The following is a 461,373-nucleotide window of genomic DNA, read 5'->3' as shown; positions in this document are numbered from 1 at the left end:
TTGCGAGTGGGCCAGGGGCGAAACTTTAAAGATGGATATTTTAGCTGATGCACCGCCAGCAGATCAATGTCCGCCATTACCTGCCAATTGGAAAATTCCTGCAAATGAACCAAAAATTGTGCGTGAGCAGCAAAAGGTAAGTCTGCGCACTTACCCAAGTGTAAACTGGAATGCTGATCAATGGCGGCAATACCGCTGGGCCTACAACCGTTTGGTAGAAAAAGTAGACCATTACATCGAAATGGTGATGGCCTCACTGAAAAAATATGGTGTAGAAAAAAATACAATTATCATTTTCACTGCCGATCATGGCGATGGTTATGCAGGGCACAGCTGGAACCAGAAACAGATTTTATACGAAGAGGCCGCTAAAGTTCCTTTTATCATTTCAAAAATTGGCGCATGGAAAGGCCGTACAGATGATATGCTCGTATGTAACGGAACAGATATTATCCCAACCATTTGTGGATTAACAGGTGTGCAAAAACCGAATTACCTTAAAGGGATTGATATTAGTAAAAGATTAACCGAGCCTGGTAAAAACCTGCGCGATACCCTGGTTATTGAAACAGATTTTGCCGATAATGAAACGCTATTGGGTATCGGCGGTAGGGCAGTTATAACCAAAGATTTTAAATATATAGTTTATAATAAAGGCGATATTAAAGAGCAATTATTCGATCTAAGTAAAGACCCTGGTGAAATGAATAACCTTGCCGTAAACACCACTTACAAAAAGAAATTAATTGCCATGCGCCAATATTTAAAACTTTGGTGTAAAGCAAATGGCGATAAGTTTACTGCTGGTTTGTAGCAAAATCCCGGATTGCGTCATTCCCAGCGGACCTGATAGCTATCGGTTTTAACTTAGTTGAGAAATCTAATAGAAAGAATGAAAAAAGGTCTTTGAATCCGCTCACCAAAACAAAATCAAAGAAAACAGATATACGCAGCACATAACTGATGAAGAAAATATTCACACTAACCTTATCATTATTTTCACTCCACATCTTTGCCCAGCAGCAACCAGGCGTGATTAAGTTAACTGCAGAAAAACTGCATTCGAGGGTGCGCGAATGGCCTTATCCGGCCCACGGCATTATTGTGCCTACTAATGCCCCAGCTTTGCTTTGGCCGGGTACCAATGGTAAAAATATGGTAAAGCCAATGGAAAGTGGAAGTGAGGTGCCCGAAGATCCGAATATTGGCAATGTACGCTACAAAGTTTTATTGGCCAGTGATAAGGATTTTAAAAATAATTTAACAGAAAGTGCCGAGCAACGTTGGGCAGTATACCCGCTACATAAAGCTTTAAAAGCCGGTAAATGGTATTGGAAATATGGTTATGCATTAAAAAATACCGGCAAATGGGCCTGGTCGCCAGTGTACAATTTCGTGGTTGATGCAAAATATGCCAACCAAAAAGTATCTCCGGCGGTAAGTGAGGTTTTAAAACGCAATCAGGGTTCACACCCATTGTTATGGGATATGAACCGGAACGGCGAAGCTTTTTACCGCAATAACCTACAAAATCCTGAGGCAAAAAAGTTTATAGCCTTTGCAGAAAAATTAATGAAAGAGCCTTTACCTGTTGAAAAACCGCAAAGGATAATTGATACCACGGGCAAAAATGATAGAGAAAAGAAAATCATTATTGAGCGGATGTACCATGGCTTTGGCGATGCAGTGGGTACTCCTGTGCGTAACCTTTGCATTGCTTATCAACTGACTAAAGATAAACGCTTTATTCTTGACGCTAAACGAAGGGCATTAAATATTGCAAAAATGAATCCCAACGGACTGGCAACCGGAGATGATTTTACCAGCGGAGCAGTATTGGAAGCCCTGGGATGGTTTTACGACGCAGGTTATACTGTTTTAAATGCGGAAGAAAAAGAATTGTTTAAAAACATCATTACCATAAGGGCCAGAAGGGTGTATGATCATTTACCAAATCGTTTCGAATTGCATGTGAGTGATAATCATGTTTGGCAAATCACCTTGCGCAACCTCGCCATTGCCACCGTATCGGTAATTAATGAAGTACCCGAAGCCAAAGAATGGCTTACCTATATGTATGAAGTATGGTCGGCACGTTTCCCGGTTTTGGGCACAACAGATGGCGGCTGGCACGAAGGCAACGGCTATTTCAGGGTAAATTTTAAATCGATCATTTACCTTTCACAAATGTTCGGCGATTTTAGCGGCGTTGATTATTTTAAATTGCCATGGATGCAAAACCTGCCCTATTATATGCTTTATACACATCCAAATGGTTCGGCATCTACAGCAATCGGCGATATGTGGGAGAATATTCCAACCGTTGTAAAGGGCGAAGCCTGGTTTGCCGATGCGCTTATTTTTAAGATGAATAACCAATACCTCAACTGGTATGTAAGTAAAATTAAAAACGATAACCCTGATTATTTCCATGGAACAGACGATTATTTATTGTTCCGCCTGCTCAATTACAAACCAAATCAGCAAGTTAGCACATTATCGCCTGCTAAACTGCCTAAAAGCCGTAATTTTGCCGATGTTGGGGTAGTGGCCATGCACGAAGATTTAGCAAATGCCAATAAAAGCTTAAGTAGTTATTTATTCAGTAGTCCGTTTGGCTCATCAGGTCATGGACATGCCTCCCAAAATGCATTTACCATTAATTATAAAGGAAAAGTTTTATTTGGTGGAAGTGGTTATTACAGCAACTTTAGCGATAAACATAATTTACTGTATTACCGTACATCAAAAGCTTATAACACCATCCTGGCCGATAGTTTAAATCAAAAAATCGGAGAAGAAGGTTACGGTTGGATTGCAAGGGCCATTACTGGCAATCACATTCAATACGCCCTTGGTGATGCAAGCAATGCTTATGGCGAAATTAAAAGCGATTTCTGGCTGGATAGATTTAAGCAAATTAACGTTATACCAAATAAGGCCAACGGCTATGGCGAAAGCGGCGTATCCCTTTACCGCAGGCATATGCTGCAATTAGCCGGTGGCTACATTGTGCTCTATGATGAACTTGAGGCCAATAAACCCGTAAAATGGACTACCCAGTTCCATGCTCCTTATTACACTATCGAAGCCTTGCAGCACAATAATAGCAACCAACAATGCTTTGCCTTAAAAACCGATTTGGGCAATGTTAACGCAACTGTATTTGCAAACAGTGCTTTACAGTTAAACGTGCACAACAAGTTTTACGAGGCTGCGGTAAACTGGAACAAGGTAACCAACGATGAGGGAAAAATTAAAGATTTCGTAGATCAATGGCATGCTGGTATTACTTCTATACCAGCACAAAAATTTAGGTTTTTAACACTCATCCAGGTTAAAGATGGCAAAACAGAAGTAATTAAAACAATTTCATCAGCAAATGGACTTTACCACATGCAGGTGGGTGATTGGGATATCCAGGCTCAGTTAGATGGCAATAAAAAAGCTTCATTGCAAATTTCGGATAAAAAGGTTGGATCCTTATTTAATTACGGCGATTTACCAATCACTTTTAATGGCAAAACTTTTAAACCAGCTCTTTCTGGCAGTTCAACCTTATTGGAGCTAAATGGTACTAAACTCAATAAACAGGAAGTTGTGGATAAACTGCCAGATGTAGCAGTTTATGATAGGGAATAGATATGTGATATCGCCATGATTAACCCGATAAGGAATCGCAATGCTTTGGTTAAGCTTGTATGTTGCATTAAAATTCCCGCCTGCGCGGGAAAGACGATCATACTTAACACTTTCATGCATGCCCGTTACAAACGAGGATAATGGCCAAGCGTTTCAGTTAGAATGATTAAATTTGAAAAACATGCTTCAAAAAACAGTCTTTAAAATATCGGATATAACAATCGGTACTTACCGCTGCCTAACTGCGCTTGTAATCAGTATCGGCTTGCTATTCACATTTAGCAACGCAAATGCACAATCTCAGGATCGGTATTTCCGCAATATCTCGGTTGATAAAGGACTATCGCAAAGCACTGTTTTTGCCATAAAGCAAGATAGTCTTGGTTTTATCTGGATGGCCACCCAAGATGGGTTAAACCGTTACGATAGCAAAGGTTTCAGGGTATACCGGCCGGTTGAAGGCAACAAAAACGGTCTCAATTCTCACTATATACGCAGCCTTTTTATCGATCATAAAGGCACCATGTGGGTGGGAGGCAATCAGGGCATCAGCAGTTATAATTACGCTTCTGATGGGTTTGTTAATTATAAACTTCCGCGCAGTTTGGGCGAATGGTATGTATCATCCATCACCGAAGATGCGCAGCATAACATTTGGGCCACTACTATTTCGGGTGGTGTGTTTAAGTTAAGTGCGGGTACAAGCCAGTTTAAGCAGGTAAATTTTAACGCGCTCGAGCATGGTATTAAAAAGATTTCGTATATCAATATTGCAAATCAGGATATGCTCATTGGTACCGAAGTTGGGCTATTTAAACTTAACATTCAAAATCATCGTTTAACCAAGCTAAACCTGGGCGTAGATAAACCAGCGGTAAATGATGTATACATTGATGGCGACAGTTATTGGGTAGCTACGGAAGGTTATGGATTGATCAAATACGAAACAGCGGGCGCAAAAGTTACATTTTTTAACCATCAGGCAGGAAAAAACAGCATTGCCGATAATAATGTAAGGTGTATCGGCAAAGATATAGAAGGTAATATGTGGCTGGGCACATTTAAAGGCCTTTCTATCCTCAATTTAACCGAGCTTAGTTTTAATAATTATTTCCATCAAATTTCTCAGCCCTATACCATCAGTCAGAATTCTGTACGGTGCATTTATCAGGATAAGCAAAAGGCAATGTGGCTCGGCACGTATTATGGCGGCGTAAATTATTACCATAAAAACGACATTAAATTTAATTTGCTTAGTCAGAATACCGGTAAAACCTCGTTAAACGATGAGGTAATCGGGGTGATTAAACAAGATGATAAAGGGAATTTCTGGATTGGTACAAATGATAAAGGGATAAACTATTGGAACAGGAATACCAATACCATCAGTTACTTTTCCAACCAGGAAAATAATGTAAACAGCTTAAGTTCGAATAACGTAAAAGCTATTGAATTTGATGGTAGGGGCAATGTGCTGATCGGCACACATAACGGTGGCCTGAATGTGCTTAATCCTGGTACAGGTGCCGTTAAACGATACCTCCACAATGAGAATAACCCCAATAGCATTGCTGGCGATTTGGTGTACAGTATCCTGAAAGATTATAAAGGCCGGATTTGGATTGGTACACGCTCAGGTTTAGATCAGTTCCATCCCGAAACGCAAACTTTTACCCATATCCACCTTGATAAAGCAGGTAAACGCCTTACCTCTGATGATATAACCTTCCTTTTTGAAGATAGTATGCACCGCATATGGATTGGCACCACCAACGGAGTAACGCTTTTTTACCCTGATAATATGCTTTTCGGTACCCCTGTAAACGGTAAAGAAAGCGAAGACATTGTAAACTGCATCACCGAAGATAAAAAACACAACATTTGGATGGGTACCCGCGAAGGATTGAGTTTGTACAACGAAGCACAGCAAACCTTCATCAGTTTTAAAGCCCGGAAAGATTTTGTTAAGGGAACCATTTATGGCATACAGCCTGATGATAATGGCAATTTATGGATCTCGACAAATAGCGGATTGGTAAAATTTAACTCAGATAAAGGCCTGGTACAAACTTTTGACGAGAGCGACGGCCTGCAGAATAACCAGTTTAACGAATATTCTTTTTACAAGGCTAAAGATGGGATGCTTCTCTTTGGGGGCATAAAAGGGATCTCTTATTTCTACCCATCAATGGTAAACCAGCAGCCGTTAAGTTTAAAACTCACCTTTACCGGTTTGGAGATATTTAATAAAACGGTTGCCTCTGGAGATGGTACAGATATTCTTCAAGGGCACATCGATCAGGCAGGCAAACTTGAACTCGGACCAGAGTTTAAACAGTTCAGCATCCTGTTTAATACCTTTAATTACATTTCGGCAAACCGTACCCAATACTATTATAAGCTGGAGGGGATAGATAACATCTGGCAGAAAACCAGCGATATTAAGGTAAGTTACAACAACCTTCCTCCGGGTAACTATACATTTATTATTAAAGCAGTAGGACCAAATGGCGAGGTTAGCCCGGTTCGGGAGTTAAAAATATCCATGTTGCCCCCCTGGTACCGAACATTTTGGTTTTATATGCTGCTTTTTGTTGTGCTGGCTGCGGCATCATACCTGGGTTACAAAATTATAGCCGAACGCATTAAGGCCCTGCAACAGTTAAAGCTAGAGCGGATTGAAAAAGAACGGGTTAGGGATATCAATCAGGTGAAGATGGATTTTTTTACCAATGTATCACACGAACTTCGAACACCTTTAACCTTGATACTGGCACCACTCGAAGAGCTTTTAAGGTTGCCCCAGGTTGATAAAATTGTGAAAAAGAAATACGACCTGATGCTGATCAATGCAAAAAGGCTTTACAATCTGGTAGATCAGCTTTTCGAATTCAGGAAAACAGAAATGGGAACCCGGCAGCTTAAGGTAGATAAAAGCGATATTGTAAGTTTTGTGCACGAAGTGTATGAATCTTTCAAGCCCCTTTCTGATAAAAACAATATCAGTTATACCTTTCACTCTACCGAAGCCAAATTCTCCTTTTATTTTGATAAAGATGCCATGGAGAAGATTTTGTTCAACCTATTATCAAACGCTTTTAAATATACAGAAGCAAGCCATAAGGTAAGCATTGAATTGATTAAGGAGCATGATACCGTGCTAATCAAAGTAGCAGATACAGGTGTAGGTATCGGTGCACAGGATTTATCAAAAGTATTCGATCGCTTTTACCAGGTAAATAACCGCGAAATGAACCTCGGCTCAGGCGTAGGTTTAGCCTTTACCAAAAGATTGGTAGAGTTGCACCATGGCAATATTACTGCGCAAAGTGCAAAAGGGCAGGGCAGTGTGTTTACCGTTACCATACCCACTTCGGATGAAATTTACCGCAACCATTTAGGCAATGCGCATAAAATGTACGAGTTATCAATTGTTCCAGACAATACAGCCTTAATAGAAAATCAACCAGATCATACAACAACCTGGGTAGATCCGGAACCATTATCGGATGAACTGGATGGAAATACATTGGCCACTAAACTTTTGATTGTGGATGATAACGAAGAAATCTTATCCTACCTTCAGGAATATTTTAGCAAAACCTACCAGGTGGCAGTAGCTGTTAACGGGCAAATGGCCTTAGATATGCTCGAGCTACAACAATATGATCTCATTATCAGTGATGTGATGATGCCCGAACTGGACGGACTGCATTTTTGTAAACGTGTAAAACAGAATATCAATACCTCACATATCCCGGTAATGCTGCTTACGGCCAGAAACGAAACCAGTCAGCAAATAAAGGGCCTCGAAATGGGGGCTGATGACTATGTAACCAAACCTTTTTCTACCAGTTTACTGGCCGCTAAAGTGGCCAATCTGCTGCGCTCGCGTAAACGTTTAAAAGAATACTATTCGGCCGGTAAAGAAATGGTACCCGAAAATATTGCTTTTAATACGCTCGACGAAGAGTTTTTAAAGCATGCCATTGCCATCGTAGAAGAATATCTGGCCGATTCTGAATTCTCAGTAGATAAATTTAGCAGAGAAATTGGCATGAGCCGATCAAACCTTTATCTCAAATTTAAAGCGATAACAGGCGAATCGGCAACAGATTTTATTAAAAGAATCCGGTTTACCAAAGCCGTAGAACTGATGCAGAGCAAGCGGTATACCATTGCACAAATTACCTATATGTGCGGATTTAATTCTCCTTCTTATTTTTCTACCGCATTTAAGCAATATTATGGCTGTATGCCAAGCGAATATTTAAGCAGAATAGATGAAATGAAGTAGTAACCCGTTAGAACAGCCTCTGCATTAATGTTTCTTTACGTTGTGGCGAAACCTCTACTTCTGCACCATCACTAAGCTCCAGTGTGCCGCCATCGCCCTTGCGGTATTTTACTACATAGCTCAGGTTAACAATTACCGAGCGGTTAATCCGCATAAAAAAATCATCGTTCAACTGCGCCTCATATTCTTTTAAGGTTTTGGAAACGATGATTTTTTTATGATCACTGAGCAGGAAAACACTATAATTGCTCATGGCCTCCACCCTGATAATGGTGGTTTTATCAATAATATAAATCCCTTCGGCAGTGGGTAAAGCCAATCGTGCGTTTAAAACTTCTGATTTCTGGCTCCGCTGTTTCACTTTGCCTGCTACCCGTTTGCGTAAGCGCGTAATTGCTGTTTTTAAGTCGTCTTCATCAACAGGTTTCATCAGGTAATCTACCGCACTTAAGCGGAGTGCCTCAAGCGTATAACTATCGTAAGCTGTAGTAAAAATTACTTCAAAGCTAAAGCTACCCAAACGTTCAAGAAATTGAAAGCCATTTATTCCCGGCATTTCCACATCAAGAAACAGCACATCAGGATCAAGCGCAATAATTGCACTCAATGCCTTGGCTGGCTCGTTAAAAATACCCACAACCTGAAGTTCATCTTCGAAAGATTGAAGTTTTTGCGAAAGTAATTTACTTCCTCGGGTTTCATCGTCTAATATAACTGCCTTTAACATAGGTAAATGTGGTTAATGATAAAATTCGGTTTTTAAATCCGCTTAGCCAAACTTATGGAGCGTTTTTCTACATCCATAAGCTGAGAGGTATATTGATGTTTTGAGCAGGTATAAAATTGCTTTGTAAATTGTATTTACACATTTATTTAGAAGGTCGCAGTCCTGAATTTATTTCCCGATTATGATTATCCATCCTAAGGTATGGCGTTTATTCGTGCTTAATTAACCTGAGTTCGCCTATATGGTCTATAATTTTTAAGGTATAAATACATTTCCGTTCCAAAATCGCTCTCTGTACAGATAATGGTCTGTTTTAAAACCTCATTATCTTTTCCAAATACGGTTTTCCAGGTGTTTTTGCCACTTTTGCTTGTAGCCGTACTGTTAGCGGTTAAATCTATTGCACCTGCTTTATTAAAACGGATTTCTACCATAAAATATTTAATTAGACCATTCTTTTTACGATCTAAAAACAACAATCCACTTCGATAGCTTACCGGAAATTTTGACGAGGTTTGCCAGTTACTGGGTCCTTTTTCCCAGCCGCCATCATCATGCAAGGTGGCGGGCTGGGGAAAGGGGATCTTAATTTTTTCTGTATCGCTTCGGCTGGTTGCAATTTGTATTTTAATAGGTACCTGCGATTGTATTTGTGCTTTACCGCCCAGGCATATTAAACCTAGAAAGGCAACGATGATGATTTTTTTCATGGCTAAATATTAAAAAGTGTATTTCACCCCGATACCACCATTTTCTGCACTAAAACCACCACCACTGTTAAAAGTAAATACAGGTTGCCAATCGGCACTGATGGCTATAGGGAGGCCTTTAAATTTGTATTCGAGTCCTAAAACACCCAAGGCTCCGATCGTGGTGGTAGGATCAACCAGATCGTTATCAAAAGAAAAATATTCGAAATGGCCGCCGCCACCAACATACCATTTTAAGTTTTGCACGCCGTTAATAGGCAAATGGTATTCGTAAGCTACGCTCAAACCAATTTGGGTGCCAAGGCCATTAAAACCCCTGTAGGTAAAGATGCCTTCTAAAGCATGTTTTTCTTTTAAAAAATGTTTTGCAGTGAGCGATATGCCGTATAAAAACTTTATACCAATTGCGGTATTGTAATTTTCAGCAGTACTGTAACTGCTCGCTTTGGTACTTGGTTTGGTTACCGGGGCTGGTTTTAAAGGAGATTTAGTAACCGTTTTTGTTGCGGGTTTTTTTGCAGGTGTTTTTCTTGTTTGTGCGCTCATGTTTATGGCAACAGCACATAGTATAATGGTTAAAATCTTTTTCATATTGATGTAGGGTTAGGGTTGGTAGAATATTATTTTGTTCTGGTTATAGTGCGAAGCAAGAATTCCGTAGCCTGCTGGCGTTTTCACAAAAGCTAAGCCGTAAATATCTCCAGTGCCTGTTAGTGTTTTAGTACAGCCGGTATAATTGCTTTCAGTAGTTTGGATCTGGTTGCTATTTAACAAAGTAATCCGCTTATTACCGGGCGAGGCAACCGCAACAATGTTTCCGTAAGCAGCAACATCAACCAGTTTTGGTAAACTTACAATTATCCCCTTGCCAAGGCCACCAGATGCTGTTAAGCTATATTTGTAAAGGCGATCGGTGCTGTAACCTGTTATGTACAAGGTATCGTTAGCAATAGCCAATCCTTTCGGACTCCCAAATACAGCCGCCACCACACTTAAATTACTGTTGTTCAAAGGATCATCAAAACGGAGCAACCTATCTTTACCATCATCAGCAAGGTACAGGCGGTTTTTACTGTCGAAAGCAATTCCCCGTGGGTTTATAAATCCTTCCTGGATGATCCTCCAATATTGATAGCTGCTTATCCCATTAATTGTTTTCATTCTATAAATTACAATCCGGGCGTTTTGTTCGGTTTCAGTAATGTACAGGTTTTCTTCATTATCGAAAGCTATGGCTTCAGCACCCACACTTTGAAGCGTTTGTACAGGTGCTTTTTTTGCAAGTAAATCACTATAACTGTTCCAGATTTTTGTAGTTCCAATAGCGCCGTAAGGTTGCTTATACTCTGTTACCGCAACTTTACCACTTTTTGATACGGCAAGGCCGCATGGGTTTGATACATCAACAACGGTTGTGGATTGAAATTCTGGTATGCCGCAACTGTCGGTTGGTTCAGTATTATCCTTTTTTTTGCAGGAAATAACTGCTCCTGTTGCCAACAACAGGAACAAAAGCAGAGCTATTTTTTTTATGGTTTTCATCATCTATTGAATTATATTTTTTTCAATATACCTGTGTAGCTTCCTTTTAAAGGGCCTTTGGTGGTGGTAAGGTTAAAGGTTATGGTGTGGCTGTCGCCATCTTTGCTAATCACTACCGTGCCGCCATTAACCTCATCAGTTACATTGTTTATTGTTACCGAACCCCCTGCAAAATTTGTTGCACTATTGTATGGGGCACCATTTTTATAGGTGAATGAGCCGGTTGGAATCACATAATTACCGAGGCTTTTAAAACGGATCTGTACGCCATTAAATTCTGGTGTGAGGAAATACAGCCATGCACCGTCGCCATTTCCTGCCCTGTAATCTCCGGAGTTAATGTTGTTGCTGTTATTTTGGTACTCGAACTTGCCGGATACCGAATCTGTTCCTGCCGGATCTTCCTTGTCTTTTTTGCACGATGCAAGCGTGAAGAAAACACTCAATACGATAAGCGTTTTCACGATGTTTTTAAAGTTTTTCATTTCTTTATGTCTTTTAAGGTTGATGAATTATTGTTTACTGGCCTGATAGATAATGTTATTGCGCTCTATCACGAGAGTAGAGGTGTTTGTATTTTTCCAACTTGGAACCACGGCACCAATAAAATCATTGTTGGCCTTAAAACTTCCGTTTGTTAATGTATAATAAGGTATTGATACCTCTGGAGCTACAGCCGTTATCGGTAAAGTTTGGTTAATTGGAGGTGGATAATATTTGGTGCCAATCTGGCGCTCTTTAATGTCCCAGTCAATTGTTTTATTACCTGTGAATCTAAATAGTAGGCTTCCGGATTTAAAATCAGCGTTTTCAAAATTTTGTGAATTTGAGGTATTTGCCAAAACAGCATATTCAAATCCTTGAGCTGCATTACCTTTATCGGTGTATTGATAGGATTTCAGCGTTACCTGCCCTGATGCATTTTTTTCCAGAACAAAGCTGTAAACAAAAGTTCCGGTGCCGTCTACGTCGAAAGTAAGCGTATTGTTAACTACATCAACAGCTGCACTCCTTAAATAGCCCTGGCGGTGGAGATTCCCTTTTACACCATCACCATCCTGAGTAAAGGTCATAATGGCCAGTTTCTGATCTCCGGTTTTACGTTCTGCAACGATGTAATAAGGCAAAAGATCTGTTTTGCTTACCTTTTGTGCATTTTCAGGGTTATTCGGATCGTTTGGATCGTTCTTGTCTTTTTTACAGGCGGTGAAAATCGCCATTAGCATCAAGACACTTAGCATAATTTTTAATGTTTTCATGGTTTTTAAATTTTAGGATTGATTAATTGGTTTTTTAAGCGTGGTTTACTATTAATTTTTGGGCAAGGAAGTACCTGAAATAAAATACTCCTTAATATCCACAGCAGCTTTATTTCATCTTTTGTGATCTTTTCTTTTTACAGTCACTAAAAAATCTAAATAAGACTGCGGCTATGTGGTAAATTTGGTTTTTGATAACATGTGATTTGATTGTTGCATGAATGCTATAATGTGTCACTGAATTGATCAGCTCATATTAATTTAACCAAACGGTCAATTTATTGTACATTTTATCCGTCCAGTCGCCACCACAATGTGTGCTGCAACCATTATCCGTTATGCCTTCACTTTTTGCTTTAATTGGTGAATTGGCAGGGATCTGATCGTAAAGGCTTTTCCCATAATATTCTCCTTCATTATTGCCGCTGCAATTGATGGCGAAAATTGGAATCTTGAAATTTTGTGCATTCCAGGCACCGCTTCCGCCACAGGCAGCCAGTACGCCTTTACAATAACTAAGCGTATTGTTTACAGAAATATCGCTGAACAGCATGTACGAAGCGAATGAATAGCCACCAACCACAGCTTTTGTTTTGGCAATATTATACTTGCCGGCTATGGCTACAATACATTTATCGTAATCTTCGCCAATCATTTTTGCGCTGGTATTCCATGCATCAGCATTTGCGTTGCCGGGTGTTTTACGGTATTTAACAATGGCTGCGGCATATCCATTTGTAGCTGCTTTTTCACAGATGGCTGTTTCTGCGGCGCCATCCAAACTGCCTTCGGTAGGGTTGTTTTCATCATTACCACTGCCCATAACCAAAATGCCTTTAAAAGTAGTGGCATCTTTTCCTGTGAAAATTTTATAGGTAATTCCGTTTACAGTTTCAATCGTTTCTTTCAGGTCGCCTTTAATTACTTCCTGAGTTTCATCATTGTTTTTTTTGCAGGCGATGGCGAGTAGAATGCAATAGGCAATCGCGATGGTTAATTTTTTCATGCTTGTATTTTTAGGTTGATGTATATTCTATTTCCTTTTGCTGATACAAGTTTAGCGCTGCTGGAGATGCTATTTTTTCATAATGATTGAAGGAGCGGGATAGATGAGTGAAGAGGTGGGTAGGGTGAGTGAAGGGGGGAAGCCAAAAAAGCCGTATAAACCAAACAAATCTGTAGAAAACATCAATAGAAAAGACCTAAAAAGAATAATACGATCCACCAAACTGTTGTTTCAATGAGTGGATGCCTGGTTTCATTTAGGGAAGAGGGATAACTATCCAATTAATTTTCTGTTAATTTGGGTAATTGCTTCGTTAACAGTTTAATAATTTAAAAAATGAAAGTTGTTTTCCGCTTTTTATGGATCATTGTGCTTATCCTGATTGTGATTAGCAAAGGTGGAACAATGGTTTATGCCCAGCAAACTAAAGTGGATTCCCTCGAAAAAGCCGTACGCGCTAATCCTTCCAATAATGATCAAAAAGCAAGAGACTTATTTTTTCTTGCCGCAAGTTTCATCAGCTCCAATCCCCAAAAAAGTTTAGTTTACATTGATCAGGCTCTTTCTATCGAGAATAACATCAAGGAAAAACGTATTGTAGCAGGTAGCTATAGGGTAAAAGGTGCTATACTTAATATTCTTGCTCGTTTCCCTGAGGCGATAAATGCTTTAAACAAGGCATTGTTTATTGATAAGGCCATGGGAAATTCCTATGGAATAGCTGGTGATCTTTCTAACTTGGCTACCATCCATATCTACCAATCCAATTTTCCGCAGGCATTGAATTATTATCAACAGGCTACTAAAATTCTTGAACAGATTCCTGAAAGCGACCCTATCAGTTATAAAGATAGAAAACGCGACGAAGCCGCTATTTATGGTAACATCGGGTTGGTTTATATCGAAATCGGAGATTATGCGAAGGCAATCGAACATTTCGAGAAAGCAATTTCCTTACATGAAAAATTGAAAAACAATATGGGGATTATACCCTCTCTCGGTAATATAGGAAATGTATATAACCGCCAAAAAAACTATCAAAAAGCAATTTTCTATGCTGCAAAATCTGCAAAATTAGCCGATTCATTAGGTGATAAAGTAAGTTTTGCCCGTGAAACAGGAAATATGGCATCTTATTACAGTCAGATGGGGCAGTATGATCTGAGTTTAAACTACAGTCTTAAAGCAATTGCCTTAAATAAGGTATTGGGCAATACCAAAAGCATGGGTTATAACATGCAGAATGCAGCCGCAGGGTACGAAAAAAAAGGCGACCTGGCACAGGCAAAGCTGTACGGATTGGGGGCATTGAAGATAGGGCAAGACTTAAAAATCCCCGAGATACAAAGAGATGCAAGTGAAGGTTTAAGTAAATTATACGAGAAACTTAAATTACCCGATAGTGCGCTTTTTTACTATAGAAACTACGCAATGTTTAAAGATAGCGTTGATAACAGTAAAAAGAGAGATGAAATAGCCAGGCTCGGGATACAGTACGAGTTTGGTAAAAAAGAAGCCACTTATCAGCAACAACAATCACTTGCTGATGAGCAGATGAAACAGCAACGGTTGCAGCTGGCCTTAAATGCAGAGCAACTTAATGCGAGTTTGCGTTTAAGGAGCTTGCAGCAGGTACAACTACAAAATGAAAAATTACAAAAGGAAGAGAAGCAAAAACTATTGCTGATCTCTATAAATAGCGGAAAACTGCAATCGGTTAAGGTAAAACAACTTTCTCAACAACAGAAACTGGATAAACTCGAACTTAAACAACTTTGGCTTTATGCAATATTAATTGTATTGGTATTAAGCTCTGTTTTACTCTTTCTGTACAACAAATACCGGATCAGGCAGCTTCGGTTTAAAAATACTTTGGAACAGCAGCAATCCGCTCAGCTCAATAGCGAATTAAGTTATCAAAATCAATTGTCTGAAAGCGAATTAAAAGCCATAAGATCTCAAATGAACCCACATTTTATCTTCAATGTATTAAATTCTATAGAATCGTACATTATGGATAACGATAAAAAAGTGGCCTCACGATTGATTCAAAAGTTTGCGGCTTTAAGTCGATTAATACTGGAAAATTCAACCAAAAGTATGGTTACTGCAGATAGGGAATGGAAAGCCATTAAACTTTATACCGAATTAGAGGCCATGCGTTACGATAACGCCTTCAGTTATACTTTTAAGGTAGACGATACTTTGGAGCTTAAAGAATTTTTACTGCCGCCCATGCTGATACAACCATTAATAGAAAACGCAATTTTACACGGGTTAATCGAATCGCCCCAAACTGATGCACATTTAGCTGTTGCGTTAGATATTAAGGCAGACCATATTTGCATCAGCGTTGAAGATAACGGAGTGGGTTATCAAAAAAATACCAAACCGCTGCTTCCGAAAGGCATTAAAGAGAAATCAATCGGACTTAAATCTATTTTGGAAAGGGTAGAGATGATTAACAAACAAAACAATGGTTTTAAGGCGAATTTTAATATCCGCGTGGGAGAAAACGATCGCGGTACAATCGCCATCATTTGTTTGCCGATTATCAAGGTAGAATAACGCAACTCCCTTGCTTTGGTTATACCTTCAAATTGTGTTTGTAGTAAATCGACTTAAGTTTTTCTTCATTAGGAGGGGAAAAATTATTTAAATTCGTTTAATGGAACCTCTTCATCTTACCAAGTTACAAGCCCGGAAAATTATCCTTAATGCTGCTGGTCTAGCCCGCTATGCCCAGTTTGGTTTCGGGATTGAAGCCGTTTTTAAATTTATCAATCACCTCGGTTTTGTACAGGTAGATACCAATTATGTGGTAGAGCGTGCACATCACCATGCAATTTTTGCCCGCGTACCTGATTATGAAATAATTTGGCTTACCGAACTTTGCGAAGAAGGGCGCGTTTTTGAATATTTTACTTCCGAATCAGGTTACCTTCCCATGCATGATTTTCGTTTTTCGCTTCCTGTAAAACAAGCCTTTGGCCAGAGATATCAAGAAATGAGCAGACAAGAGCAAAATCTGATGCAACAGATTATGGATCGGGTAGAAAGAGAAGGTGCTTTAAAGGTAGGTGATTTTGAAAACGATAGGATAGCAGCCAGTAACGGTTGGTGGGATTGGCGACCTGCAAAAGTTGCACTGGAAAGACTTTATTTTAAAGGGGAATTGATGATTAGCCGAGACAGGAAATTTCATAAATTTTACGATCTGGCCCTTAACCTGGTTCCACAAGAAACCAACCTTAACATGCCCTCAGCCCAAGAATATGCCAGGTATATAATTAAAAGGACTTTGGCAGCACTCGGAATTTGTTCAGTTAAAGAAATGGCTTGGCGCGCCAGAAGGGTAAAGGGAAATATGATTAAAACTGAACTTCTACAAATGGTAGAGGAAGGTTTAGTAGAATTAGTTAATGTAGAGGGAGTTAAAGGCCCGCTGTATATCCTTGGCAGACAAGATATTGATATTGAAATATCAGATCACGTATTTATCCTTTCCCCATTCGATATCCTGAATATTTTTCGCCATCGTTTAAAAGATTTCTTTGCTTTTGATTACCAGATCGAATGTTTTGTGCCCGCCGCTAAACGTCAGTATGGCTATTTTTCATTACCCGTACTGGCTGGCGACACCTTTATTGCCAGGATGGATGCCAAAGCAGACCGGAAGCAAAAGCTTATGATTGTACATAACCTTCATTTTGAAGAGATTGATATTAACACAACAGTTATTGAGAAATTTATAGAGGCTTTAAAGGCTTTTACACAATTTAACCAATGCCACAACATTGTATTTAAACGATCTAATAAACCTTCCTATTTGAATTTAATTACCGATGCTTTTTCAGATTAGCAATAGCTTAATTTGATTACATAAACAATAAAGCAGATTAGCTCTGAAACAAAAGCGGTAAAATAAAAAACGAGACAAACAGCTTAAAAACTGATTTGTCTCGTGAGGTGCTCCCGACGAGATTCGAACTCATATCGATGGTACCGGAAACCATAATTCTATCCATTGAACTACGGGAGCAAGGCTGCAAATATAGAAAAATCAAAATCATTTCATTAAAAAATCACTGCTATTTTTAGTCTGTTAATTCATTTCTATATCAACTGTCAACTATGTAAGTATCTTTTATATTAAAAAATGGTTAAATCATAAAGTAATGCAACAAATTGGAGCAGTTATTGCCTTTTATTTCGAATTTAAAAGCTTTTTAGCCGAATTTTAAAGCGGGCACAGTTGGCTTTTAAGAAATAAAAATGCACTTTTGCGAACCGTTAATTGAGGTTTAGGCATGTAATAAATTAAATAGTTGTTTATGGAAGAATTGGTTGTGGAAGAGATTCAGGAACTGCTTGAAAAAGAAAATGATAAAGCTTTAAAGCAATATCTCGATCAACTGAATATTTCGGATGTTGAAGAACTGATTGATGAGCTTCCACAGCATGCAGCTAGATTTATCGAAACCTTATCCCTAAACAGGGCCGTAAATGTTTTTCGTATTCTTGATTTTCCAACTCAGGAGCGTATCATTAAAAAACTTTCTGGCAACAAACTCAATCAGATCATTAAAGATTTGCCACCAGATGATCGTACGGCACTTTTTAGTGAGTTAAAAGGGGATGTGGTAAAAAAAATGATCACCCTTTTACCCCCTGAAGAACGTAAAGAATCACTCGCGCTTTTAGGATATAAAGAAGATAGTATCGGCCGGTTAATGACCCCCGATTACATTGCTGTAAAACCCGAATGGTCTATAACAAGGGTTTTGGCACACATCAGGCGTTACGGAAAAAATTCTGAAACCATCGATGTGGTTTATGTGATTGATAAAGAAGGGGTATTGTTGGATGATATCAGGATCCGTGAAGTTTTATTGGCTGATCCTGAAGCCATTATCGGCGAATTAACCGATAAACGATTTATTGCATTAAAGGCAAATGATCCACAGGAGGATGCCATTAATATATTCAGGATGAATAACCGTGTTGCTTTACCGGTGGTAGATGAAAGCAACATTTTGTTGGGTATTGTAACCGTTGATGATATTCTTTGGATTGCAAATGAAGAATATACCGAAGATATGCACAAAATAGGGGGTACGGAGGCTTTAGATGAACCTTACCTCGATATCCCGATTTTAAAGCTAGTTAAAAAGCGTGCGGGCTGGTTAATTGTGCTTTTCCTCGGCGAAATGTTAACTGCAACCGCCATGCAACATTTCGAAATAGAACTTGAAAAAGCTGTGGTGCTGTCACTTTTTATCCCTCTAATTATGAGTAGTGGGGGCAACAGTGGCTCGCAAGCTTCAACCTTGATAATTCAGGCCATGGCTTTGGGCGAGGTAACCATAGCAGAATGGTGGCGTGTAATGCGACGCGAGCTTGTTTCAGGAGCATTATTAGGCATTATTTTGGGTACAATTGGTTTTATACGAATTGTAACCTGGCAGGAATTGCATCTTTATAATTATGGGCCACACTTTTTTCTAATTGCGGTAACCATATTTTTTACACTCGTAGGTATCGTATTGTGGGGCAGTTTAATAGGCTCTATGATGCCCATCATTTTAAAAAAACTAAAACTAGATCCAGCCACTTCATCCGCACCTTTTGTAGCAACCATGGTGGATGTAACCGGCATTGTGATTTACTTTAGTGTTGCCGTATTAATTTTGAAAGGCGTTTTACTTTAATTTAAACCATGCAAAAGAAAATTACCACACTTTTTACCGATATAGGCGGTGTATTGTTAACAAACGGTTGGGACAGGCACGCCAGGGGCGAGGCTTCAGTGCTATTTAACCTCGATTCTGTAGATCTTGAAGAGCGTCATCACCTAACGTTTGATACCTATGAAGTGGGTAAATTAACGCTCGATGAATATCTTGAGCGAATTGTTTTCTTTGAAGAACGGAGTTTCAGTTACGATGATTTTAAGGAGTTTATGTTTAAAAAATCACTTCCTTATCCAGAAATGATTCAATTAATCTGCGACTTAAAAAAGAAATACAATTTAAAAGTAGCCGTAATCAGCAACGAAGGAAGGGAGCTAAATCAATACCGCATCAATACATTTAAACTGAACGAATTTGTCGATTTCTTTGTATCATCAAGCTTTGTACATTTTCGTAAACCCGATGCTGATATTTTTAAGGTAGCCATTGATATTTCACAAAGTGATGTAGCAACCAGTTTATATATAGATGATAGAATGCTTTTTGTACAAGTTGCCGAGGGTTTAGGGTTAAAAGGCATCCACCACAGCACTTATGAAGATACGAAAGCACAATTGGCTGCTTATGGCCTAGAGATTTAATTTGGATCTTTATGGACTAGAGATTTAATTTTGAGGTTTTTCCCGCAGATTTAGCTGATTTACGCAAATTTTTTACAACGTAACAGCTATTAGCAGATGTTTCTTCATATCTCCAGCTTTGCTTTTTTGTGCTTTTTCCGGTCTTACGTCTTCCTGAATTTATTTCAGGATCTTTAGTGAAGAATGATTATCTGTGTTGATTCGTGTTCATCTGTGGTTCATTAAATGCTCGACTCCGCTCAGCGTGCCAGAAAAGTAGATAGCTGTGTCATCTCCAGCTTTACGTCTTCCTGAATTTATTTCAGGATCTTTAGCAATCAACCACTTATCCGTGTTCATCTGTGGTTCATTAAGCATTTCAATGCGCTTGGACTTCGCTCAGCATGAAAGTGAGGTTGGTATCTTTGCTTTTCCGTTCTTACGTCCTCCTGAAACCATTTCAGGATCTTTAGCGAAGAATCATTATCTGTGTTGATTCGTGTTCATCCGTGGTTCATTAAGCATTTCAATGCGCTTGGACTCCGCTCAGCACTAAAGTGAGGGTGGTATCTTTGCTTTTTCCAGCTTTACGTCTTCCTGAATTTATTTCAGGATCTTTAGTGAGAATCACTTATCTGTGTTGATTCGTGTTTATCCGTGGTTTATTATGCGCTTCAACTCCGCTCAGCGTGCCAGAAAAGTAGATAGCTGTGTGATCTTCAGCTTTACGTCCTCCTGAATTTATTTCAGGATCTTTAATGAAAAGCACTTATCTGTGTTAATTCGTGTTCATCTGTGGTTTATTATGCGCTTCAGCTCCGCTCAGCGTTACAGTGAAGTATATCTCCGTTCCTTTCTGTGTCTCCGTGGCAAAAAAAAACTCTTCAAATAAAAAGAGCCACTCTTTCAAGTGGCTCTATATATAACAAATATTCCTTTAAACATTAAACCTAAAGTGCATAATGTCACCATCTTCCACAACGTAAGTTTTTCCTTCTACACCTAGTTTACCAGCATCTTTACAGGCATTTTCAGAACCCAATGTTACAAAATCATTATACTTGATCACTTCTGCACGGATAAAACCTTTTTCGAAATCGGTATGAATTACACCTGCAGCCTGTGGTGCTGTGAAACCTTTAGTGATGGTCCAGGCACGAACTTCTTGTACACCCGCAGTAAAGTAAGTGTAAAGGTTTAATAATTTGTATGCTGCGCGGATCAGTTTATTTACGCCAGATTCAGTTAAACCTAAATCGGCTAAAAATTCCTGACGCTCCTCATAACTATCCAGTTCGGCAATTTCTGATTCAATTTTAGCAGAGATCACCAAAACCTCAGCTTTTTCATCAGCAACATTTGCTTTAACCAAATCAACATATTTATTGCCGTTAATAACCGATGCCTCATCAACATTACATACATACATCACCGGTTTTTGCGTAAGTAATCCTAAATCTTCGATAAAATCAAAATCATCTTGTGTCAATGCAGCAGTACGGATGGATTTGCCGGCTTCTAAATGAGCTTTAACTACCGTTAAAATTTCGTAGGTACGTTTAGCATCTTTATCGCCACCCGTTTTAGCCATTTTTTCTACCTTTTGAATACGTTTATCAACGGTATCCAAATCTTTAAGCTGTAATTCTGTATCAATAATTTCCCTATCGCGGATGGGATCAACAGAACCATCAACATGGATTACATTTCCATCATCAAAGCAGCGTAAAACGTGAATAATTGCATTTGTAGCGCGGATATTTCCTAAAAACTGATTTCCCAACCCTTCACCTTTCGATGCACCTTTTACCAATCCTGCAATGTCTACAATCTCAATAGTATTTGGTTGAACCTTGTTCGGTTTAACCAATTCTGCAAGTTTTGTCAATCGATCATCAGGTACAGTAATTACGCCAACATTCGGCTCAATAGTACAAAAAGGAAAGTTTGCAGCTTGCGCTTTTGCATTTGATAAACAGTTAAAAAGAGTCGATTTCCCTACGTTTGGTAAACCAACTATACCACATTGTAATGCCATTTATATTATAGTCTTTAGTTCTTATTTTTAGGGTTATTGGTCCATAGTCTTACGGCCAATAGCCTTGTGTTTCATTCTTAAGCTTGATCCATCAATCACTGCCATCTCGCTTTCGTCTTTCGTCTTTCCGCTTTCCGCTTTCCGCTTTCCGCTTTCCGCTTTCCGCTTTCCGCTTTCCGCTTTCCGCTTTCCGCTTTCCGCTTTCCGCTTTCCGCTTTCCGCTTTCCGCTTTCCGCTTTCCGCTTCAAATTCCGCGCAAAGATAAGCTTTTAAAACCTTTATTTAAACCCTTGCTATTGTATCAAATCTATATTTTATCTAAGTTTAGCCCAAAATAGATAAAAATAAATGGAAGATTTTGAACAAGAAGTACCGCAGGAAGTAAAATTAATCGTTACAGAAGAAATGCGGAGTTACTTTTATGATATGAGTAAGTGGGCCAGATTTTTATCAGTTGTTGGTTTTGTGATCGCTGCTTTTTTAACATTAGGCTCATTTGGTATAGGTGCTGCCGTAAACGCTAATCCTAATATGCTCAAACAATTAGGGCCACTGGCTAGTATAGGGGCTACAGGAGTAACTATATTTTATCTGCTATTGGCTTTGTTCTTTTTCTACCCAAGCTTATTGCTTTTTCGTTTTTCTGCAAAAGGTAAACAAGGTATTTTATTTGGCGATCAGGAAAATTTAAATGATGCCATATCACATTTGAAATCGCTGTTTAAATTTTGGGGTATAATTACCATTGTGCTGGTAGCCAGTTATTTTCTATTGCTATTGGCAGTAGTTGCTGGCGGAGGCGTAAAATAAAATATAAGGCAGACAAAAAAGCCTCCTGATTTTAAAATTGGGAGGCTTTTTTTATTTGAAATTATCTACTTAAAAAGTAAAATCGTCGCTTGCTTTAGTGCTATGTTCTCCGTTTTCAGAATATTCGTAACGTTTTTCAACCACATCCTGGTGAGTTTTGATGTAATCAACAGTTTCGTTTAATCCTTCTGCAAATTTTTCGAAATCTTCTTTATATAAAAAGATTTTATGTTTTACGAATACACCGTCTTCTAATCTTTTCTTGCTCTCGGTAACTGTTAAATAATAATCACCCGATCTAGTAGCCTTCACGTCGAAGAAATAAGTTCTCTTACCTGCTCTTACTTTCTTAGAAAAAACTTCTTCTCTTTCCTTGTTGTCGAATTCTCCCATGGTTGGTATTGATGTGGTTTTTGGTTTCGGTAAATATAAAGCAAATATTTAAAGTTCAAAATACAATTTTAATACAATTTAAATCGTACGCGTTTCCTCCTCCAAAAGTTGATTGTTGTAAAGCTCGGTATAGCTTCCATTTTTTCTAAGTAATTCATTGTGTGTGCCTTGTTCAATGATTTTTCCATTATCCAACACTAAAATCTTATCTGCATTTTTAATTGTAGAAATTCGGTGGGCAATTAAAATACTCGTTTTTCCGGCCATGATTTTGCCCAAATTTTGTAAAATTTCTTCCTCCGTTTTAGTGTCAACAGCCGAAAGACAATCATCAAATATTAAAATCTTTGGCGATTTAATCAATGCACGGGCAATAGAAACCCGTTGTTTTTGTCCGCCAGAAAGTGTTATTCCCCTTTCGCCGAGCATGGTTTCAAACTTTTCTTCAAAATCGATAATATTGGTGTAAACCGAAGCATTTTTCGCTGCATTATGCACTTCATCATCAGTAACCTGGTCTAAACCAAAAGCTATATTGTTCTTAATCGTATCAGAAAATAAGAAAACCTCCTGTGGCACAAAACCAATCTGTGTACGGTAATCTTTAAGGTTCAATGCTTTAATATTCCTTCCATCAATATCAATAACACCATTTTCAACATCGTACATGCGCATAATTAAATTGGCCAACGTCGATTTTCCTGAACCTGTTTTACCAATTATGGCTACAAACTCACCACTATTGATTTCAAAACTTACGTCTTTCAAAGCCTCAATTCCAGTATCCGGATAAGTAAAACTAACGTGATCGAACTTGATATTGCCCGCCAATACCTGCTCACCTGTTTCTTTTGATTGAATATCAGATGGAATATCCAGGAATTCGTTAATTCTTTTTTGTGATGCTGCTGCCCTTTGTATTAACGAAGTTACCCATCCCAACATCGTTACCGGAAAAGTTAACTGGTTAATGTAAATAATAAATTCGGCAATATTGCCAGCGGTTATGCTGCCGTTCATTACCTGTATGCCACCTATATATATGGTAAGTATCGTGCTCAAACCAATCAATAAAAGCATAGTTGGGTAAAAAAGTGCCGAAACCTTAACCAAACTCATAGAATCTTTTTTGTAATCGTTGCTCTGGATTTCGAACATATTCCGCGTATAATCTTCGCGTACATACGATTTAATAATTCTGATGCCCGAAAAACGTTCCTGCACAAAACTCGACAGATCTGATAAACGCTCCTGGATTTTTCCACTCTTTTTAAATATCAATGTATTTACATAATAAATAATTACCACTAAGAACGGAAGGGGCAATAAACAGTAAATGGCCAGCTTGGAGTTTACATCAAACATCGACCAGATAATCAACACTGATAAAACGAAGGTGTTTATGGTGTACATAATCGCCGGACCCACGTACATTCTTACACGGTTAACATCTTCTGTGGCCCGGTTCATTAAATCTCCGGTATTGTTTCTGCGGTAAAAACCAAGACTAAGTTCCTGGTAATGCTGGTAGATATCATTCTTCATGTCGAATTCGATATGCCGCGACATTAAAATTATCGTTTGACGCATAAAGAACAGGAAAAGTCCTCTCAACAGGTAAAGCGCAATAACAAGCAAGCCAAAATATAAAAGGTTGCTGCTAAAAATATCGTAAATAATTTCCTGACGGTCAAAACCATGGAAAAGGTTAAAAATCTGGATGTTTTCAGTAATTAAATCAACTGCATAACCAATTACCTGCGCAGGTACAACGCCAAAAATGTTAGAAATTACCACAAAAATACTTCCAGGGATAATCCACCATTTATATTTAAGGAAGTATTTGTTTAATCGGCTTAAGTGTTTCATGCTACACAAACTTAGCTAATTTTGTTATTTCATCAGGCATATTTGTTTATTCGAGGCTAAGCTTTAAAAAATGATGACACTTCATCAAGGCTCGTATTCTATATGATGTTTTCATTTTAAAAATTAAACAATTTATTATTCACGGCTTAATTATTAATTGTAAACTGATAACTATAACTGATAATTGTAAACTAGTAATTGTAAACTAGTAACTATAAACTGATAACTGTAAATTGGTAACTCATAACTGTAAAATAGTAACTGCAAATTGGTAACTGTAAACTGATAACTAATAACTGTAAATTAATAACTGTAAACTAATCTGGGCGTTCCCCATCCCGATGAAAAATCGGGGATAGGGCGGGCTTTGCAGGGCTGCGCTGCGCTCCGGTACCGATGAAAAATCGGCACTGAACCCTTACAATCCCTAACGCGGACTTAACACAAGCATTTCCCGCCATGGTTAGTGTCCTTCAGCGCCATAGTTCGTGCTCTCTTCCACCATGGTTCGTGTCTCCACGAACCATTTGTTGTAAATTAATCCTTTAAAATAGCCACCTAATCATTTTTGTAATTAAGCCTTAAACGCTTCGCAAATCTGCCAGGCTTGGCTTAAAAAGCACCTCCATCGAATTAATTTTGTTATAGTTTAGTTAAATACGTGTAATAATGGTTTTTTATTTTAATTTTGCAGCAGGTTAGCCGAACGTTCAATATGCCAGCAAATTCTTCGTCAGATTCATCGATTTTAGATCAATTAAGTGCTTACGGGCATAAAAAATTGGTTTTTTGCAATGATCCCGATACAGGTTTAAAAGCTATTATCGCCATTCATGATACCACATTAGGGCCGGCTTTAGGCGGAACACGGATGTGGAGCTACGCTACAGAAGGCGAAGCATTAGAAGATGCATTACGTTTATCAAGAGGCATGACTTACAAAGCAGCCATTACAGGTTTAAACCTTGGCGGTGGTAAAGGCGTAATCATTGGTGATTCCAGAAAAGACAAAACTGAAACTTTAATGCGCAGCTATGGCAGGTTTATTAAAAACCTCAATGGCGAATTCATTACAGCCGAAGAAATGGGTACCAATACACGCGATATGGAATATATCCGTATGGAAACCAACTATGTAACCGGTGTGCCCGAATCTATAGGGGGTGCTGGTAATCCCGCTCCATTTACTGCTCAAGGTGTTTATTTAGGTATTAAAGCAAGTGTAAAAGAAGTTTTTGGTACAGATATGCTAGCCGGTAGAACCATTGTGGTACAAGGTATCGGAAACGTTGGTGAACACCTGGTAGCCTTATTGAGAAAAGAAAATGCCGAAGTTCTGATCAGCGACATTAACCAGGAACAATTAACATACGTAGCCCGGAAATATAAAGCAAAACCAATCGACGCGGATAAAATTTTCACAACTGATGCCGATGTATATGCCCCATGTGCAATGGGCGCAACGGTAAACAACAGAACCATCGAAAAAATGAAATTTGCAATTATTGCAGGTTCAGCAAACAATCAGTTAAAAGATGAGGTTTTAGATAGCGAGCTACTTTTGAAAAAAGGGATTTTATTTGCACCAGATTATTTAATCAATGCAGGTGGATTAATTTCCTGCTATTCGGAATTAACTGGTTTTGGTAAAAAACGCACAGTACAGCTTACAGAGAATATTTATGATGCTACCCGTAGTGTAATTAAATTGAGCAAAGCTGAAAACATATCAACAAATATTGCTGCAAACCGGATTGCCGAAAAAAGGATTGCAGATGTTAAAAAAATTAAATCGTCATATTAAATAATAATTATTAAAAACAGGTTTTAAAAAACCGCACTCGTTCTTACATTCATGTTAAACAGAAGGCACTTAAGAATCAAAGCTTTGCAAAATATTTTTGCTTGGCACATGGCAGACAAAAAAGACATTAAAGGTGATTTAAAAACCTTAATGCAAAGCATCGATAGCGTATACGAAATGTATATCTGGATGTTATCTTTAATGGTAGAAGTTACCGAATTTACTGCTAACGACGCCGCAGAGCGCGCAAATAAGTTTATCAAAACTGCAGAGGATATCAATCCCAATATGAAATTGCTACACAATAAGTTTAGCGTTTTACTACAACAGAATCCAGAATATGTTTCTGCAGTAAAAAAATACAAAGTAGACTGGGGTTTCGATCCAGAAATCCGTAAAACAGTTTACAATTCTTTAAAAGCATCAAAAGAATATGCTGATTATCTTGCAGATTCTAACGAAAGTTTGGAATCATCAAAAGACATTATCAAATACATTTTCAGAAAAATCATCTTAAAAAATCAGGCCATTATTCAGGTTTTTGAAGAGAAATTTATCAACTGGCAGGTAGATCATGAAGTAATGAAAGGAATGGTGGCCAAAACACTTAAAAACTTTACTTTCGAAGATCCTTTTAAAAACAAGCTGACAGAAATTAGTGCGGATTGGGTGGAAGACAGTAAATTTGTACAGGATTTATTTGTACATACCTTACAAAACGACGCCAAATACCAGGAAATGATTGCCGATAGAACAAAAAACTGGGAATCAGAACGTATTGCACTAATGGATACCATTTTGATGAAAATGGCAATCTGCGAATTGTTAAATTTCCCATCTATTCCGGTTAAAGTAACCATTAATGAATACCTGGAGTTATCAAAAGATTACAGTACACCGAAGAGTAATTCATTTATTAACGGTATTTTAGACAAAATTTTAGGCGATCTTAAGAAAAACAACACCATTAAAAAGATTGGCCGTGGATTAATCGAAGATTAACATGAAAAAAATATTTATACTCGCTGTAGCCGCAATTTCATTTGCTGCATGCCGCAATGCAAATAATCAAACATCAGAAACAACATCAACTGTATCTGTAGGAAATGATACTTCAAAAACAGCTAAAGTTGCACCTGCAGATGCTCCGGTAATTGTTTTTGAACGTGATATTTTTGATTTTGGTAAAATAGAACAGGGAGAAAAAGTAAAACACGATTTTAAACTTAAAAATACAGGTAAAAGTCCGCTTATTGTTTCAAATGCAACAGCAACTTGCGGCTGTACTGTGCCTCAGGTGCCAGGCGAACCTATTTTGCCAGGTAAAGAAGGTATTATTAGCGTAGTTTTTAATAGCGAAGGCAAAATGGGCATGCAAGATAAAGTGGTAACCGTTACCTCCAACGCAAACCCAACAGTTACCACAGTACATTTGGTAGGTGAGGTACTTGCAAAAAAATAAATTGATTGATGGTTTACTGCAATTGCGCACAGATCATCAACTATTCATAAAAACAAATAAATAAGAAATGACATCAACAGTAATTTTACAGGCAGCAGCAGGCGGTGGTAATATGCTTACTACAATTGTACCAATGGTATTGATCATGGTAGTTTTCTACTTTTTTATGATCCGTCCGCAGGTTAAAAAAGCCAAAGATCATAAAAAGTTAGTAGCAGAATTAGGTAAAGGCGATAAAGTAATTACCACTGCAGGTATTCACGGAAAAATTATTGATTTAAACGAAACAACTTTCTTAATTGAAGTAGAAAGCGGAGCTAAAATCCGTTTCGATAAATCAGCAGTTTCTTTAGATGCTACCAAAGCAGTTGTAGCAGCAAAAGCTTAATATTTAACATAAATTTAATAAAAATGCCACCTCATGGGTGGCATTTTTATTTATTGTGCGGCAAGGTTTATATCTATATTGTATTTGACCCTCACCGGCATACCATGTTTTTTGCCCGGGCTCCATTTAGGGCAATCATTTAAAACCCGTAATGCTTCCTCCTTTGTGCCATAACCAAGATCGTTTTTTAAAGATAAATCTGTTAACGATCCATCTTTTTCAACAACAAATGTAACGTATAACTTCCCGCTAATCCGGTTTTTCACAGCTTCTGTAGGGTATTTATAGTTTCTACCCAAATACTTATAAAATTCTGCCATTCCCCCTTTAAATACAGGTTGTACCTCCATTTTATCATAAGTAATTTGTTTACCATCGGGCAATGTGGTAATGCCGGATTTAAATATCCCATTGTTATAAATTTCTTCGTAACTGCCATTGTTGCTAATTCCTTTCCAAATACCATCTTTATAACCGTTAAGGTAATTTCCTTCTTCAACCTCATTTTTATTTGAAGCCTTTTTAAATGTTCCATTGCCATCCTTAATAAATTGGTTACCCAAAGAATCTATTCCTGTTATCCATCTCCTTCGGGGCTTTTCCGGAATTTTAGCATTTTCATCCTGTTCATCGTACTGGAATACGCTTTCGAGCTTACCATCATCATAATAATAGGTGCATAGCCCGAATAAATTACCAGTTTTAAAATTTACTTTTGAAGTGAGTATCCCTTTTTTGTTATAACTTTCTTTAATTCCTTCGTAAACTATCTTAGGCTGAAATTTTGAAATCGTAGCCACTGTTTTCTCTTTATTATCTGGATAAAATTCAAATAACCTGTATAACGATGGAGTATCGGTTTCTTGAATAACCCTACGGTAATCGTAATCGTTTTTGTTTTCGGTAAGCATATCTTTTTTAAAATAAGATACCATGGTTCTCTTTTGAGCAAAGGCATTAATAAATATAGCTAAAGTAAAGAGCGTTAAAATATATTTTTTCATGTTTAAATAATTATCTACTACGAATATAGTTATCATATGTATAGTCTTGCTATTTATAAGATTAATTTATCATTAAACACATAAGTTTTTGAGCGGCTGTTTAGTTTTGCTACATTTGACGCAACTGTTGTAATCGGAGAAAAAGCCTTACGCACTATATTTACATAATGTTATGCCCTTTATTAGATTAACTAAAATTGAAAAAAGACGTGTGTTTAGCCTATTGGCCTGCTTAATGCTGGCCATTGCTGCATGGCTTTTTATGGCACTAAACAACAAATACATTTACACCGCCAAAACAGTACTGGTATTTAAAAATACGCCAACCAAAAGGGCATTTTATCCATTACAGTCTGATACCATAGATTTGCAGGTAGAAGGAACCGGCTGGCAGTTATTGTTTGCCCGTTTACGGATTAGTCCGCCTTCAGTTTCGGTTAATTTAAGTCAGCTTAATACCAAAGATTTTATCGTTTTTTCCGATCAGTTATTTAACATTAACAGGCAGCTAGAAAGCACCCAGAAAGTAATATCAGTTAAGCCTGATACCTTGTATTTCGATTTTACAAAGCGCGTAGTTAAAAAAGTTCCTGTAAAACTGATTGATAAGCTGAGTTTTGAAAAGCAATATGGCATTTCGAGCGAGATCATCCTCAACCCAAAATACATTAAGGTTGCCGGCCCGACGGAAGAATTGGCAAAAATAAAATTCTGGCCAACCGATACACTCAAACAGGATAAAATACAGAACAGCAGCACTACGCGCATTGCTTTACAACATAGTATTCATAAAAATGTAAGTATTTATCCCTCGTCGGTAGAAGTTAAATTGCCAGTAGATGAGTTTACCGAGAAAACCATCGAAGTGCCTTTAAAGGTTTTAAATAACCGCAATTACAATAGCATTAAACTTTATCCAAAAAAGGTAAAGGTTTCGTTTTTAGTGGCATTAAGCAATTACGATCAGGTTGATGAGAGTTTTATTACCGCTACAATTGATGTAGATGAGTGGCAAAATTTACATCACCGGCAGTTCACAGTGAAAATAACCGAATTTCCGGATTATTGTAAGCTGGTAAAAGTAGTTCCTTCCAAAATAGATTTCATTGTAGAAAAATAATGTACAAAGCAGGTATAACAGGTGGCATAGGAAGCGGTAAAACTACTGCTTGTAAGGTTTTTGAAGTGTTGGGAATCCCTGTATTTTATGCAGATACTGTTGCCAAGGAAATTATGTGTAAAGATGCTTTATTGGTAGAAGGTGTAAAAACTGCCTTTGGCAAAGAAAGTTATTTTGAAGATGGAAAATTAAATAACAAGCATATTGCAGGCATTGTTTTTAACAATAAAACAGCTTTGGCTCAACTCAATGCATTGGTTCATCCTGCGGTTTTTAGGGCTTTTGATGCTTGGGAAGATACTATCCCGGTCACTACACCTTATACCTTAAAGGAAGCAGCCCTCTTGTTTGAAAGTGGCTCGTATAAAATGTGTGATACCACAATTCTGGTTACTGCCCCATATGAAGTTAAAATAAACCGCGTAATGCAGCGCGATGGTGTTACCGCTGAACAAGTGAAGGCCCGGATGGATAAACAATTGAGCGATGAGGAAAAGGTAAAATTAGCCAATCATTTTATCTTAAATGACGAACAACAATCCATTATTGAGCAAGTTTTGGCTTTACATCAGCAATTTCTTCTTGCAGCCAGACAAGCTAACGGAATCCAGGCCTAATCTACTTAAATCATTCTCTTTAAATTCTTTCATCCAATCATGATTTTAGCAGATTTTATTACCATTACCCCAACAGGTTTATATTGTGTTTATGGCGATTTTTATCTCGATCCGCAACAACCTGTTAAAGAAGCAGTGGTTTCGCATGCACATGGCGACCATGCCATCGGCGGAAGCCAGAATGTGTATTGTACAGCTGCCACAGCAACTTTTATGAAACACCGTTACCGTAAATTTGCAGCCGTTGATTTTTTTACAAAAACATACCACGAAACCTTTAAAATAAAAGATGTTAGCCTAACTTTTTTTGCTGCCGGGCATATTTTGGGCTCTGCACAGATTTTAATGGAGTATAAAGGAGTGAGGTATTTATACACAGGTGATTATAAAATTGAGCCGGATGCTACCTGTGAGCCTTTCGAATTTGTTGAAGCAGATGTGCTGATCACTGAGAGTACATTCGCAAATCCTGACACAAAACATCCTTCCCCAGTTGATGAGATTAGAAAACTGAATGAAACAAATTCAAATATCATGTTAGGAGCTTATGCGTTGGGGAAAAGTCAGCGTATTATTCAGCTATTAAATGATTATTGTGCTGGCAAGAACATTATGGTTCACCATAGCATTATGCCTTTCGTTAAAATTTATGAAGATTATGGTATAAAATTAGGGAACTACAAAATGTACGATAGAAAGGTCATGAAAAATAACCATGAGCATCAGGTTTACATTGTGCCACCGATGGTTTTTCACAGTTACCATAAGGCCATTAATGTGGTACGTGCTTTTGCCTCAGGATGGAAAAACCTGCAGCAGCAAAATGGAATTTCACTTTACATTTCAGATCATGCCGATTGGGATGCAATTTTAGAAACCATTGAGCAAGTTAAACCAAAACAAGTGTGGACATTGCATGGCGACGGTAAACAGCTTAAAAATTATTTTGCAGATAAACTTGAAGTAAAAATACTTAATTAGCAATTATAAATCGTTTGATTGTTTTTAAGATAGAATATCCTTTATCCTGAACTTGTTTCATGATCTTGAAGTATATATATGAAAGAAGGCGAAGATTTTTATTTAAATGAAAATGGATTAATGGTTTTTACCGAAAACTACCATTTAAAACGAGGCTATTGTTGCAAAAATAAATGCAAGCATTGTCCGTGGGGATACGGGAAAAAGAAAGAGAAAAATAAATAACTGGCTGATATTCTGCTTGCAAATTCAAAGAAGTCAAGTTTAATCGGCGGGTTCAGAAAAAAAACTTGACTTTTTTTGATTAAAAATTTCGCTGGAAAATTCAAAGAAGTCAAGTTTAATCGGCGGGTTCAGAAAAAAACTTGACTTCTTTAATAATTAAGCTTGATTACGTTTTCGTAAAACGGACATATTCATAAATATCGGTTAAACACAAGGTAAATCCCATCGAAACAAGTGTTAATGTATCAGAAATTTTCCCGTATCGATTCAAAAGCCATTTTTTCTCCTGATCAATATGATAAGCATCCACTGATACCGATTCCGAATCGATCATAATGTATTCTTTTGATGAAGGAATATCTTTATAGAGGTTAAATTTTTTGCCTTTGTCGTAGCTTTTGGTTGAGGGAGATAGTATTTCGATAATTACTGTGGGTAAAATTGAGGTGTCTTTATCAATTTCGCTGTGTTTTAATCCATTACAATAAATCGATATGTCAGGATAGGTAAATAAAGTATTTTGAGGGATGTTTATTCGTTTGTCGCTTCCATATGCCCTGCAAGTTTTCCCTTTAAGTTTGTAAACTATTTCTCCAAAAACGTTGCTGAAAATCTCGTTATGATCATCTCCTGCGCCAGACATTTCAAAAATCTCTCCTTGAAAATATTCATGTTTAAAATTTGATTCTTTTTCCATTTCAAGGTATTCCTCAACGGAATAGTGCCTTTTATGATAAGCTACAGCTGGTTCATTTACAATCTCATCCATATCCAAACATACAGTATATTCTCCGTAATGGCTTAAACTATAAGCGATTAAACGTTTAAAACGGCTATTCGGTTAATGATGCGGATTATAGGCTATTTAAATAGATTAACTGAATATACCCCCAACAGTAAACTGACCTTGCTTGGTTAACTGAAAATTGCTAACTGAAAACTGAACTTACTTGGTTAACTGAAAACTGCTAACTGAAAAATTGCTAACTGACCTAGTGTCCGGCGAAGAAACCGATGAGTGCTACGCCAATTCCAAGTAATACAGCTATCATTTTGCGGGTATTGATTTTATGATCAGCGCTCGATTCAAATAGGATAGTAGTAGAAATGTGTAAGAAAATACCGATTACAATGCCCATAATTTTATTAAAATAAGCATCTAAACCTCCAATAGTGCCGTTACTTAAGCCAACGCTAACATAAAAGCCCAGTGGTGCCATAATAGCGAAAATAAGAAGGTAAAATACAATGCTGCTTTTTTTAAAATGATTTTGCATTAATATGCTGGCAAGCGCAAAGGCCGCTGGAATATGGTGTAAAGAAATTCCGAAAATTAATTCGTTGTGTTGTTCTTTTGCTAAAGGCATTCCTTCTAAAAAGGCATGCAGGCATAAACTGATCATAATTCCGAAAGGAAAAACATGCCCATCATGGTGTTTATGGATGTGGCCGTGCTCTACACCTTCAGAAAATTGTTCCAGAAAAATCTGCAAAAGGAAGCCAATCAATATAAAAATGCCAATTTCCGATTTGTCTGTACCGCTGTAAGCATCAGGAATTAAATGTAAAACGGTAATGGCAAACAGATAAGCACCGCTGAATGATAAAATCAATTTCAGCAATTTTGATTTATCACTTTTTACCAAAAAGATAGCTGCTCCACCTAAAAAGGCACAGAAAAAGAGCACGCAAAGTTTCCAGATTTCCATAGTTAAAAATCAGGTTGTAATTTTTTAAATATTCTTGAACAGATAATTCCAATTGTGATGCCCAGCAAAGCACCCGTAGTTACATCAACAGGATAATGAACCCCAACATATACCTGCGCAAAACTGATGATGAACGCCCATAATAAGCCAATAGGCAAAATGGGTTTCCACCTGCTGTAAAAAATACAGATTAGAAAAACGGCTATGGCAAAGTGGTTGGTGGCGTGGGCAGAAGGAAAACTTAAACCACTGCCGCAAGGTACACGATGAATAATGTAGTTGGAGAGGTTTAAATCATTACAAGGCCTAACGCGCGATACCCATGGTTTTACTACCCTTGAAGCAATTAAATCGCCCATGGCAAAAGTAAAAAGTACCATGCCGATGATGTAATATCCCTGTTTTTTATATTGTTTGATGCAAAAAATAATGATAAAGAGATAAAGTGGCGACCAAAAAAAACGGTTGCGCATTAAAGGCATCAGCCAATCAAAAAAACTGTTCGAAAGCCCACGGTGGATTTTCAAAAACAAGTCTACATCAAATTGCTGTATGCTTTCTATCATGCTTTTTTACAGATTAAAATTAAGCGGTCAGAGTTGCACTCATCAAAATCATCCAAGCCATAGCTGCCAAATGTTTTTTCGATCACCATACCGGCTTTGGTAAGCATGCGCTTAAAGTCTTCAAAACTGAAAGCCTGAACGCGTTCTTCAAAATTATACACCTTTTGCTTGTCCTCGAAATTAATCTTTTTGATAATTTTACCATCAACCACATTTTTAGTGATGTGAAAGGTGATGCCATCAAGTGATTTTGTTTCGCAGGAATTTAGGTTGCGTACAATCTTTTCAGTATTAAAATAATCTAGCACTAAAATACCTTCAGCTGTTAAGCATTTTCTAAACGTTTTAAGTGCATTAACATGATCTTTTTCGGTATCAAAATAACCAAAACTGGTAAATAGGTTTAAGGCAATATCAAAGTAATTGATGTAAAAAAGCCTGCGCATATCGTGTACCAGGAAATGCAATTTACTGTTTTCGAACTGTTTGGCGTATTTGATGCTTTGTTCTGATAAGTCAATTCCGGTAACATCGAAACCTTTTTTGTTGAGATAAATAGAATGGCGGCCTTTGCCACAGGCAATATCCAACATTTTGGCTTCTGCCTTTGGGTGAAGAAAATGGGTAAGTTTGTCGATAAAAAACTCGGCTTCGGCATCATTTCGTTGTTGATATAGAATATGATAATATGGCGAATTAAACCAATATTGAAACCACTTGCGCTGCATATAAAAGCCGTTTTTATCTTAAAAAGATGCAAATATAAGCTTTTACAATCGCTAGTAAAGTTAGAATATACTTTTATGCAATAAAGTTGCAAGAATATTATGATCTGGTTTTTGTCTCTAATCATCATAAAGCCCATGCGTTAATATTTAAGTTGGAATTTTTTTTCAAAAAGATCAAATCAACCTGTTCAATTAAACACACGTTTGTTTTTGATGCTTTGCGCAATTCTATAAAATTGATCGTTTAAACAGATATAAAAACAATGTAAATTAAGTTGCGCAAGTCTGCCAAAATAGCGGCTGTCTTGTTTTTTTTCGTATTTTTGAGTCTCAAATAAATTATATAAAGTGACTTTAATAAAATCGATTTCAGGAATACGAGGAACCATTGGTGGAAGGGCTGGCGACGGCTTAACACCATTTGATATTGTGAAATTTACAGCTGCTTTTGGAAGCTGGGTAGTACAAAAAACAGGCAATAAAAGGATCGTTTTAGGTCGCGATGCCCGTATTTCGGGAGAAATGGTAAACAATCTTGTTATAGGAACTTTGCAAGGATTGGGTATTGAAGTAATCGACCTCGGTTTATCAACCACACCAACGGTAGAAGTTGCAGTACCTGATGAAAATGCAGGTGGTGGGATCATTCTAACTGCCAGCCATAACCCTAAACAATGGAACGCCTTAAAGTTACTTAATGCAAGCGGCGAATTTATCAGTGATGCTGATGGTAAGGAAGTATTGGATCTTGCAGAAAGTGCAGATTTTGATTTTGCTGATGTAGATAAACTTGGAAAAGTAATTAAAAACGATACTTATCTTCAAAAACACATTGATAAGGTTTTAGCCTTACCATTGGTGGATGTTGAAGCGATAAAAAAAGCTGATTTTAAAGTTGTAATCGACTGTGTGAATTCAACCGGAGGTATTTTTATCCCGGCTTTGTTAAAAGCATTGGGCGTAAGCAGAGTAACAGAATTGTACTGTACCCCGGATGGTCATTTTCCGCATAACCCCGAACCGCTTCCAGAAAACCTGACTGAAATATCAAAAGAAGTGCAGAAACAAAATGCCGATTTAGGTATTGTTGTTGATCCTGACGTTGACCGTTTATGTTTCGTAAATGAAGATGGCAGTATGTTCGGCGAAGAATACACTTTGGTTGCAGTTGCTGATTATGTGTTGAAAAATACACCAGGCAATACTGTTTCAAACCTTTCATCAACCCGTGCTTTACGTGATGTAACTGAAAAAGCCGGTTCAGAATATAATGCATCAGCAGTAGGAGAGGTAAATGTAGTAAACAAAATGAAAGCTACAAATGCCATTATTGGTGGCGAAGGAAACGGAGGAATCATTTATCCAGAATCGCATTACGGTAGAGATGCCTTGGTTGGTATTGCCTTGTTTTTAACGCATTTAGCTAAATTTGGTAAATCGATCTCAGTATTAAGGGCCAGTTATCCTCAATACCACATTTCTAAAAATAAGATTACCCTTACCCCAGAAATGGATATTGATAACCTGTTGAAACAGGTAGAAGAAAAATATAAAAATCAGCCATACAGTACAATTGATGGTTTGAAGATAGAATTTGATAAAACTTGGGTACATTTGCGTCGTTCCAACACCGAACCGATCATCAGGATTTACAGTGAGGCAGAAAATGAAACCATTGCAGAAAGTTTAGCAAACAAGATTATTTCTGATATTAAAGAAATATTACACCTTTAATCTTCAAAAGGATTATTGGTTTTAGCATACCGGTCAGGGTTTAATAAAACGATTAAACCCTGATCATTTAACAACAGAGCTGGCTTTAGCAAGTTTGCTTTACAACACACTAACTTTTAAATATTCGTAGAAATGAAAAGGGTCTATTTAGATAATGCAGCCACCACACCTTTAGATGCGGCAGTAATCGCAGAAATGACAAACGTAATGGAAAACTATTTCGGTAATCCATCTGCCATTCATGCGCTTGGTCGCGAGGTAAGAACGCTTGTAGAAAAAGCCCGTAAAACCGTCTCTGGTTTATTAAATGCATCCCCATCCGAAGTGTTTTTTACTTCAGGCGGTACCGAAGCCGATAATACTGCAATCCGTTGCGGCATTGCTGCTTATGGCTTAAAGCATGCCATTACCTCTAAAATTGAACACCACGCTGTTGAGCATACCTTAAATACCATGCTTAAAAATGGCGAAATCGATAAATTGAGTTTTGTTAACATCGATGAAAAAGGAAATGTTGATTACAACCATTTAGAAGAATTGCTTCAAAATAATGAGCGGACTTTTGTTTCACTTATGCATGCCAACAATGAATTGGGTACACTAACAGATATGGTTAAAGTAGGCGATATCTGCGAAAAATACAATGCCATTTACCATGCCGATACCGTGCAAACCATGGGCCACTACCCACATAATGTACGCGAACTTAAGGCACATTTTATTGTATGTGCAGCACACAAGCTCCACGGACCTAAAGGTGTTGGCTTTTTATATGTAAACAGTAACATCAAAATACCACCGATGATTTATGGCGGTGCACAAGAGCGCAACATGCGTGGAGGTACCGAAAATGTATATGGCATTGTGGGCTTGGCCAAGGCTTTAGAAATTGCTTATGCCGAAATGGACCAGCACCAGGCGCATATTCAGGGTTTAAAAGATTATTTGAAAGCACAACTGATTACCGAAATTCCGGGCATTGCTTTTAATGGCGAAACCGATGCCGATAAAAGTTTGTATACCGTATTAAATGTATCGTTCCCGGAGATGGACATGGCCGATATGCTGTTGTTTAACCTTGATATCAATGGTATCTGTGCTTCTGGCGGTAGTGCCTGTTCTTCAGGTTCTAATATTGGTTCGCATGTGTTAAATGGCATTAAAGCTGATCCAAACCGTCCATCCGTGCGTTTTTCATTCAGTAAGTACACCACAAAAGAAGAGTTGGATTACGTTATTGAAAAAGTTAAAATGGTAGTAAAGCAAAATGCTTTGGTATAAAAATATCATTAACCAAATAGGAGAGTCTCAATTAATTGGGACTTTTTTTATGCGCCAAAAATAGTGTTTTTTTGAAAAGCCAAGGCAGTATTTCATTTTAAGTGCTTGTCCTGCTTTCCGTTCCAAGTCCTCGCTGCGCTGTGGGCTTTACACTTCAATCAGGTTTAGTTACCCAAGCTGGTGCTGCTATTAACGTTAGTATAGCTTGATGCCTAATTTCTTAACTGCCTTAAAATCCTAAAAATATGGCAGGTTTGCAACAACCATTTAAACTAATAAATTCTCTTGCAGAACTCAAAAATAAAACTTATATTTAATTAAGATTAAGGCAGTCCGCGCCATTTTAATGTAATTCCCAAACGAAACCTTATCAATTTCCTCATGGTATAAGGTTAGGCAAATTTAAAAATAGCTTTCCAATATTATTAAAATTGTTAACCAGAAAACTATCTAAGTTTTCATTAATCTATATCGTCATGGAAAAGAGCAAAAACAATCAGCCCCTTGAAAACGCAAAACCAGAAGAAAAATTAAATGGAGAAAGGAAACACATTTATAAGTTTATCCTGAACCCGTTTTCTTTTGAATCTTCGAACCATTTTAATAAAATTCATAAAAGAAGATTTCATTCTTTCGGATGCATTCATGAATTGGGTAAACTGCCTGGGGCAATGATGTAATAGAATCGTCATTTCGACCGCAATGGAGAAATCTTTCTATATCGTTCAAAGATTTTTCCATTTCGCTGCGCTTTAGTCGAGATGACGCTAGATTTTAGGTATTGGCTAGTAGTCGTAAAGTATGTCTCCTTAAAAGGTTTTAACGATACACTACGATTAGAAGGTAAATGTTCGCACTATTGCATCATTTCGTCATTTCTGAGGATTGTCTAAGAAGCATACATATAGTAGAATCGTCCTTTAGATTTGTCTAAGTATTTTATTTAGGGATTAATTGAAATTACGATTAGTTTAGCTATGACTAAAATATTTAAAATGTTACCTAACCGGTAGCGGCACATTAATGATTCGTCAAGGTTTTTATGCCTATGGAATGATGCAATCCGCTACCGGTTTTTCTCCCTTAGTGACCAGATAACAATTAGGGAATTACCCATTATTAAGGACTTGGATCGATGGGCTGGAATTAGGTAACTGTTGCAAACATAAAAATAATAAGATGATTGTCACTACAAAATTCTTCATCGGTATCGATGTTTCAAAACCTTATTTCGATGCTTCCCTTATGGCGGTTGTCAGCCATGTAAAACAGGCTGTCGATACTGCCCGATTTGATAACAGTATCACAGGGATCAAAGCTTTTGACAGGTGGCTCAAGAGCCATAGGGTTACTATGGATGAACATTCACTTGTTGTGATCGAAAACACCGGTATCTATCACCGCCTGATCTGGTCTTTCTGCAGCAAGAAAAATCTTCCCATCCACATTGGCAATGCGGCACACATCAAGTGGAGCTTTGGGATAGCCAGGGGAAAGAATGACAGGATAGACAGCCTTCGCTTATGCAACTATGCCTATCGGGAATCAGACTCTTTGACTGCCACACCTCCGTTAGACCCTGTTCTGATACACCTGAAGGACTTTATATCTGCCAGGACAAAGCTGTTGAAGCAGATAACCAGTCTAAAAGTTTCCATTAAAGAGCTGGGAAATGTAAATGAGAAGCCACATCAGAAGCTCATTGAGAGATCGCTGAAATCAGCCATCGATGGAATAGCCCGGTCCATCAAGAATATTGAAATGGAGATCAGAAAAATAATAGGAGAAAACAGGGCTTTCAAAAGCAATTACGAACTTCTGGTCAGCATACCGGGAATAGGACACGTGACTGCCATATACCTTATTGGATGCACAGCTAATTTTGCAGGTAGCCCAAGCGGAAAACAACTGGCCTGTTATGCAGGGGTAGCCCCATTTGAGCACAGCAGCGGCATTAGCATAAAGGGCAAACCAAGAGTTCATAGGATGGCAAACAAGGAACTCAAAAGACTATTGCACCTGTGCGCCTTGTCCGCTATCCAAAATAATCCAGAAATCAGGAACTATTATAACAGAAAAAAGGATGAGGGAAAACATAGCATGAGTATTCTAAACGCCGTTAGAAACAAAATAGTGCTTAGGGTAGCCTCGGTAATAAAAAAACAAACACCGTTCAAAAACAACTATAATTTAGCCGCATAAATTTGTAATTGTCATAACAATCATTTCGACCGCAGTGGAGAAATCTTTCTATATCGTTCAAAGATTTCTTCATTTCGTTGCGCTCCAGTCAAAATGACGCTAGATTTTAGGTATTGGCTAGTAGTCGTAAAGTATGTCTCCTTAAAAGGTTTTAACGATACACTACGATTAGAAGGTAAATGTTCGCACTAGCACTTCATTTTTTGATTTCTGAGTAGGGTGGAAGAAGCATACATATAGTAGAATCGTCATTTCGACCGCAGTGGAGAAATCTTTCTATATCGTTCAAAGATTTCTCCATTTCGCTGAGCTTCAGTCGAAATGACGCTATATTTTAAGTATTGGCGATCAGTCGTGACGTCTGTCTCCTTAAAAGGTTTTAAAGATACACTACCACTATAAGGTAAATTTTCGCACTAGCACTTCATTTTGTCATTTCTGAGCAGGGTGGAAGAAGCATACATATAGTAGAATCGTCATTTCGACCGCAGTGGAGAAATCTTTCTATATCGTTCAAAGATTTCTCCATTTCGCTGCGCTCCAGTCGAAATGACGTTAATTTGCAATGCTTGTTTTTGGCGTTAAAGCCTGTTTCAATGGTTAGTGATTATTCTGCATGTGTAAATCCCATTCTTAAAACAACTATTAAAAACAATCTTATTTCTCGCTTGTTCATTTAATAAATCAATTTACAATTACTATGGAAACGAATAAAGAAAAAGGTAAAGTTGTTGAGAACGATTTACTTGATAAAACAGCAGATGATATTAAAGAAGATAGAACACTTGATGAAAACAAATCATCCAAAGTAGGTACTAACTTATTTGATAAAGATAAAGACCGTAAAAATAATTCGTTTGGTCCGGGGCATGAGCCAGGTACCACACCAGGTTCGGGAATATAATTTTTGTTTATTCACGATCAAAATCATTAAATTTAAACCACGGCATTTGCCGTGGTTTTTTTTAGCTTAACCTCAAAATGGAAAGAAGAAATTTTATCAGGAATTCGGCATTGGCTATGGCCTTGCTTTCGGTTTATAAAACAGATGTTTTTGCACAGCAAGAATTAATGCGTGCTTATAACTTTAAGCCCTTACGTAATAATGTGGGTATATTTATCGAGCAAGGTGGCACAATTGGCTGGTTAAATTCCAGTAATGGTTTTGTTGTGGTAGATGCCCAATTTCCAACCACGGCTCCGCATGTAATCGACGAATTAAAAAAACTTGGCGATAAACCTTTCAAATATTTAATCAACACACACCATCATGGCGACCATACCGCAGGTAATATTGCGTTTAAAGGTTTGGCCGAAAAAGTTGTGGCGCATCAAAATTCTTTGGTAAATCAGAAAAGAGGTGCAGAAAAAGCCAATAATCTCGATAAACAATTATTGCCCGATACTACTTTTGGAACAAAATGGAATGCTAAAGTAGGCGATGAAAACATTAAAGCCTACTATTATGGCTCTGGTCATACCAACGGAGATGCCGTTTATCATTTCGAGCATGCAAATATTGCACATGTAGGCGATTTGGTTTTTAACCGCAAGTTTCCATATATCGATAGAGAAAATGGTGCGCATATCGGCAATTGGATTACAGCTTTGGATAAAATTTTGGCGCAGTTTGATAAAGATACCTTATTTATTTGGGGACATAGTTTAGATCCGGAAAAAGTTACCGGAAATAAGGAAGATATAAAGGCTTATCAAAACTACCTTCAAAACTTATTAACTTTCGTTGGCGATGAAATTAAGGCCGGAAAAACCAAGGAAGATATTTTAAAAACAACCACAATACCCAATGCACCAGAATGGCAGGGCGAAGGGATTCAAAGAAGTTTAACTGCTGCTTATGATGAGCTGAAAGGGGTTTAGAAGATTTTCGTCATTGCGATAAGGCTTTTTCAGCCGAAGAAGCAATCTCATAAGCGGTGAATATTATCTTGTCCTAATTTATTAGGAAATGACTTTTTTGCTGTTAATTTTTGAACGCATTAATCCATGGCTAATCCTTCGACTCCGCTCAGGATGACAAAGAGCGTATTTAGTATTTATGTGACAAGAACATCCAAATCTTTTTTCAATTTATAAACGTTCTATATTTAAAATAATCCTTTCAACGTCACTCAATTACCGTAGGCTTTAGTGTTTAACAACTATATTTGTTACAATTCAAAATCTACAGCATATGGATGATTTTATAGCAGCCCGTTCCCAAATGGCCTTATCATTAGGCTTTCACATCATTTTTTCCTGTATCGGCATGGTTATGCCTTTCTTTATGGCTGTTTCGCATTATAAATGGCTTAAAACAAACGATGAGGTATATAAAAACCTCACCAAAGCCTGGAGTAAAGGTGTGGCTATTTTTTTCGCTACGGGCGCGGTATCGGGTACCATGTTATCTTTCGAACTGGGCTTGCTTTGGCCAAAATTTATGGATCATGCAGGTCCGATATTTGGTATGCCTTTCTCTTTGGAAGGAACAGCTTTTTTTATTGAAGCAATAGCACTGGGTTTCTTCCTTTATGGGTGGAACAAGCTGAATAAATGGTTTCATTGGTTTACAGGGATGGTAGTTGGGGTAAGTGGTTTAGCTTCCGGAATTTTGGTGGTAGCTGCAAATGCATGGATGAACAGTCCGGCAGGTTTTGATTTTGTAAATGGAAAGTACCTTAATATAGATCCTATCCAGGCCATGTTCAACAAAGCATGGTTTAGTCAGGCTTTGCACATGTGTTTAGCTGCGTTTACCGCAACCGGTTTTGCTGTGGCAGGTGTGCATGCTTTAATGATATTGAGAAATAGAAATGCAGCGTTTCATTTAAAAGCCTTTAAAATTGCTGCAATATTTGCCTGTATCGGTGCATTGTTGCAACCTTTAAGTGGAGATATATCCGCAAAAGATGTAGCTAAAAGGCAGCCTGCTAAGCTTGCGGCTATGGAAGCATTATATAAAACTGAAAAGCCCGCGCCACTTTTGATTGGAGGCATCGTAAACGAAAAAGATAAAACGGTAAAAGGCGCAATCAAAATTCCTGGAGCATTAAGTTTTCTGGCCCATGGCGATTTTAAAGCAGAAGTTAAAGGTTTGGATCAGATACCAGAAAATGAGCATCCACCAGTAGCCATAACACACTATGCTTTTCAGGTCATGGTTGGCATTGGTACGCTCTTGCTGTTTATATCCTTAATCTATTTCTTTATCCTTTTTAAAAAGAAACCTTTAACGGAGAAACGCTGGATATTAAAATTATTTGTTTTTGCAATTCCGCTCGGTTATCTCGCTTTAGAGGCCGGCTGGGTAGTTACCGAGGTTGGTAGGCAACCATGGATTATTTATGGCATTATGCGTACCAAAGATGCTGTTACGCCGATGCCGGGTATTGCCTATTCGTTTTATATCTTCTCGGCAATTTATGTTTCTTTAAGTATTATCGTAACGTTTTTGCTTTACCGCCAGATAAAAATGGTGCCTGTATTGTATAATAAAACTGAACAAAATAATTAATTAACCACAGATAAAAAGGATGAACACAGATGAAGGCTTGAAACTTATAGTCGAAATACCAAACTCTGTGTTTATCAGTAAAGCTGTGGCAAAAAAATAAATGATGGAACAAGTTGTAATTACATTTTTGTGCATGGCCATTTTGCTCTACTTTTTACTGGGTGGAGCAGATTTTGGTGCAGGTATTATAGAGCTTTTTACCTCGACAAAAAATCGGAGTAAAACCCGCAAAACGATGTACCAGGCCATTGGTCCCGTGTGGGAGGCCAACCACATGTGGTTAATTATTGCTATTGTAATTCTTTTTGTAGGCTTTCCGCATATCTATACCACCATGTCGGTTTATTTGCATATTCCGTTGGCGATTATGCTCATCGGAATTATTGCACGAGGCACAGCCTTTGTATTTCGCCATTATGATGCCGTTAAAGATGATATGCAATGGCTTTATAACCGCATTTTTCGCTATTCTAGTTTTATTACAGCATTATTTCTGGGCATTATTGCCGGAAGCCTGATTTCAGGGCATATTGATACGCAGGCCACAGATTTTTACTCTGCCTATATTGCTGGCTGGTTAAATTGGTTTTCGCTCGCTGTTGGGTTGTTCACCGTTGCGCTTTGTGGCTTTCTGGCGGCAATTTATCTTATTGGTGAAACCACCGAAGCACATGATAAACGCCGGTTTATAAAAAAAGCCGAATTTATGAATATAGCCGCTGTTGTTTTTGGGGCAATGGTATTTATAGCTGCACAACGTGATAAAATTCCATTGATTGATTGGGTTTTTAAAAGTTCAGTTGGCGTATCTGCCATTATTTTGGCTAGTTTATCACTCGTATTGCTATGGTATTTGTTGATTAAAGGAAAAACGAAGATTTTACGCATTTTAGCGGGCTTTCAGGTTACGATGATCCTCTTGGCGATAAGTTATGCCCATTTTCCAAATTTTATCCGTTTAAAAAGCGGAGATGCAATTTCGCTATTGGAAACCGTTGGGCCAGAAAAAACCATTTACAGTTTGGGTTTAGCGCTTTTATTGGGAAGTGTATTGATATTGCCTTTTTTGGGTTATCTGTTTTATAAGTTTCAGAAGAAAGAAGAGTAGATTTTTTAAGATCGGCTTGCTGAATTTATTTCAGCATCTTTTCTGCCTGTAAATCTTTAAATAAATTTAGGTGTAACTACACTAAAAAAAACAAAATATTGCTTTAAGGGCGTCATCTTTACTGAAAGCGAAATGGAATAGAGCGATCCACCTCAATAGATTTCTCCACTGCGTTGCACTCCGCTCGAAATAATTAATCTAAGGAACAAAAAAAGAGCATCTGTTTCCAAATGCTCTTTACCAAAACGTTTAAAAATATTATCTACAATCCACCTTTTCTATTCGATTTTGATTGTACCGGCCAGGTTGATGGTTTTCCGGTACGTTCGTTTACAGGTAAATCGGTTGCTTTTTCGGTAGAAGTTTTTTCGGGATCTTCACAAGCCATATATACCATAATCGCAGCCAAAATTACATTGCTTCTAATTTCGTCGAAAACCAATTTATCGTAACTGTCGCGGTTAGTGTGCCAGGTATATGTACCGTAATCCCAGCTGGTAGAACTTAATGAATAACCTAATGCTCCAGCTGCAACAAAAGAAGCAAAATCTGATCCACCAGCACCTGGTGTTCCCGGAAAACTGGTTTTGATCTGGTTTTTAATGGTATCAGGTACTGCAGCCAACCAACGGGTAATGTAATCTTTTGATTTAGCGAAACCTTGTCCGCCAATGTTAACCACCCGACCTGTACCGTTATCCTGGTTAAACAAAGCCTGAAGATTATTTACAACCTCAGGATGATCTTCTACAAAAGCTCTTGAACCATTTAAACCCTGCTCTTCACTTCCCCAATGGCCAACCAAAATGGTCCGTTTAGGATTAGGATAGATTTTTTTCAAAATCCGCATGGCTTCCATCATCAAAATAGTTCCCGAACCATTATCGGTAGCACCGCTTGCGCCATCCCACGAATCGAAGTGTGCCGATAACATCACATATTCATTGGGTTTTTGTTTGCCCTTAATTTCTGCAATGGTGTTAAAAGTAGGTACAGCACCTAATTTCTTCGAATCGGCCTCGATTCTTAATTTAGGCTTATCGCCATTTAGTGCCAGGCGGTAAACCAAGCCATAATCCTCAACGGATAAATCTAAAGTGGGTACTTTAATGGTATTTGCACCGAAAATTTTATCTACACCAAATCCCTGCGACCAGTTATTGATCACTACCGCTACAGCACCAGCATTTTCTAAGGCTACAGGTAAAGTTTTAGCAGATAAACCCGTTTTAGCTATACTTGCTGCCCAGGCTTTCGCTGCTTCGGTTTTTTCTTTTTTAAATTTTTCAAATAAGTCTTTTGTGGCAAACTCTTCCCAGTTTTTTTCTGGCCGGCCAGAGAGTTGGTTCATGGAAATTAAAACAATTTTGCCCTTTACATTAGGTAACCATTTTTGAAAAGATAACGAATCTGTGATTTCTGGAAGGATAATTGCCTCTGCGTTAATCGCTTTCCCGTTACTGGATGGACTCCATGCCAGTTGTGTGCCCTCTAAAGTTCTAACCCGCGGACTTATCAAATCGATATGGGTAATACCTCTTTCCCAGCCAGCCCATTCGCCCCATTTTTCGTTTTTGGCAGAAATGCCCCAATCGCTATATTTTTTTACTGCCCAATCGTTAGCTTGTTTCATTTGTGGCGAACCTACTAAGCGCGGACCAACAACATCCAAAAGTTCGTGTGCAAGTTTCTCTAATTGCGAATTTTCATTCACTTCTTTAACAATATTGTCGATTACTTTTTTGTCTTGCGCAAAAACGCTTGCCGAAGCGCACAGCAGAAGTGCAGAAAATAGTACTTTTTTATTCATAATAAGTTAGGGTTGTTTATTTGATGCGCTAATTTATGGAATTAGCGGTAGGGTTGGAGATGTTAATGGAAATGTTGCAGTTGAGTTATGATAATACCTGACCTCACCTATCAAATTTTTCCGTGCCATCTTTGTTTCTGTGGATACCTAAAAACTACTTTTCTGTATCTTATCATGAAATGGCAGATATTCAGCCAATGCTGCCGATCCATACCAATTGTATAATTCTGGTTCGAGTAATTTAGCCTTGATTGCAGGGTCGCTTTCTAACAATTGTTTGGCTTCTTCGATTGATTTTGTATTTAAAATGAAAATACCGCGGTAGTTTTTATCGTTTTTGCCCATCGGGCCGGCAACTACGAGTTTTTGTGCTTCGACCATTTTGCCCATGTTTGCCATATGTCCGGCAAATAAACTATCGGTTTTGGCTTTTGTTTCTGTAGTGTTGGTGCCTGATTTAAGCATCACGAGGACATACATTTTCATTCCATAATTATCCGCTCCGAGTTTTTTGGCTAAGGTTTCATCATAAGGAACTTTAGCTTTTTTCTCCTGGGCATGCACAGAAATAATGGCGGTGATCAGGAAGGTGAGTAATAATAGCTTTTTCATCTGATTTTTAGTTTGGTTAGTTTAAAAATAAGAAAAATCGCTGTTAATATTTCCCTCGCATTGAGGGCTGCGCAAAGGGTGGGGTGGTTTAATGTGCTAGCCAGGAAAACCTTTCAAAAGAACCACCAGCCTATGTTAATTAAACCTGATTGCCGTGGAAAGCCCGGAGTGTAGCGAGGACTTAAAGCAAAAAGCAGGACTGAACTAACCGAAGTTATTCAAGCCCTGCTTTTCTAAATATTATGTTGTTTTTGATACTTAGAACAGTGAACTAATGGCTTAATGAACTATTGGAAACCAACTAGTTGTTAATCATCTTAATAAAAGCACCCAATTTAGCTTTCATTGCCCTTCTATCTACAATGAAATCAAGGAAACCATGTTCTAAAACGAATTCTGCTGTTTGAAAACCTTTTGGCAAATCTTTTTTTATGGTTTCTTTAATTACCCTTGGTCCGGCAAAACCGATCAATGCACCAGGTTCGGCAATATTAATATCGCCAAGCATTGCATACGATGCTGTTACGCCACCTGTAGTAGGATCGGTTAACAATGAGATATATGGAACTTTAGCCTGACCCAGTAAAGCCAGTTTAGCCGATGTTTTAGCCATCTGCATCAATGAAAATGCGGCCTCCATCATACGTGCACCACCTGATTTTGAAATCATCAGGAAAGGAACTTTATGTTTAATGCTGTAATCGATTGATCTTGCAATTTTTTCACCCACAACAGAACCCATAGAACCGCCAATAAATGCGAAATCCATACAGGCAATTACGAGATCCTGACCTTCAATTTTACCAACTCCGGCACGGATTGCATCTTTTAAACCTGTTTTAGCCTGGCTTTCTTTAATCCTGTCGGTATAAGGTTTATTATCGTTAAAGTTTAGCGGATCGCCCGATGTTAAGTTCGGAAAAAGTTCTTTAAACTCGTTATTATCAAATAAAACCTCGAAATATTCTTTTGAGCCTACTCTCAGGTGGTAGTTGCAGTAATGACAAACATATTTGTTTTCCTGAAGTTCTGCCTGATGTAGCGGTTTTTTACAATTTGGACATTTATTCCACAAGCCATCTGGTGCTTCTTTTTTCTCTTCAGTTGTGGTAATGATACCTTTATTCTCTCTCTTAAACCAAGCCATATAATTTTTTAAAGAATTGGATTGCAAAGAAACGAAAAATAAAATAAAGTCGAACCTTATTGGCTGTAAAAATAGTCAATGGTTAGTTGGTAGATAGCCAATTGGCAATAATGCCAGAGTTGGTAACGTAATTTAAAATTTGGCTTTTGTTGCCGCCAACTGCCAATTGTAAACTTAAGTGTGTCTTTTTTACACTAAGGATAATGTGTTTTTTACACTAAATAGGCCTTATTTTGCTGTTAGGCAAATAATTCTGTTGTTACAAAAGCTTGGAATGTTATTTTTTTTTATAACTTCGGACTTAATAAAATTAACAAGAAATGAGTTTAAAAGGCTACAAAGGCGTAATTTACGGAGATGCCGTTCAAGAATTGTTTGAGCAGGCTAAAAAACATCAGTTTGCTTTACCAGCAGTAAACGTAACCGGTACAAATACGGTTAACGCGGTATTGGAGACTGCTAAGGCAGTAAATTCGCCTGTTATGATTCAATTGTCTAATGGCGGTGCACAGTTTTATGCTGGTAAATCTTTAGATAATGAGAAATTGCAAGCATGTATTCTAGGTGCTGTATCGGCAGCTAAACATGTACATTTATTGGCAGAACATTATGGTGTTGCCGTGGTTTTACATACCGACCACGCCGCTAAAAAATTATTGCCTTGGATTGATGGACTTTTAGATCACGGTGAAAAATTCTTCGCTGAAACCGGAAAACCTTTGTTTTCATCACACATGTTGGATTTATCGGAAGAATCGATAGAAGAAAACATGGAAATATCTGCTAAATACTTAGCACGCATGGCTAAAATGAACATGACGATCGAAATCGAACTTGGTGTTACAGGTGGTGAGGAAGATGGTGTTGATAATAGCGATGTAGATAGCTCAAAATTATATACACAACCTAGCGAAGTGGCTTATGCTTACGAAGAATTAAGCAAAGTTTCTCCTCGCTTTACTGTTGCAGCGGCATTTGGTAATGTACACGGTGTTTACAAACCAGGTAACGTAAAATTGCAACCGGTAATTTTAAAAAACTCTCAGGATTTTATCAAAGAAAAATTCAGCTTAACTGAAGAGAAACCAATCAATTTTGTATTCCACGGTGGTTCTGGTTCAACTCAGGAAGAAATCAGAGAAGCAATTTCTTATGGTGCAATTAAAATGAATATTGATACCGATATGCAATGGGCATTTTGGGAAGGTATTTTAGAATATTACAAAAAGAACGAAGCTTATCTTCAAGGCCAGATTGGTAACCCTGATGGCGATGATAAACCAAATAAAAAATATTACGATCCACGTGTTTGGTTACGTAAAGGTGAAGAAACTTTTGTAAAGCGTTTAACCGCGGCTTTCGAAGATTTGAACTGTATCAACGTAAACGATAAATTGTAAATTTTGATTGATTTTGAAGATTGGATATCTATTCAATCATTCAAAAAATCAATTATTTCCTCATAAATAAAGACGCCATAGGTTAAAAAACTTATGGCGTTTTTGTTTGTTTTATATTATATTTAAGCAAACAAATTGTAATGGCAAAATCTAAAACCGACACCAAGAAAAATAATTTTTTCGAAAAATTTGCCAATGCGGCAACGAAGTTTACCGGTAGTTCTGTTGCATTTATTTCAGCTACTGCTATTGTAATTATTTGGGCTGTTACGGGCCCGATATTTAATTACTCAGAAACCTGGCAATTGGTGATTAACACTGGTACCACAATCATTACCTTTTTAATGGTTTTTTTAATTCAGAAAGCGCAAAATAAAGATGGTAAGGCAATTCAGTTAAAGTTGAATGAACTAATTGCTGCACAGCAAGGTGCGAGTAACCGAATGGTTGATATTGAAGATTTGAGCGAAAAAGAATTAGATCAGTTACATAAATTTTACGTTGCGATTGCCACACTTGCCAAAAAAGAGGCCGATATTCATTGTTCACATTCGATAGATGTAGCCAAAGAGCTAAACGAATCGAAATTAAAATCGAATAAACACTTTAAACAACACGATAATGAGTCTACACGTTCAAAAAGTTAACCATCCCGAAGATTTAGATAAAGTATTTGCTATACGTAAAGTAGTGTTTGTAGACGAACAGAACTGCCCGCCGGAGTTAGAATGGGAGCATGAAGATGAATCGATACATTTTTTGGCTACCAGTAATGGCCAGCCTTGTGGTGCTTGTAGATGGCGTAAAACAGATGCCGGATACAAACTGGAACGTTTCGCTGTATTGAAAGATTTTAGAGGGCAGGGCGTTGGCCGTGCATTAATCGCTGAAGCCCTATCTGATCTTCCGGAAGATGCACATTACATTTACCTCAACTCGCAGTTAGATGCCATGAGTTTGTACGCTAAGTTTGGTTTCGTAGCCGAAGGGGAGCAATTTGAAGAAGCTGGTATACAGCATTTTAAAATGGTAAAGAAGGTTTAGGGATAGTTAGTCAGGAGGCACAGAAAGCACAGCGCATTCAACGAAAAATCGTCATTGCGAGGCACGAAGCAATCTTAAAGCGATCGCTGGATTTGAATTATTTACCCACCCATGGTAGTAGGATTGCTTCGTGCCTCGCAATGACGATCACTCATAACAACTCTATCCAAATATTTTCCCCGATAAAGCCATTGCCTCATTCCATTTATCCATATCAAGGTTGAGGTTTTCTCCTTTAGCATTCAAAAAGACAATTACATCTTCAGTAGCAATATTACCTGTAAGGTCATCAGCAGCCATCGGACAACCACCAAAGCCCTTTAGTGCAGAATCGATACGTTTTACGCCTGAATGGTAAGCAGCTTCTATCTTTTCAAAACGTTCGGTAGGAGTGGAGTGTAAATGTATACCTATTTCGGTTTTATTAAACCTGGAAATTAGCTTGGGCAATATGCTTTTAATCTTTTCTGGTGTCGAAACACCTACGGTATCAGCTAATGACAAGATCTCCACACCTTTACTCACCAATACATCAGCCCACTTTTCTACAATTTCATAATTCCATTCATCCCCATAAGGATTCCCAAAACCCATTGATAAATAAACAACTGCTTTTTTATTGTTTTTAATGCAAAGAGAAAGCATCTCTTCAACAGTATTTAAGGATTGTGCTATGCTCGAATTGGTATTGCGCTGTTGAAAGGTTTCTGAAATTGAAAAAGGAAAACCGAGGTAACTGATAGCCTGATGCTTTACTGCATCCAATACACCCCTTAAATTGGCTACAATCGCAAGAAGTTTGGTAGAGGTATTACTTAAATCCAAATGTGATAAAACCTCAGCGGTATCGGCCATTTGTGGAATGGCTTTAGGTGAAACAAAACTTCCAAAATCAAGCGTATCAAAACCCACCTGTAACAACAAATTCAGGTATTCAATTTTGAGTGCCGTAGGAACAAAATCATGCAATCCCTGCATGGCATCGCGCGGACACTCTACTAATTTGAAATTGTTTTGGCTCATATTTTTTGATTTAGCCGCAAAATGCGCAAAGTTTTTCGCAAAGAAAAAAAGAAATAAAAAACAATTTTATACCGTTAAAGTTGCCTTAAAGACTAAAGACTAAAGACTAAAGACTAAAGACTAAAGACTAAAGACTAAAGACTAAGATACCTTAACTTCTTCCTTTACTGATGGTACCTCGTTTCTATAATCCACACTTCGATCTTTTGCAAAGGTTCTAATAATTAAACGGGTTCCCCGATCGTAGCTGAAGTAACTCCAAACCCAATTGACGAAAACTATAATTTTGTTTCTGAAGCCTACCAATGTCATCAAGTGAACAAACATCCAGGTGAACCATGCAAACACTCCTTGGAAACGGATTTTACCGATATCAACAACTGCTTTATTTCTACCTACTGTGGCCATTGAGCCTTTGTCGAAATATTTAAATTTCTCCAAAGGTTTATTTTCTTTAATGTTGATCAGGTTTTTAGCGAGGTGATGGCCTTGTTGAATGGCCGCCGGAGCTACCCCAGGATGACCGTTTGGCGTTTCTTCATCTACAATGGCAGCCACATCACCAATGGCATAAATATTCTGATAACCTACAATTAAATTTTGGGTATCTGTTTTTAATCTGCCACCTCTTACCACTTCAGCTTTATCTAAACCATTTAAAACCTCACCCTTAACCCCAGCACTCCAGATCACTGTTGAACTTAAAATAGGTGCTTTATCTTGTAAGGTGAGTGTAAGTCCATCGTAACCGAGTACCCTGGTTTCATTCATGATCTGAACGCCCATATCGGTAAGGAAATCTTTTGCTTTCTTTTGTGCCTGTGGCGACATAACGCCCAACAATTCCGGCGAATTTTCGATCAGGTAAATGTTTACCCTGCTTAAATCCATTTCCGGATAATCGTTCGGAATTACATGTCTTTTAAGTTCAGCAATGGCACCGGAGGTTTCAACACCTGTTGGACCGCCACCAACCACCACAAAGTTTAATAGGGCATTCTTTTTATCTAAATCTTTTTCGATCAGCGATCTCTCAAAATTCTGTAAAATCAAACTTCTTAAATCAAGTGCTTCTGGAATTGACTTCATCGGCATTGAATTGGCTTCAATTTCTTTATTGCCAAAAAAGTTACTGGTAGAGCCAGTGGCAATTACCAAATAATCGTAAGTAATCCTGCCAATATCTGTTTGTAAACAATTTTCTGCTGCATTAACTTCAGTTACTTTGGTTACCCGAAAAATGAGATTTTTTTGTCCTTTAAAAATTTTCCGTAGTGGGAAAGCGATAGAATCTGCTTCCAGTCCTCCTGTAGCTACCTGATAAAGCAGTGGTTGAAAAGTATGATAGTTATGCTTATCGAGCATAACCACTTGAAAAGGCTTGTTTTTTAAACGTTTAGCTAACTCAATGCCACCAAATCCACCACCAACAATAACTACTCTTGGGTATTCGCTTTTAGGAAGTTGTAAATCCATTTTTTATCGGTTTATCTGTTGCTAATGTAACAAAAAGATGGCCAAAAGGTTTAAAAATTGAGGTTTTGGCCACTATTTCAGCTGATTGATTAATATATAACGCTGGTATGACGAAGGTGTGTTTTTGCAGGTTCGAAGCACTTACCCAGGTTAAATAAACCTGATGGCAGTGAGCATACCGATCCTTCATCGGAATAAAACGGACAGCGGGACTGTTGGAACCGAAGAACCCCAGGTTTTGCTTTGCAAAATAAATGAAAAGCTTTGTGTCTTTTAACTTTAACCCTCGCAAGTTTTTAAACCTACGAGTTTTGGCACAAAAAAAGCGCCCCGATAAATCGAAGCGCTTGTATATATTAAGATTTTTGGATCTTACTTTTTCTCAGCTGAGCTTCCTAAATCAATTACGATAGGAGTAGAGATGCATAATGATGAGTAGGTACCGATGATACGACCAATCAACAATGCAAAGATAAACCCACGGATGCTATCACCACCGAAAATAAAGATTACCAATAACACGAAGAATACGGTTAATGAAGTTAATATCGTACGACTTAATGTACTGTTCAACGCGAAGTTGATTAAGTTGTTACGTTCTTCACCATGTAAATCTTCTTTACCAGATTCTTTTAGTTTCTCACGGATACGGTCGAATACAACAACTGTTTCTGTCATGGTATAACCCATAACCGTTAAAATTGCTGCAATAAAATCCTGACCAATTTCTAATGAGAATGGCATAATACCATCTAAAATAGTGTAGAAAGACAATACCATTAACACATCATGGAATAATGCGATTACCGCACCTAAACCATACTGCCATTTTTTGAATCGTACTACGATATAGATAAACATGAATAAACATGAGATCAATACCGCATAAAAAGCACCGTTTACAATGTCACTTGCAATGATAGGCGTAACTTTTTGTGAACTTACGATTTCATATTTAGAACCTGCTAAACCTTTGTTTAAAGCATCTTCTACAACTTTATCAGTTTTAATGTCCTGATCTTCGATGTGGAAAGTAGTAGTGATTTTAACCTGACTATCTTCTCCTGCAGTTTTAACCTCTGGCGTTTCGTTACCGAAAACCGGGTTTAACTTGGTTTTTAAATCTTCAGTACTAACAGCTTTATCGAAGTGAACCAAATAAGTTCTACCACCTTTAAAATCTACACCCAGGTTTAAACCGCCATTTTTGAAGTACATACCAATACCGGCAATAATAATGATGGTAGAGATAATGTAATAGATTTTACGACGGCCAACAAAGTTGAATGCTAAGTTTTTAAATGCATTACGTGTTAGGCTGTTATCGAAACTAACATCGATTTTACGGTTTAATAACGATTCGAAAACAACTCTCGAAATGGCTACTGCAGCAAATAATGATGAAAGAATACCAATACATAAAGTAGTTGCGAAACCTTGAACCGGACCGCTACCAAAAACGTAAAGAATAGCACCTAAGATGAACAAGGTAACGTTTGAATCGATAATTGAAGGCATTGCATGTTTAAAACCTTCTTTAATTGCAGTAGCGGTATTTTTACCATGTGCAAGTTCTTCACGTACACGCTCAAAAATAAGGATGTTTGCATCTACCGATAAACCAATGGTTAACACGATACCAGCGATACCAGGTAAGGTTAATACTGCACCTAGTGATACCAAAATACCAATGATGAAGAATAAGTTGATTAACAATGCAAAGTTAGCAACCCAACCTGCACGGTGATAATACAACGCCATGAAGATTAAGATTACGATAAAGGCAATTACGAATGAGATTAAACCATCGTGAATAGCTTTTGCACCTAAAGTTGGACCAACCACATAACTACCGGCAATACGTGCAGGAGCAGGCAATTTACCAGCTTTTAAGATGTTAGATAAATCTTTAGTATCTGTTTGGGTAAAGTTACCAGTGATTGAAGAAACACCACCAGCAATTTCGTTCTGCACAGTAGGGGCAGAATAAACCTGGTTATCCAATACAATTGCAATAGATTTTTTGTTGTTCGGGTCAGCAGCAGCTTCAGCAGTAATTTTTTTCCATTTAGCAGCACCTTCGCTGGTCATGTACATGGTTACCTCTGGTTTGTTGTGCTGATCAAAATCATCTTTGGAATCGCTAATCGCATCACCACCTAAATCTGGTTTGCCATCGGCACTTACCACTTTAATAGCATATAATTCGAAAATTCTCGAACCTTCCCTTGGTTTAACACTCCACATAAATTTCATCGTTGATGGAATAGATGCAGCAACTTCAGGAAGTTTTAAGTAATTGTTAACCTTTGCAGTATCTTTTTGTAACGACATACCAACAACTGCACCTGGCATTAATTGTTGTTGTCCGTTTTCGCCTTGATAAATCGGAAGATTAAGAACAGCGTATAATGGGTTAGATTTTGCCAGTTCGGCCCTAACCGCTGTAGAATCTTTTTTACCTAAGCCAGCAAGTTTACCGCCTTTAGCTGTAGTATCTTTAGTAGCCGATTTTTCAAGGCCAGCCAATTTACCACCAGCAGCTGGAGCAGCAGTTGTATCTTTAGTTGCAGGAGCATCAGTTTTTAATGTTGCTGCTAAAATTTTATTAATGTTTTCTAATAATGGCGCAACTTCTTGTACCTGGTATACCTGCCAGAATTGTAACTCAGCAGAACCTTGTAAAAGTTTCGCCATACGCTCCTGATCTTGTACACCTGGCATCTCGATTAAGATACGGTTGCTACCCTCTTGTTTTTGCATGTTCGGGCTTACAACGCCAGAACCATCAATACGGGAACGTAAAACTGTAAACGAACGATCGATAGCACTAGTTGCTTCTTTCTCTAAGAAAGCTTCAACTTCAGCATTGCTTGCGCTAGGTTTTAACTGAGATGCATTATCCTGGTTAGAAAAATAATCTGCAAGTTTAACTCCAGGGCTTAATTTTTCGAATTCATCAACAAAAATTTTGATGTAATCTTTACCACCGGCATTTAACTGGATCTGTGCATTCTGAACTGCTTTGTTGAAGTTCGCATCAGTAGGGTTGCCCGCTAATGATTTTACCAACTCCGCTAACGATATCTCCATCGTTACGTTCATTCCGCCTTTTAAGTCTAAACCCAAATTAATCTCTTTCGCTTTTACCTCTTGATAAGTAAATCCAACTACAGGATAAACTTTCACGGTACTCATCGAATCTAAGTAAGCCTTTTCTTTGGCTAAATCACCCTTCGCAGCGTTTTTTGCGTCTTTTTCTACCTTGGATGCTACCAAAGTAAAAGAAAGTGCGTACGCACAAACGATAGCCAATACTATCGCTATAAACTTAATAAAACCTTTTCCTTGCATTGTTTGTTTAAAATAATTTGTCTTTCGCTGTTTTTTAACAAGTCGGCAAATCTAATTAAATTTTTAAATTATAGAACCCCTTAATTGATAATTTATTAACAATAATTTTTATCGGGCAATAATCCTTTACGATTCTCCATACATAATCCATAAAGGAGTTTAAAATGCAGATGATATTGATTGGGAAAGCAATTGCAGCAGCTTTTGGCTGAGGTTCCGTCCCGCTAATGTTTCTGCCCCGATACAAAAAATCGGGGGCATCCACGTATATCGGGTTTAGGCGGCCAAGGTAGTGGGGTTTTGGATATTTTGCCCTAGGTGGCCGCAAAACATTATATAAAGATCGCTTGGCAACCTGGTTTTAGGTTGCTTCATGCTTCCTTACCGCAGATGACTAAAGGATTATATCCTTTCTAAAACTTTAAAAGTATAATCGTATTTGTTTTTTTCGTCGGCTTTATGGGCTTCGCTGCTAATTAATTTCCATTCATTCCTGTCAATTTCAGGGAAAAAAGTATCTGCATCAAAATTATGGTGAATGGTAGTTAAATATAATGTAGTAATTTTTGGCAATGCCTGTTTGTAAATTTCAGCCCCACCAACAATAAATACTTGTTTTTCTTCCGTTTTGGTAATCGCTAAAGCTTCATCTAAACTGTTTACCACTTCAACGCCCTCAATTTTTAATTCAGTATCTCGGGTAATTACAATATTTCTGCGGTTTGGTAATGGTTTTCCAACAGAATCGAACGTTTTGCGTCCCATTATTACGGTATGGCCTGATGTGGTTTGCTTAAAAAACTTTAAATCAGCCGGCATATGCCACAAAAGCTGGTTATTTTTGCCAATGGCGAAGTTTTCGCCTATAGCAACGGCGATGGCAAGTGAGGGGCTTTTTAGTTCATTGGTCATTAGTCAATCGTTTATTGGTTCATTTCGCTAACGTGTTCGTTATTTTGAACCATTAGGACCCTTTTCATAATATTTTTGTAACCTACTTTACTTAGATCAACCTCTGCCAATGGCTGAATGAGGTTGTTTCTTCGTTCCTACAGGCGATGAAGACAAATGCCGCGTCATTGCGAACAAAAGCCTTTGGCTGAGATCGGGAGTGAAGCAATCTAGCTTTCAATTAAGCAACTACACCGCAACAATACCCTTAATATGAGGATGTGCTTCGTAATTCTCAAGCGTAAAATCTTCAAATTTAAAATCAAAAATGCTTTTTACATCAGGATTGATTTTCATGGTGGGTAGTGGTTTTGGCTGCCGGCTTAGCTGCAAATTTGCTTGCTCAATGTGGTTATTGTATAAATGTGCATCGCCTAAGGTATGGATAAAGTCTCCGGCTTCTAAACCGCAAACCTGTGCAACCATCATGGTAAGCAATGCGTAAGAGGCAATATTAAAAGGTACACCCAAGAAAATATCTGCACTGCGTTGGTATAACTGGCAGCTTAATTTTCCATCCGCTATGTAAAACTGAAAAAATGCATGACAAGGGGGCAAAGCCATATTTTCAATTTCGGCAACATTCCAGGCAGAAACAATAATTCTTCTCGAATCGGGATTGTTTTTTATCGTATTGATAACATTTGTAATCTGATCGATGTGCTGCCCGTCTGGTGTTGGCCAACTTCTCCATTGCGAACCATAAACCGGGCCTAAATTGCCGTTTTCATCAGCCCATTCATCCCAAATGCGCACGCCATTATCTTTAAGGTATTTAATGTTGGTATCGCCAGTTAAAAACCAGATCAATTCGTGTATAATAGATTTTAAGTGCAATTTTTTTGTGGTCACCATCGGAAAACCTTCCTTAAGGTTAAAGCGCATCTGGTAACCAAAAACACTTATAGTTCCAGTACCGGTACGGTCGTGCTTTTGAGCGCCATGATCCAGCACATGCTGCATTAAATCTAAATATTGTTTCATACTGTTCTGATAATTTACAAATATCTAAAATTTATCAGGTGTTATAAATCATTTTATTGTTTTAATTGTTAACATCGGTTGTGTGTAATCTCGGTGTGCAGCCTTGGCTTAAAGCTGTGACCTGCATAAAATTTGTATGTTTGCAAGTGAGATGTCTGCTGGTTTCGGCACCATGAACTCACGACTTAAAACTCACGACTCACGACTAACATGCTATCTTTTCCCAACGCAAAAATAAACTTAGGCTTAAATATCACCGAAAAACGTGCTGATGGTTACCACAACCTCGAAACTGTTTTTTATCCGATCAACATTAAAGATGCCGTAGAAATTACTGATGCCGCAATTACATCGTGTAAAATTTTTGGAATTGATATTCCTGGTGATGCAAATGATAATTTATGTTATAAGGCCTATGAATTGGTTAAAAACGACTATGACATTCCAGAACAGCAAATCAGTTTATTTAAAAATATTCCTGTGGGTGCTGGTTTGGGAGGAGGATCTGCTGATTGTGCTTTTTTAATTAAGTTATTAAATGAGAAATTCAGTTTGGGGATGTCTGTTGATAAAATGGAAGATTACGCCCGTCAATTGGGTGCCGATTGTGCCTTTTTTATCGAAAATAAACCTGTTTATGCGTTTAATAAAGGTGATGAATTTCAAAAATGCGAAATAGATTTGTCAGCCTGGTTTAAAGTTTTGGTAAAACCGCCTGTACATGTAAGTACTGCAGATGCTTATGCGCATGTAAAACCTCAAAAACCTTTGCAATCGTTAAAAGAAATCATACATTTGTGCCCAACAACATGGAAAAATAAGGTTATCAACGATTTCGAAATATCGGTTTTCGCTAAATATCCCCAAATTCATCAAATAAAAACCAGTTTATACGATGCAGGCGCAACATTCGCTTTAATGAGTGGTAGCGGTTCGTCGGTTTTTGCAATTTTCGACCATCCGGTAAAATTGCCAGAACTGGAAGTAAATAACTTAGTATTTTATGGTATTTAAGCAAAGCACATAGCACATAGCATGTAAATGGCAAAAATATTAGGTATTAAATTAAATAGCGGTGAAAGGTTTAAGGTAGATGGTTTAAGGCATTAAAATGCCTCAAATCTCGCGTTTCAAATCTAACATCCCAATAGGATACACAATGAATATAAATCTAATCCGCAAAAGCGGTAAATTTAATTTTGAAGCAGAAAACGAGAGCGGTTTTACTGTGGAGTTGGATGCAAAAGCTGCTATTGGTGGCGAAGGAAAGGGTTTTAGGCCAATGGAAATGTTGTTGATCGGATTAGGTGGCTGCAGCGGTATTGATATGGTAAATGTATTAGCGAAGCAGAAAGAACCACTTGATGATGTTAAGATTGCAATTAATGCCACTAGAAAAGACGAAGAAATGCCTCCGATTTTTGATGTAATCAATATTCATTTCGACCTGTTCGGCGATTTAAGCGTACCAAAAGTAGAGCGTGCTTTAGCAATGACATTCGATAAATATTGCTCTGTATCAAATATCTTAGGCCGTTCAGCAACAATTAATTTTACTTATAAAATAAACAAGGTGTAGAGTAGCAGTTTAAGCTGTAGGGTTTAAGGTTGAGAATAAAATCTCATACCTCAAATCTCACATTACAAAACCATCATTTCACATCTCAATACTCATATTTAGCAATACAATGAAATCCGAAAATTTTGAAACCATAGCTATACGCACTCAAACCGAACGCAGCCTGCATAAAGAGCATTCTTCTCCGATTTACCTTACCTCGAGTTATAAATTTGAAGATGCCGAAGAAATGCGTGCCTTATTTGCCAACGAAAAGGAAGGGAATGTGTATAGCCGTTATTCAAATCCAAATACATCAGAATTTATCGAAAAAATGTGCCTCTTAGAAGGTGCTGAAGATGGTTTTGCCACAGCAACAGGCATGGCCGCAATTTTTACAACATTTGGTGCTTTCTTAAAAAATGGTGATCATATTGTTTCAAGTAGATCGGTTTTCGGCTCTACCCACCAGTTGCTAACCAATGTTTTTTCTAATTGGGGCGTTACTTTCGATTATGCTGATTTAGATAAACCGCAGGATTGGGAGGCTTTGATTAAGCCAAATACAAAAATGATTTTTGTAGAAACGCCATCTAATCCTGGTATCGATATTATTGATCTTGAATTTTTAGGCAACCTGGCTAAAAAACACAATCAGTTATTGGTTGTGGATAATTGTTTTGCTACACCATATTTACAGCGGCCGATTGAACTTGGTGCGCACATTTCAATCCATTCTGCAACCAAATATATCGATGGTCAGGGCCGTGTTTTGGGAGGTGTTATTTTAGGTACAAAAGAATTAATTGCCGAGGTTATTGCTTTCGCGCGCCACAGCGGACCAGCTTTATCGCCTTTTAACGCATGGATTTTATCTAAAAGTTTAGAAACTTTGGCCATCCGTATGGACCGTCATTGCGAAAATGCTTTAAAGGTGGCCGAATATTTAGAGAAACACCCAAAAATTAAGCTGGTAAAATATCCATTTTTACCTTCTCACCCACAATATGAAATTGCTAAAAAACAAATGAAACAGGGTGGTGGCATTGTTACCATTGTGGTTGATGGGGGGATAGATGCTGCCCGTAAATTTATGGATAATTTAAAAATGTTCTCCATCTCTGCAAATCTGGCCGATACCCGTTCTATAGCAACGCATCCCGCAACAAGTACACATAGTAAACTTACTGAAGAACAACGTAACGAAGTTGGTATTGAGCAAGGTTCTATCCGCTTATCTATCGGTTTAGAGCATATTAATGATATTTTAGCTGATATTGAGCAAGCATTGGCTTAAGGCATAATATTGTTTCGAACGTATTGGAGAAATCTTTGTACTGTGATAAAGATTTCTCCATTACGCTGCGCTTCAGTCGAAATGACGAATTTTTACAACGAGGTAGAAGAATAATTATTCGTATTTTGAAAAATCTACAGCGAATATGCAACGGTTAACCTGACTGCCGTTTTGAGCTCCTGCATTCGGTTCGAATTCGGTTAAGCTCCATAAATATCCATATTGGGCTTCAAGATATAATGATTCAGCTCCATAAGGCCATCTGTATCGAACGGTATTGGTGTCACCATCAGTATACCTCGCTAAACGGGCTGTAGATCCGTACGATTCGCTAGGTGATCCGGTGCACGAAAGCCATGTCCTGTTTCCTTTTCTGAATACCCCCTGGATCCCATGTGCATGATCTGAAGTAAATAAACTATTTTTTGGAACAACGGTTTGTATACCCGAATTCTGCAATTCTCCGGCTGTGCTGATCGGAAAGCCAAATATTTTAGGTACAATCGATGCATCTGCACTTCCTGCATAATATTGACCGGTCCATAATTGATTGTTTTCGTAATTCACCTGTACTGTTGAAATAGGACTGGCATCATTAATTTTATAGTAACCTACCTGTGGAAGGATGTAACGGTAGTTGAAAGCGTATAGGTTACCACTAGCATCTTTACCACATTTATCATCAGTGCCAGTCCCTGAAGTTACCTCAATAATTTTATCCAAATCGAAAACCCTTAAGCCCAAACTTGTACTGCTTAAATAAATTTTGCCATTAAAATAAGCCAGTCTGCCAGCATGCACATTTAATGGTGCATAAGTACCATATTGTGTGTAATCCAAAGTGCCGGTTGGCAGCGTTGGCTGTACCAATAAAATATGTCTGTAAGTTAAATAAGTGCTCGAGCTTGGGCTGATGTCAATAAGCGTTATTCTGGAGCCTTTACTTTCTGCTGCATCTTTAGCATACCAGCTCACCAATAAATAACGCACGCCATTTCTAGAGAAACCCGCTATTCCCTGAGGGCGCCAAATTGATGTTGTTTCGTCGTCTTCATTCCACCTAATGCCCCTTACCCTGTTTTCTTCAGGGATGTTAAAGCCATATACCTCCGTGTAAGCACTACCGCCAATGGCCTGTCGGTTTTTATCTAACTGTGTTGGGTTTAAAAATGAAAAGCCCGAACTGATATAACTTGATGTATTGGTATAAGCGTTTACACTTGCAGCTGCGCTGGCTGCTGCCGTTGTGGCCAACAGACTGGTTTTGTTTTGACTTGCTGTAGTAACGCTATTTACTGGCAATGTATTCTTTTTGCAGGATACGCTTATCAGGCATATGGCCAGAAGCATCCAGATTGTGTTTTTTTGCATGGTTTTTTTAAGGCTGATTATTTGGTGAAATTGAAACAAGTTTAAAGAATTGATGTAAACTTAAAACTGAAAAAATGTTAAGGATTGGTTATGTTTAAGGTTGGAAATATCATTTTGTCCAAATTGTTGATGTTAAAAGCATAAATCAATGCCTTGCGAAGAGGTTTTGCTTCCTCATAGTGTTTGGAGGGTATTTAAAAGTTTTTTCCTTTAAAAGGCTTTATTTTTAATATACTTAATGAACCAATTCAACTTTAATAAATGCTAGTTACGATTAACACCTGGCGCGTTCCATTCCAAACTCACTTCTTATCCTAGGTCAATGCACAGCAAACTTGCTTGCTGTAAATTTGTATCATAAACAAGAAAGGAAATTTATGTCACAGTTTATTTTGCACAAAGAAAACACCCGCGGTCATGCTAATCATGGCTGGTTAAATGCACACCACTCGTTCAGTTTTGCTAATTATTACAATCCAGAAAGGATGCACTTCGGAGTTTTAAGGGTTTTAAATGACGACAGTATTGATGGTGGAATGGGTTTTGGTTCTCATCCACATGATAATATGGAAATTATTACCATCCCATTGGCAGGTGCAATTGCACACAAAGATAGTATGGGTAATTCAGCAGTAATTAAAAATGGAGAAATTCAGGTTATGAGCGCCGGTACAGGTGTTAGTCATAGCGAATTTAATGCAAATGCTGATGAGCAGTTAAATTTATTGCAGATCTGGTTGTTTCCGAACAAGAAAAACGTTACCCCGCGATATGACCAACAAACTTTAGACCTTGCTGCGAGACACAATAACTTTCAGCAGATTTTATCGCCAAATGCTGATGATGCAGGAGTTTGGATTCAGCAAGATGCCTGGTTTTCGCTAGGTAAGTTTGATGAAGGTTTTGAAACCGAATATAAAATCAAAAAAGCTGGTAACGGGGTTTATGCTTTCGTAATCAGTGGCGAAGTTACCATTAATGGACAGGTGCTGAGTAAAAGAGATGGATTAGGGGTTTGGGATACAGACAGCATCAGTTTTAAAGCCAATACTGCTGATGCAGAGGTTTTATTAATGGATGTTCCAATGGAATTGAATTAAATTATAAAAATCGTCTTTTTCGGCTGTTGTGGAGAAAGCCTGAAGTAGAGATCAGGCATTTCTCCACCTTGCTGCCAATGTAATTGGTGCTTCAGCTGAACTGACGATTTTTTAATAAATATTACTTCTTAAATTAAAAAAAATGCAAACTACCATACTATATATTGGCCGTGATACCGAAATAACTGCAGTGATGAACCGTTTGTTAAATGCAAGGCCCGAATGGAAGGGTTTATGTGTTTGCAAAGATGAAGAAGCTATTTCCATTTGCGCAGAACAGCAGGTTGACCTGGTTTTACTTGGTAATGGAATTGAACCCAGTTCGGAAACTGAACTGAAAAATAAACTACTTTCATTAAGGCCGGAACTAAAAATTATACAACATTATGGCGGGGGTAGCGGCCTATTGTATGGCGAGATTATGACTGCGCTGAGCTAGGAAGAAAAACACTTCTCATTTAAATTGAGTAATCTGTCTCCTAAAAAAAAACAAGGTGATTGAGAGAAAGTTTATAAAGATCAAAATCCTGAGTGCCCGTCATCCCGAGCGAAGTGCAATAAAGCCGAGAGATCTATCAAGCCAGGTCTCTCCATTTCACTGCGTTCCAGTCGGGATAATGATTTGCTATAGCAAATCAAATTTTGAAATCCTATCTAATCTTCGCCATTAGCTAATATAATCCCTGTCCTCGTCACTCAATTCTTTCTTATTCGAAACAGGTTGGTGTTTTTCGATTTCATCATCGTAACTGCTTAATGTTTTTCGCGGCCTTCCAACAACAAAGCCGATAATGAAACCGATGATGATACAAATGCCGATAACCAAAAGTTTAGATACCGGAACGGTGGCAACTAAAAAATCGAAATCAACAGGCTCAGTATTTACCATCAAAAATATAGTCAGTAATACAGTTAGGATAATGATGGAAATTGTTTTTGCACTCATGGTTTAAAAGCTATAATTAAATGAAAACTCTAATATCGGATTTTGATTGTAAATCTGATTAACAAAAACCAACCGTGCTCCTAAATCAACAACAGGTTGATACCTCAAAATGTTTACGCTTGTATTCAATTCTACACCATAAGTTTTAGGATCGTTAAAAGTGGTTCCTTTACCGATGTTTTCATAATGGCAAAATAACCCCGCCCTAAAATTTCTTACATAGGCAAGCGGACCTAATTCCCAATCAGGAAATGCAAAAGGAAAACGGTAGTTAAAAAGTAAACTGTTTTGCAGCACATTTTTTGCCAAAATATTGTTGTATCCATAAACAGTTGCAATCTCGGTGGCGTACTGGTTTACACCGCTGGCTTTTTGGTAATTGAAGCTAGCTAGAAACGAATGGTTTTTGGCGATCCCCGGAAAGTAAAAGAAACTTTCGAGAGCTAAAATCTCTCCTTTTAAATTTTTATCAAACGGTTGGTGGTTGTAGGTTGCCCTTAACACTTGTGCCCATTTCGGAGCAATGTCTCGCTCGGTGGTTCGCACGCTATGGTTAAAAGTAAAATTATATTCCAGTGGAAATTTAAGTTCGCGGATAAAATTGGCAGGCATGTTTTCCGGCAGGTACCTTTGTGTAAAACTGGTTGCTGCATTTAAGGTAAAAGCATAATTCTCATTCCTTGCATTAAATGAAAGTGGAAGTGATGCATTAAGCTTAACATAGTTCTCTCTCCAATCGCCCTGCTGTATCACATTTTTAGCGCGGTAAAACGTTCTTTTCGGTCGGTTGCGGTATAACAGGCTTAGTACAGGGTAAAGTGCCTTATAGCTGATATCTGCAGTGTACTCAAAACGTTTTAAATCGCGGTGGTATTTTGCCCCTGTGTAAAAATCCATAGTGTTGAGCAGATTGTTCGATTGAAGCTCCAGCCCGAAAAGATATTCATTATCGATAACAGGAATAATGCTATGAAAACTAAACAAGTTTAATGCCTGATGGTAGCGTTTAGACTGGTAGGTGCTGTCGGGAATCTGATTAAAAACATTTCCAACATTTTCCTGCTTTTCTGCTGCTTCAGAAAAATCTATAAAGTTATTTTCACCAACCGGTTTTTCGCTTAGTGCTGCTTCCGCAATTTCATAACCGTTGATTTTATAATTGTTGAAAACGATTTTCCCCTCCATGCTTTCGGAAGGATTAAATGCACCATATTTAGCTGCGCTAAGTGCATTGATTTTTTTTGAATCAGGATCAATTTCATAAATGTTATCAATGCCGTTAAAATGCGCATTAAAAACAATTTTGTTTCCGATAAAAACCGGTCGGCTTAATTGTTGTCTGCTGTTCGAAATCAACTCCGATTTTTGATCACCATCGATCAACCACAAACTCTTTCCTTTTTCAGTAACGCTGATGTAGGCGATTTTATTTCCCGATTGATCAAAGGATGGCGTTTGCAAAATTTCATTTGTTGGATTTGGAAAAGTTTTTAAAATCTTTCCGGAGCTGGCATCTATTTCTACCAGGTTAAATTGATTGTACAGCTCTACTTTTGCTGCTATGATTTTTGTTCCATCATTAGAAAGGCTGGGAGAGAAGAGCCTACTCTTACTGCTTAATTTTTTGAATTTTTTTGTCTGCAAATTATACGAACAGATTACGCTATAACTGCGCTGTTTATATCTTGGGTCGTAACGGATTTCATCCCAAACCAAAATGTTATTTTTTAAGCTAAACCAAGGTTGTTCCTGATAGCCGATTCCGAATAATTTTTGTTCCGATTTATCTTCATTAATGATAACAAAATAACGTGTATCAGTCTTGCTTTCTTTCAATGCTAAAATCTGGTTTTTATTTAACCTTACCGGAAGAAAATAATCAGTAGCTAAAGCAGGTTGTTTATTCAAACTTTCATAGTTTTCTGGTATAGATTTTTCCTGCTGTATTTTCCATTTTTCTGCGAGCTTATTTTGGGTAGAAAGAAAATATTGCCTGGTATTTTGTTCTGTAAATTTTTTTAAGCTCCCGGAGAATGGGTAAAGTCTTAACGGCCTCTTTCGGATATCTCCAAGTAAACTGTCTGAAATGAACTGACCATATTTTTCCTTCATATCTGAAACCATCAAATATCCTGTTTGGTAATAGCCTGGCGTTACATCCTTGTTCGAACCAAAATAAGCTTTACTGTACGAAAATTTTTTTCCTTCTAAAACGGAAGTTCGGTAAGGCATGATCCAGTTTGGTTGTCGGCCTCTGCCCGAATGGGTAAGGGCAGTTTCGTTAACCACAGCATCCCCTTCAAAAAACCAGGTTGGGATGCCCGCGCCAAAATAAGCAAAGTATACCAGCTCGGGGAAGGGGTGCGCTTGCGTTTCTGTCAATTTGTCAAACTGGGCAATGTGCCTAAGTTCATGTACAGCGAGGTTGTTCAGCCAATCCTGACTATCGAAAAACTGAGGTGGGGTAGCATAGAATTCAGACTTCTTAGGTGCGAGCTGAACAAAGCCGTTTGCCTGGGTGCCGCGGTTCTGTAACAAGAGCGGAATAGTGGTTTTTTGCTGCCTTAGTCCAAACCCTATTTTAAGGTAGATGAAGGGTAGGGTATTGGCCATTCTCTGGGCTTCTTTCTCTAATTCTTGAGGATAGATGATTTTGAAGCCTCCTGATGAAATGTAGTTCCATTTTACACTAAGTGGGTTTTGTGCAGTGCTGAAAATTTGCCCGAAAACTGATAGTGATGTGAAACTTAATGTAAATGCACTTAAGTACTTGATAATTAATTTTTTGTTTGATTTATTTAAATTCATTTAAATTCTTTGCTAAAATATTTAGTTTTTTAAAATTTGCTGATCTTTGTTTTGGTAGATATTTAATTTAACTATTAATATTTAATGTATTGATTATTAGTTAATAATATGATTTAATTAAATATCAATATTTATTGTTTTTAACCTTATTTTTTGTTGATTTTTATGAGGATTGAGGCTTTAATTAATTTTTTTTAAGCTGCTAATTTTATTGATTTAATTTACACTTATTAATCGATTTTCTCTGAATAATTTATTGTCTTTTTAAAAATCTGTATAGTTTTTAACAACTTGCTTAAGGGTTTAAAGACTTGAAGAAATTTGAATGGATAGTCCGCTTTTCATCATTATTAATTTCTTAAGCTAATCTAAAATTGATTGGAGTTTTAAGGGGAAGAACCACTCTCTTGGAGACTAGAATTTAAGGCATTTTTGGCTTTACAGAAACAAGTTTTGTGTGAGTATTTCTACACCAAATTTTCATAAAAATCTTACGCTAGAAATTCCTGAACTATACCTAAAAGTAGATTTTTATGACAAAATGTCTATATTATAACGTGATCATTTAGATCTCAATTTTATTAAATTTTGCGCTGAGATATCAAAAATTTTCTTTTTCTAATAAATTTTAAACCTTGAAAGCACAAGATTATTTGCTGTAAATAGCATGTGTCTTCAGCCAAAAAGTTGATTTTTAAGCTTAATTTCTTGAGTTAAATTGAGACTCTTAGCTCTAATTTGTATGTTTTTTTAAGATGGTTGGCGCCCTTATTTGTATTTTTTCAGACTTATAACTGCATTTCCTGACGATATTCATGAATAAGTATGTATTCTTCAGGTTTTACAGAGATTTTTATTTTGACATAAAAAAGTGCTCTGAATGTTATTTAAAAGGGGTTTTCGACTAAAAAAGTGTGAATTGACCAAAAATCAAAAATGGGGAGTCTTTTTGCGTTTTGCCTATGAGAATAAGCTAAAATGTAGGTTTTCGTCACTCAATATCCTGAATATTTTAAGATGAATTGAGTCGGGAATAGCTAATTTCTTTAATATTTTTAGTTGCTTTTTCATCGCAAAAATTTCTGAGGATGGATTAAGATGCGCTGTTATTTTATTGATGATATTTTATAATACGAAAATCGGATGCTTTATAACACTATAAATCCAGATAAAAAGTAGAGTGATTATTCTAGATATTTTTTACTTGAAATTTGCTTTTGTTTCATTTGGTTTGGAGCTTAATTCTGCGCATTTTAATATTCTAGAGCCAAATTATTCACATATTCTGGTATCAATTATAGAGTGTTTTTTGTCATTTATTTTAGTGGTTTAATAACCTTTTTCTTACACTATAATTGTTTGTTTTCAAACGAAATTAATAGATGAATATGAAGTTTGTTTTAGGTAAAATTTTACGATATTTTTCATTTCCTTGGAGCTTTCTTTGTATCTCTATTTATTGAAGATGATTATTTTTTCTAGCGCTTATTTTGGCTTGGATTTAAAGTTTTATAAGATGAGTTTTAAGGAGGTTTTCCATCTTAATTTTCTTTATAAATTATCTAAAGATTCACACTTAAAATATTGCAATACTTTTAATCTTCATTGTTTTTATATTTAGTCTCATGATAGTTTTCTTCTTAATTTTTTCTTTGTTAATGGAATTATAAACGGAAAATGTTAGGATTTGTTAAATTAATTATTGCCCGAAATGCGGTTGTTGATTGAAAGAGGATTCATAACTTAACCAATTTATGATGCTTGGTTGGTTAAGTGAATTTGGTGTCAAATTGAGATGAATAATTAAGAATGTGAATTGATATTTATACTCTTTTTGTGAGTTTAATAGTTCTGCTATTGAAGTAAATTCTGTAATCAATATAGTGTATTGCGTATGGACTATTACTAGCTTTTTAGCAATTGTTTGATTGCTGATTATATTAAAGATTAAAGCCTTTTATTTGCCCTGTGTTAATGCTTTTAACTTATTTATAAAATGCTTTTTAATCTCTATGTTAGATGGTCCTAATCAAGAAGAATAGTGAAATTTCAAGGTTCTTTTGGCAAATCATTATTGAAAAATTGATACTAAATTTATAGTAATGATTTTAGTTAAACAGGAATCCCGTCTATATCACTTACATTACAAGTAGTAATTTTCCTAAATTATTTTAAGAAAGATTAAATGACTCTTATAAAAATTTATAGTGTTTTGGAAGGATTTGTTTACAGTTGATTTTTTCTTTTTTTATAGATCGGATATAAGAAAATTGAAGCCAAAATGATAGTTGCCCCGATATAAAAACCACCCGTCATTTGCTCCTTGTTTTGAAAGAAAATAAAGGCCAGTATAATTCCATAAACTGGTTCAAGGTTGGTAATAAGCGCAACTCTAAAGGCCGATAATGTACGCATTACAGCAACACCAGCAACGTAGGCAACTGATGTGCAGAGCGTACCAAGAAGGATAAGATAGAACCAATTTTTTGTGCTCAGATTAAAGTGCGTATGCAGTAAAGTACCGTCGTATAAACGGTATAAAGTAATCCAGAAAAGCGCACCAACCAGCTCGTAAAATCCAATAATAGCAGGTTCGCTTTTTTGTACCAATGTAGAATTTATGGTCGAAAATAAACTTGAAGCTACTGCCGCCAGCAAACCGAAAATGATCCCTAAAGTATATTGACCTTCAAATTTAAAAATCATATAAATGCCTAAAATAATCAACAAACCGATTAAGATATCGCCCATTTGGATAGGTTGTTTTTTAATCAGCGGTTCTAATATCGCAGTAAACAATGTGAATGAAGAAAGGCATACCAAAGTAACAGAAACGGTAGAAACTTTAATGGCATGGAAGAAAAATATCCAGTGGATGGCTACAATTCCGCCAGTTAAGAAGAACTGGAAAAATTGTTTTTTGGTAATCTTGATGTTTTTCTTGGTAATTAAAAACCATGCAAAAAGGGTAGTGGTTGCAATCAATACACGATACCATACCATGGGTACAGCATCAATGGAAATAACTTTGCCCAATACGCCGGTAAAGCCCCAAACAAAAACGGTAAGGTGAAGGATTAATAAATTCTTTTTCGTTGCTTCCATTGTTATTTTGGTGCTTTTCTGAGCAGGTAAAAACCTAAAAGACCAAAGAATAGCGTAGGCATTATTACAGCGGCAAAAGGAGGTAATCCACCTTTGGTAGAAAACATCTGTGTAAACTGATTAAACACGATATAAGCGAAGCTTATGAAGATTCCTATTCCTAATGATACTCCAACGCCGCCACGTACTTTACGTGATGATAAAGCTACCCCAATAAGGGTTAGCACGAAAGCCGAAAGTGGATGCAGGTACCGCTTGTATTTTTCAAATTGAAGATCATTCATTACACCTGTTCCTCGGATTTTTTCTTTTCTGATCTTCTCTGTCAGTTCTTTTGTAGTTAAGTTCTGAACCACATTGTCGTAAGCAGAAAAATCATCAGGTCGCATGTCCAGAATGGTATCTTTCAGTTTTCCGTTACCGTAAATCATCGTTTCCTTAAGCCCGTCAATCTTGCGGATCGAGTAATTGCTTAATTGCCACTTGCGTTTAAGTGAATCCCATTTAATGTTTTCGGCTATAATTTTTTTAGTTAAGATATCGCCATTGAAATTGTCTAAAGAAAAACGATATCCAGAATTTGTTTTGTTGTCAAAATTATCAATGTAGATATACGTTTTATCATCCAGTTTCATGTGGATGTTCGACTTTGTAGAAGGATCGTTCCGTTTAACATAGGTGTTTTCGAAACGATTTTTTAAGGTATTTGTATACGGTAAAATGTATAAATTGGATAATAAATTGGCAGAGAAAATTATTGTTGCTGATACCAGATAAGGGAATAAGAAACGATTAAAACTCACTCCACCACTTAAAATCGGAACAATTTCAGTTTGATCGGCCATCTTTGCCGTAAAAAAAATTACAGCAATAAAATTGATCAGTGGTGAAAGCATATTCACGTAAAAAGGAATGGAACCAGCATAGTATTTGGAAAGAATTCCCCAAAAACTTAATCCGCTTTTCATAAAATCATCCATCTTTTCGGATAGATCGAATACAACAATAATGATTACGAAAATGGCCAGGGTATAAATAAATGTACCCAGGTATTTACCGATAATGTATTGATCGATGATTTTTATTTTCCCTTTTAACAGACTCATTTTATAGCTTATTGCCTAATATTTTAACCATTTTGTTTTTCCACTCGTAAAATTCACCTGCAATAATCTTCTCTCTGGCCTGTTTTACCAACCATAAGTAGAAGTGTAAGTTATGTAAGGTAGCAATTTGTGCGCCAAGCATCTCCTTACTGTGCACTAAATGTCTTAAATAAGCTTTACTGGTTACTAAATCAACATGAAGATCGCTCTCCGCATCTAATGGAGAAAAATCATTCTCCCATTTTTTATTTCTGATGTTTATAATGCCATTCCGGGTAAAAAGCATTCCGTTTCTTGCATTTCTTGTTGGCATTACACAATCGAACATATCAATGCCCAACGCTATATTCTCTAAAATATTGATCGGTGTACCCACACCCATTAAATAACGTGGTTTTTCTTCCGGTAATATATTGCATACCACTTCTGTCATGGCATACATTTCTTCCGCAGGCTCACCTACAGATAAACCGCCAATCGCATTCCCTTCACGATCCATACTGGCAATAAATTCTGCAGATTTTATGCGTAAATCCTTATATACAGAACCTTGAACGATCGGAAAAAGTGTTTGATCGAAACCATATTTAGGCTCGGTACTATCAAAGCGTTCACAGCAGCGTTTTAACCAACGGTGCGTCATTTTAATCGATTGAGCAGCATAAGTATAATCGCACGGATAAGGCGTACATTCATCAAAAGCCATAATGATATCAGCACCAATGGTACGTTGAATATCCATTGCATATTCGGGCGTAAAAAGATGTTTTGATCCATCAATGTGAGAATGAAAAGTAACGCCTTCCTCCTTAATCTTACGCACTTTACTTAAAGAATAAACCTGGTAACCTCCGCTATCTGTTAAAATCGGACGGTCCCAGCCTATAAATTTGTGTAGGCCACCCGCTTTTTCAAGAATTTCCAATCCTGGTCTTAAATATAAGTGATAGGTATTGCCAAGAATAATTTTTGCGTCAATATCCTCCTTAAGTTCGCGTTGATGCACCGCTTTTACTGTTCCGGCAGTGCCCACAGGCATAAAAATAGGGGTTTGTATTTCGCCATGCGCAGTTGTTACTGTTCCGGCCCTGGCTTTTGATAAAGGATCGTTAGCCTGTAAACTAAATTTCATCTGTTTCTATTTATTTTCCTCCAGTTGTAAATTGGAGCTACTTCACATCAAATACTTTTTTTTGATGGTAAATGGTTTATATGTGTTTTTTCTCGTCGAAAATCTGCCAAAAATAGCAAAAATTGAGGGCATTATTTTGTTTAATTTTTTATCCACATAAAAGTGTTTTACAGATTAAAAATGAGAAATTTGCGCCTATTTATTTAACCATCGTGATATTAACTCCGCTTGAAATTACTCTGCTCTCTATATTGGCTTTTTGCCTTTTGGTTCAGCTGTATTTTGTACTTTTTGTTCATTTAAGATTGGCCACCGTAAGTATCGAAGAGGTTCCATTATCAGCCCGAAAACCGATAAGTGTAATCGTTTGTGCCCGAAATGAAATTAAAAATTTAGAACAGTATCTGCCTTCGCTCTTTAACCAGGATTACCCCGAATTTGAAGTTGTGGTGGTTAACGATCGCTCATGGGATGGAACAGAAGAGTTTTTAGAGCAGCTGGAAAAAAAATACAGTAACCTTAAAGTGGTTAAAATTTTAGATAACGATAAATTTATTGCCGGTAAAAAGTTCGCGGTAACCATGGGCATAAAGGCTGCTAAGTATGATTGGCTGGTTTTTACGGATGCAGACTGTGAGCCAGCTTCTCAACGTTGGTTATTGGATATGCAACCATCGGCAGATGAAAATACTGAAATTATTTTGGGCTATTCGCCTTACATGAAAAAAAGAAGCCTTTTAAATGCATTGATCCGTTTTGAAACCTTTTTTACAGCTGTTAATTATTTATCGTTTGCTTTAAAGGGAATGCCTTATATGGGTGTAGGACGAAACATGGCCTATAAAAAATCGCTTTTTTTTAAGAATAAAGGCTTTGCCGCACATATGCATATCCCTTCCGGAGATGATGATTTGTTTGTAAATGCACACGCCAATAAATACAATACGGAAATCCGTATAAACAAAGATAGCCATGTTTGGAGCGTACCCAATAATACCTGGGGAGGTTATTTAAGGCAGAAAAAGCGTCATTTCGGAGCGGGTAAATTATATAAATCAAAGCATAAGTTTATTTTAAGTCTGCAGATAGTGTTCCAATTTTTATTTTACGCTTTCTTTGCGGCAGGTATGTTTTTTAGTCGCGAAGCACAATACATTGCCCTTGGAATTATTGGATTGAGTATCATCATCAGGTGTTTTATCTACCCAAAACTGCTAAAACGCTTAAACTATGGCGATTTACGTTGGTGGTTCCCGATTTTAGATATACTTTTGTTCTTATTTTTAACTTTGAATGGATTTTTAGCCATGTTTGGCAAGAAAAAAGTAAACTGGAAATAATTCAATAATCTTTAGTAACTACAATATGCTTGATGTAAAGCCCGATATCGTTTTAAAATATTTCCCAGATTTAAGCGAAAAACAGATTGCACAGTTTTCGCAACTGTTTGAATTATATAGCTTTTGGAATGCACAGATCAATGTAATTTCAAGAAAAGATATTGAAGAGTTATATGAACGCCATGTGTTACACTCATTAGGGATTGCGAAAGTTTGCACTTTCAAAGCGGGCGAATCGGTTTTAGATGTAGGTACAGGAGGAGGGTTCCCAGGCATTCCTTTAGCCATTCTGTTTCCTGAAACAGAATTTTACCTAGTGGATTCTATCGGAAAAAAAATTAAAGTTGTGAAAGAAGTGGCTTCGGCCCTGGGTTTGGAAAATTTAAGGGCTGATCATTTAAGGGCAGAGCAGATTAAGGAGAAATTTAATTTTATTGTATCACGAGCGGTTACACGTTTAGGCGAATTTTATCCATGGATACAAGGTAAATTTAAAAAAGATTCATTAAATGCGATTTCTAATGGAATTTTGTACCTAAAGGGTGGTGATTTAGCTGAAGAAATTAAAGAATCTAAACTGAAAGCAGAATTATATCCACTTTCAGCTTATTTTGAGGAAGATTTCTTTGAAACTAAATATGTGGTTTACGTTCCGCAATAATTAATGCGCTGTTTCAATTTGATTTGATGCCAGCTCGATTTTACCAACATGAATTCCATTTATATTGGCACACGAATTTAAACGCTGCAACGCTCAGAAAATTAAAACTTTTCCGACTTTCTTGGATTATCCATCATAATCATTTTATCCTTTAATAACTGCTGTAGACCTGTTTGTTTATCAATATTTTTTACCACATCGAGTACGGCGGCAGCGGCATTACTAAAAAAGGGTTTAGTGATTGTCGAATATTCGTCAGTAGCTTTGTGGTAATCTTTATGGTCTTCTACACCGAAATATAAAAAAGGAATGTTTTTAGCGTTAAATGCACCCTGATCGCTCTGGTTGGTCCAGTCATCATGGCCCTGTTTTGGATCATCATGACCGAAAAGTAATTTAATGTTGGTTTTAGTCGTATCTACATACTTCTTTAAATCCGGATATTTGAAAGTCCCGCAGACATAGAGTTCACCTTTATCACTATGGCTAATCATATCCATGTTCAAATCAACAGCAATTGTATTGATGTTTACCGGAGGATTGGAAACAAATGCCTTTGCACCCTGTAAGCCCATTTCTTCGGCATCGAAAGAGGCGAAAATGATCGTGTTGTTGGGTTTGTTTTTGGCAAAATAGGCTGCAATTTTTAATAATCCTGCAGTTCCGGATGCATTATCATCAGCGCCGTTAAAAACTTCGTCTTTTACTACGCCCAAATGATCATAATGTGCAGATACCACTATAACATTGCTACTTTTACCCGGTATGTATCCGATAATATTGGTTCCGTTTACCTTTGCACCAGATCTTCCGTTAAAAGTAAACTCCTGTGCGTAATTTACATGTTGAGGATATGATTTTAAACCTAATTTCTGAAACCGCTCTATAATATAGGCCCGCGCCATTTCTGCTCCTTTAGTACCTGTTTTTCGACCCTGGTAAGCATCAGAAGATAATACTTCCACATCTTTTAGCAGTTGGGTATCTAGTTTGCCTGAAACTGCTGTGTTTTGATTTTTTACTGATGAACAGCTGCTTAGCATAATAGCTAAGGGAATGATATATAGAATTTTCATAGTTATAATAGATTACTGCCAAAACAATTTTAAAATAGTTGGATACAACTTGAATTTTTCATCGGCGGATAATAAGATAGCATCTTTTCATATCGCTGAAGAAATTATTAACCGATCAAATGGATCTCTGTGCACATTCAACAATGGGACGTTATTATAATTGAAAATTGGGGAATTTTCAATTGATAAAAAAGTAAAACCATCTAAAAGTGCTTGATTATAAATGTCCTCAACAGTTACACTGAAGTGGGGAAGTTTACCAAGAGATTGTTTTATTGAGATTTCGAATGAACTAATTTGACTAAAGTAAACGATATTTTTTATGTTTTGAATAATATCCAAAACTTTTTTTGGGATTTTTGCACTGTTTTCCTGAAACCAAAGTAAGCAATGAGTATCTAAAAGATAGTAATTATATGCCATTACATGTACTCTTTTAAATCATCTAGAGGATCGTTAAAATTTTCTGGGATTGATATTTTACCTTTCAGCGCACCCGGAATTCTTTTTAAGATAGCTGGTTGTTCATCTGTAAGAAAGGTAACAATAACCTCTGTTTTTGTTTGTACAGGTGCTTTTTCTTTCAACGTTATCTTTCCTTTTTCGTAATATCCTTTAACTGTAGCTAACATATCCTTAAGTTGTTATAACAAATATACATTTTTCATTATGCTATTCAAACACTGTTAAATGAACAGCATTGCGTTTTTAAACCTGATGGAAACGGCAGCTCCCGACAAAAAGTCGGGACTATAGTGTACAGCAGGGCTGAAGACCGAGAAAAGCTGTTGCTTTCATTTCTAATAAAAAAAACTAATAAAAGTTTGTGCCGGGACAGCTTATCGGCTTAAAAAGCCTTATCGCAATAGAAGAAATGGTAGGTTTTGCTTTGGTCTTTCAGGTTTAACTTTTAAGCTTTTACGCCGCCACTTCCCTTAAATCAACCGCTACAACTCTCGAAACGCCTTGTTCTACCATGGTTACGCCATAAATGATATCGGTGCTGGCAATGGTCCGTTTGTTGTGCGAAACGATGATAAATTGCGATTGATCGGAGAATTTTCGGATGATATTATTGAATTTATCGATGTTGGTATCATCCAATGGCGCATCAACCTCATCAAAAATACAGAATGGAGCAGGTTTTAGCAGGTAAAGCGAAAACAATAACGCTGTGGCCGTCAGCGTTTTTTCTCCGCCAGATAACTGGTTGATGGATAGCGGTCTTTTACCTTTCGGACGGGCAATAATATCAATATCAGCTTCTAAAGGATTGTTAATGTCCGATAAAATCAGGTCGCAGCTATCTTCTTCATTAAACAATGAGCGGAAAACCACAATAAAATGTTCACGGGCCTGGGTAAAGGCCTGCATAAATTTATCTTTAGCAGTGTCGTCTATCTCTTTTATGGTTTGCAAAAGATCCGTTTTAGCAGCATTAAGATCTTTCTTCTGATTTTGAATAAAAGTATATCGTTCTTCCATTTCCTTAAAGGCCTCCATTGCCATAGAGTTGATGGCACCAAATTCGTCTAACTGCCGTTTCATTTTCTCAACTTTCTGGCGGAGATCGAATTCACTCTCTAAAGCTTCTATTTCGGTATCGGTATCTAAAAGATCGTTAATGTCTATGTTAAATTCAACAGCCAAACGTTCTTTTAACGCATTCAGATCAATTTTTAAAGCATTTTTCTTATCCTTTATTTCTGTAAGTAAGAAATCGGTTTCCTCGCGGTTTTTACGGATATTAGTCAGGTCGTTTTCCACCTCGTTAATGCTTCCTTTACTTGTAAAATATGCTTGTTCTGCTTCAGCAAGCCCTTTTTCCATTTCTTCACGTTGTTGATACATTTCTAAAAGTGTATCGTCGGTAAGATCGGTATGTTGTAATGTTGCCGTAACCTGGATGAGTGCTTCCTGTAATTCTTTATCATTTTGGGCAATGCGCTTGTTTAACGCTTCTTCCTGTACAAAACGGTAATCCAAATCTTTTTCTAAGCCTGATAACTTATTTTGTTGCTGGTGAAAACGGATATTATCCTGATTGTATTTACCTGCACTTTCATTCACCTGATCGGCAATTTCCTGATAATTAAGTTGTTGTTCCTGCAAATTTACGTGTGCTTCCTGCTGGTCTTTTTGCAATTGAACCAGTGCGGGCAACTTTTCTGATAATGCTTTTTCAATAGAAACTATTTTTTGCGCAATATCTGTCTTGCGGTTTTCACTGGTGGTGATAAATTCCTGGTATTGATCGCGGCGGGTTTGAACCGAAATGTGTTCGTTATTTAAACGGTTCATTTCTTGTTGCAAAGCACTGATCTGATTAATTTTTGAAGCCTCTTTTAAATCAAAAATATGATCAGTTTCGGTTTTAATTGCCGTATTGTATTGGTTGATCAAAACTTCTGAAGCCTTAATTTCCTTAGCGAGATTTTCTAAATTTTTAGCCCTTCCAATCCTTTTTCCCTCAAATAACCCTACAGAACCACCTGCCAAAGTAAATTTAGTTTGTGCATATTTCCCATTTTTGGCCAAAATGGTTAAAGTATCGGTAGGCGTTGTTTTAAATAGGTTTTCTTGGTCGGCTACAGCTATATATACGTTTTGTAACAACAAATTACAAAGGTTCTGGTACTTTTTGTCGACTTCTATTACTGATAAAGCTGATATCAAACCTTCATGAGTACCAATAACAGGATTTTTATCCGGCACATTTTCTAAAATGAAAAAATTAGCCCGTCCACGGCTGGCATCGGTTAAAAGGTTAATCGCCTGAACAGCATCGCTATACTGATCTACCACATAATGGTTCATTACCGGTTCGAGGTAATTTTCAATGGCTATGCGGTAATCTTCATTACAAAATAAAATATCCGAAAGGAGCAAGGCACTTTTAGCAAATGCATTGTTTTTCTTTAAAAAACGGATAGATTCCGGAAAGCCTTCCAAGCTATCAACCAATGATTTGGTGAGGTTATATTCATTTTGTTTGGCATCCTTTTTCCGGTTTTCGGTAGCCAGTTTTTCTTTGTTCGAACTTAAATTGATTTCTGAAGCGGCGAGTTTTTCTTTTAAAATTTCTTCGGCCTCGGTGAGGTTTTTAATTGTGGCCTGCTTTTCTCTCACCTGTATATCTAATTCGGCCAAAGCATGGTCAAATGCTTTTAATTCTAATGTTTTGGTTTCTGTATCATCAACATTTCGGTTGGTTTCCTGTACCAAAGCATCTTTTTGAATATTCAGGATATCAATCTCTTTTTGTGATTGATACACTTGGTTTTGAAGTTCGTTAACAGATTTTATCAGGTTATCAATCCTGTTTTTTTCAGTTTGCTGTTGTTCGCGTAACGTATTAAGTGTAGTTTTTAAGCTTTTTAAATCAGATTCAAGTTTGTTAAAAACCTCGGTTTCTGTTACTACCTCTTCGTTTAAACGTTTGATGTTGTATTTAATGTGGTTAACCTGGTTCTTATCTTTTTCGAGTTCGCCAGATAAACGCGTTTCCTTTTCCTGTAAAAAACGCATCTGCTCATTTTTTACCTTTTTTTCGCTTTCGTAAGCACGGATTTTAGAAACAAACTCGTTTGTAGCCTTTTGTTGTACAGAGAGATTTTTTTCCTGATTGATGCTTCCCAATTTAAGCTTTTGCAGCTCAGCTTCACCAGTATCTATTTTAGCATTGAGTTCGGTGCGGTTTACCTGTTGGTTTTGCTCCTGGATTTCTAAAGCGTTTAAATCGGTGCGGAAAAATGCAATCCGGTGTGTAGCCAATTGAACACTCAACTCGCGGTATTGCTCTTTTAATTTATAATAACGTTCTGCTTTGCGGGCTTGGTTTTCTAAAGTTTTAAGGTTTTTTTCAATCTCAAAAAGCAAATCTTCAACACGTTCAAGATCTGTTTCAGTATCTTTTAACTTACTGAAAGTCTGTTTTTTACGTAATTTATACTTAGAGATGCCCGATGCTTCTTCAAACAGCGAACGGCGACTGTGTTCTTTATTGGTAATAATTTCATCTACCATTTTAAGCTCAATGATCGAATAACTATCAGAGCCGATTCCAGTATCTAAAAATAAGTCGGTAATGTCTTTCAACCTGCACTGAACATCGTTTAAACGGTATTCACTATCGCCATTTCTATAAAGTTTACGGGTAACGGTAACTTGCGAATAGGCAGTGGGAAGAATATTTTTGGTGTTGTCAAAACTTAACGAAACCTCAGCAAGCTGAGCCTGCTTACGGTTTTTTGTACCATTGAAAATGATGTTCTCCATCTTTTCAGAACGTAAGGCTTTGGTACTCTGTTCACCCAAAACCCAACGCATCGCATCAATTACATTGGATTTTCCGCAACCATTAGGACCAACAATAGCGGTAACCCCTTCATTAAAATTGATGGTCACTTTATCGCCAAAGCTCTTAAAACCTTTAATCTCTAATCTGGTAAGTTGCATGGTTTGTGATCGGGAGAACCGAAACCAATATTAAGGATAATTTTATGGTTTTTCAAGTTTTAACCAGGGTAATTTAAACCGCAAAGTATGCAAAGAGAAAAGCGAATAGGGTAGGTTGCCCAGGTTTTTCATATAAACCACAAAGACACAAAGATCACAAAGATTAGCGAAGAAATTCTTAATGTACTTGGTGCCTTTGTGGTAAAAAAGGCTATTTTACAATCATTAGTTTTGCAAATTTAAGCAGCAATTGCTTGTTGCCCAAACCCTGAAAAAATACGGTTGCCTTAACATCTGGTAAAGTACCTTCTAAACTGATGATTTTACCGAAACCGAATTTTTCGTGTTCCACTTCCATACCGCCTTGAAATTCGTGTGCCTGTGATGGTGTAAAACCAGGGGTGGGTACGTGTGCCTTTGCCAATAAGGACGTTGTTTTTGGTCGTACTGGTGGAGCAGATGCAGTTGCACCTGCAGCTGGCTTTGGTTTGCTAATGAAATCGCGAGGCTGCGATGTCCATGATTTCCGTTCATCATCAAAACTGCCTTCAAAACTGGTAGATTTGGCTGGTTTAACATCTAACTCTAAAAATTTCGGACTTATTTCATTAATAAAACGGCTTGGTTCGCAATTGGTTAATGTTCCCCAACGGTAACGCGAGGTAGCATAAGTAAGGGTTAGTTTTACCTCGGCACGGGTAATGGCCACATAAAATAAACGGCGTTCCTCTTCTAAATCTGTCCGGTTGGTTAACGACATTTGAGAAGGGAACAGGTTTTCTTCCAAACCTACTATAAATACATTTTTAAACTCCAAACCTTTAGCCGAGTGGATCGTCATTAAAGAAACGGTATCTTTATTTTTGTCGCCATCTTTATCATCGTTAGTTAAAAGGGCAACATCCTGCATAAAAATATCCAGTCCTTTTTCTTCGATATCTTCACGCTCTGCAAATTCTTTAATACCGTTTAATAACTCCTGGATATTTTCGTATCGCGCGCGTCCTTCAACGCTATCATCGGTATAGAGTTCTTTCAAAATACCAGCATGCTGCGCAATAAACAAAGCGGTATCGTAGGCGTCGAGCTTTTTCGCTTCTGCCTGAAAACTTTGTACCATCATGGCAAAATCGTTAAGCTGGTTTGCTAAACGGCCATCAACATATTCGTGCGCGTTCGAAATTACATCCCACATGGTTTTGCCATTTTGATCTGCAGCAACAATAATCTTATCAATAGAAGTATCTCCAATACCACGTTTTGGGTAGTTGATTACCCTTTTTATGGCTTCTTCATCTTTAGGATTAAATGTTAAACGGAAATAGGCAATTAAATCCTTAATCTCCTTACGTTGGTAGAAAGATTGGCCGCCATATATACGATATGGAATATTTAATTTGCGTAATCCTTCCTCCATAGCCCTGCTTTGTGCATTGGTACGGTATAAAATGGCAAAATCGTTGTGTTGATAGCCTTTTGTGCTCCTTTCCTGAATAATGGCTTCGGCAACCAGCTTTCCCTCTTCGTTATCTGTAAAAGCCCTCGATACTTTAATGCGGTCGCCAGGTTCGTTATCAGAAAAAACATTTTTTTCGAGCTGATTTTTGTTATTCGCGATGATACTGCTCGCTGCATCCACAATATTTTGGGTAGAACGGTAATTCTGCTCTAATTTATAAACCTTTAAATCAGGATAATCGCGCTCAAAATTTAAAATGTTCTGGATATTGGCCCCACGGAAAGCATAAATACTTTGTGCATCATCACCCACAACACAGATATTCTGATAAGCGGCAGCCAGTTTTTTTACAATGGTATATTGCGAAAAGTTGGTATCCTGGTACTCATCCACCATCAGGTATTTAAATTTCTGCTGGTATTTATTCAATACATCCGGATGCTCTTTTAAAAGGATGTTCGTTTTAAAAAGCAAATCATCAAAATCCATCGCACCTGCCCTGAAACAACGTTTGGCATAAGTTTCGTAAATCTGGCCAATTAAAGGGCGTTTATTCTGAATATCTTCTGCCTGTATCTGGTCGTTAGCCTGGTATTCTCCCCATGAAATTAGATTATTTTTGGCCGATGAAATTCTGTTAAAAACAAAATTCGCGGCGTATAATTTATCATCCAGCTGCATTTCTTTCAAAATTGCACGGATTACACTTTTACTATCATCGGTATCATAAATGGTAAAATTGTTTGGATAACCGATTTTTTCAGCCTCTACGCGTAAAATTTTTGCAAAAACAGAGTGAAAAGTTCCCATCCAAATGTTTTTCGCCTCGGCACCAACCACTTTACTAATACGCTCGCGCATATCCTTACTCGCTTTATTGGTAAAGGTTAAAACCAGAATGTTAAAAGGATCTGTGCCGGTTTGAATGAGGTGGGCAACACGAAACGTAATTACCCTGGTTTTGCCCGAACCCGCACCCGCAACAATCATTACCGGTCCTTTTGTGTTCTCTACTGCTGCTCTTTGTTGTGGGTTTAATCCTGCTAAATAATCCAAATCGGCTCCTGTTTTTTTGAGGTTCAAAAATAACAATTCCTGTGGCTTTTTGCCAAAGTTGTTAGTAATTAGTTTTAAACCGAACCAGCCTGCTGTAATTATTGCAGACTGGTTTTGCTACATAGGCAAGGATGCAAGGATTGGCATCGGAAAAAGATTTACAACCTATTGGCAAACAAAAAAACTTACAAAATTTTTTGTGTCACATTTTCTTGTGACAGTTTTTTTGGTCACAAGAAAAACGGTCACAAAATATAATTTTCATGCAATGGGGAGTTGATTAAACACTATTAAGATATTTTCTGTCGATTATTGCTAATTTCTATATTCTCAGGTTATCAAAACGTGATAGGCTGTCAGAATTACATCCTATTTATTTGGGTATAGAATTTGATATGTTTTTAGAAATGGACGAGAAAAAAATGAATAAGGATATTGAGTTTTCTGATATCCCGGAAGGGGCAAATACAGATATTTATGCCAATTTAAAAGAGAAATTGGAAAGTGTTGAGCAGTTTCCTGGTATTTACAATTTTAAATTTATAATTACTGGTGGTTTGGACAAGATCCAGGAACTACGTGCAATTTTACCTGATGATGAGTTTATTGAACAACCTTCAAAAACCGGTAAATATGTATCGATTACAGTAAAAAAGCAAATGCAAAATGCCGATGAGGTGATTGCTGTTTATAAGCAAGCAGGAAACATCAAAGGGATTATGATACTGTAATTGCTGAAAATAATTATGCTGAAGCGTAGCGTTAAAATTTTCCGCTACGCTTCATTTAATGCTATTATTGGTGAGGATTTACATCCAATTTTCGTTTCTGCTTTCTACCTGATACAACCAATAATTTACCAATAATTTAATTTCTGTGTAATTGCCATATTTAAAATGAATTTGGCCGGCAGCGGTGTGTAGTGATAGGTGACCTACATCTACACCTTTATGCCAGGGAAATTGAAAAGTGGTAATGGCCTGAATTTTATCTGGCTTTACAATTTCGTTGGAAATATCCCAAATGCCACTCTTTTTGATAATAAAATCTTGGTTTACTGCAAGCCGGTGCCTTTTGTAACTGATGTAGATCATTAATATACCAATTGCCAAATAAGCAATGGCAATGCCTATATAGGGCTTTATTTCGGGTACATTAAACGCAATGATCAGGAATATGCTTACGGGCAATACCAGTTTAAAGAAAATTGGTAAATTTAGAAAGCGCCAATCGGGAATAAAAGTTTTTCCATGTAATTGTGCTTCACCTAAAATCATTTTTAACAGTTCATCCCGCTCAGTAGGGTTACAGCCAGGAATTTCCAGTGTATTTCCCTGCATTTCGTGTCCTTTTTTACTTTGACCAAAATGAGCCTGCCTTAAACTCATGTTCAGCATATTCATCTTTTCCTGGAAATAATTCTGACTATATTTTGTTATCTGAACTTTATCGGGGCTAATGATCGTATTTTTCTTAGCAATTAAGCCTGATGAAAGTAGGAGGGTGTTTTTATGCTGGCTAATTTCGAGTTCGAAATATTTATAAAATGTTCTTATCAGGTTAATCAAAAGTAACACAACTAAAAGGCAGGCAATTAAAATAAATACCGTTACTATAGTTAACATGCCTGTTACAGTGCTCTGAATTTCATCTTTATTAATTTTAAAAGCATCGAGTACCTGCCTGCCTTCATATATAACTGTATAAAAAAAGGCAATCAGCAATCCCATGCTTTGGCCATAATTAGAAGTTAGGCCTACCTTTAACAAAGTCCACGCACTGATTTTTAAAAACGGTACTTCTGCGGTTAAATTCTTGTCTTGCGCTACTTCCAACTGTGTTTCTGCCTCTTCTTTTCGGTTTAAAAGATGTTCTTTAAGGTTATAGGCAGAAATTTCGTCGATAGCTCTTATGCTTACTTCATCTCCGTGAGCACCCGCAGTATCTATTTTAAGGCCATAAATTCCAATAATTTTTTGCAAAATGGTTTGATTAATATTAACCTGCTGTATTTTATCAAGCTGAATAATTACCTGGTCGCGGCTAAAAATCCCTTTGTTCACTACAAATTCCTGTTTTTCTTTATCTAAAAAGAAAGTAAACTTTAGGTACCATAAATAGGCAAAAAATGCACTCACCAGCATGATAAAAGCAATGCCCAGCAAAAGGTATATAAAAGTAGAGGTTGGTAATTTAATAAAGGCTGCAACAAATACAAAAAAGGTTCCTTTAGCTATCTGTAAAAAAGTATGGGCACCCATTATAATAATGCCAAATGCCGATTCGCGTTGTGGTTTACTAAAGTCGTTATCCATTATGCTTCAGTTTCTGGTAATGGTTTTTCGAGCAGATCGAGTTTTTTCAGCAATAAATCCCTAATGCTTCGGGCTTCATCAATGGCGATGCCTGAAATGCGGATATGGCCGCTTTGGCCACCTGCCGTAAACAGTTGTAGCGATCCTAATTTGTATGCTCTTGAAAAAATACCTTCATTTAATTCAATATGCTGAATTCTGTTTAACGGAACAATCGTTGTAGATTCTGCAATGATCCCATTTTTATAAATTACATCGTGCTTACGCATTGCATAACCCCTTTTTTTAAAGCTTAAACGGAAAAGCAGAAAGGAAATAACAACCAGAACGATATAAGCGGGGATTATCCACACTGCATTTGGCCTTATTTCTTTAAAAAGTAGAAGTAATGCAGTTGTACCCATGCCCAGGATGCCGAAAAAGATTAGCAAGTTAATGCAAATGATTTTCCAGTAATCCGGATGCGGCTTTTTAAGCGTTATCTCTTCATATTTTGGTAGTTGATCGAGATCAATGGTTTCATTGGTAAATAAGGACGCTGCAGACATGGTTAAAGATATAAAAACATATTAATCTACTGTGTAGACAATTATTTAAATCTTTTGTTACCGCGCTACAATAAACTTTTTTGCTGTATTATACTGGCCGGAATCAGAAGATATTTTGAAAAAATATATACCCGGTACAAAGGTTGAAGTATTGATTTCTAAGGTGTGTTTTCCGGTATTGAGGTATTCATTTACAACCGTTTTAACCAATCGGCCCATCATGTCGTAAATCTGTATGTTAAGTTTGTCCGATTCAGGCAAAACCACATCAATAAACGTTTGCATTGCCGCAGGGTTAGGATAGTTTTGAGAAACGGTAAACTTTAAAAACTTATCAAAAATAGCTTTGTTAACGGCATCAAAAATTACGTAACTAACTAACCGGTAGCCCCGTGCATTGGGGTGGAAGGCATCCTGATACAGCGTAAAATCGCGTCTCATTGCGGCATTTACATCTGCAAGGTAAATTTTGTATTCAGTGGCCAATTTTCTGTAGGCGGCGTTAATGTTCCTGATATTGGTATTAACCGCAACATAACTCTTATTTGTTCTGTCGTCTACAAACTGAAGGGTACATATAATTGGAACTAACTTCTGTTTTAAACTGGAGGTGATAAAAACGCGCATGTTCGAAACCGTTTGGGCCAAGCTGCCTTTACCTGCGGCAATAGACAACGCATCGTTTATGCCCATATCAATTACAATAAAACCTGTTCTGTTGGCTATTGCGTTATCAATTCTGAGTAAACCCTGAAAAGTAGTTTGACCACCGATACCGTGATTGGTAATATCGACTACCTTATTGGTATAACAGTTTAAAAAATTATTCTGAAGCATGGTTTGGAAACCAACTCCATTTACACCTTCTACCGTGCTGGCACCAAAAGTTACAATGTTAATACTGTCTTTAGCGTAATATTGGGCGGCTTCGGGGCAACTTACCCGAGTTGGATTTGGAGCCTGGGCGAAAGCAGAAGTACGGACAAACAGAAGCAGCAGCAGAGATAAAAATACTTTTGCGCTAAACTTCATTGTTAAAATTCTTTCTTACAGGATTTAAGGATATCTGTTATGGGGCGCAATTTACAAAAAAGTAAATAGAAATGGTGCTGCAACATTCTTTTTTACAAACATTAAATTATTTTTTTGTATCCGTTAAAAGACGGTTTTAATTTTAAAAAATTAAGGGTTGGTTTTTAGCTATGGCAAAAAATAAATAAACATTTTAACTGTTTGATTATTAGCTGAGTTTTACGCCCTGGCCCGGATAATTTGTAAATACTTACTGTGCCATTTATTTGGTAAAGCCTATATTTGTCCAAATTCATTTTGTTATGCAAGAGATTAAAAATTATGTAGAAACGCACAAACAACGTTTTTTAGATGAACTGTTTGAGTTATTGCGTTTTCCATCGGTTAGTGCTGATCCGAAATATAAAGGAGATGTTTTAAAAACTGCCGATTATGTTGCACAGAAATTAAAAGATGCTGGTGCTGATAACGTTGAAATTTGTCCGACTGCAGGATATCCTATTGTTTACGGAGAAAAAATTATAGATGCTTCATTACCCACTGTATTAATATATGGCCACTATGATGTTCAACCGGCCGATCCGTTAGAACTTTGGCACACACCACCTTTTGAACCTACTGTACGCGATGGCAAAATTTATGCACGCGGTGCTTGCGATGATAAAGGACAGTTTTATATGCATGTAAAAGCATTTGAACTGATGATGGAAACCAATACCCTGGCTTGCAACGTTAAATTTATGATTGAGGGCGAAGAGGAGGTAGGTTCTGCAAATCTTGGCATTTTTGTAAAAGATAATGCTGCACGTTTAAAGGCTGATGTGGTTTTAATTTCTGATACCTCAATGATCAGCATGGATCATCCATCTATTGAAACCGGTTTGCGTGGTTTGGCTTATATGGAGGTAGAAGTTGTTGGCCCGAACCGCGATTTACACTCAGGTGTATATGGTGGTGCTGTGGCCAATCCGGCTACTATACTTTGCAAAATGATTGCTTCCTTACACGATGAAAACAACCACATTACAATTCCTGCATTTTATGATAAAGTATTAGAATTAACTGATGAGGAGAAAAAAGCATTAAATTCTGCACCTTACGATGAAGCTGAATACAAAAAAGATCTTGATATTGATGAGGTATGGGGAGAAAAAGGATATTCTACTTTAGAGCGTACAGGAACCCGCCCAACATTGGAAGTGAATGGAATATGGAGTGGATATATTGGCGAAGGCGCCAAAACCGTATTGCCAAGTAAAGCAAATGCAAAAATTTCGATGCGTTTGGTTCCTCACCAAAGTTCAGAAGAAATTGCAGAAATATTCACCAAACATTTTGAAAGCATTGCCCCTAAAAATGTTAAAGTTAAAGTTACCCCTCACCATGGCGGCGAACCTGTAGTAACCCCAACAGACAGCGTTGCTTACCAGGCAGCAGAAAAAGCAATTGAAGATAGCTTTGGTAAAAAAGCAATCCCTACGCGCGGTGGAGGAAGTATTCCTATTGTGGCACTGTTCGAAGATGTTTTAGGTATTAAATCGGTACTTTTTGGCTTCGGTTTAGATAGCGATGCTTTACACTCGCCAAATGAGAAATATGATATTTACAATTATTATAAAGGAATAGAAACTTTGCCTTTGTTCCATAAATATTTCGCAGAACTGAGTAAATAAGCTTGATTAATTTATGCGTTCTGACGCAACAGATCGTCATTTCGAGCGGAGTGCAACGTAGTCGAGAAATCTATTTTCAGCAGATCTCTCCATTTCGCCAACACTTCAGTCGAGGTGACGATTTTTTTTGAAAACGAGCGGTTCTGTTTTTTATAGGTACTGTAGTCCCGCCATCGCTTATAGTCCTCATTTCGCTGCGCTCCATTCCGGGCTATTTAGCTTTGTCGGGTTTATTAGATAAAGTGTAGTTCTTTTTTGAAAGGCTTGTTATTGCGATGGGCTAATTATGCATCCTGCAGCCCTGATTAGTAATGGTAGCCCTGCAACCTAAACCTCACCGTAGTGTTAAACCCGCTGGCCGAAGCATAAGGCCGGGGATTTGAAACGAAGGGTAGGACTGCTTTAACTGAATTGCTACGGGTTTTGCTTTCCTATACAACTAAATAATTTTAACGTTTATGATCAGTCTGAGCGTAGTCGAAGATCATATCTATCTCTTTGCATCTGGAAATAGAATAACCTAAATTTTTTTAATAGCTATTTTTTTCTAAATTGGTACCATGAAATACCTATTCTCTTCACTTTTACTTTTATCAGGGCTTGCTTCTTTTGCTCAGGATACTAAAACGATTTACCAATCTGGCAATCCAATCTTTCCCGGCTGGTATGCAGATCCCGATGCTGCCATTTTCAATAATAAATATTGGGTTTATCCTACTTATTCTGCAAAATACAAGGAACAGGTGTTTTTAGATGCCTTTTCGTCTGACGATTTAGTAAAATGGAAAAAACATCCCCATATTTTAGATACGGCAGCCGTAAAATGGGCCAATAAAGCGATGTGGGCACCCGCAATAGTACAAAAAGACAAAAAATATTACCTGTTTTTCGGTGCAAATGATATTCAAAGCGATAATGAGGTAGGAGGGATTGGCGTTGCTGTTGCTGATAAACCGGAAGGACCATATGAAGACCATTTAGGGAAACCTTTGGTTGATAAGTTTTACAATGGTGCACAGCCGATTGATCAGTTTGTGTTTAAAGACAAAGATGGTCAGTATTACTTAATTTATGGAGGCTGGAAACATTGTAACATCGCCAAATTAAATAAGGATTTTAATGGTTTTGTGCCTTTTGAAGATGGAAAAACCTTTAAAGAAATTACACCTGATAATTATGTTGAAGGGCCATATATGTTCATTAGAAATGGCAAATACTATTTTATGTGGAGCGAGGGCGGCTGGACTGGTCCGGATTACTCTGTAGCTTATGCTGTTGGCGATTCACCTTTTGGACCATTTAAAAGAGTGGGTAAAATTTTAAAACAAGATGCCGCAATTGCTACCGGCGCAGGTCACCATTCTATAATTATCAATGAGAAAAAAGGAAAATATTATATCGTTTACCACCGTCGCCCGTTAACGGAAACTGATGGAAACCACCGTGTTACCTGTATTGATGAAATGAATTTTGATGCTAATGGGAATATTCTTCCGGTAAAAATTACAAATGAGGGTGTTAAAGCCCAACAAGTAAAATAATTGCTGTTCGGCTGGAAATTTATTCAGTTTCCAGCTGAACTTTGCTTTTTGCTAACAAAATTTCAGCCTGCTTTTTATTTAGTGTATTAAATCCCCAGGCACACAGTAAAAGCATGCAGGCAATTCCTATCCAAAGCCAATTGTAACCCAGGTTTTTTGCCACTAAAAATCCCAGATATGGCCCGGCCAGCTGTGCAAACGACCAACTTAAGGTATATCCTGCGGCATATAAACCCCTGTTGTGTGCGTTACTTCTGCTAATTACAATCGTATTGATGAATGGTAATGTGAGCATTTCTCCGCAGGTAAAAACCACAATAGTTAGTATTGCCATCAAAATATGAAAACTTAGCGGGGTACTTAATAAGAGATAAGCAGTGGAAAATAGTATAGCACCAATGATGATGAAAAATATGGGCGATCTTTTTGCTTCAATTTTATTGATCATCACCATTTCAAACAAGGCAATAACGGCCCCGTTGATGCCAATGATAAGACCTATTGCAAATTCATCAATATGCCATTCTTGTTTAAAAAACACGGGTACAATCCTGAACATTAAAAAAGCACAGGTAATAAATACGGTGGTGAGGAGAATAAACTTTACATAGAAAGCATCGTTCCATGGTTTCATAATAACCATATTATGTGCAGTTTCTTTGGCTTTTTTAATAAAACCTTTCACTTGCGGTAAAAATGAGAGGATTAACAAACCCACAATAATACTTACCACCCCTTCTACCACGAAAAGCAGCCTGTAGTTGATGGAAGCAATAATACCTGCAAAACTAATCCCTATAGACCAGCCCATGTTTGTAGCTAACCTGTTTAAAGAGTACGATCGCGTTAATGTACCTTCTGCGGCGTAGTGTGCCACTGCGGTAAAATTAGCCGGGCGGAAAGCTTCAGAAAAAAAGCTAATCACAACTGCGAGGGCACATAAACTATAAAAATGAGTAAGGGTAGAAAATAAAATAAATAGTAGGCCGCTTACAACGGATGATAAAACCTGTACCGGGCGAAAGCCAATCATATCGGTTAATTTACCGCCCGTTGCCGAGCCAAGTACCGAGCCAACTCCAAATAAAATAATGATTAAACCTGCATCCGTTACCGATCTATGTAAGCTTTGGGTAACAAACAAACCCATAAAGGGTACAGACATACTGCCGAATCTGTTGAACATTATCACAAAACTCAGCAGCCAGGTTTCTCTGCTCAACCCGCTAAAGGAGCTTTTGTAGGTATTAAAAATGAGTTTGAACATTAGCTATTTTAGATGCCGTAAAAATAGTAAAAGGTAATGTATTAATTGATCATCTGAATTCAATATCCATTAAAAAACTAAAAAAAGTTCGGCAGAAAATATCGGGTAATTTTTTACAAATTTGCATCCGGAAACCGATCAAATGCCGCCAGAGAAAAGAACCCCATTAAATAAAACGCCTGTTGCCAGAAAACCTGCCGTTCGGAGACCTGTAACCAGAAAACCGGCTGCAAATAAAAAAAAGAAAAGTGTACTCTCCGTTCAGCTTAAACTGGTTATTGCCGGATTATTGTTGATTTTGCTTTCTCCGTTCTATTACGGCTACGTATTACGAAGTTTTGTTGCCACCTGGCGCTGGGTTAAAGATTGGGGGCAAGATCCAAATTATAGAACTTATGAAAGTTTTAACATCAAAATTCCAAAAAAGTATAGCATTCATGGCATTGATGTTTCATATTATCAAGGTAAAATAAACTGGCAAAAGGTAAAAGAAATGAAAGAAGATGAGGTGAGCATCCGTTTTGCCTTTATTAAAGCTACAGAAGGATTGATGCTGGTTGATCCCTATTTTCAGCGGAACTGGCGCGAAGCACCAAAAGTTGGTATTATCTGTGGTGCATATCATTTCTTCAGACCAAAAAAGGACGGGAAAACGCAGGCGAAATTCTTTTTACAGGTGGTTAATATAGAAAAAGGAGATTTACCTCCGGTTGTTGATATTGAATCGTTAGATGGTGTTTCTCCATTAAAAATGAGGGCAGAATTGTCTGATTTTTTGAATTATGTTGAGCTAAAGACGAAAGTAAGGCCGATTGTTTACACCGGACTTAAGTTTTACGAAGATTATCTGCTTGATTATTTTGATGATTATCCATTATGGATAGCCCATTATTATCAACCAAAATTGCGCATGGATAATAGCCGCTGGAAGTTTTGGCAACACTCTGATAAAGCCAAAATTAACGGCATTGGGCATGTGGTTGATTTTAATGCTTTTAATGGCGATAGTTTGGAGTTGGATAGATTATTAGTTCATTAATTCAATGGTTATTAGTTGATTCTACATGATTTATACCCTTTTCATCATTGCAAGAAGGCTTTTTTATTAGTCATATACCCTCGTGGCGTCATCCTGAATTTGTTTTAGGATCTATTATTGTGATTTTTACAATCATTTAATTGTTTAAACCGGTTGATCGATTCCAAACCCCAAACTCCCAACTCGTTAAATTAAACCGTCCAGCTTTCGCATTTCTCCAAGAAAAATTCATCTGCTTCGGCACCTATGCCAATTTCATCCGGAACATCAAGGAAGTAGCCATTATAAGTTAAGCCACCAATTACAGGATCTACTAAATGCCCTAATAATGCAGTATCCAGGTCGAAAAATTCTACATTTGGACTTGCCAGCGCAAAATGAAGGTTGGCACTTAGCGCAATCCGACTTTCCAGCATACTGCCAATCATACATTTTACACCATGCTTTAATGCTTCTTCGTGTATTTTTTGGGCTTCTAATATACCTCCTGATTTCGAAAATTTAATGTTTAAATAGGTGGTGCTCTGGCTATTGATCAGTTTACGGGCATCATGATGGTTATAGCAGCTTTCATCGGCCATTAATTTAATTGGCGAGTTTACATTCAGCTCTGGTAATTTATCATCGTACCAGGTCCGCATAGGCTGTTCGCAAAATTCAATGTTGTATTTTTCCAATTCGCCCAAAGCAAATAAAGCATCATCAAAACTCCATCCCTGGTTGGCATCTAAACGTAAAATCAATTCTTCACCTACAGCTTCGCGGATGTGTTTTACCCTTTCTATATCGTCATGAACCTTTTTGCCCAACTTTATTTTAATAATCCTGCAACCCTTGCTTTTGTATTTCAATGCAGTTGCGGCCATGCCTTCAGGTGTATCAATTCCGATGGTCATATCGGTTTCAATGGTACGCTTTTGTCCTCCAAGGAATTTATATAATGGCAATTCTGCATTTTTTGCTGCAATATCAAATAAAGCCATATCAAAGGCACTTTTAATGGTATTGTTATGGTCTGCATAACCCAATAAGTCGTTCATCCGCTCCGGAATTTCGAGTGGATCTTTCCCTTTTAATATTGCTGCAAAATCTTTAGCCATCGCAATACATGTTTCCTGGGTTTCACCTACAATCATCGGGAAAGCTGAGCACTCTCCAGTTCCGTGGATACCAGCGTCGGTATAAATCCTGACCAATACATTCTGGGCAAAATGCATGGTTCCGGTTGCAATCACAAAAGGTTCCATTGGGATACTAAAGCGGTATATTTCGGTATGGGTAATTTTCATTTTTTATAAGCTTAGATTTCCAACTAAAGTATAAAAACAAAAACTAAATCGAAACAGGTTTGTAGATTATTAATAGATTTACGCCTTACTATAATTCTGTTTCCGGCTTACATTTATATACTAAACACCATGTCTGATACCAATAACTTAATCCACGCTTCATCACCATATCTTCTTCAACATGCTCATAATCCCGTTAATTGGTGCGAATGGGGAACTGAGGCTTTGGAAAAGGCAAAGGCTGAAAATAAATTGATATTGGTGAGCATCGGTTATTCGGCCTGCCATTGGTGCCATGTAATGGAGCGCGAAAGTTTCGAAAACCATGAAGTGGCCGAGGTGATGAACCGTCATTTTATCTGTATAAAGGTAGATCGGGAGGAGCGTCCGGATATTGATCAGATTTATATGTATGCCATACAGTTAATGACCGGAAGCGGGGGCTGGCCCTTAAATTGTATTTGTTTGCCAGATCAGCGTCCGATTTACGGAGGAACCTATTTTAGAAAAAATGATTGGATAAACATCCTCGAAAATGTTGCTGCTCTTTGGGCAAACGAACCTGATAAAGCCATTCAATATGCCGAAAGGTTAACTTCAGGCATTAACGACAGTGAAAAAATAATTCCAGCCGTAGCTACTGAAGAATATATTGATGCACATTTAACCGAAATTGTAACACCATGGAAGCGCCATTTTGATATTGGTTACGGAGGATATAACCGTGCACCAAAATTTCCATTGCCTAATAATTGGGTATTTTTATTACGTTATGGCTTTTTAAAGGATGATGAATCTGTTTTCACTGCTGTTTGCCACACTTTGGAAGAAATGAGCAGGGGAGGCATTTACGATCAGATTGGCGGTGGCTTTGCCCGTTATTCGGTTGATGACAAGTGGCATGTACCTCATTTCGAAAAAATGCTGTATGATAACGCACAATTAATCAGTTTATATGCCGAAGCGTATCAATGCACTAAATTCGATTCTTTTAAACAAACTGTTGTTGAAACCATTAACTGGGTTTTTGAAGAGATGACATCTGCGGATGGATTGTTTTACTCGGCATTGGATGCAGATAGCGAAGGCATTGAAGGTAAGTTTTATGTTTGGGATAAAGCAGCTTTCGATCAGATTTTAGGCGATGATGCTCAATTAATCGGTGCATATTATAACGTTACCGAAGATGGGAACTGGGAAGAAGAACAAACCAATATTTTGCGTAAAACAATCAGTGACGACGATTTGCTCTCGAGATATAATTTGGAACCTGAAACACTTTATGATAAAGTTAAATCGGCCAAGGCAAAATTAATGGCTGAACGAAGCAAAAGGGTTAGACCAGGTTTGGATGATAAATGTTTAACGGCCTGGAATGGTATGATGATTAAAGCACTGGCTGATGCTGCTCAAGTTTTAAGTCACAACCAATATTATGAAAAGGCAGCTGCTGCAGCTAATTTTATTTTAAATAATCTAAAATCTGAAAAGAGAGGACTATACCGGAACTATAAAAATGGAAAAGCATCTATTACCGGTTTTTTAGATGATTATGCCTTTTTTATCGAAGCTTTAATTGCATTATACGAATATGATTTTGATGAAAAATGGTTGGAAGAAGCCAAATTATTTGCAAATTATGTAATCGCTAATTTCACTGATCCGGATTCACCGATGTTTTTCTACACCTCTGCCGAAAGTGAAGATTTAATTGCCCGAAAACACGAAGTGATGGACAATGTAATTCCTGCTTCCAACTCTGTAATGGCCCAAAATTTAAAAAAAATGGGTTTACTTTTTGATCACGAAAACTATGCGGAAAAAGCATCAGGAATGCTTGCTGCGGTACATCCAAAAATAAAAAGTTATGGCTCCGCTTACTCAAACTGGGCCATCCAGTTACTAAATGAAATTTACGGCATTAACGAGATTGCCATTACCGGTTTAGAAACAGATGTGATTAAATTAGAATTAAGCGGACATTACATTCCAAACAAAATTACATTGGGTGGAACAAAAAGTAACCTACCGCTGTTAAAAGGTAAGCAAAGCAACGAAACAAAAGTTTATATTTGCCGAAATAAAGTATGCCAGTTGCCGGTTAACACTGTTGAGGACGCATTAGAGTATTTACAATAAATTAATTTAAATGAATATTTCACCAAACTCTGTAGTAGCGTTAACTTACGAATTGCATACTACTAACGAAGAAGGACAACAAGTTTTTGTAGAAAAAGCTGATGAAGAAAATCCTTTAGTATTTTTATATGGCGTTGGCATGATGTTGCCTAAATTTGAAGAACATTTAACCGGTTTAAAAACTGGTGATGAATATGGCTTCGAACTATCTGCTGCAGATGGTTATGGTGACATCGATCCAGGTGCATTTGCCGATCTTCCAAAAACAATGTTTACCGAAGCTGGTGGCGAATTGCCAAATGTTGGTGATGTTATTCCTTTACAGGATAATAACGGTAACCAATTCAGAGCTGGTGTTACTGCGGTTCATGATGAAACCATTTCTGTAGATTTAAACCACCCGATGGCTGGTAAAAACTTAGTGTTTAGTGGTGTAATTCTGAATGTACGCGAAGCTACTCAGGATGAATTGGCTCATGGCCATGCACACGGTGCTGATGGTCATTCAGGGCACTAATAATAAATAGAAAGAGCTTTTAAAGGAGTCAGGTTTTATTAAACCTGACTCCTTTTTTTATGTAATGTATTTTAATTAATCCTGAAAAACCGCTTCCAGATCTAATGAAAATCCGGGTAAAATTGGTGTGGTTACTACTTCACCTTCGGTTAAAAGCTTTGTAGGCTGAAATTTACCTTTAACATCAAGGATATACCTGAAAAATGTTTTTTCAGAAGGGCTTACAATCCAGTATTCTTTAACACCTGCTTCTTCATAAACCTCATATTTATTTACGAGTTCTTTCTTGTTGTAGCCTGGCGATAAAATTTCTACCACAATATCCGGCGCACCGATGCAACCACGTTTATCTAATTTGCTTTGATCGCAAACTACCACAATATCGGGTTGTACTACAGTAAAAACTTCTTTATCGTTAAGAGATCTATTTGCCAATCGAACATCAAAAGGGGCACTATACACTTCACATTTACAACCGTTCAGTGCATTATATATAGACACATAAATTCTTCCTGATAGTTTTTGATGGATACGGGATGGCGCAGAACTCATCTTAAAAAGATAGCCTTTGATGATTTCTAAGCGATCTTTAAACTCGAAACGCATATAATCTGCATAACTGTATTGAGCAGAAAAATCTACCTCATTAACAGTTTTAACAGGGGGTAACTCTTCTTCTGTAGGGTATGGCTTAAGATTTTTCATATAACGTTACCCAAATATACTAAATATCTTAGTGTTTTTTTTCTAAAAATCTATCTTCAAACGAAGTCCGCCATTGGTAAGGTTAAGATTTTCTTTTGAGAAAGTTTTCATCGGCAGGCGAAGAAAGGGTTCGATAGCAATATTGTTCTTTTTGGATATTTTTTGCTTGTAACCTAAAGAGAAATTGTAAAACCCGATGTATTTATCAGGATCTATATTGGCTTCGGATTGCGGCTCAACCGTTTTTTCTTTTACAATCAGTGTTTTAAAATCTGAATAGCCATTTATTGCCGGGGAAGAAAAACTTTGTACCTGGTTTATGATATAGCTGTTTTGTTGCGAGTTATTTAAAACAGCAAGTGCTGAAACCCCAATATTGGTATAAAGTTTATCACTAATGTTATATTTTAATTCCAATGGAATATTAATTCCACGCACTTTAGCATCAACTGAAGCCAGATTTTTACCTGATAGCGTTTGTGGAGCAGAGGCATCTAAAGATTCGGTTGTACTAATTGAAGCATATGATACGCCAGAGCTTATCGATAATTTATTGGCAATGGCATATGATAATGAGAAACCGTAATTCATGGTTACCTTATTGTCATTACCCATTGCAGGAGCAACATATACATCAGGCTGCCATTTAGAGTTTCCAATAGTTTTGGCAGCAGGTTTTTGTTGATTAGCGTAACTATCCTGGGCTAAAAGCTTGTCAAAATTAGTTTGTGTACTGGGTTGAGGCTTTTTATTTTCAGTTAAAATATCAAACTCTTTCGACTTTAAATCGGAAATATTTTTGCCAGAAAGTGTATTATCCAGCAAATTGTTGTTTATTAACCCTAATCCTTCGGTTGCATTCGTTAAAGCATAATTATTCTGTTGTTCCAATAATGGTTTTAACTTTTCATTGATTATGCTAGGGCTATTATAAGCTAAGTTGGTTTCAGCGGGAGTTTGGTTGCCGATATTAGTGTTTAACGGCGGGGCAATACTTTTCGATGGAACAATAGTATCCGTATTTTTTTGAGCTGAATCTTTTGTTTTTTGCTTGGATATTGCAACTTCATTTTTAGAATTATCATTATTTAATGTCAAAAACACACCGCCAAAAATTAAAATTAAGGCAGCAGCAGCCCATAAAGGCCAGTATGTAATGCCTCTTTTTTTATTTTCTTTTTCCGAAAAGCGCTCCCAAGCACCATTAGGGTATGTTTCCTCATGGTTTTGGAGTTGCGCTGTGATGTGCTCAATTAATTCCTTATCCATTTTTTTCGTATGAATTAACCATGGTATTTAGGTAAAGGGTACGTAACTTATTTTTAGAGCGGGTAAGATATACCCTGCTCGAACTTTCTGGAATGTTCAACATTTTCGAAATTTCATCATGGGCAAAGCCTTCAATTTCATATAAGTTAAATACCAGTCGCTGTGTATCTGGCAGGTGATTTAATAAATTTAAAATATCGTTAACATGAAGTTCGGATGCAACAGAAACCTGCGTAACCGGATGTTCACTTTCTGCAAGATCATCTACATAAAACTGGGCCTTCGAACTTCTTATTTTGTCAATTGCAGTCCGCGAAGCAATCTGGGCAATCCACCCTTTAAAAGATCGCTGTAGTTCTTCGGGGTTTTTTGGTGGTTTAAATCCGCCAACATGTTTAAAAATCTTGATAAAGCTATCATTTACAAGCTCTTCGCTGTCTGATGTATTTTTTGTATACCTTAAAATAATGCCCATTAAATAGCCATAAAATGATTTATACATCATTTCTTTACAGCTATTGTCGTTTTTTACACAGCCTTTTAAAATTTCCTCAAAACTGAGTATTTTTTTTGTCACCCTTGTAAAGGACTATTTTTTAGCGGTTTATCATGGTTAATTGATTGCAAATTTAAGAAAATAACACCACCCAATTTTTTGAGTGGTGTCAATTTTCTTTTCAACAGGTAGTGTTAAATGATTTTATTTGTTTGTCATTACTGATAATCCAACTCCGGTACTATCAGTTTTGCTTGATAGGCCTTTTGCCCAAATGGTATAAATTTTTCCTTTTTCAATTTTAACAGCTGGTAAGCTTACTTTAACTGTACCGCCTTGTTTTAACTGAAAGGTATAACTATCGTTTGGTGTAATGTTGCTAAAAGTAGTAAACTCTTTAAATGCCTTTGCAGTAAATAAAGGTGTCTCTGTACCTGAAATAGCTAAATCAAATGGTGCAGAACCCGGACTTAAGTTTACAAAGCGAACTTTTGCCTTATCGGTTTCTGGTGCTTTTAAATCATCTTCTAAAATTAAAAGTTTTGTCGATTTTAAAGTATCCACTACGAAAACCGAATAAAATGATCCTGATTTTAAAGTAGCTGTAGCTGTGGTTAAATATTTTAATGAATCTTTTTTGGCAACCCCAACCAATCTTGTTCCTGGGTAAGCGGCGTAATACCCTAAATCTTTAGTGTAAGTAAAACTGTTTACTTTTTGGTTGTCTAAAATAAAATCCAAGGCAGCTGTTCCTGGCGATGCGTGTATGAAACCAATACCTGCAGCTTCAATCGGATCGCTGTTAAAGTCTTTTTTACAAGCTGATATAGTTAATGTAATTGCAATAAGAGAGAGTATAATTTTTGTCGTAGTGCTAAAGTTTTTCAAATTAGTTTTCATTTTAATGTTATAAATCAATTTTATGAACAAAATTGGTTAATGGCCATTAACGCTTTTTTCTTGTAAAACGATTAATGGAATGAAAACGCTACACCAGCTTGGTTTTTTTATATAAAAAAAGCCACATGTAAACATGTGGCTTTAAAACAATATCTTAAATGAAATTTAAGAATACATTTGTTCTCTTAATTTGGCAACATCGCTGCTGTTAATGTATTCATCATAAGTCATTAACTTATCAATGGTTCCTTTTGGCGTAATTTCGATAATGCGGTTGGCAACAGTTTCTGTTAACTGGTGATCTCGTGAGGTAAACAATATGGCACCTTTAAAATCTTTCATGCCATTGTTCAATGCCTCTATGGATTCTAAATCAAGGTGATTCGTAGGTTCATCAAACATCAATAGGTTGGCTTGCTGCAACATCATCCTGGAGAACATGCAACGCATTTTCTCACCACCTGATAGTACTTTAACATTTTTAAGTACTTCTTCGCCTGAAAATAACATACGGCCTAAGAAACTGCGTACAAACTGTTCATCAGCTTCGGTGCCCGAATATTCGCGTAACCAATCAACGAGGTTTTCATCCTTGCCGGCAAAATATTCAGAGTTATCATTCGGTATATCAGCAGTACTGATGGTTACACCCCATTTAAATTCTCCTCTATGGTCGGTATCTCTACCGGTTAAAACATCGTAAAATGCGGCTGTTGCTAAGCTATTTTGAGACAATACGGCAATTTTATCGCCTTTGTTTACCATAAAAGTAACTTTATCGAATAAAATGCCTTCGTTCCCGTTTTTACCAAGGTTTTCTACCTGTAAAATCTGATCGCCTGCTTCGCGGCCTGTGTTGTTAAATATAATTGCAGGATATTTTCTGCTTGATGCTTTAATTTCGGTAATATCGATTTTATCGAGGGCTTTCTTACGCGAGGTAGCTTGTTTCGATTTAGATGCATTGGCACTAAACCTGCGGATAAATTCCTGCAGCTCTTTTACCTTATCTTCCATCTTCTTGTTCTGGTCGCTGCGTTGTTTTAATGCCAACTGACTGGATTCGTACCAGAAGGTATAGTTACCGGTGTAGATACTCATTTTCGCGAAATCGATATCCACAATGTGGGTACATACAGCATCTAAAAAGTGCCTGTCGTGAGATACCACCAATACTATATTCTGGTAATCGGCCAAAAAGTTTTCTAACCAGGCAATGGTTTCAATGTCCAAATCGTTGGTAGGCTCATCCAGTAGCAAAATATCTGGATTACCGAATAAGGCCTGCGCCAATAATACACGTACTTTTTGTGTATTATCAAGCTCTTTTAGTAATTTATGGTGGTTATCTTCGGTAATGCCTAAGTTGCTTAACATGGTTGCAGCGTTGCTTTCCATGTTCCAACCGTCCATTTCTGCAAAAAGATTTTCCAGTTCTCCGGCGCGTTCGCCATCTTTCTCGGTAAAATCTTCTTTCATGTAAATGGCATCTTTTTCTTTCATGATGGCATAAAGTTCTTTATGTCCGATCATTACTGTTTCTAATACCGAAAACTCATCAAATTCGTAGTGGTTTTGTTTTAAAACCGCCATTCTTTCGCCTGGTGTAAAAGCAACGCTACCGGAAGTTTGATTAACTTCTCCAGATAAAATTTTTAGAAAAGTAGATTTACCTGCACCGTTAGCCCCAATTACGCCATAGCAGTTGCCCTGGGTAAATTTTAGGTTAACATCTTCAAATAGTGTGCGCTTGCCGTACCGTAATGATAAATTAGAAACTGAAATCATGCTGTAATTGAAATAAGGCGCAAAGATATACAAAAAGGTTGACGGTAAAAAGGTATTTGGTTGCTGATCTTGAAATCGTAATGGTTAAAAACGGGAAAATGATGGTTTCTGTTCTTTTTGGCAAATACCGTCCCGTTATACGCTTTATTCGTTGTACTTCGTGTTCGCTGCTACCGGGTTTATTTTACAAAGGGGAGGAGCTTTTGGCAGGTTGCGCACCACTCAAATTAAAAAAGATTAATATATTTTCAGTATGCTTTTTTCTTCACGTTGTTTTGTATTTTAGTGCTACACACAAAATGAAATCAATATGAAAAAATTAACACTAGGCATTATAATGTCTACAATTTCCGTCGTGGCTTATGGCCAGGAATCCCAGTACAAGTATAAAGTAGATTTTTTTGGTGATACGATTCTGGTTGATTCGAAAGATAAGACCATAGGTAAACAGAAGAAAGACTTTTTTGGAAAAACCATTATTGTAGATAAAGATGGTAAAACCATAGCGAAGCAAAAGCAGGATTTTTTTGGCAATACAATATTGGAAAATGAAGCCGGAAAAACTGTAGGTACACAAAAAAAAGATTTTTTTGGCAATACGGTATTAGAAAGTGAACGCGAAGAAAACCTGGTGCCAAAACCTTTAGGTGGTTTAGTGCCTGGAGATGGAAAAACGGAAGTTACGTTAAAACAAAAGGCAGATATTTTTGGCAATACGATTATTGAAAACGATCGTGGCCAGGTTCTGAACGTTTATAAAACAGATATTTCGGGCAATATTACCATAGAAAACGGTGAGGGCAAGGTAATAGGCAAGCAGAAAAATAACTCGTTTGGCGAAACGGTTGTTGAAGATGACCATGGAAATGTGATTGCTAAGTATAAAAAAGATGTATTTGGCAATACTGTTGTAGAAGATGTTAACGGTAAAAAGATTGGGATTTTTAAAACAGATATTTTTGGAAATAAATCTTTTGTGCCGGAGCATTAAACAACTAAACCTCGTAGGTTTAACCGGAATAATTGGCTTTATGGCCTCATAGCGTCAGCACTGTTTATAACCTGCGAGGTTTATGTAATTTTTATCAGGGAGTGGGTTTTGCGTTAGGGATTGTAAGGGTTCAGTGCCGATTAAGCACCCCTGTTTTTATTAAATTACGGTATGCTTGCTTGTTTTACAGGCTTCATCGGTACCGGAGCAAAGCGAAGCCCTGAAAAAGCCCGACCCTTGTGCAGCTTGGGTAACGCCCAAATCATTTTATTAACTGTTCACATTTCTGGATGATGTGAGGTTTTATCCGGTAAAAAATATATTTTCGTTTTATGCAATCAGATCTCTTGCTCGAAAACATAAAAACAACGCTGCAAAAAAGTAAGGTAAAAAAATTAGCCGCTATTGCTTCTGAAGAAACCTTTTCGGTGAAAGATTTGATTGATTTAAGTTTTTACCATGATGAACAGATCGGTTTTAGGGCCGCATGGATTTTAGAAAATGTATTTACTCATCATCAGGAAAGATTTTTACCTTACACGCATTATTTCTTAGAAAAATTTCCTCAACAAACCAATTTATCTGCTTTAAGGCATTATGTTAAAATCCTGGCTTTTATAACTAAAAGAAATGCTTCAAAAGCACTTAAAGAAATTATTGCCGATTACAATACGGATCATTTAGTGGAAATTGTTTTTGCCTGGTTAATCGACGAGAAAATTCCTGTGGCTATAAAATCACATTGTTTAAACATTTTGGCCAATTTAAATGCCAAACACGATTGGATAAAGGAGGAGCTTTTACAAACGATGGATTTTTTGGTGGATAAAGAAAGTATCGGCTTTTTTGCGAAGGTTAAACAGATCAGGAAACAGCTTTCAGTTTGAAGTTAAGGGTTTGCAGTTATTTAGTTTAAGATTCAGTTAAGGGAACGTCAAAACTTTGGGAGTTGTTGCCTTCTTTCTTATACCTTCTGCCTTTTAGCTTATATTTACCACATGAGTACAACATACGATATCGTTTCAAAAGTTATAAAAGAACGTCGCAGTATTTTTCCTGCAAGCTATATAAAAAAAGAAATCCCGGTTCAGGTAATCAACCAGATTTTAGAGACAGCTAATTATGCACCTACACACAAATTAACGCAGCCCTGGCGTTTTGTGGTGATTAGAAAGGCTGGATTAGCCAAACTTGGTGAAGAACTGGGGAGGTTATATAAAGAGCTGGTTAGTCCGCAACAGTTCTTACAGAAAAAGTACGATAGTTTTGCCGAGAAAACAAGTCAGGCTGATTGCATTATAGCCATTAATATGCAGTTAAGTGGTAAAATACCGGAGTGGGAAGAATTAGCTGCTGTATCATGTGCGGTACAGAATATGGCGATAACGGCCGAAAGTTTACAGGTTGGCGCGTACTGGAGTTCGCCACCGTTGATTGATGATTTAGGCGAATTTTTAAGTCTTGCCGAAAATGAAAAGTGCATTGGTTTATTTTATATGGGTTATCATAATGAGAAACCATGGGCACCGAACAGAACTCCGATGGAAGATAAGGTGAGGTGGATAGAAGGGTAGGATGAAATCTTTGGATTTGCTATTACTATAAATTCGTTATTGTGAGGCTGGGGAGAGTACAGGGAATGCGTTAAATCCGTCATTGCGAAGATGGGGGAGAGCGAGCTGAAGCAATCTTTCTAGTAATGTTTCTAATACGGTCGTCATTCTCGCGCATGCGGGAATCGTAATGCGGTCGCTATGCTTTCGCTACGCTCGGGCTTGCCTCGGTTGGCCACCGAAGGGCTTTTACTTTTGGCTTGGCCCAAAAGTAACAAAAGTCCAAGGCTTGGAACTGATGTCGGATAAATTCGTTAAAGCTTTTTGGTCGTCAGCACAAGTTCCGCCGAAGGGGGCGGAAAGTGTGTGCTGCCTTAATGCTATTATAAAGAAAAAGGTATTGATAAAGCTTTAACGTTTTCTCCTTCCATCATTTCCTATGCCCGATAGCAGGGAGGAAATAGCGAGTAGCAGATACAGGCATCCGTAAGTTACTTCTTCTGAAACTATAAGGGGATGCATTCATCCGTCATCTTGACTGTAGTGGAGAGATCTTTGGATTTGTTATTACCATAAATCCGTAATTGTAAGGCTGGGATAGAGCGAGCCGAAGCAATCTTTCTAGTATTGTTTCTAACACGGTCGTCATTCTCGCGCATGCGGGAATCGTAATGCGGTCGCTATGCTCGGGCTTGCCTCGGTTGGCAACCGAAAGGCTCTTACTTTTGGCTTGGCCCAAAAGTAACAAAAACCCAAGGCTTGGAACTGATGTCGGATAAATTCGTTAAAGCTTTTTGGTCGTCAGCACAAGTTCCGCCGAAGGGGGCGGAAAGTGTGTGCTGCCTCAATGCATCGATATAATTAAAGGTAACGATAAAGCTTTTAACGTTTTCTCCTTCCATCATTTCCTATGCCGGAAAGCAGGGAGCATATAGCGAGGCGCAGATAGCGAGGTTTAAATAGCATGATGCAAGGAAAACGTTGAATCCGTCATTGCGAGGCAGGGAAAGGGCGAGCCGAAGCAATCTTTGTAGTTTTTAATACGGTCGTCATTCCCGCGCATGCGGGAATCGTAATTCAATTGCTATATTTTCGCTTCGCTTAGTCTTGCCTCGGCTCACCGCCGCCGAGGGGGCTCTTACCTTTTTCTTGATAAAAAGGTAACCAACCTGAGCGCAGCGAAAGCATGACTACCTATAAAAACAACAAACAATAAGGCATAACTGAAAGGCTTGGAACTGATGTCGGATAAATCCGTTAAAGCTTTTTGGTCGTCAGCACAAGTTCCGCCGAAGGGGGCGGAAAGTGTGTGCTGCCTCAATGCAACGATGAAAGAAAAAGGTAATGATAAAGCTTTAATGTTTTCTCCTTCCATCATTTCCTATGCCCGATAGCAGGGAGGAAATAGCGAGGGGCAGATACAGGCATCTGTAAGTTAATTCTTCTGAAACTATGAGGGGATGCTTTCATCCGTCATCTCGACCGTAGTGGAGAGATCTTTGGATTTGTTATCACAAAAAATCCTTCATAGCTTTTATGCTGGGGAGAGCGAGCCGAAAGCAATCTCTCTATCAAAAGATCTCTTTAAATCTAATGTGAGCATGTAACTGGAAATTACTTTATCGCATTAGAAATGCGAATCTCAACAATCCCCTTTATAAACGAGGACTACGTAGGATTTAAAAGATTTCTTCACTTCGTTAGAAATAACGATCTTTCTAATTATTTAATATATGTTAAATCCTCTGGATAATTATTTCGAGCAAAAAGATGAGCCAATTAAAAGTTGCCTACAATATTTGAGGGCGCTTTTATTGCGTTATGCCGATATTACGGAGCATTGGAAATATGGTATGCCTTTTTATTACCACAATGGGAAAATGTTCTGCTATCTTTGGACTCATAAAAAACTTCATCAGCCTTACATTGGTTTGGTTGACGGAAATATAATTGAACACGAAGATTTGTTGCAAGAGAAGAGACCCAAAATGAAGATTTTACTAATCAATCATCTTGAAGATATTCCTGAAAGGAAAATAGAATCTATCTTAAAACAGGCGTTTGCCCTTCGTAAATAAATATCTTACACCATTACATGTCTGCATTAAAATCCAATCTATACCAGCTTTGCCTAACCTTTATCCAAAACCGGATAGAAAACATTGAATATTCTTTGCAACAAGCCCGACAGGCTTCTAATGATGATACGAAAAGTAGCGCGGGAGATAAATATGAAACTACGCGCGAAATGATGCAGCAGGAGATGGACCGCAACAGTAAATTACTTTACGAAGCTGGTCAGCAGAAAATTGCCCTGCAGCAGATCGAAAATGTTGAATCAGATCGCCTGGTTAAAAACGGAAGTTTGGTTTTAACTACAGAAGGTAATTTTTACATCAGCATTAGTGCTGGTGAACTTAATACCGATGGGCAAAAGTTCTTTGCAGTATCCCAGGCTTCACCAATTGGGCGGTTTTTGATTGGAAAAGCCTTAAATGAAAGTTTTAAGTTTAATGGTAAGGAATATCTTGTAAAAGAGATACTATAAAATTTTCATTTAACCGTTCAAAGCTTGCATTAGACAGTTTTGAAGTCGCAGTAGATAGTTTTGAAGTCGCAGTAGATAGTTTTGAAGTCGCAGTAGATACTTCTGAGGTCGCAGTAGATAGTTCTGAAGTCGCAGTAGATAGTTCTGAAGTCGCAGTAGGTAGTTCTGAAGTCGCAGTAGGTAGTTCTGAAGTCGCAGTAGGTAGTTCTGAAGTCGCAGTAGATAGTTCTGAAGTCGCAGTTGACAGTTCTATACTCGCAGTAGATAGTTCTATACTCGCAGTAGATAGTTCTGAAGTCGCAGTAGGTAGTTCTGAAGTCGCAGTTGATAGTTCTATACTCGCAGTAGATAGTTCTGAAGTCGCAGTTGATAGTTCTGAAGTCGCAGTAGATAGTTCTGAAGTCGCAGTAGATAGTTCTGAAGTCGCAGTAGATAGTTCTGAAGTCGCAGCAGATAGTTCTGAAGTCGCAGTAGATAGTTCTGAAGTCGCAGTAGATAGTTCTGAAGTCGCAGTAGATAGTTCTGAAGTCACAGTAGATATTTTAACCAACGCAGTCAACAACAGGGTCTGTTCAATAAACTGTGCTCATCCTTAGAACTGGGAGAAATCTTAACCCTTCATTCCCGCAGATGATTAATTTTGAGTGGGCAGTTTCAATTAACCAATTCTATCTGTTATCCATTTAACCAACAATCAACGCTAATTATTTAATTCGCATCCGTTGCGCAAATGCTGGCACCAGGTAATTTTTTAAATCTGTATAGGGAATAAATACCACAATCTGGCCCTGGGCATAGCTGGCTACTTCGTAAGGGTTGTACATAAATGCAATCCCGTTTGCATTGAAATAAAAGTTATGATTAGGTTTTATAAAATTGTCGAACAATACCGTAGTAAGTGCATCCGTGGCTTTTATATTGTATTCTTTACGGAAATTCCGCTCCAAAATGCCTTGTAAAGCATTCGAATCTATTTTAACAATATCGCTCAATACCAGTTGTTTTTTGTTCTTTACATCTAAACAGAACATCGTACTGCTGTAGTTGCCATGCGCTCCGCCTGTATAAGCATCGGCCAGGAAATCAATTACCACATAACCGTTATCATTGTAATTAATCGATTGCTGGGTATCGTTTGTATAATTTAACCAAGCCTGAAAATCTTCTCCACGGCTGTTTTTAGATTCTTCGGTAGCCTGAGATTTATAATCCTTAAAATAGTCGTCGGCTATATATTTGAAACCCACTGAGCGTTCTACCTGTGGTTTAACACCAATTATCTTTTTAAGTTGTGTATTTAACCAGTTTCCGGCGTCATCATTATTTTTACTTTCTAAATATTCGAAGCTGATTTCTGCTGCGGGAGATTTCGGTTGATTGGCAAAAGCTTTTACTGAATCTTTATAAATTGCGGCCTTAAACGGATAACTGCCTTCAGGGTATTTTTCTGTAAGGGCAATGGGGAAATTTTTGGTTTTATCGCCACTTTCCCAGTTGCCATTAAAGCCATTTCCATTCCATTTAAGCCTTAAAAGCGGCGATTTGGAATCCTGTGTAAAATACGATTCGTAAAAGCTGTACTCGGCAAGCACTAAGCTATCTTTACCAATCAGAGTATCGGTACTGAGGTTAAGCCACGAGCCATTGTAATAATAGGTGCCGCTTACATCATTATCTACTTTTTGCAGGTGCATAATTACTGGTTTACCGGCAATTGTTCCCTCTAATCTTTTATAAAAACTGGCAGTAAGTTCAACTTTTGCATTTGTTGTACCGGCTTTGTTTTCGGAAGTGTTGTTGCTATTTTTAGGGTTGTTACAGGCGGATATAATCAATACTCCGAAAAGGAAACAAAAGAAATGGTATTTCATGGGGCAGGCTATTACTTAACAGTATTAAAGTTTACAGCGTTGCAAGGTTAAATTTTTCAACCTGAAAGCATACAAGATTTACAGTTGAGGCTATGATTTTGTTTTATTAAAACTTTTATTAATACTGTAGTATAAATTTTTGGCCGTGTACCTTCCTGGGTCTATTATTCTTCTGATGGTGTAGAGCGGATAATTTTCATCTCTGGCTGTAGAAAGAATAAAGGCCGCCTTAAAACCATGTTCTTTTAACTTATGTAATGTAGCGGATTTGAAAACTCCATAGGGGAAAGCGAAATAGGATACTTTTTTCCCGGTAATTTCTTCTAGTTTTTTGGTTGGCGCATCAATTTGGGTTGTCCAGTCTTCATCGGTAAACTGAGCAAAGTTTTTATGGTCGTAAGTGTGGCTGGCAATGGTGTTGCCTTCGTCTGCTAATTGCTTAATTTGCTGTTTAGTCATGTAATTGATCCTGCCTTTTCTACCTATTGATACAGTCATGATAAAATAAACACCTTTGAAGCCATATTTTTTCAAGGTAGAATTGCCTGTGGTAAACTGATCTTCATCGGTATCGTCAAAAGTTATCATAATTGGTTTTTCGGGCAATTTTCCTCCATAAACCAGGTAATTGTAGAGTTGATCGGGCAAAATGGTATGATAACCGCTATCTGCAAGCATTTTCATGTGTTCTTTAAACTTATCCGGGGCAATAATATCATCGTGCGCACGCTTACTGTCGCTGGCAATATTGTTTCTGATCTGGTGATAGCACAGCACAGGTACTTCTCTTTTTGCCAAAATGGTTTTGTTATCGGCCGGTTTAGTATTTGTAGAATCTTTTTTAACAGTTTCGGGGGTATTTGCGGTAGCCGTTATTTCTTTTTGTTTACTGCCGGAGCATGCCAATGAAAATGAACCCAAAACCAGGATTGATACTAGGGTATAGACAGCGGAACTGAGGTATTTTCTCAATGTTTTTATATTTATTTTACCAAAGATACAGCGTTTTCGGAAAGGATAAATGTTTTTTCATAAGCATCCCATTCTTTTTGCGTGATTCCGGATTTTAAGGCATTTCTTTTAAAGAAAGCGTAATCTGTAAATTCACCTTTAGTGTTTAAGCAGGTATTGAGAAACTTAAACATGCGCTGCTCTCCGATTGATTGTTCGAGCCCGCGTAATAAAAACGGGCCGTATGAATAACGGTAAGTGCCCGATATTTCATTCGCTTCTTTAATGGCATTTAATGGTTTTGCCTTAAAATTTTTAAGTTGTTTCCCTCTGTCTTCAAAATATTTGGTGCCGAATGTTTTTCCAAATTTTTTTTCGCTTGCTTTTACTGATAAATATTCGGCGGTAGATTCTAAAAAGAACCAGAATAAGGTGGCGTTTGGTTGCAGTACATTACCGAAATAGTAGTGCCCAATTTCGTGTGCGATAAATGGGTAATCGTTCTGGTTTTTAAGTTTGTGGTGTTCTTCATCAATCATATCGCCCAATTTAATGCCCGCAAAAGCAATGGTTGGAAACGACACAAAACCCCAGCTTCTGCCTTTGTTGAATTTTTCTACGGGCGCATGTTCAATAAAGATATTTTGGGTATTGTAGGGTATTTTTAACGCTTTAAAATAATAAGCTTTCATTTCGGCTATGTTTTCTTCAAAAACTTTAAGCTGCTTATCATTCATTTGGGTGTTTAAAAAAATCGCTCCTTTTGTTTTTTGTGCATCGTAATCGCCAGCAAAAATCATGGGTGCAATCGGCACATCCGATTTAAACCTTGCAACAGGACCTGCTTTAGGCAGATCGCCATTTACAAAGATCATTTTGGCATCTTTACTGATTACCTGAATGTCGAAAGTCATCTGTTCAATCTGACGGTCGTTTTTGATATCATAAATAACCGGATACCATTTAGATTGATCGGTAGCCCGCATTGTTTTACCATTAAAAGCAATTAAGCCTTTAAAATCGACAAAGTTTAGCGTATCGGTATAAATAGGGAATGCTCCTGTATAGGTAATGTGCAATTTCACGGGGTTAACCAACGTGCTATCTTTAAACAATGGGGTATAGGTTAAACCTTCTCCCCGCATGGCCCCACCGTAAAAACCAGAATAGTTTAAGGTTTGGTTTGCCGAATCTTTTATTGCTTTGATGTTAAATCCTTTGTTTAACAGGATCTGGTAATCTTTTCCAAGGTTGGGGATATTGCTTAATACAAAATCGCAGGTAATTTGCCCGGTGGCCATTACAATTTCAGCTTTACCAGTTAAATGCGGCGTTTGTGCATAGGAGTTAATCAACTGAAAAGTTAACAGAAGCAGTAGTAAGTATTTTTTCATGTTTAAGCGTTGGTTCGTTAAAAAGAAAAATCCCGGCAGTGCCGGGATTGGTGATTTAAAAACTGTTTTTAATGCTGTTGCTCAATGTTTTTGGCGACCAGTAACCGCTGGCAATAATTCTGCGGATGGTAAATAACGGGTCTTTTTCATCCCGTTTTGTAGAGAGTTGATAAGCCATTCTGAAACCACGTTTTTTAAGTTCCGGAATTCCTTCTGCATTCCATAAACCAAAAGGATAAGCAAATTCGGTCATGGTTTTGCCTGTAATTTCTTCTAGTTTTTTGGTTGGTTTATCCAGTTGTTCTTCCCAATCTTTACCGGCATATTTTTTAAAGTTTTTATGGTCGTAAGTATGGCTGCCAATAATGTTTCCTTCATCAGAAAGTTGTTTAATCTGCTCCCTCGTCATGTAATCTACAAACTTGCCTTTTCTGCCAATCGAAACCGTCATGATAAAATAAACGGCTTTAAAGCCTAATTTATCCAACGTTGGGCGAACAATGGTAAACTGATCCATGTCTGTATCATCAAAAGTTAGCATAATCGGTTTGCTTGGCAGGGCAGCACCAGTGTTCAGGTAAGCGTACAACTGATCGGGTAAAATGGTGTGGTAACCACTATCGGCCAGCATTTTCATTTGATCTTTAAAGTTTTGTATTTCTACAATATAATCTTTACCTACTTTACCATCGGTTGGTTTCCAGTTTCTCACCTGGTGATAGCATAAAATCGGCACTTGTTTTCGGGCCAGAATGGTTTTGGCATCGGCAACTTTTATCTTCGAAACATCAACCGGAGCTGCATTACCTGCTGCGGTTTTGGCCATTTTTGTTGTGGTATCTTGAGTAGAAGGGTTTTCTGTTTGTGATTTAGACTGGCAGCTGGCAAATAAGATTGCGCCTGCTGTTATTAAGGTTAAAAAGCTATATTTCATCATTGGGATATATGGCTACAAAACTATAAAATCTGTTAATTATTTAGCTATCAAAATAAATAGTGTTAATAATTTATTTAAAGCATATATAATTGAGCTAACTATCGCTTTTATTACACATTAAAACCTGCTTAATATGCTTTAATTAAATAATTTAGCGGTTCAAACAAATTTTAATGAATAAACTTTATAAACTCCTGTTGTGTGCGCAGTTTTTATCCCTAACTGTAGTTGCACAAAACAAAACTTTTACCATAACCGAGAATGTTCTGCCGCAACCTAAGGCGAATTATCAGCTTGCATCGCGTTTTTCGCCAAACAAGTTGAAAAAAATGGTGTATTCTACCGCGGTAGATCCGCATTGGCTAAAGTTAAGTAACCGTTTTTGGTACACTTTCGAAAGTCCGAAAGGTAAATTCTGGTATTTGGTAGATCCTGCTACAAAAAGCAAAAAACTGATGTTTGATAATGCTAAAATTGCTGCAGATATTACCCTGGCCGTTCGTGATCCGTTTGATGCTGAGCATTTACCACTCGAAAACTTAAAATTTGCTTCGGATGAAAAAAGTATCTCCTTCGAAATTAAAAGCAGTGTTGATGAGTTAAAAAAAGACAGGAAAGATAAAAAAGCGGCAGATTCGATGCAGAAGAAAATATTTTCTTTTAAGTATGAACTGGCCACTGCAAAGTTAACTGAGGTACCGAATTTTAGTAAACCCAAACCAAAACCAGCATGGGGATCAGTAGCACCAGATTCATCTGCTATTATATTTTCACGCAATTATAATTTGTATTGGATGGATAAGGACAATTACAAAAAAGCGGTTAAAAATGAAGATGACAGTACCATTGTAGAACATCAGTTAACAAAAGATGGCGTAAAATTCTATTCGTACGGGAGTGATGGCGATGGCGAAAACAATGTAGAAAACGAAAAGAATAATAAAAAACGCCGCGGTGCTTATGTGCTTTGGTCGCCGAATTCGAAATATTTTGTTTTAGACAGGACTGATTCGCGTAAGGTTAAGGATCTTTGGGTAATTAACAGTGTTACACCTGGCCGCCCAACTTTAGAAACCTATAAATACCAAATGCCTGGAGAGGCTGAAGCTCCTCAGGATGAGGTTTTGTTATTTGATTTTGCAGCAAAATCTTACAAAAAACTAAGTGTTGCAGCTTTTAAAGATCAAAGTATTTCGGTTTGGAGTAAACCTTCATTAAATAAAGACCGTGATAATGAATTCCGCCCGTCTATATGGCTCGGCAATGATAGCCGTTTCTATTTTTCTCGTACCAGTCGCGATTTAAAGCGTATTGATATTGGTACAGTAGATATTGCTACCGGAAAAGTTACTCCAATTATCGACGAACGTTTTAATACTTATGTAGAGGTAAACCGCACGGGTTTGGTAAATGATGGTAAAGAGCTGATTCATTGGAGTGAGCGTGATGGCTGGGCGCATTTTTATCTTTTTGATGAAAATGGTAAACTGAAAAACCAGATTACCAAAGGTGCTTTCCACTGCGAAAGTATTGTGAATATTGATGAGAAAAAACGCATCTTATATTTTACGGCTAACGGACGTGAAGGCAAAGAAGATCCTTATTATTTGCATTTATACAGCATTAATTTTGATGGCTCGAATATGAAATTGTTAAATGCCGGCGATTTTGACCACGCTTCGAGCATGAATGATAACAATACTTTTTTTGTAGACAATTATTCGAGGGTTAATACTGCGCCTAAGGCTACGCTTTATGATGGTACTGGTAAAAAAGTAATGGATCTGGAAACAACTGATTTATCATTGTTGATGACCGCTGGTTACAAATTTCCGGAAACTTTTAAAGTAAAGGCTGATGATGGCATTACTGATCTGTATGGTGTGATGTATAAACCATTTGATTTCGATCCAAATAAAAAATACCCGATTATTGAGTATGTATATCCAGGGCCGCAAACGGAAGCTGTGAATAAGGCATTTAGTAAAAGTATGGACCGCACAGAACGTTTGGCTCAATTCGGTTATATCGTAATCACTGTTGGTAACCGGGGCGGAAACCCTTCGCGTTCTAAATGGTACCATACTTATGGTTATGGCAACCTGCGCGATTATGGTTTGGCTGATAAGAAAACGGCTATTGAGCAACTGGCAGCAAAATTTCCTTATATAGATGAATCTAAAGTAGGGATTACAGGCCATTCTGGCGGTGGTTTTATGTCTACAGCGGCCATGTTGGTTTATCCTGATTTTTTTAAAGCAGCAGTTTCTAATGCAGGAAACCACGATAACAGCATTTATAACCGTTGGTGGAGCGAAAAACACCATGGGGTAAAGGAAACCATCTCGTTAAAGGGCGATACTTCATTTAAATACAGCATTGATAAAAACCCTGATCTGGCTAAAAACCTAAAAGGGCATTTGTTATTGATGCATGGTGATGTAGACAATAATGTGCATCCTGCGAACTCCATCCGTGTGGCCAATGCATTGATGAAAGCGGGTAAACGTTTCGATTTCTTAATTATCCCTGGTCAACGCCACGGCTTTGGAGATATGACAGAATATGCTTTCTGGAAACTGGCTGATCATTTTAACAAATATTTAATTGGCGATTTCTCAGAACCGAGCGATGTTGATTTGGTAGAAATGGACAGAGATATCGAACAGAACGGAAAATAAAATTCATTTAACCACAGATTAAGAGGATGAACACAGATAATGAATCCGTGTTTATCAGTGTTCATCTGTGGTTAAACAATATTCCTATGAGCCATCTGTCGTTTTTGGAAAGCAGGGCGCGGTAGTTCTTCGGTTATTGTAGTCCTGCTATTGCCTATAGTCCCGATTTAAGTGCTCTTAAATACAAGATATTTCCTCAAATCGGGAGCTATTTGGCGCTATCAGGTTTAATAAATCAGGCTTGTGTTTAAAAGGGTAAGCCGTTGTCACTGGTTCACGTTACGCGTCATCCTGAATTTATTTCAGGATCTATTTCTGTTGCAATCCTTTAGTGAATAGAATATAAACATAAAAGCCCCGAATATTTCGGGGCTCTTGTTTCTTGATCTGTAAGGTAATCCTTTGGGTGTTCTGCTTATTTGTAAAGGTAGTTTACAGCAATAACATCATTAGCGTTAAAGGTGCGGTTACCACCATTAGAACAGGCTAACATAAATGAAGCTGCATCAGGATTGGAAGGAGTTCCTGGAATTCTTACTGCGCCAACATTGGATGCACCTTCATTGCCTGCGCCACTAGCACCACAGCTAAATGCACGGTTCATGTAATCGGTATGACGGAAACCTATGCAGTGGCCAACTTCGTGCTGGATCACAGAAGCCAGATACAATAAATCAGGGTTGCTTCCATAAGCAGCAGCATTTGTATTCATTTTGATCTGATTAAATGGTTTTCCTGATGATGTTGGGAAGCCTGCAGAGCCTAAGGTGATAAAACCTCCGCTAGGGCCTTCATTAAAGCCTATTACATTAATGTTTCCAGTTGTACCCGCACTAGCCCTTTGGAAAGTAATGCGAAGGCCCAATGAATTGTACCTCGAAATCATGGTATTTACGGCATCGCTGTATACCTGTGGTAAATTGGTTACTGATACTGTGATAACACGCGGTAAAGATTTTACAACATTAGTGGTTCGGTATTGCTCGGTTTCAGCAATATTTAAATTTGCACCGGTAGAAGTTTCAGTTAAATTATCTTCAGTTAAAAGGATATCGCCTTCAACTAAATAACCTTCGTCTATTTTGCGGAGGTTATCAGTGCTAAATCCTAACGATTTAATTTGTGATAATTTGTCGGCCGAAATATCTGTTTTGTTTTCTACTGCACTTTCTGTATTATTACTCTTACAAGAGTATAGAGTAGTGAATAAAAGGCATAGTGCTGCCATTGATAAAAATTGGGATGTTTTCATCTTGTTTAGGTTTGATTTTTTTTAAATTGAATAAGTTAGTTAATAAAATTTGCGGATTACCTTATAAATCCTAATTTAGGGAACATAAACGATGTAAACAAAACTTTGTTATAAAATATTTATTGAAAGTCACTACTGTATTTTTAGTTTTATTCTTTTGTCTGTCTGCTTTTGGTTTAAACGCACAGGTACAACCTGCTGGAATAGAAAAATATTTTGAAAAATATATTTCAAAAGGTGTTAATTTTCAAAAATCACCAGCCGATTCGTTGGTTTTAGTTCGGTTTAACCGTAGCTTAACAACCCGGGAAATTGAGTTATTGCACCCAAAAAAGAAGCTTGCCAGCGATTATTTTATTGTCGAAAAATCAGCTGTTTCCAACCTATCCAAAAATGTAATTGATCAGCAACAGGCTAATGCCCTTTGGAAAGCCAGTGATCGGTTAATGAAAGTGCTGAACAATGCAACAAAAAAGAGTGATTCCGTTCGGGTAAGGCTTTCTTTTAAAAACACAAATGAATTAACAGTTGCCGCTAAAAACCTTAATGTTAAAGCAATAGATTATGCTAATAATATAGTAACAGTTGATATTTTGCCATCGGATTTACTGTTGGTGCTGGAAAGTGATGGTATATTATATGCGGATACACTGCCGGTTGCCAAAACAGAGGTGGTTATTAATGGGCTGGATTTGAGTTTAAATCAGATTTCTAACGCCCATATTCTTTTTCCAGGTATTGATGGCAACGGAATCAATGTTTCTTTTAAGGAGGGAATGTACGATGCAACCGATCTTGATTTACTTGGGAAAACCGTACCAGGAGCAATTATAGGTAAAACACCTACCAGCCATGCCACCACAATGGCCACGCTGGCATTAGGCAATGGCAATTCGTTTATCAGGGGGTTAGGGGCTGCACCTAAAGCTAGACTTGCATTTTCTGATTTTTCTAACCTCATGCCCGATTTAGCTGCTGATTTAAACACGCTTAAAATCAGTGTCCAAAACCATTCTTATGGTACTGATATTGATAACGATTATGGCATGGAAGCCGCTGCTTACGATAAGCAGATTTATGAAACGGATACGATGATCCATGTATTTTCTGCCGGAAATAAAGGAACAACCACGCCCTCAGTTGGCTTTTATCAGAAGATTAACTCAAGGGCTAACCTCACCGGTAATTTTAAACAGGCCAAAAACCTATTGGTTATTGGGGGCATTAGCAGGGAAGATGTATCTGAGAGTTTGAGCAGCAAAGGCCCGGCTTATGATGGCCGCGTAAAGCCCGAGCTTGTTGCTTTAGGCGAAGATGGAACCTCAGGCTCGGCCGCAATTACGAGTGGATCAGTTGCTTTACTGGAACAATTTTACCAACAAAAATATAAAAAAGCTGCTTCTGCACCATTAATAAGGGCAACACTGATCAATTCTGCTGATGATTTGGGAACGCCACAAGTTGATTTTGTGTACGGCTATGGGAAATTAAATGTAACCCAATCGTTAAAAACTTTAGATGAAAACCGGGTTGCAAGGTATGAGGTTGCCAAAAACCAGGATCTGGTAATTCCTTTAACTATTCCTGCCAATGTAACCGAAGCTAAGCTTACCATTACCTGGAATGATCCTCCGGCAACTGTAAATGCCGCACAAAGTTTGGTTAATGGATTGGATTTAAGTCTCCAAAGCCCATCAGGAAGTGTAACCCTACCGTGGGTTTTAAGCAGTTTCGCTAATTTAGATTCCCTTTCAAAGCCTGCGGTTAGAAAAGCGGATGTAATTAATACTATTCAGCAGATCAGCGTGGAAAACCCAAACCCAGGTGTGTACCAGGTTCATGTTAAGGGAAACAGGATTGCAACTGGCAACAATCAGCGTTTTGCATTGGCTTACCGTTATAAAATGAAGAATACTTTCTCTTTCGTGAGCCCGGAAAAAGATGAATACTTTTTTGCCAATGAAGGAAATTACATCCGGTGGGAAAATAATTATTCAAGCAAAAGCGGAAACTTGTCTGTAAGTTATAATGATGGAACTTCCTGGGAATTAATAGCATCGGGAGTGGATTTAAGCAAGGGTTTTTATAATTGGGTTGCGCCTGATTTGTTTTCGAAAGCGATGGTAAAAATGGAAGTAGAAAGCAATGTAATCATGAGTCAAACCTTTGTGATTTCTAACCCAAGATTATTAAAGGTAGGGTATGCTTGTAAGGATGGTATTGTGCTAAATTGGAATCCACAGCCTGGTGCCAAAGATTATACACTCTATAACGTGGTGGATAAGGTACTTACGCCGGTTTTAAACCTTACAGATACCCTTGTGAAGCTGGATATTAATAAAATTTCGGGAAAGTATTTTGCCGTGGCCGCCAACGGTACGGGGTTTACAGGGTTAAAAAGCTATACCATCGATTATACCCAACAAGGAATTGCCTGTTATGTTAAAAGTTTGTCGGCTTCGGTTATTGAAGATAAAATCAGACTTGATTTGAGTATTGGAACCACGTTGGATTTAAAAAATATCATTTGGGAAAAACAGACTGGCGTAAATACGTTTACACCTTTACAACAGACTAAACCTGTTCAAAATCAATTGGAATATGCTGTTTTTGATGATAAACCAAAAGCGGGAATACAGTTTTATCGGGTTACATTCGAAACGGCCAGTGGACAGGTGCAAAGCGATCTTGTTTCGGTGGTTTACCTTAAAGAAGATCAATTTGCTTTCTTTCCCAATCCAGTAGCCGATTATTTAACCATTCTGAGTGGATCATTCGAAGATTATAGTCTGGCTATTTTTAACATTTTGGGGCAGAAGGTTTTCGAAGAAAAGGCAACAAGTTCTAATAAATTTGCCCTCAATGCATTATCTACAGGTGTTTATGTTGGTGTTATTAATAAAAACGGACAGCAATTGAAAAAATTTAAATTAATTAAGAAATAGTTAAATTATATATACTTCTTGTAAGGGTTAGGTATTACCTAAACTTAGCTTTGTTATATTTAAATCCATAACCAATTTGTTCAAAATTATTCTTTGGAGATGCTGTAAGTAAGGTTTGTATCTAACTTAGTAGGTAAAGCTTGTGGCCGATTATATTCTTTTATATAATGGATCAGGTTTTTCCGGTCACAATCTGATAGACTATCTAAAGTTTTAATTTTATTACTTAAAAATCGCTCACTTTTGAAATATCCTTTATGTTTGCTAATAAAGATAAAGTCTCTTAATTTAAGGCTGTCCATTTTTGATAGCTCAAAGTAAGAAGGTACTTTGGGGTAATATCTTTTTTCTTGCTCTACATGACAGCTTCTGCAGCCAATGTTAAATTCAAGGTCACTTCCTTTAGCTAGGTAAAGAGCATCGCAAGTATCGACTAACATTTTAGCACGATTTTTAGTAGCTGCTTCTTTATTATTTTTACCTGTGCAGCCAATTATAAATGAGATAATTAACAAACTACCTAAACTTAGCCTTATTATATTTGAAACCATTGGTATGGGGATTTATAACTTTCGTTTATTTTTCAGGTATTGTATTCGAAGCATCTTCAGGTGTTCTTAATATATACAAATGTGGCCGGTTATATTCTTTAATGTAATGGATCAGGTTTTTACGATCACAATCTGATAGACTATCAATTTTTTTAAGCCGTTGTTTTGTAATCGGAGCATCTTTATATAAACTAAGGTTCTTTTTATGCTTAATGATGAACAAAAAATCTCTTAATTTTAAACTATCCATGCCAGAAACCTCTTTCATGGTAAGCAAATCAGGTGTAATTCTTTTATCTCTCTGGGTGTGACAGTTTATACATTTAATGTCTTCTCCAATTTGAGCTGCTTTTTCTACATTTAGCTTACAGGTATCTGTTTTCGTTTTAGCCAGCGCCTCAGATTTATCATTGTTTCGATTTATACAGCTTAAGGTAAGTAAGACCAGTAATAGATTACCTAAACTTAGCTTTGTTATATTTAAATCCATTGGTGGGGTTGTTTAAAAATCTTCGTAAATTCTCTACTGTATTTAAACTTGGGTTAGCGTAATGAATGCCACCGGAAAGTTTTTTGCCCTGGGCTAAAGCAACTTTTGCAAATAATTGGTTGAGCGTCATTTTGTTGCAGGTTAAGGTGTAGGCATGTTGTATAAAATATAATTTTAAATCGTAAAAATAATGTAGGATGATTTTGCTTAAAGGCAATAGTATCTACTAATATACACTAATATATAGTTAATACTACAATTATCTAATCCAAACATTTTTCTTGAAATTTGATGGAGACCCCAGCAAAATTATTATTGTAGGCTTATAGTTGATAAATGCCAGTCGTTTAACTAAACCTGCATCCTTTTAGCATTTTCTTCGTATTTTTCAACAAATCATACCAATCATTAGAAACTAAGTTGTATAAATGAAAAAACTCCTACTACTTTCTACCTCTGCACTCCTTTTTTTAAGTGCTTGCAGGCAAAATATCCAAAGTACAGAAAACGTTCCTGATTCTTTGGCGATAAAAGCCATAAATGATTCTAGTTTAACCCAATATTTAGCTGTTATTGCTGCGGATAGTTTGGAAGGAAGAAAACCCTTTACTGTTGGCGAAACCAAAACCATTAATTATTTAAAGGCACAGTTCGAAAAATTGGGCTTGGAACCTGGTAATGGAAAGCGTTTTTTTCAGGAAGTACCGATGGTTGAAATTAAATCTGTACCTGAAGATAAAATGCTATTTAAGGGAAAAACAAGTTCTTTGGTGCTAAATTACTTAACCGATTTTGTTGCCGGAACAAGGCGTGTACAAAATGAAGTGAGCATAAATAATTCGCCACTGGTTTTTGCTGGGTATGGCATTGTTGCACCCGAATATGGTTGGAACGATTATGCCAACCTTGATGTGAAAGGAAAAACTGTTGTGGTGTTGATAAATGACCCTGGATTTGCAGATTCTACTCTGTTTAAGGGTAAAAATATGACTTATTACGGCCGTTGGACATATAAGTTTGAAGAAGCCGCAAGGCAAGGTGCTGCCGGAATTATCATTGTGCACGATACTGAACCTGCCGCCTACCCCTGGACTGTTGTACGTAGCGGATGGTCGAAATCTAAACTTACCCTGCAAAGCGAGGATAACGGTATGAACCGAAGTATTGTGGAAGGTTGGATTACTTTGGATAAGGCAAAACAGTTGTTCGCAATGGATGGCAAATCATTTGATGAGCTGGCTTTAAATGCCCGTAAAAAAGGTTTTAAAGCTGTTGATTTGGGTATCACTACCTCATTAAAAGTTAAAAATACCATTAAAAAATCGGTTACCTATAATGTGCTGGCAAAAATACCGGGCGACAAACGTAAAGATGAGGCCATTATTTATTCGGCCCACTGGGACCATTTAGGCGTGGGAGAAAAAATACAGGGCGATTCGATTTATAATGGAGCGGTTGATAATGCAACAGGCGTGGCATCTCTTTTTGAAATTGCTTCAGCCTTTAAAAAATTACCTAAAGCTCCGGGCAGAACGATTTTATTTATTTCATACACTGCTGAAGAGCAAGGTTTATTAGGGTCTGAATATTATGCCAAGCATCCTGCCTTTCCTTTGGCAAAAACTGTTGCCAATATTAATATGGATATGATGGGCATTGCCGGTAAAACCAAAGATATTGTAGTATATGGTTTCGGCCAGTCTGAACTGGAAGATTATGCAGCAGAGGCTGCTAAAAAGCAGGGGAGGGTTATTGTGCCAGATCCTGTTCCGTCATCAGGTTTGTATTACCGATCAGATCATTTTAACCTGGCCAAGGTTGGTGTGCCGTCGCTGTTTACAGGTTCGGGAGTAGACAACATTAAAAACGGAAGGGCATGGGGATTAAAACAGGTTGCAGATTTTACCAAATTCCGTTACCATTCTCCTCAGGATAATTTTGATGCTAAAACATGGGATTTATCTGGCATTATAGCAGATGTTAGGATGCTTTTCGATTTGGGTTACCGCATCAGCAATGAAGATTCTTACCCTAAATGGAAAGATGGATCGGAATTTAAAGCCATCAGAGAAAAGAAATAAACAAAAAGCGTCCCGATTGGAATAACCGGGACGCCTTTTGAAAAAAAGTCATTTATTAAGTTTTTCTATTGGATAGACTTAATTAAAAGTAGAACTGTACACCTAATCTTGGTGCAAAAGTATCAGCATTTAAGCCAAAACTGTTTGTTTTTAATTTAGCACCTGTTCCTTCAGCTTTAATAGTGTAGTTTTCATAACTTAAACCTTTAACTGAAAGTTCGATACCGATTTTTTTAGTTGGAAAGAAAGCAAAACCTGGAGCAACTTCTACACCGATTTTAGTTGTAGTTCCCAATTTTACTGAGTTATCGCCATTAGCATCTGTTGCTTTTAACTGCCCGAAAGCCAATGGAACAGATAATTGGCCGAAAAATTTAAATTGATCTGATAAACCAACATAGTAACGACCGAAAGGAGCAACTTTAAAAGCACCATCTTGTGTTTTTTCGCTAACTGTTTTATTGTATTCGTAACCTACACCTGTACCGATTGCAAAATTGTTGCTGATAAAATAACCAACACTTGGTAATACTGTAAAGCTGAAATCTGCTTTTGGAGCGCCGTCAACTTTTGTCGAATTTACACCTACGTTACCACCTAACATAAAATTTCCTTTTTCAGTTTGTGCTTGTGCACCATAAACTAAACCTGCTACTGCTACTAAAGATAATAATAGTTTTTTCATCTTTTTTATTATTTATTTGTTATTAAAATATAGTCAATTTTGTAAATTTAATGTCTGACTATGTTCGCCTAAAAGTCAACACTTGTGCCAAAAAACATTGCTTAGGTCATTAAAAAATCAGTTTTTGGACAACTGCTTCACTCACAAACAGATGTAAATTTAATGTTAAGTCAATATTATTTTCGTGTGACTAAAAATCAATCGATCGATTAATTTTTTAAGCATGACAGATTGACAATCTGACTTTTTTTGTATAAATGTCAGATTTATTTGTAGCAGAATTGGCAGGTTTTAAGGAAAGTTTCTTTAGGTATTATTAAACTTTTGATGCTGAAATTAAATTTTCAATTTTCTTTTTAATGATGCTGATGGTTTTCTCATCTGTTAGGTTTCCTTCTGCATCAAATTTATTTTGTGCTTGCGCAATCAAAACTTCTGGTTGTAAAACAGGGTTCATATTTAAGAAAGTAAAAACGGGCAGAAAAGCGGCCTGCATTCTTACCGTTCCCCACATGCCCTGTGTTGCACCCATTAAAGCCACAGGTTTATGCATTAGTGGTGAGTCTTTTCCACGGCTTGCCCAATCAATGGCGTTTTTTAATCCGCCTGGGATAGAATAGTTGTATTCAGGCGAAACAATAATAAAGGCATCGGCACCTGCTAAAGCTGCTCTAAATTTTACTACGCTTGCTGGTCGTTCTTCAACTTCAGGTAAATCTTCATCAGCATTATAAACAGGGATATCATGATAAGCTACAATTTCGAAATCGATACCTTCAGGAATCAAGCTACCTGCAACTTTAAGTAACATTGCGTTATAGGAGCCTTTTCTTAAACTTCCACATAAACCAACAATTTTTCTATTCTTTTCCATAGTTATTAAACCGCAACGTTATAAAAATGTTTGGTTTTTGCAAGGACAAGGCGCAAGGTTTAAGAATTTATAATTGCTACTTTTGATGGTATTAGTATACCGATTTTATGAATGAGCCTACATCTACCACCTCCATTATTGAAAAAACCGTTTTTCCGATACTTTTTGCTTTAAGTTTTTCGCACCTGTTAAATGATACGATTCAATCGTTAATTCCTGCAATTTACCCCATCATTAAAACGAGTTATCATTTAAGTTTTTCGCAAATTGGTTTAATAACGCTTACCTTTCAACTGGCTGCATCGCTGTTACAGCCATTTGTAGGTTTATAGACTGATAAAAAACCTCAGCCATTTTCGTTGGCCATTGGAATGGGTTTTACCCTGATCGGATTAATTTCGCTTTCGCAATCAACCCATTTTTACACAATACTGCTTTCTGTGTGTTTTATAGGCATAGGTTCTTCCATTTTTCATCCTGAAGCATCACGGATGGCACATGCGGCCTCCGGAGGGAAGCGGGGATTGGCACAATCCGTTTTTCAGCTGGGCGGTAATGCAGGCAGCTCTTTAGGGCCTTTGTTAGCGGCTTGGATTATAGTTCCTTACGGGCAGTTCAGCGTAATCTGGTTTTCGGTCATCGCATTGCTGGCCATTATCATTCTTACTTATGTGGGCAACTGGTATAAGGGTTTTATGCTTTCAAGAAGTAAAAAGGTAAACATACAAGCGGTTGTGAGTCAGTTTTCGAGACAAAAAGTGATTTTTTCTGTATGTATTTTGCTCTTGCTTATTTTTTCGAAATACTTTTACATGGCCAGTTTAACCAATTATTTCACTTTTTACCTGATTGATAAATTTCACGTTTCGGTACAAACTTCGCAGATCTACCTGTTTGTATTTTTGTTTTCGGTAGCAGCCGGAACATTGCTCGGCGGACCAATTGGAGATAAAATAGGAAGGAAATATGTAATCTGGGCATCTATTTTAGGTACTGCACCATTCGCATTATTGTTGCCACATGCAAGCCTGTTTTGGGTAGGGGTATTGATTGTTCCAATAGGAATGATTTTGGCATCGGCATTCTCTGCAATTTTAGTGTATGCACAGGAATTAATCCCAGGGAAGGTAGGATTAGTGGCAGGACTATTTTTCGGCTTTGCCTTTGGTATGGGCGGCATAGGGTCGGCATTATTAGGGAAACTGGCCGATTCTACAAGTATTGAATATGTATTTAACATTTGTGCGTTTCTGCCATTAATCGGCTTGTTAACAGGTTTATTGCCTAACATAGAAACGAAAAAGAAATAAAAAAGCCCATTCTTTTTATAAAGATGGGCCACAATTTTGACTGTTGAGGAGTTAAAAAAGGATATAAATCTTAAAGCCAAGGTTGTTGATGAATCCTTGACTGCTTAAATTGAATGAGGTGGTTTCGGTTTTGGTGATCACGTTGGCATTATTTGTTTCGTTTATTTCGTTTTTAGCATACACAATGTCTGCTGTTAATAAACTGGTTTCTAACGCAAATCTTTTTGATAGAAACCAGGTAATACCTCCATATGCACCTACATTATATTGGTTACTGGTTGAGCTGTATTGCGAATAGCTTTCAGGTAAATTATTGTTTTCACTGTGTGTGTAACCGGCTCTTCCTCCAGCATATGCAAACAGGGTTTTTACCAATGGGAAATAATGCTGATAACTTAAATTGCCGCCATAACTTTTTTGCTCTTGCTTTACATTATCGTTCGTATTATATTTATTTAAACCATAGGTTAAATCTAATCCAAGCTTATCATTATCTTTAAAGAAATAGCCATATCCAAGGCTGAAGCTATTATTTTGGTACTTGTTTTCGTAATTTGCACCAGTATTTTTGTTTGTGGTAGAGTTAATACCAAAGCTTAAAGCGTTTGTTCCTTTTGTTTGCGCGAAACCGCATAGGGAGATACCCACGGCCATAGCCGTAACCAATAATTGTTTTTTCATTTTCATTTGTGTTTTTTGTGTATCCAATGATAAAATAAAAAAATGATATTAACTATTGCTTTAGTTGTGTTTTTGTTAAGTTATTGATTATCAGCAATAAAAAATAAAACCAATCTGTTTTATTAGATCGGTTTTAAGTAATAATAAGACTTATTTGTGTACTATTTAGCGTTTTCGCTCAGAATAAAATAGTACATTTCAAGAGGAGTGGAGTTACAATCGCCTCCTATATTTCCGGTAATTGATTTAATCTTTCCGTTTTCTTCGGGGAAAATACTTCTGTTGTATTCGATCTGTGCGCCACCTATCGATTTAATCTTTCCATTATCTTCTTCAAAAATGCTCTTGTAGTATTGTATTTCTACCTGGCCAATTGTCTTGATTTTTCCATTTTCTTCGGGGAAGATGCTTTTGTAGTATTCAATTTTCTTATCCCCGATAGATTTCACTTTACCATTTTCCTCAGGGAAAATACTTTTATAGTATTCGAATTTCTTATCTCCGATAGATTTAATCTTTCCGTTCTCTTCGGGGAAAATACTTTTATAGTATTCGAATTTCTTATCTCCGATAGATTTAATCTTTCCGTTCTCTTCCGGGAAGATGCTTCGATAGTACTCTATTTTTTTATTGCCAATTGTCTCTGGCTTCCCATTTTCTTCGGAAAAAATACTTTTATAATATTTTATTTCAGTGCTTTCTGTTGTTTGGGCTTTCACATTACATATGTAAGTGAAGAGCAGCACTAAGCTTAAAATTCTTAAGCTTAGCAGATTGAATATTTTTCTCATTCGATCAAAAATTAGAAGTGAATATTGATGGTGAAGGTAGGGGTAAAGTTATCGAGTGCCAACCTCAGGTTATTTTTCTTGTCGAAGTTGTACAATGATTCTTCGGCATAATAATTTTGGTGGAAGAAGCTTAAAATTGGAAACGAAAACTCGATACTGGAATCGTTAGTAAGCATATAGGCAAAACCTGGACTTAAGCTTGCCCCAAAGCCTTTTGCACGAGCATCGGTACGGATAAGATAACCTTCATCGTCAATTCTATTGAATGTATTAATCTGGAGGAGCAAATTAGCCTGTACAAAAAACTTGAAACGTTCTTTCACGTCGACATATCTGCGTATGAATGGAGAGATGCCGAAGCTAAATTCTTTTGGACCATAGCGATCTTCGTATCTTCCATCTTCTTCATCCCAGGAAATATAACTTTCGCCACGTAGTTTGGAAAGATTTAAAGGGATCTCCAGGCCTATAGCAAAATTATTGGCCAAAAAGTAACCTCCTCTGGGTGTTGCAGTAAAAGTGTTTAAGCTTGGTGAGGAGTTGTTCTGTTTAGAAGTTCCAAAACTTAAACTCAAACCAGCAAAGCCGGTTCCTTTTTCAGTTTGGGCATAACAGCGCCAACTGACGGCGCATAGCAGTGCCATGATGATTAATTTAGGTTTCATTTTATTTGTGTTTTTGTGTGTAATCAATAATAACCATTATTGAAACAAAAAGCAAGAAAATGAACGGTTATATTAGTTGATTTAAAAGGTGTTTTTTAAACAAGAAAAAACCGCCCCAATGTAGTCGGGACGGTTTTTGATCGGTACATTTTAACCAGCATTTTGGTTCAGGAAAACAAAATTATGATCGAACATATCCAACTTAATTTTGCTGTCTTTATCTATCTTTCCTGCCAGTATCTCTTTTGATAGCTCATTTAAGATTCTTTTTTGGATAACCCTTTTCAGCGGTCTGGCACCAAACTGAGGATCGTAACCCAATTGCGCCAGCCAATCTAAAGCTTCCTCACTGGCATCCATTTCTATACCCATTTCGGCCAGGGTTTGTTGTACCTGTTTAAACTGTAAGCTTACAATATTTCTAATTTCACTTCGGTTTAACGGGGTAAACATAATCAGCTCATCAATCCTGTTCAAAAACTCCGGACGAATGGTTTGCTTTAATACCTCGAACAATTCATTTTTGGTTTTAGCAATTACCTCATCACGGTTTTCATCACTTAAATCTTTAAAATTATCTTGTATTAAATGCGCACCAATGTTAGAGGTCATGATGATGATGGTATTTTTAAAATTCACTGTTCTACCTTTATTATCGGTTAAACGTCCATCATCCAAAACCTGCAGCAAAATGTTAAATACATCCGGATGTGCTTTTTCAATTTCATCAAGCAATACAACCGAATAAGGTTTGCGTCTAACTGCTTCGGTTAACTGTCCACCTTCATCGTAGCCTACATATCCCGGAGGCGCACCAATTAAACGCGACACGGCATGGCGCTCCTGGTATTCACTCATATCAATCCGGGTGAGGGCATTTTCATCGTTGAATAAAAATTCGGCCAATGCTTTTGCCAATTCCGTTTTTCCTACACCTGTTGTACCTAAGAAAATGAAAGAACCAATTGGTTTACGTTTATCCTGTAAACCTGCACGAGAACGGCGGATGGCATCAGAAATGGCTTCGATGGCTTCATCTTGCCCGGCTACGCGTTGGTGTAACTCTTGTTCTAAATGGAGCAGTTTTTCCCTTTCACTTGCAATAAGTTTTGTAACCGGAATCCCCGTCCAACGGCCAACCACACCGGCAATATCATCGGCAGTAACTTCCTCTTTAAGCATTCGGCTATCCGTTTGCTGACTTTCTAAATCGGCTTTAAGTTTTTTAACTTTATCTTGTGCCTCTTTAATTTTTCCGTAACGGATTTCGGCAACTTTGCCATAATCTCCGGCACGTTCTGCCTGTTCGGCTTCTAATTTGTAGTGTTCTATCTGCTCTAAGTGCGTATTTACAGCATCTACCAAATCTTTTTCGCCTTGCCATTTTGCTTTAAATTCATCGCGCTCTGCTGATAAATTTGCAATTTCTTCTGATAGCTCTTTAACTTTTCTATCGTCTTTTTCACGTTTAATGGCTTCACGTTCAATTTCCAAACGCATAATCTCGCGGTCTAAAGCATCCACATGCTCTGGCACACTGTCCATTTCCATGCGCAATTTTGATGCTGCCTCGTCCATTAAATCAATGGCCTTATCTGGTAAAAAACGGTCTGAAATGTAGCGCTGACTCATTTCTACAGCTGCAATAATTGCTTCATCTTTAATTCTTACTTTATGGTGTGTTTCGTAACGCTCTTTTAATCCACGAAGGATAGAAATTGCATCCTGGGTATCTGGTTCTTCCACCATTACTTTTTGGAAACGACGCTCCAATGCTTTATCTTTTTCTAAATATTTTTGGTATTCGTCTAAAGTTGTCGCACCAATTGCACGTAATTCTCCACGGGCAAGGGCAGGTTTTAAAATGTTTGCGGCATCCATTGCGCCTTCGCCACCACCAGCACCTACTAAAGTGTGTATCTCATCAATAAACAAAATAATGTCGCCATCACTTTGGGTAACCTCTTTAACAACAGCTTTTAAACGTTCTTCAAACTCGCCTTTGTATTTTGCACCGGCAATAAGTGAGCCCATATCTAGTGAATAAACCACTTTGCTTTTTAAATTTTCAGGCACATCGCCTTTTATAATTCTAAAAGCAATCCCTTCGGCAATGGCGGTTTTACCTACACCTGGTTCACCGATTAAAATAGGGTTGTTTTTAGTTCTACGGGATAATATTTGGATTACGCGGCGGATTTCTTCATCACGGCCGATAACTGGATCGAGTTTTCCGCTTTCTGCATATTCGTTTAAATTCCTGGCATATTTGCTTAAAGCCTGGTAAGTAGCTTCGGCATTCTGATCGGTTACGCGGTTATCGCCACGCAATTCTACAACGGCTTTCTTAAGGTCTTTTTCGTTAACACCTTGCTCTTTTAATAACTTGGAAGTGCTGTCGTTAACGGTAAGAATACCCAATAACAGGTGTTCTACTGATACAAATTCATCTTTAAATTCTTTTAAAAACGTTTGCGCTTTCTGTAAAACGCTATTGGCATTTGATGACAGATAGACATTGCTTCCACTCACTTTAGGGAATTTGGCAATCTCTGCATCAAGATTCTGATTTAAGGAATTAAGGTTAACGTTCAGTTTCTTTAAAACATAAGAAACCACGTTTTCATCAACAGTAAGCAAACCTTTAAGCAGGTGTGCCGTTTCAATAGCCTGTTGCTGATTGCCTTGGGCTATTTCAGAAGCCTGTTGAACTGCTTCCTGGGCTTTTATGGTAAAATTGTTGAAGTTCATATTTGCTTTTAAGTCAAAACAAATGCCATATTGATTTAGATTTTTAAATCGGAAATTTTGTCGGTAAGTTTGAATTTTTTATGACTAATTTACTGATAATTAGTGTTTTATACTGAAAATTTGTCGTGCATGGTTTAATTGTTTTGTTTTAATGGAGACTGGGAGGTGTCAATTAATTAATTGCAACTGAAAACTTAAACTGCTAAATGAAAACTGCCAATTGAAAACTATAAACTGCTAATTGATTTGGGCGTTCCCCATCCCGATGAAAAATCGGGAAAGGGGCGGGCTTTGCAGGGCTGCGCTTCGCTCCGGTACCGATGAAGGATCGGCACTGAACCCTTACAATCCCTAACGCGGTATTTAGCTCAGTTATCTATCCCGCGGTGAGAAATTGTTGCCAAAAAGCACTGAAATTGCTGATTAAACCTGATAGAACGGAAAGCCCGGAGACCGATTTTTCCATCGGGCGAGGACTTGGAGGGATAGCAGGACTACCGGAACCTAAATGTGCAGGAACCTGATTTCCAAAATAAAATCAATGAAATTACTTTTTACAAAGATGCTGAAACAAGTTCAGCAGGACGGATTTAGGTAAGGCAATAAAAGTGAATAAATTAATACATTCTTATAAAACCACAGAATATCGTTTCACGATCTATTATCATGGTTGTTTGATCAAAAAACTGAAACTGAAAACTGTAAACTTCCAACTGATTGGGGCTTTACAGGGCTGCGCTTCGCTCCGGTACCGATAAAGGATCGGCACTGAACCCTTACAATCCCTAACGCGGTATTTAGCTCAGTTATCTATCCCGAAGTGAGAAATTGTTGCCAAAAAGCACAGAAATTGCTGATTAAACCTGATAGAACGGAAAGCCCGGAGCCCGATTTTCCATCGGGCGAGGACTTGGAGGGATAGCAGGACTACCGTAACCTAAATGTGCAGGAACCTGATTTCCAAAATAAATCAATGAAATTACTTTTTACAAAGATGCTGAAACAAGTTCAGCAGGACGGATTACGTAAGGAAATAAAAGTGAACAAATTAGTACATTCTTGTAAAACCACCGGGTATTTTCTCTTTGCGTCTTCCTGAATTCGTTTCATGATCTATTATCATGGTTGTTTGATCAAAAAAACTCAAAATGAAAACTATAAACTGCCAACTGATTCCTAGATTTAGACCTCGCAGGTTTCGAAAACCTGCGAGGTCTGGATTATTTACCTGCTTTTTGTTCTATTATATATTTCCCTGCGGCAAAATCTAATTTTCCGGTATTGCTTGGCTTGCCATTTATATAGTTACTCAGGCCACGCGTAAGTGGCAGATTAATTGTGGCTGTAGAATTAGCAGGGATAGTGATATCGTATCTAATTCCATTATTAATCCGCTTCCACGAACTGATAATTTTACCATAAGGACCAATATGGCTGGCTTCGAAAGCGTTTAATCCTTCCATCACGTGTGGGCTCAAAATTACATGTTTAAAGCCCGGCTCTTTTTCGTCGGGTTTAATTCCTCCTGGTGATTTGTATAACCAGGCACCAATTTCTCCAAACATAATGTGGTTCATCGAGATATCTGATTTTGCATCAATTGGCCAGTTTTCATACAATGTTGTGGCTCCGTTTTCCATCCACCATCCCCAGCTTGGATATGTTTTTTGAGCGGCAACCTTATAGGCAATATCGCTGTATCCGTTTTCACTTAAAGCATTTAAAATGGCTTTAGTGCCCAATAAACCAACATCTAAATGAAACTCATCGGCTTCTACGCGTTTAGCTAAATTTTCTGCAACTAAAGCAACTGATTCTTCTGGAACGATTTTCCAATAAAGCGGCACACTCATCTCAGTTTGCACACCGGAAGCATAAATTCCTTTTTCTTTATTTAAATATTTGGTGTTAAAGGCGTCTTTAATTTTTTTGGCCAATGCCATGTATTTTTCATAATCATCGTTTTTGCCTAAAATTTTAGCTGCTTTAGCCAAAATAACCACATCAGCATAGTAATAACAGGTAGAGGTAAGTTCGACAGGGGATTTAGATTTGACCGGAATCCAATCGCCCAACCCCCAAGTAGTTAAGCCAGTAGGATAGGTTTCGTCGATATGGTTTACATATTTTCTGATGTTTTCGTAACAGTCGGCAAGTAATTTTTTGTCGCCATAAAACAGGTAAATATTCCATGGTATAATGGCAATTGTGCTTGTCCAGTCGGGGCCATTGCCCCATTCGTAGCCCCAGCCATCGGTTGGAATAATAGATGGTAAAACACCATTTGGCTGTTGTTCATCACGGTGATCGGCAAGCCATTTTTCATAAATGGTGATGCCATCAAAGCCATATAGTCCGGTTTCTATGGCAATTTGTGCGTCGCCGGTCCAGCCGTTTTTCTCTCTCTGCGGGCAATCGGTTGGGTAGCCAAAAAGGTTAGATAGGTATGAATTGTTGGTGGCGTAATAGATTTTGTTAATAATCGGCTCAGAAGATTTAACATCGCCAGCAACCGGCACATCGCTGTGCATAAAATAACCCACTAAATCTTCTTTTTTTAATTCGATAGGCGCTGAACTGGTTACTTCTACATATTGAAAACCCTTGTAATTAAAATGCGGCATGAAACTTTGTTTACCCTTTCCGTTTAAAATCAAAATATCGGTTTGAAAGGGATCTGTATTATCGGTGGGGCGATAATGAGCATCAATATTTGAAATATCTACATGCCCGTTGGGGTATAAACGTTCGCCATGTTTTAGTTTTATTGTAGTTCCTGCCGGGCCATTTACGGTGATTTTACTCACTCCGGAAATATTTCTGCCCAAATCGAAAAGATACGTGGTATCATTAAACTTTCTTAAACTTTTACTGGCTATCTCTTCTACATTTCGAATGGGGTGTAATGCCTGTGCAACAATATTTTTCGATGGGGCAGAGCGGTACATCACTTCTTTCCAATCTTTATCATCAAAACCACGTGTATTCCAGCCTGATTTTTCTAAACGTGCGTCGTAATGTTCGGCTGTATAAATGCTGTTAAAAACAATCGGACTGAGTGCTGTCTTCCAATCTTTGCCTGATTTTATGGTTTCAGTTGTGCCATCTTCATAGCTAATGCGTATATCGAGGCAAAAAGCAGGCCTGTTGCGCCATGGGGCACGGTCAAAATACCATACAGCGGTTGATTGGTGGTTGTACCATCCATTTCCTAATAATACCCCAACGGCATTTTTACCAGATTTTATGGCGTTGGTCACATCATAAGTTACGTACAATGTTCTCCTATCGTAACGGGTATACATAGGATCCATACGGTGGTTGCCAATTTTATTGCCGTTGATCGATAGTTCGTAAAGTCCGCCTGCTGCAATATAAGCCCTTGCCGATTTTATTTTTTTTGTAGTGTTAAAGGTATTTCTAAAATAGGGAGCTGGTTTAAGCCTGGTGTTTTCAGTATCGGAAATCCATGCCCCTTGCCAGTTTTCCATTTTCATCATGCCTGTTTCAAAACTGGCAATCGCTATTTTATTGGATTTCTTTTTGTTTCCATCGGCTATATCAACCCTCCAATAATATTTAGTAAAAGGTTTTAGTGATTGACCAGAATAAACAACAAGATTTTTATCTGAAGTTACCCAACCGGTATTCCAAAGTTTGCCGCCAGCTTTAACAAGTAAAGTAGAATCGGTATCAACCAGAATACGATAGGCAGTTTGCTTTGCACCCTGGCTGCTATCATTCATTTGCCAGGTAAAACGTGGATTGGGATTATCCAAACCGATAGGATTAACCAAGTATTCGGTTTTTAATGCGGTGAGTGATGTTTGTGCAAATGTTTGTGAAACAGGGATAAGGGCAAATACTAAGGCAGTTACCTGTAGAAATCTGAGGTTCATAGTTTAAAGGTTATTCAAAAACTAAGGTATTAAAATAATATGCGGATAAAAGAACAGCAATGGAATTTTTACGCATAAAAAAAGACGAGCTTTTACTCGTCTTCAATGTATGTATTCAGTTTAATCTGAGAACCAATCTTTAGCCTAAAATTTCTTTCAGTTTTTCTGTTTGATGATCAGCAAGTTTTTGTAAAGGGCCAGAGGCCAACATTTTCATCATCATATTTAAATCTGCAGAAATGATGTGTTTTGCTGTAGTGTTGCCATTTCCATTATCGGCAACTGTCCATTTTAATTCTACATCGAAAGGTGCTTTTTCGCTCGGAATTGCTGTTATTTCTTCATTTTCTACCCGGTTAGAGATTTTAATGGCCAATTTTGCCATATTCTGAATGGTAAAACGTGCATCATCTTCAGTAGATTCCCAGTTGTAAATGTTTTCTGGCATCAATTGCTGATGATTGTTCATATTGGATAGAAAAGTATAAACCTCTGAAACCGGTTTATTAACTTCTACTGTGCTTTCAATAACAGTCATTATATATTTTTATAGATTTGTTTTACTTAAGACTGGGAACTTAAAGTCTGACCCTGGCCCCATTCTGAAGGGTTTAAGCGCCATTTGCCTAATAATTCCATGTCGTTTTTAGCAATAATGCTGTGCTCTGCAGCGTAATCGATTAAGGCAGCATAATTTGATAAAGTTAAGTAACGGCATTTTGCAGCTGCAAAATTTTCGTCTGCTTTTTCGAAACCGTAAGTGAAAATTGCAGCTAAACCGGCTACAGATAAACCAGCGGCTCTTAAAGCTTCAACAGCTTGTAAACTACTTTTACCTGTAGAAATTAAATCTTCAATAACCACCACACGTTGGCCTTCTACAACTTCACCTTCAATTAAACTTCCGGTACCGTGCTCTTTAGCTTTTGCTCTAACATAGATAAATGGTAAACCCAGTTCCTGAGCCACCAAAACGCCCTGAGGGATGCCAGCGGTTGCAACACCTGCAATTACATCAACCGAACCGAATTCTTCCTGAATGGCCTGTGCCAGTTTCTGGCGGATGTATGTTCTAACCTGAGGATGAGAAAGGGTAATTCTGTTATCGCAATAAATTGGCGATTTCCAACCCGAAGCCCATGTAAAAGGGTTATTTGGTTGTAATTTGATTGCTTTTATCTGTAATAAAAATTCCGCTACCTTTAATTCAATATCACTTTTATTATACATGGTTCAAAATTACAGATTTATTTGTGTTTGTCATAACGTTTATTAAACCCCAATGTTTTAAAGGGCATAAAAAAAATGTAGAAAATAATTCGATTTCAACATTCAAATGTTTCAAATATCGGAAATTCTGATGAATGCTAAAACTTATTTCTTGCCACTCCTTGTAAATCAAGAGGATAAAGAATTGGAAGTGTTGAAAACACTAAAGATTATATTGTAATTATCATATTGTTCCGTTTGTAACAATGAATAATTCGATCTGTCTTAAGAGATATCACTAATTTATGATAATTTTAAAATCCGATTATTTTAGTTCGCACGAACGCCTTACGCTTTTTCTCAACGAGAACCATATTAAACGCGAAGATATTTTAGTGATCACCCAAGACCAAGGGATGTTTACAATCTTTTTTTACGCAGATGATGCTATAAAAGAAATTACACATGGCTTGTTCTCCTGATATATTTTGATCTAGTCCTCTTTAATAACATACTTATACCATACCGTTGTTTGAATTTTGCAATGAATTATTTGATTTGTGTAATCGTTCCTAACAAAGGGCTGATTACATTTGTTATGGTTAAATAAATAAAATTTTTATGATAGCAACAAAAGGATATGCGGCACAAAATGCCGGAACAGATCTTGCACCCTGGAATTTTGAGCGCCGGGAAGTAGGTCCTCATGATGTTCAATTTGAAATACTTTTCTGTGGCGTTTGTCACTCAGATCTGCATCAGATTAAAAATGACTGGTTTCCTGGGATATTCCCGATGGTTCCCGGACACGAGATTGTAGGCCGGGTTATTCAAGTTGGAGATCATGTTAAAAAATTCAAAGTAGGTGATCTTGCCGGTACAGGTTGTATGGTAGATTCTTGCCAGGTTTGCGAAAACTGTAAGCAGGATTTAGAACAATACTGTTTAGAAGGCAATACGCAGACTTATAACGGTTTGGAGAGAGATGGTAAAACGCCTACTTATGGTGGATATTCTGATTCGATCGTAGTGCGTGAAGAATTTGTACTTCATGTTTCTGATAAATTAAATCTTGCTGCTGTAGCACCGCTTTTATGTGCTGGTATTACTACCTACTCTCCGTTAAGACACTGGAAAGTAGGAAAAGGCCATAAGCTTGCCGTACTTGGTTTAGGTGGTTTGGGCCATATGGCAGTAAAATTTGGCGTAGCATTTGGAGCTGAGGTAACTGTATTGAGTACTTCACCTAAAAAAGAAGAAGATGCTAAAAAGCTTGGTGCACATCATTTTGTGGTAACCACCGATCCTGAACAGGTTAAAGCTGCGAAAGGTACTTTCGATTTTATTTTGGATACAGTATCTGCAGAGCACGATTTTAACATGTACCTTTCTTTATTAAGAACAAATGGTACACATATCTGTGTGGGTGTACCGCCAAAACCAGCAGAAATTGCCGCTTTTAGTTTATTGGGCGGTAGAAAAAGTCTTGCAGGATCGGGTATCGGAGGAATTGCCGAAACTCAGGGAATGTTAGATTTTTGTGCTGAAAACAATATTGTTTCTGATATCGAAATGATCGATATGAAAGACATTCACCATGCTTATGAACGCATGGAAAAAGGGGATGTTCGTTACCGCTTTGTAATTGATATGGCTACTTTATAGCTATAACTTAGTATTTTAATAGGGATTTGGAACAGCATCAGCTGATTTTAAATCCCTATTTTTTTATAGATCGATCTACTCTGCAGCGTTCTGCTTTATAAATTCAGCTATCGTAATGTGATGATCAGATTCTACTTTAAAAATCTGTTTCCTGTTTTCGGCCAGTAAATTCTGAAGTGTGCTTACTGAATCTTTAAGGTAGGAAATGGATAGCATGCGAGAAATGCGGCTTCTTATTTTATCTGCCATAAATACTTCAATAAGGATCAGGCTGATTAAAAACATATAGTGTGTTAAAATCAGGTTATTGGTGTTTTTGCCAAGGGCAGGCATCCCGATCGAACTGAAAATGGCATCTATAACCAATGGAATACCAATAATGGCAATTAACGAAAATGCACTTACCTTTAAGGTGATGCGTTTTTCTGCAAGTTTCATCTGTTCATTAAAGGCAGAAAACTTACTTTGAAAAGGAGTATTGCGGTTATTTTGTTGTTGCTCCAGTTTCTGCAAATCCTTTCCATGTGCTATGTCGATTTTGCGCACCTGCTCCACAATAAAAGATTCCGCATTGTTGAGTTTTTCCTGGTCTTCTACTATCGATTCCTGCTCTGCTATAATTTTATCCATCACCATCAAATCTTCCGGAATGCCATGGCGTAACTTCTGTTCTGCGGCAATAATGCGGTTATCCAATTGTTTAAACTGTCGTTTAAGCTCGGCAATTTCTTTGTTGTAATGCTCTTTTTTGGAGCTGTAATCGTTTTCCAGACTATTGAGTGCTGAAGCATACTCAAAATTTGCCAACAACTGTTCATTGCCAGCAAATCGCTGATAAAGCCCATTTAATTTGATAAAGAGTTCTCCTGTTGATTTTTCTGGGTTTGAAAGATCAATCTGGTATGCTTCCAGATCTGTTTCGGATAGTGAAGGTATTGGCATGGCAGATTAAAAGGTTAAAATTATGAAAATATTTGTCGTTGAGTGAATTATTCGCCATTCTTTTCCAACTGATTATAAATATTGAGCAGTTAAACAATAACATTTTTGAAATTCATTTCTTCTTCAAGAAAATATTTATATATTTGTACCAAGCAAGGGGTGAGAGCCTTGCATCAATCTTTGATTGAGAGCGTTAATTTAGATAAGGTTACAACATTAATTGTTGTAACCTTTTTTTTTACCATGTAAATAACTCAACAATTTTTCTACTTTAGGGGAATCAAACATTCAGATTTATTCGTGTTGGAATGATACAATTGAATTATTTGATTTGAGTTTAGCGCGTTTTAATGTCTTTTTAAAAATATATGCCGAGAAATTATAGAATTTATATCAACGATAACACTTTATTTATCTCAGATTTTCTGCCCGAACAAAAAGAAAAAATTCAACAACTTGAATTTCAGGATTTTGATTTGCAGATGTTCTACAAAAAACTAAAGAACGGGTCAAAAAAAAGCTATATTTTTTTAACAAAGAATCCTAAGGAAACGTTTAAAAAATTGAAAAAAGATTGCACAATCATTAAAGCTGCGGGTGGTTTGGTAGAAAGTGCAAACGGAAATTACCTCTTTATTTTCAGAAACAAAAAATGGGATTTGCCGAAAGGCAAGTTGGAGGAAGGTGAAAAAATGAAAGAAACCGCTGTTCGCGAAGTAGAGGAAGAATGCGGGATCAGGGTTTTTAAACGGGAAGAAAAGCTTTGTAAAACTTACCATGTTTATCCAATCGGTTCGAAAATGGTAATTAAAAAAACAAATTGGTATAAAATGAAGGTTAAAGGTGAACCTAATTTGATACCACAAAAGGAAGAGGGAATTGATGAAGCCGTATGGTTAGATAAAAACCACATTTCTCCGGTAGTTAAAAATACTTTTCCATCAATAATGGATGTGTTGAGGGCCGGGGGGATCTTGTAATTATTCCTTCGCACAGATTGTATTGCCGAAATTATTTTTAGCAGGTGGAAATCACCTTAACTTTGCCAGATTAAACTTGTTGAAACTTTTTAAGATATTTATATCCGCATTTATAGATCTGTTAGTAAGGTGGTCATGGCGAGGAGGAACCAGGAAAGCAATCTTTCACATTAGTGATCCTTGCCATAAAGATTGCTTCGTAGGCTGAAAAAGTTTCTCGCAATTGACGATTTAACAGAAATTATGATTAAAAATCTTAGAGGTACATTACTCATAATCTAGTTCATCAACTATTTTTTTTACCTGTTTTAAATGTTTTCCGTAATAATACCAGGCCCACAGTTCGGTAATTGCACCAATAATTAAAATGGAAACAAAGCAGTTTAATAGAATATAAACAGATGATAATTTGCTTAAAATCCTAATGAATATTGAAGCTTTTTCAATAAAAAGATATACCGCTATCAATGCGACCCCAATAAAGGCGATAATGTACGTTAGGGCTTTATAAAGTTCTACATTCAATTTCATTTCATAGTAAAACCACAGGATATTTTTGCGTGTATCCAGGCTCATATCGTAAGAATTTTTATAAAAGCGGTAAAATTTAAGAAAGTAATATGCTGTAAAACCACAGGTAATGGCATAAAACATTAAAAATACCTGAACCATCGTTTCTGAAAAGTTAAAAAGATAAGGAATGAAAGCCATGATAACCAAAGCAATAACCTGGTAAAAAAACTCATGTTTCATCTTTCCCCTAATCCTATCAACGGGAGTATGTGCCTGTTTTATTTGTAACATATCTTTAGAAATGTTGTTCCCTTCAGGATTTTCAGCATTCCATTCGTTTTTGATATCGTCAAAATTCATAACCGTTTTTCTTTATAATGAATTGTAATTTTTCTTTTGTTCTGTTTAGCTTAACCCTTGCATTTACTTCGCTGATGCCAAGGTTTTCAGCAATTTCACGATGGGATTGATTTTCGAGAAAAAGAAATATCAATGCCTTTTCGATCATATTTAACTCTTGAACTGCAGTATACAGATAGGCTAATTTCTCCTCTTTACCTTCGCTGTCGTTTACATCTATGATGTCAATATTTTCGTCTAAATGTATTTTATCAATCTTTTTCTTATCCTTTTTAAAATAAATCAATGCCGTATTTAAGCATACGCGGTACATCCAAGTGGTAAATTTAGCGTTACCCTTAAAAGTGGGATACGCTTTCCAAAGTTGTAATACGATTTCTTGAAACAGATCACGTTGTTCTTCAACACCGTTCATATACATTTTCGGAATTTTATGTATAATCGCTTTGTGTTGATTAATCAGGTTGATAAATATGTTTTCTGTTTCTTTCATTTAATATGATAACCCATTGGTAACGGATTGATTAAAACGTTACAGATTTATTGAAATAAAATTAAATGAATCCTCTGCCGTAACGTTTGGCTACAACTTAAATAAGTATTGTTACAGATTATTTAATAATTGCTGTATAAATAGCGCCAATGATCAGGAATAAAAAAGTGCCGGTTAAAATTGCAGCGCCTGTGTACAGGTACAATGGGGTTTTTGAAAGCTTTTCATACACTTTAGCGTTCTCACTTATTACGTTATTGTTGCTAAAGTTACAGCTATCGCAACTCATTGCTGTGTATTTTTCGGCAGGAAGGATTGGAATACCGTTGATTTGGTAATATTTCTGAATGATGCGATAGGTTACTGTTTTCTCATTGCAATTATCACAGCTTGCCAACTCATCTTCATAAAAATTGAGCAGTTTCTCCGTTTTGCCAAAATGAACGAGCATAAAGAGTCTGATTTCTATAAAAAACTAAGTGCTTCTTTGGGTACAAATGGACTTACATCGCCATGGTTTCTTAAAATATCGCGTACTATTGTAGAGCTGATGGCCGAATATTCGGGTTTACTTAAAAGCAGAATGGTTTCTACTTCAGGCATCATGGTTTGGTTAATTTGTGCGATGGCTCTTTCATATTCAAAATCTGCTGCCGAACGGATGCCGCGTACCATGTAAGTGGCATCAATTTTTCTACAGAAATCTACTGTTAAACCTTCGTAAGTTTGAATTTCGATATTTTGATAACCGCTAAAAACAGTCTGTAATATTTGAAGACGCTGTTCTGCACTTAAAAAATTCTGTTTGGAACTGTTCAGTCCGATACCGACTACAATTTTATCGAAAAGTGGTGTTGCACGTTGTAAAATATTTACGTGAGCAATAGTGATCGGATCAAATGAGCCTGGAAATAGCGCTATCTTCATGATTCAAATATATATTTTATAGCGGAATTATTTACCACAAAGACACGAAGGACACAAAGCGGGTTAATTTTTTTGCCACGGAAGCACGGTTTTACACTGAATTTTTTGGTTTGGTTTTAACAATTAAGGAATTAAGAACGTTAAGGTGATTTTTGGCATTGCGGCTGGAGCAGGCTGCCCATTTTTAGTCTGATTGCAATGAAAATCAGGACTAAACGCCGCCTAATGCAAATATGCCCGCCTTTAACGAAGAAAATAATATTATATTGGCTTAGGTTAAGCTTAGTACCTTCGCTACTCGCTATACTCAAAAAAACTAAAAGAAGAATTGCCGTATTTCCTGGTTTCGGTATAACCTGGCTGACTGTTCAGTTTCATGTTGCTTTGGTGTTCCACAATCAACAAGCCATCGGGTTTAAGTAGTTTTTGCTCTTTCACCATTACCGGAATCTGTGGGATGTTTGGCATGTTATAGGGTGGGTCGGCAAAAATCAGGTCGTAAGCGCCTGTCATTTGTTTTAATAACTTAAAAACATCGCCTTTGCGAACATCGATTTGATTAAACTGGTGTTGCTTGGCTGTATTTTTAACCCAGTTTACACAACCATAATCCATATCAACGGATAAAATGCTTTCTGCGCCGCGTGAGGCAAATTCGAAGGTTAAATTTCCCGTTCCGCAAAACAAATCGAGTACGGTACAGGTTTCGAAATCATATTTGTTGTTAAGGATATTGAAAAGTGCTTCTTTTGCCATATCCGTAGTTGGGCGCACAGGTAAATTTGCAGGGGGCTGCAAACGGATGCCCTTCAATTTGCCACCAATTATTCGCATAAATCTAAAGCAAGCAGGCCGCTAAAATAGTGTTTTGGCATATCTGCCAATAGTTCGCTATTCTGTTTTCCGGCTGGAAGGAAGAAATAAAGTTGATTAAAATATTTTAATAAGCAATTGTAATGCTCATCATCTTCGTTAATAATGCCTTGTAAATAAACCGGAATAGTATCGGTTAAACCCAATTGTTCGATCATCAACAAAAGGAAATAATTAAATTCCTCGGCATTTTCTGATTCATAATGATTTTGGAAAACAACTTTTTTATCCTTTATATACAATACATTGAAAGATACTGCTGTAAAATCGATCAGTAAAGCTTCATCAGCCAAATGGTTAAATAAAACCATCAAGGGTTCTGATTGTGGGAAAATGTTGGTTTCTTCGGGCAAATGGGCTTTCACATTTTCGTTTAAACAAAAGATGGTGTTAAAGCCAAGTTCGTCATTATGTTTTGTGTACACCTTTGCGTCCGTACCTAAATATTTGGAGTAAACGGCTAAATTTTCACCGTCGAACCATTCATCAGGAATAAAAATGAAATTTGAGGTATGAACGGCTGCTTTTACAGCTGAATAGGATAAAGATAAGTAACTATCGGTTTCAAATGCAGATTTTAGCTCTTGCTGAACGTCATCGCAACCTTGTTTATCGAAAATAACATTAATTTCTTCGGTATCCTTACCTACAATTGCATAAGAGAAGCTATCATTCGTTATTTTTAATAATAAATGGCAGTTTGCAGATGCATCGGCTTTAAAATTCGGATCAACTAATAAGAGACTATTGTTACTCATTGAAACAAAAATAGAGTTTTTTAAGGATTAACTGTAAGATGAGGTTTAATTTTTTGGTTTTGACTTGTAGTGCTTTAGTTTTTTGCCACAGAAACACGAGTTCACAGAAATAATCCCTTGCCATTTTGTTTACTAATTGCCCAATGAACATTTATACTTAAAGCACCTTAGTTTATTTTAGTGAATTGATATACGCCCAAATTATTTAATAAACTTTATGTGCTTTGCACCTTCGTGTTTAATCTTGTCGCTGCGCTTTGCGGTAAAATGAACCTCAAAAATATCTGTGTTTATCTGTGAAGATGTGTGGTGAAACTGTCTGTATTTTTTTACCAAAATCAAACCTTTAGGGTATTCAAAAATCGAAATATTCGGCTTAAATTCGGAACATGAGTTACAAGCCTACCTATAAAGCTGCAAACACCATTGCGGCTACTATTGAACAACATTTTGTTAAGCTGCATAAAAATGCAATTGAACAAGGTGAGATAGATCTGGCTACTCAACCGGATAGGAAAATAATTGAAGCGATAATTGATGTTGCTTTTTGGAGCAGCCTCCGCAAGGAAGAAGGGCATTCGCCACGGATTTCGATTGCATTTTTACCTCCCGAGCAAGCGTCGAAACCTTTGCGATTTGCAAAAAAGCTAGCTTTAAATGCCAATACTTTAACTAAAATAGCACCCGGAATTGAACGTTCTGGAATACATTTAGGCGTTTGGGAAGAGGACGGCGAACTTTATATCTGGGGCACAACTTTAAATATACCCAACTTTTGTTTTGTTGTAGATGTTTCTGAACCTGGATTAATCGTAATTAAACACCGTCGGATTTACGGCATAGGTAAGTTTACCAATGTTGCGGTATTGAAAGGAGAGCAGATCAGGATTGTAGACGATAGGAGCTGTACAAACAAAGATTGTCCGCCAATTTTACAGGCCTTATTAGATCTTACAGTTTTGGCGAGCTGGAATGATCCCATCAATATTCTCATTCAGTTTTCGGTTTCAATGCGTGCGCATGGCCGTGGGGGAGCTTTGTTAATTGTACCTAAGGGCGATACGAAATGGGAAGAATCCATTATTCATCCGATACAATATTTAGTAGAGCCTCCTTTTTGCGGTTTATCTAACCTGGCGAAACAAAATGGCAACCAGAGCGAGATTTTTTCACAGGGTGCTGTACGTCGTGAGGTTGAGCATTTAGCAGGTTTAACCGCTGTTGATGGTGCAACAATTATTAATGAGGAGTTTGATCTTATTGCATTCGGGGCGAAAATCGGTCGCGCTAAAGGAAAACCAACCGTAGAGCAGATTGCTTTTTCTGAGCCGATTGTTGGTGGTGAGGATAAGATTTTATATCCCGGACAGCTGGGTGGCACCAGGCATTTTTCTGTTGCGCAGTTTGTTAATGATCAGCCACAATCAATTGGTTTAGTGGCTTCTCAGGATGGTCATTTTACTATTTTTAGCTATAGCAAAAAACAGAATATGGTAATGGCACACCGCATTGAAACGTTACTTTTGTAATAAGCCAGGAGCAAAGGGCTGAAAGCATAAATCATAGCGATTGCATTTGTTGGAAAAGGCACTGTACTGCTAATCGGATACGGTTGTCCGTTTTTCCGCTAAATTCCCGATCAAACATTTACAAAAAAACGAATGTTAATCTAGATCGTGAGATACCGCTTCAATACGGTTTAATTAATTGAGGGCTGTGCTCAAAACTCAGTTTATTATTTCATGTGTAATCTACAATTAACCGATTAACTGTTTAAAAAATTAACCACAAAAGATGATAATCGATAAAAGTCAGCTTATCGCTTCAGCATACGAACACACACCCACTAAGGAGCAGTTGCTTTTTTGTGAGCGGATGTCGGTGTTTTTGCAACAGGATGATGAATACCGCTGTTTTGTACTAAAAGGTTACGCTGGTACCGGTAAAACTACTTCTGTAGCGGCTTTGGTTAAGGTTTTGAAACAATTTAACCTGCGTAGCGAACTTTTGGCACCAACAGGTAGGGCGGCTAAAGTAATGAGCCAGTATTCGTACCGGAAGGCGCTCACCATACACAAAAGGATTTACCGTAAACGTTCGGCAGCATCGCCAGAAATGCAGTTTCAGCTGGCACCAAATCTTGCAGAAAATACACTGTTTATTATTGATGAGGCATCTATGATTGCTGATGAGTTTAATGAAACGGGTTCTTCGATACTGAGAGATTTGCTCGAGTTTGTGTACAACACCAAAAATTGCTTTTTGCTTTTTGTAGGTGATACCGCACAATTGCCTCCGGTGGGCAGTTTAGATAGTCCGGCACTGAACGAGCAATACCTGAAAGATAAATTTGCATTAACGGTATCATCTGTAGAGTTAAAAGAAGTGGTGCGACAAGGGAAAAAATCGGGTATTTTGGCTAATGCAACCATGCTTCGTAACCAGATTGCGAAAAACCCGGAAAATCCCTTGCCTAAATTCCTCACCAAAAGTTATACTGATATTTATAACATGCCTGGTGCTCGTTTGGTTGAAGGATTGGAATATGCATACCGCAAATTTGGTATGGAAAATACCCTTGTGGTTTGCCGTTCCAATAAATCGGCCAATGTATACAACCAACAAATTAGGGCTAGGTTGCTGTACCGTGAAGAAGAGTTAACAGGCGGCGATCAGATTATGGTGGTACGGAACAATTATTTCTGGCTGCCTGATAATGAAGATACTGCTTTTATTGCCAATGGCGATATGGCAAAAGTAATCCGTGTGAGGGGGGAGGAGGAGCGTTACGGTTTCCGCTTTGCCGATGCTACGTTGGAATTTATGGATTTCCCAGCTGCAGGGCAGATCAGCTGTAAAGTAATGTTAGATACGCTTAATTTAGAGAGTGCGAACCTCCCATACGAACAAAATAAAAAGCTTTTTGATGGGCTTAATGAAGATTATGAGCATATTGCCAACAAGCGGCAGCGGATGCTGGCCATTAAAGCAGATCCTTTTTATAATGCCCTGCAAATTAAGTTTGCCTATGCGGTTACCTGCCATAAGGCTCAGGGTGGGCAATGGGATGCTGTTTTTGCCGATCAGGGGTATCTTACTGAAGAAATGATTGATCTTGATTTTCTTCGCTGGTTGTATACGGCGGTAACCCGTGCTAAAAAAGAGTTATATTTAGTCAACTTTGCTCCACAGTTATTCGCAAAAACGGCACAGGAAGATTACTTTTAATCGCTATCGTCATGCTGAATTTATTCAGCATTTATCCTGCAAACACTCCATGATATGAATTCGGGGCGATGGTTAAGTGGCATGCAAGCACGAAGAATTTTAATACTAACCAACTATATGATGAAATTTGCCTTTAGTCTTAAAAACAAACTGAAAATCGCTTTCCTACTTTTTTGCATCATGTGTTGCACCCTGTTAATCCGCTTTTTGGAAGATAAGAGTTTAGAAAAAATTAATGAGTCTTTTATTTCGATGTACAATGACAGACTTGTGCCGGCAACTGATTTATATTTTATTGCCGAAAACCTGTATTATAAGAATGAGATTCTTCAGGGAATTTTGTTGGGCGATACAGTTGTTCAACTTTCAACCGGGATTGCAAAAATGAATAAACACAACCGGAAAATAGATTCGGTGATTAAAAAATACGAGCTTACTTTATTGGTGAAGCAGGAGAAAAGCTTTTTGAATGAGCTTAAAAAGGCTTTGGTTTTTCAGCAAAAAGTAGAGTCGGGCATACTGAATGCAGTTGGCATAGAAGGTAAGGGTATTTATGAATCGATGGGCAAAAATGCGGCTAACCAAACCCTGGCCAAACTCTCTGCGCTTATTAAAATACAATCTAACGTTGGTAAAGAATTGATTAAAGATTCAGAAGTTTTTGTTTCAGGCACAAAAGTTTATTCTACTTTGCAGGTTATATTAGCTATCGTAATCGGGATTATGATTGTGGCAATTGTTTCAGCTTCTAATGCGGTGAAAATTCAGAGCGATAAGTTTAATTTGAATTAGGTTTTTTGCTACGGAGACACGGAAAACTATTCCGTGTTAATCTGTATTTCCGTGGCTGAATTATTTTGCTTATTGGTTGGTGTCACACCGACCAACATTATCTATCTACTGTATTATATTTATCCAATTTGGAGGTGAGTATGCCCCTTTCGGTCGGTGTGACACCAACCGATAAAATAAGATTTCTCCATTCCGCTTTGCTTCAGTCGAAATGACGATTTATATATTGGCCACGGAGGCGCGGAAATCACGCAAAACTATTCCGTGTTAATCTGTGTTTCCGTGGCTAAATTATTTATAACATCTGTGTTTATCCTTTTGATCTGTGGCTAACTTATTCTGCTTCCTCGTCTGTAATCAATCTGATCGAATCGTCAGAAAGTACAATCAGGCGCTCTTTGTATAACGAACCAATGGTTTTTTTAAATGCACTTTTGCTGATCTGGAAGCGGTGATAAATATCTTCAGGAGAACTTTTATCGCCCAATTCAATTACGCCACCACTTTTTTTCAGCTCTCTCAACATCATTTCTTTCGAATCGAGAATATGGCCATACCCACTTGGTTGTAATGTTAAATCAATTTTACCTTCCACACGGATTTTCTTAATCCATCCTTTACGCATTTCGCCCGGTTGGATATTATCGAAAACCTCGTTATTGTAAAGCAAACCGATATAAGTATTGTTGATGATTGCATTGAAACCAAGATCGGTTTCTTCGGTAATTAACAGGCTCACCTCATCACCTTCTTCAAAATCGAAACCATCTTCTTCAACAAAATCGTAAAGTTTAGAAGAAGCCAGCAAGCGGTCGTTACTTTCATCTAAGTATAGGTAAACCACATATTTATAGCCTTTTTGCATCGGCCTTTTTTGTTCGCGATCTGGAACATAAACATCTTTATCGATACCAAGATCCATAAATACGCCTTCATCACCATCAGATACTACTTTCAAAAAGGCAAAATCGCCTACTTCGGCATAAGCTTTTTGTGTTGTTCCTGTTAAGCGGCCATCTTTTTGTACAAAAACAAAAACGGTAATATTATCGCCAATTTCTACGCCATTCGGAACGTATTGGTAAGGCAGGATGACCAGTTTATCGCCATCGGTTAAGTTTAATCCGGCTTCTGTTTTGCTTAAAATCCTTAACTCGTTGTATTTTCCTATTTCAATCATGTGTTTTGGGTTTAACCATTTTCTTCAATGGCTTTTGTTGCAAAGGTAGCAATGTTTGTTTGCAAAATTGATTTTAAATCATTTGGAAGGGTACTGTAGTCTTTCATCGGAAAATGTAGGCGGGCTGTTCGCTAAATCCTCGATGAAAAATCGGGGATATCGCTGCCATCCCGTTTAAAATGAGCGCTTGTGCTGCGAATACGCCTTATTAGAACTTACAGTAAAAAAAAATTATATATTTTAGCGGCTTATCTAATATTAATCTACAATATGAACAAGCAGATTCCTCCATTTTTTTTAAGCGACGAGTATTTTATTGATGAGAAAGTAAACTTCTTAAAGTTTGCAAACGAGTACAAAGTGTATAACGATCAGGGTGCTCAGATCGGGATTATTAAGCAGCGTATTTCTGGCTGGCAAAAGGCTTTAACCTTATTGATTGATAAGCGTATGATGCCTTTTAAATTAGAAATTACCGATACCAACGACCAGTTGCAGGCCACCATTACCAGAGGCTGGACGTTCTGGATGTCGAAAATAATTGTTACCGATCCGCTTGGTGTTGAAGTGGGTATTATCAAACAAAAATTTAAGTTCTTTAAACCCACTTTTACCATTTCGAGTCCAACATCGGGTGAGGAGATTGCCAAAATATCTGGCGATTGGAAGGCCTGGAATTTTAGCATCACCAATAATGTAGGTGCTGAGATGGGCAAAATAAACAAAAAATGGGCTGGCGCTTTGAAAGAAGTTTTCACTACGGCCGATAAATACAATGTTTCTATCGATCCCAGTTATGCCGAAAGTAATCAAAAGGTTGCGATTGTGGCTACAGCGATTACCATTGATATGGTTTTGAAAGAAAGCAAATAGTATAAATGATTGAATTATTGAATGATTGAATGAGTGGATGATTGAATCTAAGGAAGATTGATTTAATTAAAATCCCCCTAAAACATTCACTCACTCAAAATTCAATCATTCTCTAATTCATTATTTTCTAATTTAATCATTTCTTTCGGCTAAATTTGGAATCTACAATTTAAGGTATCTTCATTGATATGGAAAAAACCAAAGGAGCCAAAAAGCCAAGTATTTTCAGTTTGCTTGGAAATTACAGGGGCTTAATTTTTATGCTGATCCTCTTTGCATTACTAAGTAACGGTATCAATTTACTTTTACCGAAAATTATTGCAAGCGGTATCGATTCTTATACCAACAAAACATTCAACCTTCAAACAATACTTTTCCAGTTTTCACTTGCCATTGTATTGGTTTTTATCTTTACCTATTTACAGAGTATTGTACAAACCTATGCTTCTGAACGTGTGGTCAGAGATTTAAGAACCAGGTTATCTGATCAGATTTCGCGACAAAGCCATGCCTACATCATTCAGGCAAACCCGTCTAAACTGCTCACCAACCTTACCGCAGATGCCGATTCGATAAAAATGTTTGTTTCGCAGGCAATTGTTTCCATCTGTTCATCTATTTTTCTCATTGTTGGGGCCAGTATCCTGCTGCTGATGATTAACTGGAAACTGGCACTTTGTGTAATTGCAATTGTACCCATTATTGGCGGTGCATTTTTCTATGTGTTAAGCAAGGTAAAAGTACTTTTTAAAAAGAGCAGGGAAGTTATCGATTGGCTTAACAAAGTAATTAGCGAAAGTATTTTAGGTTCGGCATTAATTCGCGTAATTAACTCACAGGCTTTAGAATACAATAAGTTTTTAGATGCAAATGCCAAAGCAAGAGATTTAGGGATTTCCATCCTTCGCATGTTTGCGGCACTTATTCCGATAATTGTTTTTACAGCCAATTTATCGGGCTTATGTATTCTGGTACTGGGTGGCCATTTTGTAATTACAAATTCAATGTCGCTAGGAGAGTTTACAGCCTTTAGCAGCTACTTAACCCTTATCATATTCCCCATTTTGGTAATTGGGTTTATGAGCAATGTAATTGCGCAGGCTACGGCCTCTTACCAAAGGATAGAAAGTGTGCTAAATGCTGCAGAAATCAATCATCCCGGTACACTTACTACCCAGCTAAATGGCGATGTGGAGGCGAAAGACATTAATTTAAGTTTTGGGCAGAAACCAGTTCTGAAAGCTGTTTCATTTTCTGCAAAGGCAGGTTCAAAAACAGCTATAATCGGTCCAACTGCTGCAGGGAAAACCCAATTGCTGTATATTTTAACGGGTTTGATTGATGCAGATTCTGGTGCGGTATTATATGATGGGGAAGAGATTAAACATTACAATCAGGAGAATTTCCACCAGCAGGTAGGTTTTGTATTTCAGGATAGCATTATGTTTAACATGAGCATCAGGGAAAACATTGCTTTTAGCGATACCGTTACAGATGAATCTCTGGCCAAAGCAATTGCCACAGCCGAACTTAAAGATTTTGTTGATGCCTTGCCCGATCAGTTGAATACCATTGTTTCTGAACGGGGCAACAGTCTTTCAGGCGGACAAAAACAACGCATTATGCTTGCCCGGGCATTGGCGGTAAATCCAAAAATATTATTACTTGATGATTTTACCGCCCGTGTTGATAACAACACCGAGAAAAGGATTTTGGAGAACATCCAGCAAAATTATTCGGGTTTAACTTTACTATCCATCACCCAAAAAATAGCTTCTGTTGAACATTATGACAAGGTGATTTTGCTGATGCAGGGCGAAATCATTGCAGAAGGAACTCATCAGGAATTACTGAAAAGCAGTCCTGAATATGTTCAGATTTACAATTCACAACAGAGCACCAGCAATTATGAACTACAATCTTAACCAGCTTAACACCGGGCAGGAAAAGCAATCTACTTATAAGGCGCTAAAGAGTTTGCTTAAACTCATCTCTGCCGAAAGAAGAAATCTTTGGCTGGCACTCATTGCCATTTTAGTAAATTCAGGTTTATTGCTTTTGGGGCCATTATTGGTTGGGCACACGGTTGATACCTATATCCGTACCAAACAATTTCATGGTGTGCTTATTTTTGGCGGCATTTTATTGGTGATGTACATGATTGCCATGGTTACCGGGTATACCCAAACCAGGTTGATGGGTGGGGTTGGCCAGCGCATGTTATATACTTTGCGCAATGCCATTTTTAATAAACTGCAAGAATTGCCGGTTTCGTTTTTCAATCAGAATAAAGCCGGAGATTTAATATCGAGGGTAAATAACGATACCGATAAGCTCAATCAGTTTTTCTCACAATCGTTAATGCAGTTTATAGGCAGTATTGTAACCATGATTGGTGCCGGTATTTTCTTGCTTTCGATTAATCTGGAACTTGGTGCGGCAACATTATCGCCCGCTGTGGTTATTGTGCTTTTCACGGTGGTTTTATCGCCATGGGTAAAAGGAAAAAATGCCAAAAACCTAAAAAGCGTTGGCGGCATGAGTGCCGAAATACAAGAAAGTCTGAACAATTTTAAAGTAATTATTGCTTTTAACCGCAGAGATTATTTTAGGAAACGTTTTGACGAAGCCAATGCCGAAAACTATAAAACAGCCATTGGGGCAGGTTTGGCCAATAACATTTTTGTGCCGGTTTATGGCCTGCTGTCGAGCGTTGCACAGTTAATTACCTTATTATTTGGTATTCATCTCATATCTACCGGTAATTTTACCCTGGGTTTATTGGTGAGTTATATTGCTTATACCACCAATTTTTATAATCCACTAAGGCAATTGGCCGCCCTTTGGACCAGTTTTCAGGTGGCTATGGCAAGTTGGGACAGGATTTCGCAGATTTTATCATTAGAGAGTGACTTAAAACAAATCCAAGGTGAAGGAACCACAACTTCTGATGCTTTGCTGGAATTTAAAAATGTGCATTTCTCATATGATGACAGTAAAGAAATTCTCCATAACATTAACCTGAGGTTCGAAAAAGGAAAAACTTATGCTTTAATTGGGCCAACCGGGGGTGGCAAAACAACCACAGCATCCTTAATTTCCCGTTTGTACGATGCCACAAAAGGTACTGTTTTGTTAAATGGGAAAGATATCCGTTCTTTTTCAGCGCAGGAGCGAACTCAGAAAATCGGTTTTATTTTACAGGAGCCATTTTTATTTACGGGCACTGTAAAAGAAAATATTTTGTATGGCAACAGTCAGTACAAAGATGTTAGTGATGCAGAATTGGAAAAAATAATTGAAGAAGCCAATCTGAATGCACTCCTGGCGATATTTGATGAAGGATTAAATACGCAGATCACCTCTGGCTCAGACAGTATAAGTTTAGGACAGAAGCAGTTGCTTGCCTTTATGCGTGCAGTTTTACGAAATCCTGAATTATTAATCCTCGATGAGGCTACAGCCAATATTGATACCATAACCGAACAACTTTTAGGTAGTATTTTAAACAAACTCCCGAAAGAAACCACCCTCGTAATTATTGCACACCGTTTAAATACGATTGAAAATGCCGACGAAATTTATTTTGTAAATGAAGGAGAAGTGCAGAAGGCAGGTACGTTGAATGATGCATTAAATATGTTACTTAAAGGGAAGCGGGTAAGTTAATATCTTTAAAGATCTAGCAGGTTTCGAAAACCTGTGGGGTGTAATCAAATAATAATAACACAAATGAAAAAGTATTTATTTTCGCTGGCATTTTCTGCCTTAAGTATAGCATCCTTTGCACAAAGCAACGATCAAAACATTTTTGTTCAAGATAGCTTAAAGTTGATTTCATCACAATTTAAATTTACTGAAGGTGCATCGGTTGATAAACAGGGAAATGTTTTTTTTACCGATCAGCCAAACGATAAAATCTGGAAATATAGTACAGATAACAAGCTGAGCCTATATATGGATAAATCGGGCAGGGCCAATGGTACCTACTTTGATAAAAAAGGCAACCTCATTGTTTGTGCTGATGAAAATAACCAGATCTGGTCTATCGATAAGAACAAAAAAATTAAAGTACTCTTCAACGATTATGAAGGCAAAAAAGTAAACGGACCAAACGATATCTGGTTAGATGCCAAGGGAGGGATTTATTTTACCGATCCTTACTATCAGCGTGATTACTGGACGCGTAAATCGCCCGAAATACAAGGACAGAAAGTGTATTACCTGCCAAAGGGCAAAAAAGAAGCGGTTGTAGTTGCAGATGATGTAATTAAGCCTAATGGAATTGTAGGTACGCCAGATGGTAAATTTTTATACGTTGCTGATATGAGCGCCAATAAAACATACCGTTATACCATTAATGCGGATGCTAAACTAACAGACAGGCAGCTTATTCTTAACCAAAATTCGGATGGGATGACTTTAGATAGCAATGGAAACATTTATATAACAGGAAAAGGCGTAAACATTTACAAACCAAGCGGAGAAAAAATCGGACATATTGATGTGCCTGAGGAGTGGTGTGGAAACATTTGTTTTGGTGGAATAAAGAAAAATATACTATTTATTACGGCCTCGAAATCGCTTTATGTAATGCCAACGAACGCAAAAGGAGTAGAGTAACAGCCCTTGAACAACGTTAAATACCTGATAATTAAGGATGAATTAAACAGAAAATTTTTTCTGTTCAGTTTATTCATACCCAAAAAATATTAAAGTCATTATTTAGTTTTGAGCTTCCTACTTATAGGGATAGACGACTATGAAAAAGCCCTCTCAGGATTGAAGGGCTTTTTTACTTTTAACGCGCTGTTCTGAAAATCAAAACAAACAAATACTGCTGGCAATAAACTTCACATTTTTGACTAAATTTTAAGCAATAAAAGCAAAAATTTTAGTGTAGAAAAGCATGTAATTAACATTGGATGTGGTAATGGTTTAAAAAGAAGTTATCTTGCCTGTCGAATCAATCATCCAAAATATTCTAAATGAAAAAAATCTTTTTCTCGCTTGTTATTGCTGTACTTTTCCATTTAAATGCCTTTGCACAAAGAACAGAAATCCTGTTAGATGAAGGCTGGAAATTCTCCAAAGGAAATTTTTCAAATGCTGCCGAATCTACTTTTAACGATACACGCTGGGAAACAGTTGCTGTTCCGCACGATTGGGCCATTAGCGGGCCATTTGATAAGGAAATAGATAAACAGGTGGTTGCAATTACTCAGAACGGAGAAAATAAAGCCAGTGAAAAAACAGGTCGTACCGGTGCTTTACCTTATATAGGTGAAGGTTGGTACAGAAAAAAACTGAATCTGCCGGCAATTAAGCCAAATCAACAAGTACTGCTTCAAATCGATGGAGCAATGAGTGAGCCACGCGTATACCTGAATGGCAAACAGGTTGGGCAATGGAATTACGGTTACAACTATTTTTATATTGATATCACCAATGATTTAAAAGCGAATGACAATATTTTGGCCATTCACCTGAGGAATATGCCAAAATCGTCACGCTGGTACCCTGGGGCAGGTTTATACCGCAATGTTCATGTAATCATTAAAGAAGATAAAGGTATCGAACAATGGGGCATCACCGTTACCACCCCGATAGTTAAGAAAGAATTTGCCAAAGTAAATATTAAAACCAAACTGACCGGAAAAGGGATTCGCTTGGTAACGCAGATTTTGGATAGTTTAGGAAAACAGGTAGCACTTGATACAGCAAAATCCATCTTCGGAAATGAAACTGATCAAAATATAGAAATCAGCAATCCTAAACTCTGGAGTCCGGAGAGGCCATATTTGTATACCTCAGTATCGAGTGTTTATGAAGGAAACACATTAAAAGATGTAGTGAAAACGAGGTTTGGCATTAGAAGCATAAGTTTTAGTGCTGGTATAGGTTTCAGCCTTAACGGTAAAGTGAGAAAATTTAAAGGCGTTTGTTTGCACCACGATTTAGGGCCGCTTGGTGCTGCCATTAACACCGCTGCATTAAGGAGACAGTTAACCATTTTAAAAGAAATGGGTTGCGATGCCATCAGAAGTTCGCACAATATGCCTTCGCCCGAGCAACTGGAGCTTTGTGATGAAATGGGCTTTATGTTTTTGGCAGAAAGTTTTGATGAATGGGCAAAAGCAAAAGTGGAAAATGGTTATCATTTGTATTTTAACACCGATGCCGAAAAAGATGTTGTAAACCTGGTGCAGGCCAATAAAAATCATGCATGTATTGTAATGTGGAGTTCAGGAAATGAAGTTCCCGATCAGTTTGGAGCAGAAGGGGTTAAGCGGGCCAAATGGCTTCAGGGAATTTTCCACCGCGAAGATCCTACCCGCCCGGTTACCGTAGGGATGGACCAGGTGAAAGCAACCATGCAATCGGGTTTTGGAGCTGTAATGGATATCCCAGGTTTAAATTATCGGGTACCCCTTTACGAAGAAGCAAATAAGGTATTTCCTCAGGGATTTATCCTTGGATCAGAAACCGCATCAACCGTAAGTTCGAGAGGGATTTATAAATTTCCGGTAGTTAAGGGATTTGATAAACAGTATCCTGATTTTCAGTCCTCATCTTATGATCTCGAATATTGCAGCTGGTCTAACGTGCCCGACGATGATTTTGTAATGCAGGATGATAAGCCCTGGGTAATAGGGGAGTTCGTATGGACAGGTTTCGATTACCTTGGCGAACCAACTCCTTACGATAGCAGCTGGCCATCAAGAAGTTCTTATTTCGGAATTTCTGATCTTGCTGGCTTACCTAAAGACCGTTATTATTTGTACCGGAGCCGTTGGAACAAAACAGCACCTACCTTGCATTTACTTCCACATTGGAACTGGGAGGGCAGAGAAGGGCAAACCACACCTGTATTTGTATACACCAGTTACGATAGTGCCGAACTTTTTTTAAATGGTAAAAGTTTAGGTATACGTAAAAAGGATAAATCAACACCACAAAACCGTTACCGGTTAATGTGGAAGGACGTTAAGTACGAGCCTGGCACATTAAAAGTGGTGGCGTTAGATAGTAATGGGAAGCCTGTAGCCGAAGAAAAAATTAATACCGCAGGCAAACCAGCTAAAATAGTACTTACAGCTGATCGAAAACAGATTAGTGCAGATGGAAAAGACCTTTCTTTTGTAACTGTATCTGTGGTAGATAAAAACGGAAATCCTTGTCCTACCGCAACCAATGCTTTAAATTTAGAAGTAAAAGGAGCAGGCAAATTTAAAGCAGTTTGTAATGGCGATGCCACTTCTTTAGAGTCTTTCGTAAAACCAACCATGAAGTTGTTCAGCGGCAAATTGGTTGTTTTAGTACAATCGGATAAAAAAGCTGGTGCAATACAGTTGAAAGTTAAAGGTAAGGGGTTGCAGGATGGTGGTGTAGAAATTGTTGCTGTGAAGTAGTGATTGGTTATCTGATTGGGCTTTTCTTTTGATTGGAAAGATTTCTCGGCTGCGCTGTGCTTCGCTGGAAATGACGGTTGCCATAAAATAAATCGTCATTTCGACCGTAGCGGAGAAATCTTTGATTGTGATTTTAAACATTATTGAGTAAGATCTTAAGCACTTTAAAAAATTTCTCGGCTGCGCTATGCTTCGCTCGAAATGACGGTTGCCATAAAATAAATCGTCATTTCGACCGTAGCGGAGAAATCTTTGATTGTGATTTTAAACATTATTGAGTGTGATCTTAAGCACTTTAAAAAATTTCTCGGCTGCGCTATGCTTCGCTCGAAATGACGGTTGCCATAAAATAAATCGTCATTTCGACCGTAGCGGAGAAATCTTTGATTGTGATTTTAAACATTATTGAGTTTGATCTTGAGCACTTTAAAAGATTTATCGGCTGCGCTGTGCTTCGCTCTAAATGACTGCAGTGTGATATAATATGTAATGTTAAATAATTGTATATCTACTGTTACAATTAACCTTATTCATTATAATTGGTTAAATTAGCATACATTAAAAATACTGATAAGCTTATGGAAAATCTAAAAGAAGAAACCAAAATCAAAGCTTTCCTCAGCAAAATTAAAGCAGAGTGGCCCGGAGTTGTAGAGCGCTTTGAGTTTAAAACAGGCAATGTAATCTACGTTCATTTAAAAGAAGGCATTTCGAGTATCGATTTTCTTGGTAAACTTTCAAGGCAGGTAGAACGTTTTGTAGATTTCAGTATGCCGATCATTTTGTATCATATTGAAAGTGACGGTATGAATTTAAGATCACATCCCATCAATTGGTATTCTTCAATCACCCAGAGAAAATCTATCTAACTTTTTAACCGTACTCATACGGTAAAATGGCAAACAATCTTTACAGTTGTAAATATTTTGTGCATAAACTTCAATTTTGTTTGCCAGTAATTTTGGTTTTTGGGTTTTAATCCTATTTTTGATTTTTAATTTAAAAACATCCAGTATAATGAAAAACGGAACAGTAAAATTTTTTAACTCAGAAAAAGGCTTTGGCTTTATTAAAGAAGACAGCGGATCTGAGATTTTTGTGCATGCATCAGGCCTGATTGATGAAATCAGAGAGAATGATACAGTTGAATACGAAGTTCAAGAAGGCAAAAAAGGCCTTAATGCAGTGAAAGTAAGAGTTGTTTAATTCTTCCCTAAAAAGATTTTGAGCAGGATTTAGTCCTGCTTTTTTTTTGCACAGTAATTTGCTTTTAATTGTTCGCAACGCAAATCTAATTTACTAAATAAAAAAGTTGAAAAAATTTCTTTCTCATTTCTAGTCAATTACCGACTTAATCAGTCTTGATGCTACTTCCTGTAGTTGTTTTCTGGATTGGATTTTTATTTTTGCTCTTGTCGATACATTCGGCCGGAACCAAACAGACTAATATTTTTGCAACTTTCTATTTTTTCAATTCAGGAACCTGTTTTAAATAACAAACCTATTGATCGTGGTACTTTTATGGCTGCGGCACAGTTTGTAACTGCACTCAATTTTGCCGGTGAATTTGAGCTTTTAAGTTTATCTGCTATGAATAATCAACAAGGTAATGCTAAAAAAGGCGGACTGGTATTTGTACGCAACGGCACATTAAAAATGCATCCCGAAATTTACGATCATTTAGCGTTAATATCAATTTCTTCCATTTGTGCAGGTAGCGTGTATTTTCATGGTCGCGATAAAATTGCCGCCGGAATTGCAAACCTCCCTTACAGCGATGGCCTTTTAAACCTCGAGGGGGCAGAAGAAGATTATATGGCTTTTAAACGATTGTGTAGTCCTGTTTCGCGGTTCTTTTTGTTGCAGGCTAAAAAAGTGCAATGGTCTGCAATCCTCTCTGCCTTTAGGTTTTTAATGGTAGATGGCATTTGGGATGTGGTTAATTTTGTTGCCCATGCCATTAATCAGGCTGATGCGGATGTTTTGGCCTGTGCGCAGCTTTTAGAAAATATGCAAAAGCAAGATTGGTATCTTCGTTTTTGTATGTCAGTTAAAGATTATTACGCTTCAAGGTATCCCTTAAGTAAAATCAGATTGGAAGCTGAGCTGCCAGAAATGGCCTGAGTTATTTCAGGTAATTTTCCAATAAAGCACTAATATCCTCCCCAATTGCCCTATTGCCCATGTTATTAAGCTTTTGTTGAGAAGAATTGTGCTTTTCGATATACGTAGCCTCAGTTTTATTAAATTTTAAATACCCTTGCTCAAAATAACGTTCTTCAATTTCGTTTGAAGAATCCATCGATCTAAACCATAATTTAATTAAAGAGCCTGTAATTTTATCAAAATAAAGCCAATGAAAAGTTGCTTCAGCATCTGCATTAGCGGGCAGATCCAAACGCTTAATTTCTAATATAACGGTATCTGTATTTTGGAAAAAGTATAAAATCTTATATTTAGAGGACATGCCGCAAAAATAGGACTTAATTTTTGATCAGAGAAGAGATTTTTACTGTTTAAATTTAATATTTCTGATCTTTGATTTATATCAACAATTGTATCGCTCAATTATTATTTCAAGGCTCAACATGATGATCCTAATAGGTTATTGTTAGATGCTATTAGGTTTTAAGTTGATGCTATTAGCTTGTTATTTGAACCTAATAGGTTCTGCTTTGAAGCTTTTAGCTTGTTATTTGATGCCAATAGAATTAGAGATGATTTTTGCTACGGAAACACAGAAAGCACTGTAAACTACATCGTCCTCGTTTGTAACGAGGATGTACGAATAAAGCGATTTAATCGCTCTTAAAGGAATTATTTTCGCATTGCAAATGCGTACCTCAAAAATCCTCGTTACAAACGAGGACTATTTAAGCATTTTAAACATCGTTTATGGGGCTTCAACTACGCTCAGACTTACAACAATAGTAGCGCAGTCGTCATTGCGAGAAGGCTTTTTCAGCCGACGAAGCAATCTTTGTGGCAAGAACCATTAGCATGAAAAATTGCTTCGTAGTCCTCCTCGCAATAACGATTCAGATATGGTCAGGATTTAAATTTTATTAATATTTCTCACACTACATCGTCCTCGTTTGTAACGAGGATGTACGAATAAAGCGATTTAATCGCTCTAAAGGAATTATTTTCGCATTGCAAATGCGTACCTCAAAAATCCTCGTTACAAACGAGGACTATTCAAGCATTTTAAACATCGTTTATGGGGCTTCAACTACGCTCAGACTCACAATAATAGTAGTGAGGTCGTCATTGCGAGAAGGCTTTTTCAGCCGACGAAGCAATCTTTGTGGCAAGAACCACTAGCAATGAAAGATTGCTTCGTAGTTCCTCCTCTCAATAACGATTTTAGATGTTGGTCAGGATTTAAATTTTATTAATATTTCTCACACTACATCGTCCTCGTTTGTAACGAGGATGTACGAGTAAAGCGATTTAATCGCTCTTAAAGGAATTATTTTCGCATTGCAAATGCGTACCTCAAAAATCCTCGTTACAAACGAGGACTATTTAAGCTTCAACTACGCTCAGACTTACAACAATAGTAGCGCGGTCGTCATTGCGAGAAGGCTTTTTCAGCCGACGAAGCAATCTTTGTGGCAAGAACCACTAGCATGAAAAATTGCTTCGTAGTTCTTCCTCTCAATAACGATTTCAGATGTGGTCAGGATTTAAATTCCATTAATGTTTCTCACTCTTAACCATCCCACTACATCGTCCTCGTTTGTAACGAGGATTTACGAGTAAAGCGATTTTATCGCTCTTAAACAACTAAAGGTAGCGAGGTCGTCATTGCGAGAAGGCTTTTTCAGCCGACGAAGCAATCTTTGTGGCAAGAACCATTAGCATGAAAAATTGCTTCGTAGTTCCTCCTCGCAATAACGATTTCAGATGTGGTCAGGATTTAAATTCCATTAATGTTTCTCACCCTTAACCACCTTAAATAAATGTAAAACCTGCGGAAACAGGGCATCCATACTTTCTTCAACACCGCTTTTAGAACCTGGAAAGGTAAGTACCAACGTTTCTCCCCTAAAACCTGCCACACCACGCGAAAGCATGGCATAAGGCATACGCTCCTGGCCATAACTGCGGGCAGTTTCCATAATCCCTTCAATATTCCGGTCTAGTAAAGGTGAAATGGCTTCTGGTGTAACATCGCGTGGCGAAAGTCCGGTTCCTCCAGTAAAAATCACAAGTTGGTAACCGCTATTGCTTAATTCAAGCGCTTTATCCCTAATGATATTTACCTCATCAGGTACAATTTCGTATTTTTCTACATCAATTTCCCATTGCCTTAAACGCGAAATAATTGCTTTACCAGAACTATCCTGTGCTTTGTTTTCAAAAACAGAATCCGAACATACCACCACAGCAGCTTTTATTTCGGGGAACCGGGCATTTTTAAGGTCTGATTTTCCGCCTGATTTTTTTAAAAGTCTGATATTTTCAATCTCTACGCCTTTATCAATCGGCTTTAGCATATCATACATGGTTAAAGCCGTTACCGATGCGCCGTGCATGGCTTCAACTTCTACACCAGTTTTGTATATGGTATGTACTTCTACAGTGATAATAATGGTTAAACCAGTAATTTCGTAGGTAATAGCGGTATATTCTATAGGGAGCGGGTGGCAATCCGGAATCACATCGCTGGTTTTTTTTACTCCGAATAATCCGGCTGCACGGGCAAATTCAAATACATCACCTTTTGGTATTTTACGTTGTTCAATGGCATCAATAGTTTCCTGTTTCGATACTTTAACAGTAGCGGTTGCAACGGCAATCCTTAAAGTGTTGGATTTTTTTGTAATGTTTACCATGTTACGTATTTTCTTTCCATTGGTGTGTTTCGTCTTCGAATATTTCTTTTCCCCAAATTGGTAATTCTGCTTTTAAGCGGTCTACCACTTCGCTGCAAGCGGCTATTGCAGGTTTGCGGTGTGCCGATGAAGTAAAAACAAAAAGGCATATTTCGCCAGTCTTAACCTTACCCAGGCTATGGTAAATGTGCATGCAGTTAAGGGGATATTTCTCAAAAATATCTGCTCTGATCTGGTGCATTTTTTCAAGGGCAAGATCTTCATAAGCGGTGTAATCAATCGCAGCTACAAATTTGCCTTCAATTTCATCTTTCCTCACCTGACCCATAAAAATACTATGACCGCCAATAGCGGTTTTGTTGCTGTGTTTGGCTATGCTATCGGCTATAAAATCAGGCTCGATCCGACCGTTTACAAATATATTTTTTATCTTTTTTTCGCTCATGTTACGATCTGAGAAAATGATCTCTCCATTTTACAATACCACCTTTTAAACTGTAAATCTTTTTTGCGTCGCCATATTTTTCTTGCATGGCCTCTGCTGCGGCTACGCTTCTAATGCCGTGCTGACAAATTAAAACCACATGTTTCTGATAAAATTCTTTAGTCATAAAAGCACCAAATTCTGACATGGGTACCTGCGTAAAAATCTGTTTATCCAACACTGGTACTTCATGTCGTTCACGTACATCGATTAAAATAACCGATTCCAGCTGTTGGAGTTTAACCAGTTCATTGGCATCAATTTCTATATAACTCTGTGGCTTTTCGTTCGTATCCTGATAATTCATATTTAAAAATTCATCAACAGTTTTGGGTAGGGTATAACCTTCTCCGCGACTGATGCCGATGGTATATTGTTCTTGTGTAAGTAAATTATAACTTAATATTTTGTTGGTGAGGGGTTGCCCAATTCTTGCAATTAATTTGATTGTTTCTGCTGCGGCCATGGTGCCTAAAATGCCTGGTAACACGCCAATAACACCATTTTCAGCACAATTTGGTATTTCTCCCTTATCGGGTGGAATGGGGAAAAGATCGCGGTAATTGGTGCTGGGCATTAAATGATCAGGGGTGTTAAATATGGCGAGCTGACCTTCAAACCCTGATACAGCAGCAAAAATCAATGGTTTGTTTAGCAAGGCACAGGCATCGTTTATGAGGTATCTCGATTCAAAATTATCTGTACCATCAAGTATGTAATCGTATCTGGATATGATATCGAGGATATTGTTTTTTTGCAAACGGATGGGATGGCGGATAATCCCGATTTGGGTATTCATCTCCTGAAGGCGTTTTGCCGCAACTTCTACTTTCAGCTTACCAATATCAGCCGTTGTAAACAGAATCTGTCTGTGCAGGTTGGATAAAGCAATCGCATCATCATCAACAATGCCAATGTGGCCAATGCCGGCAGCGGCCAGGTATTGCAGGGCAGGGCAGCCTAAACCACCGGCGCCAATAACGAGTACCTTTGCCCTTAAAAGCAGTTGTTGTGCCTCTTCTCCAAACCCTTTAAGGATAATTTGCCGGTTGTATCGCTCTGCACTCATATTTTTATCCCCCCGAAAAAGGTGGCATTATTGCTATTGTAGCGTTATTGTTGATTGTAGTATTTTCCTGAACAATATTTTTGTTAAGGGCAAGTTTATATTTCATGCTTTTTAAAGCAGGAAACTGATTTTCAAGATACTGTTTAAAAGCATCGGTATCGGCTATGCCATCAACATCAATGTTTTGATTGCTGATAAACTCGGCTATTTTGCCAAAACTGATCATTTCGATTTTCATGCTGCTAATTTACCGTTAAGATGCTGGTTTTGCCCCATCCTGTTTTAAAACTTCTTTTTTGCGAATCATTCATCCCAATCCTCACAGATAACACAAAGTTTGCCATCGTGTTTTAATAAGGGAAAAGCATTACCGTTAGTACATCACCTTTTTCGTAATGTTCTACTTTTTCCTCCAGGCAGATGAGGCAATTGGCTTGCGCAAATGAACTCAACCTGTACGATTCCTGTGCATTTAAAGGCGTAACCTTTCCCTTATCATAACGGCCTTTAAGAAAATGTGCAAGGCCTGCCGGTTTACTGTATGGATGTGTAAGTTCGGCCTCGATTTCCATCAAATTATTTACTTTATTTGAGAGTGATTTGATAGAAGGAAGCACGTAATTATAGTAACAACTGAGTACAGATGAAGGATTACCAGGAAGACCAAAGATTAGTTTTTCTGCTATTGTGCCGAAAAACAATGGTTTGCCAGGTTTTTGCTTCACTTTATGGAAAATTTGTTTGATGCCACACTGTGCTGCTGCTTCAATTACAAAATCATAGTCGCCCACACTTACTCCTCCCGTTAGCAATACAACATCATTACCTGCTATTGCCTTTTGAAGTACATTTTTAAGAATTTGCAGGTTATCATCAGCTTCGTAAACAGTAATCTGTTCAATACCTTCGTGTTTTAAAGCAGCCGATAAAGAATAAGAATTAGATTCGTACACTTGCCCAAATCCAAGCATTTTTCCGGGCTGTTGCAGCTCTTTCCCCGTTACAATAATGGCAGCCCTTGGCATTGGGTAAACGCTTAGGTTATTTAAGCCTATGCCAGCCAAAAATCCAATTGCGGCAGCACTCAGCATACTCCCTTTTTCCATAGCCAATGCTCCGGCTTTTATTTCAGAACCTTTATCGCGTACATTTAAACCCAGTTTTAAATTTGAATCTTGTATGGTTATTCTCCCATCTGCACGGATAATTTTCTCCTGCATCACCACAGTATCAGCACCTTTGGGTAATGGGGCCCCTGTAAAAATTCTGCTGGTTTCGCCATTTTGAATGGTGATATCTGTCTCCGTTCCTGCGGCCATTTCGCCGATAAGAACAAGTTCTTTTTCGCGGTCTGCAAATTTAATTGCATAACCATCCATAGAAGATTGACTAAATGCCGGAATATCGTATTGTGCGTAAACATCAGCAGCAAGGATATGCCCTGATGCCTTTGCCAAATCGATTGAAACAGGATTAAGTGCTTTTGTATGTTTAGAAATGAGGTTTTTTGCTTCTTTTACGCTGATCATGAAAATTTTATCCTCCAATGGTAATCATACTCCTGTTTTGAATGGTAGTGGCATCAATTTTTTCGAAATCGCTCACCAATTGCCCCCCTAAGGCTTTCTTTTTGCTCCAAATAGTAGATTGGATTAAGGGTAACACTTCTTCATTGTTGCGCAATGCGGTAAGTAAATCTGTTTCGCTATCAGAAAATAAGCAGTTTTTTAGTTTGCCATCTGCAGTTAAACGCATGCGGTTACAGGTATCGCAAAAAGGATTGGTCATGGTGCTGATAATGGCAAATGAACCTTCGTGACCGGGGATCATGAAACTTTTGGCGGTATCGTGCGGTTCACCCTTAACAGGCAAAACCGTGAAATCTTTTTCTACCACTGCCAGTATTTCATCAAGAGAAAACATTTTGTTGCTCGTCCATTTGTTGCCGCTAAATGGCATAAACTCAATAAACCTGATCTGAATAGGGTTATGTTTGGTCCAACTGATAAAATCGTTTATTTCGTTATCATTAAGGCCTTTCATTACCACCATGTTTACTTTTACTTTGATTTTGTGTTGTAAAAGCAGTTCGATGTTGCTGCGTACCTGATGAAAAACATCTCTTCGGGTAATCATAAAAAACTTTTCGGGTTGCAGCGTATCTAGGCTTATATTTATGGTTTTAATGCCTGCCTCTTTTAGCACAGGGAGCATTTCTGCAATGCGTGTTCCATTTGTGGTAATTACAAGTTCTACAGGAAGTTTACCTAATGCAGCAATAATTTCGGCAGCATCTTTTCTAACCAGTGGTTCGCCTCCGGTAAGCCTTATTTTTTTTACGCCATTGGCTACAAAGATTTCAGCTAGTTTGATAATTTCATCAGTTTGCATAAGTCTTGAAGCAGGGGTAAAGTCGTATTCCTCTTCCGGCATACAATAAAAGCAGCGAAAATTGCAGTTGTCAGTGAGCGATATCCGCAGGTAATCGTGTATTCTTCCAAAAGAATCTGCTATCATTGTTGGCTAATTAAATGGTTATAATCGGTTTCTGTGTCAATATCAATTTCTCCTTCTTCAAAAACTACTGTTTCCACGTCTTGAGGATATTGCTTTAATAAGTTTTTTGCACCTTCATCACCTGTAAGGGATAGAAGTGAATCAAAATAATGTTCTTTAAATAGAACGGGTGTTCCTATCGTTTCGGCATATTTACTGGCAATTATATTTTTACCTGTTTCCTTCTGCTTCTCAATTAAGTTATTAAAGTTACTCATTTTTATAAAAGCCTGGTCGGCAACTGCAATAATGGTACTTTCAATTTCGCTATCATTGTTTATTAATGTCGAAAGTCCGGCAACAATGCTTGTAGCCATTCCTTTTTCCCAACTGTCGTTAACCACAAAAGTAACCTCATCAGTTTGATGGTGTTTGGCAATTTCTTCAGCATTTGCACCTAAAACAACAATAACAGGTTTAAAGTTTGTTTTAAGGGCTTCATCTATTACGGTTTGCAATAGTGTTTTGCCTTTATAATCTAAAAGTTGTTTTGGCCTCCCCATGCGAGAAGAATTACCTGCTGCCAATATAATGATGCCCGTTCTTAACATTTAATTGTTTTTTAATTCGTAAACATGAATGGGATTTTTTTTCTCTTTCAAGAAAGATGCCGAGGCACCGGTAAACACCGATTTAATTTCTGCTAAAATAGAAATGGCAATTTCTTCTGCAGTTTCAGCACCAATATCCAGTCCGATGGGGCCGTGAACACGTGTTTCATTTTCTGGTGTGGCCAAATTCAACTCTTCCAACATTCTGATCAGTTTTTTCTTCGGGCCTAAAATACCAATATATGGTGCGTTGGTATCCAATAAATATTTTAGCAGCTCAAGATCATAATTGTAATTATGTGTCATCAATACCAAAGCAGTTTGTTCATCTATTTCTACCTGAGCAAGCACATTATCGGGTTTGCTTACTAAAATCCGTGAAGCGTTTACAAAACGTTGAGCAGTAGCATGTGTAGGTCTTCCATCAACAACTGTAACTTCCCAGCCTAAAAGGTAAGCCATTTCGGCCAGTGGCTGTGCATCGTTGCCTGCACCAGCTATAATTAAGGAAATTGGTGGGTGTATAAACTCCAAAAAGGCATCAATTTGCTCATCGCTAATTTTATATACATTAAAAGCAGTTGTTTTATTCGCGAAAACCTTTTCTGTATCCCTAATGAGTTCATCTTTAATTGATGTAGGTATTTTTGATTGTATTGTATGCTGCTTAAATAATAAACTAGTGCCCAATTGAAGTTTATCGGTTAGCGAGAAAAGTGTTGCCAATACGGCACTTTCTCTGGTGCTTTGCAAAGCGATTAATATGGTTATCGGGTTTAGTTCATCTTGATCGATAATAGGCTCGAAAAGAATATGCACAATACCGTTGCAGCCCAACTGAACACCAAATTTGGCATCGTCTTCATCAGTAGTATCATAAGTAATTAGTTTATTTTCTTGCTGTACAATAGCCGAAAGAGCTTTTCTTAGTGCATCACCTTCCAGGCAACCCCCGCTAATGGCACCTGTTAACTGCCCATCTTCGGTAATGAGCATCCTGGCGCCAGGCCTGCGGTAAGATGAACCTTCTACCTTAACTACCGTTGCCAACGCCATTCTTTTCTTCTCCTTGCCCGCCTTATGGTAGGCCTTTATAATATCGGTAATTTCTTTCATTAGGGATAGATCAATAGATGATGCAATTTAATGATAATCTGTTAGAAATGGCAATAATGCCGAAACGGATTAAGTAGCTATAAGCGATCTATATTTTTTTTGATGCGACAATACATGGCATACTCTCGCATTTAATAATTTGTTAGCGTATTTCACTATAGGTATTTAATCAGGAGTGATAACTACTAGAGGTGCATTAAAGAAGATTATCAGCCACTTGAAGAAATTGTAGGTAAATAGTAACGCTATCTGTAATGTTAGGCCTTATACAATTACCGGCCTGCATAGCTGCGAACTTAGTCTCCTAAAATAAAGTATTATCAAATCCTGACAGGATTAAAATCATTAATAAGCGTTATGGCAGGCTCGGAAATAGTTTTTATAGATGAACTTTTTTTAAAATATTTAAAAAGGCTCCGAATGAAAAATTTCGAGATTGATACAGCGCAAACCTATGCTATTAAAAAGTTCGGTAATTTCTTTTGTCCAATCTCTTGGCGAATCTACCCTCAATATTTTATCAGCATCCCACAGATCGATATTCCATTTTATTTCTTTAAAGCGACTGTTTAACAGTGGGCTAATTTCATTTAACTCGCTATCCGTAGATACATTTGTTTTGAAAACGGCAATCATAATGAAAAGTTTTAGGTTTGTTATGAGCAGTAGACGTACAACTTTGAAAATTACTTTAAATAAAAGTGTTTTTTTTTAACTATTTTAAATATTGCTTTTGAAGAACCAAAGCCCTGGTTTATGCGTAAGTGTAACATATCCATAAATTAAAAACGAAATGTTGAATACAACCATCGCTGCCTTGCTTGGAGGCCCTGAAATGATCCTTGTTGGAGTTGCTGTTTTATTATTGTTCGGCGGCAAAAAAATCCCTGAACTAATGAAAGGATTAGGTAAAGGCATAAAAGAATTTAAAGCCGGGCAAGAAGAAGAAAAACCAGAAGTACCAAAACAAGCTTAATAAAGCCGTTCGTAATTCAGATTTTACTGGTATTCAGCATAAGTTTAACCCATTTGTAAGGATTTTCCTTACCATACGACTAACGTAATATGAAAAAGTTAAAATTATTGATGATACCATTTATGGCTCTTGCGTTAAACGCATGTAGCCAGGGCAAGCCTACGGGTACAAAAATGGAAAATAAAACCAGCTTGTATCCAGAAGCTAAACCTGCAGCCGATTGGAAAAAACTCCTTTCGGCCAATGCCTACGAAATTATGGTGAACAGCGGAACAGAAACGCCATATAAAAACCCTTATTGGAACAACCACAAAAAAGGAGTTTATGTGAGCGCGGCTACAGGTAAACCCTTATTTTCTTCAGAAACAAAATTTGAATCGGGAACAGGATGGCCTAGTTTTTTTAAACCAATCGATCCGAAAGCAATTAAAATTGTAACCGACAAATCGGATGGTATGGTAAGGGATGAAGTGGTTGAAGCCAGCACCGGTTTGCATTTAGGGCATGTATTTGATGATGGACCAGCGCCAACGGGTAAAAGATACTGCATGAATTCTTATGCATTAAAGTTTATCCCTTCCAAATAAGCTGCCATGATGAGGAAATACAATACGTGGTTACTTGGACTTGTTTTTCTGAGTGCCTGTGCCAATGGCCAAAACCGTAAAAGTGAAAATGCTTTTGCAAAATTACCAATCGCTAAACCAGATGAAAAAGTTGCCACCTTTGCAGGAGGCTGTTTTTGGGCACTTGCCGAAGGACTTAGCGAACTTAAAGGAGTTAATGAAGTAGTATCAGGTTATGCTGGCGGCACGGTTAAGAACCCTAGTTATGAAGAAGTTTGTAGCGACAATACCGGGCATGCAGAAGCTGTACAGGTATATTACAACCCAAAACTGGTTAGCTATGCTGAACTGGCAGAGTCATTTTTTTATGCACATGATCCAACTACGCTGAACAGGCAAGGGCCTGATGAAGGTGAAGATTACCGTTCCATTGCATTTTACCGCACACCAGAAGAAGAAAAAGAATTAAAAACAGCAATTGCAAAGGTGAATGCAAGTCATCACTATGCCGATCCGATTGTGACGACCGTAACACCGATAAAAATTTTTTATCCGGCAGAAAATTACCATCAGGACTATTTTAAGTTACATCCGGGTAATTCTTATATTCAAGGTGTATCGGCACCAAAAGTGATAAAGCTCAGAAAAAACAGAAGGGCCTATCTAAAACCTGAATATCAAAAGTAAAATTCTATAATCCTGAATAGTAATCGTAACCTTGCTCTGCCCAGTAATCCCTTGGTCTGTTATTGCTAAAACTCATCGTTCCGATTCTTTTCAGGTTTTTTATGCCATACTTAACAGGAACAATCAACCTTAGCGGTGCGCCATGATCGATACTGATCGGTTTACCATTCATTTCATAAGCCAATATTGTTTGCGGGTGCAGGATGCTTTCTCGCTCAAGGCCTACATAATAAGATCCGTTTGGTGTTTCCAATCCCATATATTGTTTTTTGGCTTCTTCTTCAAGCTTAAAATGTGCTAAAAAATCACTGAGTTTTAAACCGGCCCAGTGTTGTATCTCATCCCAGCCCTCCACACATTTAAAATCGTAAACAATTTCTGTTTTGGGCAATGCTTTTATTGCCTCCAGGCTGATATACTGGTTAGTTTTGTTTTTAAATTTTACCGTGAGTTTCCAATCATCTGCATCAAAATTTTCATCATCTTCAATACCAATTAAGCTGTTTACCCTTGGCGTTTTAGCGGCATCAGCTACAGGATACGTTTTAACGAGGTGTTTGTTGCTGAAAAAATTGCGGAAAAAGAGTTCTGTTTTATTCAATGCCCTACGCAAAGGAACACGCGTGCCACCAGTAATGCCAGGTGTTTCTTCAGGAGCAGCTAATAGCCATTTCCAGCTGGCAACAGCACCAAGACCCATTGCGCCGAATGCTCCAAATGAGATAAAGGTACGTCTTTTGATCTTCTGCTCAACCGTTAATGGAGCCTTAACTTTCTTGTTAGCGTTTGCTTTCATCTTTATTCTCGGTTTTTTCAGTTATTACTGGTTCGTGTTTAAGTTGAGGCTTTTCTTCTATTACTTCAAATCCCGCTATAACAGCCCTAAAGTTGTTCCATCCGGCAAGTGCTACCTGCACAATGTGGATGATAAAGAAAAATACATAGCCGATTGTTAATGCGAAATGCAGAATCCTGGCGAAATGATAACCACCACATAACCAGCAAAGCCAATAAAATTGTACCGGTTTATAAATTGCTAAACCCGTGGCTACTGAACCCATACCCATTAATATAATTAAGGTATAAGCTATGCGCTGTGCGGCATTGTATTTTTTTTGCGGCGGAACAGTTTTACGGATATGAAGATCGTGAAGTAGTACCTGCCAGGCTTCTTTAAACGTGTGTTTATTGGGTAACAACGCTTTCCAGGCACCCGAAAAAATAGTGTAAAGGATGTAAAGTAAACCATTTATAAAAAAGAACCACATGAAGAGAAAATGGAAAGCCATTCCTTCGGCTAACCGACTCGAAATGTGAAAATAATCGTAAAACCACTCAGGGAAAAATTTAATTAAACTGTAGCCAAAAATTGAAATGCCATATGCATCATTGGCCCAATAAATAAAAAGTCCGCTCCAGATCATCACTGCCAGAACAGGAAAATTAACCCAGTGCGTCCACCGCATTAAAAGCGAGTGTTTTTCTTTAATTACTTTCATGGTGGCAGTTTTTTAGTTGATAAACGCAATAGCCTCTCATTCGGATTTGTTGGTTAATGTGTTGCTATCCAGATATTTTAATCTGGTTGCAGCGGTTATCTTACCTGTTTTATTCTCTTGTAAAAAGGCTATGAGTTCTGTAGGTTGTTGTCCGTTCAATTTATTGATTTGTACAGAGCCGCCACTTTTTCCTCCCAATGCAAAGGTTTCAAACTGAGAAACTATTTGTACATGACTTAGTGTTAGTCCTTTATTTTCGCCTTTTAAAATCCGATTGCTTGCTTTTGCCAACACCAAAGCTACAGCGAGCGAGTAACCGTCGGTTGGTTGATCTGTATTATAATTCAATGTAAGTTTATCTTTGTCACTTTTACTTAGTGCCACCGCCAAATTGCCTGTTGATGGATTTGCCAGGGCGGTTTTAATACTATTGCGAAGGGTATTTTCTTCTGAGCCAATAAATTCTTTACTTCCATTTACCACAACCTGGGGGGTGTACACAGTTTTAAGCTTTAACCAGTTTGCATACTGGTTTTGCCGTGCAGAAAATTTTGAGCTGCTAAAACTATCTTTCCAACCTAGCCTGTCCCAATAATCTACATGAAAAGCCAATAAATACACTGGCTTGTTTTGACTTTCTTTTTCAATCTGTGCTAATAGTGCATCGGCCGGAGGGCAGCTTGAGCAGCCTTCTGAAGTAAAGAGTTCTACAACTGCAAAACCTCCTTTTTCAGGTGAATTCGGATTGTTTTTTTGATCGGCAACAAAGGCAACACCTAGGAAGCCTATTACCAAAAGAGGCAATGCTATTTTTCTGATCATGGTTATTAATTTGAATCTTAGTCGTATTTAATACCAAAGCCTTACAAAAAAATAAAAATAATATGTAAGGATGTTTCCTATCGCCCGACTAACCTATTAAGCACTATATTTATATAAGATACGTAAAAAATGCAAAACGAAACAGACAAAGTCCCTTTACCCAAAAGCAGACATTCAGATCCGCTTAGTTGGGTAGAAAAATATGCCGATTATCTTTATGGATTTGCTATGGCGAGGTTAAGGGATGAAGAGGTAGCCAAAGATTTGGTGCAGGATACCTTTTTGGCTGCTTTGCAGCATTTAGATCGTTTTGAAGGAAATAGCGAGGAGAAAACATGGTTAACAGCAATCCTTAAAAACAAAATTGCTGATTTTTACCGGAAGCAATCCACGGGCAGACTGAGTGATTTAAAAATAACGGATGCCGAAGGGGAGCAGCAGGAATTTTTTGATCCTGAAACAGGGCATTGGACTGAAAGAAACTATCCCAGGGCATTTGGTTTAGAGGTGGATGATCCTTTAATGATGAAAGAGCTGGGCAGCATTTTAAATGAATGTTTAGCCAAACTTCCGGGCTTATGGTTTTCTGTATTTTCGATGAAACACATGGATGATCTGGCTTCTGAGCTGATTTGTACCGAACTAAAACTCACGGCTGCAAACTTTTGGGTAATTATGCACCGTACAAAACTTAACCTGAGGGCTTGCCTTCAAAAAAACTGGAACTGATATGACGAGCGCGCTAAAAAATATTATTTATAACTGTAAACAGGCTACTTTTTTGATTGAGAAAAGAATTTCAGGCAAAATTACAGCTGCTGAAACACTACAATTGCATGTGCACCTGGCCGGTTGTTCGGTTTGCAAAGTTTATCAAAAACAAAGTATATTGATTAACAGGGTGTTTGCAGGCTTTGAGAACGCTGATTTTAAACTGGACGAAGCCTTTAAAAAGACTTTAACAGAGCAGATCGAAAAAGAAATGAATAAAAATTAATTTTTCTTGTAAGGTAATGGCTATCGCATCGACTAAGGGATAAACAAAACACAAAAACATGAAAAATCAAATTCTAAAATCAGCAGCAAAATTGTTTATGGCCACTCTAGTTGTAACCAGTCTTTCATTACCAGGTTTCGCTTCGGTTAACAGTCCATTACAAGAAAAAATGTCTAAAATGAAACAAGGTAAAATGGACGGCAAGAAAATGGACAGCAAGAAAATGGACAAGATGAAATCCGATTCAATGAAAAAAGCCAAAATGGAAAAATCAAAAATGGCCAAAGGAAAAATGTCGAAAAGTAAAATGTAAAGAAAAAGCAGGCAGGGGGCTTAATCCCCTGCCTTTTATTAAGTAAATATAAGAATGAAAAGAATTGTACTATTTGTTGGCTTAATTGCTGCATTATCCTTTCAGGTAAAGGCTCAAAAGGGTTTGAAAGAAGGGGATAAGGCCCCGATGTTTATGGGTGTTGATCAAAATGGCAAAACGGTAAGTTTAAAAAGTGCATTAAAGGCACATCAATCTGTGGTTTTGTTCTTTTATCGCGGCCAATGGTGCCCATATTGCAATAAGCACATTAAAGAGCTACAGGATTCGTTGAGTTTGTTGAGCAATAAAGATGCTTATGTTATTGGAGTTACACCAGAAACCAAAGAAAACATCAATAAAACAATTAAAAAAACAAGTGCTGGCTTTTCTATCCTCCAGGATAAAAACGATGAAATTATGAAAGCCTACAATGTTAATTTTATGATGGATGAGGCTACCTTTACTAAGTACAAGGGTTACGGGATAGATTTAGATGCCAATAATGGCAACAACCGCCATACTTTACCGGTGCCGGCTACCTATATCATAGACCGCTCCGGAAAAATTAAATATGTTCATTTCGATCCGAATTATCAAAAACGGGCTTCTGTACAACTGTTGCTTTCGAAGCTTTAGGTTTATTTGGTTTAAGACTCTATAGACTTTCGACTCCGCTACCATGGATAGCTTTCAATAAAGCGGTCGTCATTGTTGGTACTAAGCAATCTTAAAGCATACGCTAGTAGCGATCGTTTTAAGATTGCTTTTTAGGCTGAAAAAGCCTTCTCGCAATAACAATACCCATAGGATATCCATTTCCTTAAAATCATGTCACTCATATTGATTTTTTATACCATAAATTACCCCTCAGGATGATAATTACGATGGTTACCCTGAGGGCTGAGGTAAGAAGGAGAAGCGTAAAGGCGTAAAACGGGAGGCCATTAAGGAATTGTATAAAACTTCCGCTCCAAAATAAATCCTTCTCTGCCTTTAGCAACTCTTTATGCGTTTCTTTTAAATCGCTGAAATTTACCTGCGTTCGCCAATTTGCTGCCGCCACATGGAATAATACAAACCTTTTTTCTCCAACAGCTCGTTGTGGCTACCTGTTTCTGATACTTTTCCTTTTTCGAGTACGTAAATCTTATCCGCATGCATAATAGTTGATAGTCGGTGTGCAATAAGAATGGTCATCTGCTCTCTTCTATCTGAAATTTCTCGGATGGTTGCTGATATTTCTTCTTCAGTGAGCGAATCGAGAGCCGAGGTAGCTTCATCGAAAATGAGTAAACGTGGTTTTCTCAATAAAGCCCTTGCAATAGAAATCCGCTGTTTTTCTCCACCTGAAAGTTTCATTCCATTTTCGCCTAATACGGTATCAATACCCTGGGCGGCTTTGGCAATAAGCGCGGTTGCAGATGCTTTTCTTAATGCTTCGATAATATCTTCTTCACTGGCAGTCGGATTTACAAATCGCATGTTATCCCTGATTGATCCGGCGTAAAGCTGTGTATCTTGGGTAACAAAACCAATCTGACGGCGCAAAGGGTTGTAACGGATGCGTTTAGAACTGGTTTCATTGAAAAGTATTTCGCCTTCAACAGGGAGGTAAAGCCCTACTAAAAGTTTTACCAAAGTTGATTTACCCGAACCTGAAGGACCAACAAAAGCGGCTGTTTCACCGTTTTGAATTTCAAAAGAAATATCATCAATGGCATTGTAACCAGCAGTTTTGTGCTTGAAAACAACATTTTTAAATTCCAGTCTTTTTAACGCATCAATTTCTACCGCATTTTCAGGGCGTGTTTCTATTGGCTTTTGCATTAAACTATCAAAGGTTTTAAGCGAAGCATCGGCCTCTCTGTATAGAATAATCATATTGCCAAGATCTTGTAGCGGAGTAAAAATTGCGGTGGAGATAAACTGCATCGCAATTAATTCTCCTGTGCTCAGTATTTTTCGAAAAATAAGCCAGAGCAGAATGAAAAGCACTGATTGTTTTAATAAGTTGAGCAAATTACCCTGGAGAAAGGATAACATGCTTACTTTTTTGGCTTTTAGCATTTCAAGATCGAAGATTTTTAAGGTTTGTACATTTAACCGCCTGATTTCGGCAAAGGTTAAGCCCAAACTTTTTACCAGTTCGATATTGCGCAAACTTTCGGTAATTACACCTGCCTGTTTATCTGCCTGTCGGTTTATAGAACGTTGAATGGCTTTTATTTTTTTAGAAAGTAACCCGGTTAAAGAGCCCAATACCAATACCCCTACAAAAAATACGGGCACTAAAAGCCAGTTTTTGTTTAAACTATACCACAGTAAAAAACCGATACCAACCAAAGAAGAAAAAAGAATATTGATAAAAGCATTGATGAAACGCTCGGCATCGGTTTTTACCTTTTGTAATACTGAAAGCGTGGTTCCGCTGCGGCTTTCTTCAAATTCCTGAAAGGAGAGGCGCAGGGTTTGTTTCAAGCCATCGTTAAAAATATTCATGCCAAAACGGGCAACAGCTTTACGGGTGGTAAATTCCTGCACCGAGCGGCAAAGCCTGGCCACAAGCGCAATAGCGAGCGCAATAAGCAACCAGTAAAAAACTTCACTAATTAATTTACGTTCGCCCAAATGGTGTTTGTTGGTCGAATAATCGTCGATAATTTTTCCAAAGATAATGGGATCCAGCAGGCTTAAAAGTTGTGCTGCTGCAGCAAGTAAGAGGGAAAAGATAATAAGTTTTTGGTGAGGCTTTAAGTATTTTAAAAGTATTTTCATTTTTAGGAGGAATACAACGGCGGTTGGGCAATTATTAAACGTTAAGGACTTGTAATAGTTTGAAGAAGATTTCACCAGGTTATATGCATCGATGCATGCAGGATACAGCAGGATGGTTAGGCGGCAGTCTTTCTATATATTACCCCTAATTAAACCAGCTGATGGACAACAATTGCAGCAAAATTTAACCAAATATATTTCAGAATTATGAAAAGCATCCACTTTGTTGTATTTAAACATTCTATGCGCTTAAAATTATCGCTTTTGTAATTACAGGCTTGCTAATTAATGGCTTTAACAACCTGGAATAATAATAATTTAGTAATAACGGCATGTTTGTACTCAAAAAACATTTTAATCTATCAATACTATTGGTTGCATTCTTTAGCATTCAAACCGCTTTTGCACAAATCAACAGGGAAGCACTGGTAACACGGCATACCGTGTTAATTAAAAAAATAGATTCCCTTTCTTCCTTATCCGTAGGAAATGGGCGATTTGCTTTTACTGTTGATGCGACAGGACTACAAACTTTTCCGGAGCGTTATGCCAAGGGCGTTCCATTGGGTACGGAGTCGCAATGGGGCTGGGGATCTTACAAAAATGAAGGAAACTTCAACATTAGGGAGGCTTATAAATATTACGATCAATACGGACGTAAAATACCATATACAGTACAATTAAACACGCCGCTTAGGGCTAAGGAAGCCTCCAACTATTTCCGTCAGAATGTGCATCGCCTTCAGTTGGGCAACATTGGTTTCGACCTGGTTAAGAAGAACGGTCAACCGGCTAAAGCAAACGACATTAAAAATATCAATCAAAGTTTAAATCCCTGGACAGGCGAAATTAAAAGCAGCTTTACGCTGGAGGGAGTGCCTGTTGAAGTAATTACAGTTGGGCATCAGGATCTTGATCTCATCAGCGCATCTGTTTCATCACCTCTAATTGGCGCAGGGCGATTAAAAATAAGAATCCGTTATCCCGCATCTACCGGAGAATGGGCTGATGTTGGTAACCATTGGGCAAATGATGATAAACATGTTTCGCAAGTACTGGCACAAAGTACTGATGGAGCAATTATTAAAAGGGATATTGATTCTGCAATTTATTACACATCTTTTTCTTGGAAGGGTAAAGCACAACTGGCCCAAAAACAAGCGCATTATTTTACCATTACACCCAATAAAACTGATCGGGTATTTACTTTTAGCTGCCTTTTCTCTCAACAGAAAAATCGAACAGCAGTTGTTCCTTTTGTACAAGCCCGGCAGAACAGCAGGACTAAATGGAAAGCTTTTTGGTTGAGTGGTGCCGCAGATGATTTTAGCGGAAGTATTGATAAACGTGCATTTGAACTTGAGAGAAGGATTATCTTATCTGAATACCTTACCAAAATACAATGTTCGGGTGATTTTCCTCCCCAGGAAACGGGTTTAACCTATAACAGTTGGTTTGGTAAACCTCACCTCGAAATGCACTGGTGGCATGGAGTACACTTTGCGCTTTGGGGAAGGCCCGAGCTGTTGAAACGGAGTACTGATTGGTATTTTAAAGCGGCAGCAAATGCCAGGAAAATTGCACGCAATCAAGGCTTTGATGGTTTACGCTGGCAAAAAATGACCGATCATAACGGGAAAGAAAGTCCATCTTCCATTGGTGCAATGCTAATCTGGCAACAGCCACACTTCATCACCTTTGCCGAACTGGAATACCGTGCAAAACATGATAAAAAGGTATTGGAGAAATATAAAACCCTGGTATTTGAAACAGCAGATTTTATGGCCTCTTTTGCGCATTATGATGTAGAAAAAGGCTGTTATACACTCGGACCAGGTTTAATTCCTGCACAAGAACGTTTTAAAGCCGAAACAACCTTTAATCCAACTTATGAACTGGCCTACTGGCAATGGGGATTAAAAACCGCACAACAATGGCGCGAACGTTTAGGAATGCCAAGAAACTCAAAATGGGATGATGTAATGGCAAAACTTGCCAAGCTGCCAGTACAAAACGGAGTATACCTGGCAGCCGAAAGTGCGCCTGATTCTTATACCAATCCCGAATATAAAACAGATCATCCATCCGTATTAGGCACCTTTGGCATGCTACCCGAAACCGATCTGCTTGATAAAGTAACCATGCGTAAAACCTTCGATTTGGTTTGGACAGACTGGAGTTGGAATGATACCTGGGGTTGGGATTTCCCGATGACAGCCATGACGGCCACACGATTAGGCATGCCCGATAAAGCAATTGATGCCTTGATGATGCCTGTACAAACCAATACTTATCTTATAAATGGCCACAACTTTCAGGATGATCGCCTGCGCATCTATTTACCAGGGAACGGTGGTTTACTTACTGCTATAGCTTTAATGTGTGCCGGCTGGGATGGTAATACTACAGCCAATCCAGGCTTCCCGAAAGATGGAACATGGAAGGTGAAATGGGAAGGCTTTAAGAAGATGATGTAAGGAGATAGTTGGTCTGGAAACTTACATCATTCTCGCGCAGGCGGGAATCTTAATGCGGAATTACCTGCAAAGCATTACGATTCCCAATCAGGTTGGGAATGACGATGGCGTTTAGTTCCCTCTTATGTCATTATCGAGCAGGCGGAAATCTTAATGCGGAATTACCTGCTACGGTATTACGATTCCCAATCGAGTTGGGATTGACGATGGCGTTTAGTTCCCTCTTACGTCATTCTCGCGCAGGCGGGAATCTTAATCCGGAAATTACATGCTACGGTATTACGATTCCCAATCGATTTGGGAAATGACGATGGAGTTTAGTTCCTTCTTACGTCATTCTCGCGCAGGCGGGAATCTTAATGCGGATTACCTGCCAAGGCATTTGGATTACCAATTGAGTTATGAATGACGATGGCGTTTTGGTTAAAATAATCCTTCGTTAAAATATTCTTACTTTCTGGTAAAATCATCCATTAACTTCATGGTAATCAGTGCATCTTCGCCACTGCAAGGATTTTCTCCTTTGTTAAAAAAATAATCAACCACTTTTTCGATCATCGGCTGTTGTACATGTTGCAAAGGTTCAAAAGTGAACTCCTCTGTACAATCAGTAGTGACGATAACTTTATTGCCAAACATTGGGAAACTAATACGCCCTTTTGATCCATAAATTTCACAACTATCAGCTTGATCTGCAGGCGCAACAGAGAAACACCAGGTACCACTAAAAACAATTCCATTTTCGAAAAGAATATTACCTGCAACGAGGTCATCAACCTCCGTATTTTGCTGCTGTTTAGTGGCAATGCCGACAGCATTTTTAACTGCGCCGAAATAATAAGTCATTAAATCTAACTGGTGCGGGGCCAGATCATGGAATAAACCTCCCCCTGAAATTGCCGGATTGATCCGCCAATTATCTTCCGTTTTAGCAATAAGGGCAGGGTTAGGCGGCTGAAGCATTTTTAACCTGACCAGGCGGACATCTCCAATGCTATTTGCATTTAGCAAAGCTTTAACTTTTAAAAACATTGGTTGTGCACGGCGATAATGGGCCACACAAAGTTTCACTTTCAGCTGGTTGGCTGCATCTGTCATACACTGCGCCGAAGCAGCATCCAAAGTCATTGGTTTTTCTACATATACAGGTTTGCCAGCTTTTAAGGCTGCAATGGTGTAAGCTTCGTGCTGTAATGGGGGTGTGGCAATATAAACGGCATTTACTTCAGGGTCGTTTATTAAATCGGAAGCATCATCATACCATTTAGCAACTTTATGGCGACTGGCATAATCGGCGGCTTTAGCACCATCCCGTCGCATTACTGCTACCAGTTTAGAATTGGCCACTTTGCTAAATGCAGGGCCGCTTTTTACTTCCGTTACATCGCCACAGCCAATAATGCCCCATTTAATTTCTTCCATTTTTTACCTGTTATAAAAGCTTTGAATTTAGAAAATATTGTTTGAAATATGATTTAGAAAGTTTTATAAAAAAGAAAAGGGATTCAATTGAGATTGATCCCTAATCAACTAACCAAACAAATGAATTCCGGAAACCACGCCGGAATTACCTATTAAACGATAGGACATAAATATTGTTTGGCAGGATAATCAGTATTTTGAAAAAATATTTAATTACTAAAATCTCAATCCATTTTAAAATCCTGCGCAAATGCCCATGTTACCATAGCATCAAGTACTGGCCTTAACTGTTCGCCTTCATTACTAAGGGTATAGGTTACGAAAGGAGGCACTACATTTTGTGCTTCACGGATCACCAGGTTATCTTCCTGCATTTGTTTTAGGTGTTGAATCAACATTTTCTCGGTAATGGCTGGAATCAGCTTTTTCAGTTCGCTATATCTTTTGGTGCCGCTTAAAAGGTGAAATAATATAATCGGTTTCCAATGACCGCCAATTTTGCTCATTACAAAACTTACCGGACAGGATGCTTTGCTAATTTTTTTGTTGGCGTTTAATGTCGAATTTTCTTTAATGGCTGTCATGATACATACTTTGGGGTAAGTACTTGTATAAAAGTAAGTACAAATATACCTTTGCTTATACATTAAAACACCATAAATCATGAAAATAATTATAACAGGCTCTCTAGGTAATATTAGCAGGCCATTAGCCACTACATTAATTTCTAAAGGGCAAAAAGTAACCGTAATCAGCAGTAATCCAGAAAAATCTGCTGAGATAACCCAGTTAGGAGCAGAAGCGGCGATAGGATCGGTAAGCGATGAGAATTTTCTTATCGATACTTTTAAGGGAGCGGATTTAGTTTACCTGATGGTTCCACCAGATTTTTCGGTAAATGATTTCCGGGCCTACATTAAAAGTATTGGTCAACACTATGCTAATGCAGTTAAAGCAGCAGGGGTAAATAAAGTAGTTTTATTAAGCAGTATTGGTGCTCATTTAGCTCATGGTACCGGACCGATAGCAGGTTTGCATGATGTGGAGCAGATTTTTAGCGGATTAGAAAATCTTGATGTGTTAACACTTCGTCCCGGATTTTTTTACAATAACTTTTATGCAAACATCGATCTGATTAAACATATGGGCATTATCGGGTCTAATTATGAAGCAGATCAATCTATTGTATTGGTAGATCCAAAAGATATTGCTGCGGCTGCGGCTGAAAAAATAGCAGAGGGTTTTAACGGAAGGAGCATCCTTTATATTGCCAGCGATAAACGTAAACTTAAAGAAGTTGCTTCAGCAATTGGTACAGCCATTGGAAAGGCAGATTTGCCATGGGTAGCTTTTGATGATACACAGGCTTATGACGGAATGGTTGGCGCAGGTTTACCTTCAGAAATTGCTAAAAACTATGTTGAAATGGGAAATGCCATTAGCAGCGGCATATTATGGGAAGATTTTGAAGCTAAAAATATTACCCCCAAAGGAAAAATTAAGTTGGAAGATTTTGCAGCACAATTTGCGCTTGCCTATAATAGCTAAGTAAGTAATTTAAAAATCATCCACCATGCTTTAATTAGTGGATGATTTTTTAATATTAAGGGTTTTTAGTCAACGAGATATCATCTACATTACACATAGCATTGGCCAAACCATCCGCTATAAATCCAATTTCTACACTACCACCTTTAACCCTTATGTTTTCTACACTAAAGTTTTGCCAGGCAGCATTTTCCTTTTTGATAATATAATTAAAAGCTTTTCCATCACTTAAGGCATAGATTTCCAATTGATTAAAACCCTTGCTATTTTTTATTTTTGCACTGAGCGTGTAAATTCCATCTTCCAGTTTAACATAAGGTGAGGAAGTAATATTTTGAAACACTTTACGCTTAAAATTAATCTTATCACTAATGTTCAGGCTTTTTTCGCCGATTACCATTTTTCTGTCGTTTTCAGTATTAAAATAATTTAAAACCGGAGAACTTGTACTGTCAAGTGAGATGGTATTTCCACTTTCTATTGTGGTTAGCCAGCCCGTTAATTGCTCCTGCACTGGTTTAAAAGTACTTGGAATGTGTCGTCTATCGGCTTCAAAACTTCCATTTTTAACATAATTATTGTCTTTACCAACTGTCCATTTCCCACTCATAGCATCCAGGTTCCATGAGCTGAGCGAATTAAAATAAGGAGTATCGCCATCAAAAGAAATCGGGCACCATTGGTTGTAGCCCAAACCATTACCGGCAAAATTAGCCCACCTATCGCCGCAGTAAATTACGGTTTCCTGTTGGTTGCCTTTTACGGTAACAAAAAATCCAGTTTGCGAAACATGCGCATAATCCTGATCAGCGCCTTTCATTACCAGCATTTTATTGGTGGGTAAGTAGGGGCCTTTAATGTGATCGGCTACCAAATAATAAGCATGCGAGGCATCCCATCCATAAATATTGGAGGCGCACATGTAATATTTATTGTTGTATTTAAACATGCAATTTCCTTCTCTGCTTTCGCCAGCAAAAACCTGGGTACAATCTAAAAGGTTTACCTTCCCATCTATTGCGCCAATTTCTGACACATAAATTTTGTTGCGTCCTCTACCGTAAGAATAAATGAGATAGGATTTTCCGCTATCATCATCGGTAAATACAGTTTGATCACCTGTGTTCGATGTTCCGATCATTTTTTCCATGCTAATTTCCTGATGCCATTTAAATGATCCGGCAGGAGAATCAGCAGTTGCAATTAGCACGCGACTGCCATGTTGAACAAACATGGCATATTGTTTTAAAGCTTTAATGTAGGCCACACCTAAGCGGCCAACCCAGGTTTTGCCAGCTTTGTTTACGCTATCTTTTTTTAACACATCCGCTTCGAATGTCCAGTTTACCAAATCTGTTGAGCTATAGCAAGTTACTGATTCAAATGTATTTTTAGGTTGCGTAATAAATGGTGTATTGCGATAAATATCTGCTTCGGCATAATGTACACCGTACCAATAATATTTTTTAATTCCCGTTTTAGGATCTGCAAATTTAAATATCCCACCACCCTGGCTGTAAATAGGTTTACCATCTTTGGTATTCCAGAAAATATCATTTTTAATGTTGGTGGATTGGGCAATTGCCTGATTGCTGATGCACGAAATTATGTTGATTAAGAATAGCGCAGCGAGGTAAAAGGATAATTCAGGGTTTGGTTTTTTCATTCTTTTAAACTTGGGCGTTTAATTTATTTGGTTAATGGTTTTACTGCACAAGATACATTTCTATCCTATAATCTTTAATTCTTTTAGGTAACAAAATAGGGCTATTAATGAGCGAAGAGTTGTGGATGTTTGATGAGGAGCAGGTTAAAAAAAAGAAAAGGGATTCAATTTGAGATTGATCCCTAATCAACTAACCAAACAAATGTATTCCGGAAACCACGCCGGAATCATGATATAAACGAAAGCACCATCAGATTGTTTTTGCAAACCTGAGATTATTTAATTTTTTTTTAGAAAGAAAAATACAGCGGCTTACCAGAAATTACTTTTGCTTTTTTAGCTTTGTACTATGCAAAATCTTTCCAAGAAGCTTCAGATTGATCTCATCGAACTTAAGGCTAAATACGCCTTCATTATGGATGAACTGGATGCTACTTTTGCAGATGCCTACCTTTCAAAATCGCTGGCGAAACAACGGCTGGCCGAGCAAATGATGGTCGAAATGGAAAGGATACTGAGTGAACATACCGGTGAGCACGAAAATTAACCTGATCATAATGAATATAAAGTTATCCGCTCTTGTACTGTTGGCAATTTGCCTTTTAGGTAGTTGTTCTCCGAAACTTGCACCCACTTCAACATCCCAAAATAGCAGTGCCTTACGCATCATGACGTATAACCTGCACCATTGCAACCCGCCATCAAAAGAAAAAGAAGGTACTATTGATGTAGATGCCATTGCTAAAGTAATTGCATTGCAAAAACCTGATCTGGTTGCGCTACAGGAGGTTGATGTAAATACAAAAAGATCAGGTAGTATTAACGAAGCAGTTTTGCTGGCCACCAGGTTAAAGATGAATTTTTATTTTGGCAAAGCGATAAACCATGATGGAGGTGAATACGGCGTAGCCATTTTATCCCGGTTTCCGTTATCGGCGCAAAAAACTTTTATGTTGCCTAAAAATAACAATGTTAAAGCAGAACAAAGAGTGTTGGCAATGGTAACTGCCGAAATAGAAAATGGTGTGTTTATCAGATTTGCATCTACCCACCTTGATGCGCAGCGGGCAGAAGAAAACCGCATTTTACAAGCTAAAGAAATTAATCGCTTAACGGAACAAGAAACTTTACCACTTATTGTTGCCGGAGATCTTAATGCCGATCCCAGTTCAGAAAGTATTAAAATATTCGACCAGGCTTTCACCAGAACCTGTAGCGATTGTGGTTTTACAATTCCGGTAAACAATCCTGATAAAACCATCGATCATATTGGCTTTAAAAAAGGAAATCCCTTTAATGTAATCTCACACACCGTAATTCCTGAACGTTATGCTTCCGATCATTTGCCAGTTGTTGCTGTATTGGAATTAAAGCGGCTTTAAGTTAATTGCATTACTTTTTAAAAGATTTGGAAATACTGAATGTGCGCTTTTTATGGGCATCCTTAAAATCTACTTCCATAAAATAATGCTTTTGTTTAATGATGTACTGATCAATAAACCATAAAATATCAGGAAGATTTTCTGTCATAGGTGAACCTGCTATTTCATGCCCCATATCTTGCACATACTGAAAGTAATAAGGATAGTTATTTTTTTTAAAAACACGCGCTAGATATTTCGATCCAAAAAAGCCGCGGTTAAGCAGTCTTACTTTATTATAAGGCACAAGTTTATCAGCCGTGCCATGAAAAAGCATGGTAGGGGCCGGAGGTATGGCATATTTTGGTGCGCCTTTATAACTTAAAATAGCCCCTGCAAAAGAAATTACGCCCTTGTATTGGAATTTAAGGGGAAGTTTTGCTGCAAGTAAACTGGCATTCCGTTTATTGTAATCGGCATTTAAAGCTGTAATTGCCCCCGCACTTGAGCCCGAAAGGATAATCATTGCAGTATCTATACCGAGTGTTTTGGCATTTTTAATCAGGTAATTGGTCGCATTAAAAACGTCGGTTGTTGCGGTATCAATTGCCGATTTTAAGCTTGAGGTATTAAATGCCGTAGGAAATTTTTTGCCCTTAAGCCCGAGCCTGTAATCAACAGAAACTACTTTGTAATTGTGCTCAATTAAGGTATTAAAGTATTGATCGAATAATTTACTGTCTCTACGGCCCGTTACAAAGCCGCCACCAAATACAAATAACACCGTTGGTTTCGGCTCATTGAGTTCGCCACGATAATAAATATCCAACTTGAGTGTATTCGAATCCGTTTGAGAAAAAATTTTGGTTTCTACATGGTATTTTTTATCCTTTAAAACAATCTGTCCTCTTGAAGGTAGCCAACAGCATAAAAACAGCAAAAAAAGAATACTTAGCGGGTAAATTTTGGTTTTGGGCATCATCTATTTACATCAATTGTTCGCTAATTAGCCAAAAAAATGGTTGGCTATGAATTTTTAAGCTAATTTATCGCATTTTCCATTGCCTTACAATTGATTTAACAATCTAATTTTAAACAAGCCGTATATTCTGCCTTATTAATACTCGTAAATTAATACATATTGATTTGATCAGATTGAAATAGCCTTTTAGTGCAAGTTGAGTAGTTTTGATTATTTTTATCTCTATAAATACCACTATGAAAAAAGTATTACTGGCTATCGTAATCGTGCTCATTTGTATATTTAATGCAGATCTGGCAAGCGCATTGCAGAAAAAGAAATTTAAGGTGATCGCTTTTTATACTGCTAAAAGTGATTTAGCACACATCAGTTTTGTGCACGAAGCCAATGCCTGGTTTCCTTTAATGGCTAAGAAATACCACTTCGAGTACGATTCTACCTCCAACTGGGAAAATTTAAACAAGAAATTTCTGGCTGATTACCAGGTAGTGTTGTTTTTAGATACCCGGCCGGAAAAGCAAGAACAACGCGAGGCTTTTCAGCAATATATGGAAAATGGCGGCGCTTGGATGGGCTTTCATTTTGCTGCCTTTAGTTTAAACAATTCGGCTATACCACAAAACTGGGATTGGTACCACAATTATTTTTTAGGCTCTGGAGAATATGGTAGCAATACCTGGCGACCTACTTCTGCGGTTTTAAAGGTTGAATTAAATCATCCGGTAACATCAGGCTTGCCTAAACTATTTAAGGCCCAGCCCAATGAATGGTACCGCTGGACAAACGATTTACGCAAAAATCCAGCTATTGATATCCTGTTATCTATCGATTCTACAAGTTTTCCGCTTGGCACAGGGCCCAAGCAAAGCGAAATCTGGCATGGTGGCTTTTATCCCGTAGTTTGGAGCAACAAAAAATTTAAAATGATTTATATAAACATGGGCCACAACGATATGGATTACGAGCATAAATATGGCAATACCAATCAATCACTTTCTTCTTCTTTTGGAAATCCTGATCAGGACAAATTATTAATTAATGCACTTTTGTGGCTGGGTACTGGTAAAAAACATTAAAAATTCGGTTGTGAATTAGGCATTCTTCTTTCTTTTACTTAGTAATTTTTTAATTAAAAGAATGACGAAATTCAATAGGCGAGAGGTTGGTTTTTGTTTTAAACAATTTACTGAACGATTGAAGGTGTTCGAACCCCAGTTGGTAAGCAATTTCGCTCACAGATAAATTGGTTGTAGAAAGTTTTTCTTTCGCCAGTTCAATCAGTTTATGATGCAGGTGCTGTTGCGTATTCTGCCCGGTAAGAGATTTGAGCAGGCCGCTCAGGTAGCCCTGCGAAATATTTAAATTATCGGCAATGTAAGTTACACTAGGCAATCCTTTTTCGCTAAGCAAACCGCTGTTAAAATAACCATCAAGCAAATTTTCCAGTTTAATCAGTATTTCATGATTTGCAATTTTACGGGTAATAAACTGGCGTTGGTAATACCTTTCCGAATACGTTAGCAACAGCTCCAGCTGCGCAATAATTACGTTCTGACTAAAACGATCGATATTGGCATGGTACTCTTGCTCAATGTTAATGGCGAGTGCGTTGAGTATGGTTTCTTCTTTATCTGATAAGTAAAGTGCCTCATTAACGGAGTAATTAAAAAATTCGTATTGTTTTATGGATTTAGCAAGTGTGGTATTCCATAAAAAATCCTGGTGGATCAGGATCATCCATCCTTCGGGGTGCTGGTTTTCGCTTCCTTTTTCATATTCTACCCCAAATACCTGCCCTGGAGACATAAAGAACAATACGCCCTCATCAAAATCACTGGCCTGCTGGCCATATTTAAATTTGGCATTTTTTACTCTTTTCATCGCAATCGAATAAAAATTAAAAATCATGCTAAAAGAACCTTCGGCCATGGGCCGCTTAAGGTCTTCCATATGCACCACACTAATGAGCGGGTGTGCCGGTTTAGGCAAACCCGCTGCACGTTGATATTCGGTAATGCTACTGAAACGAAAAAGCTGTTGGTTGTTCATAACATTAATAAAGTTCGTAATTTTTAGGGTAAGCTTCAGCAAACGCTGTCAATTTTATCCTTACATAATTAATCTGCAACTAATATCTAGTTAAGGATGCGCCAACATTTACTATAAATTACCGAATGCAGGTTTCATTTATTTTGTATAAATACCATTCTCAATATCGGCCATTAGTGTTGGTTGTGAAGGATGCCAGTTCAATTGATCCTGCGTCCATTTACTCGATGCCGGGCAATCTATAGCAGCCATGTGTGAAAACCAGCCAAAGTGTTCGGCAGCTGCTTCTTCGGGTATTGATACGGCCGGGATATTGAGTTGTTTACCAATTGCTTCGGCTATCTCTTTTACCGTAATGGCTTCTTCAGCCAATGCATGAAAGCGCACGCCCGGTGTAGTGTTTTCTAAAGCAAGGCGGAATAAACGGGCTGCATCAAGGCGGTGTACAGCATTCCATCGGTTAAGTCCGTTGCCAATATAGGCAGAAACTCCTTTTTCGCGGGCAATATTAATCAATATAGGAATAAACCCATGTAAATCATCCTCGCCATGTACCGATGGAGATAAGCGCATAACTGATGTAAGTATACCCTTTGCAGCTAAAGCATCTGCAGCCTGTTCAGAAGCCCTTGGCCATGCAGGATTAAATGGAGGAATAATATCTTCTGTAGCCAATTTGCCCTGACTTACCAGTGCGCTACCTGAAGTTACGATAAGTTGGCGTTGCGTACCTGCAAGTACTTCGCCAATGGTTTCGATGGCTTTTTCGTCTATCTTGCAAACTTCTGCAAACCTGGTGAAATCATGGATAAAGCCGGCATGAATTACGGCATCTGCTAAAGCAGAACCACTTTTTAAGCTTTCAAGATCTTCTAAATCACCTCGGTGAACTTCTGCACCGGCGGCAAGCAATTTTTGAGCTGATGCATCTGACCGGGCCAAACCCAATACCTGATGACCGTTTTTAATTAATTCCTGCACAACTGCAGTACCAATGAAGCCTGTAGCTCCTGTAACAAATACACGCATGATTATTTTTTCTTTTGTTGATACAAATATCAACACCTTTTAGGAACAGCATTTATCCAAATCTGAGTTTGGTTTAGCCTAAACCACTTTATTAAAAATAACGAAGCAGATCATTTGGCTGAAACCAACTCATGCAACCGGAATTTACAACTGAATTGATTTGTTGATATAAAGTATAATTACACCCACTACAGATTTTCTCCAGATTTACTTTTTATTATTGCGTTAGATATATTAATGTAAATGCATTACATAGCCGATCAATTACTAACCAGGGTAGCAACATTTGTAGAAGACCGTTTAAAAAACAGGCTTTCGCAAAAAATGTATTTCCACAATCTAGACCATACTTTACTGGTAGTTAAGGGTGTGGAGGAGATCAGCCGGCACGTTGGGCTTACGGCGGCCGACCGCCTGGTGGTGGTGCTTGCAGCTTATTTACACGATTTAGGTTATACCGAAAAATATATTGGGCATGAGGAAGCCAGTGCAGCTATTGCGGCCCGATTTCTTACAGAAAATAACTTTGATCAGGACAGGATTGAACTCGTGGGCGAATGCATTATGGCTACGCGTTTTCCGCAATACCCTAAAAATGAACTCGAAATGGTGATCTGTGATGCAGATTTTTACCATTTTTCTTTACCTAATTACCAGGATTATGCCGATAGATTAAAAGCGGAATGGGAAGAAAACCTCGGATTGGTGTATCCAAATACTACCTGGGATGCATTAAACCTGGAAATGCTCAGCAGGCACGAATATTTTACCCCTTACGGCAAAAAAACTTTGCAAGAAAGGAAAATGTTGAATATTAATAAACTAACCGACCGGATTGGTTAAGCTTTACTTTAAAATTTGGGCATAATTTAATAATTTACACCATGAAAATTTTGGTTGTTGAAGATGAACAAGCACTTTACGAAAGTATTCTGGCCTATTTTACCGGTGAGGGTAATATTTGTGAGCTTGCAACCAACTTTGCTTCCGCATCAGAAAAAATAGCCCTTTACCATTACGATTGTATTTTGCTAGACCTCGGCTTGCCTGATGGGGAAGGGCTTGAACTGTTGACACAATTGAAAAGTATTAATAAAAAAGATGGAGTTCTGATTATTTCGGCAAGGCACTCGCTTGATGACCGTTTGGCCGGACTTGATTTAGGCGCTGATGATTACCTGGTAAAACCTTTTCACCTTTCGGAGTTAAAAGCACGGGTAAGTGCAATTGTTAGAAGAAAGAATTTCGATGGCAATAACCTCATTATCTTCAATGAAATTAAGGTTGATGTTGCTGCAATGAAAACAACCGTAAATGAGCAACCTGTTGTTTTAACTAAAAAAGAGTTCGATTTATTGGTGTATTTTCTTTCCAATAAAAACAAAGTGGTTACTAAAAATGCAATGGCCGAACACCTTTGGGGCGATGAGATGGACCTGTCAGATGATTTCGACTTTATTTATACCCACGTAAAAAATTTAAAAAAGAAGCTCAGCGAGGCTGGTGCAAAAGATTACCTGCGTTCGGTTTACGGTATCGGTTATAAATTTAGCAGCCAATGAAACTCGCTACCCGTTACAACAGGGTAAACATCATCACTTCCATTATCGTGCTGATTATTACCGGGATTATTTATTACCTCGTTATCCACCTTATTTTAACCAATAAACTGGATAAAGACCTTGCCGTTGAAGAAAACGAAATCAGGCAGTATACCAATACCTATAAAAAACTTCCGCTTCCTGCCAGTTATCTCGATCAGCAGGTTGCTTACAGCAAGCCAAAGGGTGATACAACCGATGTGCGCGAATTTAACTTTACCACTTATTTTAATGCCAAGGAAAAAGAATACGAGCCGGGCAGAAGCCTGATTACCACCGTAAACCTTGATGGAAAAACGGTAATTGTAACCATTACCAAATCGCGTGTCGAATCAGAAGATCTGGTGCGGATTATCTTATTAATCACCATTGGCATAACCGTATTGCTTCTGTTTTCGCTCTTGCTGATTAACCGCTTGGTACTGAACAGACTTTGGAAACCCTTTTACGTTGTGCTTAACCGCATGAAAGCTTTTGAGGTTGCCCGTATGGATGATATTATTGAAGAACCAACGCGGATTGATGAATTTAACGAACTCAATAAATCGGTAAATGCAATGGCCAGGAAAGTGAAACAGGATTATAAAGAACTGAAAAGTTTTACCGATAATGCCTCACATGAAATGATGACACCCCTGGCCGTAATCAATTCGAAACTGGATTCGCTCCTGCAAACAGAATCTTTTACCGAGCAGCAGGGAGCGTTACTGCAAGATATTTACCAGGCCACAGGCAGGCTTTCCAGGTTGCACCAATCTTTATTGCTTTTGGCGAGGATTGAAAATAACTTAATAGCTGACCTTCAGGAAATCGACTTAAAAGAAATGATTGAAGCAAAAATCCGTCAGTTTCATGAACTTTTTGGTAGAGACGGTTTAATTGTAACCCTAAATTTAACTGAACGGAAGGTAACCATGAGCCGCTACCTGGCCGATATTTTATTAAACAACATTTTTAGCAACGCCTTAAGGCATAATATTAATGGCGGCAGGATAGAAGTTGAATTAACGCAAGAAATATTTACCGTATCCAATACCGGTAAAACCTTAAATATTCAAAACCGCATGTTCGATCGATTTTCAAAGTCGACAGAATCTGAAGGAATGGGACTTGGATTGGCCATTAGTAAACAAATCTGCAATCTTTACGGGTTCGATATTGAATATAGCCATAAAGAAAACCTGCATATTTTTTCAATTAATTTAGGATAAGGCACTTCACTACAGAATTGCTACATAATTGCCTTATAGTTTTGATTAATAATTAAAACTACATCATGCGCAGAATATCCCTTTTTGTCTTGTTATTTACCATTACAACATCAATTTGTTCCGCACAGGTGATTGATTCTGTAGCAAAACTTCCAGCTGATTCTGCAGGAAGATGGTATGCCGGAAATCCGATTGCAAAAACCAAATTTAGGCCAGTGGTTTTTATTGCCCCTGTGGTATTAATGGGTTATGGTTTTGCAGCAGTTTACGATCATGGCCCACTTAAGCAGCTTGATGTTAGCACCAGGGCCGAATTGCAGGAAGACCACCCGCTTTTTGCCGCCCATGTTGATGATTATTTACAACTGGCACCGGCTGCGGCAGTGTATGCCCTTAATTTATCGGGTATAAAAGGCAAACACAATCTTTTCGATGCCTCTATGCTCTACCTAACCTCGGCTGCAATAATGGGCGTTTCTACCCATTTTGTAAAACAGGGAGTAGGCAGGGAGCGGCCAGATAATTCAGGCACAAACTCTTTCCCTTCAGGGCATACCGCCTCTGCATTTATGGCGGCAGAATTTCTTCATCAAGAGTATAAAGATGTTAACCCATGGATTAGTTATGCAGGTTATTTTGTAGCCACTGCAACAGGAACATTAAGGATGTACAACAACAAACACTGGTTTAGCGATGTGGTAGCCGGAGCGGGCTTCGGTATTGCCTCTACAAAAATTGCTTACCTGATTTATCCCTATATGAAAAGCCTTTTTACAACAAAAAAAGAAGGCAATTTTACATTAATGCCTTTTCATCAGCCCGGCAGTACCGGATTGATGCTTTCAGGAAGGTTTTAGCTGATTAAAAACCACAAAAAGAATTCAGGTTATGCCCTAAAAAAAAATACCACATCGCTTTTTATAATGATGCCCCTGCTTTTTATAATGATGCCCTGCTTTTTATAATGATGCCCTGCTTTTTATAATGATGCCCCTGCTTTTTATAATGATGCCCCCGCTTTTTATAATGATGCCCCCGCTTTTTATAATGATGCCCCCGCTTTTTATAATGATGCCCCCGCTTTTTATAATGACGCCCCCGCTTTTTATAATGATGCCCCTGCTTTTTATAATGATGCCCCCGCTTTTTATAATGATGCCCCCGCTTTTTATAATGACGCCCCCGCTTTTTATAATGATGCCCCCGCTTTTTATAATGATGCCCCTGCTTTTTATAATGATGCCCCCGCTTTTTATAATAATGCCCATGATTATATCAAATGTGCCCTAAAAAGATAACTACAGAATTACTTCATAATTGGATATTAACTTAGCCATATACAACAGTTAAAATTAAAATCTGCTTAAGATTAAAAATAGCAATGAACATGATCTATAAACTGCGCTTTACCATTTTGCTGGTTGTTATAGCTAATGCAGTAAGGGCGCAAGTACCGGTTAAAAGCCTTGATTATTATTTAGGTGAGGCTAAAGCATCCAGTGCGGTATTAAAAGATTATGAAAACCAAAGTAAAAGTGCCGGCATTGATAGCCTTATTGTTCGTGCAACCGCAAAACCTCAGGTTACCGGCAATGGCAATGGCTTATATGCGCCAATAGTACGGGGTTATGGCTATGATGAAGTACTAAGCAATGGCCAGGCCCTCGAAGCCATGCTCACTGTAAATTATGATCTTTTAAATAAAAAACGAATCAATAACCAGTTACAAGGCATAAAAATTCAAAGCGATTCGATAAGGTATGCAGGGCAACTTTCGCTGTTCGATTTAAACAGATCAATTGTAGACCAATACATTACCGCTTTTGCCAGTCAGCAACAGGTAGATTTTAACCGTGAAGTGGTTATGCTGTTAAATCGGGAAGAAAAACTACTAAAAACCCTAACCAGGAGCAATATTTATAAACAATCAGAATACCTTACCTTTCTGGTTACCCTTCAGCAACAGCAACTTAGCCTTAAGCAGGCAGAACTGCAGTTTAAAAATGATTATGCAACGCTTAATTACCTCGCTGGCATAGCCGATACCACACAAGCCACCCTTGCCGAACCTAAACTTGAACGAGAAGCATTTGCCGGAAACAAAAGTTTTTTTACCAAACGCTTCGAACTCGATAGCCTCAAAAATATCAATCTCAAAAACGGAATCGACCTAAATTATAAGCCAAAGCTGGGTATTTATGCCAACGGTGGTTACAGCTCCTCGCTGGTGCTACAACCCTATAAAAATTTTGGCACAAGTGTGGGTTTTACATTTTCGGTTCCAATTTATGATGGCCACCAAAAAAAAATGCAGTACAATAAACTGGCGCTTTCAGCCAATACCGTTGCAGGCTACAGAAATTTTTTTAGTAAACAGCAAAGCCAGCAAATTAACCTCATTAGGCAGCAGATTACCCAAACAAATGCTCTTTTTGATAAAATAAATGAGCAAATCCGCTTTAGTAAAGGCCTTATCGAAGTGGATAGTAAATTGCTCCATACAGGCGATTTAAAGGTGTCTGATTTTATCATTGCCATTAACAATTACCTTTCTGCCCAAAACTTATTGCAACAAACAAATATCAACCGATTGAAACTGATTAATCAATTTAATTACTGGAACAGATAATGACGCGAAAATATTTAAAATTAATTTTTAGTGCATTGGCTGTACTTTCCTTTTTTTCGGCCTGCCGTAACGATGATGCTGCCGCCGATACCGATGAGCCATCTCCCGTAACACCTGTGCAGATTACCAACCCAAAAGATAGCTCCATTGCTCAGTTTGTAGAACTTACCGCTGTATCAGCCTACCTTGAAAAAAGTTTTGTAAAAGCAAACATCAATGGATACGTGCAGCGCACAAATGCAAAAACAGGAGAGCAGGTTGGAAACGGAACCTTACTGTTTAGGCTCATTACAAAAGAAGCCCGATCTATCGGCAATAGCGTAAACCAACTCGATCCTGGCTTTAAATTTTCAGGTGTTTCCAATATCCGCTCGGGCCAGGCTGGCACCATTGTGCAGGTAAACCATCAAAATGGCGATTATGTACAGGATGGCGAAGCATTGGCCACCATCAGCAACCGCAACAGCCTTGTGTTTTTACTCGATCTTCCTTACGAATTGAATCAGATTATCTTACAGAATAAAACGGTTGATATACAGCTGCCTGACGGGAAAAGACTAACCGGAGCGGTTTCTGGCACCATGCCATCGGTAGATTCGCTTGCCCAAACCCAGCGTTACATCATTAAAATAGCTTCCGCAAAAGATATTCCACAAGGGTTAATTGCCAAAGTGAGGTTATTAAAGTTTAACCATGTAAACACACAGGTATTGCCAAAATCGGCCGTATTATCAAACGAAACAGAAGACGAATTTTGGGTGATGAAAATGATCAATGATTCTACTGCCGTAAAAGTAAATGTGAAAAAAGGGATAGAAACCAATGCTTTGGTTGAAGTAATAGCACCCAGGTTTATAAAAACCGATCGCATTATTAAAACCGGAAACTATGGCATTGCCGATACAGCCAGGGTTAAAATACAGAAATAGCCATGAATAAATTCTTTATTTCCCATAAAAATCCCATCCTGGCCGTACTCATTATCATTATTGTTGGCGGTATTTATTCATTTCAGCAGCTTAAAACAGGTCTTTTTCCCGAAATTACCTTCCCTAAAATAAAAATCATTGCCGATGCAGAACTTCAGCCGGTAGATAAAATGGTGGTTACTGTAACCCGGCCACTCGAAAACGCCGTAAAACAGGTACCCGATCTGCAATTGGTAAGAAGTACCACCAGCCGCGGCAGTTGTGAGCTTTCTGCGTTTATGAATCCAGGTGCAGATATTGATCTCAGTCAACAAAGGATTGAATCGCAGATTGCTAAAATTTCTGCAACCTTGCCTGCTGGAGTAAATATTTCAGTAGAAAAAATGAACCCTTCTATACTTCCCGTAAGCGGATACAGTTTAGAAAGCCATAACTATTCACCTGTCGAACTTAAAAAAATAGCTACCTACACAGTAAAACCCTTTCTTTCTCAGGTAGATGGTGTTTCAGAAATCCGTGTAATTGGTGGCAAAACGAAAGAATACTGGTTAACACTCGATGTACAAAAGATGCAGTCGCTTGGCATTTCGCCAGATCAGGTTACCGCTGCCCTTTCGCAAACCAATTTTATTAAATCAAACGGTTACCTATCCGATCATAATTTCCTTTATTTATCGGTAACCGATGCCACCGTAAAAACGAAAAGCGATCTGGAAGAACTGGTGCTCACCAGAAAAGGAAATAGAACCATCCGAATAGTAGATGTGGCCAAAGTGGATATTCAGCAAAGTGTAGAGTATACCCGCATTAACGCAAACGGAAAAGATGGGATACTCATTGCCGTAATTAAACAGCCAAATGCAAACCTGGTTGATCTTTCTGCAGAAATGGCCGCAAAGGTTAAACAGCTTAAAAAGATTCTTCCGGCAGGGGTGAGCCTTAAACCATACTATGTACAGGCCGATTTTGTAAACGAATCGGTTAAAAGTGTGCGCGATAGTTTATTAATCGGCCTTGCCCTGGCCATTGTAGTGGCCATTATTTTTCTGCGCTCGCTAAAGGCCAGTGCCACCATACTCATCACCATCCCAATTACGCTCTGCCTTACCGTAATTGTGCTTTATTTTGTGGGTTACTCTTTAAATATCATGACTCTCGGGGCCATTGCAGCGGCCATCGGACTAATTATCGACGATGCAATTGTAGTAGTAGAACAGATTCACCGTACACACGAGGAACACCCAAATGAGCCAACTGCACCGCTAATTAGCAAAGCGATTGGTTATCTTTTTCCGGCTATGCTCGGCTCATCCATCAGTACCATAGTTATTTTTGTGCCTTTCGTACTGATGACGGGTGTTGCAGGGTCATATTTCCAGGTAATGACCAATACGATGATTATTGCACTCGTATGCTCATTTTTTGTAACCTGGATCGGCTTGCCCGTAATTTATTTACTGCTAACTAAAAATTCGCATCAAAATGCATCTGGTAAAGCGGTTATTGTGCATGAGGTAAAGGCTCAAAACTGGGTTCGTTATTTTATCCAAAGGCCCTATATTTCTTATGGTTTTATCCTGTTCCTTGTTGCATCCATCATTCTGATATACCCAAGGTTGCAAACCGGGTTTTTACCCGAAATGGACGAGGGCAGTATTGTGCTCGATTATGCATCGCCTCCAGGTACATCGTTAGAAGAAACCGACAGAATGCTAAGGGAAGTGGAAAAAGAAATGGTTAAAATTCCGGATGTACAAGCCTATTCGAGAAGGACAGGCACACAAATGGGGTTTTTCATCACCGAACCCAATACCGGAGATTATCTGATCCAGTTGAAGCCAAACCGTAAAAAAAGTACCGATGAGGTAATTTCCGAAATAAGAGCACATATTGAGCATACCCAACCTGCGCTGGTTGTCGATTTTGGTCAGGTAATAGGCGATATGCTCGGCGATTTAATGAGCTCAACAAAGCCTGTTGAAATTAAGGTTTTTGGTAACGACCAGCAGAAATTGCAGCAATTGGCTAAACAGGTAGCAGGTCTGGTTTCGAAGGTAAACGGCACAGCAGATGTTTTTGATGGCATTATCCTTTCAGGGCCAACAGTAAATATTCAGCCTAACTTTACCATGCTTGCCCAATATGGCATTACGCCGCTTTCTTTCCAGGCACAGGTGCAAACCGCTATGCAGGGCAATATCATTGGAGATTTATATGATAAACAGCAACTTTCTCCCATCCGGATGGTATATCCCGGAAGCAGGGTTTTTGGTGTATCGGATATTTCATCACTTAAAATATTTCTTCCCAATGGTGTGGCTGTGCCGATTCAGAAACTCGCCAAAGTTGATCTTCAACCGGGAAATGCCGAGGTAGAAAGAGAAAACCTGCAAACCATCGGAGCCATTTCTGCAAGGCTGGATAACAGGGACCTTGGGAGTGTAATGAGAGATATTAAATTGGCAGTTAACAGCAAAGTGAACCTCCCATCAGGTTACCATATTGAGTATGGTGGTGCTTATAAAGAGCAGCAACAATCCTTTTCCGAACTCTTAACCATTTTAATAGCGTCGAGCTTGCTGGTTTTCAGTGTAATTCTTTTCCTTTTCAGGGATTTTAAGATTGCCTTCCTGATTCTGTTGATTGCTGTATTAGGGATTGCAGGCAGTTATATAGCCCTGTTACTTACAGGTACACCTTTGAATGTTGGCAGTTATACCGGTCTGATTATGATTGTTGGAATTATTGGGGAAAACGCCGTGTTTACCTTTTTGCAGTTTAAAGAATCATTAGATGAAAAAAATATGGATGATGCAATTACTTTCGCCATTTCTACGCGGTTAAGGCCAAAACTAATGACGGCTTTAGGGGCAATTATTGCTTTATTGCCGTTGGCCCTCGGTATAGGAGCAGGCGCACAGTTGCACCAGCCATTGGCCATTGCCGTTATAGGAGGCTTTATTGTTGCGTTGGCACTTTTGTTAATAGTGCTTCCGAGTTTAATCAGGAGGATTTATAGCACAAAAGAGATTAAATAAGAGGTTTTCGACTGCGCTCAGGCAGATAATTAGCGGGTATCTTCGTGATTTGTGGGGTGTAGAAGCTATTGGCGATCGTTCATCATAGCGAATTTATGAAACGCAATGCATCGTTTTTTTAACCACAAAGAACACAAGGGGAAGGCGCAAAGAACACAAAGCTGGGTGGGTATTTGAGTACGCTAGCATTAACAGGCTTCAGTAAAGCGGTCGTTATTGCGCGGTACGAAGCAATCCTAAAGCACACGCTAGTAGCGATCGTTGTAAGATTGCTTCGTCGGCTGAAAAAGCCTTCTCGCAATGACGATAACATTGGGTATTTATTTAAAAATTATGTCACTCATATTGATTTTATACAATAAATTAACCCCCAGGATGACACAATTAAGGGATTAAGATCTATGAATTTTCCGTGCTTTCTGTGTTTCTGTGGCAAATACAATAAAAAACACGCACTAAGTAGCTGTGGTTAACTCATGATTAAGATCCTGAAACAAGTTCAGGAAGACGCATAAGATGATGGTAGACACATGAGGGCTCAGGATGAAACCACCTTATTTAATCGCTCCAAAAGCAGCAAAGTAACCGTTTTTGTGCAGAACTTCGGTTACTGTAAAGCCAACTTTATGCAACAGGCTCAATTGGTAGTTAAGCGAGCGCGGAGTATCCTCATAAGCAATGTAATCAAATACCTTTTGTCTGTATTCGGGCCCGCCAAGAGTTTCCAGGTATGCGCCATATTGTTTACGGAAAAGCTGATCAACCAGTGGCGAATCATGGGCAATAAGATCAGAAATCCAGATGCTTCCACCAGGTTTCAAAGCCCGGTAAATTTTGGTAAACATGAGCTCCCAATCGGCATCACTACGCAAATGGTGAAATGCTGCCGCAGAAAGTATAATGTCGAAATGCTCCTCAGGCAAATTTAAATTAAGCATATCATCCTGTATCAGGTTTACCCGGCCAGTAGTTTGTGCCAGTATCCGTTCCTTAGCTTTTTCAAGCATTGGCAGGCTCAGATCGTTTAATGTGCAGTTAAGATTTGCAATTTTACTCAGCATCTTTAAGGTATAATTACCCGCTCCACAGCCAATATCGAGTAATTCCTTTGCTTCAGGATTAATATACTTTGCAGCCTCTGTACAAAGTTCCATGGTTAAGGGTGCATCAATTGTGGTTTGCTGTCCGGTTTCCAGATTAGAAAAGCGTTCTACATCCTCATCAAAGCGGCTTCTTATTTCTTCAATGGTTGCTTTTTGGGTGTTATGTGGATTCATAAAATATTTTTTTGTTAAAGTTAACATCACTCATCATATTTGTAAAATATTAATTTATGCATATATTGATACTTAATAGGTATTATAAAACATGGAACTCCGACATCTCTTATATTTTAAAACCGTAGCCGAAGAGCTTCATTTCACCAAAGCGGCCAACAAACTTTTCATATCGCAGCCTCCGTTAAGTCGCCAGATAAAAGAATTAGAAGAAGAACTCAGCGTTAGGTTGTTTGAACGGAACAACAAGCAGGTAACCTTAACCAATGCTGGCAAATACTTTAAAGACGAGGTTGATGCCCTGTTTACTAAATTAGCCGAAAGCAAAGAAATTGTGCGCCAAATTCATGGAGGATTAAGCGGCGAACTTAAAATCGGTTACATCAGTTCTGTATACCAATCGCACATGGCCGAAATTTTAAAATCCATGCAAATCGCTTTTCCTTATTTAAAAACAAGTCTGTTCGAAGTGCCTACGCTTACCCAAATCAAAGCCCTGGAAGAAGGGAAATTAGATGCCGGAATTTTGCGCGCACCCGTATTATCAGAAAAATTAAAGGTCGAATCTTTGTTTTTTGATCCCTTTGTAGTGGTTATTCCTTTTAGAGATGAAAAACTTGGCGAAATTGAAGCACTTGGAGATTTCCTTAAAAACCGTCCGTTTATTTTTTTTAATAAAGATTATGCTCCCCAGTATAATGAAAAGCTGATGGAAATCTGTCAGAGACTGGGTTTCCGACCGGATATTACGCACGAAGCTAATAATGTACATTCTATATTGCAACTGGTTGAAGCCGGGCTTGGCGTATCTATTTTACCGCTTTCATTAAAAAAGCAGTATAGCGGTATGAAAATCTCCTTTGTAGAACTTCATGGAATTCCGGTTAATACCGAGGTTGTACTGGCTTACAAGGCATCTAATAAAAATCCTGCCCTGAAATGGTTTATAGAACATTATTTACGTGATTAATAGAATCAACAACAAATTTCACCTGGTTTAAAGTAAATGATTACATAAACATATTGTGTAAGAAAGAATTTTCTCACAGAAACGTAATTTACCAAAATACCGGTAGGGAAAAGAAATAAAAGATATAATATTGCAGTTCCAGACCGTTTAAAAGCGTAAATCAGCGTATTATAGTTTGTTTTTTTATCCGATATGAATATTGTTAATTTAATTAAAACGAATCTCGCGGTACTCTGCTGCGCAGCATTACTATTTCCTGTTTCAGCCATTGCTCAGCAAAAGGAGCAAAAAAGAATACAACAATCCACTCAGGTGCTTTCCGGTTTCGGAAAAATGAAAGAGTCTATTCCCTCCAAATTACTTGAGCTAACCCAGGGTATTGTTGTTGTACCGAAGCTTATTAACGCTGGTTTTGTGGTAGGTGGTAAACGAGGGAGAGGTATTGCAATGGTGAAAAGAGCAGATGGAAGCTGGAGCAATCCTGTATTTGTTACCATTACAGGCGGCAGTATCGGCCTTCAAGCAGGGGTACAATCAACAGAACTTGTGCTGGTTTTTACGCATGCCAATAGTTTAACTTCCATTAAGCAAAGTAGTTTTACACTCGGTGGCGATCTTTCTGTTGCAGCCGGGCCTTTGGGGCGGAGTTCTGCCGTAAATACTGATTATAAACTCGATGCAGAGGTTTATTCCTACTCCCGTAGTAAGGGCCTTTTTGCAGGCCTGTCAGTTAATGGTGCATCACTGGAAATTGATGCTGCTGCGAATGCAACCGTTTACGGAAAAGATATGGATGTAGCGCAGATTTTTGCCTCTCAGGGAGATCCTGATGATGAAATAGGAAAACTTAAAGCTACCCTGACCCAAATGAAATAACACCACCAATTTGGTAAAGTGAGTTTGATTTTTGCAACGTTAAATTTTGAAAACATGAAAAAAACTATTTTAATCTTATTACTTGCAATGGCTGGTTTTTCTGGTTATGCACAAACTTACCAGGCAATTACCAGTAAGAATAAAACTTACCTCGAAACACTAAAAGGTGTGAGTTATACCTATAAAGATGGCGTGGTAACTTTAAAAAATAACGGCAATTACGATTTGGGTACTGTGAGTGTAATCGCATCTTCAAAGGTCGACAGCACTTTGTTCGGCATTGCTTTATTTGAGGAAGGGCTCGAAAAAGGGGCTACCGTTAAAGCCGAGGTTTATTTTACAGTAGGCAATGGTAAAGCTAGTCATGATGTTGCTTTAAAACAGGTTAATCAAAAAGCACTCGTTTTGTCGTTTGATAAAGCTACACGGGCCATAAAATGATTTAACCTTAATTGTTAAGCTGCGGCGAGCAAAAATTCTGCATTTTATCGTTATTGCTCGGTGGATAATCTACATTAGATTCATATAGCCTATATTTTATTAGGTATATGGTTGTTACATTGCAAAACCAACCAGGTAAACCTGTTTCTTATATTCACGCGGTGATAAACCTGTAATTTTTTTAAAGGATTTAGAAAAGTAGGAAAGCGATTCGAAGCCTGTTTGAATGGCAATTTCAGAATATGTTAACTGGCTTGTGGCCAACAGATGCTGCGCGCGCTCAATACGCTTGCCAAGGATGTAATTTACCGGTCGTTCACCTGTAAAAGCTTTAAACTGCCTTGAAAAATAATCGGGATGCTGGTTAACGCGTGATGCCAGTGCGGTTACAGATAGTTCTTCGTGCAGGTTAACCAGGATATGGCCAATTGTTTCAGCAATTTTTAGCGGCGCATGATGCATTCCATGTGCCTGATGCTGCTGGCCCTTTAAAAAACGGCCCATTAGCTGTAATAAAATGCCCTGAGTTTCGAAATAACTGGCCAGGTTTTGCCTGTTGTTAAGTTCTTGGTATTCTTTATAATAAATATTTTTTTCGTATACCTTAGGGTCGTCAGACCTGTTGATCCCGCGACCGGGATTAATTTCCAGAAGCCTTTTAAAAAGATCAATATCCATCGAAGTTGCCTTTACTTTTGTAAGTGCCCGCCGCTGTGCAAAAAGGGAAACCCCATCTGCAGATTCTTCAAAAAACTGAACGAAATACTGACTTAAATAATCTTTACACTTCAGATTACACAGCGTAAAGCTTGGGATAATGTATAAATATCCTGGTTCAAGTGTCAATACATCGCTTTGATCCGAAACTTCGCCCAAACCGTTATCTATATAATAAATCCGATAGTAGGGGCTGATTACATTTTTGTAATCCCACTTCGAGGTCAGTTTTACATAATCTACATTCAGCAGGGAAAAAGTGTTCTGCAATATTCTTTTGATCATTAGTTAAATGTCGGATTTTTACAACAAAAAGTCTAATTTTTCCAATTTTAGCACGGATGAGTTACCTAGCTTTGGTAAAGTTAACCAAATATAAAACCAAGTTGCGAATGCGATTTTGATCTGTTATTCAATACCAAACTTCAAAAAATAAAAGAAGCTTTCTGCATTATCATTAAGCAGTTTACCCGGCTACCTGTTATTAATAACCTTAAAAAGACCGTAACCATAATATTTAACTAACCAGGAAATGAAAAAAACATTATTATTCAGCTTTACGCTTGCGTTTTTGGCACTTAGCAGCCTTGCACAACAAAAAGAGACAAAGGTAGAACAGGGAAAATTTAAACCTACTGACGAATCGTTAAAACAGTATAAGTATCCGGAATGGTTCCGTGATGCGAAATTCGGAATATGGTCGCATTGGGGCCCGCAGGCAGTTCCGAGGCGGGGAGATTGGTATGCCAAAAATATGTATGTACAGGGCAGCGATCAAAATAAGTACCATGTGGCCACTTATGGTACGCCTTCCAAGTTTGGTTATAAAGATATTATTCCATTATGGAAAGCAGAAAAATGGAATCCTGATCAATTGATGGCACTTTATAAAAAAGCCGGCGCAAAATATTTTGTATCCATGGGCTCCCACCATGATAATTTCTTTTTATGGAACTCAAAAATCCATAAGTGGAATTCGGTAAATATGGGGCCACATAAAGATGTTGTAGGATTATGGCAAAAAGCTGCTCAAAAAGAAGGTCTTCGCTTTGGCGTTTCCGAGCACCTTGCGGCTAGTTTTAACTGGTTTCAGGCCAGTCATGGTGCAGATAAAGATGGCCAGTTTGCGGGTGTTCCTTATGATGGGCGTAATCCTCAGTATGCCGACCTTTATCATTTGCCTGCAGATTCCAGCAATGTTCAGGAATGGCTGACAAATAATGCTGGCTGGCACAAAAAATGGTTGGAAAATGTAAACGAACTTATTGATTTGTATCATCCTGATTTGCTTTATTCAGATAGTAAACTTCCTTTTGAAGATACCGGAAGAAATATGTTAGCGCATTTTTACAACCAGGATATCGCAAAAAATAAAGGTAAACTCGAAGCTGTTTATACCCCTAAAGAACCTTCAGAAGGTAAGTGGGCACAAGATGTAGAACGTGGTGTGTTGGATTCTATCAGCGAGTTTCCATGGCAAACAGATACTTCCATTGGAGATTGGTATTACCGAACAGGGCAACGTTACAGAAGCGCAAATGAAATTGCCCAGTTACTGATTGATATTGTAAGCAAAAACGGTAATTTATTAATTAATGTGGTGCAAACCCCAGAGGGAGACCTCGAGCCGGATGTGGTAAAAATTGTAACTGAAATTGGCGAGTGGACCAAACTAAACGGAGAAGGTATTTATGGTACAAGGCCATGGAAAGTATATGGGGAAGGACCATCAACCATTAAATCCAATCAAAAGAAAGGGCGTTTTGGCGGCCTAACTGATACCCGCGAATACCTGTCCAGTGATATTAGGTATACCACCAAAAACGGCAACCTATTTGCTTTTTGTTTAAATATTCCTCAAGGAGAGATTAGATTGAATTTACTTGGTGCAAAATCCAAATACCTGGATCATGCTATTGCCTCTGTTAGCCTGCTTGGCAGCAATAAAAAGTTAAAATGGGTGCAAGAGGATGATGCGCTTGTGATTACCAAACCAGCAGATTATCCGTTGTGGCAGGTAACGGGTTTCAAAATTGAATTTAAAAAATAGGTTTAACAACCATAATCTCTTTCCAAACAAATGAAAACCAAAAACATCGGTCTGGCGGTAATACTAATTACCTCCCTATTTTTTCTATGGGGTTTTGCCCATAATCTCGACCCAATATTAATTCCGCATTTAAAACGCTCTTTCACCCTCACAACCGTTCAGGCAACCCTTGTAGATTCGGCTGTTTTTATTGCTTATTTCATTATGGCACTGCCCGCAGGTATAATCATGAAAAAATATGGCTATAAAACAGGGATCATTATCGGGTTGCTGATCTTTTCGACAGGATGTTATCTTTTTTTGCCAGCTGCCGCCGTACAGTCGTATACATTTTTTTTAATGGCACTTTTTATTATCGCCTGCGGCCTTACTATATTGGAAACAGCAGCAAATCCATACATTTCTTTAGTTGGGCCACCAGAAACTTCTACTTTTAGGTTAAACCTGGCACAGTCATTCAATGGCTTAGCCGCTTCATTGGCACCAATTATTGGGGTAAACTGATTTTACTTAAAGGTGTTCCAGATAGCGAACTTGCAAAAATGACCCCTGCTTTAAAAGCATCAACACTGGCCTCAGAGGCAGCTTCTGTTCAAGTTCCGTACTTTGTGCTCGGCAGTATTCTCTTAATTCTGGCTATTGTGTTCTTTTTCATTAAACTGCCGGATATCCGCACAAAAGTGGAAGGAACTGCCCAAAAAAGTTTTTGGAGCGTGTTTAGGCATAGCCAGTTATCGTGGGGAATTGTGGCGCAGTTTTTTTATGTAGGTGCACAAGTTTCTGTTTTTAGTCTGTTTATCCTATGCTACAAAATCTGCAGGTATTTCCGAAGAAAAAGCCACCTATTACCTGGGTATCTGTGGTTTTGCCTTTTTAACAGGCAGATTTTTCACCACTTTCTTAATGCGCTTTTTTCGGGCTCATAACCTGCTGGCCATTTACGCTTTTGTTAGTTTACTGTTGTGCGAAGTGGCCATTATAGGTACGGGGATGGTAACCATATATGCGGTAATAGCCATCTGCTTTTTTATGTCGGTAATGTTCCCAACCATATTTTCTTTGGGTATAAAAGGGCTCGAATCCGATACTGAATTAGGCAGCAGTCTTATCATTATGTCGATAGTAGGAGGGGCCGTTCTGCCAAGAATTTTCGGGTATTTAAGTGATGAAACCGGAAATATACAAAATGGCTACTACGTACCCATGGCATGTTTTGCGGTTATCGTGCTATTTGGCTTAAAAGGGCACCGGAGTAAAGGAAAAAGTACAATTAACGAACCCTCACAGATTTTATAAAAAAATGAAAAGATATTGTTTAGCACTTGATCTGATCGATGATCCTGATCTGATTGCAGAATATGAAGCCTACCACGTTAATGGTTGGCCTGAAATTAAGGAAAGTATTATAAGTGCGGGGATTATTGATATGGAAATATACCGAATTTCCAACAGGCTTTTTATGATAATGGAAGTTGGAGAAGATTTTAGTTTTGAAGGAAAAGCCGCCATGGACGCTGCAAATCCAAAGGTACAGGAATGGGAAGCACTGATGTGGAAATATCAGCAGGCACTGCCACTGGCCAGGCCCGGTGAAAAATGGCTGTTGATGAAAAATATTTTTAGATTAAAAAGTGAGGTGTTATGAAACAGCAAAACGGGCAAACTAATAACAGGCAGGATGATTGCGTTTTACCAGCTGTTATTTTCGGCACAAGCAGTTTAGGGAACCTTTACCAGGCAATTGATGATGAGGTTAGGTTGGAAATTGTGGAGCAATGTGTAAAATCATCAGCACCATTAACAGTTTTTGATACCGCCGGGAAATATGGTGCAGGTTTGGCTTTGGAATCGCTTGGTAAATGCCTTGCTAAGCTAAAAGCCGATCCCGAAAAGGTAATCATCAGCAATAAGCTTGGTTGGTACCGGATGCCGCTTGTAACCCCCGAGCCAACTTTCGAGCCTGGTATCTGGAAAAATATTCAACACGATGCCGTACAAATAATCAGTTATGAGGGCATTATGAAATGTTTTGAACAGGGAAATAGTTTATTGGGAGATTATAGTGCCCAAATGGTATCGGTACATGATCCTGATGAATACCTTTTTACAGGCAATAATGAGGCAGAATACAAAGAAAGATATCAACACATTTTAGGTGCTTACAGGGCTCTTGGTGAATTGAAAGATGAAGGACTGGTAACCTCTGTAGGCGTAGGTGCAAAAGATTGGAAAGTAATCGAAATGATTGCCAGGGATGTTGATCTGGATTGGGTTATGATTGCGAATAGTTTAACAGTTAAGTCGCATCCAAAAGCTTTGATAAAATTCGTAGAAAATTTAGGTAAGAAAAACATAAAAGTGATTAATTCTGCTGTTTTTAATGGTGGATTTTTAACCGGTGGTGATTTTTATAACTATCAAAAGGTTGATTACGAAAGCATTGCAGGTAGAACATTGCTGAACTGGAGGAAAGATTTTTTTTATGTATGCAGTAAGTTTGATGTGCTGCCGGCAGAAGCCTGTTTTAATTTTTCATACCGTTTCCCCGGTGTGGCCAGTATTGCATTAAATACCACCAGGCCCGATAAAGTAGCGGTGAATGTTGCACTTGCATCAAAAGCCCCTCCTGCTGAATTCTGGTATGAAATGGAAAACCTTGGATTAATTGAACTTCAAATTTTAAACCTTTAATGAAAGCACTGATCTGTAAATCCCCGGGTGAATTTAACTATGTAGAAAAAGATTTACCTGCTCTAAAAGAAAATAATGTGCTGCTTAAAATGAAAAGGCTAGGAATCTGTGGTACGGATTATCATGCTTTTGAAGGTACACAGCCATTTTTTGCCTATCCTAGGATATTAGGTCACGAAATTGCGGCAGAAGTTGTAGAAGCTGCAAGTCAAAATAATTTTAAGCCAGGTGATCTGGTTACCATCAGTCCATATTTTTCATGTGGCCATTGTATTGCCTGCCGAAATGGTAAATCAAACTGTTGCGTAAATATGCAAGTTTTCGGCGTACATATTGATGGTGCCATGCAGGAGTATATTTCAGTTCCGGCTGATGCTGTTGTGGCCGGGCAAGGCCTTTCTGTTGATGAACTTGCACTCGTTGAGCCTTTGGCTATTGGTGCACATGGTGTTGCCCTTGCCGATATTAAGAAAGAAGAAACTGTTCTTATTATTGGTGCCGGACCAATCGGCTTGGGAACAATTGCATTTGCGAAAATTGCGGGTGCCAGGGTTGTTGTTGCTGATGTAAATGATAACAGATTGGCTTTTTGCAGTGATCAACTCGGCGTTGAACATGTTATTAATCCCATTAAAACAGATGTATTTGCCCGGCTTAAAGAAATTTCAAATGGCGATATGGCTACCGTGGTAATCGATTGTACGGGCAATTTAAATGCAATTAATGGCAGTTTCAAGTTTTTAGCGCATGGTGGCAAGTTTATTATGATAGGCCTTCAAAAAGGAACAATTGAGGTTGTACATCCAGAATTTCATAAAAGGGAAGCCATGCTGATGAGCAGCAGGAATGCATTGCCTAAAGATTTTGCCCATGTAATAGATAGCATTAAACAAGGACTAGTTAAACCTTTGGATTTTATCTCCCATAGGCTTAATCTAAATGCGGTTAAGGATCAATTTAGTCAGTTGGCAGGAGATCAATCGGTAATTAAAGCACTGATTGATTTTGATTAAGCAATGATTTTAAAGCGGAAAGTTTAGGAAATCCCTTTACTTTCCGCTTTTGTTTATTTCTTTTAATTTCCCGTTCCCGTTTTCTGTAATTTTGTTTACATGAAAGTGCAAGGTAAACTCCATCCAAAACGCCTGCTTTTTCATAATAAGCTATACTCAATATCGACAATTATATAGTTTATATGGAATATACAATCCCTTATTTGATGTATTAATTATGGGGATTGTTACTGCTGCTTTCTCAATGAATCTTTTGCTCTTTTTTTGAAAAAACCACGGAGCAGAAAATTGCTTTGTACTGCTTCCAGGTCTTCATCTAATTTTTTGCTGCTTTTTTCGAGGTTTAACATAATTGTTCTAACCTGTTCGGCAGTTTTCTGATCGTTTAACAAAAGCCCTGCGGCGTTATCAGATGTTTTTAGTTTTGCAGAGGCAGCATCAAGATTTGCCGCTAAACTTGAAGCCGATTCAACCGATTTTTGTAGAGTGGCAGCAGAACGTTCCAGCTTTTTAAATACAGCAGTATCCGTCAGCATTTTATCCATCAGTCCGTTTTTAGTATTTAGTGTTCTTCCAAAACGGCCAAGGAGTTCGGCACTTTGCGCTGTTGCTATGGAAGTTTTATTAAGGTTTGCCACCATCGATTTAAAGTTTTTGGCAAGTTCTTCATCCGATAATAAAGCTCCGGCAGCACCTTTTCCATCAATCAGATTTCTAGACAGTATTTTAAAGTCGCCAGTAACATCAACCAGGTTTTTGTTGTTAACCTGTAAGGTTTTCATAATATCATCGGTAGAAAGTGCAGAATTAACTTTTAGCATGTCACCATCTTCAACAAAAGGGAATTTTGGGTTTCCTCCGGTTATAACTACAATTTTATTTCCAATCAGTCCATCTGCACCAATGCTCGCGCCAGCATCTTTATGTATGTATTTATGAATATCTTCCTCCACACTTAGGTATACTTTAACCTGGGAAGTGCCAAAAAATTCAATTTTCTTAATTGTACCTATTTTTACCCCTGAAAACCAAACATTATTGCCTTTTTTTAGTCCCTGTATATCGTTAAAAACAACAGTTAGGGTAAAACTTTTAACAAAAGTTTTTTTCTGGCTGCCCAGGGTAAATATTCCCAATACAAAAATCAGGATGCCAATAGCGATGAAAATTCCTACTGTTACTTTTTTTCTGTTTTCATTCATAGTTATTGTATAAAGTTGTAATCAAAAAATGGTTGTGCCTGCTGATCTCCAGAATTAAAAACCTGCTCAAAAGAACCCTGTCTTTCAAAATTCCGTTCAATTAACATGGCTACCCTGTTGCCAACTTCTTTGGCGCAGGTAAGATCGTGGGTAATAATAATTGCGCTGGTATGGTAACGTTCCTGAACATCGTTAATGAGTTTATTAATCTCACGTGAGGTTATCGGGTCTAGGCCGGCAGTAGGTTCATCATAAAGCATAATTTCAGGTCTTAAAATTAATGTCCGTGCTATGCCTATGCGTTTCCGCTGTCCGCCAGAAAGTTCAGAAGGCATTTGGTTAATGGTTTGCGAAAGTCCTACAGCATCCAGCATTTCCTCTACAGAGCTATTTACTTCCTGTTTGCTTAGGTCTTTCCGGTTGCGTACCAAAGGAAATTCAAGGTTTTCTCTTACGGTCATACTATCATAAAGGGCACTGTTCTGGAAAGAAAAGCCAACCCTTAGTCTGAGTGCCAAAAGTTCTTTATAAGAAATTTCATCCACTACCTGGTTCAGTACGCTCACCAGTCCCGAATCGGGTTTAAGCAGGCCGATAATAATTTTAATCAATACTGATTTACCCGTTCCGGATTTACCCAAAACCACCAGGTTTTCACCTTTGTATACATCGAGTGAAGCATTTTCAAGTACAGTATAGCTGCCAAAGGATTTGTTTAGCCCTTTAATCTCAATAACCTTTTCTACACTTTCATCTGTAAACTGTTTTTCTTTCATAAATGCGGGCTTATGTATTAAATAAACTAAAAATTTGCACGCATACTACTTCCTCAACAAAAATTAGAAACATGGCGGTAACCACCGAAGAATTGGCTGCTTTACCTACACCTTCGGTACCTTTAGAAGAATGATAGCCCTGATAACAACCTACAATGGCTATTGTGAAGCCAAAGAGTATAGCTTTAACCGTTGAGGCAACAATATCCAGATAAGTAATGCTTTCGAGTGCACTTTGAAAAAATGTAGTTGCACTTGTTCCTTCATTTACCGAAACATTAAGCAGCGCACCTAACATACCCACCATTGCGGTGTAAAAAGTGAGGATAGGCATGGTAATCGTAGCTGCCAAAACACGTGTACTCACCAAAAACTTAAATGGATTGGTTGCAGAAACTTCCATCGCATCAATCTGTTCGCTCACCTTCATCGAACCCAGTTCGGCCCCAATGCTCGAACCTACCTTCCCTGCAGCAATTAACCCGGTAAGGAGGGGAGCAAGCGTTCGCAGCAAGGCTATACCAACCAACGAAGGTAGCCATGAGGTTGCGCCAAACTCTGAAAGTGATGGCCTTGATTGTTTTGTAAATACCAGGCCGGTAATGAAGCCTGTTGTAGAAATAAGTAAGGCAGAGCGGTAACCAATTTCATAACATTGCCTTACCAGTTCTTTCAGCTCGTAGGGTGGAAGAAAGGCTTCCCTGAAAAAACGGCCAATGAATTTAAAAACTTCATAAAGGGAAATGAACCAAGCTGCAAACCGCCCGACATGTTTCAGCTCGTTGTGATTGGCATTTAGCTCTTTTTCTGTTGCCATTGTTTTTCGGTTCGTATTTTCATTGCTTCAATCAATATTTTGTGTGCTTTTTTATTAAATTTTTATGCCAAACCGATAGGTAAAAGCTTAGTATCTTAAGCTATACAGAAAAGTGTGCAAATTGTTTGGTTTTAAACCTGTTAGTTTTGTTTAAATCTTTAAAATATGCTTTTAGCCCAGGAATGCGAAAGCCTTCGCTATGTTTCAGGATTGTTAGGTGTATGTTTAAGGAGATTGTTGTGATGATGTTTAAGGCGATTGTTGTGCTGAATTTGAAGCAATCTTTTTAGCAGTGTATCTAACACGGTCGTCATTCCCGCGCATGCGGGAATCGTTATGTTTTCGCTCCGCTGGGGCTTGCCTCGGTTGGCCACCGAAGGGCTTTTACTTTTGGCTTGGCCCAAAAGTAACAAAAGTCCAAGGCTTGGAACTGATGTCGGATAAATTCGTTAAAGCTTTTTGGTCGTCAGCACAAGTTCCGCCGAAGGGGGCGGAAAGTGTGTGCTGCCTCAATGCAACTATGGAAGGAAAGGTAATGATAAAGCTTTAACGTTTTCTCCTTCCATCATTTCCTAGGCCGGATAGCGGGGTGCACATAGCAAAATTCAAATAGCGAGGTGCAAATAGCATGATGCAGGGAATGCGTTAAATCCGTCATTGCGAGGCTGGGAAAGAGCGAGCCGAAGCAATCTTTCTAGTAATGTTTCTAACACGGCCGTCATTCCCGCGCATGCGGGAATCGTAATGCGATCGCTGTGTTTTTCGCTCCGCTCGGGCTTGCCTCGGTTACCGATATGAAATCGGTACAGGTCAGCCACCGAAGGGCTTTTACCTTTTTCTTGATAAAAAGGTACCAACCTGAGCGCAGCGAAAGCATGACTACCTATAAAAACAACAAACAATAAGGCATAACTGAAAGGCTTGGAACTGATGTCGGATAAATTCGTTAAAGCTTTTTGGTCAGCACAAGTTCCGCCGAAGGGGGCGGAAAGTGTGTGCTGCCTCAATGCAACTATGGAAGGAAAGGTAATGATAAAGCTTTAACGTTTTCTCCTTCCATCATTTCCTAGGCCGGATAGCGGGGTGCACATAGCAAAATTCAAATAGCGAGGTGCAAATAGCATGATGCAGGGAATGCGTTAAAGTCGTCATCTCGACCGCAGTGGAGAGATCTTTGGATTTGCTATCAACATAACTCCTTAATTAAGAGGTTGGGGAGAGCGAACCAAAGCAATTTTTGTAATTGTATTTAACACGGTCGTCATTCCCGCGCATGCGGGAATCTTAAAGCATTGGCTATGTTCTATAAAGTATTTAGCCTTTATCCAAAGATTTCGCCTCCACAATCTTAAAAATTTAGCTGCCAGCGAAGCACTTTAATATTGCTTAGTGCCCCGCAATAACGGCCGCTTTAATCAAGCCTTTCAATGGTAGCGTAGTCGAAGACCTATTATTTTTTTTCTGGCTGATCTTCAAGGTAGAAAATCATTTTGCCTCCGTTGGTAAGTATTTGATGAGTAACCTGATTTTTATCAAAAGTTTTGCCGTTTATTTCAATTTTTGATATATATATAGACTTATCACTCTTTTTTAACGCCTGAATGGTTAATTTTTTACCATTATTGAATGATATTACAGCATTTTTGAATAAAGGACTGGTTAACTGGTAATTTGCTGAAACAGGATCAACAGGGTAAAATCCCAGTGCTGCAAACACATACCAGGCCGACATCTGCCCCGCATCATCGTTTCCGCTTAATCCGCCAGCACCATCGCTATATTCTTCGGCTAAAATGCGCGAAACCTGCAATTGTGTTTTCCATGGCGAAGAGGTGTAATTATATAAAAAAGGAATCTGGTGGCCAGGCTCGTTTCCATGCCAATATTCTTTTTTATCAAAGAGCGAATCGAGTTCATTTTCCAGCTTTTTACTCCCGCCCATTAATTTAATTAAGCCGGGCATATCATGCGGAACATAAAAAGTATATTGCCTTGGTGTTCCCTCTGTAATATAAGGCTCGCGGTGATCGGAATAGAAAGGCGCGTACCACCTGCCATCAGCATATCGTCCGTTAACCATTCCAACCTTCTGATTAAACACATTCCGGTAATTGAGTGATCGTTTTGCGAGTTGGAGGTAATCGCTTTTTTTGCCTAAATCTTTCGCAATAGTCGATAATGCATAATCATCGTAGGCATATTCCAAAGTTCTGCTTACTTGCTCTTTTTTATGAAAGGCATTCGGAATACTATCTTCCATCGGGATATAACCATATTTTAAATAGCTATTTATCCCTCTTCTGCCTTTTCCATTCAAATAATCAGCAGAATCGGGCATGTTAAAAGCATTTTGCCTCATTAAGCGGTAAGCTTCCTGAATATTATAATTGCGGATGCCCTTATTGTATGCTGAAGCAATAAATGCAGTGGCATGATCGCCAATCATTGCAGCGGTATAGCTGTTCCAGCAAGGAAATATAGGCATCCAACCACCTTGTTGCCCTTTAAGTACCATGGAATTTACTAAACTATTTGCTAAATCTGGTTTTAGTAACTCAATTAACGGCAATTGCGCACGGTAGATGTCCCACATGGAAAAATCATCATAATAATTGCCTTCTTTAATGGAATTGTTCTGGTATTTTGCATCAAATTGTGGATATTTTCCATTAACATCATTGTATAAACGCGGGTGTTGCATGGCGTGATAGAGCGCGGTATAAAATATTTTTTTGCCTTTTTCATTGTCGTCAAAAATACGTACCTGTGACAAGGATTTTTCCCAACTCTGATTGGTTTGTGCCAAAACAGCATCAAAACTTTCATTTTTAATTTCGCGCTCCAGGTTAGCTTTAGCTGCGGCGATGCTTGTGAACGAAGTACCTGAATAAATGAGTAATTGTTCGCCTTTTTGAAGTTTAAAACCTGCATAAGCTCCAATATCTTTTTTATTACTGATGTTTTGCTGGTTAAAAACATTACCCTCAGCGTAAACCCCGGCGGATGTAAATGTTTTTTTTATGCGGATGAAAAAATAACCACTAAAACCTGCCGGTTCTCCCCATCCCTGGTAAATGCGGTGCACAGGGTTGTAGCCCGAAATCTCACCTTTTTTTGCATCAACCTGGATAAAGCCCTTGTTTTGATCGCTGTTTGGACTCACTAAAATATAAACGCTATCTGTTTTTAAGGCCGTAATACGCATCACTCCACATCGTAAGCTTGCTGTAAGTTCGGTAAGCAATTGTTGCCGTGGTAGTTGCAGTTTGTAGTAGGATGGGGTAGCCACTTCGTTTTCATGAACATAATCTTCGGCGTATTGTGTAGCGTTGGTTTTAAGTTGACCAGAAATGGGCATAATGGTAAAACTTCCATAATCCTGAGTGCAGGATCCACTTATCCAATGGGTTGCGCGGAAACCGTAAAATTTTTTGTTGTTGTAGTAATAGGGGGCAAGACATTTTTTTTCGGTGAGCTGGGTTTGGGGCGTCCACTGTGTCATACTAAAGGGTGGCGCAACAGCTGGAATGGTATTGGCGAGGCGTTCGGTTTTATCTTCAACATGCTGGCTGGCCAGCGTAGTACTTGCCGATGTACCTGAAAAAGGCTGCACATAAGGAATTAAGCTTTTTTGCTGCGCATTTATGGTATTAATGGCCCCTGTGGTAAAAAAGACCATTAAGCACACAAAAATTCTCACTTTATTTTTATGTTTTTGAGCTTTATATTTTATATCAGTTAACAACATATGGAAATGTGAATATAAACTTTTGTTATTGAAGCACCTTTACTGATTCTTTATCATTAAGGGGTAATTTGATGTTTTTTATGGAAACCTTTTCCGTTTTTTTCAGAATCACCTGGTAGCGGTTTTCTCCTTTTTCAACCTGTAAATTATCAAGATTGATTGAGGTAACATCATCGAAAATTACTGCTGGTCTGAAATCTGTTGTTTTATAGTTCAGTTTAATGTTTTTAAAGGAGATGCCTTTGGCGTGGCGAATGTAAAAACCCCAGGCCGGCAACTCACCAAACATGGTAAATTCAGGGTATCCAGCTTCATTTTCCACTACATTATCCAGTTGATCAATAGGAATATTGGCTGTTTTTTCGGAAGCACCACCGCCAAAAGTAATTTCAATATCTTCGAGCACTATATCTTCTACCAGATGGCCTGGAATTCCTGTAATGGAAGCGGGCAGCAAATTGTGCGGCGGTACTTTAGGCAATGGCCCTTCAAGCGGGTAACCTGCATCAGGCTTAGCATCCGGAATATCTGCCTTTACTTTCGCAATGCGGACATTTTTAATGCTGCTGTACTGGCTGGTTTTATTCCGGTGGCCTAAACGGATAAAAATAGCGTTTCCGGTGTATTTTGCTGTAACGCCTTCAATATCTACATTATCGATAAAACCACCATCAACAGCTTCGAGCGCAATGGCCGAACGGTAGGTATTGTAAACGGTAATATTTCTTACTTTGATATTTTTAAAGCCCCCATAGGAACCTGTTCCGAGTTTAAAACCACTAGCACTGGAGCGGATGGTACAATTTGATACAGATACATTTTCGCAAATACCTGGGCTTCCTTCTGATTTTAAACAAATGCCATCATCAGCCGCATCGATATTGCAATTGGTGATGTTTACGTTTTTGCTGTTTACAATATCAATACCATCATTATTCCAATAATCGGTACTTTCTACGGTAACACGATCTATATTGAGGCGGTTGCAGTTTACAAAATCCTGCACCCAGCCCGCACTGTTTTTTAGAGTTACATTTTTTACGGTTATATCTTCACAATTGGAAAAAGCGATCATCCTCGGGCGGTTATTTTCTGATGGCCTCTTTATTCTCCAGGTTTCATCCTCGAGTAGGCCTTGGTGCAGGCACAATAACAGGTTTTTTACTACTTCGGCACCACGACCATTAATCGTTCCTTTGCCTGTTATGGCAATATTGTGTTGTGCTTTGGCCGAAATAAGTGCCTTTGCATCGTTTTTACCATAATCTAACCGGTTGATACTGCCTAAAAGTTCTGCACCTTCGGAAAGATAAAGTGTTACGTTCGATTTCATTTCAATTGGCCCGGTAACAAACTGCCCTGAAGGGATAAATACACGTCCTCCTGCCTTTGCAGCTACATTTATGGTTTGCTGAATGGCTTTGCTGTTGGAGAATTGCAGACCTGCTTTTGCACCAAAATCAACAATGTTGAATGATTTGTTTTGTGCTTCTGCATTTGAAAAAAACACTGATAAAATAAATAAACAGGGAAGGATTTTATAATTCTGCTTCATTTTTTATTGATAGGCTTTTTGCATCAGGCTACGGTACTTTTTGTGCATTAAAATGGCTATTGTAACCGGGTTACCTTCAGTTTTTGTTGAATAATCTTTTCTCTGGTTTACCCATTTCCATTCCCAGTTGCTTACTTCTTCATTAAACTGTTTAATTTCGATTGCGTTTTGCTGGTTAATTGCGGTTGTTGCATATTTGAAAAAAAGTTCCCATCTGGGTTTATAAAAATCACTTAATAAACCACTCCATTGCCTGCAGGCATATTCATTTAACGGACTTTTCTCATCACCCCATAAGGTGATCAAATCTTTGGCATTCATTTCGTAAAGTGCTTTTTCTGCCGGGTTGTTTCCCCAGGCTCTGGCTTGATTTATCCACGGGCCTAGCAAAAAATCTTTTCGGGTAGCCAATAACCTGTCCAAATCATCAATCAGTTGTATAAATTTTAAACTTTCTGTTTTAAAAGCAGCCATATCCTTTTTTTGGTAGGCCGTTACAAAATTGCGTTGTAAATGCAGGGCATAATTTGCCATAGTTTGCCGGGTTATATCCACCACATCGTATTGAAATCCATCGCTATTTTGGCAGGCTGGAGCAGCTTTTATCAACTCATCCCAGGCGGGCAGCAAGTCGCGTTCGTTGTAATTTAATGTTGTTTTTGCCCAACGGGTAAGTGAATCAAGCGTTGGGCGGGCCTGGATGATTGATTCTGCACCATCTCTGATGTATTTATCGGCCGGTACATTGTAAACTGTTTTTCTTAATATCTGCCAGGCTTTTTGTGCATTGATGTTATTATTGCCATATCGGTTTACTACAAAATTTGGTAACCATGTTTTTAAATCTATCGGTTTAGATTGCCAAACATTGGCCATCATCAGTTCATATAAAACCGGGTTTTGTTCAATTCCTTCCATGGTGAGGCCAATTCCTTTCATTTTACCACTTTGTGGATCATTTAAAGCTTCGGCAGGTGCATTTGCCACTACATCCATCCGGCCAAAGAGATTGGTATTTCCGCCAAAATTGTGCAACATGTTCCAAATCCAGGGTTTACCATAAAAACCTGAAGTTCGTTTCCAAACGGGTTCAATTTCGGTGGCTAAATCCAGTAGTATCATTTTATCATCGGGTACGGCTTTTAAGAGGGCTTCTGTTTGAGGTGCTTTCCAAAATTTTCGATCACTGTAAAATAACCAGCCTTGCATTACCCAAATTGCTTTTGGATCTGCCTGGCTCATGCCATCGTATATTCTTGCGCTTAACTTACCTAAAAAGTCGGGCTCAGCAGATGGTGGTTCGTTTTCGTTAAAGGTATCGGCAGAGTAAAGGTGATCGGTACCGAGCAATGCCGTTTGTTTTTGAAGAAATCTTTTACCGATTGCGGCAAACATCGGATCTTCAGAATCGAGGATATAAGTATCTGCGAAACCATTTGTCCAGTTGGTGGTTTTTAGTTTTGCAGTGGGGAATTTCTTTTTAAATGCCGCCGGTACATGTCCGGTAAATGCCGGTAGTACGGGTTTCATGCCCATTGAACGCTGTCTGGCTAAAATTTTCTTTTGCAATTCGAAGTGGCTTTTCATCCATGTGAGGGGGAGTGGTCCGCCCCAACCATCAATATTGCCCATCCAAAACCAAGAAAAATAAGCCGGACCTGTAAAAAAATCCTTTAGGTCGTTATCAGAAAAGCCCATTTCTTTATACACCAAATACCAGGTATACTCTTCTCCGGTAATGGCTAAAGGCATATTAATGCCATGGAGTGCCATCCAGTCTATTTCTTTTTCCCAACGGGGCCAGTCCCACCAGCTCATGCTATAATTAAAAGTGCAATAATTAAGGTAATAGCGGTATTCGTACGGGGTAGATTTTCTGATTTTGTTTTTTACAACTGGTAAATTTTGGGGTAAATTCAGGTTTGTACCGTTCCAGGTTACCTGGCAATGGGCGTATTCGGTTAAATAGTAGTAAAATGCCGAAGCAATAGCCACACCACTGCTTCCACGTAATATAATGGTATTTTTTTTGCTTTCAATTTCAAAAACATCCAAACCTTTTTCCGCAGCTATACTTTGTGTTTCAAAAGCCTGGTATTTATTGGGTAAAACTCGTTTAATGAGTTCGTTTGAGGCTTTAAGGTAATCTTGTGCACCTGCTTTAACACATAATAAGGTTAAAAGTGATGCGAAAAGGTATATTTTGAATTTCATCTGGTTATTTTGTTTGTTTCGATATTCAGCGTTAGGATTAGCGTAAAATATATCCTCTTTCATTATCCCGGCTAAGTCTCAGATTTTTCTTGCATTGCTTAAACCTTTAAAAACCATTTTCTATCATAAAGGAATTTTAATAGGGCCAGTTGAATAAGGAGAACGCCAAACCATAAACCCGCCTGTTGCCAGGCCAAAGGAATGTATGTGATCAGCCCGCCAAAAATAAACTGTGAGCTAGATTCGAAATTGAACAGGCCATGGGCACAAACGTAAATTAAAATCGAATTTGTACCTATCCAAATAAATGGCATGCTCCATTTTTGAGTGCCCTTAACATCGATAATAAAGTAAAATAGGGCAAATAAAATCATACTTAAACCGCCAGCCACTAACACGAAAGAACTGGTCCACATGTTTTTATTGATAGGGAAAGCCGTATGCCACATGATGCCTAGCAGAACAAGTGTTAAGCCTGCCAATAGCAGATAAAATGTTTTTTTTATGGCTGAAAGGTGGTTGTTTTTTGCGTTTAAGAATGATCCTGTAAATACACCCAGTAATGCTGATGCAATGGCCGGAATGGTGCTCAATAAGCCTTCGGGATCGTAAACCACGCGGTGAAGTTTTCCTGGTAACCATAAACGGTCTACATAAGCAGCCAGATTACCTTCGGGCGTTAAAATACCTTTGCCAAAGCCAGGTACTGGTATGGTAACCATTAAAATATAATACCCGATTAAAATTCCGGCAAACCACAATACCTGTTTCTTTTGCGAAGTGTTGAGGTAAATTAATGCGGCGAAAAATGTAGATAAGGCGATTCGGGCAAGTACACTGGCAAAACGGGTGTTTGTATATCCATGGCCCTGCAATAAACCATTTACTACCATGCCAAGTATGATTAAAATCAATGTTCGTTTAATCAGCGCATAATATATTCCTTTTGCAGCAGTTTTTTTATCGTTACCGGAGTTTAAATACTTTTCATATGAAAAAGGCATAGATACACCTGAAATAAAGATGAAAAGTGGAAAAATAAGATCATAAAAGGTAAAACCATTCCAAACTGTGTGGTGCAGCTGATTGCTGATGCCTACCAAAATCCGTTCAAAAAATGATAGGCTGTTATTGGTGGCGATTATCCAGTTGCTGGGGTTTCTGGTTAAAGCGTGATCGACCATTACACCATTGGCCAATCCATGGAAAATGCCTTCTCCACTGATGATCCAAAACATGTCAAAACCGCGCAAAGCATCTAATGAAAGAAGCCTTTTCTTTTTCGTAAGCAGATTTTGTTGTACTGGTTCGGTATTGGTCATAATATTTATTAAAATCTAATGATCGGCAATGTTAACTTCTTTCCTCAACATTGATAAAGGACGGAAACAGTAATTATTTTTTAAGTACCGTATTGTAGATGATTTCTCCTTCATCGTTAATGGTTTGTACCCTGATTAAATCTTTACTTACCGAAAAGAGCATAAAGCCATATACAGAGGCTACCATTTGTGCATCATCAATGAGTTTTACAGGCGTTTTTTCTGAAGCTGCTCCTGAAATAAAATGATGCGTTTTTCCGGCGGGCTTAATGTATTGCAAGCTGTGTTCGTGCCCGGTAAGGTATACATCTACGCCACAACGATCGAACAGTGATTTAAGTGAACTGCGGATTGCTTTTGTATCATATCCATCTGTACGGCTGCCCCCGGTATACATGGGATGATGGCCCACAACAATTTTCCATCTGATACTTGGATCGGGATCACTTAATGTTTTAACGAGCCAGCGCTTTTGTTGGGTGGTATCCTGACCTTTTACATTGGGACCATACTCTGGGTTTTTGTAAAATTCGGGAATTAATGGGTTGGTATCAATAAAAGCAATGAGAACCTGATTGTTGGGATCGCCATTGATGGGAAATTTTTTTGCATAATAGCGTGAAGGCATTTTCCACCTTCTGCTGATTTTAGAATAGGCAACCTGTGCATCTGGGTTGGATTTATAATCGTGGTTGCCCAAAACCGGATACCAATCCCACTGCAAAGAAAATGCAGTATAAATATCTTCAAATGAATATTTAAAAAGCGGGTCGTGCTCACTGATTACGCCGCTGGGATAAAAGTTATCCCCGGTAGAAATGATAAACTGCGCTTTTACATCGGCTGCGGTTATTCCCATTTGCTGGGCTACCTGTTTCTGGTGGTCGGCACCGTTACGGCCCCAATCGCCCATGGCAATAAAGTTGAGCGATGAAGCTTCTTTGGTTAATATTTTTGTCGGGGGAGTGGCTTCAGATGGTGTTTTTAGCAATACCTGAGCTTGTGAAAAGCAATAGTTAAATAGGAGAATGAATAAAAGTAAATGTTTCCTCATGGAAATTGGTTTAATGTTTTGGTAAATCATCGGTGAAAAGATGAAAAATTAAAAATTTCTCTGGCTGTTACCCCAGAGAAATTTTTGTTGCACTCACCGCAGATTAGTTGTAACCAGGGTTTTGTACCAGGGTATTGTTTGTTGCTATTGCAGTACTTGGAATTGGGAAAATGCGGCGGTAAGTATCGGTGTTTGTTTTAGATAAACCGTAAGTGTTCTCAAATTTTCCAAATCTGATCATATCATTACGGTGCCAGCATTCCCAGGCAAATTCTTTAGAACGCTCATTGTAAAGCGCATCCAAAGTTAAGGTACCTAATGCTGCAGAAGTTGTGCGGTTGCTTCTTACACTGTTTACCAGGCCTAATGCTGTAGCACCCAATGTTGGCGTACCACCTCTAAATATGGCTTCTGCTTTCATTAAAATGATATCTGAATAGCGGAACAATGGCATGTCGTTATTTTGATTTCTATTTGTTGGATTGGTATAATCGGCTATAAATTTAATGTTGCGGTAGCCGGTGTTCCAGGCAATTTCATCTTTGCCTAAATCGTATGCATTTGCACCTAAACGCGAACTGCTTAACGGACTTAAGTTTAACTGATAAGTTAACGTACCTGCAGGAGTGCCACCGGTATAAAACTGATCATAGCCTAAATTAGTGGTGCTCACCAATATCGGGCTTCCATCTGGCCAGTACTGTGCGCCGGTAAGCCATTGTTTGTTTCTGATATCATTTGCATCGGTAAAATTTGCATAAAATTCAGTAGTGGTCATTCTTGGTCCGCTTGGTTTATTGTTTGATAAGCCACCGCCACTGCTTTGGTTCATCACCGGGTTGGTAAATGTGCCGGGTGTAGAGCCAGAGTACTGATAACGAATACCAAGGTTACGGTTTAAATCGTAACGGGCCATAAACATATTGCCAGATGAGGTTGAGGCATCAAAAGGGATTGCAAAAATGAATTCCTTTTGTGATGGGCCATTGGTTGGATAAAACATTTGCAGATAGCTAGACATGGGCTCTATGCTGTATAACCCTGAGCTGATCATCTGATCGCAGGCCGCTATACAATCGTCATAACGTGCTGTACCTGTATAAACGGCAGCATTTAAGTACATTTTCGCCAATATAGAATAGGCCAGGTATTTGGTAGGTAAACCATAGGTTGCTACGCCGGTAGTCGATTTTAAATAGGGGATAGCTGCTTTTAGTTCGCTTTCTACATAGTTAAAAACCTGTACGCGTGTAGCATTTGTTTTTAACGCTGTTGCACCATATAGGGTATCTAACGGAACGTTTCCATATAAATCCATCATCATAAAGTACGATAGGGCGCGCATGGTTTTTAATTCTGCAAGGTTGGTGTTTTTTGCTGCTCCTGCCGGTGCAGATTGGCCGATAATGGAAATGGTTTGATTGGCTGTACCTATAATATTGGTGAGGTAACTCCAGCCTGCTGCAACCCATGCGTTATCTTTTGTCCAGGTGTGGCGGTGCAATTCAAGGTATTTGTTTCCATCAATCCAATCGGAAGCAAAAATTGGCAGTACCGATTCATCTGTTGATGAACTTTGTAAAAAGAAGTAGGTTGTGGCATAATCGCTTCTTAAATTGATGTATACCGCCCCGGATGCCGATGTTAACTGTGCGGCTGTTTGAGGATAAGTTTCTGGTGTAAGCTCGGATGTAACTGGTACCTCTATTTTTTGACAGGAGGTAAATATTAATGCTCCGGTTAGTGCAAATAATATTCCAAATAATATCTTTTTCATGTCTTTAAATTTTGTGTTTAAAATGATGCGTTAACACCGAATAAAAAAGTACGTGTTTTAGGGTAGAAGTTATTGTAATCTATACCCGGGGCAGCACCTCCCTGGTTAATCTCAGGGTCGATCCCTTTATAACCAGTAATGGTAAATAAATTGTTGGTTGATACATATAACCTCACATTACTTACATACTTAATTGCGTTTTTAAAATTGTAGCCTAAGGTTGCATTATCCAAACGCACGTAAGAACCACTTTCTATATAACGGTCTGAGTAGAATGAGTTTCTTGTATCTGATACTTTATCATCAGCAGCACTGTTTAATATGTTATTAACTGCTGCGCCTGCTGTGTAAGATAAATCTGCTTTGGTAGCGTTAAATATCTTATTGCCAAATGTTCCTCTTAAAAAGATGTTCAGCTCAAATGCTTTGTACTTAAAGGTATTGCTCCAGCCCATTAATATTTTTGGCTGTGCATTGCCCTGGTAAAAATAATCGGTTCCAATGCTTGGTGTAGTTGTTGTAGAGCCATCGCGTTTGTAAAACAATGAGTTGCCACTCGCATCTTTACCTGCATATTTTAGCGTAAAAAACTGGCCAAGCGGGTAACCAACTTTCAGGATTTGTAAAGTAGCATTGGTTTGTCCAGGGCCTTCAGGATCTGAGTAACGCACAGAATCTGCATTGGAGATTGGACCTTGCAAACTGGTAATTTTGTTTTTATTGTAGGCCATGTTGATGCTGCTTATCCATGAAAAACTTTTGGTAGCAACTGGCGATACATTAATACTTACTTCGATACCTTTATTGTTGATGCTGCCACCATTTGCAAATAACTGGCCGCCTGGTACAAGTGCTTGTGGTACACTGTATTTGAAGAGCATGCCATTGGTATTTTTATCATATACATCTACACTACCGGTAATTTTGTTGTTTAAGATTCCGAAATCAACACCAAGGTTTTTGGTTGATGTTCTTTCCCATTTCAAATCAGGGTTTGCACCTTGTATTGGCGCATATGCAGCGGCCTGAACGCCGTTATTATAGTACGTACCGCTAATGCCATAAATTAACTGGCCATAATAAGCACCAATACCTGATGAGTTTCCGGTAACACCATAACTGGCACGGATTTTTAAATCACTTACAAATGATTGTCCTTTCATAAAATCCTCTTCAATAACCCTCCAGGCTAAACCAACAGATGGGAAATAACCCCATTGGTTATTTTTTCCAAATGCAGAGCTTCCGTCACGTCTGATTGAACCCTGTAAAAAGTATTTACTCTTGTAGTTGTAATTTAACCTGAAGAAGTCTGAGATCAACAAAATTCTTTGGTAAGTAAGGTCATTCCCTAAATTAATGCGGTAAGATGGAATGGCATATGGATTGCCGAGTGTAAGGTTTTGATAGCCAACAAAATCTGTAGGGAAGTTTGTACTTGAGGTTTGAAAACCATCACCTACAATATTATCCTGATAACTGTAGCCCAATACTGCATTTAAGGTATGGTCGCCCAGTTTTTTATCCCAGGTTAAAAAGGTTTCCAATATTTTATTGGTGTTTTCAAAATTACTTCTTAAAGCCGAACCATTGGTGCCGAACACACTGCCAATTAAGGTATGTGCAATGCCGATACCTGGATCGGGGTTATTGTAAAAGTTCGATGTTGGGTATTTTCCGAAATAACTGCCATAAAATTCGCCATGTGCGGCAGTAGTTTTCTGGTAAGACAGATTTAGGTTATAGGTAAAACCGAATGGGAGTTTTACTTCGGTGTTAAAACCACCGATTAACACGTTGTACTTTGTTTCGTCTTGCGCATTGTTGGCAATGGCTAAAGGATTAAAATATCCCGTATTATTCAGGTTTTCGAAATAACTTCCGTCTGCATTAAGAATAGGCGAAACCGGCAAGCGTTTAGCCGCTTGTAACAATACAATATTCTGTAGCGGCTCGTTGATTGATTTGCTAGTAGAATTTGACAGGTTTAAGCTAAATTTTACTTTATCATTAAATGCGTACTGATCTATATTTAACCGGCCAATGATGCGGTTTAATGAGCTCTGGCTTAAAATACCTTCTTTATTAAAGTAGTTTAAACTTGCACTGTAGTTGCTGTGATCGGTACCACCACTAAATGAAAGGTTATGGTTTTGTGAGTATGCTGTAGAGCGCTCAATGGCTTTCATCCAATCTACATTTTCACCTTTATCATCATTTGGCGAAAAAGCAACTTTGTTAGCAGTAAGGAATGCCCTTAACTGATCGGCATTCATTAAATCAAGCTGGTTACTTACTTTTTCGGCAGCCACATAACCGCTGTAACTTAACTGCGGTATGCCCGATTTACCACGTTTAGTAGTTACTATAATTACACCACTTGCTGCCCGGTTACCATAAATGGCTGTTGCTGCGGCATCTTTTAATACATCAATTGTGGCAATATCTGCAGGTGCAATTGCTGCAATATCTGCTCCAGGTACACCATCAATTACATAAAAAGGTGCTCCCGGACTGTTAATAGTAGAGGCACCACGTAAAATAACTGCCGCCGGCTTGTTTGGATCGCCACTGGAGCTAATATTCAGCCCCGGAACTTTACCCTGCAATAACTGACCAACATCTGCTATGGCTCCTTTATTTAAATCTTCAGGCTTAACTGAAGTAATGGCACTCGAAAGTCCTTTGCGGGAGCCTTTACCGTATCCAACCACCACCACATCTGTAAGTGATGTATTGGCTTCGCTTATGGTTACCTTATAGTTAGCGGCTGCGCCTATGGTAATTTCCTTAGCCTCGTAACCCATAAAGGTAAACACCAGTTTATCTCCGTTTTTTGCTGTAATGCTAAAAGCACCGTTATCTCCGGTAGCTGTAATTTTGTTGGTGCCCTTTACCGAAACAGAGGCCCCTATTACAGGCAGGTTTCTGGTATCCAATAAATTTCCGGTAATTTTTCGTTCGTTCTGGGCATAGGCCGCATTGAACGCCTGGCTGATGAGTAAAAACAGCAAAAAGATGCTGCCATACTTTAAGCTTGTACATTTAAATCTCATGATTTTAGTAAATTTAAGTTCATAAATGGTTTTAATTTGGTTATATATTGTTTTTGAGATAGAATGTTAAAATTTAATTGTAGCGGGTAGGTATTTAGCTACAAGTGCTTTATAGTAAGGCTCCAGTTCGGCCCAGCTTTTTTGGTTCGGGTTTTTAGAGTACAGATCGTAAGGGTTAAAAAGGTTAACCCATTTAAACATTTCATGGTCTTTCTCGCTCATCAGGTGGTTGTATGCGTTTTCCCTGTGTTGCGAATAAAAGGAATGGTAACGGAGCATGTATAATCCTGGCTCAGGCAGGTAAGGTTTCATCATGTGGTATACGTATTCATCGTGGCCCCACGACATGTCTACATTATCCAAACCACAATTTTGCGTGTATACGCCTAATTTGGTTTGATAAGTTTCGTTGTTAATATCAGGGTTCTGGCTAAAAAACTCCGGGTAAACAATTTTATCCGAATAGGCACAACCCACCGGGAAGGTATCGCCCACAACTGCCCATTGCGGTTCTCCAAATAAACAAAGTACTTTACCCATATCGTGAATTAAGCCCACAAGTACCATCCAATCGGGGTGTCCATCATTTCTAATGGCTTCTGATGTTTGTAATAAATGCTGCATCTGATCAAGATCTGTATCGGGGTCAGAATCATCTACCAGTTTATTCAGAAAATCAAAAGCACTCCAGATTGGCATTTCCTGTTTGTCGAACTTTAAATAATCTGCTTTTTTCTGTTTTACAAAATCGTAGGTTTGGTAAGTATGGTTAAGTCTGTAAAATTCTTTTACACTATCCTTTTCAGTTTCTTCGTAGTTTCTAAACTGTTCTTCTTTTTTTTCTGCATTGATGTTTTTAGGGTCGGGGTAACGGATCAAAATATCCTCTTCCCACTGATCAAGGTTTTGTAATGGATTTTGATCATCCATCGAAGCTGGATTTTGGTTTCTCATAAGGCAAGAAATTGATTTGGTTAAAAATTTTTGTTGGTTCGTAGGTTAAAGTTGAGTTTTTGAAAGCTTAAACTTTTATTTTTTGCCAATTTTATTTACGTAAACGATTAAGTAAAATCTTATTTAGGCTTGTATAATCCGGGTTAATTTGTTTAAATTTAATAGGTTATAGTAAGTATTGATTGCAAGGGTGCTACTTTCTGCCTAAAACACCTGAGCCTGAAATGCGCAAAAGAAAAAAAATAAACGTTCTTGTTACGATTATTTTATATTTTCGTTTGTAGCAGGATACTTTTTCTTAGTCAAAATGGTATTGTAATGCTGTAACCAAATAGCTTGTTATGAACATCGAATTGCCTGGCTTACCTGGTAACTTTTGTTTTTGATAGATATGCTGGTGAAGAAAATGGATAGTGCTGTCGATTCAATAATAAACCATTGCCGATAGCATTAATTCCGTTTAAAAAAATTAACTAACAAACTTAAAACATGGCGGAAACAGTAAATATTAAGCGGTTGGCTCAGGAGTTGAATATTTCTATAGCCACCGTATCAAAAGCGCTTAACGACAGTTACGAAATCAGTTTAAAAACCAAAAACAGGGTGTGGACGCTGGCAAAGGAACTGAACTACACGCCAAACCCCGCGGCAAGTAACCTGAGGAGCCATAAAACCAAAACTGTTGCCGTGGTTATTCCCTGTGTAGCCAATAACTTTTTTTCCTTATCTATAAAAGGGATTGAAGAAATTGCCCGTCAGTATGGGTACCATGTCCTTATTTACCAAACGCACGAAAATATTGAAGCAGAAGTGGCTTTTACCAATAGTTTATTAAGTGGCCGGGTTGATGGAATACTTACATCAGTATCAAGCAGCGAATATAACAGTGAATATTATACCAACCTGGTAAAGAAAATTCCGTTGGTGTTTTTCGACCGGGTTTACGAAAACCTCGATGCTGTAAAAGTAACTACTGATGATTACGAAATTGCTTTTGAGGCTACAGTACATTTAATTGAATGCGGTTGTACCAAAATTGCTTATTTATATGGGTTAGAAAACCTTCCGGCAGGGAAGGCGAGGTTTGCAGGTTATGCTGATGCTTTAAAAGCACATCAGTTGGAGGTTAGCGAACAGCTTGTTGTTAAATACAGCGATGATGAAGAAACCAACCTGCAGCAAATTAAAACGTTACTCCAGGTACACCAGCCTGATGCATTGTTTTCATCCATTGAAGAATTTATTATTCCTGCTTATTGTGCCTGTAAAGAATTAGGCTTACAAATTCCTTCTGCTGTTAAAATACTGAGCTTTTCTAACCTTAGTACGGCTCCATTATTAAATCCTTCACTTACTACCATTACCCAACCGGCCTTCGAAATTGGCCGTGAAGCTGCAAAGTGCCTGTTTAAAATTCTTCATAACAAACAACTGGATGATGAACAGAATATTGTGCTAAAGTCAATGCTGATCAAACGCGACTCTACGGCTTGTTAGCGTTATTTAAGAACAGCTATTTAAGCTGGCCACGCGAAAACGTTTACGTAATTAAATAATAGAATTAAGCCTGCAACTTTGGGTTTTTTTCTGACTTTTAAAAAAACCAAATATAAAAAGATCTTTATGAACCATTTGTCAGCATTCGATTATGCCGTTTTTTTGATGTATTTTATTATTGTTTCGGCATATGGCTTTTGGGTTTATCGGAGTAAGAAGAAAAAACGTACGGATACCAAAGATTATTTTTTGGCTGAGGGTTCACTAACCTGGTGGGCAATAGGGGCATCAATTATTGCATCTAATATTTCTGCAGAGCACTTTATCGGCATGTCGGGCTCGGGTTTTGCCATGGGGCTTGCCATTGCCAGTTACGAATGGATGGCCGCCGCTACCTTAATTATTGTGGCGGTATTTTTTCTTCCCATTTACATTAAGAATAAAATTTACACCATGCCGCAGTTTCTATCTAACCGGTATAACAATACGGTGAGTACACTAATGGCTGTTTTTTGGTTGCTTGTTTATGTGTTTGTAAATTTAACCTCAATATTTTTTCTTGGTGCTATTGCGATAGAAACCATTACCGGGGTTCCTTTTAACATCTGTATTATATTTCTGGCTATTTTTTCGGCCATTATTACGCTTGGCGGCATGAAAGTAATTGGTTATACGGATGTAATACAGGTTTTTGTGCTGGTTGCAGGAGGCTTGATTACCTGTTACATGGCGCTTAAGCTGGTATCAGAAAAGTTGGATGCCCCCAGTGTTTTTGCTGCCCTTCCTCTACTTCGCAGTGAAGCATCGGATCACTTCCACATGATATTTGCTAAAGGGGATAAGTTTTATCATGAACTGCCGGGCATTGCCGTTTTGGTTGGTGGCCTTTGGATTAATAATTTAAATTACTGGGGTTGCAACCAGTATATTGTTCAACGCGCTTTGGGTGCCGATTTAAAAACGGGCCGTAGTGGATTAATCTTTGCTGCCTTTTTAAAATTATTGATTCCGGTAATTGTGGTTATTCCGGGCATTGCAGCTTATGTGCTGTATCAACGTGGTTATTTCCATTCGGAGATGTTGGATGCTGCCGGAACGGTAAAACCCGATCATGCTTACCCGGTGTTGATGAATTTGCTGCCTGCCGGGATTAAAGGACTTGCATTTGCAGCCCTTACAGCAGCTATTGTTGCTTCGCTGGCGGGAAAATGCAACAGCATAGCCACTATTTTTACTTTAGATATTTATAAGAAATTTATTAAACCCGAAGCTTCAGAAACGCAAATGGTTTCGGTAGGCAGATGGTCGGTAGTGGTGGCCTCATTAATTGCCATAGTTATTGCGCCGGCCTTGCGCAGTTTCGACCAGGTTTACCAGTTTATACAGGAATATGTGGGCTTTATTTCGCCTGGTGTATTTGCTATTTTTTTACTGGGCTTTTTCTGGAAAAAAACCACTTCTCGTGCAGCACTCACCGCGGCTTTGTTAACCATTCCTTTATCTACCTTATTTAAATTTTTACCAACGTTAACTGGTGGGGCCATTGCCGAAATTCCTTTTCTAAACCGGATGTCGTGGGTGTTTATGATTATCCTGGTATTAATGGTTATTGTTACCCTTACTGACCCTAAGAGTAAAGATAATCCTCAGGGCCTCGAAATTGATAGTAGCATGTTTAAGGTTACGCCCGCATTTACCATTGCCTCTGTAATTATTTGTGGTATACTGGCTGCACTTTATACCGTTTTCTGGTAATCAAATTATGTCTTACAACAATATCCCTAACAAACTCAGATGAAAATTAACATACTGATTTTTGCTGCTCTGCTGCTCTCTTTTACAGCAATGGCACAAAATAAAACCTACAATATAAAAAACTACGGTGCAGTTGGCGATGGCAAAACGAATGATGCTGCTGCCATTCAAAAAGCGATTGATGCCTGTACAGCAGCTGGCGGCGGACAGGTAATTGTACCTGCTGGGCATGTATTTTTAACGGGTCCTTTTAATTTAAAATCATTTATTGATTTAAGGGTTGAAGGTGGTGCTAAACTTTTGGCCAGTCCGGATGAAAAACTATATACCAAAAGTGCTTTTAAAGAAAATAAAGGTGAGGGAACGATCTGGATTGGCGGTGAAAAACTCGAACAGGTAAGCATTAGCGGCACAGGTATAATTGATGGTAACGGGATATCTTTTATGGGTGAGGAACTGAGCGATTCGTATGTGCTGAAACCTTTTAATGTTGTAGATCCCAGACCGCATTTGCTTACTTTAATCGGCTGTAATAAACTGAATATCGATGGGGTAACTTTTCAAAACTCTGCTTATTGGACGGTTCATCTGGTTGGTTGTAATGATGTATCCATCTCGAATATTACCTTATTGAACAGCATCAAAATCCGCAATAGCGACGGCATCGACCTCGATCACAGTAAAAATGTAAGGATTAACAATTGTTACATCGAATCTGGTGATGATTGTATCTGCCTTAAAAACCGACGTGAATATGAAGAGTATGGTGCCTGCGAAAATATTGTGATCGGCAACTGTACCATGACCTCCAGTTCGTGCGCCATTAAAATTGGTTCAGAAAATATGGACCGCATCAGTAATGTGCTGATTAATAACTGTAACATCAGAAAAAGTAACCGGGGTATAGGCATTCAAAACCGTGATGAAGGAACGGTAAGCAATGTGGTTTTTTCTAACTTGCTTATCGAATCGAAACTTTTTTCGGATGTATGGTGGGGCAAGGCCGAACCCATTTATATAACCGCTTACCCCCGTGCCACCAGCAATAACAAAGATGCAGGCTGGCGATTACCCAAAGGACAAACCCAAGGTAAGGTAGGGGCTGTTAAAAATATTTATTTTAGTAATATCCGCTGTACCGGAGAAAGTGGGGTATACATTAGTGGAGAAAGTAAAGATAAAATTGCTGAAATTTATTTCGATCAGGTGAGTGTGCATCTCGATAAAACCACAAATGAGGCTGGAGGAATTTACGACCGCAGACCTAGTAATGTTGAGGGGTTGGTTAAGAGTGCTATTGCAGGGTTTTATTTCGAAAATACCGGATACATTAGTGTGCTGAACAGCAATGTTGCCTGGGGAACCAATAAACCGGATTATGCAGGGAAAGCTTTGGAACAGAAAAATGTAAGTAAAATTAGAATCGTAAATTTTAATGAATCGACTGTTGAGAAGTAAGTATGGTTGGTAAGAGATTGGGGTTTTGTTGTGGTTTTTTAACACGGTCGTTATTTTAGCGCATGCGGGAATCGTAATGCGATCGCTATGCTTTCGCTCCGCTCAGGCTTGCCTCGGCTCACCGCCGCCGAGGGGGCTCTTACTTTTGGCTTGGCCCAAAAGTAACAAAAGTCCAAGGCTTGGAACTGATGTCGGATAAATTCGTTAAAGCTTTTTGGTCGTCAGCACAAGTTCCGCCGAAGGGGGCGGAAAGTGTGTGCTGCCTCAATGCAACTATGGAAAGAAAGGTAATGATAAAGCTTTAACGTTTTCTCCTTCCATCATTTCCTATGCCGTATAGCATAGAGCATACAGCAAGGTGCATATATCGAGGTGCAGATACAGACCGTCGTCATTCTCGCGCATGCGGGAATCGTAATGCGATCGCTATGCTTTTACAATCTTAATCTTATCTTTTTTAAGAAACTGAAAGGGTACATGGTATCGTCATTTCGACCGTAGTGGAGAAATCTTTGGATTTGCCATCACAATACATCCGTCCTTCCCGAGCATGCGGGAATCGTAATGCTTTCGCTCCGCTCGGGCTTGCCTCGGTTAGCCACCGAAGGGCTTTTACTTTTGGCTTGGCCCAAAAGTAACAAAACCCCAAGGCTTGGAACTGATGTCGGATAAATTCGTTAAAGCTTTTTGGTCGTCAGCACAAGTTCCGCCGAAGGGGGCGGAAAGTGTGTGCTGCCTCAAAGACTGTGATGGAAGGAAAGGTAACGATAAAGCTTTAACGTTTTCTCCTTCCATCATTTCCTATGCCGGAAGCAGGGAGCAGATAGCGAAGTGCATGTAGCGAGGTGCAGATACAGGCATTTGTAAGTTACTTCTTTTCAAACTATGAGGGAACGCATTCATCCGTCATCTCGACCGTAGTGGAGAGATCTTTAGATTTGCTATTACCAAGTTTCTACTTCGGCCGCAGTAGATAGTTCTGAAGTCGCAGTTGACAGTTCTGAAGTCGCAGTAGGTAGTTCTGAAATCGCAGTAGGTAGTTCTGAAGTCGCAGTAGATAGTTCTGAAGTCGCAGTTGATAGTTCTGAAGTCGCAGTAGATAGTTCTGAAGTCGCAGTTGATAGTTCTGAAGTCGCAGTAGGTAGTTCTGAAGTCGCAGTAGGTAGTTCTGAAGTCGCAGTTGATAGTTCTGAAGTCGCAGTAGATAGTTCTGAAGTCGCAGTAGATAGTTCTGAAGTCGCAGTAGATAGTTCTATACTCGCAGTAGATAGTTCTGAAGTCGCAGTAGGTAGTTCTGAAGTCGCAGTAGATAGTTCTGAAGTCGCAGTAGATAGTTCTGAAGTCGCAGTAGATAGTTCTATACTCGCAGTAGACAGTTCTGAAGTCGCAGTTGATAGTTCTGAAGTCGCAGTAGGTAGTTCTGAAGTCGCAGTAGGTAGTTCTGAAGTCGCAGTAGATAGTTCTGAAGTCGCAGTTGATAGTTCTGAAGTCGCAGTTGATAGTTCTGAAGTCGCAGTTGATAGTTCTGAAGTCGCAGTAGGTAGTTGGGTCTGTTCAATAAACTGTGTCATTGATTAAAGCTTATCAGTTGGGCCAGCTATGTAAAAAATCACTGTTTTTACTTAAACGTTTACGCAAATAAATACCCTAAAATTAAGTTAAAGGCTTACTTTTTTTAACAACTTCGCTTTATCATTTACTGATTGATAACAGCTTATAGCTTTTGATCGGTAATGTGAACTAGCCAAATTTTGTCGTAATCTATTAGGATATGGTATTGCATCTGGCCAGAAATGTATTAACTAAAATATAGTAAAGTGAGAGAAAAAAGGTTGTCTATAACCGACATTGCCAGGCAATTGGGAACTTCGACTACAACAGTTTCATTTGTTATCAATGGTAAGGCCAGGGAAAAAAATATCAGTCAGCTACTGATTGATAGGGTTGAGCAATTGGTAACTGAACTTAATTATCATCCTAATGCTTTGGCCAAAAGCTTCCGTACGGGTAAAACAATGACGATCGGCTTTATTGTAGACGAGATTTCTCAACCTTTTTTCTCCGGAATTGCAAAATATATCGACGAAAAAGCATCTGCATTTGGCTATAATATCCTGTTCAGCAGCACCAAAAACAGTAAAAAAAGAGGCGGAGAAGTTTTGCAGGTGTTTAATGAACGCCATGTTGATGCTTTTATCATTGCTTTACCCCACGGACTCGAAAAAGAGGTGCTTGCAGTAATTGCCAGTGATATACCGGTAATACTTTTCGATCGCTACATCCCTGGTTTCGAAAGTGATTATGTATTGATTGATAATGAAAACAGTGCAGCCAACGCAACCAGACATCTGATTGATAACGGCTTTGGTAAAATTGCTTTTGTAACGATAGAAACTGATCAGTCGCAGATGTTAGACCGTACCAAAGGTTACGAAAAAGCCATACATGAAGCTGGATTAGCACCCATTATTAAAAAGATTAATTACCAGGGTAAAACAGAAAGTGTTGCCGAAATCATCGATTTTCTTAAACAACACAACGAGATAGATGCCATTATATTTTCATGCAATTACCTCACAATGGATGGTTTGGATGCCATAGGGCAACTTAAGCTTAAAATTGGTGAAGATATTGCCATGGTATCGTTCGATGACCTGGAATTGTTAAAATATTTTGTTCCGGCAATAACGGCAATCGCCCAGCCCCTTGAGCAAATTGCAGATAAGATTATGGAAATTTTGATGTATCGCTTAACTGATAATCTCAATAAAAATAGAATTAAGGCAGTTTTAACCACGCAGTTAGAAATACGCAATTCATCAATGCCAAAAATCGAATCAGCAGGTATTGCGCTCAAGTCTGCAACAATTCAATGATCAATTAAAATAGGATAGCGGTTATGAGAGGAGATAAACAGATGTCAGAAACGATAAATGTACTGGTACACCTGCCCGATTTTGGCATTATAGATTTACCCATAGCTTATACCTTAAATACCGATCACAAAAGGCCGGGAGTTAGTATTGCAAATTGTAAAATCTTACTGGATGATGAAAACCTCCCCGAATGGCTTTTTACAACAACCTTTAGCATTGCTTATACCTTATTAGCTGACGGTGTTGCCTACATGGTAACTGTAAATACCAATTGGCAAAGTACAAACCGATCCCATGAAACAATGCTGAGTATCGTATCTTCTTACATTAAATTAAATGAAGATAAGATGGCTTTAAATCGGCAAATGGCTTATGTGGAACAGGCTTAATTAATTTTCTTAAACAACTGATGAACACAAAATATAAAAAATTAGTGCAAACCTGGCGCTGGTACGGGCCAAACGATCCGGTTACCTTGCAGGATGTTAAACAGGCGGGTGCCACGGGTATTGTTACGGCATTGCACCACATTCCACATGGAGAAATTTGGCCCCTGGCGGATATTGAGGAACGGAAAACGATTATTGAAGCTTCAGGCTTAAGCTGGTCGGTAGTAGAAAGTGTACCCGTGCATGAGGCCATTAAAACCGGGAGGGCCGATAGGGATAAATTTATTGAAAACTATAAAACATCGCTTAAAAACCTTGCTGCCTGTGGTATTAAAACAGTATGTTATAATTTTATGCCTGTGTTGGATTGGACCCGCACCCAGCTTGATTTTGAAATGAAAGATGGTTCTAAGGCATTGTATTTTAATTGGATTGACCTGGCGGTTTTTGATCTCTATATCCTTAAAAGAGCAGGTGCCGATGCAGATTACCCGCGCTCAGTTTTAGCACGTGCAGAAACCAAATATGCCACCTTAAACCATCAGCAATTAACCGATTTAAGAATAAATGTGCTGATGGGGATTCCCAATGAAAAGGAAATTGAACTCGAAACCCTCCGCAACAGCATCAACGAATATAAAGCAATCGGATTTAAAGGTTTGAGGGAAAACCTGGTTTATTTTTTATCCTCAATAGCAGAAGTATGTACCAATGAAGGCATTAAAATGACCATTCATCCTGATGATCCGCCTTACCCGATTTTAGGTTTACCAAGAATTGCCAGTACACTTGATGATTTTAATTATATCATGCAACAGGTAAATAAGCCATTTAATGGGGTGTGTTTTTGTACAGGTTCGTTAGGTGCAGGCGTGGATAATAATGCTTTGGAAATTTTTAAGGCAGTAAAAGAACGTGTTTACTTTGCGCACCTGCGTAATGTAACCAAAGATGACGATGGCAGTTTTTACGAAGCCGATCATTTAGGTGGCGATGTAAATATGTATGCAATTATGAAAGCCCTTACGGAAGAAAATTCATTGCGTGATACCAGCATTCCCTTCAGGCCCGACCATGGGCACCAGATGTTGGATGACCTGGCCAAACAAAGTAACCCTGGCTATTCAGCCATAGGCAGATTGCGCGGTTTGGCAGAGCTGCGTGGCCTGGAACTTGGCATTACAGGAAATTATTAGCTTATATGTGTAATTGTTAGGGTTGGAAATCACATTTTCAATAGTTTTTACGAGTTTATCTCGTACCGGAAGGTTTTTTTAAAAAATTTAAATAGATTTTGACTTCGAATTGTGTTAAGCATAACTTTCGCAAATCTCGGTACTCATTAAAATTTGCGGTACCAACATAATTTATATCTATGTAAATTTATGTTTATAAATACTAAACATAAATTCGCTTTCTTTTGCAATATTTTATACTTTTATAACTCATTATTTTAATCTCAAACAGGTGTAAGGGCATTTTTAACTCCTATTTTCACTGATCTTTTCCTTCTGATAAATGGTGAGAATGTTGATGCGTTTTTGGAAGTTTATTTACGGCATCATCTTACTGTTTTGTATGTAAAACCCAGCATAACTGAACATTATATTGCAAAGGCATTAACCATTCTCCATTATAAAAAAGTTTTTTAAGCATTAATTGCTAAAGTAAACACTTGTAATATTTATAAACTTTGTTTAGTTTAGCTAAACAAATTCCGTTTTTGGAATAAATAACCTAACCAAACAACACACAAAGCATTCGTAAATGAAAAAGCAAACGTTATTTTTTATTCTATTTTTAGTCAGTTTCTCTCTGTTTGCAGATGTTCGCCTGCCAAACATTTTGAGCAGCAATATGGTATTGCAACAAAAAACTACCACCAAACTGTGGGGTTGGGCTTCGCCAAATGAAAAAGTTAAAATTACAACTTCGTGGAACAATGCCACCGTAGAAGTTATAGCCGGTGGTAATGCAAACTGGCAAACAGAACTGCAAACCCCACAGGCGGGCGGCCCGTATAGCATCACTTTCCAGGGGCAGAACAAAATAACACTCGAAAATATTTTTATTGGGGAGGTATGGGTTTGCAGCGGACAATCCAACATGGAGTGGAACTACAACTCAGGTATTAAGAGTATTAAAGACGAGTTTGATCAACTTGCTAAATTAAATATCAGGTTATTTAATATTCCTAAAACTACTTCCAATACTATGCAGGATAATTGTGAGGGTACCTGGACGGTTTGCGACAGCAACACCATTAAGAAATTTAGTGCAGTAGGTTTTTATTTTGGCAAGCAGCTTAATCAGGATTTAAATGTACCCATTGGTTTAATCAGCAGCAATTGGGGTGGTACACCTGCTGAAGTTTGGACACCGGATACCCTGGTAGAAAATAACACTGTATTAAAGGAGGCAGCCGCAAAAAATGTACAATCGCAATGGTGGCCTGTAAGCCCTGGTTTTACTTATAATGCGATGATTGCGCCAATTGTAAATTTCAATATCGCAGGCACTATATGGTACCAGGGAGAAAGTAACCGGGAAGCATCAGGCACGTACAGCGAGCTTATCAATACAATGGTAGGGGCGTGGCGCAAAGCGTGGAAAAATGATTTCCCTTTTTATTATGTTCAAATAGCACCTTTTAAATACGATAAATATAATGTTGGTGCACTGGTAAGAGAAGCTCAGACTAAAAACCTGGCTTTACCAAAAACCGGAATGGTTGTAATTTCCGATCTTGTTAGCGATACGCTAAGCATTCACCCTACAAATAAAAAAGATGTTGGTGCCCGTCTTGCCAATCTTGCCTTGGCAGAAACCTATCAGTTAAATAAGCCTGGCACTAAAAGCCCACTTTTTAAATCTTTTGGTGTAAATAAAAGTAACGTATTAATTGATTTTAATTATGCTGAGGGGGGTATGGTGTTGAAAGGAGAAACGCCAAAAGAGCTTTTTATAGCTGGTATCGACCAAAAATTTTATCCTGCGAAAATTAAGATTAAAGGCAATACCATTCAGGTATACAGCGACTTTGTTAAACAACCTGTTGCGGTGCGTTATCAATTTAGCAATGCAGGGATAGGGAATTTGTTTACTAAATCGGGCTTACCCGTTGCTCCGTTCCGTACAGATAACTGGGAAATTGATACCTCGAAAATTAAGAAATAGCAACTTCATGTTAATGCGCAGCATATTCCCTGTAAGCTGCAAATAACGAATTAAAGCAACCATTTAATAAACCAAAATACCTTACCTAAAATCCCTTAATGGAAACGTAGACAAAATAAATAGAAGTAGATAGCTACTTTAAATATACTTTAATCGTATGAGTAAATTAGATGATATTGGCAACGTTGGCGAAGAAATTACTTATGAGGAATATATTTCTGCCCTGCAAACTGTTAAAAAATTCCATTGTCAAGTGGAAACACAAGCAGAAAAAATTGCTAACGAAAAATTATCAATTCAAGTGCTCGAAAAACCTGTTGATGATTTGCATTTCTCTTCAAGGGTAAAAAAAGTTTTCTCGAAATTAGACATTAAACTGGTTAAAGATATTATGAATTATGGGCTTCCTAAACTTAAAATCAACCGTAATTTAGGAACAAAATCAATAAAAGAAATTAAAGAAGTATTGCTTCACCACAATCTTAAATTATAATCAGTAGCTCATGCACAGGCCCGTTGGTGATATTGTGCAATGCCAAAAAATAGTCCCTGGTTTCAGGCGGTACCGGTTAGTAATTGCTTCTACTTTCCGGTACCAAATAAACCAACAGGTAAAATAAATGTGGATCTACATCACACCTGTTGGTAAACATGGCTTGCCTGCAGATATCGGCAATGCCGCTGTATTTTTAGCTTCTGATGCTTCATCTTTTACAGTTGGCACCGAAATTCTTTCAGATGGCGGTGTTACCAATACCAGTTTGATGAAATAGATTTTCAATATGAAATCAATAGCAGAATTTCGAAAGTAAACCTTCATACGGATAGTTTGAAGGTTTATTTTTTTTTATTGTAATTATCTTATTCGTAGCTGCTTGTGCCTATGTGCTAAACATAATTGGTAATAAATTGTTATCTGATTATTAGCTGAAAGTTGTTATGCAGGAAAAAAAAGAGCAAAATAATTTTGAGAAAAGGTTCAAAGAATGTGATGATAAATTCAACACGATATTTAAGCTTACCAGTGTTGCTTCAAAAATCATCAGGTCTGATCTTACCATTTTAAAGGTAAATAAAGCCCTTTGCGAACTTTTAGATTATCCACCAGAAGAAATCGAAGGAACAAAAATTCTTGATCACGCTTGTGAAGAATATATCCCTCACTGGCATCGCCTCCAGGAAGAAATCTGGTCTAACCAGGTGCCGTTTTTTAAACTCCAGGCCTGCCTTTACCGAAAAGACAGGAGCCGTGTTTGGGTTGATGTAACCACTATACTTTATACTGATCAGGGTGAAACTTTTGGTTTTACTGTACTTGATGATATTTCGGGGTTAAAACACCTGGAAGAGAGCCAAAAACGCTTAAATGTTGCACTTAAATATACTGATACCGCCATTTGGGAACTGAATGTGGATACAAAAGAGGTTTTCCGTTCTCCTGACCATGATAAAATTTTCGGTTACCAAAACCGGAAGTCGAAATGGAAGCTTGAAAACTATTACCCGCACATTATGCCCGAAGATTTACCTGTATTTGAAGAAGCCCTGGCGAATATTCAGGTTAATGGCGGTATAGATGTGCAACTCAGGGTAAAAAGGGTTGATGGCGTGCTCCAATGGTTAAATATTAAGGGTAAAACCGAAAATGACGAGCAGGGTAGGGCTGTGAAGGTGATCGGAGTTATTAATGACATTACGAAAGACAAAATTGCTGAACGGCATAAGGATGACTTTATTAGTATTGCCAGCCATGAGCTTAAAACCCCTGTTACCAGTTTAAAGGGTTCATTGCAAATGTTGCAGCGTGATACCGATCATCAATCGAGCCGCACCAAGCAATTGGTTGCTCAGGCCAGTAGGGGTATAAACCGGATATCGTTGATTATTGACGACTTGCTTAATGCAGGTAAAAACTACAGAGACCAGGTAAAACTTCGTAAAACGACCTTTAACCTGTTTGAGCTGGCCAAAGAAATAGCTGAACTTTTTACTTCAGAGGATTTTCCTGCGGTAAGTGTTATAGGCAAGGAAAACATTAAAATACATGCAGATTCAGAACGGATTGGCCGCGTAATTACGAATTTAATCAGTAATGCAATTAAATATGCTCCTGCAACTACAGAGATTAGAGTTGAGCTTATTGACACGGATACTGCAGTGGAAGTTTCGGTTGTAGACCAGGGACCGGGAATTGTTGCTGAGAAAATTCCTTTGTTGTTCGATCGTTATTATCAGGCAGATGAGCAGCAAAATCAATATTCGGGTTTAGGGCTGGGTTTGTTTATTTCAGCCAATATTATCCGTAAACATGGGGGAGAAATTGGTGTTGATAGTGTACCTGAGGAGTATACACGGTTTTGGTTTAGCCTGCCGAAGATGATCTAAATTTGTTGCAAGGCAATTAAGCATAATAAGAGCAGATCGCCATAAGGCGACCGCTCTCTCATTAACTAAAAACAACACCTATCCAGGATGTTAAAGACCAAAGAAATATATTATTGAAGATTTACACACTCATTAATTTTGAAGGTATGTTCGTAAAGTCTATTAAAAAAAAATCTTCTACCAACGTTACCCTTACTTTATATTTTACTTATCCCACCAAACCGGTTCATAAATGACAACCGAGCCTGGAAAGTTTTGATTGGAGGTAAGTTCGCTATTGGGGTATAAAAACCGGAGCGGTACTCTGTTGGCACCGAGTGTTGATGCTGCCGATGGGGCAATAAATTCAGGATAGCCTGTTCTGCGCCACTCCGTCCATGCTTCAAAACCCTGAAAGCCGCACATGGCATAGTATTTTTGTAGAATTACGGCTCTTAAATTGCCTTGTACAGTACCAGGCCATTGTGCATCGGGGGCTGTGTTAAGGTATGCTTCAGCTGCTGCCGGCAGGTTAAGTGCTTCAAAACTACTTCTCACACCCTGCTTAAATAGTTCTTCTGCGTTTCCGGTAGCCCAGGTTCTAAGTACGGCTTCGGCCTGCAAAAAATAACTTTCTGATTCTGAAATGAGTTTTACAGGTGCTGTAGCTGAAGTGGTGTTGTTTGCACTGGCACCCACTGTTGCGGCTGGTGGCGAAACCTCTTTATCGGTATTGGCACTATAAGTACCCTGATTAATAAAGGCAACGGTATCCTGACCTGGGATTACTTCATAGAATTTGAACAATCTAGGATCATTGTTGCGCAAAAATCCGTTAACGGCAGTACCACTGGCTACAATATTCTGCGTTCGGCCTAAGCCAAGCGTTTCATTATAGAGTGGGTTTTCATTACCTCCTACTGTAGAGTAAGTTATGGCTGCATCGGTATCAAGAAAAAGAGCTCCATCCTGATACAATTGAGCTATGCCTTGTTGAGCAACCGATGGTGCAGCCTGAGATAGCCTGATGTAGGCCCTGAGTTTTAATGTTCGGGCAAATCTTATCCATTGGTCGGTATCACCTTGAAAAATAAGGTCTTGTTCGCCGGGTGATATGGCATTGCTTACCCTGAGTAAACTCAATCCACGATCTATATAAGTAAAAATACTGTCGTAAACGGTGCGTTGTGCTTCGTAATGCGGACTTCCAACCTGGTTACCTCTTAAAGCTTCTGAAAGCGGAATATCACCGTAGGCATCTGTAGTGAGCTGGTAAGCATAGGCCTTTAGTACATAAGCCATTCCTTTAATGTGTTCGGCATTTGCAGTATTGCTATTGATAATCAGCTCTGCATTGTTAAGTGCATTTCGATAAAGTGTTGCCCAGGAGCGGTCGAAAGCGGTATTGCTTAGCCGATACTGATCGATTGTTCGATATTGGGAGGCGGATGGACTTTGCGTCCAATATTGTGCCCAAAAGTTTCCATAAACCTGGAAATTATTGCCCACAACCTCTCCAATTGCGGCTTCTACAACGGGCAACAGCAATTGCGGTGCGGCGGTTACGGGATTATTTGGATTTTCATTGACATCCAAAAACTTTTTACAGCCACAAAGCGACAATGAAAGCAACATTGCGATAAACAAAACCTGCTTTTTGATATATTGATGGGAAAGTGTTTTCATATTTTTGGTATTAAAATGATGCCCTGATGTTAATTCCATAATTGCGTACTGATGGTTGTGCTGTATAATCAAAGCCCTGTGCATTTCCGGCTCCGGCAGAGTTTACTTCAGGATCTGCAAATTGGTTTGAACTAGGTGTCCAGATGAAAAGATTGTTTCCAAAAACACCGATGCTTAAGGCACCCAGCGGACTATTTTTTAAAGCGTTTTTATTAAATTGATAGGCAAGGGATAGTGTTCTTAGTTTAACAAAAGATGCATCTACCATGTGTTGGCCTGCAATGAGATCGGAGTAATAATCTTGTTTATTATAGGTTGCGCTTGTATTTACAACACTGTTTCCTGCCTGATCTAAATATACTGAATTGGGAAACAGTACGCCGATACGAGGTCCGCCACTTTCTGCAGAGGTACCATTAAAACCAGTAATGTCGCGTGTTCTGGAATAGAAAACACCTCCGTGTTTGGTATCAAACAAGGCATTAAGTGTAAAGCCTTTGTATTTAATGTTGGTACCAATTGAAGCCTGATATTTTGGATTGTAACTGCCCAGGTATTCTGCGGCGGCAGTTTGTAAAGGGAGTCCGGTTTCTGCATCAACCACGGTACGTCCTTCTGCATCCCGAAGGTTATTTACCGCATAAAATTCGCCATAAGCACGCCCAACGGCAGCAACAATAGACATGCCTGAATAGCCACCAATTGTAACCTGCTCAACCCCTGGAAGCAATTCTACCACACGGCTGTTGTTTTTGGTGTATGTTCCAAAAAGTTCAACAGAAAAGCCTCCATCAGTTTTTACCGGGATTCCACGCAAACTAAGCTCTATCCCGTTGTTGCGCACCTCACCAGCATTTACCACATTAAATGCGTAGCCTGTTGAAGCGGGGATGGGAATGCTTAAAATCTGATTTTTTGACCGGTTTGCGTAATAGCTAAAATCGACCGTTAGCCTGTTTCCGAAAAGGCCGAGTTCTGTACCTACCTCAAACGAATTTGTTTTCTCTGGCCTGAGATCAGGATTGCCAATTGTAGTACCTGCCATTAGTGCCGCTACATTGCCAAAAGGAAATGTTGTGCTTCCGAATCCGCCTAAAATTTCTCCCCTCGAAAAAGTTGTCATCAATTGATATGGATCTGTATCATTTCCCACCTGGGCGTAACTAGCCCTCAGTTTTCCGTAGCTTAAAAAGCTAAATGCTTCTTTATCTTTAAGCAATTGAGAGAATAAAAATGAAGCGCTTATACTAGGGTAAAAAAATGAGCGGTTAGCGGTTGGCAGGGTGGATGACCAATCGTTACGTGCTGTAGCTTCTAAAAAAAGTAGTTCTTTATAGGATAAGTTCAAATCTGCATAAACGCCAATTAACCTGCGTTGGCTGATGTAATCGGTAATGATATCTACCGGGCCATTACTATTTGCTAAGTTATACCACCCCGGCACCACCAAACCACCACTGGCATTGGTGGCCTGGCTATTGGTTGATGTACTGCGCTGCCTGATGTTGTTCCCGATCATTAAAGATCCGCTAAAATCTGAGTTGAGCTTAAAGCTCCCGGTAACCATTAAATCGTGCACCAGTTCGCTCACATTTAACTGATCAATTTGGTAAAGGCCGTTGCTGTTAACAATATTGGCTGTTGCAGAGTAGTTTCCTGCCTCATCTGCAGGCGTAAATGAATATTTTGGTGCCTGCTGCCGTCTTCTGTCTGTATAGGTATCAATCCCTACACGTTCTTTTATATCGAGCCAATCTAGAGGTTTGTAGCCAATATTAAAGTTCCCGGTTATGCGGTTTACTTCGTTAAAGTTGTTGTAGTTTTCCAACACCCAATAAGGGTTCATTGTATATGCGCCGTAATAACCATAACGGTCATCATGCCGCAAACCTGTTGCATCTGTATAGCCATAGCCATAAAATTTATTGTTTAAATCGCGTAAATCCTGTAAAGGAATATCGCGTGGTGTTTGTAAAACATTATTATAAACTGAAGCGCCTCCCTGTCCACCGGCAACCTGGTTACTGTTAATTCTGGAATAGTTAAAGGAAACACCTGCAGAAAATTTATTGGTAAAGGCTGCGGTGCCGTTAAACCTTACATTGTATCGGTTGTAAACATCTTTATTGCCCGGAAATATGCTGTTGGAGTTTAAGGAGTTTAAACCAAGAAAGAAAGTTGTTTTTTCTCCACCACCAGAAAAGGAGAGGTTATTATCGGTACTAAAACCTGTGGTAAAAAAATCGCGTACATTATTCGGAACAGCCTGATAGGGTTTGCTCAGGCGTTCGCCATCTATCTGTTGCCCCCAGGGTTGAGTTTGTCCGTTAAAAGGTGCGCCCCAGCTCCAGTTTTCTTTAGGGTCGTTCTCATAAGTTGCATTGCCCTGGGCATCAATATTAGTATAATAACCTTGTCCGTATTCATTTTGCAAATCAGGGAGTTTAAGCACTGAAGAAGCAGAATTAGATGTACTAAATGTAATTTCCATTTTTTTCTGTCCCTGAGTACCGCTTTTTGTGGTAATGATCAATGCACCATTAGAAGCCCGCGAACCATACAACGCTGCTGCAGCTGGTCCTTTGAGCACAGTTACCGAGGCAATATCTTCGGGATTAATATCGTTTCCCCTGTTGCCAAAATCGACACTTGATAAGGAAGACCCTCCGCCAATTACACTCGAATTATCAATGGGAATCCCATCTACAACCATCAATGCCTGGTTATTACCTGTTATGGATGAACCGCCCCGAAGTACAACCCTTGATGAAGCACCTGGAGTATTTGATGTGGTGGTGATGTTAACCCCTGCAACACGGCCGGTTAATGAATTAATGAGGTTAGGGGTTTGGCCCTGGCGCAGTTCTGCATTATCGATAGTTGGTGCTGAATACCCAAGCGTTCGTTTTTCGCGCCGGATGGCGTTGGCTGTAACAACAACTTCAGATAAGGCCCTGTCGTTTGGCTCAAGTGCCACATTAATAACATTTACCGTACCAACAGTAACGGCTTGTGTTGTGTAGCCAATGGCACTAAACTCCAATACTGCCCCGTTTGATGCACTGAGCCGGTAACGCCCATCGGTACCACTTGCAGTACCTCCGGATGTGCCACGGATCCGAACTGAAACCCCTGGAATCGGGTTCCTGTCAGAGCGGTCGGTAATTGTTCCTGTAATTTCGCGTACTTGCCCGTGTGCATTTGCAAGGAGCATCATCATGGCAATACCAGTTAAGTAAAAATTTCTCATAAAGTTAAATTAAACCGGTTTATGGCTGTAAAAGGCCGTCTTTTATCATTCTCTCAATCAATACTTTAGGGTATTCCTTTGCAAACTGTGTAATGGATCCGGGGTTAACGGTTTCAGATTGTGCAGACCACACCAGTTGGTCTGTTGCTACATCGTACACATTGGTTTCCATGAAATAAGTTTTATCGGTAACGTAATAGCCTGGCTCGTAAAAAGCACCGCGCCAATAGTTGTAGTAAGAATAAAAGCCACCATACCAGCGATAAGTTGGAAAGGGGGCATATCCTGCTTGCCCGGGTACATACCTTGTTTCGCTTTCTTTGTTTATTAAGGCAACCGTCATGATGGCACCGGCACCGGTTTTTGATATCCTTGAAAGCAGTACTTCGCGTGTAGGGGTAGACTGGTAAAAATCAGGACTGAAATAGGAGGTACTTTTAAGCGCTGGGATGTTGCGCTGTGCTGCAGCATCTGCCAGTGCATTTTCAATGGTATTGCGTACTTCGATACTTCTGCTGAGTGAGGCAATAAAAACGCTTTTTCCTGAAACTGGTTTGCCTACTGCTTGTGGATTAATCCACGATCCGGTAATCCTGGTAGTCGGACTACATGCCGCGATAAAAAGTATGGCAAATAACATGATGTTAAGGCCAATTGGGTAGTAGTTTTTATGTTTCATAGATCTCGATTGAAATTGAATGTCATCAAAACTAAAACCATAGCCATTTCGCAAAGGTTTGTTGTTAAAATACCTGTTTTAAAGGTGAATAATACGTTTTCGAAACCGTATATAATGCAAAGGATGGTTTTGTTTTATACGTTTTAAAGAAATTGAAACATTGTTGTAGCGTTTGATCTTTAGCTTATAATCAGGATGGTGCCATCTTCTCTGATTTTGTAGTAATAATGTTTTTCTCTGTTGTAGTGTACCACCTCAATGTCGGTAACTTCGCCGCGTTTTCCTGTATTGTCTTCAATTTCATCACCACTTTTTATTTCATCTAAAACATGGCGTGAAGTTTTTGGAGTAACTTTTTTCATAGGGATTTTATTAAATGATGGAAGTATTGCCGTTGTAATTTTGGCAGCGGTGGATTTAGGAAGGAAAGACAACTTAAACTTGTCGGCATACCATTAAATTTCAGATGGAATTTACTTTGCCGACAAGTGATGGATTTTTACTGATAAGGGTTAAATTGAAATACTGTCTTTACCCTGGTCGCGTCGCCCTTTATCAGTATTCCGGTTTTCATGCCGCATATTTACATTTTTATCGGGCTGGCCATCCTGGTCGAGATATTGCTCTTCAATAGAATTTGTAGTGTTTTCATCATGGATTACCTCTTTTAATCCATCTCCGCCACGTTGGCTGCCTGATGGTTTGCCTTTTGGGGTTTTGCTTTTAGAATTGCTATGTTGTGTCATAATCTGATTATTAAATTACAATCAATGTTTTAGGGTAATTGCTCTTGATTTAGGTTGAGTGGCTAACCCATTATTGCAACAATATGTTAAAAACGATAGTTTCCTTTCTGATAAAAACAGGTATAAATTTCAGCGGTGGTTATAAATACGGTGTTGTAAAATATTTTATCCAATGCGCAGCAATAAAATGATCGGGATGATTATCTTTAAATGGCAGATTATTTAGCACGAATTGATGAATTGGGAATGATTTAATGTAGAAACAGCGAAACAATTGGTTAGCATTTTTTTGCAAACTACAGGTGGCCGCTTTATGTTAACACAATATGGAACAAACATCGATACAGAAGAAACTCCCATGGATAGCCGCTTTGGCAATGTTTATGCAATCTCTTGATGGTACCATTCTTAACACCGCACTGCCTTCTATCGCGGCCGATTTACATAAACCACCACTCACTCTTCAAAGTATCATTATTAGTTATGTGCTGGTATTGGCCTTGCTTATTCCACTTAGCGGCTGGTTATCAGATCGTTTTGGGTCGAAAAATGTATTTGTAATCGCGATTGCAATTTTTACGGTGGGTTCGTTGTGCTGTGCCCTGTCGCAATCTTTAACAGCTTTAATCGTATCAAGGGTAATCCAGGCAATTGGCGGCTCCATGATGGTTCCTGTTTCGCGACTGGCTATTTTGTATACTTATGAAAAAGAGAAACTGCTTGGGGTAATTAATTTTATTACGATACCTGGCTTGGTTGGGCCAATTATTGGTCCTACGCTCGGCGGCTGGCTGGTAGAAATTGCTTCCTGGCATTGGATCTTTATTATTAACATCCCGATAGGCATATTCGGAATTTACTATGCTGCCAAAAATATGCCGCAATATAAACGCCCTGAAGATGGATTTGACTTTTTGGGTATGCTGTTATTTGGCGGTTCGTTGCTGCTGCTTACGCTGGGTATAGAATTAGGTACGCACGATATTATTCATGAATCGATTTTATTATCGGTTTTTGCAACAAGCTTTGTGCTAATGAACCTGTATTATTTTCATTTTAGGCGGCTTAAAGAAAGGGCATTGATTAACCTGAGTCTTATCCGGATAAAGACGCTAAGAATTGGTGTATTTGGCAATCTTTTAACACGTTTAGGAATCGGTGGTATGCCGCTGCTGCTGCCACTTTTGTTTCAGCTTGGCTTAAAGCAATCTGCAATGACCTCGGGCATTATGTTAATTCCGGTGGCATTAACATCGGTAATTATAAAATCGTGGGTTGTACCTATTGTTAAAAAACTGGGTTATAAAAACACGCTGATCATCAATACCATGATAATAGCTATCGTAATTGGCTTGTTTTCATTGGTAGATGCACATACAAAACTTGCAAACCTAATCCCCCTTTTGGTAATTTATGGCGCGGTAAACAGCATTCAGCTTACCAGTATGAATACAATATCTCTATCGGCACTTGATAATGAAACTGCAAGCAGCGGCAACAGTTTATTGCTTGTAATGCAACAATTATCAATGAGTTTGGGTATTTCGGTAGGTGCTTTTTTACTGGCAAAATACAGCGATAAATCATGGTTGCAAACCGAAAATGTTTTTATCGCTTTTAAATATACATTTTTAACATTGGCCTCTATCACCGCAGTTACGAGCTTAATTTTTTTAAGGTTAGATAAAACTGCCGGCGAAAACCTTTCTGGCCATCACTAAATATTTAAGTTAATCTTTATTGATTTAAGCGTCGATGGAATTCTGTAATCTTCTACGGAATATATACCTGCGTTTAATCGCTTATCATTTTATTCCATTTAATCCTAAAGCTATTTAAGCTCGTTTGAAAAGAGCTCAAGCATCTACAGCAATCAAAACTGTAATACAATTCACAACTCACCATTACTTATTAGTGTTGGTTCGGCGCATCCTTCCAAATTGCCACTCATTGCACGCTTTGAAGTCGATATAATTTAACAATTTAATAATCTTACGGGATAATACTGCTTACATCAAAAAGACATCTTTGTGCGATTTCGTTAGTTCACAAATATCCCAAAAACCAAACACTTACTATTTATTAATTATGCTCATGACAGGAATTTATACGCTTAATTTTCGCTTGTCGCCACCTTTATTTCTGAAAGTTATGTTTTCAGTTGTACTCTTGATGGTGTCGATAGCTGTATTCGCACAACAACCGGGGAGATCAATCTCTGGCCGGATTACCGATGAAACCGATCAGCCGTTAATTGGTGCTACGGTAAAAGAACAGGGTACTTCCAATGCTGTTTCTACTGGTGCCAAAGGTGAATTTAAAATCAATGCTGTAAAAGGCAAAACATTGGAGGTTTCGTTTATCGGTTACAAAACAAAACTGATAGCAGCGAATGCCGATGTGCTGAATATTAAACTAGAACCCGATGCATCTACCATGGATGAGGTTTTGGTTGTTGGTTATGGTAAACAGACCAAAAAAGACGTTACAGGTGCGGTTACACAGCTTGATGAAAAAAACTTCAGACAGGGTGTTGTTACTTCTGCAGATAATTTATTGCAGGGTAAAATTGCCGGTGTAAGGGTGGTTGCAGGCAGTGGCGAACCTGGCGGAGGTGTTGATGTAACCATCCGCGGGGTAGGTTCTATCCGTAGCGGGAGTACGCCACTATTTGTTGTAGATGGAGTTCCTTTAACCAATGATGATGTAAGCCCTGGTGGCTCGAACGTTGGTTTCGGTTCTTCTAAAGCAAAAAACCCGTTAAACTTTTTAAATACCAGTGATATCGAATCCATTTCGGTATTAAAAGATGCTTCTGCAGCAGCCATTTACGGTGCACGTGGATCCAACGGTGTGGTAATTGTAACCACTAAAAAAGGAATAAAAGGCGAGGGAACTTTTACTTACGATTCTTACCTTGGTCTTTCTACGGTTGCCCATAAACTCGACATTTTGAGTGCAGACGAATACCGCAATGCGGTTAAAGACAAAGCTTTTGATCATGGCGGCAATACCGACTGGCAGGATGTAATTTACCGTCAGGCTAAAACGCTAAACAATGCAGTATCATTTTCAAAAGCCACAGCAACTGGTAACTATTATGTTTCTGCTGCTCAAATGGACCAGGAAGGTATTGTAAAGAATAGCGAATTCAGACGTACTTCGGCAAGGATTAATGCTTCTGAGTCGTTTTTAGATGATAAACGCCTTAAAATCGGCATCAACTTAACCGGAAGCGAAACCCGCGACGATGGCGTACCAACCAGTGATGATGGTGGTTCTAATGGTCAGTTGATTATCCAGGCATTAATGTCTAACCCAACCCGTTCGGTGTTCGATGAAAATGGCAATTTTACCAACTTTAAAGCAAACGCAAACTACAATCCGGCTTATCTTTTGGATATTTACCGCGACCGTACCCGCACATTGAGGGTATTAGGAAACCTCGATTTATCATTCAGAATTTTAAAAGGACTTGAGTATAAGTTTAACTTAGGACTTGATCGTTCTGTGGGCGAAAGAAATACCACTATTTTTCCTAATACAACAGATTTAAACCCTATAGGTAAGTACATCCAGGCCAACTTAGATTCGAAAAGTACGTTGATGGAGCATTACCTGAATTACAGTTTGTTAACAGGAAAGCACAAACTTGAAGCTATCGGCGGTTTCTCTTATCAGAAATTCGAAAGGGGAGGAAGTAGCTTTAACCTTGATGGAATAGCAGCAAAGGGCAATGGTATTTTACCTGAAAATAACCCTGGCTACGCCGGAAAGCAGACTGGTGTATTCGGTTTTGCACAGATTAATGAGCTTCAATCGTTTTTTTCGAGGGTAAATTATGCTTACGACAATAAATACCTGGTAACAGCATCTGTGCGTGCAGATGGTTCTACGCGTTTCGGTGCAAATAATAAATACGGTTATTTCCCATCGTTCGCATTGGGTTGGAACATGGCACAGGAAGATTTCTTTAAAAAGATTCCTTTTCTTAATGAGCTTAAATTAAGGGCAAGCTGGGGCCAAACGGGTAATCAGGAAGTACAGAATAAGCTTACCCAGGCCAGCTACGCACTGTCTGCAGGCGATGGGTATTATTTATATAACGACCTGGCATTGGTTAACGGCATTTCTGTAACCAGAACACCTAATCCCGATTTGAAATGGGAGGTAGTTACCCAATACAACGTGGGGCTTGATTTTGAACTTTTTAAAGGTAAATTTTACGGTACCTTAGATTATTTTAACAAAACCACAACCGATGCAATTCTAAATATTCCTTCACAGGTATTAAGTCCAACATCAACTGTTTGGGTAAATATTGATGGAAAGATTATTAATAAAGGATTTGAATTTATGTTGGGTTCGAAAGTAATCAATACTGGAAAATTTAACTGGAATGTAGATGTTAACGGCGCAACCTTAAACAATAAAATAAAAGATCTTCCGGTTTCAGAAATTCTTTCAGGTACCATTTCCGGTCCGGGCCTTTCTGGCGTAACTGCAAATATTTACAGAAGTGGTTATGCAGCGGGCTCGTTTTACCTGTTGGAACATATGGGCTTTGACAGTAAAGGGGCAAATATTTTTAAGGATGTAAACAGCGATGGTATAATTGATAACAAAGACCGTGTAATTTTTCAGGGCGCGATTCCAACGTTTACTTATGGCTTAAATAGCCAGATGACTTACCAGAACTTCGATTTCTCGTTCTCATTCATCGGGCAAACAGGAGGTTACCTGGTTAACAATACTGGTTTAAATGCGTTAAATATCAATAACCTTGCTTCAGATCGGAATGTGGCCAAGCAATACTTCGAATCAGGTGCCAATCCTGCTAATCCTCCTCAGTTATCTTCTTTGTACCTGGAGAAATCTGATTTTATCAGGCTTAATTCTGTGCGTTTGGGTTATAACATTAAGCTTAAAAAACTGAGCTGGTTACAAGGACTGAGCGTGTATGTTACCGGCCAAAATTTATTTACCATCACCAACTATAGTGGTTACGATCCTTTAATCAACAGCCCGAAAGCAACCGGCGGTAACCAATCGCTGGGTATAGATTATACCAGTTACCCAACTGCAAGAACATTTATTTTTGGTGCTACCCTAAAATTATAACAATGAAAACATATCAATTATTAAAAACAAAAAATATCATATTCCTGGTTACGGCGCTCATTTTTACCAGCTGTACCAAATTGGATGAAAAGGTACTCGATGAAGTTTTGGGCAACAATGCGCAAAGCCCTGCGGGAGCTTTAGCGGCTGCTTACGACCGTTTAGGCGATGGTACTTTTGTAGATCATGGCGCTGTATTTTCATTACAGGAGTATACCACTGATGAAGCCATATTGGCTACACGTGGAAGTGATTGGGGCGATGGCGGTAAATGGCGTTCAATGCACGAGTTTACATGGGCATCAGACAATCCTATTGTAACCGATAACTGGAACATGCTTACCAACGGGATTACCAGATCGTTAACAGCAATTAAACAGGTTACCGAAAGCAGCATACCGCAAAGAACACTGTTTTTAGCAGAAGCCAAAGGTTTGCTAGCCTTTTATACTTATACCACGCTTGATCTTTTCGGGCAGGCACCTTACCGTGATCCAATGGATGAAAAAGCTCCGCTTGAGATGAAACAGGCAGCAACCGAGATTGATAATTTGATTTTACAGGTTGAGGCACTGATTCCTGATCTGGCCACTTTGGGGCAGCAATCTACCCATAACGGAAGGTTTACAAAAGAAGCTGCTTATGGGTTGCTTGCCAATATGTACCTTAACCGGGCAGTGTTTAAAGATCGTTATGCGGCCTCATTTAACTTTAATGAAAAATCGGTAAACACAAGCGAAACTGATATGGATAAGGTAATCAGTTATACTTCGTTGTTGATCAATTCGAGCAAGTTTAGTTTGTTGAGCAACTATTTCGACAATTTTGCTATTAAAAACTCCGGTGGTTCGGAACTGATTTTTGTAGTAACGCAGAAAATCGATTACATCCATAATGGCTCCAATTCTTTTGCTTATGTATGTGTAGAGCGTAACCAGAAGCCATCTCCATTAAACCGGGGAACCAATGCAGCCTGTATCAGTCCTGAATTTTATGCCAGCTGGGATGGTAACCATGAAGACCCAAGGTTTGAAAGAAAATACCAATATGCAGATGGTACCTGGTTTATGAACAACGGACCGGGTAGTGTGCCCGCAACGGATCTTGTTCCCAACAGCAGCCCGGGTGTGCCCTGGTTCCACTTTAACAGGGGGATTATGGTTGGCCAGCAATACGGACCAAAACTTACCTCTACAAATACATTTGAAATGACTTCGGATGGAAGGATCAAAGTATCTGAGCTGGTAATGGAGAAAAGTACCTCAACAAAGATGGATTTTACCCCTGCACTTAACTTTTCGAAACCAACACAGGCTGTTTTTGCACAAAACGAGATCAATAGGGGGGCACGCTGTTTTAAATACGAATTCGATCCTGAAGAAGGTAATGGAAGTAGCAATGTAGATATTCCATTAATCCGCTTGGGTGCAATTTATACAATGCGTGCTGAAGCTTATTTCCGCAAAGGACTAACTACCGAAGCATTGGCTGATATCAATAGGTTGCGTACTTCCAGAACAAGGGAAGCGCTTTATGGTAATGCACCTGGTGTTGCCATACCATCGCTTAATGAGGCTATACTTTATAAGGAAATTGCTTTCGAAACCTACTGGGAATTATTAAGGCGGCCACAAATGATCCGCTTTGGTAAGTTTGAGCAACCATTTAGCGCAAAACCTACCACACAGCCATTCAGAAGAATTTTTCCGATTCCGCAGGCTACGCTTGATGTAACAAAATCAATTAAGCAAAACCAAGGTTATTAACCGATACATATTACATTTTCGATATTGTTATTGAATAAAAAAGAAAATTTATCATTTAAAACTCAGTATCCTTAACATAATGAGCCTGCAAATCATCGATTTGCAGGCTTTTTTGGGTTTAATGATTTAGAAATTCATGGCTAACCTATTTCTGATATAATAGATAAGGAATTACTTGCATTTAATCTTCAGTAAATGCACATCAAAGTAATTTTAGGAATAATTAATTTGTTTAATGAATGTAAAGATGCACGAAAATGATGGTATGTGTTTTTTTTGTTACAAAACGTAGAGTAATTGTATGAATAAATACTATTTTTGATTGCTCTTCTACCTATTCCTGATCAATAAATATTTTATCTTATAAATGAAGGTTGCGGGCATTCCATATGCAAGTTTAACGGATGATGATCTGATATATCACCTTAAAAAGGATGATCATTCTGCTTTTACGGAAATTTTTAACCGTTACAGCAATCTTCTGTATGCACATGCTTTTAATAAACTCCGTGATGAGGGCGATGCGAGAGATGTTGTACAGGAAATGTTTATGAAAATCTGGCATAAACGTGATTCTATAGAACAGGGGAACAATTTATCGGGCTATTTATTTATTGCTTTAAGAAACGGAATTTTTAATCTGATTAAACATAAAAACCTGGTAAATACTTATGCCGCACAGTTTTCTAAAGCCAATGATGATAGTGGTATTTATACGGATACCCTGGTTAGAGAAAAGCAGTTTGCAGCAATGATCGCGGCAGAAATTGCCAATTTACCGCCCCGTATGCGGACCGTTTTTGAATTGCGCAGAAATGAAAATCTTTCTAATAAAGAGGTTGCAGCCAGGTTGGGTATAACCGAATCAACCGTGGCCGATCAAATGAAAAAGGCACTCCGCATCTTAAAAAACAAGATCGGACCAGCAATAATCGTCCTTTATTACCTTAATGTTAAATAAATTTTAATTTCATATCCCCAATCCATTGGCTACGGTTGTATTACTTATAATCAACACGTACTAAGCTGAAATGGAAGCGCAAAAATTCAATGAGGTTTTAGATCGATATATTGCCGGAAATGCCACACCTGAAGAGGAAGCCTGGTTAGAGTCTGCCTATATCAATTTAAACAATAAGCATCTTCCTGAATATACTGAGCCTTTTCTCGAAAGCGGTTCGCAACAGATTTGGCAGGGTGTGTATGCGGCTACCAAACCCGCAAAAAAGCTAAAACTGCATATTTTAATATATGTTGCAGCAGCTTTGGCGGTTATTTCTCTGATAAGTATTGTGGTTTATAAGCAAAACGCTCCCACTTCTAATTTAGCCAGTCTTTCTCCTGAAAAGGATATTAAAGCGGGCAGAAATAAAGCTGTTTTAACGTTGGCTAATGGTACGCGCATCAATCTTGAGCAGATCCGCGAAGGTCATCTTGCCAGTCAGAATGGTATCGAAATTTCTAAAACAGCAGATGGTCAGATTATTTATCAGATCCCTGAAAACAAAGTCGAAACCGACGAAACAGCCTACAATACAATTGAAACCCCTGCCGGAGGACAATACCAGCTTTACCTGCCTGATGGAACAAAAGTGTGGCTAAATGCTTCATCATCATTAACTTATTCTACTTCTCCTGATGCGCTAAGAAATGTTAAACTCAATGGAGAGGCATATTTTGAGGTGAGTAAAATACTTGAAAAGGGAAAAAGGATTCCTTTTGTGGTGGAAAGTAAAAATCAAAAAATTGAAGTGCTGGGTACACATTTTAATGTGAATGCCTATGCAGATGAAGTTGTTACCAAAACAACCCTGCTTGAGGGAAGTGTAAAAGTTAACAATGGTTTTATGTTAAAACCCGGTGAGCAGGCAATTGGTAACCATGAAAACGTTAAAGTGCTAAACGTAAATGCCGAAGACTTTATTGATTGGAAAAACGGTGATTTTATTCTTGAACACAACGATTTTAGGTCGGTAATGCGCAAAATTGCCCGCTGGTATGATGTGGAAATTGTTTATAGTGAGGATGCACCAAGAAAATTAAACCTAGGGGGCTGGATATCCAGGTCGAAAAATATCTCTTCTATTCTCAGTGTGATGGAAGAAACAGGTAAAGTTCACTTTAAAATTGAAGGAAGGAGGATCACGGTAACCAAATAAAAAAGCGTGGTTCTAAAAAATGAAAAAACCAGAAGTGGTGGAACACCTCTGGTCAAAGATTTTTAGCGCCCTATATCAATCGACTGACTATACAACTTAAAAACCAAACAAATGTACAAATTTTACCCAAACAAACTGGGTGGGTCGCCAGACCATATCCAAAAAATTCTGCTGATTATGCGTGTGACTACGTTTCTGTTATTGGCTGCAATGATGCAAGTGAGTGCAACAACTCTTGCTCAGAGAATAACGATTAATCAGAAAAACGCAACGCTTACAGCTATATTCAAATCAATCAGGACCCAAACCGGCTATGATTTTATCTATGATCAGGATCTGATTTCCAAATCTTTACCGGTAAGTGTCAACTTAAAAAATGTTGAGCTTAAAGAGGCTTTAGCGCGTACACTGGCCAATCAATCTTTATCTTTTACTATTGAAAACAAAATAATAGTTATACAGGAAAAGACTTTAATAGATAAGGTAACCGGCTATTTTGATAACATTACGGTAACAGGTATTGTGGTTGATGAAAAAGGGCTGCCATTACCCGGCGTAATTGTGAAGGTAAAAGGTACCACCAGAAATACCGTTAGCGGAAACAATGGTAAATTTTATATTTCAGCTACTGATGATAATCCGACATTGATTTTATCGTACGTGGGTTATAAAACCATAGAAATTACTGCTACATCAACACTTACTGTAAACATGGTGCTGGATCCGGCAAGATTGGATGAAGTTATGGTAATTGGCTATGGAACAACTACCCGCAGGTTAAGCACCGGTTCACAATCTGGCATCAGTGCAAAAGATATTGGCAACCAACCTATCACAAATGTTCAGCAGGCCATGGCCGCTCGGATGGCTGGGGTAACAGTAACCCAAACCAATGGTTTGCCGGGTGCAGGTATTAATATTCAAATTCGCGGCGCAAATGCCATTGGCTTAAATGGGGTAAAAGCAAACCGTCCGTTATACATAATTGATGGAGTGCCTTTTTTATCTGAACCCATTAATACGGCTGCTTTTGCTTCAAGTCAATCTGGTGCGGCGTTGCCATCCGCAGAGGGTAATACAAGCCCAATGAATACCATAAACCCATCAGATATTGAAAGCATAGAAGTATTAAAAGATGCGGATGCTACAGCAATATATGGCTCGAGGGGAGCAAATGGTGTAGTGCTGATTACCACTAAAAAAGGGAAACCGGGCAGAACCAAATTTGATGTAAATGCATCAACCGGGGTTTCCAATGTTTCGCATTTTGTAGAAACAGTTGGCACTGAACAATATTTAGCACTGCGTAGAAAAGCTTTCGCCAACAATACCACCAATCCGGCTACGCCATCAGCAACAACTGCACCCGACCTGTTGGTTTGGGATCAGAACGGGTATACCGATTTTCAAAAGGAAATGCTTGGTAATACTGCACAAACACATGATGTTAATGCAAGTCTTTCTGGTGGAGACAATAGCACAAATTTTTTCATCAGCGGAACATACCATAAAGAGGGGAATGTATTTCCTGGTGACCAAGGCTACCAGCGTGGTGGTATGAAAGTTAATTTAAATCATTCATCATTGGATCAGCGTTTTAACTTATCTTTTAATGCCATTTACTCTGCAGATAAAAATACAATTTCCACAACTGATTTAGCAACATGGGCCTACAGTTTGCCGCCAAACTTTCCGCTGTACAAAGCTGATGGCAGCCTAAACTGGGAAGGTTCGATCAATAATCCATTAGGATATTTAAAACAGGCTAACGATAACCGCAGTTCTAATTTATTAACTAACCTGGCTTTGAAATATACTATTTTAAAAGGACTTGATGTTAGAGCAAGTTTAGGATATAGTAAAACAGATTTAAATCAGGTTGTAACCAGGCCACTTTCTTCTTTAAACCCCGATTTTGCACCCACTTCAGGTACAGCAAATTACACTTACAACTACACCAATAATTACATTGCAGAGCCTCAGGTTACTTATACCAATAAGATATGGAAAGGTACTTTAAATGCGCTTGTTGGAGGAACCTATCAGTTCAAAAAATCCAGGTTACCATATAGTACAAGTGCTTCCGGATTTCTTTCTGATGATTTTTTAAGAACGGTGACGGCTGCAACCACAGTAACCACAACCAGTAGCTCTGTTGATTATAAATATGCTTCTTTATTTGGGCGTTTAAATTATAACGTAGCTGATAAGTATATCCTTAATGTTAACTTTAGAAGAGACGGTTCATCAAGATTTGGACCCAATAATAAATATGGCAACTTCGGTTCGGTAGGTGCTGCCTGGATCTTCTCTGAAGAAAGCTTTCTAAAAGATAAATTAAGCTGGTTCAGTTTTGGAAAACTTAGGGGCAGTTATGGCGTAATAGGGAGCGATGACATTGATAACTATGGTTATTTAGATACTTATACCAATTCTGGCTATGTTTACGCGGGTTCAACCGGTCTTAATCCATCGCGTTTACCCAATCCGGATTATAAATGGGAGGAAACTAAAAAACTGGATATAGGGCTTGATCTTGCATTCTTTAATGACCGTTTGTCGTTAAGTGGTTCATATTACCGTAACCGTACAAGCAACCAGTTAATTAATTTAACAACAAGTGCGCAAACAGGCTTTACAGGTTACCAGAGCAATTTACCTGCAACTGTTCAAAACTCAGGCTGGGAGCTGTCTTTAACGAGTACAAATATCCGTAAAAAAGATTTCTCGTGGACATCCTCCTTCAATATCAGTCAGAATCATAATAAATTGCTGTCATTTCCTGGCATCGAAAAATCATCTTATTTTACCACTTATGTGGTTGGTAATCCAATCAGTTCTTATTATCTGTATCAGTATGCAGGGATTAATCCGGCCACCAATTTGCCTTCATTTACTGATTTTAACGGTGTTGGCGGCATTAATAATCCTACAGGCGGTTTTGCCTCAACTGGTAGGGGCGACCGTTACTATGCAGGTACGGCTTACCCCAAATTTAGTGGAGGGCTTACCAATGCATTGAGCTATAAAAAACTGACGCTTGATTTCACATTTCAATTTGTAAAACAAAAGGGCAGAAGTTTGCTGGCTTCATCTTTTTATCCCCCTGGATTCTTTAGCAATGCCGCTTTAAGTGTAGTAAATGATTATCTGGCCTTGGGTGCTCAGGATTATCTGGTAACTGCAGGTACAAGGGGAGCAGCAGGTTCTGCAGCTTACCTGGCCTACAGCTACTATACAGCTTCTGATGCTTCATTGGTAGATGCTTCATTTATCAGGTTAAAAAATGTGAACCTGTCATATTCCTTACCAACAAAATGGATTTCAAAAAGAGATGGAACAAGCATCCGTGTTTATGCACAGGGTCAAAACCTTTTTACGATAACCAATTATGAAGGCTTTGATCCCGAATCTCAGGGTGTGGCAACGCCACCGCTACGCACGCTGGTAGCTGGTTTACAACTTACCTTTTAAATCTTAATCATCATGTTAAAATCAAAATACAACATCATAAAATACGTTCTCGTTGTTTTAGTGATTACAGTATCAGGGTGTAAAAAGCTTATCGATATTGAAGAACCTCTCAATCAGGTTACAACCGACCAGGTTTTTTCTTCTGATAAGCTGGCAACAAGTGCACGATCAGGTATGTTCAGCAGCCTTTCTCAAATGAGCACGCAATCTATAAATGTTACACTTTACAGCTCATTGCAAGCCGATGATCTATTGTACCTTTCTACAGTTGCCGGGCTGCAAGAATATAACAACAACAGCTACAATGTGCTTAGTACAGGCCAATCAGCGCTATTTTCAGAATGGTATTCGATAATTTACCGGGCAAACGCAATTATTTTGGGTTTGGAAAATTCTACTGGCACAAGTGTGGCCATTAAAAAGCAGTACATAGCAGAGGCTAAATTTGTTAGGGCTTACTGTTACTTTAACCTGGTTAATACTTTCGGCGATGTACCACTAGTATTGGTTACAGATCCAACAATTACCGCCTTCCAGCCAAGAGAAACTTCGGCAAATGTTTATGCTAAAATTATTGCTGACCTTAACGATGCAAAGAATGATCTTTTGAGCAACTACTCAGCAACCACAGGCGACAGGATAGGCGTAAACCGGTTTGTAGCTACTGCCTTGATGGCCAGGGTATATATGTTTACTGGCGACTATACGCTGGCAGAAACGAATGCATCTGAAGTGATCGCATCGAGCCTTTACAGTTTAATACCAAGGGCAACAATGGGAACTGCTTTGTTTATTAAAAATAGTGCAGAAAGCATTTGGCAAACCCCTCCGCCTATAACCGCCCTTAACCAATACACCAATGAGGCAGCAACATTTATTCCTGCTACCATAACAGCAGTAACAAGTTTTGCATACCGTATTGATCCTCGTTTTACAGCCCTTTTTGAAAATACTGATTTAAGGCGTATTAACTGGATGAACCATACCACGTTTTCAGGCGCAGTTTATTCCATTCCTTTTAAGTATAAGTACCGTACGCAGGCATTGGCATTAGCGGCAGGTGTTACAGAATATCAAACCGTAATCCGGCTGGCCGAATTGTATTTAATCCGTGCAGAGGCAAGGGCAAGAATTGGATCTAATTTAACCGGAGCCTTGGCAGATCTGAATACCATCCGTTCAAGAGCTGCGGCAACCGAAAGTGTTGCTACAACACCCGTTGCTTTGCTGGCCGATATTGCTCTGGAAAACCGAAAAGAATTTTTTTGTGAGCAGGCATTCCGTTGGTTCAACTTAAAACGTACCGGGGAAGCCGATGCCGTATTAAGCGCAATAAAAGCAGGTTATAAACCAACTGCCAAGCTTTTACCCATTCCGCAAGTGGCTATTGACGCCAATTTTAATTTAACACAAAACCCAGGATATTAAACACAAATGAACAATAAAAATCAATTTAAGGTCAGGTATTTTTACCTGGCCTTAGCCATCGGTATGCTCGGGGCAACTGTACAATCATGCAGTATTTTAAGAAAAAAGAAGACACCTGTTCCGGTTGTTATTGCAACAAAGCCAAAGGCAGATTCACTTAAAAATCCTATAAAACCATATAGCGAGGTTATAACCGCAAAGGCCGTAAGCCAAAAAGGTTTATTTACCGTTCATAAAATTGCTGATAAATACTTTTTTGAAATTCCGAACAAACTGCTGAAAAAAGAGATTTTAGCCGTAAACCGATTAAGTAAATCAACGCCTGGAGCAGGAAACTATGCTGGCGAGCAGGTAGGGGCACGTATTGTTTATTGGGAATTAGGCCCTGGTAATAAACTGTTTTTAAAAGTTTCTGCCACAGTGAGTATTGCCGATTCTACCGATATGATTTCTAAAGCTGTAGCGAGTTCTAACCTCAATCCCATTATGGCCGCCTTTCCCATTAAAGCAAAAGGTAAAGATTCATCATCTGTTGTGATTGATGTAACCGATTTTCTGATCAGCGAAACCCCTTTACTCTCTTTTGATGGCGAAAACAAAAAGGCTTATAACCTGGGTGCCCAAATGGCCGATCGCTCTTATATAGAAAGCGTTAAAAGTTTTCCGATCAATACCGAGGTTAAAAGTATCCGCACTTATATGGCTGTTGGCGGAAGATTGCCTGCTGCCAGTGAGGCTGGTGCGGTAACACTCGGAATGAATACCTCTTTTGTGATGCTTCCTGAAAATCCGATGAGAAAAAGAATGTTTGATGCCCGTGTTGGTTTCTTTGCCAGCGTAAACATGCGGTATAAAGATGATCAGCAGAAAGTAGAGCAGGAAGCCTTTATTCACCGCTGGAGATTAGAGCCGAAAGATGAAGACTTGGAGCGATTTAAAAGGGGCGAATTGGTAGAGCCGAAAAAACAAATTGTTTATTATATCGATCCGGCAACGCCAAAAAAATGGAGACCTTTTTTGATTGCAGGTGTTAACGACTGGCAGAAAGCTTTTGAGCAGGCAGGCTTTAAAAATGCGATTGTTGGTAAGGAATGGCCGGAAGCTGATACAACCATGAGTTTGGATGATGCCCGTTTCTCAGTAATCCGCTACTTCGCTTCTCCACAGCAAAATGCTTACGGGCCAAATATCGCCGACCCACGCACGGGAGAAATCCTAGAAAGCCATATTGGTTGGTACCACAACGTGATGAATTTAGTACACCGTTGGTATATGATCCAGGCAGGTGCGGTTGATCCCAGGGCACGCAAAAATAAATTTGATGATGAACTCATGGGGCAGCTTATACGTTTCGTGTCCTCTCATGAGATAGGCCACACACTCGGGTTACGCCATAACATGGGTGCCAGCAGTACGGTTCCGGTTGAAAAACTCAGGGATAAAAAATGGGTAGAGGCTCATGGTCATACCCCTTCAATTATGGATTACGCCCGCTTTAACTACGTTGCTCAACCTGAAGATCATGTGAGCGAATCAGGAATTTTTCCACGGATTAACGACTATGATAAATGGGCAATCCAATGGGGTTATAAACCACTTTTTGGAACTGCAAACGCCGATGAGGATAAGAAGATTTTAAATAAAATAACCATTGACAGTCTTGCCTCGAACAAAAGACTTTGGTTTGGCGGGGAAGGCAGAGATTTTGATCCCCGGTCGCAGGCAGAAGATCTGGGAGATGATGCAATAAAAGCAAGTCAATACGGTATTAAAAATTTAAAACGCATTGTACCCCAGCTCATTTATTGGACCAGGGAAGATGGTCAGGATTATTCTGCACTCAAAGAAATGTACAAAGAATCAGTAGAGCAACTTTCACGTTATACTTACCACGTAGTTAAAAGCCTTGGAGGAGTAACCGTAACTGAAAAAACCTATGATCAGCCGGGTGCTGTGTTTGCGCCAGTAAGCCTGGCCAAGCAAAAAGAGGCGATAAAATTCATCAATGATGAAATTTTTACCACACCGAAATGGTTGCTCAATGAACAGATTTTAAACAAAATAGACCCAAAATATGCTTTTGGTGAAGTAGAATCTCTGCAGCAGGGAGTTATAGCATCGGTTACTTCACAAAGCCGTCTTTACAGGTTAATGATTGCACAGCGCGATTATGGCAAAGGTAGCTACTCTCCTCAGCAATGGTTAAACGACCTAAAAAATGGGATTTTTGCTGAGCTTAAAACAGGCAAACCGATTGATTCTTACAGAAGAACTTTACAAAAAATGTATGTTGGCAGTATCATTACGATGTTTAACAAAAGGTTTGCGTTACAGGGTTCTGTAGATAACATCCTTGCCGGAGTTACGCCTACTGAAATTCTGCTTTATTCGAATGTTAAGCCCCTGGCACTTGCTCACTTGAAAGATCTTAAAAAAGATATTGTAGCCGCAATTGGCAGAACCGGAGATGCTGACAGCAAAATCCACCTACTTTATTTAAAGCATATGATTGATAAGATTCTTACCGAATCTCCGATTCCCGGTTTAAATTATTAAAGCTAATGTTAAGAAAAATCAATAAAATATTACTCCTGCTGACATTGATGTTAGGATGTTCCGGTGTTTATGCGCAAGAATTTGCGCATATCACAGGGAATGTTTCAGGCCTTGGCAATGGGAAAGTGCATCTATCTTATGAAATGGATGATGTGGTTTATAAAGATTCCGTTCAGGGGAAAGCTGGTGTATTCGAAATTAAAGTGCCTTTAAAAGAGACGGCCATATGTACACTATCCACCTCAGTTAATCAGCAGATTAAAATAGTTATACTCGAAAAAAAGCCGGTTTCTGTTTCAGGAGATATTAATAAGTTTTACGACCTCAACATCTTTGGTGCGAGTGAAAACGATATTTTTAATCAATATAAAAACAGCCTTTCAGCAGCTGCTTTTAAAAGGCCTGAAAAAACCGGCAATCATGACGAAGATGTAGCAGAACTTAAAAAGTATGCAGCAAAGTATCAGCTGGTAAAAGATACTGTGCTCAATCATTTCATAGCGGCTCATCCTGAACGTGTAAGTGCGGCAATCGCTATTTTAGATATGTATGTTACTTATCCCAACCGTACTAAGGCCGCTGCGGCTTATCAGAAATTAGCTGATAAAACGCAGCAAGGCTTTTATGGGAAAAAGATAAAAGAATTTATGGATGCTGTAGAGATCACCGGCGTTGGCAAAATGGCTCCTGAATTTGCTTTAAAAAACAATGAAGGGAAATTATTTTCAATTTCGGATTTTAAAGGGAAATATGTGCTCATCGATTTCTGGGCTAGCTGGTGCGGGCCTTGCAGATTGGAAAATCCAAACCTGGTAAAAGCATTCGAAAAATTTGGTCCACATGGATTTACAATAGTTGGCCTATCAATGGATAGTTCAAAGGAAAGTTGGTTAACTGCGGTAAAAACAGATAATCTCAGCTGGATACAGTTAAACGATCCAAAATCAACCTCGGGTAAAACTGCGGGAGTTTATGGTGTGAAAAGCTTACCAGCAAATTTCCTGCTAAACCCTGCCGGAAAAATTATTGCCAGAAATTTAAGAGGTGAGGCACTGGAAAAAAAGCTCAGCAGCATATTTAAACCATAGTTGCTGATTAGTAGCAAATAAAAAAAAAACAACTGAGTAGAAGCAGTTGATTAGTTCGTGATAATAGATGACGATGCAGGATGATGGATGTCTCCTGCATTTTTTTATCCAATCGTATACCTAATTTAATTAAACAAATGATTACCAAAAAAACACTGATCTGTTCCATTCGGATATTTCTCATCTGGATGGTTGGATTATTAAATGCTTCAGCTCAATCTAACCCTATAGCTGTTTACTTAACATTGAAAAATGTAAATGTAGTAGATGTAGAAAAGGGAAGAGTGGATACGGGAATGACAGTTATCATAAAAAATGACCGCATTGAATCTATTTTTCCTGCAAAACGAAGCCACTTAAAAGGTAAAGTGATTGATCTTGGGCACAAATTCCTGGTTCCGGGATTGATAGATTCACATGCGCACTTAACCAACGTTAGCGGCTCTCCAGTAGAGCGGGCATACGCGTATTCGAATTATCTGCTAAAACACGGCATCACCACAATTAGAGATCCGGCAGCAAACGGTGCTGTTTTAAAAGAGGTGCAACAACAGGTAAACAATGATTTACGTGTTGGAGCAGATGTTTATTATGCCGCTTTTATGGCCGGAGACTGGTATTACAACAGGGGTATTGGTTTGAGAAAAGAGCCATATCATCCTTGGGAACAATTGGTAATGCCCGGAACCAATTTAGACAGTGCAATGAAAGCAGCCAAAAGTTTTGGTGCTACAGGGGTAAAACTTTATCATTCTTTTGATGCTGTATTTTTAAAGAAAGTAGTTTTTGCCGCAAAGCGAAACAAGCTACTGGTTTGGGGGCATGCCATGTTGTACCCTGCAAAACCGCTCGAAGTTGTTCGTTCAGGAGTTGAGGTAATTTCTCATGCCAGCATGCTCGCTTACTTAATAGATGACCCTAAACTGGGTTACAGAAAAATACCCCAAGCCTATAAAGACAGTGTAGGTGCAGCAATTGATGTGCATGAATTGGCCAAAGCAATGAAAAAAGGAAACGTAATTTTAGATGCCACGCTTTCTGTTTCAGAAGTTAAAGAGCATTGGATTTTCGACCTTGTTAAAAAACTTCATTTATTGGGTGTTAAAATCTCAGCCGGAACCGATAAAATTACCGTATTGGAAAACCCATATCCGCACCTGATTGATGAGTTAAATTATTTTGTAAATGATTGTGATTTTACGCCAGCAGAAGCACTGGCCGCAGCCACAATGATCTCAGCTGAAACTATCGATCAGCAGAAAAACATTGGAAGTATTAAAAAAGGCAAAAAGGCAGATTTGTTAGTGTTGACTGAAAATCCCTTAGAAAATATTAATGCATTAAAAAAGCAAGAGATGATAATTAAGCACGGTAAAATAATTTTTTAATGTAAAGGACTGACGGGAATTAAAGTTGCATAAGCTTACGTGTTGGTATGGAGAATATTACCGGTGGAAAATAAAAATCTTTACTTCAAGAAGGAAAATTGATGAGCATTCCCCCGTAATTATACTTTGGGATAATATTGCCAGTAATAAAGCAGGCGCTTTGGTTTTTTTTACTGTAGATTGAGAGAATCTTATGATTTGGTTATATTGATGATTTCTGCAACAACTGATTGATAAATCAATTTAGCTAAATGGGTAAAGTTTAAACTCAAACTCACCTCATCATGGCTCAATTAATTATTCCTGATGAAGGGTTGCGTAGGTATTACACTTTGATTGATAATTCTGATTACGTGCCAATGCAACTTTCCCATTAAATCAGCTTTGCCGAAAACCCTCACCTGAACCTGTATGCCTTTAAAGGTGGTGGAAATTTCGAGAAAATCATTTTCTATTTCAAGATTGGCCAAAGCGGTTTTAAATCGCTTCAGTATGGCTTTGTTAAAAAGCTCGGTGTCATTTGGCAAGTAGAGAGTTTTCATATCCAAATATAAGTTAAATTGTAGTTTTAAGAATACAATATGCCGTATATTTGACATTAGTCAAATAAAATTTTTCCAACTGTTTATTTTATGTCATAAATACAGGTTAAATCAGAATATTTTAAATTTATAAATCCTCAAATGCCTGATTACCCGACGATTGCACAGCCGTATGTTTTTTACCTTTTTAAAAGTCGTTGTAAATGAAAAGGTTGCCTCTGCTATACGTTAGGCAACCCATTTTGTTATCTGTTTAGCTGACTGTTTATTGCCCTAAGAAATGCTCTGGTTTTTCGAATTTTGTTATGATCAGCTTTGCCCAATATAATTATTGCAACATTCGATTCGTATTCCGTTGCTGTCTAAATTGTAAAAAAGAACCGATTAAAAAGAAGATAAAGAGCACCAAAAGTGTTTGACCGATAATTGCATCTGATGGAGCTTTTGCTAAAGGATGACCAACAGGTACACGCGTAAAAGTTTCGTTAACAGTTGGAACGAGCGACAAGAAAAAACTAAACGATAGCAGAAAGTTTTCAAAAAAACGTGCCCTGATATTTCCCTTTTTCTTATTATAAAGATAATAGGCGATTAAGATTAACACCACAATAAACAGCGAAAAAATATGACCTGGATTAAAACCACCATGTTTTGATAGGCCCAGGGCGGTTAAAGATGTGATAAGTGTTAAATAAAAATAAATTTTGCCGCTAAGCTTGTCCAGGTCAATTTTACCATTTTTGATAAAGCCTGTAACTGCAGATCCAATCGCGATAACGCCGATTACTGTGTGAAAAATTCCTAAATTTGATAGTGCCATTTTTTTAATGTTAAATTAATTGATGGCACAAAGTTGCTGTACTTAACAGGAATGTGTTTTGTTGGTTAGCCCAATTTTTTGGTATTTTGGTTCAGAGCCGCAATTATAGAAGCTTAACAGTTGTATTTTTCAACCGAAAGCCTGTTGGCGAAATCCCATATTTATCATGAAAACTTTTGGTGAAGTTAGACAGCTCATTAAAACCGCAATTAAAAGCGATATCAGTAATTCGTTCTTCAGAAACCAGAAGCAGTTCGGCCGCCTTTTCCAATCGCTTGTTCTTTATATAATTAGCGGGAGAGTCATTATATAGTTTTTTAAATTCCCTTTTAAAGGAAGAAACACTCAAATTGCTTTGCTCTGCCAGTTCCACAACACCAACCTGCGAAAATAAGTTAGCTTCTATAATTTGCTTAAATGTATAAGTTATAGGCGAAAAAAGTTGAGATAAAATGACCTGTATGGTTTCGGCTTCACGAGTTTGCGACAACAATAAAATAATTTCCTTCAGCTTTAAGATTAAAATTTCCTCATTCGCTAAAGTAGGGTTATCAAAATAAAACAAAAGACCCTCAATATATTTTTGAATCAAAAAATCATTATTGATTATTCTGCTGGTTTGATTGGTGATTTTTTGACTTTGCTGAAATATTAAAGGAAGTTCCCTTTGGTAAATTTTTTTTAATATCTCCGGATGGAAAGTTACAATCACAATTTCGCCGTCACTTTTATTGGCCTCGCTTATCTGTTTACCAGAATTTATACAGTTAAGCAGCAGCGCATGGTTTGTAGGAATATTGAGATGGCTTTCATCAAACTGAAATCTTGTAGTACCTTTTAGTATATATAAGAAGCAGGCCCGGTCTGCAACGGGAAAAGAAAATTCAAAAGGCGGTTTCAGGTCAACTTTTTGAATGAATGTCTGGCCAAATAAATCAATTTTTCTATAGTCTGTAACCATTAAATATTTTCGAAGTAAATAGCTTTTAAGTGTATAGTAATTATTGCTTACCGTATAGTCAAATGTAGCAAATTTTTGAGCGTGTTAAAGTTGTTCTCTTTATTAGTTAAGTCCTGTTAACGGGCAAATTTAATTTAACCACAGATAAAAAGGATGCACACAGATATAAAAATCCGTGTTTATCTATGTCCATCTGCGGTTAAAAACGCTAAACTTAATACCATGGTTCGCATCTCTATAATACGCCGCATTCTGCAAAAAAAAATAAGCGTTGATTAGCTATATTTACATAAAACCAAACATTAAATAAATTAATCCAACCACGCCCTAAGTTATGTGGTATAATATATGTCAAAGCCACTACGCTCAGCCTTAATCTGCGACCAAAAAATCTTCAATATGGTTAAAATGTTATGCTTTGGTTTTCTAATAATCTGCTGTCATTTTAGCGGCTTTGCACAATCATCGGGGCAAAATAGGGTTGCTATAAATACAATAAATACCGCACTACAGAATGTGCAAAGCGATACTGCAAGGCTCCGTCTTCTGCATGCCAAGGGAAATTTTTATATGATTGCCTTTGGCCAAAACCGCATGGCAGTTAAAAACCTCGATAGTGCCTACATGGCTTATAATAAGGCGAAAAATTTAGGTACAAAATTACGCATTGATTCCACCTTCGGTAGATACCCCAGTGTTTTAAAACTTGGAGAGGTGATGATGCGAAAAGGCGATACCACGCAAGGCATGCGCATGATCCATGAAGTAATTTCTTTTTACCACCACAATGGCAATCAAAACAGGGAAGCAGAGGCACTTCATTTAATGTATAAGTGTTTGGCACAAATCGACCGGGCAAGGGCTATTAAAGGATTTGAACAGGTGTTAAATTTACGTAGAAAGCTTGGACAAAATGATTTGGCTATAAATGCAGGTTACAACATTGTGGTGCTGGTTTTTGGTACGGGCGACATTGTTAAGGCCGATAACATCTGTTCTGCATTAATTACCGAATTTAAATCAAAAAAGAACACCAAACTGGATATGCTCTATATCCATTCCGCAATGATATGCCGCTACAGAGGTAACCTGGATAAAGCATTGGAGCGCACACTGGATGGAATGCACTGGATTAATAAAACACAGGGAAAAATTGCTCCTGCGAAAGCTTCTGAGCTGTATGGCGAATTGGGTCAGATTTATCAGGAATTGGGACAGGTAGAGCCCAGTGTAGCATGGTACCGTAAAACGATTGAAGTTAGGGAAAAGCTTTCCCTTGATCGCCGTTTAATTTTGAGAACAGCAGGTTTTATGATCCAGGGGCTTATCAAACTTGGTCGAACCAAGGAAGGTTTGCATTATTTTCATGGATTGATTAAAAGAAATCCTCCTGCAAATTCAGAACAAGAGGCAATTATTGCACAAATTAAAGCTTATTGTTATGATGCCCTTAAGCGTTACGACCTTGCAGAATACTATTTCAAAGAGATGTTAAGGCTCGCCCCGGCCGATATGGACGAAGAATTGTTAACCCTTTCAAAGCTTGATGTAGCCCAGTTTTACATCCGTCAAAAGAAATTCGCCCAGGCCCGCCTTTTAATCGCCGGTGAGGTTAATGCGCAAAAGACTTTATCCATAAATAAGGATGTTTATCTGGCAATATTTAAAATTGATTCTGCCCAGGGGCATATGAAAGAGGCTATAACAAACTATCAAAGGTATAAATCCATAAATGATTCAATTTTTAATGAAACAAAAAGCAGGCAGATAGAAGAGCTACAAATAAAGTATGCAACCGAACAACGTGAGAGCGACATCAGTTCGCTGAAAAAAGATAGTTTGTTGCAGAATGAGAAAATTAAACAGGCCAACAGTACACGTAACCTCACCCTTATAGCCATTGGTTTACTGTTAATTATCATTGTACTTTTATACAATTCGTACCGGATCAACCAGAAAAAGACCAAGGAAATTGACCTTAAAAATGCCTCTTTAAATACGCTTTTGGAAGAGAAAGATACACTTTTAGCAGAGAAAGAATGGTTGATTAAAGAGGTGCACCACCGCGTTAAAAATAACCTGCAGATTGTGATGGGTTTACTCCAGCGCCAATCATCCTTTATCAATAACAAAGAAGCATTGGATGCAATTCAGAATAGTGAACAACGCATGCATTCCATTGCACTGATTCATCAGAAACTCTACCAAAGCGAAGATTTTAAATCGGTAAACATGGTTGATTATATTGCCGAAATGATAGGTTACTTGCAGGAAAGTTTCGGTTTGGATAGCCAGATTTCTTTTGATAAACAGGTTGATGATATCGATTTCGACATTGCAACCGCAGTTCCATTAGGTTTAATTCTTAACGAAGCCATTACTAATGCCATTAAATATGCTTTTAAGTCAAAGCCCGGTGGCCGTATTGATATCCAACTCAAACAAACTGGCGAAGAAACATTTTGCCTGCAAATTTCGGATGATGGCAGGGGTTTGCCCGATGATCTTGAACCGGCTAAAATACATTCGATGGGTTTTAACCTGATTAGGGGTTTGAGCAAACAGTTAAACGGCAAACTTGAGGTAGAAAATCAGGATGGATTAACCCTGATCATAAATTTTAAGTGCCAGGCCCGTTTACATTGAGTCAACGATATTTCGTTGCGGCACAACGTTAATTCGTTGTTTTAAAGCTAAGAGATTGTTGCCATACCAACCACTAATTCAGAAATCAAATTAATGAAGCTTTAATTTTAACGGAATAATTCTTGTCATTGCCCTTACAACCATAATGTGTATCTTCATATCATCAATAACGTTTAGCTCATGAGTAAAAAAATACTTATCGTAGAGGATGAATTTGTAATTGCCGATGTTTTAAGCAATTTCCTGCAATCTGCAGGCTACCAGGTGTGCGGATTGGCAGATAGTGTTCCGGAAGCCCTTGATATGATTGAGCAGCACCAGCCGGATTTAATTTTACTCGATATTTATTTAAAAGGCAAATTAACAGGAATCGACCTCGCCCATCGTTTAAGCGAAGATGGCTTACCATTCGTTTACATCTCTGCAAATTCAAACCAAAAAGTATTACAAGATGCAAAAATTACCAATCCATATGGGTTTGTAGTTAAGCCCTTTCGCGAAAAAGATGTACTGATTGCTATTGATATTGCTTTTTATCGCCATCAGCAGCAGCTCCAACAATCTGCAACACAACATGCATCGCTACAGAAAAAAGCAGCACAGATTTTGGTTTCTGAAGAAAGCTGGGTAAATAAACTGCTTGCAATTGCGAAGTATTTGCAGCCCTATATCCCTTTCGAATTTTTATCGATCGGCCTTCGGCAGGAAGATCCAGATGATTTTTACGAACTAAGTTTTTCCAGGATCGGTTTTGATGATTATCAGGTCATCACTGTACACGAACTGATGGTAATTACCAATTGCAAGCTTCATGAACTTGCGCAATTAAAAGCAAAAGACAGGGCCGACGTACTGGCCACCTGGTATGATGAAGATGAATTGCAACAGCAACTTTCAGTGCCATCATTAAAAAAGGTTTTGGTAAAAAAATATCATTTAAAATCCCATCTTTCACTGCCGATCATCCTGGCCAATAAAAAAACATGTTATTTTAATTTTTACAGCAGGAGGGCAGATGCCTACCAGGGTGAACATTTATTGGTCTGTAATCAGATTATGCATATTCTGTCGGGTTTTTTAAATGGCATGTTTTACCAGTCTGGTAGCCCGATAGTAGATCATACAGCGGGATTTACACCTTACCAACCTGTCGAAATTAAAGATAAGGATAATTTATTCCAGGGAATTATCGGTCGCAGCCATTTGCTTTTGAGCGTATTCGATCAGGTAACTCAAGTAGCAGGTGCAGATTCTGCTGTTCTTATACTTGGAGAAAGTGGAACAGGAAAGGAGAAAATAGCTGAACGGATTCACGCATTATCGAGCCGGAAAGACAAGCCGTTTATTCGTATTAATTGTGCGGTGCTGCCTGCAACCCTTATAGATTCAGAACTTTTTGGCCATGAAAAAGGTGCTTTTACCGGAGCGCATGAGCGTAAAATCGGAAAGTTTGAGCAAGCCCATACCGGAACCATATTTTTGGATGAAATTGGCGAATTACCGCTTGAGTCGCAGTCGAAGCTTTTGCGTGTGCTACAGGAAAAAGAAATTGAGCGTATTGGTGGGCGTGGCCCGATTAAAATAAATGTTAGGGTAATAGCCGCCACTAACCGTAAATTAGATATTGAAGTTGCCGAAGGCCGTTTCAGGCTGGATCTTTATTATAGGATTAATGTATTTCCTATCCTTATGCCAGCACTTCGTGAGCGTAAAGAAGATATTGCAGCCCTTGCTACCCACTTTCTTAAAATATATGCCAGAAAAACCGGTAAAACAGTTACAGCAATTGCTCCGGCAGTGATTAGCCAAATGGAGCAATACCAATGGCCCGGAAACATTCGCGAACTGGAGAATTTAATCGAAAGAAATGTGCTCTTAACCAGGGAAGAAATTATCAGTACAATGCTATTGCCCACCTCAACAGGATCGGGGGAACGTTTTGTACCTGCTAGCCCAGGCATCGGCACCATGCAGGATGGAGAACGTACGCATATCCTTTCTGCGCTAAAAAAATGCAATGGAAAAATATGGGGAGAGGATGGTGCTGCCCGGTTGCTTGACCTTCCGCCCACCACGCTGAATTCGAAAATGAAAAAACTTGGTATCCGAAAAGATTATGGATTTTAAACAATTGCTAAAATTTTAACGTTGCCGTACTGCCCGTCATCAGGATATTTTTTCCAGGCCCGGCTTCTTTAAGAAAATCACCTGCCATAAACCAGGTCAGTTCTTGCCGTAAAGAAAAGTATTTACTAACCGTAAAACTAAATTCGGCTCCCAGCTGACCACCAATTTTTTTAGAAGTTCCGGCAGAAGATGGATAAATAAGCCGCCCGTTTACCGCATAAAGCCCGTCTTCTCTACTCATGCGGTAAAAAAGATCGTAATCGATGGCGAAGGCCATTTTTTTATTTAAGGATAACTCTAAATATGGGTGTGCATCAATAAGATTATAAGGACCAATTAATGCCGCCAGCCCAAAGTACGCACCTTTTGGAAACAAAGGGTTAAAAGTATTGAGTTTTCCGTCACCTTTTTTCCTGTCTCCGCTTATCATTTCAGTTTTCAATCCCAGCTTTGGCTTTGCATAGGTGTTGTTAAATGAATAGGAGAGGTTGGCCGATAATGTCCATGCAGCAATCTCGTTGCCATTAAATTTTCCAAACTGATATAAGCTTTCAATATCATACTGAAAGGGGGAGGAACTGCGCCAAAGCCTGCCACCTAGCGAATGACGCTGCTCTTTTCCTTTGCCCTCATTAAAGGTTGCAGCATTTTTGTAGATGCCAAGATAATATACATCCAGATTTCCAAGGAGAGGAACCTTGTTTAAAACGGCGTAAGCTCCCCAAAGTTTGGTGCCCCTGTTAAAAACATCATCAAAAATTTCTGGTTTGGCATTTACATAATAACCGTAGAATACATCAAGTTTAACATTTTTGCCAGAAAACATTCCCTTTACTGCATCAAAAGATTGCCTGTTATTAGGAGCTTCACGAACGGCAATCAATCGTTGAGAACCGTAAGATAATTCCTGGCGGCCAAATCTAAAAACCAATGCATCCTTATTTATCGTAGATGAGAAATCGATAAAACCCTGATGCATTTCTAACGGATTTTGGTCAACAGGTGAAGGTGTTTCTACCTCGCCGCTGGCCATACTGCTTTGTAATTGCACAAATGCCCGCCAGTGTTTGCCTGCATGGAAATCCAAATGACCTAACAGCCTGCTTAAAATAAATCCGTCTTTATCTACCGGCGCTTCGCCCCAATCCTGGTTTTTGAACCTAAAATATTGGTACCTCACCTCACCACCAAAACTTATGTAGATGGATTTATCTTTATTTAACGGACTAAACTTTAGCTTATCGTACCAGTTTTTAGCAGAATCCGAAACTCCGGTTGCATAGTTTTCATCAAACCTTGATGATTTGAAAGCATTTTCTTGTGCTTTTGCTGAGCAGCAAACACAAATTATAAACAGGGAGAGTATATATTTCACGATCTTATTTTATTTTCCTACCCAATAACCAAACTCATGCCCGATAAGCATAAATGGCCTGGAACCATTATTTTCAATTTCCAAGGTTAATTGAACCGCTACATTTCGATGTTCAGGAAAATATTTTACGAAATAGCGCTGTTTTGTACGTGCTGTATTCTATCAGGAGCTTATGGCCCTGTAGCTCAATAAAATTTAATTGAGATGAGCTTTTTGTGTCATTTTATCAGGCATTCCTTCCTAATGTTTTTAACTACGCTAAATCATTCAGGTAACGCTATATCGTTGCCGCAAGCTTAAAGTACAACGAAATAGCGCTAATACATAGTTCCATTTATTTTTTAAACACCTGTTAATTAATGTTTTAATAATTAGGCGAGGCTTTTGCCTTTCATCGGGCTGTAACCAAAAACCGTAACAAGATGAAGAATGCTCCCTCAAACACAATTGTATTTATAACAGGTGCTTTTGTAACCAATGATTGCTGGAAAGAATGGACGGAATATTTTCAGCAAATGGAATTTAAGGTGTTGGCCCCTGCATGGCCCCATAAAGATGCACCTGCATGCACATTGCGCCAGCGACAGCCTGATGCTCAAATAGCTAGCCAGCGTTTGGCAAGCCTTACCGAATACTTTTCGCAAATTATTGCTCAATTGGATGAAATGCCAATCCTTATCGGCCATTCAATGGGTGGCCTGATTGCCCAGCTATTACTTCAAAAGGGTCAGGCCAGTGCCGCAATTGCCATCCATTCGCTGCAACCCCAGGGTGTTTTTACATTTAAATATAGTTTTTATAAGGCCGGGTGGAAAGCACTTGGCTTTTTTACAAATCCCAATAAAAGTTACCTGATGTCGTTTTCAGCCTGGCAATATGCCTTTACCAATGGTATGGATTATGACGCCCAAAAAGAGGCTTATTACAGCTATCTCGCTCCAGAATCCAAACTGCTGATCAGGGATGCAACCACCACAGCTGCCAAAATTGATTTCGCCAACCCGCACCAGCCTTTGCTTTTTATTTCGGGCAGTGAAGATCGGTTTATTCCAGCCTCGCTCAATTATACTAACTATCAAAAGTACACGCACCAAAGTTCTATAACAGCATACAAAGAATTTCCAGGCAGAAACCATTTTGTACTCGGCCAGCCAGGGTGGAAAGAAATTGCAGATTATATTTCCGGTTGGCTATCAAATCTTAAATCTTAAAACGATGAAAACAATTAGTAAAATAAACCGCATATTTTTCTTCCTGCTCCTGTTATCTTGTAGCTTAAAAAGCTATGGTCAGGAAAAAGCAGATCTGATTATTTACAATGCAAAAATTGCCACCATGGCCAAAACTGGTGAATTTAAAGAGGCCATAGCGGTAAAAAAAGGAATTATCCTGGCTACAGGCGCTAATGCCAATATCCTTAAAGCTTATAAAACCAGTGGTTCTAAACTTTACAATGCTGCGGGTAAAACAATCATTCCAGGAATAAACGATTCACATATCCATGCCATCAGGGAAGGACTAAATTTTAACATGGAACTTCGCTGGGATGGGGTAAAAACACTTAAAAGAGCAATGGAAATGCTTAAAGAGCAGGCCGCAAGAACCCCTGAAGGCGCGTGGGTTAAAGTTGTAGGCGGCTGGAATGAGTTTCAGTTTGAAGAAAAGCGTCAGCCCACCATCGACGAAATTAATACTGCTGTACCTGATAAGCCTGTATTGATTACTTACCTGTATGGGAAGGCTTTTGTGAACAAGAAAGGGATAGAAGTACTCGGTTATGATAAGAACACCAGCTACCCCGGAAGCCTTGTTGAACTAGACCAAAGCGGAATACCTACAGGCATGCTCTATGCCAAAGAAACACCAATGGCAATTTACAAAACACTCGCCATTACCGGGAAACTAAATGACCAGGAGCGGATTAATAGCTCGGCACACTTTTACAGAGAATTAAACCGGTTCGGAATTACCAGTGTAATAGATGCGGCGGGTGGTGCCCAAAACTATGATGCCGATTACCAGGCCTCTCTCGCGCTTGCAAAGGCTGGTCAACTCACGGTACGCACCGCATATTATTTATTTGCACAGCAAAAAGGGAAGGAATTTTCTGACTATGAAAAATGGATAGGCCAGACACATCCAAACAAAAACGACCACCTATTAATGGCCAATGGTTATGCAATGGAAGGTGCCGGGGAGAACCTGATTGCTTCCGGAGCAGATTTCGAAAATTTTTTGGAACCCCGAATCGAGCTATCCCCTGAAATGGAAAAAGACTTGGAACCGATTATCAGATTGCTTGTTAAAAATCGATGGCCCTTTCGCCTCCATGCAACCTATGGCGAATCTATTGCACGCATGTTAACGGTTTTTGAAAAAGTTAACCGCGATACGCCTTTTAATGGTTTGCGGTGGTTTTTTGATCATGCAGAAACCATAAGTGACGATGAACTTATAAGGGCTAAAGCATTGGGAGGAGGTGTAGCAGTTCAGTTTAGGATGTATTACCAGGGAGAGTTGTATCAAAAAATGTATGGGCAGCCCAAAACGCAGCTGCCACCAATTAAAAAGATGCTGGCACTGGGTATCCCGGTAGGGATGGGTACCGATGCACCAAGAATTTCTACCTACAATCCATGGATGGTACTGCATTGGTTAATTACGGGTAAAACCATCGGCGGTATGCAGTTTTGGCCTAAAAATCAGGTACTGGATAAATTTACCGCACTAAAATTATATACCTCAGGAAGTGCCTGGTTTTCGGGCGAACAACACTTAAAAGGTAAACTTGTTAAAGGCATGTATGCTGATATGGTAATGCTCTCAGATGATTATTTCTCTGCAAATCCAGATCAAATTAAAAAAATCACCGCTTTGTTAACTGTGGTTAATGGCAAGGTTGTATATGCTTCAGGGCCATTTAAAAAAGACTGCCCACCTATTGATCCGGTTATTCCTGCCTGGTCGCCTGTAAAATATTTCGGTGGTTATCAAAAATAAATTAATTAAACAATTGTAAATCAATTCAATATGAAAAATATTTTTTCAGTATCTGCATGTACCTTCCTGTGGTTACTTGCATTAAGCTTTAGCGTATTTGCACAAATGCCCCAGCCCCCAACAATACCTATATGGGATGCCAACAAGGTAACCCTTGGCCTCGAAAAATTGGGTAATGATATTTATGCCATAATCCCCACAACAGCAAAAACTGAAACCAGTAAAGGGATTCCCCAGGCAACCACCGGTGGTTTTGTAATAGGCGATAAGGGCGTATTGTTAATTGAAGTGATGATGACCAAAGGGCTTTTTGAGCAGCAACTCAAACTTATACGCTCCGTAACCGATAAACCAATCATTTATGCGGTGAATACGAGTGATCACGGCGACCATTGTTTTAGCAATTACCTGCTTGATAAAAAGACAGTTATCATCCAAAACGATTTTGCCAAAGAAAACTTATCTAAAAACTATCCGGGGATCAAATCTTTTATGGTTGGCTTGTTTGGCGCTGGCAGGGGCATTGAAGACAGCGAATACCGTCCGGCAGATATCACCATTCCGAAAGGAGGGAAGCTTGAGGTGGATATGGGTGAAGGAAAAATTGTGCAATTGCTTAATATTTCGCCTGCCCAATCGATGGCTGATCTATTTGTTTGGATGCCCAATCAAAAAATTTTCTGGGCTGGTAATCCATTTATTGCAGAAAGCCCGGCAATTCCTTGGTTGTTTGATGGCGTTTTTCTTGAGCCCAGCGTCAATTTAAATAAGGTTTACGATTTTTTACCTGATGATGCCATCATTATTCCCGGGCATGGCCGCATCACCAATAAGGCTGGTATTAAGTTTACCATTGATTATGTAAACGAGCTTCAAAAGGAAGTAACAGCCGCCGTAAAAAAAGGGCTCACACTTGAGCAAACCAAAAAAGAAGTAACAATGAAAGCGTACGATAAAGGCTATGTACTTTTTAACTGGCTGCATTACAATTTTAACCTGCCCAATGCTTATACAGACATCAGTAAAAAATAATCAACCATAAATTCTAAACAAACATGAAAACTATTTTTAATTTAAACAGCGCAGTGCTCATGCTGCTTTTTACAGCACTTTCACTAAACTTGTATGCCGCAGTTGTGCCGGCAAATCCTCCTGCTAATTTCAAGCATCAATATGCCAGCGTAAATGGCGTAAAACTCCATTATGTTATTGGTGGAAAAGGCGAACCATTGCTGCTTATCCATGGTTTCGGTCAAAACTGGTTTATGTGGAACAGACTCTTGCCCGAACTTTCCAAACACTTTACCGTAATTGCTCCAGATATGCGCGGTGTGGGCGAATCAGGAAAAACGGCTGCAGGTTACGATAAAAAGAATATGGCTAAAGATATGCATGAGCTAATGATTAAACTTGGCTATAAAAACGTAAATGTTGTTGGGCATGATATTGGCCTGATGGTTGGATATGCTTATGCTGCCCAGTTTCCGAAAGAAGTAAAAAAACTGGCTCTCCTTGATGCATTGTTGCCGGGTATAGAGCCTGTTTGGTCGCAAGTGAAATCTCAGGCATGGTGGTTCGGTTTTTTTGCACAACCAAATTCTGGTAAACTCGTTTCTGGTAAAGTGGGTTTGTTTTTTACAGATTTTTGGCCAACAGTTGGTTTTAAAAAGAATGCATTTAGCGCAGCTGAAACTGCCGAATTTATTCGGGCCTATTCAGTTAATGGCGCAACAACAGGTGCTTTCCATTGGTTTGGAGCCTTTAATCAGGATGCAAAAGACAATTTGGAATTAGCTAAAACCAAACTCTCCATGCCAGTACTGGCCATGGGTTCCGATCATTTTGCTGCACCTTTCTTAGCTACCCATGTTCGGCTTGTGGCAAACCAGGTTACCGAATCCATCATTAAAGATTCAGGGCATTGGATAGTACAGGAAAATACGCCTCAGGTAAAAAAGGATTTGCTTTCATTTTTGCTGCATTAATTAGTTATAATAATAAGTGTCCCAAATCAATTTTTGGGGCACTTATTATTAAATTATAAAACCTTTAACACCCTTTAAATTAAGATTTTACAGCCAAATCATCACTTACATTGTTTATGGAATTACAATTAAAAAATAAAAAAGCGTTAATTACCGGGTCTACAGCCGGAATTGGTTTTGCAACGGCACTTCAGCTGGCAAAAGAAGGTGCTGAAGTAATTGTTAACGGACGCACCGAAGAGCGGGTTGCCCAGGCTGTAGCCAAAATTAAAAATGAAAGCGGAAATGAGCTTGTGAGTGGTATCGCTACTGATTTCGGCGACATTAACGCTGTTAATAATTTAATTGCGCAGTTACAGCATATCGACATCCTCATCAATAATGTGGCTATTTTTGAACCCAAAGCTTTTGCAGATATTACCGATGAAGATTGGCTGCGTTTTTATGAAATTAACGTAATGACCGGAATTCGTTTATCACGCGCATACTTTGATAAAATGCTAAAAAAAGGATGGGGGAGGATCATTTTTATTTCCAGCGAGTCTGCAATACAGATTCCTGAAGAAATGATTCATTACGGAATGACAAAAACCGCACAACTTGCAATTAGCAGAGGCCTCGCAGAATTAACCAAAGGCACGGCGGTTACCGTAAATGCGGTGTTGCCTGGTCCAACCCTTTCAGAAGGTGTTGGTGGTTTCATTGAAAACCTGGCCAAAGCGCAAAATAAAACGACAAAACAGGTAGAAGCAGATTTTTTTATCACCACCAGGCCAACCTCCATAATCCAGCGTTTTCTAAGTGTTGAGGAGATTGCAAACATGGTTACCTATCTGGCAAGCCCATTATCATCGGCCACAAATGGCGCAACCATCCGTGCAGAGGGAGGATTATTAAAAGGAATAATTTAGCTAATTAATGTTTATTTTAGGGTATTTAATAATTACCGTTTAATCACTTGATATTGAAGTGATTTAATTTATTGACATTCAGTAATTAAATAAAAAGAGGAATGGTTTTCTATCCATTCCTCTTTATGTGAAGCCGAAAGGAGGCGAACCTGTCGGTTTATATCGTTGTAAGCCAGTATTTTATCTTATTTACCAGCTTTCTAGTACCAAATATTCCACTTTATTTTTTTTGAGTACAATTCTTATTTAAAAATAGGGAAATGATTAAACATTAAAAATCATAGGTGAGTTTGATACCAAATAAACGTAGATTAGCTCCACCAGACCATTTTAAAAATTATTGTATCCTCGGCTGGTGGTCTGCCATCACCCATTCGTTGTGTTTACAGTTTTTGCAATCGGTTTCTTGGCCTTTACTAATCGTTTCTACTTTACCACAAAAGCTACAGGCATATTTCCCGTCCTCAGCTATTATAGTTGATGCCGTGTCGAATGCCTTAGGCAAAATAGGTAACCCCGGCTTAACCTCATTGTCGGGAAAAAAGAATATGCTTACACAGCCCGAAGTTTCTAATATTGCAGTTTTCACCTGCCCCAAATGGGATACACCCTGCTGTCGAAGCTCTGAGAAAAATTCGTCCTGAGCCAGGGTTTCTTTACGAAATTCGTTGACTGAAAACATACCTTCTTCTATAAAATAGGTAGCTTTTCCTTCAACCAGATCATCAAATCCCTTGCTTTTTGCCATTAAATAAGTGGTTAGCCTATAGGCGCTAACAATAATTGCAAAAATCGCTACAGGTACCATCAGCCCGATTTCTTTGTAAAACATCGGATCACCTGCTGCAGAGCCAAGGCTAATGATCACCACCATTTCAAATACCGACAATTGTCTAACCCCTCGCTTACCCAGAAGCCTTAGCCCGATAAGGATGATAAAATACATCAGTATGGTGCGGATGGCTATCTCAACAAGAAATCCCCATTTTTCCTCGCCAACCATAATCTTGGTCCAATCTATATCCTGCATGATTTGAGTTTTGACTATAAATGTGGCTAAAGTAAACTAAAATATTTAATATGATTATGCCTCTAATGTTGTAAGATAAAAGATATGTAGAAAAGTTTTACTCGCAGCATAAATACTATGGCAAAAAATATCCTGCATACAGTTTTCTTTAATCCGTTGTTCATTTAGGCTTCTTCAAGTTCAAAAATGAATGTTGATCCCTTTCCAGGTTCGCTTTCAAGGGTAATTGAAGAACCATGGAGTTCAATAATAGTAGATACCAGGTATAAACCTATGCCAAATCCAGGAATGAGCCTGGTGTGTTCGCTTTCAATCCGATGGAATTTTTTGAACAAATTCTTTTGATCGGCTGGCGAAATTCCTATCCCCTTATCGCAAACACTTACACGGATTTTCTTATTTGCCGTCAGGCATGATATAGTGATGTCTCCTCCACTTGGGCTATACTTCTGTGCATTGCTAACCAAATTGGTCAATATCATCGAAATCTTCTCCCGGTCAGCAAATGCCGTAAGCGTTGTTTCACCATGGTAGAAAAAATGATGCTTAGGACTTGCTATGGCTGCATCTTCAATTATATCGGAGATTAGCGCTGGTAGGTCGAACGGTGATTTTTCAATATGGATATGCCCGCCCTCTAACCTCGAAATGTGAAGGAAACTACTAATCATGCTTTCCATTTTTTTGCTCTGCTCTGCCGCTTTATCCAGGGCTTTTCGAAGGAAATCAGGATTTTCTATTTTTGCCTGTGCAATCTGGATGTAAGATTTTAATGAGGTCAAAGGTGTTTTAAGCTCATGACTAACAAAACCCACGAACTCTTCTTTTTTCTTTTCTGCCAGTTTTTTGTCGGTGATATCTCTTGCAATTTTGGATACCCCTATCACTTCCCCAGCACTGTTTTTGATTGGCGATATTGTAAGCGACACACTAACAAGGGCACCGTCTTTTTTCAACCGTTGGGTTTCAAAATGATCCACACGGATCCCTTTACGCAACTGGGCCAATATTTTAGGCTCTTCTTCCAGGCGTTCCGGAGGAATGATCTTTAGAATAGATTCTCCGATCATCTCGCCGGCATTGTATCCGAAAATACGTTCTGCAGAAGCGTTCCAGCTTGTAACCACACCGTTTAGGTCCTTACTGACAATTGCATCATCTGAGGATTCAATGATTGCGATAAGCCTGCGGGCGTCTACTTCGGCTTTCCTGTTAAAGGTTAAATCCCGCGCGATTTTCGATATCCCGATAACGATACCAGAAGCATCGTATATAGGAGAAATCGTAAGCGAAACATCAATCATGGATCCATCTTTGCCGAGCCTTTGAGTCTCAAAATGGTCAATCCGGATTCCATTTTTTAACTGTGTAAGGATCATCTGTTCCTCGTCTTGCCTTTCAGGTGGGATTAGCCTTAAAATCGGCGTTCCGATTATTTCTTTGCGGCTATAGCCGAAAATCCGCTGTGCAGAATTGTTCCAGCTGGTAACAATTCCGTTAAGGTCCTTACTGATAATCGCATCATCCGATGATGCCACAATTGAACTCAGGACTGCACTTTTTTCATCTGCACGCTGAAGTAAGCTGATCAGTTTGCGGAGTTCTGCATGATCTAGTTTTAGCTCAGTTTCATGTTCTTGGTAGGCCCTGAATTTATCTATTACCTGTTTAGTTTCGTTCATCTACAGATCAATTTTACACAAGATAGGAATATAATTACCATTGTGGAAAAGGGTAGGCGGCAATGGATTTTAAACAAAGTAAAAAATAACTGAGCTGAACACTAACGTAGGGAAATATGTTAACTACTGAGTAAGAGATAAAAGGCAAACCACTTATTAGGCAGATCAAAAAAAAATGGAGATAACAGCGGGTGTTTCCTAGCTTAAACGGCAGATAATCATTTGTTTGTATGTTGTGGGATATTTGAGCATAATAAAATAATGCCTCACAAAGTGGCCGAAGCACTCCTAATGGAGAAGTTATGGCTGAACAATTCTTAATGCCTTAACCATGTTTTATGTGTTTTTTCGGGTAAAAACACGGTAAATTCTATTTTTATAATTTACCATACATTTTAGAATTAGCAATCTGAAACTGTTCAAGCTTTTAGATGGTGATTTTCGTTTTCTTTTGGATGATTCAACCAATAATAGAAACCACGGTTGCTTACCAGAAATACCCAAGATCATTCGACTAAAAATATTCTTCTATGCTTCTTTAGCAATTCGAATAGCTCCCATCTCCGTTGGAATAAAAGACGAAAGCATTTTTATTTCTGATGATTCTATATTTTCGGTAAAAATCCATAAAACTTTCCGAACCTTGGTATGGTTGTAGGATTATGCAAATTTCATCTCTATCCACCACAGTACGGCCAGTAAAAAAACTATACCATTATCAGGAAAATGATATTGAAACCCTCTTCGAAAAACTAAGCGGTAGTAATAAAAGTCGTTTGCTATATCAATTGGCCACTGGCGGTGGTAAAACGGTTATTTTCTCGCAGATAGCAGACAGGTACATTCAAAAGTACGGCAGAAAAGTTATTGTACTTACCCATAGACGTGAATTGTGCCGGCAGACATCGCAGGCATTAAAAACCTCTGGCGTGCAAAACAAGGTGGTAAATAGTGCTGTTAAGAGGGTGGCTAAAAAAGACAGTTATGCCTGCTATGTTGGTATGGTTGAAACGCTAAAGAACCGTATACACGATGGATTAATTGATACGGAAAATGTGGGCCTTGTTATTGTGGATGAAGCACATCATAATTCATTTCATAAACTGCTTGGAAAATTCCCCAACGCATCCATTATCGGGGTAACAGCTACGCCTTTTTCGGCGGATGCGAATCTCCCTATGCATAGGTATTATGATGAACTCATTGTAGGTGAACCTATTGGTGCGCTTATTGAACAGGGCTTTTTGGCAAAACCAAAAACCTATGGTTATGATGTAGAGCTCAATACGTTAACAAGGGGCTTGCACGGAGATTTTACAGTGGCCAGTTCTGATGAACTTTATGCTTCTCCAGCTATGCTAGAGCTTTTGCTGCATGCTTACAGGGAACATGCTATAGGTAAAAAAACATTGATTTTTAACAACGGAATCTTTACCTCCCGTAAAGTGTTAGAAGTTTTTACTGACGCAGGTTATGCCATTAGGCACCTCGACAATAAAACTGATGTTTCTGAACGTGAAGAAATTTTAAGGTGGTTTAAAAAAACGAAAGGAGCCATTCTCACCTCAGTATCGATTTTAACAACTGGTTTTGATGAGCCAACGGTTCAGTCGGTGATTTTAAACCGGGCAACAACCTCCATTACGCTTTACCACCAGATGATAGGCAGAGGGGCGAGACGCTTGCCGGGAAAAAAAACATTCAATATTATCGATCTGGGTAACAATACCGAGCGGTTTGGAGATTGGGATGCACCTTTGGACTGGAAACATATTTTTGAAAATCCAGAAATTTATCATCAGGTTTTGAACAAAGCAGCAGAAGACATTCATCAGATGCCCGCGGAAATGAGGAGCAAGTTTCCTAATAGTGCCGGTATCGCATTTGATGTGCTCGCCGCCTACCAGGCTGCTCTTGAAAAGGGTGAAAAAGCAAAAACGGTTCTTAGGGATTCAATACGCCAACATGCGATGATGTGTGCAGATAATTCAGATACGGTGAGCCAGGCACTTGAACTATCTTTGGAGCTGGATAAAGAGATTAATTGGAGAATAAAACAATATGCCAAATGCTTGGGCACAGTAACAAAAAATTATGTGAAATGGCTGGGTGAGGATTATAGGAACCGGCTTACGGTATTGATCGAAAAAATCATGTCCAGAAGGGCAATGATGCTTACAGCAGTATGACCTTTCTGATGAAATAAGCACCTGTTAAATTTTCATTACAGTTATATGCAGCAGCTCAAAGTCATATCAGAAACAATCTTATCAGTCGCTACACAACGTGGCGTTGAAAAAAGTACCTGTCCATCCGAAATCGCACGGATGCTTTTTCCTGATGACTGGCGTGAACATATGAAAGAAGTGCTCAATATCGCTATCGATCTCCAAAACCAGGGAAAAATAATAATTACACAAAAAGGGATCCCTATTGATTTGGGGCATATTAAGGGGCCTGTTCGCATCAAGATCAAGGGCATTTAGTTATGTTCTGCTATCAACTAAAAGGCGCATCGGTTGTACCATTTTTCTAATTATGGAGTTTATATTGAATGCATCACTTGGGCCAGGCCGTTTTTCATTGATGGGATGATTTCTCTTGCGGAATTAAAGGTAAAATGATAATCAAATCGTTCAGTGGATTAATTACCTGGCCCTTACATAACAGCATCGTCAAAAAAAGTACTGAAAAGCACGGTTGCCGGACAATACAGAAAATAAAAATGGGTAAATAATGGAGATGCTTATCTTCACATATGATTTTGCTTACTTTAGTTTTTTGGAGATAATTTAGTAATTCTGCCCCCATTTCATTATCCTAGTTAGCAATAATAAATGATTTGCCTACAATTGCTTTTCTAATTTCAAAATCTTTTCTTTAATTTCATTTTCCGTTAATTCTGTTTTTATGTTCGATTTTAACAGATTTTCAAGTGCTACAATTTGCGCTTTTATTAATGCTTTTTCAGAATTTACTTTTTCATCAACATTAATACCTGTATGCTCCCAATTCGTTTTTGTGACCTCATTTTTTTCAACTGATATTGGGATGAACAACTGATATTTTTTGCCAATGAAAAATATTTTTGCAGGATTTGCCGCTCCATAGGTTTTATCTCCAATAACCTTTGCAATTTTATTTTGCTGTAAATTATAAGCTAATGCTTCAGCGGCAGAAATTGTATTACTTTTTACGATGAGGTATACAGGTTTATCTAAATACTTTTTGCCATTTACTTTTTTAAATGTGTACTTCTCTTCGGTTTTATTATTATACCTGGTGTAAATCTCACTCAATTTAATTCTTTCATTAAAAAAATAACTTAAAAATAGCCTTACCATTTTGCCATCACCGCCTCGATTGTTCCTTAAATCTATAATCAAAGCATTTGTATTTGAAACAAAATTCATTGTAGCATCTAAAATTTGTTGAGCAGATTTATTTCCTTCGGGAAATCCGGTATATTCAATATAACCGATGTTTCCATCTAATCTCATCACTTTATCAAAACCATAATTCCATTGTTTGTTAATAGCATCGTATTTTTTTAGCAATTCCTTTTCATTAACTGCTTTTTCTTCTTCTTTACCTGGACGGTATAATACATTGAAATGCAAATCATTTCCGTTTTTTGTTAAATATTTTGAAAGAGATTTTGCAAATTCTGCATCAGAAAGATTGTCAAAAGTTTTAAGATCTATCTCTGATTTTAATTTTTTAGAAAGCTGATCTGCAACATCTTCAAAAATGTAATATTCATTAATTTTATCTGCTATTTCCAATATTTGTTTATTACGTTCTGTAAAATCCTGGGCGTTCGCTTTTAAGTTGAAGCAGATTGCAACGTAGATTAACAATAGATTAAATACTTTTTTCATTTCTTAGATTTTACAATTAGTAATTATTTTATTTAATGTTTTTTCGAGTGAATTAATCTCTTCCAACGACAAACCATTTAGTGCCGTTGCTCTATTTAGTTTCGCAATTGGGTTTATTAATTCGAGCGTTTTTTTTCCTTTTTCGGTTATTTCAAGATTAAATTTCCTTCTATCTTCTTGATGAATGGTTCTATTTAGATAATCTTTTTTGACCATTAATTCTATCATTCTCGTGATGGATGCATTATCCTTAAATACAAGATTTGCCAATTCATTTTGAGAAATTTTGTCATCCTTGTTAAGGATTATTAAGACTAGACATTGATCTATTGTAATATCTTTTACAATTTTTGAGATATTCCTTTGTGATATTTTTCGATACTCCTTAATTGCTTGTTCAATCAAATAAAGTACGGTTGCTGTTGGGTTTTTGTTTATCATATCAATTATGTTGATACAAATATAATTGATATATCAATAAAAACAAAGAAACTGATTTTTTTTAAGAGTTTTTTGATTATGCACTGATGCTCATCTCGTCTTAGCGTCTTACTAATACGAATGCTAACAACTTATAAATGGATCTAACAATAAAAAGCGCATCTTTCGATAAGCTTTAATCAGTAAAGTCAATCCGCATAAATTCGAACCTTTTTGAGCTTTTGAAGCGATATTAATTTTTGTAAAAGTGGTGAAGAATAAGTTTGTAGGATAGTATAGGAGAAAGAAACTATTATCAATATCACTTTTATTGTTCCTTAAAAATCTTCTCTTTATGGTTCAGCCCCCAATCTTTCATAGCGTAAATAATAGGTGTTAAGGTATCGGCATAAGGCTCGAGATGATAAGAAATTTTAACGGGGTAATCATCAACAATTACTCTTTTAATTAGCTTTTGCTGTTCAAGATCTTTGAGCTCCTTAGCCAATACTTTTGGGGTTAATCCAGGAATACTTTCCTGGATGTCGGTAAATCGGTTGTTACCAACGCCCACCGAAATGATGATTGGTAATTTCCATTTTCCATTAATAACTTCAAGCGTATCCCTTACCGGTTTCACCGTATTGAGACATTCGCAGTAAACTTTTTTCTTTGCCATAAACAATTTAAAATTGCTTTCCTTTGGGAAAGTACTATACAAAGGAAAGTAATATTTCGTTAATTTTGTTGCACTATTCAAAAAAAATGTAATTATGAACATAGGAATTATAGGTACCGGTGCAATAGGCGGTACAATTGCAAAAAAAATGGCAGCAGCTGGCCACCGGGTGAAAGTAAATAATTCGGGTGATGCTGAAAAATTAAATGCCCGTGCAGAAGAATTAGGTGTCGCAAGTGCAACTTTAAATGATGTAGTAAAAGGCGTAGATGTGATTATCATATCAGTGCCAACGGTTGCAATTCCAACTTTGCCCAAAGATTTATTAAAAAATATTCCAGCGCATGTAATTGTGGTTGATACATCAAATTACTATCCTTTCCGTGATTCAGATATTGAAGAGATTAAAAACGGAAAAGTGGAAAGTGTTTGGGTATCTGAACAGTTGGGGAGGCCCGTAATCAAGGCTTTCAATAATTTACTGGCAGAAACATTGGCAAACGGAGGAAAAAGACCCGGTGCAAAAGATAGAATAGCAATGGCTATTGCGGGTGATGATACAGCGGCCAAAAAAATAATTTCAGGCTTAATTAATGATGCCGGTTATGATACAGTTGACTCAGGGGTGCTTTCTGAATCCTGGAGACATCAGCCAGGAACACCAGCTTACTGCACCGAACTCAATGCAGAAGAATTAAAACAGGCGCTTTCTGATGGTGAAAAAGAAAAAGCACCTTCCTTAAGGGATAAGGCTATCGCTGATCTTTCTTCTTTACCATCATACCCAAATCATCCAGATGTAGTAAAATATAACAGGGAATTGTTTCACAAAAATCCTAAGTCTGTTTAAGGCAAATCCATTATAGAAAAGATCTTCACATTACGACCGGGGAAAGATCTATTTTAAAAAAACTTTGGCTTTGTATCAATAGCTGCTTTCTATCCAATATTGAATTTTACCCGCAGAATTTCCGCCACTTTGCCGTCAGGATTTATAGGGTGCACCAGTTTGGGCTTAACCTTTCGGTAAGTGATGGACACCCTTCTTTCCCTATGTTTGATCGCGCCGTTTACCTGGTCTTTTTTTCTGGGTGGTATCCCATGGCTCCACTTTTTGCGCGCATCGTCCTGCATAAGGTAAAGGGAGCGTCTGGGTATCTCCACATCGATAACCTCAAGGTTGTTCCCTCTGATAAACCGCATAATACATCCGCTTCCAAGGTTTACTCCGCAGATCTGGTTTTCGTAATAAGCCCTATCTTTGTGATCTTTTATGCCCTCTCCCGGAACATATTCGTTTATGATAACCTGGTCTGGCTCTTCGATCAGTATTTTTTGCTGCACAATTTCTTTCGATAACTGATAAATCTGTGGTGGGATTTCGATTGGGAAAGGGATCAGGTTGTAAGGTTTCTCCAGTTCGTTGCGGTAGCCGTAATATTGCAACCGCCTTGTATAATCTATAGTCCAGGTCTGGCTGTCAATTTCTGCCATTAATTGATTTTCTCTTGCTTCGTCAATAAAGTCGTGGTATAAAAATAGGCCGGTTACATTCGTTTCCATCTTTGAACAACAACTTTTTGCATGTTTGTGTTCTAAGCATTTGTAATTCCTTTTCATTAACTAATATAGTTTAGTCTGGTTCGCAATGCTGACGAAGCTGTTTTGGCCCTTGTGGCCAAATATAGGCTGTTGTTTGTTTTTTCCATCCAAGGGATTTATAAAACCGATCGGCTCCTGGGGCAGCACTAAGATTTACAAAATGATAGTTTTTTAGTTGATCATTTAACGCATTTACTAAGTATTTTCCCAATCCCTGGCCCTGATAGTCTGGATCTACAATGATATCTGCCAGCATTGCATAATATCTCCCATCTCCAACCACACGTCCAAAAGCGATGAGCCGCTCCCGGTCATAAATGAAAATAGTGGTTGTGCTGATTATAAATGCATTTCTAATTTCCTCTGCGATCCGGTGCTTCCAGTTTACCTTTTGGAACAAACCAAGTACTTCTTGCCAGTTAACAGTATCCAGATTGGGATCCAGGAGGTAGGTATATGCTATTTTCTGTGTTGTTTCACCCATTATAAATCTGTATTAATGTGATATGAAATAATGGAAACCAGAGTGAGTTCAAAAAGGTTTTGACAGGTGGAAAATATTGGGTACCGAAAATTCCTTGGGCAATGCAGACATCTGTAGGTTCAACTACCATTGGATCATACTTGTAAAAGATGGATCGGGCACTCCCCAGATTGACGTTAACCCTTAAAAGCTGAATAAAGTTTTGATTGTATTCCAACAGACTTTGGGATAAAGATTATTATTGTTTTTGGCGAAAGCATTCTAAAAATAAGGAAGCAACTGTTTAGCCAATTTTAAAAGAGTTTTGTTCAAAACTGATATACCGTACATTTAATAGTGCTTAGGTTTGAAATAGCAATTGGGTTATCAAACCAAACCAAATAAAAACCAGTCAAAAAAAGAAAGATGTTTTGGCTGAATAATTAACAACATATGAGAAAAATCATCCCTATCTTTTTGCTCTTTTTCACAATTGGCCATACCATTTCCGCTCAGGTGGTTGCCAAACCAACGGCTCAGGATGTTAAAATGGAATGGTGGCGAAACTCCCGTTTCGGAATGTTTATCCATTTCGGTGTGTATGCACAGTTTGCGGGCAGGTATAACGGTATTGAGCAAAAGGTAGCTGACGGCGCATGGCTTTTAAACCGGATGAAAGTTCCTGTACAGGTGTATAAAGACACGGCAAGAAACTTTAACCCCTTAAAATACAATGCAGATGAGTGGGTTAGGATGGCAAAAAACGCGGGGATGAAATATATTGTGATAACTGCTAAACACCATGATGGTTTTGCCCTGTTTGATAGTAAAGCAACCGATTGGGACATTGTAGATGCCACAAAATACGGTAAAGATTTATTGAAACCCTTAGCTGAGGCCTGCAAAAAACAAGGAATGAAACTGGGGTTCTATTATTCACAAGAGCAAGACTGGGGCAATCCGGGAGGCGCAGTACACAGGCGGCCTGTAAAGCAGGGTTGGGATAATCCCGATAGCGCTCGGATCGATGCTTACACCTTGGCACATAAAGGCCATTGGGATCCTGTTCAGGATACTAAAACATTTGATGATTACATCAATTCAGTAGCTGTACCACAGGTTAAAGAACTCATGGAAAATTATGGAGAGGTAGCAGTACTCTGGTGGGATACCCCGGCGTACATTACAGATGAGCAGGCAGAAAAGCTGCAAAAAGCGTTGGCACCCTATACTAATGTGATTACAAACAACAGGCTTAGCAAGAAACCACAATTTGCCGGAGATTATAAAACACCAGAGCAAAAGATTCCAGACCTTGCTGAGCTGGATGGTAAAGACTGGGAAAACTGCATGACAATGAATAATTCATGGGGCTATCGAAACACAGATAAGAATTGGAAATCTTCTACCGAACTGTTGCAGAATCTGATTGATATTGCCTCAAAAGGAGGGAATTATTTACTTAATGTGGGACCGAAAGCAGATGGCACTTTTCCAAAGGAGAGTATAGAGCGACTAAGCGATATCGGAGAATGGATGAAAAAATACGGTGCATCAATATATGGTTCCCATGCCAATCCGGTAAACGGTGTAAATTGGGGTAGAATTACTGCAAAAGATACCAAAACCACTACACTTTATTTATCCGTTTTTAACTGGCCAACTGATGGTAAACTGAAACTCGATGGGCTATCGGCCCGGGCAGTTAGGGCAACATTAATGGGTGAAATAGATAAATTGGAAATCAAACAGGATAAACATGGTTCACTGCTTATAAGCGGGCTGCCCACTATTGCGCCGGATAAGTCGGCAAGCGTAATTGCAGTAACACTAGACGGTATTTTGGTAGGAAAGGGTTTCAGTCCAAGTAAAAAGATGAAATCTATAGCATTAGATTAAGATTACAGGTTAATCTCCTGGATTAAAATATTTAGCAAGTAGAATTACTATAAACAGCCTGGCGTATTAACACAGCGGAGTTGAATCTTAATGAACATCCGGGTTTAACCTGTTGTTGCAGAGCTTTATGTTTATTAGGAAATTTTGATTCATATCTCTGAATTCAAATTAAATTTCGGTGGATACCTTTCGGTCAATGAGGCGGGCAGATTTGTAATAATTACATAAACGGGGCGTCTGGACGTTTCCAAGAAGCACTTCTTTTCAATGTCACACAGATAATAGTGATTGCAAAAATGCCGCTGCATCGACAGCCGGGATCAAAAGAATAGGCACTGGTAACAGCGCCTATTCTTAAGGTAAAAATGGAAATATATTGTTCTTCTATTTTGATTTATTTGGTTAACCAAGTGTCTTTTAAAGGATCATCAGACCCGCCAAACTGAGTATCAATCGCCTTTTTAAAGTTCTGTGTATTATAGGCTGATTCTGTTGCCATGTACATCCATCTGCGTGGCAGTACACCGTTGGCTGTTCCAATTCCGGCACCTCCGCTTAGCAACGCCGGTATTCCTGTACGGCGATAGTTATAAAAAGCTTCCCAACCAGAATTGTTAAACATGGCCATGTATTTTTGAGTTAAAATCTGATTTAAACCTATGTTATTATCTCCCGCATAATTTATTTTAGCTAAAAATTCAGAGATATTTACCGTGGCGGTTCCCCAGGCGGAACCTTGCTTTAAACCAGTTGGATTAATTTTTACATCTGTAGATCCAATTGGGAAATTGATGGTGATAACCTGTCCTTCTGTTAAACCGTAATTGGCCAATGATGCATTGATTCCCTTTAAATACCAGCTGCTGGCAGTTTGTCCTGTTACCCATCCTCTATTAACGGCTTCAGCAATGTTGAAACACATTTCTGGATAGCCGATGAAGATAAATGGTTCGGCATTTGCTCCAGTTTGAGAAACGTAATAACGGTTGTAATTTGCAAATGAATACATCCCGTTGTTAGAGTTGTTCAGCAGTACAGATTGGGCAAGGTTAATATCAGAACCTACGTAGGCAGAAAAATCACTCACGGCCTTACCGCCTGTTACCTGTGCAGGGGCAGGGGTAGAGGTAACCAGGATACGCGGATCCTTCGTTTGGGATCCTATTGAAAGATAGGTGCTACCGATATTGGAAAAGTTATTGTAAGAATTATATAGCAAAGTATAAATTGGATATCTGTTTACCGCATTGTACACATAAACCATGTTGTCGCCATTACCCGTCATAATCGGATACTGCGTTGGGTTATTTACGATCGCCGCAAACTTCTGTAGTACTTGTAGATCTCCATTATCCTGCGCCCTTTTGCTTAAGCTGATCAGGGTGCGCAAAGTATAAGTATTGATTAGTTTTTGCCACTGTAAGTAGGTGAGATTAAAAATATCCCCACCCGCATCAACCTTTTGCGTAGCCAGAGTGGGTGTTGCTGCAATCAGGTTTTTCATTACCGTTGAGGCATTATCCAGCATAGCCAGCGCACTTTTGTAAACATCATGCTGACTGTCATAACCTGGCGTTAAATTGTTCAGGTTTCCTGCCTGTGAAAAAGGAATGTCGCCAACTCTTTGTGTTAACCAAATACCGGAATATGCTTTGAAAAACTGTGAAAGAGCAAAATAAACATTATTGCTACTGCCGCCAGCTTGTTTAACAGATTGTTGCTCTAAAGTTATAGCATATTTTAGGATATCATAACTATCACTGGTGTTACCGTAATTATAGTTGTTGTTAAACCGGTAGTATTGATAGTTGGAAACACTGTACTGTGCCCCTACAGACGATAATGCCCAGGGCTGTTCATCGGTACGGATCAAAGTAGAGGTTAAGTTGTTAAGCAAAAGCGATCTTGGAATAATGCCGTCAACACCCGCCACATTAGGATTTGTATCTAATTCTCCTTTTTGACAACCGATTGCCATTAAGCAACTAATGCTTAACAATACGTGTGCTATATTTTTGAATTTCATAAATGGAAAGATTAAAAAGTTAAATTAATATTGAAACCATAACGGCGAACTGTTGGGCTTGAAAGGTCGCTGCCTGCTTTAGTTCCAACAAGGGTTCTGTCAGAAGCGTTGTAACCTGAAGCAAACTGATCCAGATCAATGTCTTTACGCCCCGCAAAGTAAAGCAGGTTGCGTCCTACCAATGAGAAAGTTGCTTTTTTGATAAACGTACGGGCTAAAACTTTTGCTGGCAAACTATATCCCAAAGAGGCTTCACGTAATTTGGCATAAGAGCGGCTGATGGTATAATTCTCGTCGAAATTACCGCCAATACCACTGGAAATATAACTTTGGACAGATACAGGGAAATCGTTCGGCGCAAAGGTCAGATCTTTTAAATTGTCAATCTGCCCATTGGTGAAATGCGGTGTTCCAGATACGATTTTAACTCCTGGGCCTACATAAGATGGCGTTAATGCTTTTGTCCCGTTTGCGGTACTGGTCCATTCTGCCAAACGGGCAGCACCTAAATCACCGGTGGCGGTTTCTATTCCTGTACCACCGTTTAAAGTATTATAGTATACAAAATCGTAGATTTTACCTCCGATACGGCCATCAAACTGCACGCTTAGCGAGAAATTCTTATACCTGAAACTGTTTGTGATGCCGAAAGAGAAATCCGGATTTGCATAACCTAAAAAACCATTGTTGGCAATGCCTCCAGGCGATTGCAGCGGTAGGCCACCGGCAGAATTTACGATGTTTCCCTTGTCGTCTCTTACAAATTTAGTCCCATAAATAGCATCCAGTCTATCGCCTACCACATAATTGTGGCCATTCTGCTGCAAAAACTGTTCGTTGCCATAGATCTCTTTTAAGGTTTCCTTATAAGTAGAATAGTTTAGGTTAATATCCCAGTTTAAACCGTCGACACTTTTTAGCGCTGTGCCCATCAATTCTACTTCGAACCCCTTTTTCAGTGTAGTTACCCCATTAATAATACGGTTGGTAGATGTTGTAGCTGTAGAAACTGGTAACTGAAAAATATTCGGTCCGTTGGTGGTCGTGAAATAAGTAGCATTTAAACCTAATCTATTTGCCAAAAATTTTACATCAAAACCCGCCTCTATAGATTCTACGTTGAAAGGCTTTAAATTGGGATTTGCAATTGTATTTGATAGGGTAATAGAAGGCGTACCATTATAGAAAGTGCCTGATGCAACCGGTGAATCATTAACATAAGTTGGTCCATTGTACGGGGTGTAATTTTCTGTACCATAACCTAACAAGCCACCTGCAGCCGGCAATCCGGTAACAGGCCTGCTGTTCCATCCTGTTCCCAATGCGGTAGAGGTTAACGCATTATATGATGAGCCGATTGTAGTAGAAGTTAATCCCCCCTTTACATCGGCATAAGATCCTCTCACTTTCAGAAACGAGATGAATTTCGGAAGTTTAGCATAATCAGAAATCACCGAACTCAAGGCTACTGAAGGATAGAAATAGGTATTGCTACCTTTGGGTAAAGTAGACAGGTTATCTACCCGGTTGGTAGTATTGATGTTAAAATAGTTTTTGTAACCAATATCGAATGAGTAAAAGCCGCTATACACCTGCATTTTTGAAGAAAAACTATAGATATATGGTTTGGCAGATGAATTGTTCAGATTATAAACTCCCGGCAAAGAAAGCCCTTGTGTAGTTCCCCAAGACGAATCATAAGTGAAAGAACGTTGGTTTGCACCCACCAGGGCATTGATATCCCAATCACCAAACTTATGGCTATAATTTAAAATCAGATCAGTATTGTTTTCCAATAACTTACGGCGGTCTTCTCTGTAATCTCCATACCAGCCAAAGCTATACCACGGCAAATAAAGGTTTAAGTTTGCAGAGGCAGGTACATCTTCGGTATTTATTTGATCGTAGGTGTTTAGCGACTGTCTTAAAGATAAATCGATATCGCTATTAAATTTGTAGGTTGCTTTTAACGACCCATAGATATCAGTTTTTTGTCTGCCCTTTAACCATTCGTTGGCCATAAACCAGGCATTGTTTAAGCGGCCATATTCTGGCGCATACTGGGTTAATCCAGGTACACCTTGCGGGCCTTTATAGTAATCTTTTAAATCATCGATATCATAATCTGAAGATCCGTATACTTTAAACATATATACATAACTATTTGGGCTATATTGTACATCCGGTACATTTGGCGAATATTGCTGGCTTAAGTTAACATCAGCATCCGCTCTTAATTTTTTGGTTACCTGATAACCGGCATTGATTTTAAAATTATCAATATTCAACTTAGTATTTGGAAAAATACCTTGTTGAAAAGTATGTCCATAAGAAACGCGGATGTCGTATTTATCGCCGCTGGCAGCCAGTCCAACACTGTTTGTGCTGACATAGCCATTTTGAACGAACTTATCAAAGTTATCGGCACCCCGGGAAAGCCAGGGTGTTTTTCCCCTTACTCCAGTTACGGGATCGTACGGGCTATCGTATTGTTGTGTCGAAAATCCTGAATCAAATCTTGGTCCCCATTCTGGTAAACGCTGGCCGTTATCGTATAGTTGATTGCCGTATGAGTATTGATAATTACTGCCACGCCCATATTCTGTTTGGCTTTCTGGCAATACCACAAATCCTTTGTCCAATTCGGTAGTGCTATTAAAATCTATCTGCCAGCCTTCTTTTGCTTTTGTTCCTTTTTTTGTGGTGATAACAAGGGCTCCGTTTATTCCCCTAAATCCGTATAAAGCAGCTGCATTTGGTCCTTTTAGTACGGTGTAGCTTTCAACATCATCGGCATTGAAGTTATAAGTGTCCGAATTTACCGGCTGTCCATCCACTACGTATAACACATCTTTACTGCCACGCAGAACGACAGTCGGAGCGCCAAAAAACTCAGAGCTTGCACCTATCTGCAAACCTGCTACCTTGCCCGATAGTGAATTTAAAGGATTTGCATCCCGGGCAATCGTTAATTCTTCGCCCTTGATCTGTGTTTGCGAGTAGCCAAGTTTTTTAACCTCTTTCTTTATGCCAAACGCAGTTACTACAACTTCAGACAATAATGCTCCATCAGGGTTTAAAGTGATCAATAGCGGCGTTTGGTTATTGATCAATACTTGTTGAGTACTGTATCCAATATACCTGAAAAGGAGTGATTTTCCAATACTTGCGTTGATAGTGAATCTACCATCCTTGTCGGTGGAAACACCGGTTTTGCTATCCGCAATCATAACGCTTACACCTTGCATGGGTTGTTTAGCCTCATCTAAAACCTGCCCCTTTAATATCACTTGTGCAAACACACTATTACATCCAAATAGGAAGAATAACAGCAACAATTTTCCTGATTTTTTTAAACTCATTTCTCATTTTTTTTTCAAAAATAGAATGCGCATGTTAAGTTATTTGTTTAACTATATTAAACTTTGTTTAATAATTTTGTCGAAAATGAAACTAGCAGTTATTATTTAGATTGATTTTGAGATTGAAATTAATTTTCTTCTTTAAAAAAAAATAAGGTTGAATAGCAACTTAGATAGAAGAAAACAATATCGATTGATTTCATAAAAACTGGTACAGGTTTAACTATTTACAGAAACTGGAAGATGTCGCTAGCAGTGATCATGTAGAGCGGAAATTAGAATCAGTATATATTTATCAAAATCTTAACACATTTATAGCTGAGATGCTCGGGTTTTCCATGACTTTTTTGTGCTAATCAATTCCGACCGGTAATCGTCTGTCCAGATAACCGAATCTTCAGGTATCGCGATAACCTGAATGAACAGTTGGATAATTATAAGTTTCAGTCAAAGTGATTGCTTAACTATTGGTAATACTGATATTCTGAGTTTTTGAATTAATAACGCAATCGGTTAACAGCCAGTATGTTTGAAATTTTCTTATGTTTTGTTTCAATTGGTCTTATGAAAAAATTCATTTTATTAATTTCGCTGTTGGGTTTTTATTTTGTGTCGCCAGCGCAGACGCCGCACCACGTCAATAATTTAAAAATTACTATTCTCAGTACTATGCTGGCCCAGGAGGGTGTTGGCGACTGGGGCTTCGGTGCACTGATCGAATGCGATAGCAGCCGGATACTGTTTGATACTGGTGGACGTGAATTTGTGGTGCGTGATAATGCCAGGGAGCTTCACATAGACCTGTCAGGAATTCATACTGTTGTGTTAAGCCACGGTCATCCCGACCACACTGCAGGTTGGCTTCCGCTGCGCCAAGGCATCATGAAAATCAACAAAAATGCTTTAGCGCTAACCTATGTTGCCCCAGGGTTTTTTAACCCGGTAATACTTGGCTCAGGTGGGAAATATGATTTAAGATCAGATTCAGTAGCTTACAGAGCCACTTGCGGGAAGATTGAAACGATAAGTACCTGGAAGGAAATTTTACCTGGCATCTATTTAACAGGTAAAGATGTGCCACGCATTTATCCGGAAAAAAATTATCCAGCGATGTTAAAGCGTCAGATACCCTCCGGAGAAGTCGTAAAGGATACGATCCCCGAAGACATGTCAATGGTGATCTCCACTACCCAAGGATTGGTACTCCTCACCGGCTGCGGGCATAGTGGTACTGTGAACCTGCTTGAAGCGGTTAAAAAGCATTTTCCGGGTCAACGGATTTACGCCGCTATCGGTGGGTTTCATCTTTTGGCCGCAACCGACCAGCAGGTCGACTGGACTGCTAATGCCTTAAAAAATGCCGGCGTCCGATATTTCATGGGTGCCCATTGTACCGGCATCCAGCCGGTACAGCAGATCATGTCGATTGCCGGCCTTAAACGCAACGAGTGTATAGTAGGATCTGTCGGCGCTACCTTCGATCCCGCTATTGGTTTTGTTGCAGGACAGCTCACTATGGGGCTTGACAAAAATTCTTATTTTAAAAAATAAATATTGCTGCATGCAGTTGGAGATTTCGCCAGCAGCGATCATAGCATTTCGGAATGCAAACAATCTGTTTGTGCTTGGTGTTAATCGTATATCATTAACCTTTGTTGCAAATTTCCTTATCTGGGTAAATTATATTTTAATTTTAAAATGGATCGCGCTAAAAAAATTCTTCCTTTTGCCAATGGATTTACTCTGGTCATTACGATATTGGTCAATTACCTTTCCAATGCAGGGCTGCTGAATGGTAATAGTATGAAAACGGTCTCTGATAGATATTTTAATTATTTTACGCCTGCAGGATATGCATTTTCAATATGGGGCATTATTTATCTCGGGCTATTGGGTTTTGTTTTTTATACCGGGGTGAATGGTAGAAGGGATCCGGTCAGATCTGATATTTTGTCCAAGATCAGCTGGTGGTTTGTTCTATCCTGTTTGTTAAATTGCTTTTGGGTAGTGTCCTGGTTGTATGATTATACTGGTATTTCGGTTATGATTATGGCCATTCTTCTTTTTTGCCTGCTAAAGATTGTCGTCAATACCCGTATGGAACTGGATGCTCATCCTTTGAAAGAATATCTTTTCATATACTGGCCGTTTGCAATGTATTCTGGGTGGATTACTGTAGCTTTTATAGCCAATATTTCTGCTTATCTGACCAAGATAGGATGGGAAGGTTGGGGCATTTCTGATGTGAACTGGGCAATTACGATGATCTGCGTAGCTGGCCTTATTAATGTTGTTATGGTTTATACAAGAAACCTGCGCGAGTTTGCAGTGGTTGGGATCTGGGCATTACTGGCTATATCTGTTTCAAACAATACCGATCCTACCGGAAAAAGTATTGTTTATGCCTGTTACGCTGTGAGTTTTATTATCCTTGCATTTGTTGTCCATAGCGGTCTGAAAAACCGAAAACATTCAATTCAAAGTATGTAGTAAGTGTTAAATAGGTTTTTAATTTATTACTTATTCGTCCTAACAGTATTGTTATCTTGAACACACAAAATGGTGATTATCTTTTCGCTGCAGATATGATCGACATCAGGCGTAACAATTGGATAAAATGAGAATTTTACAAGGCGTTTAATAACGTAGAAAAAAACAATAAATAATGTCGGGATTGACATTATATTAGGTTTGCAGGTTACTGAAATTTAAGGTTTGTTTATATGATACAGCTATTATTTGGCATTTAATTTGTATATTTGCAGTTCGGTTTGCAAACTGGTTACTCAAAACTGCAAACTAAAAATGGGGCCGTTCTTGGATTTGACGGGGTGGCGGAGGTTATGTTAGCATGCAGTGCGTTGTTCGGAGAGCACTTAAAGTGAACGATCACATTTTAGTTGGCGAAAATACTTACGCCTTAGCTGCTTAGTTTAGAACTAACTAGCTTTTGTCCCTCTAACTGCTGCATTGTTGGGTTAGAATCCGGGGCATCGAAACAACAAAGCTGGCTTTAAGGAGATACGACTTAAAGTGAGATAAAGTATCTAAGGATTTAAATAAGGTCGGTTTTCAGCCCGTTTATTTCCCGAAAATCAATTGAAAAATAAGCATGTAGAAGGTATAATTTATCTCACAACTGGACAAGGGTTCGACTCCCTTCGGCTCCACTGGAAGCAGTAACAAAATTCACAAAAAAAACAAAAAAAGCCTGCAAATCGTTGATTTGCAGGCTTTTTTGTAAATTCTTTATGGAGTCAGGTGCGCTGAACTTATACTATCACCTCTTTACTTTTATTTAAGGTTAGTTTTTTTAATGCTATTTTTCCTGATAACTGCTTGTTTAAACGCATCCCTCTCCATACCCAACATAAAGATGATTGTAACAAATAATTGGATCTAATATTTGGCATCTAAAACTGTGAACTGCAAACTGCAAACTATACTTGTCTGCCCGGATATTGCTGCAAAGCTACTTCCAAACAATCCATCGCAGCATTTAAATCATTAATATTTAATACGTATGCCATACGTACCTCGTTTTTGCCAGAGCCTGGTGTAGAGTAAAACCCTGTAGCAGGTGCCATCATTACCGTTTGGTTATCATGACTAAAATCTTCTAAAATCCACTGACAGAACTTATCCGCATCGTCAATCGGAAATTTAGCCACAACATAAAATGCACCACCCGGATTCGGACAAAATACTCCATCAATATTGTTTAATCTGCCAACCAAAGTATCGCGGCGTAAAGTATATTCAGTATTTACCTTTTCAAAATAACTATCTGGTGTATCTACAGCAGCAGCTCCTGCAATCTGTTCTACCATACCCGGACTCAACCTGGCCTGTGCAAATTTTAAACCTGAGGCAATAACTTCTTTGTTTTTAGTAATTAAACAGCCTAAACGAGCACCACATGCACTGTAACGTTTAGAAACCGTATCCATAATAACAACATTTTCATCCAAACCATCCAAATGCATTGGAGAAATAAATGCTCTGCCATCGTAACAGAATTCACGATAAGCTTCATCTGAGAATAAAAACAGGTCGTATTTAATACAAAGCGTTTTTAAAGCCTCTAATTCTTCTCTTGAGTATAAATAACCAGTCGGGTTATTGGGGTTACAGATAATTATAGCTTTGGTTTTTTCAGTAATCAGTTTTTCAAACTCAGCAATAGGAGGCAAGGCAAAACCATTTTCGATATACGATAGGATCGGTTTCACCACCACATTGCTCATACATGCAAAACCATTATAGTTGGCGTAAAAAGGTTCTGGAATAATAATTTCATCCCCCTCGTTTACGCAGGTTTGCATGGCAATGGTTATCGCTTCAGAACCACCCACGGTTACCAATATATTTTCTGGCGTAATATTATAGCCTAATTTATTGTAGTATTCGGTAAGTTTTAAACGGTAAGCAAGAGTACCTTCTGATGGTGTATAGGCCCAAACATTAAAATCAATGTTTTTAATGGCATTTAACATTCCTTCAGGGGTTTCTATATCTGGTTGACCAATGTTTAAATGATAAACCTTTTTACCATCTTTTTTAGCTTGATCTGCAAAGGGAGTTAATTTTCTGATCGGCGATGCAGGCATCTGCACCCCTTTTTGTGAAATTTTTGGCATGGCACAAAAATAAAAAAGTCCCGATGAAAATCGGGACTTTTTAAATATTATCGATTAAAAAATTACTTTGATGCTGCGGCAACAGTTTCGCCTTTAATATAAAGCACTTTTATAGGTGTTTTAGCATTTGAAGTGATGGTTACAGCTTTTGAAAATGTAGATGGACCAGCAGCAGCATTAAATGTTACTGAAATTACACCTGTTTCACCTTTTTTTAGTGGTGTAGAAGTATATTTAGGTACAGTACATCCACAGCTTGCTTCAGCTTTGGTAATAATTAATGGCTCTTCGCCAACATTGGTGTATTTAAAATCGTAAGTAACTGGTTTGTTTAAAACAATTTTACCGAAATCGTGCGTTTCAGCTTCAAATTTAAATTCAGCAGGTTTAGCTTGTGCATTTGCAGCAATACCAAAACCTAAAACAAAAGCGAATAATACTAAGATCTTTTTCATGTTATGTGGTTGTAATTTATTTTTAAATTCCTAAAACAAATTTAATGTTTTCAGATTAAAACAAAAACTATTCCAATTATTATTTTGCAAATCGATATATAATTTTACAATCGAGGTTAAAGGCAAACTTTTAATTTTGTATATATTTGCCGCAACCAATCTTTGATTACTATGCCGAATGAAAAATTGATGACCAACCCTATTGATGCTTCTGAATTAAGTTTTGATGATTTTAAATCAATTGTTATAAACGACTATAAAACAGCTTATGAAAGTAGGCAGGCGAGTGTTTTAGGTCGTAGAGAAGTATTGACAGGCAAGGCTAAGTTTGGCATTTTTGGAGATGGTAAAGAGGTTCCGCAGGTTGCCATGGCCAAAGCTTTTAAAAACGGCGATTGGCGTTCGGGTTATTATCGAGATCAAACTTTTGCTTTCGCAACAGGCATTTCCACTATAAAAGAATTTTTTGCACAACTTTATGCAAATCCCACCAATGGGGCCGATCCTTTTTCTGGTGGCAGGCAGATGAACTGTCACTTTGCTACCAAATCAATTAATGAAGATGGCAGTTGGAACGATTTAACACAGATAAAAAACTGTTCATCAGATATTTCGCCAACCGGAGGGCAAATGGCGCGCCTGTTGGGTTTAGCTTATGCATCTAAACTGTTCAGACAAAATCGAGAACTCGACTATTTAAAACATTTTTCTGTTAATGGTAATGAAGTTGCTTTTGGTACCATCGGCAATGCATCTACATCAGAAGGAGTATTTTTTGAAGCCATTAATGCAGCAGGGGTTTTGCAGATTCCGATGGCTATCTCCATTTGGGACGATGCTTATGGAATCTCCGTTCCGGCAAAATACCAAACCACCAAAGAAGATATTTCTGAAGTTTTAAAAGGTTTTCAACGCGAGCCAGAACAACCTGGATACGAAATCTATAAAGTAAAAGGCTGGGATTATCCCGCGTTATGCGAAGTGTATGAAAAAGCAATAAATGTTTGCAGAACCGAACACGTACCGGTTTTAATCCACGTAACCGAACTCACTCAACCTCAAGGGCATTCTACTTCCGGTTCTCATGAGCGTTATAAATCGAAAGATCGTTTAACCTGGGAAACTGAACACGATTGTATTTTGAAAATGCGTGAATGGATGCTCGATTCTGCAATTGCTACAGAAGAAGAAATAGCAGAAATAGAGAAAGAAGCTAAAATATTTGTTCGTAATGCCCAAAAAGAAGCCTGGAATGAGTTTTTAGATAGCATTAAGCCAGAGCATAAGCAAGTTGTTGACCTGATCAGTGGGGTGGCTAAACATCAGCCCGAGCTGGCAAAAATCGCTGCCAATTTAGCTTCAATTGCAGATGCACAACGCAGAGAGGTTTTTGTTGCTGCACGCAAGGCGATCCGGTTATCAGTTAATAACAGCTCAGCAGAGCGTGATGAATTGTTAAACTGGTACAAAAACCAGGAAAAATTTAATTACGACAGGTACAATTCAAAACTACATACCGATGGTAAGGAAAGTCCTGCAAAAATTGCGGTTGTAGATCCAATTTATGATGACCTGTCTAAAATGGTCGATGGCAGGGAAGTACTTAACGCCTGTTTTAACGAAAATTTTGCCCGCGATCAGCGTTTGGTTGCTTTTGGTGAAGATTTAGGCAATATTGGTGATGTGAATCAGGGTTTTGCGGGTTTACAGGCCAAATATGGCGAATTAAGAATTACCGATACCGGGATTAGAGAAATGACCATTATGGGGCAGGGAATAGGCCTTGCAATGCGTGGTTTAAAACCCATTGCCGAAATACAGTACCTTGATTATTTAATATTTGCATTAAATGTGCTGAGTGATGATTTAGCCTCACTTTCTTACCGTACAAAAGGCATTCAAAAAGCACCCGTTATTGTGCGTACACGCGGCCACCGGTTAGAAGGTATCTGGCATTCCGGCTCGCCAATCAGTATGTTATTGGGTTCATTAAGAGGTTTACACCTATGTGTGCCCAGAAATATGACACAGGCTGCTGGAATTTACAATACCCTTTTTAGGGCTGATGAACCTGCTGTAGTAATCGAATGTTTAAATGGTTACCGTTTAAAAGAAAAATTACCTACAAACGTGGGAGAATTTACTGTTCCTTTAGGTAAAGCCGAAGTTTTGGAAGAAGGAAGCGATATTACCGTAGTTTCTTATGGTTCTTCGTTAAGAATAGTTCAGGAGGCAGCAGAAGAATTAAGTCTTTTGGGTATTTCTGTAGAAATTATAGATCCACAAACCCTTTTACCTTTCGATATAAACCATGTTTGTGTAAGTTCACTTTCAAAAACCAATAAATTACTGATTGTAGATGAAGATGTTCCTGGAGGCGCATCTGCATATATCTTACAAAAGATTTTAGAGGAACAAAAAGGATATTTCCACCTGGATGGGCAGCCAAAAACATTATCGGCAAAAGCACACCGTCCGCCGTTCGGTTCTGATGGTGATTATTTTAGTAAACCATCTGTAGATGACGTGATTGAAACCATTTATCAAATGATGCATGATGCGAATCCGGCAAAATACCCTGCAATATTTTAACTTTTGAACTAAATAGCGGTCAATATGATTCCATCTGATTGCTATCTTCGATTCATAAAATCTTGTAGTCACATTAAGACAAAAATAATTGTTTTTTATAAATAAGGTAAAAATCCGGTTACTTAGTAATCGAATTTTTATATACTTTTATAAATCATAACATTTTTTTTATCTCAGTATGTTTTATATCATCCCAATTGTGAAACACTGTAATTATTTAGGCTTTTTGCATGCATTTTCCAAGAGTAAAAATGATTAGTTTTTACTGGGAAATGAAGCAGTATTGTGTTAATAAACAGATTAATTACACGCTCCGTATTTTTAAAACCGGTATTGTAATTTCGTTGTTTTTATTGCTTTGCAACGCTGGTTTTGCACAAATGAGTGCACCGCAGAAAAGACTAGACAGCCTTTTAAGTTTAAATCAAAAAAATACAAAATCTGATTCTACTAAGATAAAAATATTGACTGAGGTTTACCGTCAGTACATGAGGATGCGGAATATTGATAAATCTGAAGAATATTTAGATAAGACGATCCAGCTTGCCCATGAAAAGAACCTAAAGAAATTTTCTGCAATAGCCTTTTACCGTAGGGCACTGATGTACCATGGCCGTTCTGATTACCAGAAGGCAGAAGAAAACTACCTTAATGCAGTTGCTGAATTTGCTTCAATAGGTAATCAGGATATGGAAGCCGGAACCTATCTTAACCTTGGAGCGCTTTACGGTAGTATTCCGGATTATGTTAAATCGCTGGATGTAAATCAAAAAGCAATTGCGATTTATGAGAAAATGGGCAATGAAACCGACATGGCCAGTTGTTATACCAATATTTCTACCATATATCAAAATTTGGGCAATCAGAGTCAGGCTTTAGTGTACATGAAAATGGCATTAAAGGTTTTCCTCAAAGATGGTGAAAACACCAGGGGAGTGGCTGTGGTGTATGAATTAATAGGTTCCAACTATTTCGAAGCCTCAGATAAGGAGCTGATGGAAATGAATGTGTTGCCTAAACAGAAGGTTAAATTGGCTTTGGAGCATTATAATAAATCGCTTAAGGTAGCAGAGGCCATTAATGATATCGGGCTTGTGGCTACAGTGAAACGCGATCTTGCTGATATTTACAGTGCTATTGGCGATAATGATGCCGCATTACTTTCTTACCAAAAATCGGTTGAATTAAATAAAACCAGGGATGATAAGGAATCCTATGCTTCCAGTTTATATGCACTGGGTAATTTTTATCAAAAACAAAATGACCTCGATAATGCCTTGATCCTGCTTAAAAACAGTTTAAAAATAGCCGAAGACAATAGGTTTCTGGAAATTGAAAAGCAATCCAGTTTATGCTTAAGTGCCGTTTATGAAAAGCAGAAAGATTACAATAAATCGTTGGCTTATTACAAGCAGTATATTGTATTAAGGGATAAAATTTTTGACCAGGAAAAAGAAAAAGAAATCACCAGAAGGCAAATGCAGATTGATTTTGGCGTAAAAGAACGCGATTATTTAATGAAGCAAAAACTTACGGAAGGAGAGTTAAAAAGACAACAGCAAGAGCTTATTCTGCGTAGGCAACAGTTGGCCTTAAGTGATAAAGAAAACGCCTTAGATTTATTAACGTTCCAAAAAGCAAAAGCCGATCTTGATATTCAGCGTTTGGCACAGGAAGGGAGATTTGCAAATGCTAAATTTCAGGCACAAATTGCGGCAAGTGTAAAAGATAAACAGATTAGCAAACAGGAGCAACAAATTAAATTTGATTGGCGCGTAAAAATATTTCTTACCATTGCCGCTACACTAATTTTAATAATAGCCGTGGTTATTTTTTTTAACCAGAGAAAAACAACCAGGTTAAATAAGATTATCAATAACCAAAAACGTGAACTGGAGCAGTTAAGTAAGGTTAAAGACCGTATTTTTAGTGTGGTAAGTCATGATATGCGTACGCCGGTAAATTCACTGATCTCCTTTATGCAATTGTTGGAAGGTGGTAATATTGAGCAGGAAAAGTTAAACCGTTATGCCGCTTCTCTTAAAAATAACCTCACCTATACCTCTACAATGATGGAGAATCTGCTCAATTGGGCGGCAAGTCAAATGCAGGGTTTCAATCCATATTTAGAGTCGCTTGATATACATTATTTGGTAGCTGAGGTGATTATTTCCTTACAGGATGTGGCCAGTCAGAAGCATTTAAACATCAATAACCTGGTACCCGAGAAAAGCATTTGTAAAGCAGATGAAAATATGCTTAGCCTGGTGCTGCGCAATTTAATCAGCAATGCAATTAAATTTACGCCCAATGGTGGTTTGATTGAAATTACTGCAGCCGGATTGGAAAATTATATGGAGCTAAAAATCTCTGATAATGGCATTGGTTTAACACAGGTGCAGGTAAACCATTTTAATAAACCCGGTTACCTTGGTGCTGGAGTGAGTACTTTGGGTACCAATAAAGAAAAAGGCACCGGTTTAGGTTTACTGCTCTGCCGAACTTTTATCGGTTTAATGGATGGCAAAATCAGTGCTGATGTTAATCCTTCAGGTGGTAGCTACTTTAAAATTATATTGAAGAAATAATTATTTTAAAAACCTGGATAAGATTTTTTTATCGATAGATTTCTCAAGCAATTCCTGACGGTTGGATGCACTGATGGGTACAAGGAAATTGTGCTCTAAATGCACCTCGTGGTTAGTTAACGTAGTAATATGGTTGATGTTGATAATGTACTGCTTGTGTACCCTTGAAAATATTTTGGCTGGCAATTGTTTTTCAAGGTTTTTCAAACTAACCAAAATAATATGCTTGTCGGAACTTGTAAATAGTTTAGAAAAATCGCCCATACTTTCAATGTAAATCACTTGATCGTATCTTAATTTGGTAATGCCTTTGGTTTCTCTAAAAAAGAAGTGGTCGCCACCTTCCTCATTGGTAGAATTGTCATCATAGGTTTTTTCTTTTCCTACGAGTTTTTTCAATTCGAGGTATTCAATAGCTTTATTGGTTGCCTTTAAAATGCGCTCAAAAGTTGCAGGTTTAACAATGAAATCTAATGCATCAAGATTGAAACTTTCTGCTGCATATTCGCTAAATGAGGTAATAAATATAAATAAAGGCTGTTGCTTAAGGCTTTTTAATAAATCCATACCAGATAGTTCGGGCATATCAATATCAGAATAAACAATATCAACGGTATTGGTTGATAAAATTTGTGAAGCCTCGATACCATTATTACATACTGCTATAATGTTTAATGATGGGATTTTTTTAAGATGCATTTCAATTGCATCTCTTTCTATTTCGTTATCATCAACGATTAAGCAGCTATAGGTCATTTAGGGATAGGTTATTTTAATTTTAGTGAACAACAAAAAATTATACTTAATGTTTCTAATTTACACTAAAATGTAGATTATAATACATGTCAGGTATCAATTTTTTGATTAAATTATTATACACTTTTATTAGCGGTGTTTCTTTTCGCCAGTGTATAATTTTTCGCCAGCTTTTATCGCCAATTGAAGATCGTTCTCTTCTGGTGGCACGGGGCAGCGGTAGCCATCGCTGTAGGCGCAATAAGGATTATAGGCTTTGTTAAAGTCCAATTCAATCTGGTTATCTTTAATATCTTTGGCATCCAGATCAATATATCTGCCACCTCCATAAGTTTCTTTATTATTGGTTTCGTCGGTAAATGGAAGAAAAAGATGGTCTTTATAAATCGGATTGGTTGATAGCGAAACACTTCTATACAATGTCATTTGCATATTAACACCGTTTAAACTGAAATTTACATGTGCAAACCTGAAATAATCGCTACTTGTTCCATTAAAAGTTGGCATTTTAAACACTTTTTCATTTTTAAGTATTTCTACTTCAGCCAATACCTTATAGGTGCTGTCTGCATCAAAAAAGTGTAGGTTCTGCAGGTCTTTCTTTTTAAGCGGAGAATTGTTATCCTTTATAAAATCTGCCTTGTAAGCTTCGCGGTGCTGGGCAATCTGCTCAGTATAGGTTTGGGCAAAAGTATTTATACTCACCAGCAGAAATAATATGGTAATGATTCTCATGTTTAAATTACACTTGCTTTATTTCTTAAAAACTGATCAGCTAAAACCAGGGCGGCCATCGCTTCTACAATTACCACAGCTCTGGGAACCACACATGGATCGTGCCTGCCTTTTCCTTTAATTTCTGAAACTTCACCAGCGGCATTAATGGTTTGCTGGTTGTGCATTATGGTTGCAACAGGTTTAAAAGCTACTTTAAAAGTAATATCCATTCCGTTAGAAATGCCACCCAAAATACCACCGGCATAATTGGTAGTGGTTTTAAATACTTTAGCATCTGCATTCTTTGGTTGTGGAATATCGTTGTGTTGCGATCCTCTTAATTCGCTTCCTGCAAAACCAGAGCCATATTCAAAGCCATGTACGGCATTAATACTCAGCATTGCCTTGCCTAAATCGGCATGTAATTTATCAAAAACTGGCTCTCCTAAACCGGCCGGACAACCCTTTATTACGCAACCGATTTTTCCGCCAACGGTATCTCCGTCTTTACGAACTGAATCAATAAACTCAATCATTTCGTGTGCCGTTGCAGGATCAGCGCAGCGCACAATATTTTCTTCCCTGATTTGAAGTAGCGCAGCTAAATCATTGCTTTCTAAATTTGGTGCTTCGATAGTACCTACTGAAGTAACGTGAGCAAAAATTTCGATACCCTGCTGTTTTAAAAACAATTTGGCAATTGCACCTGCAGCTACACGAGCAGCTGTTTCACGGGCAGAAGAACGGCCTCCGCCACGGTGATCACGAATACCATATTTTGCATCATAAACATAATCGGCATGGCTCGGACGGTAAACATCAACATTGTGGCCATAATCTTTTGAGCGTTGATCTTCGTTCGGAATTAAAAGTGCAATCGGTGTACCTGTACTTTTTCCTTCAAAAATGCCCGACAAAATCTGAACGGTATCGCTTTCTTTCCTTTGTGTGGTTATTTTGGATTGACCCGGTTTACGTTTATCCAGTTCTGATTGGATAAAATCCATATCAATATCCAATTGCGCCGGACAGCCGTCAATAATTACCCCAATTGCTACGCCATGAGATTCGCCAAAGGTAGTGATGCGAAATAGTTGCCCGAATGAATTGCCTGCCATATTATTTAGATGTTAGATTTGAGATAATAGATTTGAGATTTACACCTCAAGCCCGACTCAAATCTAGTTAGCTTGTTGTTTATTTGTCTTAATTTAATCTAGTGTTCAACCCTGGTATAGATTCTCTCAAATCTCCTATCTCGTGTCTCAAATCTCTTTCACATCAAATCCTGCTTTTTTCAAATCTTCCCAATAATATGGATAAGATTTTTCTACTACCTGCATTTCTTCAATTTCAACTTCGTTAATTAATAGTGCAAGTGGTGCAAAAGCCATCGCCATACGGTGGTCTTCGTAGGTGGCAAAGGTAACTTTATCAGGAAAATGAAGATTTTCGGTATTTAAAGTATATACCAGATTATCTTCTGTAAAAGTAACCCCAATTTTAGCCAATTCGTTCTGAAGGGCTGCAACACGGTCTGTTTCTTTAATTTTTAAGGTTTCTAAGCCTGTAAAAGCCATATTTTTACCTAAAGCAGCCGCAATAACCACTATAGTTTGTGCTAAATCAGGGCAGGTTTTTAAGTCTAAAACTTCTTTTGTATCTAAAGTAAGGCCTAAATTGCTAATGGCTATTCCTTTATCTGTTTTGCTGGTAGCGATGCCAAAAATCTTCATAATATTTTTGATCTGGCTATCGCCCTGCAAACTTTTCTCTTTTAATGCAGGTAAACTAATTTCTGCCTCATCAGCCAGTGCTGCAATGCTATACCAATAAGATGCTGCACTCCAATCAGGTTCAACAACCAAGGTGCCAGGTTTAAAAGCCTGTGGTTTAATGGTAATCGAATTTCCGTTCCAGGCATGTTCAATCCCAACTTCGGCAAGCATATCCAAAGTCATATCTACATAAGGCTTAGAAGTAAGTTCGCCTTCAATCTCTAAAGTTAATCCCTGGGGCAGGATAGGGGCAATCATCAGCAAAGCTGAAATATATTGACTGCTGATATCGCCTTTGATTTTAACTTCGGCTGCTTTTTGGTTTAAAGGGCCAACAATGTTTAACGGTGGAAAACCATCTGCTTCCGCATAGGATATATCAGCTCCGATTGTTCGCAACGCTTCAGCCAAAATCCCGATTGGGCGTTGTTTCATCCGCTCGGTTCCAGTTAAAAGGAAATTGCCATTTTTGGCGGAAAGATAAGCCGATAAGAAGCGCATGGCAGTACCAGCAGGGCCAACATCAACCAGTTCAGAGTTTGCAGTTTTCAGTTTAGCTTCTGCTCCTGTATCACTAGTTTCAACACCCAACTTGTTTAAGATACCGTTTAATGTTACCGTATCGGCAGCATTGGAAAGATTTTCTACTTTAACCAGTTTTTTACTTAAAGCGCTAATAATTAAAGCCCTGTTGCATTCGCTTTTAGAACCTGTTAATTGGATTTCCGTATCAATATTCTTGGTTCCTTTAAAAGAAACTAAGGCGTTTTTCGACATTTTTATTCTGTTTTATTCTTAAATGTAGTGTCAGAGATATTCATCTGACACTACATTATATTGTTTAATATCAAATTGAGTTAATCGAAAACTACCGTAAGGTATTCAACATGCTCAAAATGACATCACTGTTAAACTTAGCTTTAAGCTTTAGTCTTTCAGCTTTTAACCTCATCTATGCTTTAACCTCAGTATGTTGCTCAGCAGCAATACCTTGTTCAGCTTTGCCAGCATTCATAATTTCAGTTTGCTTACGGATTGATTCACCGTGCATCAATTCTAAGAATTTCTCAGTAAAGTTTAAGTCTAATTTTAAAGCTTTTGCAAAAGCATGACCTTTTTTAATGATGGCATCCCAACGGTTAACCTGTAAAATAGTTACCTGGTTATCGCGTTTAAACTCACCAATTTTTTCTACAATAGCCATACGCTCACCTAATTTCTGTAATAAGATATCATCAATTTTATCGATTGATTTACGTAAGTCAGCTAATTTATCAGCAAAAGCTTCGTTTGGTGCTTCCGGTTCACGAACGGTTAAACGATCAACCAATTCAGCTAAAGCAGCAGGGGTAACTTGTTGTTTAGCATCTGTCCAGGCCACTGAAGGATCTACGTGAGATTCGATCATTAAACCTTGCATATCTAAATCCAATGCTTTTTGAGAAATGTAAGGAATCAATTCACGGTTACCGCAAATGTGGCTTGGATCGTTAATGATTGGTAACTCAGGGCAAAGTGTTTTTAATTGGATAGCAAGTTCCCACATTGGTTCGTTACGGAAAGAACTTTTCTCGAATGAAGAGAATCCGCGGTGAATAGCACCAATTTTAGTAATTCCAGCACCGTTGATACGTTCAATTGCACCAATCCATAATTGTAAATCAGGATTAACAGGGTTTTTAATCAATACCGGAACATCATGTCCTTTTAAAGCATCGGCAATTTCCTGAACGGTAAAAGGGTTTACAGTAGAGCGTGCGCCAATCCATAAAATATCTACACCAGCTGCTAAAGCCTCTTCAACATGTTTTGCATTAGCAACCTCTACAGCTGTTGGTAAACCAGTTTCTGCTTTAGCACGTTTTAACCACTCTAAACCAATACTTCCAATACCTTCAAATTCTCCCGGACGGGTACGTGGTTTCCAGATACCAGCTCTCAATACCGATACTTTACCAGTAGCAGCCAATAAATGTGCTGTAGTTAATAATTGTTCTTCAGTTTCTGCACTACAAGGACCAGAAATGATTAATGGTTCGTTGTTTACGTTTAACCAGGTGTTTAATGGTTGGATGTTTAAATTAAGTTTCATGATGATGGTTTTGTTTAAATCCGTATTCCTTAAGCGGATGTCTGGAATTATATTTTAATTATTTTATATTATGAATTGGATGTTCTGCTATTTTGTTCGGGCTCCCGATTATTACACTTTATCATTCTTTTGGTATTCGCCAAGTATATTGAAGTTTGAAGTATATTTTAATGCTTTTCTAATTGCTTTATCATACTTCTCTGTACTTGGCCATTCTAAATCAACATAAAAGTAATATTCGTTTCTTTTACCCAATACCGGCATAGATTGTATTTTTGTTAAGCTTACATCCTGTTCGGCAAAGATGTTTAAAACGGTAGCCAGTGAGCCTGCTTTGTGGCCAACCTGAAAACAGATTGATGCTTTGTTTATTTTCTTTCCTTCGTCTGTTTTATCTTTTTTAAGGATCAGAAAACGGGTGTAATTTTTCTTATTCGATTCTACCCGGCGTTCCAGAATGTTTAATCCGTATAGTTCTGATGCTAAGCTGTTTGCGATGGCCATTGTATCCGTTAATTTTTCATCCTGGATACGTTTTGCGCAGGCAGCAGTATCATTGCTCTCTACAATTTTAATGTGCGGGTAATCGTAAAAGAAATCGATGCATTGGCGGATGGCGATCGGGTGGGAGGTAACCACTTTGATGTCTTCAAACTTTACACCCGGTAGTGCCATTAAGTGCAATTGAATAGGAAGGTAAACTTCGCCTACAACTGAAAATCCATAATCGCGGATTAAAGTGTAATTGGGTAATAAACTGCCTGCTATGGAGTTTTCTATAGCCATTACCACAAAGTCGGCTTCATTTTTCTCAAGTTTGTCGCAGGTTTCTTTAAAAGAATTACACTCAACAGTTTCGATGTTTTTACCAAAGAATTTGTAAGCGGCTTCTTCGTGGAAAGATGCTTTAATACCCTGAATTGCTACTCGTTTTGTCGTTTCCATTTTTGCGTTAAAACAAAAAAGTCCCGGCTGTTTGCCGGGACTTTTTTATACATTTTAATATTGTTATATATCTTTTTGCATATTAGCCCCGGCTCTCACTAAAATAGTAAAAGTAACCAAAGTAATATGTGTTAAAATTTTTCATTCTTTTTTTTGTTGAGCCAAATGTATGGAACAAAATTTAATTTGTCAATAGTAAAACGAAAATATTTTTAATAAAATTTAATTTTGTTAAAAATGATCTTAATGGGTTTTAGGTATAAATCGTGCTTTTTGGTGTAACCAGGCAAAATTTAAAATGGTTTGAGGGGATGAATTTATTCAGCCATTTTTTTGGTAACCGCTAAGATGGCACTGGTCATATATTCGCCTAAATAGCTCACGTAATTGCCGTTTCTGTCAATCACCACAAAACTGCCGGAGGGATAATGATATTTGAAAAAATGCTTCTTGATGCTTTGTTCCGGATCTTTGATCCAGTTGATTGAAGAACCATATTGCCCGGTACCAGTTATTTCAGCGTAAATGTATATTGGCTTTATTTTATACTGCTTTAACAATGCTGTTCTCAATTCTTTGTGTTTGGCCTTAATGTAATCAGTATTTCCAGTGGAATTGGAACTGTCCTGTCCAGGATGATAAATTATTACAATTGGCTTTAGCGAATCAATTTTTTTATTTGATGCTGTTTCTAACAACAAAAGGAGTTTGGTTTTATCCTTTATTTTACCTTGCTCTTCTCTGTTAATCAGTTTGCGATGATTGGACGAATCGCCTGGAATATCTAAAAAAACATTAGTAGATCTTTTCTCATCAAATACAGATTTCTTGATTTCTTTATTATCTATATCAAAATACCTAATATTTTTAACTTCTTGGGCTTTGGTATTCAGTATTAGAATAAACAATGTTAAGGTAGAGAGCATTAAGTTTTTCATGGCAATATTATTTAACGCAATATGCTAAATACTGTGCTAAAAGGAATATGATGATGAAACTAATTCGTTAAATGATTATTTACTGCACGTAATTGCTTAAATTATAGTTAAGGCTTTAAAATTGCTGCATGCGTGAGAATGACGTTGATGTTGCAGACAGTGTTATAAATTTAATATCGGTGTTTTCCGTGTATCCGTGGCTAAAAAATAGAAGAAATCGTTAACAAAAATTGAGTTAAAAATTCATATTGTAATCAATACTAACTGGATTCTTCAATTAGATAATGGCACTTAATAGCAAACCGCTATACCCAAACCTTTGCTTAATTTCAATTCTTCAGTTGATCAAAATTTGTTGATCTGGAATAAAACACAATTTATTTGATATTTAATGCATTTATATTACAAATTGATTCGGAAAAGCCCTATAATTGTGTATAATTTTTAATTACTGAATGTCTGAATTATTCGTCTAATGTTTTGAATTAGTTATAAATTTGAGTATCATTATTTTACTTTAAACAACCTGAAAATTGAATATTCGAAAAGCATGTTAAAATTTTTTTGCAAATATTCAATCGTCGCGCACTTTGGGTGAGTAAGTCGAAATATTAACTATTTAGAAAAATAAATAAATTCAAATACGTGATAATAAAATGTTTATGTTTATTTATGTCGTCTTTCGTGATAAATTTTATAGCTACTATTTCACTATTTGGACTATAAAGCACAGCCTATAAACAACTGCCAAACCATTATAAACTTAAAACCTAATTTTCCTATGAAATCATTAATCAAAGCATGTGTATTGCTTCTTTTAGTTGCAACGCTCAATTCTTGTAAAAAAGAGATCAAAACAGACGACCTGGGCAACAAGGATGCCATATCATCTGTAAAACAAGGTGATTCTACCATTCACAAACTGTCTATCAATGGAAAACCGACTTATGTAGTTGAAGTAGACGGTATTTACAAATATGCTGGTGACATTACCATCAGCCAAGAACAGTTTAATACATTAAAAAAGCTTGCAAATAATATCTCTGCAAAAGAAAGAGCTACAATTATACAAGCTTTTTCAGCAACATGGCCGGGTTCAGTTGCTTATTACAACTATCCGGATCCTGCAAAAATGACGACAGCACAATACAATAGTTATGTGTCTACCATCGACGCAGGCTTAGCAAATATTACCAATGCTACAGGCATTAAGTTCGTAAAAAGGACCAACCAGGCCGAATACATACAATTCGTTTTGTCAGGTGGCAACAACTCTCCGTTAGGCTGGCGAAAAAACAGGGTTAATACCGTAAACCTGTACAACTATAATTACGTTGGGATTTTGATGCACGAAGTGATGCACTCTCTAGGTGTAATGCATGAACAATGCAGGCCAGATAGAGATCAATATGTTATTATAAATTATGGTAACATACAATCTGGATTGGAGTACAATTTTAATACCGACCCGAATTTTGGAGGCCATGGCCCGTTTGACTTTCAGTCAGTGATGTTATATGGGGCATACTCTTTTTCTTCAAACGGAAATCCAACAATAACCAGACTGGATGGTTCCACTTTTAATGGACAAAGAGATGCGCTATCGATTGGTGACATTGAAGGCCTAAAAGCACTATATTTTCCAACAGATTATAGTGGTGTGTATAAAATTACACCATCTTATTTAGGAACAAAATCTTTTGATATTTTTGGAGGCAGTATCACTGATGGTACAAATATTATTATCTGGCCTTCCCATGGCAATGCGAACCAAAGATTCATATTCAGGAAAGTTGAACACGGATATTACCAGATTAAATCTAGTGCAGATACCAACAAGGTTTTAACAGTGCGCAACGCTGGTACTACAAATGGTACTCAGGTAGAATTGAGGACGAATGCTAATTTAAATAACCAGCAATTTAGCCTGAAAAATGGTGGCAATGCTGGTTTTAGTCTTTCGCCTAAACACGCGCTTGGGCTAAATGTTGAAGTAAGCGGTCAAAGTACTAACGATGCTGCCAACATTGTGGTAAATGCAGCTAACCAAACTTCTGTAGCGCAAAGATTCAACTTTACAAAATTGTAGATCACAAAAAATCCTACGCATTTGGCAATTGTTGCGTAGGATTTTTAAAAACCTGATTTATTTTGAAACCACAATATTTGTTCGATGAAAGTATTTCAATTTAATGCCCCATCAGAATAGTCAGTAAGGTAAAAATTATAAAGGCTAGAAAGATATTTAAAAACATGCTGTAATAAAAGTAAAAACTCTGGTTAGCAAGTTTTGGTTAAAAGGCTTTTACCCTGTAGAACTTAATTCTCCCCGATCGTTGAGTCCTTTTACTTTTTGTTGCTGCAGTTCTTCATAATTTTGCTTTTCTGTTTCCCGCAACTCCTGCTGCATTATTTTAGCAATTTTAGTGCTTCCGTCATGGCTCCATCCCGGTGGATTAACAATATACTTTATCTTATCAATAAAAGTTGGTGCCTTTTTAACATCAGCCTTTAAGGCAATAAATTCATGGAAAATAATATTTACAACACCAGTATCTTGAGGTTGTGTAGTTAAACCATATTTAACCACATCTTCTGGCAATTCTTCCTGAAAAGTTCCGAACAACCTATCCCAAAGGATTAAAACCATACCCATATTTTTATCAAGGTAACGTACGTTGCTGGCATGGTGTACACGGTGATGAGATGGCGTTACAAAAATGTATTCGTACCATTTTGGAAGTTTGATATTGTATTGCGTGTGCACCAAATTACCATAAATTTGAGTAATGAGATAGGCAAAAAGTATATCAACAGCCGTAAAACCCATAAATGCCAATGGCAGGTAAAAGAAAACGCGGTACAAAGGTTCGAACACGGTTGAACGGAAGCCAGTGGTTAGGTTGAAATGTTCTGATGAGTGATGGGTAACATGCATAGCCCAGAAAAAACGCACATAATGCCCAACGGTATGCAAAAACCAATACAAAAAATCCTGTGCTAAAATTAAAACTATCCAGTACACCCAAACATTAGATATTTGGAATAAACGGAATTGATAACAATAAGCCAGCAAGAAAAACGTAAAAGTTTTTGTGCCCAAATTAATTACAACTGCCGCTGTCATCAGGTAAATATTTGTCCAGGTATCGCGCTTGGTGTATAGTTTTTTATCGTGCTGGTAACTGAAATACATTTCAACCAGGGTTAAAACGATTACGAAACCAAAAAGCCCGACAACAGAAATATCACTTCCGGTAAAATTCATTTTATAAACTGTTATAATAATCCAAACTGCTTAAAATATCAGCAGTACTTACACGGCAGTTAAACGTGCATTTACCGGTGTTTTCCAAGAGCGAAAAAAGTATGTTTCCATCTTCATTTTTTTTATCGCTTTGCATCAATTCTAAAAGTGTATCAAAACTTTCTTTTTTGATGTGGTATTTTGGATAAAGTGATAAAATATATCCGCTAATATCATTCAGTTCTTCTTTTGTTAGTGTACTGTTTTTGATTGATAATGCTGCTTCGCACACAAAACCAATGGCAATAGCTTCTCCATGTGTTAATGGATTTTCATCATTGGCCAATGAATAACCTTCTACGGCATGTCCAATGGTATGGCCGAAGTTTAAAATTTTCCGAAGGTTTTTCTCGTGTGGATCGATGGTTACCACTTCGTTTTTAATTTCTACCGAACGGTAAATATCTTCAGCCGACGGGCTAAGGTAATTGCTGGCTTTTAATTTTTCGTAATAAGGTTTGTCGTAAATCAAACCATGTTTGATCATTTCGGCAAAACCTGATAAAAGCTCACGTTGTGGCAAAGTTTTTAGAAAGGCTGTTTCTATAAAAACCATTTGCGGCAAGGTAAAAGTACCTACCATGTTTTTAACATTATCAATATCAATACCTGTTTTGCCACCTACTGAGGCATCAACCTGTGATAAAAGGGTAGTGGGTACATTAATGAAATCGATACCTCTTTTGTAAGTAGAAGCAATAAACCCACCCATATCGGTAATTACGCCACCACCTAAATTGATCATTAAACTTTTGCGGTCGGCTTCAAAATCCAATAAGGTTTTCCAGATTCCGATACAAAAATCGATATTTTTATTTTCTTCACCTGCCGATGTTTCAATGAGGTCAAATTCAGAAAAGTCATCTAAAAGTGATTGAAAAAGTGGCAGGCAGATTTCGCTGGTATGCTCATCAGCCAAAACAAAAACTTTGCTGTATTTATTACTCTCTAAAAGCGTTTTAAGTGCTTCAAGGTTACTTTCGAAATATAGGGTGTGGCCTGCGCTGGTTAGTGGTTCCATTAAATAACTTCTATTTTATTTTCGCCAAAAGTAATAATATCACCAACTCTAACCTTATAACGTTTGCGGAATTCGACTTCTCCGTTCGCTTTTACTAAACCATCTTCTACAACGGTTTGGGCATCACCGCCACTGCCAACCAATCCGCTTGCTTTTAACAGTTGGATTAATGGAATAAATTCGCCTTCTAATTTGAATTGTATCATTTTATGCAAAAATACGATAATTTAAAGGTTTTTAGTTTTAACAACCAATGCTTTTTATAATTTTGCACCAATCTGACTTATTATACTGATAAAAATGGATTTATCCCCCAACAAACAACCAAATTTCGATAACACGGAGATTGCTTTCCGTCAAAAATCTAACAATGAACTAAAAAAAGCCTATTGGCTTTTTAAAATGATCGGCAGTAATTTTTTAACCAAAGTTGGACCGGCCATTACCAATTTCTTTTTAAATATTGGTTTGCCAATTCAGGGAGCAATTAAAGCCACCATTTTTCAGCAGTTTTGCGGTGGCGAAACCATTGCCGAATGTAATAATGCCATTGAGCAGCTGGATAAAGGTGGTGTAGGAACTATTTTGGATTACTCGGTAGAGGGTGAAGATGAAGAACAGGTTTTTGATGAAACCTGTGCCGAAATTATCCGCACCATTGTACGTGCAGATGGTGATTCAAAAATTCCAATTACTGTTTTCAAAATTACCGGAATTGGCCGTTTTGCCCTATTACAGAAACTGGATGCTAAGCAAACTTTAAATGACGCAGAAAAAGCAGAATTTGAAAAAGTAAAGGTTCGTTGCGAAATGATCTGTAAAACTGCCTTTGATAAAGGTGTGCCGGTTATGATTGATGCAGAAGAAACCTGGATTCAAGATACGATTGATGAACTGGCTTTAGACATGATGCGTAAATTTAACCGTGAGCGTATTATTGTTTACAATACCTACCAAATGTACCGCCATGATAAATTAGCAGATATGAAAGCCGACCATCTGATTGCAAAAGCGGATGGTTTTATCCTGGGTGTTAAAATGGTACGTGGTGCTTACATGGAAAAAGAACGTAAACGCGCATTGGAAATGGGTTACCCTTCACCAATCCAACCAGATAAAGTAGCATCTGACCGCGATTATAACGAATCGTTACGTTATTGTGTAGATCATATTGATGAAATTGCCATTGTTGCCGGTACACACAATGAAGATAGCAGCCGTTTACTGACTTATCTTTTGGAAGAAAAAAATATCAGTCATAATCACCCTCACGTGTACTTTGCACAATTGTTAGGTATGAGCGATAACCTAAGTTTTAACCTTGCTGATTCAAATTACAATGTAGCCAAATATGTTCCTTATGGGCCGATTAAGGCTGTAATGCCATACTTATTTAGAAGGGCGCAAGAAAATACTTCAGTAGCCGGACAAACAGGTCGTGAGTTGGGTTTGATTGAAAGAGAATTAAAAAGAAGGAAACTATAATTCAGTTTCAGTAAACATTTAGTGGTTGAAGTTAATCACGGAATCGTCATTTTGAGCGGAGTGTAGCGCAGTAGAGAATTCTAAATAGATAGATCTCTCCATTTTGCTGCGCTTCAGTCGAGATGACGATTTTTTTTCTTATCCTCATGATGAATTTATTTCAGTAATTACCTTGCTTTAAAAAGACCCTCAAATGAATTCAGGGAGACGAATCTTGGGAATCGCCATGCTGGATTTATTCCAGTAATTATGTTGCGTTAAAAGACCATGAAATGAATTCAGGGAGACGAATCTTGGTAATCGTTGTGCTGGATTTATTTCAGTAACTACCTTGCTTTAAAAAGACCCTGAAATGAATTCAGGGAGACGTATCTTGGCAATCGCCGTGCTGAAATTTATTTCAGTAACTACGTTGTTTTAAAAAGACCCTGGAATGAATTCAGGGAGACGAATCTTGGTAATCGTGATGCTGGATTTATTTCTTAACTATAAAAGATTGTTTGCCGCTGAGCAAATCGTAAAAAAGGATAAAATCGCTTACCAAACTATAACCCGGATAGTGAAAAGTGGCGGGTTTGTTCTTTTCGAAGAAAAAATGCCCAATCCATGCAAAGCCATACCCTAAAACAGGTATGGCCAGGAAAAAATGCCAGTTATGAAAAAGAAAACCGGTAAAAAAGGCCAAACAAACCAATCCCGTACCAATAAAATGTAAAATACGAGATGTGGTATTGGTATGTTCTGATAAGTAAAAAGGGTAGAACTCTTTAAGCGACTTAAACTTTTTTTCTGCCATGTAGTAATTTACAAAATTCCGTTTGCTTTTAAAAAAGCACCCAATTGAGCAGGTTTTTCAGTCATTAACAAGGTGTTTAGCCCAACTTTTTTAGCACCTTCTATATGTTGCGGACTATCATCAATAAACAAAGTTTCGGCTGGATTTAAATTATTGTCTTTTAATACCTGTTCAAAAATGTTGGTGTTTGGCTTACGCAATTTCATGTGCTGCGAGAAATAAGCTTTCTCAAAATAAGCGTCGTAATTATTGATCTGGAAACTTGTTTTCAGGTAGTTAATTATCCAATCGTAATGGATTTCATTGTTGTTGCTCAATAAAAAAGTGCGGTATTTTGCTTTAACTTCAAGCAGCAAGTCATGGTTTTCTTGTATTGTTCCAATTAATAAACTGTTCCATGCATCATCAATCTGTCCGTCGGTAAGTTCTGGTTTGTTTGCTGCATTTCTAATTCCTGCCCTAAATTCAGCTGGTGAGATGGCACCGGTTTCGAAATCGTCAAATAATTTATTGTGTCCTTTATGTGCGAAGAAGTTTTCAATATCAGTAATGCCCAATTTTTGAAAAGAGGCTTGTGCAATTCTGAAATCGATATCAAATATTACGTTTCCGTAGTCGAAAATAATGTTTTTAATGTTTTGCATGGAAATCATCAGGATTTGCTGCAAAGATATTATTGTTGATTTAATGAAAGGCGTTAAACCGTATTTTTTTACAATAAAAAGCCCGAAACACATTAGTATTGGTTTCGGGCGTGATATTTTAGCATAAGCGTCGTTATCATTCAGATAGCTAGCGGGGCTTAATCGATAGCCACGAAGACCTTAATGATAATCTTCATGTATTATTTATAATTTCTATCAGCATTAAGATTCCCGCCTGCTCTGGAATAACAATAACAAAAAATCATGGTAATTACTTAGGTTCTACAGTAATCGATTGAATAATTGGTCGGTTCTTTTTGTCGCCAGTTTTTAGCTCTTTAAATACAAAATAGATACTATGGAATTTTCCATCCGATATCATATTTATAGGAATACTTTTTCTGAAGGTTGATTTTCCAATCATAATTCCTTTACTATCGTCCAATCTGATTTCGATTTCCCCATCAGCTCCCGGATCAAGGTTCAGAAATGAATAACTAAAGCCCGAAATACCTGTTAAATCGACATTTTTAATCGCTATCCATCCATTATCCTTAGTCAATACTAATTTTTCGCCACCAAAAACGTCCTTTCGCTGAAAACCTGAAAAATCTTTAAGGTCATCAGCGTCAATTACACTGCTTTTAAGATTGATGGTATTGGTTGTGGTTAATGGTTTTAAACCTGCGGCACCTGCATCAGTATAAGTTGCCTTTAAGGTTAATACCGATTTCTTTTTATCAGTAGTTGCCGGCGGAACAATTTTACCCGAAGTTGGAAGTGAAGCTTTAACAGCCTCTTTATTACCCAATGTCATAATCCATTCTGTAATTTTTTTAACATCAGCCACTTTCATAGCCGTATGCGCAGGCATAGGTACTTCTCCCCAAACACCCTGACTACCGCCAATTACCTTCGAAGCCAGGTAATCGGAAGCTTTGCTATCGTTCTTGTACTTTGCTGCAATTTTTTCAAAAGCAGGCCCGATAGAAACAGCAGATTCTTTATGGCAGGTGCTACAATCGGCTTTAAGCATTAAAGCCCTGCCCACCATGGTTTGTGCAGCCTGCTGGTGACCAAGTTGTGCACCTGCTAAATCAGTGCCTTCGGTATAGGTATCGGAAATATAAATGCGGCTGTTATTTACTTTGGCACCTTTATCACTCACTAATACCTTATAATCAACAGGTTTATTCGGGAAATAAAAAGTTTTGTTACCCGCTAAATCTATACTTACATTAGGATGTTCATTGCCGGCAAAAACAGAAATTACCTGGCTTTTTGCTGAAGCTTTGCTTTTATCCATTACAGTTACACTTACAGGATATTCGCCTGCTTTTGTAAAAGTATATTGTAAATTTGGTGTAGTGGTGGTTTTAATAACTCCTTTTCCAAGGTTCCACACATAGGTTAAGGCATCACCATCAGGATCTTTAGCCGAAACATTTGCGTTTAATTTGTATGGAAGTAAGCCACTGGTTTTGGTAATATTAAGGCTTTCTACCTTTGGTGGCCTGTTTCCTTTAAGGTAATCGATTCTTGTTATTGCTGCATCCGGATTTTTCGTAAACCAGCCTTTACCATATTCTAGAACGTAAATTTTTCCGTCGGGCCCGAGTTCCATATCAATTGGTGCGGCCAAAGAAACATTGCCCATAAAAGGCTCCATGCTTACATAATCGCCCTGTGCGTTCATGGTTACTGCTTTAACCCATCCACGAACCCATTCATAAATAATCAGTTTTCCATTATAATAAGCAGGGTATGGAGAATTTGCCGTAGCATAATAAACCGGGCCAGCCATTGCTGTACGGCCGCCTGCACCCACCTGAGGAAACTCCTTCGATTCGCCATAAGGATACCATATATAAGCTGGTTGTGCTGGTGGAAGCTCTTCCAGCCCCGTATTATTTGGCGAGTTATTGATCGGCTTTGCAGGATCGAAAGCATTTCCGTTGGCTCCATTTGTATAATCGTAGGCTTTATAAGGATAGTTATTGCCAATAAATAAAGGCCAGCCAAAATTACCTGCTTTGCGCGCCTGGTTTACTTCATCATAACCTCTTGGTCCTCTTAAAGCATCATCGTTACTTGCATCAGGGCCAACTTCACCCCAATATAAAAAATTGGTTTTTTGATCAACAGAAATGCGGTATGGGTTCCTATCGCCCATTACATAAATTTCAGGCCTTGTTTTTGGATTGTCTTTCGGGAAAAGATTTCCATCCGGAATGCTATAAGTGCCATCTTCATTTACTTTTATTCTTAATATTTTACCCCTTAAATCGTTGGTATTACCGGCCGATCTTCTGGCATCATACTGTTCCAGTCCTTTTCTATTGTCAAGCGGGGCATATCCTTTATTTACATATTGCTGTTTTGGCACATCAAAAGGAGTGGAGTTATCACCTGTGGAAACATAAAGTAAGTTATCCGATCCAAAAGCAATTGAACCACCTGTATGGCAGCATATTTCGCGCTGAGAATAGAATTCGAGAACGATTTTTTCAGATTCTTTTACGAGCTGATCATTCACCAGTTTAAATCTCGATAATCTGTTTACGGACTTATCAAACGGACTGTAAAAAAGGTAAATGTATTTATTTACCGCAAATTTAGGGTCTGCAGCCATACCCAATAAACCTTCTTCTGCATTAACATCAGGAGTGTTGGTTTTAAAGTAAACATCGAGTTTGCCTGCCTCTTTAATTTTTTTGGTTTGATTCTTATAAATTAATAACTCGCCCCTACGCTGGGCAACCAAGATATCGAGGTTCGGAAGTACGGTCATTTCAGTGGGTTCAGTAAATTCGCCCTGTGCAAGGGTTACTTTAACAAAGCGGTCCTGATCTGGCGTATCAATTTTGTTTTTATTAAATAAATCGAAAGTTTTACGCTTGTAAATATTTTTGTTTAGAGTTGTTGCGGAAATAAATAAAACTGCAATTGCAGCTATCAATAGGGTAAATCTTGTTTTCATCTATTTGGCTGAGGGATTTTTATAAATATAGAATATAGTTTTTTATCGAGCGGTATTGTATCAAAATTTATGCGAAAGATTGATTTAAATTCGCTAATCACTAATCAGTTTTTGATGTTTTCAAAATAAAATCGGCCAGGGCTTCTATGTCTTTTTTGCTGATGGCGCCATTCCACGCTGGCATTCCTTTTTCTATAATTCCATTATTGATAGTGTTTATAATGGCTTGCTTATCGGCTCCATGTTTAAATTTTAGCCCGATCAGACTGTAAACGGTTGCTGTGCCCTGTAGCTTATCGCCATGGCATGAAGCACAAAGCTGTTTAAAAAGATTGGCCGTCGTAGCCGAGGGGCTAGTATTTTTATTATTTGAAGAAATATTCTGAGCCAACTGACCGTTTTTCGTACTCGAAGGCCTTAGTCTGAGGATCATATCATAAGGTCTTTCACCTTTGCTTTCGGGCAAATCAAAGTTTGATGTAGAAATGTATAGGTTTCCATCGGGGCCAACCACCAAAGATCTGATTCTGCCATATTGTTTTTTCAATAATACTTCTTGTTTAACTATTTTGCCTTTATCCATTTCGATTCTCAAAATCGATTCACCTCTTAAACATGCAACCAAAAGGTTATTGTTCAATTGTGGAAAAGCCTTTCCGGTGTAAAAAGTGGCTTCTGCCGGACCAATAGATGGTGTATATTCCAGAAATGGCGTAACCATACCCGATTTAATTTCTTGGTGGTGGATAACAGGCCAGCCATAATTACCGCCTTTTTCAATAATATTTACCTCATCGCCACCGGTTGGCCCATGTTCTGTTGCGAAAAATTGTTTGGTGTTGGGTTGGAAAGTAAGTCCTTGTGGATTTCGATGTCCATACGACCAGATTTCTTTCCGTGCGGTATCATTTTTAACAAAAGGATTGTCGGGAGGGATGCTCCCATCATCATTTATCCTTAAAATTTTACCATTATACGTTTTCAAGTCTTGGGCTAAAATTGGTTGGTCTGCATCGCCGGTAGAAATGTAGAGCTTTTGGTCTGGTCCGAAAACCAACCTGCAGCCTGTGTGGTTTCTTGCTGCGGGAATCTTTTCAATGAGTGTTTTTGGATGGATAAGTGTATCATTTCTAAACTCATAACGAACAACCCGTAGCCATAAACGATTGTTTTCTCCATAATTATGTGCAATGTAAATGAAATGATTTTTTGTAAAAGCAGGATGAATCACCATTCCGAGAAGACCGGTTTTGGTTTCTGCTTTGATATCATTAACCTGAAGTATAGGCTTATCGAGCAGTTTTCCATTGCGATAAAGACGAACTGCACCTGGCCTTTCGGTAAAAAGCATAGTACGATCGGGTAAAAAAGTAATCTGCCAAGGAACGGTAAGGTTTTTGGCTAAAGTATCTACATTAAAAAACACATCATCCTCAATTATGGTAGATTTATAAGTAAAGCTGCTCACGAAAGCAAATGCCGCCATAAAAGACAGGAAAATAAAATGTTTTGTTCTCATTAGCTGTAATAGATCTTATAAATCGTTTTACTAACCTAAATATAGGATTTAATATTAATAAGAAAAAGATTGATGTGAGTTATCTAATTAAAAGAAAATCTATTTGATAACGAGGATGGTGCCGTCGTTTTTAAGCTTGTAATAATATTGTTTTTCAGATTTTCGGTTCAAAATTTCCACAGCTGCAACTTCACCTTGTTTTCCTGTATCATCTTTAATGGTATCTCCGGCTTTTACGTTTTCTAAATCTTCTTCCGAACTGTTTTTGGTTAGCTTTTTCATATTAAGATGGTTAGTGTATCATTAATAACATCATGTAGCAGTACTATGTTTTATTTTGTCGCTTAAAATCAATACAGGTTGTAAAGCAAATCGGTAATTTATCAACATAAAAGGGCATTTAATCTATTTATTGAGCAGCAATGTCTACTGTGTTTTTGGGATCGCTTTGGTTGTATTAGTTTTATGTTAGACTAACTTTCTAAAATAATTTTTATGATTGGCGTAATTACAGCTTACAACAAACAAAGAGGATTTGGTTTAATCTCACAATATTTGGTTCAGGAAAGCATATATTTTGATATTGTAGATTGTAAAGCAAAAGGTTTATATATTGGCAGCACTGTTGAATTTGATACCGTAATTAATAAAAACGGGGTTGTGGCTAAAAATATTTTTGGTGTATCTTCACTAAAACTTAAATCCAAAAAACTAGTATAACATTCGATTATAAATTTGCTTATCTCCTAATCAGGAGAGTCCCGTTAAGCTATTTAATTCAGTTATTAAATAATTGATTCATTATGGCAAAGGGAACAATAGTATCATTACATAAAGATCAGCCGATCTGTTTTGTAGAGGATGATGAGCTTAAAGAAAAAGTTTTAATCCGTAAAACGAAATCACTTAATATAAACGATAAGGTTGTTTATCAACGCATATCTTCTCAAACCGGACTTGTAGGAATTAAGGTGAAAAAGATTTAGAAATAGAAAAATTCACTTAAGCCTATCGAAATTTTTTTTAAATTATTTTATGTCAGTCTATTGTCATTACAAATTTTGTTTGTACATTACAGCATGGGCGATAAAATAAATATGATACTTGGAATAATTTTCCTTTTAGGTGGTTTTAGTGTTTTCTTTGTGATTTTCAGCGGTAAAAAGAGCTAGTTCAACTTCTACAAGCATTTTATTGCGTTATTTTTCGCTTTGAATTGTTTAATTTTGAACATGTATCAAAATTCAATATCCGGCAAAAAAGCAAATTCATTTACAGGTATTCACATCGATCCTATACAATTTAGGGTTGCGGGAATGAATGATGATAAATGTAAGCTGAACGCTTATAATAGGAGGGATTTTTACAAAATCTCACTAATAACAAAGGGTTGCAGTACTTTGTTATATGCAAACCGCGATATTGAAATTAACAAGCCGGCACTTGTTTTCACCAATCCATTAATTCCATATTCATGGGATGCAAAGGATGAAGAAACGGTTTACGATGGATATTTTTGTGTATTCAGTGAAGATTTTCTGCATACGGGCAGCCGTATGGAAAGCTTGCAGGATTCTACTTTGTTTAAAGCAGATGGAAACCCGGTTTATCTGTTAGAAGATGAACAGGTGACGTATTTGAAAAACATTTTTATCAGGATGCAAACAGAAATGGACAGTGATTATATTTATAAATATGATTTGATCCGTAATTTTGTGAATGTAATTATCCATGAAGCCGTAAAAATGCAGCCTGCCGTGGCTTATTTTAATCCTACCAATGCTGCATCAAGAATTACCAACCTGTTTCTTACTCTTTTAGAAAAACAATTTCCTGTTGATTCTCCTCAAGCACCACTTAAACTAAAAAAAGCAGGTGATTATGCCGATAGGTTAGCGGTACATGTAAATCACTTAAATGCAGCCATACAAGAAATAACGGGTAAAACCACAACTTCTATTATTAATGAGGCTATTATTGCAGAAGCCAAATCGCTACTGGCACAAACCAATTGGAGTGTTGCCGAAATAGCATTTAGTCTGGGTTTTGAATACGCATCCTATTTTAATAATTTTTTCAAAAAGCACACCGGCTATACACCGATGAAAATTAGAAACAGCATTTTGCCTGCTTAACAGTTCCAATTCCATTATTTTTTTTCAGTTGATTTCTTTAATAAACACTTTGATTTGTTTAATCGGCAAAGCTTGCTGCGGCTATACCTTTGTTTATCAAAAATTAAGAATTTAAACGATGGAAATTAAAAAAATAAACTTAGGCAGCCAAGGGTTGCAGGTGCCCGATCAGGGTTTGGGCTGCATGGGCATGACTACAATTGCTGGTGGAGATATTTACGGCAAGGCAGATGAACAAGAATCGATCGCCACTGTACATAGAGCACTCGAACTTGGTATCAATTTTATAGATACTGCCGATCTTTATGGTCCTCTGTTAAATGAGCGTTTGTTGGCAAAGGCAATTAAAGGTAACCGCGATAAATATACCATTGCCACTAAATTTGGATACGAAATTGATGATCAGGAGCAATTAACCTGGGGCTTTAACGGTACGCCAGCATATGTAAATAAAGCGGTGGAGCGCTCGCTCAAAAATCTGGGTACCGATTATATCGATTTATATTATCTGCACCGGGTTGATCCTAATACGCCGATAGAAGAAACAGTGGGCGCAATGGCCGAACTTGTTAAGGCAGGCAAGGTAAAATACATTGGTTTATCTGAAGTTTCTGCTGATACTATTAAACGTGCGAATAAAATACACCCCATTACCGCTGTACAGAGTGAATATTCACTTTTTGAGCGCGAGGCTGAAACCAGTGGCGTATTGGATATCTTGAATGAGCTTGGAATTGGTTTTGTTGCTTATTCTCCACTGGGAAGGGGCTTTATTTCTGGAGATATTAAAAGCCCGGATGATTTTGCTGCGGATGATTTCCGTAGGAGTATTCCACGTTTTCAGGGAGAGAATTTTTACAAGAACCTGGAATTGCTGAAAGAAATTCAATCGATGGCTGCCGAAAAAGGGATTACGCCATCTCAACTCGCACTTGCATGGGTAATTAATCAGGGTATTATAGCTATTCCAGGTACAAAACGGATTAAATATATCGAAGAAAATGCTGCAGCATCTCAAATTATATTGAGTACTCACGAAAAAGAAAAACTGGCATCAATTGTTCCTGTGGGCATTACAGCTGGCGGGCGTTATGATGCTTCACAAATGCAATTCGTAAATGCTTAGTGTATCAGTTATTAAACAAGGAAGTCGGGGCCTAGCCCATGACTTCCTTGTTTATGGCGTTTTTTTTAACTGGTTTGTGTTTAAATCATCATTAATTATTCTTTAATCTATAGTTTTTACCCCGAAATCTATTTAATTGATAAACCTTTTTATGTTTTCGTATGTTTATGTTTTAAAATCTAAATCAAATGCAGGGAACAGTGAAATTTTATAATGAATCTAAGGGTTTTGGGTTCGTTATTACTGAAAACGGGGATGAAGTTTTTGTTCATATTACCGGTTTAATTGATAAAATAAGTCAGAACGATCGCGTAGAATTCGATATTGCTCAAGGCAAAAAAGGACCTAATGCTGTTAATGTAAAACTCATTTAACGGAAATATGAGGTTAGGTACAGTAAAATTTTATAATAACGAAGAAGGTTTTGGCGGCATTACCCCTTCAAACGGAGGTAAAGAGGTTGATGTTTTTGCACATGGTGTAATTGGTGAGATAAAACCGAATAACATTGTTCAGTTCGATATCGAATTTACCCAAAAAGGGGTTGAGGCTGTTAAAGTAATCGTTTTATCAGCTTAGCAAGCTTTTTTTATTTTTCTCAATCATAACATCTTATCTAAAAACTTTGATATTAATTTAATTGGTACTGATTACATGATCTTAAAAAGGGATTAATGTAGATCGTGCTATTCTTGATTTTTTCCAAACATAATTAAAAGGCTCTCCGCCTCTTAAGAAATTGCACTATTTGTAAATCTGTTTTCTCCAAAAAAAACTGTCTTAATGATATTTTTTGAATGCATTTATATATTTAAATTTTGTCTAATAGCTGGTTTTTCCACTTACAAATATTTTAATTTTCGCCAAAAATGATTAATATTTGTCTAATAAATTAGGCTTTATGGTGTTTTAGAGTGCTTTTTTGCGATATTTGTGCCTGACAAAATAAAGTAAACCTGTAATAAGATTAACAAGCTGTAACCTGGTTGAACTATTTCTGTCTTACTAATGTTTATCCTTTAAGTTTATTATGATACAGTTAGAGCCAATTAGCGGGGTTTTTAATAGAGAGCGTGCGTTACAAGCGATATATCCGATGCGTATGCTGATCGTTAAAGAGGCGAGTGGTTCTTTGTGTATGAATTCTGGCGATTATGATTTAATGCCTCAAAGAATTTTTTTTATTCCTGAAGAGGGACTTGTTAGGCTTGAAGGAAAAATTACCTCAGGTTATTGGCTAAACTTTAGTAGTTTGTTATATGCAGAGTTTTTACTGCAACATTTAGATCCACTTGCAAAAAACCTTTTTATCAATTTATCTTATCGTGATTTAACACATCCGGAGTCTTCAAAAACTTACTCCTTACTTGATCAGTTAAAAAGGGAAATCAATGCTAAAAAGGACATTCGTTTTATGGCGCAATACTTATCCTTATTTTTAGGATTTACTGCTGGTTTAGACGGATATCTTGCCGCGTTAACTTTAGATGAATTGCAACACGTATTACGTTTCAGGGCTATTTTGGAACAATATTTCAGAACAGAAAGGTCTATTCTTTTTTATGCAGAAGGTATGGGTATGAGCACCGGAAAACTGAATAAATTTTTAGACCGGGTATTGGGAAAAAGCTTAACCGTACTAATTAAAGATAGAATTATGAGGGAGGCAGAGGAATTATTGATCCAAAGTGAATTTAGTGTTGATGAAATAGCTGATATGCTGGGCTTTGAACAAACCACTAAATTTATGACGAGCTTTAAACGCCACAAGGGAATTTCTGCACTGCAGTTTAGTAAATTGGTTTAGGGAAAAATGAAAATTGGTGCGTCTGGCAAAGAAATGGCCATCAGTTTGATTTCATCTCTTCTAGAAAACAGGCTTCCGAACCTCACAACATCAATTGCTATTGCGCCTAACGCGTAAGGCCTTGTTTACTGTATCCAATGATCAGCCGCACCAATTTTACATCCGCTAAATTATAAAATCTTCGCTTAAAGAAGAAAATTATTCCTAATATTATTACGATGCTGTATTTTGGTATTTACAATGCTGTATTTGAGGTGTTTCTATGCCTTTTTTTTGTGGAAATTCAGTTTGGTAGATGCTGGTAGATTGCATTGCTTACACATTGAAATTATTTTAACCACAGATAAAAGGATTCACACAGATAAGGAAAATCCCTGTTCATCTGTGTGAATTTATGGTTAAAAATAGAGTCTGGTATTTGAGGACACAGACCAGGGAATAGGAAATAATTTCATTTGTACAACAACTAAGTTCCAGTAAGTCAGGCACCAACTGATAACTTAACACATAATTGTTTTAGAAATCCGTGTTTATCTGTGTCTATCTGTGGTTAAAAAAAACTTAGCCTGACAATGTTGATTGTTACCCTTTATTCTTCAAATAAATAGCCACTATATGCCAATCCTTTGGCTACACTTTTAAAGTTATCACCAGAATTTAACGGTATGTGTGGAAATTTGCGCTTAAACAGACTTTGTACTGCAGAAACCATCGATGTTCCTCCGGTTAAAAACAAACAATCGATATCTTGTGGATTTATTTTATAGGTTTCCATAAACTGATCGAGGTAAGCATCGATTTTGTTGATGTCTTTTTCGATAATTGAATTGTACTGATCGAGCGAAATATTTTCGTCAATCTCAATTTCCATATTGCTATAGGCAAATGTAGAAAGTTGTTGGTCGGAAAGTTCGATTTTTGTTTTCTCGATTGATCTGAATAAAGAATAACCGAGATTATTTTCAATCAGGGTAATTAGGTTTTTGAACTTCGGATCGTTTCCTGAGTAATAATAGTATTCTTCTATCTCTTTCTGGATTTTTAAACCATTAAAGAAGTTCATTTTATCCCAGGTACAGATATTGGCGAATAGTGATTTCGGTACATTTAAAACTTTACCACGGGTGGCTTCATACATGGTGTTTTTGCCAAAATAAGGCGTTCCTTTGTCCCACATAAAGGCAGAATCCAAACTATCGCCGCCAATATAAATGCCTCCTGAGGCAATCATATCGTTTTTTCTGTCTTTGCTTCCTACTTTATCCGGATCTAAAATCAGGTAAGTAAAATCTGTTGTACCACCACCTAAATCGGCTACCAGTACACGTTCTTTCTTATTAATTGTTTTCTCGTAGGCAAATGCGGCCCCAATGGGCTCAAACTGAAAACGAACTTCTGTAAAACCAGCACTTTCTGCCGCTTTTTTTAACCGTGTTTGGGCAAGGGTATCTTTTTGGGTGCTGTCGTCATCAAAGAAAACCGGGCGACCAATAATGGCTTTTTGGCAATCTTCGCCGGTAATTAAGTCGGCTTTTTCTTTCAAATCTTTAAGGATCAGCGTAACCAGATCGGAGGCTGTGTACCTTTTGTTGTGAATACGGGTTTCGGTAAATGTTGTTCTCGAAAGAATCTGTTTAATGGATTTAATAAACCGGCCTTTCATGCCATCATTCAGGTAAGCATCTATTGCTTTTTCGCCTACAATGTGGTTTTCGCCATCAATCATGCTTTTTACTTCCGTAAAATAAATTAAGGAAGGAATCGAAATCGTATCTATAATTTCCTTTTTTTCTTCGTCATAGATGGAAAGAGCCGAGTTGGTTGTTCCAAAATCGATTCCGTATAAAAACTTACTCATGGGCTTGATGTGTTTGGCTTGTGGCGAATAAAATGGGGTTGCGAAAGTATTAAAAAAAGCTTTATTGAACTAATTTTTCTAAAATAATTCACTTGTACCCAAATGTGCATTTACGATGCGGGTAATCTGTTGGCCAAGTTCTTTTGCATTGCCAATGCCTACGCTTTTAAGTGCGGCAAGCTGATCGGTTGTTCTGGGCATGCGTTCGGCGATAGATAGTAATGCCAAATCGGATAATACTGCATAATCTTGCGTTCCGCGCTGCGTGGCTATGGTTTTACGCCATTCTACCAGGTTTTTATAAACTTGTGGATTGGAAATTTCTTTGGGTTTAATGCTCGATTTAACAGGTTTTTTAACAGGTTGCTTATTGCTGGCGGCATGTAAGGTGCTGATATAATCTATAATGGAAAAAGGATTCCATGAAATTTTGAATAAAGCTAATTTAACCTGAAGGGCATCTTTACAGTCGCTTAAGGTGGTAAGCAGCTTATCGGAATGGGTATCGTTATAAAAATTAATGGCCACTATCCGTGCCATGAGCGTCATTACCTGTTCCAGTTTAGGCACGAAATAATCTGAGGCCTTCTGCAAACGTTCCATAAAAGCAGTTTCGGTTGCTGGATTTTCGTGTGTACTTATTTTTGAAAATTCTTTGGTTATAAAGTTTCTGGCAACTTTTAAAATTTCATGCTGAAGAATTTGATTTCCCTGCTCATAAATGGATAAAAAAGCATTTTTTTCATCTTTATCGATGAGTTTAGATCGTCCGAGTTTTTCCCAATCTTTAGAGATAAGTGAAAAATCGAGTAATTCGTGGATAAGGCCCCAGGCATATTGCTGGCTATAACGTTCCAATAGTTCGGGCGTAGGTTTAGCCTGGTGGCTGGCTTTGGTGAAACCGATTACCTTGGCATCAGTGATGATGTTTCCGGCAACTACCGGCGATTTTAAAATCAAGCCTTCTAAACTTCTGCAACGGCTGAGTGCCACATAGGCTTGCCCGTGGGTAAAAGCGGTGCTCACATCCACTATTGCTTGATCGAAAGTTAATCCCTGGCTTTTATGTACGGTAATGGCCCATGCCAGTTTAAATGGGTATTGAGCAAATGAACCGGTACTGGTTTCGTCGATTTTATTTTCGTCGTCGCTAAGGCTGTATTTTACATTCTGCCAAATTTCTTTTTCTACTTCAATTTCCCTGCCATCGCTGGTAAAACTTACCTTGATCAAATCTTTATCAATTGCGGTGATTTTTGCAGCTTTACCGTTATAAAATTGTTTTTTACCCGAAGAATCATTTTTAATGAAGATTACCTGGGCACCAAGTTTTAACTGTAGTTTTTCATCGGTAGGATAGGCATCTTTCGGGAAATCGCCAGTTACTGCTGCATTGAATTCGAAAATTTCTCCGGGTAATTTTTCCAAACAGCCCTGGTTAATTTCGTTAACCAATTGGTTGTGCGTTGTAAGCGTAATGTAATCGTCTTTCCATTCCTGATCCAATGACGGATCATAACGCTCATTCAGTTTTTCAAGCAAGCTGTTATCCAGGTTATTTTCTCTCATGCCGTTCAGGATATCCAGAAATACAGGATCCGATTGGCGGTAAACCTTATCCAATACAAAAGTGAGCATTGGTGTGGAACGAAAAATTAAACTGTCGAAAAAGTACGGACTTGCATAATATGCGCCTAAAATATGCCATGCATCATGAAAGATGGGGGAGAGCTGATAAAGATCACCAATCATTAACACCTGAACACCACCAAATGGAAGGTTAGAACCTTTGACGCGTTTTAAGGTACGATCAATAAAATCAATAATATCGACCCTCACCATACTGATTTCATCGATAATCAAAAGATCAAGGCAACGCAACAACCTGGTTTTTTCGTCAGAATATTTAAAATTAGTTTCTGCGTTTTCATCAACAACGGGAACCAACGGACCAAAGGGAATCTGGAAAAAAGAATGCAGGGTAACTCCACCAGCATTAATTGCAGCAACGGCAGTGGGAGCCACAACAGCAAAATTCTTTTTGGTGGTATCTCTAATTTTCCGCAAAAGTGTGGTTTTACCTGTTCCAGCTTTACCAGTTAAAAAAACAGGTTGATTGGTGGTGGCTAAAAAATCTAAAAGGAGTTGGTTGTCCGGATCGGGGAAATTCATATCTAGCACAAAAATAACCTATTCGAAATTTATTTGGATACAGATTATGCCTTGTTTTATCCACAATTGCAATTGAAATTAAGATCCATATCCTGCTGAACCTTTAAAAACCGTTGATATTTTAATGTAAATATGGTTATGTTTGAAGGCATTCGACAAATGGAACTTATTGTACTGTTTGTTCTGGTGGAGATTGGATATTGAACTAACAATCAGTATAAGATGATTAAAGAGTTTTTAAAGTATGAATAATGGATTTGCTGATAACAAGCAGGTTAAAGTGGTTTCTACTTTTACTGAGCTTGTGGAAACAGACTTTTATGAAAACGTAAATGCAATTTGCTGGTTTAGAAACCTGGCAGGTGATTTTTGCGAAATTATGTCTAAACTCGAACTGAAAGAGAACCTGACAGAAGTATCAATGGAAGCACTTAATGCGCTTGAACTCTCTAAAGAAGGCAGTATAGCAAGAGCATTTATTTTAAATGACTATCAATTATTGGCCGGTTTCGGTGCTTCGCCTTCGCTCAATCTGCTTAAAAGTTATGAGCGTGATGATGAATTTGATTTTATATCAACTAATGTATATTCTTTCCATGTAGACCGTTCGCCAATCGGGACAGATACTTTTTTATGTACCTACCATGGTGCCCCGAGTGAGATTTTAGCTAATGATGAGGCTGAGCAAAAAATTATGATTCCAGAAATCAGGCAAAAGCTTAAAGCATTACATAGTGGTACGGACGCAGAATTTGAAAACTTTTTAAAGGAGCATTACTTCGATCTGCATTATGAGGTTAAAGCCGGTGCTATGCCCATAAATTTGGGATTAGGCCATCTGTGGAGATTAGCGGTAGATCATCCTGAAAAAATGGTTTTACCATGCGTTCACCGTGCGCCCACTGAATATGATGGGTTGCTTAGATTGCTTTTAATCTGTTAAAGTAACTGCTTATATTATTTTAAAAATGGGCTTTGCTTGATGATATAGGCAGGAAATGCTCCAACATTATAAAACTAATAAAGATTAACGGCTTGAAAATGAGTTTGTATTTGTTTTTCTATTAAAAATTGCAAAAAACATTTTCATAAATTCAATTCAATTTTGTAACATTGCACTCGCAAAAAAGGAATTCCTTTTTTCCGGGCCTATAGCTCAGCTGGTTAGAGTAGAAGACTCATAATCTTTTGGTCCCTGGTTCGAGCCCAGGTGGGCCCACTTACAAAAAGTCGCTCTTCAGGATAGCCTGAAGGGCTTTTTTGTGCCTTTAAAGGCCGATTTTAGGCTAATCCGTATTGCCTTGTCTCATTTTGGAGGATTAGGTTCAACAGCTTTTTTTGATTAATTTAGTTTAGAAAACTTAGGAAAAACTTAGGAATTTTGATGCAAATTCATCCAAAACTTAGGAAAAACTTAGGAAAAAATAGTTTGATTAAATTAATGTTTTAATTATGGCAACAATCTCTGCAACCGTAATCAAGAAAGATCAAAAGGCTGACGGAACATGGAATGTGAAAATTAGGGTATGGCACAATAAAAAACCAGCCTACATCTTTAGCGGAACTTAAAATTAGATCCCAAAACATTAAGACCAGATTATCTGAAATTTATCTCATAGATTTATACCGGACGCAAAAAGATGCCTTGCAGGCTAAATCGTTAATATGGAGATAGAAAAGTATCAATCCGGCCAGGATTTTATTGGCTTTGTGAACAATCTCGGTGCATTGGAAGAAGATGTAGCCGCAATGCTTTCCCGGCAATTAGAAACCCTTTATTGTAAAAAAGGAGAAGCTATATTAGTTCAGGGAGCCACCTGTAGGTACCTATATTATATCAACAGCGGACTGGTTAAAACGGGCTTTGAAAGTAGTGACCGTACTTTTATTATGCGTTTCTTTGCCGAAGGGGAGATGTTTACCGTTCTGGATAGTTACCTCTCGCAGAAACCATCTACCTACGAAGTTGTGGCTTTGGAAGATACGGTGATTACGCGTATCTTACGAACAGAAATGGATAAGCTTTGCACGCGTTTTCACGCGATGGAAACTTTTTTTAGAAAACTGGTTTCCATGGCTTCTGTTAACATGATGTCGAGGATTGGTGAAATATTGGAAGAGCAGGCTTCTGCGCGTTACGAAAACTTTTTAAAGGAGAACCCGGAACTCCTACAACGGATCAGTCTCGGCGACCTGGCCAGTTATCTCGGTATTACTCAGGTTTCTTTAAGCAGGATCAGGGCTGGACTATAGTTTTTTATCTTTTGATAAATTTTCGATGACATAGATAGGCTAATTTTGATATACTAATTTAAATGTTATGAAAACAAAATTCTCTATCCCGCAAAAGCTGAGCCTCGTCATTGCACTTGTATTTACCCTTGTTGTACCGGTAATGGGTTATTTAGCTATCGGATTGCCTCCCGTTATTATCGTGGGTGGATCTGCATTAATCGGCCTGATTTGCTGGTATATCACTTATCTTAAAAAACCGGTAGACCCAAAAATTATTTTACCGCTTTTTCTACTTACTGTTGCAGGTCTTCAGATCCATATTATAGAAGAATACCTTACGGGTTTTGCTCCTGCAATGAGCAGGCTCTTTGGCATTCCATGGAGTGAAAAAAGTTTCCTGATGGTATTTGCTCTGGTTGGCCCTACAATTTACACGCTTACGGCACTCGGTCTTTATTACAAAGTTCCCATTGCTGGTTTTGTTGCCTGGTTTATTTTTATAGGCCCAGGGGTAGCGGAGTTTTCACATTTTATCTTTCCGCTCATCAAGCCACAACTGGACGCAACAACATTGGATCCGCTTACTGCTCCTATCCATGGAAATCTAATTGTCAATATGAGTAATTATTACCTTGGCGCTACAGGAAATTACTATTTTCCAGGTATGTGGACAGCAATATTGCCTATGATACCTGGGATTTATGCCATTTATCGTTTGTTTAAACTAAACAGATTAGAAAAGGCGACGGCCTAGTGTTATATTATTAAACATATTTTCGTGGTAGTCATTCTCCGGGTGATATCGTGAAAATTCCGTTTCCATCAGATGCGATCCAGAGCATGTTCTGACTGTCTAGACTAATGTGATTAATTTTCTTTTGTGCAAGCATAACGGGCAACATCAATTGCCTGGTTAGTGAATATTGATGCAGCCCCATGTCTGTCGCTATCCAAATATTGCCCAAGTGATCTGCCACAATTGTACTGGCTTCAGTTATCAGCGTATTGCTTACTTCCAGCCTGTTTTTTTTGCTGTTGTATTTACATAGGCCAACATTTTTAACCATCGTCCATAATTCATTTTGGTTGTTTAAGGTGATGGCTGATGCAGCGTAATTAAAACTAATTAAATTGTTATGCTTATAGAGTGGAATCTGTTCTGCTTTATTCGAAACAAAATTATAGGTCAATAATCCTTCTACTTCTGATGCGATGAACACATGGTGTAAAGCATCTTCTTTTATGGCGTTTATATTCCCTTTTAACTGGCGAATGCCCTTGCCGGGAACACTTTTGAAATTAATATTAGAAAATTGGTTAATGGAATAGTTAAATCGACTAATCCCATTGCGTGTTCCAATCCATATTTGGTTAAGGTGATCTTGTGTTATACAGTTAATGCGGTTATTTATCAATGAATTAGGATTCGAAAGATTATTTCGATATACAATAAAATGATATCCATCATATCGGGTTAAACCATCATAAGTACCAATCCACATTAATCCACGATTATCCTGGTAAATAGTCGTTACATCATTATTGGGTATGCCACTATTAACATCAATAAACTTAACGGCAGGAATTTGCGCATGAAGAAATAAATTTGGAATAACTATAAAGAAAAGTACAGCACTTAGGATGATATGCAGTTTCCGAAACATATTAGCGCGTAATTAAGCGTTATTAATAATAGAGTTAGGTATTAACGTTCTATATGGTTTGTTTAATAGAATTAAAAGGAAGGCAATAAATAGCATCATGTAATTTTTAGTCATTATAAAAAGCCATGATGAAATTACAATATATTGTTTATTTAAGCTAAACATTTTAATTAAAAGTTTAGTTATGTTAAACATTTTAGCGTTCTGATTCTTTGACAAATAATATTATTCCATAAATTAATTTTGGCCATCATTAAAATGTTAGGCATTATTTTTATAAAATCTAATTGTCAATCATTATTTTAGTTTAGAAATTACACGAAATAAAATAAGCAATTATGAGAGCAATTAATCCCTGGATCAACTTCAATGGCAATGCCGAAGAAGCATTTACTTTTTATAAATTAGTTTTTGGCGGGGAGTTTACCAAAGTCATCCGTTTTAAAGACTTATCAGGTCCTGATTTTCAGGTAGCGGAAGAAGAAGCAAATAAAATAATGTACATCGGCTTGCCGCTTGGTAAAAATAATGTATTGATTGCGAACGATGTTCCCGGGTTTATGGGGCCGGTAAATGAAAATGAAAACCGTTCTAAAATATACGTGAGTGCCGAAAGTACGGAAGAAGCAGATAAAATATTTAATGGATTATCAGTTGGTGGGGAAGTGGAAGGGCCGATTGGCGATAGTCCATGGGGTACTTATGCGGGGATGTTTAGAGATAAATTTGGTATTGAATGGATTGTAGAGTTTGATCCGGAGGGGGTATAGTTTTGTCGTTTTCCCTACTATGCTGGTCATTCTCGCGCATGCGGGAATCTTACTACAATTGCCAGGTTATAAGACTAATTTTTTGACTCTTGCATTTTAAATGCTAGGGATTAAGTTTATACCATTTTTGAAAGTTACTAAGCAACCTTTATGCGTAACAGGCATTGCCTCGAATTTTAAATTCAGTGGCTATTAATCTTTTTCTGCTAATCACAGTCAAATTTGCTTTACCATAATTTTATAATGATGCAGGATCAGAATAATACTTTGATAACCTCAGCTAAAAAGGCAAGTGGAATGAGCGACGATAAATTTCCGAAAGGTATATTACTTTTTATTCTTGTGCTCAGTGTGATGCTTATGGCCTTACTTTTATGGAAACATTAACAATTTCTGCATTTTGTTTTGATTAGCGAATTTACGGAATTATATTATTGCTGATGCTTTAACAATTCCACCTCTTTAAAGGCTTCAAAAATCTACATCCTAATAATTTAAAAACTAACTCCCAATTGCAAACCTGTAGAAAGTGATGCCGCCTGATCGTTACCAAACCGGACAGGAAAAGGTAGGGCTGCGTATAAATTTACATTCTTTCCTTTTTTTATTACCTGGTTAAAAACCGGAGTAAAGCCATAACGGCCATTGGTTTCGAATGCCACACGGCCAATAAATGTAAATCCATGTTTAAAGCGAAACATTGCACCCGGGTGAAACAAAACCGAACTTACTTTAGAAATATTATGCTCCGTACGGATATTGGGTGCTATCTCAAAGCTAACGCCAAATTTGTCGCTCTTTAAAATGTTTATTCCAAATGGGAATGCGAGTGTGTATACATTCGAAAAGTTATCGTGAAATCCATTTTTGTCTAATGATCCGATCGGGTGGAGCAAGCTGAAATAACCGGTTACTTTAGGGTAAATTGAAGTTTGAGCCGTCTGTTGTGCCTTAATTGATAAATTTAGTGTAATGGTGAAAAGCAAGATTAATGTATTGCTGATTATAAATGATCGTGAGAAAATGTGGTGCATATATGATGATTTAAATGAATTTGATTAATAAGCCTAATATTGCCGCAACACCAATAATATAGGGTTCTTGCAATTTCTTGATGTAAATAAGGGCAACTATTGCTGCTATGGCGATCAATGCAGTTGGAATATCCTTTATCGAGCGTGCAGCAATTACAACAACCGAACCCACCAGCGCACCAATTACCGCTGCGGTAATGCCTTCTACAAATGCTTTAATGCTGATATTTTTTGCAATCCTTTTAAAGGAAGGTGCTAATGCTATGGTAAATAGATAGCAGGGTAGAAATGTTGCAAGGGCTGCCACACATGCTCCAGGGAAGCCAGCAACAAGATATCCGATAAAGCCAACAGTGATTACAACCGGGCCAGGAGTAATCATGGCAACAGCAACAGCATCTACAAACTGAGTTTCTGTTAGCCAACCAAATTCCTTTACAACTCCACTGTGTAAAAAGGGCACAATAGCCAGGCCACTACCAAATACGAAAGCTCCTGCCTTGGCGAAAAACCAACCAATTTCTTGTAAAGTTTTGCTGTCGTAATGCCAAAAACTTGTACTTAACAGGATTCCAGAAGAAAGCGTTGAAGGCCTTTTGATCCATTTTGGCGGGGCTTTAACAACCATGTATATGATGCCGCAACCTATAAATAATAAAATTTCTTCTTTTTCGGTAATCACTGTGATTACCATCCCTAGGATGTAAAATACCCATAAAAGCCATTTGGATTTTATGGCGTTAACTTCGAATTTGCTGATGGATTTAACGGTTAGTTTATAGGCACTCATGCTGATGATGCCAATTACTGCTGCACCAACGCCATAAAATACAGCTTGCATCCATGCCAGGCCCCCATATAACTGATAGGCCATGCCCAGTAAAACAACCATTATAAATGAGGGCAGTACAAAAGCCAATCCTGTTAAAGTGGCCCCCAATAAGCCATAATGTACAAAGCCAATATAAATACCCAGCTGAGCAGCGAGTGGCCCCGGTGCCAGTTGCGCTAATGCCAATCCTTCTTTGTATTCGTCTTCTGTTAGCCAGCCTTTTTGCGCCACCAAATCGCGCTGCATATAACCTACAAGTGCAACCGGACCGCCAAATCCCCAGGTACCCAGTTTCAGGAAATAGGTCGTAATTTCGGCTAGCGAATACAGTGGTTTGGTTTTAGCTGTTTCTTCTCTCATCAAGCAAATTGTATTTCGTTACAATATTGCTTATTCGCAAAACCTTAAAATTGTATGGATTTAACTATTTGTATCCATTTTACTTTTTTGGTGCTTTTTTCTGTAAACGGACGGATTTTCTCCTGTCTGTTTTTTAAAAATCCGGTTAAAGTGGCTTTGGTCTGAAAATCCTGTTAGGTAAGCAACCTCTGTTAATGAGTAAGATGTAGTTTCTATCAACAGCATGGCCTTTTCAATGCGCATTTTTCGGATATAGTCTCCAAAAGATAGGTTATCGAAGTATTTTGAAAATTCTCTTGATAAATAGGCAGGATTAATTTCCAGTTCATTTGATGCCTGTTGTAAGCTTAAGGTCATGTTGGTGTCCATCTGGTCTTGAATCATGTTTCTGAGTTCGTTGGCCCATGCAGGAGCTTTTTTTCCTTTGTTTTCCCTTAGGTATTTGGTATATATTTCCAGCAACATCTGTTCAACTGGTCCGGCTTGTGTGTGTTTTTTGTGGTAGAGGTGTTTAGCCCAGCTATACAAACCATCGTAAATCTGCATACCCAAAGTAAGCAAGTCGTGGTCGTTTGTACTGTGGTAGGCCAAGCCTGAAAATACAGCTTCGAGTCCTGCTGATTGTGGCGCAAAATCATGCCGATCGGTATCTGCACCACGAACAATTGCTGCAATGCGATCAAGCGCCACATCTTTTAACTGGTGCTTTTTAATAAAATAATCAAATGTACACTGATCATTGTAATGTGTGTATTCTACACCCGGCATATCGAAAGGTGTGGCCCCGAGTTCTTCTGCTTTAATCATCACCTGATCTGCCGGTACATAAATTATTTCTGCCTCCCGATCGATAAAACGCCTGATGAGCCAGGGACAGGCAATCCGGTCAATTTTCGGATGTTCGCGGGTAATCCATTTCATATTTACATTTGTGGGGTAAGCAAAGTTAATGATCCAAGTTGAATTTATGGATAGGGCAGGTGCGTGAATTTACTCATCGCATTCGAAATGGGAATCTTGAAATTCCTCGTTGTAAAGGAGGACTATATAGGCTATTTAGGGGAAATTTATGGTCGGTGAGACACCAACCATTAGGTGGTTTATCTGATCGCATTAGAAATGCGAATCTCGACAATCCTCGTTACAAACGAGGACTATGTAGCCATTAGGTAGTTTATCTGATCGCATTAGAAATGCGAATCTCGACAATCCTTGTTACAAACGAGGACTATGTAGGCATTGGGTGGTTTATCTGATCGCATTAGAAATGCGAATCTCGACAATCCTCGTTACAAACGAGCACAATATAGGCTATATAGTATTTATACGTATGTTGGAGAACTAATCGAAATTACATCATTTCACTTTCAAAATATAGCCTAATCCATAAACATTTTCGATGCTTACCTGCTCCGAGGCCTTAAAAAGTCTGCGTAACCTCGAAATAAACACTTCCAGGCTTTTGCCGTTAAAATAATCATCATTTCCCCACAGGGCCAATAATATATCTTTCTTTTTAACCACCTGGTTAATATTACCCGCCAAACGGTCTAATACTTCCGATTCTCTTACCGTTAATGATACCTCCCTGCCATCTGGCATCATCACAAAAAGCTGGTCTTTTTGATATCTGATATCGCCTACATTAATAAAACCCGGTTTAGCGGGAGCCGGTGGTTTTACATTACACGAAAATTTATTAATGATATTCCCAATCCGTAAAACCAATTCTTCAATTTCGAATGGCTTCGATATATAATCTATCGCACCAATTTTTAATCCCCTTATCCTGTCTTGCTTTTCATTGTGTGCAGTAAGAAAGAAAAAGGGCTGGCTTGGGTTCATCTTTACCATATCTGTGGCCAGGTCAAAACCATTCATATCCGGTAGCTGTACATCAACAATCACCAGTTTATTATCAAGTTGGTTTGCACTATAATAATCCAATGCCGCTGTAGCAGTTTTAAACCAAAGTACACTAAAGCCCCTTAACTTCAGGTACTCGGAAATTACGTTGCCCAGGTCTATTTCATCTTCAATTATTACAATATCATACAGCATAATTTGTTGGATTATTGATTTGCATTATTTGTGGCTTGTTCAGCAGGGATATGCACCAAAAATTCAGTTCCTTTTCCTGGTGTTGATCGTATGCTGATTTGCCAGCCATGAATATCAAGGCATTGTTTAACATAGTATAAGCCAAGCCCAAGGCCCGAAACCGTATTATCTTTGCCTGCACGGTAAAATTTATCGAATATTTTTTCTTTGGTTGCCTCTTCAATTCCTTTCCCGTTATCTTTAATATGAAGGGTGTAACCATCTTTATTGGTGGTAATAAAAAGCACAGTCATTTTTACCTCACTTTGGTTGTGTTTAAAAGCGTTATCCAAAATATTTTGCAGCATGGTTGTAAACACAAAAGGATCCATCATAATCAGTATTTCCGAACCATGAGGATCAAAGGTAAGGCTATCTGGCGATTGCACTTTTATTTTATAATCGTTTACCAGTGTAAGTACAGCATAATTAAGGTCTGTTTCTTCGAGGTGGATGTTGTTGTTAATTTCCGAAATCTCCAGCATTTGGTTAATGTGCGAATGGAGCCTCCGGGCCTGCCTTTCTACAATATTTACAAGTGTGTTAACGCGGGTACGGTCATTCAGTACCTCATCTTCGTGCAAACTTTTACTGGCCACCAAAATGGTGGTTATGGGCGTATTAAATTCGTGCTTTATGCTATTCAGGAAATCAGATTTAACATCGGTCTCTTTTTTCTGCCGCATCCAGCTGATGTAGGTATAATAATTTATGCCCACTATAATGATAATGCACAAGGCAACGAGTGAAAATGTAGGCAACATTTGATAGGCCACTTTTAAGGTACGGCCCGGAGGATCAACAAAAAGATTAAAGGTAATTCTGTAATCGTAAACCAGTTTGCCGCTAACCGAAAGATTGGTTACCCTGTTCTGGATATTTGGATCCGTTAATGTGCCGTCGATAATTACCCCATATGGCGTTTTTTCCCTGGCTTTAAAATCAGTTTGGCTATTGTTATCGAATATGGTAATGTTACCAATTTTATTGTCGAAGTTTATTTCGATTTGCTGAAAAGTGAGGAGGTATTGCAAGTTGCTATCCAAGCCGTTCCGTTTAACAATCGATTGGAAAACACTGTCCATAGTGCTTTGCTGCCGAAGATCTTTTAACAGTGTATTGCTTACCCGTTGCGATAGTTTAACAAATTCTTTTCGGTTATTTAGGTAGGCTTGTTTGAGCGCAGGCATATTTTTGGCGAGGATGGAGTCGATAATCTTTCCACCGCCGGTATACACCTTATCTTCTGATATACTGCGTCCGTATTCATCGTTAATCAGCGTTTTTTCCTTTAAACTATAATCCCTGTCTCTAAGTACATAAGAATTATAGGTTAATCTGAGCTGTACCAGCAGCAATATCAGAAAGCTGACCAAAACTACCGACTTATATATACGATCTTTCATTTTATCCATTAAAAATAGACGTATTATTTCATAAATACCATAACGTTAAGCTTTTGTTAGGTTTCTGTTACGGTTTCGTTCGACAAATTTCTTTGATGTGGGATGTAGCTTTGAATAATGAAAGTTGGGTGGTGTGCATCAACCACATTTTAATTAGGCGATTGAAATTGATAACCAGCTGTACACCAGTACATCTTTCTAAACAACTAACACAAATACAAGAACCAAAAAACAGAGAAATGACCTTTAAAAGGATTTTATCATTATTACTTATCGTTTCGGGTACGACAGCTATTTACCCGGCAATGGCCCAGCAAAAATCAGCCAATAAACCATTACCCGAGCTTCAGCAAGATTTTGTAGACCTTGGTTTGGGCATGTTTATCCATTATGGAATGCCAACTTTTATGGATCAGGATTGGTCGGACCCTGATGCAGATCTTTCCCTGTTTCAATCACCAAAACTCGACGCTGACCAATGGGCAAAAGCGGCAAAATCTGCAAACATGACTTATGGTTGCTTAACCACTAAACACCACAGCGGTTTCCCGATCTGGAATACCAAAACAACTGCATATAATGTAATGAATACGCCGCTTAAGCGCGATGTGGTAAAAGAATATACGGAGGCTTTCCGTAAAAATGGATTGAAGGTAATGTTATACTATTCTATATTGGATACCCATCATGGCATCCGTCCCAACCAGATAACTCCTGCAAACGTTAAAATGATCAAAGATCAGCTTACCGAACTGCTTACCAATTATGGCGAAATTACAGCACTGATTATTGATGGATGGGATGCACCATGGTCGCGTATTTCTTATGACCAGGTACCTTTTGAAGACATTTATTACCTAATTAAATCATTGCAGCCAAACTGTTTGGTGATGGATTTGAATGCAGCAAAATATCCTACACAGGCATTGTTTTATACCGATATCAAATCGTATGAACAAGGTGCAGGCCAGTTTATTTCTAAAGAGAACAACAAACTTCCGGCACTTGCCTGTTTACCGCTTCAGGCCAATTGGTTCTGGAAAACATCTTTCCCTACTACACCTGTAAAAAGTGTACCCGAGCTGGTAAACAAATTCATCATTCCTTACAACGGTGCCTATTGCAATTTTATTCTTAACGTAGCTCCTGGCAAAAACGGGCTGATTGATGATAATGCTTTGGCGGCACTTAAAGAAATGGGGCAGATTTATAAAAAACCTACCGATCTTCCGCGCATACCGGCTTATGCTGCGCCAATTATTTCGAGCAACATTGCCAAACATGTAAAAAGTAATAGCAGCTGGAGCGATGATATGAACATTATGGATTTTGCCAATGATGACGATTTCGGTTCGAGCTGGTCTTCAAATCCAACTGTAAAATCTCCCTGGTATGAGTTAAATTTCGAAAAAGCAGTTCCTTGCAATATGGTGGTTTTAACCGCCGGTAATAACCGTAAAGCCACCTACACTTTGCAGTATTATGCAAATGGTAAATGGAATGCTTTAGCTGCTAAAAACGAAGGAGAAAAAAAGGTATGTATTTTTAGGTTTGAGCGCATTTGGTGCGAAAAAATAAAGGTAAGCATTACCAATTTCGACAGCCCGCCTGCTATTGCCGAAGTAGGTGTATTTAACGAAAGAAAATAAGATATAGGTTAGCCGGTTCAGTTTTGGCCCGGCTAATTTATTAACTGCCCTTGTTTGCCAGGTACAGGTGGGAATTAACTACTCCAAAACATATCTACAAGCATTTTTTGAAACAATCCTAACATAAACCAACCAAACTTTATGAACCAAAATTTTACTGCTAGGGTAAGGCATTTGCCTTATCTGGGGAATCTCTGGGTACTGTTTTCAGTATTTAGTGTCTGTTTACTGCTCTTGGGCAGCCCCATACATGCGCAACAGGGCGCAACAATCAAAATTACCGGAACTGTTAAAGATTCACTCGGTTTGGGTATTCCAGGGGTGAGCCTTCAGGTTAAAAGCCAGGGAGGTGCCGGAACAATTACCGATGCCAATGGTAAATTTGCACTCAACGTTACAGCCAAATCTACAGTTGTAGTATCATCGGTAGGTTTTAAGCAGATTACTTTTATTGCAGATGCCCAAAATTTAAAAGTAGATCTCGTTCTTCAATCTGATGATAACAACCTTACGGATGTGGTGGTTACAGCCTTTGGCAAAAAGGAGCGTAGAGAAGCCATGGTAGGATCTGTAACCAGCATTACACCTTCTAAACTTAAAATCCCTTCCAGTAACCTCACCAATGCCATGGCCGGGCAAATTGCCGGGGTAGTGGCTTACCAACGCAGCGGCCAGCCAGGGCTTGATAATTCAACCTTTTTTATCCGTGGCGTTACCACATTCGGTTACAAACAAGATCCCTTGATTTTGGTAGATAACGTAGAACTTACCCCAACCGATCTGGCGAGGTTACAGGTTGATGATATTGCCAGTTTCTCCATCTTAAAAGATGCCAGTGCCACGGCTTTATATGGCGCAAGGGGGGCTAACGGCGTAATATTGGTAACCACAAAAGAAGGTGTAGAAGGCAATGCAAAAGTAAACGTACGTTTCGAAAACTCGATTTCGCAGGCTACGCAAAACCTAAAAATTGTCGATCCCATCACTTTTATGAAAATGTATAACGAGGCCATTACCACAAGGAACCCCTTAGGTGTACCCAGGTTTAGCCAAAACGATATTTACAACCGTGAGCAAACTTTAAGTGGTGCACCGGGAAGCAACAGATATGTATATCCTGCTGTAAACTGGATTGATGAACTTTTTAAACAAAGTACCAACAACCAAAGGCTTAACGGTAGCGTAAGCGGCGGCGGCAAAATTGCCAGGTACTACATTGGTACTTCTTACAACCGCGATAACGGGATATTAAAAGTTAGTCCGGTAAATAATTTTAACAATAATGTAAAGCTAGAAAACTATCAGCTCCGTTCTAACGTCAACATCAATGTTACACCTACTACTGAGGTGGTTTTAAGGCTTTCGGGTACTTTTGATGAGTACAACGGCCCTATAACCGACGACGGCTCTTTCTCTGCCGATCTGTATAAAAAAGCACTTCATACCAGTCCGGTATTGTTTCCTGCATTTTTTCCTGCAGATCCATCATTGGGTATTGATACACACATTCTTTTCGGCAACAGTTCAACTGAGGGTACCGGAAACACAGTTGGTTTTTCCAATCCATATGCAGATATGATGAAAGGCTATAAATCTTTCTCCAGGTCAAGAATGTCGGCACAATTAGAACTTAATCAGGATCTTAACTTCCTTACAAAAGGTTTATCCTTTAAAGGAATGTTTAATACCAACAGGTATTCTTACTTTGATTTAACGAGGCAATATTCGCCGTTTTTTTATAATATAGCTTCTTATGATCGGGTGAGCAATCAATATACGCTTAACTGGATCAATAACCAGCCGGGGCAGGCTTCAGAGTACTTGAGTTTTGATCCCGGTTTTAAGGATATCAATACTTTTGTGTACATGCAGGGCGTATTGGATTATTCGCGACAGATAGGCAGCAAACACAACATTAGCAGCACATTAATTGCAACCAGGCAGCAGCGTCTTTATGCCAATGCCATCGATCCTGCAACCAATTTATCCAGTTTGCAGTATTCACTTCCTTACCGGAATGTTGGTTTATCGGGCAGGTTAGGTTACGCTTATGATAACCGCTACTTTGCCGAATTTAATTTTGGCTACAACGGATCGGAACGCTTTGCAGATAAAAACAGGTTTGGTTTCTTCCCAACAATTGGCGGTTCATGGGTAATCTCGAATGAGAAATTTTGGGATGGCGGTTTAAAAGGAGCGGTTAATAAACTTAAATTACGCGCGAGTTATGGTTTGGTAGGTAACGATGCCATTGGTGCACAACGTTTCTTCTACCTGTCTAATGTAAACCTTAACGGGGGCAATCCTGCCTTTTTTGGTCAAAACAATGGGGTAAGCAGGCCAGGTGTAAGCATTACCAATTACGCAAATGACGCGGTAACCTGGGAAACTTCTAGGCAAACGAATATCGGACTTGAGATTAGCCTGTTTAAAAGTTTAAACATTATTGCCGAAGTATACAAACAACACCGTTACAATATTTTAATGCAACGTGCATCTATCCCTACCAGTATGGGGTTAGAATCGGGTGTGAGTGCAAACCTTGGCACTGCTGATTCGCGCGGAATTGATTTTTCTGCTGATTATAGTAAAACCTTCAGAGGAGGCTTTTGGATGTCGGGCAGAACAAACTTTACCTTTTCGCAAAATAAATACGGTCAATACGAGCAACCTGCATATAAAGAACCATGGAGAATACTTTCGGGCCAGAAAATCGGTGTAAGGTGGGGTTACATTGCCGAGCGTTTATTTGTTGATGACCAGGAGGCGGCTGCTTCGCCAACACAGCTTTTTGGAGCAGGTGCTTCTGCGCCAAAGGGAGGTGATATTAAATATACCGACGTAAATAATGATGGCAAGATAACCGAAGCCGATCAGGTTTTTTTAGGGTTGCCGGCTACACCCGAAATTGTGTATGGTGCAGGCCTTTCAATGGGATTTAAAAAGATCGATCTTTCCTTGTTCTTTCAAGGCGTAGGCCGTACAAGTTTTTTTATTGATCCATCTCAGGTTAGTCCCTTTCTCGAAAACAGACAGGTATTGCAACAATTTGCCGATAGCCATTGGACAGAGGAAAATCAGAATCTTTATGCCAAGTATCCCCGTTTGGGAACCACTTCTTCCGAGATCAGCAACAACCTGCAAACCAGTTCGTGGTGGATGCGTGATGGTGCATTTATCAGGTTAAAATCAATAGAGATAGGTTATACCTTGCCAGAAAAGTTGGCCAAAAAAGCATTCTTATCCAATTGCCGGATTTATTTTAATGCCTTAAATCCATTTACCTGGAGCAGGTTTAAAGATTGGGATCCGGAGTTGGCTTCAAACGGCTTTAGCTACCCGATCCAGAAAGTGTACAATATTGGAATCAACGTAAACTTATAAGCGCACCTGTAATGAAATTTAACATCAAACTTCTCCTACTCATTGCAGTGGTTACGGGAACAACCGTATCCTGCAAGAAATACCTGGATGTAACACCAGATAATGTGGCCACTATCGATTATGCTTTTAGAAACAGAAATGAGGCCGAAAATTACCTTTTTACCTGTTACTCTACCATACAGAACATGGGCCCCTCAAATACCGATGCGGCTTTTACCTCCTCAGGCGAAATTTATTTCCCCAACACTTTAACCGAAGCCACATTGGGTAGCAGAGATGCTGAGCAAGGTTTCCACCTGATTAGAGGGGTGCAAAGTACTGATAATCCATCTTTAAATTACTGGGATGGTGAGCAACTTGGGCAGCCGATTTTTAAAGCCATTAGGAGGTGTAATATATTTCTGGAGAATATTAACCGACCAAAAGACCTGCCTCAATTTGAACGCAACCGCTGGATTGCTGAGGTAAAGTTTTTAAAAGCTTATTATCACTTTTACCTGTTGAGGATGTATGGCCCGGTTCCTTTAATTAAAGAGAATTTGCCTATTGATGCCGGTACTGAAGATGTAAGAATAAAACGTGCACCTGTTGATGAAGCTTTTGCCTATATCGTATCATTATTGGATGAGGCCACACCCGATCTTCCACGCACCATTCAGGATCCTGCAAGGAGTTTAGGCCGCATTACGCAAAATATTGCTTTATCAGTTAAGGCAGAAGTGCTTACCACACAGGCAAGTCCGTTTTTTAACGGCAACCCCGATTATACTGGTTTTAAGGATAATGATGGGATTAACCTGTTTCCGGCTGCTTATAGTGCCGAAAAATGGAACAAAGCCATGCTTGCCTGCCAGGCTGCAGTAAAATCATGCGAAGAAAGCAATCTTTCACTTTACCGTTTTACTTCTCCAGGCAATCTTCCAACTATACCAGCGCCATTAAAAACGGTTATGGATATCAGGCAGAGCATTACCGAAAACTGGGAGAAAAATCCGGAAGTAATTTGGGCCCTTAACACCGAATTCGGACTCCAATCGATGGCTATGCCTAGGCTTACCAATGCCATGGTACAAAATATGGGTGGTGCACCAGGCAATTTTGCCGTACCTATCGGGATGGCAGAACTGTTTTATTCTAAAAATGGAGTGCCGATGGCAGAAGATGCAAGTTACGATTACCGGGGCCGTTATGCTGTTGCTGCGGCACCTGCCGAAAGCAAATATTATTTAAAAAGTGGCTATCAAACCATCAAAATGCACATGGATAGGGAACCCCGTTTTTATGCGGATTTATCTTTTGATGGAAGCTGTTTTTTTGGGAACGGACAAACAGATCCTGAAAATATGCTGTATGTGCAGGCCCGTGGTGGAACTTCATTGGCTGGGCCGAAAGATAATATCAGGGTAAACGTATCAGGCTACTGGCCAAGTAAACTCGTTAATTACCAGTCGGTTTTTGGTACTGAGGTAACCCAGGCAAGCTTTAGGGTGCCATTAATCAGGTTGGCCGCACTTTACCTGCTTTACGCAGAAACACTTAATGAAGTAAATGGCCCTACGGCCGATGTGTATACTTATATCGATAAAGTACGTACACGTGCAGGTTTAAAAGGTGTTAAAGAATCCTGGGCGCAGTATTCGGTTAATCCGGGCAAAGCATCAAGTAAAGATGGTTTGCGTTCAATTATCCAGCAGGAACGGCGCATTGAACTGTGTTTCGAAGGTAGAATTGGGTGGGATTTACGCCGTTGGAAAGTGATGCAGGAGGTATTAAGCAAACCGCTTCAGGGCTGGAATATTCAGGATGCCACACCAGAAGGTTATTACCGCCAGCGCAATCTTGTAATCCCGGTATTTGGTTTAAAAGATTATTTATGGCCGCTTAAGTACAACGACCTGATTGTTAATCCAAACCTGGTTCAAAATCCTTATTGGTAAATTTTAAACATACGATGATGAAAATTAGCTCAAAAATATATAACCGGCTTAGCAGCTTGCAATTTCTTGCACTGTTACTGTTAGCCTTCTCGCTTAATTCCTGTAAGGAAAGTGAAGGTTTTAATGATGTAGTATCAAATGATATGACAAAACCCGGTGCACTTACCGGAGTAAAAGTAGATAACCTGGCCGGTGCCGCAGTAATTTCTTATAAACTACCCAATTCTGAAAACCTGCTTTATGTACAGGCAGAATACCGGATCAATGCGCGAACGGTGAGGCAAAGCAAATCTTCCTACTATAGCGACACAATTAAGGTAGAAGGTTTTGAAAAAAGCGGCGATTATGATGTTACACTTTACGCAGTATCGCGTGCAAATGTGAAAAGTGATCCAATTCAGGTGCGCGTACATCCTGCAACACCATCTTACCTGTCGGTTTACCCAACCGTTCAGCTCCAGGCCGATTTTGGCGGTGTAAATGTAACAGCCAGTAATCCTGCTAAAAAAGCAATTGGTGTTATTGTGATCTCCAACGATAAAACAACGGGAAAAATGCTGCCGATTGAGCAGTTTTATACCGAAGCCGAAAGCATTAATTTTAGTGTAAGGGGATTTGATACCTTAAAACGAGATTTTGGCGTATACGTAACCGATAGGTGGGGAAATATATCCGATACCTTATATAAATCCATCAGCCCAATATTTGAAATTATGGTGCCAAAAGCTCAGTTTAGCGAATATAGGTTACCTTCAGATTCTCCACTTGGGGCAACTGGCCTGGGTTGGAATACAACGAGGCTGTGGGACAATAATACCACCGACCCAGGGTGGCATACTGAAGCTGGTTATGGAAAACCATTACAACTCTGTACTTTCGATATGGGCGTGCTCACCAAGCTTAGCCGCTATAAATTGTGGGAAAGGGGTGAAGCCTATGGAAACGATTACTCCTATAACCATGGTAACCCTAAAGGGTGGACACTCTGGGGATCGGCCAAAACCGCACCGGCAGATATCGATTTACCTGTAACATCAGCAAAAGGTACTGTAGTTGGCGATTGGATTAATCTTGGCAATTTTACCTGTCCGCCTCCGCCATCAGGCAATGCACCAGGGCAAACCACACCTCTTGATCTTGCAGCTGTAAAAGCTGGCTTTGAGTTTAATATCGCTTTGGATATACCGAAAGTGAGGTTTATCAGGCTGGCTGTTAACACTACGTGGGGCAATGCAGATTTTGCACACGTAATGGAATTATCTTTTTGGGGAAACACCAATTAAAAATTAAAGAAGATGACAACTAAACATATAAATGGCATTTTAATGGTTTTTATGGCCATTGCAGTGCTTTGTGGCTGTAGTAAAGATGCGCTCGACTACAGAAAATACCTCGACGGAAAAGAAAGGATCTATCCCGGCTTTGCGGGTAAGGTTGGTGCAGCACCAGGAAATTACAGGGTTAAACTCAATTGGAAAGCAAGTCCTGATCCGAGTGTTACCCATTACAGAATTTTTTGGAACAATTTTGCTGATTCTTTGGAAATGAAAGCACCAGATCGGAACATTACTGATGTATCGGTAATTATTCCTAAACTGGTAGAGTATAACTATTCTTTCACCATTTACTCTTACGATAAAGCGGGCAATAAATCGGTGCCTGTTCAAATCAGTAACATAAAAATTTATGGCGATAGTTACAAAGCCAGTTTAACCAACAGGTTTCTGGTTTCAGCAGATCCTTATCAGCTGGATGATACAGGCATTACGCTTCACTTTGAAAAGCCCGATACCATTAACATTGCAACAGAAATAAAATACACTTACAAAGATGGAACAATCCATAAAATCTCATTAAGTCCGGATGAAAATTCGATCAGGCTGGCCGACTACAAAACCGGAACAAAGATTTATTTTAAATCAGCATATATCCCTGTTAAATCGGCAATTGATACCTTTTATACAGCAGATTATGATTCTTTGAGCAATATCTTAATACCTGTAGATAAATCGCTCTTCCGCCCGCTAAAACTCGCCAATGATGTTGGCACCTATTCGGATGAAACCACATTATCTCAACTGTGGAATGGAAATAAAACACCAACAGATTATCCGGATATTTTCCATAGCGACGATCAAACTCCGCTTCCACATCACTTTACTTTTGATATGGGTAAACCGATAAACAACCTCGCACAGTTCGAAATTATTGGGCGCAACGGCTACAATAACCCCACTAAATTTGAGATCTGGGGAATTGCAAATCTTACAGGAGCAGAAACGCAGTCGCCAGGTAATTCGCCAGGCTGGACCGCAGAATCTAAAGGAAGAGGGTGGACGTTGCTTAAAACTGTAGAACGTTCGGATGATGGATCGGCCCCATTTAAAGTAAGCCTCCCTGATGGTTTGCCTGCAATACGGTATATCCGGATCCGGGTGATTCAGGTAGCCAGTGGAGATGCCTATTACAGCAACATCAGTGAGGTTACTTTCTGGAACAAATAGGTTCGCTCTGGTAAAATGGAAGAATAATGTAAATGATGAATAAGAATAAAACAATAATTTATGTGCTGGTCCCAATTTTATTATTGGGACTGGTTTCAAGGTCTGAATCGCAGATTAAGGATCAATTTAATAAAGCAACAAGTACTCCCGATTCTGTTTGGAAAGAACATTGGTTTGAACACCATGAAGAGCTTAAACTGGTAGCAAGCAATGCTGATGTGGCTGTTTTTTACGATAAAAATATGCCGGTAAACATTAAATGGCCTGTTTCGGTAATGGCCAATTGTTGGGCATACGTTAAACATAATTATGGAAATTTTGGGCCTGATCCGAAACTGTATGTGATTTTGCACCGCGCCATGGGTAAAGATTATGGTGGTGGCCATCCATCACCATTTTTTGATGCCAGTCATGATTATCGTAACGTTATCGATTGTGGTTTGGGGCAATGGGATAATCCAGGCGGAGAGCAGATTGGCATGCCGATACATGAGATGGGTCATATTGTGACCAGTGCCAGTCATGGCACTAAAGGATCGCCTTCTGATGTACTCTGGGGAGATAGTAAGTTTATGGAGATTTTTAATTATGATGTACTTAAAAATATAGGAATGGCTGATGAAGCCAATAGGGTGTTTACACAGATGCAAAGCCAGTACGACGACTTTCCGAGGCCGGGAACGCAGTGGTTTAAAAACTGGTTCTTTCCTATTTATAGCAATTATGGTGAAGGAAAAGTATTGAACAGGTATTTCGAAGTGCTGGCTTTAAATTTCCCTAAAAATAAAAACGGACGTTTTATCAGGGATTTAAATTTTGGGGAGTTTATTCATTTCTGGAGCGGTGCAGCTGGAGTTAACCTACAATTGGTTGCAGAAAAAGCTTTTGGCTGGCCGATTGAATACGATCTTCAGTTTAAACAGGCGCAAAAAGATTTTCCTAAAGTACATTATAAAACTGAAGGCAATACCAGGTAGGAAGGTGCTTTGCTAACAAGAGTACATAAATTGGGGAACTTGTATCGAATACCGGTATAAACAATTTATGGATAAGATACCCGGTGTGGACCGGTCATAATAAGCTTAGGTGAGGTTTATACTCATCAAAAGCTAATTTAAATTTGGTAAAAACATAGGTTGTGGTGGATACCCAACTTATGTTTTATTTTTAACACAATTTTCTATCAAAATCTTTCATCCTGAGCCTGCCGACGGACCTATTTAACTAATTTAAAGGCATATCTACAAACTTAATTGCAAAAATCCCTAAAACGGTCGTCTTTCCCGCGCAGGTGGGAATCTTAATATAACCTGCTAAAGCATTACGATTCCCAATCAAGTTGGGAATGACGCAAGATTTTTAGCGATTTCTCGTCTTGAATTAAGATAAATTGAGATGAGTCGTTATTTGGACTGAAGCGTTATCTGTCACCCTGAGCCTGCCGAAGGACTTTTTTAACTAATTTACAAGGCATTTCGACAAGCTCAATATGACAGTTTTGTTTAAAAAAACTTACGATTTAATAAACGCTAAAAGATCTTTATTAATCGTTTCTGCTTCCGTAGTTGGCATACCGTGAGGGAAACCCGGATAAGAAATCAATTTTCCGTTTGGTAAAAGCTTCGCTGCTCTTGGTGCCTGGTTAAAAGGAACAATCTGATCGTCTTCACCATGTAAAACCAATACCGGAATTTCTACACTTTTTAAATCTTCAGTAAAATCAGATTCTGAAAATGCTTTAATACCTTCATAATGTGCCAATACAGAACCCATCATGCCCTGGCGCCACCAGTTGTGTTTAATGCCTTCCTGAACTGTTTTACCTTCGCGGTTCCAGCCATAAAATGCCACAGGAAAATCGTAGAAATATTGTGCTCTTGTAAAACCGGTACCTTGACGGATTTCATCAAATATCGACATTGGCACGCCTTCCGGATTGTTTTCGTTTTGAATCATTATCGGTGTTACTGCACTAATTAATACCGCTTTTGCAACGCGGCCTTTGCCATGTTTTGCCACATAACGGATAACTTCGCCACCACCGGTTGAGTGACCAATGTGAATGGCATCTTTTAAATCGAGGGCTGCTGTAAGCTCTGCAATATCGGCAACATAAGTGTCCATATCGTTGCCATTTGCACTTTGTCCAGAACGGCCATGTCCACGGCGATCGTGTGCAATGACACGGTATCCCTGTTTAAGGAAAAACATCATTTGTGTATCCCAGTCATCTCCCGATAATGGCCATCCATGATGAAATACGATTGGCTGTCCTGTACCCCAATCTTTGTAATAAATTTCAGTTCCGTCTTTTACTTTAATAGTACTCATAGCTTTTTTATTAGATTAAATTTTAATTATTTAAAGCAGCTTCGATAATCACCGCATTTGGATCACCGCTAAGCCTGGATATTTTACAAATCCATTTATTCAAATTATGGGCCATTGCTTTAAATGTTTGAAATATAGGTATTTACGATTGGGATGTGGATTATTCTATTGGCTTTATTTCGTTAATTTACGGTAATGATTTAGTAAAATGAAATTACCTGCTTTATGTATTTCTACTGAGGTGTTGCATTGTTTAATCTGCTTTCCATTATTTTGTAATAATTAATCTTTTACTCCATTAAAAATTGTGTTGATGGCTTGCTCGTTTAGGTTTAATAGAATAGCTAAACGGCATATTTTTGTGTAAAATCACGATATATCGTCATTAATTTTTGTGTGTTTTAATAAATCCGGCAGTCAAATAACTGATTGTTTGTTGATTATATTTGTGGTTTATTCTTTGAAGAGAAAAAGCCATGCATTACACCCTTTTACAGTTTCTTATTTTGCTTTCTGCTGCTTTCCTGTTGATTATGCTGGCACAAAAGGTGAAAATTTCTTATCCGATCTTTTTGGTAATTGCGGGTCTGGGAATTAGCTATATTCCGGGTATCCCGCCAATGTCTATCGATCCGGAAATGATATTTCTGATTTTTCTTCCTCCGTTGCTTTATGAGGCAGCCTGGTACACCTCATGGAATGATTTCTGGCGTTGGCGCCGGCCAATCAGTTTGCTTGCTTTCGGCCTGGTTATCATCACGTCGGTGGCGGTGGCATTTTTAACTTCATCCATGATTCCGGGTTTTACCCTTGCTATGGGCTTTTTACTTGGCGGTATAGTTTCTCCGCCAGATGCCATTGCAGCGACCTCGGTTTTAAAAAATATAAAAGTTCCAAAGCGAATTACCACTATTTTAGAGGGTGAAAGCCTGGTTAATGATGCATCCAGTTTAATTGTACTCCGTTTTGCACTGGCAGCCGTAATAACTGGGCAGTTTTCTTTTTCAAATGCAGCAGGCGATTTTTTCTTAAGCACTGTGATGGGCATTGTAATTGGTTTGGCTGTAGCACATGTACTGTATCTGATTCATCGTTTTTTACCTACTACACCAAGTATAGATGCCGCAATTACGTTAATTTCTCCTTATTTCATGTATCTGGCTGCCGAGCAGTTTCATTTTTCGGGGGTAATGGCTGTAGTTAGTGGAGGTTTGTTTTTATCATACCGTTCGCACGAGATTTTTGTAGATGGCCAAAGCCGTTTACAGGCCATTAATGTATGGGCAACATTAACGGTGATCCTTAATGCGCTTGTATTTATATTAATCGGGTTAGCGTTACCCATCATTATGGCTGGTTTAGAGGGGTATTCCCTTTGGGAAGCTTCTGCTTATGGTTTGGTTATCAGTGCCCTGGTAATTGTGCTGCGTATTGCGTGGATTTACCCTGTTGCGTTTATTCCAAGGTGGTTATCGGCAAAGGTAAGAAAGAGTGAAGCCCATCCGGGTTGGAAAGGACCGTTAATTATCGGCTGGGCTGGTATGCGGGGTGTAGTTTCTTTGGCTGCGGCACTCTCATTGCCCATTACCACTGCGGCAAACATTAATTTTCCGCATCGAAACTTAATTATCTTCATCACTTTTGTGGTTATTTTGGTAACCCTGGTTTTTCAGGGCCTTACGTTGCCTTATATCATCAAGGCGATTAATATTTATGAAATTGATCCGTTAGTGCCTGATGAACAGCAAGAAGCCAGCATTAAACAACGCTTGTTAAGCGTATCATTAAAAAGGCTGAAAGAAAATTACGCCGTTGAAATTGAAGGCAATGGCTTGGTAAATGGTTTAAAAAATGAGTTGGAAAACAGTTTAAACCACGCAGCCAGGCGGCTAGAATCGATGGAGTGCGAAGCCATTGAAAGTGCAGAGATGGAAATTTACAACCATATTTTAAAAGATATCTATCATATTCAAAGACAGGAACTGCATAAAATACGGAAAGAAAAACAGTTTAGTGATGAAGTAATCAGGAAGCAGGAAATGCAGATTGATTTATCGGATACGAAAATTCCACACCAAAAATTGGGTTAATTTAATTAAAGCTAAGTTTTTGTTTAATTGTTAATTAAAGCAGGAAAATCGAGACTGATTTTAACGCCAGCATCTGAGGTTATACTCACTTCACCGCCCAGCTGACCTCCTAAACCTTTAATCAGTGTAATGCCCAAACTCGAGGCATTTTCATCTTCATGGTAGTTTGCCAAACCAATTCCATTATCTTCTATGCTGAAATGGTAATGGCCGTTGTTTAAATCGGATAATGAAATTAAAACCTTTCCTTCGGCATTATTTGGAAAGGCATATTTAATAATGTTTGTTATGGCCTCATTAATTATCAGCCCCAGTGGCATGGCCTGTATGATATCCAATTCAATTTCCGGCACTTCGAATTCAAATTTTATTCTTTGATTTACATGAAAGGTATCGCATAAAAATTTCATTAAATCCACAATGTAGCTGTGTATGTTGATTGAGGCCACATGATCAGACTGGAAAAGTTTTTGATGGATAAGTGAAATGGATTGAATCCTGTTTTGGCTATCTTTAATTGCTGCCAAAGCCGCGTCGTTTTGCAGGTAGTTGCTTTGTGCGTTCAGTAAACTGGTAATTACCTGTAAGTTATTTTTTATCCGATGGTGAATTTCTTTAATCAACCATTCTTTCTCCAGTAATAATTTGGCTTGCTTATCAATCAGGTGTTGTAACGATTCATTTTTAAATTCAATTTCATGCTGATGCGATACCAGTAAACGGTTAGCTTTCTGCCGGTTCCTAAAGCCGTACAACGTAAGCCCCACAATTACCAAAAGTGCAAAAAGGCCAATAACGGTTACCTTGGTTAACCATTCTGCCCTTTGTAATTGATTGTGCTGCAAAGTACTTTCTTTACGTAAAAGCTCATTGTCTTGCTCTTTTTGGTTGGCTTTGTATTGAATGAGCAACTCCTGCATATCGCGGTTGCTCCTTGCCTTAAGTAACGAATCGTTTATCTGTTTATAACTTTTATAATGCTCAATGGCTGCTTTGAGGTTATTTTGGGCAGAATCGGCCTGGTATAAATTATAATAAATATTTCTGATACTCGATAATGGGCTAACTCCCTTGGGCAATGCCAGTACCTTTTCGTAATAATACTTTGATTTTGCAAAGTTGTTTCGTGAGGCGTAAAATTGGGCAATGGTATAAATGCTTTCGGCTGAATGAAAAAGATTGGATTGCATTTTCGATTCCCAATCAATCATTTGCAGGTAGTATTTTTCGGCAATATCATACCGTTTTAAGCTTTGGTATACATTGCCTTTTACGGTAGCCAGTATTACTTTTGCAAGTGGTGTTTTGCTATCGGCCTCGTAAATTTTAGTGAGCGATAACACTTCACGATAGTGCCCTTCTCTAATTAAGCCATCGGCCAGCATTTTTAAACTGGTAAGCCTGGCTTCGGCACTCTGAAACTGCATGGCCTCAAGCGATTGCTGGTAAGCTTTAACACTTTCTGGTGTATTGCCCAATTCGGCATAAGCACTGCCCAGGTTGTTTAAAAAATAACCTTTAGCTGCATCGCTTCCGGTAAGCTGCATGTACCTGATGGCCAGCAGCGAATTGGATAACGACTCTTTTAATTTACCCTGCAGCCTGTAAACAACCGAAAGCAGATCGTAAGTAAACTGCAGGTTTTTGTAGCGTAAATTTTTATATTGAGCAAGTACGGATAATAAGCCTTTTTCTGCACTTTGTAAATCTCCCATATTTAACTGTACATCTGCAATGGCTTTTTGCATACCTATATATTCCTGTACATTGCCACTCTGTTGGTACAACCTAGCGGCAGCTTGGTAATAAGCTAATTTTTGCTGCGAAAAGGGCAGGTGATCTCCCCATCTGGAACTTGCGGCTGCTGCGGTTTCATCATCGCCCGCTTTTTTACATTTGTCGATTAATGTTGTAAAAGCAATCTGAGCACGTAAATTTTCGCCCCTTTCCCGGTACACGTCACAAATATACAACTCTGCTAAATGCTCAAGTTTAGGTAAGGAGAGGGTTTTTGAGCGTTGTAATGCCTGGTTAAGGAAAAGCATAGCACTGTCCAGGTCACTTTTTTCTTCTTTGGCTTTATAGAGGTAATAAGACCCTGTTTCAATTAAAAACTCAATTTTTGTGTCTTGCCGCTGCGGCTTTAGTTGAGTTAAAATAAAACCAACATCGTTAAGTTTTAACTTTGCTTTTGCCAGGCTTAACTGGCATTGGCCGTATAATTTACCTGTAAGCTGAGCTGAACTTTCTTTTAGTGCAATATTTGCGAAATAGATGGCACTGTCGATATTTTTTTTGCTGAAAATTTTATTATTTGTGTAAAAATTGCTGATGCGGTTGTTGTAAGCAATCCGTTCTTCTGCTGTTTTGCTGTTTTTTAGCAATTGATGAAGTTCTGGTAAAGAATATTTCAGCTCAGTTTGCGCAAAAAGCTTTTGGAGCGGCAAACTAAGTAAAAATAATATCGGAAATATTTTCAGATACTTCAACATAATTCTCTTTTATTCAACATCAATTACCTGAGTGGGTGTCTGAAATTAACAATATATATATTCAGACTTAAACTGTTATTTAACATATTCGAATTTTATTCCCAATTTTTTAATTTTTGAATTTAAGGTGGTTGAGGGAATGTTAAGGATTTCTGCAGCACCACCCGGACCAAATATTTTGCCCTTACACATTTTTAAAATGCTCATAATGTGTTCCCTTTCCATCTCTTCCATGGTTTTAACTTTAAAATGGTCTCCTTCGGCAAAGTTGGTTGCAGCAGTAACATTAGGAAGTTCAACTTTGGTTATTGTATCTCCTTCTGTGAGCAGCATGGTTCTTTCAATGAGGTGTTCCAATTCCCTGATATTTCCCGGCCAGTCGTAATCCTGCAGTTCATTCAGCGCATCAGCAGCTATCGCAGTAACCGATGAAGATCCTTTTTTGCCATATTTATCAATAAAATAAGCAACTAAAGCAGGTATATCCTCTTTTCTATCACGTAAAGAAGGTAATTCAATTGGAAAAACATTCAATCTATAGTATAAATCCAGGCGGAAACGGCCTTCTGCAACTTCTTTCTCAAGGTTTCTGTTGGTGGCCGTAATAATTCTGACGTTTATTTTCTTGGTGTAATTTCCGCCCAAACGTTCAATTTCTTTTTCTTGCAGTACCCTTAAAAGTTTTACCTGTGCTTCTAAAGGAAGTTCGCCAATCTCATCAAGAAAAATCGAACCTCCGTCGGCCTGTTCAAATTTACCGATACGTTTATCGTTCGCACCTGTAAATGAACCTTTTTCATGTCCAAAAAGCTCCGATTCTATTAATGTTAAAGGCAATGCCGCACAGTTTACGGTAACCAGTGGTTTGTTTTTCCGCGGAGATAATTTATGAATGGTTTGTGCTATTTTTTCTTTTCCTGTACCACTTTCGCCCAAAATAAGCACCGAAGTGTCATCAGGTGCCACCAGCTCCAGCTTTTTAAAAGCGGCATGCAGTAAACTGCTGTTCCCGATAATGCCATTAAAATCTTTAGGCTTTTCTATTGCCTGCTCCTTTTTAATAATGGTTTTTTCAACTGCTGGTGCGGTTATTACAGGAGATTCTGCAACACTATCCTTACTGAAAATGATTTTATCTAAAACGAGCTCAAGGCTTTTTTTGAACTGATTAATTATACCCGAATGCACTTTGGTATAAATATCTGAAAGTTTATTAAAGAAAACGAACTGAAACACTTCGCCATCCCTTTCAATTTCGGTAATTAAGGCCGATCCAAGATTGTAATGATTAGAAAGCGCCTGGATGTACAAACTTTCCATTCTCAATTTCCGAAAATCGTAACCGTTAAAAATCGATTTTCCATTATAAATAATCGCATTGCTGTTCCATGCCTTAAAATCCCGACCAGAAATACTGGTTTCTTTTAATAAGGCATCGGTATTCAGGATATTGAATTTACCCTCCGCGCTGCGGCTGATGTATACATCTTTCGTTGTGGTACGCGGTGTTGATCGGGTAATCCACAAAAAATCAAAAGGTACCACAGGGTGCAAAACGGTGCTGATTTGTTTCAGCCTTTCTGAGCCAGATTCTTGCTTTTCGGCAATATGTTCGATTTGGTTTTGTAGCGATGGCTCAGCATGGTGATTGTATTTCTGGTTTTGTTCATGCCTGTAGCGGGCGATGTCCAGCATCACCATCAAGTCTTTCTCGCGGAAAGGTTTAACCAGAAAGCCATAGGGCAGGGTTGCTTTTGCGGCTTCCAAAATCCCCTGGTTGGTGTTTGCAGAGATATAAATAAAAGGAATGCCCATTTTGGTAAGTTCACCAGCTAAATCGATTCCAGTTTTATCACCCTGCAAAAAAATATCAAGCAAAATCCAGTCGGGTTCTTTTGTTGCGATTAATTCAAGAGCCTTTACTACCGATGGTGCAATCCCACACACTTTATAACCAGCTTTTTCGAGCATAATCCGCAGATCGTTGGCTACAATAAATTCATCTTCTACAATTAAGATCTTCTGTTTCATGTTCAATTTCAGCGAGCGTAATAATAAACCCACAATTAAGGTTTGTGGAGGTTAACATGGTATCATCAAATCAAGAAAAATACCATAAACTAAGCTTTTGTTTATCAGCACTTTATTTGCTTTACTATATTTTAGAATTGATGATATATCGTCGATTTACTAAATATCATGAGCGTTGAATATTGAGTTTTTTTATTTTTGAATTTAATGTGGTTGCCGGGATGCCCAATAGTTCGGCTGCGCCACCGCTGCCAGCAACCTTGCCTTTACAGAGTTCTAATACCCTGATAATGTGATCTCTTTCGTTTTCGCTGATTGATTTTATTCCACTTTGCGAAGTAGCATCCTCATTTTTAATTCCGGGTTCGAGCACAGATGGATCGAGTTTGCTGTTTGAAGAGAGGAGGATGCTCCGAAGCATAACATGTTCCAGCTCACGGATGTTACCCGGCCAATCATATAGCATAAGTTTATCCATAAAATCGAGCGGTATTTGTGGCACACTTTTTCCAATGGCTTTGGCATGTTTCTGCGCAAAAAAATCGGCCAATACCGGAATATCTGTTTTACGCTGCCGGAGTGGGGGAGCCTGTATCGGAAAAACATTGAGGCGGTAGAAAAGGTCAAGTCTGAACCTCCCTTTGGCAATCTCTTTTTCTAAATTGAGGTTGGTGGCTGCAATTATCCGTAAATCAACATTAATGGGAGCTTTACCACCAATGCGCTCAATTTCCTTTTCTTGCAATGCCCTAAGCAGTTTAGCCTGAAGATCGAAAGGCATTTCACCAATTTCATCTAAAAAGATGGTGCCGCCGTTGGCCTCTTCAAATTTCCCTATTCTGGTATCAATTGCACCTGTAAAAGCTCCTTTTTCGTGCCCAAATAAAATAGATTCAATTAAATCGCCGGGTAATGCAGCACAATTTACCGCCACCATGGGTTTTGTATTTCTGTGTGATAAACGGTGCAGGCTTTTTGCAATTTCTTCTTTTCCTGTTCCGCTTTCTCCGGTAATTAATACCGATGTATCCGTTGGAGCAACGATTTTTATCTTATCTAAAACGCTCAATAAGGCCGTGCTTTTGCCAATAATGTTTTCGAAATCTTTTTTTGCCAGTGGGTTATGATCGCTTTCTTTATGTGAAACAGGTTCTATTCCGGCTTTTTCGAGTTCGATGATGTGTACCAGTTTTTTCGCCAGTGTGCCCGATAAGAAATTAAGCATTTCCATATGTGCCTGATGGTAAATGTTTTCTGTTCTGCTGTAAAATGAGAAACTGATCTGATCGCCATTTTCGAGGTGAAATGTTTTTACCAGATTGGAATGAAGGTGATAGGTGGTGGCAATTAAATTTTTCATCGCGGCAGCTTTTTTTACCGCTTCAAAATCATCGCCGATATAAATGGCATCGGCTGTGGTTTGTGGCACCAGTTGGTTTATTTTGTTGTATTCGGCCCTGCTTAAACCCGTGTAGGTTAAAAATTCGTTTACGGTAAATAAATCATATAAATCGAAATTTTTTCTGGTAATTCCAATTTCGCTGTACCGCTTTTTATCTTTTCCAATGCCCGAAAGTGCGATAAAATCAAATGGGATATAGGGCTGAAAAGCGCGTGCAATCGACAAAATTTTCTTTTGCCAGGTTAACGATTTTAAGGAAATATCAACAATAAAATCGCGCATAAAAAGCTCGCTGCTCATTTTCATGTTGTTGTTGTTTTCCTTTCGGTACCTGGCAATATCTATGCTCATTAAAACGTCACGATCCCGATAGGGTTTAACAATAAACCCATACGGTGCGGTAGATTTTGCCGCCTCCAATACTTTTTCGTTCGAGTTTGCCGAAATATAAATGAAAGGAATCTGGCTTTTCATCAGCTGCTGTGCCAAATCAATTCCGGTAAGCCTGCCTTTTAGGTAAATATCCAAAAGAACAAGATCTACCGATTGTTTTTCGAGTATGGCCTGTGCACTTTTTACTGAATCGGCAATGCCTGCAACGGTATACCCGGCACGTTGTAAAATCATTTGCAGATCGTGGGCTACAATAAACTCATCTTCAACAATTAGAATTTTTTCCGTATTCATCTTCATTTAATCATTCGATAATAATAAGTCTTCCGGTGTGTTTGCAAAAATCAGGCTTACCAATACACCGTTATTATCTTCCATGTTAAAAATACCATCAATTTGCGCACTTAGCCCTTTCATTAAGGTAAGGCCCAGCGTACGGCTTTGTTCATAGTCAAAATCAGGTGCTAAACCAATTCCATTGTCTTTTATTGATAATTTATATTGTGTTTCCTGGTACTTTTTTAAACTAACCGAAATCTGTCCGCCAGTTGTGTTTGGAAATGCGTATTTAAAAATATTGGTAATGGCCTCGTTAATAATCAAACCCATTGGTACTGCTTTTGTAATATCCAGTTCGAGGTTTAAAATATCCAATTCAAAATTTAACCTTTTATCATCCGAAAGGCTTTCTTTTAAATACTCAACCAGTTCCATAATATACGGCTGAATATTGATCGTGGAGACGTTATCTGTTTGATAGAGCTTTTGATGAATTAATGCAATGCTTTTAAGCCGGTGCTGACTCTCTTTTATGGCTTCTATTGCCGAAACATCTTCCAGGTAATAGCTCTGGCTGTTTAACAAGCTCATGGTAAGCTGAAGGTTGTTTTTAACCCGGTGGTGCACTTCCTTAATTAAGCTTTCTTTTTCTTCAATCAGTTTGTTTTTTTGTTGCACATTAACTTCAAGTGCTGCATAGGCAAGGTCGATATCTGCTTTTTTCTTCACCAATGTATCATGAAGTTTCTTTTTCAGCCTAAACCTGCCATAAATGAGGAGGATTAAAACGGTTAAAAAGGCGAGACCAACAACTGTAGCATTTTTTATCAGTTGAATGCGGTTAAGCTCCTGGCTCTGCAATTGTGATTTTTTCCGCAGAATTTCATTTTCATTTTCTTTTTGCGAGGCCTGAAACTCTACCTGTAAACGCTCAATGGTATTTAAATTTTCCTGACTAAGCATGGAATCCCTAAGCTTGTGAAAAGTTTGGAGGTGGGTAATTGCTTCTGCCGGATGCTTTGTAGATAAATCAATTTTGTAAAGAATTTCATTTAAACGGATCTGCCTCGGCAACGTCATGCTGATTTGGTTTTCGCGGGCCTTTTCGGCAAATTGTAAGGCAAGTTGGTATTTGTTCTGTGCAAAGTAAAATTCGCTTACGGAGAAGAATACAGAAGTTTGAAAAGTATTGGAGTAGCTTTTTAAGGTGCCATCTACAAGCAGTTGATCGAAGTACTTTTTAGCGAGATTGTATTTTTTTAATGCCGAGTAACATTCGCCAAATGCCAGATACATAAAATATTCGTGGCCGCTTGAAGGATTATTAACTTCCTTCCAAGTTCTTTCCAGTATGGATAATGCTTTTTTGGCCTGCCCCAGTTTAATCATCTGGCTAGTAATAGAATAGGCGGTAACAAACCGGTAAGGATCATTTTTTTCCTGATTGTTAAGGGTTTTACTGTACCAGGCAATGCTTTCTTTCGTTTTGCCCATGGCCTCGTAAGCAGAACCAACGCGATTTAGATACGTATCGAGCACTTCTTCGTGATTGTTTTGTGCAATTTTTACGCTTAGCAAAGCGCAATTTAGTGCCTTACTTAATTCTCCCTTTCTTTCGTAAACTGCAGAAAGTAAATCATAAGCCATTGGCAAATCGGGCAGTTTAAACTTTCTATCCAGTGCAATAACCTCAAATAGTTCTTTTATCGACAGATCAAACTTTTCTTCCTCTAAATGAAAATCGGCCATAGCCTTTAAAACTGTTGCCTCTCTGTATTTCTCGTTAAAAGAAGTGCCTATTTCCTTATATAAAGCATGTGCATTGGCGGCACGGTTGTAAAATGATTTGTTTTTGTAATCCGAAACCGTATCCGGCACATTTATATAATAGGTGTACCAGGCGTTCGCCTCAAATTTTTTGTTGTTGATTGCTTTTGCTATAGAAATTGCTTTTTCATAGGCCAAAGCCTGTTGCACCCTAAAATGTTTTTTATTGTAAAATCGGCCATACATCATCCAACTGCGGTATTCCCAGTTTGCGGAAATAATTTTTTGGGATAGATTTAATGCGTTTCTCAGGTACAATGAAGCACTTGCCAAATTTTTAGGATTATTGCCTTTTTGCCTGATGAAATGGCTGGCAAGACTTAAAAAGTATTTTACCCTGTTCGTATCGGGTTTTGACTCAGCAAGAAGTGTTTTTAATGTTTGTAAAGAATCTGTACTTGAACTGTTTAACTGGTTTCGGGCTGAGGTATTTTTACTTTTAATGAGGATTAAACTAAAAATTCCGAACACAGCAAAAAGCAGCACAATTTTATTGATGCTTTTTCTTGCAATCGTATATTTAAGCAGTTTTTTTAAATCAATCATCAATTTTACTTATTCAGGATATGTTCTCTTGTAATTTTAAATTTTTTAATTTTTGAGTTTAGGGTAGTAGCAGGAATATTTAAGATTTCTGCAGCACCACCAACACCGGAGATTTTACCTTTACAGCGTTTTAGTATCGATAAAATATGGTCGCGTTCGTTCTCGTGGATACTCTTGATCTTTTGCTCCTCAGTATTGTTTATGGCTTCATTCCGATCTATTTTGGGTAAATGTATTTCCTTTAACACGTTGCCCGATGTTAACAATATGCTCCTTTCTATCAGGTGCTCAAGCTCCCTCACATTGCCAGGCCATGGGTAAAGCATTAGTTTGTTTAAGGCACTTTTTGAAATAGAATTTACCTGGCGACCTGTTTTTTTCGAAATGCGCTCAATAAAAAATCCTGCCAGGTTTGGGATATCCTCCAATCGCTCTCTCAGTGGCGGAATAGAAATGGGGAATACGTTTAATCTGTAATATAAGTCGCTTCTGAAATTCCCTTTTTCTACGTCTTTTAAAAGGTTTCTGTTGGTTGCAGCAATAATTCTAACATTTGTTTTAATTACGGTTTTACCGCCAATTCTTTCAATTTCCTTTTCCTGCAAGGCCCTTAACAACTTCACCTGGAGATCAAGCGGAAGTTCGCCTATTTCATCCAAAAAAAGTGTTCCGTTATGGGCCAGCTCAAACTTCCCGATCCGCCGCTCTGTTGCGCCTGTAAAACTGCCTTTTTCATGTCCAAAAAGTTCACTTTCAGCCAAACCTGTGGGAATTGCAGCGCAATTAATTTTTACCATCAATTCCTTTTTCCGAAGTGAGGCATTATGTAACGCCCTCGCAATCAGTTCCTTTCCGGTTCCTGTTTCTCCAATAATGAGCACTGTGCTATCAGTAGCCGCTACATGATCAATGAGGTGAAAAATTCCTTTTATTTGCTGGCTCTGACCAATAATTTCTGAATGGTTGTATTTGTGTTGAATTTCTTCCTTCAGGTAACTTTTTTCGCCTTCTAATTTCTCTTTGTATGCATTGATTTCTACTAATTGCCGCTCGATTTTTTCGTTTGCGATAATGTTCGATATTGCGATTGAAATTTGTAACGAAATACCGTGAAGTAAATCAAAATAGATGTTGGATAAAGAATTTATATTTCTAGTGTAGAGGTAAAAGAAACCAATGCATCCCGATCGATCGACCATTTTAAGTCCGATCATTTCTTTAATGCCTTTATTGTGCCAAAATTCCAGCCAGGCAGGTGCATCATCCCAGGTCAAAACATCTTTTACGTTAAAAACGATTGGCTTTTCTGATGAAATCATTGCCCTGCACATGCCATCATTAAGTGTATATTTCTTAGAAGCTTCTGGCGCTATACCTGCTGTTTTAAGGAAATCTTCTTTTTGGTTATAGATAAAAGCACTATGGGATTTCTGGTCTTCATTGATCAAACAGATTACAAAATCATTAAAATCGAAGAGTTTTTTAAGCTTTTGGTCAATTACTTCAAAAAGATCAAGCTTATTGCGAATGGAAGCTATTGAATTGCTTAACGATAACAGCACTGCATTTTCTCTTTCTTTTTGCTCGAGCTTTTTTTTCAGAAGTGAATTTTCATTTTCAAGAGAGAAAGCTTCATCAAAACTTACGCCGGCATGTTCTTGATTTTGAACTTCAGATAAATTGCCTTTGCTTTCCATGCTGCTAAAGTAAGGTTTATAATTTTAATTAATGATTACTGGTGTGTTAAATATGTAACGAAATTTCGTGAGTAAGTTTATTTTATTGTTGACTTTTAGTAAGTTATGGTTGTTTATTATGATTTATATTTTTTGTATAATTTCGTTATAAGTATTGTTTTCTCGGGCATATTTCAGAGATTTTATCACCCATATTTCGTCCTGCTCAACTTGTTTCAGCATCTTATCCACGCAAAAACAGATCCTGAAATAAATTCAGGAAGACGATGTGACGGAAGAAGATTCTAATTATTCAGCTCCGTGTTTTCCTTGTGTTCTCTGTGGTAAAAACCAAAATACCAAGTCGTCCTGCTGAACTTATTTCAGTCATTCACAGCGAGTCGTCCTGCTGAACTCGTTTCAGCATCTTATCCACGCAAAAACAGATCCTGAAATAAATTCAGGATGACGGTGTGACGAAAGAAGACTCTAATTACCCAACTTCGTGTTTTCCTTTGTGTTCTCTGTGGTAAAAACCACCACACCAAGTCGTCCTTCTGAACTTGTTTTAGTCATTTACAGCGAGTCGTCCTGCTGAACTTATTTCATCATCTATCAGTACAAGTGAACAGATCCTGAAATAAATTCAGGAAGACGATGTGACGGAAGAAGATTCTAATTACCCAGCTCCGTGTTTTCCTTTGTGTTCTCTGTGGTAAAAACCAACGCACCAAGTCGTCCTGCTGAACTTGTTTCAGCATCTTATCCACGCAAAAACAGGTCCTGAAATAAATTCAGGAAGACGATGTGACGGAATAGGATTCTAATAACCCAGCTCCGTGTTCTCTGTGGTAAAAACCAAAACACCAAGTCGTCCTGCTGAACTCGTTTCAGCATCTTATCATCGCAAATGATAAAACAGATCCTGAAATAAATTCAGGATGACGGTGTGACGGAAGAAGATTCTAATTACCCAGCTTCGTGTTTTCCTTAGTGTTCTTTGTGGTAAAAACCAACACACCAAATTCGTCCTGCTGAACTTGTTTTAATTACTACACATATATCGTCCTGCTGAACTTGTTTCAGCATCTATCAGTACAAGTGAACAGATCCTGAAATAAATTCAGGAAGACGATGTAGTGGAACTATTTTCCTCAGCACCTTGTTGTTAAAAAACTCAAAATTCGTAAATCAACGATATATAGTTAATAGTAAACTCGCTTTTTAATTGTAAATAATTGATATATAAGATCTTAACTGATGGTATGTTTCTTGGAAAGATGATAGAAACAAAAAATATTATAATTATGAAACCATCACCAGACTTATTATCCCCAGAAAACCACGCCTTAGTATTGATTGATTTTGAAGGACAAATGGCTTTTGCAACAAAGAGCATTGCCATTACCGAACTCCGTACCAATGTAGCCATTATTTGCGGTGCATCTAAAATTTTTAATATCCCAACCATTGTAACCACTGTTGCTGAAGAATCTTTTTCAGGACCAGTTTTTCCGGAAGTTGAAGAATTTTATCCTCAGGCCACTTCAAATTATATTGATAGAACTTCGATGAATACCTGGGAGGATGAACCTGCTTACAAAGCAATTACCGGAACAGGAAAAAAGAAACTTGTATTGGCTGGCCTTTGGACAGGCGTTTGCATCGTTGGTCCGGCATTATCTGCTTTATCAGAAGGTTTTGATGTTTTCGTAATTACCGATGCCTGTGGCGATGTAAGCAATGAGGCACACGAACGTGCAGTACAACGAATGGTACATGCAGGGGTAAAACCAGTAACATCGGTTCAATATCTCCTCGAATTGCAGAGAGATTGGGCAAGAACAGAAACCTATGAGCCTGTAACTACATTGATGAAAAAATATGGTGCGGGTTATGGTCTTGGCATTCAGTACGCACACAAAATGTTAAAACACTAATCCTCATTTACAATAAAAATGAGAACCAATTATCCCCATTTGGCATTTATTTTGGTTATTTGTTTTTGCTTATCAACAGCAACTGCATTTGCCCAGGGCATTAAATTAATGCGCTACGATGAGGATTATAGCAATCTGAAAGATTCGGACAGGAATTTCTACAATACATTAAAATTCCTGCCGCTTTCTGCCAGTAAAAAAGTTTACTTCAGTTTTGGAGGTGAATTAAGATCCGAATATGGGGGCAAAATAAATGAAGACTGGATTAAAAGCCAGGGTTATAACCAGTCATTTCTGCAAAGGTACTCGCTTTATACCGATTTAAATATTGGTACAAGATTGCGTTTTTTCGCCCAGGTAAACAGTGCTCTCGAAAATGGGAGTAAATACGGACCATCTCCGGTTGATGAAGATCAGCTTGCGGTACAAAATTTATTTGCAGAATACAGGATTCTTAAAGATTCTACACAAAAATTAGCCATTAGGGTAGGCAGGCAGGAGATTAATTATGGTTCGGGCAGGCTAATATCTGTTCGCGAGGGTACAACGGTGCGCCAGTATTTTACAGGAGCCAAACTGATGTATAAAACACCCCGTTTTACTGTGGATGCATTTGTGCTGGCGGCTGATGAAGTTAATTTCGGCGTATTCGACAACCATACAAACCACCAGGCCAACCTTTGGGGAGCATATTCAAATTTAAATATCCAGCAAGGTGGAAACTTCGATTTTTATTATTTAGGCATCAGGCGTGATAATGCCGAATTTGAAGAAGGTATTGAAAAAGAAATTAGGCATACCCTGGCTACACGTTATTGGAAAGGTGGAGGTGGCTTTATTTATAACCTGGAAGCGGCCTACCAGTTTGGAAAGTTTGGAAACGGAAATATCAATGCCTGGACAATTGCCATTGAGATTGGTTATACTTTTGAAGAATCCAAATTTAAGCCTTCTTTAAACCTGCGTAATGATTACATCTCCGGAGATAAAAAAGCTGGCGATGGAAAGCTTCAAACTTTTAATCCTTTATATCCAAAGGGAGGTTATTTTGGATTTAACCCACTCATCGGGCCTTCTAATTTAATCGATCTGCACCCGTACCTAACCCTCAACTTAACCGATAAATTAAGTGCACAGGCAGATGTTGTTTTCAACTGGAGATACTCCTTAAATGATGGGATTTATCGCCCAAGCGGAAATTTTAACACAGCATGCTCACTTTCTAACCACCGCTTTATTGGTACGACTTATTTGCTCAGTGCAGATTATAAATTCAATAATAATCTTTCATTCAGCTGCGGAGGACAATATTTTAAGGTAGGTGGCTTTATTAAAGATCTCGTACCACTCAACGATAACTCAAAGTTTTTTAATGCACAAGTATCATACAAATTTTAAATAAAAGAAAATGAAAAATAACTTCACAAAACAATCAAAATCTCCTTTTAAAAGCATAAGGGTAGCTATAACTATATTTTGTGTATTTGTAGCAGGAACAACTTTTGCACAGAGCACAACAACCGCAATTGGAACCTCAAAAGTATGGGGGACAGTAGATGGAATTGCAATCGAAGGCGTAGTTCAAGGTCCTTCAGCGCAGGTTAGCGAATTACAGGTAGCTTGTGTTTTCGAATACACAGAGGGTGATATTTTTAATTCGCCCCCAGCGCTGCCGCCAGCTTTAAACGGTTTGGTGCATTTAGATCAGGATACCAAAGGTTTATTAACTGAAATCCGCAAGAGCGGGAAATTTCTTGGTCACGCCAACGAAACATTACTAATTACACCCCCAAAAGGCATAATCGGTGGAAAACATTTGCTTTTAATCGGTTTGGGCGATCGCAGCAAATTTACACCAGAACTTATGACAGGCGTAGGCAGCGTGGCGATGAGAGAGGCATTAAAACTTGGTGTTAGCAATTTTGCTTTCGCAAGCGATTTAAAAGACGCCGGAATTGATTCGCCAACAGCTTTGGTTGCAGGCAATGTGGTAAAAGGTATTTTCGAAGCGTACCGTACGCAGGTTTGGTTAAAAGAAAAGAAAATGACTGCAATTAAACCCATCACAAAGGTAATTCTACTTGCAGGCCCGGCATTTTTTACCACAGCGGGAGAAGGAATTCAGCAAGCCATTGCAGCAATTAAAAATTAATCACCATAAAACTGATGAACACGATGAGTGCAGACATGATTTTATTCAATGGTAAAATACATACCATTGCCAAACATAAAAGTGAAATAACTGCGGTTGCCATTAAAGACGGAAAGTTTGTTGCCGTGGGTGCCGATGCAGATGTAATGGCTTTTTCAGATTCAGAAACCAGGCTGATCGATCTTGGAAAAAAACGTGTGGTACCTGGTATAAACGATTCGCATATCCATTTAATCCGTGGTGGGTTAAACTTCAACCTCGAATTGCGTTGGGATGGCGTGCCATCACTTGCCGATGCACTCAGGATGCTTAAAGAGCAGGTAGATGTTACCCCTTCGCCCCAATGGGTACGCGTGGTAGGAGGTTGGTCTGAATTTCAGTTCGCAGAAAGAAGAATGCCAACGCTGGAAGAAATAAATGCCATAGCACCCGAAACCCCGGTTTTTATCCTTCATTTATACGACCGTGCTTTTATGAACCGCGCTGCCCTTAAAGCAGTTGGCTATACAAAAGATACGCCTGCGCCTCCGGGTGGCGAAATCCAGAGAGACGCAAATGGCGAACCTACAGGATTAATTATCGCCAGCCCCAATGCCATGATTTTATACTCAACTTTGGCCAAAGGACCGAAACTATCGTACGAACACCAGGTAAATTCTACGCGTCATTTTATGACGGAGCTAAACCGCTTTGGTATTACCAGTGTAATTGATGCAGGGGGTGGTTTTCAAAATTTTCCTGATGATTATAAGGTGGTAAACGAACTCAACGAACAAAAGCAACTCACCGTTCGAATTGCCTATAATTTATTTACCCAACGCCCAAAGCAAGAATTTGAAGATTTTGACAACTGGACCAGCTCAGTAAAACTTTACCAGGGTGATGACATGTACCGCCATAACGGAGCAGGCGAAATGCTTGTTTTTTCTGCAGCCGATTTTGAAGATTTTCTTCAGCCAAGGCCCGATCTTTCTGATAATATGGAACCCGAACTTGAGCGTGTAGTGCGTTTACTGGTGGAGAAAAGATGGCCGTTCAGATTGCATGCTACCTATAACGAAAGCATTGGCCGTTTTTTAAATGTTTTTGAAAAAGTAAACCGGGATATCCCTTTTGCAGGCTTACCGTGGATATTCGACCATGCCGAAACCATTGATGAGCGCAATATCGAACGTGTAAAGGCGTTGGGTGGAGGTATCGCAATTCAAAGTAGAATGGCTTATCAGGGCGAATATTTTACCGAACGTTACGGTGCTAAAGCGGCATTGCAAACACCGCCGGTTAAAAAGATGCTCGAAATGGAAGTTCCTGTAGGTGGTGGTTCTGATGCTACCCGGGTAAGCAGTTACAATCCATGGGTTTCGATGTTTTGGCTAACCGCTGGTAAAACAGTTGGCGGCTTAAAAATCTACAATGAAGAAACTGTTCTTTCGAGAGCAACCGCTTTAGAACTTTATACCCGGGGCAGCGCATGGTTTTCCAACGAACAGCAAAAGAAAGGTGATATTGAAGTGGGCATGCTGGCCGATTTAGCCGTACTTAACCACGATTATTTCGAAGTGGCTGATGATCAGATCAAAAGTATCGAATCTGATTTGACCATTGTTGATGGTAAAATTGTGTATGCAAAAGGAGATTTTTCGCCTTTTTCGCCGCCAAAAGTTCCAATTCTGCCCGATTGGTCGCCAACAAACAGTTACAACGGCTATTATTCAGCAGCTACCCACAAAACAAATCAGCAGGGTAAAACAAAAGGAGCGAATGGAACCGATGCTGTTTTAGCCATGGTGCACTCGTGTGTAGGCAGTTGCAACGTGCATAACCACAACCACGATGCAGTAAGAACCAGTAACCTTCCTGTAAACAACTATACTGCTTTTTGGGGCGCACTGGGTTGCTCATGTTTTGCTTTTTAATTATGGAAAATATCATCAAATACCTGCTTTATTCTGACTTAGGGACAGACATAAACAATTGGGCCGTACTTATTTTCAGGGTGTTGCTCATGCTTGAACTTTTCAGGGTTCATGGAATGAAAAAATTCCGTGTACAAAACGGAGAAAAAGAGCATGTTCCCAATCCCCTGGGTTTACCAGATAAACTGAATGGGCTTGTGGCTACTTTTTCTGATACGATTGTGCCATTTCTGGTTGCAATAGGGTTCGGAACCAGGCTTTTCCTCATGCCTTCAATAGGGGTAACGGCAATTGGCTATTTTGTAGTGCACCGTAAAGATTCGATAGAAGTACGTGATGTACCCTATATGTACACACTCGCCATGCTTTTTTTATGGCTCATCGGACCAGGAACATTATCAATAGATCATTACATATTGAACAATTTTTTTAACTACTAAATAAACATCAAAATCACAAAAACATGGAAGCTAAAATTGGAATCAGCGCAGAAAACCTCGCAGAGGTGGCACATTCATTAAGCAAAATTCTTGCTGATGAGTACGTTTTATACACCAAAACCCGCAAGGCACATTGGAATGTAGAAGGGCCGGATTTTTACAACAAACACAAGTTCTTTGAGGAACAATACACGCAATTGGAAGATATTGTAGATGAAGTTGCAGAACGGATCCGCAAACTCGGTCACTTTGCCCCAGCCTCACTTAAACAGTTTCTGGAATTAACCCACTTAACAGAAGATGACCGCGGTAAAAACGATGCCCCAACTTACATTAAAATGTTATTGGCCGATCATGAAAGTATTTTAATTCACCTGAGAGAGAATATCGATAACTATGCTGGCGCACTTAAAGATGCCGGAACCAGCGATTACATTACAGGTTTAATGGAAACGCACGAAACCATGGCCTGGATGTTAAGGGCTCACTTATCATAAATTACAAATAGAATGGAAGAAAAACAGAATAATATCTGGTTTGTAACCCTTGTATTAACCATCATTGCGGGTTATTGTGATACGATTACTTTTGTATCTGCTGATAAAATTTTTTCGGCGCACGTTACCGGAAACTTTATTGTATTTGCCTATCAAATGATTAAGGGCTCTGATGGTGATGCATGGATCAAACTGCTAACTTTTCCAATATTTATGCTCTCGGTAATGGCTGGTGGCTGGATATCGGCAAAATTTTCGAACAGGCATTTTCTGCTTTTATGCGAAGGGATTATTCTTTTGCTCGGTGGCGCATTGGCCTACTCATTAGGCTATATCGGTAATACCGAAATTACCTGGCCAATGTACCTGGTTACCATGATTGTGGTTTTTGCTATGGGTCTTCAAAATGCTTTCGGAAAACTTTTTGCCAAAGAAACCTACGGACCAACTACCATGATGACGGGTAATGTAACGCAGTTTGCGCTAGATATCAGGTCTTTCTGCAACTCAGGATTTAAAAATACCGATTTCCTTTCGGGTATAAACAAAGGTTTAATTACGCTTGGAGGGTTTTTAACCGGCTGTATTTTAGGCGCGTGGATTGGGCAGCTTTTTGGCCTGGTGGGTATTGTGCTGCCAGGTATTGCCATGGTAATTTGCTATTACAGCACAAAACCGGTTAAAAACGATGTTATAAGCTAAAGATGCCAACCCATAACAAAATACACCATTTTTGCAGCCATAGCTTTAGGTTTTGGTTAATTACTTTAATGCTAATCAGCCCTGCCCTTGCAAAAGGGCAGGGCATTAGAACCGCAAAAGAAGTAGAAACTGCAGAAATTAAACTCCGCAGGCTTGGCCAAACAGAAAGTAAAGTAGATTTATGGATCGATTTGGGTACTTATTACCTCAATTTACCCGGCGAATTGAAAACCGACCTCGCTAAGGCGATGCAACTCCGTGAACAGGCTTTTGCGCTTGCAGGCAAAATCGAATATCCTAAAGGCATTGCCAAAAGCATGGTGCTTAAAGGCAATATTTTACGTGAATCGGGTAATAAAATTTTGGCAACAAAAATATATGAACAGGCAATTGCTTACACCTCAAAGTTAAACCTGAAAGATCAATTGGCAGAGGCATATTCTGCCATGGGTAATCTGTATGGTAATGAAGGGGCAGATCTGGACAAAAAAATCGCTTATAATGAGAAATCGCTGAAGTTATACCGCCTTGCAGAAAATAAGTTAGAAGAAGGTAATTCGCTTAAAAACCTGGGCGATTATTACAATATAAAAGGTCAGCCAGCCTATGCCATAAAGCTGATGGATACTTCGCTTGCCGTTTATAAAACTGTTGGTTTTAAAGAACTGCAAGGGGTTTACAATAACATGTGTATTACCAATATCAGTCTGGGTAATTTTTCAGAAGCCCTAAAGTATGGTTTACTGGCCGAAAAAACTGCCGATCAACTGGCCGATACAAGTTTGCAAAGGAGTTCAATAAACAACCATTTAGGTTTAACTTATTATTACCTCAGGAACGATCAAAAAGCGCTTGATTATTGGTTAAAAGCAAAAAATATAGCTGAGCGATACAAAGATCCCGGTTATATGCAAACAATCATTGCCAATGTGGCCACAATTTATGTCAGGATGAAAAGGTTTGAAGAAGGAATTGCAGCACTGAAAGAACTGATAAAAAAATATCCGCCAACAGATACACAGATGAAGCTGCGCATTCCCTACATTTTATTCAATACCTATTATGATATAGCACAGTATGCGAAGGCAGAACCTTATTTTAAAACCCTAATTAAATTTCACCATGAACTACCGAAAGATGATCCGAACCAGATTTATTTATACCGCAGTATTATCAGGAAACTGATCCATGATAAGCAATTTATAGCTGCCGACGGCTATTTAAAAGAACACGAAAAACAAAGTATACAGCAAAAAAACTTACTCGCGCTTTCGCAGCTGCACAGGCTTTGGTATGATGTAGATTCTGCTTTAAATAAACCATGGTCTGCTGTGGCGCATTATAAAACCTATAAAAGGTTAACAGATTCCATCTGGAACAATGATAAAAACAAACAGATTTCAGGATTGGAAATCGAATATCAAACAGAGAAAAAAGACAAGGATATTGCGCTGCTTCATCAAAAAAATCAGTTGCAACAGGCACGTATCGGTAATGAGGAACGGGCAAGGTATTTTTTTATTGGTGGCTTAATTATAGCCGCACTGTTTGTTGGCCTCATTTATAACCGTTACCGATTAAAAAAACGGAGTAATCTTATTTTAGAGCAAAAGCAGGAAGAAATTAACACACAAAACGAACTGCTGCGAAAAATACTCGGCGAAAAAGAATGGCTGCTGCGCGAAATTCACCATCGGGTAAAAAACAACCTTCAAATAGTAATCAGTCTGCTCAATACTCAATCCGCTTATCTCGATAATGAAGATGCACTGGTTGCCATAAGGAATAGCCAAAACCGGATGCACGCCATGTCGCTCATTCATCAAAAACTGTATCAGTCTGATAATCTGGCAGAAATAGACATGAAATGGTACATTAAAGAACTGGTAGAATATATGATCGAATGCTTCGGAACCGAAAAAAGAATTCAGTTTGTTTTAGATACAGAAGCCATTAAGTTAGATGTGGCACAGGCAGTTCCGCTAGGGCTGATTTTAAATGAGGCGATTAGTAACGCAATTAAATATGCTTTTCCTGCCGGAAGAAAGGGAAATGTAAAAATAACCTTTAAAGCAAAACACGATGGAACCTGCACACTCAGTATTACTGATGATGGAGTAGGTTTGCCACTGAATTTTGATGCCGATGATAGCGAATCGTTGGGCATGAGTTTAATGACGGGGCTTACCGATCAGCTAAACGGTAAAATAGAAATGTGGAATGATAACGGTTTAACCTTAAAGGTTTCTTTTTTGCGCCACAATGAATTGTTAGTAGAAAACACATGATAACCATAAATAAATAGTCAATTAATAAAATAAATTTAACAATATGAACAACAATATTTTAGGCTTGCACCACATCACAGCGATAGCGGGCAATGCGCAACAAAACTTCGATTTTTATACCAAAACAATGGGTTTAAGGTTGGTTAAAAAAACCGTGAATTTTGATGATCCTGGTACTTACCATCTATATTATGGCGATGAAACCGGCTCAGCAGGTACCATTCTTACCTTTTTTCCATGGGATGGAATAGGCCCGGGTACCGAAGGTGTTGGTATGGCTACTGAAATTGGTTACTCAGTACCCGAAGGCAGTCACCAGTTTTGGCTCGAAAGATTTGGTGCGGCAAATGTTAAAACCAAAGAAATTATAGAGCGTTTTGGTGAACAGGTATTGGCTTTTAAAGATCCCGATGGTTTATCATTAAGTTTAATTGTACCCAAAAATGCAGATGTTAGAAATCCATGGGAAACTGCTGAAATAAAGAAAGATACTGCTACCAAAGGCTTTCACAGTACCACGCTAACTTTGCAAAGTATCGATCAAACGGCAAAAATTTTAACCGATTTATTTGGTTACCGATTACTGGGGCAGGAAGAAAACCGCTATCGTTTTATTACCGATACAGTAGAAAATGCAGCAATTGTAGACCTTTTAGAAGTGCCGGCAGGCCATAGAGGCAGAAATGCAGCAGGTACAAATCACCATGTTGCATTCCGCGTTAAAAACGAAGATATTCAAATGGAATTAAGAGAGCAGATACTAAGTAAAAACCTGCAGATTACCCCTAAAATCGACCGCGATTATTTCTATTCACTGTATTTCCGTGAGCCGGGAGGCGTGCTTTTCGAAATTGCGACCGAAAATCCCGGCTTTACTGTTGATGAACCGCTTAATGAATTGGGAACACATTTAAAATTACCACATCAGCATGAGCATTTACGCGAAGATTTAGATAAATTACTTCCAAAATTAATTTAGAAAGTTATGGCACAAGTAAAATTAAATATCCAGGAAGGCGAACCAAGTTCATTCGATATCTACGATGAAGACGGAAAAGTTGGCGAAATGATTTTTGATATCAAAGATGCAGACCTAACCGTTTACCACACCGAAGTAGAACCTGCAAAAGAAGGAAAAGGTTATGCCAAAATGTTGCTCGATGCAATGGTAGCTTATGTACGCGAAAATAACTTAATGGTAATTCCAATGTGTCCATACGTGCATGTTCAGTTCAAAAGGCATGAAGCGTTGTATGCAGATATCTGGAATAAAACAAAAGAAGAAGAATAAAAATGAAAGAACTTATAAAAGCCGGTAAAAACTTTAATCATGCAGAAAAAGTGCTGATCATGATTCATGGTCGCGGCGGTACTGCGCAGGATATATTATCAATGTCCGAATACCTTAATGTGTCTAAATTTGCACTCGTAGCCCCCCAGGCAGAAAATAATACCTGGTACCCACAGTCGTTCCTTGCACCACGAACTGCCAATGAGCCATCGCTAGGCAAGGCACTACAAACCTTAAAAGATACCGTCCTTTATCTCGAAGATGAAGGTTTTTCAAAAGAACAGATTTACTTTTTAGGTTTTTCACAGGGTGCCTGTTTAACGCTTGATTTTGTTGCAGCCAATGCTGCCCGCTTTGGTGGTGTGGTGGCTTTTACAGGTGGACTTATCGGCGAGCAGGTAGATCACCGCAATTATCATGGTAATTTCGATGGCACACCCATTTTTATTGGCAGCAGTGATCCTGATATGCATGTGCCTGTATCAAGGGTAAAAGAATCAACAACTTTACTCGAAAGTATGGGGGCACAGGTAACCGAAATTATTTACGAAAAAATGGGACATACCATCAGCCATTCGGAAATTGAACAGGTAAATAAGCTGATTTTTAAAGATTAGTAAAGCGAATGGAAAAGGAAACAGAAAGAATAGAAGCCTTTAGTGATGGTGTTTTTGCCATTTCAGTAACCCTTTTGGTGCTCGAATTGCATGTGCCAGCACTAAAAGAAGGCAATACTGCCCTTCATTTGTTTGAAGAACTAAGGCTCCAGTGGCCCGGTTACATTGCTTTTATCATCTCTTTCTTTAGCATTTTTATTATTTGGGTTAATCACCACAAGGTTTTTAAACAGATATACAAACGAAACACAGGGCTGATGTTTGCTAACGGGCTCATTTTGTTCCTGGTTTCGCTTGTTTCTTTTCCCAGCGCCTTATTGGCCAGGTTTTTTTTAACAGATTCCAAACAGCTCTCAGTAACCATCTATACCGGCTTGTTTGTTTTAATTAACCTTGCTTTTAACCTGCTATGGCAAAAGGCCACTGCTGATAAAAAATTATTGCGACCAGGGATAAGCAACGCTGCCATCAGGCAACTCAGAAATAACTATCGCTATGGCTTCCCCACATATTTACTCGCATTTTTGCTCTCGTTCTTTTATCCTAATTTTGCGCTGCTCATCTGTATTCTGCTTTGGATATTCTGGGCAGCATCATCAAAGAAAATTAACTTTACCGAAACACAACCCCTGTAGTTAAAGAGCTTTAAATTAATAAATATGCAAAAATATAAAATTGCCGTACTTGATGATTATCAGGATGTGGCGAAATCATATGCCGATTGGACCGTACTTAGCGAATATGCCGATATTAAAATATTTACCGACCATTTGCACCAGGAAAATGAAATTGTAAATCGTTTAATGCCTTTTGATATCATTTGCGTAATGCGTGAGCGTACTCCTTTAACCGCAAGCCTGTTGATGCAATTGCCCAACCTGAAATTGATAGTATCTACAGGTGCCAGAAATCGTTCTATCGACCTTGTGGCAGCAGAAAATCTGCAAATTGAAGTGCGAAATACAGGTTATTTAGGTCATGGCGCACTAGAGCTCACCTGGGCTTTGTTGATGGCTATTGCCAAACATATTCCGCAAGAAAATGCCAATCTCCGTGCCGGCGGATGGCAGCATATGGTAGGGAACGATTTAAAAGGTAAAACCCTGGGTATTTTGGGCCTTGGTAATCTTGGTGCACAGGTTGCAGCAGTAGCCAAAGTTTTTGAGATGGATGTAATTGCCTGGAGCGAAAACCTAACCACCGAAAAGGCAGAAGCAGGTGGGGCAAGGTATGTTGATAAGAAAACGCTATTTGAGGAATCGGATTATTTAACCGTGCATATGGTATTAAGCGATAGGAGCAAAGGAATTGTTGGTGCTGATGATTTGGCTTTAATGAAAACAACGGCCTACCTGATTAATACTTCAAGAGGACCTTTGGTTGATGAAAATGCATTAATTAAATGTTTGCAGGAAAATAAGATTGCCGGAGCAGCTTTAGATGTTTTTGATAAAGAACCACTAGATGCCGATCATCCTTTTAGAACATTAAAAAATGTGCTGGCAACACCGCATATTGGCTTTGTTACGCAAGATACCTATCAGCTTTTCTTTAACGATATTGTTAAAGTTCTGGAGGAATGGTTGCCGCAACATTCAAAAAATTAAATTTGGTATTTGAATTAATTCCCCTCTTTCAGAGGGGTGTCCGCAGGACGGGGTGTTCTTTTATTCTAGCCTTTGCTTTATATGTTATAAGGTCTTCATTCCCGCGCATGCGGGAATCGTAATGGGGTCGCTATGTTTTACTGATATGTTTGCCACTATGTCTAAGGAGATCGTCATACTGATCCGATAGCTATCGGATTTATTTCAGCACCTTTCTTGCTGTGTTTAAAACGTTGAGGGAATGCGTTAAATTCGTCATTGCGAAGCTGGGGGAGAGCGAGCTGAAGCAATCTTTTTAGTTTTAACTCGCGTTCGTCATTCTCGCGCATGAGGGAATCGTAATGCGATCGCTATGTTTTACAGACATGTTGACCTCTATGTCTAAGGAGATCGTCATACTGATCCGATTGCTATCGGATTTATTTCAGCACCTTTCTTGCCGTGTTTAAAACGTTGAGGGGCAACTTAAATCCGTCATTCATGGATGAATCCTAATGTTTTCGCTCCGCTCGGGCTTGCCTCGGTTCGCCGCCACCGAAGGGCTCTTACTTTTGGCTTGGCCCAAAAGTAACAAAAACCCAAGGCTTGGAACTGATGTCGGATAAATTCGTTAAAGCTTTTTGGTCGTCAGCACAAGTTCCGCCGAAGGGGGCGGAAAGTGTGTGCTGCCTCAATGCAACGATGGAAGGAAAGGTAATGATAAAGCTTTAACGTTTTCTCCTTCCATCATTTCCTATGCCGGATAGCGTGGTGGAAATAGCGAGGTTCAGATAGCAAGGTTCAAATAGCATAATGTAGGGAATGTGTTAAATCTGTCATTGCTAGGCTGGGGAAGCGTGAGCCGAAGCAAATTTTAAAGTTTTTTAACGCACGGTCGTCATTCTCGCGCATGCGGGAATCTTAATGCAGATGCTAATTTTAATACCACTTCGTCATGCTGTTGCTGTTTAAAATGTAGAGTAATCGTCATTGCAGTTAATTCCCCATTTAGAAACCTACTTTACTTACTTAAACAGCCGTTTTAATGGGAAATGATAAAGAAACTTCAGGTTAACAATTCAATCATACTCTAAATCATTTAATACTAGAAACCTCCTTACTTTATTTCGTCTCCAAAGTCGCTTTTTAGCGAAATATCGTGAGCCATTTACGTTAAATAGAGCATCCTTAAGCCATACAAGGCACATTTCTTCCTTTGGCATGTTCTTTGAATTCGCGGAATAAATAATCACAGCAAAAAATCCCTATTGAATCTATATTCAATATGCTGTAATGTCTAAAAATGCAGCATTTGGTTCAAGATGGTGATTGATGTAATATTTAGTCAACCCAATTCCTTTAGGTATTTGGGAAAATCAATTTTGAAAAAGAATGAGAAAGCAAGAATCAGATTATCGCTCTACTACAAATGTTGATGAAAACGATGCTCAGCATATTGCAAACACTTATTTTAAACAAAGGTCAGAAACGATTGCTGAACTTGAAAAGAATTTTAGTTTAAGTGAACTGTTTCAAGGCGTGTTTTCTAAGTTGAACCCCTTGTTTTCGATTGATTGTGCTGCATTGGTATTGTATAATGAAAACATGGATCACATTACGCGTGCTTACCTCACCGAGGCTATTTCCGGCCAGGTATCCTGTACCGAAATCATATCCGATCCCATCAGTCTTTCGCTCATTACAAAAGAAATTTCGGATTTTGATTTTCCTGTGCTTAAATCGCGGCTAGACTGGATTGCCGATTTTGGCGAAAACCATTGCTTAATCAATCATGCTACAGAGTACCATTTTCATTGCTATATTCCATTAGAAAATAACGGACGCATATGGGGCACTTTCGAGCTTCACAACAATAATCGAGAATTAAGTGCAGAAGGCTTAACTTTTTGTTGTAACATAGCCGATTTTATTGCAGGCTTATTGGCCGTAATGGAAAAACGGAATACTTTGGATTTGAACCTTGAAACAGTTCACAAAACTCAGGTTACAGATGTTTCAGGAATATTGCTTGCCGAAGCAAAAATTAAAAATTTAGAACACGAAATTGAAAGATTAAATACACAATTGGGCCAATTTTTAGTTTTTACACCCGAAAACGATGTGGAAACCTTTACAAGCACCGAAATTGTAGGCACCAGTGCAGAAATGCAAGAAGTTTACAAATTACTCAACAGGATCTCTTCCTCAGAAACAACCGTATTAATTTTAGGTGAAACAGGAACCGGAAAAGAACTGATTGCAAAGGCTATTCACAATGGGTCACAACGGAGAGAAAAAGAAATGGTTAAAGTGAACTGTGCCGCCATTCCGCCAAATTTAATTGAATCAGAACTTTTTGGCCACGAGAAAGGAAGTTTTACCGGTGCCACGGAAAAAAGAATAGGTAAATTTGAACAGGCCCACAAAGGCACCATATTTTTGGATGAAGTTGGAGAATTACCGCTCGATTTACAAGTAAAGCTCCTTCGGGTTTTACAGGAAAAAGAAATAGAACGTGTAGGTGGCAAAACAACCATTCCGACTGATGTACGGATTATATCAGCAACCAACAGAAATCTTTTGGCAGAAGTAGAAGCAGGAAGGTTTAGACGTGATTTATTTTACAGATTAAATGTTTTTCCTGTTTCGCTGCCTCCGCTTAGAGATAGAAAATCTGATATTCCGGTACTCGCGTCTTATTTCCTGGATAAATTTGCAATTAAATCAAATAAAAAGCTCGACGGATTATCAAAGAAAGCAATTTCAGCAATGATGGCCTACAGCTGGCCTGGTAATGTTAGAGAGTTGGAGCACCTGATAGAAAGGCAGGTAGTAATGGCGCAAGGAGCTTTAATTAAAGATGTCGAAATTCCTGCCGCCACAGAAAAATCCAAATTTGTTGTTGCCGGAGTTAAAACCATTTTTGAAAATGAACGCGATCATATTTTTGCTGTTTTAGAATTGTGCAACGGAAAAATCTCTGGTAAAAATGGCGCAGCAAAACTTTTGGGTGTTCCTGCTACAACTCTTAATTCGAAAATTAAAAGACTTGGGTTGGCTAAAAAACACATTTATTAATCACCGTAACGCAAAAGCATTGTGCCGACTAATTATAAAGTCTTGAGAAAAAATGGCGATACCTTGTAATTAAAGATATCGCCATTAATTTTTTAAGTTACAATTGGCTTAAATATCCAATTCGTAAGATGATCTTGAAGCTTTATCGGCCTGATCGAGTAAATCAGCATCGTGTTCGCCAGCCATCTCATCACTTATAACCGTGCTTTGATTTAAGGCATCTTCTTCACTTGTTAATGCATCTTCCTTATCGTCAGAAAGTTCTTCTTTATTTGGGTCTATAATCATGGCTTTTTTATTTAAAGATAGCCATTTAAAATAGTTTAAAGCTAATTTTTTGCATCAAAAAACTCAATTTTTAATTGTCTTAATTACTGTAAAACACATTTCCCTGAAACTGATCATAAATTCACTTTATATCGTCAGTTTTACAATTGCTGTATGTATTTAAGTGTTTGTTTAGCAATATGTTGTGTGTTGGTTTGTTTTTTGGTAAATTAAACACGTCATCCTAAAACAGTATACGATTATGGCCAACTATAATTTGAAACACATTGGAGAAATGACTTCACTTTCTGAAGTAATTAATGCACTTGCAGCACAAGGTTATACTTTGGATTTTAACCTGAGAAGTAGCCAGATCGATGGTGGAGAAAATCAACTGCAAGAATTTCCTGAGCAATTTTTGATTGATAAACATTACCGCTTCGAAGGCGAATCAGACCCGGAGGATGAGGCCATTGTTTATGCCATATCTTCTGTGGATGGCAAAACCAAAGGAATACTGGTAAACGGTTACGGAACTTCATCCGAAAATTGTGGTGAAGAAGTAATCAGCAAATTAAAAACAAGAACCGAATAATATTTTATCCATGAATAAACTGAAGCTCTACGGTAAACCAGATTCTCCAGAAATTTATCCAATAAGGGATTTTTTAAAACGCAGTGTTGTCGATTTCGAATGGTTTGATATTACCCATGACGATTTGGGCTGGGGGCAGGGAATAACCTCCTTTAATAATCCCGATAAACTTCCTGTTATAGAATTTCCTGATGGCAAAGTTATCATCAACCCCAGTTTATCACAAATTGCCTGCAACCTCGGCTGGATTACGCAACCAAAATATACAGAATACGACCTTTCCATTTATGGAGCAGGTCCCGCAGGTTTAAGTGCTGCGGTTTATGCAGCATCAGAAGGTTTAAAAACCATCCTGATCGAACGCGAAGCTATTGGCGGGCAAGCAGGAACAAGTTCACTGATCGAAAATTATTTAGGCTTCCCCGAAGGTATTTCCGGAGCAAACCTTGCTGAAAGAGCCAGGCAGCAAGCCCTGAAATTTGGTGTAGAAATACTGCTTTTAAAAGAGGGGATTAAAGGCACATTTTATAACAACAGAATACATGTTGATTTTGCTTCCGGTGAAAAACTGGTTGCTAAAACGAATATTTGTGCCACAGGTGTAGAATATGCTAGGTTGAACCTTCCTGATGAAAACCGCTTTTTTCATAAAGGTGTTTATTACGGGGCCGGTGCAAGCGAGGCGTTTTTCTGTCAGGATAAAGACCTGTACATAATTGGTGGCGGTAATTCGGCAGGGCAGGCAGCCACTTATTTCTCGGGCTTTGCCAAACGGGTTTTTATGGTGATCAGAAAAGGAAATCTTGCAGAAACCCTCTCTGAATACTTAATTAAGCGCATAGCCTCTATCAAAAATATTCATGTATTGTATTATTCGCAGGTAACAGCACTCGAAGGAGATGATTATTTGCAACGTATTAAAATTGTTAACAGCCAGGATGGAACTGAAACTTGGCACGATACCTCAAAATTGTTTATTTGTATAGGAGGGAAACCGAATACCGAATGGGCCGCCGAAACAGCAATCTGCAGAGATCGGAACGGATACCTGTATACCGGAAATGATTTAATCAATCTCGATCAATATCAGGGTTGTTGGACGTTAGACAGACCACCTTATCATTTAGAAACCAGTGTTCCCGGATCATTTGCCGCTGGCGATGTAAGGTTTAATTCAGTTAAAAGAGTAGCATCAGCTGTTGGAGAAGGGGCCATGGCCGTTACACAGGTTCATCAATACTTATCAAAACTATAATTATGGAAAGCAAAAATATATGCAGCCATATAATGGCCGTAAAAACTTTAAAAACAGCAAAAGAGCGCGTTTGTGAAGAATGTATAAAACAGGGTACCGATTGGGTACACCTTCGCACCTGCCAAACCTGTGGAGTTACTTTATGCTGCGATTCATCTCCAATGCAGCACATGTCGCACCATTGCCGTGCAGAAAAACATCCGGTTGTTATTTCATCAGAACCTGGAGAAAGATGGTTATATTGTTTCGTAGATGATGAAATGGCAGAATATTAGGTTTTGCCATTCATCAATTTTTAGCTTTTTGTTATTTGCATCCAGACAAGATTAAAACAGGTCTCTTTACAATTTTTCCATGTTTATCGGCTATTTCCTCAGTAATTTCCTTTAATCCGAAAGTTGTGAAGCCTGCTTTATAAAAGAAATCCTGTACCTGGTCGGTTTCATAAAATGTGAAATCCATTTGCGTCCATGGCAAATCTCCCCCGAATTTTTTTTCAATAAAAGCCAGGTCAAATTTTCCACCAGGAGTTAAAACCCGGTAAATTTCTTTGAAATATTCTATCGGATTTTTCCAAAAATAAAGGCTGTTTACCGAGAAACAGTAACTGAAAAAATGATCCTCAAAGCCCAGTTTGCCACTTTCTTCAATTCTGATGAATTGTCTCCATTTTTCTTTATTCGTTAATACATTGCTCGATAATGCCTGTTGCAGCTGAATTTCGGAAATGCTAGCACTGTAATATTGACTTTCGGTTATTTTTTGAAATAAAAAAGGAAGATGCTCCCCATCACCAGCACCAATTTCCAATACTTTGGTGTCGGCCTCCAATTCCAGTTCATGTATAAGTTTAAAAACAATTTTATTTTTAGGCAACGGTGTATCAATTTCAACATCTTTAACACCCGTTTTGCTAACAATAGCCATTTGTTTGCCTTTTGCTGTAATATCTGTCTGCTCGTCCATAATCACATTTTTTCTCCTCCCGGAATATTTTTTTTCCGTTCAGCGGTTTAACAAGTCGGCAAAGGTGGATAATGCCCATTTTATGTATTTACACAAAAGGGATTTTCTTTTACAAAAAATAGAATTGTTGATAACCGATTTATAATAGTTCCGTTTTTTTTATGATAATTGTCATTATGGGAATCAATGTTGGTAAGGATTACGGGAGCTGGAAAAAGGTAGGGGGCAGTTTTGATGATTTTCCGGTAGAGGAACAATTGGTAACTGAACGGAAAGAGAAATACAGTTTTTCATTTAGTGATGCAGAGCTCGTTCAGATTAATACACCAGATATTTATATCGTTTATGGCGACATTCTTTTTAAACAGCATTATATGTACTTCAGGCCAACTTATGATGTTCCTGATATGATAAAATTGCGCTTTACCCTATCCGGTAAGGGAACAATATTTAATAAGGTTAACAATCAGAAGTATATTTTTAATTCCAACCAGCACAATATAATTTATATGCCTGAGTTGGATGGTACCGGTGAATATGATACCGGAAGCAACTATCGTTTTTTTGAAGTACATTTTTCAAAAGAGAAATTTTTGCAGCTTGCTGAAAATTCTTGCAGAACGCTGCAGGTTTTAGCCGAACATATGGATTCAGGTCATTATGCCCAACTCGCAGAAGATAATCTTCCCATTTCGTGGGCAATGCAAAATTGTATATCCGAAATACTAAATTGTAAGTATTCAGGAGGATTAAAACTCATGTTTCTTGAATCAAAATGTATCGAATTGCTTGTATTGCAAGCTAATGCTTTTGAAGCAAACACATTGAAAAAGAAACAACCTTTATTGGCCACATATGAAAGAGATTGTTTGTTTTACGCTCGGGATTATTTAATTGAACACATTGATCAACCACCATCAGTTGCTGAACTCGCTAAAATTTGTGGTATTAATGAATTTAAACTTAAACAAGGGTTTAAAAGCCTGTTTGATAACAGCATTTTCGGTTACTTAAGCGATTACAGGTTAAATTTTGCAAAAACTTTATTAAGTGAGGGTACGCCGATAAAATCTGTTGCTTTTGAAATGGGGTATTCTTCTGTACAGCATTTTAGCAACGCTTTCAGGAAAAAATTTGCAACATCACCAGGGAAATATTGCCATTCTTAACTCAATATATAAGGTTATCTCTGTAATGGATTGATACTACACCCAATATCTAAAAATTAAATTTACGATTTGAATTAATTCCCCTCTTTCAGAGAGGTGTCCGCAGGGCGGGGTGTTCTTTTACTTTAGTATTTGCTTTTCTAACCCGATCGTCATTCTCGCGCATGCTGGAATCCTAGTGCGCCAGTTGGATTATGGTTACTTCATTAACCTATCCAGCAACCACGTAGTGCTCAGCGCAACTAATCTTAATGCGGACCGTTATAACCCTTCCTTTTACACCGCTATATTATTCGTCATTTTATATTCAGAAGGAGTGATTCCTGTTTGCTTTTTAAAATACTTGCCAAAAAACGAAGAATTACTAAAACAGAGTTCATTGGCAACTTCTGAAATATTCATAACATGACTCGTTAACAGTAATTTAGCTTCCCTGATTACCATTTCGTCGATAATTTCCCCTGCTGTCCGGTCTGTAACCTGTTTAACCACCTGCGATAAATGTCTTGGCGTAATCCGCAGGCAATTTGCATAAAAAATTACCCGTTTTTCCTCTTTAAAATTTTCCGATACCAAGGCCAAAAAACGGTTTGTGAGCTCTGTTTGGCTATTATGCACAAATGGAGAAGTCTCTTTCTGCTTGTTTTTTAATAGAAATATATCATAAACAAGCTCCAAAAAGCTGTTATGTACAATATTTTGAATCTTCGGCATATCTTTAGGCACATTAAGTTTTTTGTGCAATGCCAGCATATCATAATAGATAAAAGTATATTCCTCTTTAGATAGTGAAAATTTATGCGATTGGCTATCCTGCGACATTCGATAAGTTTCGCCGCTATTAAAGAATACGCCCTTGTTTTTTAAGTAACTTTTATTGAAGTGGATGCTGATAAATGAAACGCTGCTATTATCGGTAATTTCGTAAACAGAATGTGGCAAAACCAATAAAATATCACGGTGATTAAGTACATGATCCACAAAATTAATCTTAATGTTCAGCTTACCTTTTGTGATCAGGATCAAGGCATAACTGGATACGCGGAAAGGTTCAGAACTGCAATAATTTAAATCGTTGCTGTTGTGGATTTTGGCCATCAATCCATCATTTAAAGACAGCGCTTCCTCGTGGTTTATTTCTGAAAAAGTTTTATTAAGTAACTGTTGTTGCATAAAATCGTTCAGCGGTTTTTTAATAATTTCTTAACAGATACGATCATCTTTTACACACCAATTCCAGCCATCTTCTTTTTGATGGATTTTGCCCTTTTATCTGTCGGATTTTGTAATGGCAAATGTAATATTCGAGATCAATTTTGCAAGTATTTTTTTTTAAAATGACTAATTCGTGATTGATTTTTGAGTTTTTGATTAATAAACACTTTTTCTGTATCGTGCTTTATTACAGTATATTATGTTGTTTTAAACGAATTTTTGACTGGTTTTTATTTTTTTACTATTTTATAATAAAAGTCAGATTGTCAATTGGTCAATTCATTTGAATGTCACATTTTGCCAATCCTACATTTTGACCAATATATCCCACATTTGAACCTTTTTTTCGCTTCAATTCCGCGTTAAAATTGTGTTATCAAATCGTATGGTTAATGCAACCTTAATCTACAGGGTTGATTTCGGTATCAACATATAGTTACAGGTGCAGGCCAAACTTTCAGAACAGGGTTTTAAAAACTGAAGAACAATAGCGTTCAGTATGCGTAAAAAATTACAAGATAGAATTGCCTCTTTTAAGGATGCAGCTATGATAAAGGAAAAGGGATTATATCCTTATTTCAGGTCGATAGAATCTGCTCAGGATACCGAGGTAGTAATCGACGGGAAAAAGGTATTGATGTTTGGTTCAAACTCTTATTTAGGGCTTACCAATCATCCCAAAATAAAGGAAGCAGCAAAAGCAGCCATCGAAAAATATGGTACAGGTTGTGCCGGCTCAAGGTTTTTAAACGGATCACTTGATATTCACCTCGAACTGGAAAAACGCCTTGCCGATTATGTTGGTAAAGAGGCTGCTGTGCTTTTTAGTACAGGCTTTCAGGTAAATTTAGGGGTAATATCCTGTTTGTTGGATCGTAACGATTATTTGTTGCTTGATGAATACGATCATGCTTCAATTATTGATGGTAGTCGCTTGGCTTTTGCACGCACCATTAAATATGCACATAACGATATGCAGGATCTGCGCCGCAAAATAAGCCGTTTGCCAGAAGATGCAGCTAAATTGATTGTATCTGATGGTATTTTCAGTATGGAAGGTGATCTGGTTAATTTGCCCGAAATGGTAGAAATAGCCAATGAATTTGGTGCAAATATTATGATGGATGATGCGCACAGTTTAGGGGTAATTGGCTTTAACGGATCAGGAACCGCTTCACATTTCAACCTTACCGATGATATAGATTTGATTATGGGCACGTTCAGTAAATCGCTGGCCTCATTAGGCGGTTTTATTGCGGGCAGTACCGAAACTATCGAATACATTAAACACCGCGCCAGATCGTTAATGTTTAGCGCAAGTATGCCTCCATCGGCTGTAGCGAGTGTTATTGCAGCCCTTGATATTATAGAATCGGAGCCAGAGCGCATCGATAAACTTTGGGCCAATACCGAGTATGCAAAAAAACTTTTAATCGAAGCTGGTTTCGATATCGGGCATAGCAACAGTCCGATTATTCCGGTTTACATCCGCGATAACATCAAAACCTTTATGATAACCAATATCCTGCAACAGAATGGGGTATTTGTAAATCCTGTGGTTTCTCCTGCGGTTCCTTCAGATTCATCATTAATCAGGTTTTCTTTAATGGCCACACACAGCTTCGATCAGATCGAATCGGCTATAGAAAAATTAAGTGCAGCTTTTAAGGCCGTTAACGTAGAATTAGTAGGAAGCTAATCATGAGAGAACTTATAAAAGTTTCAGGTAAAAAAGCATTGGCCGCATTTGTCGATTTTCCACATGAACTTTATGCGGGCGATGTAAATTACGTACCAGAACTTTTTATTGCCCAGCGCGATCTGCTTACCCCAGGCAAACACCCTTTTTACGAACATTCTGAAATACAGCTTTTTTTGCTGTACAATGATGGCACGATAATAGGCAGAATTGCCGCAATAAATAATACCAACCACAATAAGGTTTACGGCGGACAAGATGGTTTTTTTGGCTTTTTCGACTGTATAAACGATGTGGATGCTGCCCAACAACTGTTAAAAGCAGCACAAGACTGGCTTTTGGAAAAAGGGCTTACAAAGGTTTTAGGACCGGTAAATTTCTCTACCAATGAGGTATGCGGATTATTGATTGAAGGTTTCGATGGACCTCCAGTAGCTATGATGCCATACAATCCGCAGTATTATTTGCCGCTTTTGGAACAGATTGGATTTCAAAAAAATGTTGATTTAAGGGCTTACCGTTACACTGCAGGTAATTACAGTGAACGATCAGTTAAACTGCTTGATAGGATAGAAGAGCGTTTACTCCGGAATGATATTGTGTTGCGCAAAATCAACATGAAGAAATTTAAGGAAGAATGTAATGCTGTAAGAGAGGTGTACAATAAAGCGTGGGATAAAAACCTGGGTTTTGTACCGATGACGGATAAAGAATTCGATTATACAGCAAACGATCTCAAAATGATCCTCGATCCTGAGTTTTGTATTCTTGCCGAACAGCATGGTAAAATTGTAGGCTTTGCTTTGGCCATTCCCGATATCAACCAGATCTTGATCAAGATTAAACGCGGCAGATTATTTCCTACAGGGTTGATTAAACTATTAGCCAATAAAAAGAAAATAGACGGCATCCGTATTTTATTGCTTGGTGTAGTAGATGGCTACCGTAAAATGGGTATCGAAGCCTGCTTGTATGGTCGTATCATTAAACATTTTAAGGCGAAAAACATGAAATATGCTGAAGCCAGCTGGACTTTGGACCATAACGACATGATTAATAAGCCTATTGAAGATATAGGTGGCAAACTGTACCGAAAATACAGGATTTTGGAAAAAGCGATATGAAAAAGCGTGTGTTGATAACAGGAGCAACGGGATTTGTGGGCTATCACCTGATTAAATCTGCTTTGGCCAACAATTTGGAAGTTTATGCAAACGTTCGCCAATCTGCTAACGCAACGCATTTAAAAGATTTTCCGATCAACTATGTAGATCTCGATCTTTCTTCGATATACCTGTTAAAAGAGAATATTGAAGATAGAAAGTATGATTATATCGTGCATGCTGCTGCGGTTACCAAAGCAAAAAAACTGGATGATTACAATCAGGTAAATGCTATTTATACCCGAAACCTTGCTGTAGCGGCTTCAAAAGCAACACACCTTATTAAAAAATTTGTATTCATCAGCAGTTTGGCTGCATTGGGGCCTTTAAATAAAAAAAGCGAACGGTTAACTGATAAAAGTGCATCACATCCGGTAACCAATTATGGCATCAGCAAGGCACTTGCAGAAACTTACCTGGCTCAGGTACCAAATCTGCCCTTAATTATATTCAGGCCTACTGCGGTTTATGGTCCACGGGAAAAAGATATTTTTATCCTCATTAAAACCATAAAAGCTGGTCTGGAGCTTTACATCGGCAAACAGGAACAAGAACTTAGTTTTGTGTATGCAACAGATCTGGCCAATATCATTGTTAACGCATTGGCCTCTGATGTGGTTGGCAAAAGCTACAATATTTCAGATGGAGCTGTATATAGCCGCTCATCGCTCGCAAATTATGTAAGTAAAGCACTTGGCAAAAAAACGCTGACTGTTAATGTACCTGTGCCACTTATTAAAGGCTTAGCATGGTCTATGGAACGTGTATACAGCATATTTAATAAAATTCCGGCCTTAAACGTAGATAAAATTAAAGAACTCACAGCCCTGAACTGGGGTTGCGACATAAAAAATATCCAGAAAGACTTTGGCTTTACACCTCAATTCGGGCTTGAGCAAGGTCTTAATGAAACGATAAACTGGTACCGTAAAAACAATTGGTTATAAGATTTTAAATAAAAATAGAATGAAACAACAAGTAAAAGCAGCTGAAGGCAAGTTGGGTATATTAATGCCAGGACTTGGCGCTGTAGCAACAACCATGATTGCCGGAGTTGCTGCAATTAAAAAAGGGATATCTAAGCCTATTGGTTCGTTAACCCAGATGGGAACAATCCGTTTAGGTAAAAGAACTGAAAATAAACAACCAAAAATTAAAGATTTTGTGCCTTTGGCAGGTTTGGAAGATTTAGTATTTGGTGGCTGGGATGTTTACGAAGATAACGTTTACGAAGCAGCATTAAATGCCCGTGTACTCGATGCAAACCTTTTGCGCGATGTGCGTGAAGAATTGCAGGCCATTAAACCAATGCGTGCAGCTTTTGATAGAAATTATGTAAAAAACCTTGATGGCAAATACGTAAAAGATATTGATAACCGTTACGAACTGGCTTTAGCCGTAATGGAAGATATTAAAAACTTTAAGGCAGAAAACAACTGCGATCGTATTGTTTTGGTATGGTGCGGTTCTACTGAAATTTATTTCGAAGCATCTGAAGTGCATGAATCGCTTGCTGCATTTGAGCAAGGTTTAAGAGATAACGACCCACGCATTGCACCGAGTATGATTTATGCTTATGCTGCTTTAAAATTGGGTATTCCGTTTGCCAATGGTGCGCCAAATTTAACGGTAGATATTCCTGCATTAATCGAACTGGCTAAAGAAACCAATACACCAATTGCCGGTAAAGATTTTAAAACCGGACAAACTTTAATGAAAACCATTTTAGCCCCAGGTTTGGCTGCACGCTCTTTAGGTGTAAATGGTTGGTTTTCTGATAATATTTTAGGTAACCGTGATGGTTTGGTATTGGATGATCCGGATAACTTTAAAACAAAAGAAGTATCTAAACTAGGCGTACTGGAAGATATATTCAAACCAGATGTTAACCCGGATTTATATGGAGAAATGTACCACAAAATCAGGATCAACTATTATCCGCCTCACGGTGATAACAAAGAAAGCTGGGATAACATCGATATTTTCGGTTGGTTAGGTTATAAAATGCAGATTAAAATCAATTTCCTTTGCCGCGATTCTATTTTAGCTGCACCAATTGTGTTGGATCTTGCCTTGTTTATCGATTTGGCTAAACGTTCAAATATGTCGGGCATTCAGGAATGGTTATCATTCTACCTTAAATCGCCACAAACGATACCAGGTGTACCTGCAGAAAACGATATTTTTAAACAGTTAATGAAACTTCAAAATACCTTGCGTTACATCATGGGCGAAGAATTGATTACCCATTTAGGTCAGGATTACGAAGAAGAACTGATAGAAACCGTATAGTGTTTATCCACAAATTTCTTTCAACGGCTCTGGGAATAGGTTATATCGGCAAAGGTGCTGGTACTTATGCTGCAATAGCAACCTGTATCTGCTGGCACCTTACCCAGAGCCCTTATAGCAACCCCTACTTATGGCCTGTATTAATCACCATATTAATTATAATGCTGGGCATAATGAGTGGAGATCGGGTCGAAGAAATTTGGGGAAAAGACCATCAAAAAGTGGTAATTGATGAAGTGGCCGGAATGTGCATTACGCTGTTATTTGTACCATTAAAGTGGCAATACACGCTTATCGGATTGATACTTTTTAGGTTTTTTGATATCCTTAAACCTTTTTATATCCGCAAAATGGAAGAATTGCCAGGTGGCTGGGGTGTAATGGCTGATGATATATTGGCTGGCATTTATGCCAATGTGGTTCTCCAGCTTGTTGTTGTTTTAGCACTCTTTTAATACCATGTTTACTTTTTTAAAGGCACAGGGTTCTTCATTAATCGCTTCAGCAATTGATTTTGGCGTAACGGTTATGGCTGTAAATCTTTTAAGTTGGTGGTACCTCGCAGCAAGCATAACCGGAACCGTTTGCGGTGGGGTAGTCAATTTCTCCATAAACCGCAAATGGGTTTTCGAAAGCCAGTCTAAAGCTATTAAATGGCAAATATTAAAATACATTTTGGTATGGGCGGGCAATTTGGCCATTGTTACAACCGGTGTATTTGTTTTTACCCACTATTTTAACCTCAATTACGTACTCGCCAAAGTTTTTAGCTCTGTTTTAACGGGCATAAGCTACAATTATATCATGCAAAAGCAGTTTATTTTTTCAAGTTAAATGAAACCCAACTATTCGTTTTTTCTCACTGTAGCGCTCAGTTTTATCCTGCAGGTAAACGCTTTTGCTCAACGCACCGCAGTTTCGGGTACCGTACGCGATGCCGTAACCAAAGAAACTTTATCAAATGTTTCTGTTTTTTTTAAAGATACCCAGATTGGTACACAAACAGATGTAAACGGGAAGTATACCCTGGTTTCGCCAAATCCGCAAAGCGAAATCAGTTTTAATTATGTAGGGTACCGTACAGTTTATAAAAATATTCTGCCAGGTAAAACTCAAGAATCTGATGTGGCCCTTGTGCCTGATGCCAAAGCTTTAGATGAAGTAATCATTGTTGGAGGCAAAAAAATAAAATACCGCAATAAAGATAATCCAGCGGTAGAACTTATCCGCCAGGTAATTGCCCATAAGGAAGAAAACCGCATAAAAAGTTACAACACGGCATCGTACAGGCAATACGAAAAGATGTTGTTTTCGCTAAGCAACGTTTCGGATAAGTTTAAAAACAAAAAAATGTTCCGCAATTACCAGTTTTTGTTTCAGGAACAGGATTCGACTTTAATTGGTGGAAAAAATCTGTTGCCGGTATATATCCAGGAGAAACTTTCTGATAGTTACCTCAGTAAAAATCCTGAAAAAAATAAAACCATTGTAATTGCCGAGAAACAGGTAAACTTCGACAGTAGATACATTGATAATAAGGGAATGAAAACTTATTTCGACCGGATGTATCAGGATATCGATATTTACAAGAACAACATTTCGGTTATCAGTAACGAGTTTTTAAGTCCCATTTCGGATGGTGCGCCAGCTTTTTACAAGTTTTTTATCACCGATACACTGAAAAATCAAAAACCTCAGATCATTGAGCTTTCTTTTACGCCCCGTAATACGAATGATATGTTGTTTGAGGGCAAAATATATGTAACCAATGATAGTCATTATGCCGTTACCGGTGCTTCATTTGGGGTAAACAAAAACATTAACCTCAACTTTGTACGCTCACTAAAAATCGACCTTAATTTTGAAGCAAATGACAAAGGAAAATACAGCCTGAGTAAAAGCAACCTATTGGCTGATTTTGGTATAGGTAAAACCAAAGGCATAGGCTTTACAGGAGAGCGAACGGTTACTTTTAAAAATTATCAGTTCGATACCGTATTACCTGATACCATATTTGAGGGTAAAAGTACTGTTGTACTGGCCGATGCAGGCAAGAGGGACGATAAATTTTGGGAAAAGAACCGTTTGGATACGATTTCGAAAGATCAGTTAAAAATTTATGGCAATATAGATACCCTGCAAAACCTGCCGTCGGTTAAACGCACAATGAAAATTGTCACCCTTTTATTTGCAGGTTATCAGAATTTAGGACCCTACGAAATCGGACCGGTAAATACCTTTTACAGTTTTAATAACGTAGAAGGTTTAAGGTTGCGTGTTGGCGGAAGAACCACACCAGAGCTGAGCAAACGATATTATTTCGAAAACTATCTGGCTTATGGCATAAAGGATGAAAAATGGAAGTTTTTCCTATCGGCAACCTATTCGCTAAATAACAAATCGATCTATGAATTTCCTCAGAATTATATAAGGGCAAGTTTTCAGCGCGATACGAAAATACCAGGGCAGGAGCTACAGTTTGTACAGGAAGATAACTTTTTACTATCCTTTAAAAGAGGGGTTAACGATATGTTGCTGTACAACGATTTTTACCGTTTAGATTATGTAAAGGAATTCGAAAATCATTTTTCTTACAATCTTGGCTTTAAAAAATGGAGTCAAACACCAGCAGGTGGACTTAATTACATCAATTCCAATAATCAATTCGTTAACAGGTTAACCACAAGCGAAGTTTCCTTACAATTAAGGTATGCACCAAATGAAAAGTTTTACCAGGGAAAAATTTACCGGGTGCCCATTGCCGATCGTTATCCGGTATTTAATTTGCGCTATACCGCAGGTTTAAAAGGAGTATTGGGTGGCGAATACAACTACCATAATATTATGGGTAGCATTGATAAACGCTTTTATTTATCGCAGTTGGGTTATAGCGATGTAACTTTTGAAGGCGGTTATATTGCCGGCAAAGTGCCTTTTCCATTGTTGGATATACACCGCGCCAATCAAACCTATGCTTATCAGCTCAACTCATATAACCTGATGAACTTTTTAGAGTTTGTGAGCGATCATTATGTAAGCATTAATATCGATCACAACTTTAACGGCTTCTTTTTTAATAAGGTGCCTTTAATAAAACGTTTAAAATTAAGAGAAGTGGTATCATTCAAAGCATTGTATGGTGGTTTACGGAATGAAAATAATCCAAATTTTCAAAGCGGATTATATCAGCTTCCCATTTATGAAAACGGTGCACAAAGAACTTATGCTTTAGGTAACGAACCTTACATGGAAGGAAGCGTTGGCATAGGAAACATTTTTAAATTATTAAGGGTTGATTTGGTAAAGCGTTTCAATTACCTCAACAATCCAGAAGTTTCGGAATGGGGAATAAGGGCAAGGGTTAAATTCGATTTTTAATAAAAAGTTATGGAAACTAAATTGCGCGACAGACTGCAGCAAGGCATCTACAAGGTAATTAATCCTTTTGTTAAAGGGTTAATTAAGATTGGCTTAACACCAAATATGGTAACCTTAATTGGCTTAATTCTGAATATTGGGGTGGCGGTTATTTTTGTACTTGGTGCCGAAAAATCAAACCGTGGCGATATGTCGTACATCGGTTGGGGAGGAGCATTGGTACTCTTTGCAGGCCTTTTTGATATGCTCGATGGCCAGGTAGCCCGGTTAGGAAACATGAGTTCCAAGTTTGGTGCCCTGTTCGATTCCGTTCTTGATCGTTATAGCGAAATGATTATGTTTTTGGGCATTTGTTATTACCTGGTGGCGCATCATTATTTCTTAAGTTCCCTGTTTGCTTTTATTGCACTAATTGGCTCAATGATGGTGAGTTACACCCGTGCCAGGGCCGAAGGTTTAGGGGTAGAGTGTAAGGGCGGTTTAATGCAACGGCCAGAAAGGGTAGTTACTATTGGTGTATTTGCCATTGCCTGTGGTGTTGCAGGGCATTTTATTGGCGGCGATTATAAGGTGTATATGCCGGGTATTTCATTCCATGTGTTCGAAACGATGTCTATTTTTACCATGCCCATTACCTTAATGGCGGTATTAACAAATATTACCGCTGTAAAACGTTTGCAAGATGCTAAGAGAGGCTTAGAGGCGCAGGAGTATAACGAGCGTAAAGGCAATAACAGGGCGGCCCTGGTTGCTGGTTTGGTATTGATGGGAAGTTTAAGCCTTGGGTTATCTTTCAATGCAAATGCACAGGGGGCAGATCCTTCTCCAATTACTTTTCCTACACCGAATGGCATCAATAACCAGTTGTTTTATTTACAGCGCGATCCGAATACAAATACCATTATCTGCCAGTTAAATGTAGATAAACGCGGTGTAGTGGATAAAAACCAACCCGTTAATGTATTTTGGATGCGGTATGGTGACAATGGAGAGAAGAAAGATTTAAGTTATATCCAGCGGAAATTTGCCTACGGAATTATTAGTAAAGATTTGGGCAATGGCCAGTTTGAGCTTCGATTTACCTCGCACAAAAAGTTACCAATGTACCTCAATAAATTAGGTGCAGATAAAAAGTACCATGTATTTGCCACCATTAACAATAAAAAAATGCAGGTAGAGCGCATATTTCTTCGCATTGAAGGAGGTACATTTTGGTTTCCGAATGTAAAATATGTAGAAATAAAAGGGTTTGATGCTTCAGAACCGTCAAAAGTGTTGGTAGAGCGGATTAAGGTTTAGCGGAGGGTGTTGAGCGTTTTGCGGGTGGCGTTCCCACCCAATCCGTCATTGCGAGAAGGCTTTTTCAGCCGACGAAGCAATCTCTCTTGAATCGTAATTTCGAGCAGACCCGATAGCTATCGGTGCAACGGAGCCGGGAAATCTAACTAGATAGATCTCTCAATTCCGCTACCAATGAAAAATCTGCAAACTTCAGTCGAGGTGAAGACCGAACATAAATAGAGTTGAATGTCAGTCCAAGCGTAGGAGAAGACAAAAAATAATTTTATCAAATGAAAAAGAATTTTGTATCTAATTCAACTGCATCCATCAGGATGTTTAAAAACGACTTTTTAGAAAGCCTGTCGAAAGTGCGGTTTTACGTACCATTGGTTGTTTATATCCCTGTAATTGCCTTCCTTTTTTGGAAAGCACTTGGCGAATTACAAATGCCTGTCTTAATTTTTGCGGGTTGGTTTCTGCTCGGTTTGGCCATCTGGACCATCACCGAATACATCCTGCACCGTTATGTTTTCCATTTCGAACCTGATGTAGAATGGGGTAAAAAGATCCATTTTATTTTCCACGGCGTACACCACGATTATCCCAATGATGCCAAAAGATCGGTAATGCCACCTTCGGCCAGTATCCCTATGGCTTTGGGCTTTTATTTTCTTTTCGATTGGTTATTGCCAGAAACGATGGTTTATCCGTTTTTCTCCGGCTTTATGATTGGCTATTTATTTTACGATATGGTGCATTATGCGCTTCACCACGCCAATTTTAAAAGCGGTTTCTGGAAACAGTTAAAACAACACCATATGCTTCACCATTATTCTGATTCGACAAAAGGCTATGGGGTAAGCTGGACTTTCTGGGATCATATTTTTAGATCTAACTTTGATAAAAAATAATATGCAGCAAGAGATTTTGCTCAAAAACAATTTTTATACCATTCGCAATGTTTATCTAACAGTTGCTATATCTGTTGGGTATCTATTGTTATCAGCATTTCTGGTCGGCTTTAAAACCGATCAACTCGTATTGATTTTTATTTTTAACAGTCTTTTTTACCTTTCTGAAGGTACCCGTCGCTTTATACTGGGCTTTTCGATTTTCATCGTATACTGGATTCTTTTCGATTATATGAAAGCATTTCCTAACTATCTTTTTAATGTAGTTCACATTAAAGATTTATACGAAATGGAAAAAAATATATTTAGCATACATCAACATGGCCTAACACTTACGCCCAATGAGTATTGGAAACTGAACAGCAATTCATTTTTGGATGTATTAACAGGCATTTTCTACCTGATGTGGGTGCCCGTACCCCTTGCTTTTGCCACTTACCTTTTCTTTAAAAATAAGGAACAGTTTGTACGGTTCTCACTCACTTTTGTTTGGGTAAATTTGTTGGGTTTCGTGGTTTATTATGCTTTTCCGGCAGCACCCCCTTGGTATATTCAGGAGCATGGCTTTACATTTGTTGCCAAAACTGCAGGCAATACAGCAGGCTTGGCCAGGTTTGATCATTATTTTAATATTACCCTTTTTCAAGGGATTTACAGCAAAGGCTCTAACGTTTTCGCAGCTATGCCCTCGCTGCATTCATCATATCCGGTAATTGTGGTATATTATGGGTTAAAGAACAAGCTTGGAAAAATTAATATTTTCTTTTTGATAGTGATGATCGGCATCTGGTTTTCTGCTGTATATACCAGTCACCATTACTGCCTTGATGTTTTAGCTGGAATAAGTTGCGCTGTAATTGGGATTATTAGTTTTAACTACCTGGTTAAACAAACCAGATTAAGGGAGTTTATTGGGTATTATGTTAAAGTACTAGCGAGGCACTAAGATCACAGAAGTAGCGATAAATCGTCATTGTAAAGATGCTTTTTCTGCCCGATGAGCAATCTTCCAATGATCGAATTTAGATTGCTTCCCACAATAATTGGCGCAGGCTGTACTTCGAAATTTTGAACGCTCTTTGGGGGTTAGTTAATGGTAGCGAATTGAAAACCACTTTAATTAATTGGAGTTAAAATTATCAATTGAACCAAATTTTTTTATGCGGGGTATTAAAAAGTTGTAAATTGAGTGCTCAAACCCTGCATGAACATGAAATACAACCGACGGAATTTTATCGGAGGAAGCCTAGCCTTAACGTCTGCTTTATTTTTAACCCCAACAGATACATTCAGTTCACCTGATATTGAACCGGTAAAAACATCAAATGGATTTGCTTTACTCATTATGGCACCATATTGGGGATTTAACGGCTCTGTATCTGATTTTTGCAAAAAAGCAAAAAAGGATGGTTACGATGGAATAGAAATTTTATGGTCGGCAGAAACTGCAGATGAATTATTTAAGGCCTTAAAAGAACATCAGTTAGCAGTTGGTTTCCTTTGCCGAGGAGATGAACCCCAGTTCGGTACACATTTTACAACATTTAAAAAAGTATTAAAAGAAGCTGCAGAAAATAAAGCGCAAAAACCACTTTATATCAATGTTCATTCGGGCAAAGACTTTTTCACTTTCGAAGAAAATAAAAGATTTATTGATTTTACTGTACAGTATGCTAAAGAAAGCGGTGTTCCGATTTATCATGAAACCCATAGATCCAGGATGCTGTATTCGGCACCGGCATCTTTACCGTATTTAAAAGAAAAGCCTGATTTAAGACTTACGCTTGATATTTCTCACTGGTGTAACGTAAGCGAAAGCCTTTTAGAAGATCAACCCGAAACAGTTGCACTCGCCATTTCCAGAACAGACCACGTACACTCAAGGGTTGGCCATGCGGAAGGACCACAGGTAAGTGATCCGAGGGCTCCGGAATGGAAGGAGGCAGTAGATGCCCATTTTAAATGGTGGGATAAAATAGTGGCCATTAAAAAACAGCAGGGGAAAATCCTTACGATGTTAACCGAGTTTGGTCCACCCAGTTATATGCCAACAATTCCATATACCAACCTTCCAGTGGCCGATCAATGGGCAATAAATGTTTATATGATGCAGGTTTGGAGAAAAAGATACCAGTAATTTAGCAATTGCTTTTTTCCATAAATCACAAAATCCGCTTTAGCCAGCAAATTATTTAGCCAATTGTACCAGTGATTGTGCGGTTAATGTTTCTTGAGATTTATCAACATTTGGCAAACGCATTTTAACCACTTTAGTTTCAAGATTTAAAGATGGGTTGTTGGTTTTTGTAAGTGCTGCGATGTCTCTGGTGGTTGTAGATAACATTTTTAATGAAAGCAGGAATAACCTTTCATTTTGAAAATCGTTATCAGATTTTTCACTATAGCTATATTGAGCACTATCCAGCAACACCAGTTTTTGCGTAATTTGAGCAAGTACCTCCGTAGATAAAGCTAAACCTTGTATGCCTATTACGCGATTATTTTTTATAAGGTAATCAAGGCCGTTAAAGGTAATGATGGTTAAATTTTCTCTGTTGATAAAATACTCAGGTTTAGAGAGTTTTCCTTTTTTACGGTTCTTAATAAATTCGTTACCTAATCTTTCGATCATGTGATTCCCATTTATTCTGTCAACATTTTCGAAAGAAACATCTTGTTTATTTAGGTTTTGAGCCAACACCTGGATTGATGTTGAAGAGATTGATGTAATTACAAGAAATATAAATAACGTTTGTTTGGCAATTTTCATGGCACAAAGATAAAATTTCATTTTCTATTTTGGAACTTTGTGTATTTTTAATACTACAGATTTTAACGATTTTTGAAATTTTAATGATGATAAAAATCAACAATTTAATTTTTACACATTTTTTGCCTCATAATACCCTTATAATTGTAATTATAGTGTCAGCCAGCTCTTGTATGCGTTATTTTTCCGGTCCTGTAATACCTATTCTGCAAAAAGAGGTTAAGCGATTTTAAGTGCTTAAATTTTGATAACAAATTTTAAGGTATCGCCTGCTTCATTTCTGGTATATCTAAATGCCTGTGTTAAATATCCTGATATTAACACAACCTTAATATTTGGTTTATAATTCAGTCCTACTTTTGTGATGTAAATATTTGGTTAGTATTATACAGTTTAGTTAGTTGATTAGTAAAAGGCTACAATGGATATTGTAGCCTTTTCCGTTTTAATAACTTAAATAATCTATTTTGTGAGCTAGAAAGCAAGCCAATGAAGGGTTGTTAATAATTAATTTCTGGTAATTTTTCTTTGACACTTCTTGCTTTTTTTGTAATGCCTGGTTAGTTAACTTAAAGAAGATCAGGCAATATCGCTTAAATAAAGAAATAGATCAGTGTTAAAAGAAAAGGATTAATTGATGTGAATGCTTCATTGTTAATAAAATTATTAGTTTTGCGGTCCGTTTATTGTAGATCGGAAAGAATATATTTAATTACGGATGGTCTATCATCCTATTAAAAAGAAAACATTATGGACAAATTTAAAGAAGTACAAGATCTGATTTCTTCAGTTGAAGCAGATGTAACCAAGTTTTATGATGGTGGTAATGCAGCTGCTGGTACACGTGTACGTAAAGCAATGCAAGACCTTAAAGTTTTAGCTCAAGATATCAGAGCTGAAGTAACAGAAAAAAAGAATAGCGCGAAATAATAACATTATTGCGTTTTGGGAAAAACAAAGCCTCCTGCCTCACGGTTGGAGGCTTTGTTGTTTTACAGGCATGCCATAACCTTACACAGTTGCGTGTGGAACAAACTTTAACTCGCGGTCGTCATTCTCGCGCATGCGGGAATCGTAATACGGTCGCTATATTTTTGCCTCCGCTCGGGCTTGCCTCGGTTAGCCACCGAAGGGCTCTTACTTTTGGCTTGGCCCAAAAGTAACAAAAGTCCAAGGCTTGGAACTGATGTTGGATAAATTCGTTAAAGCTGTTTGGTCGTCAGCACAAGGTCCGCCGAAGGGGACGGAAAGTGTGTGTTGCCTCAATGCAACGATGGAGGGAAAGGTATTGATAAAGCTTTAACGCCCTGAGCGTAGTCGAAGGTCTCCTTCCATCGTTTTGCAGGAGCCTAAAATCGCACATAATTTTCAGTCGCAAACTTGCAGGAGATCAAAATCGCATAAAATTGGTCGTTACATTTCTGCAGGGGCCTAAAATCGCGCATAATTGGCAGCTGCAAACTTGCAGGAGAGTAAAATCGCATAAAATTGGTCGTTACATTTTTGCAGGGACCGAAAATCGTGCATAATTGGCAGTCGCAAACTTGCAGGAGAGTAAAATCACATAAAATTGGTCGTTAACGATATGCACATTGATTAAAAGTTTGGAAAATTTAAGTCCGCTGATCATCAGATGTATTTATTCGGGATTTCACTTGGATGATATGTCTGCTCAAGTTAAAATATGAGCAAGGGCAAACTTACTTTGGGGTTTGAACAGTTAGATATAGCATGTTTTACAGCTCAACCTTTCGAAGTTTGGTTTGCTGCAAATCTTAAACAATCATTATCTTGGTACTCAAATCAAATCCCTGATAAAAAATAAGCGCATATCCCATGACAGATTTCAGCAAACTTAAAATGCACATCCAAAAACGCCATGCTTTCACAGATAGCGAAGCCGATGATTTTTGCGGGAACTTTAAACTGATGAGGGTAAAGAAAAGACAGTTTATTGTCCAGCCAGAATTTATTGCGAAGAATAGGTTTTATGTAGTACAAGGAAGTTTCAGGGCTTATGTAATTGGTGATGAGGGGCAGGAACATACCATTCAGTTTGCCATAGAAGATTGGTGGATAACCGACTACAATAGCTACATTTTTCAACAGCCGGCTTCCATGTTCGTAATGGCCCTGGAAGACAGCATTGTTTTGCAAATCAGTTATGAAACAGAGCAGCAACTAAAAAAACAGAAACATCTCTTCGAAACTTTCTTTCGGGTGCTGGCCGAGCATACCGCTGCACACATGGCCCGCCGTGTAATTTTAAACTTAACCAAAACGGCAGAACAGCGTTTTGAATTTGTTCAGGAACGTTATCCCGATATTGTAAATAGAGTACCACAGTATGCACTGGCATCTTTCCTGGGCATTACTACAGAATACCTTTCAAAGTTGCGCAATAAGCGTGTAACTCAAAAAAGTTAATCTACTTCAACTTTTTACATTGAACCAGTTTGTGCTCATTTCCTAAACCAGTTCATCGTTAGAGAGATAAAGACTTGCCAACTTTGTATTGTTACTTAAACATATTTTAAAAAGTAAAAACACAAAATATAATGTCAAATCTAACGAAAACCCAGGTATTGATTATGGCTACTACAGCAGGAATTGCAGTTGCCAACGTTTATTACAGCCAGCCTATTTTACAGGCCCTGGCAACACATTTCCACATCAGCATTGAAAAGGCCGGTAACATTTCTGTATTTTCTCAAATCGGCTACGGGCTAGGCCTGTTCCTCCTTACACCCATAGGAGATATGATTGAGCGCAAGCAACTGATATTTTATCTTCAAATCGGATTGATAATTTCTCTTCTGCTTATGGCTTTTGCGCCGAACATCATACTTCTTTATTTAGGCAGTTTACTGATAGGAGTTTTTTCAGTAGTGGCTCAGGTAATTCTGCCCATGGCTGCCAGTTTGGTAAAAGAAAACCGTGGTAAAATAGTAGGGCAGATATTTACCGGTCTGTTAATTGGGATTTTGGTTGCAAGAGTGTACAGCGGTTTTATAACAAGTATGTTAGGGTGGCAATACGTATATATTATTTCTGCAATTATGGTATCGGTTACAGCAGTGTTAATGCAGCGCGATTTCCCTTCAACAGCAGAGCGTTTTAATGGTACCTACACAGGTTTGCTAAAATCTACCTTTGCCCAGCTTGGCAGGTTCCCTTTATTGCGAAGAACTGCACTTACCGGTATGTTGGCATTTGGTACCCTTAGTGCTTTCTGGGTAAGCCTTACTTTTTACCTCAGCGGTGCCCAATTTAATTATTCATCATCAAGCATCGGCATGTTTGGTTTGCTTGCAGCCGCAGGTGCCCTGGTTGCTCCGGTTTTTGGTAAGATGGCAGATAAAGGATCTCCTGCAAGATCACTGATATTTTCAACCGCACTAACCCTAATCAGTATACTGCTGCTAAAGCTGTTTCCAGGATCAATTGCTGTTATCTGGGTTACTGTTATGCTTTTGGATATTGGTGTACAGGCCACTCAGGTAACCAATATAGCCGTAATATACACACTTGATGAAAAGGCAAACAGCCGCATAAATACGGTTTACATGACCAGTTATTTTATTGGTGGCGCATTGGGTTCTTACATTGCTATTCAATTTTACCAATTGGGAGGGTGGGGCTTATCCACTACATTCATGGCCGTGCTGGCTTTATTGGCCATTGCAAATGTGGTACTCACAAAACGTTTTTCTAAAAACACTCAACAACTTAAGAAATGAAAATAACAATAATAGGAGGCTCAATTGGTGGGCTATGTGCCGGAATTGCACTGATGGAGAGGGGCCTTGATGTAGATATTTATGAACGCTCAGCTAATGAATTGAAAGATCGGGGTGCAGGGCTTGTAATCCAGCCCGATATGATGGATTACCTTATCGAAGCTGGCGTGTCTACAAAGGAAATCTTTGGTGTTTTGGCAGCGCAACGTCAGGTACTCGATGATAATGGGAATCCATCATTGATCTATCCAAACGATACGGTTTTTACTTCATGGAATTACCTGTGGAAACAACTCAGAAATGCTTTCCCATCCTCAAAATATCATCAGGGATATGAGTTAACAAGTATTCGTAATGAGGAAGGCCAGGTTTGGGCGAGTTTTAAAAATGGCCGGGTTATCCTGGCCGATCTGCTTATCGGTGCCGATGGAGTAAACTCTGCAGTAAGAGCACATTTATTTCCAGAAATTCATCCGAGGTATGCAGGTTACATTGCTTACAGGGGTTTGATTCCGGAAAGCGAGCTCAGCGCAGCTGAAATTGATTTCTTTTCAGATAAGTTTTCAATATATCCCTATGCAAACTCACATTTGCTTTGTTATACCATCCCTGGGCCTGGTGGTGAACTCGAAGAAGGAAAACGTACCCTGAACTGGGTATGGTTTCAAAATAAGTCATTACAAGAGCTTAAAGATCTTCTTACCGATAAAAATGGAAACGGCCATGAATTTTCCCTTCCCGCCGGTTACCTGAATGATAAAAACTTAAGTGAGCTTAGGGCAAGGGCAGATGCCGAACTACCAGAAATTTTGAGAAAAAGAGTGTACCAAACTAAAGCACCCTTTATACAGGCTATTATGGATATGGAAGTGCCAAAGATGTTTAAAGGGCAGGTTGCTATATTGGGCGATGCAGCCTACCTGGTGCGCCCCCATACGGCCTCAGGTTCGGCCAAGGCATATAGGGATGCAATTACGTTAGCCATGGCCATTCAAGATGCTGGCAATCTTCAAAGCGCACTCGAAGGCTGGAACAATCAGCAGATTGTAAATGCAAGAGCGTTGGCTATCCATGGCACACAGCTTGCATTAAGGAGCCAGCTAGGCCAGTAATATCAGTGTGCATCATCATGAATTGCAGACTGGCAAGCCAGAAAGGTTGGATAAAATGCTGGCGATGGTGGCGGTTTAGCTATCAGGTTATTTGTAGGTATCGATAACAAATCGTTATCCTTCCAGATCAATACCTTTCGAAGTATGCAGCAATTAAACGCTACTATTTTTATTGTGGACGTAAATCCTCATTTTCAAGAACGGTGCTGCTTAATTTAGGCAATATAATTAGCCCTTCCTCCGGATCACCTATCGACTCATATTGACCAGCAATGAAAAACAGACCAGCTATAGCAGCTGTAATGGCATCTGCTTCATCATGGCTTATAGTAGTTTTTAAATAGTCACCTCTTATACCCAATGCCGAAATGCCTGCAATAAGTTCTGGCAAACCTTTTTGCTTGCGTGTTAAGCCAAGTATATCCTGGCAGCCACCGGGAAAAGTCTCAATTACAGTATACCCAAGTTGCCTGAATTGCAATGCCAGTGATTTACCTCTTTGGGTAAGTTGTTGCATGCTTTTAATCAACGGCGGATAAGATCTGATGCCACGCTTTAACAACAATCGTTCGCACAACCTGGTAATTCCGAATTCACTTCTTCCAGGGTCGTCGTCAAAAACCGTAAGCCTGCCATGGGGCAGTGTAAGCGGAGCATCAATGGAGATAACTGCTGGTCGTTGTTCAATAGCCAGGTCAATCATTTCCTGATCAGTTTTAACCCTTTTGGTTTCAACAATATTGTTCTTCAAAACTGCCCAGCCAGAAGGTTTCTTTTCGGAACCGGTAAGATCAATACCAATTACCGCTTGCTGAGCAATATTACCAGTTTCAGCATTGTTTTGTTGATATGAGTATGTTAACATTTTTTTAGTGGGCTTAAACTTAGTTAAGCATCGCCCGGGTAAATTAATTGTAATTAAATTGGCTCAAAACGGAGGTAAAATCACGAAGACTAACTCAGTTTTGAATCTGTTGATTTCTATTGTGCGAAAGCTGATTAGGAGATATTCCATATTTCTTTTTAAAAACAAAGGAAAAGTGGGAAAGGTCTTCAAAACCGACTTCGAGATAAATCTCAGTCGGTTTTTTCTTTTTTCGACCAGGTGATGGTAAGCTAGCTCCAGTCTTTTATCCGTAAGCCACTTTTGAGGCGTGTTATTAAACAGTTTTTTAAAATCCCTGTTAAAAGTTGATAAGCTGCGGCCGGTTAAGTAGCCGAGTTTCTCAATGGACATGTTGAACATAAAATTGCGCTGCATAAAATCGATCAGATCGATTTTACCCGGAACATCGAAATTGGCAAGGACACTGTCTACATTTGGATCGATCAGCCGCAGGATATTAATCGCCTCTTCAATCTTGAGTGTGGCCAGGCTATGCGGGAATTCACCTTCGACCTCAAAATACGGAATCAGTGAGGCCAGGCAGCTTTCCAGCAATGGATGATTGCAAAAGCGGTAGATCTTCTTTTGGACCAGTTTCTTTTCAGGCTTATTTTTTTCATAAAACTTCTTTAACCGCTCGATGGATAAATGCATCACCACGGTTTTATGCGGCAGGCCGTTTTTTGGGTAATTAATAATCGTAGCCAATTCGTTCCTCGGGATCAGGAAAATATCACCTGTTTTAAAACTGAAGGTTGATTCTGCCTGGATGATCCTTGTTTCTCCAGAAATGAACCAGACTAACATGTGGTCATCGAAGATCAAATCCGATTTAAACAACTTGTCTTCATAACTCGAAAGCTTGATTTCCTTGGTGAGGTATTTGGATATATGTTCCATTGTGATAAAGTTATTGGTTTTTGCTCAATTCTACTAAATTCATCTGTCCTTAGGTTAAATATCCAGTATGCTGATTAATGAATGCAGAAACGCTAACTTTTTGGCCCTTTAGTTAGTTTAATTCAAATTCAATCCCTATCATATCTTCGGTTAGTTTCCATAGCTTTTTTGCATTGCTTTCATCTAGGGAATAAGCCATCACACCATTTTGATGCAACTTAGCTTTCTTTTGTGTAGCTATATCTACAGATAGTAATTCAGCAATGTCACAATCTTCGCAATAAACGCCACCGATATGGTTAAGCAATGGACTGGTTGCAACCCATACTGAAGTGGCAGTGCCTTGTGATATTGTTTTAAGGTTAGCCAGTATTTCAGGACGCATATCTCCATTTTCGTCAAAGAACCCCATCTGTTTGAACAGTTCCATATCTGCATCCCTGGCTAACTCCGTCCCCGCGATCGATCCCGGATGCAATGAGTACGCCCTCACCTTGTGTGCTTTTGCACGGTTATCAAATTCTAGGGCGAAGAGGTTACTGGCTGTTTTTGATTGCCCGTATCCTAAGAGTGTTTGGTATTCACGGTGCTCAAAATTGGGATCTTCGAAATCAAAGGGTGCCATATGATGCCCCAAGGAAGAAACATTGATCACCCGGGCACCATTGGCAATTTTTAGTGCGGGCCATAATCTTGCCACAAGCTGAAATTGTCCAAGGTAATTAGTCGATAGTTGTGATTCAAACCCACGGCTGTCCCTTTGCAAAGGCACCCACATAATTCCCGCATTGTTGATCAATATATGTAGCGGCCTGCCTGAAGTGAGGAATTTTTCGGCGAATGCATCGATCGTGTCAGGTTTAGAAAGGTCCATTTGTTCAATTTCCACATTTGAAATGCCTTTGAGGTGCTTTTTTGCTTTTTCGATATCTCTTGCTGGTACAATTACGGTTGCGCCTGCGGTTGCCAATACTTTTGTGGTTTCCAGCCCGATACCTGCATTGCCACCGGTTACAATTACAATTTTGCCTTTAAGGTTAATGCCGCAGATTACTTCTGTAGCTGTTGAGGCTATGTTAAAGCCTGAGGCCAATGGTTGTTGTAACGCACCTTGATAATTGTTCTTTTCCATTTTTGATTTTATTTAGTACAGTACAAATCTAGTTGGTTGATCAAAAGCGAATTTTGTTTAGCGTGTCAATTAACTTTGTTTATAATGTCAGTATTTTCAATCAATCAGTAAGTTTATAATGATTGACGTTATAAAATAAAAAAAAAGAAAGGTGGGTATATGGCTTGGCTGTAAATTATGTGACCAGAAAGTTTTTGTTTATGTATGCTTTCAGGCTAAAAAAGCTCCAAAGAATGTATGTGAAAATTTAAAGTTTCTTGATGTTTAATTGAAAAAGTAATTGGATAGATAACTTTTATATCAACAATATATAGACTAATAGATTGCACTTATGAAATCTCACCATTCTAAAACGAAATTTTCCTTTTGATGTAAAATAATTTATACCAGTTGTATCCGTTGTTTAACATAAGGCAGCAGCTTATTTTTTTATTGGTACCAGAAATCTATGAAACTTCAAAAACTAATTTTCCTGATCTTACTTTTCGTTCCTTTTTTTGCGCTCTCCCAGTCGCAAGGTTGTCTCTACAATGGGATTTTGTACCCCGCGAAAAACGGAACCATAATTGTTGGTGCTTTTGGTAACTGCCCTGCAAGCACTTCAGTGTATTCTGGTGCTACAACAAGGCCCTACGTTACTACAGCAGCGCAATGTTCTGGTGGCAATACTTCTACAGCAGTACTTGGTGGTCAATATACTGGTCCGGGCCAAACTAAATGCGTAATCTTTTTTAGCCCTTCTACTTATGTATGTAGTGATGTATATAACTTTGTTGCTTGTCCTCTAGACAATATGATAATGGCATTTATCGGAATTTTTGCCATCATCGGTGCCAATTTCATTGTTAAACGAAGTCAGCTTTCTTTAACATAGGTGATTAAATGCTTATGCATCTAAGTTTGCAGCAAGCAATAAATGGAGGCAATAATTGCATACTTAGCTGTTTGGTTGAGCTGCAATAATTCTACCTAATAAATTATTAACTAAAAAAAGTTAATGTTTAAGAAAGGCTTTAATTGCTTAGATAAATTATAATTTATTTCAATATTAAGCTTCAAGTTTATTGCTGTTAGCAAAACTAAAATAATTTTCAAAGGTGAGCTAATTGTACAATTGAAGCATCAATATGCTTATCATCTCTCAGAAGCTAATATGCCCGGAACACTGCTGCTTTTTCTTCTATTGAACGTTTAAAATTCTTATCCTGCTCCTCCGAAATTTTGACTTCCAGCAGTTCCACATTGTAGATTTTCTTATAATCGGCAGACAACCATTTTCCGTTTAAGCCGATTCTTGTAAATGTTACCAGAAACACCCCTGAAAAATTGGGGCCCGCCTGCTCTACCAATACGAAATTTCCTTTGTCGTTTCTATATCCGTTTAATAAAATGAATCCGCTTTGGCCCTCATATTGGTAAATGCCATGAATCATGTCTGCGTTTGTGCCTATGTCCATGTCCTGCAAATAAAGTAAAACCTTGTTGGAATGATTAATGGTCCCTTTAAAAAGTTTGCCCGTTTGTCCGAAGGTGTTTATAAAAAACAGTACCAGGATAACCATCATCATAATTCTCATTGATCTTGGAACATTAAAGAAATTGTATTTAGTTTCTGGCCTTTTCACTCGGTTGTCCGATTTTGAGTTTTTATCTTTATTCATAAGTTTTTTCCGTAATATCTTAATAAGTATAGGCAATTTTAATCCTAAAGGATAAATAAATAGGTAAAGCATATTTCATACTAACCGATTGATAATAAAATAAAGAAAACTGGCTGGTCATCTCTTTTTGACTATAAATAGGATAGGACAAGACTCAGATCATAAACAGACTCCATCTTTAAAATAAGTATTTTCCTGATAATGGGATAAATAATTTTAAAAATAGATGATTGTAATTGCAATTAAACCTCAATTAGCGTTTTTATAGGCTATTCTGAAAAAAATACTTTTTATGTTCCTATAGAGAATATCATCTATTAAGATGCCTTGCTTTTAGTCCGCTAATTATTATTTTTGATTAAATGCAACCTTCCAGATTTTCTGCATTCCTTAAATTTAAACTTCAACCTTAAACAATCGAAAATGAAACGCTCAATTTTATTTCTGCTTCTTTTTTCCGTAACAATTGCCTTTGCTCAAAAGAAGCTAAAAGTTGTTAAGGCAACTTCTACCAGTGTTGATATCAAGGATGATAATTATCCAATCAGAAAGAATGCCTGGACGATCATGCCTAAAGAAAAATTGGATGTATATACGACTTCAGCCAAAAAAGTAACTTTCTACACTGATCAGGAGTCTATATCATTCAATGTTGACCCAAAGATCGGGGAGTATAATTTTATCATTATCGTCAATGGGACCGATACCGCCAGGACGCAGGTGAAATATGATGCAAAGGCTCCCAATAGGAGACCTATTGTTTACATGGATACACTCCGCGCTGCTGCAAAATATAACCTTTCTGATAAACGTGAAGTTCCGGTCTTTTCCTATCAATCCATGAAGAACCCTGATCTGGTGCGTATTAGAAAGGATCTCAAGCTGGATTCGGTTGCTGGGAAAGGAAATGAGCTTTCCAAAGTTTTCAACCTGATGCACTGGGTACATAATCTGATCAGGCATGATGGAAACAGCGATAACCCATCCCTCAAAAATGCCATCGACCTGATAAAAGTCTGTCAGGAGCAGAACCGCGGGGTAAACTGCCGCATGCTGGCCACTGTACTTAATGAATGTTACCTCGCGATGGGCATTACTTCCAGGTATATTACCTGCATGCCAAAGGAAACCAATTTTGATGATTGCCATGTCATCAATATGGTATACAGCAAAGACCTTAACAAGTGGATCTGGATTGATCCTACCTTTGATTCCTATGTGATGGATGATAAAGGTAACCTTTTAAGTATACAGGAGGTAAGGGAACGATTGGTAAAAGGTATGCCACTGGTATTAAATGCGGATGCAAACTGGAATCGTACCGCTTTACAGTCCAAGGAATATTACCTACAGACCTATATGGCGAAAAATCTTTACCGCTTGGAAACTCCTGTGATGAGTCAGTATGATACCGAAACCTGGTCCAGTGGAAAAGAAGTTGCCTATGTTGAGCTTTTGCCATTGGATGGTATTGTTCAAGGACCTCAAAAAAGGGAATCAATGAATCAGAAAACCGGTGTTAAGTTTATCAATTATAAAACCAATAATCCTGAACTATTCTGGACTACACCAAAATAATTTACTATGAAAAATACTCACATAAGCCATTTGGATTACCTGACAAAAGCCAACCGGAAATCCTGTAAATTGACTGCTATTCTGCTGTTCCTTTTTTCGGTTTTTATTATCGGCACTACTTCTGCGCAGTCTACTGTGGAAGATCGGATCAGAAAGGTGGAGAATGGACTTACTGAGAATATCCAGACCAATAATTCCGTTCCTTTTAATTTGCTGGAGCGAATGAAGCATTTTAATGTTCAAGGACTCAGTATTGCGGTGATTAAGGATTATAAGGTTGATTTTGCAAAGGGCTATGGTTTTGCGGATATAGAGAAGAAAATTCCAGTAAGCGATAAAACGCTTTTTCAGGCAGCATCTATCAGTAAATCGTTGAATAGCCTTGCCATCTTAAAACTGTATAAAGACCGGAAACTTGATTTATATGCAGACATCAATACTTATCTTAAAAGTTGGAAATTCCCTTACGATTCGGTTTCGAAGGGTAAAAAAATTAATATGGCAAATCTGCTCAGCCATACTGCCGGGTTGAATTTGCATGGCTTTGGAGGGTATGAAGCAGGTAAGCCAATACCCACGATAACTCAGATTTTAAACGGCGAATCTCCGGCCAATTCGGATGCCGTACGTTCACTGTTTGTTCCTGGATCCCGCCAAGAATATTCCGGAGGGGGAACAACAATCTCTCAGTTAATTTTAACCGATGTCACCGGGCAAAAGTATGATAACTATTTAATGGAGCAGGTTTTAAAACCGCTGGGTATGCTAAGCAGTACTTTTGCACAACCACCAACAGATATTAGCCAGGCACTGCTGTCTGCGGGATACGATGTGGACGGAAAAGAAGTAAAGGGCAAATATCATGTTTATCCGGAACAAGCTGCTGCGGGCCTATGGACGAACCCAAGGGATCTGGCGAAATATATCATTGAGACCCAGCTTGCCTACCAGGGTAAATCTGCAAAGGTTCTTGATGAGCAGTCGACAAGGTTACGCCTAAGCCCATACATGAACAAAAATGGCGCTGCATTAGGTGTTTTTGTAGAAGATTACGATGGAGTCAGGTATTTTGGCCATGGAGCAGGGAATGCGGGATTCACTGGCGGATATTATGGAAGTTTTGAGGGTGGAAATGGTTTGGTCGTTATGGTCAATTCAGATAATGGGGAAATTGTTCAGGAGCTGATTAACAGCATTTCCACGGCCTATGGTTTCAACGGATTAAGTAAAACCAAAAAGGTAATCCTTGCAGAGGTTTCGGAGCAGGATCTGAATAGTTATCTTGGCAGGTATCAGCTCACTCCCGAGCTTGTATTAACCGTAAGCCGTGAAGGTAAAAGGGTTTTCGTGCAGGCAACCGGTCAATCTAAGATAGAAGCTTTTGCGGAAACCAGCAACAAGTTCTTTTTTAAAACGATTCAGGCGAGTATGGAGTTTTTAAAGGATGATAAGGGACTGATAAAAGATATGATTTTTACACAAGGCCGTACCATTCATGCTAAAAAACTGTAACGGTGATCAAATAAATTTCGTAGATCGTACAACGTAATTAAGTATGACTGAGCAATTTTTGTTCACTATATATGGTATTGAGCAATATGCGTAATTATAATCAAAGTACAACAGGGAATTATTATTTTCTATGCATGTGGACGGCTGTACTGCCCATGATATCAAGAACTTATGCAAGTTATCCTTTGTTTAAATTAAACAGGTGCGAAAAAACACTTTCGTAGCGGTTTATTATCAAACTGTTAAGCTTTTGGTCAATGCTTTTTAATGTCAGCTAAGTCACTACTTTTGCGGTGATCAATAGAAAATGATCGATGTAGAGCGCTTTTTGGTAGCAGGCCGAAGGTTCGATTCCTTCCTCTACAACTCCAATAATGAAAGATTTGTCGTTCATCTGTTCAATGCCCTGCATTGATAAAAACTTCATTTATTTTTCATCTTCCCGTGTTAGTTTTGAAGAATAAATATCATAGATATTGGTTATATTTGGTTAGTAATAAGCTGCAATGGATGTTGTGGCTTATTCTGTTTTACCTCAAACCATAATTCAGCTAATTGAAATCAGGCAGTTACATTCTTCTCGAAGTAAATGATATTATTATCGAACTTACCCTGGTAAGGATTCCCTTTTTGCCTAAAACCATTGAACAGCAAAAAACGCTGACTGCTGGGTGTGGCCGTAGTTGAAAACAGGATGCCCTGGTGATCATTGATTTTTTTGAGTAACATTCGTTTCAAGGTACTGCTGATTCCTTTTCTGCGGACAGATTCACGTGTAAAAGAGTAACCTACCTCCAGAAAATTTTGATGGATTCCATTGCTTATGCCAGCTTTTTGATGTACATCTTTCAGATAAGTTAAGCTCGGCTTTTTAATGGCTGAAATACCTACCAGCCTTTTGCCATTGTAGCAAAATGCCAGAAAAGCTGCACTGAAAATCTTTAGCGGCAAATCTACAGGCGAAACCTTGTTACCCTTTTTTAACAACATATAAAAATGGTGGAGTTGTGTGATCGAACAATCTGCTGGTTTTTTGATTTCGAAATAGCAATTGCCCAGAAAATTCGGCTCATCGTATTGGTCCTGGTAATATACCAGGCCGGTAGGGATATGCTGGTTCATAAGAATAGGTTTAGGTAAAAAGCAGAGATGGTTCAGCCTTTAGGCCAGCTTATCTGCGTTTGGCTCTCATTGATTCTTTTAATGATCCGGACAGCGAAAGCATTTCACAAACCTTATCATTCCAATCGATTAGCGCGTCTTCAGGCGAGGTGCCCAGGCCAGAAACATCGTGTTCGTCTTCGAATGATAATACGGCATAGTAAGAATCACCATCCTGATAGACGGATGGTTTAAATTGCATCACAAATGTAGGTAGCCTGTACCTGTTATAATCAAAATCCACAAGTCTTCCCGGGATCGTTCTGGCCTGTTGTTTCATAATGTATCCGTTTTTTTTGATTGTTATGCAATCGCTAACTGTTTCCGACAAACAAACGTGTTTCCAAATTAAGTGTTTCATGTTTCCTTAAGGTTAGAACCTTGTTGTCTGTTTGTTAAATTTATTTGAGTGTGTGGCGTGGCTTTTAGTCAGCGTCGTAAGCTTGAGCTGAATAAACAGGATAAATCACAAAAATATCTTGTCGGTTAAAACGGATTTAGACTTATTTGAGACCGGGAAATTATGCTTACTGAATTAAGTTTAGGATAGGAAAAAGAGGGCGCTGGTATACGCCCTCTTATTAAATTTGCTGGAATTTTGAATATCAGGAAAAACGCCAATGCACCAAACCTTTGCTACTGGCAAAAGTTGTACGGTGGGATCTGATAAATGGTTATGGCTTGGTTTAGAATAGTCATCCAAGCCCCTTTTCTTACTAAATCCTAATGAAAATAAAAAAAACCCGCTATCATACGATTTGCGGGCTTTCGAAGCATTTTAAAACTAATTTGGCGGAGAGCGAGGGATTCGAACCCAGATCTAAAATTCCGCTTTAATATGTTTTGAAGGTCGTTTCAAAAATTTGACTCACCGAATCACTTACCGCCTTATTTGATTGCAAATTATTTCTACAATATACGAGATTTTTTAGTAAATTAAAAGTATAAACATGAGTCATTTCAATCCATCAATAATTCCCAATGATCAGCTTGGTATGCTATATTTACAAATCATTTTTTATAGTGGGTTCGAGCCCCATCAGCCACCCAGAATTTTGAAAGGTCTTGACATTACGTTGAGACCTTTTTTTGTTTAACAGCAGGCTCTTAAAATACATTGTTTAGTTATTTCGTGGATCAAGCAAAAAAGTTGGGGGAATTAAATAATTTCTTTCTTTTGTAGTTTGTAAAACCAAAAGACTATTTCATTTTGAGCCAAGCCGCACAAACACTCATCGGCCTATTGCTTCCAGAAGGTATCCTGGACTATTTCGAACTTACATCCGTAGGCAAACTAGGAAAGGAACTGCAGATCCTTGGAGAGAAGAACATTCCCACCCGTGGATATAGAAAAGAGGAAATTTCTTCCAAGGGCTTTTTTCCAGAGGTCAGCATCCAGGATTTCCCTATACGAGGACAGAAAGTCGCTTTATGCATCAAGAGGCGTCGGTGGACGGTAAAAAGTACTGTCAATTACTATTTCCATGATGCTTGTTACCCTATTTATAAATGATTATTTACTGAGTTTTAATCTATTATTTAATCTTTACTCACTGTCATTCGCATCCTCTTCCATATCATGTCTTTCGGTTTTTATTAGTGAAGCTTCCACAAGTTCATATGATTTTTTCAACAACTCTTTAATAACATTATCAGGAATATTTTTATTAAAATGGATACTTATCCAATGTTTTTTGTTCATGTGATATCCCGTAGTTATCTCCTCATATTTTTCCTGCAGGATTTTAGATTCTTCTGGATCACATTTTATGGTGCAGAAATCAAACTCATCTACATTAAAAAAACAGAACCACTTATCTTTTACATAAAATGCCAACAGGTTTCTATCGTATTCAGCTTTAGCCTTTGTAAAAGCCATTTTATTGGTTACTCCCTCAAAGGAAAGACAATACTCCCTTAAACTTTCTGCATCCATATTGTACTACATTAACTTTTTAAAAAAACTAGTCTATTGCAACCACAAAGGTCACGGTTTCAATAAAATTAGGTATTATACTATACTTTTCTCGTTGCCGAATTTCTTATCCATGGGGCGGATAAACGACCATGTGGAGTGGATAACCCGCCACTGTACATCTGCCTCTTTTTGATATACCTCAACGCAGTTATATTCCAGATCTATAAGCGTAGTTTTTGCAAAAACCTGAAAAGTAAGCACGGCCATGTCTTGGCCTATCTGTACACGCGGACTAACAAAATCATAGGTGCCAGCAAATAACTTGCCCTCGATAGTTTCTAGAAACCTGGCAATAGTGGCATGGTCGTCTATACGCTGGGTAACAACCGCATCGAAATAAGTAAAGCTGCGTTTAGGCCAAAGTTTTTCGTAGCCAGAAGTGTCATCATTGAACCATTTGTCGAGTGCTGATTTTTCAAGCCCAATGATATGTTCAGCAATTATGCGTTCTTCCGCTGTGTAATTTTGCTCGTGAGCAGGCTTTTTCGTTGGCATGTTGTTTCTGCTTGCTTTAGAATTAATTTTCTAAAGATGGATAGTCTGTGTAACCTTTTTCTCCACCACCGTACATCGTTGCCGGGTCTGGTTGGTTCAGTTCAGCGTTCTGCACAAATCTTTCTGGCAGGTCAGGATTTGCTACAAATGGCGAGCCAAAAGAAATTAGTTTAGCTATGCCTTTGTCCAGTTCAGCTTCTCCGCTTTCTTTCGTATAGCCTGCATTTGCGATTACCAAATGGGTGCTCACACGGCCAAAAGTTTCCATTACATTTTTTTGATAGTGGGGAAGGTGATCCAGCGGAAACATGCCGTTCATCAGATGAACATACGCTAAAGGCAATTCATTTAATGCTTCGATTAATGGTTTGAATTGTGCCTGTGGATCACTGTTCTCTATATTATTATAATAGATAGTTGGTGAGAGTTTAATTCCCACTTTTTCATTGCCTGCTACATTAACCAGTTCCTGCATTACTTCGAGCACAAAACGGTTTCTGTTTGCTATGCTTCCACCATATTCGTCGTTACGCTTGTTGGCGCTTTCTGATAAGAACTGATTGGGCAAATATCCAAATGCCGCATGTAGTTCGACTCCATCGAAGCCAGCTTCTACAGCATTTTTTGCAGCCTGGCCATACTCCTTTATGATTTGTTTAATTTCTGAGTTAGGCAATTCCCTTGGCGTTTCGTAATCTTTCATACCCTGTGAGGTATAATGCTGCTGTCCCTGTATACCGATTGAAGATGGTGCGACGGGGAGGATCCCGTTTTTATCAACCGAATGTCCAACCCGGCCAGTGTGCCATAGTTGTGCATAGATAACACCTCCCTTGGTATGTACGGATGCGGTTACCTTTTTCCAAGCCTCAATTTGTTCATGGTTATATAACCCAGGTGTGAAAGGGCTACCAGTTGCTTGTTCAGATATATTTATTGCCTCGGTAATGATCAAACCGGCACTTGCTCGCTGTGTATAATACAATACGGTAAGGTCCTGTACAACACCTGCGATGCTTGCACGACTACGGGTCATTGGTGCCATTACAATCGCATTTTTTAGGGTTTTTGCTCCCAATACTACTTTTTCTAATAATTTCATGTTTTTTATTTTAGGTGATGAACAATATTTTGTTTACAAAATATTTTTACAATTGGATAAGTTGCTGTCTTTTAAGTTTCTAGTTAGATCAATCCACGGTCACTGCAATAGTGTCTTACGCTTTCTTCAACAGTTGGAAGTTCTCCAAAAAGTTCTTTTTGTTTCTCTGTGTTTTTGCTAATATAAATACCAGTATCGATCCATTTTATCATTTGAATCATATCATAAATGTTATCATTAAATTTCCCGACAATAGGCAGTATAAATTTAAGAACGAATGAGGGAATCACTGGCTTAGCTTAAATGTCTTTTTTAAGAACACTTGCAAATGCAGCTTTCAGTATCTTCTCGTTTACAGGTCTTTCCCAACCTACATCAATAGAAGTATTTAACTCAGTATCAGGTAGAATAACAGCTGCCATAGCCGTATATTTCGCTAATTGTGGTGTGTAGATAATCCCGTAAGTTCCAGTTAAGAATGTTGGCAGTATTCCTTTCTTAATTTTATCGATTATAAAATCAGGTGTCTGATCTAAAAATGCTCCTGGCCTAAGGGCAATGTAAGGTTGTTTTTCTTCTCTAAGGTATTTCTCTATCAGGAATTTGTTGTGAAAATGGGGCACTGTTGTAGCTTTGTCAGATTCGAGGATTGAGATCAATACAAAACGAGGAATCCCAGCTTTTTTAGTAGCGTCAACCAGGTTTTTGTAACCGACTGTGTCCGTTTTTGCACTGTCTCGTTTTTTACGACGTGTATAACCTGCGGCACTAGCAACAATGGCATCGAAACCATGGTCTGGTGACAAAGCTTGGTTTAAAGAAGATGCATCCATCATATCACCTACTTCAAAATATTTAACACCCATTTCGATGAGCGTACTTCTATTACTACCCGCTCTAACCATAGCAGTGACATCTGCCCCTTGTTTAAGCAACTCTTTTACAATCTGACTTCCCAGATATCCAGTGGCACCTGCTACTATAACTTTCTTTTTACTCATTTTATTAGATTTTAATTGTAAATTATTAATCTACTGTAAGAACAACCTTGCCATTTACGCCTCCAGCTGTTAAAAAATCTTGGGCAATAGCGGCTTCACTTAGCTTAAATATTTTGGAAACAACCGGTTTGAATATTCCATTCTTTATCAGTTCGATACCATTTTCAAGGGTTTGAGCTAAGATATTAGAGGCCACAAAACTTGCTTTGACCTTGTGTTGTTCTGCCAGTTCTTGTGATGGTGGGACCACTATGCTCAATAATGTGCCGCCCTGTTTTAGAATGGAGAAAAGTTTTGCCTGTCCTTCGCCACCAGCAGTATCTACCGCCAGATCCACATTGTTAACAAAATCCGTAACGTCATATAGTTTATAGTTTATTACTTCGTCGGCTCCAAGGCTTTTTGCAAGTTCCACACCTTTTCCCGATGCGGTTGCAATGACATATGCTCCGGCAGCTTTGGCCATCTGTACCATCGCACCACCCGCTGCACCTGCACCACCTTGGATCAATACCCTTTGTCCCTTTTCCAATTTCCCAGCCATAAATAACACACATTGTGCTGTTCCAATATTAACGCCTATCGATGCTGCTTCCACGAAAGAAAGATCTTGTGGTTTTAGCACCAGGAAGTTTTCATTTACCGTTACATATTCTGCATATCCATTTGTTTTGGTCAGGGCAATTACTTCGTCGCCCACTTTAAACCTTGTTACCTGATCTCCAATGGCGATAATTATTCCTGCTATTTCTCCTCCTGGTGTGAACGGCATTTGGACGGGGCGGGCAGCTTTCATTTGACCCATCCTTATCTTGATATCTATTGGGTTCACGCCACTGGCCTTAACCTGAACCAACAACTCATTTCCACTCTGGATAGATGGTGCTGGAACTTCAACCTGGGCGATGACTGCGGAATTTCCGTAGTCTTTGTATTGTATTGCTTTCATTTTTTAATAGGATCTAATAAATAGCCAAGTACATTCCATCAATTGTGATGAACCTTTTTTGATACTAATTATATAATCAAAGGTATTTGAAAGCTATTGGGTAAAATAGCTGTAAAAGACAAAAGAATAGTCTTATCCGACAATAGGAAGGATGTTAATAGGGGATACTTGAGGTCTAAGCTGTGTAAGAGAACTTTTTGGGCGTAACGCCGTACTGTTTCTCAAAAAGTCTGCTGAAGTGGCTCAAGTTCGAAAACCCAAGCTCGTAGCCGACTTGGGAAACGGAGTGCTTGGCCTGTTTTAATAGGAAGGCAGCTTCTTCCATTCTGGCCTTTTGGTAATAACTATAGATTGTATCGCCAAATGTCTGTTTGAATAGCTGTTTCAATTTGGTCTCGCTCATAGCCGAGATAGCTGCTAGCTCACCGATAACAGGTGGAGTGCTGAGGTCGTCAATTATTTTATTACGGATAAACAAAAGTTTTTCTGCATCGTTACTATTTATACTTTTAAAAGTAGTATTCTCCCTAAGTGAAAGCTTTCTGAAAAGCAGATACATCAATTCCTGAACCTTGATTTGTACAAAGAAATTACTCATAGAATTGTTCATATCAACAGATACTATGTTTTTAAGAAGCAATTGCATTTCGGTATCCAGACTTTCGAAAAAGAGAAACGAAGCATTTGCTCCTGTGATGGTTTTTATAGTACTATTAGGGTTTTCAATTGATAGGAGTGTACGCAGTCTATCGGCAGCAACTGCAATTACTGCATAATGGATATTACTGTTAGCCGGAAAACGGATTTCTGACTTCAGGTCATTGGTAGATAAAAGTATAGAAGCGTTATTTTTTTGTGAGAATGGTACATTCGCTTCATACTCATATTTAACTTCAAGCTCTTGATTGGTATTATAGAAGAAAAAAGTACGTACGCTATTCGTATCTGGGGAAGGATTTCGCTTGATAATCAAATCTTCCTTTAAGGTGTAATGATGAATCGTTAATTTAAAATCGCTCCCGAAGCCAACTTTGCGCACATAACCTTCTCCCATTGTACTTGGAAGTTCCATGAAATTATCCCTGACAGTTGCATTGATATGCCTGGCGAAAAATGTAATAAAATCAAAGCCGGGGGCTGTTGTAAATTCAAAAATCATTTAAATAAATAATTGATAAACTAAAGATGATGTAAATCGCTTAAAAATACATCAATTTATTAAGTTATTCCAGGTTTGATTGATCTTCCAAAATTTTCGAAAAACCGCCTATTTCAATCAATTCGTCCATAAAATGGTTCGAATTACGCACCGCCACTGACCCGTAAGTAGAAAAGGCTTCGAATTTCGAAGCCTTTTTCTTTTTATATATTGTTTTAAGTTGCAGTATTTCAGTATTTTATGTAATAATTTTTCTTTTAAGCTGGTTCGACCTATTCACTTATTGTTTTCTACTTAACTGGATTTTTTCTAGATTTTCCAAACATCATTTCGAAAAGAGATAAAATTTTAACGTTTGTTCAACTTGGTGGCCTTGTCAGAAAAACCTGCTAAGGCATTTAATTCATTCATAAACAGTATTGAAAACAAATCTGGCTGTTATTCTTTAGCCATTGTTTTCTGAACACCAACAGACCTCATTATTTCACTTATAGAAAACACAAAAAAAGATTGGTCATTTGGTCTGGGTAGAGCACAATTTTTAACAGGTGAGCTTTAAACCATTTTCTATTGTATAAATCATTATCCTTCCAAATTAGGTAGGATATGTGCTAAGAGATAGCGGACGTATAACACTTGACGAAAAATAAGAGAAACCATATGTAAATAGCAAATTAGAAAAGTATTTTAACGAACGTTAGGTAATGTATAGTTTTTAGTTATATTTGCTTTATGAGACCACAGAAAATTTTAGATACAGATATGATATCCGGCCTTACCAAAGTTTTTAGGGATAAAGGCTATGGAGGAGCGAGTTTAAATGATTTAGCGGAAGTAACCGGATTAAAGAAAGCAAGTCTATATCATCGATTTCCAAATGGAAAGCAAGAGATGGCAGAATGTGTACTAAGCGATATAGACCAGTGGGTTGATGAAAATATTTTCTTTGCTCTATTGGACGAAACTAAATCAACAGAACTGAGATTAAAAGATGCCTTGAAAAATATTGAAATTCTTTATGACAGCGGAAAAAATACGTGTGTTTTAAGAGCTTTTTCTATGCACGGCGGATTAACGTTATTTGAGGAGCAGATAAAATCTGGGATGGAAAAGTGGATTTCCGCTTTCAATGTTTTGGGGATGTCATTAAAATTCACTTCCACAGAATCTCAGCAAAACGCTATTCAAACGTTTATAGATTTGCAGGGAAGCCTCGTTGTAACAAAAGGCTTAGCTGATACAAGTATTTTTAAAAATACTTTAAAAAATATTGAAAAGAGATACTCAATAGCGTAAAAAAATTTGAACTAATAAATTAACAAACGTTCGGTAAATTATGATGCAATTACATCCGCTGCCACCTTTTAACGAAGAAACAGCGATACAAAAAATTCAAAAGGCAGAAGATGCCTGGAACAGCAAAGACCCTATTCGAATTTCAAAAGCATATACGCTTGATACAGAATGGCGTAATAGAAATCAATTCATTAACGGAAGGAAAGAAGTACAGGATTTTCTTGCTGACAAATGGAAAAATGAATTGGATTACAAACTTAAAAAACAGCTTTGGACATTTAACGACAATCGTATTGCTGTAAGATTTGAGTATGAATATCGAGATAAAAATGGTCAGTGGTTTAGAGCTTACGGAAACGAAAATTGGGAATTTGATGAAAATGGATTAATGAACAAAAGGTATGCAAGCATCAATGACTTAAAAATTAAGGAAAAAGAAAGAAAGTTATAAATAGTCTGAATATGAAAAAAATAATCCTATTACAATTTATCATCCTATTCACTCTATCTGGATGTAAAAGCCAAACAATTAATAATACTAAAGTTAAATCAAAAAGTATGACACTGAAATACCCTACATTATTTAAAACCATCAATGTTGAAGGAATTAATATTGCTTATAGAGAAGCAGGAAACCCAAAAAATCCTACAATAGTACTCTTACACGGTTTTCCTTCATCTTCACATCAATACCGAAAAGTTTTATCACAGTTATCGGACGAGTTTCACCTAATCGCCCCAGATTATCCCTCATTTGGAAACAGCGATTTTCCATTGGCAAGTGAATACGAATACACTTTTGATAATATTGCAAAAACAATTGACGCCTTTCTAGAAAAGAAAAAAATTGACTCTTATGCATTAATGATACAAGATTATGGAGCACCTATTGGTTTCAGAATAGCTACAGCTCACCCAGAAAGGGTTACGGCAATAATAAATCAAAACGGAAATGCTTATTTAGAAGGTTTGGGCGAGGCTTGGACTGGAATTAGAGCACTTTGGAAAGTTCGGAACGCTGAAACCGAAAAAGCAATACTGCCTGCCTTTTCACTGGAAGGTTTGAAATGGCAATACACACATGGAACAAGAAATATTGAAACAATAAATCCAGACACTTGGCATTTAGATTATTTAAGACTTTCAAGACCAAATGCACATAAAGTCAATATGGATTTATTTTACGACTACCAAAACAACTTAAAACTATATCCAAAATGGCAACAATATTTAAGAGATAATCAGCCACCTTTATTAATAGTTTGGGGAAAAAATGACGAATTTTTCCCTGAAAGCGGAGCAGTCGCTTTCAAAAAAGATGTAAAGGAAATCGACTATAATATTTATGATACTGGGCATTTTGCATTAGAAGAGGATGGAGATGAAATTATAGAAAAAATTAGAGTTTTTATGATGAAAGTCGGGCAGTAATTGCCAATGCTAAAGTTCTGCAACCGCAATAGCGGAGATTTCGGTTGCAGAACGTTTTTTTTACTAAGAAAGTTTTATATTGGCAGGGAATGGTGCCTAGAGCAACCACTTTTTGTGAAGCTTACAGCACAAGGGGAAACAGCAGCAAAAATGTATTTCTTTTATAGTTGTCTTTTTTGGCAAAAGTCTCTTTCATGCTTTGAGTTCAAGACCTGCAGCGATCACTGGGCTTTAAATATTATTAAAAACAGGCGCTTTTCCGAGATCTTGAGTATACAGAATTCAAATCCTGAAATTAAAATCTGGGAAATTTAAAGGCAAAACAATACTTTTAAATGGACTAAGGAACAAAAAATTTTATCACGCCAGGAAATGACAAACTGCAAAAAATCTTACCTTTAATACCGTTACGTACAATCAAGTCAAAATTTACATCATGAACATAAAGTATGCGCATACCAACATTATAACAAAAGATTGGAAGGAACTTGCACGTTTCTATGAAATCGTGTTTAATTGCATAGCGGTTCCACCTATACGAAACTATCAAGGGGAGTGGCTTGAAAAAGGCACCGGCGTCTTTAACGCAAATTTACAAGGGATACAATTACGGCTACCTGGCTATGGGGATAATGGACCTACATTAGAAATCTATCAGTATTCAGAAATGATTAATGCTGACAGACACTTAGCCAATCAAAAAGGATTTGGACATATCGCATTTAAGGTAGAGGATATTGCAGGGGTTTTAGCAATAGCATTAAAGAATGGAGCATCGAAAATTGGAGAGCTAAGCGAACATCATTTTGATAATATCGGTGTATTTAGGTTTATTTACATCTCAGACCCGGACGGGAATATAATAGAACTCCTAAACTGGAGTTGATATTAGTTTCGCAAACTTAGAAATTTGAAATCGAACGGTTTCTTGGTTAGAAATCTACAGCCTAAATATTATAATTATTGGAGAGATTTCGAGTCAACATTTCAATAGAATGCTTAAGACTGGGCATTTTATTTTGAAACATGCTATTCTCCAATTCCTGAAATCCCTCGTTGCTTAGAAATTTGTAGCTACCTGAAGAATATTGAACGAAAGACATTTTGCTAATTTAATTTTCCTTGACTTAAAGCTTAAGACACCCAATAAGCTAAGTAATCTCCTTGGTGGAATACCAATATTCCACCATTTAATTTGATATAGAAATAATCATGAACCGGTATCATCATTTCATGATCATAGGGGTTGGTAACCATAAATCTGATCGTGAGGAAGTAGCCGTCTACTTTTTTGGCAATTGCATATTGATCCGCTTTGGTTGAAAAAGCGTTTTTCGACAATTTTGTGCTAATTTTTGTTATCTTGATTTTAACGGTATAACCACTTTGTGGTAACTGATAGTCAATCTCATCAAAGTTTCCGGATTTTTGAGGGACTGTGCATAAACCGGAGTAAATTGACCCCATCTCACCAGCAATATATTTAATTTAAATTTTTGATTGTCCCAATGTTAGAGATTGACAAAGGGGGGGCAAATATATTAGTATAATATGCAGTGCATAAGAAACTGATGAGGTAGTTGACAACTTAATTCTGTGAACTTTTTTTCAAAAAAAACTGGTATTTTTATGAAAATTGCTCCAAGTTTATGTTAGTCAGTTACTTCAAGCCTCGAAAACTCCTTTCGTTTTCACCTCATCCTTACGATATTGGAAATATTATCGGTTTTTGGCATAACCATGATGATAACCACTTTCTATTAAAAATCTATAGTTTGCATGAAGATAGATTTGCTGATTTCTATTCCTATCATCTGCAATATACGCTTGAAAAAAATATAACTAAAAAGGAGGATTTTTTTAGGCACGTATGGCAGATTGTTGATAGCCGGATTAGACATTTTGAAATTCAGGATCCGTTTTCAAGAAAACATGCCCTGCATAAAAATAATATTCAAAAGCTTCAGGCTTTTCAGAGATATCTTGATAGTGTTGATGAATGGAATGCCCGACCGTCTCATTTGCTAATTGCTGAAAAAGACGCGGTTATACAAAGGCAGCAATCAGAGATTGAAGCGCTCAAAGTAAAGCTGTTAGAATTGAATGTATTTGAAGTCACCCAGAAGGTGTGGATTGACGAGGGATATCTTCCGACATTAATTGATCTGGTATTGCAGTTGAGGGGACTGGGACTGGATTCAGGGAGAAAGCTGTTGAAAAGTGACCATAAGATTCCTTATGCTAAAATGATCAGCAAGTATTTTTCCCACGCCGGAAAAGATATTTCCATTGAAACAATTAGAAATTATTTTGTGGAGAAGAAGGGGGATGTGCCGGTTAAGGGTACCACGGTTCCAACTGATCGCCGCCTTTTTAGGATTGTCAAGGCAGATGAAGATTTTGGATCAGTTGTTTAACAGTTGAACATGACCAGGCCGGTTAAGTGGTCATGGTTTTAGATACCTTCAGTAACACTTTTGCTTCGTATAATTTAAATACGGAGGTAAAAATGCAAATTGAAATTTTAACATGGGAAGATCTTCAAAGGTTCAGGAAGGAACTTATTGAGGAAATCAAAGGAATCGTCAAAACTGGTGAGTTGAGAACTGGTGGCGATTGGTTGCGAAGTGCGGAGGTAAGAAAACTCCTGAAGATCTCACCGGGGACTTTACAGAATCTGCGCATCAATGGGTCTTTGCCCTATCAAAAGATTGGCAGCATCGTGTATTATGCACATTCGGATATTATGAAGTTGCTGGATAAAATTGGAAGGGGATGATGGATACAATAGGACTGCTAACCAATTATCTAAGGGTAGCTCGTGGAAGAACCGATTTTCACCAGTCGCACCAGAACCTTTATTCGGCAATATTAATTTGTTTTGGAAAAGCTTTATTTCAAAATCCTTTCCGGATCAGCCGACGGGAGCTGATGGCTTTTTCTGCCATTCGCTCTTATGCGACGTATCATAAATGCCTTAACGGACTGGTGGAGGTCGGGCTGATTGACTATCGTCCATCGTTTCATCCTAAACAAGCCAGCAATATATTGGTGTTCGAGAAAGTCAGAAAGATTGATGTGATCTGAAGTTGCCGCAGAGACATAATCGGTAGATCATTATATCCTTCTTGAGCGAGGTAGCTCGTTATTTGCTTAGCTGCTTATCAAGTTATGCTGATCGCTTGTGTATACATGAAGTTTTAAATGTAATCATCTGGTTTCGTAGCTCATTTGTTTTTGAAATACTTGGATTGCCTGCTAGAAGGTTATCAGATCATCCATGTATCAAAGTAATAATATCGCTAGATATAAAGTTAGCTGGGTTATACCTATTGTAACGTCAGATATGCTGCCGGACAATGATAGGTCTTAAAAAATCTCTTGATATCCTTAAGAATTAATTTTGAGTAATTAAATGAAATGATATATCTTTCGTAATCTATTTTTCATCATCTAATACGCTCAAATAAACATGACAGGAACCCTGGCCCAGCTTATCGCTTTGGTTGCATATGGAAACCAATGTATCTCACACCATGGCACTCATAGAGAGTTCGTTCAGCACCATAGCACTTTCCGGTTCTGCGAAAAGGTCTTTTTTACGGCCGAAAAGAAAAAATACTTTTTTTCTGAAGGCAAGCGCACAACGGTTGCCGAAAACCCGCTTGAATGGTTCCGGTATCTTGGTCTGGACGGATGCCAGGCATTGCGTTTATACTATGAACCTTCGGATGGAAGTTCTGGTACAGCTGACCATAAACTGGCTGGCATGATCGGCGGAGGGGGGACCTGGGTGATCGAGGCGATGTATCCCGAGTATTCTGATTTTTGGTACGGTGGATGGACAGTGAGCAGGGAAGAGGCTGAGGATAACCGTGTCTGGTCAGTTGAATATAGGTGCATCGGGTATGAGATAGATTCCAGAAACCTTCAGTTCAGCGTAGGGGCGCAAAGGGATGTGCTTTCAAAAGCACTAAATGAAATTGAAACATTTGCCAGGGAACTAGATATGGAAAATTTTGCCCAGGTTTTCCAAAGGGCGAATGCGGCCCTGGCGTCCGCACATCCTGACCAGGATTATTATCACAGCGACCTATTGCCTGAAAATGCCTACGGGATGCCAGAGCAACAGTTGCTTTTTGCTGCCTCACGTGCATGGGTGTTTGGGGGAATGGGATCCTGGAACGATATGGGATTTGAAGACAAACAGGTTCAGCATCGCTACGAAACCGTATCCTCAGCACTTTATACAGCGATCAATAATGCTATTATTGCCGTAGTCAACTCTTAAAAAAATGACCAGAACCGGATGACATCAGCAGCTAACGGCCCAGGGACCAGATGGAGCGCTTGAAAAACTCCTTCAATATTCCATGGACTGCATCAGGCTTTGTCCAAAGTCCGCTGTGGAAGAGGAAATTGCGGTGGTGTAATCAGTATTGGTTGGATGCTTAACCTTAGAATAAAACAAAAGATAAAATTATCGTGAAAAAGACAATCTACATTATTGCCCTAAGCCTTTTTTCAACGCAGCTGAATGCGCAGAGCCTTTACCCTGAAAAGTTTGAAGACTGCAAACTGTCCGAGTTCTGCCTGGATTGTGGAAATCCGCAGGCCCAGCCACCTAAGACTGTATTCCAGAATATCCTGCGCGGAATCGGCGAAAAAAACCTTGCAACCCTTAAAGGCACCATAGAAATGCAGATCCTGGTCGATCAGGAAGGCAAGCCCTGTCTATTGAGCGTCGATAATAAGACCAATCTGGGTTCAGCTGAACTCAGGCTCAAACAATCGGTCAATGCGACTGAAAACTGGACGCCAGCAATAGACGGTACGAAAAAGCAGAATAGCTCGGTATCGCTCATCATGGAATTCGAGGGTGGCAAATTCCGGGCGAAACGCCGGACATTTAACTTTACCAACCAGTCCAATATGAAAGCAGCCGGCACGCCCGACCGCAAGGGAAGCGAGGAGAAGGAGCTTAGCGAGAGCTGGAAAGTATTTACCCAAAGCAACTCAGAACTGCCCTGGGATATGAGCAGGGCTGTGGCTACCGACTTGAAGGGTGATGTCTGGATCGGAACGGATAACGGGATCGTGAAAATATCGGGCAGTAAATGGCAGCACTTTAATTCTGGGAATACCATTATTTCGGCAACGAAGTACAATAAGGCACAGACAGAGTCGGTTAGGGATATGGCGGTTGATCAAAAGGACAATAAGTGGTTTGTGATCGGCTATGATCTTTACCGCTATGATAACCGTACCTGGACCAGATTCGATTCCCTGGACTCACCCATTAACTGGGCAAGAAAGATCGTTGTTGATCCCAAGGGGAATATGCTTTTTACCTCCTGGGAAGGCGTGGCCAGGTTCGACGGAAGCAAATGGAGCGTAATGAACAAGAAAAACTCGAAGTTGCCATCTGACAGGGTTCTGGGGGTATTTGTGGACAGCAAGGACCGTACCTGGATCGGTACCTTTGAGGGTAACGTGGTTATCGAAAAAGGTAAGACCACAGCCTTAAACGATAAGTCCTCGCCGCTATCGAAAGCTTACATATCCAAGATGTGGGAAGATAAAAAGGGCAACCTTTGGTTCTCGCTGTATAATGAAAAAGGTGCGGCGGCAGGAATGTATATGCTTTCGCCGGAGGGACAATGGGAACGTTTGTGGAACGACAACCCGGCAATGTTTGCCGGCAACAGCATCAACGATTTCTTTTTGGATGAAGGAAAAAACACTTTATGGCTCAGCCAGAACAATGTCGGGATTATCAGATACGACATTGGCGCAAAAAGACCGAAATATATACCACTGAAAATTCTAATGTTCCCAGTGTCAATATCGAGCGGATCACAAAGGACAAAGATGGGGCAATCTGGGCGGCAACCTTTGCAGGGATAATCAAAACAGCATTAAAATAAATACAATAATTACATTGTATCCTGTCCAGGTAGAAGGTTAATCGGTTGCTGCCAGACCCTTGGCTAAAGATCAAGTGCCAGCCTATTTGATTGATGTAGGTCGTGCCGGAAATAATCTTGGTGTGCTCATTGTCATTCATTAAAATAATTAGCCCGTTATTGAAGTACCTGTTGATTTCGAGAATCTTTTCGGTGTTGATAATATATGACCGCTGGACCCTTAAAAAGCTGGAAGGCAGTTTTCCTTCCAGTTCCGACAAGGAGAGCTCTGTTAAGAACTTATCTCCGTTATCAGTATAGATCATCACAACCTCGTTCGGCCAGCAAAATTTTTTATAATAAGAGTTTTGCTTCACTAAAATATTGAAGAAATTCTTTTTCCATTTTTTGATTTTTAAACTTGATAATTGTAGATGTTCCATCAAAACAAATTATTTCAATTTCAGAATTCGGACTTAAGAATTCATTAGGTTTTTTCCAAATATTTTCATTGCAATCTGCAAATGGAAACTCTTCACTTTTTAAGGAAGGAATTTCGCCTATAAATGCGCAAAATACTCCCCAAATAAATTGAATATTACGCGTCTCTACTAATGCTTTAAATTCAGAACCAGAAAACTCTATTTTCTTACTTTCAAAATCGAGCTTATGAACTTCCCCTTTTTGTTCAAAGTCAAATATGAAATAATCTTGATTTGTAAGTAGCCAGTTATAATCACCGATACTTTCAATGATTGGGTAGAGTAACTCTCTCAAATTTGTGTGAAATTTTAGCTTTTCTGTTTTCTCGAGAATGTATGTCATAAAATTTCTGTTAACGGTGCAGGGCTTGCCGAAGTGGGGGGGACAGGGTACTTCAGCCCAACCCTCGCAGTAAAGTAAAATTGAAAAACTTAACTTGAGCCTTGTTCGTCCGTCCTATAACGCCAAGCACTGTTACCTGCTATGCTTTTCTACAGGTAATTAAATCTCGATTTTCAAAAAATACCAATCAGATTTTGAAATCCAATCGCATATTACTTGTTTGCTGAAAATTATTGGTTTATCTCTATTCACTTTCCATTTGTCTGCCCAACCTGGAACAATTGCTTCATTTTCTTTGTAAACAGTTCCACTTTTTAGTGATACTGTTCTTCCATGTCCACTTTGAATAGTAGTCGAATAATATTTGTTGTTAGTCAAGCAAATAAACTTTTTTATGTCAAAACCATTGAATTTTTGAAGCCTTTCGATATCTAACAGCACGTCATAACAATCTAGATCTTTCGCTCGATTACTTGCTTTCATAAAACATTTAGTTCTATTGCTGCTTTCGTTTCTCCTAAAATGCAAACTATGTCAATACTTTTCTTCTCGTAGTTTGTTTCCATTTCAATTTCAAATCTTTCATTTGGTTCAATGCAATATGTGTTTCCCAGATCAAAAATTAGTTTTGAAGGATGAAGTTGCAAGATGATTCCTTATTTATTATTTGTTTACTGGAAACAATTCTTTCAAATAAAATTTCCCAAGCTAAATCTATAATTTGTTGTAGTCTCGAATATTGGTCAATTGGTATCAAATGTTTTGTCCTTTAAATTTCATGAGGTATTAAGTAGCATAGCAGCCCACTTTTGTATTTACGCAACTTGGCTTAAACAATTCCTTGCTTAATTCAATTCAGTACAGTTTTCTATTGCGAATTTTGTATTGTTGGTTTTCGTTTTTAATCGTTTATAAGCACTTAACTTGGTTAAGTGAGATAGTGCATGGTTGTTAATTTAGTTTAGCAAGATATTAATTTTACTCGAAAATAGAATATCCAAAAATTTAATTATTTTAAATATTTAAGGGATGGTTTCTGATTTTGGATACTCAATGAATGCGGAGAAATGCTTAAAAGTTAGCCCTCGCAAAAATGACCAGAACTATTGCCCTTACCTTTACGATGGGCATCTTGCAATAAATTTAAAATTAGCCTGGGTGATTAACCCAAGCTAATAATTTTTACATCATTCCATCATCCGCAAAACTGTAATAACTATCATTAGAAATTATCAGGTGATCCCAAACTACAATCTCTAATAGTTTACCACCTTCTTTTAGTTGATTAGTCAATTTAATATCTGCATGGCTAGGTCTTAAATTACCACTAGGATGGTTATGCGATATTATTATTGATGACGTATTCGCTTTTAAAGCCATTGAAAATATAATTTTAGGATCAAGGATAGTCCCACTTACACCTCCTGTGGAAATATCTACAATCCCTAGAACTCTGTTTTCTCTATTCAACAGAATCATTTTACTCTGTTCTAAGAACTCTATTTTACCTAAGTCCCATTGCTGTATTAATAGGTCATAAGCTTGCTTAGATGAGGTGATTTTAGGTGATTTGTGTTATCTTTTGCATCTAAAAACTATGAAACAATATCTATTTACCCTTGCGTTAGTGTTTACATACATTTTAGGAAATGCTCAAACACAACTGAACGACAGTAATATTGCAAAGACAATGCAAGAGCTATCAGATACAACGGTAATTATACAGTATCCCAGTATTTGCTCTCATGCTCCCTTCCTTCTTTTCTTAGGCAAGACAGGAGACACAATAACTGCTTATGAATATAAAAGACCAGAGGTTCGTAAAGTCAATGGTACAGTGCCATCGGCGATTCGCAGAGTAATGTATTATAAGGACTTAACAGAATATATGAATGAACAAGTATCGATTAACCGTTATTTCGTTGAAAAGGATATTTCATTAGATACATTGAGAAATCTTTGGAATGATATACTTAGATTGAAACTATGGTATATGAAAGATGATGCTATCGAAGGTTCGGGATGCCCAACGGTGAAAGGATCAAACTTAACCATTCATGATGCTGGAGGCATATATATATTATTGATAAGCAAAGCTGAAATTAAGCCGTTAAACTTTTACGCTCCAAATGAATTTGAGAAGTTTTGTCCAGGACGGAAAGGTAGACAAACCGCTATTAAATTATCTGGTTTAATAGGTAAAGCATTCAGAGAGCATTGATTCCCGATTACAACCATTAAGGTTAGCTTTTCAATAATGGGAATTTGCTCACCGCCTGCGAACTGAGAAAATGTGTGAGAATCAGCAGTTGCATAGCAACGGGATTCGATTTATGTTTTATACAAGTGATTGACGACAAATCCTCATAATCACTCCACATTACAAATAGTATTACAATTCAAATCCCATGGCTCGACATCTGTTATGGTGTGGGCAATTACTTTGCTTTCATCATAAATAAGAGCATGCTTTCTCCAAAATTCTAAATCTGCTAATGAGGCTAGTGGGTCAAAAGGTTCTCTTGCTGCCCTGCTTCCAGAATAATAAGTAATAACCATGTAACCAACTTCCGTTCTCTTAAGGACTAAGAATATAGATTTTGTCGGAATACTTTCTCTATGTAAAACAAACCTAGTGTGTCCAAGTTTACCCTTTCGTATTGCATAAGTAATCAAATCTGCATCTGAGGTTTCAATACATTCTGAGAATCCAATATGTTTATCAAACACAAATTCTTTATCGATGTATTCGTGAGCGTAGTTCTCAAAATAATCAAATATTAGTTGAAAGTGTTCTTCAAGGTCAGAATGTATAAAAGCTTGATTCGGTCTAGAATAGAAGTTTATACCATCAATGTTGGTGTAAATCTTTCTTACAAAGCTGGCCACAACACCGTTTTGTGTTTCATCAATACTAAAGGCGACGTATTCTCTGTCGTTTATGCCCTTATTGTGCGTGGTGATTTTTAAGTATAGGTTAGAATCAAAGTCACTACATTTGATAAAGCCAAATCCTCGTTCATGGTTCAAACTTACTATTTGTCCCTTGTATGTTTTCTTAATTGCCATTCCGATACGAAACTATATATAATGGGTTACTATAATGCTAATTATGTTATAATAAATGTATGCGTACCGTAAATGCGTATGGAGCGAGGGTCGTTGCAGTAAAGTTCGTAGAACGATGCAACGATATGTTTTATGTAATTGTATTATTTTAATTTGATGGTGTCTATTACTTGAACTACATAGTATAAGCTAATACCTCAAGCTCTTTGTTATTCCATTTAGGTAATTCGAAATTTAGAGTGCTCCAATCGTCGGCATCAAAAGTATTAAGTATTTGATAGGAAACATGAGCTAATCCATCCACTTCAGATAAAATTTGTATCCTATCACTAAGCTTTATAAGTTCTTCATGCAAGAGTCTAACTTTATCTTTTTGCCGCATTCTATACAAAGATACTAAATCAATGATGATATGCTCGCCTCTGCGAATTGAGAAAATGTGTGAGAATCAGCAGTTGCGGAGCAACGGGATTCGATCTATGTTTTAACACAAGCGTTAGCGCAGCATTTTCGATTACGCAGGTGAGCTGAAAAGTGGAATGCGATTAGATTTATCCAGGATGAAGCGAAGCAAAATCCTAGATAAAGATAGAGAAAGCATTCATGAGGCAACCGATTTGCCAAAATTAAAACCATGACAGAACGAATGTGATGGCGTGTGTTTTAAGTGGCATTAGCCTTGCCGAATACCGATCTCCCTAATCGGGTTTGCACTGCCTCAACCGACGCACCACTGACTAAAAGTATACCCAGATACTTAAAAGAAACCACACTATTGCCCAGCCACCAATATAAAGACTAAACCAATCCATTCCCTGCGTAAGCAGCAGAAGTTGGGGATGGAATTGGTTGCAGGATGTAATGATTTTTATATATTTGACCAATAAACTATAATTCATCTATATGGGACTTGCGCTCTTTCCAATCATATACCTTTTAGTAGTTGTTGGCTTGTTGTTTTTATTCTTTAAGATATTCGACGGAATTAGAAAGTCAAATTATGAGAGAAACGATATCTTAAGGGGAATTCATGAAGAACTAAAACGACAAAATATAAATAAAGATTAAAGTTCTTCCTCCTCTTAAGCCACTATTTGGAGAGAGGAATGGATTTAGGATTTTGCATATACTTCTAAAACCAAATGTTTAACTTAAAATATGAAGGAAAGGAAGATTAGGCCACAACAGCTTTGGGATTTATATAATGTTTCAGCCAATAGTGCTCATGAACTTTTGCTTAGTTTAGGGTTCAGCTTAAATCAAAGAGTAGAAAATTTACTTATATATCAGACTCACTATGAGTGCTTTATTTTAGCCGAAGATGCGGGCTTTGTAACGAAAGTTCAATACAAAATGACGGATAATGCAATTTATTACGACTGTATTGAATATGCAAAGCAAACTTTAGCATTTGAAACCGTATTTGAAGAATTCGAGCCATTAGCAGATGTTTTACGCCTTGATGATGAAACATGTACGCTAATATGCATGGTTGTCCACCCCAACAGTAATCATCCATTATTGGGAATAACATTGCTCCCTAAACTTCCACTTCCCACACCCGAAAATAAGATTGAGGTAATATTAGGCCCATCACCGTTATCTAAATAAAAACAGTAAACATTAGTATCAACTCCTTGAACCAATGACTAAAGGAATCCATTCCTCACTTAAGCCACTTTTTGAGTGAATGGATTGCTACTAGGAATGATTAAATGTTGATAAAATGAAGCCGAACAGTACAATCGGTTTCGTATTTTTAGCTTTATGGATACCAGTAAAGATTACGTGAGATTTCCTTATTAAAAGATAAGTATGAATATGAACAAAAGCGTAAAGATAAATTTGAAAGTTCCTTAGGTAATTCGGAATTAGTATAAGCGCCTGGAGTTGGAATACCTAACCCCAAACCCTCACTCATATTTAAACTCAAAAGGCTGGTGTAGCCGAAACCTTACCGCTTGCCCATCTCTAGTGCCGAGCGTGTTTTTTGGCAGGAGTTTAAGAATCCTGACGATTTCATTTTTCATGGCCTCGGTGCCTGTTCCTTTTACAGTGTATTTAGAAACACTGCCGTCTTTTTCCACTATTGTGGTTACCTCTAGTTTGGTGTAGAGTTTGTTTTTTTTAATCACATCCGAGGTTGCATATTGATTGTTCATGAACTGTGTATATTCCACCTGACTAAGGGGGGATAATGGGAACTTGTATAGGTGTCCTTCAGAAGACAATTTATCATCGTAGATGGTGGTATCGACCAGGGCATTTACTTTCAGGCTATCCTGGGCTTTGGCTTTTTGGCTGATAATAATCAGGATTAAGAATGAGAGGGTGAGTAAGATTTGTCTTTTCATATAGATCGCGTTTTGATCAAATATAAACATTCCGGTGAAATTTAAAATGGCGTTAAACCGCTTTTGAGAAAAGGCTTGGTTTAGGATTTATAATAAGCAGCATCAACCGTTTCCACACTTATTTCTGGATGTAATTTGATGAAGTTTAGATTTAGAAGGCCAATAGTTTCTGGCGAAAAGCTTTTCTCTATATCGTGGATACCATCCTTGAGTTCAAATTTGATTGTTCTCTCTATTCGCCCTATGGTAAATTTTGACTCATCAATTCTTTTCATTGCCATAATCTTCAAAGCCTGATAGTATGCAGTTGTATCGTCGGTAGCTAAAATAGCTTCCCTTTTATGATCTAAATAGAAAGGACTGCCTTTCTTGTTGTCATATTTCATCACAAACATGGTTAGCATGTAGGGCTTTTGTTTCTGTTTTTTATTGCACCCACAAATAGCTAGGGCAATTATAAGTATGGTAATGATCTGACTTTTCATCATTATGTCGTTTACTATCTTAATATTATGGAAAGTGGGCATGATTTGCAAATCCATGACTGAATGGATTGCTTTAGGAATGTTTAATCTTTAACAAAATAAGCTTGTGATTTAAACTTTAACACAAATTCTTTAGCCTCTTCCATAGTTGTTGGATATTGAACATACTGGTAATTTTCAAGTATATGTTGATAAGGAAACCCATGGGCGATTAAAAATTCTGCCAAATCCCACTGTTTAGAATCCTTTCGCTTTGGCGGTCTAAATCTATGTGAAACGAGCACTGTTTTAGATTCACATTGAGGGCAGGTTAGATTGATTTCTTTTGATTCGTTCCGATATATGCTAAATGCCTTTTTACAGTGTAGACATACCTTTTTGTGACCCATGATAGTGATTGGTTTAGGATTGCAGTTGTTTTTTTCTCTTCCATAACTGCCAATAGTATTTTACACAACCAGCAATGCCGCATAAGAAAAGTAGAGCGTTAACACCATTAAACAACGGGATGTCGTATAGAGGTACAGGATTACAGATATAAAATAGCAAGGCCAAAGCAATAAATACGGCTGTGTAAATGTATAGCCAATTTGCCTTAGGATTGATAAATCCTTTAACAATAAAGAATATGAATGTTCCAGTAAGCAATGTCGCGCCAAATACCTGACCGATCATATATGGGGTATTATCCATTGAGTTAATTTAGTGCCCAATTATAACGAAAAAGAGCCATACTGCAATGGCTCTTAATTAACAGTTATTGTTCGGCAGCATCTTTATAATTTAACCTGCCCTAGGCTTCTGATTATATTATGAGTATAAGTACTTTGGTTAACCCTTCTAATATCTCCGTCCATTGACAATAGGATTTGTTTGTAAATGTCCATTTCAGCATCATAAACATATAAAGAATTGGTAAATGATCCTGCATCACAGGCAATCTCCCCATAATCTTCAATTGATGATTTTAACAGATCAGCTATAATTTCTTCCGTTATAATGTTGATTTTCTTTTTAGATCCAAACCACGGCTTATACTCAACAGAATTCAATAGGTTTTCAAATAGTTCAGCAGGTGTTATTGCAACATCATCTTCTTGTTCATAAGCTGCTGAGCTTTGCATGGGGTCAACTGTTCCGGTGGGTGTGCACGAATTCCATTTATTGGTAAGTGCATAGCGATGGTTTTTGCATAATTTGTAATCGTATTTACGCCCCTGTGGATCGATAAAGAAACCATAATGTGTCATTCCCCATGCTATGCTATAATAATCACTTTGGTATAAGAAAGGTAAATCTTCTATTCTAAATGTTTGCATATCCTTAATTGGAATCTTTATGGAAGTAGCCTGGTTTGGTTAGGCTGTTTAAATAATAGTGTACTGTAATTTGTCGTTGGCTTCCATTAATATGTGTATTGTATACAATGTATTAACCCAATTCTTTCGCAGTTTCTAACGGGATTATTTTTCCCAATCGTATCTGTGTGCTTGTTGGCACTGTTCATAAAATCAGTTCTGCCTGGCTCATACGGGGCGATTTCTCTAAATTTCAAAAATAGTGTCCCTTCAACATTGGCATACTTCTCAGATTTATAGTCTCCGTTCAACCTTCCTAATTTTTCAACATAAACCGAACCCTTAGTAAATATTACTTGTACAACCGATCCATTGGTTATTCCCAATATCTGATATTCTTTCGAATGCGAATTAAATAAAAGGCTTCGGACACTCTCGAAAACCCCTTCTGGAAGCCCTAACGTTTTATAATCTGCTGTAATGATTTCAACTTCGTAAGAAAGCGGCTCAGCCATAATCTCATTCATCAGTTCTTCATGTGTTGATTTATCAACATAGTCTTGATATTTTTCCTTCGGAGTTTTACATCCGGTTTCTAATCCCACTAATTGCGCAATTAACATTATATATGCGGCAAACTTCACAAGAATTTGTTTCATATGTTTATTTTGTATCCTCAGTAAAATAACCCGGTTTAGTTAGGCTCTTGAGGTAGTAATGCACTGTTACAACAATTTTACCTCCATTATGCGGAATTATAGACTTTTTCTCTATTCCTAGTCGTTCACACCGTCTAACTGGATTGTTTAGTCCTATTGAAGCTGGACTTCCCAAGCCAATTACATCAGTACTTGATCGATTAGGAGGGATATCTCCAAATTTTAATGTTGTTGTTCCATCAGAATTTGCGTATTTCTCCGCTTTATATTCCCCGTTCATTCGATTAAACTTCTCCACCCAAACAGATCCTTTAGTAAAGAAAAATTGTAAAACTGCTCCTTCATTGACACCCTCTGTTAGAAACTGTTCTTTTTCTGCAGGTGTTAATGACGATGAAAAAGAGGTAAAGCCATGGCCTATATAAACATCATCTATGGAACGGTATTGCACCTCATATGAAAGCGGTTTACCAATTATTCATTCATCAATTCTTCATCTGACGAGTTGTCAACATAATCTTGATATTTCTGTTCTGGTGTTTTGCATCCAGAATGCATAGCCAATATTGTAGTTGGAATTACAATATATAGGGCAAATTTGATAAGCGTTTGTTTCATAGTCTAAAATTATAAATACTTAGCTCTTGGAAGCAGGTAATCAAATCAGCATGTTTCACCAAAAATGACAATACCAACAGTTTAAACGAATGATAATTACTTATTCATATTTAAGGAACGTTAGCAAATGATCGAATTTCACCCATTTCCAATTCTTAAGACTTCCAGGCTTTATCTTCGGGAGCTTAAACACAGTGATAAGGATGAAATTTTCCTCCTTCGCACAGATGATAGCGTAAACTCGTTTATAGATCGGGAAAAAGCTGCCTTAATTATGGACGCTAAAGTATTTATAGATAAGATTGCATCTATACGTGAGAACAGCAAAGGAATTATGTGGGCAATTACGTTTAAAAACCACCCTCAGTTAATTGGGACATTAGGACTCTGGAATGTAGTAGATGAAAAAAATGAGGCGGAGATTGGTTATGAGCTATTACCAAAATACAGTACAGAGCATCGGAGAAATGGTAGATGGCATTTTGCTTGACATGTTGCTTAATGTTGGCCGAGGTGTCTGACTGCATGATGTGCCGCGTCATCACCTTCGGTGAGCCTTTCGATCCTTTTTTCCAGATCCCTCTCCCAATCCAGTACTGCATCTTTAAGGGTATCTCCGCATCCGAAAATGCCTACCTCAGGGTCAGGGCCCGACAGGCAGCAATAGGAATTGCCATCTTTGAATACCTGTGGCTTTAATTTTTTTGCTTTCGCAGGTACCCAGCCCTGATTAAAATCTAAAACTACCGGGTCCAGGTTCTGATATGTCTCTTTATCCATTTGCCATTTCTTGTTGAAGATAAACAAATGGCGGATGCATTAGGTTTTTTGATTTGCCCTTGATCCGGCAATGTATGGACATATATTTTCAGCTTACGTATTTTGGCAGCCAAAGGGTAATCTACGTAAACTGGGGACTGCTGAAACCTTATTGTATTTTGCCTTGTTTTATTACACCGAAGTTATTAATTAAATGCCATAGTGATCGCCTTTCAGGCACTGAAAAGTGACCAGCGGAGCATCAAGAATTTCTGATTTTTAGGGCAGGGGTAGATGTGGATCAGCCTGCAAATTGAGCAGAGCCTCCTTGAGATGGCTTTGGTTAAGGTTAAATCTAGAGACAATTGGCATACAACCGTCGGCTTTGAATGGCTTCGGGGAAAAGGAAACAATAACGCTACCCTTGCACTGCTTATCAGTGAAAAAACGTGTGGTAGCTAGTTGACATTTATTTCAAATATGGAATCCATTACAATCAAGAACCGGACAATATTGACTGAGCAGACGTACAGACTGGAGGAGATCTCCTTTAGCAAGCCTGACGGGAAAGGCGGCAGTCATGATCAGATGAACGAAGTATACTTCCGGCCGGATGCGGTCGCAGTCCTTCTCATCGACAGGCAGAAGGAAGCATTCATTTTGGCCAAGCAGTTGCGGCTGCCTGTGTTCCTCAACGCTCATAAACAGACTGACGGATATCTGCTTGAGGCCTGTGCGGGACTTATCGAGCAAGGGGAGTCTCCCGTGCAGGCGGTAATCCGGGAAGCCCGGGAAGAAACGGGGTACAAGATTTCTGATCCTGTTCAGATCGGCGCAGTGTATACCTCTGCTGGTGGCTTGACAGAATATCTTCACTTGTTTACCGCTGAGGTGTCCGATGAGGATCGGACTGACCAGGGCGGTGGTGCGGATGGAGAAGGTGAGGATATTGAACTGGTACAGCTGGGCTTTGAAGAGGCAAGGGAAAAGCTGTCGAATGGGCAGGTAAATGATGCCAAGACCATGTTGCTCCTGCAGCATTTCTTCCTTCGCCTTTAGTTCATACAGCAGCAAGGTGCTGCGACGCTCACCAGAGAACAAATTTCCTGCCTTTACGTCCGGCAAAATGGAACCTTTCGGTGCCTGTAAAAGAAAGATGTCTTTGGAGGTTTGCGAACCGTTCAGCTTGCCAAACCAAATTCACTTTTTGGCTGTTATAGGGATAACATTTAACTAAAAATTGAAATATTATGCCTAGAGGAAGTAAAGTGGAAAGGAATTCGGTATCGAATCAGCCACATGAAATCAAGTACGAAGCTGATAAAATGGATGTAAAATCATCTGATATTAAGGACGCCAAAAAGAGCGGCTCGAATCAGCGGAAGGACATTGAAAAAAAAGTAAAATAAGCTAAGCCCCGTAAGGGGCTTTTATTGTCTTGGCCCGCAGTCCCATTAGTTACTCACCAATGTACTGTTTTTAAAAATTCTGGCCCATTTTTCTACGAAGAGCACGCCCAGTGCGGGTTGCTTCACGGCTACGAAATTGGAGTATAAAGCACTTTTACCCTGAATGATGTAATAGAGTTGCGATTCTGGGATCGGACTATTGTTGAATTTTGGCGACTCGATGCGGAACAATATCCAAGGTGAGCCCGATTTGGTTCCCGTTTCAATCATTTTAAGCTTTGCCTGGGGAGCATTTTTTAGGGTTTGTGTGTAGGTCGCATTCATCGCCTGTTTTACCGGAACGGATGTGGAACCCATCAAGGAGAGCATTGTGCCTATGATGGTCCAGTTTTTAAAAGACTCATTTCCAACCAACAGTTCAACCATACGCGTATTTCCACTTTTTTGGTCGGAAGCTATTTTCCATTTGTACTCACCCGGCCATGCTATTTGTAATTTTTCCTGCGCCCGGACATCGTTAGTTATACCAGCTAAAATTAAACATAAAAAAATGAATTGCTTTTTCATAGTTACTTGTGTTTTAATTAACAACGTTTTTATTGTCATTTAGTGTTAATTAATTCACTATGACCAATTTGTTATTGGCTTTGTGGATCAGAAATCTTTATGCTGTTCCTAAAATAATTGTTATCCGGTAGTTCATGATGCTGTGTGTTGTTATGAGTTGTGAACTGATAACTTTAAACAGCTGACTGAGGAAAATACAGTCAGATGTTTTATATGGAGAGAGTCATTCCCGTTTTTAGCGTCTGAAACCGGATACTATCCTGAGAAGGTCTCCACCGGATGCCTCTGCCAATTTATAGCTTTGATGAACCTTGCGGTTTATTCGGTATAACTGAAGGTAACTGTATTGCTGGCTTTCAGTCCGCTGATCCCGCTTAAGTTATAAGAGATGGTGTATTTTTTTCCGGTTTGCAGCTCATAACTGGTTCCTGTGTTTATCGGGATATGGAGTTACGTCTCCCAGTGTTGTCCCCATTGCTTCAATGTTGAACAAAATTCCGTCCGACTGGCAGAATAAGTGCTCGGCATTGTCAAGCCGGAAACCGGATTTTTCAAAAAGCACAACTGGTTTACAAATAAATTTTAAATTTGCTTTATGTTCGGATTATTCAAGAGGAAAAAGATTCAATCGTGGGAAGTGGAGCTTTTGGAAAATACGCTCAAAGCGCTACCGCAGGATTTTAAGGTATAAATCAACCAAATAGAATTGGGACTACTAAAAGGTGTTTCGATTGGTAATCCATCGATCCCTGGTTACGTTGGTTTTACACGTGATGCTGAGATAATCAACGCTATTAATGATCCAAAGGGCCGGGATTTTGAAGTATTTGGGATGCTAGTTTATGATTGTATTTCCGATTCTTATCTTGAATATTCCATTTTCTTTTCATTTGGTACTGTTGATGGATATGCTATCAAAAACCAGAGTAAATTTAAAATCGATACTAAAAAAATCGATGTTGCACACATGAAAATTAAGTTTCGTGACAATATCGATTTTGCTAGATTAAAGAAAATACTTACTCCAAAGGAACTGGAGTTTGTTAATGCCAATGATGTTTATACGGTTAATTTAGATAACAAGGAATACTTCCATTTACTTGATATAGCGGATGGCGACTTCTATGGAATTGACTTCGAAAAAAATCTTTACAAGATTACACATGATCCATATCTTATTGAGAAAGTTGATACTGGTGTGATCGATATTTTTGAAGGTGGTCAGTAAATTTCTTAATGGGTAAGACTGTTATTTCGCTAAAAAAATAGAAAGAGATCAGAAGATGTAAACTGATTCTAATATTGTAACCCAGAAACGACAAGTAAATCCAGGATGAATCACTGTCACTCCATTTCGCTTTGGAGTGACCACCTGTTCCTGTCAAATTGGCCGTTTTGATCTCCTTAAACTTCATTTTCAAAATCAGAATTTAGAGGGGCTTTTTTGATTTTAGGTCTGTTTTTAAATTAGTTATTTAACCTTAGAATGGCTATTGGAGCTTGTAGAGCATAATTTTCGTTTCTTTTTTAGTTCTTTTTGATGGAGATCCTAGATGAAATGGTTAGCCCCTTAATGCCTCTGTTATTAAATATCCGATACTTATCGGTTCTGTATCTGACATAATGTTTGACAATTGTCTCAAAAAAAAGACTGATTTTCTACACGTAAGTCCTTTTTTTGGGGAAAAAGATGGCCGAAAAAAAATTAAAGCCCTATCTTTAAAACCCAAATAGAAAGCTGAGCATGTATAAGTGTATAATAGTTGATGATGAGCCGCATGCGGTGGCGGGGTTGAAGAGGTACATTGATACCATTCCACAATTACAACTTGTCCGGAGTTATACCGATCCTTTAAAGGCCCTGGTTGAAATTACGGCTGGCGAAGCAGTGGATCTGATTTTTCTGGATGTGGATATGCCGGGCATTACCGGGGTGGAGCTCGCAAAGGAAGTCCGGGATAAGACTGGGAAACTTGTCTTTACCACTGCCCATAAACAATATGCTTATGAGGCTTTTGAGGTGGAGGCTGACGCTTTTCTATTGAAGCCTTATTCGCAGGGAAAATTTACGGTTACTTTCAATAAACTTTTTCCGCATAAAAACGGTCTGGACGGGCATGATCCGGAGGATGATTTTATGTTTATCAAGAGTAAGGAAGAGAATCTCCGCCTGATCAAAATCAGGTATGAAGATATTGTGGCTGTCGAAAGTAAGATGAACTATGTTCAGGTGCATACAGTGGATAAGAGTATACTCACTTATACCACCCTGTCAGAAATTTCAAAAAAACTCCTTGCTCATCATGGATTTTTACAGTTCCAGCGCAGCTTTATTATTGCCCAGAATTATATTGATTATATTGAAGGAAATACGATTAAAATGGTGAACGGTACCAAGATCAGCGTAGGAGATTATTACAGGAAATATTTTAATGAATTTGTAGAGGGGAAACTTTACAGGGCAAAACGCAAAGGGTAAGCGGCCTGCCCTGTAAAATCGGTTTAAAAGTAGATAATTCCCGTTCCCGTTGCAGTTGTGGTATAGGTTATTGTAGTTGCATCAGTGGGATTGGTCTCATATTTTCTTTCCTGTTTTTTTGAAGATCTGAAAACAAATACGGTTCTCGCCTTAAGTGGGTTTTTTTGCTGTTTCATAATGTTTTTTTATGAAAACTAGCGGGTCCCCAAGGGTGGTAAAAAGAACTTACACAGTACCTTTACTATTCTACTTACAAAGGAAAAAGCACATGAAAAAAACTATTTCAGCATGGCTGGAGCTATATTGGTTACATTTTCTGATCTGGTCTCTATTCATTTCTTATGAAGTGGTAGCCATAGGGCTAATGGTGGGGAGCTTCGGCAATCCGGTAAATTATATTTCCCATTACCTGATCACAATTGGAATCTTTTATCTTTCTGCCCTTGCGCTGCTGCCAGTGGCGCTTAGGTATAAACAGCAGGCGGTATGGAGACTACCTCTCGCGGTGATCCTGCTTTATGGGATTTTTTTGTTTGGCAACTTTGCAACAGATCTTATAATGGTCCGTTATCATTTTGTCAGCCGCACGGAGCCGCTTTCGCTTAGCTGGGGATACAGTTCGAAAATTCTTTACCGATGGATCTATGTGTTCGGTTTTTCGGCTGCTTATTTCTTTCTGAAAAGTTACCTTATGGAACGCGGAGAAAAGGAGCTGCTTGAAAAGCAGCGCCTTGAACAGGTTATCGAGGAAGAAAGAATGAAACGCACGCTTTCCAAGGCTCAGAATGATTTTTTAAAAGCACAGATCAACCCGCATTTTCTTTTCAATACCCTCGATTTTATTTATCACAGTATAGGTAGCCATTCTAATGATGCTTCAGAGGCTGTAATGGCACTATCTGACATGATGCGTTACGCTGTCGATTCTGGGGAACTGGATGACACAGTACAATTTGGTGCAGAGATCGAGCAGGTGGATAAACTGATTTATCTCTATCAGCTGCGCAAGAATATGGAACTACAGATTATGACCTTTTATGCTGATGAGGTATTCGAGCTGCGTTTTATTCCCTTGGTTTTGCTTACACTGGTTGAAAATATTTTTAAACACGGTAATGTCGGTCATCCCAAACATGAGGTTCAGATCATTGTAGTTATTGAAGAGGATAAACTGGTGATCTCAACCAGTAATGCAATGAATTTAACGCCAAGACCTGTGGGGACGGCGGCCGGTATGAAGAATATAGGGGAGCGTCTGCGTTACGCTTATGGAGGGGACATTTCCTTTTATTTTGCCCAGGAGGGCGAGCTTTTTAAAACCAGGATTGCGATCCCAGTGACTAGGATACTTCAGCAACAGGAGCGTAAAATGCTTCTGGTCACAAACCTCAATTAAAGTTTATCCCCAAAATATTCCATTTGGTGTAGGAAACCCTTTCTTTTGTCCGTTTAATATTAATTTTAGGATCTTATTAATCAATTTTATAGTATGTCGCCTCGATTTATATAAAATGAAGAAAGAGATCATTACAGCGGAAAACCTTTTTGCCGCTTTATTTAAAAGCGTCACCAGGGCACGAATTATGCGTGATGACTTTGATCTTTTCTGGCGTACAAATCCATCGGATAGGTCAAGGGCGGGGATGGCATATTACATCCGCCACAGTGCACTCCTCCAATGTTTTGACAGTTTACTTTTTCTATTCAGTTCCAGACAGATCTGGACAGTTGGTGGTTTAGGGGCATTTGCAGCTCGGAATGGTGTTGATGGCCCCTTATTGCCACTTACTACCGGAGATCAGATTGAAAAGATAGGGAGTCTTCTTATGGAACATGAGAATAACATCAAGCATATTTTCATAATGCACCATGATCCCGTGGTAACGGACTTTCTGGATCATCAGCTCGACCACATCTCCAATGTCCTTCAAGATTTTATGGGTTTCTTAAAAGATATAGAACTTACTCCGTCTAGTCAGGGTACTGACGGCGCTCTCGGCTGAGACATTGCAGGATGTAGTAATATGTTCTGCATGTTTTTTTGTCTTGGAAAGGGAGAATTCGGGCGTTGAAGGGGGATCGGTTTGCTTTTGTTTGGTTTCCTCTTTTGGCTGCCCTGTTGCAAATAATAATGTTTTTACCTTTTTGGATAGGGCTTAAATTCAGAGCTTATATAACATAGGTAGATGGATAAAATAAAGGCTATGAACAATGGAATAATAGCCTTAGGCTATCGTGTGATCAGTTGCTTTTGGGCGAAGTTGGTTAGTGTTTCTTGTCTGTTTGACACAGATCATGAAAACATGGATATGGCATGTGAAAAGAGAACATGGGTAAATAATGACTTCGGATTAATTTTTTAAGTATATGGATGATATTTTAGCTGTTCAAAAAGATCATACCGCTGGTCCTCAATCGATCGGATTTGATTATCAGTTTTACTTTTTTATGCTTATCGCTCTTGAACTGAAAACAGGTGAAAGTGTTGGCTTTGAAGTGAAGGATGATGTCCATATTGATAGGCAGGATGGGACTACTGTTCTTTTTCAGATGAAACATACAGTCAGGACTAACAGTTCTGGAAACCCATCAAATTTAACCTCGCTGGATACGGATCTATGGAAAACGCTTGGTAATTGGGCAGAAATGATCAATGCTGATAAAATGGGTACTGATTTTATTAAAAAACATTTTTATAGGCTGATTACAAATAAAAGTGAGGATTCAAACACCATCATCGATGCAATAGCAACTTTTAAACTGGATGGTGACCTAAATAAAATATTGGCAGTACTTAAAGGGCTTAGGGATAAAACAACTGAAGTGACAATCGAAGGTTATATCGGTACAATTCTTTCAATGGTAAAAGAAAGTCAAAAGATTTTTCTTGCCCATATTACAATCGAGACCGGCGTGGATGAGATCATCAATAGGGTGAAAAATAAGATTCGCGAAAATTGCAGGGATGCCCGGTATGTAGAACCTATTTTTGATAGTTTGTCATCAAACATGCTTAAAGCTAAATACACGGACATCAAAGACCGGAAAGAATTTACCATAAGTGTTGATGATTTTAACGATAGGTTTGGGAAATGCTTTAATATGGCTTATGAGAAGAAAAAGCTTCCACGAAGGGATATGCCAATATTCCCCCCGGACGATCTAGAGACCCAATTGTTTATTATTCAGCTGCTCGATCTCGGGATTGTCGATAAGGGCTCACCAAAGATTTATGATTATACCAGTCAAATGCTCCAGACTCTAAACTATTTTTCTTATTGGGTAGATGGAAATTTTGTTTTACCAACCGAAATGGATGAATTTCAGAAAGAAACGTTGCTGTTATGGGAGAATGAATTTGATGCAGGATATAAAGAAATAAAAAAGAAACAAAAGGCAGGGATCCCAATTGCCGATCTTGAGGAAGAGATATGTTCACTTGGTGCAGATCTGGTATATTTTCTTAGGAGACAGGACCTTAAAATTGAGGGCAATGCTTTGGGGCTAGAGCTCAGCAATGGACAATTTTATGCGCTTACGGACCAAATGCAGATAGGTTGGCATTATGACTGGGAAAATAAATATAAGAAGCCATGAAACAGATTTATTATACCTACAATAACGAGGCCTTAGCCAGTTGTATACTTCTTTCTATTACAAACCGTCTCGCTTCGATTGATCTGGCACGTTGTTGTATTGCACTTCCATTTTTGATGGATGACCGGACGGTCAATTTTATTTTGCGTAATCACCAAACCCATTTTGAGCTTCACGCGCTTGTTTTGGCTGAACAACGGATATTCGCCGCTTTCAATAAACGCTATCTCGCATTGCTTCCCGTTACTGTAAACTCCCTTTTACTTTTAAAAAAGGGCAACCAGATAAAGATTGGAAATGCTGTCTCTGGTATTGGGTTTTTCGATATGGCGGACGCCGACCTGGGGGAAAGGTTTGCAAAAATCGAAAAAGTTATTCCGATATATCTGGATATGACTAAAAAATTCACGACTCCCCAACTTTATAAAATATTCAGAATACAGCTATGAGATTTATACTCAACGAAATAAAACTCTGGTTCAGAGATGAATCTGCAGCACCTAAAAGTTACTACTTCCTTGCTGATAAGGTCAATGTCATCACGGGAGATGCCACTACCGGAAAAACCAGTTTTTGGAGCATTATAGACTTTTGCCTGCTTTCAGGCAAGGTAAATATAGCCAATACGGTTAACCAGAAGGTACTCTGGTTGAGTATCAACTTGTCCATTAATGACAAAGAAATTTCGATTGCAAGAAAAGCCCCTGTTCTGGGAACGTCATCCAGCGAAGTTTTTTTTGCTTTTGGACCGTTGCCAGGAATCCCTGAAGCTAATATGGGAATTGCAGAGATTAAATCCATTTTGGATATTGAATTTGGGATTACGGATGAATTGCGGTTTCCGCATGGCAAAAATCAGGGGGCAACAACATTTAACCTTTCGTACCGATATTTTTTGCTCTTTAATTCTTTGACCGAAGATATTATTGGTACTTCAAAGACTTATTTCGACACTGCTTTTTACGGCAAGGAAGAATATGACCGTGCGCTTGAGCATATTTTCGATCTGGTCATCGGTGTTAATGATATGGATAATATCAAAGCAAACGAACGCTTGGTACAGATTGAAAACGACCTCAATAGACTAAAAAACCAGGAGAAGAACAATGAGAAAAAGACCAAGGCCTACTTTAATGACATTTTCCGTTTAATAGAAAAATGCAGGGAATTCGGGTTTTTGGGGTATGATGAGGTAATCTCCGATATGCAGGCCGCAACCGATGTATTGCAGAATGTAATTTCCAATAATCAAAAGGCAGCGGATGCATCCGCGGTTTTCTTTCAGATAGATAGCCTGGGCAGGAATAGGGATAACCTTAAGGTTCAGATCAATGCTATTAATAAATACAAGCAGGAGTTTGATCTCTATAGGCGTAACCTGGTAAAATGCGCCGATAGCCTGCAGCCTATAGATTTTTTGAATCAGCGTTTATCTGATCAATTGGTAGAGTCTTATGAAACAAAGCTATTTGTAGATTCATTGGAGACATCGTTAAGGGAAATTAAGAACAGCCTAGGCCGGAAGGTTGCTGAACCGGTGAAGGTTTCGGGAGATTTAAAGGAACTCAGTGGGTCATTAAAGGCAGTTGAAAAAGAAATTGCCGATCTCAATTTGATTAAGCAGAATTTTATGACAGAGGGAGAGAAATATATCCGCCTTGGGGAGATCAAGTATGCATACGAGCAGATTCTCAGTCGGGAAGGTGTTAAGCCTGTCGATACTGTTCTGTTGAATAGGTTGAATGAAGATAAACTGCTAATGGAGAAGATTCCTGAGGAAAATAAGAGCGTGGGTTTTACAATGAAAACAAACCTGAACAAAAGTATACAACGCAATTATAACCTGTTGAGTTCCTTATCTACCTATGGGGACAGTGAAACCCGTTTTGATGAAACAGAGATGATTCTGCAGCTGCTTCCTCCTGGACAACTGTTTCCATTGGATAATGTCGGCAGCAAATCGAATTATATGTTGATGCACCTTTGTTTTTACCTTGGGCTCCACGAACACATGATAGAAGTTGGGCAGCAACATGTACCACAGTTCCTATTTATTGATCAGCCTAGTATACCTTATTATTCGGGAAATGATGGCCAGGGAAATAATGACAAGAAAAAACTTGTTGATGCTTTTTCCCTTCTTAATTCTTTTATCGGTTATATTGTTGAGGAAAAGAAAGAACAATTCCAGATCTTTATGGTCGAACATGCGCCCAGGGATTACTGGGAAGATAATAACCTGACCTATTTCCATACCGTTGCTGAATTCATCAATGGGGTGGGGTTGATACCGGACGATATATATAAAAATTAAGATATGCAGAATATGCTTTTAGGCAAAATGGATAAACTAGTTATCCATTTTGTAGGCAATAAGAACAATGATGAAGGTGTCCGCTTTTCGGACAGCACTACCGATTTTGGATCAGCAGAAGAAGATTTCAAATTACTGATAAATAGTAACTTCAAATTTGATGAACTGTTTAATTTCTATTTTGTGCCTACATTGGAGCTCAATCCTGTATATACTTTCATTTCTTCCGTTTTCGGGTCGAGTGATAGTTTTGTTGAGCAGTCCCAGAATGCTGCACGTTATCTGTATGACAAAAGTGTCCATCCGAAAATTAAGTCAGGAGAGCTTTATATGATTTATTTCACAGATTGTGTTATTGATGGAACCAGCCTGGATGCAATCGGTATTTTTAAATCGGAAAACAAAGATACTTTCTTGAAGATCCAACCTTCGAAAAATGGTTATGACCTACACAGCGAAAAAGGAATTAATCTCAATAAACTGGATAAGGGATGTTTGATCTTTGATACCGGAAAAGAAAACGGCTTTACCGTAGCTGTGGTGGATAATACAAATAAAGGCGCTGAGGCGGTTTATTGGAAGGATGATTTCCTGAGTGTCCACACTGTGAAAAACGAATTTCATCAGACAAATCAGTTTCTAGGCATTGCCAAACAGTTTGTGACCAAGCAGCTTACCGAGGATTTTGAGGTTGATAAGTCTGAGCAGATAGAACTGCTTAACCGCTCTGTGGATTATTTCAAAAAGCACGAAACTTTTGACAAGCAGGAGTTTGAAGAGGAAGTTTTTGTTAATGAAAATGTGATAGAATCTTTCCGCAGGTTTGATGATAATTACCGCCAGCACAACGAGGTTGAAATTAGAGATACTTTTGAAATTTCCCCGCAGGCTGTGAAAAAACAGGCAAGGGTTTTTAAAAGCGTGCTAAAACTCGACAGAAACTTTGATATTCATATTCACGGCAATAACGAACTCATCGAAAAAGGGGTTGAGCGTGATGGAAGAAAATTCTATAAAATTTATTATGACGAAGAAAAATAGACTTCAATAAATATGAGAATGATTAAAGCACTGATGGTAATTGGTGGATTGCTCTCTGTTTTTTCCTGTTCATCGACTTCAGATAAAAAAGTTATTAGCTTTGGTACACTTCAGCAGACGCTGGCTTTAAAACCTTCAGAGCGAAAAGGATTTTTCCAAGAACTGGGTTATGAAATAAGTGGTGGTGATTCTATAGGCCTTATTTTTAGGCACAAAGGGCTATCTGCTTTCTGTTTAATTTTTTCAATTTCAATCCTAAGCTCACTGTTATCGGAAAGCATCTTCCTCATACGGGTGAAGATTCGCATGATCTGTATATTAACATTTACTGCCCGTTCACTTGAAAGTACGCCAGAGAGTATTGCTACACCGGCTTCAGTAAAAACGTTGGGTGCCTGCCGCCGGCCTCCCCAACTTGCTATTCCATTTTGGAAGAGCAAGTGTTTGAATTCATCTTCAGTTAGCCTAAACATAAAATCTTCCGGAAATCTATTGATGTTTCTAGAAACAGCTTTATTAAGGTTTCCTGTCGTTACAAGATAAAGTTCTGCCAAGTCTTCGTCGAGCATAACCTTTTGGTTCCTGATTATATAAATCTTATTGATAATGAGATCATCAGTTAGATTGATAACTTTTTCGCTAGTGTTCATGCTCATCTTATTTTATCTGGATATTAGATTCTTCCCTGAAATTGATTGGCTCATGGTTTGCCATTGCTCTCAGTTTGGCCATGTCGGCACCTACTTTTATATCCAATATTTTGGCATAATGCTGTGTCGTTCGGATATTAGTGTGTCCAAGCATTTTCGAAACGCTTTCAATGGGAACACCTTTTAGCATCGTCACCGTTGTTGCGAACGTGTGTCTTGCGATGTGAAAAGTTATGAGTTTGTTTATTCCGCAAACTTCAGAAATCTCTTTCAGGTAACTATTCATTTTTTGATTGCTTAGAACCGGGAATATCCTGCCTGTAATTTTCCAGGCTTCTGTTTTCTTATACCTATCAATTAAGGTCAGGGCGTTTGGCAACAGCGGTATTTGAGACGGTACGTTGGTTTTTTGCCTCTTTATGGAAATCCATTCTTCCCCGTCAACTCCAAGAACAATGTCTGTAACCCTTAACTGTTTGACATCGATGTAGGAGAGTCCTGTATAACAGCAGAAAAGGAAAATATCTCTGACCTGCTCTAACCTCTCGCTGACCATTTCTTTTGATGCGATCCGGGCAATTTCTCTTTCGTCCAGGCAGATTCTTTCAACTGGTTTTACTTTGCGCTTATAGTTCAGGAATGGATCTATTGACATCCATTCGTTGGCTAAACAAATCCTGATGATCTTTCCGAAATTCTTTAAATACTTCACAGCAGTATTATTATTGCATTTCCGGACTGTTCTAAGGTAAAAATCATATTCTGTTATGAACTCATGATTTACTTTCCGTAGATCCATATCTGCTGCAGAATATTTCCATTGCAAAAAGTCTATAGTGTGCTTTAATGATGTGCGATATCGCTCAGCGGTCCCCTTCGTATATTCTGACCCGATGAGGATCTCCAACTTTCTGTTATGTTCCTTGAATACGCCTATTATAGTATGATGGTTTCCTTGTTTTCCAAGAAATCTATCTCTGATAGAGATTGCTGTGACTTCTTCATTATGAAGTGTTAATTGACGATGGGCCTCATGGATCTTAAATTGAAGATCATCCAGATAGGCATTTAGAGATTTCGAATCTTCTTTCTTTCCACTGCTCCGGCCATTTACAGTATTCCATTGACTGGGTTCGCATGATCTTCCGGAAGTAATTTCCACCCGCTTTCCGTTGACAGTAATCCGCATTTAGATAGCTACAGGTCCAGATTGATAGTTTTTTTGCCTCTTTAAATAAAAGAGCAAGCTAAAATTAGTTTTCATAGTACTCATCTTAATGGTTAACAAATCTAACTTTGCAGGCAAATCAAATCAAGATGTTTAATCGCTAAACAGCTTGATAATTAAAGGTTTAAGTCGTATTCGGTGAGTGTTTTGAATTTCCCTTTGGAACTCACCGCATCTCTCACTTCAACTATCTGATTGAGTGAATGAAATGGTATACCGGAAAAGCAAAAAGCCCGCTATCATACGATTTGCGGGCTTTCGAAGCATTTTAAAACTAATTTGGCGGAGAGCGAGGGATTCGAACCCCCGGACCTGTTACAGTCAACAGTTTTCAAGACTGCCGCATTCGACCACTCTGCCAGCTCTCCGCTGCAAAAGTACAAACTCAGCTTAAAACTGCAAACTCCGAATGCTTTTTTTTTATTTAAACTTGATAATTCCTTAACACAGAGGGAGAAAAAATTATTTTTTCTGTATGTTTTCTTCTATTGGCTCAGATTTTTTGAAAAGATTAAACGTAGGGCGGATAATCTTAACGCTCCGTTTGCTTACATCAACGCTGGCATTTAATTCGAAACCGATTAATAAAATCAACGAATTTAAATATAACCAGATCATCACAACGATTAGTGTACCAATAGAGCCGTAAACTTTGTTATATGAAGCAAAGTGATTGATATAGAAGGAAAACCCCCAAATGGTAATGAAGGCTAAAATTGTGGCAAGCCACGATCCAGCACTAAATAATCGCCATTTTTTGGTATGTGAGGGCCCATATCGGTATAAAATAGAAATGGTAATAAAGTAGAGGGTAGCCAACAAAGCCCATCGTGTAAATTGAACAGCGTAAACTAAAAAGCTATCTTTAATGTGCAATTCGTTGGTAATTTTATTTAATAGTACCTCGCCAAGGGCCATTGCACTAATGCAGATAATAATTGAAAAGCAAATAATTGTGGTAAGTACCAAGGCTATTAAACGCTGTTTTAACCAGCCTCTGGTTTCAATAATCAGCGATGATTTATTAAAAGCTTTCATCAGGTTTTTAACGCCATTGGTAGCAAAAAATATCGCCGAAAGGAAACCAAAAGATAATAAGCCCCTGTTCTGATTTTTGATGATATCTTTTAAAGTGGCTTCAAAAGCATCAAAGGCATTGTGTGGCAATACCAGTTGTATTAAGTTTAAAAGCTGATCCTGGAAACCTTTAATCGGGATAAAGGGAATTAATGTAAAAAGGAAAATAATACCCGGAAAAATGGCCAGCATAAAACTATAAGCCAGAGAAGAAGATTTATTTACCAGTGAATCTTTTCCGATTTCGCGAAAGAAAAATGTGGCCACTGTATACAATGGGAGTGGACTAAAACCGGGCAATATACAGCCTTTGGTCCATTCGATAAACCGCGAATAGAGCTTAACATGTAATAATTGCCTGTGTAACCATTCCATTTTATTGTTACTTAAAAAATACCGATAACTTCTCCATAAAGTTCTGTGGCGGGTTTGTGGGTTTGTTTTTATGCATATCTACAAATACAAGGGTGGTAGCCCCAATATTTATCAATTCTTCTTTCTCATTATATAACTCATAATCAAAGAAAATCCTGATACCCGGTAATGTTTTAATAATTGTTTTTACGGTAATCTCCTGATCGTAAAGTGCAGGTTTAATGTATTTGCATTTCAATTCTAAAACAGGCATCATAATGCCATCGGCTTCCATTGCGCTGTAACTCATGCCCAAACTTCGCAACATTTCTACACGGCCAACCTCATAATATTGGGCATAATTACCATAATACATATAACCCATCTGATCGGTTTCGCCATAACGAACCCTGATTTTTGTGCTGTGGCTATACATTATTTAAATATATTTCTTTTATTTAAAGCCTCACGGTATTTTCTTGCATTAATTTCGTGCTGAGCTTTATCAGCCGCAAAGTTATGGTAGCCCGAAAAATCTTCTTTCGCACACATGTAAATGTAATTGTTCTGGTCGCGGTTAAGCACGGCATCAATGGCATTAATACTCGGCATCATAATCGGGCCCGGAGGCAAGCCGGCATATTTATATGTGTTGTAAAGCGATTGTACCTGCAATAATCTGCCGGTTACCCTTTTAACAGTAAAATCATTATTGGCAAAAATAACTGTCGGGTCGGCCTGCAATAATATTCCCTTATTTAAACGGTTCAAATACAGGCCAGCTATAATTGGCATTTCTTTATCGTAAAGTGCTTCAGCATCAACGATAGAAGCCAGGGTGTATACCTGAGCAGGAGTGAGGTTTAAACTTGCTGCCTTTTGCTTACGATCTGCCGTCCAAAATTTATCGTATTCTTTATGCATACGCTCAAAGAAATCAACTGGCGAAATATTCCAGTACATTTCGTAAGTATTGGGGATAAACATGGCGTAAACATTATCCTGGTTAAAGCCATACTTGCTAATTAATGCAGTCGAATCCAAAACATGAATAAAACTCAAAGAATCAGCCTCCAGGTTACTGGCTAAGTAAGCTGCAAAATTTTCTTTCTTGCGGATGTTGTGAAATTTCAGTTTAACAGGATCCTGGTTACCCGCTTTAATTAAATTGATCAGGGTACGGTTCGTCATCCCTTTCTTCAGGCGGTAACGCCCTGGTTTAACATTAGTAGCCAGGTTCATTTTTCCGGCTGCGGCAGTAAAAGAAGAAATACTTTTAACCAGGTCTTTCTTTTTCATTTCAGCAACTAAATCGTCGTAGCTGCTTCCGGTTTTAATGTATAGGTATTTTTGGTTTTCGGTAACGTTAGGGGCAAAATATAGCCTGTAAAGGTTTAATGCAAAGTAACCGGCAATTAAGATCACAACAAGGGCAACAATAATTGCCGCTTTTTTGCCAGTACTCATGTTCTTTTTTTCTACTTCAGTCATCTGTATAATGTGCGTATTTTATTGTTGTTTGTTAGATAATGTAATGTTGATTTTTGTGCCGATAGCTACTTTGGTTACCGAATCAACCAACATAGGATCCTGTTTGGTAATAATGGCTGCAGCACTGTCGGTAATAGGTCCATCGTAAATAATGGTGCCCAAACTTAAATTTGAACCCCTTAAACTAAATTTAGCCTCATCCATGGTTAATCCCATTAATTGTGGAATATCCACTTCCTCATTGCCACGTCCGTCTCCCAATACCAGATTGATTCTCGAACCTACAGGTACAATCTGCCCGGCTGTAATCGGCTGACCGCCAAAAGAAGCTTCTAAAACTACATCACGGCTTACATCAGGTTTATAAGTGGTATCACCAAGTTTTAATCTCGAACTTTCAATTATGGCCTGTGCCTCACGTAAGGTTTTAAACGCAACATCAGGAAATTTGGTATTAGGTGTTTTGCCTGCATTAATGGTTAAATAAATCGTCCGGTTATCTTTAACAAAGGTATTTGGGTCAGGATCCTGATCAATTACAATCCCCGCTGGCTGATCCATGATGAAAACAGAATCTACTTCATATTTCAATCCGGCATCTTCCAGTTTCTTTACCGCCTGCTCAAAAGATAAGCCTTTCACCATTGGCACATTTAAGCCTTCGCCATGTTTTGTATAATATCTTAAGCTAAAAAAAGCGATCAACAGCAGGGCAACAACAGTTATTATAGCAGCTAAAATGTTGTTTCTAAACGATTTGGTTTTTAAATAATCTATAAATTTAGACATGAATCTTAATTTGGGTTATGCGTACAAGCTCAAATGTAACTATTTTAATTATCGAATGACTTACTGAATCCGATTCACCACTCAATCAATAACTAATTCTCTCATTCAATCATTTAATATTTCTATCCTTCGATATTATTAAAGCACAAAGATATTTATATTTTTGAGGATATATTTACATTCAAATTCAATTTAATTAAGGATTTCTGACATGAAGAAAACGATTGCGTTGTTAACAGGCGGTACCACAGGCGAATGGGTTGTTTCGGTAAAAAGTGCAGCTACAATTGCCCAAAATATCGATCCAAATTTATACGATGTATATAAAATTATGCTTAACGATAAGGGATGGTTTTATGAGCCTGCCGATTCTGTTAAAATTGATGTAGATAAAAATGATTTTTCCATAACACTTGATGGAAGAAATATAAAGTTCGACGGGGTGTTTATTGCCATTCACGGTTCGCCGGGCGAAGATGGTAAACTCCAGGGGTATTTCGATATGCTGGGCATTCCTTACACCACTTGCGATGCCTTAACTTCATCAATTACAATGAATAAAGGGTACACCAAAGCCATTGTAGAAGGAATTGACCACTTGTATACAGCAAAATCAGTTCAGATATTT

The 461,373-nt window shown here is 38.3% G+C and carries 398 protein-coding genes, 3 tRNA genes, 1 other RNA gene and 2 pseudogenes (2 of these 404 cut by a window edge); 209 read left to right on the top strand and 195 right to left on the bottom strand.

The genetic code is table 11. The features are described 5' to 3' along the window. From ACZZZW_RS20605 to ACZZZW_RS20595, 3 genes are all read left to right on the top strand, one after another. Positions 1-814, top strand: partial view of a sulfatase family protein gene (locus ACZZZW_RS20605; RefSeq protein ID WP_463496244.1) — the 3' portion only. 560 nt of this gene lie to the left of the window's left edge; the window shows 814 of its 1,374 coding nt (coding positions 561-1,374); the start codon falls outside the window, past its left edge; it ends in the stop codon at positions 812-814. A 149-nt stretch (positions 815-963) separates the two neighbouring features. Further along, on the top strand, positions 964-3,642 hold the full coding sequence (locus ACZZZW_RS20600; protein ID WP_463496242.1) for a DUF4962 domain-containing protein: 2,679 nt from the start codon (positions 964-966) through the stop codon (positions 3,640-3,642). A gap of 181 nt (positions 3,643-3,823) precedes the next feature. Continuing rightward, entirely contained in the window at positions 3,824-7,939 is a 4,116-nt protein-coding gene (locus tag ACZZZW_RS20595) for a hybrid sensor histidine kinase/response regulator transcription factor (protein ID WP_463496240.1), read from the top strand. Positions 7,940-7,946: 7 nt separating this feature from the next. Here ACZZZW_RS20595 and ACZZZW_RS20590 read toward each other — a convergent pair whose 3' ends face one another. From ACZZZW_RS20590 to ACZZZW_RS20560, 7 genes are all read right to left on the bottom strand, one after another. Continuing rightward, complete coding sequence (locus ACZZZW_RS20590) at positions 7,947-8,666, bottom strand: LytR/AlgR family response regulator transcription factor (RefSeq protein WP_055906081.1); 720 nt, start codon at positions 8,664-8,666, stop codon at positions 7,947-7,949. Positions 8,667-8,884: 218 nt separating this feature from the next. Further along, positions 8,885-9,376, bottom strand: coding sequence for a hypothetical protein (locus ACZZZW_RS20585; RefSeq protein ID WP_055906077.1), 492 nt, complete (start codon positions 9,374-9,376; stop codon positions 8,885-8,887). Positions 9,377-9,385: 9 nt separating this feature from the next. Continuing rightward, complete coding sequence (locus ACZZZW_RS20580) at positions 9,386-9,967, bottom strand: hypothetical protein (protein ID WP_463496238.1); 582 nt, start codon at positions 9,965-9,967, stop codon at positions 9,386-9,388. Between the two features lie 12 nt (positions 9,968-9,979). After that, positions 9,980-10,921 carry an NHL repeat-containing protein gene (locus tag ACZZZW_RS20575; protein WP_463496236.1) on the bottom strand — a complete coding sequence of 314 codons (942 nt, stop codon included), beginning with the start codon at positions 10,919-10,921 and terminating at the stop codon, positions 9,980-9,982. A gap of 8 nt (positions 10,922-10,929) precedes the next feature. Then, positions 10,930-11,403, bottom strand: a complete 474-nt coding sequence (locus ACZZZW_RS20570; protein ID WP_463496234.1) for a hypothetical protein — start codon at positions 11,401-11,403, stop codon at positions 10,930-10,932. Positions 11,404-11,430: 27 nt separating this feature from the next. Next, positions 11,431-12,177: a hypothetical protein gene (locus ACZZZW_RS20565; RefSeq protein ID WP_463496233.1), complete on the bottom strand. Its 747-nt coding sequence runs from the start codon at positions 12,175-12,177 to the stop codon at positions 11,431-11,433. Positions 12,178-12,433: 256 nt separating this feature from the next. Next, positions 12,434-13,183 (bottom strand): hypothetical protein, encoded by a 750-nt coding sequence (locus ACZZZW_RS20560; RefSeq protein ID WP_463496231.1) that lies wholly within the window; start codon positions 13,181-13,183, stop codon positions 12,434-12,436. Between the two features lie 336 nt (positions 13,184-13,519). Here ACZZZW_RS20560 and ACZZZW_RS20555 point away from each other — a divergent pair, with 336 nt between their 5' ends. Next, the gene (locus tag ACZZZW_RS20555) at positions 13,520-15,751 is read left to right on the top strand and encodes a tetratricopeptide repeat-containing sensor histidine kinase (protein ID WP_463496229.1); all 2,232 of its coding nucleotides are present in this window, start codon (positions 13,520-13,522) and stop codon (positions 15,749-15,751) included. Between the two features lie 100 nt (positions 15,752-15,851). Beyond that, positions 15,852-17,045: a winged helix-turn-helix domain-containing protein gene (locus ACZZZW_RS20550; RefSeq protein ID WP_463496227.1), complete on the top strand. Its 1,194-nt coding sequence runs from the start codon at positions 15,852-15,854 to the stop codon at positions 17,043-17,045. A 108-nt stretch (positions 17,046-17,153) separates the two neighbouring features. Here ACZZZW_RS20550 and ACZZZW_RS20545 read toward each other — a convergent pair. Then, positions 17,154-17,225, bottom strand: a tRNA-Arg gene (locus ACZZZW_RS20545). A 292-nt stretch (positions 17,226-17,517) separates the two neighbouring features. Between ACZZZW_RS20545 and mgtE the strand changes: the two genes are divergently transcribed. Together mgtE and ACZZZW_RS20535 are read left to right on the top strand one after the other, a co-directional pair. Beyond that, positions 17,518-18,894 carry a magnesium transporter gene (gene mgtE, locus ACZZZW_RS20540; protein WP_055906054.1) on the top strand — a complete coding sequence of 459 codons (1,377 nt, stop codon included), beginning with the start codon at positions 17,518-17,520 and terminating at the stop codon, positions 18,892-18,894. Between the two features lie 8 nt (positions 18,895-18,902). After that, positions 18,903-19,517 (top strand): HAD hydrolase-like protein, encoded by a 615-nt coding sequence (locus ACZZZW_RS20535; protein WP_055906049.1) that lies wholly within the window; start codon positions 18,903-18,905, stop codon positions 19,515-19,517. A 916-nt stretch (positions 19,518-20,433) separates the two neighbouring features. On the opposite strand, the gene ychF is transcribed toward ACZZZW_RS20535, so the two are convergent. Continuing rightward, the gene (gene ychF, locus ACZZZW_RS20530) at positions 20,434-21,534 is read right to left on the bottom strand and encodes a redox-regulated ATPase YchF (RefSeq protein WP_463496224.1); all 1,101 of its coding nucleotides are present in this window, start codon (positions 21,532-21,534) and stop codon (positions 20,434-20,436) included. Between the two features lie 348 nt (positions 21,535-21,882). Here ychF and ACZZZW_RS20525 point away from each other — a divergent pair, with 348 nt between their 5' ends. After that, entirely contained in the window at positions 21,883-22,344 is a 462-nt protein-coding gene (locus ACZZZW_RS20525) for a hypothetical protein (protein ID WP_055906043.1), read from the top strand. 69 nt (positions 22,345-22,413) lie between these two features. Here the strand turns inward: ACZZZW_RS20525 and ACZZZW_RS20520 are convergent, their stop codons facing one another. Together ACZZZW_RS20520 and ACZZZW_RS20515 are read right to left on the bottom strand one after the other, a co-directional pair. Next, entirely contained in the window at positions 22,414-22,737 is a 324-nt protein-coding gene (locus ACZZZW_RS20520) for a DUF3276 family protein (protein ID WP_029275977.1), read from the bottom strand. 78 nt (positions 22,738-22,815) lie between these two features. Next, entirely contained in the window at positions 22,816-24,606 is a 1,791-nt protein-coding gene (locus tag ACZZZW_RS20515; protein WP_463496220.1) for an ABC transporter ATP-binding protein, read from the bottom strand. Positions 24,607-25,321: 715 nt separating this feature from the next. On the opposite strand from ACZZZW_RS20515, the gene ACZZZW_RS20510 reads away from it, so the two are divergent. The 4 genes from ACZZZW_RS20510 (at position 25,322) to yajC (ending at position 28,260) form a co-directional block, all read left to right on the top strand. After that, positions 25,322-26,410, top strand: a complete 1,089-nt coding sequence (locus tag ACZZZW_RS20510; protein ID WP_055906037.1) for a Glu/Leu/Phe/Val family dehydrogenase — start codon at positions 25,322-25,324, stop codon at positions 26,408-26,410. A 51-nt stretch (positions 26,411-26,461) separates the two neighbouring features. Then, positions 26,462-27,412 carry a transcription antitermination factor NusB gene (gene nusB, locus ACZZZW_RS20505; protein WP_055906033.1) on the top strand — a complete coding sequence of 317 codons (951 nt, stop codon included), beginning with the start codon at positions 26,462-26,464 and terminating at the stop codon, positions 27,410-27,412. A 1-nt stretch (position 27,413) separates the two neighbouring features. Continuing rightward, positions 27,414-27,872 carry a DUF1573 domain-containing protein gene (locus tag ACZZZW_RS20500; RefSeq protein ID WP_463496217.1) on the top strand — a complete coding sequence of 153 codons (459 nt, stop codon included), beginning with the start codon at positions 27,414-27,416 and terminating at the stop codon, positions 27,870-27,872. A gap of 67 nt (positions 27,873-27,939) precedes the next feature. Further along, complete coding sequence (gene yajC, locus ACZZZW_RS20495) at positions 27,940-28,260, top strand: preprotein translocase subunit YajC (protein ID WP_463496215.1); 321 nt, start codon at positions 27,940-27,942, stop codon at positions 28,258-28,260. 50 nt (positions 28,261-28,310) lie between these two features. Here yajC and ACZZZW_RS20490 read toward each other — a convergent pair whose 3' ends face one another. Continuing rightward, positions 28,311-29,264: an energy transducer TonB gene (locus ACZZZW_RS20490; protein ID WP_463496213.1), complete on the bottom strand. Its 954-nt coding sequence runs from the start codon at positions 29,262-29,264 to the stop codon at positions 28,311-28,313. Positions 29,265-29,436: 172 nt separating this feature from the next. On the opposite strand from ACZZZW_RS20490, the gene ACZZZW_RS20485 reads away from it, so the two are divergent. The 4 genes from ACZZZW_RS20485 (at position 29,437) to ACZZZW_RS20470 (ending at position 32,207) form a co-directional block, all read left to right on the top strand. Further along, positions 29,437-30,384, top strand: a complete 948-nt coding sequence (locus ACZZZW_RS20485; protein WP_055906021.1) for a YbbR-like domain-containing protein — start codon at positions 29,437-29,439, stop codon at positions 30,382-30,384. Then, on the top strand, positions 30,384-31,001 hold the full coding sequence (coaE, locus tag ACZZZW_RS20480; protein WP_055906018.1) for a dephospho-CoA kinase: 618 nt from the start codon (positions 30,384-30,386) through the stop codon (positions 30,999-31,001). Before ACZZZW_RS20485 ends, coaE begins: the two co-directional genes overlap by 1 nt. 39 nt (positions 31,002-31,040) lie before the next feature. Further along, positions 31,041-31,982: an MBL fold metallo-hydrolase gene (locus ACZZZW_RS20475; protein WP_055906016.1), complete on the top strand. Its 942-nt coding sequence runs from the start codon at positions 31,041-31,043 to the stop codon at positions 31,980-31,982. Between the two features lie 78 nt (positions 31,983-32,060). Further along, positions 32,061-32,207, top strand: coding sequence for a DUF5522 domain-containing protein (locus ACZZZW_RS20470; protein WP_162235797.1), 147 nt, complete (start codon positions 32,061-32,063; stop codon positions 32,205-32,207). 166 nt (positions 32,208-32,373) lie between these two features. On the opposite strand, the gene ACZZZW_RS20465 is transcribed toward ACZZZW_RS20470, so the two are convergent. From ACZZZW_RS20465 to ACZZZW_RS20450, 4 genes are all read right to left on the bottom strand, one after another. After that, positions 32,374-32,976, bottom strand: coding sequence for a Uma2 family endonuclease (locus tag ACZZZW_RS20465; RefSeq protein ID WP_463496209.1), 603 nt, complete (start codon positions 32,974-32,976; stop codon positions 32,374-32,376). A 223-nt stretch (positions 32,977-33,199) separates the two neighbouring features. Beyond that, positions 33,200-33,916, bottom strand: coding sequence for a ZIP family metal transporter (locus ACZZZW_RS20460; protein WP_055906010.1), 717 nt, complete (start codon positions 33,914-33,916; stop codon positions 33,200-33,202). 2 nt (positions 33,917-33,918) lie between these two features. Further along, complete coding sequence (locus tag ACZZZW_RS20455; RefSeq protein ID WP_055906007.1) at positions 33,919-34,482, bottom strand: phosphatase PAP2 family protein; 564 nt, start codon at positions 34,480-34,482, stop codon at positions 33,919-33,921. After that, positions 34,479-35,210, bottom strand: a complete 732-nt coding sequence (locus tag ACZZZW_RS20450) for a class I SAM-dependent methyltransferase (RefSeq protein WP_463496206.1) — start codon at positions 35,208-35,210, stop codon at positions 34,479-34,481. Before ACZZZW_RS20450 ends, ACZZZW_RS20455 begins: the two co-directional genes overlap by 4 nt. Before the next feature lie 348 nt (positions 35,211-35,558). Between ACZZZW_RS20450 and glmM the strand changes: the two genes are divergently transcribed. From glmM to ACZZZW_RS20410, 8 genes are all read left to right on the top strand, one after another. Then, a complete protein-coding gene (gene glmM, locus ACZZZW_RS20445) occupies positions 35,559-36,944 on the top strand; it encodes a phosphoglucosamine mutase (RefSeq protein ID WP_055906001.1) in 1,386 nt (461 codons plus the stop codon). Positions 36,945-37,076: 132 nt separating this feature from the next. After that, positions 37,077-38,225, top strand: coding sequence for a cysteine desulfurase family protein (locus ACZZZW_RS20440; protein WP_055905999.1), 1,149 nt, complete (start codon positions 37,077-37,079; stop codon positions 38,223-38,225). A gap of 476 nt (positions 38,226-38,701) precedes the next feature. Further along, positions 38,702-38,905, top strand: coding sequence for a hypothetical protein (locus ACZZZW_RS20435; protein WP_055905996.1), 204 nt, complete (start codon positions 38,702-38,704; stop codon positions 38,903-38,905). A 499-nt stretch (positions 38,906-39,404) separates the two neighbouring features. Next, positions 39,405-40,427: an IS110 family RNA-guided transposase gene (locus tag ACZZZW_RS20430; RefSeq protein ID WP_463494156.1), complete on the top strand. Its 1,023-nt coding sequence runs from the start codon at positions 39,405-39,407 to the stop codon at positions 40,425-40,427. Between the two features lie 700 nt (positions 40,428-41,127). Continuing rightward, a complete protein-coding gene (locus ACZZZW_RS20425) occupies positions 41,128-41,331 on the top strand; it encodes a hypothetical protein (protein WP_055905993.1) in 204 nt (67 codons plus the stop codon). A gap of 77 nt (positions 41,332-41,408) precedes the next feature. Further along, positions 41,409-42,308, top strand: coding sequence for an MBL fold metallo-hydrolase (locus tag ACZZZW_RS20420; RefSeq protein WP_055905990.1), 900 nt, complete (start codon positions 41,409-41,411; stop codon positions 42,306-42,308). Between the two features lie 313 nt (positions 42,309-42,621). Next, positions 42,622-43,944, top strand: coding sequence for a cytochrome ubiquinol oxidase subunit I (locus ACZZZW_RS20415; RefSeq protein ID WP_055905987.1), 1,323 nt, complete (start codon positions 42,622-42,624; stop codon positions 43,942-43,944). A 103-nt stretch (positions 43,945-44,047) separates the two neighbouring features. Then, a complete protein-coding gene (locus ACZZZW_RS20410; RefSeq protein ID WP_055905984.1) occupies positions 44,048-45,052 on the top strand; it encodes a cytochrome d ubiquinol oxidase subunit II in 1,005 nt (334 codons plus the stop codon). Positions 45,053-45,314: 262 nt separating this feature from the next. Here the strand turns inward: ACZZZW_RS20410 and ACZZZW_RS20405 are convergent, their stop codons facing one another. The 3 genes from ACZZZW_RS20405 to accD form a co-directional block, all read right to left on the bottom strand. Continuing rightward, entirely contained in the window at positions 45,315-46,862 is a 1,548-nt protein-coding gene (locus tag ACZZZW_RS20405; protein ID WP_463496200.1) for a M20/M25/M40 family metallo-hydrolase, read from the bottom strand. Positions 46,863-47,009: 147 nt separating this feature from the next. Continuing rightward, positions 47,010-47,474 carry a YciI family protein gene (locus ACZZZW_RS20400; protein WP_463496199.1) on the bottom strand — a complete coding sequence of 155 codons (465 nt, stop codon included), beginning with the start codon at positions 47,472-47,474 and terminating at the stop codon, positions 47,010-47,012. A 301-nt stretch (positions 47,475-47,775) separates the two neighbouring features. Beyond that, the gene (gene accD / locus ACZZZW_RS20395; protein ID WP_463496197.1) at positions 47,776-48,621 is read right to left on the bottom strand and encodes an acetyl-CoA carboxylase, carboxyltransferase subunit beta; all 846 of its coding nucleotides are present in this window, start codon (positions 48,619-48,621) and stop codon (positions 47,776-47,778) included. Between the two features lie 320 nt (positions 48,622-48,941). Between accD and fbaA the strand changes: the two genes are divergently transcribed. The 3 genes from fbaA to ACZZZW_RS20380 all read left to right on the top strand — a co-directional run bounded on the left by fbaA (position 48,942) and on the right by ACZZZW_RS20380 (position 51,065). Then, entirely contained in the window at positions 48,942-50,021 is a 1,080-nt protein-coding gene (gene fbaA, locus ACZZZW_RS20390; protein ID WP_055905972.1) for a class II fructose-bisphosphate aldolase, read from the top strand. 140 nt (positions 50,022-50,161) lie between these two features. Further along, positions 50,162-50,668 (top strand): low affinity iron permease family protein, encoded by a 507-nt coding sequence (locus ACZZZW_RS20385; RefSeq protein WP_463496195.1) that lies wholly within the window; start codon positions 50,162-50,164, stop codon positions 50,666-50,668. Then, a complete protein-coding gene (locus ACZZZW_RS20380; protein WP_055905966.1) occupies positions 50,643-51,065 on the top strand; it encodes a GNAT family N-acetyltransferase in 423 nt (140 codons plus the stop codon). Before ACZZZW_RS20385 ends, ACZZZW_RS20380 begins: the two co-directional genes overlap by 26 nt. 162 nt (positions 51,066-51,227) lie before the next feature. Here ACZZZW_RS20380 and ACZZZW_RS20375 read toward each other — a convergent pair whose 3' ends face one another. The 5 genes from ACZZZW_RS20375 to ACZZZW_RS20355 all read right to left on the bottom strand — a co-directional run bounded on the left by ACZZZW_RS20375 (position 51,228) and on the right by ACZZZW_RS20355 (position 58,853). Beyond that, complete coding sequence (locus ACZZZW_RS20375; protein ID WP_055905963.1) at positions 51,228-52,088, bottom strand: hydroxymethylglutaryl-CoA lyase; 861 nt, start codon at positions 52,086-52,088, stop codon at positions 51,228-51,230. Positions 52,089-52,229: 141 nt separating this feature from the next. Then, complete coding sequence (locus ACZZZW_RS20370) at positions 52,230-53,564, bottom strand: NAD(P)/FAD-dependent oxidoreductase (RefSeq protein ID WP_463496192.1); 1,335 nt, start codon at positions 53,562-53,564, stop codon at positions 52,230-52,232. Positions 53,565-53,936: 372 nt separating this feature from the next. Further along, positions 53,937-56,918 (bottom strand): protein translocase subunit SecDF, encoded by a 2,982-nt coding sequence (gene secDF / locus ACZZZW_RS20365; protein ID WP_055905953.1) that lies wholly within the window; start codon positions 56,916-56,918, stop codon positions 53,937-53,939. A 402-nt stretch (positions 56,919-57,320) separates the two neighbouring features. Further along, complete coding sequence (locus ACZZZW_RS20360; RefSeq protein ID WP_055905947.1) at positions 57,321-57,830, bottom strand: dihydrofolate reductase; 510 nt, start codon at positions 57,828-57,830, stop codon at positions 57,321-57,323. Positions 57,831-58,058: 228 nt separating this feature from the next. Further along, complete coding sequence (locus ACZZZW_RS20355; RefSeq protein WP_055905943.1) at positions 58,059-58,853, bottom strand: thymidylate synthase; 795 nt, start codon at positions 58,851-58,853, stop codon at positions 58,059-58,061. Positions 58,854-59,063: 210 nt separating this feature from the next. On the opposite strand from ACZZZW_RS20355, the gene ispE reads away from it, so the two are divergent. The 3 genes from ispE (at position 59,064) to ACZZZW_RS20340 (ending at position 61,708) form a co-directional block, all read left to right on the top strand. After that, positions 59,064-59,867, top strand: a complete 804-nt coding sequence (gene ispE / locus ACZZZW_RS20350) for a 4-(cytidine 5'-diphospho)-2-C-methyl-D-erythritol kinase (RefSeq protein WP_055905940.1) — start codon at positions 59,064-59,066, stop codon at positions 59,865-59,867. Positions 59,868-60,012: 145 nt separating this feature from the next. Further along, positions 60,013-60,432 carry an OsmC family protein gene (locus ACZZZW_RS20345; RefSeq protein WP_055906605.1) on the top strand — a complete coding sequence of 140 codons (420 nt, stop codon included), beginning with the start codon at positions 60,013-60,015 and terminating at the stop codon, positions 60,430-60,432. A gap of 109 nt (positions 60,433-60,541) precedes the next feature. Next, positions 60,542-61,708 (top strand): trans-sulfuration enzyme family protein, encoded by a 1,167-nt coding sequence (locus ACZZZW_RS20340; RefSeq protein ID WP_055905937.1) that lies wholly within the window; start codon positions 60,542-60,544, stop codon positions 61,706-61,708. A 114-nt stretch (positions 61,709-61,822) separates the two neighbouring features. Here the strand turns inward: ACZZZW_RS20340 and ACZZZW_RS20335 are convergent, their stop codons facing one another. Then, complete coding sequence (locus ACZZZW_RS20335; RefSeq protein WP_463496187.1) at positions 61,823-63,079, bottom strand: hypothetical protein; 1,257 nt, start codon at positions 63,077-63,079, stop codon at positions 61,823-61,825. A 377-nt stretch (positions 63,080-63,456) separates the two neighbouring features. On the opposite strand from ACZZZW_RS20335, the gene ACZZZW_RS20330 reads away from it, so the two are divergent. Both ACZZZW_RS20330 and ACZZZW_RS20325 read left to right on the top strand, forming a co-directional pair. Further along, the gene (locus ACZZZW_RS20330; protein ID WP_055905930.1) at positions 63,457-64,179 is read left to right on the top strand and encodes a pirin family protein; all 723 of its coding nucleotides are present in this window, start codon (positions 63,457-63,459) and stop codon (positions 64,177-64,179) included. Positions 64,180-64,321: 142 nt separating this feature from the next. Continuing rightward, on the top strand, positions 64,322-64,618 hold the full coding sequence (locus tag ACZZZW_RS20325) for a hypothetical protein (RefSeq protein WP_055905927.1): 297 nt from the start codon (positions 64,322-64,324) through the stop codon (positions 64,616-64,618). 228 nt (positions 64,619-64,846) lie between these two features. Here the strand turns inward: ACZZZW_RS20325 and ACZZZW_RS20320 are convergent, their stop codons facing one another. The 5 genes from ACZZZW_RS20320 to tgt form a co-directional block, all read right to left on the bottom strand. Continuing rightward, positions 64,847-65,125, bottom strand: coding sequence for a lipopolysaccharide assembly protein LapA domain-containing protein (locus tag ACZZZW_RS20320; protein WP_055905924.1), 279 nt, complete (start codon positions 65,123-65,125; stop codon positions 64,847-64,849). A gap of 3 nt (positions 65,126-65,128) precedes the next feature. Then, complete coding sequence (locus tag ACZZZW_RS20315; RefSeq protein WP_463496184.1) at positions 65,129-67,933, bottom strand: TolB family protein; 2,805 nt, start codon at positions 67,931-67,933, stop codon at positions 65,129-65,131. 2,226 nt (positions 67,934-70,159) lie between these two features. Beyond that, entirely contained in the window at positions 70,160-71,038 is an 879-nt protein-coding gene (locus tag ACZZZW_RS20310; protein ID WP_055905919.1) for a DMT family transporter, read from the bottom strand. A gap of 2 nt (positions 71,039-71,040) precedes the next feature. After that, positions 71,041-72,144, bottom strand: a complete 1,104-nt coding sequence (locus tag ACZZZW_RS20305; RefSeq protein WP_082458671.1) for an LptF/LptG family permease — start codon at positions 72,142-72,144, stop codon at positions 71,041-71,043. 1 nt (position 72,145) lies between these two features. Next, positions 72,146-73,276, bottom strand: coding sequence for a tRNA guanosine(34) transglycosylase Tgt (gene tgt, locus ACZZZW_RS20300; RefSeq protein WP_055905916.1), 1,131 nt, complete (start codon positions 73,274-73,276; stop codon positions 72,146-72,148). Positions 73,277-73,398: 122 nt separating this feature from the next. On the opposite strand from tgt, the gene ACZZZW_RS20295 reads away from it, so the two are divergent. Then, a complete protein-coding gene (locus ACZZZW_RS20295; protein WP_463496181.1) occupies positions 73,399-74,616 on the top strand; it encodes a glycosyltransferase in 1,218 nt (405 codons plus the stop codon). Positions 74,617-74,641: 25 nt separating this feature from the next. Further along, positions 74,642-75,277 (top strand): 16S rRNA (guanine(527)-N(7))-methyltransferase RsmG, encoded by a 636-nt coding sequence (rsmG, locus tag ACZZZW_RS20290; RefSeq protein WP_055905913.1) that lies wholly within the window; start codon positions 74,642-74,644, stop codon positions 75,275-75,277. Between the two features lie 101 nt (positions 75,278-75,378). On the opposite strand, the gene ACZZZW_RS20285 is transcribed toward rsmG, so the two are convergent. The 4 genes from ACZZZW_RS20285 to ACZZZW_RS20270 form a co-directional block, all read right to left on the bottom strand. Further along, positions 75,379-76,353 carry a M28 family peptidase gene (locus tag ACZZZW_RS20285; protein WP_463496178.1) on the bottom strand — a complete coding sequence of 325 codons (975 nt, stop codon included), beginning with the start codon at positions 76,351-76,353 and terminating at the stop codon, positions 75,379-75,381. A gap of 422 nt (positions 76,354-76,775) precedes the next feature. Continuing rightward, positions 76,776-76,985 carry a hypothetical protein gene (locus tag ACZZZW_RS20280; RefSeq protein ID WP_055905907.1) on the bottom strand — a complete coding sequence of 70 codons (210 nt, stop codon included), beginning with the start codon at positions 76,983-76,985 and terminating at the stop codon, positions 76,776-76,778. A 286-nt stretch (positions 76,986-77,271) separates the two neighbouring features. Then, a complete protein-coding gene (gene smc / locus ACZZZW_RS20275) occupies positions 77,272-80,811 on the bottom strand; it encodes a chromosome segregation protein SMC (RefSeq protein ID WP_463496175.1) in 3,540 nt (1,179 codons plus the stop codon). 211 nt (positions 80,812-81,022) lie between these two features. Next, positions 81,023-83,326, bottom strand: a complete 2,304-nt coding sequence (locus ACZZZW_RS20270) for an ATP-dependent helicase (RefSeq protein WP_055906596.1) — start codon at positions 83,324-83,326, stop codon at positions 81,023-81,025. Positions 83,327-83,703: 377 nt separating this feature from the next. Between ACZZZW_RS20270 and ACZZZW_RS20265 the strand changes: the two genes are divergently transcribed. Then, complete coding sequence (locus ACZZZW_RS20265) at positions 83,704-84,057, top strand: DUF493 family protein (protein ID WP_157255360.1); 354 nt, start codon at positions 83,704-83,706, stop codon at positions 84,055-84,057. A gap of 78 nt (positions 84,058-84,135) precedes the next feature. Here the strand turns inward: ACZZZW_RS20265 and ACZZZW_RS20260 are convergent, their stop codons facing one another. Genes ACZZZW_RS20260 through ACZZZW_RS20250 form a run of 3 tightly spaced genes read right to left on the bottom strand, consistent with a single transcriptional unit; the run spans position 84,136 to position 87,221 of the window. Next, positions 84,136-85,641, bottom strand: a complete 1,506-nt coding sequence (locus ACZZZW_RS20260) for a PH domain-containing protein (protein WP_463496172.1) — start codon at positions 85,639-85,641, stop codon at positions 84,136-84,138. Further along, the gene (locus ACZZZW_RS20255) at positions 85,641-86,189 is read right to left on the bottom strand and encodes a PH domain-containing protein (RefSeq protein ID WP_055905888.1); all 549 of its coding nucleotides are present in this window, start codon (positions 86,187-86,189) and stop codon (positions 85,641-85,643) included. Before ACZZZW_RS20255 ends, ACZZZW_RS20260 begins: the two co-directional genes overlap by 1 nt. A 57-nt stretch (positions 86,190-86,246) precedes the next feature. Continuing rightward, positions 86,247-87,221, bottom strand: coding sequence for an SGNH/GDSL hydrolase family protein (locus ACZZZW_RS20250; protein WP_055905885.1), 975 nt, complete (start codon positions 87,219-87,221; stop codon positions 86,247-86,249). Positions 87,222-87,523: 302 nt separating this feature from the next. On the opposite strand from ACZZZW_RS20250, the gene ACZZZW_RS20245 reads away from it, so the two are divergent. After that, positions 87,524-88,894, top strand: a complete 1,371-nt coding sequence (locus ACZZZW_RS20245) for a dipeptidase (RefSeq protein ID WP_463496169.1) — start codon at positions 87,524-87,526, stop codon at positions 88,892-88,894. A 560-nt stretch (positions 88,895-89,454) separates the two neighbouring features. After that, entirely contained in the window at positions 89,455-90,435 is a 981-nt protein-coding gene (locus tag ACZZZW_RS20240; protein ID WP_463496167.1) for a glycoside hydrolase family 43 protein, read from the top strand. 19 nt (positions 90,436-90,454) lie between these two features. On the opposite strand, the gene ACZZZW_RS20235 is transcribed toward ACZZZW_RS20240, so the two are convergent. Then, on the bottom strand, positions 90,455-91,702 hold the full coding sequence (locus ACZZZW_RS20235) for an MFS transporter (RefSeq protein ID WP_463496165.1): 1,248 nt from the start codon (positions 91,700-91,702) through the stop codon (positions 90,455-90,457). Positions 91,703-91,844: 142 nt separating this feature from the next. Here ACZZZW_RS20235 and ACZZZW_RS20230 point away from each other — a divergent pair, with 142 nt between their 5' ends. After that, positions 91,845-92,741, top strand: coding sequence for a glycoside hydrolase family 25 protein (locus ACZZZW_RS20230; RefSeq protein ID WP_055905871.1), 897 nt, complete (start codon positions 91,845-91,847; stop codon positions 92,739-92,741). 191 nt (positions 92,742-92,932) lie between these two features. Here ACZZZW_RS20230 and ACZZZW_RS20225 read toward each other — a convergent pair whose 3' ends face one another. Further along, a complete protein-coding gene (locus ACZZZW_RS20225; RefSeq protein ID WP_463496162.1) occupies positions 92,933-94,030 on the bottom strand; it encodes a mandelate racemase/muconate lactonizing enzyme family protein in 1,098 nt (365 codons plus the stop codon). Between the two features lie 129 nt (positions 94,031-94,159). Between ACZZZW_RS20225 and ACZZZW_RS20220 the strand changes: the two genes are divergently transcribed. Next, positions 94,160-96,169, top strand: coding sequence for a thioredoxin domain-containing protein (locus ACZZZW_RS20220; protein WP_055905865.1), 2,010 nt, complete (start codon positions 94,160-94,162; stop codon positions 96,167-96,169). 10 nt (positions 96,170-96,179) lie between these two features. Continuing rightward, on the top strand, positions 96,180-96,686 hold the full coding sequence (locus ACZZZW_RS20215; protein WP_055905862.1) for an FKBP-type peptidyl-prolyl cis-trans isomerase: 507 nt from the start codon (positions 96,180-96,182) through the stop codon (positions 96,684-96,686). Between the two features lie 75 nt (positions 96,687-96,761). Here the strand turns inward: ACZZZW_RS20215 and ACZZZW_RS20210 are convergent, their stop codons facing one another. The 5 genes from ACZZZW_RS20210 to ACZZZW_RS20190 all read right to left on the bottom strand — a co-directional run bounded on the left by ACZZZW_RS20210 (position 96,762) and on the right by ACZZZW_RS20190 (position 101,844). Continuing rightward, positions 96,762-97,391, bottom strand: a complete 630-nt coding sequence (locus tag ACZZZW_RS20210) for a Uma2 family endonuclease (protein WP_463496159.1) — start codon at positions 97,389-97,391, stop codon at positions 96,762-96,764. Positions 97,392-97,433: 42 nt separating this feature from the next. Beyond that, positions 97,434-98,660 (bottom strand): hypothetical protein, encoded by a 1,227-nt coding sequence (locus ACZZZW_RS20205; protein ID WP_463496157.1) that lies wholly within the window; start codon positions 98,658-98,660, stop codon positions 97,434-97,436. Beyond that, positions 98,653-99,237 (bottom strand): RNA polymerase sigma factor, encoded by a 585-nt coding sequence (locus ACZZZW_RS20200; protein ID WP_082458669.1) that lies wholly within the window; start codon positions 99,235-99,237, stop codon positions 98,653-98,655. The genes ACZZZW_RS20205 and ACZZZW_RS20200 overlap by 8 nt, the downstream gene beginning before the upstream one ends. A gap of 123 nt (positions 99,238-99,360) precedes the next feature. Beyond that, positions 99,361-100,056: a DUF4397 domain-containing protein gene (locus ACZZZW_RS20195; RefSeq protein WP_055905853.1), complete on the bottom strand. Its 696-nt coding sequence runs from the start codon at positions 100,054-100,056 to the stop codon at positions 99,361-99,363. Between the two features lie 165 nt (positions 100,057-100,221). After that, positions 100,222-101,844 carry an ABC-F family ATP-binding cassette domain-containing protein gene (locus tag ACZZZW_RS20190; RefSeq protein WP_055905850.1) on the bottom strand — a complete coding sequence of 541 codons (1,623 nt, stop codon included), beginning with the start codon at positions 101,842-101,844 and terminating at the stop codon, positions 100,222-100,224. A gap of 310 nt (positions 101,845-102,154) precedes the next feature. On the opposite strand from ACZZZW_RS20190, the gene ACZZZW_RS20185 reads away from it, so the two are divergent. The 3 genes from ACZZZW_RS20185 to ACZZZW_RS20175 all read left to right on the top strand — a co-directional run bounded on the left by ACZZZW_RS20185 (position 102,155) and on the right by ACZZZW_RS20175 (position 104,409). After that, positions 102,155-102,835 carry a hypothetical protein gene (locus tag ACZZZW_RS20185; protein WP_055905844.1) on the top strand — a complete coding sequence of 227 codons (681 nt, stop codon included), beginning with the start codon at positions 102,155-102,157 and terminating at the stop codon, positions 102,833-102,835. Between the two features lie 332 nt (positions 102,836-103,167). Beyond that, positions 103,168-103,722 (top strand): hypothetical protein, encoded by a 555-nt coding sequence (locus ACZZZW_RS20180; RefSeq protein ID WP_055905841.1) that lies wholly within the window; start codon positions 103,168-103,170, stop codon positions 103,720-103,722. A gap of 111 nt (positions 103,723-103,833) precedes the next feature. Beyond that, entirely contained in the window at positions 103,834-104,409 is a 576-nt protein-coding gene (locus tag ACZZZW_RS20175; protein WP_055905835.1) for a nitroreductase family protein, read from the top strand. Between the two features lie 698 nt (positions 104,410-105,107). Here the strand turns inward: ACZZZW_RS20175 and ACZZZW_RS20170 are convergent. After that, a complete protein-coding gene (locus ACZZZW_RS20170; protein WP_463496152.1) occupies positions 105,108-105,293 on the bottom strand; it encodes a hypothetical protein in 186 nt (61 codons plus the stop codon). A 233-nt stretch (positions 105,294-105,526) separates the two neighbouring features. Further along, positions 105,527-105,766: a hypothetical protein gene (locus ACZZZW_RS20165; protein WP_463496150.1), complete on the bottom strand. Its 240-nt coding sequence runs from the start codon at positions 105,764-105,766 to the stop codon at positions 105,527-105,529. Between the two features lie 355 nt (positions 105,767-106,121). On the opposite strand from ACZZZW_RS20165, the gene ACZZZW_RS20160 reads away from it, so the two are divergent. After that, entirely contained in the window at positions 106,122-106,466 is a 345-nt protein-coding gene (locus ACZZZW_RS20160; protein ID WP_463496148.1) for a DUF1801 domain-containing protein, read from the top strand. 17 nt (positions 106,467-106,483) lie between these two features. Then, positions 106,484-106,936 carry a 3-oxoacyl-ACP synthase gene (locus ACZZZW_RS20155; protein ID WP_463496146.1) on the top strand — a complete coding sequence of 151 codons (453 nt, stop codon included), beginning with the start codon at positions 106,484-106,486 and terminating at the stop codon, positions 106,934-106,936. On the opposite strand, the gene ACZZZW_RS20150 is transcribed toward ACZZZW_RS20155, so the two are convergent. The 5 genes from ACZZZW_RS20150 to ACZZZW_RS20130 all read right to left on the bottom strand — a co-directional run bounded on the left by ACZZZW_RS20150 (position 106,899) and on the right by ACZZZW_RS20130 (position 112,086). Beyond that, the gene (locus ACZZZW_RS20150) at positions 106,899-107,468 is read right to left on the bottom strand and encodes a hypothetical protein (RefSeq protein ID WP_463496144.1); all 570 of its coding nucleotides are present in this window, start codon (positions 107,466-107,468) and stop codon (positions 106,899-106,901) included. The two genes, ACZZZW_RS20155 and ACZZZW_RS20150, sit on opposite strands and share 38 nt — an antisense overlap. 172 nt (positions 107,469-107,640) lie before the next feature. Next, positions 107,641-108,807, bottom strand: coding sequence for a DUF3298 and DUF4163 domain-containing protein (locus tag ACZZZW_RS20145; protein WP_055905823.1), 1,167 nt, complete (start codon positions 108,805-108,807; stop codon positions 107,641-107,643). Positions 108,808-108,897: 90 nt separating this feature from the next. After that, positions 108,898-109,779, bottom strand: a complete 882-nt coding sequence (locus tag ACZZZW_RS20140; RefSeq protein ID WP_082458668.1) for a polysaccharide deacetylase family protein — start codon at positions 109,777-109,779, stop codon at positions 108,898-108,900. 11 nt (positions 109,780-109,790) lie between these two features. Then, the gene (locus tag ACZZZW_RS20135) at positions 109,791-111,152 is read right to left on the bottom strand and encodes a M1 family aminopeptidase (protein ID WP_055905820.1); all 1,362 of its coding nucleotides are present in this window, start codon (positions 111,150-111,152) and stop codon (positions 109,791-109,793) included. A 55-nt stretch (positions 111,153-111,207) separates the two neighbouring features. Next, positions 111,208-112,086, bottom strand: a complete 879-nt coding sequence (locus ACZZZW_RS20130) for a polysaccharide deacetylase family protein (protein ID WP_055905817.1) — start codon at positions 112,084-112,086, stop codon at positions 111,208-111,210. Between the two features lie 176 nt (positions 112,087-112,262). Between ACZZZW_RS20130 and ACZZZW_RS20125 the strand changes: the two genes are divergently transcribed. Then, positions 112,263-114,770: a S9 family peptidase gene (locus tag ACZZZW_RS20125; RefSeq protein WP_463496140.1), complete on the top strand. Its 2,508-nt coding sequence runs from the start codon at positions 112,263-112,265 to the stop codon at positions 114,768-114,770. A 415-nt stretch (positions 114,771-115,185) separates the two neighbouring features. Here ACZZZW_RS20125 and ACZZZW_RS20120 read toward each other — a convergent pair whose 3' ends face one another. Continuing rightward, on the bottom strand, positions 115,186-116,022 hold the full coding sequence (locus ACZZZW_RS20120) for a M57 family metalloprotease (protein ID WP_055905810.1): 837 nt from the start codon (positions 116,020-116,022) through the stop codon (positions 115,186-115,188). Positions 116,023-116,144: 122 nt separating this feature from the next. On the opposite strand from ACZZZW_RS20120, the gene ACZZZW_RS20115 reads away from it, so the two are divergent. Beyond that, positions 116,145-118,967 carry a S8 family peptidase gene (locus tag ACZZZW_RS20115; protein WP_463496137.1) on the top strand — a complete coding sequence of 941 codons (2,823 nt, stop codon included), beginning with the start codon at positions 116,145-116,147 and terminating at the stop codon, positions 118,965-118,967. 86 nt (positions 118,968-119,053) lie between these two features. Here ACZZZW_RS20115 and ACZZZW_RS20110 read toward each other — a convergent pair whose 3' ends face one another. Both ACZZZW_RS20110 and ACZZZW_RS20105 read right to left on the bottom strand, forming a co-directional pair. Next, a complete protein-coding gene (locus ACZZZW_RS20110; protein WP_157255358.1) occupies positions 119,054-119,518 on the bottom strand; it encodes a hypothetical protein in 465 nt (154 codons plus the stop codon). Between the two features lie 25 nt (positions 119,519-119,543). Next, on the bottom strand, positions 119,544-120,008 hold the full coding sequence (locus ACZZZW_RS20105) for a hypothetical protein (protein ID WP_463496134.1): 465 nt from the start codon (positions 120,006-120,008) through the stop codon (positions 119,544-119,546). A 428-nt stretch (positions 120,009-120,436) separates the two neighbouring features. Here ACZZZW_RS20105 and ACZZZW_RS20100 point away from each other — a divergent pair, with 428 nt between their 5' ends. Then, positions 120,437-122,089 (top strand): M28 family metallopeptidase, encoded by a 1,653-nt coding sequence (locus ACZZZW_RS20100; RefSeq protein WP_463496132.1) that lies wholly within the window; start codon positions 120,437-120,439, stop codon positions 122,087-122,089. An 82-nt stretch (positions 122,090-122,171) separates the two neighbouring features. Here ACZZZW_RS20100 and ACZZZW_RS20095 read toward each other — a convergent pair whose 3' ends face one another. Beyond that, entirely contained in the window at positions 122,172-122,774 is a 603-nt protein-coding gene (locus ACZZZW_RS20095) for an outer membrane beta-barrel protein (protein WP_055905798.1), read from the bottom strand. Positions 122,775-123,090: 316 nt separating this feature from the next. Beyond that, complete coding sequence (locus ACZZZW_RS20090; RefSeq protein ID WP_055905795.1) at positions 123,091-123,648, bottom strand: NADPH-dependent FMN reductase; 558 nt, start codon at positions 123,646-123,648, stop codon at positions 123,091-123,093. Between the two features lie 107 nt (positions 123,649-123,755). Here ACZZZW_RS20090 and ACZZZW_RS20085 point away from each other — a divergent pair. Continuing rightward, positions 123,756-124,958: pseudogene (locus tag ACZZZW_RS20085) on the top strand (MFS transporter). Between the two features lie 51 nt (positions 124,959-125,009). On the opposite strand, the gene ACZZZW_RS20080 reads toward ACZZZW_RS20085, so the two are convergent. The 7 genes from ACZZZW_RS20080 to pyrE all read right to left on the bottom strand — a co-directional run bounded on the left by ACZZZW_RS20080 (position 125,010) and on the right by pyrE (position 134,975). Beyond that, on the bottom strand, positions 125,010-125,639 hold the full coding sequence (locus ACZZZW_RS20080) for an outer membrane beta-barrel protein (protein WP_463496129.1): 630 nt from the start codon (positions 125,637-125,639) through the stop codon (positions 125,010-125,012). 161 nt (positions 125,640-125,800) lie between these two features. After that, complete coding sequence (locus tag ACZZZW_RS20075; protein WP_463496127.1) at positions 125,801-126,430, bottom strand: hypothetical protein; 630 nt, start codon at positions 126,428-126,430, stop codon at positions 125,801-125,803. Positions 126,431-126,441: 11 nt separating this feature from the next. Further along, entirely contained in the window at positions 126,442-127,095 is a 654-nt protein-coding gene (locus ACZZZW_RS20070; RefSeq protein WP_463496125.1) for a hypothetical protein, read from the bottom strand. A 150-nt stretch (positions 127,096-127,245) separates the two neighbouring features. Next, positions 127,246-129,846, bottom strand: coding sequence for an ATP-dependent chaperone ClpB (gene clpB, locus ACZZZW_RS20065; RefSeq protein WP_055905780.1), 2,601 nt, complete (start codon positions 129,844-129,846; stop codon positions 127,246-127,248). 1,220 nt (positions 129,847-131,066) lie between these two features. Continuing rightward, positions 131,067-133,745: an alpha-L-rhamnosidase gene (locus tag ACZZZW_RS20060; RefSeq protein ID WP_463496123.1), complete on the bottom strand. Its 2,679-nt coding sequence runs from the start codon at positions 133,743-133,745 to the stop codon at positions 131,067-131,069. Between the two features lie 139 nt (positions 133,746-133,884). Further along, entirely contained in the window at positions 133,885-134,283 is a 399-nt protein-coding gene (locus ACZZZW_RS20055; protein ID WP_055905775.1) for an SRPBCC family protein, read from the bottom strand. A gap of 26 nt (positions 134,284-134,309) precedes the next feature. Continuing rightward, complete coding sequence (pyrE, locus tag ACZZZW_RS20050; RefSeq protein WP_055905772.1) at positions 134,310-134,975, bottom strand: orotate phosphoribosyltransferase; 666 nt, start codon at positions 134,973-134,975, stop codon at positions 134,310-134,312. 600 nt (positions 134,976-135,575) lie between these two features. Here pyrE and ACZZZW_RS20045 point away from each other — a divergent pair. Next, complete coding sequence (locus ACZZZW_RS20045; protein WP_463496120.1) at positions 135,576-136,619, top strand: NAD(P)-dependent alcohol dehydrogenase; 1,044 nt, start codon at positions 135,576-135,578, stop codon at positions 136,617-136,619. 75 nt (positions 136,620-136,694) lie between these two features. Here ACZZZW_RS20045 and ACZZZW_RS20040 read toward each other — a convergent pair whose 3' ends face one another. Further along, entirely contained in the window at positions 136,695-137,561 is an 867-nt protein-coding gene (locus ACZZZW_RS20040; RefSeq protein WP_463496118.1) for a hypothetical protein, read from the bottom strand. Positions 137,562-138,124: 563 nt separating this feature from the next. Here ACZZZW_RS20040 and ACZZZW_RS20035 point away from each other — a divergent pair. Then, entirely contained in the window at positions 138,125-138,541 is a 417-nt protein-coding gene (locus ACZZZW_RS20035) for an NUDIX hydrolase (protein ID WP_235526018.1), read from the top strand. Between the two features lie 267 nt (positions 138,542-138,808). Here the strand turns inward: ACZZZW_RS20035 and ACZZZW_RS20030 are convergent, their stop codons facing one another. The 6 genes from ACZZZW_RS20030 to ACZZZW_RS20005 form a co-directional block, all read right to left on the bottom strand. Further along, complete coding sequence (locus ACZZZW_RS20030) at positions 138,809-139,414, bottom strand: hypothetical protein (RefSeq protein ID WP_055905760.1); 606 nt, start codon at positions 139,412-139,414, stop codon at positions 138,809-138,811. Further along, complete coding sequence (locus ACZZZW_RS20025; protein ID WP_463496115.1) at positions 139,404-139,907, bottom strand: sigma-70 family RNA polymerase sigma factor; 504 nt, start codon at positions 139,905-139,907, stop codon at positions 139,404-139,406. The genes ACZZZW_RS20030 and ACZZZW_RS20025 overlap by 11 nt, the downstream gene beginning before the upstream one ends. A gap of 118 nt (positions 139,908-140,025) precedes the next feature. Then, the gene (locus ACZZZW_RS20020; protein ID WP_055905754.1) at positions 140,026-140,358 is read right to left on the bottom strand and encodes a hypothetical protein; all 333 of its coding nucleotides are present in this window, start codon (positions 140,356-140,358) and stop codon (positions 140,026-140,028) included. A gap of 14 nt (positions 140,359-140,372) precedes the next feature. Then, a complete protein-coding gene (gene coaD, locus ACZZZW_RS20015; RefSeq protein WP_055905751.1) occupies positions 140,373-140,834 on the bottom strand; it encodes a pantetheine-phosphate adenylyltransferase in 462 nt (153 codons plus the stop codon). 294 nt (positions 140,835-141,128) lie between these two features. After that, positions 141,129-141,668, bottom strand: coding sequence for a 16S rRNA (guanine(966)-N(2))-methyltransferase RsmD (gene rsmD, locus ACZZZW_RS20010; RefSeq protein ID WP_055905748.1), 540 nt, complete (start codon positions 141,666-141,668; stop codon positions 141,129-141,131). After that, positions 141,659-142,465 carry a DUF3822 family protein gene (locus ACZZZW_RS20005; protein ID WP_055905745.1) on the bottom strand — a complete coding sequence of 269 codons (807 nt, stop codon included), beginning with the start codon at positions 142,463-142,465 and terminating at the stop codon, positions 141,659-141,661. The genes rsmD and ACZZZW_RS20005 overlap by 10 nt, the downstream gene beginning before the upstream one ends. 389 nt (positions 142,466-142,854) lie before the next feature. On the opposite strand from ACZZZW_RS20005, the gene ACZZZW_RS20000 reads away from it, so the two are divergent. The 3 genes from ACZZZW_RS20000 (at position 142,855) to ACZZZW_RS19990 (ending at position 146,485) form a co-directional block, all read left to right on the top strand. Then, entirely contained in the window at positions 142,855-143,994 is a 1,140-nt protein-coding gene (locus tag ACZZZW_RS20000) for a putative sensor domain DACNV-containing protein (RefSeq protein WP_055905742.1), read from the top strand. 265 nt (positions 143,995-144,259) lie between these two features. Then, positions 144,260-145,693, top strand: a complete 1,434-nt coding sequence (locus ACZZZW_RS19995; protein ID WP_055905739.1) for an ATP-dependent DNA helicase — start codon at positions 144,260-144,262, stop codon at positions 145,691-145,693. An 81-nt stretch (positions 145,694-145,774) separates the two neighbouring features. Beyond that, complete coding sequence (locus ACZZZW_RS19990; RefSeq protein ID WP_463496111.1) at positions 145,775-146,485, top strand: MCP four helix bundle domain-containing protein; 711 nt, start codon at positions 145,775-145,777, stop codon at positions 146,483-146,485. Positions 146,486-146,819: 334 nt separating this feature from the next. On the opposite strand, the gene ACZZZW_RS19985 is transcribed toward ACZZZW_RS19990, so the two are convergent. Beyond that, positions 146,820-147,665 (bottom strand): CvfB family protein, encoded by an 846-nt coding sequence (locus tag ACZZZW_RS19985; RefSeq protein ID WP_055905733.1) that lies wholly within the window; start codon positions 147,663-147,665, stop codon positions 146,820-146,822. A 270-nt stretch (positions 147,666-147,935) separates the two neighbouring features. On the opposite strand from ACZZZW_RS19985, the gene ACZZZW_RS19980 reads away from it, so the two are divergent. The 8 genes from ACZZZW_RS19980 (at position 147,936) to ACZZZW_RS19945 (ending at position 158,074) form a co-directional block, all read left to right on the top strand. Then, entirely contained in the window at positions 147,936-148,538 is a 603-nt protein-coding gene (locus tag ACZZZW_RS19980; RefSeq protein WP_055905729.1) for an LURP-one-related/scramblase family protein, read from the top strand. Between the two features lie 188 nt (positions 148,539-148,726). Next, entirely contained in the window at positions 148,727-150,463 is a 1,737-nt protein-coding gene (locus tag ACZZZW_RS19975) for an ABC transporter ATP-binding protein (protein ID WP_463496108.1), read from the top strand. Next, positions 150,447-152,207, top strand: a complete 1,761-nt coding sequence (locus ACZZZW_RS19970) for an ABC transporter ATP-binding protein (RefSeq protein WP_463496106.1) — start codon at positions 150,447-150,449, stop codon at positions 152,205-152,207. The genes ACZZZW_RS19975 and ACZZZW_RS19970 overlap by 17 nt, the downstream gene beginning before the upstream one ends. Positions 152,208-152,270: 63 nt before the next feature. Continuing rightward, positions 152,271-153,161 (top strand): SMP-30/gluconolactonase/LRE family protein, encoded by an 891-nt coding sequence (locus tag ACZZZW_RS19965; protein WP_463496104.1) that lies wholly within the window; start codon positions 152,271-152,273, stop codon positions 153,159-153,161. A 365-nt stretch (positions 153,162-153,526) separates the two neighbouring features. Next, complete coding sequence (locus ACZZZW_RS19960) at positions 153,527-155,950, top strand: DUF4982 domain-containing protein (protein WP_055905718.1); 2,424 nt, start codon at positions 153,527-153,529, stop codon at positions 155,948-155,950. Positions 155,951-156,528: 578 nt separating this feature from the next. After that, positions 156,529-156,819: a hypothetical protein gene (locus ACZZZW_RS19955; protein WP_055906590.1), complete on the top strand. Its 291-nt coding sequence runs from the start codon at positions 156,529-156,531 to the stop codon at positions 156,817-156,819. A gap of 148 nt (positions 156,820-156,967) precedes the next feature. Further along, the gene (locus ACZZZW_RS19950; protein ID WP_055906587.1) at positions 156,968-157,156 is read left to right on the top strand and encodes a cold-shock protein; all 189 of its coding nucleotides are present in this window, start codon (positions 156,968-156,970) and stop codon (positions 157,154-157,156) included. A 246-nt stretch (positions 157,157-157,402) separates the two neighbouring features. Further along, positions 157,403-158,074, top strand: coding sequence for a hypothetical protein (locus tag ACZZZW_RS19945; RefSeq protein WP_463496101.1), 672 nt, complete (start codon positions 157,403-157,405; stop codon positions 158,072-158,074). Between the two features lies 1 nt (position 158,075). On the opposite strand, the gene ACZZZW_RS19940 is transcribed toward ACZZZW_RS19945, so the two are convergent. The 10 genes from ACZZZW_RS19940 to ACZZZW_RS19895 form a co-directional block, all read right to left on the bottom strand. Next, entirely contained in the window at positions 158,076-158,417 is a 342-nt protein-coding gene (locus ACZZZW_RS19940) for a hypothetical protein (RefSeq protein WP_055905710.1), read from the bottom strand. A gap of 1,465 nt (positions 158,418-159,882) precedes the next feature. Further along, the gene (moaCB, locus tag ACZZZW_RS19935) at positions 159,883-160,791 is read right to left on the bottom strand and encodes a bifunctional molybdenum cofactor biosynthesis protein MoaC/MoaB (protein ID WP_055905707.1); all 909 of its coding nucleotides are present in this window, start codon (positions 160,789-160,791) and stop codon (positions 159,883-159,885) included. A 1-nt stretch (position 160,792) separates the two neighbouring features. After that, a complete protein-coding gene (locus tag ACZZZW_RS19930) occupies positions 160,793-161,236 on the bottom strand; it encodes a molybdenum cofactor biosynthesis protein MoaE (protein ID WP_055905704.1) in 444 nt (147 codons plus the stop codon). 1 nt (position 161,237) lies between these two features. Then, positions 161,238-162,344 carry a ThiF family adenylyltransferase gene (locus tag ACZZZW_RS19925; RefSeq protein ID WP_055905701.1) on the bottom strand — a complete coding sequence of 369 codons (1,107 nt, stop codon included), beginning with the start codon at positions 162,342-162,344 and terminating at the stop codon, positions 161,238-161,240. Positions 162,345-162,348: 4 nt separating this feature from the next. Continuing rightward, entirely contained in the window at positions 162,349-162,582 is a 234-nt protein-coding gene (locus ACZZZW_RS19920) for a MoaD/ThiS family protein (protein WP_055905698.1), read from the bottom strand. Positions 162,583-162,694: 112 nt separating this feature from the next. Next, positions 162,695-163,873 carry a molybdopterin molybdotransferase MoeA gene (locus ACZZZW_RS19915; RefSeq protein ID WP_463496096.1) on the bottom strand — a complete coding sequence of 393 codons (1,179 nt, stop codon included), beginning with the start codon at positions 163,871-163,873 and terminating at the stop codon, positions 162,695-162,697. A 7-nt stretch (positions 163,874-163,880) separates the two neighbouring features. After that, on the bottom strand, positions 163,881-164,861 hold the full coding sequence (gene moaA / locus ACZZZW_RS19910) for a GTP 3',8-cyclase MoaA (RefSeq protein WP_055905693.1): 981 nt from the start codon (positions 164,859-164,861) through the stop codon (positions 163,881-163,883). Next, on the bottom strand, positions 164,858-165,451 hold the full coding sequence (locus ACZZZW_RS19905) for a nucleotidyltransferase family protein (protein WP_055905690.1): 594 nt from the start codon (positions 165,449-165,451) through the stop codon (positions 164,858-164,860). Before ACZZZW_RS19905 ends, moaA begins: the two co-directional genes overlap by 4 nt. Continuing rightward, positions 165,452-166,567 (bottom strand): XdhC family protein, encoded by a 1,116-nt coding sequence (locus ACZZZW_RS19900; protein ID WP_463496092.1) that lies wholly within the window; start codon positions 166,565-166,567, stop codon positions 165,452-165,454. A 405-nt stretch (positions 166,568-166,972) separates the two neighbouring features. Then, on the bottom strand, positions 166,973-167,203 hold the full coding sequence (locus tag ACZZZW_RS19895) for a hypothetical protein (RefSeq protein ID WP_055905684.1): 231 nt from the start codon (positions 167,201-167,203) through the stop codon (positions 166,973-166,975). A gap of 157 nt (positions 167,204-167,360) precedes the next feature. On the opposite strand from ACZZZW_RS19895, the gene ACZZZW_RS19890 reads away from it, so the two are divergent. The 3 genes from ACZZZW_RS19890 to msrA all read left to right on the top strand — a co-directional run bounded on the left by ACZZZW_RS19890 (position 167,361) and on the right by msrA (position 168,796). After that, complete coding sequence (locus tag ACZZZW_RS19890) at positions 167,361-167,543, top strand: Sec-independent protein translocase subunit TatA/TatB (protein ID WP_055905682.1); 183 nt, start codon at positions 167,361-167,363, stop codon at positions 167,541-167,543. A gap of 89 nt (positions 167,544-167,632) precedes the next feature. Then, complete coding sequence (gene msrB, locus ACZZZW_RS19885) at positions 167,633-168,130, top strand: peptide-methionine (R)-S-oxide reductase MsrB (protein ID WP_082458667.1); 498 nt, start codon at positions 167,633-167,635, stop codon at positions 168,128-168,130. Positions 168,131-168,136: 6 nt separating this feature from the next. Continuing rightward, positions 168,137-168,796 (top strand): peptide-methionine (S)-S-oxide reductase MsrA, encoded by a 660-nt coding sequence (gene msrA, locus ACZZZW_RS19880; protein ID WP_235526016.1) that lies wholly within the window; start codon positions 168,137-168,139, stop codon positions 168,794-168,796. Positions 168,797-168,800: 4 nt separating this feature from the next. On the opposite strand, the gene ACZZZW_RS19875 is transcribed toward msrA, so the two are convergent. Genes ACZZZW_RS19875 through ACZZZW_RS19865 form a run of 3 tightly spaced genes read right to left on the bottom strand, consistent with a single transcriptional unit; the run spans position 168,801 to position 171,117 of the window. After that, positions 168,801-169,592, bottom strand: a complete 792-nt coding sequence (locus ACZZZW_RS19875) for a molybdopterin-dependent oxidoreductase (RefSeq protein WP_463496088.1) — start codon at positions 169,590-169,592, stop codon at positions 168,801-168,803. Continuing rightward, complete coding sequence (locus ACZZZW_RS19870; RefSeq protein WP_055905668.1) at positions 169,576-170,295, bottom strand: cytochrome b/b6 domain-containing protein; 720 nt, start codon at positions 170,293-170,295, stop codon at positions 169,576-169,578. The genes ACZZZW_RS19875 and ACZZZW_RS19870 overlap by 17 nt, the downstream gene beginning before the upstream one ends. Before the next feature lie 36 nt (positions 170,296-170,331). After that, positions 170,332-171,117, bottom strand: a complete 786-nt coding sequence (locus ACZZZW_RS19865; RefSeq protein ID WP_055905665.1) for a DUF1223 domain-containing protein — start codon at positions 171,115-171,117, stop codon at positions 170,332-170,334. Between the two features lie 129 nt (positions 171,118-171,246). Between ACZZZW_RS19865 and ACZZZW_RS19860 the strand changes: the two genes are divergently transcribed. From ACZZZW_RS19860 to ACZZZW_RS19845, 4 genes are read left to right on the top strand one after another with little or no spacing between them, the layout of a single operon-like run. Continuing rightward, entirely contained in the window at positions 171,247-171,846 is a 600-nt protein-coding gene (locus ACZZZW_RS19860) for a sigma-70 family RNA polymerase sigma factor (RefSeq protein ID WP_463496085.1), read from the top strand. A gap of 1 nt (position 171,847) precedes the next feature. After that, complete coding sequence (locus ACZZZW_RS19855) at positions 171,848-172,114, top strand: zf-HC2 domain-containing protein (RefSeq protein ID WP_055905658.1); 267 nt, start codon at positions 171,848-171,850, stop codon at positions 172,112-172,114. 58 nt (positions 172,115-172,172) lie between these two features. Beyond that, positions 172,173-172,427: a hypothetical protein gene (locus ACZZZW_RS19850; protein WP_055905655.1), complete on the top strand. Its 255-nt coding sequence runs from the start codon at positions 172,173-172,175 to the stop codon at positions 172,425-172,427. Positions 172,428-172,481: 54 nt separating this feature from the next. Beyond that, positions 172,482-173,063 (top strand): peroxiredoxin-like family protein, encoded by a 582-nt coding sequence (locus ACZZZW_RS19845; protein WP_055905652.1) that lies wholly within the window; start codon positions 172,482-172,484, stop codon positions 173,061-173,063. 396 nt (positions 173,064-173,459) lie between these two features. Here the strand turns inward: ACZZZW_RS19845 and ACZZZW_RS19840 are convergent, their stop codons facing one another. Further along, on the bottom strand, positions 173,460-175,202 hold the full coding sequence (locus tag ACZZZW_RS19840; RefSeq protein WP_055905648.1) for an ABC transporter ATP-binding protein: 1,743 nt from the start codon (positions 175,200-175,202) through the stop codon (positions 173,460-173,462). Between the two features lie 332 nt (positions 175,203-175,534). Here ACZZZW_RS19840 and ACZZZW_RS19835 point away from each other — a divergent pair, with 332 nt between their 5' ends. Then, complete coding sequence (locus ACZZZW_RS19835; RefSeq protein WP_463496081.1) at positions 175,535-177,679, top strand: hypothetical protein; 2,145 nt, start codon at positions 175,535-175,537, stop codon at positions 177,677-177,679. A 450-nt stretch (positions 177,680-178,129) separates the two neighbouring features. Here the strand turns inward: ACZZZW_RS19835 and ACZZZW_RS19830 are convergent, their stop codons facing one another. Together ACZZZW_RS19830 and ACZZZW_RS19825 are read right to left on the bottom strand one after the other, a co-directional pair. Further along, positions 178,130-179,101 (bottom strand): Gfo/Idh/MocA family protein, encoded by a 972-nt coding sequence (locus ACZZZW_RS19830; protein WP_055905643.1) that lies wholly within the window; start codon positions 179,099-179,101, stop codon positions 178,130-178,132. Between the two features lie 224 nt (positions 179,102-179,325). Then, positions 179,326-179,685 carry a winged helix-turn-helix transcriptional regulator gene (locus ACZZZW_RS19825; RefSeq protein WP_463496078.1) on the bottom strand — a complete coding sequence of 120 codons (360 nt, stop codon included), beginning with the start codon at positions 179,683-179,685 and terminating at the stop codon, positions 179,326-179,328. Positions 179,686-179,764: 79 nt separating this feature from the next. Here ACZZZW_RS19825 and ACZZZW_RS19820 point away from each other — a divergent pair, with 79 nt between their 5' ends. Then, positions 179,765-180,649: an NAD(P)H-binding protein gene (locus ACZZZW_RS19820; RefSeq protein ID WP_055905638.1), complete on the top strand. Its 885-nt coding sequence runs from the start codon at positions 179,765-179,767 to the stop codon at positions 180,647-180,649. A gap of 55 nt (positions 180,650-180,704) precedes the next feature. Here ACZZZW_RS19820 and ACZZZW_RS19815 read toward each other — a convergent pair whose 3' ends face one another. Then, positions 180,705-182,315 (bottom strand): family 43 glycosylhydrolase, encoded by a 1,611-nt coding sequence (locus ACZZZW_RS19815; protein ID WP_055905635.1) that lies wholly within the window; start codon positions 182,313-182,315, stop codon positions 180,705-180,707. A 349-nt stretch (positions 182,316-182,664) separates the two neighbouring features. Between ACZZZW_RS19815 and ACZZZW_RS19810 the strand changes: the two genes are divergently transcribed. Then, a complete protein-coding gene (locus ACZZZW_RS19810; RefSeq protein ID WP_055905631.1) occupies positions 182,665-182,862 on the top strand; it encodes a hypothetical protein in 198 nt (65 codons plus the stop codon). 10 nt (positions 182,863-182,872) lie between these two features. Beyond that, positions 182,873-183,697, top strand: a complete 825-nt coding sequence (locus ACZZZW_RS19805; RefSeq protein ID WP_200912272.1) for an endonuclease/exonuclease/phosphatase family protein — start codon at positions 182,873-182,875, stop codon at positions 183,695-183,697. 10 nt (positions 183,698-183,707) lie between these two features. On the opposite strand, the gene ACZZZW_RS19800 is transcribed toward ACZZZW_RS19805, so the two are convergent. After that, complete coding sequence (locus ACZZZW_RS19800) at positions 183,708-184,658, bottom strand: alpha/beta hydrolase (protein WP_463496074.1); 951 nt, start codon at positions 184,656-184,658, stop codon at positions 183,708-183,710. A gap of 236 nt (positions 184,659-184,894) precedes the next feature. Here ACZZZW_RS19800 and ACZZZW_RS19795 point away from each other — a divergent pair, with 236 nt between their 5' ends. Then, positions 184,895-185,734, top strand: coding sequence for a ThuA domain-containing protein (locus ACZZZW_RS19795; protein ID WP_463496072.1), 840 nt, complete (start codon positions 184,895-184,897; stop codon positions 185,732-185,734). A gap of 49 nt (positions 185,735-185,783) precedes the next feature. Here ACZZZW_RS19795 and ACZZZW_RS19790 read toward each other — a convergent pair whose 3' ends face one another. Together ACZZZW_RS19790 and ACZZZW_RS19785 are read right to left on the bottom strand one after the other, a co-directional pair. Continuing rightward, the gene (locus ACZZZW_RS19790; RefSeq protein WP_055905623.1) at positions 185,784-186,707 is read right to left on the bottom strand and encodes a helix-turn-helix domain-containing protein; all 924 of its coding nucleotides are present in this window, start codon (positions 186,705-186,707) and stop codon (positions 185,784-185,786) included. 138 nt (positions 186,708-186,845) lie between these two features. After that, positions 186,846-187,736, bottom strand: coding sequence for an SDR family oxidoreductase (locus tag ACZZZW_RS19785; RefSeq protein ID WP_055905620.1), 891 nt, complete (start codon positions 187,734-187,736; stop codon positions 186,846-186,848). 243 nt (positions 187,737-187,979) lie between these two features. Here ACZZZW_RS19785 and ACZZZW_RS19780 point away from each other — a divergent pair, with 243 nt between their 5' ends. The 8 genes from ACZZZW_RS19780 to ACZZZW_RS19745 all read left to right on the top strand — a co-directional run bounded on the left by ACZZZW_RS19780 (position 187,980) and on the right by ACZZZW_RS19745 (position 197,144). Then, positions 187,980-188,579: an HD domain-containing protein gene (locus ACZZZW_RS19780; RefSeq protein WP_055905616.1), complete on the top strand. Its 600-nt coding sequence runs from the start codon at positions 187,980-187,982 to the stop codon at positions 188,577-188,579. Positions 188,580-188,620: 41 nt separating this feature from the next. Further along, entirely contained in the window at positions 188,621-189,298 is a 678-nt protein-coding gene (locus tag ACZZZW_RS19775; RefSeq protein ID WP_055905613.1) for a response regulator transcription factor, read from the top strand. After that, positions 189,295-190,548, top strand: a complete 1,254-nt coding sequence (locus ACZZZW_RS19770; protein ID WP_055905610.1) for a sensor histidine kinase — start codon at positions 189,295-189,297, stop codon at positions 190,546-190,548. Before ACZZZW_RS19775 ends, ACZZZW_RS19770 begins: the two co-directional genes overlap by 4 nt. 65 nt (positions 190,549-190,613) lie before the next feature. Beyond that, positions 190,614-191,405: a phosphatase PAP2 family protein gene (locus ACZZZW_RS19765; RefSeq protein ID WP_055905607.1), complete on the top strand. Its 792-nt coding sequence runs from the start codon at positions 190,614-190,616 to the stop codon at positions 191,403-191,405. Positions 191,406-191,532: 127 nt separating this feature from the next. Beyond that, a complete protein-coding gene (locus tag ACZZZW_RS19760; RefSeq protein ID WP_157255356.1) occupies positions 191,533-191,838 on the top strand; it encodes a hypothetical protein in 306 nt (101 codons plus the stop codon). A gap of 91 nt (positions 191,839-191,929) precedes the next feature. After that, the gene (locus tag ACZZZW_RS19755; RefSeq protein ID WP_463496067.1) at positions 191,930-193,177 is read left to right on the top strand and encodes a TolC family protein; all 1,248 of its coding nucleotides are present in this window, start codon (positions 191,930-191,932) and stop codon (positions 193,175-193,177) included. Then, on the top strand, positions 193,177-194,106 hold the full coding sequence (locus tag ACZZZW_RS19750) for an HlyD family efflux transporter periplasmic adaptor subunit (protein WP_463496065.1): 930 nt from the start codon (positions 193,177-193,179) through the stop codon (positions 194,104-194,106). Before ACZZZW_RS19755 ends, ACZZZW_RS19750 begins: the two co-directional genes overlap by 1 nt. A gap of 2 nt (positions 194,107-194,108) precedes the next feature. Then, positions 194,109-197,144 (top strand): efflux RND transporter permease subunit, encoded by a 3,036-nt coding sequence (locus tag ACZZZW_RS19745; protein ID WP_463496063.1) that lies wholly within the window; start codon positions 194,109-194,111, stop codon positions 197,142-197,144. A gap of 554 nt (positions 197,145-197,698) precedes the next feature. Here ACZZZW_RS19745 and ACZZZW_RS19740 read toward each other — a convergent pair. Beyond that, positions 197,699-198,421 (bottom strand): class I SAM-dependent methyltransferase, encoded by a 723-nt coding sequence (locus ACZZZW_RS19740; protein ID WP_463496061.1) that lies wholly within the window; start codon positions 198,419-198,421, stop codon positions 197,699-197,701. Positions 198,422-198,512: 91 nt separating this feature from the next. Here ACZZZW_RS19740 and ACZZZW_RS19735 point away from each other — a divergent pair, with 91 nt between their 5' ends. The 3 genes from ACZZZW_RS19735 to ACZZZW_RS19725 all read left to right on the top strand — a co-directional run bounded on the left by ACZZZW_RS19735 (position 198,513) and on the right by ACZZZW_RS19725 (position 200,708). Further along, positions 198,513-199,391, top strand: a complete 879-nt coding sequence (locus ACZZZW_RS19735) for a LysR family transcriptional regulator (protein ID WP_055905591.1) — start codon at positions 198,513-198,515, stop codon at positions 199,389-199,391. A gap of 192 nt (positions 199,392-199,583) precedes the next feature. Next, complete coding sequence (locus ACZZZW_RS19730) at positions 199,584-200,267, top strand: lipid-binding SYLF domain-containing protein (protein ID WP_055905588.1); 684 nt, start codon at positions 199,584-199,586, stop codon at positions 200,265-200,267. Positions 200,268-200,321: 54 nt separating this feature from the next. Beyond that, positions 200,322-200,708, top strand: coding sequence for a hypothetical protein (locus ACZZZW_RS19725; protein WP_055905580.1), 387 nt, complete (start codon positions 200,322-200,324; stop codon positions 200,706-200,708). Between the two features lie 114 nt (positions 200,709-200,822). Here ACZZZW_RS19725 and ACZZZW_RS19720 read toward each other — a convergent pair whose 3' ends face one another. Continuing rightward, positions 200,823-201,710 carry a helix-turn-helix domain-containing protein gene (locus ACZZZW_RS19720; protein ID WP_055905578.1) on the bottom strand — a complete coding sequence of 296 codons (888 nt, stop codon included), beginning with the start codon at positions 201,708-201,710 and terminating at the stop codon, positions 200,823-200,825. A 247-nt stretch (positions 201,711-201,957) separates the two neighbouring features. On the opposite strand from ACZZZW_RS19720, the gene ACZZZW_RS19715 reads away from it, so the two are divergent. The 6 genes from ACZZZW_RS19715 to ACZZZW_RS19690 all read left to right on the top strand — a co-directional run bounded on the left by ACZZZW_RS19715 (position 201,958) and on the right by ACZZZW_RS19690 (position 207,179). Further along, the gene (locus ACZZZW_RS19715) at positions 201,958-203,475 is read left to right on the top strand and encodes an alpha-L-fucosidase (protein ID WP_463496057.1); all 1,518 of its coding nucleotides are present in this window, start codon (positions 201,958-201,960) and stop codon (positions 203,473-203,475) included. A gap of 30 nt (positions 203,476-203,505) precedes the next feature. Continuing rightward, a complete protein-coding gene (locus tag ACZZZW_RS19710; RefSeq protein WP_463496055.1) occupies positions 203,506-203,979 on the top strand; it encodes an MFS transporter in 474 nt (157 codons plus the stop codon). A gap of 264 nt (positions 203,980-204,243) precedes the next feature. Next, complete coding sequence (locus tag ACZZZW_RS19705; RefSeq protein ID WP_463496053.1) at positions 204,244-204,771, top strand: MFS transporter; 528 nt, start codon at positions 204,244-204,246, stop codon at positions 204,769-204,771. Between the two features lie 4 nt (positions 204,772-204,775). Further along, the gene (locus ACZZZW_RS19700; RefSeq protein WP_055905569.1) at positions 204,776-205,120 is read left to right on the top strand and encodes an L-rhamnose mutarotase; all 345 of its coding nucleotides are present in this window, start codon (positions 204,776-204,778) and stop codon (positions 205,118-205,120) included. Then, positions 205,117-206,166, top strand: coding sequence for an aldo/keto reductase (locus ACZZZW_RS19695; protein ID WP_463496050.1), 1,050 nt, complete (start codon positions 205,117-205,119; stop codon positions 206,164-206,166). The genes ACZZZW_RS19700 and ACZZZW_RS19695 overlap by 4 nt, the downstream gene beginning before the upstream one ends. Further along, on the top strand, positions 206,166-207,179 hold the full coding sequence (locus ACZZZW_RS19690; protein ID WP_463496048.1) for a zinc-binding alcohol dehydrogenase family protein: 1,014 nt from the start codon (positions 206,166-206,168) through the stop codon (positions 207,177-207,179). The genes ACZZZW_RS19695 and ACZZZW_RS19690 overlap by 1 nt, the downstream gene beginning before the upstream one ends. A 227-nt stretch (positions 207,180-207,406) precedes the next feature. Here ACZZZW_RS19690 and ACZZZW_RS19685 read toward each other — a convergent pair whose 3' ends face one another. From ACZZZW_RS19685 to ACZZZW_RS19635, 11 genes are all read right to left on the bottom strand, one after another. After that, positions 207,407-208,381 (bottom strand): MlaD family protein, encoded by a 975-nt coding sequence (locus ACZZZW_RS19685; protein ID WP_463496046.1) that lies wholly within the window; start codon positions 208,379-208,381, stop codon positions 207,407-207,409. Between the two features lie 2 nt (positions 208,382-208,383). Beyond that, on the bottom strand, positions 208,384-209,157 hold the full coding sequence (locus tag ACZZZW_RS19680) for an ABC transporter ATP-binding protein (RefSeq protein WP_055905559.1): 774 nt from the start codon (positions 209,155-209,157) through the stop codon (positions 208,384-208,386). A 10-nt stretch (positions 209,158-209,167) separates the two neighbouring features. Beyond that, positions 209,168-209,974, bottom strand: a complete 807-nt coding sequence (locus ACZZZW_RS19675) for an MlaE family ABC transporter permease (protein WP_463496043.1) — start codon at positions 209,972-209,974, stop codon at positions 209,168-209,170. A 1,450-nt stretch (positions 209,975-211,424) separates the two neighbouring features. Beyond that, the gene (locus ACZZZW_RS19670) at positions 211,425-213,674 is read right to left on the bottom strand and encodes a GH92 family glycosyl hydrolase (protein WP_463496041.1); all 2,250 of its coding nucleotides are present in this window, start codon (positions 213,672-213,674) and stop codon (positions 211,425-211,427) included. A gap of 73 nt (positions 213,675-213,747) precedes the next feature. Further along, the gene (locus tag ACZZZW_RS19665; RefSeq protein ID WP_463496039.1) at positions 213,748-215,277 is read right to left on the bottom strand and encodes a glycoside hydrolase family 28 protein; all 1,530 of its coding nucleotides are present in this window, start codon (positions 215,275-215,277) and stop codon (positions 213,748-213,750) included. 3 nt (positions 215,278-215,280) lie between these two features. Next, entirely contained in the window at positions 215,281-217,491 is a 2,211-nt protein-coding gene (locus ACZZZW_RS19660) for an alpha-N-acetylglucosaminidase (RefSeq protein WP_463496037.1), read from the bottom strand. A gap of 98 nt (positions 217,492-217,589) precedes the next feature. Beyond that, positions 217,590-218,813 (bottom strand): acyltransferase family protein, encoded by a 1,224-nt coding sequence (locus tag ACZZZW_RS19655; protein ID WP_463496035.1) that lies wholly within the window; start codon positions 218,811-218,813, stop codon positions 217,590-217,592. 73 nt (positions 218,814-218,886) lie between these two features. Then, a complete protein-coding gene (locus ACZZZW_RS19650) occupies positions 218,887-219,867 on the bottom strand; it encodes a metallophosphoesterase (protein ID WP_463496033.1) in 981 nt (326 codons plus the stop codon). 103 nt (positions 219,868-219,970) lie between these two features. Further along, on the bottom strand, positions 219,971-221,644 hold the full coding sequence (locus tag ACZZZW_RS19645; protein ID WP_055905535.1) for a RagB/SusD family nutrient uptake outer membrane protein: 1,674 nt from the start codon (positions 221,642-221,644) through the stop codon (positions 219,971-219,973). A 17-nt stretch (positions 221,645-221,661) separates the two neighbouring features. Continuing rightward, the gene (locus ACZZZW_RS19640; protein WP_463496030.1) at positions 221,662-224,700 is read right to left on the bottom strand and encodes a SusC/RagA family TonB-linked outer membrane protein; all 3,039 of its coding nucleotides are present in this window, start codon (positions 224,698-224,700) and stop codon (positions 221,662-221,664) included. Between the two features lie 66 nt (positions 224,701-224,766). Continuing rightward, entirely contained in the window at positions 224,767-225,654 is an 888-nt protein-coding gene (locus tag ACZZZW_RS19635) for an inositol oxygenase family protein (RefSeq protein ID WP_055905533.1), read from the bottom strand. 489 nt (positions 225,655-226,143) lie between these two features. Here ACZZZW_RS19635 and ACZZZW_RS19630 point away from each other — a divergent pair, with 489 nt between their 5' ends. The 3 genes from ACZZZW_RS19630 (at position 226,144) to ACZZZW_RS19620 (ending at position 230,364) form a co-directional block, all read left to right on the top strand. Continuing rightward, positions 226,144-227,151 (top strand): LacI family DNA-binding transcriptional regulator, encoded by a 1,008-nt coding sequence (locus tag ACZZZW_RS19630; protein WP_463496028.1) that lies wholly within the window; start codon positions 226,144-226,146, stop codon positions 227,149-227,151. A gap of 126 nt (positions 227,152-227,277) precedes the next feature. Then, complete coding sequence (locus ACZZZW_RS19625; RefSeq protein WP_463496026.1) at positions 227,278-228,906, top strand: sodium/sugar symporter; 1,629 nt, start codon at positions 227,278-227,280, stop codon at positions 228,904-228,906. 39 nt (positions 228,907-228,945) lie between these two features. Then, a complete protein-coding gene (locus ACZZZW_RS19620; RefSeq protein ID WP_463496024.1) occupies positions 228,946-230,364 on the top strand; it encodes a glycoside hydrolase family 28 protein in 1,419 nt (472 codons plus the stop codon). A 944-nt stretch (positions 230,365-231,308) separates the two neighbouring features. On the opposite strand, the gene ACZZZW_RS19615 is transcribed toward ACZZZW_RS19620, so the two are convergent. Next, positions 231,309-231,935, bottom strand: a complete 627-nt coding sequence (locus ACZZZW_RS19615) for a hypothetical protein (RefSeq protein ID WP_463496022.1) — start codon at positions 231,933-231,935, stop codon at positions 231,309-231,311. 246 nt (positions 231,936-232,181) lie between these two features. Here ACZZZW_RS19615 and ACZZZW_RS19610 point away from each other — a divergent pair, with 246 nt between their 5' ends. The 7 genes from ACZZZW_RS19610 (at position 232,182) to ACZZZW_RS19580 (ending at position 239,191) form a co-directional block, all read left to right on the top strand. Further along, positions 232,182-233,240, top strand: a complete 1,059-nt coding sequence (locus ACZZZW_RS19610; protein ID WP_463496020.1) for a LacI family DNA-binding transcriptional regulator — start codon at positions 232,182-232,184, stop codon at positions 233,238-233,240. A 23-nt stretch (positions 233,241-233,263) separates the two neighbouring features. Then, a complete protein-coding gene (locus tag ACZZZW_RS19605; RefSeq protein ID WP_463496018.1) occupies positions 233,264-233,629 on the top strand; it encodes a hypothetical protein in 366 nt (121 codons plus the stop codon). Between the two features lie 20 nt (positions 233,630-233,649). Next, positions 233,650-234,825, top strand: coding sequence for a mannonate dehydratase (gene uxuA / locus ACZZZW_RS19600; RefSeq protein ID WP_463496016.1), 1,176 nt, complete (start codon positions 233,650-233,652; stop codon positions 234,823-234,825). A gap of 571 nt (positions 234,826-235,396) precedes the next feature. Then, positions 235,397-236,806: a sialate O-acetylesterase gene (locus ACZZZW_RS19595; RefSeq protein WP_463496014.1), complete on the top strand. Its 1,410-nt coding sequence runs from the start codon at positions 235,397-235,399 to the stop codon at positions 236,804-236,806. A 157-nt stretch (positions 236,807-236,963) separates the two neighbouring features. Then, positions 236,964-237,299 carry a DNA-directed RNA polymerase subunit alpha C-terminal domain-containing protein gene (locus tag ACZZZW_RS19590; protein ID WP_463496012.1) on the top strand — a complete coding sequence of 112 codons (336 nt, stop codon included), beginning with the start codon at positions 236,964-236,966 and terminating at the stop codon, positions 237,297-237,299. Between the two features lie 127 nt (positions 237,300-237,426). Beyond that, positions 237,427-237,579, top strand: coding sequence for an SDR family oxidoreductase (locus tag ACZZZW_RS19585; protein WP_463496010.1), 153 nt, complete (start codon positions 237,427-237,429; stop codon positions 237,577-237,579). Between the two features lie 166 nt (positions 237,580-237,745). Further along, positions 237,746-239,191, top strand: coding sequence for a PAS domain-containing sensor histidine kinase (locus ACZZZW_RS19580; RefSeq protein ID WP_463496008.1), 1,446 nt, complete (start codon positions 237,746-237,748; stop codon positions 239,189-239,191). A gap of 204 nt (positions 239,192-239,395) precedes the next feature. On the opposite strand, the gene ACZZZW_RS19575 is transcribed toward ACZZZW_RS19580, so the two are convergent. The 5 genes from ACZZZW_RS19575 to ACZZZW_RS19555 form a co-directional block, all read right to left on the bottom strand. Continuing rightward, the gene (locus tag ACZZZW_RS19575) at positions 239,396-240,856 is read right to left on the bottom strand and encodes a SusD/RagB family nutrient-binding outer membrane lipoprotein (protein WP_463496007.1); all 1,461 of its coding nucleotides are present in this window, start codon (positions 240,854-240,856) and stop codon (positions 239,396-239,398) included. 10 nt (positions 240,857-240,866) lie between these two features. After that, positions 240,867-244,106 carry a SusC/RagA family TonB-linked outer membrane protein gene (locus ACZZZW_RS19570; RefSeq protein WP_463496005.1) on the bottom strand — a complete coding sequence of 1,080 codons (3,240 nt, stop codon included), beginning with the start codon at positions 244,104-244,106 and terminating at the stop codon, positions 240,867-240,869. Between the two features lie 19 nt (positions 244,107-244,125). Then, positions 244,126-244,785, bottom strand: coding sequence for a hypothetical protein (locus tag ACZZZW_RS19565; RefSeq protein WP_463496004.1), 660 nt, complete (start codon positions 244,783-244,785; stop codon positions 244,126-244,128). A gap of 179 nt (positions 244,786-244,964) precedes the next feature. After that, positions 244,965-245,147 (bottom strand): hypothetical protein, encoded by a 183-nt coding sequence (locus ACZZZW_RS19560; protein ID WP_463496002.1) that lies wholly within the window; start codon positions 245,145-245,147, stop codon positions 244,965-244,967. A gap of 150 nt (positions 245,148-245,297) precedes the next feature. Beyond that, complete coding sequence (locus ACZZZW_RS19555) at positions 245,298-245,531, bottom strand: hypothetical protein (protein WP_463496000.1); 234 nt, start codon at positions 245,529-245,531, stop codon at positions 245,298-245,300. 326 nt (positions 245,532-245,857) lie between these two features. Here ACZZZW_RS19555 and ACZZZW_RS19550 point away from each other — a divergent pair, with 326 nt between their 5' ends. From ACZZZW_RS19550 to ACZZZW_RS19505, 10 genes are all read left to right on the top strand, one after another. Then, positions 245,858-247,252 (top strand): DHA2 family efflux MFS transporter permease subunit, encoded by a 1,395-nt coding sequence (locus ACZZZW_RS19550; protein ID WP_055905499.1) that lies wholly within the window; start codon positions 245,858-245,860, stop codon positions 247,250-247,252. A gap of 373 nt (positions 247,253-247,625) precedes the next feature. Beyond that, on the top strand, positions 247,626-250,652 hold the full coding sequence (locus tag ACZZZW_RS19545; protein WP_463495997.1) for a SusC/RagA family TonB-linked outer membrane protein: 3,027 nt from the start codon (positions 247,626-247,628) through the stop codon (positions 250,650-250,652). A gap of 2 nt (positions 250,653-250,654) precedes the next feature. Beyond that, positions 250,655-252,418, top strand: a complete 1,764-nt coding sequence (locus tag ACZZZW_RS19540; protein ID WP_055905496.1) for a RagB/SusD family nutrient uptake outer membrane protein — start codon at positions 250,655-250,657, stop codon at positions 252,416-252,418. 367 nt (positions 252,419-252,785) lie between these two features. Next, a complete protein-coding gene (locus ACZZZW_RS19535) occupies positions 252,786-253,379 on the top strand; it encodes an RNA polymerase sigma factor (RefSeq protein WP_055905493.1) in 594 nt (197 codons plus the stop codon). 70 nt (positions 253,380-253,449) lie between these two features. Continuing rightward, entirely contained in the window at positions 253,450-254,577 is a 1,128-nt protein-coding gene (locus ACZZZW_RS19530; protein WP_463495994.1) for a FecR family protein, read from the top strand. 111 nt (positions 254,578-254,688) lie between these two features. Next, entirely contained in the window at positions 254,689-258,051 is a 3,363-nt protein-coding gene (locus tag ACZZZW_RS19525) for a TonB-dependent receptor (RefSeq protein ID WP_463495992.1), read from the top strand. A 12-nt stretch (positions 258,052-258,063) separates the two neighbouring features. Next, positions 258,064-259,479, top strand: a complete 1,416-nt coding sequence (locus tag ACZZZW_RS19520) for a RagB/SusD family nutrient uptake outer membrane protein (RefSeq protein ID WP_463495990.1) — start codon at positions 258,064-258,066, stop codon at positions 259,477-259,479. A gap of 6 nt (positions 259,480-259,485) precedes the next feature. Then, complete coding sequence (locus ACZZZW_RS19515) at positions 259,486-262,035, top strand: zinc-dependent metalloprotease (protein ID WP_463495988.1); 2,550 nt, start codon at positions 259,486-259,488, stop codon at positions 262,033-262,035. Positions 262,036-262,040: 5 nt separating this feature from the next. Further along, on the top strand, positions 262,041-263,123 hold the full coding sequence (locus ACZZZW_RS19510; protein ID WP_463495986.1) for a redoxin domain-containing protein: 1,083 nt from the start codon (positions 262,041-262,043) through the stop codon (positions 263,121-263,123). Between the two features lie 137 nt (positions 263,124-263,260). After that, positions 263,261-264,511 carry an amidohydrolase family protein gene (locus tag ACZZZW_RS19505; protein ID WP_463495984.1) on the top strand — a complete coding sequence of 417 codons (1,251 nt, stop codon included), beginning with the start codon at positions 263,261-263,263 and terminating at the stop codon, positions 264,509-264,511. Between the two features lie 293 nt (positions 264,512-264,804). Here ACZZZW_RS19505 and ACZZZW_RS19500 read toward each other — a convergent pair whose 3' ends face one another. The 3 genes from ACZZZW_RS19500 to ACZZZW_RS19490 form a co-directional block, all read right to left on the bottom strand. Next, positions 264,805-265,053, bottom strand: a complete 249-nt coding sequence (locus ACZZZW_RS19500) for a hypothetical protein (RefSeq protein ID WP_055906948.1) — start codon at positions 265,051-265,053, stop codon at positions 264,805-264,807. Between the two features lie 328 nt (positions 265,054-265,381). Next, positions 265,382-265,873, bottom strand: a complete 492-nt coding sequence (locus tag ACZZZW_RS19495; RefSeq protein ID WP_463495981.1) for a hypothetical protein — start codon at positions 265,871-265,873, stop codon at positions 265,382-265,384. A 103-nt stretch (positions 265,874-265,976) separates the two neighbouring features. After that, complete coding sequence (locus ACZZZW_RS19490) at positions 265,977-266,834, bottom strand: helix-turn-helix domain-containing protein (protein ID WP_463495979.1); 858 nt, start codon at positions 266,832-266,834, stop codon at positions 265,977-265,979. Positions 266,835-267,182: 348 nt separating this feature from the next. Between ACZZZW_RS19490 and ACZZZW_RS19485 the strand changes: the two genes are divergently transcribed. After that, positions 267,183-269,480 (top strand): histidine kinase dimerization/phosphoacceptor domain -containing protein, encoded by a 2,298-nt coding sequence (locus tag ACZZZW_RS19485; protein WP_463495977.1) that lies wholly within the window; start codon positions 267,183-267,185, stop codon positions 269,478-269,480. Positions 269,481-269,660: 180 nt separating this feature from the next. Next, positions 269,661-271,607 carry a sigma 54-interacting transcriptional regulator gene (locus ACZZZW_RS19480; protein WP_463495975.1) on the top strand — a complete coding sequence of 649 codons (1,947 nt, stop codon included), beginning with the start codon at positions 269,661-269,663 and terminating at the stop codon, positions 271,605-271,607. Positions 271,608-271,614: 7 nt separating this feature from the next. On the opposite strand, the gene ACZZZW_RS19475 is transcribed toward ACZZZW_RS19480, so the two are convergent. Then, positions 271,615-272,982, bottom strand: a complete 1,368-nt coding sequence (locus tag ACZZZW_RS19475) for an alginate export family protein (protein WP_463495973.1) — start codon at positions 272,980-272,982, stop codon at positions 271,615-271,617. Positions 272,983-273,404: 422 nt separating this feature from the next. Between ACZZZW_RS19475 and ACZZZW_RS19470 the strand changes: the two genes are divergently transcribed. The 5 genes from ACZZZW_RS19470 to ACZZZW_RS19450 all read left to right on the top strand — a co-directional run bounded on the left by ACZZZW_RS19470 (position 273,405) and on the right by ACZZZW_RS19450 (position 278,878). Next, positions 273,405-274,193 carry an alpha/beta hydrolase gene (locus ACZZZW_RS19470; protein WP_463495971.1) on the top strand — a complete coding sequence of 263 codons (789 nt, stop codon included), beginning with the start codon at positions 273,405-273,407 and terminating at the stop codon, positions 274,191-274,193. Positions 274,194-274,197: 4 nt separating this feature from the next. Beyond that, on the top strand, positions 274,198-275,982 hold the full coding sequence (locus tag ACZZZW_RS19465; protein WP_463495969.1) for an amidohydrolase: 1,785 nt from the start codon (positions 274,198-274,200) through the stop codon (positions 275,980-275,982). A 30-nt stretch (positions 275,983-276,012) separates the two neighbouring features. Continuing rightward, positions 276,013-277,014 (top strand): MBL fold metallo-hydrolase, encoded by a 1,002-nt coding sequence (locus ACZZZW_RS19460; RefSeq protein ID WP_463495967.1) that lies wholly within the window; start codon positions 276,013-276,015, stop codon positions 277,012-277,014. A gap of 23 nt (positions 277,015-277,037) precedes the next feature. Continuing rightward, on the top strand, positions 277,038-277,967 hold the full coding sequence (locus ACZZZW_RS19455; RefSeq protein ID WP_463495965.1) for an alpha/beta fold hydrolase: 930 nt from the start codon (positions 277,038-277,040) through the stop codon (positions 277,965-277,967). Positions 277,968-278,083: 116 nt separating this feature from the next. Beyond that, on the top strand, positions 278,084-278,878 hold the full coding sequence (locus ACZZZW_RS19450) for an SDR family NAD(P)-dependent oxidoreductase (protein ID WP_463495963.1): 795 nt from the start codon (positions 278,084-278,086) through the stop codon (positions 278,876-278,878). 337 nt (positions 278,879-279,215) lie between these two features. Here ACZZZW_RS19450 and ACZZZW_RS19445 read toward each other — a convergent pair whose 3' ends face one another. Both ACZZZW_RS19445 and ACZZZW_RS19440 read right to left on the bottom strand, forming a co-directional pair. After that, on the bottom strand, positions 279,216-279,908 hold the full coding sequence (locus tag ACZZZW_RS19445) for a DUF421 domain-containing protein (protein WP_463495961.1): 693 nt from the start codon (positions 279,906-279,908) through the stop codon (positions 279,216-279,218). Positions 279,909-280,072: 164 nt separating this feature from the next. Then, positions 280,073-281,590 (bottom strand): PAS domain S-box protein, encoded by a 1,518-nt coding sequence (locus ACZZZW_RS19440; protein WP_463495959.1) that lies wholly within the window; start codon positions 281,588-281,590, stop codon positions 280,073-280,075. A gap of 662 nt (positions 281,591-282,252) precedes the next feature. Here ACZZZW_RS19440 and ACZZZW_RS19435 point away from each other — a divergent pair. Beyond that, positions 282,253-283,779: a DEAD/DEAH box helicase gene (locus tag ACZZZW_RS19435; RefSeq protein ID WP_463495957.1), complete on the top strand. Its 1,527-nt coding sequence runs from the start codon at positions 282,253-282,255 to the stop codon at positions 283,777-283,779. 45 nt (positions 283,780-283,824) lie between these two features. Next, on the top strand, positions 283,825-284,076 hold the full coding sequence (locus ACZZZW_RS19430) for a DUF3253 domain-containing protein (RefSeq protein WP_463495955.1): 252 nt from the start codon (positions 283,825-283,827) through the stop codon (positions 284,074-284,076). A gap of 360 nt (positions 284,077-284,436) precedes the next feature. On the opposite strand, the gene ACZZZW_RS19425 is transcribed toward ACZZZW_RS19430, so the two are convergent. The 3 genes from ACZZZW_RS19425 to ACZZZW_RS19415 all read right to left on the bottom strand — a co-directional run bounded on the left by ACZZZW_RS19425 (position 284,437) and on the right by ACZZZW_RS19415 (position 286,570). After that, positions 284,437-285,471, bottom strand: coding sequence for a S41 family peptidase (locus ACZZZW_RS19425; protein WP_463495953.1), 1,035 nt, complete (start codon positions 285,469-285,471; stop codon positions 284,437-284,439). A 3-nt stretch (positions 285,472-285,474) separates the two neighbouring features. Then, the gene (locus ACZZZW_RS19420) at positions 285,475-285,912 is read right to left on the bottom strand and encodes a MarR family winged helix-turn-helix transcriptional regulator (protein WP_463495951.1); all 438 of its coding nucleotides are present in this window, start codon (positions 285,910-285,912) and stop codon (positions 285,475-285,477) included. A 307-nt stretch (positions 285,913-286,219) separates the two neighbouring features. Next, positions 286,220-286,570: a winged helix-turn-helix transcriptional regulator gene (locus tag ACZZZW_RS19415; protein WP_463495949.1), complete on the bottom strand. Its 351-nt coding sequence runs from the start codon at positions 286,568-286,570 to the stop codon at positions 286,220-286,222. 94 nt (positions 286,571-286,664) lie between these two features. On the opposite strand from ACZZZW_RS19415, the gene ACZZZW_RS19410 reads away from it, so the two are divergent. Next, positions 286,665-287,420: an NADPH-dependent F420 reductase gene (locus ACZZZW_RS19410; protein WP_463495948.1), complete on the top strand. Its 756-nt coding sequence runs from the start codon at positions 286,665-286,667 to the stop codon at positions 287,418-287,420. An 89-nt stretch (positions 287,421-287,509) separates the two neighbouring features. On the opposite strand, the gene ACZZZW_RS19405 is transcribed toward ACZZZW_RS19410, so the two are convergent. Next, positions 287,510-288,133, bottom strand: a complete 624-nt coding sequence (locus ACZZZW_RS19405) for an alpha-ketoglutarate-dependent dioxygenase AlkB (RefSeq protein ID WP_463495946.1) — start codon at positions 288,131-288,133, stop codon at positions 287,510-287,512. 70 nt (positions 288,134-288,203) lie between these two features. Continuing rightward, on the bottom strand, positions 288,204-288,656 hold the full coding sequence (locus ACZZZW_RS19400) for a GNAT family N-acetyltransferase (RefSeq protein WP_055907012.1): 453 nt from the start codon (positions 288,654-288,656) through the stop codon (positions 288,204-288,206). Between the two features lie 432 nt (positions 288,657-289,088). Between ACZZZW_RS19400 and ACZZZW_RS19395 the strand changes: the two genes are divergently transcribed. Beyond that, on the top strand, positions 289,089-290,534 hold the full coding sequence (locus ACZZZW_RS19395; RefSeq protein ID WP_463495944.1) for an alpha-L-fucosidase: 1,446 nt from the start codon (positions 289,089-289,091) through the stop codon (positions 290,532-290,534). Positions 290,535-290,928: 394 nt separating this feature from the next. Here the strand turns inward: ACZZZW_RS19395 and ACZZZW_RS19390 are convergent, their stop codons facing one another. Both ACZZZW_RS19390 and ACZZZW_RS19385 read right to left on the bottom strand, forming a co-directional pair. Next, positions 290,929-292,560 carry a SusD/RagB family nutrient-binding outer membrane lipoprotein gene (locus tag ACZZZW_RS19390; protein ID WP_463495942.1) on the bottom strand — a complete coding sequence of 544 codons (1,632 nt, stop codon included), beginning with the start codon at positions 292,558-292,560 and terminating at the stop codon, positions 290,929-290,931. An 11-nt stretch (positions 292,561-292,571) separates the two neighbouring features. Further along, complete coding sequence (locus tag ACZZZW_RS19385) at positions 292,572-295,922, bottom strand: SusC/RagA family TonB-linked outer membrane protein (RefSeq protein WP_463495940.1); 3,351 nt, start codon at positions 295,920-295,922, stop codon at positions 292,572-292,574. Between the two features lie 525 nt (positions 295,923-296,447). Here ACZZZW_RS19385 and ACZZZW_RS19380 point away from each other — a divergent pair. The 3 genes from ACZZZW_RS19380 (at position 296,448) to ssrA (ending at position 299,095) form a co-directional block, all read left to right on the top strand. After that, the gene (locus tag ACZZZW_RS19380; RefSeq protein WP_463495938.1) at positions 296,448-297,473 is read left to right on the top strand and encodes an MBL fold metallo-hydrolase; all 1,026 of its coding nucleotides are present in this window, start codon (positions 296,448-296,450) and stop codon (positions 297,471-297,473) included. A gap of 147 nt (positions 297,474-297,620) precedes the next feature. Next, a complete protein-coding gene (locus ACZZZW_RS19375; protein WP_463495937.1) occupies positions 297,621-298,412 on the top strand; it encodes a hypothetical protein in 792 nt (263 codons plus the stop codon). 317 nt (positions 298,413-298,729) lie between these two features. Further along, positions 298,730-299,095, top strand: a transfer-messenger RNA (tmRNA) gene (gene ssrA, locus ACZZZW_RS19370). A gap of 267 nt (positions 299,096-299,362) precedes the next feature. Here ssrA and ACZZZW_RS19365 read toward each other — a convergent pair. Then, complete coding sequence (locus ACZZZW_RS19365) at positions 299,363-300,562, bottom strand: pyridoxal phosphate-dependent aminotransferase (protein WP_055907046.1); 1,200 nt, start codon at positions 300,560-300,562, stop codon at positions 299,363-299,365. A 62-nt stretch (positions 300,563-300,624) separates the two neighbouring features. After that, positions 300,625-301,017 (bottom strand): DUF1573 domain-containing protein, encoded by a 393-nt coding sequence (locus ACZZZW_RS19360; protein WP_055907329.1) that lies wholly within the window; start codon positions 301,015-301,017, stop codon positions 300,625-300,627. A gap of 171 nt (positions 301,018-301,188) precedes the next feature. On the opposite strand from ACZZZW_RS19360, the gene ACZZZW_RS19355 reads away from it, so the two are divergent. Further along, on the top strand, positions 301,189-303,609 hold the full coding sequence (locus tag ACZZZW_RS19355; RefSeq protein ID WP_463495934.1) for an alpha-ketoacid dehydrogenase subunit alpha/beta: 2,421 nt from the start codon (positions 301,189-301,191) through the stop codon (positions 303,607-303,609). A gap of 251 nt (positions 303,610-303,860) precedes the next feature. Continuing rightward, positions 303,861-306,197 carry a tetratricopeptide repeat-containing sensor histidine kinase gene (locus ACZZZW_RS19350; RefSeq protein WP_463495932.1) on the top strand — a complete coding sequence of 779 codons (2,337 nt, stop codon included), beginning with the start codon at positions 303,861-303,863 and terminating at the stop codon, positions 306,195-306,197. On the opposite strand, the gene ACZZZW_RS19345 is transcribed toward ACZZZW_RS19350, so the two are convergent. The 7 genes from ACZZZW_RS19345 to ACZZZW_RS19315 all read right to left on the bottom strand — a co-directional run bounded on the left by ACZZZW_RS19345 (position 306,198) and on the right by ACZZZW_RS19315 (position 313,423). Continuing rightward, positions 306,198-306,953 carry a LytR/AlgR family response regulator transcription factor gene (locus ACZZZW_RS19345; RefSeq protein WP_463495930.1) on the bottom strand — a complete coding sequence of 252 codons (756 nt, stop codon included), beginning with the start codon at positions 306,951-306,953 and terminating at the stop codon, positions 306,198-306,200. Between the two features lie 129 nt (positions 306,954-307,082). Further along, a complete protein-coding gene (locus ACZZZW_RS19340; RefSeq protein WP_463495929.1) occupies positions 307,083-307,688 on the bottom strand; it encodes a DUF1684 domain-containing protein in 606 nt (201 codons plus the stop codon). A 2-nt stretch (positions 307,689-307,690) separates the two neighbouring features. After that, positions 307,691-308,788, bottom strand: coding sequence for a chorismate synthase (gene aroC, locus ACZZZW_RS19335; protein ID WP_463495927.1), 1,098 nt, complete (start codon positions 308,786-308,788; stop codon positions 307,691-307,693). A gap of 147 nt (positions 308,789-308,935) precedes the next feature. Continuing rightward, entirely contained in the window at positions 308,936-310,225 is a 1,290-nt protein-coding gene (gene aroA, locus ACZZZW_RS19330; protein WP_463495925.1) for a 3-phosphoshikimate 1-carboxyvinyltransferase, read from the bottom strand. Positions 310,226-310,400: 175 nt separating this feature from the next. Then, complete coding sequence (locus ACZZZW_RS19325; protein ID WP_057934078.1) at positions 310,401-311,540, bottom strand: chorismate mutase; 1,140 nt, start codon at positions 311,538-311,540, stop codon at positions 310,401-310,403. 111 nt (positions 311,541-311,651) lie between these two features. Then, a complete protein-coding gene (locus ACZZZW_RS19320; RefSeq protein ID WP_463495922.1) occupies positions 311,652-312,485 on the bottom strand; it encodes a prephenate dehydratase in 834 nt (277 codons plus the stop codon). 317 nt (positions 312,486-312,802) lie between these two features. Beyond that, a complete protein-coding gene (locus ACZZZW_RS19315) occupies positions 312,803-313,423 on the bottom strand; it encodes a hypothetical protein (RefSeq protein WP_463495920.1) in 621 nt (206 codons plus the stop codon). A gap of 781 nt (positions 313,424-314,204) precedes the next feature. Here ACZZZW_RS19315 and ACZZZW_RS19310 point away from each other — a divergent pair. After that, the gene (locus ACZZZW_RS19310) at positions 314,205-315,512 is read left to right on the top strand and encodes a M12 family metallopeptidase (protein WP_463495918.1); all 1,308 of its coding nucleotides are present in this window, start codon (positions 314,205-314,207) and stop codon (positions 315,510-315,512) included. A gap of 216 nt (positions 315,513-315,728) precedes the next feature. On the opposite strand, the gene ACZZZW_RS19305 is transcribed toward ACZZZW_RS19310, so the two are convergent. From ACZZZW_RS19305 to ACZZZW_RS19295, 3 genes are read right to left on the bottom strand one after another with little or no spacing between them, the layout of a single operon-like run. Then, positions 315,729-316,691: a sterol desaturase family protein gene (locus ACZZZW_RS19305; protein ID WP_463495916.1), complete on the bottom strand. Its 963-nt coding sequence runs from the start codon at positions 316,689-316,691 to the stop codon at positions 315,729-315,731. 1 nt (position 316,692) lies between these two features. After that, a complete protein-coding gene (gene aroB / locus ACZZZW_RS19300; protein ID WP_463495914.1) occupies positions 316,693-317,751 on the bottom strand; it encodes a 3-dehydroquinate synthase in 1,059 nt (352 codons plus the stop codon). After that, on the bottom strand, positions 317,751-317,957 hold the full coding sequence (locus ACZZZW_RS19295) for an RNA-binding S4 domain-containing protein (protein ID WP_131031553.1): 207 nt from the start codon (positions 317,955-317,957) through the stop codon (positions 317,751-317,753). Before ACZZZW_RS19295 ends, aroB begins: the two co-directional genes overlap by 1 nt. Positions 317,958-318,051: 94 nt before the next feature. Between ACZZZW_RS19295 and ACZZZW_RS19290 the strand changes: the two genes are divergently transcribed. Continuing rightward, complete coding sequence (locus ACZZZW_RS19290; RefSeq protein ID WP_463495912.1) at positions 318,052-319,236, top strand: proline dehydrogenase family protein; 1,185 nt, start codon at positions 318,052-318,054, stop codon at positions 319,234-319,236. 475 nt (positions 319,237-319,711) lie between these two features. Here ACZZZW_RS19290 and ACZZZW_RS19285 read toward each other — a convergent pair whose 3' ends face one another. The 5 genes from ACZZZW_RS19285 to ACZZZW_RS19265 all read right to left on the bottom strand — a co-directional run bounded on the left by ACZZZW_RS19285 (position 319,712) and on the right by ACZZZW_RS19265 (position 325,457). Further along, a complete protein-coding gene (locus tag ACZZZW_RS19285) occupies positions 319,712-320,032 on the bottom strand; it encodes an Mpo1-like protein (protein ID WP_463495910.1) in 321 nt (106 codons plus the stop codon). A gap of 8 nt (positions 320,033-320,040) precedes the next feature. Next, on the bottom strand, positions 320,041-320,676 hold the full coding sequence (locus tag ACZZZW_RS19280; RefSeq protein ID WP_463495908.1) for an HAD family hydrolase: 636 nt from the start codon (positions 320,674-320,676) through the stop codon (positions 320,041-320,043). A gap of 271 nt (positions 320,677-320,947) precedes the next feature. Continuing rightward, on the bottom strand, positions 320,948-323,656 hold the full coding sequence (locus tag ACZZZW_RS19275; RefSeq protein ID WP_463495906.1) for a PQQ-dependent sugar dehydrogenase: 2,709 nt from the start codon (positions 323,654-323,656) through the stop codon (positions 320,948-320,950). A 100-nt stretch (positions 323,657-323,756) separates the two neighbouring features. Then, positions 323,757-325,175, bottom strand: coding sequence for a PQQ-dependent sugar dehydrogenase (locus ACZZZW_RS19270; protein ID WP_463495904.1), 1,419 nt, complete (start codon positions 325,173-325,175; stop codon positions 323,757-323,759). A 99-nt stretch (positions 325,176-325,274) separates the two neighbouring features. Then, the gene (locus ACZZZW_RS19265; protein WP_055907095.1) at positions 325,275-325,457 is read right to left on the bottom strand and encodes a hypothetical protein; all 183 of its coding nucleotides are present in this window, start codon (positions 325,455-325,457) and stop codon (positions 325,275-325,277) included. 213 nt (positions 325,458-325,670) lie between these two features. On the opposite strand from ACZZZW_RS19265, the gene ACZZZW_RS19260 reads away from it, so the two are divergent. The 7 genes from ACZZZW_RS19260 to ACZZZW_RS19230 all read left to right on the top strand — a co-directional run bounded on the left by ACZZZW_RS19260 (position 325,671) and on the right by ACZZZW_RS19230 (position 330,243). Next, positions 325,671-325,895 carry a cold shock domain-containing protein gene (locus tag ACZZZW_RS19260; RefSeq protein WP_055907098.1) on the top strand — a complete coding sequence of 75 codons (225 nt, stop codon included), beginning with the start codon at positions 325,671-325,673 and terminating at the stop codon, positions 325,893-325,895. An 83-nt stretch (positions 325,896-325,978) separates the two neighbouring features. Continuing rightward, positions 325,979-326,161: a hypothetical protein gene (locus tag ACZZZW_RS19255; RefSeq protein WP_055907101.1), complete on the top strand. Its 183-nt coding sequence runs from the start codon at positions 325,979-325,981 to the stop codon at positions 326,159-326,161. Between the two features lie 246 nt (positions 326,162-326,407). Then, the gene (locus tag ACZZZW_RS19250) at positions 326,408-327,310 is read left to right on the top strand and encodes a helix-turn-helix domain-containing protein (protein WP_463495900.1); all 903 of its coding nucleotides are present in this window, start codon (positions 326,408-326,410) and stop codon (positions 327,308-327,310) included. A 118-nt stretch (positions 327,311-327,428) separates the two neighbouring features. After that, positions 327,429-328,436, top strand: a complete 1,008-nt coding sequence (locus ACZZZW_RS19245) for an aldo/keto reductase (protein ID WP_463495898.1) — start codon at positions 327,429-327,431, stop codon at positions 328,434-328,436. Positions 328,437-328,624: 188 nt separating this feature from the next. Next, a complete protein-coding gene (locus ACZZZW_RS19240; RefSeq protein ID WP_055907107.1) occupies positions 328,625-328,810 on the top strand; it encodes a cold-shock protein in 186 nt (61 codons plus the stop codon). Between the two features lie 7 nt (positions 328,811-328,817). Continuing rightward, a complete protein-coding gene (locus ACZZZW_RS19235) occupies positions 328,818-329,015 on the top strand; it encodes a cold-shock protein (protein ID WP_055907110.1) in 198 nt (65 codons plus the stop codon). Between the two features lie 451 nt (positions 329,016-329,466). Then, positions 329,467-330,243 (top strand): helix-turn-helix domain-containing protein, encoded by a 777-nt coding sequence (locus tag ACZZZW_RS19230; protein ID WP_463495895.1) that lies wholly within the window; start codon positions 329,467-329,469, stop codon positions 330,241-330,243. A gap of 589 nt (positions 330,244-330,832) precedes the next feature. Here the strand turns inward: ACZZZW_RS19230 and ACZZZW_RS19225 are convergent. Together ACZZZW_RS19225 and ACZZZW_RS19220 are read right to left on the bottom strand one after the other, a co-directional pair. After that, the gene (locus ACZZZW_RS19225) at positions 330,833-332,101 is read right to left on the bottom strand and encodes an Hsp70 family protein (RefSeq protein ID WP_463495893.1); all 1,269 of its coding nucleotides are present in this window, start codon (positions 332,099-332,101) and stop codon (positions 330,833-330,835) included. 78 nt (positions 332,102-332,179) lie between these two features. Continuing rightward, on the bottom strand, positions 332,180-334,273 hold the full coding sequence (locus tag ACZZZW_RS19220) for an HRDC domain-containing protein (protein ID WP_463495891.1): 2,094 nt from the start codon (positions 334,271-334,273) through the stop codon (positions 332,180-332,182). A gap of 244 nt (positions 334,274-334,517) precedes the next feature. On the opposite strand from ACZZZW_RS19220, the gene ACZZZW_RS19215 reads away from it, so the two are divergent. From ACZZZW_RS19215 to ACZZZW_RS19200, 4 genes are all read left to right on the top strand, one after another. Then, complete coding sequence (locus ACZZZW_RS19215) at positions 334,518-335,216, top strand: DUF1826 domain-containing protein (protein WP_463495889.1); 699 nt, start codon at positions 334,518-334,520, stop codon at positions 335,214-335,216. Positions 335,217-335,418: 202 nt separating this feature from the next. Beyond that, positions 335,419-335,492, top strand: a tRNA-Ile gene (locus ACZZZW_RS19210). Between the two features lie 446 nt (positions 335,493-335,938). Then, positions 335,939-336,526 (top strand): Crp/Fnr family transcriptional regulator, encoded by a 588-nt coding sequence (locus tag ACZZZW_RS19205; RefSeq protein ID WP_055907129.1) that lies wholly within the window; start codon positions 335,939-335,941, stop codon positions 336,524-336,526. Positions 336,527-336,593: 67 nt separating this feature from the next. Further along, positions 336,594-337,262 (top strand): hypothetical protein, encoded by a 669-nt coding sequence (locus tag ACZZZW_RS19200; RefSeq protein ID WP_463495886.1) that lies wholly within the window; start codon positions 336,594-336,596, stop codon positions 337,260-337,262. A 31-nt stretch (positions 337,263-337,293) separates the two neighbouring features. Here ACZZZW_RS19200 and ACZZZW_RS19195 read toward each other — a convergent pair whose 3' ends face one another. Next, positions 337,294-338,172, bottom strand: coding sequence for a ligand-binding sensor domain-containing protein (locus ACZZZW_RS19195; protein WP_463495884.1), 879 nt, complete (start codon positions 338,170-338,172; stop codon positions 337,294-337,296). Between the two features lie 338 nt (positions 338,173-338,510). On the opposite strand from ACZZZW_RS19195, the gene ACZZZW_RS19190 reads away from it, so the two are divergent. Continuing rightward, positions 338,511-338,942, top strand: coding sequence for a VOC family protein (locus tag ACZZZW_RS19190; RefSeq protein ID WP_463495882.1), 432 nt, complete (start codon positions 338,511-338,513; stop codon positions 338,940-338,942). Positions 338,943-339,436: 494 nt separating this feature from the next. On the opposite strand, the gene ACZZZW_RS19185 is transcribed toward ACZZZW_RS19190, so the two are convergent. The 5 genes from ACZZZW_RS19185 to ACZZZW_RS19165 all read right to left on the bottom strand — a co-directional run bounded on the left by ACZZZW_RS19185 (position 339,437) and on the right by ACZZZW_RS19165 (position 344,674). Next, positions 339,437-339,976, bottom strand: a complete 540-nt coding sequence (locus ACZZZW_RS19185) for a hypothetical protein (protein ID WP_463495880.1) — start codon at positions 339,974-339,976, stop codon at positions 339,437-339,439. A gap of 10 nt (positions 339,977-339,986) precedes the next feature. Then, the gene (locus ACZZZW_RS19180; RefSeq protein WP_463495878.1) at positions 339,987-341,168 is read right to left on the bottom strand and encodes a chromate transporter; all 1,182 of its coding nucleotides are present in this window, start codon (positions 341,166-341,168) and stop codon (positions 339,987-339,989) included. Positions 341,169-341,228: 60 nt separating this feature from the next. Continuing rightward, positions 341,229-342,089 (bottom strand): chromate resistance protein ChrB domain-containing protein, encoded by an 861-nt coding sequence (locus ACZZZW_RS19175; protein ID WP_463495876.1) that lies wholly within the window; start codon positions 342,087-342,089, stop codon positions 341,229-341,231. A 435-nt stretch (positions 342,090-342,524) separates the two neighbouring features. Further along, complete coding sequence (locus ACZZZW_RS19170; protein ID WP_463495874.1) at positions 342,525-343,229, bottom strand: response regulator transcription factor; 705 nt, start codon at positions 343,227-343,229, stop codon at positions 342,525-342,527. A gap of 11 nt (positions 343,230-343,240) precedes the next feature. Further along, a complete protein-coding gene (locus ACZZZW_RS19165; protein ID WP_463495872.1) occupies positions 343,241-344,674 on the bottom strand; it encodes a sensor histidine kinase in 1,434 nt (477 codons plus the stop codon). Between the two features lie 239 nt (positions 344,675-344,913). On the opposite strand from ACZZZW_RS19165, the gene ACZZZW_RS19160 reads away from it, so the two are divergent. The 6 genes from ACZZZW_RS19160 (at position 344,914) to ACZZZW_RS19135 (ending at position 355,125) form a co-directional block, all read left to right on the top strand. Continuing rightward, on the top strand, positions 344,914-346,323 hold the full coding sequence (locus tag ACZZZW_RS19160) for an alpha-L-fucosidase (protein WP_463495870.1): 1,410 nt from the start codon (positions 344,914-344,916) through the stop codon (positions 346,321-346,323). Between the two features lie 141 nt (positions 346,324-346,464). Further along, positions 346,465-349,707 carry a SusC/RagA family TonB-linked outer membrane protein gene (locus tag ACZZZW_RS19155; protein ID WP_463495868.1) on the top strand — a complete coding sequence of 1,081 codons (3,243 nt, stop codon included), beginning with the start codon at positions 346,465-346,467 and terminating at the stop codon, positions 349,705-349,707. 11 nt (positions 349,708-349,718) lie between these two features. Continuing rightward, a complete protein-coding gene (locus ACZZZW_RS19150) occupies positions 349,719-351,644 on the top strand; it encodes a RagB/SusD family nutrient uptake outer membrane protein (RefSeq protein ID WP_463495866.1) in 1,926 nt (641 codons plus the stop codon). 14 nt (positions 351,645-351,658) lie between these two features. Beyond that, positions 351,659-352,927: a DUF5000 domain-containing lipoprotein gene (locus ACZZZW_RS19145; RefSeq protein ID WP_463495864.1), complete on the top strand. Its 1,269-nt coding sequence runs from the start codon at positions 351,659-351,661 to the stop codon at positions 352,925-352,927. Between the two features lie 12 nt (positions 352,928-352,939). After that, positions 352,940-354,148, top strand: a complete 1,209-nt coding sequence (locus tag ACZZZW_RS19140) for a DUF4998 domain-containing protein (protein WP_463495861.1) — start codon at positions 352,940-352,942, stop codon at positions 354,146-354,148. Positions 354,149-354,180: 32 nt separating this feature from the next. Beyond that, positions 354,181-355,125 (top strand): hypothetical protein, encoded by a 945-nt coding sequence (locus ACZZZW_RS19135; protein ID WP_463495859.1) that lies wholly within the window; start codon positions 354,181-354,183, stop codon positions 355,123-355,125. 535 nt (positions 355,126-355,660) lie between these two features. Here the strand turns inward: ACZZZW_RS19135 and ACZZZW_RS19130 are convergent. Continuing rightward, positions 355,661-356,479: an alpha/beta fold hydrolase gene (locus ACZZZW_RS19130; protein ID WP_463495857.1), complete on the bottom strand. Its 819-nt coding sequence runs from the start codon at positions 356,477-356,479 to the stop codon at positions 355,661-355,663. Positions 356,480-356,955: 476 nt separating this feature from the next. Between ACZZZW_RS19130 and ACZZZW_RS19125 the strand changes: the two genes are divergently transcribed. After that, positions 356,956-358,569, top strand: a complete 1,614-nt coding sequence (locus ACZZZW_RS19125) for a Na+/H+ antiporter (RefSeq protein WP_055907176.1) — start codon at positions 356,956-356,958, stop codon at positions 358,567-358,569. Between the two features lie 23 nt (positions 358,570-358,592). On the opposite strand, the gene ACZZZW_RS19120 is transcribed toward ACZZZW_RS19125, so the two are convergent. The 5 genes from ACZZZW_RS19120 to ACZZZW_RS19100 all read right to left on the bottom strand — a co-directional run bounded on the left by ACZZZW_RS19120 (position 358,593) and on the right by ACZZZW_RS19100 (position 369,236). Next, complete coding sequence (locus ACZZZW_RS19120; RefSeq protein WP_463495854.1) at positions 358,593-361,061, bottom strand: tetratricopeptide repeat-containing sensor histidine kinase; 2,469 nt, start codon at positions 361,059-361,061, stop codon at positions 358,593-358,595. A 75-nt stretch (positions 361,062-361,136) separates the two neighbouring features. Then, positions 361,137-363,092, bottom strand: coding sequence for a sigma 54-interacting transcriptional regulator (locus tag ACZZZW_RS19115; protein WP_463495851.1), 1,956 nt, complete (start codon positions 363,090-363,092; stop codon positions 361,137-361,139). A 166-nt stretch (positions 363,093-363,258) separates the two neighbouring features. Next, positions 363,259-365,181, bottom strand: coding sequence for a sigma 54-interacting transcriptional regulator (locus ACZZZW_RS19110; RefSeq protein WP_463495849.1), 1,923 nt, complete (start codon positions 365,179-365,181; stop codon positions 363,259-363,261). Between the two features lie 6 nt (positions 365,182-365,187). After that, positions 365,188-367,539, bottom strand: a complete 2,352-nt coding sequence (locus ACZZZW_RS19105) for a tetratricopeptide repeat-containing sensor histidine kinase (protein WP_463495846.1) — start codon at positions 367,537-367,539, stop codon at positions 365,188-365,190. A gap of 5 nt (positions 367,540-367,544) precedes the next feature. Then, positions 367,545-369,236, bottom strand: a complete 1,692-nt coding sequence (locus ACZZZW_RS19100) for a sigma-54 interaction domain-containing protein (RefSeq protein ID WP_463495844.1) — start codon at positions 369,234-369,236, stop codon at positions 367,545-367,547. A 1,286-nt stretch (positions 369,237-370,522) separates the two neighbouring features. Between ACZZZW_RS19100 and ACZZZW_RS19095 the strand changes: the two genes are divergently transcribed. The 14 genes from ACZZZW_RS19095 to ACZZZW_RS19030 all read left to right on the top strand — a co-directional run bounded on the left by ACZZZW_RS19095 (position 370,523) and on the right by ACZZZW_RS19030 (position 385,722). After that, the gene (locus tag ACZZZW_RS19095) at positions 370,523-371,155 is read left to right on the top strand and encodes a hydrolase (protein WP_463495841.1); all 633 of its coding nucleotides are present in this window, start codon (positions 370,523-370,525) and stop codon (positions 371,153-371,155) included. Between the two features lie 18 nt (positions 371,156-371,173). Further along, positions 371,174-372,553: an alginate export family protein gene (locus tag ACZZZW_RS19090; protein ID WP_463495839.1), complete on the top strand. Its 1,380-nt coding sequence runs from the start codon at positions 371,174-371,176 to the stop codon at positions 372,551-372,553. 10 nt (positions 372,554-372,563) lie between these two features. Next, positions 372,564-373,307 (top strand): M17 family peptidase N-terminal domain-containing protein, encoded by a 744-nt coding sequence (locus tag ACZZZW_RS19085; RefSeq protein WP_463495836.1) that lies wholly within the window; start codon positions 372,564-372,566, stop codon positions 373,305-373,307. A gap of 23 nt (positions 373,308-373,330) precedes the next feature. After that, the gene (locus ACZZZW_RS19080; protein WP_463495834.1) at positions 373,331-375,223 is read left to right on the top strand and encodes an amidohydrolase; all 1,893 of its coding nucleotides are present in this window, start codon (positions 373,331-373,333) and stop codon (positions 375,221-375,223) included. Positions 375,224-375,225: 2 nt separating this feature from the next. Next, on the top strand, positions 375,226-375,663 hold the full coding sequence (locus ACZZZW_RS19075) for a DoxX family protein (RefSeq protein WP_463495831.1): 438 nt from the start codon (positions 375,226-375,228) through the stop codon (positions 375,661-375,663). 23 nt (positions 375,664-375,686) lie between these two features. After that, positions 375,687-376,160 (top strand): Dps family protein, encoded by a 474-nt coding sequence (locus ACZZZW_RS19070; protein WP_055907198.1) that lies wholly within the window; start codon positions 375,687-375,689, stop codon positions 376,158-376,160. 12 nt (positions 376,161-376,172) lie between these two features. Beyond that, positions 376,173-376,862 carry a YoaK family protein gene (locus tag ACZZZW_RS19065; RefSeq protein WP_463495827.1) on the top strand — a complete coding sequence of 230 codons (690 nt, stop codon included), beginning with the start codon at positions 376,173-376,175 and terminating at the stop codon, positions 376,860-376,862. A 68-nt stretch (positions 376,863-376,930) separates the two neighbouring features. Further along, the gene (locus tag ACZZZW_RS19060) at positions 376,931-379,150 is read left to right on the top strand and encodes a tetratricopeptide repeat-containing sensor histidine kinase (protein ID WP_463495825.1); all 2,220 of its coding nucleotides are present in this window, start codon (positions 376,931-376,933) and stop codon (positions 379,148-379,150) included. A gap of 43 nt (positions 379,151-379,193) precedes the next feature. Beyond that, positions 379,194-380,129 carry a ring-cleaving dioxygenase gene (locus ACZZZW_RS19055; protein WP_463495822.1) on the top strand — a complete coding sequence of 312 codons (936 nt, stop codon included), beginning with the start codon at positions 379,194-379,196 and terminating at the stop codon, positions 380,127-380,129. Positions 380,130-380,135: 6 nt separating this feature from the next. Next, positions 380,136-380,441: a GNAT family N-acetyltransferase gene (locus ACZZZW_RS19050; protein ID WP_463495819.1), complete on the top strand. Its 306-nt coding sequence runs from the start codon at positions 380,136-380,138 to the stop codon at positions 380,439-380,441. Between the two features lie 2 nt (positions 380,442-380,443). After that, entirely contained in the window at positions 380,444-381,058 is a 615-nt protein-coding gene (locus tag ACZZZW_RS19045; protein WP_463495816.1) for an alpha/beta hydrolase, read from the top strand. A gap of 8 nt (positions 381,059-381,066) precedes the next feature. Further along, a complete protein-coding gene (locus tag ACZZZW_RS19040; protein ID WP_463495813.1) occupies positions 381,067-381,693 on the top strand; it encodes a TMEM175 family protein in 627 nt (208 codons plus the stop codon). 24 nt (positions 381,694-381,717) lie between these two features. Continuing rightward, positions 381,718-382,665, top strand: a complete 948-nt coding sequence (locus ACZZZW_RS19035) for a D-2-hydroxyacid dehydrogenase family protein (protein WP_463495810.1) — start codon at positions 381,718-381,720, stop codon at positions 382,663-382,665. 1,371 nt (positions 382,666-384,036) lie between these two features. Next, positions 384,037-385,722 (top strand): sigma 54-interacting transcriptional regulator, encoded by a 1,686-nt coding sequence (locus tag ACZZZW_RS19030; RefSeq protein ID WP_463495808.1) that lies wholly within the window; start codon positions 384,037-384,039, stop codon positions 385,720-385,722. Between the two features lie 108 nt (positions 385,723-385,830). On the opposite strand, the gene ACZZZW_RS19025 is transcribed toward ACZZZW_RS19030, so the two are convergent. Continuing rightward, positions 385,831-386,010 carry a hypothetical protein gene (locus tag ACZZZW_RS19025; RefSeq protein WP_055907223.1) on the bottom strand — a complete coding sequence of 60 codons (180 nt, stop codon included), beginning with the start codon at positions 386,008-386,010 and terminating at the stop codon, positions 385,831-385,833. A 241-nt stretch (positions 386,011-386,251) separates the two neighbouring features. On the opposite strand from ACZZZW_RS19025, the gene ACZZZW_RS19020 reads away from it, so the two are divergent. The 3 genes from ACZZZW_RS19020 to ACZZZW_RS19010 are packed head-to-tail and all read left to right on the top strand — an operon-like array spanning position 386,252 to position 388,114. Continuing rightward, complete coding sequence (locus ACZZZW_RS19020) at positions 386,252-386,584, top strand: phosphoribosylpyrophosphate synthetase (protein WP_463495804.1); 333 nt, start codon at positions 386,252-386,254, stop codon at positions 386,582-386,584. Positions 386,585-386,594: 10 nt separating this feature from the next. Then, a complete protein-coding gene (locus ACZZZW_RS19015) occupies positions 386,595-387,839 on the top strand; it encodes an NAD(P)/FAD-dependent oxidoreductase (protein ID WP_463495801.1) in 1,245 nt (414 codons plus the stop codon). A 2-nt stretch (positions 387,840-387,841) separates the two neighbouring features. Then, complete coding sequence (locus tag ACZZZW_RS19010; RefSeq protein WP_463495800.1) at positions 387,842-388,114, top strand: UBP-type zinc finger domain-containing protein; 273 nt, start codon at positions 387,842-387,844, stop codon at positions 388,112-388,114. A 31-nt stretch (positions 388,115-388,145) separates the two neighbouring features. Here ACZZZW_RS19010 and ACZZZW_RS19005 read toward each other — a convergent pair whose 3' ends face one another. After that, a complete protein-coding gene (locus ACZZZW_RS19005) occupies positions 388,146-388,805 on the bottom strand; it encodes a class I SAM-dependent methyltransferase (protein ID WP_463495798.1) in 660 nt (219 codons plus the stop codon). Between the two features lie 176 nt (positions 388,806-388,981). On the opposite strand from ACZZZW_RS19005, the gene ACZZZW_RS19000 reads away from it, so the two are divergent. Next, positions 388,982-389,974 carry a helix-turn-helix domain-containing protein gene (locus tag ACZZZW_RS19000; protein WP_463495796.1) on the top strand — a complete coding sequence of 331 codons (993 nt, stop codon included), beginning with the start codon at positions 388,982-388,984 and terminating at the stop codon, positions 389,972-389,974. A 276-nt stretch (positions 389,975-390,250) separates the two neighbouring features. On the opposite strand, the gene ACZZZW_RS18995 is transcribed toward ACZZZW_RS19000, so the two are convergent. Then, a complete protein-coding gene (locus ACZZZW_RS18995) occupies positions 390,251-391,147 on the bottom strand; it encodes a helix-turn-helix domain-containing protein (RefSeq protein ID WP_463495794.1) in 897 nt (298 codons plus the stop codon). Positions 391,148-391,688: 541 nt separating this feature from the next. Here ACZZZW_RS18995 and spt point away from each other — a divergent pair. The 11 genes from spt to ACZZZW_RS18940 all read left to right on the top strand — a co-directional run bounded on the left by spt (position 391,689) and on the right by ACZZZW_RS18940 (position 404,050). Then, the gene (gene spt, locus ACZZZW_RS18990; RefSeq protein ID WP_463495791.1) at positions 391,689-392,888 is read left to right on the top strand and encodes a serine palmitoyltransferase; all 1,200 of its coding nucleotides are present in this window, start codon (positions 391,689-391,691) and stop codon (positions 392,886-392,888) included. 2 nt (positions 392,889-392,890) lie between these two features. Next, positions 392,891-394,012, top strand: a complete 1,122-nt coding sequence (locus ACZZZW_RS18985) for a hypothetical protein (protein WP_463495788.1) — start codon at positions 392,891-392,893, stop codon at positions 394,010-394,012. After that, on the top strand, positions 394,009-394,998 hold the full coding sequence (locus ACZZZW_RS18980) for an NAD-dependent epimerase/dehydratase family protein (protein ID WP_463495785.1): 990 nt from the start codon (positions 394,009-394,011) through the stop codon (positions 394,996-394,998). Before ACZZZW_RS18985 ends, ACZZZW_RS18980 begins: the two co-directional genes overlap by 4 nt. A 19-nt stretch (positions 394,999-395,017) precedes the next feature. Further along, a complete protein-coding gene (locus tag ACZZZW_RS18975; protein ID WP_055907251.1) occupies positions 395,018-396,343 on the top strand; it encodes an inositol-3-phosphate synthase in 1,326 nt (441 codons plus the stop codon). After that, positions 396,343-396,798, top strand: a complete 456-nt coding sequence (locus ACZZZW_RS18970) for a phosphatidylglycerophosphatase A family protein (protein ID WP_463495781.1) — start codon at positions 396,343-396,345, stop codon at positions 396,796-396,798. The genes ACZZZW_RS18975 and ACZZZW_RS18970 overlap by 1 nt, the downstream gene beginning before the upstream one ends. A gap of 4 nt (positions 396,799-396,802) precedes the next feature. After that, the gene (locus ACZZZW_RS18965) at positions 396,803-397,177 is read left to right on the top strand and encodes a GtrA family protein (protein WP_463495779.1); all 375 of its coding nucleotides are present in this window, start codon (positions 396,803-396,805) and stop codon (positions 397,175-397,177) included. Further along, the gene (locus ACZZZW_RS18960; protein WP_463495776.1) at positions 397,178-399,721 is read left to right on the top strand and encodes a DUF5686 and carboxypeptidase-like regulatory domain-containing protein; all 2,544 of its coding nucleotides are present in this window, start codon (positions 397,178-397,180) and stop codon (positions 399,719-399,721) included. It abuts the gene before it with no gap. Between the two features lie 9 nt (positions 399,722-399,730). Next, entirely contained in the window at positions 399,731-401,020 is a 1,290-nt protein-coding gene (locus ACZZZW_RS18955; RefSeq protein WP_463495774.1) for a DUF4833 domain-containing protein, read from the top strand. 272 nt (positions 401,021-401,292) lie between these two features. Beyond that, positions 401,293-401,913: a sterol desaturase family protein gene (locus ACZZZW_RS18950; protein WP_463495772.1), complete on the top strand. Its 621-nt coding sequence runs from the start codon at positions 401,293-401,295 to the stop codon at positions 401,911-401,913. A 1-nt stretch (position 401,914) separates the two neighbouring features. Next, positions 401,915-402,859 (top strand): phosphatase PAP2 family protein, encoded by a 945-nt coding sequence (locus tag ACZZZW_RS18945; protein WP_463495770.1) that lies wholly within the window; start codon positions 401,915-401,917, stop codon positions 402,857-402,859. Positions 402,860-403,123: 264 nt separating this feature from the next. Continuing rightward, positions 403,124-404,050, top strand: coding sequence for a sugar phosphate isomerase/epimerase family protein (locus ACZZZW_RS18940; RefSeq protein ID WP_463495767.1), 927 nt, complete (start codon positions 403,124-403,126; stop codon positions 404,048-404,050). Between the two features lie 51 nt (positions 404,051-404,101). On the opposite strand, the gene ACZZZW_RS18935 is transcribed toward ACZZZW_RS18940, so the two are convergent. Beyond that, positions 404,102-404,683, bottom strand: coding sequence for a hypothetical protein (locus ACZZZW_RS18935; protein ID WP_463495764.1), 582 nt, complete (start codon positions 404,681-404,683; stop codon positions 404,102-404,104). A 750-nt stretch (positions 404,684-405,433) separates the two neighbouring features. On the opposite strand from ACZZZW_RS18935, the gene ACZZZW_RS18930 reads away from it, so the two are divergent. From ACZZZW_RS18930 to ACZZZW_RS18910, 5 genes are all read left to right on the top strand, one after another. Beyond that, entirely contained in the window at positions 405,434-405,613 is a 180-nt protein-coding gene (locus tag ACZZZW_RS18930) for a histone H1 (protein ID WP_055907279.1), read from the top strand. Positions 405,614-406,367: 754 nt separating this feature from the next. Further along, positions 406,368-406,508 (top strand): hypothetical protein, encoded by a 141-nt coding sequence (locus ACZZZW_RS18925; RefSeq protein WP_463495761.1) that lies wholly within the window; start codon positions 406,368-406,370, stop codon positions 406,506-406,508. A gap of 11 nt (positions 406,509-406,519) precedes the next feature. Next, positions 406,520-407,110, top strand: a complete 591-nt coding sequence (locus ACZZZW_RS18920; RefSeq protein WP_055907353.1) for a Crp/Fnr family transcriptional regulator — start codon at positions 406,520-406,522, stop codon at positions 407,108-407,110. 131 nt (positions 407,111-407,241) lie between these two features. Further along, a complete protein-coding gene (locus ACZZZW_RS18915) occupies positions 407,242-408,423 on the top strand; it encodes an MFS transporter (RefSeq protein ID WP_463495757.1) in 1,182 nt (393 codons plus the stop codon). Beyond that, positions 408,420-409,535 carry an FAD binding domain-containing protein gene (locus ACZZZW_RS18910; protein ID WP_463495754.1) on the top strand — a complete coding sequence of 372 codons (1,116 nt, stop codon included), beginning with the start codon at positions 408,420-408,422 and terminating at the stop codon, positions 409,533-409,535. Before ACZZZW_RS18915 ends, ACZZZW_RS18910 begins: the two co-directional genes overlap by 4 nt. A gap of 169 nt (positions 409,536-409,704) precedes the next feature. Here the strand turns inward: ACZZZW_RS18910 and ACZZZW_RS18905 are convergent, their stop codons facing one another. The 3 genes from ACZZZW_RS18905 to ACZZZW_RS18895 all read right to left on the bottom strand — a co-directional run bounded on the left by ACZZZW_RS18905 (position 409,705) and on the right by ACZZZW_RS18895 (position 412,453). Further along, on the bottom strand, positions 409,705-410,400 hold the full coding sequence (locus ACZZZW_RS18905; protein ID WP_463495751.1) for a DUF429 domain-containing protein: 696 nt from the start codon (positions 410,398-410,400) through the stop codon (positions 409,705-409,707). Between the two features lie 63 nt (positions 410,401-410,463). Then, positions 410,464-411,321 (bottom strand): helix-turn-helix domain-containing protein, encoded by an 858-nt coding sequence (locus ACZZZW_RS18900; protein ID WP_463495749.1) that lies wholly within the window; start codon positions 411,319-411,321, stop codon positions 410,464-410,466. A 112-nt stretch (positions 411,322-411,433) separates the two neighbouring features. After that, a complete protein-coding gene (locus ACZZZW_RS18895; RefSeq protein WP_463495746.1) occupies positions 411,434-412,453 on the bottom strand; it encodes an SDR family NAD(P)-dependent oxidoreductase in 1,020 nt (339 codons plus the stop codon). A 448-nt stretch (positions 412,454-412,901) separates the two neighbouring features. On the opposite strand from ACZZZW_RS18895, the gene ACZZZW_RS18890 reads away from it, so the two are divergent. Beyond that, entirely contained in the window at positions 412,902-413,327 is a 426-nt protein-coding gene (locus ACZZZW_RS18890) for a hypothetical protein (RefSeq protein WP_463495744.1), read from the top strand. Between the two features lie 274 nt (positions 413,328-413,601). On the opposite strand, the gene ACZZZW_RS18885 is transcribed toward ACZZZW_RS18890, so the two are convergent. Next, complete coding sequence (locus ACZZZW_RS18885) at positions 413,602-414,114, bottom strand: hypothetical protein (RefSeq protein ID WP_463495741.1); 513 nt, start codon at positions 414,112-414,114, stop codon at positions 413,602-413,604. A 423-nt stretch (positions 414,115-414,537) separates the two neighbouring features. On the opposite strand from ACZZZW_RS18885, the gene ACZZZW_RS18880 reads away from it, so the two are divergent. Next, complete coding sequence (locus ACZZZW_RS18880; protein WP_463495738.1) at positions 414,538-415,692, top strand: transglutaminase domain-containing protein; 1,155 nt, start codon at positions 414,538-414,540, stop codon at positions 415,690-415,692. 6 nt (positions 415,693-415,698) lie between these two features. Then, positions 415,699-417,204, top strand: coding sequence for a serine hydrolase (locus ACZZZW_RS18875; protein WP_463495735.1), 1,506 nt, complete (start codon positions 415,699-415,701; stop codon positions 417,202-417,204). A gap of 274 nt (positions 417,205-417,478) precedes the next feature. Here ACZZZW_RS18875 and ACZZZW_RS18870 read toward each other — a convergent pair whose 3' ends face one another. The 3 genes from ACZZZW_RS18870 to ACZZZW_RS18860 form a co-directional block, all read right to left on the bottom strand. Continuing rightward, positions 417,479-417,631, bottom strand: a complete 153-nt coding sequence (locus ACZZZW_RS18870; RefSeq protein ID WP_463495732.1) for a hypothetical protein — start codon at positions 417,629-417,631, stop codon at positions 417,479-417,481. Between the two features lie 134 nt (positions 417,632-417,765). Beyond that, positions 417,766-418,326, bottom strand: coding sequence for a hypothetical protein (locus ACZZZW_RS18865; RefSeq protein WP_463495730.1), 561 nt, complete (start codon positions 418,324-418,326; stop codon positions 417,766-417,768). Positions 418,327-418,375: 49 nt separating this feature from the next. Further along, positions 418,376-418,726, bottom strand: a complete 351-nt coding sequence (locus ACZZZW_RS18860; protein ID WP_463495727.1) for a hypothetical protein — start codon at positions 418,724-418,726, stop codon at positions 418,376-418,378. 849 nt (positions 418,727-419,575) lie between these two features. Here ACZZZW_RS18860 and ACZZZW_RS18855 point away from each other — a divergent pair. Continuing rightward, positions 419,576-419,878, top strand: coding sequence for an ISAon1 family transposase N-terminal region protein (locus tag ACZZZW_RS18855; RefSeq protein ID WP_055907301.1), 303 nt, complete (start codon positions 419,576-419,578; stop codon positions 419,876-419,878). Positions 419,879-419,911: 33 nt separating this feature from the next. Here the strand turns inward: ACZZZW_RS18855 and ACZZZW_RS18850 are convergent, their stop codons facing one another. The 7 genes from ACZZZW_RS18850 to ACZZZW_RS18820 all read right to left on the bottom strand — a co-directional run bounded on the left by ACZZZW_RS18850 (position 419,912) and on the right by ACZZZW_RS18820 (position 425,049). Beyond that, positions 419,912-420,301 carry an MmcQ/YjbR family DNA-binding protein gene (locus ACZZZW_RS18850; RefSeq protein WP_055907304.1) on the bottom strand — a complete coding sequence of 130 codons (390 nt, stop codon included), beginning with the start codon at positions 420,299-420,301 and terminating at the stop codon, positions 419,912-419,914. Between the two features lie 75 nt (positions 420,302-420,376). Further along, positions 420,377-420,838, bottom strand: coding sequence for a Cif family virulence factor (locus ACZZZW_RS18845; protein WP_055907307.1), 462 nt, complete (start codon positions 420,836-420,838; stop codon positions 420,377-420,379). Between the two features lie 22 nt (positions 420,839-420,860). Beyond that, positions 420,861-421,940: an alkene reductase gene (locus tag ACZZZW_RS18840; RefSeq protein ID WP_055907310.1), complete on the bottom strand. Its 1,080-nt coding sequence runs from the start codon at positions 421,938-421,940 to the stop codon at positions 420,861-420,863. A gap of 83 nt (positions 421,941-422,023) precedes the next feature. After that, positions 422,024-422,161 carry a hypothetical protein gene (locus ACZZZW_RS18835; protein ID WP_463495721.1) on the bottom strand — a complete coding sequence of 46 codons (138 nt, stop codon included), beginning with the start codon at positions 422,159-422,161 and terminating at the stop codon, positions 422,024-422,026. Positions 422,162-422,239: 78 nt separating this feature from the next. Then, positions 422,240-422,941, bottom strand: coding sequence for an NmrA family NAD(P)-binding protein (locus ACZZZW_RS18830; RefSeq protein ID WP_463495719.1), 702 nt, complete (start codon positions 422,939-422,941; stop codon positions 422,240-422,242). A 25-nt stretch (positions 422,942-422,966) separates the two neighbouring features. Continuing rightward, positions 422,967-423,890, bottom strand: a complete 924-nt coding sequence (locus ACZZZW_RS18825; RefSeq protein WP_055907316.1) for an NADP-dependent oxidoreductase — start codon at positions 423,888-423,890, stop codon at positions 422,967-422,969. A gap of 175 nt (positions 423,891-424,065) precedes the next feature. After that, a complete protein-coding gene (locus ACZZZW_RS18820; RefSeq protein WP_055907318.1) occupies positions 424,066-425,049 on the bottom strand; it encodes a helix-turn-helix transcriptional regulator in 984 nt (327 codons plus the stop codon). A gap of 732 nt (positions 425,050-425,781) precedes the next feature. Here ACZZZW_RS18820 and ACZZZW_RS18815 point away from each other — a divergent pair. The 4 genes from ACZZZW_RS18815 (at position 425,782) to ACZZZW_RS18800 (ending at position 428,662) form a co-directional block, all read left to right on the top strand. Next, a complete protein-coding gene (locus ACZZZW_RS18815; protein WP_463495715.1) occupies positions 425,782-426,345 on the top strand; it encodes a TetR/AcrR family transcriptional regulator in 564 nt (187 codons plus the stop codon). A 40-nt stretch (positions 426,346-426,385) separates the two neighbouring features. Beyond that, the gene (locus tag ACZZZW_RS18810) at positions 426,386-426,796 is read left to right on the top strand and encodes a nuclear transport factor 2 family protein (RefSeq protein WP_055912132.1); all 411 of its coding nucleotides are present in this window, start codon (positions 426,386-426,388) and stop codon (positions 426,794-426,796) included. 11 nt (positions 426,797-426,807) lie between these two features. Next, positions 426,808-427,776 (top strand): alpha/beta fold hydrolase, encoded by a 969-nt coding sequence (locus tag ACZZZW_RS18805; RefSeq protein ID WP_082458847.1) that lies wholly within the window; start codon positions 426,808-426,810, stop codon positions 427,774-427,776. Between the two features lie 436 nt (positions 427,777-428,212). Beyond that, the gene (locus tag ACZZZW_RS18800) at positions 428,213-428,662 is read left to right on the top strand and encodes a VOC family protein (protein WP_055912139.1); all 450 of its coding nucleotides are present in this window, start codon (positions 428,213-428,215) and stop codon (positions 428,660-428,662) included. Between the two features lie 248 nt (positions 428,663-428,910). Here the strand turns inward: ACZZZW_RS18800 and ACZZZW_RS18795 are convergent, their stop codons facing one another. Next, positions 428,911-429,243: a hypothetical protein gene (locus ACZZZW_RS18795; protein WP_055912142.1), complete on the bottom strand. Its 333-nt coding sequence runs from the start codon at positions 429,241-429,243 to the stop codon at positions 428,911-428,913. A 182-nt stretch (positions 429,244-429,425) separates the two neighbouring features. Here ACZZZW_RS18795 and ACZZZW_RS18790 point away from each other — a divergent pair, with 182 nt between their 5' ends. The 5 genes from ACZZZW_RS18790 (at position 429,426) to ACZZZW_RS18770 (ending at position 433,683) form a co-directional block, all read left to right on the top strand. Then, positions 429,426-430,193, top strand: a complete 768-nt coding sequence (locus tag ACZZZW_RS18790; protein ID WP_463495709.1) for a hypothetical protein — start codon at positions 429,426-429,428, stop codon at positions 430,191-430,193. 92 nt (positions 430,194-430,285) lie between these two features. Beyond that, positions 430,286-430,555, top strand: coding sequence for a helix-turn-helix domain-containing protein (locus ACZZZW_RS18785; protein ID WP_055912152.1), 270 nt, complete (start codon positions 430,286-430,288; stop codon positions 430,553-430,555). Then, positions 430,552-430,863, top strand: a complete 312-nt coding sequence (locus ACZZZW_RS18780; RefSeq protein ID WP_055912146.1) for a hypothetical protein — start codon at positions 430,552-430,554, stop codon at positions 430,861-430,863. The genes ACZZZW_RS18785 and ACZZZW_RS18780 overlap by 4 nt, the downstream gene beginning before the upstream one ends. Before the next feature lie 385 nt (positions 430,864-431,248). Continuing rightward, positions 431,249-432,067 (top strand): hypothetical protein, encoded by an 819-nt coding sequence (locus ACZZZW_RS18775; protein ID WP_463495705.1) that lies wholly within the window; start codon positions 431,249-431,251, stop codon positions 432,065-432,067. A gap of 194 nt (positions 432,068-432,261) precedes the next feature. Next, a complete protein-coding gene (locus ACZZZW_RS18770) occupies positions 432,262-433,683 on the top strand; it encodes a ligand-binding sensor domain-containing protein (RefSeq protein WP_463495702.1) in 1,422 nt (473 codons plus the stop codon). A 118-nt stretch (positions 433,684-433,801) separates the two neighbouring features. On the opposite strand, the pseudogene ACZZZW_RS18765 reads toward ACZZZW_RS18770, so the two are convergent. From ACZZZW_RS18765 to ACZZZW_RS18750, 4 genes and pseudogenes are all read right to left on the bottom strand, one after another. Further along, a pseudogene (locus tag ACZZZW_RS18765) lies at positions 433,802-434,008 on the bottom strand (LytTR family DNA-binding domain-containing protein); the annotation flags it as partial. Between the two features lie 28 nt (positions 434,009-434,036). Continuing rightward, positions 434,037-434,507, bottom strand: a complete 471-nt coding sequence (locus ACZZZW_RS18760) for a hypothetical protein (protein ID WP_055907618.1) — start codon at positions 434,505-434,507, stop codon at positions 434,037-434,039. Positions 434,508-434,666: 159 nt separating this feature from the next. Continuing rightward, positions 434,667-434,990 (bottom strand): hypothetical protein, encoded by a 324-nt coding sequence (locus ACZZZW_RS18755; RefSeq protein ID WP_055907621.1) that lies wholly within the window; start codon positions 434,988-434,990, stop codon positions 434,667-434,669. Positions 434,991-435,689: 699 nt separating this feature from the next. After that, positions 435,690-436,067 (bottom strand): JAB domain-containing protein, encoded by a 378-nt coding sequence (locus ACZZZW_RS18750; protein ID WP_082458721.1) that lies wholly within the window; start codon positions 436,065-436,067, stop codon positions 435,690-435,692. A 37-nt stretch (positions 436,068-436,104) separates the two neighbouring features. On the opposite strand from ACZZZW_RS18750, the gene ACZZZW_RS18745 reads away from it, so the two are divergent. Next, complete coding sequence (locus ACZZZW_RS18745; RefSeq protein ID WP_463495698.1) at positions 436,105-436,728, top strand: hypothetical protein; 624 nt, start codon at positions 436,105-436,107, stop codon at positions 436,726-436,728. A 149-nt stretch (positions 436,729-436,877) separates the two neighbouring features. Here ACZZZW_RS18745 and ACZZZW_RS18740 read toward each other — a convergent pair whose 3' ends face one another. After that, a complete protein-coding gene (locus ACZZZW_RS18740) occupies positions 436,878-437,576 on the bottom strand; it encodes a cold-shock protein (RefSeq protein ID WP_463495696.1) in 699 nt (232 codons plus the stop codon). A gap of 1,158 nt (positions 437,577-438,734) precedes the next feature. Between ACZZZW_RS18740 and ACZZZW_RS18735 the strand changes: the two genes are divergently transcribed. Further along, positions 438,735-439,187, top strand: coding sequence for a hypothetical protein (locus ACZZZW_RS18735; protein ID WP_463495694.1), 453 nt, complete (start codon positions 438,735-438,737; stop codon positions 439,185-439,187). A gap of 302 nt (positions 439,188-439,489) precedes the next feature. Here the strand turns inward: ACZZZW_RS18735 and ACZZZW_RS18730 are convergent, their stop codons facing one another. The 7 genes from ACZZZW_RS18730 to ACZZZW_RS18700 form a co-directional block, all read right to left on the bottom strand. Further along, complete coding sequence (locus ACZZZW_RS18730; RefSeq protein WP_463495691.1) at positions 439,490-439,930, bottom strand: hypothetical protein; 441 nt, start codon at positions 439,928-439,930, stop codon at positions 439,490-439,492. An 80-nt stretch (positions 439,931-440,010) separates the two neighbouring features. After that, positions 440,011-440,415, bottom strand: a complete 405-nt coding sequence (locus ACZZZW_RS18725; protein WP_463495688.1) for a hypothetical protein — start codon at positions 440,413-440,415, stop codon at positions 440,011-440,013. Positions 440,416-440,498: 83 nt separating this feature from the next. Next, a complete protein-coding gene (locus ACZZZW_RS18720; protein ID WP_463495686.1) occupies positions 440,499-440,642 on the bottom strand; it encodes a hypothetical protein in 144 nt (47 codons plus the stop codon). A gap of 175 nt (positions 440,643-440,817) precedes the next feature. Continuing rightward, the gene (locus ACZZZW_RS18715) at positions 440,818-441,108 is read right to left on the bottom strand and encodes a hypothetical protein (protein WP_463495683.1); all 291 of its coding nucleotides are present in this window, start codon (positions 441,106-441,108) and stop codon (positions 440,818-440,820) included. A gap of 83 nt (positions 441,109-441,191) precedes the next feature. Continuing rightward, positions 441,192-441,734, bottom strand: a complete 543-nt coding sequence (locus ACZZZW_RS18710) for a hypothetical protein (RefSeq protein ID WP_463495680.1) — start codon at positions 441,732-441,734, stop codon at positions 441,192-441,194. Between the two features lie 86 nt (positions 441,735-441,820). After that, complete coding sequence (locus ACZZZW_RS18705; RefSeq protein WP_463495678.1) at positions 441,821-442,372, bottom strand: hypothetical protein; 552 nt, start codon at positions 442,370-442,372, stop codon at positions 441,821-441,823. Positions 442,373-442,376: 4 nt separating this feature from the next. After that, positions 442,377-442,823: a hypothetical protein gene (locus ACZZZW_RS18700; RefSeq protein ID WP_463495675.1), complete on the bottom strand. Its 447-nt coding sequence runs from the start codon at positions 442,821-442,823 to the stop codon at positions 442,377-442,379. A 294-nt stretch (positions 442,824-443,117) separates the two neighbouring features. Between ACZZZW_RS18700 and ACZZZW_RS18695 the strand changes: the two genes are divergently transcribed. After that, on the top strand, positions 443,118-443,480 hold the full coding sequence (locus tag ACZZZW_RS18695) for a GNAT family N-acetyltransferase (RefSeq protein ID WP_463495673.1): 363 nt from the start codon (positions 443,118-443,120) through the stop codon (positions 443,478-443,480). Between the two features lie 8 nt (positions 443,481-443,488). Here the strand turns inward: ACZZZW_RS18695 and ACZZZW_RS18690 are convergent, their stop codons facing one another. After that, complete coding sequence (locus ACZZZW_RS18690; protein WP_463495671.1) at positions 443,489-443,770, bottom strand: hypothetical protein; 282 nt, start codon at positions 443,768-443,770, stop codon at positions 443,489-443,491. A gap of 459 nt (positions 443,771-444,229) precedes the next feature. Between ACZZZW_RS18690 and ACZZZW_RS18685 the strand changes: the two genes are divergently transcribed. Continuing rightward, positions 444,230-444,808: an NUDIX domain-containing protein gene (locus ACZZZW_RS18685; RefSeq protein ID WP_463495669.1), complete on the top strand. Its 579-nt coding sequence runs from the start codon at positions 444,230-444,232 to the stop codon at positions 444,806-444,808. Between the two features lie 191 nt (positions 444,809-444,999). Next, positions 445,000-445,158, top strand: coding sequence for a hypothetical protein (locus tag ACZZZW_RS18680; RefSeq protein WP_463495667.1), 159 nt, complete (start codon positions 445,000-445,002; stop codon positions 445,156-445,158). Between the two features lie 45 nt (positions 445,159-445,203). Here the strand turns inward: ACZZZW_RS18680 and ACZZZW_RS18675 are convergent, their stop codons facing one another. Next, positions 445,204-445,725 (bottom strand): hypothetical protein, encoded by a 522-nt coding sequence (locus ACZZZW_RS18675; RefSeq protein ID WP_463495666.1) that lies wholly within the window; start codon positions 445,723-445,725, stop codon positions 445,204-445,206. Positions 445,726-446,431: 706 nt separating this feature from the next. Between ACZZZW_RS18675 and ACZZZW_RS18670 the strand changes: the two genes are divergently transcribed. Both ACZZZW_RS18670 and ACZZZW_RS18665 read left to right on the top strand, forming a co-directional pair. Continuing rightward, positions 446,432-446,953 (top strand): hypothetical protein, encoded by a 522-nt coding sequence (locus tag ACZZZW_RS18670; RefSeq protein WP_463495664.1) that lies wholly within the window; start codon positions 446,432-446,434, stop codon positions 446,951-446,953. A gap of 516 nt (positions 446,954-447,469) precedes the next feature. Next, complete coding sequence (locus ACZZZW_RS18665; protein WP_463495662.1) at positions 447,470-448,204, top strand: LytR/AlgR family response regulator transcription factor; 735 nt, start codon at positions 447,470-447,472, stop codon at positions 448,202-448,204. Between the two features lie 23 nt (positions 448,205-448,227). Here ACZZZW_RS18665 and ACZZZW_RS18660 read toward each other — a convergent pair whose 3' ends face one another. Next, positions 448,228-448,380 carry a hypothetical protein gene (locus ACZZZW_RS18660; RefSeq protein WP_463495660.1) on the bottom strand — a complete coding sequence of 51 codons (153 nt, stop codon included), beginning with the start codon at positions 448,378-448,380 and terminating at the stop codon, positions 448,228-448,230. 92 nt (positions 448,381-448,472) lie between these two features. Between ACZZZW_RS18660 and ACZZZW_RS18655 the strand changes: the two genes are divergently transcribed. From ACZZZW_RS18655 to ACZZZW_RS18630, 6 genes are all read left to right on the top strand, one after another. Then, positions 448,473-449,600 carry a sensor histidine kinase gene (locus ACZZZW_RS18655; RefSeq protein WP_463495658.1) on the top strand — a complete coding sequence of 376 codons (1,128 nt, stop codon included), beginning with the start codon at positions 448,473-448,475 and terminating at the stop codon, positions 449,598-449,600. Positions 449,601-449,787: 187 nt separating this feature from the next. Then, positions 449,788-450,207, top strand: a complete 420-nt coding sequence (locus tag ACZZZW_RS18650) for a hypothetical protein (RefSeq protein ID WP_463495655.1) — start codon at positions 449,788-449,790, stop codon at positions 450,205-450,207. A 364-nt stretch (positions 450,208-450,571) separates the two neighbouring features. Further along, a complete protein-coding gene (locus ACZZZW_RS18645) occupies positions 450,572-451,801 on the top strand; it encodes an ABC-three component system protein (protein ID WP_463495653.1) in 1,230 nt (409 codons plus the stop codon). Beyond that, complete coding sequence (locus ACZZZW_RS18640) at positions 451,798-452,250, top strand: hypothetical protein (RefSeq protein ID WP_463495651.1); 453 nt, start codon at positions 451,798-451,800, stop codon at positions 452,248-452,250. Before ACZZZW_RS18645 ends, ACZZZW_RS18640 begins: the two co-directional genes overlap by 4 nt. Next, entirely contained in the window at positions 452,247-454,115 is a 1,869-nt protein-coding gene (locus tag ACZZZW_RS18635) for a DUF3732 domain-containing protein (protein ID WP_463495649.1), read from the top strand. Before ACZZZW_RS18640 ends, ACZZZW_RS18635 begins: the two co-directional genes overlap by 4 nt. A 3-nt stretch (positions 454,116-454,118) precedes the next feature. Next, a complete protein-coding gene (locus ACZZZW_RS18630; RefSeq protein WP_463495647.1) occupies positions 454,119-455,156 on the top strand; it encodes a nucleoid-associated protein in 1,038 nt (345 codons plus the stop codon). Between the two features lie 167 nt (positions 455,157-455,323). On the opposite strand, the gene ACZZZW_RS18625 is transcribed toward ACZZZW_RS18630, so the two are convergent. From ACZZZW_RS18625 to ACZZZW_RS18595, 7 genes are all read right to left on the bottom strand, one after another. Further along, complete coding sequence (locus ACZZZW_RS18625; RefSeq protein WP_463495645.1) at positions 455,324-455,806, bottom strand: ORF6N domain-containing protein; 483 nt, start codon at positions 455,804-455,806, stop codon at positions 455,324-455,326. A gap of 7 nt (positions 455,807-455,813) precedes the next feature. After that, entirely contained in the window at positions 455,814-456,995 is a 1,182-nt protein-coding gene (locus tag ACZZZW_RS18620; protein WP_463495643.1) for a site-specific integrase, read from the bottom strand. Positions 456,996-457,314: 319 nt separating this feature from the next. Continuing rightward, positions 457,315-457,402 (bottom strand) — tRNA-Ser (locus ACZZZW_RS18615). A gap of 94 nt (positions 457,403-457,496) precedes the next feature. Beyond that, the gene (locus tag ACZZZW_RS18610; RefSeq protein WP_463495641.1) at positions 457,497-458,486 is read right to left on the bottom strand and encodes a YihY/virulence factor BrkB family protein; all 990 of its coding nucleotides are present in this window, start codon (positions 458,484-458,486) and stop codon (positions 457,497-457,499) included. Positions 458,487-458,493: 7 nt separating this feature from the next. After that, positions 458,494-458,901, bottom strand: coding sequence for an acyl-CoA thioesterase (locus ACZZZW_RS18605; RefSeq protein ID WP_055907751.1), 408 nt, complete (start codon positions 458,899-458,901; stop codon positions 458,494-458,496). After that, positions 458,901-459,956: an endolytic transglycosylase MltG gene (gene mltG / locus ACZZZW_RS18600; protein ID WP_463495638.1), complete on the bottom strand. Its 1,056-nt coding sequence runs from the start codon at positions 459,954-459,956 to the stop codon at positions 458,901-458,903. The genes ACZZZW_RS18605 and mltG overlap by 1 nt, the downstream gene beginning before the upstream one ends. 18 nt (positions 459,957-459,974) lie before the next feature. Beyond that, complete coding sequence (locus ACZZZW_RS18595; protein WP_463495636.1) at positions 459,975-460,745, bottom strand: PASTA domain-containing protein; 771 nt, start codon at positions 460,743-460,745, stop codon at positions 459,975-459,977. A 211-nt stretch (positions 460,746-460,956) separates the two neighbouring features. Here ACZZZW_RS18595 and ACZZZW_RS18590 point away from each other — a divergent pair, with 211 nt between their 5' ends. Then, a protein-coding gene (locus ACZZZW_RS18590) for a D-alanine--D-alanine ligase (RefSeq protein ID WP_463495633.1) crosses the window boundary here: on the top strand, positions 460,957-461,373 show its start. The gene runs 570 nt beyond the window's last position; only the first 417 of its 987 coding nucleotides appear in the window; the start codon lies at positions 460,957-460,959; its stop codon lies off the right edge, out of view.

The sequence above is a fragment of the Pedobacter sp. AC379 genome (assembly GCF_979258145.1).
The sequence above is the reverse complement of the archived record's forward strand: the minus strand, read 5'-3'. Positions and strand labels throughout refer to the sequence as shown.

What these genes read in the sequence shown, in the direction of transcription:
- ACZZZW_RS19975 (WP_463496108.1), top strand. Translation starts at nt 148,727, where the DNA reads ATGGAAAAAACCAAAGGAGCCAAAAAGCCAAGTATTTTCAGTTTGCTT.
- ACZZZW_RS19620 (WP_463496024.1), top strand. Translation starts at nt 228,946, where the DNA reads ATGAAAATTAACATACTGATTTTTGCTGCTCTGCTGCTCTCTTTTACA.
- ACZZZW_RS19145 (WP_463495864.1), top strand. Translation starts at nt 351,659, where the DNA reads ATGATGAAAATTAGCTCAAAAATATATAACCGGCTTAGCAGCTTGCAA.
- ACZZZW_RS20070 (WP_463496125.1), bottom strand. Translation starts at nt 127,095, where the DNA reads ATGAAACCTAAATTAATCATCATGGCACTGCTATGCGCCGTCAGTTGG.
- ACZZZW_RS18850 (WP_055907304.1), bottom strand. Translation starts at nt 420,301, where the DNA reads ATGGATGCAGAAAGTTTAAGGGAGTATTGTCTTTCCTTTGAGGGAGTA.
- ACZZZW_RS18835 (WP_463495721.1), bottom strand. Translation starts at nt 422,161, where the DNA reads ATGATTCAAATGATAAAATGGATCGATACTGGTATTTATATTAGCAAA.
- ACZZZW_RS18975 (WP_055907251.1), top strand. Translation starts at nt 395,018, where the DNA reads ATGAAACAACAAGTAAAAGCAGCTGAAGGCAAGTTGGGTATATTAATG.
- ACZZZW_RS20230 (WP_055905871.1), top strand. Translation starts at nt 91,845, where the DNA reads ATGCCGCCAGAGAAAAGAACCCCATTAAATAAAACGCCTGTTGCCAGA.
- mltG (WP_463495638.1), bottom strand. Translation starts at nt 459,956, where the DNA reads ATGACTGAAGTAGAAAAAAAGAACATGAGTACTGGCAAAAAAGCGGCA.
- ACZZZW_RS19240 (WP_055907107.1), top strand. Translation starts at nt 328,625, where the DNA reads ATGCAGGGAACAGTGAAATTTTATAATGAATCTAAGGGTTTTGGGTTC.
- ACZZZW_RS19570 (WP_463496005.1), bottom strand. Translation starts at nt 244,106, where the DNA reads ATGAGAAATTTTTACTTAACTGGTATTGCCATGATGATGCTCCTTGCA.
- uxuA (WP_463496016.1), top strand. Translation starts at nt 233,650, where the DNA reads ATGAACACAAAATATAAAAAATTAGTGCAAACCTGGCGCTGGTACGGG.
- ACZZZW_RS19790 (WP_055905623.1), bottom strand. Translation starts at nt 186,707, where the DNA reads ATGAACAACCAACAGCTTTTTCGTTTCAGTAGCATTACCGAATATCAA.
- ACZZZW_RS19155 (WP_463495868.1), top strand. Translation starts at nt 346,465, where the DNA reads ATGAACCAAAATTTTACTGCTAGGGTAAGGCATTTGCCTTATCTGGGG.
- ACZZZW_RS19305 (WP_463495916.1), bottom strand. Translation starts at nt 316,691, where the DNA reads ATGAATTTTACCGGAAGTGATATTTCTGTTGTCGGGCTTTTTGGTTTC.
- ACZZZW_RS19450 (WP_463495963.1), top strand. Translation starts at nt 278,084, where the DNA reads ATGGAATTACAATTAAAAAATAAAAAAGCGTTAATTACCGGGTCTACA.
- ACZZZW_RS20005 (WP_055905745.1), bottom strand. Translation starts at nt 142,465, where the DNA reads ATGAGTAACAATAGTCTCTTATTAGTTGATCCGAATTTTAAAGCCGAT.
- ACZZZW_RS20380 (WP_055905966.1), top strand. Translation starts at nt 50,643, where the DNA reads ATGAGTCTACACGTTCAAAAAGTTAACCATCCCGAAGATTTAGATAAA.
- ACZZZW_RS19490 (WP_463495979.1), bottom strand. Translation starts at nt 266,834, where the DNA reads ATGGTTACAGACTATAGAAAAATTGATTTATTTGGCCAGACATTCATT.
- ACZZZW_RS18745 (WP_463495698.1), top strand. Translation starts at nt 436,105, where the DNA reads ATGAAACAATATCTATTTACCCTTGCGTTAGTGTTTACATACATTTTA.
- ACZZZW_RS19925 (WP_055905701.1), bottom strand. Translation starts at nt 162,344, where the DNA reads ATGAGTGCAGAGCGATACAACCGGCAAATTATCCTTAAAGGGTTTGGA.
- ACZZZW_RS18980 (WP_463495785.1), top strand. Translation starts at nt 394,009, where the DNA reads ATGAAAAAGCGTGTGTTGATAACAGGAGCAACGGGATTTGTGGGCTAT.
- ACZZZW_RS19170 (WP_463495874.1), bottom strand. Translation starts at nt 343,229, where the DNA reads ATGCTGTATGATATTGTAATAATTGAAGATGAAATAGACCTGGGCAAC.
- ACZZZW_RS19635 (WP_055905533.1), bottom strand. Translation starts at nt 225,654, where the DNA reads ATGAGAAACCAAAATCCAGCTTCGATGGATGATCAAAATCCATTACAA.
- ACZZZW_RS19755 (WP_463496067.1), top strand. Translation starts at nt 191,930, where the DNA reads ATGAACATGATCTATAAACTGCGCTTTACCATTTTGCTGGTTGTTATA.
- ACZZZW_RS20465 (WP_463496209.1), bottom strand. Translation starts at nt 32,976, where the DNA reads ATGGATGAGATTGTAAATGAACCAGCTGTAGCTTATCATAAAAGGCAC.
- ACZZZW_RS19510 (WP_463495986.1), top strand. Translation starts at nt 262,041, where the DNA reads ATGTTAAGAAAAATCAATAAAATATTACTCCTGCTGACATTGATGTTA.
- ACZZZW_RS19980 (WP_055905729.1), top strand. Translation starts at nt 147,936, where the DNA reads ATGAACAAGCAGATTCCTCCATTTTTTTTAAGCGACGAGTATTTTATT.
- ACZZZW_RS19375 (WP_463495937.1), top strand. Translation starts at nt 297,621, where the DNA reads ATGGATCGCGCTAAAAAAATTCTTCCTTTTGCCAATGGATTTACTCTG.
- ACZZZW_RS18935 (WP_463495764.1), bottom strand. Translation starts at nt 404,683, where the DNA reads ATGAAAATTGCCAAACAAACGTTATTTATATTTCTTGTAATTACATCA.
- ACZZZW_RS19520 (WP_463495990.1), top strand. Translation starts at nt 258,064, where the DNA reads ATGTTAAAATCAAAATACAACATCATAAAATACGTTCTCGTTGTTTTA.
- ACZZZW_RS19525 (WP_463495992.1), top strand. Translation starts at nt 254,689, where the DNA reads ATGTACAAATTTTACCCAAACAAACTGGGTGGGTCGCCAGACCATATC.
- ACZZZW_RS19050 (WP_463495819.1), top strand. Translation starts at nt 380,136, where the DNA reads ATGGCACAAGTAAAATTAAATATCCAGGAAGGCGAACCAAGTTCATTC.
- ACZZZW_RS19085 (WP_463495836.1), top strand. Translation starts at nt 372,564, where the DNA reads ATGAAAAATAACTTCACAAAACAATCAAAATCTCCTTTTAAAAGCATA.
- ACZZZW_RS19875 (WP_463496088.1), bottom strand. Translation starts at nt 169,592, where the DNA reads ATGAAAGCAAACGCTAACAAGAAAGTTAAGGCTCCATTAACGGTTGAG.
- ACZZZW_RS20235 (WP_463496165.1), bottom strand. Translation starts at nt 91,702, where the DNA reads ATGTTCAAACTCATTTTTAATACCTACAAAAGCTCCTTTAGCGGGTTG.
- ACZZZW_RS20580 (WP_463496238.1), bottom strand. Translation starts at nt 9,967, where the DNA reads ATGAAAAAGATTTTAACCATTATACTATGTGCTGTTGCCATAAACATG.
- ACZZZW_RS18820 (WP_055907318.1), bottom strand. Translation starts at nt 425,049, where the DNA reads ATGATTTTTGAATTTACAACAGCCCCCGGCTTTGATTTTATTACATTT.
- aroA (WP_463495925.1), bottom strand. Translation starts at nt 310,225, where the DNA reads ATGTCGAAAAACGCCTTAGTTTCTTTTAAAGGAACCAAGAATATTGAT.
- ACZZZW_RS18985 (WP_463495788.1), top strand. Translation starts at nt 392,891, where the DNA reads ATGAGAGAACTTATAAAAGTTTCAGGTAAAAAAGCATTGGCCGCATTT.
- nusB (WP_055906033.1), top strand. Translation starts at nt 26,462, where the DNA reads ATGTTAAACAGAAGGCACTTAAGAATCAAAGCTTTGCAAAATATTTTT.
- ACZZZW_RS19530 (WP_463495994.1), top strand. Translation starts at nt 253,450, where the DNA reads ATGGAAGCGCAAAAATTCAATGAGGTTTTAGATCGATATATTGCCGGA.
- ACZZZW_RS19800 (WP_463496074.1), bottom strand. Translation starts at nt 184,658, where the DNA reads ATGATGCCCAAAACCAAAATTTACCCGCTAAGTATTCTTTTTTTGCTG.
- ACZZZW_RS20590 (WP_055906081.1), bottom strand. Translation starts at nt 8,666, where the DNA reads ATGTTAAAGGCAGTTATATTAGACGATGAAACCCGAGGAAGTAAATTA.
- ACZZZW_RS18740 (WP_463495696.1), bottom strand. Translation starts at nt 437,576, where the DNA reads ATGGCAATTAAGAAAACATACAAGGGACAAATAGTAAGTTTGAACCAT.
- ACZZZW_RS19310 (WP_463495918.1), top strand. Translation starts at nt 314,205, where the DNA reads ATGAAATCATTAATCAAAGCATGTGTATTGCTTCTTTTAGTTGCAACG.
- ACZZZW_RS19025 (WP_055907223.1), bottom strand. Translation starts at nt 386,010, where the DNA reads ATGATTATAGACCCAAATAAAGAAGAACTTTCTGACGATAAGGAAGAT.
- ACZZZW_RS19180 (WP_463495878.1), bottom strand. Translation starts at nt 341,168, where the DNA reads ATGAGAGAAGAAACAGCTAAAACCAAACCACTGTATTCGCTAGCCGAA.
- ACZZZW_RS18775 (WP_463495705.1), top strand. Translation starts at nt 431,249, where the DNA reads ATGACAGGAACCCTGGCCCAGCTTATCGCTTTGGTTGCATATGGAAAC.
- ACZZZW_RS19660 (WP_463496037.1), bottom strand. Translation starts at nt 217,491, where the DNA reads ATGAAATTCAAAATATACCTTTTCGCATCACTTTTAACCTTATTATGT.
- ACZZZW_RS19675 (WP_463496043.1), bottom strand. Translation starts at nt 209,974, where the DNA reads ATGGCAACAGAAAAAGAGCTAAATGCCAATCACAACGAGCTGAAACAT.
- ACZZZW_RS19805 (WP_200912272.1), top strand. Translation starts at nt 182,873, where the DNA reads ATGAATATAAAGTTATCCGCTCTTGTACTGTTGGCAATTTGCCTTTTA.
- ACZZZW_RS19890 (WP_055905682.1), top strand. Translation starts at nt 167,361, where the DNA reads ATGTTGAATACAACCATCGCTGCCTTGCTTGGAGGCCCTGAAATGATC.
- ACZZZW_RS20315 (WP_463496184.1), bottom strand. Translation starts at nt 67,933, where the DNA reads ATGAATTTAAATAAATCAAACAAAAAATTAATTATCAAGTACTTAAGT.
- ACZZZW_RS18875 (WP_463495735.1), top strand. Translation starts at nt 415,699, where the DNA reads ATGAAAAATACTCACATAAGCCATTTGGATTACCTGACAAAAGCCAAC.
- ACZZZW_RS19960 (WP_055905718.1), top strand. Translation starts at nt 153,527, where the DNA reads ATGAAAAAAATCTTTTTCTCGCTTGTTATTGCTGTACTTTTCCATTTA.
- ACZZZW_RS19985 (WP_055905733.1), bottom strand. Translation starts at nt 147,665, where the DNA reads ATGATTGAAATAGGAAAATACAACGAGTTAAGGATTTTAAGCAAAACA.
- ACZZZW_RS18880 (WP_463495738.1), top strand. Translation starts at nt 414,538, where the DNA reads ATGAAACGCTCAATTTTATTTCTGCTTCTTTTTTCCGTAACAATTGCC.
- ACZZZW_RS20225 (WP_463496162.1), bottom strand. Translation starts at nt 94,030, where the DNA reads ATGAAAATTACCCATACCGAAATATACCGCTTTAGTATCCCAATGGAA.
- ACZZZW_RS19030 (WP_463495808.1), top strand. Translation starts at nt 384,037, where the DNA reads ATGAGAAAGCAAGAATCAGATTATCGCTCTACTACAAATGTTGATGAA.
- ACZZZW_RS20560 (WP_463496231.1), bottom strand. Translation starts at nt 13,183, where the DNA reads ATGAAAAAATTAACCATCGCGATTGCCTATTGCATTCTACTCGCCATC.
- ACZZZW_RS18605 (WP_055907751.1), bottom strand. Translation starts at nt 458,901, where the DNA reads ATGTATAGCCACAGCACAAAAATCAGGGTTCGTTATGGCGAAACCGAT.
- ACZZZW_RS19590 (WP_463496012.1), top strand. Translation starts at nt 236,964, where the DNA reads ATGAGTAAATTAGATGATATTGGCAACGTTGGCGAAGAAATTACTTAT.
- ACZZZW_RS19640 (WP_463496030.1), bottom strand. Translation starts at nt 224,700, where the DNA reads ATGAGATTTAAATGTACAAGCTTAAAGTATGGCAGCATCTTTTTGCTG.
- ACZZZW_RS20120 (WP_055905810.1), bottom strand. Translation starts at nt 116,022, where the DNA reads ATGAAAACATCCCAATTTTTATCAATGGCAGCACTATGCCTTTTATTC.
- ACZZZW_RS20415 (WP_055905987.1), top strand. Translation starts at nt 42,622, where the DNA reads ATGGATGATTTTATAGCAGCCCGTTCCCAAATGGCCTTATCATTAGGC.
- ACZZZW_RS18685 (WP_463495669.1), top strand. Translation starts at nt 444,230, where the DNA reads ATGGAATCCATTACAATCAAGAACCGGACAATATTGACTGAGCAGACG.
- ACZZZW_RS19850 (WP_055905655.1), top strand. Translation starts at nt 172,173, where the DNA reads ATGAAAAATCAAATTCTAAAATCAGCAGCAAAATTGTTTATGGCCACT.
- ACZZZW_RS18610 (WP_463495641.1), bottom strand. Translation starts at nt 458,486, where the DNA reads ATGGAATGGTTACACAGGCAATTATTACATGTTAAGCTCTATTCGCGG.
- ACZZZW_RS19575 (WP_463496007.1), bottom strand. Translation starts at nt 240,856, where the DNA reads ATGAAAACACTTTCCCATCAATATATCAAAAAGCAGGTTTTGTTTATC.
- ACZZZW_RS19760 (WP_157255356.1), top strand. Translation starts at nt 191,533, where the DNA reads ATGATGCCCCTGCTTTTTATAATGATGCCCCCGCTTTTTATAATGATG.
- ACZZZW_RS19550 (WP_055905499.1), top strand. Translation starts at nt 245,858, where the DNA reads ATGGAACAAACATCGATACAGAAGAAACTCCCATGGATAGCCGCTTTG.
- ACZZZW_RS20255 (WP_055905888.1), bottom strand. Translation starts at nt 86,189, where the DNA reads ATGTCTGCAGCGTCCTTATTTACCAATGAAACCATTGATCTCGATCAA.
- ACZZZW_RS19195 (WP_463495884.1), bottom strand. Translation starts at nt 338,172, where the DNA reads ATGTTTCGGAAACTGCATATCATCCTAAGTGCTGTACTTTTCTTTATA.
- msrB (WP_082458667.1), top strand. Translation starts at nt 167,633, where the DNA reads ATGAAAAAGTTAAAATTATTGATGATACCATTTATGGCTCTTGCGTTA.
- ACZZZW_RS19130 (WP_463495857.1), bottom strand. Translation starts at nt 356,479, where the DNA reads ATGAGTACTATTAAAGTAAAAGACGGAACTGAAATTTATTACAAAGAT.
- ACZZZW_RS20045 (WP_463496120.1), top strand. Translation starts at nt 135,576, where the DNA reads ATGATAGCAACAAAAGGATATGCGGCACAAAATGCCGGAACAGATCTT.
- ACZZZW_RS20160 (WP_463496148.1), top strand. Translation starts at nt 106,122, where the DNA reads ATGTTAAATCCTCTGGATAATTATTTCGAGCAAAAAGATGAGCCAATT.
- ACZZZW_RS19745 (WP_463496063.1), top strand. Translation starts at nt 194,109, where the DNA reads ATGAATAAATTCTTTATTTCCCATAAAAATCCCATCCTGGCCGTACTC.
- ACZZZW_RS19905 (WP_055905690.1), bottom strand. Translation starts at nt 165,451, where the DNA reads ATGTTAAGAACGGGCATCATTATATTGGCAGCAGGTAATTCTTCTCGC.
- ACZZZW_RS19200 (WP_463495886.1), top strand. Translation starts at nt 336,594, where the DNA reads ATGAAAACAAAATTCTCTATCCCGCAAAAGCTGAGCCTCGTCATTGCA.
- aroB (WP_463495914.1), bottom strand. Translation starts at nt 317,751, where the DNA reads ATGGAACCACTAACCAGCGCAGGCCACACCCTATATTTCGAAAGTAAC.
- ACZZZW_RS20240 (WP_463496167.1), top strand. Translation starts at nt 89,455, where the DNA reads ATGAAATACCTATTCTCTTCACTTTTACTTTTATCAGGGCTTGCTTCT.
- ACZZZW_RS20320 (WP_055905924.1), bottom strand. Translation starts at nt 65,125, where the DNA reads ATGAGTGCAAAAACAATTTCCATCATTATCCTAACTGTATTACTGACT.
- ACZZZW_RS18655 (WP_463495658.1), top strand. Translation starts at nt 448,473, where the DNA reads ATGAAAAAAACTATTTCAGCATGGCTGGAGCTATATTGGTTACATTTT.
- ACZZZW_RS18900 (WP_463495749.1), bottom strand. Translation starts at nt 411,321, where the DNA reads ATGGAACATATATCCAAATACCTCACCAAGGAAATCAAGCTTTCGAGT.
- ACZZZW_RS19325 (WP_057934078.1), bottom strand. Translation starts at nt 311,540, where the DNA reads ATGAAACTTAATTTAAACATCCAACCATTAAACACCTGGTTAAACGTA.
- ACZZZW_RS20190 (WP_055905850.1), bottom strand. Translation starts at nt 101,844, where the DNA reads ATGATTTCAGTTTCTAATTTATCATTACGGTACGGCAAGCGCACACTA.
- ACZZZW_RS19870 (WP_055905668.1), bottom strand. Translation starts at nt 170,295, where the DNA reads ATGAAAGTAATTAAAGAAAAACACTCGCTTTTAATGCGGTGGACGCAC.
- ACZZZW_RS19160 (WP_463495870.1), top strand. Translation starts at nt 344,914, where the DNA reads ATGACCTTTAAAAGGATTTTATCATTATTACTTATCGTTTCGGGTACG.
- ACZZZW_RS20335 (WP_463496187.1), bottom strand. Translation starts at nt 63,079, where the DNA reads ATGCAAAAAAACACAATCTGGATGCTTCTGGCCATATGCCTGATAAGC.
- ACZZZW_RS19005 (WP_463495798.1), bottom strand. Translation starts at nt 388,805, where the DNA reads ATGGACGAGCAGACAGATATTACAGCAAAAGGCAAACAAATGGCTATT.
- ACZZZW_RS19605 (WP_463496018.1), top strand. Translation starts at nt 233,264, where the DNA reads ATGAGAGGAGATAAACAGATGTCAGAAACGATAAATGTACTGGTACAC.
- ACZZZW_RS19775 (WP_055905613.1), top strand. Translation starts at nt 188,621, where the DNA reads ATGAAAATTTTGGTTGTTGAAGATGAACAAGCACTTTACGAAAGTATT.
- ACZZZW_RS18790 (WP_463495709.1), top strand. Translation starts at nt 429,426, where the DNA reads ATGTTAGTCAGTTACTTCAAGCCTCGAAAACTCCTTTCGTTTTCACCT.
- ACZZZW_RS19045 (WP_463495816.1), top strand. Translation starts at nt 380,444, where the DNA reads ATGAAAGAACTTATAAAAGCCGGTAAAAACTTTAATCATGCAGAAAAA.
- ACZZZW_RS18915 (WP_463495757.1), top strand. Translation starts at nt 407,242, where the DNA reads ATGTCAAATCTAACGAAAACCCAGGTATTGATTATGGCTACTACAGCA.
- ACZZZW_RS19390 (WP_463495942.1), bottom strand. Translation starts at nt 292,560, where the DNA reads ATGAAATTCAAAAATATAGCACACGTATTGTTAAGCATTAGTTGCTTA.
- ACZZZW_RS19430 (WP_463495955.1), top strand. Translation starts at nt 283,825, where the DNA reads ATGCAGCAGCTCAAAGTCATATCAGAAACAATCTTATCAGTCGCTACA.
- ACZZZW_RS19230 (WP_463495895.1), top strand. Translation starts at nt 329,467, where the DNA reads ATGATACAGTTAGAGCCAATTAGCGGGGTTTTTAATAGAGAGCGTGCG.
- ACZZZW_RS19895 (WP_055905684.1), bottom strand. Translation starts at nt 167,203, where the DNA reads ATGATTGCCGTTTTCAAAACAAATGTATCTACGGATAGCGAGTTAAAT.
- ACZZZW_RS20585 (WP_055906077.1), bottom strand. Translation starts at nt 9,376, where the DNA reads ATGAAAAAAATCATCATCGTTGCCTTTCTAGGTTTAATATGCCTGGGC.
- ACZZZW_RS20455 (WP_055906007.1), bottom strand. Translation starts at nt 34,482, where the DNA reads ATGATAGAAAGCATACAGCAATTTGATGTAGACTTGTTTTTGAAAATC.
- ACZZZW_RS20460 (WP_055906010.1), bottom strand. Translation starts at nt 33,916, where the DNA reads ATGGAAATCTGGAAACTTTGCGTGCTCTTTTTCTGTGCCTTTTTAGGT.
- ACZZZW_RS19445 (WP_463495961.1), bottom strand. Translation starts at nt 279,908, where the DNA reads ATGCAGGATATAGATTGGACCAAGATTATGGTTGGCGAGGAAAAATGG.
- ACZZZW_RS19105 (WP_463495846.1), bottom strand. Translation starts at nt 367,539, where the DNA reads ATGATTGATTTAAAAAAACTGCTTAAATATACGATTGCAAGAAAAAGC.
- accD (WP_463496197.1), bottom strand. Translation starts at nt 48,621, where the DNA reads ATGGCTTGGTTTAAGAGAGAGAATAAAGGTATCATTACCACAACTGAA.
- ACZZZW_RS18785 (WP_055912152.1), top strand. Translation starts at nt 430,286, where the DNA reads ATGCAAATTGAAATTTTAACATGGGAAGATCTTCAAAGGTTCAGGAAG.
- ACZZZW_RS19295 (WP_131031553.1), bottom strand. Translation starts at nt 317,957, where the DNA reads ATGATACAATTCAAATTAGAAGGCGAATTTATTCCATTAATCCAACTG.
- ACZZZW_RS19740 (WP_463496061.1), bottom strand. Translation starts at nt 198,421, where the DNA reads ATGAATCCACATAACACCCAAAAAGCAACCATTGAAGAAATAAGAAGC.
- ACZZZW_RS19015 (WP_463495801.1), top strand. Translation starts at nt 386,595, where the DNA reads ATGAATAAACTGAAGCTCTACGGTAAACCAGATTCTCCAGAAATTTAT.
- ACZZZW_RS20105 (WP_463496134.1), bottom strand. Translation starts at nt 120,008, where the DNA reads ATGGATTTAAATATAACAAAGCTAAGTTTAGGTAATCTATTACTGGTC.
- ACZZZW_RS19120 (WP_463495854.1), bottom strand. Translation starts at nt 361,061, where the DNA reads ATGTTGAAGTATCTGAAAATATTTCCGATATTATTTTTACTTAGTTTG.
- ACZZZW_RS19060 (WP_463495825.1), top strand. Translation starts at nt 376,931, where the DNA reads ATGCTAATCAGCCCTGCCCTTGCAAAAGGGCAGGGCATTAGAACCGCA.
- ACZZZW_RS18865 (WP_463495730.1), bottom strand. Translation starts at nt 418,326, where the DNA reads ATGAACCAGCATATCCCTACCGGCCTGGTATATTACCAGGACCAATAC.
- ACZZZW_RS18810 (WP_055912132.1), top strand. Translation starts at nt 426,386, where the DNA reads ATGATGCAATTACATCCGCTGCCACCTTTTAACGAAGAAACAGCGATA.
- ACZZZW_RS19750 (WP_463496065.1), top strand. Translation starts at nt 193,177, where the DNA reads ATGACGCGAAAATATTTAAAATTAATTTTTAGTGCATTGGCTGTACTT.
- ACZZZW_RS19055 (WP_463495822.1), top strand. Translation starts at nt 379,194, where the DNA reads ATGAACAACAATATTTTAGGCTTGCACCACATCACAGCGATAGCGGGC.
- ACZZZW_RS19355 (WP_463495934.1), top strand. Translation starts at nt 301,189, where the DNA reads ATGCCGAATGAAAAATTGATGACCAACCCTATTGATGCTTCTGAATTA.
- ACZZZW_RS19185 (WP_463495880.1), bottom strand. Translation starts at nt 339,976, where the DNA reads ATGCACCACATTTTCTCACGATCATTTATAATCAGCAATACATTAATC.
- ACZZZW_RS20470 (WP_162235797.1), top strand. Translation starts at nt 32,061, where the DNA reads ATGAAAGAAGGCGAAGATTTTTATTTAAATGAAAATGGATTAATGGTT.
- tgt (WP_055905916.1), bottom strand. Translation starts at nt 73,276, where the DNA reads ATGAAATTTAGTTTACAGGCTAACGATCCTTTATCAAAAGCCAGGGCC.
- ACZZZW_RS20250 (WP_055905885.1), bottom strand. Translation starts at nt 87,221, where the DNA reads ATGAAGTTTAGCGCAAAAGTATTTTTATCTCTGCTGCTGCTTCTGTTT.
- ACZZZW_RS19515 (WP_463495988.1), top strand. Translation starts at nt 259,486, where the DNA reads ATGAACAATAAAAATCAATTTAAGGTCAGGTATTTTTACCTGGCCTTA.
- ACZZZW_RS18965 (WP_463495779.1), top strand. Translation starts at nt 396,803, where the DNA reads ATGTTTACTTTTTTAAAGGCACAGGGTTCTTCATTAATCGCTTCAGCA.
- ACZZZW_RS19080 (WP_463495834.1), top strand. Translation starts at nt 373,331, where the DNA reads ATGAGTGCAGACATGATTTTATTCAATGGTAAAATACATACCATTGCC.
- ACZZZW_RS19930 (WP_055905704.1), bottom strand. Translation starts at nt 161,236, where the DNA reads ATGAGCGAAAAAAAGATAAAAAATATATTTGTAAACGGTCGGATCGAG.
- ACZZZW_RS20520 (WP_029275977.1), bottom strand. Translation starts at nt 22,737, where the DNA reads ATGGGAGAATTCGACAACAAGGAAAGAGAAGAAGTTTTTTCTAAGAAA.
- ACZZZW_RS19345 (WP_463495930.1), bottom strand. Translation starts at nt 306,953, where the DNA reads ATGACCTATAGCTGCTTAATCGTTGATGATAACGAAATAGAAAGAGAT.
- ACZZZW_RS20370 (WP_463496192.1), bottom strand. Translation starts at nt 53,564, where the DNA reads ATGGATTTACAACTTCCTAAAAGCGAATACCCAAGAGTAGTTATTGTT.
- ACZZZW_RS19840 (WP_055905648.1), bottom strand. Translation starts at nt 175,202, where the DNA reads ATGAAAATACTTTTAAAATACTTAAAGCCTCACCAAAAACTTATTATC.
- ACZZZW_RS19990 (WP_463496111.1), top strand. Translation starts at nt 145,775, where the DNA reads ATGCAAGCACGAAGAATTTTAATACTAACCAACTATATGATGAAATTT.
- ACZZZW_RS20355 (WP_055905943.1), bottom strand. Translation starts at nt 58,853, where the DNA reads ATGAAACAATATTTAGATTTAATGCAGCATGTGCTGGATCATGGCGCT.
- ACZZZW_RS20345 (WP_055906605.1), top strand. Translation starts at nt 60,013, where the DNA reads ATGAATATAAATCTAATCCGCAAAAGCGGTAAATTTAATTTTGAAGCA.
- ACZZZW_RS19820 (WP_055905638.1), top strand. Translation starts at nt 179,765, where the DNA reads ATGAAAATAATTATAACAGGCTCTCTAGGTAATATTAGCAGGCCATTA.
- ACZZZW_RS20170 (WP_463496152.1), bottom strand. Translation starts at nt 105,293, where the DNA reads ATGATGGAAGGAGAAAACGTTAAAAGCTTTATCGTTACCTTTAATTAT.
- ACZZZW_RS20040 (WP_463496118.1), bottom strand. Translation starts at nt 137,561, where the DNA reads ATGCCAATACCTTCACTATCCGAAACAGATCTGGAAGCATACCAGATT.
- ACZZZW_RS18725 (WP_463495688.1), bottom strand. Translation starts at nt 440,415, where the DNA reads ATGAAAAGTCAGATCATTACCATACTTATAATTGCCCTAGCTATTTGT.
- ACZZZW_RS20385 (WP_463496195.1), top strand. Translation starts at nt 50,162, where the DNA reads ATGGCAAAATCTAAAACCGACACCAAGAAAAATAATTTTTTCGAAAAA.
- ACZZZW_RS19010 (WP_463495800.1), top strand. Translation starts at nt 387,842, where the DNA reads ATGGAAAGCAAAAATATATGCAGCCATATAATGGCCGTAAAAACTTTA.
- ACZZZW_RS19280 (WP_463495908.1), bottom strand. Translation starts at nt 320,676, where the DNA reads ATGCAAAACATTAAAAACATTATTTTCGACTACGGAAACGTAATATTT.
- ACZZZW_RS19770 (WP_055905610.1), top strand. Translation starts at nt 189,295, where the DNA reads ATGAAACTCGCTACCCGTTACAACAGGGTAAACATCATCACTTCCATT.
- ACZZZW_RS19215 (WP_463495889.1), top strand. Translation starts at nt 334,518, where the DNA reads ATGAATAATGGATTTGCTGATAACAAGCAGGTTAAAGTGGTTTCTACT.
- ACZZZW_RS20440 (WP_055905999.1), top strand. Translation starts at nt 37,077, where the DNA reads ATGAAAAGGGTCTATTTAGATAATGCAGCCACCACACCTTTAGATGCG.
- ACZZZW_RS20485 (WP_055906021.1), top strand. Translation starts at nt 29,437, where the DNA reads ATGCCCTTTATTAGATTAACTAAAATTGAAAAAAGACGTGTGTTTAGC.
- ACZZZW_RS20090 (WP_055905795.1), bottom strand. Translation starts at nt 123,648, where the DNA reads ATGGAAAAGAATAGAAAAATTGTTGGTTTATGTGGAAGTTTAAGAAAA.
- ACZZZW_RS20600 (WP_463496242.1), top strand. Translation starts at nt 964, where the DNA reads ATGAAGAAAATATTCACACTAACCTTATCATTATTTTCACTCCACATC.
- ACZZZW_RS20570 (WP_463496234.1), bottom strand. Translation starts at nt 11,403, where the DNA reads ATGAAAAACTTTAAAAACATCGTGAAAACGCTTATCGTATTGAGTGTT.
- ACZZZW_RS19860 (WP_463496085.1), top strand. Translation starts at nt 171,247, where the DNA reads ATGCAAAACGAAACAGACAAAGTCCCTTTACCCAAAAGCAGACATTCA.
- ACZZZW_RS20100 (WP_463496132.1), top strand. Translation starts at nt 120,437, where the DNA reads ATGAAAAAACTCCTACTACTTTCTACCTCTGCACTCCTTTTTTTAAGT.
- ACZZZW_RS19405 (WP_463495946.1), bottom strand. Translation starts at nt 288,133, where the DNA reads ATGGAAACGAATGTAACCGGCCTATTTTTATACCACGACTTTATTGAC.
- ACZZZW_RS18755 (WP_055907621.1), bottom strand. Translation starts at nt 434,990, where the DNA reads ATGAAAGCAAGTAATCGAGCGAAAGATCTAGATTGTTATGACGTGCTG.
- ACZZZW_RS19680 (WP_055905559.1), bottom strand. Translation starts at nt 209,157, where the DNA reads ATGAAAGAAAAACAGTTTACAGATGAAAGTGTAGAAAAGGTTATTGAG.
- ACZZZW_RS19580 (WP_463496008.1), top strand. Translation starts at nt 237,746, where the DNA reads ATGCAGGAAAAAAAAGAGCAAAATAATTTTGAGAAAAGGTTCAAAGAA.
- ACZZZW_RS19415 (WP_463495949.1), bottom strand. Translation starts at nt 286,570, where the DNA reads ATGGCAAAGAAAAAAGTTTACTGCGAATGTCTCAATACGGTGAAACCG.
- ACZZZW_RS19435 (WP_463495957.1), top strand. Translation starts at nt 282,253, where the DNA reads ATGCAAATTTCATCTCTATCCACCACAGTACGGCCAGTAAAAAAACTA.
- ACZZZW_RS20220 (WP_055905865.1), top strand. Translation starts at nt 94,160, where the DNA reads ATGTCTGATACCAATAACTTAATCCACGCTTCATCACCATATCTTCTT.
- ACZZZW_RS19630 (WP_463496028.1), top strand. Translation starts at nt 226,144, where the DNA reads ATGGCGGAAACAGTAAATATTAAGCGGTTGGCTCAGGAGTTGAATATT.
- ACZZZW_RS18860 (WP_463495727.1), bottom strand. Translation starts at nt 418,726, where the DNA reads ATGAAACACTTAATTTGGAAACACGTTTGTTTGTCGGAAACAGTTAGC.
- ACZZZW_RS20080 (WP_463496129.1), bottom strand. Translation starts at nt 125,639, where the DNA reads ATGAAAAAACAATTATTGGTTACGGCTATGGCCGTGGGTATCTCCCTA.
- ACZZZW_RS20310 (WP_055905919.1), bottom strand. Translation starts at nt 71,038, where the DNA reads ATGGAAGCAACGAAAAAGAATTTATTAATCCTTCACCTTACCGTTTTT.
- ACZZZW_RS19950 (WP_055906587.1), top strand. Translation starts at nt 156,968, where the DNA reads ATGAAAAACGGAACAGTAAAATTTTTTAACTCAGAAAAAGGCTTTGGC.
- ACZZZW_RS19855 (WP_055905658.1), top strand. Translation starts at nt 171,848, where the DNA reads ATGACGAGCGCGCTAAAAAATATTATTTATAACTGTAAACAGGCTACT.
- coaD (WP_055905751.1), bottom strand. Translation starts at nt 140,834, where the DNA reads ATGAAGATAGCGCTATTTCCAGGCTCATTTGATCCGATCACTATTGCT.
- ACZZZW_RS20555 (WP_463496229.1), top strand. Translation starts at nt 13,520, where the DNA reads ATGAAAGTTGTTTTCCGCTTTTTATGGATCATTGTGCTTATCCTGATT.
- ACZZZW_RS19720 (WP_055905578.1), bottom strand. Translation starts at nt 201,710, where the DNA reads ATGATCAAAAGAATATTGCAGAACACTTTTTCCCTGCTGAATGTAGAT.
- ACZZZW_RS20060 (WP_463496123.1), bottom strand. Translation starts at nt 133,745, where the DNA reads ATGAACCTCAGATTTCTACAGGTAACTGCCTTAGTATTTGCCCTTATC.
- ACZZZW_RS19970 (WP_463496106.1), top strand. Translation starts at nt 150,447, where the DNA reads ATGAACTACAATCTTAACCAGCTTAACACCGGGCAGGAAAAGCAATCT.
- ACZZZW_RS19780 (WP_055905616.1), top strand. Translation starts at nt 187,980, where the DNA reads ATGCATTACATAGCCGATCAATTACTAACCAGGGTAGCAACATTTGTA.
- ACZZZW_RS20330 (WP_055905930.1), top strand. Translation starts at nt 63,457, where the DNA reads ATGTCACAGTTTATTTTGCACAAAGAAAACACCCGCGGTCATGCTAAT.
- ACZZZW_RS20125 (WP_463496140.1), top strand. Translation starts at nt 112,263, where the DNA reads ATGAATAAACTTTATAAACTCCTGTTGTGTGCGCAGTTTTTATCCCTA.
- ACZZZW_RS19540 (WP_055905496.1), top strand. Translation starts at nt 250,655, where the DNA reads ATGAAAACATATCAATTATTAAAAACAAAAAATATCATATTCCTGGTT.
- ACZZZW_RS20490 (WP_463496213.1), bottom strand. Translation starts at nt 29,264, where the DNA reads ATGAAAAAATATATTTTAACGCTCTTTACTTTAGCTATATTTATTAAT.
- ACZZZW_RS19470 (WP_463495971.1), top strand. Translation starts at nt 273,405, where the DNA reads ATGAAGAATGCTCCCTCAAACACAATTGTATTTATAACAGGTGCTTTT.
- ACZZZW_RS19190 (WP_463495882.1), top strand. Translation starts at nt 338,511, where the DNA reads ATGAGAGCAATTAATCCCTGGATCAACTTCAATGGCAATGCCGAAGAA.
- ACZZZW_RS20360 (WP_055905947.1), bottom strand. Translation starts at nt 57,830, where the DNA reads ATGACCAATGAACTAAAAAGCCCCTCACTTGCCATCGCCGTTGCTATA.
- moaCB (WP_055905707.1), bottom strand. Translation starts at nt 160,791, where the DNA reads ATGGTAAACATTACAAAAAAATCCAACACTTTAAGGATTGCCGTTGCA.
- ACZZZW_RS20500 (WP_463496217.1), top strand. Translation starts at nt 27,414, where the DNA reads ATGAAAAAAATATTTATACTCGCTGTAGCCGCAATTTCATTTGCTGCA.
- ACZZZW_RS19260 (WP_055907098.1), top strand. Translation starts at nt 325,671, where the DNA reads ATGATTGGCGTAATTACAGCTTACAACAAACAAAGAGGATTTGGTTTA.
- ACZZZW_RS20145 (WP_055905823.1), bottom strand. Translation starts at nt 108,807, where the DNA reads ATGAAATACCATTTCTTTTGTTTCCTTTTCGGAGTATTGATTATATCC.
- ACZZZW_RS19615 (WP_463496022.1), bottom strand. Translation starts at nt 231,935, where the DNA reads ATGACACAGTTTATTGAACAGACCCAACTACCTACTGCGACTTCAGAA.
- ACZZZW_RS20000 (WP_055905742.1), top strand. Translation starts at nt 142,855, where the DNA reads ATGAGTTACAAGCCTACCTATAAAGCTGCAAACACCATTGCGGCTACT.
- ACZZZW_RS18665 (WP_463495662.1), top strand. Translation starts at nt 447,470, where the DNA reads ATGTATAAGTGTATAATAGTTGATGATGAGCCGCATGCGGTGGCGGGG.
- ACZZZW_RS19700 (WP_055905569.1), top strand. Translation starts at nt 204,776, where the DNA reads ATGAAAAGATATTGTTTAGCACTTGATCTGATCGATGATCCTGATCTG.
- ACZZZW_RS19955 (WP_055906590.1), top strand. Translation starts at nt 156,529, where the DNA reads ATGGAAAATCTAAAAGAAGAAACCAAAATCAAAGCTTTCCTCAGCAAA.
- ACZZZW_RS19140 (WP_463495861.1), top strand. Translation starts at nt 352,940, where the DNA reads ATGACAACTAAACATATAAATGGCATTTTAATGGTTTTTATGGCCATT.
- ACZZZW_RS20535 (WP_055906049.1), top strand. Translation starts at nt 18,903, where the DNA reads ATGCAAAAGAAAATTACCACACTTTTTACCGATATAGGCGGTGTATTG.
- ACZZZW_RS19275 (WP_463495906.1), bottom strand. Translation starts at nt 323,656, where the DNA reads ATGAAAACAAGATTTACCCTATTGATAGCTGCAATTGCAGTTTTATTT.
- ACZZZW_RS19480 (WP_463495975.1), top strand. Translation starts at nt 269,661, where the DNA reads ATGAGTAAAAAAATACTTATCGTAGAGGATGAATTTGTAATTGCCGAT.
- ACZZZW_RS20110 (WP_157255358.1), bottom strand. Translation starts at nt 119,518, where the DNA reads ATGGTTTCAAATATAATAAGGCTAAGTTTAGGTAGTTTGTTAATTATC.
- ACZZZW_RS18995 (WP_463495794.1), bottom strand. Translation starts at nt 391,147, where the DNA reads ATGCAACAACAGTTACTTAATAAAACTTTTTCAGAAATAAACCACGAG.
- ACZZZW_RS20285 (WP_463496178.1), bottom strand. Translation starts at nt 76,353, where the DNA reads ATGAAAATTCTATATATCATTCCCTTAGCTATTATGCTAAGCAGCTGT.
- ACZZZW_RS18595 (WP_463495636.1), bottom strand. Translation starts at nt 460,745, where the DNA reads ATGTCTAAATTTATAGATTATTTAAAAACCAAATCGTTTAGAAACAAC.
- spt (WP_463495791.1), top strand. Translation starts at nt 391,689, where the DNA reads ATGCGTAAAAAATTACAAGATAGAATTGCCTCTTTTAAGGATGCAGCT.
- ACZZZW_RS19235 (WP_055907110.1), top strand. Translation starts at nt 328,818, where the DNA reads ATGAGGTTAGGTACAGTAAAATTTTATAATAACGAAGAAGGTTTTGGC.
- ACZZZW_RS19710 (WP_463496055.1), top strand. Translation starts at nt 203,506, where the DNA reads ATGAAAACCAAAAACATCGGTCTGGCGGTAATACTAATTACCTCCCTA.
- ACZZZW_RS19070 (WP_055907198.1), top strand. Translation starts at nt 375,687, where the DNA reads ATGGAAGCTAAAATTGGAATCAGCGCAGAAAACCTCGCAGAGGTGGCA.
- ACZZZW_RS19165 (WP_463495872.1), bottom strand. Translation starts at nt 344,674, where the DNA reads ATGAAAGATCGTATATATAAGTCGGTAGTTTTGGTCAGCTTTCTGATA.
- ACZZZW_RS20180 (WP_055905841.1), top strand. Translation starts at nt 103,168, where the DNA reads ATGCAATCAGATCTCTTGCTCGAAAACATAAAAACAACGCTGCAAAAA.
- yajC (WP_463496215.1), top strand. Translation starts at nt 27,940, where the DNA reads ATGACATCAACAGTAATTTTACAGGCAGCAGCAGGCGGTGGTAATATG.
- ACZZZW_RS20175 (WP_055905835.1), top strand. Translation starts at nt 103,834, where the DNA reads ATGAGTACAACATACGATATCGTTTCAAAAGTTATAAAAGAACGTCGC.
- aroC (WP_463495927.1), bottom strand. Translation starts at nt 308,788, where the DNA reads ATGGCAGGCAATTCATTCGGGCAACTATTTCGCATCACTACCTTTGGC.
- coaE (WP_055906018.1), top strand. Translation starts at nt 30,384, where the DNA reads ATGTACAAAGCAGGTATAACAGGTGGCATAGGAAGCGGTAAAACTACT.
- ACZZZW_RS18660 (WP_463495660.1), bottom strand. Translation starts at nt 448,380, where the DNA reads ATGAAACAGCAAAAAAACCCACTTAAGGCGAGAACCGTATTTGTTTTC.
- ACZZZW_RS20260 (WP_463496172.1), bottom strand. Translation starts at nt 85,641, where the DNA reads ATGGATAACGACTTTAGTAAACCACAACGCGAATCGGCATTTGGCATT.
- ACZZZW_RS19545 (WP_463495997.1), top strand. Translation starts at nt 247,626, where the DNA reads ATGACAGGAATTTATACGCTTAATTTTCGCTTGTCGCCACCTTTATTT.
- ACZZZW_RS19940 (WP_055905710.1), bottom strand. Translation starts at nt 158,417, where the DNA reads ATGTCCTCTAAATATAAGATTTTATACTTTTTCCAAAATACAGATACC.
- ACZZZW_RS18630 (WP_463495647.1), top strand. Translation starts at nt 454,119, where the DNA reads ATGCAGAATATGCTTTTAGGCAAAATGGATAAACTAGTTATCCATTTT.
- ACZZZW_RS19535 (WP_055905493.1), top strand. Translation starts at nt 252,786, where the DNA reads ATGAAGGTTGCGGGCATTCCATATGCAAGTTTAACGGATGATGATCTG.
- ACZZZW_RS20020 (WP_055905754.1), bottom strand. Translation starts at nt 140,358, where the DNA reads ATGCTCGTTCATTTTGGCAAAACGGAGAAACTGCTCAATTTTTATGAA.
- ACZZZW_RS19350 (WP_463495932.1), top strand. Translation starts at nt 303,861, where the DNA reads ATGATTAGTTTTTACTGGGAAATGAAGCAGTATTGTGTTAATAAACAG.
- ACZZZW_RS18710 (WP_463495680.1), bottom strand. Translation starts at nt 441,734, where the DNA reads ATGCAAACATTTAGAATAGAAGATTTACCTTTCTTATACCAAAGTGAT.
- ACZZZW_RS19020 (WP_463495804.1), top strand. Translation starts at nt 386,252, where the DNA reads ATGGCCAACTATAATTTGAAACACATTGGAGAAATGACTTCACTTTCT.
- ACZZZW_RS19125 (WP_055907176.1), top strand. Translation starts at nt 356,956, where the DNA reads ATGCATTACACCCTTTTACAGTTTCTTATTTTGCTTTCTGCTGCTTTC.
- ACZZZW_RS19715 (WP_463496057.1), top strand. Translation starts at nt 201,958, where the DNA reads ATGAAAAAAACATTATTATTCAGCTTTACGCTTGCGTTTTTGGCACTT.
- ACZZZW_RS20550 (WP_463496227.1), top strand. Translation starts at nt 15,852, where the DNA reads ATGGAACCTCTTCATCTTACCAAGTTACAAGCCCGGAAAATTATCCTT.
- ACZZZW_RS18940 (WP_463495767.1), top strand. Translation starts at nt 403,124, where the DNA reads ATGAAATACAACCGACGGAATTTTATCGGAGGAAGCCTAGCCTTAACG.
- ACZZZW_RS19040 (WP_463495813.1), top strand. Translation starts at nt 381,067, where the DNA reads ATGGAAAAGGAAACAGAAAGAATAGAAGCCTTTAGTGATGGTGTTTTT.
- ACZZZW_RS20165 (WP_463496150.1), bottom strand. Translation starts at nt 105,766, where the DNA reads ATGATGGAAGGAGAAAACATTAAAGCTTTATCATTACCTTTTTCTTTC.
- ACZZZW_RS19225 (WP_463495893.1), bottom strand. Translation starts at nt 332,101, where the DNA reads ATGAGTAAGTTTTTATACGGAATCGATTTTGGAACAACCAACTCGGCT.
- ACZZZW_RS18635 (WP_463495649.1), top strand. Translation starts at nt 452,247, where the DNA reads ATGAGATTTATACTCAACGAAATAAAACTCTGGTTCAGAGATGAATCT.
- ACZZZW_RS19595 (WP_463496014.1), top strand. Translation starts at nt 235,397, where the DNA reads ATGAAAAAGCAAACGTTATTTTTTATTCTATTTTTAGTCAGTTTCTCT.
- ACZZZW_RS19315 (WP_463495920.1), bottom strand. Translation starts at nt 313,423, where the DNA reads ATGAAAAACTTAATGCTCTCTACCTTAACATTGTTTATTCTAATACTG.
- ACZZZW_RS19655 (WP_463496035.1), bottom strand. Translation starts at nt 218,813, where the DNA reads ATGACCAATACCGAACCAGTACAACAAAATCTGCTTACGAAAAAGAAA.
- ACZZZW_RS19730 (WP_055905588.1), top strand. Translation starts at nt 199,584, where the DNA reads ATGAATATTGTTAATTTAATTAAAACGAATCTCGCGGTACTCTGCTGC.
- ACZZZW_RS20305 (WP_082458671.1), bottom strand. Translation starts at nt 72,144, where the DNA reads ATGAGTCTGTTAAAAGGGAAAATAAAAATCATCGATCAATACATTATC.
- ACZZZW_RS18955 (WP_463495774.1), top strand. Translation starts at nt 399,731, where the DNA reads ATGGAAACTAAATTGCGCGACAGACTGCAGCAAGGCATCTACAAGGTA.
- ACZZZW_RS19320 (WP_463495922.1), bottom strand. Translation starts at nt 312,485, where the DNA reads ATGGAAACGACAAAACGAGTAGCAATTCAGGGTATTAAAGCATCTTTC.
- ACZZZW_RS19065 (WP_463495827.1), top strand. Translation starts at nt 376,173, where the DNA reads ATGGAAGAAAAACAGAATAATATCTGGTTTGTAACCCTTGTATTAACC.
- ACZZZW_RS19385 (WP_463495940.1), bottom strand. Translation starts at nt 295,922, where the DNA reads ATGAGTTTAAAAAAATCAGGAAAATTGTTGCTGTTATTCTTCCTATTT.
- ACZZZW_RS18760 (WP_055907618.1), bottom strand. Translation starts at nt 434,507, where the DNA reads ATGACATACATTCTCGAGAAAACAGAAAAGCTAAAATTTCACACAAAT.
- ACZZZW_RS18650 (WP_463495655.1), top strand. Translation starts at nt 449,788, where the DNA reads ATGCGTGATGACTTTGATCTTTTCTGGCGTACAAATCCATCGGATAGG.
- ACZZZW_RS19425 (WP_463495953.1), bottom strand. Translation starts at nt 285,471, where the DNA reads ATGAAAAAAGTATTTAATCTATTGTTAATCTACGTTGCAATCTGCTTC.
- rsmG (WP_055905913.1), top strand. Translation starts at nt 74,642, where the DNA reads ATGCTTGATGTAAAGCCCGATATCGTTTTAAAATATTTCCCAGATTTA.
- ACZZZW_RS19555 (WP_463496000.1), bottom strand. Translation starts at nt 245,531, where the DNA reads ATGACACAACATAGCAATTCTAAAAGCAAAACCCCAAAAGGCAAACCA.
- ACZZZW_RS18705 (WP_463495678.1), bottom strand. Translation starts at nt 442,372, where the DNA reads ATGAAACAAATTCTTGTGAAGTTTGCCGCATATATAATGTTAATTGCG.
- ACZZZW_RS19265 (WP_055907095.1), bottom strand. Translation starts at nt 325,457, where the DNA reads ATGAAAAAGCTAACCAAAAACAGTTCGGAAGAAGATTTAGAAAACGTA.
- ACZZZW_RS19135 (WP_463495859.1), top strand. Translation starts at nt 354,181, where the DNA reads ATGATGAATAAGAATAAAACAATAATTTATGTGCTGGTCCCAATTTTA.
- ACZZZW_RS20430 (WP_463494156.1), top strand. Translation starts at nt 39,405, where the DNA reads ATGATTGTCACTACAAAATTCTTCATCGGTATCGATGTTTCAAAACCT.
- ACZZZW_RS19560 (WP_463496002.1), bottom strand. Translation starts at nt 245,147, where the DNA reads ATGAAAAAAGTTACTCCAAAAACTTCACGCCATGTTTTAGATGAAATA.
- ACZZZW_RS19285 (WP_463495910.1), bottom strand. Translation starts at nt 320,032, where the DNA reads ATGGCAGAAAAAAAGTTTAAGTCGCTTAAAGAGTTCTACCCTTTTTAC.
- ACZZZW_RS20205 (WP_463496157.1), bottom strand. Translation starts at nt 98,660, where the DNA reads ATGGATAAGGAATTAATTGAGCACATCACAGCGCAACTCCAAAACCAT.
- ACZZZW_RS19685 (WP_463496046.1), bottom strand. Translation starts at nt 208,381, where the DNA reads ATGAATGAAAACAGAAAAAAAGTAACAGTAGGAATTTTCATCGCTATT.
- msrA (WP_235526016.1), top strand. Translation starts at nt 168,137, where the DNA reads ATGATGAGGAAATACAATACGTGGTTACTTGGACTTGTTTTTCTGAGT.
- ACZZZW_RS19410 (WP_463495948.1), top strand. Translation starts at nt 286,665, where the DNA reads ATGAACATAGGAATTATAGGTACCGGTGCAATAGGCGGTACAATTGCA.
- ACZZZW_RS19100 (WP_463495844.1), bottom strand. Translation starts at nt 369,236, where the DNA reads ATGGAAAGCAAAGGCAATTTATCTGAAGTTCAAAATCAAGAACATGCC.
- ACZZZW_RS18730 (WP_463495691.1), bottom strand. Translation starts at nt 439,930, where the DNA reads ATGAAAAGACAAATCTTACTCACCCTCTCATTCTTAATCCTGATTATT.
- fbaA (WP_055905972.1), top strand. Translation starts at nt 48,942, where the DNA reads ATGAGTTTAAAAGGCTACAAAGGCGTAATTTACGGAGATGCCGTTCAA.
- ACZZZW_RS19505 (WP_463495984.1), top strand. Translation starts at nt 263,261, where the DNA reads ATGATTACCAAAAAAACACTGATCTGTTCCATTCGGATATTTCTCATC.
- ACZZZW_RS18815 (WP_463495715.1), top strand. Translation starts at nt 425,782, where the DNA reads ATGAGACCACAGAAAATTTTAGATACAGATATGATATCCGGCCTTACC.
- ACZZZW_RS19465 (WP_463495969.1), top strand. Translation starts at nt 274,198, where the DNA reads ATGAAAACAATTAGTAAAATAAACCGCATATTTTTCTTCCTGCTCCTG.
- ispE (WP_055905940.1), top strand. Translation starts at nt 59,064, where the DNA reads ATGCTATCTTTTCCCAACGCAAAAATAAACTTAGGCTTAAATATCACC.
- ACZZZW_RS19695 (WP_463496050.1), top strand. Translation starts at nt 205,117, where the DNA reads ATGAAACAGCAAAACGGGCAAACTAATAACAGGCAGGATGATTGCGTT.
- ACZZZW_RS18925 (WP_463495761.1), top strand. Translation starts at nt 406,368, where the DNA reads ATGAGCAAGGGCAAACTTACTTTGGGGTTTGAACAGTTAGATATAGCA.
- ACZZZW_RS18870 (WP_463495732.1), bottom strand. Translation starts at nt 417,631, where the DNA reads ATGAAGTTTTTATCAATGCAGGGCATTGAACAGATGAACGACAAATCT.
- ACZZZW_RS19795 (WP_463496072.1), top strand. Translation starts at nt 184,895, where the DNA reads ATGAAAAAAGTATTACTGGCTATCGTAATCGTGCTCATTTGTATATTT.
- clpB (WP_055905780.1), bottom strand. Translation starts at nt 129,846, where the DNA reads ATGAACTTCAACAATTTTACCATAAAAGCCCAGGAAGCAGTTCAACAG.
- ACZZZW_RS19365 (WP_055907046.1), bottom strand. Translation starts at nt 300,562, where the DNA reads ATGCCAAAAATTTCACAAAAAGGGGTGCAGATGCCTGCATCGCCGATC.
- ACZZZW_RS19650 (WP_463496033.1), bottom strand. Translation starts at nt 219,867, where the DNA reads ATGAGGAAACATTTACTTTTATTCATTCTCCTATTTAACTATTGCTTT.
- ACZZZW_RS20055 (WP_055905775.1), bottom strand. Translation starts at nt 134,283, where the DNA reads ATGACTGTTATTGAAAGCACAGTAGAAGTTAATAAACCGGTTTCAGAG.
- ACZZZW_RS18735 (WP_463495694.1), top strand. Translation starts at nt 438,735, where the DNA reads ATGAAGGAAAGGAAGATTAGGCCACAACAGCTTTGGGATTTATATAAT.
- ACZZZW_RS20325 (WP_055905927.1), top strand. Translation starts at nt 64,322, where the DNA reads ATGCAAACTACCATACTATATATTGGCCGTGATACCGAAATAACTGCA.
- ACZZZW_RS19440 (WP_463495959.1), bottom strand. Translation starts at nt 281,590, where the DNA reads ATGAACGAAACTAAACAGGTAATAGATAAATTCAGGGCCTACCAAGAA.
- ACZZZW_RS18895 (WP_463495746.1), bottom strand. Translation starts at nt 412,453, where the DNA reads ATGGAAAAGAACAATTATCAAGGTGCGTTACAACAACCATTGGCCTCA.
- ACZZZW_RS20155 (WP_463496146.1), top strand. Translation starts at nt 106,484, where the DNA reads ATGTCTGCATTAAAATCCAATCTATACCAGCTTTGCCTAACCTTTATC.
- ACZZZW_RS19665 (WP_463496039.1), bottom strand. Translation starts at nt 215,277, where the DNA reads ATGAAGCAGAATTATAAAATCCTTCCCTGTTTATTTATTTTATCAGTG.
- ACZZZW_RS20510 (WP_055906037.1), top strand. Translation starts at nt 25,322, where the DNA reads ATGCCAGCAAATTCTTCGTCAGATTCATCGATTTTAGATCAATTAAGT.
- ACZZZW_RS20475 (WP_055906016.1), top strand. Translation starts at nt 31,041, where the DNA reads ATGATTTTAGCAGATTTTATTACCATTACCCCAACAGGTTTATATTGT.
- ACZZZW_RS18800 (WP_055912139.1), top strand. Translation starts at nt 428,213, where the DNA reads ATGAACATAAAGTATGCGCATACCAACATTATAACAAAAGATTGGAAG.
- ACZZZW_RS18890 (WP_463495744.1), top strand. Translation starts at nt 412,902, where the DNA reads ATGAAACTTCAAAAACTAATTTTCCTGATCTTACTTTTCGTTCCTTTT.
- ACZZZW_RS19245 (WP_463495898.1), top strand. Translation starts at nt 327,429, where the DNA reads ATGGAAATTAAAAAAATAAACTTAGGCAGCCAAGGGTTGCAGGTGCCC.
- ACZZZW_RS19150 (WP_463495866.1), top strand. Translation starts at nt 349,719, where the DNA reads ATGAAATTTAACATCAAACTTCTCCTACTCATTGCAGTGGTTACGGGA.
- ACZZZW_RS18840 (WP_055907310.1), bottom strand. Translation starts at nt 421,940, where the DNA reads ATGAAATTATTAGAAAAAGTAGTATTGGGAGCAAAAACCCTAAAAAAT.
- ACZZZW_RS19810 (WP_055905631.1), top strand. Translation starts at nt 182,665, where the DNA reads ATGCAAAATCTTTCCAAGAAGCTTCAGATTGATCTCATCGAACTTAAG.
- ACZZZW_RS19455 (WP_463495965.1), top strand. Translation starts at nt 277,038, where the DNA reads ATGAAAACTATTTTTAATTTAAACAGCGCAGTGCTCATGCTGCTTTTT.
- ACZZZW_RS19485 (WP_463495977.1), top strand. Translation starts at nt 267,183, where the DNA reads ATGTCAAAGCCACTACGCTCAGCCTTAATCTGCGACCAAAAAATCTTC.
- ACZZZW_RS19565 (WP_463496004.1), bottom strand. Translation starts at nt 244,785, where the DNA reads ATGAAACATAAAAACTACTACCCAATTGGCCTTAACATCATGTTATTT.
- ACZZZW_RS18680 (WP_463495667.1), top strand. Translation starts at nt 445,000, where the DNA reads ATGCCTAGAGGAAGTAAAGTGGAAAGGAATTCGGTATCGAATCAGCCA.
- ACZZZW_RS20575 (WP_463496236.1), bottom strand. Translation starts at nt 10,921, where the DNA reads ATGATGAAAACCATAAAAAAAATAGCTCTGCTTTTGTTCCTGTTGTTG.
- ACZZZW_RS18825 (WP_055907316.1), bottom strand. Translation starts at nt 423,890, where the DNA reads ATGAAAGCAATACAATACAAAGACTACGGAAATTCCGCAGTCATCGCC.
- ACZZZW_RS19035 (WP_463495810.1), top strand. Translation starts at nt 381,718, where the DNA reads ATGCAAAAATATAAAATTGCCGTACTTGATGATTATCAGGATGTGGCG.
- ACZZZW_RS19785 (WP_055905620.1), bottom strand. Translation starts at nt 187,736, where the DNA reads ATGCGTGTATTTGTTACAGGAGCTACAGGCTTCATTGGTACTGCAGTT.
- ACZZZW_RS20135 (WP_055905820.1), bottom strand. Translation starts at nt 111,152, where the DNA reads ATGAAAAAATACTTACTACTGCTTCTGTTAACTTTTCAGTTGATTAAC.
- ACZZZW_RS20025 (WP_463496115.1), bottom strand. Translation starts at nt 139,907, where the DNA reads ATGAAAGAAACAGAAAACATATTTATCAACCTGATTAATCAACACAAA.
- ACZZZW_RS20405 (WP_463496200.1), bottom strand. Translation starts at nt 46,862, where the DNA reads ATGAATAAAAAAGTACTATTTTCTGCACTTCTGCTGTGCGCTTCGGCA.
- ACZZZW_RS18830 (WP_463495719.1), bottom strand. Translation starts at nt 422,941, where the DNA reads ATGAGTAAAAAGAAAGTTATAGTAGCAGGTGCCACTGGATATCTGGGA.
- ACZZZW_RS20435 (WP_055905996.1), top strand. Translation starts at nt 38,702, where the DNA reads ATGGAAAAGAGCAAAAACAATCAGCCCCTTGAAAACGCAAAACCAGAA.
- ACZZZW_RS20400 (WP_463496199.1), bottom strand. Translation starts at nt 47,474, where the DNA reads ATGAAAAAGCTATTATTACTCACCTTCCTGATCACCGCCATTATTTCT.
- ACZZZW_RS19995 (WP_055905739.1), top strand. Translation starts at nt 144,260, where the DNA reads ATGATAATCGATAAAAGTCAGCTTATCGCTTCAGCATACGAACACACA.
- ACZZZW_RS19645 (WP_055905535.1), bottom strand. Translation starts at nt 221,644, where the DNA reads ATGAAAAAGATATTATTTGGAATATTATTTGCACTAACCGGAGCATTA.
- ACZZZW_RS20375 (WP_055905963.1), bottom strand. Translation starts at nt 52,088, where the DNA reads ATGAGCCAAAACAATTTCAAATTAGTAGAGTGTCCGCGCGATGCCATG.
- ACZZZW_RS20095 (WP_055905798.1), bottom strand. Translation starts at nt 122,774, where the DNA reads ATGAAAAAACTATTATTATCTTTAGTAGCAGTAGCAGGTTTAGTTTAT.
- ACZZZW_RS18950 (WP_463495772.1), top strand. Translation starts at nt 401,293, where the DNA reads ATGAAAAAGAATTTTGTATCTAATTCAACTGCATCCATCAGGATGTTT.
- ACZZZW_RS18645 (WP_463495653.1), top strand. Translation starts at nt 450,572, where the DNA reads ATGGATGATATTTTAGCTGTTCAAAAAGATCATACCGCTGGTCCTCAA.
- ACZZZW_RS18920 (WP_055907353.1), top strand. Translation starts at nt 406,520, where the DNA reads ATGACAGATTTCAGCAAACTTAAAATGCACATCCAAAAACGCCATGCT.
- ACZZZW_RS19865 (WP_055905665.1), bottom strand. Translation starts at nt 171,117, where the DNA reads ATGATCAGAAAAATAGCATTGCCTCTTTTGGTAATAGGCTTCCTAGGT.
- ACZZZW_RS20210 (WP_463496159.1), bottom strand. Translation starts at nt 97,391, where the DNA reads ATGAAAAATCTTAAGCCATACCCTACAGAAGAAGAGTTACCCCCTGTT.
- ACZZZW_RS19965 (WP_463496104.1), top strand. Translation starts at nt 152,271, where the DNA reads ATGAAAAAGTATTTATTTTCGCTGGCATTTTCTGCCTTAAGTATAGCA.
- ACZZZW_RS19765 (WP_055905607.1), top strand. Translation starts at nt 190,614, where the DNA reads ATGCGCAGAATATCCCTTTTTGTCTTGTTATTTACCATTACAACATCA.
- ACZZZW_RS20565 (WP_463496233.1), bottom strand. Translation starts at nt 12,177, where the DNA reads ATGAAAACATTAAAAATTATGCTAAGTGTCTTGATGCTAATGGCGATT.
- ACZZZW_RS20075 (WP_463496127.1), bottom strand. Translation starts at nt 126,430, where the DNA reads ATGAGAAAAATATTCAATCTGCTAAGCTTAAGAATTTTAAGCTTAGTG.
- ACZZZW_RS20130 (WP_055905817.1), bottom strand. Translation starts at nt 112,086, where the DNA reads ATGAAATATAGCTTTTTAACCTTAATAACAGCAGGCGCAATCTTATTT.
- ACZZZW_RS20195 (WP_055905853.1), bottom strand. Translation starts at nt 100,056, where the DNA reads ATGAAAACTAATTTGAAAAACTTTAGCACTACGACAAAAATTATACTC.
- ACZZZW_RS20215 (WP_055905862.1), top strand. Translation starts at nt 96,180, where the DNA reads ATGAATATTTCACCAAACTCTGTAGTAGCGTTAACTTACGAATTGCAT.
- ACZZZW_RS18930 (WP_055907279.1), top strand. Translation starts at nt 405,434, where the DNA reads ATGGACAAATTTAAAGAAGTACAAGATCTGATTTCTTCAGTTGAAGCA.
- ACZZZW_RS19115 (WP_463495851.1), bottom strand. Translation starts at nt 363,092, where the DNA reads ATGAAACAGAAGATCTTAATTGTAGAAGATGAATTTATTGTAGCCAAC.
- ACZZZW_RS19825 (WP_463496078.1), bottom strand. Translation starts at nt 179,685, where the DNA reads ATGACAGCCATTAAAGAAAATTCGACATTAAACGCCAACAAAAAAATT.
- ACZZZW_RS19095 (WP_463495841.1), top strand. Translation starts at nt 370,523, where the DNA reads ATGAAACCATCACCAGACTTATTATCCCCAGAAAACCACGCCTTAGTA.
- ACZZZW_RS19400 (WP_055907012.1), bottom strand. Translation starts at nt 288,656, where the DNA reads ATGGGTGAAACAACACAGAAAATAGCATATACCTACCTCCTGGATCCC.
- ACZZZW_RS18960 (WP_463495776.1), top strand. Translation starts at nt 397,178, where the DNA reads ATGAAACCCAACTATTCGTTTTTTCTCACTGTAGCGCTCAGTTTTATC.
- smc (WP_463496175.1), bottom strand. Translation starts at nt 80,811, where the DNA reads ATGCAACTTACCAGATTAGAGATTAAAGGTTTTAAGAGCTTTGGCGAT.
- ACZZZW_RS19690 (WP_463496048.1), top strand. Translation starts at nt 206,166, where the DNA reads ATGAAAGCACTGATCTGTAAATCCCCGGGTGAATTTAACTATGTAGAA.
- ACZZZW_RS18885 (WP_463495741.1), bottom strand. Translation starts at nt 414,114, where the DNA reads ATGAATAAAGATAAAAACTCAAAATCGGACAACCGAGTGAAAAGGCCA.
- ACZZZW_RS19250 (WP_463495900.1), top strand. Translation starts at nt 326,408, where the DNA reads ATGTATCAAAATTCAATATCCGGCAAAAAAGCAAATTCATTTACAGGT.
- mgtE (WP_055906054.1), top strand. Translation starts at nt 17,518, where the DNA reads ATGGAAGAATTGGTTGTGGAAGAGATTCAGGAACTGCTTGAAAAAGAA.
- ACZZZW_RS20425 (WP_055905993.1), top strand. Translation starts at nt 41,128, where the DNA reads ATGGAAACGAATAAAGAAAAAGGTAAAGTTGTTGAGAACGATTTACTT.
- ACZZZW_RS18795 (WP_055912142.1), bottom strand. Translation starts at nt 429,243, where the DNA reads ATGGGGTCAATTTACTCCGGTTTATGCACAGTCCCTCAAAAATCCGGA.
- ACZZZW_RS19915 (WP_463496096.1), bottom strand. Translation starts at nt 163,873, where the DNA reads ATGATCAGCGTAAAAGAAGCAAAAAACCTCATTTCTAAACATACAAAA.
- ACZZZW_RS19495 (WP_463495981.1), bottom strand. Translation starts at nt 265,873, where the DNA reads ATGGCACTATCAAATTTAGGAATTTTTCACACAGTAATCGGCGTTATC.
- ACZZZW_RS19460 (WP_463495967.1), top strand. Translation starts at nt 276,013, where the DNA reads ATGAAAAATATTTTTTCAGTATCTGCATGTACCTTCCTGTGGTTACTT.
- ACZZZW_RS19835 (WP_463496081.1), top strand. Translation starts at nt 175,535, where the DNA reads ATGTTTGTACTCAAAAAACATTTTAATCTATCAATACTATTGGTTGCA.
- ACZZZW_RS19735 (WP_055905591.1), top strand. Translation starts at nt 198,513, where the DNA reads ATGGAACTCCGACATCTCTTATATTTTAAAACCGTAGCCGAAGAGCTT.
- ACZZZW_RS20525 (WP_055906043.1), top strand. Translation starts at nt 21,883, where the DNA reads ATGGAAGATTTTGAACAAGAAGTACCGCAGGAAGTAAAATTAATCGTT.
- ACZZZW_RS20185 (WP_055905844.1), top strand. Translation starts at nt 102,155, where the DNA reads ATGAAAAAATTAACACTAGGCATTATAATGTCTACAATTTCCGTCGTG.
- ACZZZW_RS19290 (WP_463495912.1), top strand. Translation starts at nt 318,052, where the DNA reads ATGGATTTATCCCCCAACAAACAACCAAATTTCGATAACACGGAGATT.
- ACZZZW_RS19255 (WP_055907101.1), top strand. Translation starts at nt 325,979, where the DNA reads ATGGCAAAGGGAACAATAGTATCATTACATAAAGATCAGCCGATCTGT.
- moaA (WP_055905693.1), bottom strand. Translation starts at nt 164,861, where the DNA reads ATGATAGCAGATTCTTTTGGAAGAATACACGATTACCTGCGGATATCG.
- ACZZZW_RS19360 (WP_055907329.1), bottom strand. Translation starts at nt 301,017, where the DNA reads ATGAAAAAGATCTTAGTATTATTCGCTTTTGTTTTAGGTTTTGGTATT.
- ACZZZW_RS19340 (WP_463495929.1), bottom strand. Translation starts at nt 307,688, where the DNA reads ATGAGAATCATTACCATATTATTTCTGCTGGTGAGTATAAATACTTTT.
- ACZZZW_RS19725 (WP_055905580.1), top strand. Translation starts at nt 200,322, where the DNA reads ATGAAAAAAACTATTTTAATCTTATTACTTGCAATGGCTGGTTTTTCT.
- secDF (WP_055905953.1), bottom strand. Translation starts at nt 56,918, where the DNA reads ATGCAAGGAAAAGGTTTTATTAAGTTTATAGCGATAGTATTGGCTATC.
- ACZZZW_RS19110 (WP_463495849.1), bottom strand. Translation starts at nt 365,181, where the DNA reads ATGAATACGGAAAAAATTCTAATTGTTGAAGATGAGTTTATTGTAGCC.
- ACZZZW_RS19175 (WP_463495876.1), bottom strand. Translation starts at nt 342,089, where the DNA reads ATGAAATGGATTACCCGCGAACATCCGAAAATTGACCGGATTGCCTGT.
- ACZZZW_RS19585 (WP_463496010.1), top strand. Translation starts at nt 237,427, where the DNA reads ATGTGGATCTACATCACACCTGTTGGTAAACATGGCTTGCCTGCAGAT.
- ACZZZW_RS19205 (WP_055907129.1), top strand. Translation starts at nt 335,939, where the DNA reads ATGGAGATAGAAAAGTATCAATCCGGCCAGGATTTTATTGGCTTTGTG.
- ACZZZW_RS20515 (WP_463496220.1), bottom strand. Translation starts at nt 24,606, where the DNA reads ATGAAACACTTAAGCCGATTAAACAAATACTTCCTTAAATATAAATGG.
- ACZZZW_RS19380 (WP_463495938.1), top strand. Translation starts at nt 296,448, where the DNA reads ATGTTTGAAATTTTCTTATGTTTTGTTTCAATTGGTCTTATGAAAAAA.
- ACZZZW_RS19270 (WP_463495904.1), bottom strand. Translation starts at nt 325,175, where the DNA reads ATGAGAACAAAACATTTTATTTTCCTGTCTTTTATGGCGGCATTTGCT.
- ACZZZW_RS19395 (WP_463495944.1), top strand. Translation starts at nt 289,089, where the DNA reads ATGAGAAAAATCATCCCTATCTTTTTGCTCTTTTTCACAATTGGCCAT.
- ACZZZW_RS19000 (WP_463495796.1), top strand. Translation starts at nt 388,982, where the DNA reads ATGGGAATCAATGTTGGTAAGGATTACGGGAGCTGGAAAAAGGTAGGG.
- ACZZZW_RS20595 (WP_463496240.1), top strand. Translation starts at nt 3,824, where the DNA reads ATGCTTCAAAAAACAGTCTTTAAAATATCGGATATAACAATCGGTACT.
- ACZZZW_RS20420 (WP_055905990.1), top strand. Translation starts at nt 41,409, where the DNA reads ATGGAAAGAAGAAATTTTATCAGGAATTCGGCATTGGCTATGGCCTTG.
- ACZZZW_RS18695 (WP_463495673.1), top strand. Translation starts at nt 443,118, where the DNA reads ATGATCGAATTTCACCCATTTCCAATTCTTAAGACTTCCAGGCTTTAT.
- ACZZZW_RS18625 (WP_463495645.1), bottom strand. Translation starts at nt 455,806, where the DNA reads ATGAACACTAGCGAAAAAGTTATCAATCTAACTGATGATCTCATTATC.
- ACZZZW_RS18690 (WP_463495671.1), bottom strand. Translation starts at nt 443,770, where the DNA reads ATGGATAAAGAGACATATCAGAACCTGGACCCGGTAGTTTTAGATTTT.
- ACZZZW_RS20030 (WP_055905760.1), bottom strand. Translation starts at nt 139,414, where the DNA reads ATGAATTTTGACGATATCAAAAACGAATGGAATGCTGAAAATCCTGAA.
- ACZZZW_RS18620 (WP_463495643.1), bottom strand. Translation starts at nt 456,995, where the DNA reads ATGCGGATTACTGTCAACGGAAAGCGGGTGGAAATTACTTCCGGAAGA.
- ACZZZW_RS18945 (WP_463495770.1), top strand. Translation starts at nt 401,915, where the DNA reads ATGCAGCAAGAGATTTTGCTCAAAAACAATTTTTATACCATTCGCAAT.
- ACZZZW_RS19815 (WP_055905635.1), bottom strand. Translation starts at nt 182,315, where the DNA reads ATGAAAAAACCAAACCCTGAATTATCCTTTTACCTCGCTGCGCTATTC.
- ACZZZW_RS20280 (WP_055905907.1), bottom strand. Translation starts at nt 76,985, where the DNA reads ATGTTAGCTACAGTTAAAGGATATTACGAAAAAGGAAAGATAACGTTG.
- rsmD (WP_055905748.1), bottom strand. Translation starts at nt 141,668, where the DNA reads ATGCGAATAATTGGTGGCAAATTGAAGGGCATCCGTTTGCAGCCCCCT.
- ACZZZW_RS19500 (WP_055906948.1), bottom strand. Translation starts at nt 265,053, where the DNA reads ATGAAAACTCTCTACTTGCCAAATGACACCGAGCTTTTTAACAAAGCC.
- ACZZZW_RS18640 (WP_463495651.1), top strand. Translation starts at nt 451,798, where the DNA reads ATGAAACAGATTTATTATACCTACAATAACGAGGCCTTAGCCAGTTGT.
- ACZZZW_RS19845 (WP_055905652.1), top strand. Translation starts at nt 172,482, where the DNA reads ATGAAAAGAATTGTACTATTTGTTGGCTTAATTGCTGCATTATCCTTT.
- ACZZZW_RS18910 (WP_463495754.1), top strand. Translation starts at nt 408,420, where the DNA reads ATGAAAATAACAATAATAGGAGGCTCAATTGGTGGGCTATGTGCCGGA.
- ACZZZW_RS18780 (WP_055912146.1), top strand. Translation starts at nt 430,552, where the DNA reads ATGATGGATACAATAGGACTGCTAACCAATTATCTAAGGGTAGCTCGT.
- ACZZZW_RS20245 (WP_463496169.1), top strand. Translation starts at nt 87,524, where the DNA reads ATGCAAGAGATTAAAAATTATGTAGAAACGCACAAACAACGTTTTTTA.
- ACZZZW_RS19625 (WP_463496026.1), top strand. Translation starts at nt 227,278, where the DNA reads ATGAACCATTTGTCAGCATTCGATTATGCCGTTTTTTTGATGTATTTT.
- ACZZZW_RS20450 (WP_463496206.1), bottom strand. Translation starts at nt 35,210, where the DNA reads ATGCAGCGCAAGTGGTTTCAATATTGGTTTAATTCGCCATATTATCAT.
- ACZZZW_RS19830 (WP_055905643.1), bottom strand. Translation starts at nt 179,101, where the DNA reads ATGGAAGAAATTAAATGGGGCATTATTGGCTGTGGCGATGTAACGGAA.
- ACZZZW_RS19900 (WP_463496092.1), bottom strand. Translation starts at nt 166,567, where the DNA reads ATGAAAGAAATTACCGATATTATAAAGGCCTACCATAAGGCGGGCAAG.
- ACZZZW_RS20410 (WP_055905984.1), top strand. Translation starts at nt 44,048, where the DNA reads ATGGAACAAGTTGTAATTACATTTTTGTGCATGGCCATTTTGCTCTAC.
- ACZZZW_RS19220 (WP_463495891.1), bottom strand. Translation starts at nt 334,273, where the DNA reads ATGAATTTCCCCGATCCGGACAACCAACTCCTTTTAGATTTTTTAGCC.
- ACZZZW_RS18905 (WP_463495751.1), bottom strand. Translation starts at nt 410,400, where the DNA reads ATGTTAACATACTCATATCAACAAAACAATGCTGAAACTGGTAATATT.
- ACZZZW_RS20340 (WP_055905937.1), top strand. Translation starts at nt 60,542, where the DNA reads ATGAAATCCGAAAATTTTGAAACCATAGCTATACGCACTCAAACCGAA.
- pyrE (WP_055905772.1), bottom strand. Translation starts at nt 134,975, where the DNA reads ATGTATAATAAAAGTGATATTGAATTAAAGGTAGCGGAATTTTTATTA.
- ACZZZW_RS19420 (WP_463495951.1), bottom strand. Translation starts at nt 285,912, where the DNA reads ATGATAAACAAAAACCCAACAGCAACCGTACTTTATTTGATTGAACAA.
- ACZZZW_RS18805 (WP_082458847.1), top strand. Translation starts at nt 426,808, where the DNA reads ATGAAAAAAATAATCCTATTACAATTTATCATCCTATTCACTCTATCT.
- ACZZZW_RS19075 (WP_463495831.1), top strand. Translation starts at nt 375,226, where the DNA reads ATGGAAAATATCATCAAATACCTGCTTTATTCTGACTTAGGGACAGAC.
- ACZZZW_RS18675 (WP_463495666.1), bottom strand. Translation starts at nt 445,725, where the DNA reads ATGAAAAAGCAATTCATTTTTTTATGTTTAATTTTAGCTGGTATAACT.
- ACZZZW_RS18845 (WP_055907307.1), bottom strand. Translation starts at nt 420,838, where the DNA reads ATGCCAACGAAAAAGCCTGCTCACGAGCAAAATTACACAGCGGAAGAA.
- ACZZZW_RS19090 (WP_463495839.1), top strand. Translation starts at nt 371,174, where the DNA reads ATGAGAACCAATTATCCCCATTTGGCATTTATTTTGGTTATTTGTTTT.
- ACZZZW_RS18715 (WP_463495683.1), bottom strand. Translation starts at nt 441,108, where the DNA reads ATGGATAATACCCCATATATGATCGGTCAGGTATTTGGCGCGACATTG.
- ychF (WP_463496224.1), bottom strand. Translation starts at nt 21,534, where the DNA reads ATGGCATTACAATGTGGTATAGTTGGTTTACCAAACGTAGGGAAATCG.
- ACZZZW_RS19920 (WP_055905698.1), bottom strand. Translation starts at nt 162,582, where the DNA reads ATGAAAATCGAAATGATCAGTTTTGGCAAAATAGCCGAGTTTATCAGC.